This window comes from Salana multivorans (assembly GCF_003751805.1).
GTDB lineage: Bacteria > Actinomycetota > Actinomycetes > Actinomycetales > Beutenbergiaceae > Salana > Salana multivorans.
Map to the genome: position 1 here is coordinate 54,251 of NZ_RKHQ01000002.1, position 457,089 is coordinate 511,339.

406 protein-coding genes, 7 tRNA genes, 2 pseudogenes and 1 riboswitch (1 of these 416 running past the window's edge) are annotated in these 457,089 nt (G+C 73.3%); of the genes and pseudogenes, 277 read left to right on the top strand and 138 right to left on the bottom strand.

Going from position 1 to position 457,089, the window contains the following annotated elements; translation table 11 throughout:
* The 9 genes from EDD28_RS12485 to EDD28_RS12525 all read left to right on the top strand — a co-directional run.
* Positions 1-15, top strand: the 3' end of a protein-coding gene (locus EDD28_RS12485) for a hypothetical protein (protein ID WP_123740133.1). It extends 396 nt beyond the left edge of the window; the window shows 15 of its 411 coding nt (coding positions 397-411); the start codon falls outside the window, past its left edge; its stop codon occupies positions 13-15.
* 92 nt (positions 16-107) lie between these two features.
* A complete protein-coding gene (gene coaD, locus EDD28_RS12490; protein ID WP_123740889.1) occupies positions 108-689 on the top strand; it encodes a pantetheine-phosphate adenylyltransferase in 582 nt (193 codons plus the stop codon).
* The gene (locus tag EDD28_RS12495; RefSeq protein WP_123740134.1) at positions 686-1,177 is read left to right on the top strand and encodes a hypothetical protein; all 492 of its coding nucleotides are present in this window, start codon (positions 686-688) and stop codon (positions 1,175-1,177) included. Before coaD ends, EDD28_RS12495 begins: the two co-directional genes overlap by 4 nt.
* A 121-nt stretch (positions 1,178-1,298) precedes the next feature.
* Positions 1,299-1,910, top strand: a complete 612-nt coding sequence (locus tag EDD28_RS12500; RefSeq protein ID WP_123740135.1) for a YceD family protein — start codon at positions 1,299-1,301, stop codon at positions 1,908-1,910.
* A 51-nt stretch (positions 1,911-1,961) separates the two neighbouring features.
* Positions 1,962-2,150, top strand: a complete 189-nt coding sequence (gene rpmF, locus EDD28_RS12505; protein ID WP_123740136.1) for a 50S ribosomal protein L32 — start codon at positions 1,962-1,964, stop codon at positions 2,148-2,150.
* A 38-nt stretch (positions 2,151-2,188) separates the two neighbouring features.
* Complete coding sequence (rnc, locus tag EDD28_RS12510; RefSeq protein WP_211339227.1) at positions 2,189-2,881, top strand: ribonuclease III; 693 nt, start codon at positions 2,189-2,191, stop codon at positions 2,879-2,881.
* 4 nt (positions 2,882-2,885) lie between these two features.
* Complete coding sequence (gene mutM / locus EDD28_RS12515; protein ID WP_123740138.1) at positions 2,886-3,854, top strand: bifunctional DNA-formamidopyrimidine glycosylase/DNA-(apurinic or apyrimidinic site) lyase; 969 nt, start codon at positions 2,886-2,888, stop codon at positions 3,852-3,854.
* Between the two features lie 9 nt (positions 3,855-3,863).
* Positions 3,864-4,511 (top strand): hypothetical protein, encoded by a 648-nt coding sequence (locus tag EDD28_RS12520; protein WP_123740139.1) that lies wholly within the window; start codon positions 3,864-3,866, stop codon positions 4,509-4,511.
* Positions 4,512-4,696: 185 nt separating this feature from the next.
* Complete coding sequence (locus EDD28_RS12525) at positions 4,697-5,308, top strand: response regulator (protein WP_123740140.1); 612 nt, start codon at positions 4,697-4,699, stop codon at positions 5,306-5,308.
* A gap of 36 nt (positions 5,309-5,344) precedes the next feature.
* Here the strand turns inward: EDD28_RS12525 and EDD28_RS12530 are convergent, their stop codons facing one another.
* The 5 genes from EDD28_RS12530 to EDD28_RS12550 are packed head-to-tail and all read right to left on the bottom strand — an operon-like array spanning position 5,345 to position 13,142.
* Positions 5,345-7,024 carry a GAF domain-containing sensor histidine kinase gene (locus EDD28_RS12530; RefSeq protein ID WP_123740141.1) on the bottom strand — a complete coding sequence of 560 codons (1,680 nt, stop codon included), beginning with the start codon at positions 7,022-7,024 and terminating at the stop codon, positions 5,345-5,347.
* Between the two features lie 18 nt (positions 7,025-7,042).
* Positions 7,043-8,806 carry a thiol reductant ABC exporter subunit CydC gene (cydC, locus tag EDD28_RS12535; protein ID WP_245968072.1) on the bottom strand — a complete coding sequence of 588 codons (1,764 nt, stop codon included), beginning with the start codon at positions 8,804-8,806 and terminating at the stop codon, positions 7,043-7,045.
* Positions 8,803-10,554 carry a thiol reductant ABC exporter subunit CydD gene (gene cydD / locus EDD28_RS12540; protein ID WP_123740142.1) on the bottom strand — a complete coding sequence of 584 codons (1,752 nt, stop codon included), beginning with the start codon at positions 10,552-10,554 and terminating at the stop codon, positions 8,803-8,805. The genes cydC and cydD overlap by 4 nt, the downstream gene beginning before the upstream one ends.
* Positions 10,551-11,606 (bottom strand): cytochrome d ubiquinol oxidase subunit II, encoded by a 1,056-nt coding sequence (cydB, locus tag EDD28_RS12545; protein WP_123740143.1) that lies wholly within the window; start codon positions 11,604-11,606, stop codon positions 10,551-10,553. Before cydB ends, cydD begins: the two co-directional genes overlap by 4 nt.
* A 33-nt stretch (positions 11,607-11,639) precedes the next feature.
* On the bottom strand, positions 11,640-13,142 hold the full coding sequence (locus EDD28_RS12550; RefSeq protein ID WP_123740144.1) for a cytochrome ubiquinol oxidase subunit I: 1,503 nt from the start codon (positions 13,140-13,142) through the stop codon (positions 11,640-11,642).
* Positions 13,143-13,674: 532 nt separating this feature from the next.
* Between EDD28_RS12550 and EDD28_RS12555 the strand changes: the two genes are divergently transcribed.
* Both EDD28_RS12555 and EDD28_RS12560 read left to right on the top strand, forming a co-directional pair.
* Positions 13,675-17,055, top strand: a complete 3,381-nt coding sequence (locus tag EDD28_RS12555; RefSeq protein WP_123740891.1) for an Rne/Rng family ribonuclease — start codon at positions 13,675-13,677, stop codon at positions 17,053-17,055.
* Between the two features lie 58 nt (positions 17,056-17,113).
* The gene (locus EDD28_RS12560) at positions 17,114-17,413 is read left to right on the top strand and encodes a hypothetical protein (RefSeq protein ID WP_123740892.1); all 300 of its coding nucleotides are present in this window, start codon (positions 17,114-17,116) and stop codon (positions 17,411-17,413) included.
* A 75-nt stretch (positions 17,414-17,488) separates the two neighbouring features.
* Here the strand turns inward: EDD28_RS12560 and EDD28_RS12565 are convergent, their stop codons facing one another.
* Positions 17,489-19,558 (bottom strand): hypothetical protein, encoded by a 2,070-nt coding sequence (locus tag EDD28_RS12565; RefSeq protein WP_148059619.1) that lies wholly within the window; start codon positions 19,556-19,558, stop codon positions 17,489-17,491.
* A 219-nt stretch (positions 19,559-19,777) separates the two neighbouring features.
* On the opposite strand from EDD28_RS12565, the gene rplU reads away from it, so the two are divergent.
* From rplU to proB, 4 genes are all read left to right on the top strand, one after another.
* Positions 19,778-20,086, top strand: coding sequence for a 50S ribosomal protein L21 (gene rplU, locus EDD28_RS12570; protein ID WP_123740146.1), 309 nt, complete (start codon positions 19,778-19,780; stop codon positions 20,084-20,086).
* 34 nt (positions 20,087-20,120) lie between these two features.
* Entirely contained in the window at positions 20,121-20,378 is a 258-nt protein-coding gene (gene rpmA, locus EDD28_RS12575) for a 50S ribosomal protein L27 (RefSeq protein WP_123740147.1), read from the top strand.
* Positions 20,379-20,492: 114 nt separating this feature from the next.
* Complete coding sequence (gene obgE / locus EDD28_RS12580; RefSeq protein ID WP_123740148.1) at positions 20,493-22,007, top strand: GTPase ObgE; 1,515 nt, start codon at positions 20,493-20,495, stop codon at positions 22,005-22,007.
* A gap of 10 nt (positions 22,008-22,017) precedes the next feature.
* Positions 22,018-23,184 (top strand): glutamate 5-kinase, encoded by a 1,167-nt coding sequence (proB, locus tag EDD28_RS12585; protein ID WP_245968073.1) that lies wholly within the window; start codon positions 22,018-22,020, stop codon positions 23,182-23,184.
* Positions 23,185-23,203: 19 nt separating this feature from the next.
* Here proB and EDD28_RS12590 read toward each other — a convergent pair whose 3' ends face one another.
* A complete protein-coding gene (locus EDD28_RS12590) occupies positions 23,204-23,734 on the bottom strand; it encodes a flavin reductase family protein (RefSeq protein WP_123740150.1) in 531 nt (176 codons plus the stop codon).
* 131 nt (positions 23,735-23,865) lie between these two features.
* Positions 23,866-23,978: riboswitch (SAM riboswitch) on the top strand.
* Between the two features lie 299 nt (positions 23,979-24,277).
* Between EDD28_RS12590 and EDD28_RS12595 the strand changes: the two genes are divergently transcribed.
* From EDD28_RS12595 to EDD28_RS18215, 8 genes are all read left to right on the top strand, one after another.
* The gene (locus tag EDD28_RS12595; RefSeq protein ID WP_123740151.1) at positions 24,278-25,249 is read left to right on the top strand and encodes an LLM class flavin-dependent oxidoreductase; all 972 of its coding nucleotides are present in this window, start codon (positions 24,278-24,280) and stop codon (positions 25,247-25,249) included.
* A gap of 398 nt (positions 25,250-25,647) precedes the next feature.
* Positions 25,648-25,797 (top strand): hypothetical protein, encoded by a 150-nt coding sequence (locus tag EDD28_RS17470; RefSeq protein ID WP_170169486.1) that lies wholly within the window; start codon positions 25,648-25,650, stop codon positions 25,795-25,797.
* Between the two features lie 4 nt (positions 25,798-25,801).
* Positions 25,802-26,431: a nicotinate-nucleotide adenylyltransferase gene (nadD, locus tag EDD28_RS12600; protein WP_281272564.1), complete on the top strand. Its 630-nt coding sequence runs from the start codon at positions 25,802-25,804 to the stop codon at positions 26,429-26,431.
* Positions 26,428-27,498, top strand: coding sequence for a hypothetical protein (locus EDD28_RS17475; protein ID WP_170169487.1), 1,071 nt, complete (start codon positions 26,428-26,430; stop codon positions 27,496-27,498). Before nadD ends, EDD28_RS17475 begins: the two co-directional genes overlap by 4 nt.
* A 26-nt stretch (positions 27,499-27,524) precedes the next feature.
* Entirely contained in the window at positions 27,525-27,911 is a 387-nt protein-coding gene (rsfS, locus tag EDD28_RS12615; RefSeq protein ID WP_123740155.1) for a ribosome silencing factor, read from the top strand.
* 8 nt (positions 27,912-27,919) lie between these two features.
* Positions 27,920-28,567 (top strand): histidine phosphatase family protein, encoded by a 648-nt coding sequence (locus tag EDD28_RS12620; RefSeq protein WP_123740156.1) that lies wholly within the window; start codon positions 27,920-27,922, stop codon positions 28,565-28,567.
* 132 nt (positions 28,568-28,699) lie between these two features.
* A complete protein-coding gene (locus EDD28_RS12625; protein WP_123740157.1) occupies positions 28,700-29,641 on the top strand; it encodes a hypothetical protein in 942 nt (313 codons plus the stop codon).
* 39 nt (positions 29,642-29,680) lie between these two features.
* Positions 29,681-30,004 (top strand): DUF3263 domain-containing protein, encoded by a 324-nt coding sequence (locus EDD28_RS18215; protein WP_211339228.1) that lies wholly within the window; start codon positions 29,681-29,683, stop codon positions 30,002-30,004.
* 3 nt (positions 30,005-30,007) lie between these two features.
* Here the strand turns inward: EDD28_RS18215 and EDD28_RS12635 are convergent.
* Positions 30,008-30,080: transfer RNA gene (locus EDD28_RS12635), tRNA-Ala, on the bottom strand.
* A 121-nt stretch (positions 30,081-30,201) separates the two neighbouring features.
* Positions 30,202-30,735 carry an AAA family ATPase gene (locus EDD28_RS12640; protein WP_123740158.1) on the bottom strand — a complete coding sequence of 178 codons (534 nt, stop codon included), beginning with the start codon at positions 30,733-30,735 and terminating at the stop codon, positions 30,202-30,204.
* Between the two features lie 124 nt (positions 30,736-30,859).
* Here EDD28_RS12640 and EDD28_RS12645 point away from each other — a divergent pair, with 124 nt between their 5' ends.
* The gene (locus EDD28_RS12645) at positions 30,860-31,582 is read left to right on the top strand and encodes a CPBP family intramembrane glutamic endopeptidase (protein WP_123740159.1); all 723 of its coding nucleotides are present in this window, start codon (positions 30,860-30,862) and stop codon (positions 31,580-31,582) included.
* Between the two features lies 1 nt (position 31,583).
* Positions 31,584-33,011, top strand: coding sequence for a tryptophan-rich sensory protein (locus EDD28_RS12650; protein ID WP_123740160.1), 1,428 nt, complete (start codon positions 31,584-31,586; stop codon positions 33,009-33,011).
* 39 nt (positions 33,012-33,050) lie between these two features.
* On the opposite strand, the gene EDD28_RS12655 is transcribed toward EDD28_RS12650, so the two are convergent.
* Positions 33,051-34,382, bottom strand: a complete 1,332-nt coding sequence (locus tag EDD28_RS12655; protein ID WP_123740161.1) for a cryptochrome/photolyase family protein — start codon at positions 34,380-34,382, stop codon at positions 33,051-33,053.
* On the bottom strand, positions 34,379-35,608 hold the full coding sequence (locus tag EDD28_RS12660) for a cytochrome P450 (RefSeq protein WP_123740162.1): 1,230 nt from the start codon (positions 35,606-35,608) through the stop codon (positions 34,379-34,381). The genes EDD28_RS12655 and EDD28_RS12660 overlap by 4 nt, the downstream gene beginning before the upstream one ends.
* Positions 35,609-35,758: 150 nt before the next feature.
* Between EDD28_RS12660 and EDD28_RS12665 the strand changes: the two genes are divergently transcribed.
* From EDD28_RS12665 to EDD28_RS12680, 4 genes are read left to right on the top strand one after another with little or no spacing between them, the layout of a single operon-like run.
* The gene (locus EDD28_RS12665) at positions 35,759-36,169 is read left to right on the top strand and encodes a lycopene cyclase domain-containing protein (protein WP_245968074.1); all 411 of its coding nucleotides are present in this window, start codon (positions 35,759-35,761) and stop codon (positions 36,167-36,169) included.
* A complete protein-coding gene (locus tag EDD28_RS12670; protein WP_123740164.1) occupies positions 36,162-36,476 on the top strand; it encodes a lycopene cyclase domain-containing protein in 315 nt (104 codons plus the stop codon). Before EDD28_RS12665 ends, EDD28_RS12670 begins: the two co-directional genes overlap by 8 nt.
* The gene (locus EDD28_RS12675) at positions 36,473-37,237 is read left to right on the top strand and encodes a class I SAM-dependent methyltransferase (protein WP_123740165.1); all 765 of its coding nucleotides are present in this window, start codon (positions 36,473-36,475) and stop codon (positions 37,235-37,237) included. The genes EDD28_RS12670 and EDD28_RS12675 overlap by 4 nt, the downstream gene beginning before the upstream one ends.
* Positions 37,234-38,805, top strand: coding sequence for an FAD-dependent oxidoreductase (locus EDD28_RS12680; protein ID WP_123740166.1), 1,572 nt, complete (start codon positions 37,234-37,236; stop codon positions 38,803-38,805). Before EDD28_RS12675 ends, EDD28_RS12680 begins: the two co-directional genes overlap by 4 nt.
* Here the strand turns inward: EDD28_RS12680 and EDD28_RS12685 are convergent.
* Positions 38,802-39,416, bottom strand: a complete 615-nt coding sequence (locus EDD28_RS12685) for a MarR family winged helix-turn-helix transcriptional regulator (protein WP_123740167.1) — start codon at positions 39,414-39,416, stop codon at positions 38,802-38,804. The genes EDD28_RS12680 and EDD28_RS12685 overlap by 4 nt on opposite strands.
* A gap of 128 nt (positions 39,417-39,544) precedes the next feature.
* Here EDD28_RS12685 and EDD28_RS12690 point away from each other — a divergent pair, with 128 nt between their 5' ends.
* The 3 genes from EDD28_RS12690 to crtI are packed head-to-tail and all read left to right on the top strand — an operon-like array spanning position 39,545 to position 43,118.
* On the top strand, positions 39,545-40,648 hold the full coding sequence (locus tag EDD28_RS12690) for a polyprenyl synthetase family protein (RefSeq protein ID WP_123740168.1): 1,104 nt from the start codon (positions 39,545-39,547) through the stop codon (positions 40,646-40,648).
* The gene (locus tag EDD28_RS12695; RefSeq protein ID WP_123740169.1) at positions 40,645-41,529 is read left to right on the top strand and encodes a phytoene/squalene synthase family protein; all 885 of its coding nucleotides are present in this window, start codon (positions 40,645-40,647) and stop codon (positions 41,527-41,529) included. The genes EDD28_RS12690 and EDD28_RS12695 overlap by 4 nt, the downstream gene beginning before the upstream one ends.
* Complete coding sequence (gene crtI, locus EDD28_RS12700; RefSeq protein ID WP_123740170.1) at positions 41,526-43,118, top strand: phytoene desaturase family protein; 1,593 nt, start codon at positions 41,526-41,528, stop codon at positions 43,116-43,118. Before EDD28_RS12695 ends, crtI begins: the two co-directional genes overlap by 4 nt.
* 12 nt (positions 43,119-43,130) lie before the next feature.
* On the opposite strand, the gene EDD28_RS12705 is transcribed toward crtI, so the two are convergent.
* On the bottom strand, positions 43,131-44,153 hold the full coding sequence (locus tag EDD28_RS12705) for an Atu2307/SP_0267 family LLM class monooxygenase (RefSeq protein ID WP_123740171.1): 1,023 nt from the start codon (positions 44,151-44,153) through the stop codon (positions 43,131-43,133).
* Positions 44,154-44,209: 56 nt separating this feature from the next.
* Positions 44,210-45,343, bottom strand: coding sequence for an NAD(P)/FAD-dependent oxidoreductase (locus EDD28_RS12710; RefSeq protein ID WP_123740172.1), 1,134 nt, complete (start codon positions 45,341-45,343; stop codon positions 44,210-44,212).
* Positions 45,344-45,479: 136 nt separating this feature from the next.
* Here EDD28_RS12710 and EDD28_RS17965 point away from each other — a divergent pair, with 136 nt between their 5' ends.
* On the top strand, positions 45,480-47,273 hold the full coding sequence (locus EDD28_RS17965) for a helix-turn-helix transcriptional regulator (protein WP_123740173.1): 1,794 nt from the start codon (positions 45,480-45,482) through the stop codon (positions 47,271-47,273).
* Here EDD28_RS17965 and EDD28_RS12720 read toward each other — a convergent pair.
* The 3 genes from EDD28_RS12720 to EDD28_RS17745 form a co-directional block, all read right to left on the bottom strand.
* Positions 47,257-47,838: a hypothetical protein gene (locus EDD28_RS12720; RefSeq protein WP_123740174.1), complete on the bottom strand. Its 582-nt coding sequence runs from the start codon at positions 47,836-47,838 to the stop codon at positions 47,257-47,259. The two genes, EDD28_RS17965 and EDD28_RS12720, sit on opposite strands and share 17 nt — an antisense overlap.
* 110 nt (positions 47,839-47,948) lie before the next feature.
* Positions 47,949-48,674, bottom strand: coding sequence for a 2'-5' RNA ligase family protein (locus EDD28_RS12725; protein ID WP_245968075.1), 726 nt, complete (start codon positions 48,672-48,674; stop codon positions 47,949-47,951).
* Between the two features lie 58 nt (positions 48,675-48,732).
* Positions 48,733-49,722: a DinB family protein gene (locus tag EDD28_RS17745; protein WP_123740175.1), complete on the bottom strand. Its 990-nt coding sequence runs from the start codon at positions 49,720-49,722 to the stop codon at positions 48,733-48,735.
* A gap of 59 nt (positions 49,723-49,781) precedes the next feature.
* Between EDD28_RS17745 and EDD28_RS17485 the strand changes: the two genes are divergently transcribed.
* The 6 genes from EDD28_RS17485 (at position 49,782) to EDD28_RS12755 (ending at position 54,467) form a co-directional block, all read left to right on the top strand.
* Positions 49,782-49,919, top strand: a complete 138-nt coding sequence (locus EDD28_RS17485) for a hypothetical protein (protein ID WP_170169488.1) — start codon at positions 49,782-49,784, stop codon at positions 49,917-49,919.
* Positions 49,913-50,614 (top strand): GyrI-like domain-containing protein, encoded by a 702-nt coding sequence (locus EDD28_RS12735; RefSeq protein ID WP_123740894.1) that lies wholly within the window; start codon positions 49,913-49,915, stop codon positions 50,612-50,614. The genes EDD28_RS17485 and EDD28_RS12735 overlap by 7 nt, the downstream gene beginning before the upstream one ends.
* 62 nt (positions 50,615-50,676) lie before the next feature.
* Entirely contained in the window at positions 50,677-51,042 is a 366-nt protein-coding gene (locus tag EDD28_RS12740; RefSeq protein WP_123740176.1) for a VOC family protein, read from the top strand.
* Between the two features lie 80 nt (positions 51,043-51,122).
* A complete protein-coding gene (locus EDD28_RS17970) occupies positions 51,123-53,051 on the top strand; it encodes an HNH endonuclease signature motif containing protein (protein WP_123740177.1) in 1,929 nt (642 codons plus the stop codon).
* Complete coding sequence (locus tag EDD28_RS17975) at positions 53,048-53,731, top strand: CueP family metal-binding protein (protein WP_123740178.1); 684 nt, start codon at positions 53,048-53,050, stop codon at positions 53,729-53,731. The genes EDD28_RS17970 and EDD28_RS17975 overlap by 4 nt, the downstream gene beginning before the upstream one ends.
* A 34-nt stretch (positions 53,732-53,765) precedes the next feature.
* Positions 53,766-54,467: an aspartate/glutamate racemase family protein gene (locus EDD28_RS12755; RefSeq protein ID WP_123740179.1), complete on the top strand. Its 702-nt coding sequence runs from the start codon at positions 53,766-53,768 to the stop codon at positions 54,465-54,467.
* Here EDD28_RS12755 and EDD28_RS12760 read toward each other — a convergent pair.
* Positions 54,456-54,821 (bottom strand): DUF2200 domain-containing protein, encoded by a 366-nt coding sequence (locus tag EDD28_RS12760; RefSeq protein ID WP_123740180.1) that lies wholly within the window; start codon positions 54,819-54,821, stop codon positions 54,456-54,458. The two genes, EDD28_RS12755 and EDD28_RS12760, sit on opposite strands and share 12 nt — an antisense overlap.
* Positions 54,822-54,888: 67 nt before the next feature.
* Here EDD28_RS12760 and EDD28_RS12765 point away from each other — a divergent pair, with 67 nt between their 5' ends.
* Positions 54,889-55,335 carry a YdeI/OmpD-associated family protein gene (locus EDD28_RS12765; protein ID WP_123740181.1) on the top strand — a complete coding sequence of 149 codons (447 nt, stop codon included), beginning with the start codon at positions 54,889-54,891 and terminating at the stop codon, positions 55,333-55,335.
* On the opposite strand, the gene EDD28_RS12770 is transcribed toward EDD28_RS12765, so the two are convergent.
* Together EDD28_RS12770 and EDD28_RS12775 are read right to left on the bottom strand one after the other, a co-directional pair.
* Entirely contained in the window at positions 55,322-55,822 is a 501-nt protein-coding gene (locus tag EDD28_RS12770) for a methylated-DNA--[protein]-cysteine S-methyltransferase (RefSeq protein WP_123740182.1), read from the bottom strand. The genes EDD28_RS12765 and EDD28_RS12770 overlap by 14 nt on opposite strands.
* Complete coding sequence (locus EDD28_RS12775; RefSeq protein WP_123740183.1) at positions 55,819-57,453, bottom strand: DNA-3-methyladenine glycosylase 2 family protein; 1,635 nt, start codon at positions 57,451-57,453, stop codon at positions 55,819-55,821. Before EDD28_RS12775 ends, EDD28_RS12770 begins: the two co-directional genes overlap by 4 nt.
* A 407-nt stretch (positions 57,454-57,860) precedes the next feature.
* On the opposite strand from EDD28_RS12775, the gene EDD28_RS12780 reads away from it, so the two are divergent.
* The 5 genes from EDD28_RS12780 to EDD28_RS12800 are packed head-to-tail and all read left to right on the top strand — an operon-like array spanning position 57,861 to position 61,465.
* On the top strand, positions 57,861-58,085 hold the full coding sequence (locus EDD28_RS12780) for a lactococcin 972 family bacteriocin (protein ID WP_170169489.1): 225 nt from the start codon (positions 57,861-57,863) through the stop codon (positions 58,083-58,085).
* A gap of 2 nt (positions 58,086-58,087) precedes the next feature.
* Positions 58,088-58,744 (top strand): hypothetical protein, encoded by a 657-nt coding sequence (locus EDD28_RS12785; RefSeq protein WP_123740185.1) that lies wholly within the window; start codon positions 58,088-58,090, stop codon positions 58,742-58,744.
* On the top strand, positions 58,741-59,784 hold the full coding sequence (locus tag EDD28_RS12790; protein ID WP_148059621.1) for a hypothetical protein: 1,044 nt from the start codon (positions 58,741-58,743) through the stop codon (positions 59,782-59,784). Before EDD28_RS12785 ends, EDD28_RS12790 begins: the two co-directional genes overlap by 4 nt.
* A complete protein-coding gene (locus EDD28_RS12795) occupies positions 59,775-60,389 on the top strand; it encodes an ABC transporter ATP-binding protein (RefSeq protein ID WP_123740187.1) in 615 nt (204 codons plus the stop codon). The genes EDD28_RS12790 and EDD28_RS12795 overlap by 10 nt, the downstream gene beginning before the upstream one ends.
* A complete protein-coding gene (locus tag EDD28_RS12800) occupies positions 60,386-61,465 on the top strand; it encodes a hypothetical protein (protein ID WP_123740188.1) in 1,080 nt (359 codons plus the stop codon). The genes EDD28_RS12795 and EDD28_RS12800 overlap by 4 nt, the downstream gene beginning before the upstream one ends.
* A 43-nt stretch (positions 61,466-61,508) precedes the next feature.
* Here EDD28_RS12800 and EDD28_RS12805 read toward each other — a convergent pair whose 3' ends face one another.
* The 3 genes from EDD28_RS12805 to EDD28_RS12815 form a co-directional block, all read right to left on the bottom strand.
* The gene (locus tag EDD28_RS12805; protein WP_123740189.1) at positions 61,509-62,318 is read right to left on the bottom strand and encodes a purine-nucleoside phosphorylase; all 810 of its coding nucleotides are present in this window, start codon (positions 62,316-62,318) and stop codon (positions 61,509-61,511) included.
* On the bottom strand, positions 62,315-63,808 hold the full coding sequence (locus EDD28_RS12810; protein ID WP_211339229.1) for a purine-cytosine permease family protein: 1,494 nt from the start codon (positions 63,806-63,808) through the stop codon (positions 62,315-62,317). The genes EDD28_RS12805 and EDD28_RS12810 overlap by 4 nt, the downstream gene beginning before the upstream one ends.
* Positions 63,809-63,946: 138 nt before the next feature.
* Positions 63,947-64,849 carry a hypothetical protein gene (locus EDD28_RS12815; RefSeq protein ID WP_123740190.1) on the bottom strand — a complete coding sequence of 301 codons (903 nt, stop codon included), beginning with the start codon at positions 64,847-64,849 and terminating at the stop codon, positions 63,947-63,949.
* Positions 64,850-64,988: 139 nt separating this feature from the next.
* On the opposite strand from EDD28_RS12815, the gene EDD28_RS12820 reads away from it, so the two are divergent.
* From EDD28_RS12820 to EDD28_RS12835, 4 genes are read left to right on the top strand one after another with little or no spacing between them, the layout of a single operon-like run.
* On the top strand, positions 64,989-66,554 hold the full coding sequence (locus tag EDD28_RS12820; RefSeq protein ID WP_123740191.1) for a Re/Si-specific NAD(P)(+) transhydrogenase subunit alpha: 1,566 nt from the start codon (positions 64,989-64,991) through the stop codon (positions 66,552-66,554).
* The gene (gene pntB / locus EDD28_RS12825; protein ID WP_123740192.1) at positions 66,551-67,945 is read left to right on the top strand and encodes a Re/Si-specific NAD(P)(+) transhydrogenase subunit beta; all 1,395 of its coding nucleotides are present in this window, start codon (positions 66,551-66,553) and stop codon (positions 67,943-67,945) included. Before EDD28_RS12820 ends, pntB begins: the two co-directional genes overlap by 4 nt.
* 50 nt (positions 67,946-67,995) lie before the next feature.
* Positions 67,996-68,838 (top strand): HAD-IIB family hydrolase, encoded by an 843-nt coding sequence (locus EDD28_RS12830; RefSeq protein ID WP_123740896.1) that lies wholly within the window; start codon positions 67,996-67,998, stop codon positions 68,836-68,838.
* A 13-nt stretch (positions 68,839-68,851) separates the two neighbouring features.
* The gene (locus EDD28_RS12835; protein WP_123740193.1) at positions 68,852-70,564 is read left to right on the top strand and encodes a hypothetical protein; all 1,713 of its coding nucleotides are present in this window, start codon (positions 68,852-68,854) and stop codon (positions 70,562-70,564) included.
* Between the two features lie 21 nt (positions 70,565-70,585).
* Here the strand turns inward: EDD28_RS12835 and EDD28_RS12840 are convergent, their stop codons facing one another.
* Genes EDD28_RS12840 through EDD28_RS12850 form a run of 3 tightly spaced genes read right to left on the bottom strand, consistent with a single transcriptional unit; the run spans position 70,586 to position 74,090 of the window.
* Complete coding sequence (locus EDD28_RS12840) at positions 70,586-71,431, bottom strand: transglutaminase family protein (protein WP_123740194.1); 846 nt, start codon at positions 71,429-71,431, stop codon at positions 70,586-70,588.
* Positions 71,428-72,354, bottom strand: a complete 927-nt coding sequence (locus EDD28_RS12845) for an alpha-E domain-containing protein (protein ID WP_123740195.1) — start codon at positions 72,352-72,354, stop codon at positions 71,428-71,430. The genes EDD28_RS12840 and EDD28_RS12845 overlap by 4 nt, the downstream gene beginning before the upstream one ends.
* A complete protein-coding gene (locus EDD28_RS12850; RefSeq protein WP_123740196.1) occupies positions 72,348-74,090 on the bottom strand; it encodes a circularly permuted type 2 ATP-grasp protein in 1,743 nt (580 codons plus the stop codon). The genes EDD28_RS12845 and EDD28_RS12850 overlap by 7 nt, the downstream gene beginning before the upstream one ends.
* A gap of 351 nt (positions 74,091-74,441) precedes the next feature.
* On the opposite strand from EDD28_RS12850, the gene EDD28_RS12855 reads away from it, so the two are divergent.
* From EDD28_RS12855 to EDD28_RS12870, 3 genes are all read left to right on the top strand, one after another.
* Complete coding sequence (locus EDD28_RS12855) at positions 74,442-74,840, top strand: hypothetical protein (protein WP_148059622.1); 399 nt, start codon at positions 74,442-74,444, stop codon at positions 74,838-74,840.
* Between the two features lie 1,606 nt (positions 74,841-76,446).
* Positions 76,447-76,581 (top strand): hypothetical protein, encoded by a 135-nt coding sequence (locus EDD28_RS18110; RefSeq protein ID WP_281272567.1) that lies wholly within the window; start codon positions 76,447-76,449, stop codon positions 76,579-76,581.
* Between the two features lie 74 nt (positions 76,582-76,655).
* Positions 76,656-77,300 (top strand): hypothetical protein, encoded by a 645-nt coding sequence (locus EDD28_RS12870; RefSeq protein ID WP_123740199.1) that lies wholly within the window; start codon positions 76,656-76,658, stop codon positions 77,298-77,300.
* A 45-nt stretch (positions 77,301-77,345) separates the two neighbouring features.
* Here the strand turns inward: EDD28_RS12870 and EDD28_RS12875 are convergent, their stop codons facing one another.
* Together EDD28_RS12875 and EDD28_RS12880 are read right to left on the bottom strand one after the other, a co-directional pair.
* Positions 77,346-78,401, bottom strand: a complete 1,056-nt coding sequence (locus tag EDD28_RS12875) for a hemolysin family protein (protein ID WP_123740200.1) — start codon at positions 78,399-78,401, stop codon at positions 77,346-77,348.
* A complete protein-coding gene (locus tag EDD28_RS12880; protein ID WP_170169490.1) occupies positions 78,394-79,827 on the bottom strand; it encodes a hemolysin family protein in 1,434 nt (477 codons plus the stop codon). The genes EDD28_RS12875 and EDD28_RS12880 overlap by 8 nt, the downstream gene beginning before the upstream one ends.
* A gap of 267 nt (positions 79,828-80,094) precedes the next feature.
* On the opposite strand from EDD28_RS12880, the gene EDD28_RS12885 reads away from it, so the two are divergent.
* Complete coding sequence (locus tag EDD28_RS12885) at positions 80,095-82,095, top strand: metallophosphoesterase family protein (RefSeq protein WP_123740201.1); 2,001 nt, start codon at positions 80,095-80,097, stop codon at positions 82,093-82,095.
* A 73-nt stretch (positions 82,096-82,168) separates the two neighbouring features.
* Here the strand turns inward: EDD28_RS12885 and EDD28_RS12890 are convergent, their stop codons facing one another.
* Entirely contained in the window at positions 82,169-82,615 is a 447-nt protein-coding gene (locus EDD28_RS12890) for a Dps family protein (RefSeq protein ID WP_123740202.1), read from the bottom strand.
* A 201-nt stretch (positions 82,616-82,816) separates the two neighbouring features.
* On the opposite strand from EDD28_RS12890, the gene EDD28_RS12895 reads away from it, so the two are divergent.
* The 9 genes from EDD28_RS12895 to EDD28_RS12935 all read left to right on the top strand — a co-directional run bounded on the left by EDD28_RS12895 (position 82,817) and on the right by EDD28_RS12935 (position 93,844).
* A complete protein-coding gene (locus tag EDD28_RS12895; RefSeq protein WP_123740898.1) occupies positions 82,817-84,082 on the top strand; it encodes an MFS transporter in 1,266 nt (421 codons plus the stop codon).
* A gap of 109 nt (positions 84,083-84,191) precedes the next feature.
* Complete coding sequence (locus EDD28_RS12900) at positions 84,192-85,376, top strand: CE1758 family FMN-dependent luciferase-like monooxygenase (protein WP_123740899.1); 1,185 nt, start codon at positions 84,192-84,194, stop codon at positions 85,374-85,376.
* A complete protein-coding gene (locus EDD28_RS12905) occupies positions 85,373-85,921 on the top strand; it encodes a MarR family winged helix-turn-helix transcriptional regulator (protein ID WP_123740203.1) in 549 nt (182 codons plus the stop codon). Before EDD28_RS12900 ends, EDD28_RS12905 begins: the two co-directional genes overlap by 4 nt.
* Positions 85,918-86,589, top strand: a complete 672-nt coding sequence (locus EDD28_RS12910; RefSeq protein WP_123740204.1) for a CE1759 family FMN reductase — start codon at positions 85,918-85,920, stop codon at positions 86,587-86,589. Before EDD28_RS12905 ends, EDD28_RS12910 begins: the two co-directional genes overlap by 4 nt.
* Before the next feature lie 252 nt (positions 86,590-86,841).
* Positions 86,842-89,778, top strand: a complete 2,937-nt coding sequence (gene leuS / locus EDD28_RS12915; RefSeq protein ID WP_123740205.1) for a leucine--tRNA ligase — start codon at positions 86,842-86,844, stop codon at positions 89,776-89,778.
* A gap of 30 nt (positions 89,779-89,808) precedes the next feature.
* Entirely contained in the window at positions 89,809-90,741 is a 933-nt protein-coding gene (locus tag EDD28_RS12920) for a phosphotransferase family protein (protein WP_123740206.1), read from the top strand.
* Between the two features lie 76 nt (positions 90,742-90,817).
* Positions 90,818-92,068, top strand: a complete 1,251-nt coding sequence (locus EDD28_RS12925; RefSeq protein ID WP_123740207.1) for a M20 family metallopeptidase — start codon at positions 90,818-90,820, stop codon at positions 92,066-92,068.
* 55 nt (positions 92,069-92,123) lie between these two features.
* Positions 92,124-92,777 carry a VOC family protein gene (locus tag EDD28_RS12930; RefSeq protein ID WP_123740208.1) on the top strand — a complete coding sequence of 218 codons (654 nt, stop codon included), beginning with the start codon at positions 92,124-92,126 and terminating at the stop codon, positions 92,775-92,777.
* A gap of 242 nt (positions 92,778-93,019) precedes the next feature.
* Positions 93,020-93,844, top strand: coding sequence for an alpha/beta fold hydrolase (locus EDD28_RS12935; RefSeq protein WP_123740209.1), 825 nt, complete (start codon positions 93,020-93,022; stop codon positions 93,842-93,844).
* A 75-nt stretch (positions 93,845-93,919) separates the two neighbouring features.
* Here EDD28_RS12935 and argG read toward each other — a convergent pair whose 3' ends face one another.
* Together argG and EDD28_RS12945 are read right to left on the bottom strand one after the other, a co-directional pair.
* Complete coding sequence (gene argG, locus EDD28_RS12940; RefSeq protein ID WP_123740210.1) at positions 93,920-95,359, bottom strand: argininosuccinate synthase; 1,440 nt, start codon at positions 95,357-95,359, stop codon at positions 93,920-93,922.
* A gap of 155 nt (positions 95,360-95,514) precedes the next feature.
* Positions 95,515-97,653, bottom strand: a complete 2,139-nt coding sequence (locus EDD28_RS12945) for a helicase HerA-like domain-containing protein (protein WP_123740211.1) — start codon at positions 97,651-97,653, stop codon at positions 95,515-95,517.
* 219 nt (positions 97,654-97,872) lie between these two features.
* Here EDD28_RS12945 and EDD28_RS12950 point away from each other — a divergent pair, with 219 nt between their 5' ends.
* Positions 97,873-98,772, top strand: coding sequence for a ComEA family DNA-binding protein (locus tag EDD28_RS12950; RefSeq protein ID WP_148059623.1), 900 nt, complete (start codon positions 97,873-97,875; stop codon positions 98,770-98,772).
* On the top strand, positions 98,769-101,348 hold the full coding sequence (locus tag EDD28_RS12955) for a ComEC/Rec2 family competence protein (RefSeq protein WP_123740213.1): 2,580 nt from the start codon (positions 98,769-98,771) through the stop codon (positions 101,346-101,348). The genes EDD28_RS12950 and EDD28_RS12955 overlap by 4 nt, the downstream gene beginning before the upstream one ends.
* Here EDD28_RS12955 and EDD28_RS12960 read toward each other — a convergent pair.
* Together EDD28_RS12960 and EDD28_RS12965 are read right to left on the bottom strand one after the other, a co-directional pair.
* Positions 101,299-102,081: an SDR family NAD(P)-dependent oxidoreductase gene (locus tag EDD28_RS12960; protein ID WP_123740214.1), complete on the bottom strand. Its 783-nt coding sequence runs from the start codon at positions 102,079-102,081 to the stop codon at positions 101,299-101,301. The two genes, EDD28_RS12955 and EDD28_RS12960, sit on opposite strands and share 50 nt — an antisense overlap.
* Before the next feature lie 89 nt (positions 102,082-102,170).
* Positions 102,171-102,749, bottom strand: a complete 579-nt coding sequence (locus EDD28_RS12965) for a TetR/AcrR family transcriptional regulator (RefSeq protein ID WP_123740215.1) — start codon at positions 102,747-102,749, stop codon at positions 102,171-102,173.
* 111 nt (positions 102,750-102,860) lie between these two features.
* On the opposite strand from EDD28_RS12965, the gene holA reads away from it, so the two are divergent.
* A complete protein-coding gene (gene holA / locus EDD28_RS12970) occupies positions 102,861-103,868 on the top strand; it encodes a DNA polymerase III subunit delta (RefSeq protein WP_123740216.1) in 1,008 nt (335 codons plus the stop codon).
* A 186-nt stretch (positions 103,869-104,054) separates the two neighbouring features.
* Here holA and rpsT read toward each other — a convergent pair whose 3' ends face one another.
* The 4 genes from rpsT to EDD28_RS12990 all read right to left on the bottom strand — a co-directional run bounded on the left by rpsT (position 104,055) and on the right by EDD28_RS12990 (position 107,547).
* Positions 104,055-104,315 carry a 30S ribosomal protein S20 gene (gene rpsT, locus EDD28_RS12975; protein WP_123740217.1) on the bottom strand — a complete coding sequence of 87 codons (261 nt, stop codon included), beginning with the start codon at positions 104,313-104,315 and terminating at the stop codon, positions 104,055-104,057.
* Between the two features lie 171 nt (positions 104,316-104,486).
* Positions 104,487-105,185, bottom strand: coding sequence for a type II toxin-antitoxin system PemK/MazF family toxin (locus EDD28_RS17980; RefSeq protein ID WP_245968077.1), 699 nt, complete (start codon positions 105,183-105,185; stop codon positions 104,487-104,489).
* A gap of 25 nt (positions 105,186-105,210) precedes the next feature.
* Positions 105,211-106,953: a VWA domain-containing protein gene (locus tag EDD28_RS12985; RefSeq protein WP_148059624.1), complete on the bottom strand. Its 1,743-nt coding sequence runs from the start codon at positions 106,951-106,953 to the stop codon at positions 105,211-105,213.
* A 135-nt stretch (positions 106,954-107,088) separates the two neighbouring features.
* Positions 107,089-107,547: a hypothetical protein gene (locus EDD28_RS12990; RefSeq protein WP_123740219.1), complete on the bottom strand. Its 459-nt coding sequence runs from the start codon at positions 107,545-107,547 to the stop codon at positions 107,089-107,091.
* Between the two features lie 85 nt (positions 107,548-107,632).
* Between EDD28_RS12990 and lepA the strand changes: the two genes are divergently transcribed.
* From lepA to EDD28_RS13010, 4 genes are all read left to right on the top strand, one after another.
* Entirely contained in the window at positions 107,633-109,528 is a 1,896-nt protein-coding gene (lepA, locus tag EDD28_RS12995; protein WP_245968078.1) for a translation elongation factor 4, read from the top strand.
* Positions 109,525-110,745, top strand: coding sequence for a radical SAM family heme chaperone HemW (hemW, locus tag EDD28_RS13000; protein WP_123740221.1), 1,221 nt, complete (start codon positions 109,525-109,527; stop codon positions 110,743-110,745). The genes lepA and hemW overlap by 4 nt, the downstream gene beginning before the upstream one ends.
* A gap of 211 nt (positions 110,746-110,956) precedes the next feature.
* Positions 110,957-111,874 carry a hypothetical protein gene (locus tag EDD28_RS13005; protein WP_123740222.1) on the top strand — a complete coding sequence of 306 codons (918 nt, stop codon included), beginning with the start codon at positions 110,957-110,959 and terminating at the stop codon, positions 111,872-111,874.
* 136 nt (positions 111,875-112,010) lie between these two features.
* On the top strand, positions 112,011-112,796 hold the full coding sequence (locus EDD28_RS13010) for a hypothetical protein (RefSeq protein WP_123740223.1): 786 nt from the start codon (positions 112,011-112,013) through the stop codon (positions 112,794-112,796).
* A gap of 55 nt (positions 112,797-112,851) precedes the next feature.
* Here EDD28_RS13010 and EDD28_RS13015 read toward each other — a convergent pair whose 3' ends face one another.
* The gene (locus tag EDD28_RS13015) at positions 112,852-113,769 is read right to left on the bottom strand and encodes a DUF3097 family protein (protein WP_245968079.1); all 918 of its coding nucleotides are present in this window, start codon (positions 113,767-113,769) and stop codon (positions 112,852-112,854) included.
* 143 nt (positions 113,770-113,912) lie between these two features.
* Between EDD28_RS13015 and hrcA the strand changes: the two genes are divergently transcribed.
* The 10 genes from hrcA (at position 113,913) to EDD28_RS13065 (ending at position 124,429) form a co-directional block, all read left to right on the top strand.
* Positions 113,913-114,965 (top strand): heat-inducible transcriptional repressor HrcA, encoded by a 1,053-nt coding sequence (gene hrcA, locus EDD28_RS13020; protein ID WP_123740224.1) that lies wholly within the window; start codon positions 113,913-113,915, stop codon positions 114,963-114,965.
* 85 nt (positions 114,966-115,050) lie between these two features.
* Positions 115,051-116,181, top strand: coding sequence for a molecular chaperone DnaJ (dnaJ, locus tag EDD28_RS13025; protein WP_123740225.1), 1,131 nt, complete (start codon positions 115,051-115,053; stop codon positions 116,179-116,181).
* Positions 116,178-117,191: a PhoH family protein gene (locus EDD28_RS13030; protein WP_123740226.1), complete on the top strand. Its 1,014-nt coding sequence runs from the start codon at positions 116,178-116,180 to the stop codon at positions 117,189-117,191. Before dnaJ ends, EDD28_RS13030 begins: the two co-directional genes overlap by 4 nt.
* Entirely contained in the window at positions 117,188-117,640 is a 453-nt protein-coding gene (ybeY, locus tag EDD28_RS13035) for an rRNA maturation RNase YbeY (RefSeq protein WP_123740227.1), read from the top strand. The genes EDD28_RS13030 and ybeY overlap by 4 nt, the downstream gene beginning before the upstream one ends.
* Positions 117,637-118,629 (top strand): GTPase Era, encoded by a 993-nt coding sequence (era, locus tag EDD28_RS13040; RefSeq protein WP_123740228.1) that lies wholly within the window; start codon positions 117,637-117,639, stop codon positions 118,627-118,629. The genes ybeY and era overlap by 4 nt, the downstream gene beginning before the upstream one ends.
* Positions 118,630-118,633: 4 nt before the next feature.
* Positions 118,634-120,334 carry an alpha/beta hydrolase family protein gene (locus EDD28_RS13045; protein ID WP_245968080.1) on the top strand — a complete coding sequence of 567 codons (1,701 nt, stop codon included), beginning with the start codon at positions 118,634-118,636 and terminating at the stop codon, positions 120,332-120,334.
* Between the two features lie 186 nt (positions 120,335-120,520).
* Positions 120,521-122,287 (top strand): 2-isopropylmalate synthase, encoded by a 1,767-nt coding sequence (gene leuA / locus EDD28_RS13050; RefSeq protein ID WP_123740229.1) that lies wholly within the window; start codon positions 120,521-120,523, stop codon positions 122,285-122,287.
* Positions 122,288-122,425: 138 nt separating this feature from the next.
* Entirely contained in the window at positions 122,426-123,169 is a 744-nt protein-coding gene (gene recO, locus EDD28_RS13055; protein ID WP_123740230.1) for a DNA repair protein RecO, read from the top strand.
* 10 nt (positions 123,170-123,179) lie between these two features.
* Entirely contained in the window at positions 123,180-124,055 is an 876-nt protein-coding gene (locus EDD28_RS13060; protein ID WP_425469981.1) for an isoprenyl transferase, read from the top strand.
* A complete protein-coding gene (locus EDD28_RS13065; RefSeq protein WP_211339230.1) occupies positions 124,052-124,429 on the top strand; it encodes a VOC family protein in 378 nt (125 codons plus the stop codon). Before EDD28_RS13060 ends, EDD28_RS13065 begins: the two co-directional genes overlap by 4 nt.
* A gap of 42 nt (positions 124,430-124,471) precedes the next feature.
* On the opposite strand, the gene EDD28_RS13070 is transcribed toward EDD28_RS13065, so the two are convergent.
* The 6 genes from EDD28_RS13070 to nhaA all read right to left on the bottom strand — a co-directional run bounded on the left by EDD28_RS13070 (position 124,472) and on the right by nhaA (position 129,601).
* Positions 124,472-124,996: a DedA family protein gene (locus EDD28_RS13070; RefSeq protein WP_123740232.1), complete on the bottom strand. Its 525-nt coding sequence runs from the start codon at positions 124,994-124,996 to the stop codon at positions 124,472-124,474.
* A 39-nt stretch (positions 124,997-125,035) separates the two neighbouring features.
* Positions 125,036-125,458, bottom strand: a complete 423-nt coding sequence (locus EDD28_RS13075; RefSeq protein WP_123740233.1) for a Fur family transcriptional regulator — start codon at positions 125,456-125,458, stop codon at positions 125,036-125,038.
* Positions 125,446-126,396 (bottom strand): metal ABC transporter permease, encoded by a 951-nt coding sequence (locus tag EDD28_RS13080; protein ID WP_123740234.1) that lies wholly within the window; start codon positions 126,394-126,396, stop codon positions 125,446-125,448. Before EDD28_RS13080 ends, EDD28_RS13075 begins: the two co-directional genes overlap by 13 nt.
* The gene (locus EDD28_RS13085) at positions 126,396-127,268 is read right to left on the bottom strand and encodes a metal ABC transporter ATP-binding protein (protein ID WP_123740904.1); all 873 of its coding nucleotides are present in this window, start codon (positions 127,266-127,268) and stop codon (positions 126,396-126,398) included. Before EDD28_RS13085 ends, EDD28_RS13080 begins: the two co-directional genes overlap by 1 nt.
* Entirely contained in the window at positions 127,265-128,272 is a 1,008-nt protein-coding gene (locus tag EDD28_RS13090; protein WP_123740235.1) for a metal ABC transporter substrate-binding protein, read from the bottom strand. Before EDD28_RS13090 ends, EDD28_RS13085 begins: the two co-directional genes overlap by 4 nt.
* 90 nt (positions 128,273-128,362) lie before the next feature.
* The gene (nhaA, locus tag EDD28_RS13095; protein WP_245968081.1) at positions 128,363-129,601 is read right to left on the bottom strand and encodes a Na+/H+ antiporter NhaA; all 1,239 of its coding nucleotides are present in this window, start codon (positions 129,599-129,601) and stop codon (positions 128,363-128,365) included.
* A 172-nt stretch (positions 129,602-129,773) separates the two neighbouring features.
* On the opposite strand from nhaA, the gene EDD28_RS13100 reads away from it, so the two are divergent.
* The 8 genes from EDD28_RS13100 to EDD28_RS13135 all read left to right on the top strand — a co-directional run bounded on the left by EDD28_RS13100 (position 129,774) and on the right by EDD28_RS13135 (position 138,396).
* The gene (locus tag EDD28_RS13100) at positions 129,774-131,156 is read left to right on the top strand and encodes a glycine--tRNA ligase (protein ID WP_123740237.1); all 1,383 of its coding nucleotides are present in this window, start codon (positions 129,774-129,776) and stop codon (positions 131,154-131,156) included.
* The gene (locus EDD28_RS13105; protein ID WP_123740238.1) at positions 131,156-132,520 is read left to right on the top strand and encodes a YibE/F family protein; all 1,365 of its coding nucleotides are present in this window, start codon (positions 131,156-131,158) and stop codon (positions 132,518-132,520) included. The genes EDD28_RS13100 and EDD28_RS13105 overlap by 1 nt, the downstream gene beginning before the upstream one ends.
* A 169-nt stretch (positions 132,521-132,689) precedes the next feature.
* Positions 132,690-133,184, top strand: coding sequence for a hypothetical protein (locus EDD28_RS13110; RefSeq protein ID WP_148059625.1), 495 nt, complete (start codon positions 132,690-132,692; stop codon positions 133,182-133,184).
* A 105-nt stretch (positions 133,185-133,289) separates the two neighbouring features.
* Positions 133,290-133,802, top strand: coding sequence for an RNA polymerase sigma factor (locus EDD28_RS13115; protein WP_170169491.1), 513 nt, complete (start codon positions 133,290-133,292; stop codon positions 133,800-133,802).
* Complete coding sequence (locus EDD28_RS13120; RefSeq protein WP_123740241.1) at positions 133,789-134,853, top strand: hypothetical protein; 1,065 nt, start codon at positions 133,789-133,791, stop codon at positions 134,851-134,853. The genes EDD28_RS13115 and EDD28_RS13120 overlap by 14 nt, the downstream gene beginning before the upstream one ends.
* A complete protein-coding gene (locus EDD28_RS13125) occupies positions 134,853-135,332 on the top strand; it encodes a peptidase inhibitor family I36 protein (RefSeq protein ID WP_123740242.1) in 480 nt (159 codons plus the stop codon). Before EDD28_RS13120 ends, EDD28_RS13125 begins: the two co-directional genes overlap by 1 nt.
* Before the next feature lie 291 nt (positions 135,333-135,623).
* Positions 135,624-136,763 (top strand): tRNA dihydrouridine synthase DusB, encoded by a 1,140-nt coding sequence (gene dusB / locus EDD28_RS13130; protein ID WP_123740905.1) that lies wholly within the window; start codon positions 135,624-135,626, stop codon positions 136,761-136,763.
* A gap of 148 nt (positions 136,764-136,911) precedes the next feature.
* Positions 136,912-138,396, top strand: coding sequence for an alpha-amylase (locus EDD28_RS13135; RefSeq protein ID WP_123740243.1), 1,485 nt, complete (start codon positions 136,912-136,914; stop codon positions 138,394-138,396).
* 59 nt (positions 138,397-138,455) lie between these two features.
* Here EDD28_RS13135 and EDD28_RS13140 read toward each other — a convergent pair whose 3' ends face one another.
* Positions 138,456-139,499: a LacI family DNA-binding transcriptional regulator gene (locus tag EDD28_RS13140; protein WP_123740244.1), complete on the bottom strand. Its 1,044-nt coding sequence runs from the start codon at positions 139,497-139,499 to the stop codon at positions 138,456-138,458.
* Positions 139,500-139,842: 343 nt separating this feature from the next.
* Here EDD28_RS13140 and EDD28_RS13145 point away from each other — a divergent pair, with 343 nt between their 5' ends.
* The 14 genes from EDD28_RS13145 (at position 139,843) to EDD28_RS13205 (ending at position 157,529) form a co-directional block, all read left to right on the top strand.
* Positions 139,843-141,165, top strand: coding sequence for a sugar ABC transporter substrate-binding protein (locus tag EDD28_RS13145; RefSeq protein ID WP_123740245.1), 1,323 nt, complete (start codon positions 139,843-139,845; stop codon positions 141,163-141,165).
* A 207-nt stretch (positions 141,166-141,372) separates the two neighbouring features.
* Positions 141,373-142,995, top strand: a complete 1,623-nt coding sequence (locus tag EDD28_RS13150) for an ABC transporter permease subunit (protein ID WP_245968082.1) — start codon at positions 141,373-141,375, stop codon at positions 142,993-142,995.
* Position 142,996: 1 nt separating this feature from the next.
* Positions 142,997-143,914: a sugar ABC transporter permease gene (locus tag EDD28_RS13155; RefSeq protein ID WP_123740246.1), complete on the top strand. Its 918-nt coding sequence runs from the start codon at positions 142,997-142,999 to the stop codon at positions 143,912-143,914.
* A 7-nt stretch (positions 143,915-143,921) separates the two neighbouring features.
* A complete protein-coding gene (locus tag EDD28_RS13160) occupies positions 143,922-145,880 on the top strand; it encodes a glycoside hydrolase family 13 protein (RefSeq protein WP_123740247.1) in 1,959 nt (652 codons plus the stop codon).
* Positions 145,873-147,411, top strand: a complete 1,539-nt coding sequence (locus EDD28_RS13165; protein ID WP_123740248.1) for an alpha-amylase family glycosyl hydrolase — start codon at positions 145,873-145,875, stop codon at positions 147,409-147,411. The genes EDD28_RS13160 and EDD28_RS13165 overlap by 8 nt, the downstream gene beginning before the upstream one ends.
* Before the next feature lie 28 nt (positions 147,412-147,439).
* Complete coding sequence (locus EDD28_RS13170) at positions 147,440-149,362, top strand: glycoside hydrolase family 13 protein (protein ID WP_123740249.1); 1,923 nt, start codon at positions 147,440-147,442, stop codon at positions 149,360-149,362.
* 42 nt (positions 149,363-149,404) lie between these two features.
* The gene (locus tag EDD28_RS13175) at positions 149,405-150,649 is read left to right on the top strand and encodes an MFS transporter (RefSeq protein ID WP_123740250.1); all 1,245 of its coding nucleotides are present in this window, start codon (positions 149,405-149,407) and stop codon (positions 150,647-150,649) included.
* Positions 150,646-152,322, top strand: a complete 1,677-nt coding sequence (locus EDD28_RS13180; protein WP_123740251.1) for an alpha-amylase family glycosyl hydrolase — start codon at positions 150,646-150,648, stop codon at positions 152,320-152,322. The genes EDD28_RS13175 and EDD28_RS13180 overlap by 4 nt, the downstream gene beginning before the upstream one ends.
* Positions 152,323-152,389: 67 nt before the next feature.
* A complete protein-coding gene (locus EDD28_RS13185; protein ID WP_123740252.1) occupies positions 152,390-153,724 on the top strand; it encodes an alpha-amylase family glycosyl hydrolase in 1,335 nt (444 codons plus the stop codon).
* Between the two features lie 110 nt (positions 153,725-153,834).
* Positions 153,835-154,149 (top strand): hypothetical protein, encoded by a 315-nt coding sequence (locus EDD28_RS13190; protein WP_123740253.1) that lies wholly within the window; start codon positions 153,835-153,837, stop codon positions 154,147-154,149.
* A gap of 281 nt (positions 154,150-154,430) precedes the next feature.
* A complete protein-coding gene (locus EDD28_RS17490) occupies positions 154,431-154,775 on the top strand; it encodes a hypothetical protein (RefSeq protein WP_170169492.1) in 345 nt (114 codons plus the stop codon).
* 38 nt (positions 154,776-154,813) lie between these two features.
* Positions 154,814-155,782, top strand: coding sequence for a biotin/lipoyl attachment domain-containing protein (locus EDD28_RS13195; protein WP_170169493.1), 969 nt, complete (start codon positions 154,814-154,816; stop codon positions 155,780-155,782).
* On the top strand, positions 155,773-156,423 hold the full coding sequence (locus tag EDD28_RS13200) for an ABC transporter ATP-binding protein (RefSeq protein ID WP_123740255.1): 651 nt from the start codon (positions 155,773-155,775) through the stop codon (positions 156,421-156,423). Before EDD28_RS13195 ends, EDD28_RS13200 begins: the two co-directional genes overlap by 10 nt.
* Positions 156,420-157,529 carry a hypothetical protein gene (locus tag EDD28_RS13205; RefSeq protein ID WP_123740256.1) on the top strand — a complete coding sequence of 370 codons (1,110 nt, stop codon included), beginning with the start codon at positions 156,420-156,422 and terminating at the stop codon, positions 157,527-157,529. Before EDD28_RS13200 ends, EDD28_RS13205 begins: the two co-directional genes overlap by 4 nt.
* A 58-nt stretch (positions 157,530-157,587) precedes the next feature.
* On the opposite strand, the gene EDD28_RS13210 is transcribed toward EDD28_RS13205, so the two are convergent.
* The gene (locus EDD28_RS13210) at positions 157,588-159,468 is read right to left on the bottom strand and encodes a glycoside hydrolase family 13 protein (RefSeq protein WP_123740257.1); all 1,881 of its coding nucleotides are present in this window, start codon (positions 159,466-159,468) and stop codon (positions 157,588-157,590) included.
* A 115-nt stretch (positions 159,469-159,583) separates the two neighbouring features.
* Between EDD28_RS13210 and EDD28_RS13215 the strand changes: the two genes are divergently transcribed.
* The 5 genes from EDD28_RS13215 (at position 159,584) to EDD28_RS13235 (ending at position 165,447) form a co-directional block, all read left to right on the top strand.
* Complete coding sequence (locus EDD28_RS13215) at positions 159,584-160,858, top strand: deoxyguanosinetriphosphate triphosphohydrolase (RefSeq protein ID WP_123740258.1); 1,275 nt, start codon at positions 159,584-159,586, stop codon at positions 160,856-160,858.
* Positions 160,859-160,907: 49 nt separating this feature from the next.
* The gene (locus tag EDD28_RS13220) at positions 160,908-161,702 is read left to right on the top strand and encodes an LLM class F420-dependent oxidoreductase (protein ID WP_123740259.1); all 795 of its coding nucleotides are present in this window, start codon (positions 160,908-160,910) and stop codon (positions 161,700-161,702) included.
* A 74-nt stretch (positions 161,703-161,776) separates the two neighbouring features.
* Positions 161,777-163,717, top strand: coding sequence for a DNA primase (gene dnaG / locus EDD28_RS13225; RefSeq protein WP_123740260.1), 1,941 nt, complete (start codon positions 161,777-161,779; stop codon positions 163,715-163,717).
* 49 nt (positions 163,718-163,766) lie between these two features.
* Positions 163,767-164,414 (top strand): histidine phosphatase family protein, encoded by a 648-nt coding sequence (locus EDD28_RS13230; RefSeq protein ID WP_170169542.1) that lies wholly within the window; start codon positions 163,767-163,769, stop codon positions 164,412-164,414.
* Positions 164,415-164,523: 109 nt separating this feature from the next.
* Positions 164,524-165,447: a LysR family transcriptional regulator gene (locus EDD28_RS13235; RefSeq protein WP_123740261.1), complete on the top strand. Its 924-nt coding sequence runs from the start codon at positions 164,524-164,526 to the stop codon at positions 165,445-165,447.
* 27 nt (positions 165,448-165,474) lie between these two features.
* Here the strand turns inward: EDD28_RS13235 and EDD28_RS13240 are convergent, their stop codons facing one another.
* Complete coding sequence (locus tag EDD28_RS13240) at positions 165,475-166,011, bottom strand: DinB family protein (RefSeq protein WP_123740262.1); 537 nt, start codon at positions 166,009-166,011, stop codon at positions 165,475-165,477.
* Between the two features lie 114 nt (positions 166,012-166,125).
* Between EDD28_RS13240 and EDD28_RS13245 the strand changes: the two genes are divergently transcribed.
* From EDD28_RS13245 to EDD28_RS13275, 7 genes are all read left to right on the top strand, one after another.
* Complete coding sequence (locus EDD28_RS13245) at positions 166,126-166,908, top strand: SDR family oxidoreductase (RefSeq protein ID WP_123740263.1); 783 nt, start codon at positions 166,126-166,128, stop codon at positions 166,906-166,908.
* A gap of 266 nt (positions 166,909-167,174) precedes the next feature.
* Positions 167,175-168,206, top strand: coding sequence for a siderophore ABC transporter substrate-binding protein (locus tag EDD28_RS13250; RefSeq protein ID WP_123740264.1), 1,032 nt, complete (start codon positions 167,175-167,177; stop codon positions 168,204-168,206).
* A gap of 7 nt (positions 168,207-168,213) precedes the next feature.
* Positions 168,214-169,221 (top strand): ABC transporter permease, encoded by a 1,008-nt coding sequence (locus tag EDD28_RS13255; RefSeq protein ID WP_123740265.1) that lies wholly within the window; start codon positions 168,214-168,216, stop codon positions 169,219-169,221.
* A gap of 1 nt (position 169,222) precedes the next feature.
* On the top strand, positions 169,223-170,272 hold the full coding sequence (locus tag EDD28_RS13260) for an iron chelate uptake ABC transporter family permease subunit (RefSeq protein WP_211339269.1): 1,050 nt from the start codon (positions 169,223-169,225) through the stop codon (positions 170,270-170,272).
* Entirely contained in the window at positions 170,269-171,024 is a 756-nt protein-coding gene (locus EDD28_RS13265; protein WP_123740266.1) for an iron ABC transporter ATP-binding protein, read from the top strand. Before EDD28_RS13260 ends, EDD28_RS13265 begins: the two co-directional genes overlap by 4 nt.
* Before the next feature lie 93 nt (positions 171,025-171,117).
* Positions 171,118-172,128 carry a serine hydrolase domain-containing protein gene (locus EDD28_RS13270; RefSeq protein ID WP_123740267.1) on the top strand — a complete coding sequence of 337 codons (1,011 nt, stop codon included), beginning with the start codon at positions 171,118-171,120 and terminating at the stop codon, positions 172,126-172,128.
* A gap of 25 nt (positions 172,129-172,153) precedes the next feature.
* The gene (locus EDD28_RS13275; RefSeq protein WP_123740268.1) at positions 172,154-172,720 is read left to right on the top strand and encodes a DUF488 domain-containing protein; all 567 of its coding nucleotides are present in this window, start codon (positions 172,154-172,156) and stop codon (positions 172,718-172,720) included.
* Positions 172,721-172,756: 36 nt separating this feature from the next.
* Here EDD28_RS13275 and EDD28_RS13280 read toward each other — a convergent pair whose 3' ends face one another.
* Positions 172,757-173,881: an ROK family protein gene (locus EDD28_RS13280; RefSeq protein WP_123740269.1), complete on the bottom strand. Its 1,125-nt coding sequence runs from the start codon at positions 173,879-173,881 to the stop codon at positions 172,757-172,759.
* Between the two features lie 158 nt (positions 173,882-174,039).
* On the opposite strand from EDD28_RS13280, the gene EDD28_RS13285 reads away from it, so the two are divergent.
* From EDD28_RS13285 to EDD28_RS13300, 4 genes are read left to right on the top strand one after another with little or no spacing between them, the layout of a single operon-like run.
* On the top strand, positions 174,040-175,299 hold the full coding sequence (locus EDD28_RS13285; RefSeq protein WP_170169494.1) for an ABC transporter substrate-binding protein: 1,260 nt from the start codon (positions 174,040-174,042) through the stop codon (positions 175,297-175,299).
* Positions 175,296-176,246 carry a carbohydrate ABC transporter permease gene (locus EDD28_RS13290; protein WP_123740271.1) on the top strand — a complete coding sequence of 317 codons (951 nt, stop codon included), beginning with the start codon at positions 175,296-175,298 and terminating at the stop codon, positions 176,244-176,246. The genes EDD28_RS13285 and EDD28_RS13290 overlap by 4 nt, the downstream gene beginning before the upstream one ends.
* The gene (locus tag EDD28_RS13295) at positions 176,246-177,139 is read left to right on the top strand and encodes a carbohydrate ABC transporter permease (RefSeq protein WP_123740272.1); all 894 of its coding nucleotides are present in this window, start codon (positions 176,246-176,248) and stop codon (positions 177,137-177,139) included. Before EDD28_RS13290 ends, EDD28_RS13295 begins: the two co-directional genes overlap by 1 nt.
* A gap of 50 nt (positions 177,140-177,189) precedes the next feature.
* On the top strand, positions 177,190-179,379 hold the full coding sequence (locus EDD28_RS13300) for an alpha-galactosidase (protein ID WP_123740273.1): 2,190 nt from the start codon (positions 177,190-177,192) through the stop codon (positions 179,377-179,379).
* 63 nt (positions 179,380-179,442) lie between these two features.
* On the opposite strand, the gene EDD28_RS13305 is transcribed toward EDD28_RS13300, so the two are convergent.
* From EDD28_RS13305 to EDD28_RS13320, 4 genes are all read right to left on the bottom strand, one after another.
* Entirely contained in the window at positions 179,443-181,929 is a 2,487-nt protein-coding gene (locus tag EDD28_RS13305) for a hypothetical protein (protein ID WP_123740274.1), read from the bottom strand.
* A gap of 146 nt (positions 181,930-182,075) precedes the next feature.
* Positions 182,076-182,148, bottom strand: a tRNA-Asn gene (locus tag EDD28_RS13310).
* 123 nt (positions 182,149-182,271) lie between these two features.
* The gene (locus EDD28_RS13315; RefSeq protein ID WP_123740275.1) at positions 182,272-182,769 is read right to left on the bottom strand and encodes a hypothetical protein; all 498 of its coding nucleotides are present in this window, start codon (positions 182,767-182,769) and stop codon (positions 182,272-182,274) included.
* 167 nt (positions 182,770-182,936) lie between these two features.
* Positions 182,937-185,630: a LamG-like jellyroll fold domain-containing protein gene (locus EDD28_RS13320; RefSeq protein WP_123740276.1), complete on the bottom strand. Its 2,694-nt coding sequence runs from the start codon at positions 185,628-185,630 to the stop codon at positions 182,937-182,939.
* 274 nt (positions 185,631-185,904) lie between these two features.
* On the opposite strand from EDD28_RS13320, the gene EDD28_RS17495 reads away from it, so the two are divergent.
* Positions 185,905-188,343 (top strand): lamin tail domain-containing protein, encoded by a 2,439-nt coding sequence (locus EDD28_RS17495; protein ID WP_170169496.1) that lies wholly within the window; start codon positions 185,905-185,907, stop codon positions 188,341-188,343.
* A 130-nt stretch (positions 188,344-188,473) separates the two neighbouring features.
* Here the strand turns inward: EDD28_RS17495 and melA are convergent, their stop codons facing one another.
* Positions 188,474-189,844 carry an alpha-galactosidase gene (gene melA, locus EDD28_RS13340; RefSeq protein ID WP_123740277.1) on the bottom strand — a complete coding sequence of 457 codons (1,371 nt, stop codon included), beginning with the start codon at positions 189,842-189,844 and terminating at the stop codon, positions 188,474-188,476.
* 111 nt (positions 189,845-189,955) lie between these two features.
* Here melA and EDD28_RS13345 point away from each other — a divergent pair, with 111 nt between their 5' ends.
* Positions 189,956-190,774 carry a helix-turn-helix domain-containing protein gene (locus tag EDD28_RS13345; protein ID WP_123740278.1) on the top strand — a complete coding sequence of 273 codons (819 nt, stop codon included), beginning with the start codon at positions 189,956-189,958 and terminating at the stop codon, positions 190,772-190,774.
* Positions 190,775-190,889: 115 nt separating this feature from the next.
* Here EDD28_RS13345 and EDD28_RS13350 read toward each other — a convergent pair.
* Positions 190,890-190,963 (bottom strand) — tRNA-Ile (locus tag EDD28_RS13350).
* A gap of 971 nt (positions 190,964-191,934) precedes the next feature.
* Here EDD28_RS13350 and EDD28_RS17185 point away from each other — a divergent pair.
* From EDD28_RS17185 to EDD28_RS13370, 3 genes are all read left to right on the top strand, one after another.
* On the top strand, positions 191,935-192,282 hold the full coding sequence (locus EDD28_RS17185) for a DUF4352 domain-containing protein (protein WP_148059626.1): 348 nt from the start codon (positions 191,935-191,937) through the stop codon (positions 192,280-192,282).
* A gap of 3 nt (positions 192,283-192,285) precedes the next feature.
* On the top strand, positions 192,286-192,768 hold the full coding sequence (def, locus tag EDD28_RS13365; protein WP_123740280.1) for a peptide deformylase: 483 nt from the start codon (positions 192,286-192,288) through the stop codon (positions 192,766-192,768).
* A 151-nt stretch (positions 192,769-192,919) separates the two neighbouring features.
* Positions 192,920-193,420, top strand: coding sequence for a DUF3145 domain-containing protein (locus EDD28_RS13370; RefSeq protein WP_123740281.1), 501 nt, complete (start codon positions 192,920-192,922; stop codon positions 193,418-193,420).
* Positions 193,421-193,543: 123 nt separating this feature from the next.
* On the opposite strand, the gene EDD28_RS13375 is transcribed toward EDD28_RS13370, so the two are convergent.
* The 6 genes from EDD28_RS13375 to aceE all read right to left on the bottom strand — a co-directional run bounded on the left by EDD28_RS13375 (position 193,544) and on the right by aceE (position 201,350).
* Complete coding sequence (locus tag EDD28_RS13375; protein ID WP_123740282.1) at positions 193,544-194,770, bottom strand: beta-ketoacyl-[acyl-carrier-protein] synthase family protein; 1,227 nt, start codon at positions 194,768-194,770, stop codon at positions 193,544-193,546.
* A gap of 100 nt (positions 194,771-194,870) precedes the next feature.
* Positions 194,871-195,119, bottom strand: coding sequence for an acyl carrier protein (locus EDD28_RS13380; protein WP_123740283.1), 249 nt, complete (start codon positions 195,117-195,119; stop codon positions 194,871-194,873).
* 87 nt (positions 195,120-195,206) lie between these two features.
* Positions 195,207-196,235: a beta-ketoacyl-ACP synthase III gene (locus tag EDD28_RS13385; RefSeq protein ID WP_123740284.1), complete on the bottom strand. Its 1,029-nt coding sequence runs from the start codon at positions 196,233-196,235 to the stop codon at positions 195,207-195,209.
* Between the two features lie 70 nt (positions 196,236-196,305).
* Complete coding sequence (locus EDD28_RS13390; protein WP_123740909.1) at positions 196,306-197,241, bottom strand: ACP S-malonyltransferase; 936 nt, start codon at positions 197,239-197,241, stop codon at positions 196,306-196,308.
* Between the two features lie 61 nt (positions 197,242-197,302).
* Positions 197,303-198,481, bottom strand: a complete 1,179-nt coding sequence (locus EDD28_RS13395) for a PucR family transcriptional regulator (protein ID WP_245968085.1) — start codon at positions 198,479-198,481, stop codon at positions 197,303-197,305.
* Positions 198,482-198,599: 118 nt separating this feature from the next.
* Positions 198,600-201,350 (bottom strand): pyruvate dehydrogenase (acetyl-transferring), homodimeric type, encoded by a 2,751-nt coding sequence (aceE, locus tag EDD28_RS13400; protein WP_170169497.1) that lies wholly within the window; start codon positions 201,348-201,350, stop codon positions 198,600-198,602.
* A gap of 269 nt (positions 201,351-201,619) precedes the next feature.
* Here aceE and EDD28_RS13405 point away from each other — a divergent pair, with 269 nt between their 5' ends.
* The 6 genes from EDD28_RS13405 (at position 201,620) to EDD28_RS13430 (ending at position 206,182) form a co-directional block, all read left to right on the top strand.
* Complete coding sequence (locus EDD28_RS13405; protein ID WP_123740285.1) at positions 201,620-202,045, top strand: DUF3052 domain-containing protein; 426 nt, start codon at positions 201,620-201,622, stop codon at positions 202,043-202,045.
* Between the two features lie 8 nt (positions 202,046-202,053).
* Complete coding sequence (locus EDD28_RS17500; protein WP_281272591.1) at positions 202,054-202,539, top strand: redoxin domain-containing protein; 486 nt, start codon at positions 202,054-202,056, stop codon at positions 202,537-202,539.
* Positions 202,536-203,687, top strand: a complete 1,152-nt coding sequence (locus EDD28_RS13415) for a CPBP family intramembrane glutamic endopeptidase (protein WP_123740287.1) — start codon at positions 202,536-202,538, stop codon at positions 203,685-203,687. The genes EDD28_RS17500 and EDD28_RS13415 overlap by 4 nt, the downstream gene beginning before the upstream one ends.
* A gap of 98 nt (positions 203,688-203,785) precedes the next feature.
* Positions 203,786-203,859 (top strand) — tRNA-Val (locus tag EDD28_RS13420).
* 106 nt (positions 203,860-203,965) lie between these two features.
* Positions 203,966-205,753, top strand: a complete 1,788-nt coding sequence (locus EDD28_RS13425) for a lipase family protein (RefSeq protein WP_123740288.1) — start codon at positions 203,966-203,968, stop codon at positions 205,751-205,753.
* A 57-nt stretch (positions 205,754-205,810) separates the two neighbouring features.
* The gene (locus tag EDD28_RS13430; protein WP_123740289.1) at positions 205,811-206,182 is read left to right on the top strand and encodes a nuclear transport factor 2 family protein; all 372 of its coding nucleotides are present in this window, start codon (positions 205,811-205,813) and stop codon (positions 206,180-206,182) included.
* A 70-nt stretch (positions 206,183-206,252) separates the two neighbouring features.
* On the opposite strand, the gene EDD28_RS13435 is transcribed toward EDD28_RS13430, so the two are convergent.
* The 4 genes from EDD28_RS13435 to poxB form a co-directional block, all read right to left on the bottom strand.
* Complete coding sequence (locus tag EDD28_RS13435) at positions 206,253-206,906, bottom strand: hypothetical protein (RefSeq protein WP_123740290.1); 654 nt, start codon at positions 206,904-206,906, stop codon at positions 206,253-206,255.
* Positions 206,907-206,951: 45 nt separating this feature from the next.
* The gene (locus EDD28_RS13440) at positions 206,952-207,806 is read right to left on the bottom strand and encodes an SDR family NAD(P)-dependent oxidoreductase (protein WP_123740291.1); all 855 of its coding nucleotides are present in this window, start codon (positions 207,804-207,806) and stop codon (positions 206,952-206,954) included.
* 109 nt (positions 207,807-207,915) lie between these two features.
* On the bottom strand, positions 207,916-208,638 hold the full coding sequence (locus tag EDD28_RS13445) for a YoaK family protein (RefSeq protein ID WP_123740292.1): 723 nt from the start codon (positions 208,636-208,638) through the stop codon (positions 207,916-207,918).
* 12 nt (positions 208,639-208,650) lie between these two features.
* Entirely contained in the window at positions 208,651-210,384 is a 1,734-nt protein-coding gene (poxB, locus tag EDD28_RS13450) for a ubiquinone-dependent pyruvate dehydrogenase (RefSeq protein WP_123740293.1), read from the bottom strand.
* A 369-nt stretch (positions 210,385-210,753) separates the two neighbouring features.
* On the opposite strand from poxB, the gene EDD28_RS13455 reads away from it, so the two are divergent.
* A complete protein-coding gene (locus EDD28_RS13455) occupies positions 210,754-211,287 on the top strand; it encodes a hypothetical protein (protein ID WP_123740294.1) in 534 nt (177 codons plus the stop codon).
* 6 nt (positions 211,288-211,293) lie between these two features.
* On the opposite strand, the gene EDD28_RS13460 is transcribed toward EDD28_RS13455, so the two are convergent.
* A complete protein-coding gene (locus EDD28_RS13460) occupies positions 211,294-211,998 on the bottom strand; it encodes a hypothetical protein (RefSeq protein ID WP_123740295.1) in 705 nt (234 codons plus the stop codon).
* Positions 211,995-212,324, bottom strand: coding sequence for an antibiotic biosynthesis monooxygenase family protein (locus tag EDD28_RS13465; RefSeq protein WP_123740296.1), 330 nt, complete (start codon positions 212,322-212,324; stop codon positions 211,995-211,997). The genes EDD28_RS13460 and EDD28_RS13465 overlap by 4 nt, the downstream gene beginning before the upstream one ends.
* A gap of 171 nt (positions 212,325-212,495) precedes the next feature.
* Between EDD28_RS13465 and sigJ the strand changes: the two genes are divergently transcribed.
* Complete coding sequence (sigJ, locus tag EDD28_RS13470) at positions 212,496-213,416, top strand: RNA polymerase sigma factor SigJ (protein WP_123740297.1); 921 nt, start codon at positions 212,496-212,498, stop codon at positions 213,414-213,416.
* Positions 213,417-213,441: 25 nt separating this feature from the next.
* Here the strand turns inward: sigJ and EDD28_RS13475 are convergent, their stop codons facing one another.
* The gene (locus EDD28_RS13475; protein WP_123740298.1) at positions 213,442-214,344 is read right to left on the bottom strand and encodes a LysR family transcriptional regulator; all 903 of its coding nucleotides are present in this window, start codon (positions 214,342-214,344) and stop codon (positions 213,442-213,444) included.
* A gap of 112 nt (positions 214,345-214,456) precedes the next feature.
* Here EDD28_RS13475 and EDD28_RS13480 point away from each other — a divergent pair, with 112 nt between their 5' ends.
* Positions 214,457-215,557 (top strand): YeiH family protein, encoded by a 1,101-nt coding sequence (locus tag EDD28_RS13480; protein WP_123740299.1) that lies wholly within the window; start codon positions 214,457-214,459, stop codon positions 215,555-215,557.
* A 9-nt stretch (positions 215,558-215,566) separates the two neighbouring features.
* Here EDD28_RS13480 and EDD28_RS13485 read toward each other — a convergent pair whose 3' ends face one another.
* Positions 215,567-216,055 (bottom strand): hypothetical protein, encoded by a 489-nt coding sequence (locus EDD28_RS13485; RefSeq protein ID WP_123740300.1) that lies wholly within the window; start codon positions 216,053-216,055, stop codon positions 215,567-215,569.
* Positions 216,056-216,176: 121 nt separating this feature from the next.
* Here EDD28_RS13485 and EDD28_RS13490 point away from each other — a divergent pair, with 121 nt between their 5' ends.
* Positions 216,177-217,211, top strand: a complete 1,035-nt coding sequence (locus EDD28_RS13490) for a Dyp-type peroxidase (protein WP_123740301.1) — start codon at positions 216,177-216,179, stop codon at positions 217,209-217,211.
* Between the two features lie 30 nt (positions 217,212-217,241).
* Entirely contained in the window at positions 217,242-218,042 is an 801-nt protein-coding gene (locus tag EDD28_RS13495) for a family 1 encapsulin nanocompartment shell protein (protein ID WP_123740302.1), read from the top strand.
* Positions 218,043-218,128: 86 nt separating this feature from the next.
* Here EDD28_RS13495 and EDD28_RS13500 read toward each other — a convergent pair whose 3' ends face one another.
* Complete coding sequence (locus tag EDD28_RS13500; protein WP_123740303.1) at positions 218,129-222,046, bottom strand: SdrD B-like domain-containing protein; 3,918 nt, start codon at positions 222,044-222,046, stop codon at positions 218,129-218,131.
* A gap of 346 nt (positions 222,047-222,392) precedes the next feature.
* A complete protein-coding gene (locus tag EDD28_RS13505) occupies positions 222,393-224,999 on the bottom strand; it encodes a LuxR C-terminal-related transcriptional regulator (protein WP_148059627.1) in 2,607 nt (868 codons plus the stop codon).
* Positions 225,000-225,258: 259 nt separating this feature from the next.
* Here EDD28_RS13505 and EDD28_RS13510 point away from each other — a divergent pair, with 259 nt between their 5' ends.
* Positions 225,259-225,609 carry a hypothetical protein gene (locus EDD28_RS13510; protein WP_123740305.1) on the top strand — a complete coding sequence of 117 codons (351 nt, stop codon included), beginning with the start codon at positions 225,259-225,261 and terminating at the stop codon, positions 225,607-225,609.
* A 34-nt stretch (positions 225,610-225,643) separates the two neighbouring features.
* On the opposite strand, the gene ypfJ is transcribed toward EDD28_RS13510, so the two are convergent.
* Positions 225,644-226,555, bottom strand: coding sequence for a KPN_02809 family neutral zinc metallopeptidase (gene ypfJ, locus EDD28_RS13515; RefSeq protein WP_123740306.1), 912 nt, complete (start codon positions 226,553-226,555; stop codon positions 225,644-225,646).
* Between the two features lie 43 nt (positions 226,556-226,598).
* Positions 226,599-227,504 carry a DUF1444 domain-containing protein gene (locus EDD28_RS13520; protein WP_123740307.1) on the bottom strand — a complete coding sequence of 302 codons (906 nt, stop codon included), beginning with the start codon at positions 227,502-227,504 and terminating at the stop codon, positions 226,599-226,601.
* A 101-nt stretch (positions 227,505-227,605) separates the two neighbouring features.
* Between EDD28_RS13520 and EDD28_RS13525 the strand changes: the two genes are divergently transcribed.
* Together EDD28_RS13525 and EDD28_RS13530 are read left to right on the top strand one after the other, a co-directional pair.
* Entirely contained in the window at positions 227,606-228,217 is a 612-nt protein-coding gene (locus tag EDD28_RS13525; RefSeq protein WP_211339231.1) for a biotin transporter BioY, read from the top strand.
* Positions 228,218-228,296: 79 nt separating this feature from the next.
* Positions 228,297-229,895 carry an ABC-F family ATP-binding cassette domain-containing protein gene (locus EDD28_RS13530; protein WP_123740308.1) on the top strand — a complete coding sequence of 533 codons (1,599 nt, stop codon included), beginning with the start codon at positions 228,297-228,299 and terminating at the stop codon, positions 229,893-229,895.
* Here the strand turns inward: EDD28_RS13530 and EDD28_RS13535 are convergent.
* The 3 genes from EDD28_RS13535 to EDD28_RS13545 are packed head-to-tail and all read right to left on the bottom strand — an operon-like array spanning position 229,868 to position 231,302.
* Entirely contained in the window at positions 229,868-230,785 is a 918-nt protein-coding gene (locus EDD28_RS13535) for an SURF1 family protein (protein ID WP_148059628.1), read from the bottom strand. The two genes, EDD28_RS13530 and EDD28_RS13535, sit on opposite strands and share 28 nt — an antisense overlap.
* A complete protein-coding gene (locus EDD28_RS13540) occupies positions 230,782-230,997 on the bottom strand; it encodes a hypothetical protein (protein ID WP_123740310.1) in 216 nt (71 codons plus the stop codon). The genes EDD28_RS13535 and EDD28_RS13540 overlap by 4 nt, the downstream gene beginning before the upstream one ends.
* Positions 230,994-231,302 (bottom strand): DUF3099 domain-containing protein, encoded by a 309-nt coding sequence (locus tag EDD28_RS13545; protein ID WP_123740311.1) that lies wholly within the window; start codon positions 231,300-231,302, stop codon positions 230,994-230,996. The genes EDD28_RS13540 and EDD28_RS13545 overlap by 4 nt, the downstream gene beginning before the upstream one ends.
* Before the next feature lie 59 nt (positions 231,303-231,361).
* Between EDD28_RS13545 and EDD28_RS13550 the strand changes: the two genes are divergently transcribed.
* From EDD28_RS13550 to EDD28_RS13560, 3 genes are all read left to right on the top strand, one after another.
* Entirely contained in the window at positions 231,362-232,081 is a 720-nt protein-coding gene (locus EDD28_RS13550) for a beta-ketoacyl-ACP reductase (RefSeq protein WP_123740312.1), read from the top strand.
* A gap of 68 nt (positions 232,082-232,149) precedes the next feature.
* Positions 232,150-232,917, top strand: a complete 768-nt coding sequence (fabI, locus tag EDD28_RS13555) for an enoyl-ACP reductase FabI (protein WP_123740313.1) — start codon at positions 232,150-232,152, stop codon at positions 232,915-232,917.
* Positions 232,918-232,930: 13 nt separating this feature from the next.
* Positions 232,931-233,443: a SixA phosphatase family protein gene (locus EDD28_RS13560; protein WP_123740314.1), complete on the top strand. Its 513-nt coding sequence runs from the start codon at positions 232,931-232,933 to the stop codon at positions 233,441-233,443.
* Between the two features lie 46 nt (positions 233,444-233,489).
* Here EDD28_RS13560 and serB read toward each other — a convergent pair whose 3' ends face one another.
* Positions 233,490-234,161 carry a phosphoserine phosphatase SerB gene (gene serB / locus EDD28_RS13565; protein ID WP_281272570.1) on the bottom strand — a complete coding sequence of 224 codons (672 nt, stop codon included), beginning with the start codon at positions 234,159-234,161 and terminating at the stop codon, positions 233,490-233,492.
* Positions 234,158-235,426, bottom strand: coding sequence for a glucose-1-phosphate adenylyltransferase (gene glgC, locus EDD28_RS13570; protein ID WP_123740315.1), 1,269 nt, complete (start codon positions 235,424-235,426; stop codon positions 234,158-234,160). Before glgC ends, serB begins: the two co-directional genes overlap by 4 nt.
* A 124-nt stretch (positions 235,427-235,550) precedes the next feature.
* Here glgC and glgA point away from each other — a divergent pair, with 124 nt between their 5' ends.
* Positions 235,551-236,804, top strand: a complete 1,254-nt coding sequence (glgA, locus tag EDD28_RS13575; RefSeq protein WP_123740316.1) for a glycogen synthase — start codon at positions 235,551-235,553, stop codon at positions 236,802-236,804.
* Positions 236,805-236,935: 131 nt separating this feature from the next.
* Here glgA and EDD28_RS13580 read toward each other — a convergent pair whose 3' ends face one another.
* Entirely contained in the window at positions 236,936-237,610 is a 675-nt protein-coding gene (locus EDD28_RS13580; protein ID WP_123740317.1) for a hypothetical protein, read from the bottom strand.
* A 91-nt stretch (positions 237,611-237,701) separates the two neighbouring features.
* Between EDD28_RS13580 and EDD28_RS13585 the strand changes: the two genes are divergently transcribed.
* The 8 genes from EDD28_RS13585 (at position 237,702) to EDD28_RS13620 (ending at position 246,592) form a co-directional block, all read left to right on the top strand.
* On the top strand, positions 237,702-238,484 hold the full coding sequence (locus EDD28_RS13585; protein ID WP_123740318.1) for an ABC transporter ATP-binding protein: 783 nt from the start codon (positions 237,702-237,704) through the stop codon (positions 238,482-238,484).
* A gap of 112 nt (positions 238,485-238,596) precedes the next feature.
* Entirely contained in the window at positions 238,597-239,076 is a 480-nt protein-coding gene (locus EDD28_RS13590) for an NfeD family protein (protein ID WP_123740319.1), read from the top strand.
* Positions 239,077-239,133: 57 nt separating this feature from the next.
* The gene (locus EDD28_RS13595; RefSeq protein ID WP_123740320.1) at positions 239,134-240,300 is read left to right on the top strand and encodes an SPFH domain-containing protein; all 1,167 of its coding nucleotides are present in this window, start codon (positions 239,134-239,136) and stop codon (positions 240,298-240,300) included.
* A gap of 101 nt (positions 240,301-240,401) precedes the next feature.
* A complete protein-coding gene (locus tag EDD28_RS13600; RefSeq protein WP_148059629.1) occupies positions 240,402-241,205 on the top strand; it encodes a YwiC-like family protein in 804 nt (267 codons plus the stop codon).
* Positions 241,206-241,229: 24 nt separating this feature from the next.
* Positions 241,230-241,853, top strand: coding sequence for a GNAT family N-acetyltransferase (locus EDD28_RS13605; RefSeq protein ID WP_123740322.1), 624 nt, complete (start codon positions 241,230-241,232; stop codon positions 241,851-241,853).
* A 55-nt stretch (positions 241,854-241,908) separates the two neighbouring features.
* A complete protein-coding gene (locus tag EDD28_RS13610; RefSeq protein ID WP_123740323.1) occupies positions 241,909-243,639 on the top strand; it encodes an ABC transporter ATP-binding protein in 1,731 nt (576 codons plus the stop codon).
* 203 nt (positions 243,640-243,842) lie between these two features.
* Positions 243,843-245,774, top strand: coding sequence for an ABC transporter ATP-binding protein (locus tag EDD28_RS13615; protein WP_123740914.1), 1,932 nt, complete (start codon positions 243,843-243,845; stop codon positions 245,772-245,774).
* Entirely contained in the window at positions 245,771-246,592 is an 822-nt protein-coding gene (locus EDD28_RS13620; RefSeq protein ID WP_123740324.1) for a TrmH family RNA methyltransferase, read from the top strand. Before EDD28_RS13615 ends, EDD28_RS13620 begins: the two co-directional genes overlap by 4 nt.
* 10 nt (positions 246,593-246,602) lie before the next feature.
* On the opposite strand, the gene EDD28_RS13625 is transcribed toward EDD28_RS13620, so the two are convergent.
* Positions 246,603-247,202: a CDP-alcohol phosphatidyltransferase family protein gene (locus tag EDD28_RS13625; protein ID WP_123740325.1), complete on the bottom strand. Its 600-nt coding sequence runs from the start codon at positions 247,200-247,202 to the stop codon at positions 246,603-246,605.
* 134 nt (positions 247,203-247,336) lie between these two features.
* On the opposite strand from EDD28_RS13625, the gene EDD28_RS13630 reads away from it, so the two are divergent.
* Genes EDD28_RS13630 through EDD28_RS13650 form a run of 5 tightly spaced genes read left to right on the top strand, consistent with a single transcriptional unit; the run spans position 247,337 to position 251,709 of the window.
* Positions 247,337-248,233 carry a MetQ/NlpA family ABC transporter substrate-binding protein gene (locus tag EDD28_RS13630; protein WP_123740326.1) on the top strand — a complete coding sequence of 299 codons (897 nt, stop codon included), beginning with the start codon at positions 247,337-247,339 and terminating at the stop codon, positions 248,231-248,233.
* Positions 248,230-249,312: a methionine ABC transporter ATP-binding protein gene (locus tag EDD28_RS13635; protein WP_425469988.1), complete on the top strand. Its 1,083-nt coding sequence runs from the start codon at positions 248,230-248,232 to the stop codon at positions 249,310-249,312. The genes EDD28_RS13630 and EDD28_RS13635 overlap by 4 nt, the downstream gene beginning before the upstream one ends.
* Positions 249,309-249,965, top strand: a complete 657-nt coding sequence (locus tag EDD28_RS13640) for a methionine ABC transporter permease (protein WP_123740328.1) — start codon at positions 249,309-249,311, stop codon at positions 249,963-249,965. Before EDD28_RS13635 ends, EDD28_RS13640 begins: the two co-directional genes overlap by 4 nt.
* A 56-nt stretch (positions 249,966-250,021) precedes the next feature.
* A complete protein-coding gene (locus EDD28_RS13645) occupies positions 250,022-250,909 on the top strand; it encodes an ATP-binding cassette domain-containing protein (RefSeq protein WP_123740329.1) in 888 nt (295 codons plus the stop codon).
* On the top strand, positions 250,906-251,709 hold the full coding sequence (locus EDD28_RS13650; RefSeq protein ID WP_123740330.1) for an ABC transporter permease: 804 nt from the start codon (positions 250,906-250,908) through the stop codon (positions 251,707-251,709). The genes EDD28_RS13645 and EDD28_RS13650 overlap by 4 nt, the downstream gene beginning before the upstream one ends.
* Before the next feature lie 66 nt (positions 251,710-251,775).
* On the opposite strand, the gene EDD28_RS13655 is transcribed toward EDD28_RS13650, so the two are convergent.
* Entirely contained in the window at positions 251,776-252,303 is a 528-nt protein-coding gene (locus tag EDD28_RS13655) for a YbhB/YbcL family Raf kinase inhibitor-like protein (RefSeq protein ID WP_123740331.1), read from the bottom strand.
* Positions 252,304-252,431: 128 nt separating this feature from the next.
* Here EDD28_RS13655 and EDD28_RS18115 point away from each other — a divergent pair, with 128 nt between their 5' ends.
* Positions 252,432-252,557 (top strand): hypothetical protein, encoded by a 126-nt coding sequence (locus tag EDD28_RS18115; protein ID WP_281272571.1) that lies wholly within the window; start codon positions 252,432-252,434, stop codon positions 252,555-252,557.
* Positions 252,558-252,791: 234 nt separating this feature from the next.
* Positions 252,792-253,796: an aldo/keto reductase gene (locus EDD28_RS13660; RefSeq protein WP_123740332.1), complete on the top strand. Its 1,005-nt coding sequence runs from the start codon at positions 252,792-252,794 to the stop codon at positions 253,794-253,796.
* Positions 253,797-253,853: 57 nt separating this feature from the next.
* Here the strand turns inward: EDD28_RS13660 and EDD28_RS13665 are convergent, their stop codons facing one another.
* Positions 253,854-255,905 (bottom strand): glycogen debranching N-terminal domain-containing protein, encoded by a 2,052-nt coding sequence (locus tag EDD28_RS13665; RefSeq protein WP_123740333.1) that lies wholly within the window; start codon positions 255,903-255,905, stop codon positions 253,854-253,856.
* A 226-nt stretch (positions 255,906-256,131) separates the two neighbouring features.
* On the opposite strand from EDD28_RS13665, the gene EDD28_RS13670 reads away from it, so the two are divergent.
* The 8 genes from EDD28_RS13670 to EDD28_RS13705 all read left to right on the top strand — a co-directional run bounded on the left by EDD28_RS13670 (position 256,132) and on the right by EDD28_RS13705 (position 262,700).
* Complete coding sequence (locus EDD28_RS13670) at positions 256,132-257,190, top strand: LacI family DNA-binding transcriptional regulator (protein WP_245968086.1); 1,059 nt, start codon at positions 256,132-256,134, stop codon at positions 257,188-257,190.
* A gap of 124 nt (positions 257,191-257,314) precedes the next feature.
* On the top strand, positions 257,315-258,598 hold the full coding sequence (locus EDD28_RS13675) for a sugar ABC transporter substrate-binding protein (protein ID WP_123740335.1): 1,284 nt from the start codon (positions 257,315-257,317) through the stop codon (positions 258,596-258,598).
* A 40-nt stretch (positions 258,599-258,638) separates the two neighbouring features.
* A complete protein-coding gene (locus EDD28_RS13680) occupies positions 258,639-259,763 on the top strand; it encodes a carbohydrate ABC transporter permease (protein ID WP_123740336.1) in 1,125 nt (374 codons plus the stop codon).
* A gap of 68 nt (positions 259,764-259,831) precedes the next feature.
* Positions 259,832-260,650, top strand: a complete 819-nt coding sequence (locus EDD28_RS13685) for a carbohydrate ABC transporter permease (RefSeq protein ID WP_245968146.1) — start codon at positions 259,832-259,834, stop codon at positions 260,648-260,650.
* A gap of 65 nt (positions 260,651-260,715) precedes the next feature.
* A complete protein-coding gene (locus EDD28_RS13690) occupies positions 260,716-261,072 on the top strand; it encodes a nucleotide pyrophosphohydrolase (RefSeq protein ID WP_123740338.1) in 357 nt (118 codons plus the stop codon).
* Positions 261,073-261,219: 147 nt separating this feature from the next.
* Entirely contained in the window at positions 261,220-261,561 is a 342-nt protein-coding gene (locus tag EDD28_RS13695; protein ID WP_123740339.1) for a cupin domain-containing protein, read from the top strand.
* A 164-nt stretch (positions 261,562-261,725) separates the two neighbouring features.
* Positions 261,726-261,950: a DUF5302 domain-containing protein gene (locus EDD28_RS13700; protein WP_123740340.1), complete on the top strand. Its 225-nt coding sequence runs from the start codon at positions 261,726-261,728 to the stop codon at positions 261,948-261,950.
* Between the two features lie 36 nt (positions 261,951-261,986).
* Entirely contained in the window at positions 261,987-262,700 is a 714-nt protein-coding gene (locus EDD28_RS13705; RefSeq protein WP_123740341.1) for a hypothetical protein, read from the top strand.
* Here EDD28_RS13705 and EDD28_RS13710 read toward each other — a convergent pair whose 3' ends face one another.
* Together EDD28_RS13710 and EDD28_RS13715 are read right to left on the bottom strand one after the other, a co-directional pair.
* Positions 262,701-263,489 (bottom strand): endo alpha-1,4 polygalactosaminidase, encoded by a 789-nt coding sequence (locus tag EDD28_RS13710; RefSeq protein ID WP_123740342.1) that lies wholly within the window; start codon positions 263,487-263,489, stop codon positions 262,701-262,703.
* Positions 263,490-263,529: 40 nt separating this feature from the next.
* A complete protein-coding gene (locus tag EDD28_RS13715; RefSeq protein ID WP_123740343.1) occupies positions 263,530-266,067 on the bottom strand; it encodes an NB-ARC domain-containing protein in 2,538 nt (845 codons plus the stop codon).
* 298 nt (positions 266,068-266,365) lie between these two features.
* Between EDD28_RS13715 and EDD28_RS13720 the strand changes: the two genes are divergently transcribed.
* The 3 genes from EDD28_RS13720 (at position 266,366) to EDD28_RS13730 (ending at position 269,996) form a co-directional block, all read left to right on the top strand.
* Positions 266,366-268,438: a hypothetical protein gene (locus tag EDD28_RS13720; protein ID WP_123740344.1), complete on the top strand. Its 2,073-nt coding sequence runs from the start codon at positions 266,366-266,368 to the stop codon at positions 268,436-268,438.
* Positions 268,439-268,581: 143 nt separating this feature from the next.
* Complete coding sequence (locus EDD28_RS13725) at positions 268,582-269,451, top strand: RCC1 domain-containing protein (RefSeq protein ID WP_170169498.1); 870 nt, start codon at positions 268,582-268,584, stop codon at positions 269,449-269,451.
* A gap of 71 nt (positions 269,452-269,522) precedes the next feature.
* Complete coding sequence (locus EDD28_RS13730) at positions 269,523-269,996, top strand: hypothetical protein (RefSeq protein ID WP_123740345.1); 474 nt, start codon at positions 269,523-269,525, stop codon at positions 269,994-269,996.
* A gap of 6 nt (positions 269,997-270,002) precedes the next feature.
* On the opposite strand, the gene EDD28_RS13735 is transcribed toward EDD28_RS13730, so the two are convergent.
* Positions 270,003-271,472, bottom strand: a complete 1,470-nt coding sequence (locus tag EDD28_RS13735; protein WP_123740346.1) for a DUF2252 domain-containing protein — start codon at positions 271,470-271,472, stop codon at positions 270,003-270,005.
* Positions 271,473-271,598: 126 nt separating this feature from the next.
* Between EDD28_RS13735 and EDD28_RS13740 the strand changes: the two genes are divergently transcribed.
* Positions 271,599-271,781, top strand: a complete 183-nt coding sequence (locus tag EDD28_RS13740) for a hypothetical protein (RefSeq protein WP_123740347.1) — start codon at positions 271,599-271,601, stop codon at positions 271,779-271,781.
* A 46-nt stretch (positions 271,782-271,827) separates the two neighbouring features.
* Here EDD28_RS13740 and EDD28_RS13745 read toward each other — a convergent pair whose 3' ends face one another.
* A complete protein-coding gene (locus EDD28_RS13745) occupies positions 271,828-272,574 on the bottom strand; it encodes an NUDIX hydrolase (RefSeq protein WP_123740348.1) in 747 nt (248 codons plus the stop codon).
* Between the two features lie 90 nt (positions 272,575-272,664).
* Here EDD28_RS13745 and EDD28_RS13750 point away from each other — a divergent pair, with 90 nt between their 5' ends.
* The gene (locus tag EDD28_RS13750) at positions 272,665-273,639 is read left to right on the top strand and encodes an ADP-ribosylglycohydrolase family protein (RefSeq protein WP_123740349.1); all 975 of its coding nucleotides are present in this window, start codon (positions 272,665-272,667) and stop codon (positions 273,637-273,639) included.
* Here EDD28_RS13750 and EDD28_RS13755 read toward each other — a convergent pair.
* The 11 genes from EDD28_RS13755 to EDD28_RS13805 form a co-directional block, all read right to left on the bottom strand.
* A complete protein-coding gene (locus EDD28_RS13755; RefSeq protein WP_123740350.1) occupies positions 273,602-275,008 on the bottom strand; it encodes an MFS transporter in 1,407 nt (468 codons plus the stop codon). The genes EDD28_RS13750 and EDD28_RS13755 overlap by 38 nt on opposite strands.
* A gap of 826 nt (positions 275,009-275,834) precedes the next feature.
* Positions 275,835-277,307 (bottom strand): RNA-directed DNA polymerase, encoded by a 1,473-nt coding sequence (locus tag EDD28_RS13760; protein WP_123740351.1) that lies wholly within the window; start codon positions 277,305-277,307, stop codon positions 275,835-275,837.
* Between the two features lie 336 nt (positions 277,308-277,643).
* Positions 277,644-280,394 (bottom strand): DEAD/DEAH box helicase, encoded by a 2,751-nt coding sequence (locus EDD28_RS13765; protein ID WP_123740916.1) that lies wholly within the window; start codon positions 280,392-280,394, stop codon positions 277,644-277,646.
* A 190-nt stretch (positions 280,395-280,584) separates the two neighbouring features.
* A complete protein-coding gene (locus EDD28_RS13770) occupies positions 280,585-281,589 on the bottom strand; it encodes an alpha/beta hydrolase (RefSeq protein WP_123740352.1) in 1,005 nt (334 codons plus the stop codon).
* 126 nt (positions 281,590-281,715) lie between these two features.
* A complete protein-coding gene (locus tag EDD28_RS13775) occupies positions 281,716-283,266 on the bottom strand; it encodes a S8/S53 family peptidase (protein WP_123740353.1) in 1,551 nt (516 codons plus the stop codon).
* Positions 283,244-284,299: a hypothetical protein gene (locus tag EDD28_RS13780; RefSeq protein ID WP_123740354.1), complete on the bottom strand. Its 1,056-nt coding sequence runs from the start codon at positions 284,297-284,299 to the stop codon at positions 283,244-283,246. Before EDD28_RS13780 ends, EDD28_RS13775 begins: the two co-directional genes overlap by 23 nt.
* Positions 284,300-284,418: 119 nt before the next feature.
* On the bottom strand, positions 284,419-286,332 hold the full coding sequence (locus tag EDD28_RS13785) for a DUF2075 domain-containing protein (protein ID WP_211339232.1): 1,914 nt from the start codon (positions 286,330-286,332) through the stop codon (positions 284,419-284,421).
* Positions 286,333-286,544: 212 nt separating this feature from the next.
* A complete protein-coding gene (locus EDD28_RS13790; RefSeq protein WP_123740356.1) occupies positions 286,545-287,174 on the bottom strand; it encodes a dihydrofolate reductase family protein in 630 nt (209 codons plus the stop codon).
* A gap of 111 nt (positions 287,175-287,285) precedes the next feature.
* Positions 287,286-288,044 carry a PIG-L deacetylase family protein gene (locus EDD28_RS13795; RefSeq protein WP_123740357.1) on the bottom strand — a complete coding sequence of 253 codons (759 nt, stop codon included), beginning with the start codon at positions 288,042-288,044 and terminating at the stop codon, positions 287,286-287,288.
* Positions 288,045-288,230: 186 nt separating this feature from the next.
* Positions 288,231-288,593, bottom strand: coding sequence for a type II toxin-antitoxin system PemK/MazF family toxin (locus tag EDD28_RS13800; protein ID WP_281272572.1), 363 nt, complete (start codon positions 288,591-288,593; stop codon positions 288,231-288,233).
* Positions 288,590-288,856, bottom strand: a complete 267-nt coding sequence (locus tag EDD28_RS13805) for a ribbon-helix-helix protein, CopG family (RefSeq protein ID WP_170169499.1) — start codon at positions 288,854-288,856, stop codon at positions 288,590-288,592. The genes EDD28_RS13800 and EDD28_RS13805 overlap by 4 nt, the downstream gene beginning before the upstream one ends.
* A gap of 289 nt (positions 288,857-289,145) precedes the next feature.
* On the opposite strand from EDD28_RS13805, the gene EDD28_RS13810 reads away from it, so the two are divergent.
* The 3 genes from EDD28_RS13810 to dnaE are packed head-to-tail and all read left to right on the top strand — an operon-like array spanning position 289,146 to position 295,536.
* Entirely contained in the window at positions 289,146-290,099 is a 954-nt protein-coding gene (locus tag EDD28_RS13810) for a hypothetical protein (RefSeq protein ID WP_123740360.1), read from the top strand.
* Positions 290,099-291,805 (top strand): DNA polymerase Y family protein, encoded by a 1,707-nt coding sequence (locus EDD28_RS13815; protein ID WP_123740361.1) that lies wholly within the window; start codon positions 290,099-290,101, stop codon positions 291,803-291,805. Before EDD28_RS13810 ends, EDD28_RS13815 begins: the two co-directional genes overlap by 1 nt.
* Positions 291,805-295,536: a DNA polymerase III subunit alpha gene (gene dnaE, locus EDD28_RS13820; RefSeq protein WP_123740362.1), complete on the top strand. Its 3,732-nt coding sequence runs from the start codon at positions 291,805-291,807 to the stop codon at positions 295,534-295,536. The genes EDD28_RS13815 and dnaE overlap by 1 nt, the downstream gene beginning before the upstream one ends.
* A gap of 49 nt (positions 295,537-295,585) precedes the next feature.
* On the opposite strand, the gene EDD28_RS13825 is transcribed toward dnaE, so the two are convergent.
* From EDD28_RS13825 to EDD28_RS13845, 5 genes are all read right to left on the bottom strand, one after another.
* Positions 295,586-296,887 carry an AI-2E family transporter gene (locus EDD28_RS13825; protein WP_123740363.1) on the bottom strand — a complete coding sequence of 434 codons (1,302 nt, stop codon included), beginning with the start codon at positions 296,885-296,887 and terminating at the stop codon, positions 295,586-295,588.
* A 144-nt stretch (positions 296,888-297,031) separates the two neighbouring features.
* Complete coding sequence (locus tag EDD28_RS13830; RefSeq protein ID WP_123740364.1) at positions 297,032-298,015, bottom strand: aminoglycoside phosphotransferase family protein; 984 nt, start codon at positions 298,013-298,015, stop codon at positions 297,032-297,034.
* Positions 298,016-298,022: 7 nt separating this feature from the next.
* Positions 298,023-298,499, bottom strand: a complete 477-nt coding sequence (locus EDD28_RS13835) for a tRNA (cytidine(34)-2'-O)-methyltransferase (RefSeq protein ID WP_123740917.1) — start codon at positions 298,497-298,499, stop codon at positions 298,023-298,025.
* Between the two features lie 93 nt (positions 298,500-298,592).
* Positions 298,593-299,780: an AAA family ATPase gene (locus EDD28_RS13840; RefSeq protein WP_123740365.1), complete on the bottom strand. Its 1,188-nt coding sequence runs from the start codon at positions 299,778-299,780 to the stop codon at positions 298,593-298,595.
* Positions 299,781-299,826: 46 nt separating this feature from the next.
* Complete coding sequence (locus EDD28_RS13845; RefSeq protein ID WP_211339233.1) at positions 299,827-300,525, bottom strand: vitamin K epoxide reductase family protein; 699 nt, start codon at positions 300,523-300,525, stop codon at positions 299,827-299,829.
* 69 nt (positions 300,526-300,594) lie between these two features.
* Between EDD28_RS13845 and EDD28_RS13850 the strand changes: the two genes are divergently transcribed.
* Positions 300,595-301,326, top strand: a complete 732-nt coding sequence (locus EDD28_RS13850) for a dienelactone hydrolase family protein (RefSeq protein WP_123740366.1) — start codon at positions 300,595-300,597, stop codon at positions 301,324-301,326.
* Positions 301,327-301,393: 67 nt separating this feature from the next.
* On the opposite strand, the pseudogene EDD28_RS13855 reads toward EDD28_RS13850, so the two are convergent.
* Positions 301,394-301,678 (bottom strand): annotated as a pseudogene (locus EDD28_RS13855) (RtcB family protein); the annotation flags it as partial.
* Between the two features lie 104 nt (positions 301,679-301,782).
* Complete coding sequence (locus EDD28_RS18120; RefSeq protein WP_281272573.1) at positions 301,783-301,905, bottom strand: hypothetical protein; 123 nt, start codon at positions 301,903-301,905, stop codon at positions 301,783-301,785.
* A 539-nt stretch (positions 301,906-302,444) separates the two neighbouring features.
* Here EDD28_RS18120 and EDD28_RS13860 point away from each other — a divergent pair.
* The 3 genes from EDD28_RS13860 (at position 302,445) to EDD28_RS13870 (ending at position 304,921) form a co-directional block, all read left to right on the top strand.
* Positions 302,445-303,407: a hypothetical protein gene (locus EDD28_RS13860; RefSeq protein WP_148059630.1), complete on the top strand. Its 963-nt coding sequence runs from the start codon at positions 302,445-302,447 to the stop codon at positions 303,405-303,407.
* A gap of 192 nt (positions 303,408-303,599) precedes the next feature.
* Positions 303,600-304,040, top strand: coding sequence for a peptidase inhibitor family I36 protein (locus EDD28_RS13865; RefSeq protein ID WP_281272592.1), 441 nt, complete (start codon positions 303,600-303,602; stop codon positions 304,038-304,040).
* 8 nt (positions 304,041-304,048) lie between these two features.
* Positions 304,049-304,921, top strand: coding sequence for a hypothetical protein (locus EDD28_RS13870; RefSeq protein WP_123740369.1), 873 nt, complete (start codon positions 304,049-304,051; stop codon positions 304,919-304,921).
* A gap of 296 nt (positions 304,922-305,217) precedes the next feature.
* Here EDD28_RS13870 and EDD28_RS13875 read toward each other — a convergent pair whose 3' ends face one another.
* From EDD28_RS13875 to EDD28_RS13890, 3 genes are all read right to left on the bottom strand, one after another.
* Positions 305,218-306,393 carry a hypothetical protein gene (locus EDD28_RS13875; RefSeq protein WP_148059631.1) on the bottom strand — a complete coding sequence of 392 codons (1,176 nt, stop codon included), beginning with the start codon at positions 306,391-306,393 and terminating at the stop codon, positions 305,218-305,220.
* Positions 306,394-306,546: 153 nt separating this feature from the next.
* Entirely contained in the window at positions 306,547-307,713 is a 1,167-nt protein-coding gene (locus tag EDD28_RS13880) for an AAA family ATPase (protein WP_123740371.1), read from the bottom strand.
* Between the two features lie 496 nt (positions 307,714-308,209).
* Positions 308,210-308,569 (bottom strand): hypothetical protein, encoded by a 360-nt coding sequence (locus EDD28_RS13890; protein ID WP_123740373.1) that lies wholly within the window; start codon positions 308,567-308,569, stop codon positions 308,210-308,212.
* 196 nt (positions 308,570-308,765) lie between these two features.
* On the opposite strand from EDD28_RS13890, the gene EDD28_RS13895 reads away from it, so the two are divergent.
* Positions 308,766-309,431, top strand: coding sequence for a site-specific DNA-methyltransferase (locus EDD28_RS13895; RefSeq protein WP_123740374.1), 666 nt, complete (start codon positions 308,766-308,768; stop codon positions 309,429-309,431).
* Positions 309,432-309,702: 271 nt separating this feature from the next.
* Here EDD28_RS13895 and EDD28_RS13900 read toward each other — a convergent pair.
* Positions 309,703-309,787 (bottom strand) — tRNA-Leu (locus EDD28_RS13900).
* Positions 309,788-309,998: 211 nt separating this feature from the next.
* Here EDD28_RS13900 and EDD28_RS13905 point away from each other — a divergent pair.
* Complete coding sequence (locus tag EDD28_RS13905; protein WP_123740375.1) at positions 309,999-312,146, top strand: M3 family metallopeptidase; 2,148 nt, start codon at positions 309,999-310,001, stop codon at positions 312,144-312,146.
* Between the two features lie 92 nt (positions 312,147-312,238).
* On the top strand, positions 312,239-313,579 hold the full coding sequence (locus EDD28_RS13910) for a M20/M25/M40 family metallo-hydrolase (RefSeq protein WP_123740376.1): 1,341 nt from the start codon (positions 312,239-312,241) through the stop codon (positions 313,577-313,579).
* Between the two features lie 58 nt (positions 313,580-313,637).
* Here EDD28_RS13910 and EDD28_RS13915 read toward each other — a convergent pair whose 3' ends face one another.
* On the bottom strand, positions 313,638-313,853 hold the full coding sequence (locus EDD28_RS13915; RefSeq protein ID WP_123740377.1) for a DUF5703 family protein: 216 nt from the start codon (positions 313,851-313,853) through the stop codon (positions 313,638-313,640).
* A gap of 87 nt (positions 313,854-313,940) precedes the next feature.
* Between EDD28_RS13915 and EDD28_RS13920 the strand changes: the two genes are divergently transcribed.
* Positions 313,941-314,213: a DNA primase gene (locus tag EDD28_RS13920; protein ID WP_123740378.1), complete on the top strand. Its 273-nt coding sequence runs from the start codon at positions 313,941-313,943 to the stop codon at positions 314,211-314,213.
* A gap of 18 nt (positions 314,214-314,231) precedes the next feature.
* Here the strand turns inward: EDD28_RS13920 and EDD28_RS13925 are convergent, their stop codons facing one another.
* On the bottom strand, positions 314,232-315,203 hold the full coding sequence (locus EDD28_RS13925) for an aldo/keto reductase (protein WP_123740379.1): 972 nt from the start codon (positions 315,201-315,203) through the stop codon (positions 314,232-314,234).
* Positions 315,204-315,255: 52 nt separating this feature from the next.
* On the opposite strand from EDD28_RS13925, the gene EDD28_RS13930 reads away from it, so the two are divergent.
* From EDD28_RS13930 to EDD28_RS14010, 17 genes are all read left to right on the top strand, one after another.
* A complete protein-coding gene (locus tag EDD28_RS13930; RefSeq protein ID WP_123740380.1) occupies positions 315,256-316,131 on the top strand; it encodes an undecaprenyl-diphosphate phosphatase in 876 nt (291 codons plus the stop codon).
* A 54-nt stretch (positions 316,132-316,185) separates the two neighbouring features.
* Complete coding sequence (gene mshC / locus EDD28_RS13935; protein ID WP_123740381.1) at positions 316,186-317,475, top strand: cysteine--1-D-myo-inosityl 2-amino-2-deoxy-alpha-D-glucopyranoside ligase; 1,290 nt, start codon at positions 316,186-316,188, stop codon at positions 317,473-317,475.
* Positions 317,476-317,569: 94 nt separating this feature from the next.
* The gene (locus EDD28_RS13940) at positions 317,570-318,415 is read left to right on the top strand and encodes a PAC2 family protein (protein WP_245968088.1); all 846 of its coding nucleotides are present in this window, start codon (positions 317,570-317,572) and stop codon (positions 318,413-318,415) included.
* A gap of 79 nt (positions 318,416-318,494) precedes the next feature.
* A complete protein-coding gene (locus tag EDD28_RS13945) occupies positions 318,495-319,253 on the top strand; it encodes an HAD family hydrolase (RefSeq protein ID WP_425469989.1) in 759 nt (252 codons plus the stop codon).
* Positions 319,250-320,377 carry a site-2 protease family protein gene (locus EDD28_RS13950; protein ID WP_123740383.1) on the top strand — a complete coding sequence of 376 codons (1,128 nt, stop codon included), beginning with the start codon at positions 319,250-319,252 and terminating at the stop codon, positions 320,375-320,377. Before EDD28_RS13945 ends, EDD28_RS13950 begins: the two co-directional genes overlap by 4 nt.
* A 107-nt stretch (positions 320,378-320,484) precedes the next feature.
* Positions 320,485-321,564: a tRNA (adenine-N1)-methyltransferase gene (locus EDD28_RS13955; protein WP_123740920.1), complete on the top strand. Its 1,080-nt coding sequence runs from the start codon at positions 320,485-320,487 to the stop codon at positions 321,562-321,564.
* The gene (arc, locus tag EDD28_RS13960; RefSeq protein WP_123740384.1) at positions 321,561-323,189 is read left to right on the top strand and encodes a proteasome ATPase; all 1,629 of its coding nucleotides are present in this window, start codon (positions 321,561-321,563) and stop codon (positions 323,187-323,189) included. Before EDD28_RS13955 ends, arc begins: the two co-directional genes overlap by 4 nt.
* A 185-nt stretch (positions 323,190-323,374) precedes the next feature.
* Positions 323,375-325,006, top strand: coding sequence for a depupylase/deamidase Dop (gene dop / locus EDD28_RS13965; protein ID WP_123740385.1), 1,632 nt, complete (start codon positions 323,375-323,377; stop codon positions 325,004-325,006).
* Positions 325,007-325,130: 124 nt separating this feature from the next.
* Positions 325,131-325,766: a nucleoside/nucleotide kinase family protein gene (locus EDD28_RS13970; protein WP_211339234.1), complete on the top strand. Its 636-nt coding sequence runs from the start codon at positions 325,131-325,133 to the stop codon at positions 325,764-325,766.
* 155 nt (positions 325,767-325,921) lie between these two features.
* Entirely contained in the window at positions 325,922-326,107 is a 186-nt protein-coding gene (locus EDD28_RS13975; RefSeq protein ID WP_123740387.1) for a ubiquitin-like protein Pup, read from the top strand.
* On the top strand, positions 326,104-326,901 hold the full coding sequence (gene prcB, locus EDD28_RS13980; RefSeq protein WP_123740388.1) for a proteasome subunit beta: 798 nt from the start codon (positions 326,104-326,106) through the stop codon (positions 326,899-326,901). Before EDD28_RS13975 ends, prcB begins: the two co-directional genes overlap by 4 nt.
* A complete protein-coding gene (prcA, locus tag EDD28_RS13985) occupies positions 326,898-327,587 on the top strand; it encodes a proteasome subunit alpha (RefSeq protein WP_123740389.1) in 690 nt (229 codons plus the stop codon). Before prcB ends, prcA begins: the two co-directional genes overlap by 4 nt.
* Positions 327,588-327,610: 23 nt before the next feature.
* Positions 327,611-329,011, top strand: coding sequence for a Pup--protein ligase (pafA, locus tag EDD28_RS13990; protein ID WP_123740921.1), 1,401 nt, complete (start codon positions 327,611-327,613; stop codon positions 329,009-329,011).
* Positions 329,008-329,985 carry an FKBP-type peptidyl-prolyl cis-trans isomerase gene (locus EDD28_RS13995; RefSeq protein ID WP_123740390.1) on the top strand — a complete coding sequence of 326 codons (978 nt, stop codon included), beginning with the start codon at positions 329,008-329,010 and terminating at the stop codon, positions 329,983-329,985. Before pafA ends, EDD28_RS13995 begins: the two co-directional genes overlap by 4 nt.
* Before the next feature lie 22 nt (positions 329,986-330,007).
* Positions 330,008-330,778 (top strand): imidazole glycerol phosphate synthase subunit HisF, encoded by a 771-nt coding sequence (gene hisF, locus EDD28_RS14000; RefSeq protein ID WP_123740391.1) that lies wholly within the window; start codon positions 330,008-330,010, stop codon positions 330,776-330,778.
* Positions 330,775-332,646 (top strand): ABC transporter ATP-binding protein, encoded by a 1,872-nt coding sequence (locus EDD28_RS14005; protein ID WP_245968090.1) that lies wholly within the window; start codon positions 330,775-330,777, stop codon positions 332,644-332,646. The genes hisF and EDD28_RS14005 overlap by 4 nt, the downstream gene beginning before the upstream one ends.
* On the top strand, positions 332,643-334,442 hold the full coding sequence (locus EDD28_RS14010) for an ABC transporter ATP-binding protein (protein ID WP_123740392.1): 1,800 nt from the start codon (positions 332,643-332,645) through the stop codon (positions 334,440-334,442). The genes EDD28_RS14005 and EDD28_RS14010 overlap by 4 nt, the downstream gene beginning before the upstream one ends.
* A 136-nt stretch (positions 334,443-334,578) precedes the next feature.
* On the opposite strand, the gene EDD28_RS14015 is transcribed toward EDD28_RS14010, so the two are convergent.
* A complete protein-coding gene (locus EDD28_RS14015) occupies positions 334,579-335,226 on the bottom strand; it encodes a maleylpyruvate isomerase family mycothiol-dependent enzyme (protein ID WP_123740393.1) in 648 nt (215 codons plus the stop codon).
* A gap of 98 nt (positions 335,227-335,324) precedes the next feature.
* Between EDD28_RS14015 and hisI the strand changes: the two genes are divergently transcribed.
* From hisI to EDD28_RS14090, 15 genes are all read left to right on the top strand, one after another.
* Positions 335,325-335,702: a phosphoribosyl-AMP cyclohydrolase gene (gene hisI / locus EDD28_RS14020; protein ID WP_123740394.1), complete on the top strand. Its 378-nt coding sequence runs from the start codon at positions 335,325-335,327 to the stop codon at positions 335,700-335,702.
* Positions 335,699-337,267 (top strand): anthranilate synthase component I, encoded by a 1,569-nt coding sequence (locus tag EDD28_RS14025; protein ID WP_123740395.1) that lies wholly within the window; start codon positions 335,699-335,701, stop codon positions 337,265-337,267. The genes hisI and EDD28_RS14025 overlap by 4 nt, the downstream gene beginning before the upstream one ends.
* Entirely contained in the window at positions 337,264-337,839 is a 576-nt protein-coding gene (locus EDD28_RS14030) for a Trp biosynthesis-associated membrane protein (RefSeq protein ID WP_123740396.1), read from the top strand. Before EDD28_RS14025 ends, EDD28_RS14030 begins: the two co-directional genes overlap by 4 nt.
* A gap of 47 nt (positions 337,840-337,886) precedes the next feature.
* A complete protein-coding gene (locus tag EDD28_RS14035; protein ID WP_123740397.1) occupies positions 337,887-338,186 on the top strand; it encodes a hypothetical protein in 300 nt (99 codons plus the stop codon).
* 10 nt (positions 338,187-338,196) lie between these two features.
* A complete protein-coding gene (locus tag EDD28_RS14040; RefSeq protein ID WP_123740398.1) occupies positions 338,197-338,760 on the top strand; it encodes a DUF4190 domain-containing protein in 564 nt (187 codons plus the stop codon).
* A gap of 35 nt (positions 338,761-338,795) precedes the next feature.
* Positions 338,796-339,356: a DUF308 domain-containing protein gene (locus EDD28_RS17505; protein WP_170169501.1), complete on the top strand. Its 561-nt coding sequence runs from the start codon at positions 338,796-338,798 to the stop codon at positions 339,354-339,356.
* A gap of 47 nt (positions 339,357-339,403) precedes the next feature.
* Positions 339,404-339,763, top strand: a complete 360-nt coding sequence (locus EDD28_RS14050; protein WP_123740399.1) for a DUF2752 domain-containing protein — start codon at positions 339,404-339,406, stop codon at positions 339,761-339,763.
* A gap of 95 nt (positions 339,764-339,858) precedes the next feature.
* Complete coding sequence (gene trpC / locus EDD28_RS14055; RefSeq protein ID WP_123740400.1) at positions 339,859-340,671, top strand: indole-3-glycerol phosphate synthase TrpC; 813 nt, start codon at positions 339,859-339,861, stop codon at positions 340,669-340,671.
* A 44-nt stretch (positions 340,672-340,715) separates the two neighbouring features.
* Positions 340,716-342,002 carry a tryptophan synthase subunit beta gene (trpB, locus tag EDD28_RS14060; RefSeq protein ID WP_123740401.1) on the top strand — a complete coding sequence of 429 codons (1,287 nt, stop codon included), beginning with the start codon at positions 340,716-340,718 and terminating at the stop codon, positions 342,000-342,002.
* Positions 341,999-342,808, top strand: coding sequence for a tryptophan synthase subunit alpha (trpA, locus tag EDD28_RS14065; protein ID WP_123740402.1), 810 nt, complete (start codon positions 341,999-342,001; stop codon positions 342,806-342,808). Before trpB ends, trpA begins: the two co-directional genes overlap by 4 nt.
* Complete coding sequence (lgt, locus tag EDD28_RS14070; protein ID WP_123740403.1) at positions 342,805-343,803, top strand: prolipoprotein diacylglyceryl transferase; 999 nt, start codon at positions 342,805-342,807, stop codon at positions 343,801-343,803. The genes trpA and lgt overlap by 4 nt, the downstream gene beginning before the upstream one ends.
* Positions 343,804-344,054: 251 nt before the next feature.
* Positions 344,055-348,635, top strand: a complete 4,581-nt coding sequence (gene gltB / locus EDD28_RS14075) for a glutamate synthase large subunit (protein WP_123740404.1) — start codon at positions 344,055-344,057, stop codon at positions 348,633-348,635.
* Positions 348,628-350,088, top strand: coding sequence for a glutamate synthase subunit beta (locus tag EDD28_RS14080; protein WP_123740405.1), 1,461 nt, complete (start codon positions 348,628-348,630; stop codon positions 350,086-350,088). Before gltB ends, EDD28_RS14080 begins: the two co-directional genes overlap by 8 nt.
* A gap of 99 nt (positions 350,089-350,187) precedes the next feature.
* Positions 350,188-351,624: a pyruvate kinase gene (gene pyk / locus EDD28_RS14085; protein WP_123740406.1), complete on the top strand. Its 1,437-nt coding sequence runs from the start codon at positions 350,188-350,190 to the stop codon at positions 351,622-351,624.
* 117 nt (positions 351,625-351,741) lie between these two features.
* Positions 351,742-352,389, top strand: coding sequence for a hypothetical protein (locus tag EDD28_RS14090; RefSeq protein WP_123740407.1), 648 nt, complete (start codon positions 351,742-351,744; stop codon positions 352,387-352,389).
* A 679-nt stretch (positions 352,390-353,068) separates the two neighbouring features.
* Here EDD28_RS14090 and EDD28_RS14095 read toward each other — a convergent pair.
* Positions 353,069-353,142: transfer RNA gene (locus tag EDD28_RS14095), tRNA-Leu, on the bottom strand.
* A 68-nt stretch (positions 353,143-353,210) separates the two neighbouring features.
* Between EDD28_RS14095 and EDD28_RS14100 the strand changes: the two genes are divergently transcribed.
* Together EDD28_RS14100 and EDD28_RS14105 are read left to right on the top strand one after the other, a co-directional pair.
* Complete coding sequence (locus EDD28_RS14100; RefSeq protein WP_170169543.1) at positions 353,211-353,837, top strand: ANTAR domain-containing response regulator; 627 nt, start codon at positions 353,211-353,213, stop codon at positions 353,835-353,837.
* Positions 353,838-353,959: 122 nt separating this feature from the next.
* Positions 353,960-354,745 carry a GNAT family N-acetyltransferase gene (locus tag EDD28_RS14105; protein WP_148059632.1) on the top strand — a complete coding sequence of 262 codons (786 nt, stop codon included), beginning with the start codon at positions 353,960-353,962 and terminating at the stop codon, positions 354,743-354,745.
* Here the strand turns inward: EDD28_RS14105 and EDD28_RS14110 are convergent.
* Positions 354,640-355,107, bottom strand: coding sequence for a PaaI family thioesterase (locus tag EDD28_RS14110; protein WP_123740410.1), 468 nt, complete (start codon positions 355,105-355,107; stop codon positions 354,640-354,642). The genes EDD28_RS14105 and EDD28_RS14110 overlap by 106 nt on opposite strands.
* 18 nt (positions 355,108-355,125) lie before the next feature.
* Here EDD28_RS14110 and polA point away from each other — a divergent pair, with 18 nt between their 5' ends.
* Together polA and EDD28_RS14120 are read left to right on the top strand one after the other, a co-directional pair.
* Positions 355,126-357,825, top strand: coding sequence for a DNA polymerase I (gene polA, locus EDD28_RS14115; RefSeq protein ID WP_281272574.1), 2,700 nt, complete (start codon positions 355,126-355,128; stop codon positions 357,823-357,825).
* Between the two features lie 23 nt (positions 357,826-357,848).
* A complete protein-coding gene (locus tag EDD28_RS14120) occupies positions 357,849-359,000 on the top strand; it encodes a PIG-L family deacetylase (RefSeq protein ID WP_148059633.1) in 1,152 nt (383 codons plus the stop codon).
* A 54-nt stretch (positions 359,001-359,054) separates the two neighbouring features.
* Here the strand turns inward: EDD28_RS14120 and EDD28_RS14125 are convergent, their stop codons facing one another.
* Positions 359,055-359,870, bottom strand: coding sequence for a class I SAM-dependent methyltransferase (locus EDD28_RS14125; RefSeq protein ID WP_245968091.1), 816 nt, complete (start codon positions 359,868-359,870; stop codon positions 359,055-359,057).
* A gap of 227 nt (positions 359,871-360,097) precedes the next feature.
* Here EDD28_RS14125 and rpsA point away from each other — a divergent pair, with 227 nt between their 5' ends.
* The gene (gene rpsA, locus EDD28_RS14130) at positions 360,098-361,555 is read left to right on the top strand and encodes a 30S ribosomal protein S1 (RefSeq protein WP_123740412.1); all 1,458 of its coding nucleotides are present in this window, start codon (positions 360,098-360,100) and stop codon (positions 361,553-361,555) included.
* A gap of 453 nt (positions 361,556-362,008) precedes the next feature.
* Here the strand turns inward: rpsA and efeB are convergent, their stop codons facing one another.
* From efeB to efeU, 3 genes are read right to left on the bottom strand one after another with little or no spacing between them, the layout of a single operon-like run.
* Positions 362,009-363,349: an iron uptake transporter deferrochelatase/peroxidase subunit gene (gene efeB / locus EDD28_RS14135; protein WP_123740413.1), complete on the bottom strand. Its 1,341-nt coding sequence runs from the start codon at positions 363,347-363,349 to the stop codon at positions 362,009-362,011.
* Positions 363,346-364,611, bottom strand: a complete 1,266-nt coding sequence (efeO, locus tag EDD28_RS14140) for an iron uptake system protein EfeO (protein ID WP_123740414.1) — start codon at positions 364,609-364,611, stop codon at positions 363,346-363,348. The genes efeB and efeO overlap by 4 nt, the downstream gene beginning before the upstream one ends.
* On the bottom strand, positions 364,608-365,591 hold the full coding sequence (gene efeU / locus EDD28_RS14145) for an iron uptake transporter permease EfeU (RefSeq protein ID WP_123740415.1): 984 nt from the start codon (positions 365,589-365,591) through the stop codon (positions 364,608-364,610). Before efeU ends, efeO begins: the two co-directional genes overlap by 4 nt.
* 147 nt (positions 365,592-365,738) lie before the next feature.
* On the opposite strand from efeU, the gene EDD28_RS14150 reads away from it, so the two are divergent.
* From EDD28_RS14150 to coaE, 3 genes are read left to right on the top strand one after another with little or no spacing between them, the layout of a single operon-like run.
* Complete coding sequence (locus tag EDD28_RS14150) at positions 365,739-367,214, top strand: NAD-dependent succinate-semialdehyde dehydrogenase (protein ID WP_123740416.1); 1,476 nt, start codon at positions 365,739-365,741, stop codon at positions 367,212-367,214.
* The gene (locus EDD28_RS14155) at positions 367,211-367,924 is read left to right on the top strand and encodes a pyroglutamyl-peptidase I (RefSeq protein ID WP_123740417.1); all 714 of its coding nucleotides are present in this window, start codon (positions 367,211-367,213) and stop codon (positions 367,922-367,924) included. Before EDD28_RS14150 ends, EDD28_RS14155 begins: the two co-directional genes overlap by 4 nt.
* Before the next feature lie 10 nt (positions 367,925-367,934).
* A complete protein-coding gene (gene coaE / locus EDD28_RS14160) occupies positions 367,935-369,158 on the top strand; it encodes a dephospho-CoA kinase (protein WP_123740925.1) in 1,224 nt (407 codons plus the stop codon).
* Between the two features lie 260 nt (positions 369,159-369,418).
* On the opposite strand, the gene EDD28_RS14165 is transcribed toward coaE, so the two are convergent.
* The gene (locus tag EDD28_RS14165) at positions 369,419-369,859 is read right to left on the bottom strand and encodes an OsmC family protein (protein WP_123740418.1); all 441 of its coding nucleotides are present in this window, start codon (positions 369,857-369,859) and stop codon (positions 369,419-369,421) included.
* Between the two features lie 187 nt (positions 369,860-370,046).
* Here EDD28_RS14165 and uvrB point away from each other — a divergent pair, with 187 nt between their 5' ends.
* The 3 genes from uvrB (at position 370,047) to EDD28_RS14180 (ending at position 374,723) form a co-directional block, all read left to right on the top strand.
* Positions 370,047-372,164: an excinuclease ABC subunit UvrB gene (gene uvrB, locus EDD28_RS14170; protein WP_123740419.1), complete on the top strand. Its 2,118-nt coding sequence runs from the start codon at positions 370,047-370,049 to the stop codon at positions 372,162-372,164.
* Positions 372,165-372,564: 400 nt separating this feature from the next.
* Positions 372,565-373,569, top strand: coding sequence for a TerC family protein (locus EDD28_RS14175; protein ID WP_123740420.1), 1,005 nt, complete (start codon positions 372,565-372,567; stop codon positions 373,567-373,569).
* Positions 373,566-374,723, top strand: coding sequence for a TerC family protein (locus EDD28_RS14180; protein WP_123740421.1), 1,158 nt, complete (start codon positions 373,566-373,568; stop codon positions 374,721-374,723). The genes EDD28_RS14175 and EDD28_RS14180 overlap by 4 nt, the downstream gene beginning before the upstream one ends.
* Positions 374,724-374,775: 52 nt before the next feature.
* Here the strand turns inward: EDD28_RS14180 and EDD28_RS14185 are convergent, their stop codons facing one another.
* Positions 374,776-375,075, bottom strand: a complete 300-nt coding sequence (locus EDD28_RS14185) for a YciI family protein (protein WP_123740422.1) — start codon at positions 375,073-375,075, stop codon at positions 374,776-374,778.
* 100 nt (positions 375,076-375,175) lie between these two features.
* On the opposite strand from EDD28_RS14185, the gene uvrA reads away from it, so the two are divergent.
* Positions 375,176-378,031 carry an excinuclease ABC subunit UvrA gene (uvrA, locus tag EDD28_RS14190; RefSeq protein WP_245968092.1) on the top strand — a complete coding sequence of 952 codons (2,856 nt, stop codon included), beginning with the start codon at positions 375,176-375,178 and terminating at the stop codon, positions 378,029-378,031.
* Between the two features lie 67 nt (positions 378,032-378,098).
* On the top strand, positions 378,099-378,989 hold the full coding sequence (locus EDD28_RS14195; RefSeq protein ID WP_148059634.1) for an alpha/beta hydrolase: 891 nt from the start codon (positions 378,099-378,101) through the stop codon (positions 378,987-378,989).
* A gap of 76 nt (positions 378,990-379,065) precedes the next feature.
* On the opposite strand, the gene EDD28_RS17510 is transcribed toward EDD28_RS14195, so the two are convergent.
* Together EDD28_RS17510 and EDD28_RS17515 are read right to left on the bottom strand one after the other, a co-directional pair.
* Positions 379,066-382,530, bottom strand: a complete 3,465-nt coding sequence (locus EDD28_RS17510) for a hypothetical protein (protein ID WP_170169502.1) — start codon at positions 382,528-382,530, stop codon at positions 379,066-379,068.
* A 5-nt stretch (positions 382,531-382,535) separates the two neighbouring features.
* Positions 382,536-383,213: a TetR/AcrR family transcriptional regulator gene (locus EDD28_RS17515; protein WP_170169503.1), complete on the bottom strand. Its 678-nt coding sequence runs from the start codon at positions 383,211-383,213 to the stop codon at positions 382,536-382,538.
* Between the two features lie 181 nt (positions 383,214-383,394).
* Between EDD28_RS17515 and EDD28_RS14210 the strand changes: the two genes are divergently transcribed.
* Genes EDD28_RS14210 through EDD28_RS14235 form a run of 6 tightly spaced genes read left to right on the top strand, consistent with a single transcriptional unit; the run spans position 383,395 to position 392,007 of the window.
* Positions 383,395-384,696, top strand: a complete 1,302-nt coding sequence (locus tag EDD28_RS14210) for an extracellular solute-binding protein (RefSeq protein WP_170169504.1) — start codon at positions 383,395-383,397, stop codon at positions 384,694-384,696.
* A 9-nt stretch (positions 384,697-384,705) separates the two neighbouring features.
* Entirely contained in the window at positions 384,706-385,653 is a 948-nt protein-coding gene (locus EDD28_RS14215; protein ID WP_123740425.1) for a carbohydrate ABC transporter permease, read from the top strand.
* 2 nt (positions 385,654-385,655) lie between these two features.
* The gene (locus tag EDD28_RS14220; protein ID WP_123740426.1) at positions 385,656-386,546 is read left to right on the top strand and encodes a carbohydrate ABC transporter permease; all 891 of its coding nucleotides are present in this window, start codon (positions 385,656-385,658) and stop codon (positions 386,544-386,546) included.
* Positions 386,547-386,568: 22 nt separating this feature from the next.
* Positions 386,569-387,741 carry a glycoside hydrolase family 1 protein gene (locus EDD28_RS14225; RefSeq protein ID WP_123740928.1) on the top strand — a complete coding sequence of 391 codons (1,173 nt, stop codon included), beginning with the start codon at positions 386,569-386,571 and terminating at the stop codon, positions 387,739-387,741.
* A gap of 26 nt (positions 387,742-387,767) precedes the next feature.
* On the top strand, positions 387,768-389,711 hold the full coding sequence (uidA, locus tag EDD28_RS14230) for a beta-glucuronidase (protein ID WP_123740427.1): 1,944 nt from the start codon (positions 387,768-387,770) through the stop codon (positions 389,709-389,711).
* Complete coding sequence (locus tag EDD28_RS14235; RefSeq protein ID WP_123740428.1) at positions 389,689-392,007, top strand: beta-galactosidase; 2,319 nt, start codon at positions 389,689-389,691, stop codon at positions 392,005-392,007. Before uidA ends, EDD28_RS14235 begins: the two co-directional genes overlap by 23 nt.
* 22 nt (positions 392,008-392,029) lie before the next feature.
* Here EDD28_RS14235 and EDD28_RS14240 read toward each other — a convergent pair whose 3' ends face one another.
* Positions 392,030-392,884 carry an endonuclease/exonuclease/phosphatase family protein gene (locus tag EDD28_RS14240; protein ID WP_123740429.1) on the bottom strand — a complete coding sequence of 285 codons (855 nt, stop codon included), beginning with the start codon at positions 392,882-392,884 and terminating at the stop codon, positions 392,030-392,032.
* A gap of 98 nt (positions 392,885-392,982) precedes the next feature.
* Here EDD28_RS14240 and uvrC point away from each other — a divergent pair, with 98 nt between their 5' ends.
* The 9 genes from uvrC (at position 392,983) to EDD28_RS14285 (ending at position 402,029) form a co-directional block, all read left to right on the top strand.
* Positions 392,983-394,920, top strand: a complete 1,938-nt coding sequence (gene uvrC / locus EDD28_RS14245) for an excinuclease ABC subunit UvrC (RefSeq protein WP_123740929.1) — start codon at positions 392,983-392,985, stop codon at positions 394,918-394,920.
* Entirely contained in the window at positions 394,917-395,987 is a 1,071-nt protein-coding gene (gene rapZ / locus EDD28_RS14250) for an RNase adapter RapZ (protein WP_123740430.1), read from the top strand. Before uvrC ends, rapZ begins: the two co-directional genes overlap by 4 nt.
* A 4-nt stretch (positions 395,988-395,991) precedes the next feature.
* Positions 395,992-396,963 carry a gluconeogenesis factor YvcK family protein gene (locus EDD28_RS14255; RefSeq protein WP_123740431.1) on the top strand — a complete coding sequence of 324 codons (972 nt, stop codon included), beginning with the start codon at positions 395,992-395,994 and terminating at the stop codon, positions 396,961-396,963.
* 66 nt (positions 396,964-397,029) lie between these two features.
* Positions 397,030-398,010 carry a DNA-binding protein WhiA gene (whiA, locus tag EDD28_RS14260; protein WP_123740432.1) on the top strand — a complete coding sequence of 327 codons (981 nt, stop codon included), beginning with the start codon at positions 397,030-397,032 and terminating at the stop codon, positions 398,008-398,010.
* A gap of 157 nt (positions 398,011-398,167) precedes the next feature.
* Positions 398,168-399,172: a type I glyceraldehyde-3-phosphate dehydrogenase gene (gene gap, locus EDD28_RS14265; protein WP_123740433.1), complete on the top strand. Its 1,005-nt coding sequence runs from the start codon at positions 398,168-398,170 to the stop codon at positions 399,170-399,172.
* A gap of 123 nt (positions 399,173-399,295) precedes the next feature.
* On the top strand, positions 399,296-400,504 hold the full coding sequence (locus EDD28_RS14270) for a phosphoglycerate kinase (protein ID WP_123740434.1): 1,209 nt from the start codon (positions 399,296-399,298) through the stop codon (positions 400,502-400,504).
* Positions 400,505-400,513: 9 nt separating this feature from the next.
* Positions 400,514-401,305: a triose-phosphate isomerase gene (gene tpiA, locus EDD28_RS14275; protein ID WP_123740435.1), complete on the top strand. Its 792-nt coding sequence runs from the start codon at positions 400,514-400,516 to the stop codon at positions 401,303-401,305.
* Between the two features lie 97 nt (positions 401,306-401,402).
* Positions 401,403-401,648: a preprotein translocase subunit SecG gene (gene secG / locus EDD28_RS14280; RefSeq protein ID WP_123740436.1), complete on the top strand. Its 246-nt coding sequence runs from the start codon at positions 401,403-401,405 to the stop codon at positions 401,646-401,648.
* Between the two features lie 27 nt (positions 401,649-401,675).
* Positions 401,676-402,029 (top strand): RNA polymerase-binding protein RbpA, encoded by a 354-nt coding sequence (locus EDD28_RS14285; RefSeq protein WP_123740437.1) that lies wholly within the window; start codon positions 401,676-401,678, stop codon positions 402,027-402,029.
* A 196-nt stretch (positions 402,030-402,225) separates the two neighbouring features.
* On the opposite strand, the gene pgl is transcribed toward EDD28_RS14285, so the two are convergent.
* The 4 genes from pgl to tkt all read right to left on the bottom strand — a co-directional run bounded on the left by pgl (position 402,226) and on the right by tkt (position 407,647).
* Entirely contained in the window at positions 402,226-402,996 is a 771-nt protein-coding gene (gene pgl / locus EDD28_RS14290; RefSeq protein ID WP_123740438.1) for a 6-phosphogluconolactonase, read from the bottom strand.
* Positions 402,993-403,940, bottom strand: coding sequence for a glucose-6-phosphate dehydrogenase assembly protein OpcA (locus EDD28_RS14295; RefSeq protein ID WP_123740439.1), 948 nt, complete (start codon positions 403,938-403,940; stop codon positions 402,993-402,995). Before EDD28_RS14295 ends, pgl begins: the two co-directional genes overlap by 4 nt.
* A complete protein-coding gene (zwf, locus tag EDD28_RS14300) occupies positions 403,937-405,472 on the bottom strand; it encodes a glucose-6-phosphate dehydrogenase (RefSeq protein WP_123740440.1) in 1,536 nt (511 codons plus the stop codon). The genes EDD28_RS14295 and zwf overlap by 4 nt, the downstream gene beginning before the upstream one ends.
* Before the next feature lie 63 nt (positions 405,473-405,535).
* Positions 405,536-407,647, bottom strand: a complete 2,112-nt coding sequence (tkt, locus tag EDD28_RS14305) for a transketolase (protein WP_425469982.1) — start codon at positions 407,645-407,647, stop codon at positions 405,536-405,538.
* Between the two features lie 380 nt (positions 407,648-408,027).
* On the opposite strand from tkt, the gene EDD28_RS14310 reads away from it, so the two are divergent.
* The 17 genes from EDD28_RS14310 (at position 408,028) to EDD28_RS14390 (ending at position 422,986) form a co-directional block, all read left to right on the top strand.
* A complete protein-coding gene (locus EDD28_RS14310; protein ID WP_245968149.1) occupies positions 408,028-408,951 on the top strand; it encodes a heme o synthase in 924 nt (307 codons plus the stop codon).
* Positions 408,952-408,991: 40 nt separating this feature from the next.
* Positions 408,992-409,912, top strand: a complete 921-nt coding sequence (xerD, locus tag EDD28_RS14315) for a site-specific tyrosine recombinase XerD (protein WP_342769946.1) — start codon at positions 408,992-408,994, stop codon at positions 409,910-409,912.
* 94 nt (positions 409,913-410,006) lie between these two features.
* Complete coding sequence (locus EDD28_RS14320) at positions 410,007-410,876, top strand: ParA family protein (RefSeq protein WP_211339272.1); 870 nt, start codon at positions 410,007-410,009, stop codon at positions 410,874-410,876.
* On the top strand, positions 410,860-411,771 hold the full coding sequence (locus EDD28_RS14325) for a segregation and condensation protein A (protein ID WP_123740444.1): 912 nt from the start codon (positions 410,860-410,862) through the stop codon (positions 411,769-411,771). The genes EDD28_RS14320 and EDD28_RS14325 overlap by 17 nt, the downstream gene beginning before the upstream one ends.
* Positions 411,764-412,444, top strand: a complete 681-nt coding sequence (scpB, locus tag EDD28_RS14330; protein WP_123740445.1) for an SMC-Scp complex subunit ScpB — start codon at positions 411,764-411,766, stop codon at positions 412,442-412,444. Before EDD28_RS14325 ends, scpB begins: the two co-directional genes overlap by 8 nt.
* Positions 412,441-413,202 carry a pseudouridine synthase gene (locus EDD28_RS14335; protein ID WP_245968093.1) on the top strand — a complete coding sequence of 254 codons (762 nt, stop codon included), beginning with the start codon at positions 412,441-412,443 and terminating at the stop codon, positions 413,200-413,202. Before scpB ends, EDD28_RS14335 begins: the two co-directional genes overlap by 4 nt.
* Positions 413,203-413,313: 111 nt before the next feature.
* Positions 413,314-414,465, top strand: coding sequence for a prephenate dehydrogenase (locus EDD28_RS14340; RefSeq protein WP_123740931.1), 1,152 nt, complete (start codon positions 413,314-413,316; stop codon positions 414,463-414,465).
* Complete coding sequence (cmk, locus tag EDD28_RS14345) at positions 414,462-415,220, top strand: (d)CMP kinase (RefSeq protein ID WP_123740932.1); 759 nt, start codon at positions 414,462-414,464, stop codon at positions 415,218-415,220. Before EDD28_RS14340 ends, cmk begins: the two co-directional genes overlap by 4 nt.
* Positions 415,217-415,942, top strand: coding sequence for a lysophospholipid acyltransferase family protein (locus EDD28_RS14350; RefSeq protein ID WP_123740447.1), 726 nt, complete (start codon positions 415,217-415,219; stop codon positions 415,940-415,942). Before cmk ends, EDD28_RS14350 begins: the two co-directional genes overlap by 4 nt.
* Before the next feature lie 78 nt (positions 415,943-416,020).
* A complete protein-coding gene (der, locus tag EDD28_RS14355) occupies positions 416,021-417,574 on the top strand; it encodes a ribosome biogenesis GTPase Der (RefSeq protein WP_425469983.1) in 1,554 nt (517 codons plus the stop codon).
* Entirely contained in the window at positions 417,571-418,680 is a 1,110-nt protein-coding gene (locus EDD28_RS14360) for a hypothetical protein (protein WP_123740448.1), read from the top strand. The genes der and EDD28_RS14360 overlap by 4 nt, the downstream gene beginning before the upstream one ends.
* Positions 418,681-418,687: 7 nt before the next feature.
* Positions 418,688-419,740 carry an LLM class flavin-dependent oxidoreductase gene (locus tag EDD28_RS14365; protein WP_123740449.1) on the top strand — a complete coding sequence of 351 codons (1,053 nt, stop codon included), beginning with the start codon at positions 418,688-418,690 and terminating at the stop codon, positions 419,738-419,740.
* A 101-nt stretch (positions 419,741-419,841) separates the two neighbouring features.
* A tRNA-Pro gene (locus EDD28_RS14370) sits at positions 419,842-419,915 on the top strand.
* Between the two features lie 115 nt (positions 419,916-420,030).
* Positions 420,031-420,660 (top strand): hypothetical protein, encoded by a 630-nt coding sequence (locus EDD28_RS14375; protein WP_211339235.1) that lies wholly within the window; start codon positions 420,031-420,033, stop codon positions 420,658-420,660.
* 48 nt (positions 420,661-420,708) lie between these two features.
* Complete coding sequence (locus EDD28_RS14380; RefSeq protein WP_123740450.1) at positions 420,709-421,287, top strand: YdhK family protein; 579 nt, start codon at positions 420,709-420,711, stop codon at positions 421,285-421,287.
* Positions 421,288-421,415: 128 nt separating this feature from the next.
* A complete protein-coding gene (locus EDD28_RS14385) occupies positions 421,416-421,724 on the top strand; it encodes a hypothetical protein (protein ID WP_148059635.1) in 309 nt (102 codons plus the stop codon).
* Positions 421,721-422,986, top strand: a complete 1,266-nt coding sequence (locus EDD28_RS14390; RefSeq protein ID WP_123740452.1) for a DUF4303 domain-containing protein — start codon at positions 421,721-421,723, stop codon at positions 422,984-422,986. The genes EDD28_RS14385 and EDD28_RS14390 overlap by 4 nt, the downstream gene beginning before the upstream one ends.
* A 65-nt stretch (positions 422,987-423,051) precedes the next feature.
* Here the strand turns inward: EDD28_RS14390 and EDD28_RS14395 are convergent, their stop codons facing one another.
* Positions 423,052-426,387, bottom strand: a complete 3,336-nt coding sequence (locus EDD28_RS14395; RefSeq protein WP_123740453.1) for a DUF11 domain-containing protein — start codon at positions 426,385-426,387, stop codon at positions 423,052-423,054.
* 134 nt (positions 426,388-426,521) lie between these two features.
* Between EDD28_RS14395 and EDD28_RS14400 the strand changes: the two genes are divergently transcribed.
* Both EDD28_RS14400 and EDD28_RS14405 read left to right on the top strand, forming a co-directional pair.
* A complete protein-coding gene (locus EDD28_RS14400) occupies positions 426,522-427,775 on the top strand; it encodes an ATP-binding protein (RefSeq protein WP_123740454.1) in 1,254 nt (417 codons plus the stop codon).
* A gap of 5 nt (positions 427,776-427,780) precedes the next feature.
* On the top strand, positions 427,781-429,076 hold the full coding sequence (locus EDD28_RS14405; RefSeq protein WP_123740455.1) for a tetratricopeptide repeat protein: 1,296 nt from the start codon (positions 427,781-427,783) through the stop codon (positions 429,074-429,076).
* A 36-nt stretch (positions 429,077-429,112) separates the two neighbouring features.
* On the opposite strand, the gene EDD28_RS14410 is transcribed toward EDD28_RS14405, so the two are convergent.
* On the bottom strand, positions 429,113-429,982 hold the full coding sequence (locus EDD28_RS14410; protein WP_123740456.1) for an aldo/keto reductase: 870 nt from the start codon (positions 429,980-429,982) through the stop codon (positions 429,113-429,115).
* Between the two features lie 159 nt (positions 429,983-430,141).
* Here EDD28_RS14410 and EDD28_RS14415 point away from each other — a divergent pair, with 159 nt between their 5' ends.
* The 3 genes from EDD28_RS14415 to EDD28_RS14425 all read left to right on the top strand — a co-directional run bounded on the left by EDD28_RS14415 (position 430,142) and on the right by EDD28_RS14425 (position 432,060).
* A complete protein-coding gene (locus tag EDD28_RS14415; protein ID WP_245968094.1) occupies positions 430,142-430,888 on the top strand; it encodes a TIGR00645 family protein in 747 nt (248 codons plus the stop codon).
* 75 nt (positions 430,889-430,963) lie between these two features.
* Positions 430,964-431,383 carry a hypothetical protein gene (locus EDD28_RS14420; protein WP_123740457.1) on the top strand — a complete coding sequence of 140 codons (420 nt, stop codon included), beginning with the start codon at positions 430,964-430,966 and terminating at the stop codon, positions 431,381-431,383.
* Positions 431,380-432,060, top strand: a complete 681-nt coding sequence (locus EDD28_RS14425) for a TetR/AcrR family transcriptional regulator (protein ID WP_123740458.1) — start codon at positions 431,380-431,382, stop codon at positions 432,058-432,060. The genes EDD28_RS14420 and EDD28_RS14425 overlap by 4 nt, the downstream gene beginning before the upstream one ends.
* Before the next feature lie 48 nt (positions 432,061-432,108).
* Here the strand turns inward: EDD28_RS14425 and EDD28_RS14430 are convergent, their stop codons facing one another.
* Entirely contained in the window at positions 432,109-432,741 is a 633-nt protein-coding gene (locus EDD28_RS14430; protein WP_123740459.1) for a hypothetical protein, read from the bottom strand.
* A gap of 78 nt (positions 432,742-432,819) precedes the next feature.
* On the opposite strand from EDD28_RS14430, the gene EDD28_RS14435 reads away from it, so the two are divergent.
* The gene (locus EDD28_RS14435; RefSeq protein WP_123740460.1) at positions 432,820-433,806 is read left to right on the top strand and encodes a diaminopimelate dehydrogenase; all 987 of its coding nucleotides are present in this window, start codon (positions 432,820-432,822) and stop codon (positions 433,804-433,806) included.
* Positions 433,807-433,814: 8 nt separating this feature from the next.
* Here EDD28_RS14435 and EDD28_RS14440 read toward each other — a convergent pair whose 3' ends face one another.
* From EDD28_RS14440 to EDD28_RS14450, 3 genes are all read right to left on the bottom strand, one after another.
* Positions 433,815-435,023, bottom strand: coding sequence for an alpha/beta fold hydrolase (locus tag EDD28_RS14440; RefSeq protein ID WP_123740461.1), 1,209 nt, complete (start codon positions 435,021-435,023; stop codon positions 433,815-433,817).
* Entirely contained in the window at positions 435,004-436,212 is a 1,209-nt protein-coding gene (locus EDD28_RS14445) for an alpha/beta hydrolase family protein (protein ID WP_123740462.1), read from the bottom strand. Before EDD28_RS14445 ends, EDD28_RS14440 begins: the two co-directional genes overlap by 20 nt.
* 87 nt (positions 436,213-436,299) lie before the next feature.
* Positions 436,300-438,987, bottom strand: coding sequence for an AAA family ATPase (locus EDD28_RS14450; RefSeq protein ID WP_170169506.1), 2,688 nt, complete (start codon positions 438,985-438,987; stop codon positions 436,300-436,302).
* Positions 438,988-439,111: 124 nt separating this feature from the next.
* Here EDD28_RS14450 and EDD28_RS14455 point away from each other — a divergent pair, with 124 nt between their 5' ends.
* Positions 439,112-439,399, top strand: coding sequence for a DUF2277 domain-containing protein (locus EDD28_RS14455; protein ID WP_123740935.1), 288 nt, complete (start codon positions 439,112-439,114; stop codon positions 439,397-439,399).
* A 24-nt stretch (positions 439,400-439,423) separates the two neighbouring features.
* Here EDD28_RS14455 and EDD28_RS14460 read toward each other — a convergent pair whose 3' ends face one another.
* Positions 439,424-440,440, bottom strand: a complete 1,017-nt coding sequence (locus EDD28_RS14460) for a helix-turn-helix transcriptional regulator (RefSeq protein WP_123740464.1) — start codon at positions 440,438-440,440, stop codon at positions 439,424-439,426.
* 62 nt (positions 440,441-440,502) lie between these two features.
* On the opposite strand from EDD28_RS14460, the gene EDD28_RS14465 reads away from it, so the two are divergent.
* Genes EDD28_RS14465 through EDD28_RS14480 form a run of 4 tightly spaced genes read left to right on the top strand, consistent with a single transcriptional unit; the run spans position 440,503 to position 443,825 of the window.
* Positions 440,503-441,522, top strand: coding sequence for an ATP-binding cassette domain-containing protein (locus EDD28_RS14465; protein WP_211339236.1), 1,020 nt, complete (start codon positions 440,503-440,505; stop codon positions 441,520-441,522).
* Positions 441,519-442,328 carry an ABC transporter permease gene (locus tag EDD28_RS14470; RefSeq protein WP_123740465.1) on the top strand — a complete coding sequence of 270 codons (810 nt, stop codon included), beginning with the start codon at positions 441,519-441,521 and terminating at the stop codon, positions 442,326-442,328. The genes EDD28_RS14465 and EDD28_RS14470 overlap by 4 nt, the downstream gene beginning before the upstream one ends.
* Positions 442,329-442,371: 43 nt before the next feature.
* Positions 442,372-443,121, top strand: coding sequence for a hypothetical protein (locus EDD28_RS14475; RefSeq protein WP_123740466.1), 750 nt, complete (start codon positions 442,372-442,374; stop codon positions 443,119-443,121).
* Positions 443,121-443,825 carry a DUF1361 domain-containing protein gene (locus EDD28_RS14480; RefSeq protein ID WP_123740467.1) on the top strand — a complete coding sequence of 235 codons (705 nt, stop codon included), beginning with the start codon at positions 443,121-443,123 and terminating at the stop codon, positions 443,823-443,825. Before EDD28_RS14475 ends, EDD28_RS14480 begins: the two co-directional genes overlap by 1 nt.
* Here EDD28_RS14480 and EDD28_RS14485 read toward each other — a convergent pair.
* The gene (locus tag EDD28_RS14485) at positions 443,822-444,301 is read right to left on the bottom strand and encodes a MarR family winged helix-turn-helix transcriptional regulator (RefSeq protein ID WP_211339237.1); all 480 of its coding nucleotides are present in this window, start codon (positions 444,299-444,301) and stop codon (positions 443,822-443,824) included. The genes EDD28_RS14480 and EDD28_RS14485 overlap by 4 nt on opposite strands.
* Before the next feature lie 142 nt (positions 444,302-444,443).
* Between EDD28_RS14485 and EDD28_RS14490 the strand changes: the two genes are divergently transcribed.
* Positions 444,444-445,340, top strand: coding sequence for a quinone oxidoreductase family protein (locus EDD28_RS14490; RefSeq protein ID WP_245968095.1), 897 nt, complete (start codon positions 444,444-444,446; stop codon positions 445,338-445,340).
* 22 nt (positions 445,341-445,362) lie between these two features.
* Here the strand turns inward: EDD28_RS14490 and ald are convergent, their stop codons facing one another.
* Positions 445,363-446,484: an alanine dehydrogenase gene (ald, locus tag EDD28_RS14495; protein ID WP_123740469.1), complete on the bottom strand. Its 1,122-nt coding sequence runs from the start codon at positions 446,482-446,484 to the stop codon at positions 445,363-445,365.
* A gap of 146 nt (positions 446,485-446,630) precedes the next feature.
* Here ald and EDD28_RS14500 point away from each other — a divergent pair, with 146 nt between their 5' ends.
* Together EDD28_RS14500 and EDD28_RS17985 are read left to right on the top strand one after the other, a co-directional pair.
* Positions 446,631-447,158 carry a PH domain-containing protein gene (locus EDD28_RS14500; RefSeq protein WP_123740470.1) on the top strand — a complete coding sequence of 176 codons (528 nt, stop codon included), beginning with the start codon at positions 446,631-446,633 and terminating at the stop codon, positions 447,156-447,158.
* Positions 447,155-447,778 (top strand): class I SAM-dependent methyltransferase, encoded by a 624-nt coding sequence (locus tag EDD28_RS17985; RefSeq protein ID WP_245968096.1) that lies wholly within the window; start codon positions 447,155-447,157, stop codon positions 447,776-447,778. Before EDD28_RS14500 ends, EDD28_RS17985 begins: the two co-directional genes overlap by 4 nt.
* 26 nt (positions 447,779-447,804) lie before the next feature.
* Here EDD28_RS17985 and EDD28_RS14510 read toward each other — a convergent pair.
* From EDD28_RS14510 to rnhA, 3 genes and pseudogenes are all read right to left on the bottom strand, one after another.
* Positions 447,805-448,839, bottom strand: a pseudogene (locus EDD28_RS14510) (GtrA family protein); the annotation flags it as partial.
* Entirely contained in the window at positions 448,836-449,936 is a 1,101-nt protein-coding gene (locus EDD28_RS14515) for a phosphodiester glycosidase family protein (RefSeq protein WP_123740472.1), read from the bottom strand. The pseudogene EDD28_RS14510 and the gene EDD28_RS14515, both read right to left, overlap by 4 nt.
* Positions 449,937-450,006: 70 nt before the next feature.
* Complete coding sequence (gene rnhA / locus EDD28_RS14520; RefSeq protein WP_425469984.1) at positions 450,007-450,459, bottom strand: ribonuclease HI; 453 nt, start codon at positions 450,457-450,459, stop codon at positions 450,007-450,009.
* Between the two features lie 44 nt (positions 450,460-450,503).
* Here rnhA and EDD28_RS14525 point away from each other — a divergent pair, with 44 nt between their 5' ends.
* Together EDD28_RS14525 and EDD28_RS14530 are read left to right on the top strand one after the other, a co-directional pair.
* Positions 450,504-451,904, top strand: coding sequence for a UTP--glucose-1-phosphate uridylyltransferase (locus tag EDD28_RS14525; protein ID WP_123740473.1), 1,401 nt, complete (start codon positions 450,504-450,506; stop codon positions 451,902-451,904).
* Entirely contained in the window at positions 451,901-452,353 is a 453-nt protein-coding gene (locus EDD28_RS14530; RefSeq protein WP_123740474.1) for an NUDIX hydrolase, read from the top strand. The genes EDD28_RS14525 and EDD28_RS14530 overlap by 4 nt, the downstream gene beginning before the upstream one ends.
* A gap of 36 nt (positions 452,354-452,389) precedes the next feature.
* Here the strand turns inward: EDD28_RS14530 and EDD28_RS14535 are convergent, their stop codons facing one another.
* Positions 452,390-453,478, bottom strand: a complete 1,089-nt coding sequence (locus EDD28_RS14535) for an LLM class F420-dependent oxidoreductase (RefSeq protein WP_123740940.1) — start codon at positions 453,476-453,478, stop codon at positions 452,390-452,392.
* A gap of 167 nt (positions 453,479-453,645) precedes the next feature.
* On the opposite strand from EDD28_RS14535, the gene EDD28_RS14540 reads away from it, so the two are divergent.
* The 5 genes from EDD28_RS14540 (at position 453,646) to ftsR (ending at position 457,009) form a co-directional block, all read left to right on the top strand.
* Positions 453,646-454,587, top strand: coding sequence for a DUF881 domain-containing protein (locus tag EDD28_RS14540; RefSeq protein WP_170169508.1), 942 nt, complete (start codon positions 453,646-453,648; stop codon positions 454,585-454,587).
* Entirely contained in the window at positions 454,584-454,916 is a 333-nt protein-coding gene (locus tag EDD28_RS14545; protein ID WP_123740476.1) for a small basic family protein, read from the top strand. Before EDD28_RS14540 ends, EDD28_RS14545 begins: the two co-directional genes overlap by 4 nt.
* 13 nt (positions 454,917-454,929) lie before the next feature.
* Positions 454,930-455,658, top strand: coding sequence for a DUF881 domain-containing protein (locus EDD28_RS14550; protein ID WP_123740477.1), 729 nt, complete (start codon positions 454,930-454,932; stop codon positions 455,656-455,658).
* Positions 455,659-455,738: 80 nt separating this feature from the next.
* Positions 455,739-456,230 carry an FHA domain-containing protein gene (locus EDD28_RS14555; protein ID WP_211339238.1) on the top strand — a complete coding sequence of 164 codons (492 nt, stop codon included), beginning with the start codon at positions 455,739-455,741 and terminating at the stop codon, positions 456,228-456,230.
* Complete coding sequence (gene ftsR, locus EDD28_RS14560) at positions 456,227-457,009, top strand: transcriptional regulator FtsR (RefSeq protein ID WP_123740479.1); 783 nt, start codon at positions 456,227-456,229, stop codon at positions 457,007-457,009. Before EDD28_RS14555 ends, ftsR begins: the two co-directional genes overlap by 4 nt.
* The last annotated feature ends 80 nt before the right edge of the window (positions 457,010-457,089 follow it).

Sequence of the window (457,089 nt, forward strand, 5' to 3'; positions counted from 1 at the left end):
ACGATCGAGCGGTGAGCTCCGCGACGTCGCCCGGCGTCGACCTCCCGGAGCCCGCCCGGTCGGCGTGCCACGGGACCGTCCGTCGTCCCTCCCCCTATCGTGAGGGGGTGCGTACCGCCGTGGTTCCCGGCACCTTCGACCCCGTGACGCTCGGGCACGTCGACATCGTCGTGCGCGCCGCGCGGCTGTTCGACGAGGTCGTCGTCGGCATCGCGCGCAACGCCGGCAAGACGCCGCTGCTCGACGCCGAGACGCGCCGGGCAGCGTTCGCGGGCGCCGTCGCCCACCTGCCCGGCGTGCGGGTGGAGATCGTGCCCGGCCTGCTCGTCGACTTCTGCCGCGAGGTCGGCGCCGTCGCGATCGTCAAGGGCCTGCGCGGCGGCGGGGACCTCGACGCCGAGGCGCCGATGGCCGCCATGAACCGCCACCTGTCGGCCGTCGGGACCGGCGACGCCGGCGTCGACACCGTCTTCCTCGTGAGCGACGGTCGCCTCGCCCACATCGCCAGCTCGATGGTGCGGGACGTCGCGACCTACGACGGTCCGATCGACGACCTCGTGCCGGACGGCGTCGGAGACCTCGTCCGCGCCGCGATCGCCGACCGCTCCGCCCGTTCCCGGACCGGCCGCGACAGCAGCGGCCCAGCTCCGTCCGTCCCGTCCGCCCCGACCCCGAGGGAGACCCCGTGACCGACCACACCACGTCCACCGAGGACCCGGCGGCCGGCCTCCTCGCGCTGCTCGACGACCTGCGCGACGTCGTCGAGCAGGCGCGCGCGATGCCGATGAGCGCCTCCGTGCTCGTCAACAAGGCCGAGGTCGTCGACCTGATCGCCGCCGCCCGGGAGGCCGTCCCGGACCAGGTGGCCGCCGCCGACCGCATCGTCGCCGAGGCCGAGGGCGTGCTCGCCCGGTCGAAGGCGGAGGGCGCCGACATCCTCGCCGCGGCGCACGTCGAGGCCGACCGGCTCGTCTCCGACCACGAGATCACGCGCCTCGCGCGGGAGCGGGCGGCGGAGATCGTCGCGGAGGCCGAGGCCAGGGCCGCCCAGCTCGAGGCCGACGCGGACGACTACTGCGACTCGCGGCTGGCCCAGTTCGAGGTCGATCTCGGCGCCGTCTCCAAGCAGGTCGCCGCCGGACGTGCGCGACTGGCGGCGCGGCGCGGGGCACAGTAAGGTAGTTCTTTGGTCCGCCGCTCGGCGCGACCCCCTGGAACACCCAGACACCCCCTGAGCCCGGTTGCGCGCCCTTCTGCCTGCGCCAGGGCCGGGCCGACACGAGAGGGAGCACCGCGTCATGAACCCGCGCTCACCGTTCGTCGTCGGGGTGCACGAGCTCGTGCGTCGCCCCGGCGCGATGCACACCACCCGGCTGGCGATCCCGGCCCCCGGCGACCTGCGCAACGAGGTCATCGGCGTGCCGACCGGCGCCGAGGTCGAGATCGACCTGCGCCTGGAGTCCGTCGTCGAGGGCGTCCTCGCCTCGGCCCGCGTCCTCGCGCCGCTGGCGGGGGAGTGCGTGCGCTGCCTCACGGCCATCGCCGACGAGGCGGACGTCGAGCTGACCGAGCTGTTCGCCTACCCGGGCGCGATCGAGATCGACCCCGAGGACACCGAGGCGGAGGAGATCGCCGAGATCCTCGACGACGCCATCGACCTCGAGCAGGCCGTCCGGGACGCCATCGTCCTCGACCTGCCGTTCCAGCCGCACTGCCGGCCGGACTGCCTCGGCCTGTGCCCCGAGTGCGGCGTCGACCTCAACACGGCGGACCCGGACCACGGTCACGACGTCGTCGACGCCCGCTGGGCCGCGCTCGTCGAGGCCTTCAACCAGCCCGACGGCGAGCCCGACGAGACCCCCGGCGGCACCGCCGCACCCACCACGACCGGCGAGGAATCCGACCGGTGAGGAGTGCCGTAGACTTCTCTGCGGTTTACTGACGAAGGAAGAGGAAGACCCGTGGCTGTTCCCAAGCGCAAGATGTCGCGCTCCAACACCCGTGCGCGCCGCTCGCAGTGGAAGGCGACGCCCGCCGTGCTCTCCACCTGCCCCCAGTGCAAGTCGCCGCGCCTGCCGCACACGGCCTGCCCGAGCTGCGGCGCCTACAACCAGCGCACCTACGCCGAGGCTCTCCGCACCGACGCCTGAGGCAGCCGATGCCGAAGGACGTGCTGGAAGCGAGCCCGATGCCACCGGTTGGCCTCGGGCCGCTTCTGTCTGCCCTGGGGGAGGACCTCGACCCCGAGCTGGCCGTCCTCGCGCTGACGCACCGCAGCTTCGCCCACGAAGCGGGCGGCGTACCGACGAACGAGCGCCTGGAGTTCCTCGGGGACTCGGTGCTCGGCGTCATCGTGACGGAGTACCTCTTCATCACCTACCCGGACGTCTCCGAGGGCGACCTCGCCAAGCGACGCTCGGCGTGCGTGTCCCAGCGGGCCCTCGCCCGCGTCGCGCGTGAGCTCGGGATCGGGTCCTTCCTGCTCCTGGGCCGCGGCGAGGCGAACTCGGGCGGCTCCGAGAAGGACTCGATCCTCTCCGACACGCTCGAGGCCCTCATCGGGGCGACGTTCCTCTCGGTCGGGCTCGACCGCACCCGCGTCATGGTGCTGCGCCTGCTCGCCTCGACGCTCGCCGGGGCCGCGACGGCGGGGGCCGGCCTCGACTGGAAGACGAGCCTCCAGGAGCGCTCGGCCGAGCTCGGGCTCGGCGTCCCGTCCTACGAGGTGCGCTCGACCGGGCCCGACCACGCGCGGGTCTTCACCGCCCAGGTCCTCATCGGCGGCGACGTGCTCGGCGAGGGCACCGGCACCGCCAAGAAGTACGCCGAGCAGCAGGCGGCCGAGCAGGCCTTCGCCGCGCTCGTCGGCTCCGACGCCTGAGCCGTTGCCCGAGCTCCCCGAGGTCGAGACGGTTCGAGCCGGTCTCGCTGACCACGTCCTCGGCCGCGTCGTCGCCGGCGTGGACGTCCACAACCCCCGCACGGTCCGCCGCCTGCCCGGGGGCGCCGGGCAGCTCGCCGACGAGCTGACCGGGACCCGGCTGCGCGCCGCCGTCCGGCGCGGCAAGTTCCTCTGGCTCCTGCTGGACGCCGCCGCCGGGAGCGACGCGCCCGGCGCGGGCTCAGCCCTCCTGGTCCACCTCGGGATGAGCGGCCAGCTGCTGGTCCGCGACCGGCTCACGGCCGAGGCGGGCGCTGAGCACCCGCACCTGCGCGCCCGGCTCCACCTCGCGCCCGACGACTCCGGCCGATCCCTCGACGCCGAAGCGGCCGAGGCGCCCGGCGTCCCCGTCGTCCTCGACTTCGTCGACCAGCGCACGTTCGGCTACCTCGCGACCGACCGGCTCGTCGCGACGCCCGACGGCGCCCCCGGCGGCCTGGGCGCGCCCGACCCGCTCGTCCCCGCGTCCGCCGCGCACATCGGCCGGGACCTGCTGGATCCCGCCGTCGACCTCGACGTGCTCGCCCGAGCCCTGCGCGGGCGGCGGAGCGCCGTCAAGCGCGCGCTGCTGGACCAGACGCTCGTCTCCGGGGTCGGGAACATCTACGCGGACGAGGCGCTGTGGCGCGCCCGGGTGCACCCGGAGCAGCCGGCCCCGACGCTGAGCGCCCGCGCGGCGCGTGCCGTCCTCGAGTCGGCCGCCGAGGTCATGCGCGCGGCGCTCGTGGCGGGCGGGACGTCCTTCGACGCCCTCTACGTCAACGTCAACGGCGCCTCGGGCTACTTCGACCGCTCGCTCGAGGTCTACGGCCGGGAGGGCGAGCCGTGCTCGCGCTGCGGCGCCCCCGTGCGCCGCGCGTCCTTCATGAACCGCTCCTCGCACTTCTGCCCCCGGTGCCAGCGGCGGCGGTAGGTCGACGCGATGCACGAGTCCGGGGCGCACGCCGGGCTCGCCGCGGAGCAGCGGTCGCGGCTCCGCGACGTCATCGAGGGCCACGTCCGGACGGGCGCCGTCGTCCGCGTCCCGGCCGGGTGGTCCGGCGGGTCGGCCGACCTGAGAGGATGTGACCCGCTCACGACCGACGATCGACTCAGGGAGGCACTCGTGATCATCTGGAGGGGCTGGGGCGTGCTCGCGTTCGTCTACGCGGCCGTCGGCATGATCCTGTTCGCGGGGGTGGCCTCGACCCTGGTGCCCGAGTCGGCGCTGCCGTTCACCATCGGGATCGGCCTGCTCCTCGCCGCCGTCGCGACCTGGTTCACCGGCATCGCGCTGAACCGGACGAGCCCCCGGCGCAAGATCGACGCCTGGGCGCAGGAGCGCAAGCGCCAGCTCGACGACCTCGTCGTCACCGGCCGGTTCTCGCTCGGTCCCGGTCAGCCCCAGCCGACGTCGGTCGCCCAGGCGCAGGAGATGGCCGACGCCCTGTTCGCCCACGAGCTGGCGCAGGCCCAGCGCGCGTTCAACGTGCACACGCTGTTCTGGATCCCGATGCAGTACCTCGCGTTCGTGTGGGGCGCCATCGCGCTGGCCGTCATCGTCATCGGCGCCGTCCAGGCGATGAGCTGAGCCGCCGGCGACCGACGGTCGCGGACGGCGACGGGATCACCGGCCACGTCACCGCCCCGGCGAGGGAGGGGACGGCCGTCCGGGAGGGCGGCCGCCACCTCGGCCGGGACACCCGGACCACGGCCGGTTCGGGACTTGCGGCCCCCGCCCGGTAGCCTGCGAGGGTGACAACACCCACCACCGTCATGATCGTGGACGATCACGAGGTCGTCCGTCGCGGGATCGCCGACGTCGTCGCGGCCGCCGACGGGCTCGACGTCGTCGCCGAGGCCGGGACCGTCAAGGACGCGGAGCGCCGCGGCGCCCTGCTCAAGCCGCAGGTCGCGCTCATCGACCTCCAGCTCCCCGACGGCACAGGCATCGACGTCATCAAGGCGCTCGCGGTCAGCTCGCCGGAGACGCGGGCGATCGTGCTCACGTCCTTCGACGACGACGACGCGGTGTCCGCCGCCGTCGAGTCCGGTGCCCGGGCCTACGTGCTCAAGACGGTGCGCGGGGCGGAGATCGTCGACGTCGTGCGCGCCGTGGCCGCCGGCCGGGTGCTCCTGGACGAGCGGACGCTCACCCGGCGCCGCCAGGCCAACCCGGACCCGACCGCGTCGCTCACCGCGAGCGAGTCCAAGGTGCTCGACCTCGTGGCCAAGGGCATGACGAACCGGGACATCGCCGACGAGCTCGGTCTCGCCGAGAAGACGGTGAAGAACCACGTGACGTCGATGCTCGCGAAGCTCGGCCTCTCCCGCCGCACGCAGGTCATCGCCTGGGTGGCGAGCCAGCACACGCAGTCCTGGCGCTAGCCGGCCGATCGGCCGGGGCGGCCGACGGGTCCGGGCTCAGCCGATCCACGCCTCCCAGACGAGGGAGGACCCGCCGCCCGGGTTGGCCACCAGCCGCGCCGCGCCGCCGTGGTCCTCGGCCCGGCCGAGCAGGTTGGCCAGGCCGCTGCGCCGGTCGGACGCCGGCTCGGGACCCCGGCCGTCGTCCGACACCACGATCCGCACCGTCCGCGGCTCCACGTCGATGACGACGCGGGCGCTCGTCGCCTGCGCGTGCCGAGCCACGTTGGACAGCCCCTCGCGGACGACCGCGACGACGTCGTCGCTCATGTGGTCGCCCAGCCGCGCGTCGATCTCGGCCGCCTGCTCGCCGGCCGTGTCGAGCTCGGCGAGCTGCTCGCCGTCGAGCGTGAGGAGCATCGACGGCGCGAAGCCGAGGCTGGCGCGCGCGAGGGAGGCCTCGCGCAGCAGCCGCTCGAGCACGGGGAGCTGCTCGTCCCGGTCCCGCAGCGAGCGGACGATGCCGCGGATCTGCCGCACCCCCTCGTCGACGCCCCCGATCGCCTCGTCGATCTCCGTCACGACCGTCGGCTCCTCCGGCGTGCCGGCCAGCAGCTTCTTCGCGTGCTCGAGCCGCATGCCGGTGGCGAAGAGCTGCTGGATCGCGAGGTCGTGCAGGTCGCGAGCGATCCGGCTGCGCTCGTTGAGCAGCGCCGCGATGTCCTCGGCGTGCCTCGCGGCCGCGAGCCGCAGCGCGAGCGCCGCCTGGCGCCCGAAGTCGGCCGCGACCGCGAGGTCCTGCTCGGTGAACGCCGGTCGGCCGGGCAGCCGGAACAGGATGAGGACGCCGAGCGAGCTCGTCGTGGCTCCGGCGCCCGCGTCGTCGTCGGCCAGGTGCGTGAGCAGCGGCGCGTAGAGCGCGCGCTCGAAGATCCGCGCCTCGGGGATGAACCGGTCCGCGTCGCGCGCGATGGAGTCGACGAGCACGCCGCTGGCCGTGTGGACGGACTCGATCGCCGGGCCGTCGGGCGGAAGGACGGCGCCGATGAGGGGTGCCATCCGGGGACCGTCGACGATCTCGACCATCCACTCCTCGTCCAGCGACGGCAGGACGATCGCGGCACCGTCCGCGTCCGCGACCTCGCGGATGCGCTGCGCGATGAGCGCGAGGACGTCCTCCTCCTCGGTGCCCTCGAGCAGCGCCGCGGTGATCTCCTGGGAGACCTGCATCCACCGCTCGCGGTCCTGCGCCTGCCGGTAGAGCCGGGCGTTGTCCATCGCGACGGCGGCCGCGGCGGCGAGCAGCGTCACCGTCTCGACGTCCTGCGGCGTGAACCCGCTCGGCTTGTTCGTGAGGTAGAGCCGCCCGAGCACGATGCCGCCGGCCATGACGGGGACGCCGAGGAAGGTGTGCATCGGCGGGTGACCCGGCGGGAACCCCTCGAACGCCGGGTGCTGGGTGAGGTCGTCGAGCAGGAGCACGCCCTCCGGCAGCGTGCCGAGCACCCCGTGGCCGCGCGGCGGGTGACCGAGGACGGCGACCTCCTCCGCGCTCATGCCCTGCTGGATGAACGTGGTCGTCTCGCCGTAGGCGTCGAGCTCGGCGATCGCGGCGTAGCGCGCCCCCGTGTGGTCGGCCGCGGCCACGACGAGCTCGGCGAGCGCGCGCTCGGCGTCGAGCTGGCCGGCGAGGTCGAGGAGCTGCGTGATGAGGGCGGGGGTGACGGGGGTGCTCATGCGGGGAACCTCACCGCGTCAGTCTGCCAGGGCGACCACGCGGTCGGCGGCACCGACCGCCCCGACGTGGTGGGTCACGACGACGACGCTGCGACCGGTCGCGGTGAGCGCGAGCAGGTCGGCGACGAGCGCCGTCGCCACCTCGTCCGGCAGGTGCTCGGCTGGCTCGTCCAGGAGGAGGAGCGGGGCCGGGCTGGCGAGGGCGCGGGCCACGAGCAGGCGGCGGCGCTCGCCGCCGGAGATCGTGTCGGTCGACACCCGCGTGTCGAGGCCGTCGGGCAGCGCCTCGACCCACGCGAGCAGCCCGGCGGCGGCCAGCACGTCGCGCGCCTCCTCGCGGGTCAGGTCGCCGCGGGCGGCGCGCAGGTTCTCCAGCACGGAGGTGTCGAAGACGTGGGCGTCCTCGGCCGTGAGCGCGACGTGCTCGGCCCGCTCGGCGCCGCGCAGCCGCGCCGGGACGATCCCGTCGAGCGTCAGCTCGCCGGCCAGCGGCGGCAGCATGCCGGCGAGCGTGAGCAGCAGGGTCGTCTTCCCGACGCCGGACGGCCCGACGATCGCGAGGCTCGACCCCGGCGGCACGTCGAGGTCGAGCGGCGCCGCGAGGGCGGTGCCGCCGGGCCAGCCGTACGCGAGGCCGCGCGCCGTCAGGCCCGGCGTCGCGGTGGGACCCGGCGTCGCGGCGCGGCCAGGGGCGGGCCGGGGATCGGCCCCCCGCGCGGCCGCCGCGTCGTCGTCGTCGAGGTCCAGCAGCGCGAGGATCCGTCGCGCGGCCTGGGCGCTGCGGTGGAGCTGGGACGCGGCCGCCGGCAGCGGCATCGTGGCCTCGAACACGGCGAGCGGGACCAGGACGACGACGGCGAGCTGCTCGGGCGTCAGCGTGCCGGACACGAGCGCCGGGACCCCGACCAGCAGGGCCCCGACCGCCGCGGCGCCCGTCGCGAGCACGGCCAGCGCGGCCGAGGAGGCGAGCGGGACGGCCGCGCGGCGCTCGGCGGCGCGCGAGCTGCGGTCGGCGGCGGCCAGCTCGTCGAGCACGACGCCGCGTCGTCCGGTGAGGGCCAGCTCCGCGGACCGGGTGAGCAGCGTCTCGGTCGCGACGGCCACCTCGGTCCGGGCGGCGACCCGCGCCGCCTCGGCGCGCGCGTCGGCGCGCTGCGCGAGCGCCGGCACGACGAGCGCCGACACGAGCAGGCAGACCAGCAGGACGCCGGCGGCGGCGAGGTCGAAGCAGGCGAGGAAGCCGACGGACCCGAGCCCGACGACGACGGCGACCAGCGCCGGGACGATCGCCCGCACGACGAGGTCGCCGACGTCGTCGACGTCGGCCCCGGTCCGCGCGAGCAGGTCCCCGCGGCGCAGGGCCGCGATCCGCTCCGTCCGGCCGCGGGCCAGCGCGTCGTAGAGGTTGGTGCGCAGGTCGGCCACCCCGCGCAGGGCGACGTCGTGCGCCGCGAGCCGGTCGAGGTAGCGGGAGACGCCGCGCAGCACGCCGAACAGGCGTACCCCGACGGCCGCGATGTTGAGCGTCATGACCGGCGGCATCTGCGAGGCGCGGACGATGAGCCACGCCGACGTCCCGGCGAGCGCCACCGAGGCGGCCAGCGTGAGCGAGCCGAGCGCGACGGCCGCGGCCAGCGCGCGTCGGCGCAGCCCGAGCAGGGGGAGGATCCGGCGCACGGCGCGCAGGTCGTCGCGCAGCCGCGGCCCCTCCGGCCGGGCGTCGTCGTCCGCGCGGGACGCGACGTCGCGCACGGGTGCGGCCTCGGCCGCCCGCCGGCTCATGCCGACACCTGCGCGCCGGCCCGCACGTGGACGACCTCGTCGGCGGCGGCGAGCGTCGCCGGACGGTGCGCGACGACGACGACGGCGGCCCCGCGCGCGGCCACGGCCCGCATCGCGTCGACGATCCGCGCCTCGTCGGCCGGCGCCAGGTGCGCCGTCGGCTCGTCCAGGACGACGAGCCGGGCGCCGCGCACGAGCGCGCGGGTCAGCTCGAGCCGGTGCGTCTGGCCGACCGACAGCCCGGAGGAGAGGCCGCCAGCGGACTCGGCGAGCCGGGTGTCCCAGCCGCCCGGCAGCGCGGCCACGACGTCGGACAGCCCGGTCGCCCGGGCCGCCTCCTCCAGGTCCGCGGCGGGGATCTCGCGACCGGACGTCACGTGCTCGCGGAGCGTGCCGCCGCCGGTGACGACGCGCTGCGGCACCCACGCGGCCTGCTCCCACCACGCGGCCGGGTCGATCCCGGCCAGCGGGACGTCGGCCCGGGTGCCCGGCCCCGCGGTCAGATCGTCCGGCGGACCCGCCGTGTCGTCCGGATCGTCCGGCCCGCCGACCACCAGCTCGATCGAGCCGGCGTCGACCGGCTGGAGGAGCAGCAGCGCCATCGCCGTCGTCGTCTTGCCGGAGCCGCTCGGTCCGGCCAGCGCCGTGACGCGTCCGGGCCGGACCAGCGCGGACAGCGCCTCGGGGGCCAGGTAGCCCCGCTCGTCGGCCGCGACGCTCACGTCCGTGAGCCGGATCGCCCGCCAGGCCGGCACGGGAGCCGACCCGGCCGCCGGGAGCGGCGTGTCGAGCACGTGGAACACGCGCTGCACGGCGGCCAGCCCGTTCGTCGAGGCGTGGAACTGCGTGCCGACCTGGCGCAGCGGCTGGTACACCTCCGGCGCGAGGACGAGGACGACGAGCGCCGTGACGAGGTCGATCCGTCCGTAGACGAGGCGCATCCCGACCTCGACGGCCACGAGCGCGACCGAGAGCGAGGCCAGCAGCTCGAGCACGGCACCCGAGAGGAACGCGACGCGCAGGGTCTGCATCGTCGTGGCGCGGTAGGAGTCGGCGAGCCGCTTGACCCGCGTGCCGGGACCGATCTCCCGGCCGAGCGCGCGCAGCGTCGTGAGCCCCGCCAGCAGGTCGAGGAGCTGGGCGCCCTGCTGCGCGAGCACGTCGAGCCGCCGGGCCGAGTACTGCTGCGTCGTGACGCCGACGAGCCACATGAACAGCGGGACGAGCGGGAGCGTCACGGCGACGATGAGCCCCGAGACGAGGTCGAGCCAGAGCATGACGCCGAGCGCGACGGGCGTGAGGATCGCCGTCATGAGGAGCTGCGGCAGGTACCCGGTGACGTAGGGGACGACGTCGTCGAGCCCCCGGGTCGCGAGGACGGCGACCTCGGAGCCGTGCCGGGCGCGCCAGCGGTGCGGCAGGCGACCCGCGTGCTCGAGCAGCGCCCGGCGCAGCTGGCCGACGACGGCGACGGCCGCCCCGTTGCCGAGGCGCTCGCGCGCGAAGGTCAGGGCGGCCCGCAGGACGATCGCGCCGGCGAGCAGGAGGAGCGGCGTCGCGATGCCGCCCAGCGCGGCCGCCCCGCTCCCGGCGAGCAGCCCCGAGGCCGCCGGACCGAGCGAGTGCCCGATGGCGAAGGCCTGGACGATGATGCACACCGTCGCGGCCGCGGACAGCGCCGCCGCGGCCAGCACGTAGGTGCGGGCCGCGGCGGCGGTGCGGAGCAGTCGGGGATCGAGCGGTCTCACCCCTCGATGGTCGCAGCCTCCGGCGGGTTCGTCGTCGCCCGCGCCGGCTCGTCGGAGTGGCCGGGGATGGAGGCCCGGGAGATCCGCTTGCTGAAGACCTTGAGCGACCAGCCCTGGTAGAGCAGCACGACCGGGACAAGCGCCACCGCGACCCACGACATCACCATGAGCGTGTAGTCGGAGGACGAGGCGTTGTCGATCGTGAGGGAGTTGGCCGGGTCGAGCGCCGGCATCACGTTCGGGGCGATCGACCCGAAGATGAACACGACGGCCATGACGATCGCCACCGAGTTGAGCGCGAACGCCCAGCCCTCGCTGCGCCGGGCCGTCATCAGCACGACGCCGACGAGGGCGAGCGCCGCCACGACGAGCGGCACCCACGTCCAGGCGTTGCGTGAGTGTGCGAGCTGCGCCCAGACGACCCACACCGCGGCGACCGCCGTCGTCGGGATGGACACCCGGGCGGCGACGCGGGCGGCCCTGACGCGCAGGTCGCCGTCCGTCTTCAGCGCGAGGAAGGCCGCGCCCTGGGTGAGGAACAGGCCGAGCGTGACGAGCCCGCCGAGCAGCGCGAACGGGTTGAGAAGCGCCCAGAAGCCGCCGACGTACTGGTGGTCGGCGTTCAGCTCGACGCCGCGGACGAGGTTGGCGAACGCGACGCCCCACAGGACGGCCGGCACCCAGGAGCCGATGGTGATGCACCAGTCCCAGCCGTTCTGCCAGCGGGGGGACGACGACTTGTGCCGGTACTCGAACGCGACGCCGCGCACGATCAGCGCGAGCAGGATGAGGAGCAGCGGCAGGTAGAAGCCCGAGAACAGCGTCGCGTACCACTCGGGGAACGCCGCGAACGTCGCCCCGCCGGCGGTCAGCAGCCACACCTCGTTGCCGTCCCAGACCGGACCGATCGTGTTGATGACGACGCGGCGGTCCGTGTTGTCCTTCGCGAGCGGCCGCAGGAGCATGCCCACGCCGAAGTCGAAGCCCTCGAGGACGAGGTAGCCGATCCACAGGATGGCGATGAGGATGAACCAGAGAACTGCGAGATCCATGGTGAGTCCTTGTTCCGTCTCGTCTCGGGACCGTCAGTACGCGAAGTCGAGCTGCTTGACGCCGTCGGCGTCCGTCTCGCTCGGTCGGTCGTGCGGGTGGTCGGGCTCCGGCGCCCCCTTGAGGACGTCCTTGCGCATCAGCCGGAACCAGATGACGGCGAGCACGCCGTACACGAGGGTGAAGGCGATCATCGACGTCAGGACGGTGCCCGGGGCGACGACGCTCGGCAGCGAGACGCCGTCCGCCGTCAGCATCTTGATCTCCAGGACGCCGTCCGCCCCGATGTTCGGCACCACGACCCAGGGCTGGCGGCCCATCTCCGTGAAGATCCAGCCGAAGGCGTTGGCGAGGAACGGCATCGGGATGGCGACGACGGCCAGCCGGGCGAACCACCTGTTGTCCGTGACCCGGCCCTTGCGCAGCAGCCACAGGCCCCACAGCGCGAGCGCGGCGGAGAAGACCGCCGGGCCGATCATGAGCCGGAACGTCCAGTAGGTCACCATGAGGTTCGGGATGTAGACGATGTCCTCGCCGTACTCCGCGGCGAACCGCTCGGTGAACATCGCCTGGACCTCCCGCGTCCCCGGGACGGTGCTCTCGGGACCGGTGAAGTGGCCGGTCGCCAGGAACGACGTGCCGCAGGGGATCGACAGGAGGTGGCGGACGCCGTCGGGGTTGTTCGGGTCGTTGAGGTCGCCGATGGCCAGGAGCGAGAACGGCACGCACTCGCTCGTCTCGAAGTGCGCCTCCGCCGCCGACATCTTGCCCGGCTGCTGCTCGTACATGATCTTCGCCTGCGCGTCGCCCGTGAGGAGCAGGCCGACGCCCGAGACGAGGATCGCGACGATGCCGAGCAGGGCGGCGGGCCGGTAGACCGTGCGGGCGGTCTTCTCGTCGCCCGCGCGGACCGATCGGACGATCCAGATCGCCGCGATGGCCGTGACGAAGGTCGCCCCGACGAGCCAGGCGGCCGCGACGACGTGGGGGAACGTGACGAGCGTCGTCGGGTTCGTCAGGACCGCGCCGATGTCGACCAGCTGCGCCCGACCGAGCTCCTCGTTCCACACGGCGCCGACGGGGTGCTGCATGAACGAGTTGGCGGCGAGGATGAAGTAGGCCGACAGGGTCGTGGAGAAGGCGACGGCCCAGATGCACGCCAGGTGCACGCGCTTGGAGAGCTTCTCCCAGCCGAAGATCCACAGGCCGAGGAACGTCGACTCGACGAAGAACGCCGCCAGCGCCTCCATGGCGAGCGGGGCGCCGAAGACGTCGCCGACGAACCGCGAGTACTCCGACCAGTTCATCCCGAACTGGAACTCCTGCACGATGCCGGTGACGACGCCGATGGCGAAGTTGATGAGCAGGAGCTTGCCGAAGAACTTGGTGATCCGCAGCCACTCGTCCTTCTTGGTGCGATACCAGATCGTCTGCATGATCGCGACGAGCGTCGAGAGACCGATCGTCAGCGGCACGAAGATGAAGTGGTAGACGGTGGTGATGCCGAACTGCCACCGGGCGAGATCGAGGGCTTCCATCGGGGTCTTCCTTCGCTGGTGCCGTAGGAGAGGTGCTGCCGATCGGTCGGATCGAGTCTTCCGACGACGCTAGCCCGGGTCACGCCCCCACGTGGACGGCAGACGCCCCCGATGCGTCCTGTGCGTCGTCTACCGACGAACCTACTGACCTGACGCCGTGTCTCGAAGGACCAAGGTCCCAGGCGGGCGCGACCCGGGCCGTGCGCGGGTTTTCGGCGTCCGGCCGCGGGCCCGCCGGCGAGTTGACTCGCACGTGACCTTTTCTGAGGCGGCGCTATGAGATACTGGTCGCGGCCGACGGAACGACACCGACCGGCGGCCCGACGACGGCTCCACCAGGATCTGGTCGCCTCGCACCGCCTCGGGTGACACCATCACCGAAGGCGTCGTGCGGCGCCAGCCCAGCGCGAGCGACGGCGTCGGCCCTCCACGAGGGCAACCAACGGACTTCCGGGTGCGGCTCGCCGCTCCCGACGAGCAGCCTCGGGCGGCAGCGACGGTGTGGCTGGCGTACCGCGGCACGGAGCCAGTCATGGCAGACGAGACCACCACCCCCGCCACCGCGGCATCCTCCGAGCCCGCCCCGCGCCGCCGCGCGCCGCGCCGCGCGGCCTCCCGCCCCGCCGGTGCCCCGGACCCCGGCGCCGCGACCGCCGCGTCCCACCCCGAGCGCGAGCCCGAGCAGCAGGTGGACGTGCTCGCCGCGTTCGGGCTCGGCGCGACGACCGAGCCCGCGACGGACGACGCCGCGCCGAAGGCCACGACCGCCAAGGCGGCGAAGACGACCCGCGCGACGAAGACCACGAAGGCGCCGAAGGCGACGAGGGCGAAGGCCGCGCGCACGACGGACGCCGATCCGGCGACCGCGCCCGCCGCGGAGCCCGCGGCGACGGACGCGGCTCCGGCCACCGAGCCGCCCGCGGCCGCCACTGAGCCCGAGGCGCCGGCCGGGAAGCGCGCGACGCGCAGCCGGTCCCGAGCGAAGGTCGTCGACTCGGTCGACGCGATCGAGCTGCCCACCCCGGCGGCAGAGGCCGGCGAGGGCGAGGCCCCCGCCCCGAAGGCGACCCGCACGCGCGCCAAGCGGACGAGCGCGAAGAAGGCGCCCGAGACCACCGAGGCCACGGACGTCGCCGCCGAGCCGGCCGACGGCGGCGACCAGCCGGCCGAGGCGCCGGCGCCGCGAGCCCGCCGCTCGCGCGCCAAGAAGACGCAGACCGCCGAGGCGGTCGCCCGGGAGCTCGCCGACGCCGACGCCACGGACCCCGCCGAGGGGATCGACCGCGCCGAGACCGAGGTGACGGCCGAGGAGACCCCGGCGGACGTCGTCGGGGACGACTCCGGCGCCGAGCCCGTCGAGGGCGAGGCGGACGAGGACGAGGAGGCGGACGAGGCCGGCGAGGACGAGGCTCACCGCCTCCCCGCGACGGCGCTCCTGTTCCAGGCGCCGAGCGCCACGCCTCGCCGCCGTCGCCGGGCGACCCGGCCCGCGGCCGCGGCGGACGCCGGAGAGCCGGCGGACGCGAGCGAGGCCGCCGCGCCCGGGCGCGGCGGGCGGGACGACGCCGCCGACGTGGCGACCGCCGACACCACTGACACCGACACCGAGGCGAGCGACGCCGACACGGGGGACGACGCGGGCGAGTCCGCCGGCTCGTCCTCGCGCCGGCGCCGGCGCCGCGGCGGCCGCGGCCGCCGCCGTTCGGGTGACGGCTCCGACGAGCAGTCGGGCGCCGGGTCGGAGGACGCGTCGGGGGCCGAGTCCGGCCGCTCGGACGCGGGTGCCGGCCAGGCCGACGACGAGCGCGGGTCCGACCAGGGCTCCGAGCAGGGCGCGTCCGGCGACGGCGACGGCGAGGACTCCGGCGGCTCCCGACGTCGCCGGCGTCGGCGTGGTCGCCGTGGCGACGACGACGGCGGTGCTCGCGCCGCGCGCGACGAGGTGACCGCCCTGCGCGGCTCGACCCGCCTCGAGGCCAAGCGCCTGCGCCGCCGCGAGGGGCGCGACGCCGGTCGCCGCCGCACGATCATCACCGAGGCCGAGTTCCTCGCGCGGCGCGAGAGCGTGCAGCGCGACATGGTCGTGCGCGAGCAGTCGGGCATGACGCAGATCGCCGTCCTCGAGGACGGCGTGCTCGTCGAGCACTACGTCGCGCGGGCGCAGCAGACCTCGATGGTCGGCAACGTCTACCTCGGTCGCGTGCAGAACGTGCTGCCGAGCATGGAGGCCGCGTTCGTCGACCTCGGCCGCGGGCGCAACGCCGTCCTGTACGCGGGCGAGGTCAACTGGGAGGCCTCGGGCCTCGAGGGCCAGCCGCGCCGGATCGAGCAGGCGCTCAAGTCGGGCGACCAGATCCTCGTCCAGGTGACGAAGGACCCGATCGGCCACAAGGGCGCCCGGCTCACGTCGCAGATCACGCTCGCCGGCCGCTATCTCGTCCTCGTGCCGAGCGGCGCGATGACCGGCATCTCGCGCAAGCTCCCCGACACCGAGCGCGCCCGGCTCAAGAAGCTCCTCAAGGAGATCGTCCCCGAGGGCCAGGGCGTCATCGTCCGCACGGCCGCCGAGGGCGCGAGCGAGGACGAGCTGCGCCGCGACGTCGAGCGCCTCACCGCCGAGTGGAGCGAGATCCAGTCCCGCACGCAGGGTCGGCGCGTCTCCGCGCCGGCGCTGCTGAAGGGCGAGCCCGAGCTCGCGCTGCGCGTCGTGCGTGACGTGTTCAACGAGGACTTTTCCTCGCTCACGATCGCCGGCGCCGGGGCGTGGAAGACGATCTCGGAGTACGTCGAGGCCGTCGCGCCGGACCTCGGCGAGCGCCTGCACCACTGGACCTCCCGCGACGACGTGTTCGCCAGCAAGCGGATCGACGAGCAGCTCGCGAAGGGCATGGACCGCAAGGTCTGGCTCCCCTCGGGCGGCTCGCTCGTGATCGACCGGACCGAGGCCATGACGGTGGTCGACGTCAACACGGGCAAGTTCACCGGCTCCGGCGGGACGCTCGAGGAGACGGTCACCCGGAACAACCTCGAGGCGGCCGAGGAGATCGTGCGCCAGCTCCGGCTGCGCGACATCGGCGGCATCATCGTCATCGACTTCATCGACATGGTCCTGGAGTCCAACCGCGACCTCGTGCTGCGCCGGCTCATCGAGTGCCTCGGGCGCGACCGCACCCGCCACCAGGTGGCCGAGGTGACGTCGCTCGGGCTCGTCCAGATGACGCGCAAGCGCGTGGGCCAGGGGCTCGTCGAGGCGTTCTCGACGCCGTGCGAGCACTGCCACGGCCGTGGCTTCACGGTCGACTCCCAGCCGCACGAGCACGCGCCCGAGCCGGAGGCCGAGGAGGAGACCCCGCGCGTCGGCCGCCGCCGCGGCGGGCGCTCGCGCGGCTCCGCCGGGTCCAGCGGGAACGGGAGCAACGGCGGCAACGGGTCGGGCTCCTCCGGCTCGTCGTCGAGCTCGAACGGCAGCGGCGCCGGCGACCAGGCCGCCCGCGAGGCCGTCAAGGCGACGCTCGCCCAGATCGCCGCCGCCGCCCAGCAGGCCCACCAGCCGCACGACGCCGACGGCACCCCGATCGAGCCCGGCTCCGACCAGGTCGCCGAGGCCGTCGAGGAGTCGGTCGAGGCGATCACCGACGAGCTGGTCGTCCGGACCGCGTCCGGTCCCGTCGTGTCGCAGGCCGACCGTCTCGCGGCGCTGGCGGCGCTCGAGGCCGCCCTGCCCGGTGCCGTCGACGAGGCGGTGCGTCACGCGCGGATCGAGGCGGAGGACGACGTGGAGTCGGAGGAGGCCGTCGACGACGCAACCGCCGCCGTCGAGGAGGTCCTCGAGGCCGAGATCGTCGAGCAGGCGGACGAGGAGCCCGAGGTCATCGAGGGCGAGGTCGTCGACCCCAAGCTCCTCGAGGGCTGAGGACGTGACGTCGGCGCGCCCGTCGGGTGCCCCGGCCAAGGGACCGGGGGAGACGGCCGTGTCCGACCGGCCCGAGATCGTCTGCATCTGCGGCTCGACCCGGTTCGCGGGCGAGATGAGGACGGCGAACCTCGACCTCACGCTCGCGGGCGTCATCGTCCTCGCGCCGGGGGAGACCGACGAGGTCGTGACCCCCGAGCAGAAGGCGGTCCTCGACGTGCTCCACCTGCGCAAGATCGACCTGGCCGACCGGGTGCTCGTCGTCAACCCCGGCGGGTACGTCGGGGAGTCGACGCGCAGGGAGATCGCCTACGCGCGCGCCACCGGCACGCCGGTCTCGTTCACCGATCCCGGCTGAACCGCCCGTCGGGCGTCGTCGATCGACCGGTCGGCCCGTCGAGCGGTCGACCGACCGCTCGACGACGGGATCCGTCTAGGCCCGCGCCGGGCCGCGCAGGCGCCAGCGGGTCAGCAGCGCGACGACGCCGGCGCCGCCGTAGGTGAGCAGCAGCTCCACCAGCGCGAGCCACATGGACCGCTGCGGGCCCCAGACGAGCGCGACGAGCGCGGCCGGCGACGCGACGATCCCCAGCACGACGAGGGCGCGCGGCCACGGTCCGATCCAGCGCGTCGCCGCGGCCTCGCCGGGGGCGGCCGTCTCCGTCGCGAGGCGGGGGAGCGGGTCGACGTCCTGGTCGGCGAGCTCGAGCCCGACCGCGGCGGCGAACCGCTCCAGCCCCGCGAGGTTGCCGTTCGGCGCCCACTCCTGCGCCGGCAGGACGGCCCGCCAGCGCCACCGGGCGTCGGCGAGCGCGAAGCCCCAGGTGCCGCCGGTCGAGCGCAGCCGGACGATGCGGACGATGCCGAGGTCACCGTCGGTCGGACCGGGCAGCCGCGTGCGGTGGCCCGAGCGCGAGCTGAGGACGAGGTCGCCGGCCCGCAGGTCGAGCCGCGGCGCGAAGACGCCGGACCCGGCACGGTAGGTGGCGCGGGCCTTGGCCGGCACGGCCTGGTCGCGCACCCAGCGCACCGCCCACGACACGTAGGGCTCGAGGAGGCAGCACAGCGCGGCGACGAGCACGAGGAGCTGGACGACGTTGCGGCCGCCGCCGGGCCAGATGACGAACGGCGCGACCGCGAGCAGCCACGGCGCGACCGCGCGCAGCGGCGCGAGACCGGGCAGCGCCGGGCCGAGGTCGAGGTTCCAGAACCGGCGGCGGGCGGCGCGTCGCTTCTGCGCGCGCGGCCGCTTGCCGTCGCCGCGCGGGTACGCCGGGCGGTCGGGGGCCGGACGCAGGCGACCGAGCGACCCCTCGGCCTCGGGCGGGTGCGCGAGGCCGCGGCGCAGCTCGACGCCGATCGTCGTCGCCCCGCGGGTGAAGCCGATCGCCTCGAGGGCGAGGATGCCGCGGGCCGCGCCGAGCGGCACGTCCGCGATCGACCCGTCGACCAGCGCCTGGTCGACGACGGTCGTCGGCTGGCTCGCCCAGTCCGCGACGGTGAGCGAGAGCAGCGAGCGGCCGGCGGTGTCGAGCACGTGGATCGTCCCGAGCTCGTCCTGCTCCGGCGGCGGCACGAGCTGCTCGGTCGGGTCGAACGCGTCGGTGAGCGCTCCCGTCTCACCGGGGGCGACCCACAGCAGCGAGCCGATCGCCGCGTCCTGACCGACGGAGACGCGGCCGGTCGCCGTCGTCACCTCGACGCGCCCGGGGGTGAACCGCACGCGCGCGCGCATGCTCGCGCGCCGGTAGGGGACGGCCCGGCCGAACGCGTACAGCTCGACGTCGCCGCCGACGCCTGGTAGCTGCGGCGTGCTCGGCAGGCGCTGCTCGAGGACGTGGGCGACGACGACGTCAGCGACCCGCTCGACGCGGCGCGCCGACGCGGCGAGGCTCGCGATCTGGGGCAGGACGCTGCGAGCGGCGGCGCCGCGGCGCGGGGCCGCGCCGAGGTCGCGGACCGCCTGGGCGAGCAGCGAGAGCGCGCCGCTCAGGGTCGAGCGCAGCCCGTAGACCGGTTCGCGCGAGGTGGCGACGGGCTCGCGCAGGTGCGGGGAGTCCGTGAGGTCGGGCAAGCGGTTCAGCTCGACCAGCGCCGCGTCGTCCGGCGGGGCCGAGAGCTGCGTCTGGGCGAGCATCCGCGAGCCGAGGTCGAGCTGGCGCAGCGCGTACTCGAAGGCCTCGCGCAGGTCGGGGTCGTCGATCACGGCGTCCACCGCGTCCTCGCACGCGCGGATCGCGGAGTGGACCTGCTGCGTCGCTCCCGTGAGCGGGTCGGTCCCGCGGGCGTAGAGCGCGGCGACCGGGTTGCGCCCCGACGCGATCGCCGGGGGCACGGCGCGGGCCAGCACGGGTCCGGCGAGCGCGACGCGCGCGGCGAACCGGCTCACCGCGGCCGGGTTGGACCCGCTGGCTGGCCCGTCGCCGGGCGCGAGGGCCGCGGGGCTCGGCAGACCGGGCGGCGCGACGCCGGGCACGACGGCATGGGAGTATGACGCTGTCACCCGACCGAGGGTAGTACGTGGGGCCTGTCGGCCCGGGTGGGCCGTCGATCGTCCGGTGGCGTCCATTTGACCGGGTGGTCGTGCGCGCGTACGCTAGATCGTCGGCGCACGCACGTCTCGTGTGCCAGGAAAGCCAAGCCGCTGCAGCCAGAGGTGTTGCGTGCCCGGGGAACCCGGAGCGCCAACCCGGCGCAGCGGTCCGATGAGGAGAGATGCAACGTGGTGTACGCGATCGTGAAGGCCGGCGGCCGTCAGGAGAAGGTGTCCGTCGGTGACATCGTCGTCGTCGACCGGCTCGCGGGTGAGGCCGGTGACACGGTCGAGCTCACCCCGATCCTCCTCGTCGACGGGGAGAAGGTGACGTCGGCGGCCAAGGATCTCGCGAAGGTCACGGTCTCCGCGGAGATCGTCCGGGACGAGAAGGGCCCGAAGATCACCATCCTCAAGTTCAAGAACAAGACCGGCTACCGCAAGCGTCAGGGCCACCGTCAGCAGCTGACGCGGCTCAAGGTCACCGCGATCGCCTGAGCCGCAGGGCTCCCAGAAGAAAGGGGTGTGCGTCATGGCACACAAGAAGGGCGCCAGCTCCTCCCGCAACGGCCGCGACTCCAACGCCAAGCGTCTGGGTGTCAAGCGCTACGGCGGCCAGGTCGTCAAGGCCGGCGAGATCCTCGTCCGTCAGCGCGGCACGCACTTCCACCCGGGTGAGGGTGTCGGCCGCGGTGGCGACGACACGCTCTTCGCCCTGACCGACGGTGCCGTGCAGTTCGGCACGCGTCGCGGGCGTCGGGTCATCGACGTCGTCGAGGCAGCCGTCTGACACACGTTCTACCGTGAGGGGCGTACCGCATGAGCGGTACGCCCCTTGCGCATCCCGGGGGCGTGGTCCGTCGCCCGGTCGGTTTCCCGAAGCTCTGTGAAGGCAGGTGAGGTCATGGCCTCGTTCGTCGACCGCGTCGCACTGCGCGCGATCGGAGGCGACGGCGGTCACGGCTGCGCCTCCGTGCACCGCGAGAAGTTCAAGCCGCTCGGCGGCCCCGACGGGGCGAACGGCGGTGACGGCGGCGACGTCGTGCTCGTCGTCGACCCCGGTGTCACCACGCTGCTCGACTACCACCACCGCCCGCACCGGCGCGCCGAGTCCGGCGGCCAGGGCAAGGGCGACATGCGGCACGGGAAGAACGGCCAGAACGTCGTGCTGCCCGTCCCCTCCGGCACCGTCGTGCGCGCAAAGGACGGCGAGGTGATCGCCGACCTCGTCGGGGCCGGCGCCGAGTACGTCATCGCCCGCGGCGGCCGCGGCGGTCTCGGCAACGCCGCGCTCGCCTCGCCCAAGCGCAAGGCCCCCGGGTTCGCGCTGCTGGGCGAGCCGGGCGAGGAGGTCGAGGTCACGCTCGAGCTGAAGTCCGTCGCCGACGTCGCGCTCGTCGGGTTCCCGAGCGCCGGCAAGTCCTCGCTCATCGCCGCGATGAGCGCGGCCCGCCCCAAGATCGCCGACTACCCGTTCACGACGCTGGTCCCCAACCTCGGTGTCGTCCAGGCCGGCCAGGAGCGGTTCACCGTCGCCGACGTGCCCGGCCTCATCCCCGGCGCGTCGGAGGGACGAGGACTCGGGCTGGAGTTCCTGCGCCACATCGAGCGCTGCGCCGTCATCGTCCACGTCATCGACTGCGCGACGCTGGAGCCGCGGCGCGACCCGATCACGGACCTCGACACCATCCAGGCCGAGCTGGCCGCCTACGCGCCCGACCTCGACATCGCCGGCGGTCGCGTGCCGATCCTCGACCGGCCCCAGGTCGTCGTCCTCAACAAGGTCGACGTGCCCGAGGCCGAGGAGCTGGCCGAGTTCGTCCGGCCCGAGATCGAGGCGCGCGGGCTGCCCGTGTTCGCGGTCTCGACGGTCGCGCGGACCGGCCTGCGCCAGCTCGAGTTCTTCCTCGCCGACCTGGTCGCCAGCGCGCGGGCCGCCGAGCCCGAGCTGCCGCCGGCCCCGGTCGTCATCACGCCGCGCGCGCACGGCGACGCCGGCTTCACGGTGGCGCGCGTCTCGACCCCCGAGGGCGAGGCGTTCCAGGTCCGCGGCGACAAGCCCGAGCGGTGGGTCAAGCAGACCGACTTCGCGAACGACGAGGCGGTCGGCTACCTCGCCGACCGGCTCGCGCGGCTCGGCGTCGAGGAGAAGCTCGCGAAGGCCGGTGCGTTCCCCGGCGACACGGTCGTGATCGGCCCGGTCATGGGCGGCGTCGTCTTCGACTGGGAGCCGACGCTGCAGACCGGCGCCGAGCTGCTCGCCCCGCGCGGGACGGACATCCGCCTCGAGGACGCCTCGCGCCGCACGACGCGGGACCGCCGCGCCACCCACACCGCGCGGATGGATGCCAAGACCGCCGCGCGCGAGGAGATGTCGGACGAGCGCGACCGCGGCGTCTGGACCGATCCGGACCTGTGAGACTGGTGGCGTGAGAGCAACCGCCGAGCGCACCCCGCGCGACCTCAGCCGCGGGACGGAGCGCACCGTCCTGCGGGCGGCGCAGCGCGTCGTCGTCAAGATCGGCTCGTCCTCGCTGACGCGGGGCGGGGGAGCGCTCGACCCGGCGGCCGTCGCCGCGGTGGCCGACGCGCTCGCCGCGCGCCGCGAGGCGGGGACGCAGGTCGTCCTCGTGTCCTCCGGGGCGATCGCCGCCGGGATCACGCCGCTCGGGCTCGCCGCGCGCCCGCGCGACCTCGCGACGCAGCAGGCGGCCGCGAGCGTCGGCCAGGGCCTCCTCATGGCGCACTACACGCGCGCGTTCGCCCGGCACGGCCTCACGGTGGCGCAGGTGCTGCTGACCGCGGAGGACGTCGTCCGGCGCGGTCAGTACAAGAACGCCCAGCGCGCGCTGGAGCGGCTCCTCGCCCTCGGGGTCGTGCCCATCGTCAACGAGAACGACGCGGTCGCCACCGACGAGATCCGGTTCGGTGACAACGACCGCCTCGCCGCGCTCGTCGCGCACGTCGTCCAGGCCGACGCGCTCGTCCTGCTCACCGATGTCGACGCGCTCTACGACGGCCACCCGTCGCTGCCGACGTCCAGCAGGATCGGGGTCGTGTCCTCGGCCGCCGACCTCGAGGGCGTCACCGTGACGGCGCGCGGCAGCGGCGTCGGGACGGGCGGCATGACGACGAAGGTGACGGCGGCGCTGACGGCGACCGGGGCCGGCATCCCGACGCTGGTCGCCGGGGCGACCGACGTCGCCGACGCGCTCGAGGGGCAGGACGTCGGGACCTGGTTCCAGGCGACCGGTCCTCGGCCGCGCACGCGGCGCCTGTGGCTGGCGCACGCCGCCCACGCGCAGGGCCGGCTCGTCCTCGACGAGGGGGCCGTGCGCGCGATCACCCACGGGAAGCGCTCGCTGCTCGCGGCGGGCGTCACGGGCGTCGAGGGGACGTTCGAGGCCGGTGACCCGGTCGAGATCGTCGACCCGGACGGGACCGTCGTCGCGCGGGGGCTCGTCGCCTACTCGAGCGAGGAGCTGCCGGAGCGGCTCGGGCGCACGTCGGAGCAGCTCCGCGAGCTGTTCGGCACCGGCCACGACCGCGAGGTGGTCAACCGGGACGACCTCGTCGTGGTGCGTCGCCGGCGCTGAGGCCGGGTGACCGGACGGGTCAGGACAGGCGGCGGTAGGTCCGGTCGGCGTAGACGAGTCGCGGCGCCTGCTCGGCCCGGCTCCCGTGGTCGGAGATCGCGGTGACGCCCGCGAGCACGAGGTAGCTCGACCCGGCCGGGATCCGGTCGAGGAGCTCGATCCGCGCCCAGGCGTCGACGTCGGACAGGAGCGGCTCCCCGGTCGGCAGCCGGTCCCACGCGACGCCGGCGAACCGGTCGATGCCCGGCGTCGCGAACCGCGTCGACAGGTCGGCGTGGGCCTCGCCGAGGAAGTGGACGATGCCCGTCGTCGCCTGCTGCAGCGCCGCGAGCGACGACGACGTCTGGGTCACCGAGAACGCGAGGATCGGCGGCTCGGCCGAGACCGAGATGACCGACGTGGCCGTGAAACCGACCGGCTCGCCGCCCGGACCCGCGAGCGTCACGATGGCGACGCCGGCGGGGTGGTGGCGGAACAGGTCCTTGAACGCGCGCGGGGCGACGGCGTCGACGGCGGCCGGTCGACCGACGGGGCTGAGCGAGGTTGGCACGTCTCCACGGTAACCCCGCGGCGCCGAGATCGGCGGCGGCAGAACGAACGTCCATCATCTGGACAATGGGTGGGTGTCGTCGAGGTGATGATTTGACACCGGATCGGGGGCCGCCGTACCGTCGGCACCACGGTCTCGAGCTCCAGCATCAAGCCCCGGCTTGCTGGACGGCAACCCTCCACCTGCGGTGGGGTGCCCCGGGTGACGACCAGGTCCTGGCTACCTGTCAGGGCAAGCGCTCGTCCGCAGCAGCGGAGATACGAGGAACGAACGACGATGGCACCGCGAGTGAACCAGGCCCCGAGCCAGTCCACCGTCCCGAACGCCACCTCCTCGATGTGTGGCACGCCGATGGCGTGCATGTGTATGCGCTGACGGCGGCAGGAACTGCGCCTCACCTCGTGTGAGGCTCCTCCGCTCGGCCCACCCGGCCGGCTTCCCGCCGTCGTGCTCCCGCCCGCTTCCGGGCCCGTCCGCCTCCCGCGGACCAGCACCCCACACACTCGTCGCGGCTCGTCGCCGCGTGCACCTCAAGGACCTGTCATGACTGCTCCCACGCCCACCACCCGTCTCACGCTCGGTCTCGACCTCACCGGTCTCGGCGCCAAGGCGCCCCTGCACACCCGCGCCCGGTCCAGCCGAGCGCAGCACGTCTCGCTCGGCGACGTCTCCGACTACCTCCTGCTCGCCGCCGAGGCCGGCATCGACCTCGTCACGGTCGGGGAGTCGTTCCGCCTCGACGACGCCGCCCGCCCGGACGCCTGGCTCGACCCGGCCGTCCTGGTCTCCCGGCTGGCCGCCGCCGGCCTGCTGCACGGCGCGACGGCGATCGTCCCCGCCCTCCCGGCCGGCCTGCTCGACCCGGTCCGGCTCGCCCGGGCCGTCGCCGGGCTCCAGGTGCGCACGGACGGCCGCGCCGGCTGGCAGCTGCCCGCCACCGTGACGGCCGGCGGCGTCCACGCCGAGGTCCGCCGGGTCTGGGCCGGCGACCGCGCGCTGGTCACCGCCGGAGCACCCCTGCTCGTGACGGCCCCGGCCGAGCCGGAGGCCGCCGTCGTCGCCGGGCGGCACAGCGACGTCGTCCGCCTGCGGGTGTCCGACCTCGCGGAGGCCGCCGCGCGTCGCGAGGCCATCCGCACCGCCGCCGCGGCCGCGGGGCGCAACCCCGACGACGTCCGCGTCGTCGTCGACGTCGTCACGGTCATCGCGCAGGACGAGCTGAGCGCGCAGTTCCGCGCCGACCTGCTCCGCGACGTCTCCGACGGCGCCAGCGAGGAGGCCGCGACGCTCACGCTGGCCGGGACCGCGCAGACCGTCGCCGACGCCCTCGAGGAGTGGGCCGGTGTCGTGGACGGGTTCGTGCTCGTCCCCGGCTCGCTGCCGACCGACGCGCTCGCCATCGCGCACGGGCTCGTCCCCGAGCTGGCGGCCCGCGGGCTCGTGCCCGCCCCGGCGGCTGCGTCCGCGCCGCAGGACGCGGGCGACCTCGTGGACGACCTCGCGTTCGTTCTCTAGGCGTCGCGCGCTGGGCCGCGCCGAGCGCGCTCGGCGATCGCGCCGCCTGCGGGGCGTCGGCCGAGGGTGCCGCGTTCGCGCGCACCCCGGCCGTCCCGCCGGACCCGCAGAGTGCAGGAAGCCCCGCCACGATCGTGGCGGGGCTTCCGCGGGAGACCAGCTCCGGCGCTAGCCGGTCTCACCAGCCCGCCGCGACCGGGTAGGTCAAGCAGCGGGGCTGTCGCGGTGCGTGACCGCCCCTCAAGTCTGCGTCCCGGAACGGGGTCGGAACGGGGACCTTGGTCCCCGGTCGCCCTCCGCCGGGGGAGTGACCTTTCCGACGCGGTTGGCCGCGGGCCGTCGGGACGTGGAACACTGTGAAGGTTGCGGCTGAGACGGGCCGCGAAGAAGGAGACGTGATGTCGAGCTCGCTGCTGGTCCTCGCAGAGGCTGCCCACGAGGCAACGCGCCCCAGCCCCTGGCTGTACGGAGGGATCGCGTTCGCGATCCTCATGCTCATGCTGCTCGCCACGTACGCGTTCCGCAGCGTCGGAACGCGCCGGCGCTGAGGTAGTGGCTCACCGCCAGAGCGCCCGGGGCGCGCGTCGACGCACCGGCGTCATGGGTGGAACCTTCGATCCCATCCACCACGGCCACCTCGTCGCCGCCAGCGAGGCCGCGGCCGAGTTCGGGCTCGACGAGGTCGTCTTCGTCCCGACCGGCCTCCAGCCGTTCAAGGCCGACCGCAGGGTCGCGCCAGCCGAGCACCGCTACCTCATGACCGTCATCGCGACGGCGTCGAACCCGAGCTTCACCGTCTCGCGCGTCGACATCGACCGCCCGGGCACGACGTACACGATCGACACGCTGCGCGACCTGCACGAGGAACGCCCCGACGAGGACCTCTACTTCATCACGGGCGCCGACGCCCTGAGCCAGATCCTCGAGTGGAAGAACTCGGGCGAGCTGTTCCAGCTGGCCCACTTCATCGGCGTCACGCGGCCCGGGCACGTGCTCGACGACCACGGGCTGCCGCCCGAGGGCGTGTCCCTGCTGGAGGTCCCCGCGATGGCGATCTCCTCGACGGACTGCCGGCGACGCGTCGCCGACGGCCACCCCGTCTGGTACCTCGTGCCGGACGGGGTGGTCCAGTACATCCACAAGCACCGGCTCTACACGCAACGCTTCGGAGGTGCCGCATGAGCACGGACGAGCCCACCCCGACCCGCCGCGCGCGCCGCGCGGCGGGCGAGACCACGCCGGCCGAGGGGATCGGTGCCACGCCGGCCCCGCCGACCGACGGCCGTCAGCTCACGCGCCGAGAGCTGCGCGAGCTGCGGGAGCGCCAGGAGCGCGAGGCGGCCGCCGCCGAGCAGACGGCGGTCTCGGTCGAGGCCGTCCCGGACGTGCTGCCGCCGGCCGGGCCGTCCACCGCGTCGACGGGTCGGTCCGAGACGTCGGCCGAGACGCCGGCCGCGTCGGCCGAGACGCCGGCCGAGCGCACGCAGGTTCGCCGCACGTCGGCGCGGCCCGCGCCGGGCGCCGCGACGACGAGTCCCGGGATCCCGGTCGAGGACCCCGCCCTGACGCAGCACGACGGCTCGCCGAGCCGTCGCTCCATGCGCGACCTGCGTCCGGCGGCGCCCGCTGGAACCCCTGGCCTGGGGGAGCGGGTGCCCGCCTCGGGTGCGCTGCCCACCCGGAGCCAGCCGCCGACGCCGTCATCCGGTGCCATCCCGACCGTCCCGCCGCCGGCGGCGGCTCAGGCCGTCCGCGGAGTCGACGCGACTGGTGCGCTGTCGCAGGTGCGGACCACCCGGGCGAGCGAGGACTCCCCGGTCGAGGTGACCGGCCCGATCGACTGGTCGAGCACCACCCAGCCCGCCGTCATCCCGCCGAGCCGGTCCGCCGGGCGCACCGGTGCCTCCGGGGAGACGGAGACCGACGAGGCGGCGGAGTCGTCGACCGAGCCGCCGTCGCGACGCTCCGTCCTCGCGCGGCGGACGCCGCCGAGCTGGGCGCCCGTGACGGGCGACGGGGGCGCGAGCGTCCCCATGCCGTCGGAGGAGCCCCCGCCGCCCGCGGCGCAGGCGTTCCGCCCCGTGACCGAGCCGGTGTCGGAGACGGCTGCGTCGTCCACGACCTCGGCCGCCGAGCCCGCCGAGAAGCAGCGCCGCGGCTTCAGCTGGCTCTCGCCGCTCGGCTACCTGCTGCTGGCGCTCGTCGGCGTCGGTATCGGCGTCGGCCTCTACTTCCTGCTCTTCCGCTGAGCCTCCACCACCCGAAGGAAAACCCTGTGACCGCAACCGAGAAGGCCATCGAGATCACCACCGCCGCCGCGCGGGCCGCCGCCGAGAAGAAGGCGCAGGAGATCATCGCGCTCGACGTGTCGGACCGGCTCGTCCTGACCGATGCGTTCCTCGTGGCGTCGGGTGAGACGGAGCGGCAGGTCGGGGCGATCGTCGACGGGATCGAGGAGGCGCTGCACGGGCTCGGGGTCAAGGCGATCCGGCGCGAGGGGCTGGGCCAGAACCGGTGGGTGCTGCTCGACTTCGGCGACCTCGTCGCGCACGTCCAGCACGCTGAGGACCGCGAGTTCTACGCGCTCGAGCGGCTGTGGCGGGACTGCCCGGTGATCGAGCTGCCGCAGGACGTGCTGGCGTCCAACGCCGAGAACCGCTGAGGTCCGGGGTGCCGGACGGGCGCCGGGGGGCGTCGCGCGTCGTGCTGCTGCGGCACGGTCAGACGGACTACAACGTCGCCGGGCGGCTGCAGGGTCAGGTCGACATCCCGCTCAACGAGGCGGGGGTGGCGCAGGCCCAGGCGGCCGCGTCCGTCGTCGCGGGGTTCCGCCCGTCGGTCATCGTCGCCTCCGACCTGCAGCGAGCGGTCGAGACGGCCCAGGCCGTCGGCGAGGCGCTCGCTCGCGAGTCGTCCGGGGGTTCGCACACCGTCGTCATGGACGCGCGCCTGCGCGAGCGTGCGTTCGGCGAGCTCGAGGGGATGTACGACGCGGAGATCCGCGAGCGCTACCCGTCGGTCTGGTCGGCGCGGCGCGCGGGGGAGCGGCTGGTCGGGGTGGGGGCCGAGGACCGCGGCGAGGTCGGGGCCCGGTTCGCCGAGGCAGTCTGGGAGCACGCGGCGGCGGCGCCCGACGGCTCGACGATCCTCGCCGTCGCGCACGGCGCCTGCATCGCGCTGGGGATCACGGCGCTGCTCGGGCTCGACCCGGAGGAGTTCACCGGGATCAGGGGCATCGGGAACTGCCACTGGTCGGTGCTCGGGCCGTCCCGGGTGCCGGGCACGTGGCGGCTCGAGTCGCACAACGTCGCGGCCTGACGGCCGACGTCCCTCGCGCTCGTCGTTCAGGCCCGCGGAGGGCCGCGGTGCATGAACACTCGCTGGGTAAGTCAGCGACCTCAACCCCTGGCTGTGCACCACCCGATCTCCCTGCCGTGGTGGACTGGGTCCATGCGCGACGTCACACGCGACGACCTGATTCGCCAGCTCGGTGGTGAGGTCGTCTCGCCCGGTGCTTCCACAGTGGACATCGCTGTCGCCGAGTCGCTCCTCGGCGTGACGTTTCCCCCGGGGCTCTTGCGACTGCTCCGGCTATCGAATGGGCTTCGCCTTGGTGCGACGGTAGTCCACGACCTCGACGAGATCACCGCGCGGTCCCAGGAACCCGACGTCCTGTTTCAGCTGCCGGATCATCTCGTGATCGGTGTTGCTGGCGCGGGGCGATCCCTTGTCATGCATGCGAACAACGACATCGTCCTCGACGTTCCCGACAGTCCGTGGGACGGCGGCGACATGCACCAGTCGGCCATGGAACCGCTCGACCTCTTCCTGCGCTACGGCGGTGTTCCGTTGCGAGAACGTGAGCCGTACTCATCACTTCCGGGTGCGACAAACGCACGAGATCACGCTCTTCGTGCCGGGCGCGCAGCCGCCTCCGAGATCACCCACACCGACGTCACGCGCAACGTTGGCGCACTCACCGGTGATTCGTGCCTCGGCCAGGTGGCTGTCTACGGGATCGCCGACCGGGAAGCAGCGCGCGTCCAGTACGAGCACTCCGAGGACGTCTTCCTGCGCCTCTGTCGACCGCCGTGCCCTGTTGCTGGCGGAGAGGAGGACTACGTCAAGCTGTGGAACGAGATCGCAGACCAGCTTCGGCCTGACGTCGACGGCGCTGCAGCAGGGAGAGATCTCCCTGACTTCACGGACGTGGACGGTCTGAGCATCGCCGCCGGTACGGTCAGGACCGTGCTCTTCGGATACACCGCGGAGGTGTTCGCCCGGGGCCTCTCCCCAGATGTCCCCACCCCGGTCACATCGATGCTCGCTGTGCTCCGAGCGGGACATCTGCCCATCGGGGTCGACGGCGCTGGTCGCGTGCTCGTCTACTGAGCCCTGATCTGGAGCGTCGGCATTGGCAACGCGGTGCGGGTGACCGCGGACGCGATCCGCGACAGGCTCCACGTGGGCGAGACCCGCTACTACCAGGTGCTCGGTGCGCTCATCGAGACCGAGGCGCCACTCGCGCACGACCCGGTCGCCGTCGGCGGGCCAGGCGGCTCCGCGCCGCCAGGAGCGGGCGGGGATCTGCCCGCGGGGGCGGAGCGGATCGAGCTGGTTCGGCCCCGCCCGCTGAGGTCGGCCGAGAGCGCGCAAAGACCCCCGAGCCCGGGTGGCAGGGGGTCAGATCGGGTGTCGATGTGGAATGGTCTCGTGGCACAGGGTCCGCGCCAGGTGTCACCATGCAGGTCGTAAGGGTGGAGCATAGGGGATTCGAACCCCTGACCTCTTCCATGCCATGGAAGCGCGCTACCAACTGCGCCAATGCCCCGCGAGGGTCTGCACCCTCGGGTCGATCAGTGCCCCGGAGGGCTCGACCATCTTACGCGACGATCCGCCGATGGACCAAACCGGCGAGATCCCGCGGCTCCCGGGCGCCGGCTCGCCCGCCCTCAGGTTCGATCGCCACCGCCGACCGCGTCCACGACCCGCCGGGCCACCTCGGCCGGTGAGAGGCGGGTGGTGTCGACCACCTCGGCCTCGGCGCCGAGCCAGCCGTCATAGGCGGCCCGATACGGCTCGAGGTGCGCCATCCGGAACGTCGAGAAGCCCATGACCGCGTCGTCCTCGATCCGGGTGCGGAGCGTCTCCTGGTCGGCGTGCAGCAGCATGTGCCGCACGGGGATCGCGTGGGCCGCCAGCCCGTCGCTGATCTCGCGCCAGTACCGTTCCACCAGCACCGTCATGGGGACGACCAGCGTTCCCCCGACGTAGCCGAGCACTCGCCACGCCGTCTCGACGACGAGCTGTCGCCAGGGTGGCCAGTGCTGGAAGTTGTCGGTCGCGGGCAGGCCGGGCCGGATGTCCATCAGCGTCTCGCCGACCTTCTCGGCGTCGAGCACGCGGGACCCCGGGATCAGCTCCTGCACGAGCGCGCTCGTCGTGGTCTTGCCGGCGCCGTGCGTGCCGTTGAGCCAGACGATCATCGGTCGAGGCTATCCGGCGGCCCGCCGCCGCCGCTGCCGCCGACGCCGCCGACACCCGTCTCACCCGTCCCACCCGGCGGACCCGTGCCTACGATGGCCCCTCGACACGAGCGAGGAGGTGCCGATGGCCGGACCGCTCGCGGAGCTGCGCCGGTTCGTCGACGCCGCGCTGGTCACCCCCGTCCCACGCCCGGCCCTCGCCGACGCGAGCCCGGTCCGGCGGCGCGTGGTCGTCGTCCTCACGCTGCTGGCCGGCGCGACGGTCATGGCCTGGGCCCTGCGCATCGCGCCCGGCGACCGTCTCTTCTACCCGGCGACGCTGCTGCTCGCCGCCGTCTGGCTGGTCGGCGCGTTCGCGTCCGGCCCGTTGCACCGGGGCCGCGCACGCACGCGCTCCGGTGGTGCCGACGGCCGCGCCGTGGTGCAGTCGCTCGCGCTGGCGGCGCTGCTGCACGCGGTCTTCCTCGCCGGCGCCCTCGTCGTTGCCCGCATCCCGGGGCTGCGGGCCGGCGTCGAGGAGCTGCTCGACCACGCGCGCTTCGGCGCCATCGGCATCGTCCTCGTCATCACCGTCCTCAACGGCGTGGCGGAGGAGGTCTTCTTCCGCGGGGCGCTGTTCGCCGCCCTCCCGGACCGTCACGCCGTCCTGGTCTCCGTCGTCGCCTATACCCTCGCCGTCGTCCCGACGGGCATCCCGCTCCTCGTCCTGGCCGCCGCGATCCTCGGTCTCGTCACCGGCCTCCAGCGCCGCGTCACCGGGGGTGTGCTCGGCCCCATCGTCACCCACGTCTGCTGGAGCAGCGGCATGCTGTTCCTGCTCCCTCCCGTCCTCTCCCTCGGAGGTTGAGATGACCGACCACCAGCCCCAGCCGACGGCGCGCCGCGACCGTCCAACGCTCGTCACCGGCGCCTCCGGCTACATCGGCGGCCTGCTCGTCCCCGAGCTGCTGGCGCGCGGGCACCGCGTCCGGGTGCTCGCCCGCTCGCCGGAGCGTCTGCGGCACCACGACTGGGCGGACGACGTCGAGATCGTCCGAGGTGACGCCACGGACCCGGGCGACCTGCGCCGGGCGCTGGACGGCGTCGGCGTCGCCTACTACCTGCTGCACTCGATGGACGGCGGCGGGGACTTCGTCGCGCGCGATCGCGCGCTCGCCTCGCGGTTCGCCGAGGCCGCCGCCGAGGCGGGGATCGCGCGGGTCGTCTACCTCTCCGGTCTGCACCCGAGCGGCGAGGAGCTCTCGGAGCACCTCGCCTCACGCGTCGAGGTGGGCCAGATCCTTCTCGACTCGCCGGTCCCGGCGGCGGTCCTCCAGGCCGGCATCGTGCTCGGCGCCGGGTCCGCCTCCTTCGACATGCTCCGCCACCTCACCGAGCGCCTGCCCGCCATGATCGCGCCCCGGTGGCTGGAGAGCCGGATCCAGCCGATCGCCGCCGACGAGGTCATCCACTACCTCGCGGGCGCCGCCGACCTGCCGCCCGACGTCAACCGCACCCTCGACATCGCCGGACCTGACGTCCTGACGTACCGCGAGATGATCGAGCGCTACGCCAGGATCGCGGGGCTCGGTCGCCGGTTCGTCCAGGTCGTGCCCGTGCTCACCCCGCGCCTCGCGAGCCACTGGGTCGGCCTCGTCACACCCGTGGCCGCCGGCGTGGCCAAGCCGCTCGTCGGGAGCCTCGTCCACGACGCCGTGGCCGACGAGCAGGACGTCCTCGACCTCATCGGCCCGCCGCCCGGCGGCCGTGCGGGGTATGACGACGCCCTGCGGACGGCGCTCGCCGACGTCGATCCGGGACGGTGGCGGCGGACGTTCGCGGCGGTGTCCGGGGCAACGGCGGTGTGCGCCGCCGCGGGCAGCCTGCTCACCGACCCCGATTCCGCCTGGTACCGCAGCGTCGAGAAGCCGCCGTGGCAACCGCCGCGCTGGGCGTTCCCCGTGGCGTGGACCTCGCTGTACGCCGGCACCGCCGTCGCCGCGTCCGCCACCATCGCGGACCTTCGGGAGGAGGGCGAGGACGAGGACGCGCGGGCCTTCCAGGTCGCGCTCGCCGTCAACCTCGCGCTCAACGCGGCCTGGACGGCGGTGTTCTTCCGCCTGCGCTCCCCGCGGCTCGCCACCGTGGTCGCCGCGGCGCTGGCGATCAGCGCGGGCGATCTGGCCCGCCGGGCCGCGCCGACCGGGACGGTGCGCGCCGTCGTGCTCGGCGCCTACGCGGGGTGGTGCACCTTCGCCACGGCGCTCAGCCTGTCCATCGCGCGCCGCAACCGCTAGGACCACCGGCGCCCACCGGCCGCGCGCCGACCTCCCCGGTCAGCGCGCGGACAGCGCGGCGTAGGCCGCGAGCGCCCGCTCGCGCGTCGCCCGCAGGTCGACGATCTCGGGCCGCGCCTCGCTGTCCGGTGCCCAGCGCCGGGCGTAGGCGCCGTCGGGGTCGAACTTCTTCGCCTGGGTGAGCGGGTTGAAGATCCGGAAGTACGGGGCGGCGTCCGCGCCGCAGCCCGCGACCCACTGCCAGTTGAACGGGTTGCTCGCCGCGTCCGCGTCGACCAGCGTGTCCCAGAACCAGGACTCGCCGACGCGCCAGTCCACGAGCAGGTTCTTCACCAGGAAGGACGCCGTCACCATCCGCACGCGGTTGTGCATGGACCCGGTCCGCCACAGCTCGCGCATCCCGGCGTCGACGAGGGGGAACCCCGTCTCCCCGCGCTGCCACGCCCCGACCTCCGCGGGGTCGGGACGCTCCCAGGCGAACGCGTCGAAGCGCGGGTCGAGCCCGCGGCGGTGCAGGTCGGGGTGGTGGAACAGCGTGTGCCAGGCGAACTCGCGCCAGCCCAGCTCGCCGAGGAAGACGCCGACGTCGGCGCCGCTGCGCAGGGCCCGGTGCCACACGGTCCTCGGGCTGATCTCGCCCCAGCGCAGGTGGGGGGACAGCGACGACGTCGCCCCGGACGCCGGCACGTCGCGCCGGCTGGCGTACTCGTCGGCGTCGAGGCGCAGGAAGTCCGCCAGCCGCTCGTCGGCGGACGCCTCACCCGGCTCCCACCGCTCGCGCAGCCCGGCGGCCCAGTCCGGCGCGCTGGGCAGGAGCCCCCACTCCGTCAGCTCCTCGCCGTCGGGCTGCCGCGGCGCCGGCGACCACCGGGCCGGCTCCGGCAGCGGCTCGGCGGGTGCCGGGCGCTCCTGGCACGCCCGCCAGAACGCCGAGTAGACGCGATACGCCCCGCCCGCCCGCGTCGTCACCGTCCACGGCTCGTGGAGCAGTCCGCCGGGGAAGGACCGGGCATCGACACCCGCCGCCCGCAGCGACTCCTTCAGCCCGGCGTCGATCTCGCGCTCCGCGCCGTAGCGCCGGTTCCACGTCACGGCGCTCGCCCCGGACTCCGCCGCCACGCCGGGGACGACCTCGGCCGCCGCGCCGCGTCGCAGCACGAGCGGCACCCCGCGCGAGGCCAGCGCGTCGCGCAGCGCCGCGAGCGAGTGGTGGAGCCACCAGCGCGCAGCACCGCCGAGCGGCCGGACCCCGGGCGAGACCTCGTCGAGCACGTAGAGCGCCACGATCCCCTCGGGGTCCTCGCAGGCCGCCGTGAGCGCCGGGTGGTCGGCCAGGCGGAGGTCGTCGCGGAACCAGACGAGCGTCGTCACGGGGTCGGCTCCCCGCCCCCGGGGGACCGCCGGCGGAGCCGGATCCGGAAGTCACGCAGCGTGTAGCCGGCGACGAGGTCGTCCCAGCCGAGGGTCGGGCGGCGCACGACGACCGGGTCCTGCGCCAGCAGGCGGGTCAGCAGCACCTCGGTCTCCATGATGGCGAGCGGCTGGCCCGGGCACCGGTGGGCGCCGTCGCCGAAGCTCATGCCGGCCGCGTGGACACCGCGCGGGGTGTGCCGCACGGGGCAGAGCGACATCGGGTCGTCCCCGAACGCCTCGGCGTCGGTGTTCGTGTCGCGGACGCGCAGGTCCACCAGGTCGCCGGGGGAGAGCTGCCACTCCTGGTCGCCGTCGCGGATGGTGAACGCCTCGCTCACCCGCCGGTACAGGTGCCCGACGACGGGCTCGAGCCGGATGAGCTCCTCGAGGATCGCGAACCGGGCCGCCTCGTCGCCGGCCTGGTACTCCGCCCGCAGCCCGGGGTTCTCGAGCAGGTGCCACAGCGCCATCGCGATGAACTCGCGCGTCGTCACCATGCCCGCCGTCCCGTAGGTGAGGCACTCGACGAGGATGTCGCGATCGGTGTAGCCCTCGTCGAGGAGGTGGCTTACGACGTCGTCGGCCCGCCGGCGACGCCGGGTGCGGATCGCCGGGCGGACGTCGGCGAGGTAGAACCCGACGACGGGCCCGAGGCCGTTCCAGGCGGCGAGGGCCCACTGGCCTCGGGAGCGTCCGAGGTCCGGTTTCTCGATGTCGAAGGGCGGCTGGCGGAAGAACGCGACGAGCCGGCGGGCCATCCTCTCCGGCGGCGCGTGCGTGAGGCCGACCACCCGCCCGGTGACCTCGACCGAGTAGAGCAGCGCGAGCTCGTCGACCGGCGCACCGCCGGCGGCCAGGGCGCGCGCGACGAGCCGATCGGCGCACTCCACCATGTGCGGGCGGTAGCGCTCGGCGACGACGGCGGGGGAGAAGAAACGACCGACCTTGCGCCGCTGCTCGTCGTGGAGCCGACCGTCGGAGATGAGGATCGGATGGTGCTCCAGGTAGCCGGTGGGGATGAACTCCGCCGTGAAGCCCGCCTGCGTCGTCGCGCCCCGCGCCTGGAGCACCTGACGCGCCGCGGCGTAGGAGCGGATCCGCCACCCGCTCGGCCGACGCTCGACGCGTGGCCCCCCTGGCGCGTCGTCCGGCGCGACGGCTCGCCGCTCGCTCGCCCGTGCCATGCGACCTCCTCCGCGGTTCGGGTTCCTCCCCCCTACCCTCCCACTGTGCGGGACGACGAGGCGTGCCCGGCCGCGATGGTCCCGGTTCCACCGGCGACGCGGCTCGATGCGCGTGTAGGGTCGCAGGCACACGAGACGAGAGGTGCGCCCGTGGACTCCTGGCAGTACGTGATCCTCCTCGGTGCCTGTCTCGTGCTGACCCTCCCCCTGGAGCTGGTGCTCGGGGCGCGGGTCTACCGCTCGCCCCGCCGGCTGGTCCTGGCGATGATCCCCATGCTCGTCGTGTTCCTCACCTGGGACGTCGTGGGGATCGTGCGCGAGCACTGGTGGTACTCGGAGCGCTACGTCTCGGGCCTGCGGATCGGGCCGATGCCGCTGGAGGAGCTGCTGTTCTTCCTCGTCATCCCCGTCTGCGGCCTGCTCACCTACGAGGCCGTCGGTCGGGTCGTGACGCTGGTCCGGGAGCCGGGCCGCCTCGCCTTCCGATGGCCGGACGGGCTCGTGCGCGTCGCGCCGGCCGGGGACGAGACGACGAAGGGCACGGTCGAGCTGCATGGGTGAGTACACCCTCCTGACGCTCCTGGGCATCGTCGCCGTCGTGGCCCTGGAGCTGCTGTGGGCGCGCACGGGCATCTTCCGCTCCGGCCGCTACTGGGCCTCGATCGGCATCATGGTGTTCTTCCAGGTCTGGGTCGACGGCTGGCTCACGAAGCTGTCGGCGCCGATCGTCCTCTACGCGCCGGACGAGATCTCCGGCCTCCGCTTCCCCTGGGACATCCCCGTGGAGGACTTCGGCTTCGGGTTCGTCATGCTCACCCTGACGATCATCTGCTGGATCCGCCTGGCCCCGGACCGGGAGGCGCCGTGAGCGACCTGGCCGCGGCGTTCGACCGGGGCGCCGCCAACTACGACCTCCTCGTCTCGCTCAACCCGGGCTATCACCGCCACCTGGGTTCCGCCGCGACCGTGCTGGTCCGACGCGCGCTCGCCCGGCGAACGGGCGCGAGGCTGCTCGACCTCGCGTGCGGGTCGGGCGCTTCGACGCGCGCGCTGGTGGACGCCGTCGCCGCCGATCGGCCACCCGGCAGGACTTCCGCCAGGACCCCCGCCGAGGCTCCCGTCGCGATCCTCGGCGTCGACCTGTCCGACGGCATGCTGGAGCAGGCGCGGCGCAAGACGTGGCCCGCCGGTGTCGAGTTCCGTCGCGGCCGGGTCGGCGACCTCGACCTCGACTCCCTCGGCGAGGGCGCGTGGGACGGGGTGCTGGCCTGCTACCTGTTCCGCAACGTGCCGCCCGACGAGCGCGACGCCGCCCTCCGCGAGGTCGCCCGGCTGCTGGCGCCCGGCGGCTGGCTCGTCGTCCAGGAGTACTCGGTCGCCGGGAGCCCCGTCGCTCGGCTCGTCTGGGACCTGGTGAGCTGGGCGATCATCATCCCGCTCGGAGTCGTCGTCGACCGCAACCCCGGCCTGTACCGCTATCTCTGGCGGAGCGTGCGAGGGTTCGACTCGACCGGCGCGTTCGCGCGACGTCTCGCGGCGGCGGGCTTCGAGGACGTCCGCCACCGGACCGTCCCCGGCTGGCAGCGCGGCATCCTGCACACCTTCGTCGCCCGGCGGGCCGCCCGATGACCGGGCTCGCCCGCGGCGGCCGCGCCGACCGCCGGGACCTGCCCGGCCGGGACCCGCGCGCCGTCCGGCACCCCGCGCGGCCGGGTCGCTACCGGGTGACGGGGGCGCGTCGCGTCGTGGTCGTCGGCGGCGGGATCGCCGGCATCGCCGCGGCCACCGTGCTGGCGGAGCGCGGCGTCGAGGTGACCCTGGTCGAGGCCGACCCTCGGCTCGGCGGACGCGTCGCGGCGTGGCCGCTGGACAACGGCCGCACCATGAGCCGCGGGTTCCACGCCTTCTTCCGGCAGTACTACAACCTGCGCTCGCTCCTGCGCCGGGTCGACCCCGACCTCGCGCGGCTGGTCGCCGTCGAGGACTACCCGCTCCAGCGGCCGGACGGGCTGCGCGACTCGTTCGCCGGCATCCCGCGCACCCCGCCGTTCAGCATCCTCGGCTTCGTCGCGGCCAGCCCGACGTTCACCGCTCGCTCGCTCCTGCGCGTGAACGTCCCCGCCGCCCTGGAGCTCCTGCGCGTCTCCTTCCCCGAGACCTACTCGACCTACGACGGGGAGTCGGCCGCGGACTTCCTCGAGCGTCTCCGGTTCCCCGCGGCGGCGCGCGACCTCGCGCTGGAGGTCTTCGCCCGCTCGTTCTTCGCCGACCCCTCGGAGTTCGCGGCGGGCGAGCTGGTCGCGATGTTCCACACCTACTTCCTCGGCTCGGGGGAGGGGCTCCTCTTCGACGTCCCGGACGACGACTACGACACGGCCCTGTGGGCCCCGCTGGCCGGCTACCTCGACGACCTGGGCGTCCGGGTCCTGACGTCGACGCGGGCCGCCGCCGTCGAGGTCACGGAGCCCGGCGCGCGCGTCGGGACCGATGCCGGCGCGCTCGACGCCGACGCCGTCGTCCTGGCGACGGATCCTCGGTCCGCGCGGGGTCTCGTCGCGGCGACGGACCTGGCGCCGACCTGGCGGGAGGAGGTCGCGGCCACCAGGAACTCGCCCCCCTTCGTCGTCGTGCGGCTGTGGCTCGACGGCGAGATGGACGGCGACCGGCCGCCCTTCGTCGGAACGAGCGGCTACGGTCCCCTCGACAACGTGTCGGTGCTGGAGCGCTTCGAGGCCGGGGCCGCGGCGTGGTCGGCGCGCGCCGGGGGCTCCGTCGTCGAGCTGCACGCCTACGCGTGCCGGCCGAGCGTGGTCGACGACGAGGACGAGCTCGCCCGGCTCGTGGGCGACCTCGAGACCGAGCTGCACCGGCTCTACCCGGAGACAGCCGGTCTCGCGGTCCGCGCGCGCGAGGTGCTGGTCCGCGACGACTGCGCGCTCATCGGGCCGACGGGGTGGGATCGGCGCCCGGGCGTGCGCACGCCGTCGTCGCGGCTGGTGCTCGCGGGGGACTGGGTGCGCTGCGACTACCCGGTGGCCCTCATGGAGCGGGCGGCGACGACGGGGTACCTCGCGGCCAACGCGCTGCTCGAGGGCTGGGGCGTGCAGGGGCAGGACGTGTGGACGGTCCCGATGACGGGACTGCTGCGACGGCCGGGGGGATCGGCACCGGAGGGGCGGCGATCCCGACGACGCTAGTCCGCCCGGGGCGAGGAGTGTTCGCCCGCGTCCGACTCCCCAGACGTCCCCTGAGCCCACGGGACGTCGGTGAGGGAGAGGGACCTGGTCGCGTCCTCGAGGAAGCGGATCACGACCTCGCGCTCGTCGTGCGTCAGCCGTGCCGCGGCGCCGAACCGCCGGGCCTGCTGACGTCCGACCGTGGCCATGGCCGCCCGGTGCGTCTCCGGCGTGATCCGGACCAGGAGGGCGCGCCGGTCCGACGGGTGGGTCTCGCGCCGGATGTGCCCGGCGCGCTCCAGCCGGTCGAGCAGCTTCGTCGTCGAGGCGGTCGAGATCCCCAGGTGCTGCGCGATGGCGCCCGGCGTGGGGAGCGATCCCCGGTTCTGGGACGCGATGAGGAAGTGCAGCGCGCGCATGTCCGTGCGGTTGAGCTTCATGTACCGGGTCGAGGCCTCGCTCAGGCGCTCCTCGGCCTCGCGCATCCCGGCGATCGCAGACATCAGCCGGGTGATCTGCGCGACGTCTTCGGGCGTCATCCCCGTGCGATCGACGAGCAACCCGGTCGGGTCCGTCACGTCGACGTCGTACAGCGAGCGCCGGGTGAGCGCCTCCTTCGCCGACCTCGACATGGGCCAAGGGTAGCAGTATGGCTAGTATGCTCCCATTCTAGTTACTAGCCGGGCTAACGAAAGGCTGAGCCGATGACGCACCTGTCTCCCGACCCACCCGGTCGGGCTCACCGGACGGTCGTGCGCTCATGAGCGCCGCGACGGAGCTCGCGCGGACGGACGGGTCGCACGAGATCACGGCGCGCCTCGCGAGGTTCTTCGACGAGCGCACCGTGCAGGCGGCCGCGTACGGAAGCGCGTTCGAGCGGCTCTGGCGTCTCGCCGGCGAGGCGGCGACCGGTGGGAAGCTCGTGCGTCCGCTCCTGCTCCTCGACGTCTACGACGCGCTGGCGTCGCCGCGGCCGGGCAGCGGGATCGCGGACCGGGAGACGGCGCTCGACGTCGCCGCCGCCGTCGAGCTGCTCCACTTCTCCTTCCTCCTGCACGACGACGTGATCGACCAGGACACCGTCCGCCGGGGCCGGCCGAACCTCATCGGCGCGCTGATGGACCAGGCGCGCGAGTCCGGCTCGGCGTCCGACGCGCTCGCCGGAACGGTGCACTGGGCGCGGACGGGCGCGATCCTCATGGGCGACCTGCTGCTGGCCGCGTGCCACCGGGAGATCGCGCGCGCCGACGTCCCGCGGACGCGACGCGTGGAGCTCCTCGACCTGCTGGACCGCACGGTGTCGGAGTCCGTCGCCGGCGAGCTGATCGACGTCGGGCTGAGCCACGGGCTCGTCCCGCCGCGGCTCGCGACCGTCCTCGGGATGACGACGCACAAGACCGCGACGTACACGTTCGAGCTGCCGCTGCGCGCCGGCGCGATCCTCGCCGGGGCCGACGGCGCGACGCAGGACGTCCTGGGCGCCGTCGGACGCCACCTCGGTCTCGGCTTCCAGCTCCAGGACGACCTGCTCTCCACGTTCGGCGACCCGGCTCGCCACGGCAAGGGGCGCTACTCCGACCTGCGGGAGGGGAAACAGACAGCGCTCGTGGCCATGGCCCGGACGACGACCTCCTGGCCGGGGATCGAGCCGAGGCTCGGCCGGCCCGGCCTGACCGACCGGGACGCCGAGTGGCTGGCCGGCGAGCTGGAGGCGTGCGGGGCGCGGACGGCGGTCGAGGGGCTGGTGCGCCGGGAGCTCACGGCCGCCGTCGACCTCGTCGACGACCCGGCGAACGGGCTGACCGGGTCGCTGCGCGCGGTGCTGCACGAGCTGACCCGCACGCTCCGGGGCAGGTCGGCATGACCTCGCCGCTCGACCGTTTCAGCCGGGTCGCGGCGCGCGCGGCGAACGAGGTCATCGTCGGCTACTCGACGTCCTTCGGCACCGCGACGCGCCTGCTCGGCCCGCGGCACCGTCAGCACGTCCGCAACGTCTACGCGCTCGTGCGGGTCGCGGACGAGCTGGTCGACGGTGTGGCGGGCGAGGCGGGGCTGTCGCCGGCGGATCAGGCCGCTGCCCTCGACCGGCTCCTCGCCGAGACCCACCGGGCGGTCGCCACCGGCTACAGCCCCGACGTCGTCGTCCACGCCTTCGCCCGCACCGCCCGCGCGGCCGGGATCGGGGCGGACCTCATCGATCCCTTCTTCGACTCGATGCGCACCGACCTCGAGCGCAGCCGCGAGGCGGGGATCGCGTCCTTCGACGCGCAGGACCACGCCGCCTACGTCTACGGGTCCGCCGCGGTGGTCGGGCTCATGTGCCTGCGGGTGTTCGTGCGCCGCGAGAGGCTCGGGCCCGAGCGGCTCGCCCGGCTGGAGCACGGTGCGCGGCAGCTCGGCCGCGCCTTCCAGAACGTGAACTTCCTGCGCGACCTGGCCGACGACACGGGACGTCTGCGCCGCGGCTACCTCGGCGGTGCGACGCGCCTGTCCCGGGGCGAGCGCGACGCGTGGGTCGAGGAGATCCGGGGCCAGATCGCGGAGGCCGAGGCCGTGCTCCACCTCCTGCCGCGCGACGCTCGCGCCGCCGTGCGCAGCGCCACGTGGCTGTTCGCGGAGCTGACCGATCGGATCGCGCGGGTCGACCCGGCCGAGCTGTCCCGACGCCGGGTCCGCGTCCCCGACGCGCGCAAGGCCCTCATCGTCGCGCGGGCGCTCGCCCGGACGGCGCGGGAGCCCCGATGACCCGGACCATCGTCATCGGTGCCGGGGTGGCCGGCCTCGCGACGGCTGCCCTGCTCGCGCGCGAGGGGCACGAGGTCCGCGTGCTGGAACGCGGCGAGGACGTCGGCGGCCGGGCCGGCACCCTGGAGCGCGACGGCTTCCGCTTCGACACCGGGCCCTCGTGGTACCTCATGCCGACGGTCTACGAGCACTTCTTCCGCCTGCTGGGGACGAGCAGCGAGGAGCAGCTGCGGCTGCGGCGGCTCGATCCCGCGTACGCCGTCTTCCGCGAGCCGGAGCCCGGGGGCGAGCCGGAGCCGCCCTTCGTCGTGCCGCTCGGCGCCGACCGGGTCCGGGCGGCGTTCGAGGCGCGCGAGCCCGGCGCCGGCCGCCGCCTGGCCGCCTATCTCGACTCGGCCGAGCGCGCCTCGGTCATGGCGGAGCGCTACTTCCTCTACAACCCCTACACCCGGCTCTCCTCGCTGCTGCGTCCCGAGGTGCTGCGGTCGCTGCCGAGCATCGCCGGGCTGCTGACGCGGTCGCTCGAGAGCTTCGTGGCGCGCCGGTTCCGCGACCCCCTCCTGCGCCAGGTCCTCGGCTACCCGGCCGTCTTCCTCGCCGCCACCCCCGCCTCGGCGCCGGCCATGTACCACCTCATGAGCTCCCTCGACCTGGCGGACGGGGTGCACTACCCGGAGGGGGGCTTCTGGGAGGTGATGAACCGGCTCGCCGCCCTGGCGACGGGGCAGGGGGCGCGGATCGAGACGGGCGCGCTGGTCGAGCGGATCGTGGTCACCGGCCGCGGTCGGGGGCGGCGCGCCGGCGGCGTCGTGTGGCGCGACCGGGAGGGCAACCGGCACCGCGAGGAGGCCGACGTCGTCGTGTCCGCCGCCGACCTCCACCACACCGAGACCCGCCTGCTCGGGCCGCGCGACCGCACGTACCCCGAGCGCTGGTGGCGCCGTCGGACGAGCGGCCCCGGCGCCGTCCTCGTCCTGCTCGGCGTGCGGGGCCGGCTGCCCGAGCTGCCCCACCACTCCCTCTTCTTCACCCGGGACTGGGCGCGGAACTTCGGCGCGATCTTCGGCCGCCGCCCGCACGTGCCCGACCCGGCGTCGATCTACGTGTGCAAGCCGAGCCAGACCGACGCCGGCGTCGCCCCGGTCGGCCAGGAGAACCTCTTCGTGCTCGTCCCCGTCCCCGCCGATCCCGCCCTCGGCCACGGCGGGGCCGACGGCGGCGGCTCCGCCGTCGTCGAGGAGGTGGCCGACCGCGTCATCGAGCAGATCGCGGGCTGGGCCGGCATCCCGGACCTGGCCGAGCGCGTGGTGGTGCGCGAGACCATCGGCCCGGCCGACTTCGTCCGCGACTTCGACTCCTGGCGGGGCGGCATGCTGGGCCCGGCGCACGTCCTGAGCCAGAGCGCGATGTTCCGGGCGCAGAACGCGTCGCGCCGGGTGCGGAACCTGTACTACGCGGGAGCCACCACGGCGCCGGGCGTCGGCGTCCCGATGTGCCTCATCAGCGCCGAGCTCGTGCTCAAGCGCATCCGCGGCGACCACGGCGCCGGTCCGACGCGGCCGCTGGGGGACGACGGGACCGCCGGCTGACGCCGCCGCGGGCTAGGCGAGCAGGTCCTTGACCATCGGCACGACCCGCTCGCCGTAGAGCTCGATCGAGCGGAGCTGGTGGGCGTGCGTGACGGGCTGGTCGTACTTGAGGTCGAACCGGTCGACGGGCAGGGTCCGCAGCGTCCGGGCGATCTTGGCCGCCACGGTCTCCGGCGAGCCGACGTACAGCGCGCCCTCGTCGATCTCGCGCTCGAAGTCGCCCGGGCTGGGCGGCGGCCAGCCGCGCTCGCGGCCCATCCGCCGACGCATGGCCAGCCACCCGTCGAACAGCAGCTCGCGGGCCTCGTCGTCGGTCCGCGTGACCAGTCCGGGGGAGTGGATCGCGACGCGCTGCCGCGGCACGCCGAGCTGGTCCTGCGCGCGCTCGAACAGGTCGAGGAACGGCGCGAACCGGTCGGCCGGCCCGCCGATGATCGCGAGGAACAGCCCGAACCCGTGGCGGGCGGTGCGCACCACCGACTCGGGGCTGCCGCCGACGCCGACCCAGACCGGCAGGCCGTTCGCCGTCGTCGGGAACACGCGCTGGTCGGTGAGGCCGGCGCGGGTCGTCCCGGTCCAGGTGACCGGCTCCTCCTTCACCAGCGCCGCGAGCAACTCGAGCTTCTCCTCGAACAGGACCTCGTAGTCGCCGAGGTCGTAGCCGAACAGCGGGAAGGACTCGATGAACGAGCCGCGTCCGGCGACGATCTCCGCCCGCCCCCCGGACAGCGCGTCGAGGGTGGCGAACCGCTCGTACACGCGGACGGGGTCGTCGGAGCTGAGGACCGTCACCGCTGACCCGAGCCGGAGCCGCTCGGTGCGCGCGGCGATCGCGGCGAGCACCATCTCGGGCGAGGACACGGCGAAGTCCGGCCGGTGGTGCTCGCCGACGCCGAAGAAGTCCAGCCCGAGCTGGTCGGCGACCACGCCGTCCTCGACGAGGTCACGGATCACCTCGGGGTGCGACAGCTGCTGGCCGGCGTCGTTCGTCGTCACGCCGCCGAAGGTGTCGAGGCCGAACTCGATTGTGCTCATGGCGACACAACCCCGCGCACGGTCCCGGGCATTCCCCGGCCGGTCGGCCCGGCCGACTAGCGCGTCGTGCCGAGGCTCGCCCGGATCACCCCGGACGCGTCCCAGTCGTTCGCCTGCATGGCCGCGACGACGTGGCCGTCCGCCACCCAGAACGCCCGGAACGCGCCGACCCCGCCGTCGGGCGTCACGGTCGCGTCGCCCTCGATGTCGACGCGGTCGTACCCACCCGGCCCGACGCTGCCGACGTACTCCATCCCGAGGTCGTACTGGTCGGTGAAGAAGTACGGCATCCGGTCGTAGGTCGTCTCCTCGCCGACGAGGGTGCACGCCGCGACCTTCGCCTGCTCGATGGCGTCCTCCCAGTGCTCCACCCGGATCCGCCGCCCGAGCCGGTCGTGCAGGTGGTTCGCGATGTCGCCGACCGCGAGGATCGCCGGGTCGCTCGTGCGCAGCGCCTCGTCCACCAGGACGCCGTTCCCGACGGCGAGCCTCGCGTCCCGCGCGAGATCGATCGTCGGCTCCGCCCCGATCCCGACGACGACGAGGTCGGCCCGGCGCAGGTCGTCGGCCGTCACCGAGGTCCCGAGCCGCAGGTCGACACCGTGCGCCCGGTGCAGGTCCGCGAACACGCGGGCGACCTCGGGCCCGAGCACGCCGAGCAGCGGCAGCTCCGACCGCTCGTAGACCGTGACCTCGCAGCCCGCGTGTCGCGCGGCCGCCGCCACCTCGAGCCCGATCCAGCCCGCCCCGACGATCGCGACGCGGGTGCCGTCGACGAACGCCGCCTCGAGCCGCTCGCTGTCCTCGATCGTGCGCAGGTACGCGACGGGGACGCCCGCGGAGTCCGCCTCCGGGAAGCGCCGCGGCGTCGCGCCGGTCGCCAGCAGGAGCCGGTCGTAGCGCTCGGCGCCGTCCGCGGTGACGACCCGGTGCTCGGTCCGGTCGATCGACGTGACGGCGGTGTCGAGCCGCAGGGCGACGTCGTGCTCGTCGTACCACGCGCGGTCGTGGAGGAACACGGCGTCGAGCGGCTTCGTGCCGAGGAGGACGTCCTTGGACAGCGGCGGCCGCTCGTAGGGCAGGTGCGGTTCCCGGCCGTAGAGCGTGATGGCGCCGTCGTACCCCAGCCTGCGCAGCTCGGTGACGGCGGTGCCGCCGGCCAGTCCGGCTCCCACGACGACGATGGACATGACGCCTCCTCGCGACGACCGGCGCCCGTCGTGTCGGGCACCCGACCTTCCTCACCCTAGCCCCGCGCCCGCCGCGGATCCGGACGTGGAGACATGGACTGCCGAGGGACCGGGGCGTCCTGTTAGCGTCACCCCCATGAGCCTCGAACCGGTGCTCGCGGAGTGTCTCGGACTCGCGGTCCGGGGGCGGGTCCGGGCGGCGCTCCGGCTCGCCGAGCAGGCCGCGCCGACGGCGGATCGCGCGCCGTCGACGGCGCCCGTCGACGGCGCCGTCAGCGGCCCCGACGATGCTGGCTCGACCCGTCTCATGGCGCGGCTGGCGGCGGTCCGAGCCTCGGCGCACTTCGTCGCGGCCGACTACGACGCGGCGGCCGAGCAGGGGGAGCGCGCGCTGCAGCTCAGCCGGCTGCCGGGGGCCGACGACCCCCTGACGCGGACCGTCGCGGTCTCGGCGCGGCTGCTCGCCAGCGCGGGGACGCTCTGGGCCGGCGCGGACCCGGACGCCGACGACCGGCTCGCGGCCGAGCTCCTCGAGCTCGCCCCCTGGGTGGCCGCCCGTCCGCTCGACACCCGCCGCTACGCGGGGCTCATGCTGATCGAGGCGCTGTTCCAGAACGGCCGCGTCCCGGAGGCCGAGCGGTGCCTGCGCCAGGTCCTGCCCGAGGACGCGGCGCTCGACGGTGCCTCCCGTCCCGCCGGCGCTCCCACCGACGACGCCGGCCCGCGGATCCCCTCGATCCCGCTGCTCCCGGTCCGCGTCCTGTTCTACGCGGGTCGGACGGGGGAGGCCGAGGAGGCCGTCACGCTCGCCCTGACGCGGCCCGAGCTGCGCGAGGACCCGCTCTGGTCCCGGGTGGGGATCGCCCTGCTCGCCCTGTGCGCAGCGGCACGGGGCGAGCGGGCTCGCGCGCGGGCGCTGGCCCACCGGGTCAGCGCGGCCTTCCCGCGTCCCCGCGGCTACCTCGACTCGGCGGCGCGGTCGTTCGCCGGGCATGCGCTCGCCATCGTCGGCGACCTCGCGGGGGCGGCCCATGAGCTGCGCGCCGGCGGGGGAGCCCGGCTGCAGCGGTTCATCATCGTGGACCGGGCGCTCGCCATCGAGGTCCTCGTGCGCGAGGCGCTCGGTCGCGATGACCGTCGCGCAGCGGCCGGCTGGGCCCGTCTGCTGCTGGACCTCGAGGGTCACCCCGTCGTGACCGAGGTCGCGCTGCGGGTGTACGCGCACCTCGACCTGGCCGACGGCGAGCCCGAGTCGGCCCTGCGCCGCTCCGAGGCGGCGGCCGCCCGCGCCCGCGTCACGGGCATCCTGCGGCACGCCGCTGAGGCCGACCTGCTGCGCAGCCGCACCCTCGTCGCGCTCGGCCGCCGGGCCGAGGCGACGAGGGGACTTCAGGAGGCGGTGGCCTCGGCCGGCTCCCGCGGGGACGAGAGCGGCCGGCGGGACGCCGCGAGGCAGCTCCGCGCGCTCGGGCGCCGCAGCGTCCCGCCGCGCGGGAGCGGCTGGGACGGGTTGACCCCGCGCGAGCGGGAGGTGGCCGTGCTCGTCGCGCAGGGGCTGGACAACCGGACGATCGGCGACGCCGTGTTCCTGTCCCCGCGCAGCGTCGGGGCCATGGTGCCGCGCATCCTCACGGCGTTCGACGCGCCGCGACGGGCCGCGCTCGCTCCCGCGCTCGCCTCCGTCGTCGGCGACGCCGGCCTCCCGGGTCCGGTGCCAGCCCTCACCCCGCGGCAGCGGGAGGTGGTCGACCTGGTCGCGCGCGGCCGGACCAACGTCGAGATCGGCGCGGCCCTCGGCATCAGTCCGCGGACGGTCGAGCGGCACGTCTCCGCCGCCATGGCGGCCAGCGGCGCCCGCTCGCGGACGGCCCTCGCCCGGCTCGCGGCGAGCGGCGTCACCGACGCGGACGTCGTCAGCCGACCGGCATGAGCCGGATGAGGACGTTGGGCAACCCGGCACCGCCCGTGGCGTAGGCGTAGGTCGCCGTGTGCGTGGCTCCCGTGGCGGACGCGGTCCACTCGTCGTTGCCGAGGTCGGTCGGTCCCTCGGTGGTCAGCCCGGCCGCGGCCATGTCGGCGATGATCCCCTTGGCCTGGTCCGAGTCGACCCCGTCGACCTCGATCGAGTACCCGCCGCCCATCGGCAGGACGAGCACGATCGCGCCGTCGGGGACGAGGATGTCGGCGGGCCAGTCGGCCGGCAGGTCCTCGCCGGCCGGCAGCTCCGTCCCCTCGTCCGACGTCCCGTCCGTCGACTCGTCCGTCGGCTCGCCGTCCTGCTCGCCGGACGCCGCCCCGTCGTCCGGCGCGGTCTCCTGCGTCGTCCCGTCGGTGGCCTCGCCCGCGGTCGAGGCGTCCGTGGCCTGGCCCGTCCCGTCGTCCGTCTCGCCGCACGCGGCCAGCCCCAGCAGCAGCGGCACCGCGAGCACCGCGGCGAGCAGCGCGCGGTGCTCGCTCCTCCTCGTGGCCGCCCCGGTCCTCCCTCGACCCCACATGTGCGTTCCTCTCTCGCGTCCCGCCCTCGCGGTTCCCGCGCCGAGTGTGGCACCGGGCGCGCTCGCACCGCATGGGTGGTTCGACGCACCCGGGCGGTCGGCGGGACGGGCTAGATCGGCCAGTACGTCGCCATCGAGGAGAAGTGGCAGACGTACAGCCACGACGGGTCGAGGATCAGCTCGTGTCCTGCGACGCGGCCCGTCAGGCGGTCGAGCGTCGCCCGGAGCACGTCCGGGTCGATCGGCTCGTCGGAGTCGGGGCGGTAGTAGGCGAGCGTGACGTGGGGCGTGAACGACGGCGCCCGGACGAGGTCGTCGAACAGTGCCCGGCCCGCGACGAGGCGGGCGTGGTCGTCCGGTGTCGCCGGCAGCAGCCCGACCACCACGCTGGCGTTGAGCAGGTTGAACACCGTCGTCGCGCGCATCCGGACCGGTCCCAGCCCGCAGGCCGTCGCCAGCCGCGTCGCGGCGCGCGGACCGTCGAGGAAGATCCGCGACGCGACCTCCGCCAGGTCGGCCGAGGCGTGCAGGTCGTGCAGCGTGACGTGGAGCGAGTCAGCTGGCAGGGGAGCGGCGAGACCCGGTCCGTGGACGGCCCGCAGCTCGGCGGCGACGTCCGCCAGGAGGCGTTCGTCGTCGTCCTCGAGGAAGTACGCCACCGTGCTGCCGAAGAACGGTCGCAGCTCGCCCGTCCCGGGCGCGACCTTGTCGCGCAGCGCCTCGGGCAGCCCGAGCACCGGCTCGCGCGGGACGGAGTCGACCTGGAACGCGGCGACGCGCGCCGTCATCTCCGCGAGGCTCTCCGTCGCGGTGGGACGCCGCGGCTCCATCGTCATGGCCGCCACGATAGGGGCGCGACCACGAGCTGGTGCGGTGCCACGTCGGCGCCCGTCGTCAGGCGCCCGTCCACCGTTCGGCCGCCTCGGCCAGGAGCCGCGCGGTGTCGCGGTGGCTGAGGTAGTCGGCCCACCCGGCCGGCGGCATGCCGAACGTCGCCTCGACCGTCGTCGGGTCGGCGCCGAGCGCGAGCAGCTCGCGGACGACCGAGATCTCCCCGGCCGCGGCCGCGTAGTGGAGCGCCGTCGCGCCCGCGTCGGTGGAGCCCGCGACCGGGAAGCCGCGCGAGACCAGCGCCCGGACGGCGTCCCAGCGGTGCAGCGCCGCGACGTCGGCGAGCAGGCTCGGCTCGTCCCAGCTCAGGTCGTGGGCGGCGCCGGGTGCGTCGAGCAGGTGCTCGACGTCGACCGCCCGCCCGGCGAGCGCCGCGCGAACCGCGGGGTGCCGTGCCACCTCGGCCCGGTAGAGGTCGCGCAGCAGGCAGATCTCGGCGCCGTGCGCCATCGTCTCCCGGTTGAGGTGCTGGACGAGCGCCGCCATCGAGTCGTCGGCGAACGGCCCGCCCCGGGGACCGAGCGGCCGGAGCAGCTCCTCGTCGTCGAGCCCGGCGACGCCGGAGCGCCAGAGGGTGTAGCCCTCCTCCAGCAGGGCGAGCCCGCCCGCCGCCGTGAGGGGCAGCGGCTCCGGCCAGTGCCGGTCGTCGTACATGTCGGGGTCGTCGACCCCGACGTCTGCCCCGTCCGCGGGCGGGGGGAAGCCCGCACCCTCCCCGAAGAACGCCCGCGCCCGCTTGCCGAGCACGTCGCGGCCGACGTGGGCGAGGCGCCACGCGATCGTCGTGACCGGCGGGACGGGTGGCTCCGGGACGACGGACTCGATCCGCACGACGCCGTCCTCCCCGGTGCGCAGCGACCACGCGCCAGCGACGGGCTCCCACAGGTACTCCTCGTCCGAGAGACCCTGGAGGCGCGGCCACAGGTGTGCCTGCCAGTAGAAGTCGAGCTGGTCGAGGAGCAGGTCACGCCACGTCGTCGTCGGGTCGCCCATCGCGCCATTGTCCGGGTGAGGGGAGCGGCGCGCCAGCCCCGGGCACCTACGCTGGCGCGATGAGGACCGACCCGGTGCCGCTGGCGCTCGCGAGCCGCGGGGCCGCCCCGGCGGTCCGCGGCGGCGTCGTGCTCGGGACGCGGCGTCGCGAGGGCAGTGGACGGGTCGTCGAGTGGGTCGAGGGGACGGGATCGTGAGGGCGCAGGCAGCGGTGAAGGTCCGGCTCACGGACCTCGACTCCTACGGCGCGCGGCGCGGCGCGTTCCGTGAGGTCGAGGTCCCGCGGCTGGCCTATCTCATGGTCGACGGGCACGGCGACCCGAACACCTCCGCGGCGTACGCCGACGCGCTGGCCGCGCTGTACCCGGTCGCCTACTCGCTCAAGTTCGCGAGCAAGGTCGAGCTCGGTCGCGACTACGTCGTGCCGCCGCTGGAGGGGCTGTGGTGGGCGGAGGACCTCGCGTGGTTCACCAGCGCGCGGGACAAGTCGCGGTGGGACTGGACGATGATGCTGCTCGTCCCGGACTGGCTCCCCCCGGAGATGGTCGAGGCCGCGGTCGCGCGCGTGGCGGCGAAGGACGCGCGAGCCGTGCCGGCGAGACTCGCCGACGTCCGGTTCGACTCCCTGACGGAGGGGCTGTGCGTCCAGACGCTGCACGTCGGGACGTACGACGACGAGGCGCCCGTGCTCGCGCGTCTTCACCGCGAGGTGCTGCCGGCGGCCGGCCTCGAGCCGACGGGGGCGCACCACGAGATCTACCTCGGCGACCCGCGACGGACCGCGCCGGAGCGACTGCGCACGATCCTGCGTCAGCCGGTGCGCCGGATCGGAGGCGCCGACGGGCGCGGCGACGGTGGGCGCGGCGGTGGGCGCGGCGGCGCGGTGAGCTGACCGAGCGTGAACGGTCCGGGGTGGCGCACGAGGCCGTCGGACCACGGGTCTACCCTGCGGGGATGACGGTCACGGGCATCGGTGGTCTCTTCTTCCGCAGTCGCGATCCCGAGGCGCGCGCCGCCTGGTATCGAGAGCATCTGGGCATCGACGCCGGTCACGACGCAATCTGGCGGCAGGAGGCCGGGATGACGGTGCTCGCGCCGTTCCCCGCGGAGACGGACTACTTCCCTGCAGATCAGGCGTTCATGCTCAACCTGCGCGTTCGCGGCCTGGCCGAGCTGGTGGAGCGGCTCGAGTCGGCGGGCGTCTCGGTCGAGCAACGGCCGGAGTGGGACACGGAGTACGGCAGGTTCGCCCGGATCCACGACCCCGAGGGACTGCCGCTCGAGCTGTGGGAGCCGGCCGACGGCGGGGTCGACGACTGACGCCTGTCCACAGTCATCCACATATCCACAAATCATCTTGACCCGCTTGAAAAGCGGTCGGACCTGCGTAGGGTCGAGACATGAGTTCGACATCGATCCTCGAGCAGCCGCTCGACCCGTCCCGAGGGGGCGGCGTGCGCCGCACCGTGGCGGAGCTGGCGGCGCTCAGGATCGTCGACGACGACGGTGCGGCGGTCGGACTCGTTCCGCTCGCGCGGGGGCTCGCCGCCGCGGACTCGTGGGAGTCGTGGCGAGGGATGTCGGACGCGGACGTCGTCGACGCCGCGGCGGCGTTCGCGCGGCTGGAGGCGTATGCGGCCTCGGGGCTGCGCCGCGCCGCGGCCGAGCTAGAGACGCGGTCGGACCTGGCCGAGCGGTTCGTCGCGGCGAGCGAACGCCAGCGGGAGGCCGAACAGGGACGCGACGTGATGGTGCCCGCGCGGACGCGGGTGTTCCGCACGACCGAGACGGCCTCCGACGAGCTGATGATGCGGCTCGGGATCTCGCGGCGGGCGGCGAACCGGTTGATCGCGGAGGGGAAGGCGTTCCGCGGTGCGCTCGCACCGGTGGGCGACGCGCTCTCGACCGGGGACCTGGCCGTGCCCAAGGCGACGCGGCTGTTCGACGTCCTCGTGGACGAGCCGCTCGAGGTCTGTCTCGCGGTCGCGGAGGAGATCGTGCCCGTCGCGGCGGGGCTGACGCCGGCCGAGGTGGAGCGTCGGGCGCGGCGGCTGCTGATCGAGGTCGATCCGGCCGCGGCCGTGGAACGCCGGGAGCGCGCCCGCCGCTACCGGAACGTCAGTCAGGTCCAGTCGCTCGCCGACGGCATGGCGCGGCTGACGTTCACCTCGACCCTCGTCGACGTCGCCGCCGTCCACACCGTGTGCGATCTGGCGGCTCGCGCCGCGAGGGCCGGCGGTGACCCGCGGACGCTGGACCAGCTCCGCGCCGACACCCTGACCGACCTCGCCCAGGCCGCGCTGGCGCGCGGTTCCCTCGCGGCTGTGGGTCCGACGGCGGCAGGGGAGCGCGCCGAGGCGCCGATGACCGAGGTGCCGGAGACCGAGGTGCCGGAGACCGATGGGCCGGATGTCAACGCTGGGCGCGACGTTGCCGCTGGGCGCGGCGTCGCTGCTTCATCGGACGTCGGCGCGGCTGCGGCCGGTCGTGCCCGGAGCTTCGCGGCTCGTCCCGCGCGCACGCTGCTGATCCGACGTTCCCTCGTCGAGTCCGTCGACGGCGACGATGCCCTTCCCGCCGGTGCGGCCGATGCCTGGGCGGACGTTCTCTACGGGCTCCACGGGACCGGCGACGAGCCGGCGGTGTCCTCCACCCGGCGTCCCGGGCCCAACCCGACGCCCCGGCCACCCGACGCGGGGCCGGGTGCGCCGCGGCTCCATCCGCCTCATCGGCGCGTCCCTCCGGAGCCGCCGGCGGTTCCGCCGCCGGAGCTGCGCTCGGTACGGCGCCTGGGATGGCACGTGCCGGAGCTCGTGGGTTACGGACCGCTCGATCACGCCACGGCCCGTGCGCTCGCCGCCGATCCGCCGCGGTGGCTGCGCGTCGTGCTCCTCGACTCGCCGAGCTCGAGGACGGGGGAGGCGGCGCCATCGGAGCCGGGCTACCACCCGTCGGCGGCGTTGCGCCGCCTCGTCCACCGGGACCACCCCACCTGCGTGGCCCCGGTGTGCCAGGTGCCGGCCGACACGTGTCAGGACGACCACGTCCTGCCGTACCCGCGAGGTGGGACCGACGTCACCAACCTCCGACCGCTGTGCCTGCGCCACCACGTCCTCAAGACGCACCGTGGCCACACGTACTCGGTCGACCACGCCACCGGTCTCCTCACCTGGACCACGGCGACGGGGCACCGCTACCGACGCACCCCGTCCGGCGACACGCTCCACCTCGGACGGCTCGCCGGGCCTTCCGACCCACGGGCGGCGTCGTTGCCTCACCTAGCGTGGTGGGCAGAACCGCCGCCTCACCCCCAGGGAGTGCCACCGTGACCGCACGCAGCAGCTCGATCGCGCCGGGGTTGCTCGCTCTGGCGGCCGCCCTCGTCCTCGCGGGGTGCACCGGCACCCCCGGTGACCTCCCCGCGGGGACGACGGCCGGCGAGACCACGAGCGCTGACGCCAGCGTCGACCCCACCGCAGACGCACCGGCCGGCGGCGACCTCGACTCGCTCCTGGCCGCCTACGACCTCGATGGCCTGGACGCCCGGCAGGTCATCGAGCGGCTCGACGCGACGGCGCTCGCGGACCGTCCCACCGACCTCATGGCCTCGGTCCGCCCGGACGGACTCGTCCTGGTCGGTTCGTCCGCCGATGCCACCGGCACCCCCGGAACGGTCGAGGCCACGCTGCCGATGCCGGAGGACGAGTTTTACCTCTCGATCGCGCCGTACCTGACGCAGACCCACGACTGCCACCACCACAGCCTCACCACGTGCGTCGGCGAGCTGCGGAACGAGGCGGTCGACGTCACGATCGTCGACGCCGACACGGGCACGGTGCTGGTCGAGGGCCCGGCGGTCACTCACGACAACGGGTTCGTCGGGTTCTGGGTGCCCAGGGGCGTCCGCGTCGAGGTCACGGTCGAGCAGGACGGGCGCTCGGGCACCGAGGTGCTGACCACGGACGCCGTCGACGACCGCACCTGCGTCACCACCCTCCGCCTCGTCTGAACCCGACTCGGCGGCCCGGCGCGATACTGGGGCCATGAGGAAGCTCGGGATGATCGGTGGCACCGGCCCCGAGTCGACCATCGCCTACTACCGCGCCGTCATCGGCGGGGTCCAGGAGGTCGCGGGCGCCGAGCGGCTGCCGGAGCTCGTCATCGAGTCGCTCAGCGTGTTCCGCGTGCTCGAGCTGTGCGCCCGACGGGAGTACGACGAGCTGACCGCCTACCTCGCTGCGGCCGTCGTACGCCTCGCGGGTGCCGGGGCGCAGGTGGGCACGCTGACCGCGCTCACCCCGCACCTCGTGTTCGACCGCCTCCAGGCCGCGTCGCCCATCCCGCTCGTCAGCGCCGTCGAGGCCACCCGTGACGCGGCGCTGGCCCGGGGCGCCCGCCGCCTTGCGCTGCTCGGGACCGAGCCGACGATGACCCAGGACTTCTTCGCGCGACCGCTGCGTGAGGCGGGCCTCGCCGTCGTGACTCCGGCGCTGGACGAGATCGCGTACATCCAGGAGAAGATCGTCCGCGAGCTGGAGCACGGCGTCGTGCTCGACGAGACCCGGGACGGCTTCGCCGCGATCATCCGGCGCCTGCGCGAGGACGCGGGCGCCGAGCACGTCGTCCTCGGCTGCACCGAGCTGCCGCTCCTGCTCGACGACACGACCTCGCCCCTGCCGTGCCTCGACCCGGTCGAGGCGCACACGCGAGCCCTCGTCGAGGCGATCACCGGCTCAGACGGTTGAGCCCCGCAGGATCGACGTCATCTTCTTCCCGCGCGCGACCTCGTCGACGAGCTTGTCCATCCACCGCACCTGCTGCATGAACGGGTCCTCGATCTCCTCGACGCGGTAGCCGCAGATGAGCCCCGTGATGAGCGAGGCGTTCGGGTTCATCGCGGGCGCCTGGGCGAAGAACGTCTCGAGGTCGGTCTCGTCAGCGACGACGCGCTCGAGCCCGGCCTCGTCGTAGCCGGTGAGCCACGTGATGACGGTGTCGACGTCGTCCTTCGAGCGTCCCTTCCGCTCGACCTTCTCCAGGTACAGCGGGTAGATGCTCGCGAACGACATGCGCCGGATGCGCTCCATGTTGTGGGCCATCGCCGGTCCTTCCTCGGGTCGTCTCGGGTCTGCCCCGACGGTAGCGACGGTAGTACGGTGACGCTCCATGAACGCGCTGGAGCTCACGACCGTCCTCGAGCCGCGCGGGCCGGCCGCCGCGATCGTCCTCTCCGACGAGCAGGTCGCCGCCTTCGACGCGGGCCGGGCGTTCCCCGTCACCGTGACGATCGACGGGCGCACGGCCCGGCTGCGTCTGGCGCGGATGGGCGGGGAGAACCTCGTCGGCCTGAGCAGGGCGGCGCGTGCGGATCTCGGCGTCGAGATCGGGCAGGACGTCACCGTCGTGATCGCCCTCGACGAGGCGCCGCGCGAGGTGGAGGTCCCGGCGGAGCTGGCCGCGATCCTCGACGGCGACGCGGGGCTGCGGTCCGCGTGGGACGCGCTCGCGTTCAGTCATCGCCGCGAGCACGCGCGGGCGGTCGCCGAGGCCAAGCGACCCGAGACGCGACAGCGGCGCGTCGACGCCGTGGTCGAGGCACTCAGGCGGCGCTGACGGCCTCGCGCGCCAGGAGGCTGCGCTTCACGTCAAGCCCCCAGGCGAACCCGCCGAGCGCGCCGCCCGTGCGCAGGACGCGGTGGCACGGGACGAACAGCGCCGGCGCGTTCCGCGCGCAGATGGAGGCGGCCGCCCGCACGGCGCTGGGCCGGCCGATCGTTGCCGCCAGCTCGGTGTACGTGAGCGGCCGGCCGGGTGCGATGTCGCGCAGCGCGCGCCAGCCGGTGAGCTGAAGCTCCGTCCCGCTCTGACGGACCGCGACGTCGTCGATCGCCGTGGTCTCGCCCTCGTAGTAGGCGAGGGCCGCCTCGGCCGCGCTCGTCCGTCCGCGCCGGACGTCGAGGTCGCGCCACGCGAGGGGCAGCCGGGCGAGCAGGGCGTCGAGGTCGGCGGTCCAGCCCGACGCGAGCACGGCGCCGTCCTCGTCGGCGAGGAGGCTGAACGGGCCGTCGGGCGTGGTGACGGTCTCGATGACGGTGGTCATGGGGTTGCTCCGGTCTGCGGTGGGACGTGGGGGAGAGGTGGGCCGGGGGTGCCGGGCGTCGGTGCGACGGCCCGCCACAGGTGGGCGGTGAGGTAGCTGCGCCAGGGGGCGGTGCGGGCGGCCCAATCGGTCAGGCCGCGGGCGTCCGACGGGATGCCCGCGACCGCCGCACCGGCGCGGGCGGCGACGTCGCCGGGCAGCAGGACGTCCGGGTCGGCGAGGATCCGCATCCGGACGTAGTCGGCGGTCCACGGACCGATGCCCGGCATGGCGAGCAGCGCGGCGCGCTGCGTGGGGCCGTCGTCGGCGCTGGTGAGCACGAGGTCGCCGGACGCGAGCGCCGCCGCCGCGCCACGGATCGCCGCGATGCGCCGGGCCGGCCCCCGCAGCACCTCGTGACCGCGCTCCGCGATCACCGTCATGGTCGGGAACAGCGTGCTCAGGTGGTGCCACGACTCGCCGGGGTCGGGCAGTCGCTCGCCGAGCCCGGCGGCCAGGGTCCCGAGCATCGACGTGGCCGAGGCCGTGGAGATCTGCTGGCTCACCATCGCGCGGACGAGCATCTCGTGCGGGTCGACGGCGCCGGGGACGCGGATGCCGGGCGTCCGCGCGATCAGGGGGACCAGCTCGGGTTGCCGCGCGAGCGACGCGCCGATCCCGACCGGGTCCGCGTCGAGGTCGAACAGCCGGCGCGCGCGTGTGACGAGCGCACCGAGGTCGGCGAGCGCCGTGAGCCTGGCGCGGAGCCGGAGGTTGCCGAGCGCGTCGAGGTGGAGCTGGAACCAGGCCGGTCCGCCGTCCAGGCGCAGCACGCGGGTGTAGCTCGGCGAGGCCTCGTCGAACGGCGCCGCGACGACGGGCGACGTGTGCTCGACGCCCGGCAGCGTGCGCACGCGCACCCAGTTGAACAGGCCGGGCAGGTCGATCGGCGTGCGGTGGGGGAGCAGGAGGTCGATCTCGCCCGGCGCCGTGGTTGTCTGGTCCGCCCGACCGGCGGGGCCCGCCCCGCCCGTCGCCACGCCCGTCGGCCGGTGCCCCGTGCGGGCCGCCGCACGCGGCGTCCGGCGCTGGCGCCGGAGCTCGGTCGGCGTGAGTCCGAAGACCTCGCGCACGGTGTCGTTGAACTGGCGCAGGCTGGCGAACCCGGCGCCGAACGCGACGTCGGAGACGGGCAGGTCGGTCTCCACGAGCAGCAGGCGGGCCGTCCATGCGCGGTGGGCGCGCGCGAGCGCCAGCGGGCCGGCCCCCAGCTCCGTCGTCAGGACGCGCGTCAGGTGACGGGGGGAGTAGCCGAGCCGTCGCGCGAGGCCGGGCACACCCTCCGCGTCGACGACGCCCTCCGTGATGAGCCGCATCGCGCGACCGGCGGCATCCCCGCGGACGTTCCAGGCCGGCGACCCGGGGGCCGCCTCGGGCAGGCACCTCTTGCACGCGCGGAACCCGGCCTCGTGGGCGGCGGCGCTCGTGGGGTAGAAGGCGACGTTGGCCGGCTTGGGCGTGCGTGCGGGACAGCTCGGGCGGCAGTAGATGCCGGTGCTGAGGACGGCCGTGACGAACTGGCCGTCGAACCGGGCGTCGCGCGTCTCGACGGCTCGGTAGCGCTCGTCGAAGCTCGTGGGGCCGGTGGTCATGTCCCAAGCCTCGCACGCCGCCGGGGTCCGAACTAGCGGGAATCGGACATCGCCGTCCTGGACCGTGACCGGCACCGAAGGTCGGAGGCCCGGCAGTGGGCCGGCGGTCGGTGACGGCGCCCGGGCAGACAAGAGGCCGGCTGACCCGCAGGGGGCGGAGGGCCAGCCGGCCTGGATCGAGAGTACAGCATGTCGGGCCTCGGGTCATCCCGGGGTGACCCCAGGGATGATCCAGGGGTGACGTCAGCGGGCGAGGCGGTCCGTCCAGAAAGAACAGAGTGTGTGCTAGGTTTTTTCTTTGTCGAATCTACGCCAACGACCATGGAGACATCATGCCCGTTCGAAAAACACTCACCTCCCTCGTGATCGGGTCGACCATCGCTCTCGCTATCGTCACCGTTCCAACGGTGGCCACTGCGGAGACGTCCTGGGTCGGCGGTGGCTACTGGGATCGCGGTGCCGACAACAAGGACGTGTGGAGCTTCTACGATCACGCGACCAAGGTCCACAAGGCATCGACGCTCGGCCGCGAGGGGACGAAGAGCAGTGGCTGGATCCAGTCCGGAAAGCGAGCGATCTCGATCCAGCTCGTGAAGCTCTCCGGCAACCGCGCCTACTACGACTTCAAGTAGCCGTGCTGGTTCTGGACCTGCCGCGGTGTCGAGACACCCGTTCCCTCCGACGTCCCGGCGCCACGCTCGTCGGGCTCGCGCTCGCGGCGGGACTGATCGGCGGCACCGGATGTACCGATGCGTCCTCAGCCGGGGCGTCGGCCGAGTCGCCGACCGGACCGCGGCCGACGTTCACGGGCCCGTACGCGGCGGAGTTCGAGAAGTACTACGACGAGGCGACGACGGACTTCGAGCGAGAGGTGCTCGCGACGAGCGAGGTCACCGACGCTGCCTACGCCGAGATGGAGGAACGCTTCTCCTCGTGCCTGGCTGACGGCGGGATCGAGTTCAGCGGGTTCGAGCCAGACGGCGCCTACGAGACCTCGCTGGCGCCCAACGGGGCCGACACCATGGCCATCGTGAACGAGTGCGCCGAGACGACCGGGGCGAACACGATCGGCCTGCTGCACGACCTCATGTTCGCCGACCCGGAGAACCTCGGCGGGCCGGTCGTCATGGCGGAGTGTCTGGTGCGCACCGGGATCGTCGACGAGGGCTACACCGGCGAGGACTACACACGCGACCTCGACGGTCGGTTCCGGGACATGAGGGCGCTCCCGGCCGAGGAGTGGACCGCCTTCGTCGGCTGCACCGCAGACTCCTCCGGGTACGCACGGTGAGGGAACGGCGCGCCCGGTCGGGGCTGGCGGTGATCGCCGCGGTCTCGCTGGCTGCCAGCGCGAGCCTGGTGACGGCTCTCGTCCTTCGGCCCCCGCCGCCGCCGGAGCTGACCGGCCCGGGCGGCGGGGGTTCCGCCCCCGTCGACGCGATCGAGTTCTGGGACGAGCGCGCCGTCACGCTGGAGCCCGACTGGGAGCGTCCCGTGGAGGTGCGCTCGCCGGGGGCCGGCATGGTGACGGCCGACTCGTGCTTTGCGGGGCGTGCGCTGCTCGGTGGTGAGAGCTTGCTGTCGCTCGGTGGGATCGAGGTGGTCATGATCGACACGGCCGTTCCGCTGTGGCGCGACCTGGTGCCGGGGGACGTCGGCCCGGACGTCGATGCCGTCGAGGAGCTGGTGGTCCGTCGCGGCGAGCCGGCACAGGTGTCCGGGGCGCTCTCCGAGGCGACGATCGCTGCCTTCGACGCTGCCGTCGGTGGTGGGCCGATCGTCCGGGACGGCGTCCGAGTCCTCGCGGCCGACCGCGCCATGTGGGTTCCTCCCGGTGAGCCGACGGTGGACGACTGCGTCGTGACCGTTGGGCAGACGGTCGAGCCCGGCGAGGTGGTCGCGACGCTCACGCCGACCCTGCGGTCGCTCGAGGTCGTGGTCGACGGCGGGGTGGACGGCGTGGATGGCGGGGACGACGACCCTTCGGCCCGCTCGCTCGTCGTCGACGGTATCGAGGTCCACCTGCCGGACGGCGGCGTCCTGTCCGGTGACGACCTCGATGCCCTGGCGTCGGCACCGTCGCTGAGAGCTCAGAGCCTCGAGAGCGGTCCGCCGGTCGGTACCACCCGTCGTCGCGACCCGATCGCCGCCTACGTCGTGCCGCCTGCGGCCATCACCGTCGCGATCGACGGCACGACATGTGTCCACAGCGACGGCGAGGTCCGCGTGGTCGAGGTCGTCGGTTCCGAGCTCGGTCGGACCTACGTCACGAGCCCGGTCGAGCTGGCGCGGGTCGAGACCGGACGAACCGAGGCACCCTCGTGCGGGTAGACCTGCACGAGCTCGGCTTCCGCTATGGGGACGGGCCGTGGCTGTTCCGGGACGTCTCGTGCCGTCTGGTCCCGGGGGAGAGCTACGCACTCGCCGGACCGTCCGGCAGCGGCAAGAGCACCCTGCTCGCTCTGCTCGCCGGGTGGCTCGTCCCGACCCTCGGGCAGGTGCAGCGCCCGGGGATCGCACGGGTGGGCTGGGTCTTCCAGCACCCGGTGGGCACACCGAGGCGCACTGCCGTCGACCACGTGGCGCTGCCACTGCTCGCGAGGGGCGCGCGACCGGCACGGGCACTCGACGAGGCCGCGGACCTGCTGGCCCGGTTCGGGCTCGCCGGGGTGGTCGACCATGAGTTCCGCGCGCTCTCGGGCGGTGAGGCGCAGCGCGTGATGTTCGCGAGGGCGGTGGCGGCGGATCCCGATCTGCTCCTGCTCGACGAGCCGACCGCCCAGCTCGACCGAGAGACCTCCACCTCGATCAACGCAACCATCGACTCGCTTCGGTCGAGCGGGCGCGTCGTGGTGGTCGCCACCCACGACCCCGACACGCAGGAGCGGTGCACGGAACGGATCGACCTGAGCGACGAGAGCCCGCGGCCGTCATGAGGCTCGAGGCGATCCTGCGGGAGGCGCGAGCTGGCCTGGCCTCGGCGACCGCGCGTGTCGCGGCCGTGCTGGGGGCCGCGCTCGTCCTCGTTCTGGTGACGACCGGCATCGACCGCCTCGTCATCGCGCAGTCCGTCGATCGAGCCTTCGAGTTCCAGGCCCGTGGCGGGGCCGTCCAGGTCGTGAGTGCACCGGGAGGAATCGACGGGTCTCGGTGCGAGGGACTCTCACGCCTCGACGGGGTGTCGTCGGCGGGCGCCCTGTCCCACCTGGACGGACGACGCGCCAGCGCGGCCGTCCTTCCCGACGCCCCGTTCGCCCTTCCCCGGGTCACGCCCGCATTCGTGGACGTGCTGGGTGGCAGGCGGCCGAGCGCCGTCGGCATCGTCCTGTCCGCCGAGCTCGCGGATGCGACGGAGCTCGTCCCCGGCGACGCCCTTCATCTCGTGGTCGGAGGCTCGACGAGGCCGTCGCCAACGGTCGTGGCGATCCTCGACGTCCCCGCGGACGTGCACCGGGCGGGGCTGGGCTACTCCGCGCTCGACGTGGCGCCGTCGTCCGGGGTCTTCGACGAGTGCTGGGTGGAGGTCTGGCCGCCCGATCCGAACCTCAGACCCATGCTGTTCCTCTCGGTGTCGCAGGGTGCCAGCTCGGAGGCACCGGTGATCGAGCAGCTCGTGCCCCGTCTCGGCGACGGCACGGCGATCGCGGGGGCCTACGGAGAGCGGATCACCAGAGGCGCTCCGGCACTGCTCCTGACCGGTGCGCTCGCCCTCGGGTTCTTCTCGGTCAGGCTGCGTCGGACGGAGCTCTCCTCCGCCCGGCACGCCGGGGTCTCCGCCGTCGACGTGCTGGCCGTCGTCCTGGCGGAGACCATGGTCTGGGCGTCGTCGGTTGGGCTCCTGGCGGTTGCCTGCTCGACGGCGGTGATGGCGAGCGTCGACCAGCTGGCCAACGGAGCACGAGCGGGCCTCGTCGATGCCGCCGTCCTCGTCCTCGGGGTGATCATCGGTGCCACGGCCGGCTGCCTCACCGTTCGCGAACGAGACTTCGCACGCTACTCGCGGGACCGGTGACGCAGTCCCCGGCCCCGGCGATCGTCGCCACGACGGTGGGTAGCTACTCGCTCGCGAGCGCTTCCTCGATCGCCCGACGCAGCGTCTCCCGGGAGGAGGCGGCCGCCGCGAGCACCGTGTCGCTGCCGACGGGTTCCGTCGCGAACGACAGGTCGGACACGACGGACAGGCCGGCGACGCGCAGCCCGAGGGCCGCGGCCATGAGCGCCTCGTGCACGGTCGACATCCCGACGACGTCGACGCCCGAGGCCGCCAGCAGCCGCGTCTCGGCCATGGTCTGGTACTCCGGTCCGCGCAGCTGCGCGTACGTTCCCTCGCGGTGGGTGACGCTCGCCGTCGCGGCGGCGAGGGTGCGGTCCCAGACGCCCCGCGGGTCGAGGAACACCGTGCCGTCGAACGGGGAGGAACCCGTGAGGTTGAGGTGGTCGACGATCGTGACGACGTCGCCCAGCCGCCAGTCCCGCAGGCAGCCGTTGGCGTTGGTGAGCACGACGCGGGAGGCGCCGGCCGCCGCCGCGATCCGCACCAGCGCCGTCACGAACGGCCGCTCGACCCCCTCGTAGAGGTGGGTGCGGCCGGAGGTCACGAGCACGCGCCGCCCGGCGAGGTCGACGACGTCCCACCGGTCCTCGTGCCCGTCGGCCGCCGGCGCCAGGACGCCCGGGAGCTCCGACAGCCGCGCCGACGCGAGGACGCCGCGCGTCGACGTCGACCACTGCGACGTGATCTCGGCGAGGCCCGAGCCGAGCACGACGAGCGCGTCGAGCCGGCCACCGGCGGCCGCCGTGATGACGTCGGCGGCGGCGCGGTCGGCGGCGGTCAGGAGCGCCGCCGGAAACTCCTCGGGTGTCACGCCGCGCCGCCGTCGAAGTGCGCGAGCGAGCCGGTCTTCTCCTGGTGCGCGACGCGCCCGCGGCACAGCACGAGGTAGCCGACGTAGCCGATGACGAGCGCGAACAGCACGCCGAGGTTCGCGTACGCCCACCCGCCGTCCTTGCCGCCGACGGCACCGAGCAGGTAGCCCTGCCAGGACAGCCAGCCCGCGGAGGTGTTGACGACGAAGCCCCACCCGACGACCGTCGCGACGACGAGGATGCCGAGCGACGTCCAGTTGACCGAGCCGTAGATGCCCTTGGCCGTGAACAGGTCGGCCTCCGCGTAGTCCTTCCGGCGCAGCGTGATGTCCGCCAGCATGACGCCGGCCCAGCCGGCGATGACGACACCGAGCGTGATGAGGAAGCCCTGGAACGCACCGAAGAACGAGTCCGTGAAGAACACGATGACGATGGTGCCGATGGTCATGATCGTGCCGTCGATGGCCGTGGCGACCGGGCGGGCGACGGGAAGGCCGGTCGCGAGCAGGGAGAGGCCGGAGGAGTAGATGTCCATGATGATGCCGCCGATGAGGCCGAGGATCGCGACGATCGCGAACGGCACGAGGAACCACGTCGGCAGGATGACGGAGATCGCACCGATCGGGTCGGCGTCGACGGCCGCGGCCAGCTCGGGGTTGGACCCGGCGAGCAGGAGACCGACGAGGACGAGCGCGACGGTCGGCAGCGCGGCGCCGAACGTCGTCCAGCCGACGACGCCGCGCGTCGACGCGGTCCGCGGCAGGTAGCGCGAGTAGTCGGCGCCGGTGTTGACCCAGCCGAGACCGAAGCCGGTCAGGACCATGACGAGCGCACCGATGACGGCGCTCGTGGGGCCGGCCGGGATGGCCGTGACGGCGGAGAAGTCGATCTTGCCGGCGATCAGGACGATGTAGACGATCGTGAGCGCGGCCGTGATCCAGGTGATCCAGGTCTGCGCCTTCATCAGCGTGTCGAACCCGAGGACGCCGGCGCCGCCGGCGACGAGCACGACCCCGACGAGGGCGATGACCTGGGCGACGGTGTGGTTCCCGAACCCGAGCGCTCCCATGACGGTCGCGGCGGCGAGCACCGCCATGACGCACAGGAACGTCTCCCAGCCCACCGTGAGGATCCAGGAGATGGCGGCCGAGATGCGGTTGCCGTTGTAGCCGAACGGGGCGCGGGACAGGACGAGGGTCGGCGCCGAGCCTCGCTTGCCGGCGATCGCGATGAGGCCGACCAGCAGGAAGCTGGCGACGACGCCGATGAGGGACGCGACGACGGCCTGGCTGAACGAGATCCCGAAGCCGAGGACCCAGGCGCCCCAGGAGATGCCGAGGACGGCGATGTTGGCCGCGAACCACGGCATGAACAGGTCGGAGGGCTTGCCCTTGCGCCTCGACTCCGGGATGACGTCCGTCCCCGCCATCTCGACGGTCAGCCCGCCGACGGTCTCGGTGAGCTGCGACGGTTCCTGGACGGTGCTCATGGCGTGCCTCTCTGCGGGTGCCGCGGCAGGCGTGCGCCGTGCCGAGCGGTGTGGGGGCCAGTGACGAGAGCAACGGTAGGGCTCCGGCGGTGGCGAGTCGAGTCTCGTCCACGGAGGGGCGCGTGGCCGAGACGCGGCTTAGGGCAGCGGCACGAGCGCCGACGTGATCCGGACCCGGTCGGCGGAGTACCAGGGGGCGAGGGCCAGCTCGATGCGGTCGCGCAGGTCGGGCGTCTCGAGCACGACCTGGACGTCGAACGTCCCTCCGATGGTGTCCGGGCCCCAGCTCAGCAGTCCCAGCTCCGCCCAGTCGTCGCCGACGGCGGAGGCCAGCGCCTCCGAGGCCGCCATCGCCTCGGCGTTCGTGGGGACCCTCGAGGAGGAGCCGGTGTCCTCGATCGTGCCGACGCAGAGCCAGCCGGGCCAGACCTCGCGCAGGCTGGCGTGCGCCGCCTCGGCGTCGGCATCCGGTGTGAGCAGCACGTTGAACTCGCTGGCGCCGTCCGAGACGTAGAGCTCGACGTACCCCGGCAGCGCGGCGGCGCGCTCCTGGAGCCGGCCGACCGCGCCCATCGGGTCGGCGGCGGTGGCCTCCTCGTCGCCGCCGCGCCACGGGTCGTCGCACAGCGGCTGGAAGTCCCGGTCGCCGCCGGGCTCGGGGGCCTCGTACCCCTCGGGCGGCTCCTGACGCACCGGCTCGGTCAGCGTGAAGGTCTCCCCGTCGAAGGTCCCGACCACCCAGCCGCTGCCCCAGGTGACGCCCGAGGCCGTCTCCGCGTCGGGCACGTCGTCCCAGTCGAGGCCGACGACGACGGGGCCGCCGCACTGCGGCGGGTAGGACTCGGCGACCCCGCCGAGACACAGCTCCGGCTCGCCGCCCTCCGCCTGGATGAGGAACGCGCGGGCCCCGTACACGATCCACGCCGTGTCGGTCGGCCCGTCGCCCGCGCCGACGGAGGTGGCGCAGCCGGCGAGGCCGGCCGCGAGCCCGGTGCCGACGGAGACCGCGGCGAGCGTCCTGGTCAGGGCTACGGTGCGCATACCCGAGAGTGTCCGGGGCGGCGACGATCTTGCACCGCCGCGGACCGAGACACCCCGTCCCACGGTGCGGACGTGACGTGCGTCTCGCCTAGGCCCATGGTCACGCCGGGAAACCGTTCGACCCGGAATGATGAGGTCCATGAACCTGGGAGTTCCTCGCGCGACGCTGACCGGCGCCAGCACCGTCGCCGCGACACCACCGACCGTCCGGGCGCTGCGCAAGCTCGGCTACGACGTCCTCGTCGAGGCCGGAGCCGGTGCTCGCGCCTCGCTGCCCGACGCGCTGTACGAGACCGAGGGCGCGATGCTCACGGACGCGGCCGGGGCGTGGGGCGCCGACGTCGTGCTGCTCGTCCAGCCGCTCACGGTGGACGACGTCAACCGGCTCTCGCCGGGAGCCGCCGTCATCGCGCCCATGGCACCCGCGGCCAACCCGCAGCTCGTGACGGCCCTCGCGGCGCGCGGCGTCACGGCGCTCGCGCTGGACGCCGTCCCGCGGATCTCCCGCGCGCAGGCGCTCGACATCCTCTCGACCAACTCCAACATCGCCGGCTACCGCGCCGTCATCGAGGCGGCCGAGGCCTACTCCGGCATGTTCGGCGGGCAGGTGACGGCCGCCGGCAAGACGGCGCCCGCGACCGTGTTCGTCATCGGCGCCGGGGTCGCCGGCCTCGCCGCGATCGGCGCCGCGAGCAGTCTCGGCGCCCAGGTGCGGGCCTTCGACGTCCGGCCCGAGGCCGGCGAGCAGATCGCCTCGATGGGCGGCACCCCCGTGGTCGCGCCGCAGGCGCAGCAGGAGATCGCCGCCGACGGCTACGCCAAGCCGCTGACGCCCGAGCAGCAGGCCGCCGCCATGGACGTGTACGCGGCCGAGACCGCCACCGCCGACGTCGTCATCACGACGGCGCTCGTCCGCGGCTCCGCTCCCACGACCATCACGTCCGCCATGGTCGAGGCGATGCGCCCCGGCAGCGTCATCGTCGACCTGGCCGCCTCGGGCGGCGGGAACTGCGAGGAGACCGAGCCGGGCGAGCGCATCGTCACGCGAGGCGGCGTCACGATCATCGGGGACCGCGACCTCACGGCCGCGATGCCCCGGCACACCTCGCAGCTCCTCGGGACGAACATCGTCAACCTGCTCACGCTCATGACGCCCGGCAAGGACGGGCAGCTCGTGCTCGACCTGGACGACGTCGTCGTCCGCGGCATGACCGTGACCGCCGGCGACGAGGTGCTCTGGCCGCCGCCGCCCGTGCAGGTCTCGGCCGCACCGGCCGCCACGACGGCCCCGGCCCCCACCGCCGAGGAGCTCGCGGCCCGCGCCGCGGCGGCCGAGGAGGCTGCGCGGGGCAGGGCCAGGCGCCGCATGCTCTGGTACGCGCTCGGGGCGGTGCTCCTCGCGCTCGGGCTCTCGTTCTCGCCCGGCGCGTTCCTCGGCCACTTCTGGATCTTCGCACTCGCCGTCGTCATCGGCTTCTACGTCATCTCGCAGGTGAGCCACTCGCTGCACACCCCGCTCATGGCGCAGACCAACGCCATCTCGGGGATCATCCTCGTCGGCGCGCTGCTCCAGCTCGGCAGCGACAACCCGTGGGTCACCGGCCTCGCGTTCGTCGCGGCCGCCGTGGCCAGCATCAACATCTTCGGAGGCTTCCTCGTGACCTACCGGATGCTCGGCATGTTCCGGACGGGGGACGCGAAGTGAGTCTCGTCGCCGTCGCGCAGGTCAGCTACCTCGTCGCCGCCGTCCTGTTCATCCTGTCCCTCGCGGGTCTGTCGAAGCAGACGACGGCCCTGCGCGGCAACCTCCTCGGCATGGTCGGGATGGGTCTCGCGCTCGCCGCGACGATCGTGCTCGCGCTCGACGTCGCGCGGTACGGACGCGGCGTCCTCGTCACGGCCCTGCTCATCGCGCTCGTGCTGCTCATCGGGGCCGGCGTCGGAACCTGGCGCGCGCGCACGGTCGAGATGACGCAGATGCCGGAGCTCATCGCGATCCTGCACTCGTTCGTCGGGCTCGCGGCCGTGCTCGTCGGGATCAACTCGTTCCTGCTCGAGCGGGAGGGCGCCGTCCACCTCGTCGAGGTGTTCCTCGGGGTCTTCATCGGCGCCGTCACGTTCACGGGCTCGATCGTCGCCTACCTCAAGCTCGCGGCGAAGATCCCCTCCCGCGCGCTCACGCTGCCCGGCAAGCACGCGATCAACCTCGGGCTCGTCGTCGCCTCGGCCGGGCTGGGAGCCTGGTTCGTCGCCGCCCCGAGCATCGTGCCGCTGCTGCTCATGACGCTCCTGGCGCTCGCGCTCGGCTGGCACCTCGTCGCCTCGATCGGCGGCGGGGACATGCCCGTCGTCGTCTCGATGCTCAACTCCTACTCGGGGTGGGCCGCCGCGGCCGCCGGCTTCATGCTCGGCAACGACCTGCTCATCGTGACGGGTGCGCTCGTCGGCTCCTCCGGTGCGATCCTCAGCTACATCATGTGCAAGGCCATGAACCGCTCGTTCGTCTCCGTCATCCTCGGCGGGTTCGGCGAGGGGACGACCTCGTCGGCGTCCTCGGCCGCCGGCGAGCAGGGCGAGCACCGCGAGACGACGGCGGAGGAGGTGGCCGCCGAGCTGCTCGCCGCTCGGTCCGTCGTCATCACCCCCGGCTACGGCATGGCCGTCGCGAAGGCGCAGTACCCCGTGGCCGAGCTCGTCTCGAAGCTGCGCGCGCGGGGCGTCGACGTGCGCTTCGGCGTCCACCCGGTGGCCGGGCGGCTGCCCGGCCACATGAACGTGCTGCTCGCCGAGGCCAAGGTCCCCTACGACATCGTCCTGGAGATGGACGAGGTCAACGACGACCTGCCGGAGACCGACGTCGTGCTCGTCATCGGCGCCAACGACACGGTCAACCCGGCGGCACAGGACGACCCGACGTCGCCGATCGCCGGCATGCCCGTGCTCGAGGTGTGGAAGGCCGGTCACGTCGTGGTCTTCAAGCGCTCGATGGCCGTGGGGTACGCGGGCGTGCAGAACCCGCTGTTCTTCAAGGACAACACCTCGATGCTGTTCGGGGACGCCAAGGAGCGCGTCGAGGACATCGTCAAGGCGCTGTGAGCCGCGGTGCCGTGAGCCGGGACGACGCTGCGCGCGCCTACAGTGGTCGGGTGACCGCTGCCCCCGTGCCATCGCTCGTCGCGTTCGACCTCGACGACACGCTCGCCCCCTCGAAGTCCCCGCTGCCCGACGCGGTGGCGGACCTGCTGCTCGAGCTGCTCCGCCGCGTCCAGGTCTGCGTCATCTCCGGCGGCCAGTACGGCCAGTTCCGGACGCAGGTGCTCGACCGGCTCGAGGCAAGGGGGCTCACCCCCGAGCTGGCCGAGCGGCTCCACCTCATGCCGACCTGTGGCACGACGTACTACCGGTGGGCCGGACATGGGTTCGACCAGGTCTACGCGCACACGCTGACAGCGGCGGAGCGGGACGCGGCCCTGGCCGCGCTCGAGACGGAGGCGATGCGGCTCGGGCTCTGGGAGACCGAGACGTGGGGGCCCGTCCTCGAGGACCGGGGCACCCAGATCACGTTCTCCGCGCTCGGCCAGGCGGCACCCGTCGAGGCCAAGACGGCCTGGGACCCGACGGGGGAGCGCAAGGCGGCCCTGCGTGACGCGGTCGCGCCGCTGCTGCCCGACCTCGAGGTGCGCTCCGGTGGCTCGACGTCGATCGACGTCACCCGCAAGGGCGTCGACAAGGCGTACGGCATGACCGAGCTCGCCAGCCTGGCGGGGGTGGCGCTGGACGACATGCTCTTCGTCGGCGACCGGCTCGACGAGGGCGGCAACGACCGGCCCGTGCTCGACCTCGGGGTCCGGTGCCACGCCGTCGAGGGCTGGGAGGACACGGCCGACTACCTGACCGGTCTCCTGCCGACGCTGCCGGAACCGACGCTGCCGGAACCGACGCTGCCCGAGCCCACGCTGCCGGCGGTGACGCCGTCGGCGCCGGCGTGACGGGATAGGCGCGGTGCTGCGCAGGGGCCGGCGTCCCGGGTCGGCGCTGCTCGCGGGGCTCGCCGGGCTTGTCGCGGCCGCACTGGTGCTCGCCGGCTGCTCGGGCTACGAGGTGCTCGAGCCCGACCCCGGGACGAGTCCCGAGCCGGGGGCGACCGTCGTCGAGGGCGTCGCGGACGGTGAGATCGGCGGCACCGACGCCGCCTCGCGCGCCATCGCGGCGAGCCGGACGTTCTTCTCCTCGGCGGCGCTCGTCGTGCTGACCGCCGACACCGACGACGACCTGCTGCGCGCCGGCTCGCTCGCCGTCACGCTGGGTGTTCCGGCGCTCGTGGTCCAGGAGGGCTCGCTCGCCGCGCGCGACGCTCTCGTGGCCGAGCTGGAGCGGCTCGAGGCACGGACGGTGCTCGTCGTCGGCGACGTCGAGGTGCCGGACGTGTCCGAGCACCGGCCGATGCTCCGCGTCGTCCCGGCGCCGGTCGACGTCGTCGCCCTCCAGGTCGTGATCGGCCACGACCTCGACGGCGAGATCCCGGTGCCGGCCGACGGCGCCATCCAGGCCCTCGCGGACGCGACCTCGCCGTTCCACTGGCTGCTGACGCTCGAGCGCGAACCCGACGCCGCCGCCGAGCCGACACCCGACCCAGGCGATCTCGCCACGCTGCCGGGCCTGCCGTCCTACGTGGCGACCGTGCGGGGGACCGGGGCCGTCGTCGTGACCCAGGAGTCGGTCGACCTCGCGCCCGCCGTCGGCACGGCGCGCGCGGCCGGCGCGGACGTCGTCGTGCTGGGGCCCAGCGGACCGCCGACGATGGCGCAGGCCGGTGGCGTCGGGACGGACGCCGTGCTCACGCTCGGCGAGCAGGCCGCGTCGCTCGGCTCACCGGCCGAGGTCGCCTACCTCACGCGCGTCGCCGCGGCCCGGGTCGAGCTGCCCGGCGGCGGCCTCACGCTGCTGCCCGGGAAGGAGTACGTCGCGCTGCGCGGACTGCCGGGCGAGCCGGACCTCGGCCCCGTCGGCGACGGGGTGGGACCGGCCGTCGACCGCTTGGTCCGGGAGACCGGCGCGCTGGACCACGCGGTCCCGACGCTCGAGCTCGCCACGACCGTCGCCATCGCCGATCCGGGTCCGACGGGCAGCTACTCGGCCTACCAGCCGCTCGAGACGCTGCGCTCCGCGGTCGCCGAGGCTCGCGAGGCCGGGGCGATGGTGCTCCTGTCGTTCCAGCCGGGGCGCGAGACCTTCATCGAGCAGCTCGAGGCGTACGCCGAGCTGCTCGCGGAGCCGAACGTCGGGATCCTCCTGGAGCCGCAGTGGCGGCTCGGGCCGGAGGAGACGCCCGAGGAGCACAGCGGCGCGGTCGGCGACGACGAGGTGGTCGCCGCGGCGACCTGGCTCGCCGACTTCACGCTCGCCCGGTCGCTCCCGCCGAAGCTGGTCGCCGTGCGGTCGCCGCTCGGGCCGTCGGCGATGACGCTGGACCGCGTGGAGGTCGCGCTCGTCGTCGTGGTCTCGGGGACGGCGGTGGCGCCCGAGGTTCCCACGCCCGAGGGCGCCGACCCCGCGGTGACGCCGCCCGTGCCCGCCGTCACGGCCGCCCAGGTGTGGAGCGGCGCGGTGGTCGACGGGCCGGCCTGGTGGGGGTGGGACCAGGGCGAGAACGCCGTGCCGCTCGCGGAGCTGCTGGCGCTCGACCCCGAGCCGGTGCTCATCACCCTGCGGTAGCTGCCGGTCGCGGCGCGCGCCTCAGCTCAGCCGGGTCACCTCGACGGACACGAACATCTCCGACCCGCTCGAACCGGCGTACACCCCGCGCAGCGGCGGCACGTCGGAGTAGTCGCGGCCGTGGCCGACGTAGACGTGCAGGTCGCCGATGTCCGTGAGGTTCGTCGGGTCATACCCTCGCCACGCTCCGGCGAACCACTCGATCCACGCGTGCGACTCACCGACGACGGGCGCGCCGACCGGCGCCTCGCGGTCGGGGTGCAGGTACCCCGACACGTACCGGGCGGGGATGCCGGCGGCACGCAGCACGCCGAGCGAGACGTGGGCGATGTCCTGGCAGACGCCGGAGCGTGCCCGCCACGACTCCTGAGCCGTCGAGTGCACCCCGGTGACCCCGGGTCGGTAGTCCATCGCGGCTCCGACGGCCTCGCAGATCGCCCGGGCGGTCGCGCCGACGTCGCCGCCCTCCCCGCGCACGCGCGCGGCCAGGTCGAGCATCTCGGCGTCGGGTGCCGTGGCCGTCGTCTGCTCGAGGCACTCGGTCAGCGTGATCGAGAACGGAACCCGCCCGGCGAGCTCGGCCCAGCCCATCGCACCCGCGGGCACCTGGTGCGGCCTGGTGTCGACGACGCTGGTCGCCCGGACCGACAGCTCCTCGTGCGGCGTGAGGACCTCGAAGGTCGACACGGTCGTGCCCCAGTAGTCCGAGTAGGTGCTCCGGCCGGCCGCGGCGGAGATCTCCAGCGCGGTGTCGATGACGAACTGGCCCTCGCGGGTGTGCGGGTGCATCCGCGCCTCGTTGTACGAGGCCGTGGCCGGGCGCTCGTACCGGAAGCCGGTCCGGTGCACGATCCTGAGCCGGCTCACAGCGCCTCCTCGATCCACACCGGCATGGCGATCGACGGGAAGTAGCGCTCCCGCACGGCGTCGCTGACGGACGCCACCCCGAGCTGCACGTCGCGCATGCTCTCCGGGAGGTTGGTCAGGATGTCGTCGATGTGGCGGAACTCCAGCTCCGAGCGGATCCGGCCGAGCCGGCGCCGCGGTCGGCTCGGCGGCCCGGTCCCGCTGGAGGGGTCGATGCCGCGCAGGCACTCCTCGGCGGCCAGGAAGCTGGCCAGCACCGATCCCGGGAACAGCCGCTCGACGAGGAGGAACTCCACGGCGGACGCCGCCGTCGGGACGGACCGGTAGGCCCGCAGGTGCGCCTCGTACCCGCCGCAGCTGCGCAGCAGCACGGACCAGTTCGAGGCGCCGGCGCCCGTCACCGAGGTGGTCGTGATGAGCCGGGCCGTCATGTCCGCGCGCTCCAGCGACCGGCCGAGGGAGAAGAACAGCCAGGCCTCGTCGCGGCTCATCGCCGAGTCGACCAGCCCGAACGCCAGCGCGGAGCGGGTGCGGACCCAGTGGAAGAACGTGTGCGTGCGATCCGCCGGCACCCGCGTCGGCACGCGGTTGTTCGTCTCGTTGAGCGTCTCCCACAGCTCGGTCGAGATGATCTCGCGCGCCCGCCGCGCGTTCTCCCGGGCCGCGCCGATCGAGTGCGCGATCGATGCCGTGTGCTCCCGGTCGAGCACGAGGCGGCGCACGACGTCCTCGCGCGTCGCCGGCCGACCCTCGACGGCCGGCGCCCCCATGACGGCCAGCAGCGTCGAGCACGTGGACCCCTCCTCGGCGCGCGGATCCTCGAGCAGGAGCTGCAGGTGCACGTCGAGCAGGCGAGCCGTCCCGTCGCCGCGTTCGACGTATCGGCCGATCCAGAACAGGGCCTCGGCGATCCGGCTCAGCACGGGTCCTCCCCGTCGCGCGTTCGGCACTGTTGTTGCTGCTGCTGCTGTTGTTGCTGGTGGCGCGCCTCGACGTCCTCGTCCTGCGGGGAGGACATGAACGGTGTGTGGGCGTCCTCGCCGTTGCCGAGCTCCGCCCCGACGAGCCGGCCCGTCGCGAGGGCCGCCTCGTCGCCCGCCGTGCTGGTCGCGGCGCGGGCCGCGATGCCGCCCGCCGTCCCGTCCCGCGGGGCTGCCGACGGTGCGTCGATCACCCAGGTGTCCTTCGACCCGCCGCCCTGGCTGGAGTTGACCACGAGCTGCCCCTCGGGGAGCGCGACCCGGGTGAGACCGCCCGGCAGGACCCAGACGTCCTCGCCGTCGTTGATCGCGAACGGCCGCAGGTCGCAGTGGCGGGGCCGGAACCCGTCCTCGACCAGCGTCGGGCTCGTCGAGAGCATGACGACGGGCTGCGCGATCCAGCCGCGCGGATCGGCCAGCAGCGTCGTGCGCAGGGCCTCGAGCTGGGCCCGCGAGGCATCCGGTCCGACGACGATTCCCTTGCCGCCGGAGCCGTCGACGGGCTTGACGACGACCTCGTCCAGCCGGTCGAGCACCTCCGCGAGGGCCTCGGGCTCCTCCAGCCGCCACGTGTCGACGTTGGGCAGGATCGGCTCCTCGCCGAGGTAGTAGCGGATGAGGTCGGGGACGTAGGTGTAGACGAGCTTGTCGTCCGCGACGCCGTTGCCGACCGCGTTGGCGATCGTGACGTTGCCGAGGCGGGCGGCGAGCATGAGGCCGGGTGCGCCGAGGACCGAGTCCGGCCGGAAGCTCAGCGGGTCCAGGAACTCGTCGTCGACCCGGCGGTAGATGACGTCGACGCGGGTCGGTCCGACCGTCGTGTGCATCCACACGCGGCCGCCGGAGCAGAACAGGTCGCGTCCCTCGACCAGCTCCACGCCCATGAGCCGGGCCAGGAGGCTGTGCTCGTAGTAGGCCGAGTTGAAGACGCCCGGGGTGAGGACGACGACGGTCGGGTCGCTCACCCCGCGCGGCGCCGCCGCGCGAAGCGTCTGGAGCAGCCGTTCGGGGTAGTCGGCCACCGGGCGCACGCGCAGGCTCGTGAACAGCTCCGGCAGGGTCTGGGCGATCGCGCGCCGGTTCGACAGGACGTAGCTGACGCCGCTGGGCACGCGGACGTTGTCCTCCAGCACCCGCCACACGCCGCCCTCGTCGCGGATGATGTCGATGCCGGCGACGTGGATCCGCACGCCGTTGGGGCCGGTGACGCCGGCGGCCTGCCGGTGGAAGTGCGTCGAGGAGCTGATGAGCGAGGCCGGGATGACGCCGTCGTGGACCGCGGCGCGCGCGCCGTAGACGTCCGCGAGGAACGCCTCGAGGGCGCGCACCCGCTGCGCGACGCCGGACTGCACGTAGCTCCAGTCGTCGGCGGAGACGACGCGGGGCACGACGTCGAGCGGGAAGGGCCGCTCCTCGCCGCCGACGTCGAACGTGACGCCCTGCGCGAGGTAGGAGCTGGCGAGGGCCTCCGTGCGGGCGCGGACCTCCTCGTCGTCGAACAGCTCCAGCGCGGCGATCAGCTCGCGGTAGGGCTCCCGGACGCCGGTCGCCCGGTCGACGGCCTCGCCGCCGTGCCCGTCGGCCCCGGCGCCCGCCGCGGGGAACATCTCGTCCCACGGCTGCCCGGTGTGCCGTCGGGGCAGGCTGCGGGAGCCGTACCCGTCGAAGAGGGTCTGCATGCGTGGATGATGTGGAGCCGCCGTTTCGACGCGGTAACGCGCGGGCGTCGGAGAGGCTACGGGGGCGGCGGAGCTCAGCCCGAGTAGCCGCGAGCGCGGTGGTCGTCAGGGGACGGTTCGGGGGTGCGGGCCTTAGCATGACCGCCACAGAGACGTTCTCGGACTCGGCAAGGGGGCCAGGTGAGTGGTGGTAGGCAGATCTTCGCCCCTTCCGTTCCTGGTGGTTACGAGTGGGCGCAGTCACTAGATGTTCGCGACCACTGGCATATCCTCGACCGGTCTGGGCTCGCGGGTACGGGGTGGCGGCCCATCCCGATGTATCTACTGACGCGGGATGATCATGGGCGACCGGTGCGTCGGGCTGATCTTCCGTGGAACTCTGGTGCCGTCATTGTGTTGCGGGACGAGGCGATCGAAGTGGTCGGAGACGTGTTGCGTGGCCACGGGGAGATCCTTCCTCTCGAGTGCTGGACGGCTCGGCTGGCCCTGTTCTCGCCGCCGCTCGTGTCCGGCGTTCTCGACGAGGACAGATCTGATCTTCTCAGATTCGACTCCGGTCGGATCATGATGTTGAAGCGTCCTGCTTTCGATCTCTCCAAGCTGGGCGGCATCAAGGCGTTCCGACTCGCGCAGATGCCACGAAACCAGATGTACCTGACCCAGAGCCTCGTCGAGGAGCTGCTCGCTACCGGAATGACCTCCGGCACGGAGTTCGTGCCGGTCGACTTCGTCGACTCCGAGACGACGTGACCCCCGTATGGGCCGGATCATCGTGTACGTCGCGCGGCGGGTACGGCGCGGGCGAACGCGGGCTGCCGGCATGATTGTCGTCATGGCAGAAGGTGTGGCTGCGTGGCATCCGATTCTTGGGTGTGGATCAGATGTCACGGAGCGGGGTCGTAATGACATGGGTGACGGCCCGGGAGCACGTTCGGACCTTGGGGGATACGATAGGGCAGGAGTGTTCCTTCAAGAAGTACGAACCGTCAGTACCCTGACTCGCGGTGTGTCTGCGACTCGGAGCCCATGGTCTGAGGGAGGTGATCTGGTGGATCGGTCCGATCTGATCCTGATTGGCTACTGGGCGGGTCTCGGTGCCGGAGACTGGCCGGGTCCGCAGTGTTTCGTGGACCATGACTGGGACGAAGAGGAGCGGGAACAGGTCGCTGACTACCTGCTCCGTGGTCTTGTGTCGCGGGCCTACATGGGCTATTCGCCGTGTCGGATCTGTGGCTGCGACAACGGCGCCCTCGAGCTGAGTGACGGCACCTATGTCTGGCCGGAAGGTCTGCGGCACTACGTTGTCGAGCACGGGGTTCGCTTGCCATCAGGGTTCGTGCTTGCACGTGCTGGCAACCTACGAGCGGGTCGAGACTGCCGAGCGGGACGCCGCATGGTGGCGTGATATCGATCCGGTGTCCGGCTGAGACCCTAGGAGGGCGGTATGAGCCGGTCGGCATGTCGGAAACTTCCCAGATATGGAGCTCTGATCCAGTCAAATGATAGCTGAGTATTCTGATCGTGAGTTCCAGCTCTGGGAGTACCGCGTCAGCCATGGCTCGCTGCTGATCCGAAGTCCCAAGGGGTCCGGCCGCTCCAAGAACATAGATCTCGAGTTCGTTGGCGTTGTCTACCTCTCGGCTCCTAGATTTCTCCGTGGCATCAGACTGGAACGCGGTAGGGGTAGGGATCGTCGGAACGTCCGCAGGGCTCTGGGGGACCGGAGTGTTGACGACGTCTTCGTCCTGGTCTCGAATGGACGTAGACACCTGATCGCGGCGGCCACATGCAAGGCGCGGGAGACGGATGATGACATCTTCGACAGTCCGTTCATTTTCCGAACCGAGGTCCGTCATGACTGCGATCGGATGTCATGAATAGGCCGGTCTGGTTGAATCTGAAGCGCAATCGTGGGTGGCCGTGGCCGGGGAACCTGGTGGACTTGAGTCCGATGTATGGAGAGGATGGTTGGTGTCGCGCGTGTGGGGTTCCGCAGATTTCCCAGGTTGGTTCGGTGATGTTGCTAAGGAGGAATCTGACGGTCAGTGGGGCATGGGTTCCCTATGGGTTGTACGATGTTCTATGTGCTGAGAGGTCGGTTGCTCTTGAGGTGGCTGAGCGCTTCGGCGTGGGGCTCCGTCCGGTTGCCTGGCCGGCGAAGTCGCCCGGCGACGCTTTTCAGCTCGAGTCTCCCGTTACCGTGGCGCCGTGGTTTGATCCTGATGAGTTGGCGGCGTGCACTGTGAGACGCCACAAGCGGGCCGGGGCGACGTGTCCTACCTGCGGTGTGTGGCGCTGGATGCCGCTTCATTATGAGGAGCTGCCCCCTCTGCGTCTGCCGAGAGAATGTGACGACATGCCGCTCGTGGCGAGTCCGGAGTGGTTCGGCGACGGGTGGATGGCGTACCACCAGGTCCTCGTTCGCCTAGACCTCGCGGAGTTTCTGGTGGAGGCGTCACCCAGAGACTTCGTCATCAAGGCGGTCAACTAGCATGCCGACAAGGGGGGATCCCAGGTGGCCCCAGATTCGGGTCGTATCATGCGCATGACCGGGGGTGGAGTTCCATGAGCTCGTCGAAGCGACAGGGTCCGATCACTGCGACCGAGCTGATGGCGCAACTGGCGAAAGACCCCGAGTATCAACGCCGCTTTCGCGAGGCCGAGGCCGTTCGGCAGGAGAGGGCACGACTTCTAGGGGTTGCTGAGCAACCCATCGTCCAGGATCTGAGTGCCGTCGGCATTGTCGTGGAGTCCGTGTGGGATGTGGTGAACACTTCTGAGTCGTATCCGGATGCGCTTCCGGTGCTCATGGAGCATCTTGAGCGGGGTGGTTATCCCGAACGGATCATGGAACGTCTTGGTCGCGCTCTTGCCGTCAAATCGTCCGTGAAGTACTGGACAAGGCTGCGTCAGCGCTTTCTGGAGTCGCGTGACGTCGGCGAGGAGACCGGAGCGGCGGTGGCCCTGGCCGCCTGTGCCGGCAAGGACCAGGTCGATGACCTGATCTCACTCCTGTCGGTCGAGGCGAAGGGCGACAACCGCCTGTTCTTCGTCCGCCCGATCCTGCGACTTGGCGGGGATCGCGGGCGTGACCTGGTGGAGTCCCTGCGGGACGATCCCGTGTTCGGGAAGGAGGCGACAGCCCTGCTGGCACGCCGAAAGCCTCGGCGACGGGACGCCGATCAGAAGGAGCCTGACGGCTCCGCATGAACCGAGGTCCGAGCGCTGAGAAGGCGCAGTGCGGGGATGATCCGCTCAGCGCCTCCCGAACATGCGGCGGGAGTCGTCGCGGATCTCGCCGACCAGCTCCTCCAGCACGTCCTCGAGCGTGACCACACCGAGCGGGAGCGCGTCGGTCGCGACCTCGTACACCGCGGCGAGGTGCGAGCCCGAGGCCTGCATGGCCTGGACCACCGAGCGCAGCGAGTCCGTCGCGAGCACGTGGGGGAGCGGGCGGATGAGGCTCGGATCGATCGGCTCGTCCCGGATCGCCGGGTCGATCCCGATGATGTCCTTGACGTGCAGGTACCCCACGAGCATCCCGGACCGGCTCGTCACGGGGAAGCGCGAGTAGCCGATCGCCGCGGCCGCCTCGGCCTCGGCCGGCGTGACGGACTCCGACAGCGTCGTCACCTGGCTCGACGGCAGCAGCACGCTGCGCACGTCCCGGTCGACGAACTGGAGCGCCCCGAGGAGCAGCTTTTCGTCGTTCAGCTCGATCAGCCCGCCCTCGTGCGACTCCTCGACCAGCTCGGCGACCTCGTCGCGCGTGAACGCGCTCGTCACCTCCTGCTTCGGGGTCACCCGGATGAGTCGCAGGCACACGTTCGCCACCCCGTTGAGCACCCACAGCACCGGGTACAGGATGAACGAGATGAGGACGAGGAACGGCGTGAGCACCATCGCCATCCGGTCCGGACCGGCGAGCGCGATGTTCTTCGGGACCATCTCGCCGAACACGACGTGCAGGTACGTGACGAGCGCCAGCGCGATGGTCAGCGCCACCGGGTGCTGCCACCCGGCTGGGATCCCCAGCGCGTCCATCGGGGCCTCGAGCAGGTGCGCGATGGCGGGCTCGGAGATCGAGCCGAGCGCCAGCGAGCAGATCGTGATGCCGAGCTGCGCGCCCGCCATCATCATCGACACGTGCTTCATGCCGTAGAGCGTGATCCGGGCGACGGGGTTGCCGTCGGCCGCGCGCGGCTCGATCTTCGTCCGGCGCGCGGAGATGAGCGCGAACTCGGCCCCGACGAAGAAGGCGTTGAGCACGAGCAGCAGAAGGGTGAGCAGGATGCCCGCGAGGTCACTCATCGACGGCCTCCTCGTTCGTGGCGGAGGTGCTCGCGTCGGAGTCGGTGTCGTCGTCGGTGGATGCGTCGGGCGTCTCGTGGTCGAGCACGCTCACCTTGAGCTGCTCGACCCGGCGGCCGTCGAGCTCCAGCACCTCGAACCGCAGCACCTTGGGTCCGACACCGGGCACGTGGGCCGTGGCGATCTCGACGACGTCGCCGATCTTGGCGAACCGCTCGAGCTGGGTGACGACGAGCCCGCCGAGGGTGTCCCACGCCTCGTCGTCGGGAACGGCGACGTCCAGGATCTCGGTCGCCTCGTCCGTCCGCAGGAGCCCGGACAGCGTCCAGCTCCCGTCGTCGGGGTCGGGGACCGGCGCCGGTTCGTCGTCGTCGTGCTCGTCGCGCACCTCCCCGACGATCTCCTCGACCAGGTCCTCGAGCGTCACGAGTCCCTCGATCGAGTCGAACTCGTTGATGAGGATCGCCATCTGCATGCCGCCGGCGCGCAGGTCGTCGAGCAGCTCGTCCAGCGGGAGCGAGTCGGGGCAGACGATGGCCGGCTTGACCAGCGGCCCGATCAGCGCGGTCGCGCGCTGGTCGTAGGGAACGGTGAGCGCCGAGCGCACGTGCGCGATGCCGCGGACGTCGGTCTGGGTGTGCCCCTCGTCGTCCTCGGTGATGTCGATGACGGGAAACCGCGAGTGGCCCGACGTGCGGGCCCGCTCCAGCAGCTCCGCGACGGTGTCGGCGGAGTCCATCACGACCATCCGCGAGCGCGGCGTCATCGCGTCGTAGGCGCGGCGGTCGCCGAACGCGAGCGAGCGCTCGACGAGCTCCGCCGTGTCCAGGGCCAGCGTCCCCTGCTCGGCGGAGTGCTTGACGAGCGCCCCCAGCTCCTCCGCGCTGCGCGCCGAGGCGAGCTCCTCCTGCGGCTCGATGCCGACGGCCCGCAGGATGGCGTTGGCCGTGCCGTTGAACGCGCGGATCGGCCACGCGACGATCTTCGTGAACGCTCGCTGGAACGGGGCGACCGCCTTGGCCGTTGCCATGGGGCGCGCGATCGCGAGGTTCTTCGGCACGAGCTCGCCGAACACCATCGTGACGACCGTCGCGGTGAGCAGACCGATCGTCACGGCGACCGAGTCGACGGCCGTGTCGGCCACCCCCCAGCCGGTCAGTGCCGGTGAGATGAGATCGGCGATCGCCGGCCGCGCGAGGAAACCGATCGCGAGGTTGGTGACCGTGATCCCCACCTGGGCGCCGGAGAGCTGGGTCGACAGCGTCCGCAGGGCGGCCAGGACGCCCTGGGCGCCCTTGTCGCCGCTGTCCGCCAGGGACTCCACCTGGGCGCGCCCGACGGTGATGAACGAGAACTCGGCGGCGACGAACGCACCGCAGGCGGCGACGAGCACCATCGCCAGCAGCAGGAGCAGAACCTGGGTCACGCGTGCTCACCCGCCCGCGTCGGCATCGAGGCCGACGTCGTGGGACTGTCACCCTCCGAGTCGGGGTCGGGCAGCAGGTCGGCGCTATGGTCGCCGGCGCTGGAAGCGCGCATCGTCTCCATCCATGACGGTCGATCGGTCGTCCGGATCGTGGCCGGACGGTCAACGAGATGGCGCACCGTCGGTACGCCGGAGGCACCAGGATAAGGGACGCCTGCCCGCGGAGACGTCCGGGCGTCGCGTCGACGTCCGGGTGAGAATGGACACGTGCCCAGCTCCACCACCGCCGACGCCTCGCCCGGCCCCACGCCCCCGCCCGACGCCCCTGCCGCGTCGCCGCGTCGGCGCGGTCCCGCCTGGTGGCACGCCGCGCCCGTGTGGGTGCGTCGAACGGTGCGCCAGCTCACCATCGTCGGCTGCACGGGCGTGATCGCGCTGCTGCTCGGCGTCTTCACGGCCTCGGCGACGACGAGCCTCGGCCCGCACGAGGCGCGCATCGCGACGAACGTGAGCCACGTGATCCGGGTGGACCTCGGGCCGCTCGGATCGCTCGAGATCCCCTCGCCGGCACCGTGGCCGCTCGGCGTCCAGGTGGACGTCGGCGAGATCCCGGCCACGCTCACGGAGGTCGAGAACCCGCTCCAGTCGCTCAGCGGCGACGTCGCCGCCTACGCCGCGTTCTTCGCCGACCCGCGGGCGGGGATCGAGGACGCGGCGCTCGCGCTCGTGAACGACGCCGCCCGTCGCACGGTGCTGGTGTGGTCGCTCCTGCTCGTCGCCGTCGCGATCGGCCAGCTCGCGGCCGGCGGGCTGCTGCGTCGCGAGGTCCGTGAGAAGCTGCGTCGCGCCGGCGTCGCCCCGCTCGCCGCCACCACGGCGCTGGCCGTCCTTGCCGTCCCGCTCAGCGCCGCGCTCACCGCGCGCCCCGAGACGGGACGCCCCTCCGCCGTCCTGTCCGAGCTCGGTGGGCCGTTGGCCGAGGCGCGCGTGAGCGGCCAGGTCGCGGCGCTGCTCGACAGCTACGGCGAGCGCGCGCTCGAGGAGCTGCGGAAGAACGACGAGTTCTACGCCGAGCTCGCCACGAACGTCCGCGCCGCCTACGCGGAGGACGCCGAGCCGCTCGCGCCGCGCCGTCCGCTCGCGCCCGTCGTGCCGGAGCCCGCGGCGAGCGAGACCCCGACGCCGGACGCGACCGAGAGTCCGACGGCGGACGTGAGTCCGACCGAGGACGCGACGGAGACCCCGACGGAGGACGCCAGCCCGACCTCCAGCCCCAGCCCGTCGCCGAGCCCCTCCCCGACCCGCGACCTCCTGCCGCCGGACCCGGTGACGCTGCTCGTCATCTCGGACAACCACTGCAACATGGGGATGGGCCCGGTCTTCGGCGAGCTGGCGCGCCAGTCGCAGGCCGACGTCATCCTCAACGCCGGCGACTCGACGCTGGGCGGATCGAGCGTCGAGTCGATCTGCATCGACCAGATCGCGAAGGGGCTGCCGGCCGACGTGCCCGTGGTCGTCGCCGACGGGAACCACGACTCGAGCGAGACCTCGGCCCAGGAGGCCAAGGTCGGCTGGCGCGTGCTGGACGGCGGCGTCATCGAGGTCGAGGGCCTCACGATCGTCGGGAACGTCGACTCGCGGCTGACGTCGGTCACGCTCGGCAACCGCGAGTACGCCACGCGCGGCGAGGCCGCCCAGGTCGTCACCGATGCCGCCTGCGCCGCCGTCGGGCGGACCGCCGCCAGCCCGGAGGCCAGCCGGGACGCGACCCCGGACGCCAGCCCGAGCGGCCGCGACGACGCGACCGGGGACGCCGGACGCGCTGCGGACGGCAACGACAACGACGACGCAGCCGACGCCGATGCGGCCGACGACGACGCAGCGGACGGCGACGACGTGGTCGACATCCTCCTGCTCCACGACCCCTACACGGGGGCGCGCGTCATGCAGTCGGGCTGCGTCGGGCTCGAGATCAGCGGCCACCTGCACCGTCGGGTCGGACCGACCCAGCAGGGGCTCGGCGTCGTCTACCTCAGCGCCTCCAGCGGCGGAGCGAAGGAGGGCTCGGTGCCGATCGGTCCGCTCCAGGCGGACGCCTACGTCACGGTCATCTCCTACGACCGCGCCAACCACGTGCCGCTCGCGCTGCGGGAGATCACGCTCGGGCGCGACCGGCAGGTGACGCTGGGGGAGTGGGAGGCGTTCCCGGTGCGCCCGACCGAGCCCGTGACGGCGGACCTCTCCGTCGAGGCCTGGCCCAACCGCTGATCGCAGGAGCACGAGAACGGGCCGGGTCGCGTCGGCTCCCGACGCGACCCGGCCCGTGATCGAGCGGTGGACCTCAGTGCGAGGCGCGGAACATCCAGGCCTGCTTCTCCAGGCCGAAGGCGATCCCGGTGAGCAGGTCCTGCGACGGCAGGTCGGCCTCGAGCTCGGGCAGCTCGCCCTGGATCCGCTCGCCGGCCGCCGTGAGGCGCTCGGCGAACTGCTGGATGACCTTGTCGGCGGCGACCGCGCCGGCCTCGTAGGCCTCGACGGCGGAGGTGGACGCGACCGTGGCCGCGCGACCGTCCGGGTGCTCGCCGAGCGCTGCGAGACGCTCCGCGACGTCGTCGGACCACACGCGCAGCTCGGCCACGACGTCGTCGAGCTGGAGGTGAACCGAGCGGAACTGCGGGCCGTACACGTTCCAGTGGGCCTGCTTCGCCTGGAGCGAGAGGTCGATGAGGTCGACGAGGGCCTGCTGCAGGCTCGCGGCGACGATCTCGGGGGTCTTCTTCTCGGACACGGTTCCTCCTTGAGTAGGGATCGGTCGCGGGGTGGCCGCTGTCGGGACAACGCCCTCCCCACCCCCGATTGTTCCGCACGCGACCTCCCGGCGGGTCGGGTTCGTCGGCCCGGTGGCCTCTACGGTGGGTCCGTGGGAGAACGGGCGACGGCGGCGAGCGACGGCCTCGGCGCCGCGTCCGTCGTCGGCCGGCTGGCCCCGATGATCTACGGTCCGACGCTGCTGTTCTCGATCGGCGAGGGCGCGGTCCTGCCGCTGCTGCCCGTCCTGGCGACGCGGCTGGGCGCCGACGTCGCGACGGCCGCCCTCGTCGGCACGATGCTCGTGGTCGGCGAGCTCATCGGGAGCATCCCGGCCGGGGTCGCCGTGACGCGGATCGGCGAGCGGTGGAGCATGGCGATCGCCGCTGCCGTCGCCTTCGTCGGCGTTCTGCTCATGGCGTGGTCGCCCGGCGTGCCGGTGCTCCTGGCCTCGGCGCTCCTCGTCGGGCTCAGCTCGGCGACCTTCGGCGTCGCGCGCCTCGCGTTCATGACGCTGCGCGTCCCGTTCTCCTTCCGCGCCCGCTCGCTCTCGCTGCTCGGCGGAACGGGGCGGCTCGGGCTGTTCCTCGGCCCGTTCATCGCGGCCGGACTGCTCGCGCTCACCGGGTCCGACACGGCGACGCTCTGGCTGTTCGCCGCGCTGCTCGTTGGCGTCGTCCTGCTCGTCCTGCTGGGGCCCGATCCCGAGCGCGCCGTGCCCGTGCAGGTCGTGCCGGCGGCGTCCGGGCCGGTCGTGCCGGTTGCCCCGGTCGCGCCGGCTGACGGCACCGGATCGCCGGCGCGGGCCGGGTCACGTCCCGGCGTGTGGCGCACGACGTGGCACTTCCGCGACGTCCTGAGCCGGCTCGGCCTCGCGGCCGCGGCGCTGTCGGCCGTCCGCTCGGCGCGCCAGATCGTGCTGCCGCTGTGGGGCGTGTCGCTGGGGATGGACGCGGGGTCGATCGCGCTCGTCGTCGGTGTCTCCGGCGCCGTCGACTTCGCCCTGTTCTACGCGAGCGGCCAGGTGATGGACCGGTTCGGGCGGCTGTGGGCGACGCTGCCGGCCTGCCTCCTCATGGGCGTCGGGTTCCTCGCGCTGGCGCTGACGCACGACGTGTCCGGCGCGCCAAGGTGGTTCCTCGCGCTCGGCATCGTCCTCGGGCTCGGCAACGGGCTGTCCAGCGGCAGCCTCATGACGCTCGGCGCCGACCTGGCGCCGCGGGAGGACCCGGCTCCGTTCCTCGGGTCGTGGCGCACCCTCCAGACCGCGGGCGGAGCGCTCACGCCGGCGATGGTCTCGGCCGTCACGGCGCTGGGCTCCATCTCGCTCGCGGTGGGACTCGTCGGCGTCATCGGGCTCGCCGGCGCGGTCGGGTTCCGCCGCTGGATCCCGCGGTTCGTCCCGCCGCCGGCGCGCGCGGGGAGAGCGACGCGGGACCGGGAATAGGACGCCCGGAGTCGCCGTTGTCCTCACTAGTCCATGCAGATGCATGTAAATTGACGAGGACAGACGACAGCGCCGATCCCGGCGCACCCAGGAGGTCACGATGACCGGCATGCAGTTCGGCATCTTCACCGTCGGCGACGTCACCGCCGACCCCACCACCGGTCGCACCCCGACCGAGCACGAGCGGATCAAGGCGATGATGACCATCGCCAAGCACGCGGAGGACGTCGGCCTCGACGTGTTCGCGACGGGGGAGCACCACAACGAGCCCTTCGTGCCCAGCTCGCCCGCCGCGATGCTCGGCTACCTGGCCGGCGTGACGGAGCGGATCATCCTCTCGACGTCGACGACGCTCATCACCACGAACGACCCCGTGCGCATCGCCGAGGAGTTCGCGATGCTCCAGCACCTCGCCGACGGCCGCGTCGACCTCATGCTGGGCCGCGGCAACACCCCGCCCGTCTACCCGTGGTTCGGCCAGGACGGTCGCAACGCGCTGCCGCTCACGATCGAGAACTACGAGCTGCTGCGTCGCCTCTGGGACGAGCACACGGTCACCTGGTCGGGCCGGTTCCGCGCCCCGCTGCAGGGGTTCACCTCGACGCCGCGACCCCTCGACGGCGTCGCGCCGTTCGTGTGGCACGGCTCGATCCGCACGCCCCAGGTCGCGGAGCTCGCCGCGTTCTACGGCGACGGCTTCTTCGCCAACCACATCTTCTGGCCGCGCCAGCACTTCGCCCGGCTCGTCGGGCTCTACCGTGAGCGGTACGAGCACTACGGGCACGGCCGCGCCGACCAGGCGATCGTCGGCCTCGGCGGGCAGGTGTTCCTCCGGCCGCGCTCGCAGGACGCCGTCGCCGAGTTCCGGCCCTACTTCGACAACGCCCCCGTGTACGGGCACGGCCCGAGCCTCGAGGAGTTCACCTCGCAGACGCCGCTCACGGTCGGCTCGCCGCAGGAGGTCATCGACAAGACGCTCACGTTCCGCGAGACCTTCGGGGACTACCAGCGCCAGCTCTTCCTGCTCGACCACGCGGGCCTGCCGCTGCGGACCGTGCTCGAGCAGCTCGACCTGCTCGGCGGTGAGGTCGTGCCCGTGCTGCGTCGCGAGCTCGACGCGATGCGGCCGGCGGACGTCCCGGGCGGCCCGACGCACGGCGCCCGCGTGGCGGCGCGGTACGCCGCCGCGTCCGTCGTCGGCGAGGCGGTCTCGGACGACGTCGCGGCGCAGGAGCGCAACGAGCACGACACCCCCGGCCTGGTCGACGACGCCTACGTCGTCGGGCAGCGATGACGGAGCCGACGCGGCCGAGCGGGCCGACGCGGCCGAGCGGGCCGGGATCGGGACTGCCGCCCGTCCGCGTCGCCCAGGAGGCGTGGCGCGAGCTGCTGCGGACCTCGACGGTGCTGCTGCGCGACTTCGAGGCCGCCGGCGACTTCGGTGAGCTGTCCGTCCGGGAGTACGACGTGCTGCGGGCGCTCGCCGAGAGCGGCGGCGCGGACGCCTGCGGCGGGCTGCGGCTCGGGGCGCTCGCGGAGGCGACCTACCTGCCGCAGCCCAGCATGAGCCGGCTCGTCGAGCGGCTCGAGGGCCGCGGGCTCGTCGCCCGGGAGTCCTCCCCGGGGGACGGACGCGGGACGCTCGTCTGCCTCACCGAGGCCGGGCGGGCCGCGCAGCGCGCCGTCGGGCGGCGCCACGTCCGCTCGATCCAGGCGGCGCTCGCGCCGCTGTCCGTCGACGAGCTCGCGCTGCTGACCGACCTGGTCGCCCGGCTGCGGGCACACGCCGAGCTGGCCGGTGCCGGCGACCACCAGACCTTCAAGAGGGACGCATCATGAACCACCCCGCCGACCCGACGCCCCGTCGACTGCCCGCCAGCCTCGCTGCCGTGGTCGCGGAGGCCGTCCCCGCGGGATCGCCCGACCGGTCCGCGCGGGACGCGGCCGTCGGCCCCGCCCCCGCGCGCTCGCTCCGGCTGGTCGGGCTCTCCGGCGGCGTCGGTGAGCCGTCGAGCACGACGACGCTGGTCGACCTCGTGCTCACCGAGGCGGCGCGCCGGCTGCGGGAGCAGGGCCACGAGGTCGACGTCGACGTCGTGGAGGTTCGCGAGATCGCCCGCGACGCGACCGACGAGGTGCTCGGCGGCCTGCGCACGCCGCGTCTGGACGCCGCGATGCGGACGATCGAGGCCGCGGACGGGCTGGTCGTCGCGACGCCGGTGTTCCGCGGCTCGTACGCCGGCGTGCTCAAGACCGTCCTCGACCTCCTCGAGGCCGGCTCGCTGCGCGGCATCCCGACCGTGCTCGCCGCAACGAGCGGCACGGCTCGCCACACGCTGGTGACCGAGCACGCCCTGCGCCCGCTCCTGTCCTACCTCGGCGCGCTCACGCTGCCGACGACCGTCGTCGCGACGCCCGACGAGCTCGTCCTCGGCACGCGGCCGGTGCCGGAGCTGGCGAGCCGGATCGAGCGCGCGGGCGGAGAGCTCGCGACCCACCTGAGCTGAGGCGGAGCCACCCGCCCGTCGACGAGGACCCCGCGGGGGTGTCGCCGGACGGCCCGGAGGACGGCGGGCGGTCGGAGTAGGCTGGGCGGGTGACCCACCTGGAGCTGCTTAGCCCGCCGCGCTGACCTCAGCGGGCGCCCGGCCGACCGGCCGAGCCTGTCAGCGCGGCCGACCTCCCTGCCACCCGGCCCGGAGGTCGTTTCTTTGCCACCGGTACGGGCAACCCCCAGCAGCTTCCCCGAAGGAACCGTGATGACGACCGACATCCCCGCGCCCAGCACGACCGACACCCCGCCGTTCCGCTACACGCCACGGCTCGCCGAGCAGATCGAGCTGCGCTGGCAGGACGTCTGGGAGAGCGAGGGGACCTTCGAGGCGCCGAACCCGACGGGCGACCTCGCGCCGGCCGACACCGGCGACGCGAGCGTCCCGGCGGAGACGTTCTTCGTCATGGACATGTTCCCCTACCCCTCGGGCAAGGGGCTGCACGTCGGGCACCCGCTGGGCTACATCGCCACGGACGTGACCGGCCGGTTCGAGCGGATGCGCGGCAAGAACGTCCTGCACGCCCTCGGCTACGACGCGTTCGGGCTGCCGGCCGAGCAGTACGCGGTCCAGACCGGTCAGCACCCGGCGGTCACGACCGACCAGAACATCTCGATCATGCGCCGTCAGCTCCGTCGGCTGGGCCTGGCGCACGACGCGCGCCGCTCGTTCGCGACGACCGACCCCGAGTTCGTCCGCTGGACCCAGTGGATCTTCCTGCAGATCTTCTCCTCCTGGTTCGACCCGGAGGCGACGGCACCGGACGGCGAGCGCGGTGCGGCCCGTCCGATCGCCGAGCTGGTCGCGCGGTTCGCCTCGGGCGAGCGCGAGCTGCCCGAGCCGTACGCCGGCCGGGCGTGGGCCGACCTCACGCCGCTGCAGCGCGAGGAGGTGCTGGCCGACTACCGGCTGGCGTTCGTCGCCGACGTCCCCGTCAACTGGTGCCCCGGGCTGGGCACGGTGCTGGCGAACGAGGAGGTCACCGCCGACGGCCGCTCCGAGCGCGGCAACTTCCCCGTCTTCAAGCGGAACCTGCGTCAGTGGGTCATGCGGATCACGGCGTACGCCGACCGCCTGGTCGACGACCTGGACGACCTCGACTGGCCCGAGAAGGTCAAGTCGATGCAGCGCAACTGGATCGGTCGCTCGGCCGGCGCGCACGTCGACTTCGCCATCCCGGCCGCCGGCACGCAGACCGCCGGCGGGACGACGGGCGGCGTCGACTCGCTCACCGTCTTCACGACGCGGCCGGACACGCTGTTCGGCGCGACCTACATGGTCGTGGCCCCGGAGCACCCGCTCGTCGAGCAGGTCCTGGCCGACCCGGACGGCGCGCCGGACACGGTGGCGCAGGTGCGCGCCTACGTCGCGTCGGCCATCGCCAAGACGGCCGAGGAGCGCCAGGCCGACGCGGGCGCGAAGACCGGTGTGTTCACCGGCGTCACCGCGATCAACCCGGTCAACGGCGAGGAGCTGCCGGTCTTCGTCGCCGACTACGTCCTGTGGGGCTACGGAACGGGCGCGATCATGGCTGTCCCGGGGCACGACGACCGCGACTACGCCTTCGCCACCGCCTTCGGGCTGCCGATCCGCGAGGTCGTGACGGGCTCGCCGGACGGCCTGGCGACGGCCGCGTGGACGGGCGACGGCGTGGCCGTCAACTCCGCCAACGACGAGATCTCCCTCGACGGGCTGCCCGTCGCCGAGGCCAAGGCCGCGATCATCGCGTGGCTGGAGGGCCGGGGGCTGGGTCGGGGCACCACGACGTACCGCCTGCGCGACTGGCTGTTCAGCCGTCAGCGCTACTGGGGCGAGCCCTTCCCGGTCGTGTACGACGAGGACGGGCGCGTCGTCGCCCTGCCCGAGTCGATGCTGCCCGTCGCGCTGCCCGAGGTCGCGGACTTCTCGCCGCGCACGTTCGAGATCGACGACGCCGAGAGCTCCCCGTCCTCGCCGCTGTCGCGGGCCACGGACTGGGTCGAGGTGACGCTCGACCTGGGCGAGGGCGAGAAGACCTACCACCGCGACACGAACACCATGCCCAACTGGGCCGGCTCGTGCTGGTACTACCTGCGCTACCTCGACCCGCACAGCACCGAGTACGCCGTCGACCCCGAGCTGGAGCGCTACTGGTTGGGTCCGCAGCGCGAGCACCCGGCGCCCGGCCGGCGCGCGACGGGCGGGGTCGACCTGTACGTCGGGGGCGTCGAGCACGCGGTGCTGCACCTGCTGTACTCGCGGTTCTGGCACAAGGTCCTGTTCGACCTGGGCCACGTGAGCAGCCGGGAGCCGTTCCACAAGCTGTTCAACCAGGGCTACATCCAGGCCTACGCCTACACCGACCCGCGCGGGGTGTACGTCCCGGCCGAGGAGGTCGTCGAGCACCCGGCTGCGCCCGGCTCCGGCGGCGAGGCGACGTTCACCTGGAACGGCGAGCCCGTCACCCGCGAGTACGGGAAGATGGGCAAGTCCCTCAAGAACATGGTGACGCCCGACGAGATGTACTCCGCCTACGGCGCCGACACGTTCCGCGTGTACGAGATGTCGATGGGGCCGCTGGACCAGTCCCGCGCGTGGGAGACCCGCGCCGTCGTCGGCGCCCAGCGCTTCCTGCAGCGGCTGTGGCGCAACGTCGTCGACGAGGAGACGGGCGAGCTGGTCGTCGTCGACTCCGACCTCGACGAGGAGACGGCCCGCCTGCTGGCCCGCACGATCGCGGACACGACGGAGGAGTACGCGGCGATGCGCCCGAACACGGCGATCGCCAAGCTCATCGCGTTCAACAACCACCTGACGACGCTGCCCGCCACGCCGCGGGCCGCGGCGGAGGCGCTCGTGCTCATGGTCGCGCCGGTCGCGCCGCACGTCGCCGAGGAGCTGTGGAACCGCCTCGGCCACCCGCGCTCGCTGGCGTACGAGGCGTTCCCGGTCGCCGACCCGGAGCTGCTGGTCGAGGAGACCGTGACGTGCATCGTCCAGGTGCAGGGCAAGGTCCGCGACCGGATCGAGGTCCCGGCCGACGTCTCGGAGGAGGAGCTGACCGCGCTCGCGCTGGCCACCCCGGGCGTCCAGCGCACGCTCCAGGGCGCCGAGCCCCGCAAGGTCATCGTCCGCGCGCCGCGGCTCGTCAACGTCGTCCCCTGACGACGAACGTGTCCTGACGATGGACGTCCCGTGAGCCGACGACGCCCGACCTGGCCCGACCTGCCGGGGGAGCTGCGCCGGGCCGTCGAGGGACGGCTCGGCGCCGTCGTCGCGACGTGGGAGAGCCACGACGCCGGCTACTCGCCGGGGCCGGCGCTCACCCTGACGACGGCCGAGGGTGACCGCGTCTTCGTCAAGGCGGCGGACACCCGCAACCCCGACTCGGTCCGGTTCCACCGGCGCGAGGCGGAGGTGGCGGCCGCGCTGTCGGACGACGTGCCGACCCCGCGGCTGCGCTGGTCGCTCGAGGTCGTGGACGCCGACGGCCTGGAGTGGGTCGCGCTGGCGTTCGACGCCGTCGCCGGCCGGAACCCGCGCGTGCCCTGGCGTCCCGAGGAGCTGGCGGCGGTCGGCCGGCTCGTCACCCGGGTCGCCGAGGCGCCGGCCCCCGCCCTGCTCGTCGACTACGCCGACGGGGTGTACGACGGCTGGGGATCGCTCGCGGCCGCGCCCGACCCGGGCCTCGCCTCGTACGACCCGTGGGCGACGGCGAACCTGGAGGCGTTGGCGGCGATCGAGGCGACCGCGCCGGATGCCGTGCGCGGGGACCGGCTGGTGCACAACGACCTGCGCGGGGACAACGTTCTCGTCCCCGACGACGGGTCGCCGGCCCTCGTGGTCGACTGGCCGCACGCGCGGCGCGGGGCCGCGTTCTGCGACCTCGTCGGGTGGCTGCCGGCGCTGCGTCTCGAGGGCGGCCCCGAGCCGGAGGAGATGCTGGCCGCGCATCCCGTCGGCCGCGCCGCCGACCCCGACGCCGTGACGGCGTTCGTCGTGGCGATCGCCGGATACTTCGTCCACAGCTCGCTGCAGCCGCCGCCCCCGGGCATCCCGCACGTCCGCGCGTTCCAGCGGGCGCAGGGCGAGGTGTGCCTCGACTGGCTGCGGGTGCGGCTCGGCTGACGCTGGCCGCGTCCCGCCTGCTGAGACGGGTGGGCGACGCGCGTCGTCGCCGACCTCGCCGTCCTAGCGTCGAGGGATGACCACGAACGACTGGATCGAGCAGGCGGTGACGACGGCCGTCGCGGCGGTCGCGGACGAGCTGGATGCCTTCTCCCGCGACCTCCACGCCCACCCCGAGGTCGGGTTCCGCGAGTTCCGCAGCGTCCGCGCGATCGGTGACCTGCTCGCGCGCCACGGTCTCGACCTGGAGACCGGGGTCGGCGGCATCCCGACCGCCTTCCGCTCGCGGATCGGCTCCAGCCAGGGACCGCAGGTCGTCGTGACGGCCGAGTACGACGCGCTTCCCGGCGTCGGTCACGGCTGCGGTCACAACGTCATCGCCGCGTCGTCGATCGGCGCCTTCCTCGCGCTCGCGCCCCTGGTCGCGGACGGCCGGCTGCCCGGCGGCGTCACGCTGCTCGGCACGCCGGCCGAGGAGGGCGGCGGCGGCAAGGAGCTGCTCATCCAGGCGGGCGCGTTCGACGGGTTCGACGCCTCCGTCATGATCCACCCCGGCGCGGTCGACGCGGCCGCCGTCGTCGCGAACGCCAAGCGCCAGGTCGTCGCCACGTTCACCGGAGCGACCGCGCACGCGGCCGCCAACCCGCACCTCGGCCGCAACGCCCTCGACGCCGCCGTCACCGCCTACCAGGCGATCGCCCAGCTGCGTCAGCACATCGTCGACACCGACCGCGTCCACGGCGTCTTCCTCGAGGCGGGGACGCGACCGAACATCGTGCCCGAGCGCGCCGTGCTGGAGTTCTTCCTCCGCTCGCGGTCGGTCGACTCGCTGCTCGCGCTGTCCCGCCGCGTCGAGAACGCCTTCCGCGGGGCGGCGCTCGCGGCCGACGTCGAGGTCGACGTGGCCTGGGACACCGAGCCGATCTACCTGCCGCACCGGCTCAACCGTGTGCTGGCCGAGCGCTTCTCGGAGCGCTCGGCGCCGCGCCGGTCCGTCGTCGTCGCCGTCGAGGACACCGGGCAGCCCGCCGGGTCGACCGATGTCGGCAACGTGAGTCAGCTCCTGCCGACGATCCAGCCGATCGTCGCGATCGGCGCCCCGGACATCCCCGGCCACTCGCGCGAGCGCGCGGACTCCACGCTCACCCCGGACGGGCGGCGGGCGATCCTCGACTCGGCGACGGCGCTCGCGCTCACCGCGGCGGACGTGCTGGTCGACGACGACCTGCGGGCCGCGGCGTGGGCCGAGTTCCGGGCGGCGGGCGAGCCCGTCCGCGTCGGCGACCTCGTGCCGCTGGCACCGTGGCCAACGTTCCCGACCGAGTGACGCCGAGCACGACCACCCGCCAGCCGAGCACGAACCCATCCCCGGAGGAGCCCCGATGTCCCAGTTCCCGTCAACGCTCGACCACGTCGTCCTCGCCGGACCCGACCTCGCGGAGGCGGTGGACCACGTCGAACGGCTCACGGGCGTGCGCGGTGCCCCCGGCGGTCAGCACCCGACCGGGACGGCGAACCACCTCGTCGCGTTCACGGTCGATGGGCAGCGCGTGCCGCACTACCTCGAGATCATCGGGCCGGACCCGGCGCGCGGCGTCGCGGCGTCCGAGGTCGCGACGTTCGGGATCGCCGGCCTGACCGGACCGGGCGTCCGCACGTTCGCGATCCACCCGGACGACATCGATGCGACCGCGGCCGCCGCCGCGGCGGCCGGGATCGTCCTGGGGGAGGTGCAGCCGCTGTCCCGGCGGACGCCCGCGGGTGACCTGTTGGAGTGGCGCATCACGTCGGGGCCGAACCGGACGCCGGAGCGCGTCATCCCGTTCCTCATCGACTGGGGCACGACACCGCACCCCGGCCTCGCCGACCTGCCGACGCTCGAGCTGGTCGAGCTGCGGGTGACGCACCCCGACCCGGCGGCGATCGAGGCGGCGTACGGCGTCCTCGGGGTCGACCTCGCGGTCGCGGCGGGCGACGAGCCGACGCTCACGCTCGTGGTCGAGAGCGCCGACGGTCGGCGGGTCGAGCTCGGCTGAGCCCGCGACGCGGGCCGGTGCGGCCGGGTGGCGGTGGTGGTGCTGGCCGGTGGTGGTGCGGTGCGGCCGGTGCCGTCCGCTCTCTGCGGTCGGGCGTCCCTCCGGTCGCCGTCCGCCCGGCGTGTCTTGCTCGACGCGCCGTCCTCGGGTGGGCCGCCGTGACGCGTATCCGCAGAGAGCGGACGGCCTCTCGGCTGACCGGCCGCGCGGGCCGCTCGGCCCGGGGCCGATAGGGTCCGTCGGTGGACTTCATCGAGTCGGACGACGGGGTGCCGATCGGGTTCGAGCTGATCGGCGCGGGTCTCGATGCCGGTGACCCCGTGCTCGTCCTGCCGGGCGGCCCGTGCCGCGATCCCTCGTACGTCGGCGACCTGGCCGGGGCCGCGGGGAGCCGGCGGCTCGCGATCCTGCACGTGCGGGGCACGCCCGCCACGGGAGGGCTGTCGCGAGGGTGGTGGGCGGACGCGGCCGACGCCGTCGCCGTCGCCGACCGGCTCGGGATCGACGCCGCCGACGTGGTCGCGCACTCCGCCGGCACGCGGCTGGCGCTCGCGATGGCCGTCCGGTTCCCGGAACGCGTGCGCTCGCTCGCGCTCGTGACTCCCGCGGCGGCGTGGCTCACGGGTGTGCCGCACGACGGCGTCGAGATCGCGAGCCGACGGGCGGAGCCCGAGGTGGCGGCCGCCCTCGCCTCGGCGGAGTGCGAGCCGATCGACGAGGAGGCGTTCCGGCGCGCCGTCGAGGTGGAGTCGCCACTGGGTTACGCGCGCTGGGGGACCGAGCAGCGCCGGCACGCCGCGCGCGGCGCGATGACGTTGGCGGCAGCGCGCTCGTGGTTCCGCGGGGTACCCGCCGATGCCGCCGACCGCATCCTGCGGGCGACCCGGCCGCCGACGCTCGTCGTGGGTGGTGACGAGGACATCCTCAGCGGGGTGGCGCCCGTCCGCGCGTTCGCCGCGGCGCTCGGGGCCGAGCTGGTGCAGCTCGAGGACTGCGGCCACTACCCCTGGGTCGAGCAGCCCGAGGCGTTCCGGCGCGCGATGACGCTCTGGCTCACCGGGCGCTAGCCGTCCGGGGTGTGTGCCTTGGCTCCGGGCGGTCCCGTGTCGGGGCGCCCGGAGCCGGTGAGCCGATCGGTCGGCTCAGTCGGCGCCGAAGTCGAACGACGCCGACTCGAGCGCGGCCTCCTCGGCGTCGTCGCCGCGCGAGCCGGACGTGATCGTGGCGGCGCCACCGGCGGGAAGGCCGCCGAACAGCGTGCCGTGCTCGACGAGCACCTGACCCTGGTCGAGCGGCTGGGCGGCGTAGAGCTCGAGCTTGCTGCGCGAGTCGGCGATGTCGAGGTTGCGCATCGTGAGCTGACCGATCCGGTCCGTCGGGCCGAAGGCGGCGTTCTCGGTGCGCTCCATCGAGAGCTTGTCCGGGTGGTAGGAGAAGTTGTCGCCGCGCGTGTCGACGATCGAGTAGTCCTCCCCGCGCCGCAGCCGCAACGTCACCTGGCCCGTGACGAGAGAGGAGATCCACCGCTGGATCGACTCGCGGATCATGAGCGACTGGGGGTCGAGCCAGCGGCCCTCGTAGAGCAGGCGGCCGAGCCGGCGCCCCTCGTTGTGGTAGCTCGCGACCGTGTCCTCGTTGTGGATGGCGTTGACGAGGCGCTCGTAGGCGATCCACAGCAGCGCCATGCCGGGCGCCTCGTAGATGCCGCGCGACTTCGCCTCGATGATCCGGTTCTCGATCTGGTCGCTCATGCCGAGGCCGTGCCGGCCGCCGATCGCGTTCGCCTCCATGACGAGCTCGACGGCGCCGTTCGGGCCCTCGAACCGGCGTCCGTTGATGGCGACGGGGCGGCCGTTCTCGAAGGCGATCGTCACGTCCTCGGAGTCGATCCGGACGCTCGGGTCCCAGAACTTGACGCCCATGATCGGCTCGACCGTCTCGAGGCCGACGTCGAGGTGCTCGAGCGTCTTGGCCTCGTGGGTCGCGCCCCAGATGTTGGCGTCGGTGGAGTAGGCCTTCTCCTTGGAGTCGCGGTAGGGCAGGTCGCGCTCGGTGAGCCACTGGCTCATCTCGGCGCGGCCGCCCAGCTCGGCGACGAAGTCGGCGTCGAGCCACGGCTTGTAGATGCGCAGGGCCGGGTTGGCCAGCAGGCCGTAGCGGTAGAACCGCTCGATGTCGTTGCCCTTGAAGGTCGAGCCGTCGCCCCAGATGAAGACCTCGTCCTCGGCCATGGCGCGGACGAGCAGCGTGCCCGTGACCGCACGGCCGATGGGGGTCGTGTTGAAGTACGTGCGGCCGCCGGTGCGGATGTGGAACGCACCGCACGCGATGGCCGCGAGACCCTCCTCGACGAGCGCCTGCTTGCAGTCGACGGCGCGGGAGATCTCGGCGCCGTACTCGAGCGCGCGGGCGGGGACACCGTCGATGTCCGGCTCGTCGTACTGCCCGATGTCGGCGGTGTAGGTGCAGGGGATCGCACCCTTCTCGCGCATCCAGGCGACGGCGACGGAGGTGTCGAGACCCCCGGAGAAGGCGATGCCGACGCGCTCGCCGACGGGAAGCTCAGTAAGGACCTTGGCCATGGGTGTCAAGCATACAGGTGGCTGCATAGTCATGCATTCACCCGGGGTTGGGGGCCGGGGGCCGTGTCGGTGACGCAACCCCGACACGGTGACCGCGCGCCGCGACACGGGCGGCGACGGCTCCGAGCCGAGGGGGCGCGGGCGCTCCCGGTGTCCTAGCGGCGGCGCGTCCCGAAGATCGACCGCGTGATCTCCCGCCCAAGCTGTGTGCCGGCCGACTTGAGGAAGTTGTCAAGTGCCGAGGCGCCCGAGGACTTCGACGTGCGCGACGACGACCGGCTCGACCCGGCCGAGGTCTTGGCCTCCCGCTCCAGCTCCTTGCGCATCCGCTCCATCTCACGGGCGCGCTCCTTCGCGACCTTCTCGGCCTCGCGCGCCTCCTTCTCCGCCGTCTTGGCGTGCTCGGCCGCCGCCTTCTCGGCCGCAACACGCGCGTCCTCGGCCGCCTGGGCCGCCTCCTGCTCGGCGAAGCGTCGCTGCAGGATCTCGTAGGCGGACTCGTTGTCGATCGCCGTTCCGTAGCGCGCCTGGACGGGGGAGGAGGCCACGACGGCCTCCACCCGACTGGCGTCCGCCGGCTCCATCGAGGCCTCCGGCGCGCGCATGCGCGTCCACGCGACGGGGGTGGGCGCGCCCTTTTCCGACATCACCGTGACGACGGCCTCGCCGGTGCCGAGCGACGTGAGCAGCTTCTCCAGGTCGTAGGGCGAGGTCGGGTAGGTCCGGACGGCGGCGCGCAGCGCCGCCGCGTCCTGCGGGGTGAAGGCGCGCAGCGCGTGCTGGACGCGGTTGCCGAGCTGGGCGAGCACGTCGGCGGGCACGTCCTGCGGGGTCTGCGTGATGAAGAAGACCCCAACGCCCTTGGACCTGATGAGCCGAACCGTCTTGACGACCTCCGCGAGGAAGTCTTTCGACGCGTCGTTGAAGAGCAGGTGCGCCTCGTCGAAGAAGAAGACGAGCTTGGGCTTGTCGAGGTCACCGACCTCCGGCAGCTCCCCGTAGAGCTCGGCCAGCAGCCACATGAGGAACGTCGAGAACATGGCTGGCCGGTCCGCGACAGCTGGCAGCTCCAGACACGAGATGACGCCGCGGCCGTCCGGTGCGACGCGCAGCAGCTCCGAGACGGCGAAGGCCGGCTCGCCGAAGAACGCGTCGGCCCCCTGCGCCTGGAGCGCGACGATCTCGCGCAGGATGACGCCGGCCGTCGCGGTCGAGACGCCACCGATGCCCTTGAGCTCGTTCTTGCCCTCGTCCGAGGTGAGGTAGGCGATCGTCGCCTGGAGGTCCTTGAGGTCGAGGAGGGCGAGACCGCGCGTGTCCGCCCAGTGGAAGATGAGGCCGAGGCTGGACTCCTGCGTCGCGTTGAGGCCGAGCACCTTCGACAGCAGGAGCGGGCCGAACTCGGTGACGGTGGTCCGGATCGGCACACCCGTGCCGAGGCCACCCAGCGTGTAGAACTCGACCGGGAACCCCGTCGCCTGCCAGTCCTGGCCGAGCGACGACGTCCGCGCGAGCAGCTTCTCCGACGCCGTCCCGGGCTCGACCAGCCCCGACAGGTCGCCCTTGATGTCGGCGAGGAAGACGGGGATTCCAGCCGTGCTGGCGCCCTCCGCCATCACCTGGAGCGTGCGCGTCTTGCCTGTTCCGGTCGCACCGGCGACGAGCCCGTGCCGGTTGAGCATGCCGAGCGCCAGCCCGACCTGGGCCCGCGGCTCTGGCGTGCCGTCGACGAGCAGCGCGCCCAGCGGCATCGTGCCGGGGAAGGCGTAGGCGTTCGCGACCTCGGCCGGATAGCCGGTGAGGTCCTCCTGGCCCGTTGACGGTTCCGGGGCCGCCGCGGTCGGGGATGCGGCTGCCGCCGGGTCCTGCACGGCGGCCGGCTCCTTCCCAGGGGTTGGGGCGGGTGCGACGGACACCTCGCCGGCGGGTGCGTCCGTCGGTTCGGAGGCCGTTGGTTCCTGCTCGGCGGAGGACTCGGCCTCCTCGGGTGCCGGCACGACCGCGCCCGTCGCCTCGTCCGTCGCGGTGACGCCGGGCGCCCCGGCTGACTCGTCCGCACCCCCGGTCGTGGTCGTCCCGCCGGTGGTCGCTGCGGTGCCGCCCGCGTGAGCGTCGTCGGCGCCGGTCGTGGCGCCGACCTCGGTGCCAGCGGACGTCGCTGACGAGGCGGCCGCCGCCTCGGCTGCGGCGAGAGCTGCTCGTGCCGCGGCCGCCTTCGCCTCGGCTGCCGCGGCCTCGGCCGCCGCCGCATCGGCGCGCAGACGGGCGAGCTCCTCGGGGGTGGGAACGGTCATCGCTGACTCCTCTCGACGCCGTGCGCGGTGGCGACGGCTCTCGGTCTGCGTCCGAGCCTAGGACCACCGGCCGACATCGTGGAGACCGGTGTGGACATCGGCCGGGTCGGGCGATCCGTCGTGCGCGCTGGCTGTCCACAGGTGGGCGAGATGCCGTTCTCTCGGCCCCGTTCACACCCGGTCAGCGGAGGCCCTGCCGACGGGCCTAACGTCCCCGCCATGTCATCTCGTCAGCGCGCCCAGCAGGAGCGGTTGCACCGCCTCACCCGTGTGGCCTACCTCGCCTCGGAGGGGGTGGCCGCCTGGGACTCCGACGCGACCGGCGACGCGGAGCCCGCCTCGCCCGAGGGCGCCGGGAGCGCGGAGCGTGCGATGTCGGAGCGTCGCAGGCGCGGCCCGGCGCAGTCGCGCGGTCGGCGACGGCTGGACCGGCGGGCGCTCGCGGGTGCTGGAGTCGCGCTGCTCGCTCTCGTCGCGCTGGTCGCGGTGCGTGCGGTGGCGCTCACCCCCGATGTGGTGGCCGTGCCCGACGCCCCCGACGTCGTCGCGATGTCCCCGGGGGTGAGCGATCCCGTCGTCGACCCAGCCGCGGACTCCGCGGTCGTCGACGGACAGCTCGGGCCCGCCTCGACCGATCCCACCGCCGTGGCGTCGTCCGGCGCCTCTGCCGGGTCGGTGACGCTCGTCGTCCACGTCGCCGGTCACGTCAACGAGCCCGGCGTGGTCGAGCTCGACCCGGGCGCGCGGCTGCGGGACGCGGTCGAGGCGGCCGGCGGTGCGCGGGAGGACGCGGACCTCGACGCCGTGAACCTCGCGAGACCCGTCTCGGACGCGGAGCAGATCTACGTCCCGGCGCTCGGCGAGGAGCTTCCGCCCGCCCTCAGCGGGACGGCGCGGGCGGCGGGGACGTCGCCCGCTGGCACGCCCGGCGTCGTCGACCTCAACTCCGCCGACGCCGCCACGCTCGACACGCTTCCCGGTATCGGCCCGGCGCTCGCGGACCGGATCATTGCGTGGCGCGAGGAGCACGGTGGCTTCCAGGACGTGGCGGAGGTCGAGGAGGTCTCGGGCATCGGCCCGACGGTCATGGAGCGCCTGCGGGATCTGGTGACGGTATGAGCGGACGCCTGAGAGCGCTCGACCTTCGTCTCGCGGTCCCGGCCCTCGCGGCGTGGGCCGTCGCCGTGGTCGCGACCGCGGGCGGAGCGGTGGTGAGGGGTGGCGTTGCCGCCGCCGCGACCCTGCTGGCACTGCTCGCCGTGCGCTGGGGATCCCGCGGCGGGGGCGGCGCTCATCGATCCGGGTGGGGTCCGCCCGTTCCGATGCTCCTGCTCACGGCGGCGGCCATGCTCGCGGTCGACGGGTCCGTGGTGGTCCAGGACGCCGTCCGGCGCCCACCGGCACTGCTCGCCGCGGTGGAGTCGGGGTCCGTGACGGTCGTGCTCCGCGTCGACTCTCCGCCCTCCCGTGCCGCCGCAGGTCTCGACGGCGGAGGGCGCGTCTCGTTCGCCGCCACGCTGGAGGAGGTCGGGTCGCAGACCTCGGTCGCCTCGATGCGTTCACCCGTGCGCGTCCTGGCCCCGGGGGGCGGCTGGGGCGACCTCGTCCCCGGCGCGCGCGTGAGCGCTCCGGCGACGCTCCGGCCCACCGCGCCGAGCGGGCGCCCGACCGCGCTCGTGCTGGTTCGAGGCGATCCGGTCCCGCGCGGTGTGCCCCCGCCGCCGCAGGTCCTCGCGGCGCGCGTCCGCGCGGACCTGCGAGGCGCAACGGCCGGCCTGCCGGGCCATGCCCAGCTCCTGCCCGGGATCGCGGTCGGCGACGACGACCGCGTCCCCGTCGCCCTCGCCGATGCCATGTCCGCGACCTCGCTCGGACACCTGCTCGCGGTGTCGGGAGCCCACGTGGCGATCGTGCTCGGCCTCGTCATGACGCTCGCCGGCGGCCTGTCGCTGGCGATCCGCCTCGCGATCGGCGTGCTCGTGCTCGGCGGCCTCGTGCTGCTGGTCGGTCCGGAGCCGAGCGTGGTCCGAGCGAGCGCCATGGGTGTCGTGCTGCTCCTGGCCCTCGCGCTGGGGCGCCGGAGTCAGGCCATGGCAGCACTCTCGGCGGCTGTCGGCGTGCTCGTCCTGCTCGATCCCTGGATCGCGGGCTCGATCGGCTTCGCGCTGTCCGTGAGTGCCACGGCCGGCATCGTGCTGGGGTCGGGACGCCTGACCGCGGCGATCGCGGACCGCCTCGGTCGGGCCGCCGCCCTGGCCCCGGCGCTGGCCGTCCCGCTGGCGGCCCAGATCGCCTGTCTGCCCGTCCTGCTCCTCGTCGACCCGGGCGTTGCGACGTACGCCGTGCCGGCGAACGCTCTCGTGGCGCCGGTGGTTCCCGCGGTGACGCTCCTGGGGCTCGGTGCCGCCGTCCTCGGTGGTGTCTGGCCCGCCGGGGCGCACGCCCTGCTGCTCGCGGCGACCCCCGGCACGTGGTGGATCGACCAGGTCGCGACACGGCTGGCGTCCGCTCCGCTCGCGCGGCTGCCGTGGCCGGTCGGGTGGCGCGGGCTGCTGCTCGCCGTCGTCCTGACCGGCGCGGCCTGGCGTGGGCGCGCGTGGTGGCGGCGGCACGGCCGGGTGGCGACGGCAGCCGGGCTCGCGCTGGTCCTCGTCGCCGTCGTCGTCCCGGCCACCCGGCAGAGTGTCGGGGACGTGGTGCGGCCCGTGTGGAGCGCGACATCGGTCGCTCCCGGGTGGCGAGTCGTCGCCTGCGGCGTCGGGCAGGGCGCCGCCGTGCTCGTCTCGGCTGCGCCCGAGGGCGGGGGAGAGGCTGGCGCGGTCGTGCTCGACGTCGGGCCGCCCGACAGCGGTCTTGGCCCCTGCCTGCGCGCCGCCGGGGTCTCGCGCGTCGTCGCGCTCGTCCTCTCGCACGCGGACCTCGACCACGTCGGCGGGCTCGACGAGCTGCTCGCCGTCGCGAGCGTCGAGCGCGCCTATCTCCCCGACGTGCCCGAGGAACGGCTGGCCGAGGTCAGGCGTGCTCTCGTGGCAGCTGACGTCCCCGTCGTCGACGTCGTGGTGGCCGACGAGATCCCGGCCGGACCGGTCGCCTCGGTCGCGGGCGGAGCGGCAACGCTCGAGTTCCTCTGGCCGACCCGGCGGGCGGTCGAGCTGCGGGGCGAGGTCGACGAGAGCGAGGCGAACGGCCTCAGTCTCGCCGTTCTCGTGCGTGCGGGCGGGACGAGCGTGCTGGCGGTCGGCGACCTCGGGGCGGGAGCCCAGGCCGCGCTCCTGCGGACCCCGGCGCTCGCGGCCGTGCTCGACGCCGGAGCCCCCGACGTCACGGTCGTGGCGCACCACGGCTCCCCGGACGCCGATCCCGCGTTCCTCGCCGCCGCGTCCGGCCGGGTCGCGCTCGTGAGCGTCGGCGCCGACAACCGCTACGGTCATCCCGCGCCGTGGGTGCTGACCGCGATCGACGAGGCGGGGAGCCTGCCCGTGCGCACCGATCTCTGCGGAACCGTGACCGTCCGGCGCGCGGACGGCGGACGGCTCGAGGTGACACGGTGCGTCCCGCACGCGCAGACGCCGGCGCGCGCGCCGGGATCGCCGACACCGACATCGAGGACCAGCACCGCCGCTGCGCCCACGCGTGCGCCCGAGGCTAGAGCGAGCGGATGGCGCCGCCGTCGACGAGATGGTCGGCCCCCGTGATGTTGTCGGCGCGCCCGGAGAGCAGGAAGCAGATGAGGCTTGCGACCTCCTCGGGCTCCGAGAGCCGGCCCGTGACCATCCCGACCTGTGCCGGCGCTCCGGCGACGACGGCGTCGATCGGGACGTTCATGGCCGCCGCGAGCTGGCCGCCGAGGCCGTGCTCGGACTGCCACATCGCGGTGCGGGTCGGCCCAGGGGAGACCGTGTTGACGCGGACGCCCAACCGCGCCAGCTCGGCCGCCAGCCCAGCCGTCAGGGCCGACAGCGCCGCTTTCGCGACGTTGTAGGCGAGCGGCGGACCGTCCGGCCGTCGGGCGCCGATGGATGACACGTTGACGATCGCGCCGCCGTTCCTGCCCAGCAGGGGCAGGGCGGCGCGGGTGACCCGGACCGCGCTCATGAGGTTCGTCGCGAGGGCGTCCGCCCAGTCCTCGTCGTCGAGCTCGCCGAACGGGGCGAGGCTGAGGCGAGCGCCTCCGCCGACGTTGTTGACCAGCAGGTCGACGTGCCCGTGCTCGCGTCTCGTGGCCTCGATCAGCTGGGTCGCCCCGTCGGCGGTGGCGAGGTCGGTGGCGACGGTGGTCGTGGCGGCGGCCGTCAGGTCCGGGGTGGGACGTCGGGCGGCCGCGACCACCACGGCTCCCTCGTCGCGGAGCGCGCGGACGGTCGCGAGCCCGATGCCACGGCTCGCCCCGGTGACGACGGCGATCTTCCCGGCGAGGTCCAGGTCCATGTCTCTTCTCCTTAGTTGAACTACAGGTACACAACTTGGACGCGAGGGAGCGACGTGAGGAGTCGCGCAGCGCGACGGTTCGGGGGTGGTCAGAGAGGGGCGAGTGCGACGGCGATCGATCGCTTGAGGGCGGACGGGTCCGTCCGGGCCTTCGACAGGAGCTGGAGGCCGACCAGCGTCGTCAGCAGGTGGGTCGCGACGGCCTCCGGGTCCAGGTCGTCGCGCAGCTCGCCGGCGGCCCGGGCGGTGCGGATCGCGTCGAGGAAGGTCGCGGTGGTCCGCTCGAACATGGCACGCACGCGATCGGTCGCGTCCTCGTCGAACCCGGCCAGCTCGGCCGCGGTGTTGACGGCGAGGCAGCCCCGACGGTCCGGGTCGGCCGCGTTCATGTCGACCATCAGGACGAGCGCGTTCGCGATGCGCTCCTTGACGGGTCCCGGTCGAGCGAGCGCCTCGTCGACGAGGATCGCCTGCTGGTCGCGGTAGCGGTCGAGCGCCCGGCCGAACAGCTCCCGCTTGCTGCCGAAGGCGTGGTAGAGGCTGCCCTTGCCCATGCCGACCGCATCGACGAGGTCCTGCGGGCTGGTACCGCGATAGCCCTGGCGCCAGAACAGGTCCATGGCGCGGTCGATCGCGGTGTCCTCGTCGATCTTGCGCGGTCGTCCCATGGGGCAAGGCTATCCCATTTTTGTACCTGTGAGTCAAGAAATGGTCGGCCCGGGGCGGGCGGCTGTGGATCCGGCGGCGTCGATGTCGGTGGCGTCTGGCAGTCTTGACGCGTGCCTCCAGCCCGCCGCGCCTCCGTCGCCACCACCACCTGGGACCGGGTCGAGCTCTCCCCGCTCGTCCTCGTCCGGGGTAAGGAGGGTCTGCTCGCCGAGCGCGCCGTCGCCAGCCTCGCTCGGCAGGCCAGGACCCGCGCCGCGGAGTCCGACCCGGGGGCGACCGTCGAGGTGACTCGGATCGAGGCGGCGCAGTACCAGCAGGGCCGGCTCGCGGTCCTCGCATCGCCGTCGCTGTTCGCGGAGCCACGGCACCTGGAGATCGTCGGGCTCGAAGCGCTCAACGACGCCTGTGCCACCGACCTGATCGGCTACCTCGCGGACCCGGCGCCCGACGTCACGCTCGTGCTCACCCACGCCGGCGGCGTCAAGGGCAAGAAGGTGCTCGAGGCCGTCACCGCCGCGGGCGCCGTGGTCGTGCAGTGCGACGAGATCCCCGAGCGCGAGAAGGGATCCTTCGTCTCGGGCGAGTTCGCCCGGGCGCGCCGACGCATCGCGGGGGAGGCGGTCGTCGCGCTGGTCCAGGCGGTCGGCTCCGACCTGCGCGAGCTCGCCGCCGCCGCCGCCCAGCTCGTGAGTGACACGACGGGGACCGTCGACGTCGACGTCGTCAACCGCTACTACGGCGGACGAGTCGAGGCCACGGGCTTCCGGGTCGCCGACGCGGCGGTGGCGGGGCAGGAGGGTGAGGCGCTCGCGCTCGTGCGGCACGCGATGGCGAGCGGGACCGACCCGGTGCCGCTGGTCGCCGCGATGGCGCTCAAGCTGCGCACCATGGCGAAGGTCGCGGGCTCCAGCGGTCGCCCGGGTGCCCTGGCCGGGGTCGCGCCGTGGCAGATCGACCGCGCCCGCAAGGAGCTGCGTGGCTGGACTCCCGAGGGGCTCGCCTCCGCGATCCTCGCGGTGGCCTCCGCCGACGCGGAGGTCAAGGGCGAGGGACGCTCGGCGTCGTTCGCCATCGAGCGGGCCGTCCGCCGCGTCGCCCAGGCTCGCGGTACACGCTGACGGCGCCGGCGCCGCTGGAAGGTCCCCCAGCTCGGCGCCGGTCGACCTCCCGCGAACCTCCCGCGACCTCCCGCGAGTCGTGCCTCGGTGCCGTTCGACGCCGAGACGCTCACAGCCGAACGGCGCCGCCCCCGAGGGAAGCGGCGCCGTTCGGCGGTGGCGCGGTGTGCGCCGAGGTGCTGATCGTCAGAGAGCGGCGACCTGGAGCGCGAGAGCCGACTTGCGGTTCGCGGCCTGGTTCTTGTGGATGACGCCCTTGCTCACGGCCTTGTCGAGCTTGCGGGACGCGACGCGCAGGGCCTCGGTGGCCTTGTCCTTGTCGCCCTCGGCGATGGCCTCGCGCGTCTTGCGCACGTAGGTCTTCAGCTCGGACTTGACGGCCTTGTTGCGCAGGCGCGCCTTCTCGTTGGTGCGGTTGCGCTTGATCTGCGACTTGATGTTTGCCACGTGTGTGAACTTCCGGTTCGGCTGACTGGGTCGGCGAGGGTTCTCCAGCGGCCGGGACAAGGCGTGGGGCACCTCGGAGAAGCCACAGGGAGCGAGCCGGCCGACCCGTGCGGGCGCCAGGCTCGACCCACGATCGTACCAGTAGAACTCGGGGGCGCCCGCTACCGACCGTTACCAGCCGTGATGCTCGCGCAGGACGAGGACGACCGCGTCGAATCGGTCGCGCGGGAGCACGCCACCCTCACGCCGCACGGCCCTCGCGTCGACGAGCAGCAGCCGGTCGATCCGCACCTCGCTCGGACGCCCCTTGCGGTCCCACTCGCCGGTCCCGATGTCCATCCAGACCTTGCCGTCCCGCTGGCGGATGACGCCCCGGTCGGCGCGATCCTGCGACGTGAGCTGGATCCCGACCAGGCCGTGGCCGTCCGGGCCGCCGTGCCCGACGACGAGCATCGGACGGTCCTTGCCCTGCGTCGGGTCGTCCTCGTACGGCACCCAGCCCCAGACGATCTCGCCCGGGTCGGGGTCACCGTCGTCCTCCGGCGCGTAGGACAGGCGCGGTGCCGGCATCGTCAGCAGGTCGTACTCGATCGTTCCCAGCACGGGCGGCGGGTAGCCGCCGGCCCCGGGCGCCGCCACCTGGGGCGCGGCCTCCCGGGAGGGCGCCTCCGCCGGGATCGTGGGCGTCGCGGTCGCGGTGGGGCCGGAGCCCCGGTCCGGCGCACCCGACCCGCCCGGCGCCCCCGGCTTCGGGCCGGTGCGCGACGGACCCGGCCGGCTGCCCGGACGGGACGTGGCGGGACGGCTCGCGGGACGTGCCGGGCGGGTCAGCGCGCGGGTGACGGACGTGATCAGGTCGACGAGTCGCACGCGAACACCCTAGGACGAGCGACGTTCACGGAAACAGCAGCGTGTCACCGACGACCTGGGTGAACGCGCCGAGGAGCTGCGCGGTCGAGGTCGCGGAGTAGACCCCGCCGTCCCCGCCGTTCGCGTCCACGAGCTGCTGCATGGCCGCGGTGTCGGCCTCGCCCATGCCGAACATCATGAGGGCGACCGGTCGGTCGGGGTCGAGCTCGGAGCTGAGCGCCGCCACGGCCTCCTCCAGGCTGAGCGCCCCCGGTGCGTCCTCGTCGCGGCCGTCCGTGAACAGCAGGACCAGGTTCGTCCGCTCCGGGTCCCACGCCTCGCGCACGGCACGCACCGCGTCGACGGTCGTGGAGTTGAGCGCGGTCCCGGCGTCGCCGACGACCTGCGCCTGCGTCGCCCCGGCGATGAGCGCGTCGAGGTTCTCCCCGGTCTCGGCGATCGGGACGAGCTCGCGGTGGTGGACCCCCGGCTCCATGTCGAACGAGAACTCCCACAGCCCGACCCTCGTGATCGGGTTGAGGGTGTGGACGAGCGTGGCGAACGCCTGGGTCACCGTCTGGATGAGGGTCGTCCCACCGTCCTGCGTCGTGCGGCCCATCGAGCCGGAGACGTCGAGCACGGTGAGCGAGTTGCCGGGCAGGTTCCCCTCGCCGCCGAGCGCGAACGCCGGCCGGAGCACGGCCTCGCCGGCCGACGGCAGCGCGGGCACCTCGACGGTGCCGCGCGACCCGTCGGCGCCACCGGCGCCGCCCGCCCCGCCCGCCCCGTCGACGCCGCCCGCGCCACCGGCGCCGAGGGCGACCGTCGCGACCCCGGGGTCGACCAGCCCGGCCGCGGCCCGCGCCGCCGACCCCTCGGGCGAGGCGAGGGCCTCCAGCAGCGCGACCGCCCCCGGAAGCCCCGTGTCCCCGATCCACGGGTGCTCGAGCACCGGCGCCCCGTCCGCGGTCACGAGCACGACGCCGGTCTCCGCGGTGACGTCCCGCTGCTCCATCACCCGCACGATCCCGGGCGGCACGGGTCCGGCGACGTCGGCATCGGCGACCTCGGTCGTGGTCGCGAGGGCGCCGGCCGCCGCGGCGAGCCCGAGGTACTGGTCACCCGTCGCGGCCTGCGTCGCCGCGGACAGGAGCCCGGCCAGCGACATCGTGACGGCCGACCTCGCGTCCGGCAGCTCGACGGGCAGCCCGCCGACCGTGCCGCCGTCCCGGGCGAGCACGCCCCACGCGAGCGGCGTCCCGGCCTCGGCACCCGCCGCGGCGATCGCTCCGGCGGTGGCCGGCTCCGCCACCATGACGACGGGGCTCCACGCCGTCGACGGGGCGGCGACCGCCTGCTCGGCGCTCGCCGCGAGCGCGTACTCCCGCGAGTCCGGGATCCAGGCGTCGACCGTCCCGGCCTCGAGCAGCACCGCCCCCTCCGCGCCGCTCACGACGGTGACGTCGAGCGTGACGCAGGCGTCGTCGGCCAGCTCCTCGAGCACGGGCGCGACGGCGTCGACCGCGGCGACGCGCAGCTGCGACCGCTCGGCGCAGACGTCACCCGCGTCGACCACGCCGTCGGTGGCACCCGCACCCGCCCCGTCGGAGGGGTCGGTCGCCGACGGCCGCGCGGACGGCGACGCCGGGTCCCCGGTCGCCGCGCGGTCGCCGCCGACCGCGGTCGCGACGACGACCGTCGCCGCCGTCGACGCGACCAGCACGCCGAGTCCGATGAGTTCCGGCGTGAGCCAGCGGCGTCGTTCGGGTGTGTGCGAGTAACGACCCATGTCAGCAGCCCCCTGCGTCCGTGTCTGCGCCGAGTGCGCAGCGTCGCCGTCGAGCCTAGACCAGCCGGGGTGGTCCGGGTCGGTCCGGCTCGGTTCGAGTCGGGTGGAGGTGGGAGGGGGTCGTCCGGGTCGTCCCTACGACGACGAGACGAGCCGCGCGATCCCGACGATGAGGAACAGACCGAACGCCGCGCCGCCCGAGGCGATCGCCGCGAGCGTGTACCCGGTCAGGCCGCCGAGCCCGAGCCGGGGCATGACGGTCCGCTCGGCCCCCGGGACGATGACCTCGATCGCCTGGCCGTCGGGTGTCGTCGCGTGGACGACGTTGTCCGGGTGCTCGCCCGTCCGCTCCATCTGCGCCAGCCGCCCCAGGACCTGCGTCCGGCGGATCGCGAGCATGACGACGGGAACCGCGAGCACCGCCCCGATCCCGCGCAGCACCCACGCGCCGACCCCGTCCATGCCGAGCGTGGCCAGGAGCAGGAGGAGCACCATCGCGGCGCCGATGAGGAGCACGACGAGCGTCGGCGTCGCGATCGCTCGACTGCCGCTGCGACCGAACGAGGCCCAGTCGGGTCCCTGCTGGCTGCTCATGCACCAAGGCTCGCACACGCCGGGGCGCAATTCCCTCGCGGGTCGTGGGACCATGAGCAGTCCCCGTCCTCGTCCCGGAGTCAGCGTGCCCATTCCGTCCCGCGAGCTCGCCGCCAGCATCCTGCCGTCGGCGACGGCGCCGCACCTGCTGCGCAACTTCTGCATCATCGCCCACATCGACCACGGCAAGTCGACGCTCGCCGACCGCATGCTCCAGAAGACCGGTGCCGTCGACGAGCGGGCCATGCGCGCGCAGTACCTCGACCGGATGGACATCGAGCGCGAGCGCGGCATCACGATCAAGTCGCAGGCCGTGCGCATGCCGTGGGCCGTGATCGAGGAGGTCGACGGCCGCCCGGTCGAGCGCGCCTACGCGCTCAACATGATCGACACCCCCGGGCACGTCGACTTCACCTACGAGGTCTCCCGCTCGCTCGCCGCGTGCGAGGGCGCGATCCTCCTGGTCGACGCGGCGCAGGGGATCGAGGCCCAGACCCTGGCGAACCTCTACCTCGCCCTCGAGAACGACCTCACGATCATCCCGGTCCTCAACAAGATCGACCTGCCGGCGGCGCAGCCGGAGAAGTACGCGGAGGAGCTCGCCAACCTCATCGGCGGCGACCCCGAGGACTGCCTGCGCGTCTCCGGCAAGACCGGCGCCGGTGTCGAGGAGCTGCTCGACCGGATCGTCGCGGACATCCCGGCGCCGGTCGGCAACTCGGACGCGCCGGCCCGCGCCATGATCTTCGACTCGGTCTACGACACCTACCGCGGCGTCGTCACCTACGTCCGCGTCGTCGACGGCAACCTGCACCCGCGCGAGCGCATCCTCATGATGTCGACGGGCGCCACCCACGAGCTGCTCGAGATCGGGGTGTCCGCGCCCGAGCCGACGCCGACGAAGGGCCTCGGCGTCGGTGAGGTCGGCTACCTCATCACGGGCGTCAAGGACGTGCGCCAGTCGCGCGTCGGCGACACGGTCACGAACGCGCACAAGCCCGCGTCGGCCGAGCTGGGCGGCTACCAGGACCCGAAGCCGATGGTGTTCTCCGGGCTCTACCCGATCGACGGCTCCGACTACCCGGCGCTGCGCGACGCCCTGGACAAGCTCAAGCTCAACGACGCCGCGCTCGTCTACGAGCCCGAGACCTCGGCCGCGCTCGGCTTCGGCTACCGGTGCGGCTTCCTCGGGCTGCTCCACCTCGAGATCGTCCGCGAGCGGCTCGAGCGCGAGTTCAACCTCGACCTCATCTCGACGGCGCCGAACGTCGTCTACGAGGTCACGATGGAGGACGGCACCGGCCACGTCGTGACCAACCCGAGCGAGTACCCGGCGGGCAAGATCAAGGAGGTCCGCGAGCCGGTGGTCCGGGCGACCATCCTCACGCCGAACGAGTTCGTCGGCGCGATCATGGAGCTGTGCCAGTCCCGGCGCGGCACGATGCTCGGGATGGACTACCTGTCCGAGGACCGGGTCGAGATGCGCTACACGCTGCCGCTCGCCGAGATCGTGTTCGACTTCTTCGACCAGCTCAAGTCCCGCACGCGCGGCTACGCGTCGCTCGACTACGAGACGACGGGCGACCAGCAGGCCGACCTCGTCAAGGTCGACATCCTGCTCCAGGGCGAGACGGTCGACGCGTTCAGCGCCATCGTCCACCGGGACAAGGCGTACGCGTACGGCGTCATGATGGCCGGCAAGCTCAAGGAGCTGATCCCGCGCCAGCAGTTCGAGGTCCCGATCCAGGCGGCCGTCGGCTCCCGGATCATCGCCCGCGAGACGATCCGCGCCATGCGCAAGGACGTCCTCGCCAAGTGCTACGGCGGCGACATCTCCCGCAAGCGCAAGCTCCTGGAGAAGCAGAAGGAGGGCAAGAAGCGGATGAAGACGATCGGCCGGGTCGACGTCCCGCAGGAGGCCTTCATCGCCGCGCTCTCTTCCGACGCCCCCACGGGCAAGGACAAGGACGCGCGCAAGTGAGGCTGCCCGACGGCGAGGACGCGCCGTCGGACGGGACGCTGCCCGCCAGCGCGGCGGTCGGGGCGCACGAGCGCGACTTCGGGGTCTACCTCCACGTGCCGTTCTGCCGCGTCCGCTGCGGCTACTGCGACTTCAACACCTACACGGCGCGCGAGCTGGGCGGCGGGGCCGACCAGGACTCCTACGCGGCGACGGCGTCGGCCGAGGTGGCCCTGGCGGCGCGCGCGCTGCGCGCGAGCGGCGTCCCCGACCGTCCCGTGTCGACCTTCTTCCTCGGCGGCGGGACGCCGACGCTGCTCCCGCCGCGCGACCTCGCGGCCATGCTCGGCGCCGTCCGCGACGCGTGGGGGATCGTGGCCGGGGCCGAGATCACGACGGAGGCCAACCCCGACTCGGTCGACGCGGCGGATCTCGAGGCCCTGGCCGCCGCGGGGTTCACGCGCGTCTCGTTCGGCGTCCAGTCCTTCGTGCCCGAGGTGCTCGCGACGCTCGACCGCACGCACGACCCAGCGCGCGTCCCGCTCGTCCTGCGGTGGGCGCGCGACGCTGGCCTCTCGGTCTCGCTCGACCTCATCTACGGCACGCCGGGGGAGAGCCTCGCCGACTGGCGGGTCAGCCTCGAGGGGGCGCTCGCGCTCGAGCCGGACCACGTCTCGGCCTACGCGCTCACCGTCGAGCCCGGGACGGCGCTGCACCGCCGTGTCGCGCGCGGCGAGCTCCCGGCGCCGACGGGGGACGACGAGGCCGACAAGTACGAGCTGGCCGATGGCCTGCTCGCGGCCGGCGGGTACGACTGGTACGAGATCTCCAACTGGGCGCGCACGCCGGCCGACCGGTGCCGGCACAACCTCGCGTACTGGCGCGGCGCCGACTGGTGGGGGATCGGGCCGGGCGCGCACAGCCACGTCGGCGGCGTGCGCTGGTGGAACGTCAAGCACCCGCGCGCCTACGCCGGCCGGCTGGCCGCCGGGCGCTCGCCCGCGGCCGCGCGCGAGATCCTCGACGACGATGCCCGCGTGCTCGAGGACGTCCTGCTCGGCACGCGCCTGGCCGACGGGTACGAGCTTGCGCGCCTGCGCCCGGCCGCGCGGGCCGAGGTCGCCGGGCTGGTCCGGGACGGGCTGGCCACGCTCGACCCGGCGGACGGGGGACGGCTGCGGCTCACGCTGCGCGGGCGGCTGCTCGCCGACACGGTCGTGCACCGGCTCACCGCCTGACCTCACCGCCAGCTTCGTCGTCCGACCTCACCTCCGCCCGCCCCGCGTCCCCCCACCCCGCCGCCGCCCACCAGATGACGCGCCCCGGGCGCTTCTTGACATCGACGGTGCCGAACGGTTCAGTTGCAACGTTCAGCGGCGTTCGTCGCTGCCCGGACGTGCGGCTCCTGCCGCGCACCCCGCCCGACCCTTCGAGAGGACGAGCCCGCGCATGAGCGAGCCGATCAACCCCGACGACCAGCGTCCGTCCGAGCCGACGTCCAACCCCTACGGGGTTCCCTCGGCCGGTGAGCCGCAGCCCGGCGCGTACGGCACCCCGCCCCCGCCGGCCTCCGCGTACCCGCCCGCCGGCCCCGGTGGCTACCAGGCCGGTACCCCCGCCCCCGGCTACGGCCCGCAGGACGGCTTCCCGCCGCCCCCGCCCGTCTCCGGCTACGGCGCCGTCCCGCCCGCCGCCGACCCCAACGACATCGGTCAGTCGCTCGGCTGGGCCTGGCGCAAGTTCTCCGAGAACGCCGGCGCGCTCATCGTCTCGCACCTGCTGTGGGGCCTCGGCATCGGCGTCGTCGTCTGGATCATCGCACTCGTGGCGGTCCTCCCGTCCATGACGATCAACACCAGCACCGACGCCGGGTTCGCCGCCGCCGGCTCGCTCGGCATCGGCATGACGATCGTGCTCGGCATCGCGACGTTCGTCCTCGCCTCGCTCGCCCAGATCGGCCTCATCAACGGCTACCTGGCGATCACCGACGGCCGCAAGGTCGCGATCGGCGACTTCTTCAAGTTCCGCAACGTCGGCCAGGCCCTGATCCTCGGCCTCATCGTGGGTGTCGCCGCCGGTCTCGTGTCCTTCACCTACATCGGCTACTACGTCGTGCTGTTCTTCACGATCTACGCCATGTTCTTCGTGATCGACCGCAGCCAGAGCTTCCAGGACGCGCTCAAGAACAGCGCGCAGCTCGCGCTCAAGTTCGTCGTGCCGACGATCCTCATCCTCCTCATCGTCGGTCTCGTCGCCCCGCTCGGCGCGATCGTCTGCTTCATCGGTCTCCTCGTGACGATGCCGTGGGCCTACCTCGCGCTCACCTACCAGTACCGCCGCCTCACGGGCGGCTACGTCGCTCCCTGAGCGCCATCGCATGACGACGCCAGAGGATCCCTACGGCGCACCGCCGCCGCCCGGTCCGTACGGCAGCCCGAGCCAGCCGGGTCCCTCAGGGGGCCCGGCTGGTCCGTCTCTGCCACCCCTTCCAGCTGACCGACCCGTGCTCGACGCCGTCGGCGACGGCGTCGGCTTCGTGTCGGGCCCGCCGGTCGGCCGGTTCGCCGGCCCGCCGGGCGTCGTCCCCGTGTCGGCGACGCGGGCCGTGTCCGACGCGCTGAGCATGTTCCCGCGCGGCGTCGGCACGCTGTGCGGGCTGGTCGCGGTCGTCTGGGTGGCGCTCGCGGCGCTCAGCCTCCCGCTCCGGCTTCTCACCGGCGACCCCGGGTTCCTCGCCAACGGCGCGGTGCTCCTCGGCACGTGGTCCGGCTGGCGCACCTACCTCGTCGGTGCCGCCGCGATGCTGCTCTCCGGGCTCGTCACGGGCGTCCTCACGCTCCTCCTCGCGCGCGGCGCGCTCCGGGTGGTGCGGACGGGTGCCCTGCGGTTCGCTGACTGCTGGTCGCTGCCGCGCGGCTGGTTCGGCTACGCCGGCGTGATCGCCGTGCTCACCCTGCTGCCGGCGCTCGCGCCGGCGTCGAGCACGTCGCCCGTCTCGGTGTCGTCGGCCGTCGCCCTGGTCTGCCTGGTCGCGTCGCTCGGGCTGGCGTTCGCGCCGTTCGCGCTCTCGGACGACCCCGGCCGGGCCGGTGCCGCGATCGGCGCCTCCCTCCGTCTCGTCCGGGAGAACCTCGGCCAGACGCTCCTGCTGGCGCTGCTCTGCCTCGTGGTCCTCGCGCTGGGTGCCCTGGCGTGCTTCGTCGGCCTGGTGGTCGCGATCCCGGTGGCCGTGACCGCCTACGCCCGGCTCTACGTCGCGATCCGCGGCGAGGAGGTCGTCATCGTCTGACGGCGCCCCGGGCCCGCCGTGCGGCAAGCCCGCCGTGCGGCAAGCCCCGCCGCCGTCAGTCCCCGTCGCCGACCGTGACGAAGTCGACGAGCTCCTCGACGCGGCCGAGCAGCGCCGGCGACAGGTCGCGGTAGTCGCGGACCTGGCGCAGGATCCGGCGCCAGCCCTGCGCGACGTCGGCGGGGGAGCCGGTCGGCCAGCCCAGCGCCCGCAGCGTCCCGACCTTGATGTCGGTGCCGCGCGGCACGTCCGGCCACGCCCGCAGCCCGACCCGCTCGGGTCGCACGGCCTGCCAGACGTCGACGTACGGGTGGCCGAGCACGCGCACGTGCGCCGCGGCCGGTCCGAGAGCGCGCAGCGCGTCGTCGGCCAGACGCCGCTCCTTCGAGCCGGGCACGAGATGGTCGAGCAGGACGCCGGCCCGGCGGGTCGGCCCCGGCTGGAAGCCGGTGAGCACCTCGGCCAGGTGGTCGGCGCCCTCGAGCAGCTCGACGACGATCCCCTCCAGGCGCAGGTCGTCGCCCCAGACCTTCTCGACGAGCTCCGCGTCGTGCTTGCCCTCGACCCAGATCCGCGAGGCGCGGGCGACCCGCGCCCTCGCTCCCGCCACAGCGAGCGATCCCGACGCCGTCCGCGCACGCGGCGCCGACTCCGCCACCCGGGGCGGCCGGACCAGCCGGACGGGTGCCCCGTCGAGCCAGAACCCGGCGCCGAGCGCGAACGAGCGGCGACGCCCGGCGCGGTCCTCGAGCACGACGACGTCGCCGCCGTTCGTGCGCTCCAGCGCCATGATCTCGCCGACGAACCCGGTCGCGACGTCCTCGACCACGAGGCCGGGCACGGCGAGCTCGTCCCGCGTCGGCCGACGCGCTCCCGTCCGGACGCGCGGGTCGGCCGCCTGGCCGCGCCCGCCGCCGGCCAGCACGTCGGCCCCGTACGGGTCGCCGGGGAAGGAGAGGGTCCGATCGGTCACGTTGGAGGCTAACCCGCCCGATGTCGCGCGCGCCGGGAGGCGCGCTGGCACGCGGGCGTAGAATTGGCACTCGCGGTCGGTGAGTGCTGACCGCGCCGCGCTGCGTCGGGTGAGCGTCGGGTCAGCGTCAGCGAGGAGGAGCGATGAGCACGAAGAACCGTCGGCTCGACGTCCTGCGCGCCATCGTCTCCGACTACGTCTCGACCCAGGAGCCGGTCGGCTCGCGCGCGCTCGTCGAGCGGCACGCACTGGGCGTCTCCCCGGCGACCATCCGCAACGACATGGCCGCGCTGGAGCAGGAGGGGTACATCGCCCAGCCGCACACGTCGGCCGGGCGGATCCCGACGGACGCCGGCTACCGGCTCTTCGTCGACCACCTCGCGGCGCTCAAGGCGCTCAGCCCGGCCGAGCGGCGCGCGATCGAGACCTTCCTGTTCGAGGCGGTCGACCTCGACGACGCGGTCGAGCGCACCGTGCGGCTCCTCGCGCAGCTCACGCAGCAGGCGGCGGTCGTGCAGTACCCGTCGCTGCGCCGCTCGGCGCTGCGCCACCTCGAGGTGGTGCCGCTGGCGAACGGCCGCGTCATGACCGTCATCATCACCGACTCCGGCCGCGTCGAGCAGCGCACCGTGACGCTGCCGGACGGCGCCGCGGCGCCGGACGAGGCCGAGGTGGCCGACCTGCGGGTCCGGTTCAACGTCGCCGCGGCCGGCCGGCGGATGCCCGAGCTCGGGCTCAGCCTGCGCGCGGTCCCGGACGTCGTGGCGCCCGGCGTCGCGGAGCTCGCCCGACAGATCGCCGAGGTCGTCGTCGAGACGCTCACGGAGGAGGTCGAGGACCGCCTCGTCATGGCGGGCCACAGCCACCTCACGCGCTCGCCGCTCGACTTCTACCACGGCCTCCAGCCCGTCCTCGAGGCGCTGGAGGAGCAGGTCGTCCTCATGAACCTGCTCGCCGACGTCGCGTCGGAGGGCGAGGCGGGCGGCGACGTCACGGTGCGGATCGGCGCCGAGAACGGCTACTCCCCGCTCGCGCACGCGTCGCTCGTCGCTGCCCCCTACGGCCGCGAGGGCACGGGGGACGCGCTCGCCTACCTCGGCGTGCTCGGGCCGACCCGGATGGACTACCCCGGCACCATGGCGGCCGTGCGAGCCGTCGCACGCTACCTGTCCCGATTCGTCTCGCCGCTCGAGTGAGCCCCGACTACCCGGCCGCTCGCCCGACCGACGCCACCAGCTCGACCGACCGTCCGTTCCCTCGCACTACAGGAGCCCATCGCTCGTGACCGACTACTACGAGATCCTCGGCGTCTCGCGTGACGCCACCACCGAGGAGATCAAGCGCGCCTACCGGAAGCTGGCGCGCCAGTACCACCCGGACGTCGCCGGCGAGGAGTCCGCCGAGAAGTTCAAGGAGGTGACGATGGCGGCCGAGGTCCTCACGGACCCGGAGAAGCGCCGGATGTACGACCTCGGTGGACCCTCGGCGTTCGGCGCCGGCGGAGCCGGCGGCCCCGGGATGGGCGGCTTCGGCTTCGGCGACCTGTTCGAGACGCTGTTCAACACGGCCGGCGCGACGGCCCGCGGCCCCGTTCCGCGCTCGCGGCGCGGCCAGGACGCGCTCGTGCGGATCGACCTCGACCTGGCCGAGGCCGCGTTCGGCGTGCACCGGGACCTCACGGTCGAGACGGCCGTCGTGTGCGGCACGTGCCACGGCTCCTGCGCGCGCCCGGGCACCTCGCCGCGGCCGTGCAGCGTGTGCGGCGGCCGCGGCATGGTCCAGCGCGTGGCGCGCTCCTTCCTCGGCAACGTCATGACGCAGGCGCGCTGTGACGCCTGCCAGGGCTACGGCTCGACGATCCCCGAGCCCTGCCTCGAGTGCTCCGGCGAGGGCCGCGTCCGCACGCGGCGGACGATCGGCGTCGACGTGCCGGCCGGCGTCGAGACCGGGTCGCGGATCAAGCTGACCGGGCAGGGCGAGGTCGGTCCGGGTGGCGGTCCCGCCGGTGACCTCTACGTCGAGGTGCGCGAGCTCCCGCACCCGGTGTTCACGCGCCGCGGCGACGACCTGCACTGCACCGTGAGCCTGCCCATGACGGCGGCGGCGCTCGGGACGGTGCTGACGGTCGAGTCGCTCGACGGCCAGCTCGACCTCGACATCGCGCCCGGCACGCAGCCGGACGAGGTGCTGACGCTGCGCGGCAAGGGCATGGGCCGGCTGCGCGGGCACGGCCGCGGGGACCTGCACGTCCACCTCGACGTCCAGGTGCCGACCAAGCTCGACGAGCGCCAGCAGGAGCTGCTGCGCGAGCTCGCCGGGCTGCGCGGCGAGGAGTCGCCGGCCGCGCGCCTGGCCCCCGTCGGGGCCGGGATGTTCGCCCGGTTGCGCGACAAGCTGGCGGGGCGCTCGTGACGGCGCAGCCGGGCGGCGGCTCGGGGCAGCCGGGCGCGGAGTCGCGCACGCCGGTGGTGCACCGGCTCGAGCTCGCCGACGGCGTCGACCCGCGCGCGCTCCTGGGGCCGGCCGACGAGGTGCTGCGCGCCGTCGAGCGCGGGTTCCCCGCCGTCGACGTGCACGCCCGCGACCGCCTGCTCACGCTCGAGGGCCCGCGCGGCGAGGTGGAGCTGGCCGCGCGCCTGCTCGAGGAGCTGTCGCAGATCTCGATGGCGGCCCAGCCGCTGTCCGCCGACGCCGTCGACCGCGCGATCGCCATGCTGCGCTCGCCGGCCGCGACGTCGCCGGCGAGCGTCATGACGACGAACATCCTCTCGGCGCGCGGCAAGACGATCCGCCCCAAGACCGTCGGGCAGAAGGAGTACGTCGAGGCGATCGACCGCAACACGGTCACCTTCGGCATCGGCCCCGCCGGAACGGGCAAGACCTACCTCGCGATGGCGAAGGCCGTCCAGGCGCTCCAGAACAAGGAGGTCTCGCGCCTCCTCCTCACGCGTCCGGCGGTCGAGGCGGGGGAGCGGCTCGGCTTCCTGCCCGGCACGCTCACCGAGAAGATCGACCCCTACCTGCGCCCGCTCTACGACGCGCTGCACGACATGCTCGACCCGGACTCGATCCCGCGGCTCATGGCCTCCGGCGTCATCGAGGTCGCGCCGCTGGCGTACATGCGCGGTCGGACGCTGAACGGCGCGTTCATCGTGCTCGACGAGGCCCAGAACACCAGCCCCGAGCAGATGAAGATGTTCCTCACCCGCCTCGGCTTCGGCTCGAAGATGGTGGTGACGGGCGACGTGACGCAGGTCGACCTGCCGGGCGGGACCCGCTCGGGGCTGCGCGTGGTGACCGAGATCCTCGACGGGATCGACGACATCGCGTTCTGCCGCCTCACCTCGGCCGACGTCGTGCGCCACCGCCTCGTCGGCGACATCATCGACGCCTACGCTCGGTGGGACAAGGAGGACCGGTGAGCATCGAGATCAGCAACGAGACCGAGTACCCGGTCGACGAGACCGAGTTCGCGGCGCTCGGGCGCTACGTGCTCGACCAGATGCACGTGCACCCGCAGGCCGAGCTGTCGATCATCTTCGTCGACGTCCCGGCCATGACCGAGCTCCACGTGCGGTGGATGGACGAGCCCGGGCCGACCGACGTCATGTCCTTCCCGATGGACGAGCTTCGTCCGGGGACGGAGGACTCGCCGAGCGCCGAGGGGATCCTCGGCGACATCGTCGTCTGCCCCGAGGTCGCGACCGCGCAGGCCGCGGCCGCCGGGCACTCGGCCGGCGAGGAGATGCTCCTCCTCGTGACGCACGGCATCCTCCACCTGCTCGGGTTCGACCACGCCGAACCCGAGGAGCGCGAGGAGATGTTCGAGCTCCAGCGCACCCTCCTGCTCACCTTCCTGGCGACGCGATGAGCGACGAGACGACCGACCCGACGGGCGACGCGGGCGGCTACGTCCCGCTGACCTTCCCGACGGTCGAGGACCCGGAGACCTACCGCGCGGGGTTCGCCTGCATCGTCGGGCGACCCAACGCCGGGAAGTCGACGCTCGTCAACGCGCTCGTCGGCACCAAGGTCGCGATCACGTCCGGTCGCCCGCAGACGACGCGGCACACGATCCGCGGCATCGTCAACCGGCCCGACGCCCAGCTCGTGCTCGTCGACACCCCGGGCCTGCACCGGCCGCGGACCCTCCTCGGCACGCGGCTCAACGACCTCGTCGTCGGCACGCTCGCCGAGGTCGAGGTCGTCGGCTTCTGCCTTCCCGCCGACCAGAAGATCGGACCGGGCGACGACTTCATCGCGCGCATGCTCGAGGGGGTGAGCACCCCCGTCGTCGCGATCGCGACGAAGGCGCAGACCGTCGAGCCCTCCCGCCTGATCGAGCACCTCATCGACATCGAGGAGCTGGGCCGGGCGCACGCGGCGGACGGGTTCGCCGCCATCGTGCCGGTGAGCTCGCTCGAGGCGTACCAGGTGGACGTCGTGGCCGAGGTCCTGTGCTCGTTCCTGCCGGTCAGCCCGCCGCTCTACCCGGAGGGCGAGCTGACCGACGAGCCCGAGCAGGTCATGGTCGCGGAGCTCGTCCGGGAGGCGGCGCTCGAGGGTGTGCGGGACGAGCTGCCGCACTCCCTCGCCGTCGTCGTGGAGGAGATCAGCCCGCGGCCCGGCCGGCCGGAGGGCAAGGAGCTGCTCGACGTCCAGGTCATCATCTACGTCGAGCGGGACTCGCAGAAGGCCATCGTCATCGGCCGGGGCGGCTCGCGCCTGCGCGAGGTCGGCACCCGCGCCCGCGCGGGGATCGAGGCGCTGCTCGGCACGCGCGTCTACCTCGATCTCCACGTCAAGGTGGCCAAGGACTGGCAGCGCGACCCGAAGCAGCTCCAGCGGCTGGGGTTCTGACGGCGTGGAGCTGAGCACGCCGCGACTCGACCGGGTCCGGGAGCGGTTCGCCCCCGGGACGCTCGCGCGCTCCCGCTGGCGGCTCGCGGTGTGGACGCTCGTCGTGGTGCTCGCCTACGCGGTGGTCGGCGTCCTCGCCGGTCCGCGGTGGAACCCGGAGCCCGTCAGCACCAGCGTGCAGCCCGAGACGGAGTCGGTCTCCGTGCTCGGCAGCACGCCCGGAACCGTGCTCGGCCGGTACGACACGGTGAGCCGGCTCGTCGACCTCCAGCTCGACGGCGCCACGACGCAGGTGCTCATCGTCTCCCCGCTCGGTGTCCCCGAGCCGCTCGCCGATGCCGGCCTGCCGGCCGCGGTCTTCCTCCACGGCGCCGGGACCGGCCTGGCCGAGTCCTTCGCGGAGCACGCCCAGGCCCTCGCGTCGGCCGGCGTCGTCGCCGTCGTGCCGAGCAAGCGGCTCGACACGTACACGACGACGCACCGCGACTACGTCGCGATGGCGGCCGACTACGCGCGCAGCGTCCAGCTCGCGCGCGAGCTGCCCGAGGTCGACCCCGCCCGCGTCGGCCTCTACGCCGAGAGCGAGGGGACGTGGATCGCGCCGATCCTGGCCGTCGACGACCCCGCGATCGCGTTCGTCGCGCTCGTCTCGGCCCCGGTCGTGACGCCGCGCGAGCAGGGGGCCTTCGCCGTCGACGCCTACCTACGCGAGGTCGGCGTCCCCCGCTCCTTCCTGCGCGCCATCCCGCGAGCCACCGGCGCCCACCTGCCCGGCGGCATCCTCGCCTACGCGGACTTCGACGTCCTGCCCTACCTGCGCGAGCTGACCCAGCCCGTGTTCATGGCGTACGGGACGCAGGATGCCTCCATGCCGACCGTCCAGGGCCCGCAGATCGTGGCCGGCGCACTGCCCGGCGGCGTCGAGCAGCTCATGGTGCGCTACTACGCCGACGCGAACCACGGCATCCGGATCGGGTCGAGCACGGACCCCGTGGTGCCGGACTTCCTCGCCGGGCTGGCGGCCTGGATGATCGACCCGGTCGCCGCGCAGGCCGCCGGTCCGGTCGTGGCCGGGGCCACCCCGCGGCAGGTCCACATGGCCTCGGCCGTCCCGCAGCCGCGCTGGTACGCCGACGGCGAGATGCTCCTGCGCGTCCCCGGCATCTCGGCCGCGGTGGTGATCGGCGGGTTCCTCGTCGTCCTCGCCGGCGCGATCATCGGTCGCGCGCAGTCCTCGCGGGGGCTGCGCGCCTTCCTCGTGCCCCGCCGACGCGGCCCGCTGGAGGTGCCCGCGTCCGTCCGCGCGCCCGTCGTCGCCGCGGTCCGGTTCTCCGTCGTGACGCTGGTGCTCCTCGTCGCGCTCGTCGCGTACATCGTCGCGGTGGCGCAGCTCGCGCTCGACTACTCCCGCAACGGCTGGGTCGTCTGGGGCGGCTGGGCGCTCGTCCAGCTCCTCGCGGTGGCGTGCGCGCTGTGCGCCGTGCTCACGGTGCGGGCGCTCGTCCGGCACGCGCGCGCGCGTCAGGAGGCGGCCGAGGAGTGGGAGGCGGCGCTCGAGGCGGGCGAGGTCACCGGGCCGCGCCCCGGTGCCGTCGCCCGGGCGGCGTCGGGCGTGCGCGAGGCGGGCTGCTGGGCGATCCTGCTCGGCGCCGGCGGCCTCCTGTTCGTCGCGGCCTACTGGGGCGCCTTCTCGCCGATCTCCTGACCCGAGCGCGGCGGGCGACGCCGGGTGCGTTAGGGTGAACGGGTGCGAACCGCGACACCGCCAGCGCCTCGGCCGACCTCCGGCCTCCTCCTTCGGTGCCGCGACGAGGCCAACTGACGGCCGGCTCCTCGTCGCGGCGATTGTGATGCGCCCGGCCGGCACGTTCGCACCGACACCGAGGACGCCATGAACACCACCGCCGGCAACGTTCCCGCTCGCCCCGCCGCGAGCCCCATGCCACTGACGAAGTACCGCCCGTTCCACCGGGTCAACGGCATCGACCTGCCCGACCGCACGTGGCCCAGCCGCGTCATCACGCAGGCGCCCCGCTGGCTCTCCACCGACCTGCGCGACGGCAACCAGGCGCTCATCGAGCCGATGGACCCCGCGCGCAAGCACCAGATGTTCGACCTGCTGGTCCGGATGGGCTACAAGGAGATCGAGGTCGGCTTCCCGTCGGCCAGCCAGACGGACTACGACTTCGTCCGCTCGCTCATCGAGACCGACTCGATCCCGCAGGACGTGACGATCTCGGTCCTCACCCAGGCCCGGACCGACCTCATCGAGCGCACCGTCCAGTCGCTCAAGGGCGCGCACCACGCGACGGTGCACCTCTACAACGCGACGGCTCCCGTGTTCCGCAACGTCGTGTTCCGCACGGACCGCGCCGGGACCAAGGAGATCGCGACGTCGGGGACGCGCGACGTCATGGACTTCTACGCGAAGTACCTGGACGGGGACGACATCGTGCTCGGCTACGAGTACAGCCCCGAGATCTTCATCGACACCGAGATCGACTTCGCGCTCGAGGTCTGCGAGTCCGTCATGGACGTGTGGGAGCCGGAGGCGGGGCGCGAGATCGTCCTCAACCTGCCCGCGACCATCGAGCGCGCGACGCCGAACGTCTACGCCGACCAGATCGAGTGGATGTCGCGGCACCTGTCGCGGCGCGAGTTCGTGTGTCTCTCGGTCCACCCGCACAACGACCGGGGGACCGCCGTCGCGGCGGCCGAGCTGGCCGTCATGGCCGGCGCCGACCGGATCGAGGGCTGCCTGTTCGGCCAGGGCGAGCGCACCGGGAACGTCGACCTGGTGACGCTGGGGATGAACCTCGTCTCCCAGGGCGTCGACGCCGGCATCGACTTCTCGGACATCGACGACGTGCGCCGCACGGTCGAGCACTGCACGCAGATGGACGTCCACCCGCGCCACCCGTACGGCGGGGACCTCGTCTACACGGCCTTCTCCGGCTCGCACCAGGACGCCATCAAGAAGGGCCTGACCAAGCGCGCCGAGGATGTGGCGGCCGCGCTCGGCGACGAGGGCGCCGTGCCGTGGGACGTGCCGTACCTGCCGGTCGACCCGCGCGACGTCGGCCGCTCCTACGAGGCCGTCATCCGGGTCAACAGCCAGTCCGGCAAGGGCGGCATCGCCTACCTCATGTCGACCGAGCGTCACCTGGACCTGCCGCGTCGGCTGCAGATCGAGTTCTCCCGGATCGTCCAGCAGCACACGGACACCGGCGGCGGCGAGGTCACGGCCGACGACCTGTGGCGGATCTTCGTCGACGAGTACCTGCCGGCCCCCGAGGGCTCAGGGCTCGAGCCGTGGGGCCGGTTCGCGCTGCGCGGCACCCGGGTGACCTCGCCGGGCGACGGCTCGGGGGAGAAGCTGCGGGTCCACCTCGTCGACGAGGGCCAGGAGCACGAGATCACCACGCACGGCAACGGCCCGATCGACGCGTTCACCGCGGCGCTGGCCGAGCGCGGGATCGACGTCGCCGTCATGGACTACGCGGAGCACGCGCTCTCGGAGGGCGGCGACGCGGTGGCGGCCGCGTACATCGAGGCCGAGGTCGAGGGCCAGGTGCTCTGGGGTGTCGGCATCGACCCGTCCATCACGACGGCGTCGTTCAAGGCGATCGTCTCCGCCGTCAACCGCGCCGTGCGCTGACCCGTCCGTCCCGCCGAGCGCGGATCCCGGTGCCCGACGCGGTGCCGGGACCCGCGCTCGGCCGGCACGGCTCGCTCCCGCTCGGCGGGAACGGCGTGGCCGCGGGTGGATGTCGGTGGTGTGGGGGATGATGCTCTGGTGAGTCGGACGTACCGGGACGAGGCGGTGGTGCTGCGCACCCATGACCTCGGCGAGGCCGATCGCATCCTCACGCTCCTCACGCGGGAGCACGGGCAGGTCCGCGCCGTCGCGAAGGGCGTGCGCCGCACCCAGAGCCGGTTCGGGGCGCGGCTGGAACCGTTCGGCGTCATCGACGTGCAGATCCACCCCGGCCGCAGCCTCGACATCGTGACGCAGGTGGACACGCTGGCCCCGCACGGGCGCGAGCTCATGGCGGACTACTCGCTGTTCACCACGGCGACCGCCATCGTGGAGACCGCCGCCCGGCTGACGGAGGAGGAGCGCGAGGCCTCCCCCCAGCAGTACCTCCTGCTGACCGGGGCGCTGGCGGCGCTGGCCAGGCGGCGGCACGCCGCGACCCTCGTGCTCGACTCCTACATCCTGCGCGCGCTCGCCGTCGCGGGCTGGGCGCCGAGCTTCGCCGAGTGCGCGCAGTGCGGCAGCGACGGCCAGCTCCGCGCCTTCTCCGCCCCGATGGGCGGCGCCGTGTGCGGTGACTGCCGCCCGCCGGGCTCGGCCGCGCCGGCCCCGGAGACGTTCGAGCTGCTCGGGGCCCTGCTCTCGGGCGACTGGGACGTGGCCGACGCGAGCCACGAGCGCAGCCGCCGGGAGTCCTCGGGCCTCGTCGCCGTCTTCCTCCAGTGGCACCTCGAGCGCCAGCTCCGCTCGCTGCGCCACGTCGACCGCGGGCACGTCGCGTGAGGGGCCGCGTGTGAGAGGGCTGCGGCGCCGTCAGGACCTGACCTGGCAGCCGCACGAGCCCGTGCCGCCCCCGTCGCTGCCCGGTGGCGAGCGACCGCCGGCGATCCCGGCCGGAGCCGTCCCGCGGCACGTCGCGCTCGTCATGGACGGCAACGGCCGCTGGGCGAACGCGCGGGGTCTCCCGCGCACCGAGGGCCACGCCGCGGGGGAGGCCGTCCTGCTCGACGTCGTCGCCGGCGCGATCGAGCTCGGCGTCTCGCACGTGAGTGCCTACGCCTTCTCCACCGAGAACTGGAAGCGCAGCCCCGAGGAGGTGCGCTACCTCATGGGGTTCAACCGGGACGTGCTGCGCCGCCGCCGGGACATCATGAACGACTGGGGCGTGCGCGTGCGCTGGGCCGGGCGTCGGCCGCGGCTGTGGCGCAGCGTCATCAGCGAGCTCGAGGCGGCCGAGGAGCTGACGTCCGGCAACACGACGTGCACGCTCACGATGTGCGTCAACTACGGCGGACGGGCCGAGCTGGTCGACGCGATGCGCGGGATCGCGCGAGAGGTCGCCGCCGGACGTCTCGACCCGGACCACATCTCCGAGCGGACCGTCGCGCGCCACCTGGACGAGCCGGACATGCCGGACGTCGACCTGTTCATCCGGACCGGCGGCGAGCAGCGCGCGAGCAACTTCCTGCTCTGGCAGTCCGCGTACGCCGAGTTCGTGTTCCTCGCCAAGCCCTGGCCGGAGGTCGATCGCCGCGACCTGTGGCGCGCCGTCGAGCAGTACGCGGCCCGGGACCGCCGGTACGGGGGAGCGACCGACGCGGTCTCGTCCCCCGGGACGGCGCCGAACGGCTTCCCCAGCGCGTCGTCGGAACGTAGCGTTGAGCCATGAGCGCAGACGTGACCTTCGGTCTCGGCATGATCACCACGGACTCCACCGACCCGCTGCCGCTGGCGCGCTGGTGGACCGAGCTGCTCGGCGGTGAGGTGGTGGCCGAGAACGACGGCTGGTTCGTCATCGTCGCCAGCCCCGTCGCCACGCTGGCCTTCCAGAAGGTCGACGAGGTGACCCCGGGGAAGAACCGGATCCACCTCGACCTGGGCGTCGAGGGCGGGGGAGACGAGGGGCTCGAGGCCGCGGTCCGTCGCGTCGTGTCCTCCGGCGGCAGCCTCGTCGCCGAGCACGTCGAGAACGACTTCCGCTGGATCACGGTCGCCGACCCCGAGGGCAACCAGTTCTGCCTCGCGCCGGCCGCGCAGGACTAGCCGGAGCCGGCGTCCGCCCGGACGCCCGGACGACCTGACCGGTCAGCCGCGCGGGTCGTCCGGCCGCGGGCGACGCAGCCGGAGCACGACGAGGACGCCGACCGCGACCACGGCGAGGACGACGGCGGCGAGCCCCCACGGGGAGCCGGCGGCGGCCGAGACGATGGCGAGGAACGCGGCGAGCCCGATCGTCGCGTAGATGAACGCCCACGCGACGCAGCCGGGGACCATGAAGAGCGTGTAGCGCAGCCAGGGCATCCGGACCAGCCCGGCCGCGGCGTTGACGACCGTCTGCAGCCCGACGGTGAAGAACGAGAGCGTCACCGCCAGGGGACCCCACCGGTGCAGCAGCGCGATCGCCCGCACCACGCCGGGGCCCTCGGTGATCCGGCGGACGGCGGGGCGGGTGCGCGCACCGGCGGCGACCCCCCGGCCGAGCCAGTACGTCCCCTGCGCGCGGAGCAGGACGATGAGGAAGAGCGCGGCCACGGCGATGCCGAACGGGAAGTCGGCCATGCCGTACGCCGCGAGCACCGACTCCTCGGCGAGCACCACCGCCCCGGTCATCCGACCCAGCTCACACCCGGCCCACGGTTCACGCGTGGCTCACGCGCGCGCGGAGCACGCCGGGCAGAGCCCGAACAGCTCGACGGTGTGCTCGACGTCCGTGTACGCGTGCTGCGCGCCGAGCGCGTTGACCCAGCCCTCGACGGTGCGGGCGTCGAGCTCGACCGTCGCGCCGCAGGAGCGGCAGACGAGGTGGTGGTGGTGCACGCGCAGCTCGCACCGGCGGTAGCGCGTCTCGCCGTCGGGGCCGCGGATCGCGTCGATCTCGCCGGTCTCGGCCATCCCCGCGAGCGCGCGGTAGACGGTCGCCAGCCCGATGCGCTTGCCGGTGGAGCGCAGGAGCTCGTGGAGCTGCTGCGCTGAGCGGAAGTCCTCGACCGACCCGAGCACCTCGGCGATGGCGCGTCGCTGCGTCGTCATGCGCTGGGGCTGGCCGACCGCGTGGCCGCTCAGGTCCGGCATGCCTCCCCCTGTTCTCCGTCGGCATCGTCGTGGTCTCGGAGGTGGACGTCGTCCACCTCCGAGGGTGGTGCCCCGTCGTCGCCCGGCGCGGTGAGCCGGGCGCGGCGGTGGTGCGCCACCGCGGACGCGATCGCGTAGAGCGCGATCGCGAGCACCACGATGAGGGCGCCCGGTGGCAGGTCGTAGGCGTAGGTGAGGCACAGTCCCGCGATGGAGACGACCACACCGATGCCGCTGGCCCATGCCATCGTACGGGAGAACGAGCGGGCGAACGCCTGGGCGGTGGCGACCGGGACGATCATGAGCGCCGAGACGAGCAGGAGGCCGACGACGCGCATCGCGACCGTCACGGTGACGGCGGCCAGCGCGGCGAGGAGCGACGTGAGGAGCTGGACCGGCAGACCCGAGGCGCGCGCGAAGTCCTCGTCGTTGCTCACGGCGAACAGCGGTCCGCGCAGCCCGATCCCCACGGCGAGCACGAGCAGCGCGAGGCCGGCGGTCCAGACCAGGTCGCCCGTCGAGACGGTCGCGATCGAGCCGAACAGGTAGCTCATGAGGTTGGAGCTCGTGCCCCCGGCGATCTGGATGAGCAGGACGCCGCCGGCGATGCCGCCGTAGAACAGGATGGCGAGGGCGACGTCCCCCGTGATGCGGCCCTTGGCGCGCACCCACTCGATCGCGACGGCGCCGAGCACGGCCGCCACCATGGCCCCGGGCAGGGCCAGCACGTCGCGGGGGGTCAGCCCGACGACCGCGCCGACGAGCCAGCCGGCCGCGACGCCCGTGAGGGCGATGTGGCCGATGCCGTCGCCGAGCAGCGCGAGCCGGCGCTGGACGAGGAACGTCCCGACCACCGGCGCGGCGGCGCCGACCAGGACGGCCGCGACGAGCGCCCGCTGCATGAGCTGGGACGTGAGGATCTCGACGATCATCTCCATCACTCCTCGCCCCCCATCGCGTCGGGCGCGACGTCCGAGAGGCCGATGACGGGCTCCGCGCGGTACGGCTCGGCGTGCGGGTGGGCGTGCTCGTGCACGTGCCCGGGCGCCCCGCCGTGACCCGGGTGGGCCGGCGGGAGCTGCCCGTCGTGGACGACGCGGCCGTGCCGCAGCACGACGGCGCGGTCGAGCAGGGGGGCGAACGCCTCGGTCTCGTGGAGCACGACGAGCACGGACGTGCCCGCGGCGCGCATCCGCCCGATCGTGGCGACGAACGCCTCGATCGTGGCGAGGTCGATCCCCGTGGTCGGCTCGTCCAGGACGAGCAGGTCCGGCCGGCGGACGAGCGCCCGGGCGATGAGCACCCGCTGGTGCTGCCCGCCGGAGAGCTCCTGGACCGGTCGGTCGGCCGCGTGGGCCAGGTCCATCGCGGCGAGGGCCTCCAGCGCCGCGTCGCGCGTCGCGCGACGCCAGCGCCCGCCGAACAGCCCGCGTCGCGCCCCGTCGGACAGCGCGCCGGCGCGGACGACCTCGAGCGCCGTCGTCGGCACGCCGGTCGCCGCCGCCTGGCGCTGCGGGACGTACCCGATCCGTGGCCACGGCGCGTCGCCCTGTCGATCACCGAACAGCTCGACCCGCCCGGCGGCGAGCGGCACGATGCCGAGGCACGCCTTGACGAGGGTCGACTTGCCCGACCCGTTGGCGCCGAGCAGCGCGACGACCTCCCCGGCACCGACCGTGAGGTCGACGCCGGAGAGGATCCGGCGACCCGAGAGCACGACGGAGACGTCGCGCGCGGCCAGCGCCGGCGTCGCGGATCCGGGGACAGCCGCTGAGGCGGACGTCGCGCGCGCCCCGGACGCGGCGGTCACGAGCACCCGAGGGCGTCGCGCAGGGTCGCGAGGTTGTCCTCGGCGAGGCCGACGAGGTCGGTGCCCGGCTCGGCGGCCGTCAGCTCGTCGAGGTGGTCGACCCGCAGGCCGAGGTCCTCCGCGAGGACGTCCGCCACCTTCGGGTTGGAGGTGCCGGGGAAGAACACGACCGTCGCCCCCTCGGCCACGGCGATCTTGCTCACCTCGGCGATGCGGGCGGGGGAGGGCTCGGTCTCCGAGTCGATGCCGCCGATCCCGATCTGCTCCAGCCCGTACGCGTTCGCGACGTAGCCGAACGACGGGTGCGTGATGAGGAACGCGGTGCTCGAGCAGCTCGCGAGCCCGTCGCGGTACGCGGTGTCCAGCTCGGCGAGCCGCGTGCTCACCGCCGCCGCGCTCGCCTCGTACTCGGCGGCGCCGTCCGGGTCGATCTCGGCCAGCGCCGCCCCGATCGCCTCGGCGACCTTCGGCAGCTCCGGGATCGCGAGCCACGTGTGCGTGTCGAAGTCGCCGTGGTCGTGCTCGTCGTGATCCGCGTCGCCGTCGTGCTCGTCCGCCTCGCCCTCGCCCTCGTGCTCGTCCTCGTCGTGCTCGTCGTCGTGTGCGACGGCCGGCAGCAGCGTCACGATGTCGGCGACGTCCACGACGACTCCGGGCGTGTTCTCCGCGAGAGCGTCGTCGACGGCGGCTGCGGCGCCCCGGGTGACGACGGCGAGGTCGGCCCGGCCGAGCTGGTCGACCTGGCGGGGGGAGAGCTCGAACGAGTGGATCTCCCCGCCCGGGGGCATGAGCTGGGTGACGTCGACGCGGTCCCCGCCGATCTCCTCGACCAGCCAGGTGAACGGGTAGAGCTCCGTCACCACGTTCACCGTCGCGTCACCGGAGCCGCCCGAGCCGCCCGAGCCGCACGCAGTGAGCGTGCCGGCGGCGACGGTGGTGGCGATCGCGACTGCCGCGAGGCGGCGGAGGGGGCGGTGGGAGGACGAGCGGGGCGGAGCAGACATGATAACGATTCTCAGGACTGTCGAGAACCCTTGTCAAACCGAGGGCGCCCGACGTGCGCGGACTCACAGTGCGCGCGTCGCCCGCGGCGCTCACAGCACGGCGGCGTCGGTGTCCGGCTCCCCGTCCTCGTTCATGTCGGCGGAGCGCGCGCGCCGGGCGTCCCAGCGCAGGAGCGCCGCACCCAGCACGGCCGAGACCAGGCTGCCGATCAGCACCGCGATCTTCGCCCCGGCCGTGTGCTCCCCGTCGGGGAAGGAGAGCTCGGCGATGAGCAGCGACACGGTGAAGCCGATGCCGCACAGGAGGCCGACCGGCAGGAGGTCGCGCAGGCCGACGGCGTCGGGCAGCCGCAGCCGGGTCAGCCGCGTCACGAGCCACGTCGTCCCGAGGACGCCGCTCACCTTGCCGAGGACGAGACCCGCCGCGACGCCCGCGACGACCGGCTGCGCGACGACGCCACCACCCTCGCCGGTCCCGACGACGCTCACCCCGGCGGCGAAGAAGGCGAACACCGGCAGGGCGAGCGCCGTCGACCACGGCCGGACCAGGTGCTCGTAGCGCAGCGTCCGCGGCTCCGTCTCGCCCGGCACGGAGCCGGCCGGCACGCACAGCCCGACGGCGACGGCCGCCACCGTCGCGTGGACGCCCGACGCGTGCAGCAGCGCCCAGGCCGCGACACCGAGCGGCGTGAGCAGCCACCAGCGCGCCCACGTCCGGCGCACGACGACGGCGAACGCCGCGACGCAGCCCACCGCGCCGACCAGCGGGAGGAGCGCGACGTCCGAGCTGTAGAAGACCGCGATGACGACGATGGCAAGCAGGTCGTCGACGACGGCGAGCGTCAGCAGGAACAGCCGCAGCGCCCGGGGGAGACCGCGGCCGAACACGGCGAGGACGCCGAGGGCGAAGGCGATGTCGGTGGCCGTCGGGATCGCCCAGCCGTGCCGCGCGCCGGGATCGCCGAGCAGCGTCACCACGGCGACGAGGACGAGAGCCGGCACCACCATCCCGCCGACCGCCGCGAGCATCGGCACGGCGGCCGTCCGCGGATGGCGCAGCGCCCCGGCCCGCAGCTCGTGCGACAGCTCGAGGCCGACGACGAGGAAGAAGATCGCGAGCAGCCCGTCGGACGCCCACTGCGCCAGGGTGAGGTCGAGGTGGAGCGAGGCCGGGCCGAGCGTGAGGCCGGACAGGGTGGCGTAGCCGTCCCGCCACGGGGAGTTGGCCCAGGCGAGCGCGATCGCGGCGGCGGCGAGCAGCAGGATGCCGCTGGTCGTCTCGCGACGCAGCCAGGACACGGGCGCGGTGGAGGTGGGGGAGGAGCTCACGGGCTGGGCCTCTCGTCGTCGGACCGGCCGCGGGGATGCGGACGGGACGTCGACCAGGCTTCCCGACACACCGTCCCCCATCGTAGACGCCGGGGCCGTCCCGCCCGGTGTCGGGGTAGGTTGGGGGACCGCCCAGGCATGCCAGCGCTGGGCGTGAGAACTAGGAGCAAACGTGGCCGCAAGCCGTCTCGATTCCGTCATCGCCCTCGCCAAGCACCGGGGGTTCGTCTTCCAGTCGGGAGAGATCTACGGCGGTTCCCGCTCGGCCTGGGACTACGGGCCCCTCGGCGTGGAGCTCAAGGAGAACATCAAGCGGCAGTGGTGGCGCGCGATGGTGCAGCGCCGCGAGGACGTCGTGGGGCTCGACTCGGCCGTCATCCTGCCGCGTCAGGTGTGGGTGGCCTCGGGCCACGTCGGCGTCTTCACCGACCCGCTGACGGAGTGCCTGTCCTGCCACAAGCGGTTCCGCGAGGACCAGCTCATCGAGGAGTTCGAGCACAAGAAGGGCCGGGCGCCGCAGGGCGGGCTGGCCGAGGTGCCCTGCCCCGCGTGCGGCACCCGCGGCCAGTGGACCGAGCCGCGCGACTTCAACATGATGCTCAAGACCTACCTCGGCCCCGTCGAGGACGAGTCCGGCCTGCACTACCTGCGGCCCGAGACGGCCCAGGGCATCTTCGTGAACTTCGGCAACGTCTCGACCTCCGCCCGCCGGCGCCCGCCGTTCGGCATCGCGCAGATCGGCAAGTCGTTCCGCAACGAGATCACGCCCGGCAACTTCATCTTCCGCACGCGCGAGTTCGAGCAGATGGAGATGGAGTTCTTCGTCGCGCCCGGGACGGACGCCGAGTGGCACCAGTACTGGATCGACACGCGCACGGACTGGTACGTCGACCTCGGGATTGACCGCGAGAACCTGCGCCTGTACGAGCACCCGCAGGAGAAGCTCTCGCACTACTCGACGCGCACCGTCGACATCGAGTACCGGTTCGGCTTCGCCGGCGGGGACTGGGGCGAGCTCGAGGGCATCGCCAACCGCACGGACTTCGACCTCACGACGCACTCGGAGCACTCGGGCAAGGACCTGTCCTTCTTCGACCAGGCGACGGGCGAGCGCTGGGTTCCGTACGTCATCGAGCCGGCGGCCGGTCTCACGCGCTCGCTCATGGCCTTCCTCGTCGAGGCGTACACCGAGGACGAGGCGCCCAACACCAAGGGCGGCGTCGACAAGCGCACCGTGCTCCGGCTCGACCCGCGGCTCGCGCCCGTCAAGGCGGCCGTCCTGCCGCTCTCGCGGTCCGAGGAGCTGCCGGAGAAGGCGCGGGCGCTCGCGGCCGAGCTGCGCGAGGACTGGAACGTCGACTACGACGACGCCGGCGCCATCGGCCGGCGCTACCGCCGCCAGGACGAGATCGGCACGCCGTTCTGCGTCACGGTCGACTTCGACACGGCGACCGACCAGGCGGTGACGATCCGCGAGCGCGACACGATGAGCCAGGAGCGCGTGGCGCTGGACCGCGTCCACGCCTACCTGGCGGAGCGTCTGCGCGGGGCCTGATGGGCGGCGCGCACGCGCGTCCGGACGACCCGGACGACCAGCGGGAGGCCGTCCCCGGCGGCGGGGACGGCGCCGACGACGCGGCGCGCACCGGCGGCGGCCTGCTCGCTGGCGGTCGACGCCGGACGCGCGGCGGTGGCGCCGGTCGTGACGGTGGTGCCCACGGTGGACACGCCCACGTCGGTCACGGTCACGGCGAGCAGCTCGTGCTCCCCGAGGCGGAGCGTCGCCGCGCGCGCATCCTCCTGAGCGCGATCGTCCTCCCCCTGCTGCTGGCGACGGTGGCCGGGCTGTTCGCGCTGTGGCCGCGCGGGGAGACGATCGCCGGGACCGTCGCGATGACGGCGCCGGGGGTCTCGTTCGAGACGGCCCGCGTCACCTCCGTCGATCTCGACGCCGACCCCGCGGTGCGCGCCGTGCTGCTGACCGGACCCGGGACGGGCGCGGAGATCCCCGTCGGGGTGCCGCCCGAGGTGCTGGCCCAGCCGATCCCGATCGGCGCGAAGATCCAGGTGATCTTCGAGCGGTCCGGGCTGGACTCGGGTGCGCCGTTCATCTTCGTCGACTACGTGCGCGACGTCCCGCTGCTCTGGCTCGTCGCGATCTACGTCGTGGGCGTCGCGGCCGTCGCGCGGTGGCGCGGGCTCGCGGCCATGGTCGGGCTCGCGGCGTCCCTCGGCGTCATCGGGCTGTTCGTCCTCCCGGCGCTGATGGGCGGGACGTCGCCGCTGCTCGTCGCGCTCGTCGGCTCGAGCGCCATGATGTTCGTCTCGGTGTACCTGGCGCACGGCATCTCGATCCGGACGACGACCGCCCTGCTCGGCACGTTCGCCGGCCTCGCGGTGACGACGCTCCTCGCGCTCTGGTCGGCCGACGCCACCCGGCTCATCGGCACCGGGTCGGAGGACGGCTACCACGTCGCCGGGACGTTCCCCGAGATGTCGCTGCGGGCGTTGCTCGTGTGTGGCTTCGTCATCGCCGGCCTCGGCGCGCTCAACGACGTGACGATCACGCAGGCCTCGGCCGTGTGGGAGCTGCACGGGGCGGATCCCGGGGCGACCCGGCTGAGCGTGTTCGGCCGGGCCATGCGGATCGGGCGCGACCACATCGCCTCGACGGTCTACACGCTCGCGTTCGCCTACGTCGGCACGGCGCTCCCGCTGCTGCTCGTCATGGCGATCTACGACCGCTCGCTCGGTGCCCTGCTCACCTCGGGCGCGCTCGCCGAGGAGATCGTGCGCACGCTCGTGTCCTCGATCGGCCTCATCCTCGCCATCCCGATCACGACGGCGATCGCCGCCGCGCTCGTGCGGACGTCCCGCGCGGGACGCGTCGGTGGCGAGCCGACGCCGGTCGAGGCCTGAGCGGTCATCGGGCGAGAACCTCTCGGAACTGAGTGGCCGCTCGGATCGTGCGGTCGCTGCGTCGTCGTCGGGTGCGTGTGCCACTCGGACCTGCTCGATCGCGGTGCGGGACGTCGCGACCGGTCGCAGACTGAGAGACTGTTCCGGTCGACGGATGGAGGCAACCGTGGTGTCCACGAGCACATCGAGCCTGCTCCCGGGAGCGCCCCCGGAGAGCTCCGTGCGGTCGGTCCGCCGGTTGTGCGTCGTCGCGATCGTCGCCGGTGTGATCCTGTTCGCGGCCGGCTGGGTCACGTGGAGCGTGGAGTTCGATCTGGCGGACCAGCCGGGCAACAGCGGGCGGGTGATGCCGGCCGAGGTCGCCACCCTCGTGCTCGGCCCGGTCCTCACCACCATGGCCGCCATGCTGCTGTCCGGGATGGGACGGGCCCCGGCCGACCAGGTCGTGCGGTCGGTCCGCCGGTTGTGCGTCGTCGCGATGGTCGCCGGTGTGATCCTGTTCGCGGCCGGCTGGGTCACGTGGAGCGTGGAGTTCGATCTGGCGGACCAGCCGGGCAACAGCGGGCGGGTGATGCCGGCCGAGGTCGCCACCCTCGTGCTCGGCCCGGTCCTCACCACCATGGCCATCGTGCTGCTGTCCCGGGTGCGGGGTTCGCGCCCGTAGCGATCGGCTGCCGGCCCGGCGCGGGCCGCGGAACCCGGGTGTAACGAAACCGGGGTCCGCGGCAATAGACCGGGTAGGAGCGCTCGCGAGGACGGAGGTGGCGTGGTGCCCGATCCGTTCGTCGTGTTCTACCGGGAGCACTACCGCCTCGTCCTGACCATTGCGCAGCAGCGGCTCGGTGGTCTCCACGAGGCCGAGGACGTCACCGCCGAGGTGTTCCGCGTCGCCTGGCTGCGCTACCAGGAGACCGGCGAGATCACCCTCCCGTGGGTCTACCAGACGCTCCGGAACGTCGTCGGGACGGAGTACCGCCGACGGTCGCGCGCGCCGATCACCGGCGCCGAGGAGGAGCTGCTCGCCCTGGTCCGGGACGACGACGGCGCGATCGACACCCGCGTCGTCGTCCGGCGCGAGCTCGCCGCCATCGACGAGCGGGACCGCGAGCTTCTCTACATGGCGTTCTGGGAGGACCTGCGTCCGGACGAGATCGCCGCGATCCTCGGCTGCCGCACGGCGACGGTCCGGGTCCGGCTCCACCGCGCCCGCGCCCGGCTGCGGACGAGGCTCGCGGCGGCGCTCGCATCGCTCGAGGGGGAGGTACGTGATGGACGACCGTGAGGTCGAGCGCCTGCTGCGTGCGGCGCGACCGATGAGCGGGAACCGCGACCTGCCCCTGTCCGACCGCGCCAAGCGCGAGCTGGCCGAGCTGCTCATGTCGGAGGCGCCGGTCGGCTCGACCGGCCGGACGGGCTCGCCGGCCCCGGTACGCGCGGCGAGCGCGGTCGCCGCCCCCCGGTGGACGCCGGGCCAGCCGCGCCGTGGGCACCGGTGGTCGCTGCTGGCGTTGGCGGGCGGGCTCGCGGTGCTCACGGGCGTCGTCCTGAACTGGCCGGGCGCCCCGTCGTCCGCCGCGACCGCGACGCCGCCCCCGCTGGTGGTGCACGAGCTCGCGGTCCCGGGGCCGCAGGTGCTCGACGACCTGGCCGCGAGGGCGGCCGCGGTCCCGGACCAGCCCGTCGACGAGGGTGCGACGGAGACGATCACGATCGACAGTTGGGTGTTGACGATGGAGGAGAACGGCGGCCGGGTCGACCCGGCGGCGACGGTCGTGCAGCCGGAGGTCTGGACCATCGCGCTCCGGCCCGACGGATCCGTCCTGACCACGGTCCGCGCGGGCGAGCCGTACGACTCGGCCGGGACGCCGGCGTCGAGCGACGTGGCGCCGGGGACGCTGCTGTGGACGCGCGAGGAGGGCCGGCTCGAGCGTCAGCTCGTGTTCGACGAGCCCGCCCCGACGGACGCCGCGGCGCTCGGCGCGTTCCTCTCCCGCGGCCTGGGTCGCGACGTGTCCGGGAGCGCGGACGAGGCCTTCCACGCGATCCACCTGCTGCTGAACGAGCAGCGGCTCGACGCGGCGCAGGCCGCGGCGCTCGTCACCTTCATCGGGACCCTGCCCGACTTCAAGGTCGCCGGGCTGTCCACCGACCGGCTGGACCGGCCGGCCGTCGTCATCGAGGCGCAGGGATCGGCCGACGACTTCGTCAACGCGATCCTGCTCGATCCCGAGTCGGGCGCCGTCCTCGCGATCGAGACCACCTACACGGGCAGCGACCGCACCGACGTGGCGACGGGCGCCGTCGTCGAGTACCACACCTGGGAGAACGACTGATGAGACGTGTCATTGCCGCGGCGATCGCGGCGGCCGCCCTGGCCGTCGGCTGCTCGGCCGCGGCAGCCGCCGGCCCGGCCGGTGCCGTCGCCCGCGGCACCGTGCAGCAGCTGGTCGACGCGGTGATCGCCGAGCACGGCGGCACCCAGACCGCGTGGAACGAGGTGTCGTGGGACGGCGGGGCCACCGTCCTGACGCTCGCCCCCGACGCGGTCGGTGGGATCACGCCGTTCGCAGCCGTCGGGAGCTGTGCCAGCGGGAAGTACTGCGCGTACAGCGGCTCGAACCTGACCGGCAGCAAGCTCACGTTCTCGACCTGCGGCAGCCACAGCGTGACCGCGCTCCCGTCCGTCGGCTCCATCGCCAACGCCCGCAGCAGCGGCGTGGTGGTCGCGCTCAACGGGGTCATCTTCGTGGCCGCCCAGGACCCGGGCGGCTGGAAGAACGTCTCGGGGACGGTCAAGCAGATCGGCTGCTGAGGTGCCGCAGGACCGCGGCGAGCGCCCTCCAGGGCCGCCCGGCACGCCGCCGCCCGGCACGCCGGGGACGGCGGCGGGACCCTCGGACCCTGACACCTCCGACGCACCGGACAGCCCGGCTGCCACGGTCGAGCGGCCCCGGTGGAGCCACCCGACGATGCTCGCCGTCCTGATCGCCAGCGCGGGGGCGAGCGCCAGCCGAGAACGAGCCCCCGGCCCGGATGGGACAATCGCCGGGTGACGCTCCAGCTCGGCCGGTACACGATCGGCACCCCGGTCGTCCTCGCGCCGATGGCGGGAGTGACGAACGCGCCCTTCCGGCAGCTCTGCCAGGAGGCGGCGCTCGCGGGCCTGCCGTCGGCCGACGACGCGCCGGCGATCCACGCGACCGACGTGCCCGAGGGCGTCTTCGTCTCGGAGATGGTGACGTCGCGCGCGCTGGTGGAGCGCACGCCGGAGTCGATGCGGCTCATCCAGGCGGCGCCGGGGGAGAAGCTGCGCTCGATCCAGCTGTACGGCGTCGATCCGGCGACGGTCAGGGCCGCCGTCAGGATGCTCGTGACGGAGGACCGCGCCGACCACGTCGACCTCAACTTCGGCTGCCCGGTCCCGAAGGTGACCCGCCGCGGCGGCGGTGCCGCCCTCCCGTGGAAGCGCGACCTGTTCGACGCGATCGTCCGCGGCGCCGTCGAGGAGGCTGCCCCGTACGACGTGCCCGTCACGATCAAGATGCGCACGGGCATCGACGCCGACCACCTCACCTACCTCGACGCCGGCCGGATCGCCGAGCGCGCGGGCGTCGCCTGGGTCGCGCTGCACGCGCGCACGGCCGCCGAGCACTACTCCGGCCAGGCCGACTGGGAGACGATCGCGCGGCTCAAGGAGGCCGTCCGGACCGTGCCCGTGCTCGGCAACGGCGACGTGTGGGGGGCCGAGGATGCCCTCGAGATGGTCGAGTCGACCGGGGCGGACGGCGTGGTCGTCGGGCGCGGCTGCCAGGGGCGGCCGTGGCTGTTCACCGACCTGGTGGCGGCCTTCGCCGGGAGCGACCTGCGGGTGCGGCCCGGGCTGCGCGAGGTGACGCGGGTGCTGCGCCGGCACGCCGAGCTCATGGTGGAGCACATGGGGGAGGAGGGCCGCGCGCTGCGCGAGCTGCGCAAGCACATGGCCTGGTACCTCAAGGGGTACCCCGCCGGTGGCGACGCACGGCGCGCCCTCGCCATGGTCGACTCGCTCGCCGACCTCGACGAGAAGACCGCGGCCCTCGAGCTCGACGCCCCCTACCCGGGCGCCGCGGCCGAGGGGCAGCGCGGCCGGGCGGGCAGCCCGCGGACCCCGGCGCTGCCCGACGGCTGGCTCACCTCGCCTGACATCGACGATCGGCTCGCGACGCTGCTGGCCGAGGCCGAGCTGAGCGTCTCCGGCGGCTGACACCGCCCGGCGTCCGCTCTCCGCGGATCGCGGGGCCCGCCACACTCGTCGACGCGGCGTGTCGTCCGGGACGCGCCGCGTCGAGCACCGAGCGGCCGCGACCGATCCGCGCAGAGCGGACGGCACCGGGCGCGGGTAGCGTCGTCGCATGCCTCGCCGCCGGCTCGTCGCCCTGCTCACGCTCGCCCTCACCGCCGTCGGGCTCGGCGCGTGCGCGCCGTCGTCACCCTCGGGATCGACGGACGGCGCTCCCGGCGCGGACGGGCGCGACGTCGGCGTCCAGCTCTTCCAGTGGACCTGGGACTCGATCGCGCGCGAGTGCACGGACGTGCTCGGCCCGGCCGGCTTCGGCTGGGTGCTGACGTCGCCGCCGCAGGAGCACGTCCTCGGCGAGGCGTGGTGGACCGCCTACCAGCCCGTGTCCTACCTCGTGGAGTCCCGCCTCGGCACGCGCGAGGAGTTCGCCGCGATGGTCACGGCCTGCCGCGAGGCCGGCGTCGACGTCATCGCGGACGCCGTCGTCAACCACATGACCGGCCAGGACGCGCCCGGCACGGGCTGGGCCGGCAGTCCCTACGAGCACTACTCCTACCCCGGTCTCTACACCGAGGACGACTTCCACCACTGCGGTCTCGCGCCGAACGACGACATCGCCGACTACTCCGACGCCGCCCAGGTCCAGACCTGCGAGCTCGTCAACCTCGCCGACCTCGACACCGCCGACCCCGAGGTCCAGGCGAGCATCCGCGGCTACCTCGAGGACCTGCTCGACCTCGGCGTCGCCGGGTTCCGGATCGACGCGGCCAAGCACATCGCGGCCGAGGACGTCGCGGCGATCCTCGAGCCGCTCCCCGAGGGGACGATCGTCATGCAGGAGGTGATCGGCTCGCGGGGCGAGCCGATCCAGCCCGCCGACTACGCCGACATCGGCAGCGTCTTCGACTTCTACTACGCGGGGTTCCTCACCGGCGCCGTCACGGGCGGCACGCTCGAGCAGGTGGTCCACCCGGACGGGGCGAACACGGGTCTGACGAGCGAGGGCGCCGTCGTCTTCGTCGACAACCACGACACCGAGCGCAACGGGACGACGCTCAGCTTCCGCGACGGCGAGCGCTACCAGCTCGCGATGGCGCTGCTGCTGGCGAGCCCCTACGGCACCCCCGTCATCCTCTCCGGTTACGAGTTCGGTCACCTCGACCGCGACCTGGGGCCGAACCAGGACGCCGAGGGGGCCGTGCTCGGCGCCGAGTGCGCGAGCGAGGTCGGGCCGGACGTCGAGCGGGAGAACGGCGACTGGATCTGCCAGCACCGCTGGGACGCCGTGCTGGGGATGGTCGAGTGGCGCCGGGCGGCCGACGGGGCGCCGGTCGAGGACGCGACGACGACCGACCGGGTGCTCACGCTGCACCGCGGCGACGCGGTGCTCGCCGCCAACGGCTCGCGGGACGAGGCGAGCGTCCGGCTCGCGACCGGTCTGCCCGCCGGGGACTACTGCGACCTCGGCGCCGGTCCCGTGGTCGACGGGGAGTGCGTCGGCGGCGTCGTGGCGGTGGACGAGCACGGTGTCGCCGAGCTGGTCCTTCCGTCGCTCGCCGTCGTCGCGCTCGCACCCGACGCGCGGCCCACGGCGTGAGCGCCGCGGGCTGAGCGCCGCGGCGTGAGCCCGGTGCCGCGCGGCCGGGACGCCGCGGGTCAGGACCGGTCGGTGCCGCCGGCGGGGGCCGTCGTCGTCGACCCGCGCACGATGAGCTCCGGCGCGAACCGCAGCTCGGTCGCCTGCGTACGACCGCGGATCGACTGCAGCAGCAGGTCGACCGCGGCCTGGCTCATCCCGGGGACGGGCTGGCGCAGCGTCGTGAGCGGCGGGTCCGTGAAGCCGAGGAACACCGAGTCGTCGAAGCCGACGACCGACACGTCCTCCGGAACGCACCGCCCGGCGGCGGTGACGGCGCGCACGGCGCCGAGCGCCATGAGGTCGCTGCCGCAGATGATGGCCGTGACCCCCTCGCGCATGAGCGCCCACGCCGACGCCTCGCCGCCCTCCACCGTGAAGAGCGACGTCATGACGCGGTGCTCGGCCGTCGGGCCGAGGTAGCGCTTCATCGCCGTGACGAACCCCTGCCGCTTGAGCATCGACGGCACCAGCCGCTCCTGCCCGACCGCGAGCGCGATCCGCGTGTGGCCGAGCGCGGTGAGGTGGCGGACCGCGATGTCCATCCCGAGGACCTCGTCGACCGAGACGGTCGGCACCTGGAGCTCCTCCCGGTACCCGTTGACGAGCACGAACGGGACACCGAGCTCGACGAGGCGCTCGTACCGGGCGGTCGGGGCCTGGGAGTCGGCGTGCAGCCCGTTGACGAACACGATGCCGGCGACGTTCGCGGCGAGCAGCGTCTCGACGTACTCGTCCTCGGAGACGCCGCTCGCCGTCTGCGTGCACAGGAGCGGCGTGTAGCCGTGGTGGGCGAGCGCCGTCTCGATCGCCTGAGCGAACGCGGGGAAGACCGGGTTGGACAGCTCCGGGACGATGAGCCCGATGAGACCGGCGGACTGCGACGGGCTGCGGCGCGGGCGCTCGTAGCCGAGCATGTCCATCGCGTTGTAGACGGCCTGCCGGGTGGCGTCGGCGACGCCGGGACGCCGGTTGAGCACCCGGGAGACGGTCGCGGTGCTGACCCCCGACAGCGCCGCGAGATCCGCCAGCCGGGTGCGCGGCTGCTCGTCCGTGCTCGTCATCGAGCCCCCTCTCAACGGTGACTGGCACGGGTGCGTGCCTCGGCCGACATTGTGCCGACTGGGCCGGTCTCGTGGGACCGACTGTCTCGATGTTGCAACGATACTGCAAACGGTTCGGCCGGGCAGGCCTTATTTCCTCCGGCTCCCCGGGGTGGTTCAGGGCTTGAAATCCGCGGCTTGTTGCGGGACGATCACGATTAGGTCACGGTTTACCCGGTGCTTGTCGCCGTCCGCGACCGTTGCAGAAACTTGCACTACTGTGACGAGCATCGCAGGCGCCACGGGCGCCTCGTCCATCGGGGAACGAGGCGGGCGCCTGACCACCGGAAACCGGAGGAGTTACATGCGTAAGAGCTTCATCTCGGCCGCTGCGATCGCGTCGGCGGCCCTGCTGCTCGCCGCCTGCGGCGGCAACTCGGGCGGCGGCACCGACGCCAGCGAGACCCCCACCGCCGACGACACCGCCTCGGCGGAGGAGACGCCGGCCGAGGGTGGCGAGGAGTCCTCGGCCCCGGCCGTCCGCGACCCCAACGCCGACCTGGTCATCTGGGCCGACGCCGTGCGCTCCGAGGCCGTCCAGAAGGTCGCCGACGCCTACGGCGCCGCCAACGACATCACCGTCACGGTCCAGACCATCGTCGACGTCCGCAAGGACTTCGTGACGGCGAACCAGGCCGGCAACGGCCCGGACATCATCGTCGGCGCGCACGACTGGCTGGGCCAGCTCGTCGCCAACGGCGCGGTCGAGCCCCTGCAGGTCGCCGGCCTCGACGGCTACAACGAGAAGGCCGTCGCCGCCGCGACCTACAACGGCCAGCTCTACGCCGTGCCCTACGGCATGGAGTCGCTCGTCCTGTACTGCAACAACGAGACCGCCCCCGGCGCCCCGTTCGACACGATCGACGCCGCCATCGCCGCCGCCCAGGGCTCGGGCGCCACGCTGGACACGCCGCTCGTGCTCCAGACGTCGGACGCCTACCACATGCAGCCGTTGTACTCGTCGGCCGGCGGGTACATCTTCGGCTACAACGACGGCGTCTGGGACGTCTCCGACCTCGGCTTCGCGTCCGAGGCCGGCGTCGCTGCCGCCGAGAAGATCGCGACGCTCGGCGAGGCGGGCAGCGGCGTCCTCAAGACGTCGATCGACGGCACGAACGCCGCCTCGATCTTCCTCGACGGCAAGGCCGGCTGCTTCGTCTCCGGTCCGTGGAACTACAACGACATCAGCTCGACGTTCGGCGACGACGGCTTCACCATGCAGCCCGTCCCCGGCTTCGAGGGGATGAACCCGGCGACGCCGTTCCTCGGGGTGAACCAGTTCTACGTCGCCTCGAACGGCAAGAACAAGGCGTACGCGCAGGACTTCGTCACCAGCACGGCCCCGGGTGGTCTCAACACCGCCGAGGCGCAGCAGGTCCTGTTCGACGAGCTGGCCCAGCCGCCGGCGATGAACGAGATCGCCGACAAGGCCGGCGCGGAGAGCCCGTCGATGGCGATCTTCATCGCCGCCGCCCAGGCCGCCCAGCCGATGCCCGCCGTCCCGGCGATGGACGCCGTCTGGTCGCCGGCCGGCCAGGCGTGGAACTCCATCATCGGTGGGGCTGACGTCAAGGAGACCATGGCGGCCGCCGCCAAGGCCATGGAAGAGGCCATCGCCGCCTCCTGAGCCCGAGCCCCGGTGGCCGGGGGCGCACGCCTCCGGCCACCGGGGCCGGCCCATGTCCCCGTCGCTGCGGAGCGCGCGCAGCCGCGCGAGTGACGGGCATGGCACTCCGACGTCCGTCGTCGACGCTCGTCACGCATTCCGTCGTCCGTTCCACAGAGCCCACATCCGATCCGGCGTACGGATCGGCCTACACACTGGAGTGTCGCCGTGGCAGTCAGCTCTACCTCCGCGCCCCCGACCCGCAGGCGTCAGCCCGGGGAGCACCCGCTCAAGATCCTCGCTCCCACGCCCGCCGTGCTCATCGCCAAGGTGATCGGTCTCGGTCTCGTCCTCTCGGCGGCGATCGTGCTGACGCCGACCCTGATCGCCCTGGAGAACTGGTTCTTCCTCGTCGCGATCTGGGCGATCGCGATCTCCATCGTCGCGGTGTACCTCACCGGCCGCGCGGTCCCGCTCAAGTACCTCCTGCCCGGCGCGCTCCTGCTGATCGTCCTCACGATCTACCCGATCCTGCTGACCATCCAGACGTCGACGACGAACTACGGCGACGGCACGCGCTCGACCAAGGCGGAGGCCGTCGCGACGATCCTCGGCAACGCCGCCGTCCCGGCCCCGGACGCGCGGACCTTCACCACGGCCGTCGGCACCCAGGGCTCGACGACGACGGGCCCGTTCAGCCTGCTCCTGGTCGACCAGGCGACGGACAAGGCCTACGCCGGCGACCCGGAGGGTCTCGTCGAGCTCGACGACGCCGTCGTCGAGAACGGCGTCATCACCGAGGCGCCCGGCTACACGCTCCTGACCAAGAACGAGATCAACCCGCTGACCGCCGGTGGCGGCCCGCTCGACGGCTTCGTCGTCCCCGCCGGCGAGGACACGGTCATCAAGCTCCAGGGCTTCAACGCCATGGAGATGCGCACGCCCCTCCTCTACGACGAGGACGCGGACACGATCACCAACGTCGACACCGGCGTCGTCTACACCCCGCAGCGCTCCGGCACGGGTGACCGCTCCTACTTCACGGCCGACGACGGCACGCGCCTGTCGAACCAGTCCTGGGGTGAGGACGTAGGGATGTTCAACTACAAGCGCCTGTTCACCGACTCGCGCATCACCGGACCGTTCCTCAGCATCGCGGTGTGGACGCTCGTCTTCGCGGTCACGGTCGTCGCGTCGACCTACTTCGTCGGGCTGCTCCTGGCGATCTCGCTCAACGACGACCGGCTGAGGTTCCTGCGGTTCTTCCGCTCGGTCATCATCCTTCCGTACGCGATCCCTGGCTTCATCCTCCTCATGGTGTGGGCCTCGTTCTGGAACCGGGACTTCGGTCTCGTCAACAACCTGCTCGGGCTCAACATCGACTGGCTCCAGGGATCGCCGTTCTCGGCGCGGGCCGCCGTCCTGCTCACCCAGCTCTGGATGGGCTTCCCGTACATGTTCCTCATCTGCACGGGCGCCCTCCAGTCGGTCCCCTCCGAGCTCAAGGAGGCGGCATCGATCGACGGCGCCACGGGGGTCTCGCAGTTCTGGCGGATCATCTTCCCGCTCGTCCTGGTCTCGACGGCGCCGCTGCTGGTGGCCTCGTTCGCGTTCAACTTCAACAACTTCAACGCGATCCAGCTCCTCACCCAGGGTGGCCCGTTCACGGCCGACAACCCGACGGCGGGCGGCACGGACATCCTCGTGTCCTACACCTATCGACTGGCCTTCGGCGGGGTCGGGGAACAGATCGGGTTCGCCTCGGCGGTCTCGGTGCTCCTGTTCATCCTGACCGCCGTCATCGCGGCCATCCAGTTCCGCGGCACGCGCAAGCTCGAGGAGATCTACTGAGATGACTACGACAACCACCGATCGTCAGCCCTCGATCGTCCTGGACAAGCCGTCGCGCGACGTCGTCAAGGGCGCGCGCTGGTGGCGCGAGCTCGGCTGGCGCTACGTCGTCGGCATCGGCATCACCGTCATCGTCGTGATCCCGCTGCTCTACATCGTCTCGGCCTCGCTCAACCCGATCGGGTCGGTCTCCTCGACGTCCCTCATCCCGAAGCAGATCTCGTTCACCCACTTCGAGTCGCTCGGCAACAACCCGGCGCGGCCGTTCTTCAAGTGGTTCGGCAACTCGCTGCTCGTCGCGCTCGTCGTGGTGACGGTGAACTCGCTGCTCTCGTCGTTCGGGGCCTACGCCTTCTCCCGGATGCGGTTCAAGGGACGCCGTAGCGGCCTGCTCGCGCTGCTGCTCATCCAGATGTTCCCCGGGATCCTCACGATGGTCGCCCTGTTCCGGATGTTCGGGATCATCGGCGACATCGTGCCGTGGCTCGGTCTGGACTCCCTCGCCGGCTACACGTTCGTCATGCTCGGTGGCGCGCTCGGCGGCGTGTTCCTCATGAAGGGCATCTTCGACTCGATCCCCGACTCGCTCGACGAGGCGGCGAAGATCGACGGCGCCGGCCACTTCCGCGTCTACGCGACGGTCATCATGCCGCTGGTGAAGTCGATCCTCGTCATCAACGGCCTGCTCGCACTCACCGGCGTCATCGGCGAGTTCCTCCTGGCGTCGATCTTCCTGCGCTCCAACGGGGTCAAGACGGTGGCCGTCGGTCTCTACGGCGTGCTCACCTCGGACCGGTCGGCCAACCTCGGCTGGTTCTGCGCCGCCGCGCTCGTCGTCTCGATCCCGGTCGTCGTCCTGTTCCAGTGGCTCCAGAAGTACATCGTCGGCGGCATCACCGCCGGTTCCGTGAAGGGCTAGAAGCTTCGTGACCTCGATCCGCAGTCCGCACCACGACGGGTCAGCCGCCTACGTCGACCCGACCACTCGAGCCCTCGGGGAGGTGGTGCGGCTGCGGATCCTCGTCCCTGATCGCGAGGACGGGGCGGAGGCGGCGCAGCACGTCGTCCTGCGCTCCGTCCGCGACGGGGAGCCGGAGCTGACAGCGGCCGTCCCCGGCCCGCGCGGCCCCGGCGGTCGCTGGTGGCACGTCGACCTCGTCCTGGTCAACCGCACGACGCGCTACCGCTTCTTCCTCTCGGGCACGGACGGCAGCTACCACTGGCTCAACGCCGAGGGGCTGTTCGACCGGGACCTGTCCGACGCGGGGGACTTCGTCGTCCGCGCCGACGACGTGCCCCCGGCGTGGGTGCCCGACCAGGTCGCCTACCAGATCTTCCCCGACCGCTACGCCGCCTCGGCCGCGGCGGCCGACCGCGAGACGCCGGCCTGGGCCGTGCGCCAGGAGTGGTCCGGTCCCGTCCGCAACGGCGGAAAGCACGTGGAGGACCACTGGTTCGCCGGTGACCTCGACGGCGTGATCGAGCACCTCGACCACGTCGAGGAGCTCGGGGCGACCGTCCTCTACCTCACCCCGGTCTTCGAGGGCCGGTCCAACCACCGCTACGACGCCGTGTCGTTCGACCGCGTCGACCCGGTGCTCGGCGGGGACGAGGCCCTCGAGCGGCTCATCGTCGCGGCGCACGCGCGGGGCATCCGCGTGCTCGGGGATCTCACGACCAACCACACCGGGGCCGGGCACGAGTGGTTCCTCGCCGCGCAGGCCGACGCCGCCAGCCCCGAGGCTGGCTTCTACCGGTTCCGCTCCCACCCGGAGGACTACGTCGCCTGGTGGGACATCCCGTCGCTGCCCAAGCTCGACCACGCCAACCCCGAGCTGCGCCGCCGCCTCTACGAGGGCGGGGACTCGATCGTCGCCCGCTGGCTGCGGGCCGGCCTCGACGGCTGGCGGATCGACGTCGCCAACATGACGGGCCGGATGGGCGGCGACGACCTCGCGAACGACGTCGCCCGGCGGATCCGCCGCACGATGCACGAGGTCAACCCCGAGGCCTGGCTGCTCGCCGAGCACGGGCACGACGCCTCGGCCGACCTCGTGGGGGACGGCTGGGACGGCACGATGGACTACCAGGGGTTCACCCGGCCCCTGTGGGTGTGGCTGAACGGCGGCGCCCGGACGGGCGTCGACGACGACGCGGTCCCGCACGGCCTCGACTTCCTCGGCCTGCCGATCGACATCCCGGTGCTGCCGGCCACGAGCGCGGTCGGGACGATGCGCGACGTGCACGCCCGGATGTCGTGGGCGGCGCAGAGCGCCTCGACCCTGCACCTCGACTCCCACGACACGCCCCGGTTCCGCACCGTCGTCGGCGGCGGGACGGACGGCTGGGTCGACGTCGAGGGGAGGGGACGCACGCGCCACCTGCTCGGGCTCGCCCTCCAGATGACGATGCCCGGCGTGCCGTCCGTCTTCGCGGGGGACGAGATCGGGCTGACGGGCGCGAACGGCGAGCACGCGCGCACGCCGATGCCGTGGGACACCGGCGTGTGGGACACGCCGACCTGGGACGCCTACCGCGCCTGGGTCGCGCTGCGGCGCGACCACGTGGCGCTGCGCCGCGGCGGCCTGCGCTGGCTCGACGCGGGGGAGGACTCGCTCACGTTCCTGCGCGAGCACCCGGACGAGGTCGTCCTCGTCCACGTCGTCCGCCCGAGCGTGCGAGCGGACGACGAGCAGGCCGCGAACGTCGCGACCGGCCGCCCGGTCCGGCTCCCCGCCGCGACCCTCGGCCTGTCCGACGGGCTGACCCCCGAGAGCCTCGCGGGCGAGACGGCGACGCGGGACGGCGGCGACCTCGTCCTGCCGACCGCGGTCGGCGCGCACGTCCTGCGGCTCGAGGCCGGCGACTGGGCGTGGGATGACTGAGCAGGACCGGTCGACGCGGTACGCCAACGCCGAGGATCGCGCCCGCGCGGGCCGGTACGAGGAACGCGAGGCCGACTGGCGCCAGGGCGCGGTGGTCTACCAGGTGATGGTCGACCGGTTCGCGCCGCCCGCCGACCTCGACGCCCGACGCCACCTCTACGAGGCGCCGAAGCGGCTGCACGCGTGGGACGAGACGCCGACCAAGGGCGAGTACGTCGAGGACGTGCGGCTGTGGAGCCACGAGATCGACTTCTGGGGCGGGGACCTGGCCGGCCTGCGGGACAGGCTCGACCACGTGGCCGATCTCGGTGCCGACGTGCTCTACCTCAACCCGATCTGCGAGGCCTCGACCAACCACGGGTACGACGCGATCGACTACCTGCGGATCGCGCCGTGGCTCGGCAGCCGCGAGGACGTGACGCGGCTCGCGGACGACCTGCACGGCCGCGGGATGCGGCTCGTGCTCGACGGGGTGTTCAACCACGTCGGCCGGGCGAACCCGATCTTCCGCGCGGCCGAGGCCGACCCGGCCTCGCCCTACCGCGACTGGTTCGAGTTCGGCGAGCGGTTCCCGGGCGGCGTGCGGGCGTGGGCGCTGGCGGAGAGCCTGCCGGAGCTGGTCCACGAGAACCCGGCCGTGACGGACTACCTGTGGACGAGGCCCAACTCCGTGGTGCGCAGCTACCTGCGCGACGGCGTCGACGGCTGGCGGCTCGACGTCGCCTCCGACCTCGGCTTCCGCTTCCTCGAGGACCTCACGCGGGCCGCGCACGCGGAGAAGCCGGGCTCGCTCACGGTCGGTGAGGTCTCGGCGTACGCCCCGGAGTGGCTCGGCCCCCTGGACGGCCTCCTGCACTGGAACCTGCGCCGCGTGCTCGTCGAGCTGGCGAACGGCCGGCTCAGCGCGCGCCACGCGCAGCGGATCCTCGCCCGGGTCTACGCCGACGCCGACTACGAGCACATGCTCCGCTCGTGGCTGTTCGTCGACAACCACGACACCGCGCGCCTGCCGGACGCGGTGCCCGACCCGGCAGCGCAGCGCCTCGCCCGCGTCCTGCAGCACACGCTGCCCGGCAGCCCGGTCGTGTACTACGGCAGCGAGGTCGGGATGACCGGCGGCGACGACCCGGAGATGCGCGGTCCGATGCGCTGGGACCTGCTGACGCCGGACAACCCGTGGCTCGTCCTGACCCGTCGGCTCGTCGAGCTGCGCCGGACGCGCCGCGCGCTGCGCGTCGGCGACCTGCGCTGGCTCGACACGGACGAGCTGATCGGGTTCGAGCGCTCGACGGACCGGGTGGCCGACGCCGTCGTCGTCCTCGCCAACCCGGGCGACGAGCCCGTCACCGAGCTCGTCCAGCTCGTCGACTCCAAGCTCATGCACGTCCTGGTCGACGCGCTCGGCTCGGGCGCCCGGCTCCACCCGGTCCAGGGCATGGTGGAGGTGGAGCTCGAGCCGCACGGCGTGCTCGTCCTCACCCCGCGCACGGCCGAGCCCGGCGGGTACGAGCCCTTCAAGCGTGTCCAGTAGTCACCCGGAACCGCAGGACGGATCGCCCATGTCGTCTTCCTCCCCGTCGCTGGCGCGCGCCCCGCACCACGACGGCTCGGTCACCTACCTCGGGCCCGTCCCGACGCGGCCGGGCGGCTCGGTCCGCCTGCGCGTCCACGTCCCCGCGCCGGGCGCGAGCCGCGTGCGCGTGCGCTGGGGCCAGGACGGCGAGCCGCGCCTGCGCGACCTGACGCCGACGCCGGCCTTCGACGGGCAGTGGTGGACGGGCGAGCTGCCCCTGGTCAACGCCCGCACGTCCTACCGCTTCCTGATCGAGGGGCCGGACGGGGCGCGGCACCGCTGGCTGACCGCCGAGGGCGTGAGCGAGCGGGAGGTGTCGGACCGGTCGGACTTCGTGCTCGACGCGAGCGACGCGGCCCCCGACTGGGTGGCCGACCAGGTCGCGTACCAGATCTTCCCCGACCGGTTCGCCCGCTCGGCCGCGGCCGCGGACCGCGAGCTCCCGGACTGGGCCGTGCCGCAGGCGTGGGACGAGCCGGTCGTCGCGGCCGGCGGTCCCGTCGCCCGGCAGCTCTACGGCGGCGACCTCGACGGCATCGCGGAGCACCTCGACCACCTCGTCGACCTCGGCGTCACGACGCTCTACCTGACGCCGGTGTTCGAGGGTCGGTCCAACCACCGCTACGACGCCGTGTCGTTCGACCGGGTCGACCCGGTGCTCGGCGGCGACGACGCCTACCGTCGCCTCATCGACGCGGCGCACGCGCGCGGCCTGCGCGTCCTCGGCGACCTGACGACCAACCACACGGGCTCGGGCCACGAGTGGTTCCGCGCGGCCGCGGCCGACCCGACGGGGGTCGAGGCCGGCTTCTACCTGTTCGATGACCAGGGCTACCACTGCTGGCTCGGCCACCCCAGCCTGCCGACGCTGGACTACCGCGGCCGGGAGCTGCGCGAGCGGATGTACGGCCGCGCGGACTCCGTCGTCGCGCGCTGGGTCGACGCCGGGCTGGACGGCTGGCGGATCGACGTCGCGAACATGACCGGGCGCCAGGGCGGCGTCGACCTGACCCGCGAGGTGGCCCGCGGCGTGCGCGAGGCGATGACGCGGGTGAACGCCGACACCTGGCTGCTCGCCGAGCACTTCTTCGACGCCTCGGCCGACCTCGTCGGCGACGGCTGGCACGGCGTCATGGACTACGCGGGGGCGTCGATGCCGCTGTGGTGGTGGCTCGCCGCCCCCGGCGCGCGCCCGCACGCGACCGTCCCGCTCCCGATCGACCCGCTCCCGGCCCGCGACGTGGTCGCGACGATGCGGGAGGTGCACGCGCGCTACCCGTGGGCGGCGGTGACCGCGTCGACCGTGCACCTCGACTCCCACGACACGGCCCGGTTCCGCACGCTCGCCGGGGGCGGCGAGCACGGCGGCGTCGACGACGGGAGCTCCGACTCGGGGCTCGCCCGCGCGCGCCACCTGCTCGGGGCCGGGCTGCAGCTCACGCTGCCGGGCGTCCCGGCGCTGTTCGCCGGCGACGAGCTCGGACTCACCGCGACCACCGGCGAGCACGCGAGGACCCCGATACCGTGGGACGCCCGCGAGACGTGGGACGCGGCGACCCTCGACGCCTACCGCGAGCTCGTCGCGCTGCGGCGCGAGCACCCGGCGCTGCGGCGCGGCGGCCTGCGCTGGCTGTCGGCCGGGGTCGACCACCTGACGTTCGTGCGCGAGCACCCCGCGGGGCGCGTGCTCGTCCACGCCGTGCGTCCGCGGCCGGACGGAGCAGCCCCGCGCGACGGCGAGGTCCGCCTGCCCGCCGCCGTGCTCGGCGGCGACGCCGCCGACGCGGTGACGCTGCGCGGCGAGGGCCTCGTGCGGCTGGATGACGGCGACGAGCCGGTCCTGGCGCTGCCCGGGTCGGTCGGCGCGCACCTCTGGCTCCTGCCCGGCGACGATCTCGCCTGGACCTGACCACCCCGACGACCCCGTCGAGAAAGACGCTCGAGAGAACGCGTGTACTCCCTCCTCCTGGCCATCGTCTACGTCGCCTTCGTCAGCCTCGGCCTGCCCGACTCCCTCGTGGGATCGGGCTGGCCGGTCATGCACGAGGACCTGGGGGTCCCGGTCGGCTACGCGGGCATCGTCACGATGCTCATCGCCGGCGGCACGATCGTCTCCAGCCTCGCCTCCGAGCGGCTCACCCGCCGGCTCGGCGCCGGGCTGGTCACGGCGGTCAGCGTCGGGCTGACGGCGGCGGCGCTCATCGGCTTCTCGACGTCCGGCTCGTTCTGGCTGCTGTGCCTGTGGGCGATCCCGTACGGCCTCGGGGCCGGCGCGGTGGATGCGGCGCTCAACAACTACGTCGCGCTGCACTACGCGGCGCGGCACATGAACTGGCTGCACAGCTTCTGGGGCGTCGGCGCGTCGATCAGCCCGTTCATCATGAGCTACGCCCTCACGTCCGGGCTCGGCTGGTCGGGCGCCTACCGCATCGTCGGGATCACCCAGGCGGTGCTCACCTGCGTGCTGCTGCTCAGCCTCCCGCTGTGGGGCCGGGTCAACCCGCGCGTCCCGCTGGGGCGCGCGGACGACGCGGCCGAGGACGCGGCCAGCGGTGCCCCTGCCGCCGACGGGCGCGGCGGCCGGCCGGTGCCGCTGCGCGAGGCGCTGCGCATCCCCGGCGTCGTCATGGTCCTGGCGGCGTTCTTCGCCTACTGCGCCCTCGAGACGACCGCGATGCTGTGGGCCTCGACGTACCTCGTCGCCGACCGCGGGGTGACGCCGGAGACCGCGGCCGCCTTCGCCTCGCTCTATATCCTCGGGATCACGGGCGGCCGGTTCCTCAGCGGCTTCGTCGCCGACCGGGTGGGTGACCGGGCGCTCATCCGGGGCGGCTTCGTCGCGGTCGGCGTCGGCGTCGTCATGATCGCGCTCCCGCTGCCGACCGACGTGCTCGCGCTGGCCGGACTCGTCGTCGCCGGTCTCGGCAGCGCCCCCATCTACCCGGCGATCATCCACTCGACCCCGACCAACTTCGGCCGGCGCAGCTCCCAGGCGATCATCGGGGTGCAGATGGCCGCGGCCTACAGCGGTGCCACGTTCATGCCGCCGCTGTTCGGCGCCCTCTCGTCCTGGGCCGGGATGTGGACCTTCCCGCTGTTCCTCGCGGTGTTCGTCGCGGTCGGCCTCGTCATGTCGGAACGCCTCAACCGGACCGTGGCCGGGCTCCCCGGCCCGGACGAAAGGAACGACCAGTGACCAACGCAGCGACGCCGTGGTGGCGTGACGCCGTCTTCTACCAGGTCTACCCGCGCTCGTTCGCCGACGCGAACGGCGACGGCGAGGGCGACCTCGCCGGCCTCGTCGCGCACCTCGACGCGATCGCCGCGCTCGGCGTCGACGCGCTGTGGCTCACGCCGTTCTACCCCTCGCCGATGGTGGACGGCGGGTACGACGTCGCCGACTACACCGACGTCGACCCGCGCTACGGCGACCTCGGGGACGTCGACCGGCTGCTCGCCGCCGCGCACGCGGCCGGGCTGCGCGTGACGATCGACCTCGTGCCGAACCACTGCTCCAGCGAGCACGCCTGGTTCCGCGCCGCGGTCGCCGCCGCGCCCGGCTCGCCCGAGCGGGCCCGGTTCCTCGTCCGCGACGGGCGCGGCCCCGACGGCGCCGAGCCGCCGACGAACTGGGGCAGCGTCTTCTCCGGCGCTTCGTGGACGCGGCTGCCCGACGGTCAGTGGTACTACCACCTGTTCGACCCGACGCAGCCCGACCTGAACTGGGACGACCCGGCGGTGCCCGAGGAGTTCGAGCGCATCCTGCGGTTCTGGCTCGACTGCGGCGTCGACGGGTTCCGGATCGACGTCTCGGACGCGCTGGTCAAGGACTTCGACGCCGGCGACACCCCCGACGGCTCGCCCGTCATCCCTAAGGGCGCCGACTCGCCGCTGCACGAGCACTACCGCCGGTTCCGCCGCGTGATGGACGACTACGACGGCGACCGGATGGCGGTCCTGGAGACGGGTGCCCCCGCCGAGGACGTCGCGCTGCTCCTGCGGCCGGACGAGATGCACCTCGCCTTCGACCTCGCGCTGACCCGAGCCCGGTGGAGCGCACCGGCGCTGCGCGAGGCGGTCGAGGAGGGGCTCGCCGTCTCGCGCCTGTCCGGCGCGCCGGCGACCTGGGTGATCGAGAACCACGACCTGCCGCGCGCCGTCACCCGGTACGGGAACGACGTCGAGCTGGCGGGGGAGTACGTGCCCGAGGTCGAGGAGGAGCTGCCGGAGCCGGCCGACGCTGCCGCCGTGCTCGCGCGGGGGACCCGGCGCGCCCGCGCGGCCGCCGTGCTCCTGTGCGCGCTGCCCGGCGCGGTCTACCTGTACCAGGGCCAGGAGCTGGGGCTGCCGGAGGTCGAGGACCTGCCCGACGAGGTGCGCCAGGACCCGGTCTTCCACCGCACGGGCGGGGCGGCGCGGGGCCGGGACGGCTGCCGCGTGCCACTGCCGTGGGCCGACGCGGAACCGCCGTACGGGTTCGGCCCCGCCGGGTCGTCGCCGTGGCTGCCGCAGCCCGAGGTGTTCGCCGACCTCACGCGCGAGCGTCAGGAGCACGACCCCGGTTCGATGCTCGCGCTGTACCGCGAGCTGCTGGCGGTGCGCCGGGCCACGCCGGTGCTGCGCCGCGGCACCCTCGACTGGCTCCCCGGCGACGACGACCACGTCCTGACCTTCCGCCTCACGCTCGACGGTGAGGGCGCCGGCGAGGGGGAGGGCGCCGGGGGCAGCGCCGTCGTCGTCGTCAACACGGGCACCGACCCGGTCGCGCTGCCGCCCGGCGAGGTCGTCGCGGCCAGCGTGCCGATCGACGATCTCCTCGCCCCGGGCGGCGCGCTGCCCGGCGACGCGGCCGCCGTCGTCCTGCGGTAGTCCGGCGGTCTCGACCACTCGACCCACCCGCACGTCCGGTTCGACCCCTCTGCACGGGAGCACCTCGATGACCACCCCCCGCACCCAGCCCCACACGCCGGCCCTCGTCCACCCCGACTGGTGCCGCAACGCGTCGATCTACCAGGTCAACACGCGCAACTTCACCCAGGAGGGGACGCTCGCGGCCGCCGCCGAGCACCTCGAGCGGATCCGCGACCTCGGGCCGAGCATCGTGTGGCTCATGCCGGTGCACGAGATCGGCGTCGAGGGCCGCAAGGGCGGACTCGGCAGCCCGTACGCCGTGCGGGACTTCTACTCGGTCAGCCCTGAGCTGGGCACGGTCGATGACCTGCGGGCCCTGGTGGACCGCGCGCACGACCTCGGGCTGCGCGTCATCCTCGACTGGGTCGGGAACCACACGTCGTGGGACAGCGTGCTGCGCGAGCAGCACCCCGAGTTCTACGCGCTCGACGAGGACGGCAACCCCCAGCCGACCATGTGGTACGACTGGGACGACATCGTCGACCTCGACTACAACGTCCCCGCCGTCGCCGACTACATGGTCGACGCGATGACCTACTGGGTGCGCGAGGTGGGCATCGACGGCTACCGGTGCGACACCGCCGGACTCGTCCCGACGTGGTTCTGGGCCCGCGCCCGCGCCGCGCTCGAGGAGATCAAGCCGGTCTTCATGCTGGCGGAGTGGGAGTCGCGCGACCTGCACGACGACGCCTTCGACGCCAGCTACGGCTGGTCGTGGAACAGCTCGCTGCACGAGATCGCGATGGGCAGGGCCGACCTGACGCCGCTGCGCACGTACTACGCGTGGAACGACAAGTTCTACCCGCGGGACGCGATCCGGATGCTGTTCGTGACGAACCACGACAAGAACTCGTGGGAGGGAACCGAGTACGAGCAGTTCGGCGACGCGCTCGAGGCCGCGATCGTCCTCTCGGTCGCGACCGCCGGCATCCCGCTCGTCTACAACGGCCAGGAGGCGGGCAACGACCGCCGGCTCGACTTCTTCGACCGCGACCCGATCCAGTGGCGCGAGCACCGGATGGGGGAGTTCTACCGCGTCCTGCTCGCGCTCAAGACCCGGACCCGCGCGCTCGACGCCGGCGCCTGGGGCGGCCGGATGATCGAGGTGCGCACCTCCGACCCGCACTGCGTGCTGGCCTTCGCGCGCTCCAGCGGACCGGACGGCGTCCTCACGGTCGTCAACCTCTCGCCGCACGAGCGCGAGGTCGAGCTGCGCTCGGGTCCGGTGGCCGGCCGCTGGGTGCCGCTCGAGATCGACGCCGAGCGCGCGGCCGACCTTCCGGCGGACGGGGTGACGCTCGAACCGGGCTCGACCATCACCCTGCCGGCCTGGGGCTGGACGGTGCTGCTGCGCGGGTAACGGACGTCAGCGGACCTCTTCCTGCTCAAACAGACTGAGCGCCCTCTGTTTTTCTGTTAGCCTCCGCTGCAAGCGGTGTTTCGCCGACTCAATCAGAGACAGGGGATCTCATGCGTGTCCGCAGACTGGCTATTGGGCTCATCACACTGATCGCCACGTTCGGGGTAGCGACGGGCGCCACGGCCGCGAGCTGTTGGTACGTCAACAACATGAGCCGCACCATCAAGCTCAGCTCGTGCGAGATGATCCAGTCGGGTCACACCAACTACGGAAGCGCGATGGAGTCGTCCTCGTGTGCTGGCTCCGTCGGCGTGCAGGTCAAGTACGGGTCCGGAAGCAACCTCGAGACCTCCAGCATCACGTGGGGGGCCACCTATGCGCGGGTCGACAGGACCTCCGTCGCGCAGGTCGGGGTGCACCACTAGGTCCTCGCGCAGGTACGGACCTGAGGAGGTCGAGCGTGGCGAGGGAACGATGGTTCGGTACCCGCGTGGTTGCCCTGATCGCTGTGCTGCTCGTGTGTTCCGCGTGCTCGGAAGGAACGCCGCCCGTCGAGACAACCGACTCCGAGTTCTCCCGAGCACTCGCGCAAGCGCGGGTCGAAGGCGCTGGCGCGCAGCAGATCGAGGCGCTCGAGCAGGCCGAACGCGCGGGGAACGCGACGGTGGAGATGGTGCGGGCCGCCGCTCGTCGGACCGCCGACTGCATGAGCGAGGCTGGCTTGGCATCGCGGTACGTCGAGCACACGACCTACAGCGGCGTCGTCGTCCCGGGCTACGAGGTCGAGGTGCTCGACCCGACGGATGACGCCCTGATCGAGTCCTGCGATCGTCTCGAGTTCTACTGGATCAACCAGCTCTACCAGGTGCAGCCGAGCTCGATCGAGGCGAACGAGGAGTTCGCGAACCGCCAGGAGGTCGCCTTGCGCGCCTGTCTCGAACGGATCGGGGTGACGACGGACCCGGACTCCACGGGCACCGATCTCGTCGAGCAAGCGCTCGGTCTCGGCGAGTCGGGCTGCCTTGCCGACGTCGGCATCGACACGTGGTAGGGCGCACGCGCCGAGATGGTCCGACGGTGCTCGTCCTCGTGCTCGCGGTCCCGCTCGCCGTTGCGGTCGTCCTGGCTCTCTGGGCTCTGGCGATCTCGCCCGTGACGTCGGCGGAACCACCCGCGCCGGTCATCTCGGAGGTGCTCAGCGCGACGCCCGACGCAGCCATCACGACGACGGCCACACTGATCGAGGCACCGTCCGTGCCGATCCGCAGCTCGTCCTCGGGGCTCGTCACGAGGGTGCTCGTCGAGGGGGGTGTTCCGGTGGGCCAGGGGGACGTCCTGCTCGAGGTCGACGGGGCATCCGTGGTCGCGTATCTCGCTGAGACACCGCTTCACCGTGATCTCGAACCAGGGGCGAGCGGGGCGGACGTTGCTGTCGCGGAGCGCCTCCTCGTCGACCTCGGGTACCTGGACGTCGCCGACGAGAGTCTCGACCAGGGCGCGGCCGAGGCGATTCGCACCTTCAACGACGACCACGGGTGGGGCCAGGGCTCGACCCTGGTGCTTCACTCGCTTGTCTGGATACCGCGCTGGGTCGGTCCGCCCGAGGTCGTCCTCGTCGAGCCCGGCGAACGGATCGAGCCTCAGACGGAGCTCTACTCCGCCCCGGACGGCGCGGACGCGATAGCCGTGGACATCGAGCGAGCGCCGACCGATCGGACCGTCACCGTTGGGACGGCATCTGTTCTCCTGGCAGCGGGAGAAGACGAGATCCACGATGCTGGCGCCGTCGCCGCCCTGGCGGAGGTGATGGGCGACGAGACCTCGGTCATCGCCTCGGTCACGCTTCGGGAGCCGTCAACGGTGGGAGCCGTCCCGGCGAGCGCCATCGTCGCGGACGACAGGGGCAGCTTCTGCTACTTCCCGGACGTGACAGGTAGCCCCATCTCCGTCACCGTGACCACGGGACGCACCGGTGTCGTCTACATCGATGCGTCGCAGATCGGGTCGCCTGTGCTCGTCAATCCACGCGAGACCAGAGCAGAGCTCGCGTGCGGCTGAGCGTGAGGGGACTGACGTATCGCTACCCGGGTAGCGATACGGATGTGCTCTCCGGGGTGGAGCTCGAGATTCCCTCGGGGACGACCGTCGCGATCGTCGGTCCCTCGGGCTCGGGCAAGACCACGCTCCTGGCTCTCCTGGGAGGACTCCTTCCGGTACAGGACGGGCGGATCGTGGCACGTAGCTCCGACGGATCGGTTCATCGCGTCTCGGAGGTGGCGACCTGGGCGTTGCAGACGGTCTCGCTCCTTCCGGACCGCACGACTCTGGAGAACGTCTGCCTCGGTGCCTTTCTCGACGGAGCGACGCGTGCGCAGGCGCGCGAGGTCGCGATGGAACGACTCAGGGACATGGGCGTCGAGGGTCTTGCGGCGACCCCGGCGAGGTTTCTGTCAGGAGGGGAGGCGCAGCGGGTCGGCCTTGCCCGTGCCCTCGCGAGTCGACGGCCGGTCCTCCTGGCTGACGAGCCCACCGGGCAGCTCGATGCGCGGACGACGGACGGGGTGCTCGACGCCATGATGGGCGCCTCGCGTCGGACGGTTGTGCTCGTCACTCACGACCTGGCGGCGGCCCGACGCTGCGACATGAGGTTTCGTCTCCGCTCGGGCAGTCTCGTCGCGGCAGAGGATGCGTCGGCATGACGCGCGCGTGGCCGGACCTGCTCGCAGTGAGAGAGGGGGCTGAGAACGCTCGCGCCGGGCGCCGCTCGTCCCTGCTCCTCTCCGTTTCCGTTGCCATGGTCGTCTGCGTCATCGGAGTGGCGAGCGCGATGGAGGTGTCCACGATCGTTCGAGCGGAGCAGCGGTGGATCGACGACGGGGCCTTCGTCTTCGTCGTCGAGCCCGCCTCAACGGACGCGGGTGCGGCGATCGACGTGCGCCGGTGCGATGCGTTGTCCCAGGTGGACGGTATCGATGCGGCGTTCTCGGCCGATGTCACCGACACGACGGGAGGACCGGACTGGGCCCCGGGCACCGAGGCGACCGTGACTCGGGTGTCGCCGGGAGCGTACGACTTCTTCTGCCTGACGCCACCGTCGAGACCAGGTGTTCTGGTGTCCGTCGACAGCGCGACGACCAGCGGTATCGGCGCCGGAGAAGCAGTTCGGTTCGTCATGCACGATCGGGGTGGGTCCTCCTACCCCGCCGACGTGGTGGCAGTGCTGTTCGACGGCGCCAGTGTCGCGGAGCGCCTCTCGGGGACCTATCTGCTCCCCGATGCGATCTCCGGTTCTTCCAGTCAGTGCTACGTGCGAACGGATCCAGCTCACGCCGATGCGGTGAAGAGCTACGTTGCTGATGCGCTCACGGGGGAGACCGACGTCCCCCCTCTCGTCATTCCGCGCCTCGCGGACTCGGCCTATCGCACGGACTTCGCGGACGCGTACGAGAGTCGAACACTGGCGTTCGGCTGGGCCCTCGGGTCGGCCTTGCTCGTTCTGCTCTGGAGCACGGCACAGTGGACGCGGCGGGGGCGGGAGGCGATCTACGCGACCTTTGGTGTCCACGCCCGCGCGCGAGTCCTCATGCACCTGGCCGAATGGGGCACGCTGTCGGGCGTCGGTGCTGTCTGGGGATGGGCTACCGCCGTCTGTCTCGCCATCGGTCTGGGCGCGGACACTCGGGTGTCGCTCGTTCACATCACCGCGCACGCCGTCGCGGCGTTGGCGACAGCCACGGGAGGAGTGGTCCTCGTCGCACTGTTCCCGGCTCGGACGCTGCTGGAGGCGCTCAAGGATCGCAGCTGAGTCCCGGGCTCGACCGGCGCCGGCCTGGGCCGGCGCCCGTGGCGCTCGCCGCGGCCGCTCAGTCGGGCCCGAACGGGCTGCGCGAGCGGTCGACCGAGACGCGGCGCGCCCAGACCGTCGTGTCCGGCGGCAGCCAGGTGAGGCCGTCGACCTGCGAGAGCCGGCCGCTCGCGAGGAGCACCTCGAGGTCCTCCGTGAGCGCGGTGTCCGCCGAGCCCATGTTCGCCATGACGATGAGGTCGCCGTTGACGAGCCCGAGCACGTCGGGCTCGGCCGTGTCGAGCCAGGCGAGCCCGCCCGAGCCGAGGTGGAAGTCGCGGCGCAGGCGCAGCGCCCGCCGGTAGAGCTCGTACGTCGAGTCCTCGACGCCCTTCTGCGCGTCCAGCGCGTACGACGCCCAGTCCTCCGGCTGCGGCAGCCACGACTCGCCGGTGGGGGAGAACCCGAACGCGGGGCTCGCCGACTCCCACGGGATCGGCACGCGGCAGCCGTCGCGCCCGAGCCCGTCGCCCCGCAGGATGACCGGGTCCTGGCGAACCTCGCGGGGCAGCGTCGTGTGCTCGGGCAGGCCGAGCTCCTCGCCCTGGTAGAGGTAGGCCGAACCGGGCAGCGCCAGCTCCAGCAGTGTCGCCGCGCGCCCGCGGCGCAGCCCGAGCTCGCGGTCGGGCTGGAGGTCGTCGGGGCCGATCGCCTCGACGTTCCCGCCGCGGCTCGGCATGCCGAACCGGGAGTGGTGCCGCACGACGTCGTGGTTGGAGAGCACCCACGTCGTCGGGGCGCCGACCTCGTCGTTGAGCCGGAGCGACTCCTCGATGACGGACCGCATCGTGTCCGCGTGCCAGTGCGCGGAGAGGAACGCGAAGTTGAACGTCTGCTGCATCTCGTCCGGCCGCACGTACGTGGCCAGCTCGCTCAGCGGCTCGACCCAGGCCTCGGCGACGAGCATCCGGTCCCCGTCGAACTCCTCGAGCACCCGGTGCCAGCCGCGGTAGATCTCGTGCACACCGGGCTGGTTCCACATCGGCCCGTCGTTCGCCGGCGGCTCGGCCGCGCCCTCGGGCAGGTCCGCGCGTTCCGCCGCGTCGGCGGCGGGACCGGCCGACCCGTCGGCATGATCGGCGTGGCCGTCGTCGTCGGTCGTGGCGTCGCGATCGAGCGCCTCGAGGTCGACCGAGCCCGACTCGGTCTCCGAGACCATCGCCGAGTGCCCGTCCCAGTCCGGCAGGCCGTCGGCCTTGACCAGCCCGTGCGCCACGTCGACCCGGAAGCCGTCGACGCCGCGGGTCATCCAGAACCGCAGGATGTCGTGGAACTCCTCCACCACCTCGGGGTTGCCCCAGTCGAGGTCGGGCTGGTGCACGTCGAACAGGTGGAGGTACCACTGGCCCGGCCGGCCGTCGGCCTCGGTGACGCGGGTCCAGCCGTCCTGGCCGAACACGGAGCGCCAGTTGTTCGGGGGCAGCTCGCCGTGCTCGCCGCGTCCGTCGCGGAAGATGTAGCGCGCCCGCTCCGGGCTGCCGGGGCCGGCCGCGAGCGCGGCCTGGAACCAGACGTGCTCGTCGGACGTGTGGTTCGGGACGAGGTCGACGACGACGCGCAGCCCGAGCTGGTGCGCGCGCTCGATGAGGGCGTCGGCGTCGGCGAGCGAGCCGAACAGCGGGTCGATGTCGCGATAGTCGGCCACGTCGTAGCCGGCGTCGTGCTGCGGGGAGCGGTAGAACGGCGAGAGCCACAGCGCGTCGACGCCGAGCCGGGAGAGGTGGCCGAGCCGCTTCGTGATGCCGGGCAGGTCGCCGTAGCCGTCCCCGTCGGAGTCGGCGAAGGAGCGTGGGTAGACCTGGTAGACCACCGCCGTCTGCCACCACAGGTGCGGCTCCGACCGCGGAGCTGACACGGGGCTGGTGCGACACAGCTGTGTGGCGTTGTTCACCCGAGGCATCCTTCCCCTTGGCGCACGCGATAACAAACCGGGCTATAGGGATCGCGCGCGCGTGCGCGATCCAGCCGCGCGACGGTGCGGCCCGCGCCCGCCCGTCGCCACTAGGCTGGCGTCGATGTCCTGGCAGCCACCTCTCACCGACGCCACCGGGTCGAGCGACGTCGAGCGGTGGGTGCCCGAGGTCTCCAAGAACCCGCGCCGCTCGCCGTTCGAGCGCGACCGCGCCCGCGTCCTCCACTCCTCGGCGCTGCGGCGGCTCGGGGCCAAGACCCAGGTGCTCGCGCCGTCGACGGACGACTTCGTCCGCACGCGGCTGACCCACTCGCTCGAGGTCGCGCAGGTGGGGCGCGAGATCGCCAAGCAGCTCGGCTGCGACCCCGACGTCGTGGACGCCGCGTGCCTCTCCCACGACCTCGGGCACCCGCCCTTCGGGCACAACGGCGAGGCGGCGCTCGCGGTCGTCGCCGAGGACGCCGGCGGGTTCGAGGGCAACGCCCAGACGCTGCGCATCCTCACCCGGCTCGAGCCGAAGATGTTCGCGTCGGACGGGCGGTGCGTCGGGCTCAACCTCACCCGCGCGAGCCTCGACGCGGCGTCCAAGTACCCGTGGCAGCGAGTGGACGCGCCGCGCCGCGTCGACGGTCGTCGCTCCCGCAAGTTCGGCGTCTACGCCGACGACCTGCCCGTGTTCGACTGGCTGCGCGAGGGCGCCCCGGTCGGTCAGACCTGTCTCGAGGCGCAGGTGATGGACCTCTCCGACGACGTCGCGTACTCGGTGCACGACGTCGAGGACGCCATCGTCGGGTGGCGGGTCGAGCCGCGGCGGCTGCGGGAGGCGGGGGAGCCCGACCGCGTGGTCGCGCAGGTGCGCGCCTGGTACGACCCCGACCTCACCGACGACGAGCTCGGTGCCGCGCTCGACCGGCTGCTCGCGCTGCCCGACTGGGTCGCCGAGTTCGACGGGACGCGCGAGTCGCTCGCCGCCGTCAAGGACATGACGTCGCAGCTCATCGGGCGGTTCACCGGGTCGTCGGTCGACGCGACGCGGGCCGTCCACGGGTACGGCGACCTGCACCGGTACGCGGCACGGCTCGAGGTGCCGCGGACGACGCGGGCCGAGATCGCGGTCCTCAAGGGGATCGCGGCGCTCTACGTCATGGCGCCCCGCGAGGACGAGCCGCTCTACCACTACCAGCGCCAGGTGGTCTCCGAGCTGGTCGAGGTCGTCCTCGAACGCGCGGAGGTCGCGCTCGAGCCGGTCTTCCTGCCCGACTTCCTCGACGCCGAGGACGACGCCGCCCGCCTGCGCGTCGTCGTCGACCAGGTGGCCTCGCTCACCGACCTCTCGGCGATGGCGTGGCACGCGCGGCTGGTCGCACCGGGCGAGTGAGGGCGGGCGCCCGGCGGTGCGCGCCGGCCGCGGGCGTAGGTTGGGGTCCGTGACCTTCCCCGTGCGCATCGGCGTCCAGATCCAGCCCCAGCACGCCGACTACTCGGCGATCCGCGACGCGGCGCGCCGCGTGGAGGACCTCGGCGTCGACGTGCTCTTCAACTGGGACCACTTCTTCCCGCTCTCGGGCGACCCGGACGGGCTGCACTTCGAGTGCTGGAGCATGCTCGCCGCGTGGGCGGAGCAGACCGAGCGCGTCGAGATCGGTGCACTCGTGACCTGCAACTCCTACCGCAACCCCGAGCTGCTGGCCGACATGGCCCGGACGATCGACCACATCTCGGCGCGCGGTGACGCCCCGGGCCGGCTGATCCTCGGCATCGGGGCCGGCTGGTTCGAGCGCGACTACGCCGAGTACGGCTACGAGTTCGGCACCGCCGGGTCGCGGATCACCGACCTCGCCGAGGCCCTGCCCCGGATCAGGAGCCGCTGGGCCGCGCTCAACCCGGCCCCGACGCGGGACATCCCGATCCTCATCGGCGGCTCCGGCCCTCGCCGCACGCTCCGACTGGTCGCCGAGCACGCCGACGTCTGGCACTCGTTCGGCGACGCGGACGCGCTGCGCGAGCGCTCCGCGATCCTCGCCGGACACGCCGAGGCGGTCGGCCGTCCGGTCGGCGAGATCGAGCGCTCGATCGACGTGCGACGCCGCCCGTCCGAGGTCGGGCAGGAGCTGCTCGACGCGGGGGCGACCCTCTTCACCGTCGAGTCCTCGGGGCCGGACTACGACCTCGACCTGGCCGCCGAGTGGGTCGCCTGGCGCGACGCCAGCACGCGCGGCTGAGCTCGGCGCCTGGATCGTCCACAGCCGGGCGGCCCGACCCGGCTCGGTCCCGCCGCGCGACCTAGACTGACCGCATGAGCCGGATCCGTCGCGAGAGCGTGACGCAGGTCCGCGAGACAGCCCGCATCGAGGAGGTCGTCGCGGAGCACGTCACCCTCCGCGCGGCCGGGGTCGGCTCGATGAAGGGCCTGTGCCCGTTCCACGACGAGCGCACCCCGAGCTTCCACGTCCGCCCCCAGCTCGGCCTGTGGCACTGCTTCGGCTGCAGCGAGGGCGGCGACGTCATCTCGTTCGTCCAGAAGGTCGACCACCTGCCGTTCGCCGAGGCGGTCGAGCGTCTCGCCGGGAAGTACGGCGTCACGCTGGCCTACGAGGAGGACGGCAGCGGCGGCCCGTCCCGTCCGCGCGAGGAGCCCGGCCGGCGCCAGCGGCTCGTCGAGGCCCACCGCGTCGCGGCGGAGTTCTACGCCGAGCAGCTCATGTCGCCCGAGGCCGCGACCGCGCGGGCCTTCCTCGCCGAGCGCGCGTTCGACCGCGCGGCCGCCACGACCTTCGGCGTCGGCTACGCGCCCAAGGGCTGGGACGCCCTCCTGCGCCACCTGTCCGGTCGCGGGTTCACGCAGGCGGAGCTGGCCGCCGCCGGTCTCGTCTCGCAGGGCAACCGCGGCTACTACGACCGGTTCCGTGGCCGGCTCGTCTGGCCCATCCGGGACATCACGGGCGACGTCGTCGGGTTCGGAGCGCGCAAGCTCTACGAGGACGACCCCGGTCCCAAGTACCTCAACACCCCCGAGACCTCGATCTACCACAAGGCCCAGGTCCTGTACGGGCTCGACCTCGCGAAGAAGTCGATCACCACGCAGCGCCAGGTCGTCGTCGTCGAGGGCTACACGGACGTCATGGCCTGTCACCTCGCCGGCGTCACGACCGCCGTCGCGACCTGCGGCACCGCGTTCGGGTCGGACCACGTGCGGATCGTGCGGCGGCTGCTCGGCGACGTCGCGACGGGCGCGAACGGCATCATCCTCTCGACCGGTCAGGCGATCGGCGGCGAGGTCATCTTCACCTTCGACGGCGACGCCGCCGGCCAGAAGGCCGCCCTGCGGGCGTTCGGCGAGGACCAGTCGTTCGCCGCGCAGACGTTCGTCGCGGTCTCGCCCGGTGGGCTCGACCCGTGCGAGGTCCGGATCGCCAGCGGCGACGCGGCGGTGCGCGGGCTCGTCGCCGGCCGGACGCCGCTGTTCGAGTTCGCGATCCGCTCGGTGCTCGCGAGCGTCGACCTGTCGACGGCAGAGGGACGGGTCGCCGGGCTGCGGGCCGCGGCCCCCGTCATCGCGACGATCCGCGACCGCGCCCTGCGCGGGGAGTACGCCCGCCAGCTCTCCGGCTGGCTCGGGATGGACCCGGCGGACGTGCGCTGGGAGGTCAAGAACGCGCCGCGGCTGCAGCCCCGCCGCGAGGAGTACCGCGGCCCGGACCGTCCGTCGGGCGAGCACGGCGACGACGATGCCGGTGGTCCAGCGGTCCCCGCCCGCCCGCAGCGGACCCCGGTGCCGACCGACCCGCTGGCGCGCCTGGAGCGCCAGGTGCTCGAGGCCGCGCTCCAGAGCCCCGGCGCCGCGGCCACGGGCGGCTTCGACGACCTCGACCCGGACGCGTTCGACGTGCCGCTGCACCGCGGTGTGCACACGGCGATCGTCGCCGCCGGTGGTGCCGGCGCGGGTGTCGGCAACGAGGCGGCGTGGGTCGCCGACGTCATCGACGGCGTCCCCACCGACGTGGCGTCGTTCGTCCGCGAGCTCAGCGTCGCCGAGGTGCCGGTGAACGCCGACCGCCTCGACGCCTACGTGCGCGGCATCGTGACCGAGCTGCGCCGGATGGGCCTGACGCGGCGGATCTCAGCGCTCAAGGGCCGGATCCGCGCGACGCCGGCGTCCGATCCCGAGAGCAGCGCCCTGTGGTCGGAGGTGTACGCGCTGGAGGAGGCGCGGCACCGGCTGGTCGCGGTGGAGTAGGCCGATGGCTCGACGAGGGGACGCGGTGGACGTGGAGCTGGGGGTGAGCATGGACAAGCTGCCGCGGCGGCCAGCGCCCGACAATCCCTCGGGCACGCTCGTCCTGCTGCGGCACGGCGAGACCGAGTGGTCCAGGGCCGGCAGGCACACCGGGCTCACCGACGTGCCCCTCACCGAGCACGGCGAGGCCCTGGCGCGGGCCGCCGGCGTGCTGCTCGCCGACTACGACTTCCGGCTCGTCCTCAGCTCGCCCCTGCGGCGCGCACGGCACACGGCCGAGCTGGCGGGGCTGGAGGCCGCGATCGACCCCCTCCTGGTCGAGTGGGACTACGGCGGGTACGAGGGACGGACGACGCGGGAGATCCGGGCCGAGCTCGGCTACGGCTGGGACGCCTTCACGCACGGCGTCGTCCGCGGCGAGACGCCGGGGGAGACCGTCGAGGAGGTCGCGGCGCGCGCCTCGCGGGTGCTCACCCGGGTGCTCCCCGCAATGGCGGACGGGGACGTCGCCCTCGTCGCGCACGGGCACTACCTGCGGATCCTCACCGCCGTGTTCCTGCGGCTCGCCCCGCGCTTCGGCGCCAAGCTGGCGCTGGACGCCGGCTCGATCTCGGTGCTGGGCTTCTACCGCGAGCAGCCGGCGGTGCTCGCCTGGAACCGCGGTCCGCACCTTCCGCACGCGGCCTCGGAGTCCTGAACCGGTCGGCGGGTCGCCGCGTCGGGCGCACGCGCGTCATCGCGGGCGCGAGCGAGCGACGGACCACCGCCCACCTGCGTCTGGCGTCGGAAACCTATAACCTCGCGTGATGAGCACCGGGATCGACCTCAGCGCGCTGCGCCTTCTCCAGGCCATCCGGGACCAGGGCACGCTGACGGCTGCCGCCGAGTCCCTCGGCGTCAGCCAGCCCGCCGTGAGCCAGAACATCCAGCGTCTCGAGCGGCGGCTCGGCACCCCGCTGCTCGTCCGCGCGGGCCGCAGCGTCCGGCTCACCGAGGCCGGCGAGGTGCTCGCGCGGCACGGCGAGAGCGTGAGCGCTGCGCTGCGCGCGGCGGAGGCGGAGATCGTGGCGCTGACCGGGCTGCAGTCCGGGCTCGTGCGGCTCGCGGCCTTCCCGTCCTCCTCCTCCGCGCTGGTCCCGCGCGCGCTCGCCATCCTGCGCGAGCGCCACCCCGGCGTCGCCGTGCGGCTGGAGGAGGTCGAGCCGCCCGAGTCGCTCGCGATGGTGCGCACGGGCGAGGTCGACGTCGCGCTCGCCTTCGCCTACGAGGGCACCGACCTCGGACGGGGCGAGGACGACCTGACCGGCCTGTGCGTCCAGAACCTGCTCGAGGACCCCGTGCTCCTCGCGCTCCCGCGCGACCACGAGCTGGCCGGACGGAAGGACCTGAGCCTGGTCGACGCCCGGGACGAGCGGTGGATCGCCGGCTGCCCGCGGTGCCGCGGCCACCTCATGTCCTCGGCGCGGGCGAGCGGCTTCACGCCCGACATCACGTTCGCGACCGACGACCCCTCGGCCGTGCTCGGGCTCGTGGGGGAGGGACTCGGCGTCGGGCTCCTGCCCGGGATGGTCCGGCCCATCGCGCGGGCGCACGACGGCGTCGTCCTGCGCGAGGTCGCCGGGGTCTCCCCGCGCTCCGTGCACGCCGTCACGAGCCCCGACCTGCTCGGCGTGCCCGCCGTCGGCGCCCTGCTCGACGCCGTCCGCGACGCGGTCGCCGAGCTCGCCTGAGCCGCGGCACCTCGTCGGGGCCGCCGGCTACTCGCCGGTCGTGCCGTCGATCGCCTCGCGCAGGAGGTCGGCGTGCCCGTTGTGCCGGGCGTACTCCTCGATCATGTGCACGAGGATCCAGCGCAGCGAGACCCTCCGGTCGTGCCGCGCGACGACGGCGAGGCGGTCGAGCCCGTCCGGTCCGGCCAGGACCCGCGCCACGATCGCGTCCGACGCCGCGACGGCCTCCCGCCACAGCGCGCGCACCTCGTCCCCGGGCAGCCCGACGTGCCAGTCGGCGTCGGGATCGGCCCTCCAGTCGGTCCCGCGCCAGCGCGGCGCCGGCTCGTCGCCCAGCAGGACCGTGGCGAACCAGTAGTCCTCGACCCACGCGAGGTGCCCGAGCATCCCGCCGAGCGTCATCGTCGACGGGGGCAGCGTCGCGGCCAGGCCCGCGTCGTCGAGCCCGTCGGTCTTCCACGCGAGGGTCGCGCGCTGGAAGGCGAGGAACTGGGTGAGCGTGCGGACCTCGTCGGCCGACGGCTCCGGGTCGGGTCGGCCCTGGTCGTCGAGGGGAGTCGTCATCCCACCAGCCTGCCAGTCGGCGGGGACCTAGGTCCCCTGGTTTTCCGCCGCCACGCTGTCAGCGTTGAAGCACGGTCCGGGACGGGCCCGGGCCCGTGGGACGAAGGAGTTTCCATGGCTCGCACGTACGTCGTCACCGGCTCCGCCTCGGGGATCGGCCGGGCAACGGCCGAGCTGCTCCGCGAGCAGGGCCACCACGTCATCGGCGTCGACCTGCACGATGCCGACATCACCGTCGACCTCACCGCGCCCACCGATCGCGAGCGTCTCGTCGCCGAGGTCGCGGAGCGCTCGGGCGGCGCGATCGACGCGATCGTCGCCGTCGCCGGGCTCGCCCTCCCGATCCCGGCGACGGTCGGGGTGAACTACTTCGGCATGGTCGCGACGCTCGAGGGCCTCCGGCCGCTGCTGGCGGGCTCGCCGGCGCCCCGCGCGGTCGGCGTCGCGTCCATGGCGAGCCTCCACCCGAACGACGCGGAGCTCGTCGACCTCCTGCTGGCCGGCGACGAGCCGGGTGCGCTCGCCCGCGCCGAGGTGCTCGCCGCCGACCCCGAGACGACCGGTGCCCTCATCTACGGCTCGACCAAGGCCGCCTTCGCGCGATGGGTCCGCCGCAACGCCGCGCGTCCGGAGTGGGCCGGCGCCGGCATCCCGCTCAACGCGGTCGCGCCCGGCGTCATCATCACGCCGATGACGGCGGCGATGGTCGAGACGGCGGAGCAGCGCACGGCCCTGCTCGAGCTCGTCCCGATGCCGCTCAACGGCTTCGCCGAGGCGATCACCGTGGCCCGGCTGCTCGCGTGGCTCGCCTCCGAGGAGAACACCCACCTGTGCGGCCAGGTGGTCTTCATCGACGGCGGGAGCGACGTCGTCATCCGCGGCGACGCGACCTGGTGAGGCGTCGGGCGTGAGGCGTGACGGTGGGGGCGGTCCCGGGCGGGCCGCCCCCACCGTCGTGGCGCGGGACCGGGCGGACCGCCGGTCACATGGTGGGATGAGGTTCTCACATGGTGAACTGATGAGCCAAGGCTGCCCTTACTCGGGCTACGCTCGGGGTTAGCAAAACACGAGCGTTGCGTAATTCGCCGATCGGTGAGTCCGCGCCGGTTCTGCTCCCTGTCGTCGACCCCCAAGGAACACCCGTGTCTTCCACCCGCCGCGCCATGCGCGCCGTGCCGGCCCTCGCGCTCGCCGCGCTCGTCCTCGCCGCCTGCAGCACGCCGTCGGACTCGACGGCGACGCCGGACGGCTCCACCGAGTCCGCCACCGAGGCCGCCGAGACCCCCGCCGCCGACGAGACGTCCGACGAGGCCGGCTCCGGCGTCGTCGAGATCACCGACAACAACGGGACCTACGAGATCGCCACCCCGCCGGTCTCGGTCGCCGTGTTCGACAACCGCTCGTTCCAGACGCTCGCCGACTGGGGCATCGAGCCGACGGTCGCGGCCGTCTCGCTCATGCCGAGCACCGTGACGTTCGCCAACCAGGCCGAGATCGCCGACGTCGGCACGCACAACGAGCCCGACCTCGAGCTGCTCGTCCCGGCCGACCCCGACGTCGTCATCAACGGTCAGCGCTTCACGCAGTTCCAGGACGACATCGTCGAGCTGGTGCCCGACGCGACCGTCCTCGTCCTCGACCCGCGGGACGGCGAGCCGTTCGACGCCGAGCTCAAGCGCCAGGTCACCGTCCTCGGCGAGGTCTTCGGCAAGCAGGCCGAGGCTACGAAGCTCGTCGACGACCTCGACGCCGCCATCGCCCGCGTCAAGGCCGCCTACGACCCGGCCGACACGGTCATGGCCGTCAACACCTCCGGCGGCGAGATCGGCTACCTCGCCCCGGGCGTCGGCCGCACGCTCGGCCCGGTCTTCGACATCCTCGGCCTGACGCCGGCGCTCGAGGTCGAGGGCGCGAGCGACAACCACCAGGGCGACGACATCTCGGTCGAGGCCATCGCGACGTCCAACCCGTCGTGGATCCTCGTGATGGACCGCGACGCCGCCATCTCGGCCGACGACCCCGAGTACACGCCCGCCGCCGAGATCCTCGAGTCGAACGAGGCGCTCGCCGGCGTCACGGCCGTGACGCAGGGCCAGATCGTCTACATGCCCGCCGACACGTACACGAACGAGGGCATCCAGACGTACACGACGTTCCTCAACTCGTTCGCTGACGCGCTCGAGGCCGCGAAGTAAGCGCTGCGTGAGGTCCGGCCACACCGCCGTCGCCCCCTCGGTCACCGACCGAGGGGGCGTTCGGCGTCCCCGATCGGTCGACGTCCCCCTCGTCGTCGCAACCGTCCTCGTCCTCGCCCTGCTCGTCGCCTCGCTGTTCACGGGCGTCTACGACGTGGTCGGCGCCGAGGACGGCGCCCGCATGTTCGCGATCACCCGGATCCCGCGGACGGTCGCGCTCGTGCTGTCCGGTGCCGCCATGGCGATGGCGGGCCTCGTCATGCAGCTCATCACGCAGAACCGGTTCGTCGAGCCGACCACGACGGGGACGACGGAGTGGGCCGGCCTCGGGCTGCTCCTCGTCATGGTCCTCCTGCCGGGGGCGAGCATCCTCGTCCGGATGGTCGGCGCGATCGTCGCGGCCTTCGTCGGGACGATGGTGTTCTTCGCGTTCCTGCGCCGGGTGCAGCTGCGCAGCTCGCTCATCGTGCCGATCGTCGGGATCATGCTCGGCGCGATCGTCTCGGCCGTCACGACGTTCATCGCGCTCAAGACGAACCTCCTGCAGAACCTCGGCGTGTGGTTCGCCGGCAGCTTCACCTCCGTGCTCAAGGGCCAGTACGAGGTGCTGTGGATCGTCGTGGTCGCCGTCGTCGTCATCACGATCGCCGCCGACCGGTTCACCGCTGCGGGGCTCGGCGAGGACGTCGCGACGAACCTCGGCATCGACTACCGGCGGGTCATGCTGCTCGCGACCGCGCTCATCGCGCTGGTCACCGGCGTCGTGACCGTCGTCGTGGGGTACCTGCCGTTCGTCGGGCTCATCGTGCCGAACGTCGTCTCGCTGTGGCGCGGGGACAACCTGCGCAGCAACCTGCCGTGGGTCTGCCTGCTCGGCGTCGGCCTCGTCACGGTCTGCGACCTCATCGGGCGCCTCGTCATCATGCCGTTCGAGGTCCCGGTCTCGCTCGTGCTCGGGGTCGTCGGAGCCTTCGCGTTCGTCGCGCTCCTCCTGCGGCAGGAGCGTCGTGGCTGACCTGCTCGACGCCCGCCCGGCCCAGCCGTCAGCGTCGCGCGTGCCCCGCGCGCGGACCTCCCGCGCGCTGCCGACGGCCCGCGCGCGCCGGCGCTACGTCCTCGTGCTCGTCGCCCTCGCGCTGCTCGCCCTCGCCTTCACCTACGTGCTGCTCGCCGTCGACAACCCGATGCCCGCCGGCTCCGACGGCTGGTGGCGCATCGCGCGGCGACGCATCACCTCCGTCACCGTCATGGGCGTCGTCGCGTTCTGCCAGGCCGTGGCGACCGTGAGCTTCCAGACGGTCGCGCAGAACCGGATCGTCACCCCGTCGATCATGGGGTTCTCCTCGCTCTACGTCGCGATCCAGACCGGCGCGGTCTACTTCCTCGGCGTCGCCGGGATCGTCGCGCTCCAGGGGACCACCCAGTTCCTCCTCCAGACCGCCGTCATGGTGGCGTTCGCCGTCGCGCTCTACGGCTGGCTGCTGTCGCGGCGCAGCGGCAACGTCCAGCTCATGCTGCTCATCGGGATCGTCATCGGCGGCGGGCTCGGCTCCGTCGCGGCGTTCATGCAGCGCCTGCTCACCCCGAGCGAGTTCGACGTGCTCGTCGCGCGCATGTTCGGCAGCGTGTCGAACGCCGACGCGTCCTACCTGCCCGTCGCCATCCCGCTGGCGGCGGTCGCCGGCACCGTCCTGCTCGTGCGCTCGCGCCGGCTCAACGTCGTGGCGCTCGGCCGCGCCGTCGGGACCAACCTCGGGATCGACCACCGGCGCGAGACGCTGGTGACGCTGTTCCTCGTGTCCATCCTCATGGCGGTCTCCACCGCGCTCGTCGGGCCGATGACGTTCCTCGGCTTCCTCGTCGCGACGCTCGCCTACGTCCTCGCCGACACCCACGACCACCGCCACGTCTTCCCGCTCGCGATCGGGATCGGCTACGTCGTGCTGTCGGGCGCGTACGTCGTGATGAAGCACGTCTTCTACGCCCAGGGCGTCGTGTCGATCATCGTCGAGCTGGTCGGCGGCACGCTGTTCCTCGTCGTCATCCTCCGGAGGGGTCGCCTGTGATCACCCTGTCCGCCGTCCGCAAGGACTACGCCCCCGACGTGCGGATCGGTCCCGTCGACCTGCGGATCCCCGCCGGCGGCGTGACCGCGCTGATCGGGCCGAACGGCGCCGGCAAGTCGACGCTGCTCACGATGATCGGCCGCCTGCTCGGCCTCGACGCCGGTGCGATCGAGATCGCCGGGTACGACGTCGCGTCGACCGCGTCGAAGGACCTCGCGCGGATCGTGTCGATCCTGCGCCAGGAGAACGGCTTCATCACACGGCTCACGATCCGCCAGCTCGTAGCGTTCGGGAGGTTCCCCTACTCCAAGGGACGCCTCACGGTCCTCGACGAGGAGATCATCGACCGCGCCATCGACTTCCTCCACCTCGGCGAGCTCGAGCACCGCTACCTCGACCAGCTCTCCGGCGGGCAGCGCCAGCGCGCCTACGTCGCGATGGTCCTCGCGCAGGACACCGAGTACGTGCTCCTGGACGAGCCCCTCAACAACCTCGACATGCGGCACTCCGTCCAGATGATGCAGCACCTGCGGCGCATCTCCCGCGAGCTGGGCCGGACCGTCGTCGTCGTGCTGCACGACGTCAACTTCGCCGGGCACTACGCCGACTGGATCTGCGCGGTGAAGGACGGCGTCGTCGCGCGGTTCGGGGCGCCGGAGGAGGTCTTCACCGGCGACGTCCTCACCGACGTCTTCGACACGCCCGTGCAGATCGTCGACGGGCCGCAGGGGCCGATCGCCGTCTACTTCTGAGCCGGGTGCGCGCGGGGCTCGGCACCGCGGTGGCGCGGGGCGCGGGTGCATATTCGCTGGTCGCGGGCGCCGTCCGCCGCCTACCGTGACGGGATGGACCCCGCCACCGCCACCGCCCTGCTCGAGCCCGTCGTGTCCGCCGAGGGGTTCTCCGGCGTCGTGAGCGTGTCGACGGGGGAGGACGTCGTGTTCGAGGCCGCGAGCGGCCTCGCCCACCGCGCGCTCGGCGTCCCGAACACCCCGTCGACCCGGTTCGCCGTGGCGAGCGGCAGCAAGGGCTTCACGGCCCTGGCCGTCGCGCGGCTGATCGAGGAGGGCGTGCTCGCCCTCGACACCCCGGTGCGACGCCACCTCGGCGGCGACCTGCCGCTGATCGACGACGCGGTCACGGTCGAGCACCTGCTCGGCCACACCTCGGGCATCGGCGACTACCTCGACGAGGACGAGCTGGACGTCGCCGACCACGTCCTCGGCCGGCCGATCCACACCTACGTCGACGCCGAGTCGTTCCTGCCCGACCTCGACGGCCACCCGCAGGTGAGCGCGCCGGGGGAGACGTTCGCCTACAACAACGGCGGGTACCTCGTGCTCGCGCTCGTCGCGGCGCGGGCGAGCGGGCGGGACTTCCACGAGCTCGTCCGCACCGAGGTGCTCACCCGCGCCGGCCTGCACCGCACCGACTTCCTGGCGAGCGACCGGCTGCCCGGCGACGTCGCGCTCGGGTATCTCGAGGACACCGGCGACCGGACCAACATCCACCACCTGCCGCTGCTGGGTGGGGGCGACGGCGGCGCCTACACGGACGTGGCCGACATGCGCCGGTTCTGGCGTGCGCTGGTCGCCGGCGAGATCGTCTCCGGCCCCATGCTGGAGACGATGACCGCGCCGCGGCATCTCGACGAGGGCGAGGACATGCGCTACGGCCTCGGCTTCTGGCGCTATCCCTCGGGCCCGGCCCTCGTGCTCGAGGGGTGCGACGCCGGCGTCTCGTTCCACAGCGCCCACGACCCCGGCTCGGGACTCACCGCGACCGTGCTCGCCAACACGGCCGGCGGCGCCTGGCCAGCGGTCGCCGTGTTCCGCGAGATGTTCGCCGGGACGTGACGCGCGCGTGGGCGACGATGGTGGGGTGAGCGAGCCCATCCTGACCGTCGGTCACTCGACCCACCCGATCGAGCAGCTCATCGACCTGCTCCGAGGCGCCGGCGTCACCGACGTCGTCGACGTCCGCAAGCTTCCGGGCTCGCGACGCAACCCGCAGTTCGACCGGGACGCGCTGGCCGCCGCCCTCGCCGGGGCCGGCATCGGCTACCGGCGCGAGGAACGGCTCGGGGGTCGGCGCGGCGCCTCGCGCGACGTCGCGCCCGACGTCAACGGCCTCTGGCGGAACGCGAGCTTCCACCGCTACGCCGACCACGCGCTCGGCGAGGACTTCCGTGCCGGACTGGCGGAGGTGATGGCGCTTGCCCGGTCGCTGCGGCCCGACGGCACGCCCCGGCGGATCGCCCTCATGTGCGCCGAGGCCGTGTGGTGGCGCTGCCACCGCCGGATCATCGCCGACCACCTCCTCGCCCGCGGCGTCGAGGTGGTCCACCTCATGCCGGAGGGCCGGCTCGTCCCGGCGACGCCGACGCCGGGCGCCCGCCTCGCCGACGGGACGGTCGAGTACCCGGCACGGCCGGAGGCCGAGGGGTAGGCCGCGCCGGCCGGCCGGGTCGGCGGGTCGCCCGTCCTACCGGGCTGCGAGCCGGCCGAGGCTCGCCTGGATGGCGATCGCGGCCGCGCCGCGCGCCCAGGCGCCGAACCCCATGGGGTCGACGCGCAGGTCGAGCGGAGAGGCGTCGGGGTCCCGGCCGTGGGCGACGACGTCGAGCGCTGGATCGCTGAACCGCTGCCAGAGCGCGATGCCGTCGCCGCCGAGCACGATCGTCGTCGTCATGGCGAGGCTGGAGACCAGCGCGAGCAGCTGGCCGAGGGCGCGCGAGGCGGCGGTGACGATCGCGACCGCCGGCTCGCGGCCCGAGGCCGCCTCGTCCAGGAGCTCGTCGTAGCCGACCGCACGTCCTGTCGCGAGCTCGTACTGGCCGAGCATGCCCGGGATCGAGGCCAGCACCGACGTGCAGCCGCGGTGCCCGCGGTCGCAGATGGGCCCGGCGTCGCCGAGCGGGAGGTGCCCGGCCAGCCCGAGACCCGTGTCGGGGTGGAGCACGAGGCGGTCGGCGGACACCAGGGCGTACCCGACGCCGGCCCCGATCGTCACGACGGCGAAGTCCGCGACGTTGCGCGCGAGCCCGAACCACTGGTGGGCGGCCGCCAGGGCCACCACGTCGTTGGCGACCACGGTCCGCAGCCCGGTGAGGCGCTCGAGCGTGGTGGCGAGGTCGACGTCCCGCCAGCCGAGGAACGGGGCCCGCGTCACGAGGCGCTCGTCGAGCACGTTGCCGCCGAGACAGACGCCGATGGCGTGGACGCTGCGACCCCCGGTCCGGCCGACCAGGATCTCGACGAGCCCGGCGACCCGGGCCGCGACGGCCTCGGGGGACGCGCCCTCCAGGGGGAGGACCTGCTCGTCCAGGACCTCCGCCCGCATCGTCGTGACGACGCCGAAGGCGGCGTCGCCGGTGATCTTGACACCGACGAACCGGGTGAGGTCCGGCGTGATGTCGAGGGGGCGCTGAGGACGACCGCGGCTGCCGTCGACCACGTCGTCGAGCTCGCGGAACACGCCGTGCTCCAGGTAGGGGCGGGCCAGGCGGGTGAGGCTCGGCGCGGACAGGTCGAGCCGCTGGGCGAGGTCGGTGCGGGAGATCGGACCGTGCACGAGGACCTCGCGGACGAGGGCTTCGGAGCTGTTCATGGGCCTCCTTTACTTCTGCCTCGATACTAACAACCGGGCGCGCCGGCGTCATCAGGCTGACAAGAGCCTATGTACAGCCGGTTTACTTTTCTGGTAGAACTAATCCGTCCAGCACACGTCAGGAGGACTAGATGCATCCAACCCCACGAAGCCGAGGGGTGGTCGCCGTCGCCACGCTGTTCGCCGTCACGGCGGCGCTCGCGGGCTGCGGGCCGGCCGACGACGGTCGGGTCCAGCTCGACTTCTTCCAGTTCAAGGGCGAGGCGGCCCAGGACTTCCGCGACATCGTCGCCGACTTCGAGGCGGCCAACCCCGACATCGACGTCGTCATCAACCAGGTGCCCGACCCGGACACGGCGCTGCGGACGCTGCTGGTCAAGGACCGGGTCCCGGACGTCCTCACCGTCAACGGCAGCGCCTACTACGGCGATCTCGCCAAGGCGGGCATCTTCTACGACTTCTCGGGTGAGCCGATCGTCGACACGGTCAACCCGGCCGTCCTCGACATCCTCGACGCGCTCGGCACGGCGGCCCCCGGGGAGATCAACGCGCTCCCGATGGCGAACAACGCGCTCGGCGTCATCTACAACCGCGAGATCTTCGCCGAGCACGGTCTCGAGGTCCCCACGACCTGGGACGAGCTGATGGACGTGTGCGAGCGGCTGAAGGCGGCCGGCGTCGCGCCGTTCTACGCGACGGCCGCCGACGCGTGGACGACGCTCGAGCCGTTCCTCACGCTCGGTCCCGAGATCCAGCCCGACGACTTCTTCCCGCGGCTGCGCGAGGAGGGTGCGTCCGTCGGCCCGGACTCCTCGGTCTCGTTCCAGAAGGACTACCCCGAGGTGTTCGAGAAGATGGGCGTCCTCTACGACCAGTACGCCCAGGACGGCTGGCGCTCGCGCGGGTACGACGACGGCAACGCCGCCTTTGCCCGCGGGGAGTCCGCGATGTACGTCATGGGCATCTGGTCGTTCAGCCAGATCCTCGCGAACGACCCGGACATCGAGCTCGGCATGTTCCCGATGCCGGGGACCGACGACCCCGAGGACCGGCTCATCGTCACGGGTGTCGACGTCGCCGTCACGATCGGGCGGGACACGGCGCACCCCGAGGAGGCGCTGCGGTTCGTCAACTACCTGCTCTCGCCCGAGACGGTCGCCCGGTACACCGAGTCACAGGTGGCGCTGTCGCCGCTAGCGGACGCCCCGCCCCCGTCCTTCGACGCCCTCCGGGAGATCACCCCGTTCTTCGAGGCGGGCAAGATCTCCGGCTTCCTCGACCACCAGATCCCCGCGGCGTTCCCGCTGCAGCAGATCCTGCAGCAGTTCTTCTTCGACGCCGATGCCACCGCCGCGATGGAGCGGCTCGACAAGGAGTGGGCGCGCTTCGCCGCCCGCAGCTACTCGGAGGACTCATGACCGCCAACGCCGTGCCGTCGGTCGGCACCCCGGCCGCGTCCGAACCGACCCCAGCGAGCGTGGGCACGCCGGCCCGCCGTCGCTCGCTCGGCCGGACCGGGCAGCGCTTCTTCTACTGGATGCTCCTGCCGGCGCTCGGGCTGTTCTTCGTGTTCCACACGCTGCCCGCGCTCATCGGGGTCTTCTTCAGCTTCACGAACTACCGGGGCTACGGCTCGTGGAGCTTCGTCGGGCTGCACAACTACCGCTCGCTCTTCCTGGACGAGAACGTCTGGGCCGCGTACCGGTTCACGTTCCTGTTCGCGATCGTCTCGACGGTGCTCGTCAACGTCATCGCGATGCTGCTCGCGCTCGGGCTCAACGCGCGGATCGGGTTCCGATCGGGCTTCCGGGCGATCTTCTTCACGCCCTACGTGCTGTCGGTGCTGATCGTCGGCTACGTCTTCTCCTACCTGTTCAGCAACACGCTCCCTCAGCTCCTGCCCAGCATCCCGGTGTTCGCGAACAACATCCTCGCGAGCGAGCAGTGGGCCTGGGTGCCGATCGTGATCGTGACGGTCTGGCAGAGCGCTGCGTTCGCCACGATCCTCTACCTGGCCGGTCTCCAGACCATCCCGGGCGAGGTCTACGAGGCTGCGGCGCTCGACGGCGCGACCGGCTGGACCCAGTTCTGGAAGATCACCTTCCCGCTCATCTCGGGCTTCTTCACCATCAACATGGTGCTGAGCCTCAAGGGCTTCCTCCAGGTGTTCGACCAGGTCGTCGCCCTCACCAACGGCGGTCCCGGCACCTCGACGCAGTCGATCACCATGCTGATCTTCCGCGGCGGCTTCCAGGGCGGGGAGTACGCCTACCAGACGGCGAACGCGGTCATCTACTTCATCGTGATCGTGCTCGTCTCGCTCGTCCAGTTCCGGATCCTCAACCGACGTCAGGCGGACTTCTGATGACCACCACCCTCGACACGGGCCTGCTCGAGAAGGCCTTGCCCGCCCGACCGAGGCGGATCCGCGCCTCCCGACCCGGCCGGATCAACGGCTGGCTGACGGCCCTCATCGCCGTGTGCTCGCTCACCGTCCTCGCGCCGCTCTACTTCGCCGTCGCGGTCTCGCTCAAGACCCCCGGCCAGCTCCAGGGCGGCACGGGCTTCGAGCTGCCCAACCCGGTCCAGTGGGACAACTTCGCCAAGGCGTGGAACGTCACCGACTTCCCGCGGGCGCTCGTCAACACGGCGCTCATCACGGTCGTCACGGTCGCGCTCACGCTGGTGACCAACTCGGTCGTCTCCTACGTCATCGCGCGGAACATGCACCGCCGGTTCTTCAAGGCGAGCTTCTTCTACGTGCTCTCCGCGATGTTCATCCCGTTCCCGATCATCATGCTGCCCGTCGTCAAGGTGACGTCGGTCCTGCACCTGGACAACCAGCTCGGGCTCGCGCTGCTCTACACGGTGTACGGGCTGAGCATGAACATGTTCCTGTACGTCGCGTTCATCCGCTCGATCCCGATCGAGCTGGAGGAGGCCGCCCGCACGGACGGCGCCAGCTCGGCCCGCGTCTTCTGGCAGATCGTGTTCCCGCTCCTCGGCCCGATGAATGCGACCGTCGGCATCCTCACCTGCGTCTGGGCGTGGAACGACTTCATCCTCCCGCTCGTCGTCCTCACCGATCCGTCGGCGCGTACGCTCCCGCTGGCGCAGTACGTGCTGCAAGGTCAGTACAACACCGACTACACGACGGCCTTCGCCTCCTACCTCATGGCGATGGCGCCGCTGCTGCTGGTGTACGTCGTGTCGCAGCGCTGGGTGATCTCCGGCGTCATGCGCGGCTCGATCAAGTAGCTCCACCGCTCGTCCGTCTCCGATCCGCCTCCGAACCCGGGAGCCACCGCATGGGAATCGTCCACCTCCGCGCCGCCGGCGTGAGCCTCGTCCTCGACACCACCGGTCCCGAGCTGCCGCGGGTCGTGCACTGGGGCGCCGATCTCGGCGAGCTCCCCGAGGCGGAGCTCGCCGAGCTCGTCCGGGTGAGCGTCCAGCCCCTCACCGGCGGGACGGCGGACGAGCCCTACCGGCTCTCCGTCGTGCCCGAGATGACGGCGGGCTGGCTCGGGACACCGGGCCTCAGCGGGCACCGCGGCGGGACCGCCTTCTCCTCGGCGTTCGTCACGACCGGCGTCGAGGTCGACGCCGGTCGCGACGCCGACGGGTCGACCGCGACCGCGGAGGACGGCGCGCCGCTCGCGGCCAGCGTCACCGTCGAGGCGGAGGACGAGGCCGCCGGGCTGCGGCTCGCGTGGCGGCTCGAGCTCCTGGCCGACGGCCTGCTGCGACACCGCGCCGGCGTGACCAACCTGGGCGTCGAGCACCAGGCCGGCTCGCCGTTCGACCTGTCGGGCCTCGACGTGGTGCTCCCGCTGCCCCGGGAGGCGCGGGAGATCCTCGACTTCACGGGCCGCCACCTGCGCGAGCGCTCGCCGCAGCGGCACGAGTTCACGGCCGGGACGCACCTGCGCGAGACCCGGCGCGCGCGGGCGCACGACGGGACGCTCCTGCTCCTGGCGGGCGAGCCGGGCTTCTCCTACGCCGCCGGCGAGGTGTGGGGCACGCACGTCGCGTGGTCCGGCAACGTGCGCACGTTCGCCGAGCAGGAGATGCCGTCGGGCCGGCGCCTGCTCGGGGGCGGTGAGCTGCTGCTGCCCGGCGAGGTGCGGCTCGAGGTGGGGGAGTCCTACGAGGGGCCGTGGGTGTACGCGTCCTACGGGCGCGGGATCAACGAGCTGTCCCGACGGTTCCACGACTTCCTCCGCTCGCGCGACTCCCACCCGCGCGGGCCGCGCAAGGCGCTCATCAACGTGTGGGAGGCGGTCTACTTCGACCACAGCCTGCCGAAGCTCGTCGCGCTCGCCGACGCGGCCGCCTCGGTCGGCCTGGAGCGGTACGTGCTCGACGACGGGTGGTTCCGCGGCCGGCGGACCGACAACGCCGGGCTCGGCGACTGGTACGTCGACGAGGGCGTCTGGCCCGACGGCCTGCACCCGATCGTCGACCACGTGACGGGCCTCGGCCTGGAGTTCGGCCTGTGGTTCGAGCCCGAGATGGTCAATGAGGACTCCGACGTGGCGCGCGCCCACCCCGAGTGGATCCTCCGGACGCCGCACCGGATGCCGCCGCCGGCCCGCCAGCAGCAGGTGCTCGACCTCACGGTGCCGCAGGCGTGGCAGTACGTCTACGACCGGATGCACGCGATCCTGTCCGAGTACCGCATCTCCTTCGTCAAGTGGGACTTCAACCGCGACCTGGTCGACGCGGGGCGGCAGGCGACGGGGTCGGCCGGGTACCACGAGCAGACGCTCGCCACCTACCGGCTGCTCCGCGCGCTGCGCGCGGCGCACCCGGACGTGGAGTTCGAGTCGTGCGCCGGCGGCGGCGGGCGAGCCGACCTCGGCATCCTCGCGCTCACCGACCGGATCTGGACGTCGGACTGCATCGACCCGCTCGAGCGGCAGACGATCGAGGCCGGGACGGGGCTGCTCCTGCCGCCCGAGCTGATGGGCTCGCACATCGCGTCGCCGCACTCGCACACGACGGGCCGGCGCCACGACCTCTCCTTCCGCGCCGCCACCGCGATGTTCGGTCACCTCGGCGTGGAGTGGGACCTGACGTCGGCGTCCGAGGCCGACCTCGCCGAGCTCGGGTCGTGGGTCGCGGCCTACAAGGAGCACCGCGACCTGCTGCACGGCGGCGACGTCCTGCGCGTCGACTCGCCGGACCCCGCCATCCGCGTGCACGGGGTGGTCGCCGAGGACGGGGGCGAGGCGATCGTGGCCGTCGTCCAGCTCACCACGTCGGCGCACCACCCGCCCGGTCGCGTCCGCATCCCGGGGCTCGACCCCGAGCGGACCTACCGCGTCCGTCCGCTCGCTCCCGGCGACCGGATCCCGGGTGGCGGCGGTTCGTGGGCCCCGGCGTGGTGGCCGGAGGGCGCACGGCTGAGCGGGCGCTCCCTCGCGGAGGTCGGCGTCCAGGTGCCGCTGCAGCACCCCGAGCACTCGGTCCTGCTGCACCTCGTCGCGCAGTAGCACGGACGGCTCGACCGGCGCCGCCGCCCGGGCCGGTCCTCGGCCGGCTCGGACCGGTCTCGGCTAGGCGCCGGGGCCGGGCTGCCCGGTGCCGTCCGGCTGCTCGACGAGCTCGCGCGCCATCGCGTCGACCTCGTACCAGAGGGCGTCGTCGGTGCCGTAGCCGGTGTGGGTCAGGATCGGCGGGAGCTGCTCGCCGCGGACGTACCAGCGTCGGGGCGGGTCGACGATCTCCCGGTCGACCAGGGCGTCGAGCCGCGCGTCGGACAGGAGGACGTGACCGCCGATGTAGTCGGTGAGGTAGTGGACGTTGCGCCACCGCGGGGCCGGGGGCACGGCATCGTTCCGCGACGGCGTGAGCCCGGCGGCGAGGTCGTCGAGCACGGCCTGGGTGAAGACGGTCGGGAAGGCCCAGCGGTAGAGCTTCGTGAGCGGGCTGCCGTACGTGACGAGAGCGATCCGCTCACGGGCGCGGGCCGAGAGCAGCCCGTCGCGGGTGAGCACGCACGCCGAGAGCACGCTGCCCTGGGAGTGCGCGGCGAGCACGACGCTGCCGCCGTTGGCGGCCAGGCGGTTGATCCGCTCGCCGAGCTCGGGGACGGCCCGCTCGCTGTAGCTCGGCGGGGCGAACGGGTGGAACGAGCGGGGCAGGCACGTGCCGACGTCGAAGGCGACCCCGACGATCCGGCGCAGGTTCCGGTTGCGCCACAGGGCCGCGAGCAGGACGAGCGTGGCGGGCGGCAGGGCGAGCGCGACCCAGGCGAGGAACCCGAGCGACCCGACGGAGCGGCTGGCCCAGTCGGCGCCCGCCGCGCTCTCCCGCAGCCCGGGCAGCGTCAGCACGGTCCCGAGCGCGAGACCGGCGAACGTCACGACGCCGGCGAGCGCGAGGGCGCGGCCGAGCGTCCGGGACACGCCGGCGATGCGGCGGAACCGCGCCACCGTGCGCACCCAGCGTCGTCCGTCGTCCGTCGGAGCCAGCGCGGATCGCCAGAACGACGCGTCGGGGCCCGACGGCGGGCGCGAGCCTGAGACGTCGGATGCCTCGCGCCTCGCGTACGCCGCCGCCAGGCTCGTGCGCACCGCGTCCGGGCGGACGGCGGCGGGGGTCGCGGGGGTGACGAGCCACGTGCCGACGAGGAACACGACGGCGAGCACGGCGAGCGCGGCCACCCACGCCAGCACGAGCAGCTTGACCGTGGTGAACGCCATCGGGACGAGGTCCGTGTGCGCGGCCAGCACCGCGTCGCCTGCGTCGTCGCTCGCAGACCCGGGAGCCGCGTCGTCGACCCACGTCCCGGCGAGCGCGATCATCGCGAGCAGGACGATCTGCAGCGCGACCTGCGCGAGGAACGAGAGCACGGCCGGCGCCGGCCACGGGAAGAAGTCGCCGCGTCTCCGGCGGGGCGAGCCGAGGAGCTGCTGGACCACGAGCGGGAGGAGCAGGGCGAGGGCGCCGACCCACAGCCACGCAGTTGCATCGGCTGTCTCGGGCAGGGCGGTGCGGGTGGCGTCGGGCCCGGATGTGACACCGACCGCGACCGCACCGGCGAGCGTCAGGGCGGCAAGGATCCACGTGCTGCGGTAGTGGAGGAGCGAGCCACGTCCGCTCACGACGAGCGCGCCGGCAAGGGCGAGGACGAGCAGCCCGGCGCCGAGGACGACGGACGCCCACCCGGCCGGACCGACCGACGGGGCGCCGGCGGGGTGGGCCAGCGCCGCGGCCGTCACGACGGCGGGGATCGCGAGCCCCACCGCGAGGTGCGCGGCCGAGAGCTGGCGGTGGAAGGGCGAGGTCGCCCAGAAGTCGCGGTTGCGCAGACCGTCGGCGACCTCCGACGCCGCGAGCCTCGTTGGCGGGCGCGGCTCGCCGGTGGCCGTGCGTCCGGACGTGGCCGCGTCGCACGTCTCCTCGTACCGGTTGCGGCTGCGCCGGCCCAGCCAGGAGACCGCGAGCGCGAACGCCGCCGCGACGACCGCGCCGAGCGCCGCCCGGGCGCCGAGGTGGTCGGCCAGGACGCACGGCCCGCCGCCGGTGCATCCGCCGGCCAGCCAGCGGACGCCGAGGACGTCGACGCAGAGGTACGCCAGCGACGTCGCGGCGGTGACCGAGAGGGCGAGTGCCGCGAGGCGGGCGCAGGCCTGGAAGATGCGGCTCGTGCCGCTCGATGCGGGGCTGCCCGGTGCGGCGGTCGCGCCGGGCGTGCCCGGTGCCTCGTGCGGCTCGCGCGCCATCCAGCCCGCCATGTTCGCGAGCATCGCCGGCAGCATGACGACCCACAGCGCCCGAGTGCGCGCGGCGGAGGTGAGGCCGCCCCAGGAGTAGGCCTCGCGGTGGCGACCGCCCGGACCGTCTGAGGTGCGGTAGAAGCCCGCGATGGCGTCGCCGCCCACCTGCCGCGGGTGCGGGTCGCTCAGCATGGCGCTGGGCGGGGTGTTGCTGACGCCGTGGACGCGGATCTCCGTCGTCCCGGCCAGCTCGTTCGGGCGCCGCTCGTCCAGGTCGTCCGACCACTCGCCCGGCATCGCGGCGTTCAGCTCCACGTACATGCGCCACTCCTTCGGGCCGCGATGGTTCGTGAGGCGAGCGTAGCGAGGGGGTCCGACACGATGGCCGGGGGGACCGGGCGCAGACCGGTGGGGGATGCGCAAGGGCCCCTGACCGGCGTTTCCGCTGGTCAGGGGCCCTTCACGTGCTCCCGCAGTTGGACTCGAACCAACAACCGTCCGATTAACAGTCGGATGCTCTGCCAATTGAGCTATGCGGGATCGGTCGTGTGCGGCGTCCGCTCCTGCGGCCGACCGCCCGCAGTACCTTACCAGCCTTCCCGGGTGGTCGCGTAACCGTGACCGAGCGCGGCAGACGGCTCCCGGGTGCGGTCGGAACGCGGTCTAGACGGGCAGCCCGACCGCGCCACGGGCCTCCGCCTCGACCTCGGCGGCGAGGTCGAGCACCTCCCGGTCCTCGCGCGCGGTGCCGAGGATGCTCACCTGGCTCGACAGGGTGCCGGCGGGGTCGCGGCGCACGGCTGCCCGCACCATCCCGCCGCCCGGGACCGGGCGCTGGACCACATGGACCAGCGAGGCCTCGATCCGCATCCGGACCGCCTGGGTGAACCGGCGCGGGTCGTCCGGCAGGCGCAGGGCGTGGGTGCCGCCGTCGACCTCGCGCAGCGTGAGGGTCGCGGTCTCGTCGTCCCAGTCGGCTCCGTCGAACAGCGTCCACGGGATCTCGCGGACGGCACCGTCCTTCGCGACGATCGCGAGGTGGTCGACGGTGACGACGCCGGTCTCCCCGCCAGCCGCCGTCGCCCAGGCGAGGGGCTTGGCGTCGGGGAGCGCGGCGCGGACCTGGTCGGGAAGCTGCGGCGTGCGGCGGAGGATGCCCATGGGACAACGGTACGTCCGGCCGGGCGTCGAGCGCGGGACGGCGGAGCCGTGCCCGGCGGCCGTGCCGCCCACCGCGTCCGCCGGCCGATCGTGACCCGCGGCGACTCGTGACTCTCGCGGCGGCGGGCCGCGGTCGGGAGACCGCGACCCGCCGCTGCGGCGTGTCGTCAGCCGGTGGACGAGGTCCGTCGCCGCAGCGCGAGCAGCGTGCCCCCGGCCGCGAGGATCGCGACGCCGGACAGGGCGATCACCCCGGCGGTTCCGGCGCCGGTCGAGGCGAGGCCGTGAGCGTCGGTCTGCGACGGGTTCGCGGACCGGGTCGGGGAGGGGGAGCCTGCCGTGGGGGCAGGGGAGCCAGTCGTCGGCCCGCCCGTTGGTGAGGCCGTGGGCGACGGCGTCGTGGGCTGGTCCGTCGGCGTCGGGTCCGTCGGCGTGGGGGTGGGCTCGGGATCGACCGGGTCGGCGGCGACCGAGAAGCTCACCGTCAGCGGTTCGGCGGTCCGGCTGCCGAGCGCTTGAGCGAGGGCGACGGTGTGCTCACCGCTGGTGAGGCCGTCGGTCACCTCGATCAGCCACGTGCCGTCCTCCGCCACGGTCGTCGACGCGGCGGCGGTGGCCGCCTGCATCGCGACCGCCGGATCGGCGGTCGTGACCCGAGCCTGCGCGACCTGCTCGGCGGGCGCGAGCCGCACCTCGGCACCCGGGAAGCCGGTTCCGGCGAAGGTCACCGCCCGGGTCCCGTTCGGGAGCTCCCCCTCGGGGGCTCGGGTGATGGTGAGCCCCGAGATGTCCGCACGCTGCGTCAGCCACTGCGAGGCGTCCGTCGGGTGGTCGATGATGCGCGTCTCGCCGATGCAGCCGAACCAGCCGTTGCGGGCAGCATCGTCGACCCAGTCCGCGCCGAGGATCCACGAGTGACCCTCGTGCCACGCCATCCCGCTCACGTCGTTGGCGTTGCGCAGCACGGGCGCGCCGTCGACGTACATGGTCGTGGTCCGGGTGGCGGGATCGTTCACCACGGCGACGTGCTGCCACACGTCGGTCATGATCTCGCCCGACCAGTTCACCCGGTCGCCCTTCGACGCGTCGGCGTCGAGGCTGGTCCACTGGAACTCCCGGAGGTTGGAGATGCCGAGAGCGCTGGGGGAGGCGGTCCAGTCCCACCGGGTCTCGGGGACGCCGATCTGCGAGCGGTTGCCCGTCCTGGTGAGCGCCTTCGACCAGCCGTTCCGAGAGGCGTCCCAGTCGGCGTCCATCTTCACGAACGTCTCGATCGTGTAGCCGTTGCTCAGGTCAGCCTCGTTGATGGCGGCATCGGCCGCGGTCGTGAGGTAGGAGTAGCGCGAGCCGGTGGAGCTGTCGAAGCACACGGCGGCACCGTCGGAGGAGAACCCGTGCGCGTTGCCCGACTCGATCACGACGTCCTCCCACGTCGCGTCGACCGCGTTCGTGTCGGCGGGGGCGGGACGGGTCAGGTCGTTGTCGCCCGCGATGTCCGTCACGACGGTGTCGGCGTCGACCACCCCGTCGAGCTGGTTGAAGCGCCAGTGGGCGAGAGTCCCATCGACGCTCACGTGGTCGAGCGTGTTCCCGGGCGCCTCCGTGGTGGTGGGTTCCGGGCCCTCGAACCCGTCGAGGATGAGGCTGCGGGCGAGCTCGGTGAGCTTCGGCTCGTCGGGGGAGCCCGCGGTGAACCCGGGTGCGAAACCACCGAAGCGTTCGCTGAAGTCCATGGTGACGGTGAAGCGCTGGTGCTGACCCTCGAGAGTCGGCTGGTCGTAGGAGGTGAGCCCCTCCTGCGGCTTGGCCACGACCCACGGCGACACGGTCTCCAGAGAGATCGAGTCGTTGCTCAGGTCGAACTCGAACAGTCCGAGGTATCCGTTACCGCCCTCGTAGGCCATCTGGTAGTCGAGGAGGACCTGGAGGACGTCGTTGCCGAAGTCGTTCTGCTTGACCTGACGGGTGGCGCCGTGGAAATGGCCGTTCAACGTCATGAAGATCTGGTCGTTGCTGCGGATGAGGGAATTCCACAGCCGCTCGCTGTCACCGGTCTCGATCGGAGACACCTGGTCCGCACCGACGTTGATCAGAGCGTGCGTCGAGAGGATCACCGGGACGTCGGGGTGCGCATCCAGCACCCCCTGCGCCCACGCGATCGTCTGGTCCGAGGCGTTCCACGAGATCGCGAGCGACATGAAGCGCTGTCCCTCGGCCTCGAAGACGTGGTACTGACTCAGCCCGGTCGCGTCGCTTCCCTCGTAGGTCGACAGACCGCTCGCGCGCTGGGCCCCGAACCAGGTGGTGAAGGGCTCCCTCGCCGCGTCGAGCTGGTTGTCCCAGACCGCGCTGTTGGTGACGTCGTGGTTGCCGGGAAGGATCGAGTAGGGCAGGCCCGCGTCGTCGAGGACCGCCATGGCGCGGTCGGCCGCCTCCCACTCGCGCGTCGTCCCCGCGCGGTCGACGATGTCCCCGAGGTGCGCCGTGAACGGAATCCGGAGCTCGTCCGCGTTCTCGGCCAGCCAGGTCGTCTGCGTCTCGAACGGGTCCGTTCCGTAGCGGGGCACGAACTGATCCTCGGAATAGCGGGAGTAGAACTGCGTGTCTGGAAGGACCGCAAATGTGAAACGCGATCCGAGATCGTCATCGGAAGGGGCCGCGGACGCGGTCGAGGCGCCCGCGACGACGATTCCTGCGGCCAGTCCGAATGTGGCGAGGGCGCTCGTGAGGCGGCTGAGGGAGCGGCGGGTAGAGGGATGGTGGGAGGTTCTCACGAAGGGGTCACTTTCGTTCGAGAAGATGGCATGCCTCGGGTCCGACATTGCCCGGGGAGTGCCAACTGTTCCCGCTGCGAGTGACATCGGGGTGGCCTGGCGGTGGCTGGCCGGTCTCGTTCCGGCGACGGTTGCCCGGCGCGACGCGTGCAGGAGGGGATCTCGCGCGGTGGTCTCGTCGCCGTGCACTCGCCGGCCCCGCGGACGGGACGAGTCGAGAGCTCCGCGCGAGGTTCCTGGTCGGGATCGCTGCGGAACGGCTCGTCCCGGCGTTCGGTGTTTCGCCCGCGTTCACTCGCCGGTCGGCCCATCGCCGTCTGTGTCGACTTCACTCCACGAGGGCATCAATCCTGGAGGCACAATGAGACGTCCTGTCCTTGCCGCGTTCGCCGTCGTGGCCGTAGCCGGAACGCTCGGGGTCGTGGCGCCCGCCACGGCAGCCGGAGCCGCCGTGCGGATCAACGAGGTCCAGTCGAACAGCGCGGTCGGTGCGCCTGACTTCGTCGAGCTCGTGAACACGGGGTCGGAGCCGGTCGACCTCTCGGGCTGGGTGCTGCGCGACGACAAGGACGAGCGCGACCTGCGGATCGCTTCGGGCACGATCATCGCGCCCGGGGAGTTCTTCGTGATCGAGCCGGACTCCGATCCTGATGCTGGCTTCGGTCTTGGCAGCCGCGACATGGCGCGTCTCTACGCTGCCGACGGGACGACGCTCGTCGACTCCTACGAGTGGACCGATCACGCGTTCAGCGAGGGGCGGATCCCCGACGGCACCGGTGAGTTCGTCGACACCGAACCCACCCCGGCGGCGGCGAACGTGGCGCGCAACGAGGGGGCCTTCTACGAGGCTGACGCCACGATCGTCGTCAACGAGGTCATGTCGGACGACCCGGCCGGCGGTGCCGACTGGGTGGAGCTGACCAACACGGGTGGCGTCGCGGTGGACGTCTCGGGCTGGGTGCTGCGCGACGACAACGACCAGCGGGACCTGCGGATCGCCGCGGGCACGGTCCTGGAGCCCGGCGCACTCCTCGTGGTGGAGACGGACACACCCGCGAACGGCTTCGGCCTCGGGCGCGTGGACCAGATCCGGCTGTTCCTCGCCGACGGGCGGGGTCTCGTCGATGAGCACTCGTGGACCGATCACGTGGCCAGCGAGGGTCGGGTCCCCGACGGCACGGGGGAGTTCGTGCCGACCGAGCCGACCCCGCGCAGCGCCAACGTGGCTCGGGGCGGCGGAACCCCGGTCGTGATCAACGAGGTCGAGACCAGTGGCGACGCCCGTGGGGACTGGGTCGAGCTGGCCAACACGGACCTGGAGCAGACGGTCGACGTGTCGGGGTGGACGCTGATCGACAGTGACCCGAGCCACGACCCGATCGTTCTGCCCGAGGGCACGACCATCGAGTCGGGTGGCTACCTCGGCGTCCTCACCGAGCCGAGCTTCGGGCTTGGCGGCCGCGACGAGATCACGGTGCGGGATGCCGCCGGGATCGTGGTGGCCTCACGTGCCTGGGAGGAGCACTCTGCGACGACGCTCGGCCGCTGCCCCGACATGACCGGTCCGTTCACGGACACGGGCGGCGGGACCTTCGAGCTCGCGAACGACTGCTCGCAGCCGCCGGGCGGTGACGTCGACGTCGAGGCCTGGCCGTTCGAGAACGATGTCCGGGACGCGGTCGCCCCTGGCACGTGGGGGGACGACATGTCCGGCATCGACGTGGCGCCGGACGGCACGATCGTCGCCGTGAACAACGGCAGCGGCGAGATCTTCCGGCTCGCCGGCGGGCCGGGCACGTACACGGTCGACGCCTCGTGGCTCGCGACCTACCCGGGCGGCGCGGGCCAGCCCGACGGTGAGGGCATCACGGTCGGCGGGGACGGCGCGGTGTACCTCGCGACCGAGCGTGATGACCGCGCGAGCAAGGTCAGCCGACCGTCGGTGCTGCGCGTCGAGCTGGGGGCCGACGGCCGGTCCACCACGACCCACGAGTGGAACCTGAGCGAGGTCACGGGACCCCTCGGGGCGAACGGCGGCCTCGAGGGAGTCGAGTGGATCTCCGACGCCGACGCCACTCGTCTCGGCGTGCGCGGCTCCGACGGCGAGGTCTACGACCCCGCGGCCTTTGGCGCTCACACCGGCGGCATCTTCGCGGTGGGCGTGGAGCAGACGGGCAACATCCACCTCGTCGTGCTGGAGGAGGACGGACGCATCACGCGGCTGCAGACGGTCAACGCCTCGGAGGCCGTGTCGTCGGTGATGGGCCTCGACTGGCGCGCGGGTGGCAACGAGCTGTGGGCGCTGTGCGACGAGGTGTGCGAGAACCGCACCGCGGTCTTCGCCTTCGACGAAGGCGTGCTGACCCGGCAGGTGGAGTACGCGGCTCCCACCGGGATGAACGCCTCGTACACGAACGAGGGCATCGCGCTCCTGTGGTGCGCGCTGGATGCCGACGCCTGGCCGACGGTGATGTGGATCTCGGACTCACCGCACGAGGGTGTCTCGCTCCGAGTCGCCGACGGTGCCGACTGCGTCGGGTCGCAGGAGCCGGGTGAGGGGTCGAGCAGCGGCACGACGCCGACGCCGACCTCGACGCCTCCCGGCGGGTCCAGCCCCGGCGAGACCACCGCACCGACCACGGCGACGCCGGGTGGTGCGAGCCCCACCGGCGCCGGGACGAGCGGCAGCGGGCTGGCCACCACCGGTGTCCAGGCATCGCCCTGGCTCGCGGCGGCCGCCGTCGCGCTCGTCCTGATCGGGACGGCTCTCGCCGTCCGCCGCCGAGCAGCGGCGACCTGACGTCGGGGACGACCGGGCGGTCGGTCCAGGACGGGTCGGCACGCTCGATGGTCCTTCTCGATTGGGCGCGGGAAGCCGGACCGCAGCACCGCCCGGTCCACGGTGTCGCGTTCTGGCTCGGCCGCGGGTCCTAGGGGGTCGTCACCAGCTCCGGCGGCAGCAGGTCGGCGTGGGCGGCGAGCAGCTCCTCGGTCATCGAGCGGATCTGGGGGAGGGTGCACATCGCCGAGGTGAGCGGGTCCAGCGCCACGGCGTGGTGGACGTGCCGGACGTCGCCCTCCAGCGCCGCCCGGACGGCGAGCGTCTGGACGTTCACGTTGGTCCGGTTGAGCGCGGCGAGCTGGGGCGGGAGCTCGCCCTGAGCCACCGGCTGGACGCCGTTCGCGTCGACGAGGCACGGCACCTCGACGCATGCGTCGGCCGGCAGGTTGGTGATCAGCGCGCCAGCGTTGGGCACGTTCCCGTAGACGACGCTCGGCACACCGGTCGCGATCGAGTTGACGATGCTCGCGCCGTACTCGACGGAGGGCTTCAGCTCCGCCTTCAGCCACTCGAGCTGGTCGGTCAGGTCGCCGGGGACGTCGTGAGCGGCGCAGATCTCGTAGTAGTCCCACCGCTGCGGGATGTACTCGGTGACCATGTCGGCGGACTTGCGGAAGTACGGCAGGTACTCGGAGGCGTGATGGCTGGACTCGGTCTGGAAGTAGCCGAACTGCTCCATGATCGCGGTGCGCACCTGCTCGTTGCCGCCCTCGTAGGTGCTGGCGTCGTCGGCGGCGCCGGAGTGGTCGCCGTCGTCCCTGCGAAGCCCGCCCGCCCCGCGGCCGATCCGGTGCCGCTCGGCCATGAGAGCGCGCAGCCGCGGGTAGAGGTCCTCCCGTCCCCGTCGGAGCTCGAGCACCCACGCCTGGTGGTTGATGCCGGCGCAGCGGTAGCTGACCTCCTCGTACGGAACCTCGAGGGTGCGGGCGAGCATCCGTGTGGTCCCCTGCACGCTGTGGCACAGGCCGACGGTGCGCAGCCCGAGGGCGTTGAGGTAGGAGGTCGCCATCGCCATGGGGTTGGCGTAGTTGATGACGGTGGCGTCCGGGCACAGCTCCAGCGCGTCGGCGGCGATCTCACGGTAGGCGGGCACCGACCGCAGGAAGCGGAACACGCCGCCCGGTCCGACCGTGTCGCCGACCGGCTGATCGACGCCGTAGCGGCGCGGGATCTCGACGTCGTGCCGGTACGAGGCCACCCCACCGACCTGGAAGGTGATGATGACGACATCGGCCCCGGCGAGTGCTTCTCGCCGGTCCGTCGTCGGGACCACACGGGTGGGAAGGCCGTGGTGGGCGACCAGCGCGCGCGCCGCCGAGGCCACCCCCTCGAGTCGTCCCGGGTCGATGTCCATGAGGCGGATCTCGCTGTCCTGCAGCGCGGGGAAGCTGACGAGGTCCCCGAAGAGCCGGAACGGGAAAACGAAACCGCCGGCACCGATGATGGCAATCGTTGTCATGCTGCGAACCTACGCACGCGTGCGTAGCGCCACCTCCGGGACGTATCGGACTTTCTCCGGGAATCTTGGCCCGGTGTCTCCGCGGCTGGGTGTCGCCTGGTTGGATGAGACATGGCCGACGGGGTGATCACCGAGCGCTCCGGCCTGTGGACGCGTCGCGGGGCTCCGCCGGTGATGGCTCACCAGCACCGACACGACGACGTCGAGCTGAACGTGGTGCGCGAGGGTCGGCTGCGGTACCTGTTCGGTGGCTCGCGGGTCGACGTGAACGCCGGTGACATCGCCCTGTTCTGGGGGACGACTCCGCATCGACTGGTGCGCCCCGGAACCGCCGAGCTCAGCGACGTGCTGTGGCTGCACGTCCCGCTGGTGACGGTGCTCTCGTGGGAGCTCTCGCCCGCCCAGCTGGGTGGGTTGCTGCAGCCTCGCCCCGTTGTGGTGCCCGCGGCTGCGCTGGACTATGACGCGGCCACCGCCGTCCGACGCTGGCACGGTGACATCGGTCGCGGCGACCACGCCCTGGCGTTCCTGGAGCTGCAGGCCCTCGTGCGCAGGGTGCTGTGCTCAGCCGCGCAGGACTCGCCGCCGACGAGCCCACCCGAGCACCTCGACGCGGTGATGCTGATGACTCGGCTGATCGCCGAGCGCTTCCGGGATCCTCTGACTCCGGCGCAGGTCGCCGACGCGAGCCACCTGCACCCCAGCTACGCGATGACGGTGTTCCGATCGGTGATGGGCTGCACGATCGGGGCGTACCTGGTTCGCTGCCGAGTCACCGAGGCGCAGCGCCTGCTGGCCAGCACCCGGCTGTCGGCCGCCGAGGTCGGGCACGCCGCCGGCTTCGGGTCGCAGAGCCAGTTCTACGACCACTTCGGCCGGGCATGTGGGACGACGCCGGCCCGGTATCGAGCCAGCATCGCCGGGACGTGAACCCGGCCGCGCGGCTCGGCCTCGGCGGTGCCTCGCAGCTCCGGGTCGTCTAGCCGTGCCCCACGTCTGGCCCACGTCGGGCTCCAGCGATGTTCGAGAACTACCTTCTGACCCGTGCCCCCTGTGGGGCTTGAACCCACGACCGACGGATTATGAGTCCGCTGCTCTGACCGGCTGAGCTAAGGGGGCCGTGCCGCCGGTGGGCGGCGCGTCGATCGTAGTGCGCTCGCCCGCCGCGCGCGCTCTGTGCCATACTCGCCGGTTCGCTTCCGTCATGCGGTCATCCGATGCCCGATGTCGGTCGCGGCTGGAATGATGGGCTCGTAAGCCACAGCAGGAGGATCTCGTGACGTACCGCTTCAACCCGCCGCCCGGATGGCCGACTCCGCCCGCGGGTTGGACGCCCCCTGCCGGCTGGCAGCCCGAGCCCACCTGGCCCGCCGCGCCCGCGGGCTGGCAGTTCTGGGTGGAGGACGCCGCCCCCGCGGCTCCCGCCGTCCCGACGCCGCCCCCGGCGCCCACGCCTCCGGCCGTGCCGTCGACGGGCTCCGTCCCGGTGACGCCGCCGGCCCCCGCCGCGCCGTTCACGCCGAGCCCGCCGTCCGCCCCGACGACGCCGTCGGCACCGACCGCTCCCTCGGTCCCGACGGCCCCGCCGTCCTCCTCGACCCCGCCGCCGCCGAGCGGCCCGGCGTTCCCCGCCTCCGCGGTGACGACGCGCATCCCGGGGTCGGGCTCCGCCGCCACCCCGCCGCCGCCCTCCGCGCCCGGTGCCTCGGCCCCGACCCCGCCCTCGGCCCCGACCCCGCCTGCGGCCCCGACCCCGCCTGCGGCCCCGGGCAGCCCGGCCGGTCCGGGCCGCGGGAACACGGCCCCGACGCCGTCGACCTCGCCGGTCTCGCTCCCGGGCGGGGCCGACCCGACGACGATCATCCCGACGTCGCGCCCCACCACGCCGCCGCCTCCCGCGGCGCCGGGCGCGCCCCAGGCGTCGTTCGGTCAGCCGGGCGGTCCGACGACCGGCCCCCAGCCGACCGGCCCCTCGATGCCCACCATCCCCTCGGCGACCTCCGGCGCGCCCGGGACGGGTTCGTCGGTCTACCCGGGCGGCAGCTACGCCCCGGCCCCGGCGCCCTACTCGGCCGATCCCGTCGTGCACCATGGCGCTCAACAGCGTGACGTGGGACGCGCAGTGCGACGGCTTCATGTCCTCGGACCCGGACGGCAGCTACGTGCTGGTCAACGTGACGGTCACCGCGGCGGCCGACGCCACCGAGGCGCTCAACATCAACGAGTTCTACTTCGAGGCGTACGCCGAGGGCTACTCGGTCGACGTCGGCATCGGCGGCCTGTTCTGCGACGTGCCGGACGCGCTGCCCGACGACCTCCAGCCGGGGGCGACCGCGACGGGCAACCTCATGCTCGACCTCAGCCCCGAGACGGTGTGGCTCGCCTACAGCCCGACGCTCGGCTTCTACGGGCCGGACCCGGCCTGGAGGATCCGCTGACACATGGCGTTCCGTGACATCCGGATCGTGGGTGACCCGGTCCTTCGGACGCCCTGCGCGCCCATCACGACGGTCGACGAGAGGGTCCGCACGCTCGTTGCGGACCTTCTCGAGACCGTCGACGCCGAGGGCCGCGCCGGTCTGGCCGCGAACCAGATCGGCGTCGGCCTGCGCGCGTTCTCGTGGAACGTCGACGACCTCGGGTACGTGCTCAACCCGCGGATCGTCGAGCTGAGCGACGACGAGTTCCAGGACGGCGACGAGGGCTGCCTCTCCGTCCCGAAGCTGTGGTTCCCGACCCGACGCGCCTGGTACGCCAGGGTGGAGGGGACGGACCTCGACGGGAACGTCGTCGTCGTCGAGGGGGAGGGCCTCATGGCCCGCTGTCTCCAGCACGAGGTCGACCACCTCGACGGCCTGCTCTACCTCGACCGCCTGGACAAGGACACCCGCCGCCAGGCGCTCCGCGCGCTGCGCACCCTCTGACCGCTCCAGACGACGGCCCGGGACGCCGAGAGAGGCCCCGGGCTACCGTTTCCGCCGCTCATGCGGCACACTGGGACCACGCCGTCGTACATGGCACCGCCAGGCAGCGAGATTCGTTGGGGAAGACGTATCTCGAGACTGGGAGGTCGACATGTCGGGACACCAGACCCGCGGTGTTCTTTTCGTGCACTCTGCACCCCGGGCGCTGAGCCCCCACGTCGAGTGGGCCGCCGCGTCCGTCCTTGGCATGCGCCCGGTCTTCGACTGGACCGAGCAGCCCGCGGCTCCCGGCATGCTCCGCGCCGAGATCTCCTGGGTCGGCACGGCCGGGACGGGTGCGCGCCTCGCGTCGGCGCTGCGCGGCTGGGACCACCTGCGCTACGAGGTGACCGAGGACGCGACGCTGACGACCGACGGCTCGCGCTGGTCGCACACGCCGAGCCTGGGCATCTTCCACGCGCAGACCGACCGCGTCGGCAACGTCGTGGTGCCCGAGGACCGCATCCGCAACGCGCTCACGAACCTGGGCGACCCGCTGCGCCTGGCCGAGTCGCTCGACCTGGCGCTCGGCCAGGCCTGGGACGACGAGCTGGAGCCCTTCCGCTACGCGGGCGCCGGCGCGCCCGTGCGCTGGCTGCACCGCGTCGGCTAGTCGCCGGGACGCCGGCACCGCCGCCTGCTGGGACCGACATCGCGGGCGCGGCGCCGACCCCGTCCGCGAGGTGTGCGGTGCCCGCCGGCCCGCGCTCGACGCGTGAGCCGGGCGCGCGAGCAGCTACGCGCTGGTGACGATGAGGGACACGTTGTGCCCCCCGAACCCGAACGAGTTGTTGAGCGCTGCCAGCTCGCCGTCCGGCAGCTGCGTCGCCGTCGTCGACACCTGGATCTCGGCGGGCAGCCCGGCGTCGGGCGTCTCGAGGTTGATCGTCGGGGGAGCGATGTGGTCGTGCACCGCGAGCACGGTGAAGACCGTCTCGAGCGCGCCGGCCCCGCCGAGGAGGTGCCCCGTCATCGACTTGGTGCCCGACACGATGACCTCACCCATGACGTTCGCGATCGCCTGCGCCTCGCCGATGTCGCCGGCGGGCGTCGACGTCGCGTGCGCGTTGGCGTGCACGATGTCGGCGCCGGTGAGTCCGGCCGCCTCCAGCGCGGTGCGCATGGCGCGGGACTGGCCGTCGGGGTCGGGGGCGGCGATGTCGCCGGCGTCGGAGCTGATCCCGGCACCGGCGATGCGGCCGTAGATCGTGGCGCCGCGCGCGCGGGCGTACTCCTCGCTCTCGAGGACGACGATGCCGGCGCCCTCGCCGAGGACGAAGCCGTCGCGCGTCGCGTCGTAGGGCCGGGACGCGGTCGCGGGGGAGTCGTTGCGGGTCGAGAGGGCCTGCATCCGGGCGAACGCGGCGATCGGCAGCGGGTGGATGCACGCCTCGGTGCCGCCGGCGACGACGACGTCGGCGCGGCCGTCGCGGATCATCTGCGCGGCGTAGGCGATGGCCTCGGCGCCGGAGGCGCAGGCGGAGACGGTGGCGTGGGCGCCGGCCTTCGCGCCGAGCGCGATCGAGACGTAGGCGGCGGCGGAGTTCGGCATGAGCATGGGGACGGTCAGGGGGTGCACCCGGCGGGCGCCCTTCTCCTTGAGCGTGTCCCAGCCGTTCATCAGGGTCCACAGGCCGCCGAGGCCGGTGCCGATGACGACGCCGAGCCGCAGGCCGTCGACCTCGGGCTCGCCGGCGTGCGCCCACGCCTCGCGGGCGGCGACCATGGCGACCTGGGCCGAGCGGTCCATCTTCCGGGTCTCGGGCACCGAGAGCGTCTCGGCCGGCTCGACGGCGAGCTCGCCGGCGAACCGCACGGGCAGCTCGTGCTGCTCCATCCACTCCCGCTCGATGGTGGCGATCCCGGAGGTGCCGGCCAGCGCCGCGCTCCAGGTGTCCGCGACGTTCCCGCCGAGAGGGGACGTCGCCCCGAGTCCGGTGACGACGACGTTGCGCTCGCTCAAGGTGCTCTCCGTTGGCTCAGGGGGTCGAGAGTGTCAGGTCAGGGTGACGAGGTGCCTGCTGGGGCCCCGGTCGGGGCCCCAGCGGCAAGGACGCGCTGGCTCAGGCCTGGGCGCCGACGATGAAGCTGACGGCGTCGCCGACGGTCACGAGGTTCTTGACCTCGTCGTCCGGGATGGTGACCTCGAACTTCTCCTCGGCCTGCGCGACGATCGTCATCATCGACAGCGAGTCGATGTCGAGGTCGTCCGTGAAGGACTTGTCGAGCTCGATCGAGTCGACCGGGAGGCCCGTCTCCTCGTTGACGATCTCGGCGAGGCCGGCGAGGACCTCATCGTTGTTCAGAGCCATGTTCTCTCCTTGTAGTGGTGCACCGCGGGTTCTCGCGGCACGGTCGAACGGTCTAGCTGTCGAGCGGATGCTACGGGGACAAGTCTCTCAGGGCAGGACGACGACCTGCGCCGCGAAGGCCATCCCGGCGCCGAACCCGATCTGCAGGGCGACCTGGCCCGAGCGGGCCTGCCCCTCGCGCAGCAGGCGCTCGGTCGCGAGCGGGATCGAGGCGGCGGACGTGTTGCCCGTCTCGGCGATGTCGCGGGCGACGACGACGTCCTCGCGCAGCCCCAGCATCTTCACGACCTGGTCGGTGATCCGCATGTTCGCCTGGTGCGGGATGAACACGTCGACGTCCTCGAGCGAGAGGCCGGCCGCCTCGACGGCGCGACGCGCGATCTCGGGGACGTTCGAGATGACCCACTTGAACACGCTGGGTCCCTGCTGGCGGATCGTCGGCCACTCGGTGGCGATCGTGTCGGCGACGGCGTCCTCGTGCGTCTCGCCGCGCAGCTCGAGCCAGGTCCGCGTCTGGTGGATCAGCCCGGCGAGCGTGCCGTCGGCCCCCCACACCGTCGGGCCGATGCCCGGGGTGTCGGACGGGCCGACCACGGCGGCGCCGGCACCGTCGCCGAGCAGGAACGAGATGGAGCGGTCGGTCGGGTCGATGTAGTCGCTCATCCGCTCGACGCCGACGACGAGCACGTGCCGCGCCTGGCCCGAGCGGACCAGGGCGTCGGCCTGGCCGACGCCGTAGCAGTAGCCGGCGCAGGCGGCCGAGATGTCGTACGCGGCGGCGGGCGTCGCGCCGATCTCGGCGGCGACCCGGGCCGCGAGGGCCGGCGTCTGCTCGAAGTAGGTGACCGTCCCGAGCAGGACGACGTCGATCTGGTCGGCCGTGACCCCGGCCGCCTCGAGCGCGTCGTTCGCTGCGGCGACCGCCATGTCGAGGATCGACGTCTCCGGGTTCGCCCGGCGACGCGTCCGGATCCCGGTGCGCTGCTGGATCCACTCGTCCGAGGAGTCGATCGGGCCGACGATCTCCTCGTTCGGCACCACGCGCTCGCCGCGGAAGCCGCCGACGCCGAGGATGCGCGTCCCGGCAATCGGCTGGATGGGGGTGATCGTCGTCATGACTCGGTCCTCGATCGGGTACGGGGGAGGTCGGGTGCTGCTGGATCGGATCGTGCGGTCGGTCGCGTGCTCAGCCGTGCTCGGCCGCGTGCTCGGCGACGAACGCGCGGGCGGCGTCGATGTCGTCCGGACCCTTGATCGCGAGCCGGGCCACGTCCGGAAGCGTACGCCGCGCGAGGCCCGTGAGGACGCCGCCGGGCGCGAGCTCGAGGATGCCCGTGACGCCGAGCTCGGCCAGGCGCTCCTGGCACAGGTCCCACCGCACGGGGGAGGTGATCTGCGACGCGAGCCGGCGCAGCGCCTCGGCCGCGTCCGTGACGACGGTGCCGTCGGCGTTCGACAGCAGGGCGACGCGCGGGTCGTTCGCCGGCCAGCCCGTCACGATGTCCTCGAACGCGACGCGGGCGCTGCCCATGAGCGGGGTGTGGAACGCGCCGGCCACCTGGAGCGGCATGATCCGCGCCTTGGCCGGCGGGGCGTCGACGAGCGCCGCGATCGCCTCGTGGGCGCCGGCCGCGACCACCTGGCCGCCGCCGTTGACGTTCGCCGGCCAGGCGCCGGCGGCCGCGATGGCCGCCTCGACCTCGTCGCTGTCGCCGCCGAGCACCGCCGCCATCCCGGAGGGGTTCTCGGCCGCGGCCTGCGCCATGAGCGCGGCGCGGCGCGAGACGAGCGCGACCGCCTCGTCGTCGGCCATCATCCCGGCGGCGGCGACGGCGCTGAACTCGCCGACCGAGTGCCCGGCGACGACGCCGGCGACCTCGGCGACGTCCCGCCCGTCGAGGACGGCGCGCAGCGCCATGAGGGACGTCGCGACGATGAGCGGCTGCGCGATCGCGGTGTCCCGGATCGTGTCGGCGTCACTCGTCGTGCCGTGGCCGACGAGATCGATCCCGCTGGCCCGGGCGGCGGCGGCGAGGTGGTCGGCGGCGCCGGGGACCTCGAGCCATGCCGTGAGCATGCCGGGGGTCTGGGCGCCCTGGCCGGGCGCGACGATCGCAAGCATGGTGACAAGCATGCCGGTCCCCGGACCCCCGAACCGGGTCACGACGACGACGAACCCGTCCTCACGACTTTGTAGGAAACCTACGGATCTGGGCGGGCTCGCGCAGGCGGCCGAGCACGAGTGCGATCTGCAGCACAAAACCCTCGCGCGCATCGGTCGGGTCCCACCCCGAGAGCTGCGCGATCCGGCGCAGCCGGTAGCGAACGGTGTTGGGGTGGACGAACAGCGCGCGGGCCGCCGCCTCGAGCGAGCGACCCGACTCCAGGTAGGACGCGAGCGTCTCCACGAGCGGTCCGGACGCCGCGGCGAGCGGCGCGTACACGGTCGTGCGCAGCACCTCGACGGCCTCGGTGTCGCCGGACAGCGCGCGCTCCGGGAGGAAGTCGCTCGCCTGCGCCGGGCGCGGGGCGTCGGGCCAGCCGCGAGCCGCCGCGAGGCCGGCGAGGGCGCCGCGCGCCGACTGGCTGGCCTCGAGCACGGTCGGCACGACGGGGCCGAGCACGACGGGGCCGTCGCCCAGCAGCGGCACGAGCGAGGTCGCGGCCGCGCGCAGGTCGCCCTGCCCGCCGAGGACGAGCACGACGCGGTCCCCGTGGATGCCGACGAGCGCGTCGCCGGCGGCCCGGCGGGCGGTGCGCCGCAGCTCGACCGAGCTGTCCTCGGCGCTCGGCAGGGCGCCGGCCACGACGACGACGGGGGTGGTCGCGTCCCAGCCGAGCGTCGCGAGCCGGGAGCGCAGGGCGTCGTCGTCGTCGCCGCGCAGGATCGCGTCGACGGCGAGCGCCTCGGTCCTGGCGTCCCACGCGCCCCGCACCTCGGCGGCGCGCGCGTAGACCTCGGCGGCCGAGAAGGCGACCTCGCGGGAGTAGATGAGGACGGCCTCGCGCAGCTCGGACTCCCGCTCGCCGGAGGCGATCTCGCTCGTGTGGGCCTCGACGACCTCGACCAGCAGCCGCACGAGCGACAGCGTGTGCTGCAGCGACATCGAGCGGATGAGCTCGGGCGGCGCGGCCCGGAAGATCTCCGAGGCGTTGTACGTCGTGGGCGCCGGGTTCTCGTACCAGTCGATGAACGCGCTGATGCCGGAGGCCGCCACCAGCCCGATCCACGAGCGGTCCTCGGCAGGCAGCGCCCGGTACCAGACGGACTCGGCGTCCAGCCGCTTCATCGCCGCCGCGGTGAGGAGGTCGCTGCGCTGGCGCAGGCGCCGGATCGTCTCGGCTTGGGCCTGGAGTCTCACGGGCCGAGCCTACGCGTCGCCTTTGTGGGAGTGCCACAAGTCGGACGGAATGCGAACGCGCCGCACCCCGGGTGGGGTGCGGCGCGTTCGGTGACCGCTCGGCGGTCGGGACCGGTGGTTACGCGTCGCCGCCGGCGGAGCCGGTCGTGCCGGCCGTGACGTCGAGCAGGCGGTACTTCTCGACGGCCTGGGCCGGCACGTCGGCCGCGACCTGGCCGCGGCGGGCGAGTGACTGCAGCGCCTTCGTCACGACCGACTGCGTGTCGATGAGGAAGTGACGGCGCACGGCCGGGCGGGTGTCGGACAGACCGAAGCCGTCGGCGCCGAGCACGGCGTAGTCGCCCGGGACCCACTGGCGGATCTGGTCGGCCACGAGGTGGTCGTAGTCGCTCGTCGCGATGAACGGACCCTCGGCGTCGGCGAGCTTTCGCGTGACGAACGGCGTGCGGACCTCGCGCTCGGGGTGGACGAACGCGTCCCGCTCGGCGGCGAGCGCGTCGCGACGCAGCTCCGACCAGGACGTCACGGACCAGGCGCCCGCGCGCACGCCCCAGTCCCGCTCGAGGATCTCGCGGGCCTCGAGGATCCACGGGACCGCGACGCCGGACGCGAGGAGCTGGACCACGGGACCGTCGCCGTCCTGCGGGGCCTGGATCTGGTAGAGGCCGCGCAGGATGCCGTCGACGTCGACCCCCTCCGGCTCCGCCGGCTGGACCATCGGCTCGTTGTACACGGTGAGGTAGTAGATGACGTCCTCGGGTCGGGCGTCGCCGAGGATGCCGCGCCCGTCGTTGCTGCCGTACATGCGCTCGATGCCGTCGCGCACGATGTGGCGGATCTCGTACCCGTAGGCCGGGTCGTAGTGGACGACGGCGGTGTTCGTGCCGGCGATGAGCGGGGAGTGCCCGTCGGCGTGCTGGAGGCCCTCGCCCGTGAGCGTGGTCCGTCCGGCGGTCGCGCCGATGAGGAAGCCGCGCGTCATCTGGTCGCCGGCTGCCCAGAACTGGTCGCCCGTGCGCTGGAACCCGAACATCGAGTAGTAGATGTAGAACGGCACGAGGACCTCGCCGTGCGTGGCGTAGGACGTGCCGACCGCCTGGAACGCCGAGGCGGAGCCGGCCTCGTTGATGCCGGTGTGCATGATCTGCCCGGCCGGGGACTCCTTGTAGCTGAGCATCAGCTCGCGGTCGACGGCGAGGTAGTTCTGGCCGAGCGTGTTGAAGATCTTCGCGGACGGGAAGATCGCGTCGAGACCGAAGGTGCGGGCCTCGTCCGGGATGATCGGGACGATCCGCCGGCCGAAGTCCTTGTCCTTGACGAGGTCCTTGAACAGCCGGACGAACGCCATCGTCGTGGCGACCTCCTGCTGGCCCGAGCCCTTCGCGAGCATCGAGTACGCCTTGTCGCCGGGCAGCGTCACCTCGGTGAAGGTGGAGCGGCGCTCGGGCTGGAACCCGCCGAGCTCGCGGCGGCGCTCGAGCATGTACTTGATCTCCTCGGCCTCGAAGCCGGGGTGGAAGTACGGCGGGAGGTAGGGGTTCTCCTGGAGCTGCGCGTCCGTCAGCGGGATCTCGAGCGCGTCGCGCAGGAGCATCGCGTCCTCGGGCTTGAGCTTCTTCATCTGGTGCGTCGCGTTGCGGGCCGCGAAGTGCGGGCCGAGGCCGTAGCCCTTGACGGTGTGCGCGAGCACGACGGTCGGGCGGCCGGTCGTCTCGACGGCGGCCTTGTAGGCGGCGTAGATCTTGCGCGTGTCGTGGCCGCCGCGCTTCATGGCCCAGATGTCGTCGTCGCTCAGGTCGGCGACCATGGCCTTGGTGCGCGGGTCGCGACCGAAGAAGTTGTCGCGGATGAACGCGCCGGACTCGGCGCGGTACGTCTGCATGTCGCCGTCCGTCGTCGTCGACATGATGTCGACGAGGGCGCCGTCGGTGTCCCTGGCGAGCAGGTCGTCCCACTCGCGGCCCCACACGACCTTGATGACGTTCCAGCCGGCGCCGTGGAAGAAGCCCTCGAGCTCGGTGATGATCGAGCCGTTGCCGCGGACCGGGCCGTCGAGGCGCTGGAGGTTGCAGTTGACGACGAACGTGAGGTTGTCGAGCTTCTGCTGGGCGGCGAGCTGGAGCATGCCGCGCGACTCGGGCTCGTCCATCTCCCCGTCGCCGAGGAAGGCCCACACGCGCTGCTGCGAGGTGTCCTTGATGCCGCGCAGGTGCAGGTACTTGTTGGTCCAGGCCTGGTAGATCGCGCCGGACGGGCCGAGGCCCATCGAGACGGTCGGGAACTGCCAGAAGTCCGGCATGAGGCGCGGGTGCGGGTAGGAGGGGAGCCCGCCGGCCGGGTGGCTCAGCTCCTGGCGGAAGCCGTCGAGGCGGTCGGCCGAGAGGCGACCCTCGAGGAACGCGCGGGCGTACATGCCGGGGGAGGCGTGGCCCTGGAAGTAGATCTGGTCCCCGCCGCCCGGGTGGTCCATCCCGCGGAAGAAGTGGTTGAGGCCGACCTCGTACAGCGTCGCGACGGACGCGTAGGAGGAGATGTGGCCGCCGACGGCGATCCCGGGGCGCTGGGCGCGGGTCACCATGACGGCCGAGTTCCAGCGCAGGTAGTCGCGGTAGCGGTTCTCGATCGCCTCGTCGCCCGGGAACTCCGGCTCGTCCGCGACGTCGATCGTGTTGATGTGCGGCGTCGTCACGACGTTCGGCACCTGCAGCCCGCGCTTCGTCGCGTGCGTGAGGACCGAGGAGACGACGCCGGCGGCATGCTTCTCGCCCCGGGCGTCGACCATCGCATCGAGCGACTCGAGCCACTCGTTCTGCTCCTCGACGTCCTCGACGACGCCGACGCCCTCGGCCTTGGAGTCACCTGTGGTCACAGTGCTACCGCTCCCTTGCTATCAGTCACGACCGCGTCGGGCAGGAGCCGCTGGTCGACGCTGCCGCGGGTCGGGGCGCGCGATCGTGGGCACGCCACTGTCAGCCTACCCACGCCGGGGCTCGTTCTCGGACCCAGGAGCCGAATGTGACGGTAGTCTCCGGGGAGCATGTGACGCACGGCACCGCGGGTGTCCCGCGGCACGCGACACGGCTGGCCGGGCCGCAGGCCCGGCAGCGGACAGACGGCACAGACACGAAGGGGCAGGGAGTGACAGGGACGACGAGCCCGGCGGGCTCGGAAGCCGCGCGGTTCGGTTTCACCGAGGGACAGGTCATCCAGGAGTGGGGCTACGACGACGACGTCGACGCGGCCCTGCGCGAGGCCATCGAGGACCTCGGGGTCGAGCTGGTGGACGAGGACTACGACGACGTCACGGACTCGGCCATCGTGTGGTGGCGCTCCGACGACGGCGACTCGACCGACCTCGAGGACCTCCTGGTCGACGTCGGCGCCGCACTCGACGACGGCGGTCTCGTGTGGCTCCTCGTGCCCAAGGCGGGGCAGCCGGGTCACGTCGCCCCGTCCGAGCTGGGCGAGTCGGCGCGCACCGCCGGCCTGCAGCCGACGTCCTCCATCGCCGCCGCGCCGGGCTGGCTCGGCATGCGGCTCGTCGCCAAGGGGCGAGGGCGCTGAGCCTCGCGATCGGGCGGCCCGCGCCCGAGCTCTCCCTGCTGGCGCCGTTCGGGCTGCCGCTGGAGTCGGCCGACCTGCGCGGCGCACCCGCCGTCCTCCTGTTCGTCCCGGGGGCGTTCACGCCCGTGTGCACGCAGGAGGTCGTGACGCACGCCGCGCTCGACCTCGGGTCGGCGCGGCTCGTCGTCGTCTCGTGCGACTCCGCCCCCGTCCTGGACGCGTGGCGCGCCTCGCTCGGCCTGCCGGACGTCGAGGTGGCCTCGGACTTCTGGCCGCACGGCGAGGTGGCGCGCGCGTTCGACGCCTTCCACCCGCACAGGGGCACCGCGCGGCGCCGGACCGTGCTGATGGACGAGGACGGCGTCGTCCGGTGGATCGCCGACTCGGCCGGGGGAGTGGCGCGCACGCCCGAGCACCTGGCCCTGGCCGTCGACGCGCTCCGCGCCGGGGCGACCGGCGTCGACGCGGCGACCGACGGTAACGTGACGACGTGACGACTCCCGCCGCACCGCAGTTCCCCGTGTACCCCGCGGGCACGAGCCCGGCCCCGCCGCGCAGGGCGCGCGGCGCCGAGCTACCCGCCGGGTATCCCGAGGCCGCAACGCCCTACGAGCGGCTCCCGCGCACGCTCGCCGGCTACACCTGGTGGCGGCTCGCGCTCGCGATCCTCATCGCGATCGCGGTGTTCGGCGTCGGGCAGGTGCTCGTCCTGGTTCCGATGATGATCGGTGACCCGAGCGGGCTGCTCGGGCTCGAGCAGCGCCTCGCCAGCCTCGACGCGCTCGACGTGCCGATGCTCGTCGTCGCGCTCGCGTCGCTCGCATTCATCATCCCGGGCGTGTGGTTCGGGATGTGGGTGATGCGCCTGCGGCCGGCGTGGATCGTGTCGAGCGTCGTGGGGCGGCTGCGCTGGCGCTGGATGCTGCGCTGCGGCCTCTACGCGGTCGTCATGATCGTCGTGTCGATCGGGGCGAGCATCGGGGTCGGCCTCCTGGCCGGCGACGAGCTGACGCCCGACTGGACGCCGCTGTCCCGGCTGTGGCTGCCGCTGCTCGTCATCGTGCTGCTCGTCCCGTTCCAGGCGGCCGCGGAGGAGTACGCGTTCCGCGGGGTGATGGTGCAGGCGCTCGGGTCGTGGCTGCCGCGACGCTGGTGGGCGCGCGTCGTCATCGCGCTCGTGACGACGGGGCTGTTCGTCTCGGGCCACATGTACGAGCTGTGGGGGCTGCTCGACGTCGGCATCTTCGGGCTCGCCGCGCTGTGGCTGGTGCTGCGGACGGGCGGGCTCGAGGCGTCGATCGCGCTGCACGTCGTCAACAACGTCGTCGTGTTCGGGCTCATGGCGAGCGGGGTCTGGGGCACGACGGTGCAGAGCGCCGACGGCGGCTCCCTGATCGGCGTGCTCATCAGCGCCGTCACGACGATCGGCTACTGCATCGCCGTCGAGCTCACCGCGCGGCGGTGGCGGATCGCGCGGACCTCGCCGTGGCCCGAGGCCGGGTCAACGCAGGCGCCCGCGCTCCCGCTGCCCGTGACGCTCGTCCCGGTGGCGCTGGTCACGGCGGACGGCGTGGTCGACGGTCTGGTCGGGAGCGGTGGGGCCGGCGGTGGTCGGGGGCACGTGTATCCGCCCGAGCGGTAGGTCCAGCGCCCGGGACGACGCGGGCGCGATCCATGGCGGCGGCCGGCTGACGGGCGATCGGCCCGACGGCGCGGTCGCTACGATGGTGCGCCGTACCGGGGCCTATAGCTCAGCTGGTCAGAGCGCCGCGCTTACACCGCGGAGGTCGGGGGTTCGAGCCCCTCTGGGCCCACCGTGCATCGTCGGCTCAGGTCGGCGACGGCACCTCGGGCTCATCGCCGGAACCACGGTCGTGGGCGGTGGCGGGTGCCGGGACGTGACCGCCTAGCATCGGGACCGTGACGACGCACGCTGCGGACGGCCTCCCGCCCGGACCGACGGGGGACCGGAACGCCGTCTGGCTGACCGCGGCTCGCGTGGTCGTCGGGCTGCTGGGCGTGCTGCTCGGCCTCGTCCTCGTGACGCGGCCGCTCACGTCGGTGAGCCTGCTGCTGCTCGCGCTCGGGGTCGGACTGATCGTCGCCGGCGTGATCGAGGCGCTGCGCGGGAACGACGACGCGGGCGGCGCGCCCCGGCACCGCTGGGTCCGCCGGCTGCTGGCGGCCCTGCTCGTCGTCGCCGGCCTCGTCGTGCTGTTCCTCCCCGGCCTCGGCCTCCGGCTCACCGTGCTCCTGGTCGGTCTGCTGCTGCTCGCTCAGGGCGTGCGCGAGGTCCTCACCGGGGCGCTGTCCCGCTCGCTGGGCGCCCGCGACCGCGTCGCGACCCTGCTCAGCGGGGCCTCGGCGATCATCTTCGGCCTGCTGGCGCTGACCTGGCGCGACGTCACGGTGCTCGTGCTCGGCCTCGCCTTCGGCGCCTGGCTGCTCGTGCGCGGGGTCCGGCTGCTCGTCGAGACCGTCGGCCCGCGGTGGCTCGGCCGACCGCGGGAGGGCCGAGCGTCCCGCGGCCGTCCCCGGATCGTGCTCGCGGCGTCCTCCCTCGTGCTGGCCCTCCTGCTCGCCGCCGTCGGCGGCCGGCTCCTCGGCACCCCGCACCCGGACGACTTCTACACGCCGCCGCTCGACGTGCCCGAGGCGGCGGGCGTGCTGCTGCGCGCCGAGCCGTTCACCCGCGCCGTCCCCGACGGTGCGACCGCCTGGCGCATCCTCTACACGACGACGCGCGACGAGGGGATGCCGGCCGTGGCGTCCGGCCTGGTCGTCGTGCCCGACGGGGCGCAGGCGGCTCCGGTCGTCGCCTGGGACCACGGCACGACGGGCGTGGCCGTCGGCTGCGCACCGACGCTGCTGGCGGACCCGCTCGCCTCGGGCGCGATGCCCGACCCGGCGGCGGTGGTCGATGCCGGCTGGGCGATCGTCATGACCGACTACATCGGCCTCGGCGCCGACCCGCCGCACGAGTACCTGGTCGGCCAGGGCGAGGCCCGGGCGACGCTCGACGCGGTCCGCGCGGCGCACCAGCTCCCCGACGCCGGCCTCGGCGATCGGACCGTCGTCTGGGGTCACTCCCAGGGCGGCGGCGCCGCGCTCTGGACGGGCGGTGTCGCCCCCGGGTACGCGCCCGAGCTCGACATCGTCGGCGTCGCCGCGATGGCCCCCGCCGCCAACCTTCCGGCGATGATCGACGCGCTCGCCGGCGACACCGCCGGCACGCTCGTCGGCCCGCTCGTGCTCGCCGGCTTCGCGGAGCGGTACGACGACGTCCGCGTCTCCGACTACCTGCGTCCCGAGGCCACGCTGCTGTACGAGGAGACCCTCGCGCGCTGCTGGAGCGACCCCGCGATGCTCGTCTCGGTCGTCGGAGCCGTCGCGATCGACCGCCCGATCTGGCGGACCGACCCGAACGCGGGACCGCTCGCGCAGCGGCTGGAGGAGAACGTCCCGCGGCTGCCGATCGAGGCGCCGCTGCTCCTCGCGCAGGGGCTCGCCGACACGCTCGTCCTGCCCGACGCGCAGCGCGCGTACGTCGAGGAGCTGTGCGCCGCGGGGCAGGCGGTGGACTACCGGACGTACGAGGGGCAGGACCACGTCGGCGTCGTCGGGCCCGACTCGCCCCTGCCCGGCGAGCTCCTGCGGTGGACGGCTGACCGGTTTGCCGGCCTGCCGGCCGATGACACCTGCCCCTGACGGGCCTCGCGCGCCCGTCCCGCGCTGGCCGCCGTGCCCCGTCGATACAGTGACGCGATGAAGGCTGTCGAGGCGCTGTCCGGGCTCATGACCGCGATCGACGAGCGCCGGTGGGCGGACATGGCGGCGTACCTGCACCCGGAGTTCCGCTGCCGCTACAGCCACACCGGCGAGGTCTTCACGGCCGAGGAGTGGATCCGCCTCAACGCGGAGTACCCGGGCTTCGATCACCTGACGGTTCGCCAGCTCGTCGGCGACGACACCGCCGCCGCGTGCCGCGCGCACGTCACGGGCGAGGGGGAGACGGGCCTGAGTCACTTCGAGTGCGCCACCTTCATCACCATGGCGGACGGGCTCATCCGGGAGATGACCGAGGTGTGGGCGGACGTCGCCCAGCAGGCACCCCCCGGAACGCGTCCCGCCTCCTAGCCCACCGAACGCACCCCGGGCAGGCCCGTCCCCGCCGAGCGTGGGCCGAGGACTCGCGCCGCCGTCTTACTCAGGACCGGGCGCGCGCGATCGCCTGGCGGAGCGTCTCGGCCACCCTGTCGGCGCCGTACGTCCGCGCCTTCACCACGCGTCCGCCCACCCGCATCGCGACGATCCTCGTGACGACGCCCGGCAGCACCTCGACCGCGGCGACGTGCCGCAGCTGCACGGACAGGTCGAGTGTCCCCGACTGCACCGCGCGGTTCATCCCGTTGGCCCGGAAGTCGACGGTGCGATCGGTGACGATCAGCGTGCCGCCGACCCACAGCCCCCCGTAGGCGGCCCGGAAGACGTCGATCACCACCTCCGCCGGGGTCGTGTCGACGTCGACGACGTCCAGCGCGACGCCGAGGGCCGGAGGCAGGTCGAGCTGGGCATCCTCGACGAGCAGGTTCGCCACCTTCCGCAGCAGGACCGTCGGCTCGGCCGTGGGCGGCGTGACGACCGGCGGCCCGGCGACGCGGGCCGCCCCGACGGACGCGTCGTCGTCCCAGAACACCCAGCCCGGCGGTGCCGGCGGCCAGGACGGGTCGGGTCGCCACCCGGCGGGCGGCTGCCAGCCGGGTGGCGGTGAGGGCCACCCCGGCGGCGGGTTGAACCGCGGCACCGCGGTCAGCCCCGGCTTGGTCGAGGGCGGCGGGGCACCGCCATCCACGTCGTCCACGTCATCCGCCCATGGTGGCGAACCGCGCCCCGGGGCGGTAGCCCCTCAGGCGGTGACGTTGGCGCTGTCGCCGCCGGTGGCCGCGAAGCTGGTGCCGCTGACCATCCGGGCCTCCTCCGACGCGAGGAACACGACGAGCGGAGCGACGTCCTCCGGCTCGACCCACGGCACGCCGAGCGGCAGCTTCCTGCGCTGCGCGTCGGCCGCCGTCCGCTCGTCCCGCTCGACGTCACCGGTCGGCTCGTTGCCGCCGGAGCGGATGATCTGCGCGTAGCGGTCCTCGTGCCGGGTCAGCTTCGTGTCGATGAGGCCGGGGATGACGGCGTTGACCGTGATGCCGTACCGCCCGAGCTCGAGGGCCGCCGACTTCATCAGTCCGATGAGCCCCCACTTCGACGCCGAGTAGCCGGAGCCGTCGAGGGTGCCGTGCTGCCCCTGGGTCGAGGAGGTGATGATGATGCGGCCGCCGCCACGCTCGACCAGCAGCGGCGCCGCCACGCGGAGGACGTTGGCGGTGCCGGTGAGGTTGATGTCGATCTGGTCGTGCCACAGCTCGTCGGTCATCTCCAGCAGCGGCGCGAAGCCCTGGATGCCAGCGTTTGCGAACACGACGTCGACACCGCCGAACCGCTCGACGACCCGGGCGAACGCCTCGCGGATCGCGGCCGTGTCCCGCTGGTCGACGACGACGGCGAGCCACTCGCCGCCGGCCTCCTCGACGAGACGACCGGTCTCGGCGAGGTCCTCGGGCGTCGCGGGCTCGTAGTCCATCGCCGCGCTCGCCAGCGCCGCGATGTCGGCACCAGCGACCCGGTACCCGGCGCGGGCGAACGCGACCGCGCTCGCCCGTCCGATCCCGCGCGCTGCCCCGGTCACCACGACGACTCGACCCTCACCCATCGCGGGCTCCTCTCTCGGTCCCTGCCCGTCCACCGTAACCCCGGCGAACCTCACGACGGCTGACGCGGCGGCCCGGCCGTCGCGCCGGAGCCGTCGGCCCCGTCGGCGCTCACGAGCTCCGCGCCCGCGCGAGCGCGCCGGCGCCGAGCGCCATGAGCACGCCGCCGACGAGCAGCGCACCGGCGCCGGACCACGAGCGCACCAGGACCGCGCCGAGCGCACCACCCGCCGCCATGGACGCGATGGCGCCGACGCGGCGTCCCCAGCGCTCACCGACCCCGCCGGCGAGCTGGCTGTCGAGGGCGAGGTTCATCAGCGTGCTCGTGATGACCACCGTCGTGACGTCCGGGATGCGCGCGCCCCGGGCGGCGATCGCCTGCATCCCCATCGCTGCGGCGAGCAGCGCCGTCAGGCCGAGCAGCAGCCCACCGGTCGGCGTCCCCAGCAGCAGCCAGGCCATCCCGAGCCCGAGGATCGCGACGGCCGTCAGGGTGAGGATCAGCACGTGCGCCGTCGGCAGCCGGGTCCGGTGCGCCCGGCCACGCACGAGCCGCCCGGCCACGGTCGCGCCTGTGAGGAACCCCGCCAGGGCGACCGCGTTGTTGAGCAGCGGGACGCCGCCCGCGCCGGCCAGCCCGAACCCGACGAAGAGCACGTTCCCGGTCATGTTCCCCGTGAACACGTGGTCGAGCGCCAGGTAGCTGACCGCGTCGACCACGCCCGTGGCCACGGTCAGCGCGAACAGGCCGACCAGGTAGGGCGCGTCCCGGTCCCCGGCCGTCGGCCGCGGTCCGCCGCTCGCTCCGGGCTCCGCCTCGTCCGTCCCGGCCATCCGCCCGGCCGCTCAGTCGAACAGCCGCCGGAACAGGTTCGTGTCGGCGAGGTCGACCAGCTCCTCGCCGCGCCCCGACAGGATCGTGCGCATCGCGTAGAGCGTGAAGCCCTTCGCCTGCGCCGCGCTGATCGCCGGCGGGATCGAGAGCTCCTGACGCGCCGTGACGACGTCGACCAGCGCGGGACCGTCGTGCGCGAACGCGGCGGTGAGCGCCCGCTCGAGGTCGTCGGGGTGCTCGACCCGCTGCCCGTGCAGGCCGACCGCGTTCGCGAGGTCGGCGAAGTTCGGGTTCTCCAGCCCTGTGCCGTAGTTCACGAACCCGGCCGCCTTCATCTCCAGCTCCACGAAGTTGAGCGAGGAGTTGTTGAAGACCACCAGCTTGACCGGCAGCTCGAGCTGGCGCAGCGTCAGCAGCTCGCCGAGCAGCATCGCGAGCCCACCGTCACCGGCGAGCGCGACGACCTGCCGCTCCGGGAACGCGGACTGCGCACCGATCGCGTGCGGCAGCGCGTTCGCCATCGAGCCGTGGTTGAACGAGCCGATGAGACGCCGCCGACCGTTCATCCGCAGGTAGCGGGCCGCCCAGACCGTCGGCGAGCCGACGTCGGGGATGAACACCGCGTCGTCGCTCGCGAGCTCGCTGACCAGCCGGGCGACGTACTGCGGGTGGATCGGCGTGCGGTTGCGGTCGTTCACGGCCAGCTCGTCGAGGTCCTCGCGCGCCTTGGCGTAGTGCGCGAGCGACGAGTCGAGGTGCTTGCCGTCGGTGCGCTCGCGCAGCAGCGGGAGCAGCGCCTCGGCGGTGTCCCGGACGTCGCCGACCAGGCCGAGGTCGATCGGCGTGCGCCGGCCCAGGTTCTCCCCGCGGACGTCGACCTGGAGGATCCGTGCCTTCGACGGGTAGAACTGGCGGTAGGGGAAGTCCGTGCCCAGCATGAGCAGGGCGTCGCAGCTCTCCATCGCCCGGTACCCGGAGGAGAAGCCGAGCAGGCCGGTCATGCCGACGTCGTAGGGGTTGTCGTGCTCGAGGAACTCCTTGCCGCGCAGCGCGTGCACGATCGGCGCCTTGAGCTTCTTCGCGAGCGCGATCACCTCCTCGTGCGCGCCCTCGGTCCCGGCGCCGCCGAGGATCGTCACCTTCTTGGCGTCGTTCAGCAGGTCGGCGGCCCGCTGCAGCTCGGCGTCGGCCGGCCGCGTCACGCGGCCGGCGAGGGCGATCGGGGCCGAGCGCCGGGCGTTCGGGCTCTCCCGGAGGAAGACCTCGCCGGGGATGACGACGACGGCGACGCCGCGCCGCTCCACCGCGGTGCGCATGGCGATCTCCAGCACGTGCGGCAGCTGCTCCGGGTAGCTCACCAGCTCCGTGTAGACCGACGCCTCCCGGAACAGGTCCTGCGGGTGCGTCTCCTGGAAGTAGGTGCTGCCGATCTCCGGACCGGGGATCTGCGCGGCGATCGCGAGCACGGGGACCCGGCTGCGGTTCGCGTCGTACAGGCCGTTGATCAGGTGCGTGTTGCCGGGGCCGCAGCTCCCGGCGCACACGGCCAGCCCGCCCGTGAGCGCGGCGTCGGCCGCGGCCGCGAACGCCGCGGCCTCCTCGTGGCGGACGTGCTGCCAGGCGATCGTCCCGTCCCGGCGCAGGGCGTCGGTGAACCCGTTGAGCGAGTCCCCGGGAAGTCCGTAGATCCGCGTGACACCCGCGTCCTTGATGATCTCGACGATGTCCTCGGCGATGGTCCGCATGACAGGTCCTCCCAGATCGTGGCACCGGCCCCTGCCCGACCAGCCTATGTCGGGCGGTGCGGGGCACCGTAACCTGGCGTCCTGCGCGGCCCGGACGGTCGGACGGAGACGGGAGGAAGGACCCTGGACGCCTCCATCGACCGGCTGCGCGTCGGGCCCGTCCCCAGCCGGCCACGGCTGGCCAGCATCGTCGTCGGCTACGCCCCGCGCGCGGCGGCGCGGGGTGACGCGCGCGACTGCGCCGAGGCGCTGCGACCCGCCCTCGACGTCCTGGTCCGGCTGACCCGTCGCGGCTTCCTCGGCGCCCCCGAGCGCGCGACCGGTGATCTCACCGCGGTCACCGACGCGCCGGCGCCCGATCGCCTGGTCGTGCACCTGGCGGGGGAGCACCTGCCGCGGGACGTGATCGTCGTCGGGCTGCGGCTCGTGATCAACGCGAACGACGGCCGACCGGAGGACCTCGAACGCCTGGTCGCGGCGCTCGACGGCGATCGCGACGCCGCGAGGGCGGTCTTTGGCGGGACGATCCTCGACGAGGACGTGCGCAGCATCGAGCTCACCGTCGACGGCCGGGGCGACGTCCAGCCGTTCGACCCGTTCCACGTCGGCGGGTCGGGGGGACGGCTGCGCGAGGAGCGTCGGCTGGTGCTCCCCGGTCTGGCCGCGTGTCTCCCGGACGAGGAGGACGAGGACCTGCTGCTGCGGCTCTCGGGCGCTCGCGGTCTCGTCCCCGTCGGCGCCGCGACGCGCTACGAGCCCGGTGAGGAGGAGTACCACGCGTCGGGCGAGGACCTCGTCATCGAGCGGATCTCGATCGAGGAGGCCTCGCTGCGCGCGGTGCTCGCGATGCTGAGGCGTGCGGTGCCCGGCGGGGGCCGGGACCAGGCCGCCGAGGCGGGCTGAGGGCCCTCAGCCCGCGATCGGGACGGTCGCGTCGAGGTTGTCGCCGACGAGCACGAGCACGCGGTCGTCGCTGCCGTCGGCGACCTGGATCACGGTCGCGCGCGGGGACATGTCCATCGTGCACGGGCCGTCGTTCGTCGTGAAGGTGACGGTGATCGCCTCGTCGCTCTCCTCGACCCCCTCGATCATCGGCGGGCAGGTCGACGAGCCCCAGGTCAGCAGCACGATCCCGCGCTCGTCGTCGAACCAGCCGGCGCTCGCCGCGTAGTCGGTCGGGTCCCCGGGGGTACCGGACAGGTCGTCGTCGCCGTCGAGGTCGACCGTCGCCGTGGCGTCGAGGTAGCTCACGGTGAGAGCGACGTCCTCGTGCGGGTCGACGCCGGCGGGCACGCCGGTCAGCGACGCGCGCGGCGCGAGGTCGGCCGTGCAGGGCTGGTCGCCGTCGGGATCCGTCAGGGTCACCGAGACGTCCTGGCCGGACGCCGTCGCCTCGTCGGCGACGGGCACGCACGTGGAGGATCCCCACGTCACCACGCCGAGGAGCCGACCGTCGTCGAGCCAGGCGGCGTCCACCTGCGGGGCGGCCGACGCGTCGGTCGCATCGGGGCTCGCGGAGGAGCCGGAGGACGGGGTGCCGGTGGCGCACCCGGCGGCGGCGAGGAGCGCCGCGCCGAGGGCGGCGACCGCGACGATGCGGCGACCAAGGTTCATGGCCTCAGGGTAGCGGTGAACTCCCCGACCGGCAGGTAGAGACCCGGACTCGCGCTCCCGATCGCCGCCGTGCGCCGGGCGTACGCCGCGGCGGCCGGGTCGGCCTGGGTGGCCCGCACGTCCTCGGCCGTGCGCCAGCGTGCGACGTTGACGACCCGGCCCCCGTCCGCGCTCGCGAGGATGGTCGCCGAGAGGAACCCGGGGCGACCGGTCATCACGCGCTCGACGCCCTCCGCGAGGAGCTCGATCACCTCCCGCTGCCGGGACGGGTCGACGTCGATGACGTTGAGGAACGTGACGGGGCCGGACGTGACGTGACTGGACATGCGGACTCCTCTGCGTGGTCGGGACCCGCGGTCGCGGGCCCCGGGGGAAGGACGGGACGGCGGCCTCGATCGTGAGGTGTCGCGCGGACCTCACGGTTCGCCCGGCTGCGTCGTCCCCTCACCGAGCGGTGTGGTCCGATGGGTCGACCGCGAGCGACGGACGGAGGGACGATGGCCACCCAGCACCGACGCGGCGCCCCGGCCGGGCTCGACGCGGCGGCCCGCGAGCGCGGCCTGCTGCTCGGCCTGTGCTACCGGCTGCTCGGCTCGCTCGCCGACGCGGAGGACGCGGTCCAGGAGACCTACGTCCGCTGGTACCGGCTCGACGACGCGGAGCGTGAGCTGATCGTCTCCCCGCGAGCCTGGCTCGTCACGGCCGCCGGCCGGGTCGGGCTCGACATGCTCACGAGCGCGCGCGCCCGCCGCGAGCGCTACGTCGGCGAGTGGCTGCCGGAACCGCTCCCGGGGCCCGGGCGGTGGACGAGCAGCGTCCAGGCCGATCCCGTCGACCCGGCCGATCGCGTGAGCACGGACGAGTCCGTGTCGATGGCGCTGCTGGTCGTCCTGGAGTCGATGACACCGGCGCAGCGGGTCGTGTTCGTCCTGCACGACGTGTTCGGCCACACCTTTCCCGAGGTCGCCGCCGTGGTCGGCCGCACCCCCGAGGCCTGCCGCCAGCTCGCCTCGGCGGCGCGCCGGCGCGTGCGGGAGGCTCGCCCCGCACCCGTCGAGGCGGCGGAGCACGAGGCCGTCGTGCGCTCGTTCCGCCGCGCGTGGGAGACCGGCGACCTCGGGACGCTGGTCGATCTGCTGGATCCCGGCGTCACCGCCGTGACGGACGGCGGCGGGCTGGTCTCGGCCGCGCTCGACCCGCTGGTCGGCCCCGACGCCGTCGCTCGCTTCCTCCTCGGCGTCCGCGGTCGCCAGCCCGACCTCGCGGTGCGGGAGGACGTGGTCAACGGCGAGCTCGGGCTCGTCGCGATCGGCGCAGGGACGGTGCTCGCCGTCATCGGGCTGCGCCACCGCGCCGGCCGGGTCGATCGCGTCTGGGCCGTGCGGAACCCGGCCAAGCTCGCCGCGTGGCGGGCGTAGCCGCCGGGCCGCCGGGCTCCTCCGGTCAGGTCGGCGGAGCGGCGGCGACGACGCCAAGGAAGTCCCGGACGCGGCGCGAGGGACGGCCGACCCAGACCGCGGTCAGCGGGCGCTCGATCCGCAGGCCACCGATGCGGACGCGCGCGAGCCGGCCCGAGCGGATGTCGTCGGCGACGGCGAGCGCGCTCAGCGCTCCTGGCGCCACGCCGGCCATGATCGCGCTGCGGATGCCGAGCGTCGTGGACAGCACCGCCGCCGGCTCGGCGCACGTCAGGCCGACCGCGGCCAGCGCGTCCTCGAGCGCCCGCCGGGTCCCGCTGCCCGGCTCCCGCAGCACCAGACCGGTCGATGCGAGCTCCCGGGCGGAGACCCTGCCCGTCGTCGCCCAGCCGTGGTCGCGCGTCACGACGACCTCGACGGTGTCGTGTCCCACGGTCACCGAGCCGAGGTCGGTCGGGACCGCTGGCGTTTCGATGAGGCCGAGCTCGGCCGTGCCCTCGCGCACGGCGTCGAGCACCGCCGAGCTGTTCGCGGCCGTCAGCCGGACGACGGGCCCGTCGTCCCCCCGCGCGATCCGCCAGCGCGCGATCCACTCGGGCACCAGGTGCTCGGCGATCGTGAGGCTCGCGGCGACCCGCAGCGTCCCGCCGCGATCGTCGCGGAGCGCGTCGACGGCGGTCGCGAACTCGTCGGCGGCCGTCAGCAGCGTCGTCGCCCAGCCGACGACGAGCTCGCCCGCCGGCGTCACGCGCGACCCCCGCGCCGAGCGGGCCAGCAGCCGCACGCCGAGGTCGGTCTCCAGCCCGCGGATGCGCAGCGACACCGCCTGCTGGCTCACGCCCAGCCGGGTGCTCGCGGCGGAGATGCTGCCCTCCCGGGCGACCAGGACCAGCGCGCGCAGCGCGGCGAGGTCGGGCTCGCGGCCCATCGGCGCCTCCCGGGCGGGGGTGTGGTCGAGCTGTGGTCGGTGACCAGTCACAACCGTAGCTTGTGACCGACGCGGGATCTGCCCCTACCGCCGCAGGCCGGCGGCGCACACGATGGCGAACGTGTCCCACGCCGCCCTTCCCGCGACCGCCACCCCACCGTCCCGCGACCCGCATGCGCGGCTCGACCGGCTCACCCGTCTGCTGCCCGGGCTCCTGCTCTGCCTGGCCGTCGCGGGCGTCTCGTTCGGGGTCGGCCGGCTCGTGTCCGGTCTCAGCCCGCTCATCGTCGCGATCGTCCTCGGCGTGCTCGCGGCCAACGTCGGGCGGCTGCCGGGCGCGACGTCGGCCGGCATCGACTTCTCGGCCAAGAAGCTCCTGCGCGCCGGGATCGTCCTGCTCGGGCTGCAGCTCGTGCTCTCCGACATCCTCGGCCTCGGGGCGCCCGTGCTCCTCGTCGTCGTCGGCATCGTCGCCGGCGGCCTGCTCGGGACCGTGCTCCTCGGCCGCCTGCTGCGCGTCCCGGCCGGCCTGGCCCTCCTCATCGCGTGCGGCTTCTCCATCTGCGGCGCGGCGGCCGTCGCCGGCGCGGCCGGTGTCACCGACCCCGACGACGAGGCCGAGGAGGACACGATCACCGCCGTCGCGCTCGTCGTGATCTTCGGGACGCTCATGATCGCGCTCGTCCCGCTCACGGCGAGCCTGCTCCACCTCGTGCCCGCGGCGGCGGGCCGGTGGGCCGGTGGCTCGGTCCACGAGATCGCCCAGGTGGTCGCCGTCGGCGGCATCATCGGTGGGGGAGCGCTCGCCGTCGCGGTCGTCGTCAAGCTCGCCCGGGTGCTGCTGCTCGCCCCCGTCGTCGCGGTGCTGAGCATCCGGCAGCGGCGCCGCGGGCGCGCCGCTGCCGGGACGGTCGCGGCACCTGCGGAGGCCGTCGAGCGACGGTCGACGCGGCTGCCGCCGATCGTCCCGCCGTTCGTCGTCGGCTTCCTCGCGATGGTGCTGCTGCGGTCGTTCGCGCCCCTGCCGGCCGGGGTCGTCGCCGCCGGCGGAATCGCGCAGACCTGGCTGCTGGCCGCCGCGATGTTCGGGCTCGGTTGCGGGGTCAGGGTCCGCACCCTCCTGCGGGTCGGCCCGCGTCCCTTCGCGCTCGCCGCGCTCTCGACGCTCCTCGTCGCTGCCATCGCCGGCGTCGGGGTCGCCGTCACCGCCTGAGGAGCTCGGCTAGCGCCAGGACCGCGAGAGCCGACGGATCCGGGCGCGGCGCCAGCGCCAGACGAGCGCGAGGGCCGGCCACAGGAGCGGCGCGGCGGTGCCGCCGATCGTCAGCTCGTCCCGCCAGATCGACCGGTCCGGGTCACCCGGCACCGGCAGGACGGTCATCTCGTGCCGCCACCGCGAGATCAGGGCCATCGGCCCGGTCAGCGGCCGCCCGGCGTCCCGCATCGTGCGCGCCGCCGGGCCGTCCGGGCCGACCGGGCCGTCCGGCAGGACGTCGGCGATCGCGATGAGCTGGGACCCGAGCGGCACCAGGCCGAGCAGCGCGAGGCGCACCCGGACGCGGCTGCCGTCGGAGAACCGCTCCGGCAGCGGGTCGAGGCCCGTGAGCCGGAACACCGGCCCGTACAGCTCGGCCACGGCGGCGGGGGAGTGCAGCGCCGCCCACGCGGCGTCGCTCGGGCACGCGAGCTCGACGGTGAACCGGATCCGCATCGCACCATCCTCCACGACCCGTCGTCCTCGCGCCGACCGGGTCCCGCCGCCGTCGCGTCGCGGTGGGAGGATGGACGGAGACCGACGGACGGCAGGACGGAGACGGGTCGATGGTGGCGCGATGGTGACGCAGCAGGTGGTGGCGCCCCCGGCGCGCGCGGGGATGTTCCTCGTCCTCACGGTCGACGACGGCTCGGAGGACGTCGTCCGGGACCTGCTCGGCGACCTCTCGGACCTCGTCAAGGCCGTCTCCTTCCGGAACACGCGCGACGACCTCAACCTCGTCGTCGGGATCGGAGCCGACGTCTGGGGCCGACTGTTCGGCGAGCTGCCCCGACCGCGGCAGCTGCACCCGTTCGAGGCGCTCGAGGGTCCCCGGCACGTCGCCCCCGCGACACCGGGCGACCTCCTCCTGCACCTGCGCGCCCGGAGCATGGACCAGTGCTTCGAGCTGGCCCGCCAGGTCGCCACGCGGCTGGAGGGGCACGCCGTCGTCGTGGACGAGACGCACGGCTTCAAGTACTTCGACGAGCGCGATCTGCTCGGCTTCGTCGACGGGACGGCGAGCCCCCGCGGCGCCGACGGCGACGCCGTCGTCCTCATCGGCGACGAGGACCCCGCCTACGCCGGCGGGAGCTACGTCGTCGTCCAGAAGTACCTGCACGACCTGGCGGCCTGGGACGCGATCAGCGTCGAGGAGCAGGAGCGCGTCATCGGCCGCACCAAGCTCGACGACATCGAGCTGCCCGACTCGGTCAAGCCGTCGAACTCCCACGTCGTCGTCAACACGATCGTCGACGAGGAGGGGGTCGAGCACGACATCGTCCGCGACAACCTCCCGTTCGGCGAGATCGGCGCGGGGGAGTACGGCACCTACTTCATCGGGTACGCCGCGGACGTCGGGATCATCGAGCTCATGCTCCGACGCATGTTCATCGGCGAGCCGCCCGGCAACACGGACCGGATCCTCGACTTCTCGACCGCCGTCACGGGCAGCCTGTTCTTCGTCCCGTCGCTCGCGTTCCTCGACGACCCGCCGGACCCCGTCGACGCGACCCCGGCGCCGACGGCTCCCGTGTCACCGGCGCCCTCGGCCGGCTCGGGCGACCTCGGCATCGGCAGCCTGCGCCGCAGCCCGGGCGCCACCCCCAGCTAGCCCAACGGAACCCCCAGGAAAGGTCAGGCCATGGACAACCTCCACCGCTCACTCGCACCGATCTCGTCGGCGGCCTGGGCGCAGATCGACGACGAGGCCCGGCGCACCTTCGTCACGCGGATCGCCGGCCGCCGCGTCGTCGACATGCCGGACGCCGGGGGACTGGAGCTCTCGGCCGTCGGGACGGGGCACGTCGTCGAGGTCGAGCCGCCCGTCCCGGGCGTCGAGGCGCGCCGGCGCCGGGTCCAGCCGCTCGTGGAGCTGCGCGTTCCGTTCGAGGTCACCCGCGCGGCGATCGACGACGTGGACCGCGGCTCCGAGGACTCCGACTGGCAGCCGGTCAAGGACGCCGTCGAGGCGCTCGCGGCGGCCGAGGACACGCTCGTCTTCACGGGGTCGGCCGCCTCCGACGTCGAGGGCATCGCGCCGAGCAGCTCCAACCAGGACATCGCGCTGCCCGACGACCCGCGCCAGCTCCCCGACGCGCTCGCCCGCGCCCTGACGATCCTGCGGACCGTCGGCGTCCAGGGACCGTACGCGCTGCTGCTGTCCGCCGAGCTGTACACGCTCGCGGCGGAGTCCTCCGACCACGGGTACCCGATCGCGGAGCACCTGCGCCGCCTCCTCGGGGCCGAGGGTGAGATCGTCTTCGCCCCGGCGCTGCGCGGCGCGATCGTCGTCTCGCTGCGCGGCGGCGACTACACGCTCACGCTCGGGCAGGACGTCTCGATCGGCTACCTCTCGCACGACGCCGAGCGGGTGCGCCTCTACGCGCAGGAGTCGCTCACGTTCCGGGTCAACACCGCGGAGGCGAGCGTCGTCATCCGCTAGCCGGGACGAACCAGCCGGGAAGAACAGAACGTGGGGCCGGTCCGAAGACCGGCCCCACGTTCCTTTTGGGGGGCGTCAGCCGCAGGTCACCCGCCGGTCCGCACGGCGTCACGACGCCGGGCGAGCAGGAGGAGGGTGCCGCCCGCGCCGAGGAGCGCGAGCACTGCGGCGACGGCGCCGACACCGATCCCGGAGCCCGTGTTCGGGAGGGGCCCGTGGCTCGGAGAAGGTGTCGGGGTTGCCGGCGGGACCGTGGGGGTGGTTGTCCCACCGGCAGGCGTGGAGGGCGCGGGCTTGAGCACGACGCCCGCGTCCCAGGTCGGGTCGATGCCCTGCGACGCGGCGATCTCCCGGTAGGGGTACTCGCCGGTCAGCGCCTCGTTCGAGTCGTCGAGGACGATCGTCCGGGTGAGGCCGTCGGACGGGTTGGCGTCGGAGTCGACGGCGTCGTCATCGCCCGCGTCGCGGACGGTGAACTCGTACATCGCCTTCTGCTCCTGCGTCAGCGTGAAGCGGACCTGGTAGGTCCCCGCCGGCAGGTTGTCGAAGACGTAGCGGCCATCGGCGTCGGTCGTGGTCGTCGCGACGACGTCGCCGTCGACCAGCAGGTCGACCGTGACGCCCGGCAGCGGCTTCTCGCCGTCGTCCTGGACCCCGTTCTTGTTGGCGTCGATCCAGACGACGTCACCGATCGCGTAGGTCTTCGCCACGAACCCGAAGTCGAGCGTCGGGTCGCGGTCGCCGTCCTCGTGCAGGTCGCCGGGCTCGGTCGAGGCCTCCCACGTGGAGGAGTCACCGGCGCGGTCGCCCTGGCCGGACACCGTCGGGACGTAGGGGCTCAGCGGCTCCTGCGACGCCTCGCGGTCGATGACGACCGTGTAGGTCTGCTCGCCGGTGAGGGCGGGCAGGTTCTCGAACGTGTAGTGCCCGTTCTCGTCCGTCGGGGTCGGGGGGACCGGGTTGCCGAAGACGTCCGTCACCGGCTCGCCGTCCGGGCCGACCAGCGTGAGCACGACGCCGGGGATGCCCGGCTCGCCCTCGTCCTGACGGCCGTCGCGGTTCTGGTCGACCCACACGTAGTCGCCGACCGACACCGACGGCGTCACGAACCCGAAGTCGAGCGTCGGGTCGCGGTCGCCGTCCTCGTGCAGGTCGCCGGGCTCGGTCGAGGCCTCCCACGTGGAGGAGTCACCGGCGCGGTCGCCCTGGCCGGACACCGTCGGGACGTAGGGGCTCAGCGGCTCCTGCGACGCCTCGCGGTCGATGACGACCGTGTACGTCTGGTTCCCCTCGAGCGCCGGCAGGTGGTCGAACGTATAGTGCCCGTTCTCGTCCGTCGGGGTCGGGGGGACCGGGTTGCCGAAGACGTCCGTCACCGGCTCGCCGTCCGGGCCGACCAGCGTGAGCACGACGCCGGGGATGCCCGGCTCGCCCTCGTCCTGGCGACCGTCGCGGTTCTGGTCGACCCACACGTAGTCGCCGACGGAGACCGACTTGACCGGCTCGATGGTCGCGGACGTGCCGCCGATCCGGTTGACGACCGTCTGCGACGGGTCGGTGATCCGCACGGCCACGTACGCCGCGATCGACGGACCGGCGTCGAGCACCGTGCCGTCCTTCTGGACGAGCTTCACCGTCTTGCTCGCGGCGTCGTAGGTCGCCTCGAGGTTGCCGCCGATGTCCACCGGACCGTTGGTCGGGTCCGTGGCCGTCGCGGCGTTCTCCTGCGTCACGAAGCCGAGGAACTCGGTCGCGCCGGGGAGGATGTCGACGACGTCGATGATCTTGACGCTGTCGTAGCTGCCGTGGGGGATGAACTCGATCCGGTACACGTACGTGTCCTGGACGAGGTTGCCCTCGCCGTCCATGTACGCCTTGAGGGTCTCCACCCACTGCGCGGCGCTGCGGTCGTAGACGCGCTTGCGCACCTCCGCCTCGTCGCCGTAGGACGTCGCCTCCTCCTCGGTCTCGGACCAGTAGTCGGGGTCGCCGTCCTCGCCGAACAGGGTCGCCCGGTTCGTGATGGTGCGGGTCTCCTTGCCGACGAACGGCGTGCTCGTGAGCGCGAGGTTCGCGACGAAGGCCTTGTCGGCACCGCGCGCCTCGACGACGGCCTTGCCCGTCTCGCTCAGCGCGATGACGAGGTCGCCGTCGGCGTTCGTGCTGAGCACGAAGTGCGCGGCGGTGAGCGCCTGACCGTCGTAGGTGCCGGTGACGCCGATCGCCGAGAGGTCCTCGAGCGAGAAGACGTCCGTGTCGACGTAGTCGACGATCGTGCTCTTGCTCAGGTCGATGCCCTTGCCGGCGGCGACAGTGAACCGGTAGTTCACCGTCACGGTCTCGCCCGGCTTGACCGTCGTCTCCTCGGCCGTGCCCGACTTCGCGAAGACGGTCGAGTCGTTGACGCCGCCCGAGGTGTCGGGCAGGACCACGACGGTGACGTCGCGGTTCACGCCGTACGGGCTGCCGTCGCGGTAGTGGAAGTTGGCCGTGTTCCGCAGGCGGTACGGCACCGCGTCCGTGATCGACGTGCTGCCGGTCTGCTCGAGGCCGTCCACCGTGAGGAGCTGCGCCTTGACCTGGATGGTCGCGTTGGTCGCGCTGTCCTTGCCGACGTTGACGAGGAGCCGCTGACCGTCGAGGCAGTACTGACCGACGTAGGCGTCGGCCGTGAAGTCGGCCGTCGTCGCCGGGCAGGCCGCCGCCCGGGTGAGCGTGATGCCCTCGGCGGTGACGAAGGCGGCGTCGGAGCCGTTCCAGCGCGCCTGCGCCGGCAGGACGTCGCTGATGACCACGTTCTGCGACAGCGTGAAGTTCGCGCTGCTGTCGTTCCACTGCGCCAGGTTCGCCCGGAGCGTGTAGACGATGTCGGCCGGCGGGGTCAGCGTCGTGCCGTCCTCACCCGTCACGACGTTCTTCGTCGTCCAGTCGGCGTTCTTGGCGAAGGCCTGGCCCAGGTTCGGGCCCGGGGCCGCCGGGACGTTGCCGCGCAGGCGGACCGACGCGGTCTTGGCGACCTCGCCGCCGAACGTCGCGGTGTTGACCTGGCTGATCTCGAAGTTGCCCGAGCCGCCGGCCAGCGCGTCGTACTTGGTCTGGAGCAGAGCCTCGAGCGCGGCGACGTCGGTCACCTTCACCTTGTAGGTGAGGGCGAGGCTGGACGGGCCGGCGACGTCGACCGAGCCGGAGAAGGTCGAGCCGGACACGGTCGGGGAGAACGTGAACGGGCTGGTCGTCCGGTTGAGGCCGTTCGTGTCCCACGTCGTGAGGGAGCCGACGAACGAGCCGGCGACGTAGCCGAGGCCGGCCGGGAGCTGGTCGGCGATCGTGTAGCCGGTGCGTGCCGTCGGCGAGTCGACGCGGAGCGTGTAGGTGAGCTCCTGGTCGGCGATCTCCGGCTTGAGCTTCACCTCGCCGCCGACGACCGTGACGAAGCTGTCGAGGTTGCCCGGCGTGACGCTCTTGGCCTGGGTGTCGGTGACGTTCTCGAACTGGTCGCCGTCGTTGCGGATGATGACGGTGACGGAGTGCTCGTCGCCGCCGACCTTCCAGGTGATCGGCTCCTTGACGCTGCCGTCGACCGGGTTGACCTTGAAGTCCAGGTCGAAGACGCCCTGGTTGATCTCGGTCGGCCACGGGTTCGCGAACGTGATGGAGACCTTGTTGCCGTCCTGGACGACGCCCACAATCGCGGAGTTGCCCGCGGGGACACCGGTCAGGGTGACGTTGTCGCCGAGCTCGAAGACGACCGTCGAGCCGGGCGCCACGGCGTCGTTGTACTGGACGCGGAGCGTGAGGGTGTCGCCCTCCTTGACGACGGCCGTGCCGTCGTAGGTCTCGCCGTTGAGGAGGACGTTCGAGCTGATGCCCGCGGGATCGGCGCTCGCGGCCTGGGACAGGCCGACGACCGAGGCCATCGCGAGGACGAGGGCGACGAGGCTGGACAGCCACCGTCGCGGGTTCGGGCCGGACCAGCGTCCGGCAGTGCGTTCTTTGTTGGTCACGGATCACTCCTGGAGGTCGATCCACCCGTCCTGCCCCCCACCGGCGCACGGACGCCGCCGGGCTGCCACAACTGGCGCTCAGATCGGGTGGATTCCCAGTGATCCTTTCGTAGCCAGAGAGTGACGACCGTGCTGGATGACCCCTTTTCATCCCCCGACGACGGCATTTGGTACCGGGGTTAGTCCCGGGTGAGCGCGCGGGTGAGAGCCGGGGTGGGGCCGCGCCGTCGGTCGTCGCGAGCTGCCCCCGTCGGCCGGCGCGCGGGGTCGCCGAGAGACCCCGCGGTGCGGGTGCGACGGGAGGGCGTCCGGCCGGCGGTCGGTGCGGCCGGCCGTCGGCCGGCGGTCAGTGCCGCGGGAGCTGGTCGAGCAGCCCCAGCTCGCGCGCCACGGCGATGGCCGCCTGGCGCGAGGAGACGCCGAGCTTGCGGTAGATGCTCTGGAGCTGGGACTTGACCGTGTGCGGGGAGACGACGAGCGCGGTCGCCACCGCGCGGATGCCGTCGTGCTCGACGAGGGTGCCGAGCACGACCATCTCCCGCTTCGTCAGGCTGACCGTCGTCGCGACGGAGGGCCGTCCGGCCGAGGACGGCACGTCGAGGTAGCGCCGGATGCTCGGCGACTCGCGCTCGACGCCGAGGTCGTACAGGAGCCGCCGGTCGCTGGGCGTCAGCAGGGCCACGTGCATCCGCGGGCCGTAGCTCTCCCACGCGAGCGTCGCCGCGTTGAGCCACCGCCAGGCCCGCTCGGCGTCCCCGGCTCGCAGGGCGGCGACCGCCCCGTACGTCTGCAGCTCCGCCCGCGTCCGGATGGTGTGCCCCGCCAGGTCGAGGAGCTCCGACGTCCGGCGCAGCGCCTCGTCGTCCCGGCCCTCGGCCAGCAGGATCGCGACCCGCGCGGCCGCCGTGTAGGGGCTGGTCGCCGGCTGGTCCGCCAGCGCGCCGACGGCCTCGCGGTGCTCCCCGCCCGCCAGCCAGGCGAGGGCGATGGCCGCCTGGAGCCGCTCGGTCGCGACGTTGTCGCCGACGCCCGGGGGCGGAACCGGCTCCGCGAGCTCCGCGCTGATCCGGATCGCCTCGGCGTGGGCCTGGCCCAGCCCGTGGCGGGCCGAGACCGAGATGCCGGCGAAGAAGGGCCAGAACTCGGCCGTGTGGTTGTAGGGGACCGTCCCGCGCAGGTGCTCGATAGCGCCAGCGAAGTCGAGCGCGTCCAGCAGCTCGTACCCCTCCGCGATGAGGCCGGGCCCGTTGAGGTAGGTGTTGCGCAGCCCGGCCGGCCACGCGTCGTCGTCGATCGCCCGGAACGCCGCCCGCGCCCGGACGAGGTCGCCGGCGAAGGCGTTGATGCCGGCCGCGTAGACGGTCGAGTAGTTCCTCGTGGTCTGCGTCGGCAGCAGCGCGACGGAGCGGTGGACGGCGTCGAGCGCCTCCTCGATCCGGCCCCGCTGGAGGAGGGAGTACGAGAGCTGGCGCATGACCGTCCCGACGGTCTCGCCGTAGCGGACGCGCAGGTCCGGCGGGATCGCGTCGACCAGCGCGAGCGCCTCCTGCGCCGCGTCGGCCGACTCGTGGAATCGGCCGTCGAACCGGCGGGCGATGGCCTGCATGCCGGCGAGCGTGAACGCGTCGACGGTCGGCTCGATGTACGAGGGTCGCGCCGTCGACCCGTAGGCGATCCGGGCCGCCCACGGTCCCTGCGCGCGGACCATCGTGTTGGTCAGGAGGGCGAGCGCGAGCGCGAAGGCGAGCATCGGGTACCGATCGAGCACCTCGGGCGGGACGGTCCGCAGCGCCGGGAGGAACCGGTCGGTGATGTAGCTGTCGGGGTTGCCGATGACCACCGAGACGAAGACGCGGTCGGCGAGCGCGTAGTCCTCGCCGTCGATCGCGAACTGGAGCGCCTGCTCGACGACCTCCTCGTTCTCCAGGAGCCACTGCGCCGTCGTCACGCACGAGCGGCGGAACCGCTCCGGGTCGGCCTTGGCGCGCGCCCGGAAGGTGTCCCGGATGGCGTCGACGTACTGGAAGACGGGGCCGCGCCGCGAGTAGGGGATCCACCGGCCGAAGCCGCTGCGCTCGAGCATCGCCAGCAGGTCGGCGGCGTCCGGGTTGTCGCTCAGGGCCGTCGCGAGGTCGACCCCGACGTACGGCGGGACGCTGGTGTCGGTGACGAACCGCACGGCCACCGGGTCGGGCAGGAGCGACTCCAGGCGGGAGGCGACCACGGCGTTCCACTCGGCCGAGTCGAGCCGGGGCACGGTCCCGAGCTGGGCGAGGGTGAGCACGACCGCGCGAACGGCGAGCGCGTACCCCCGCGTCGCGCTCGCGATGGAGGCAGCCAGGCGGGGGTCGTCCAGCCCGGTCTGGTCCTCGATGAGCGACTGGACCTCGTCGGTGGTGAGCGCCAGCTCGCCCAGCGTGATGACGCGGGCGATCCCACCGGGTGGGTCCACGTCGGCGAGCCCGGTGCTCGTCCGCGTCGTGATGAGGAGCCGCAGGTCGGGGACGGCGACGACGAGGCGTGCCAGGTCCGCGTCGATCTCGGGCATGGCGGCGCCGAGGTACTCGTAGGCGTCGAGGGCGATCGTCACGGGATCGGTGCTCGTCAGCAGGTCGGCCGCGATCCGGACCGGGTCGGCCGCCATGGCGAGCTGCGCCCGGGTGCGGCGCATCTGCTCCTCGGACAGGCCGCCGAGCCGGGCCGCGCTCGTGGCGACGTGGTGCCAGAAGGACTGCCGACTCGTGATGGTGTCGTTGAGCGAGACCCACAGGACGGGGGCGCGGTTGGTCTCGTGCAGCAGCCAGCTGCGCAGCAGCGTCGTCTTGCCGCAGCCGGAGGGTCCCTGGACGACGCAGACCCGCACGAGCGGGGAACCGATGACCCGGTAGAGGCGGGGTCGATCGACGACTCCGGCGATCGAGGCGTGCGTCACGCGATCACGGGAGGGTGGCATGCGCCCGTTCTACCAGTCTCCCGGCGAGAAACTAAGTGATGCTCGGAGGGCGTGCGAAAAGGTCGGAAGACGTGCGTCGACGCGCTTTGTTGGCGGCCGATCCGGGCGTCCTGGGGTGGGGTGAGAAGGACTCGGTGGCTTTCGGTCGGCCTCGCGTCGACGGATCGAAGGGTCGCCGGCGGGTACCGTAGCGTCGTTCGTGGCCGGCTCGTGTCCAGGCCGGCCGCGGCGACGAACCGACGACCCAGCAGGAGGCGCCATGACCCGCACGACCACCCGCACGCTGCTCGCCCTGCCGCTCCTCGCGGCTCTTGGACTCGCCGCCTGCGGCTCGAACGGGAGCGGCGGGAGCGCCTCCGGCCGTCCCAGCGCGGGGGAGATCGCGAAGGTGCTGACCGCCGGCTCGGACGTGACCAACGGGTCGACGATGGATCAGGAGATGGCCGACTGCTACGCCGGCATCCTGGCCGACTCGAAGCTGAGCGACGAGACGCTGCGCGCACTCGTGGACGGCGACGAGAACTACACGCCGGCAGACGAGGAGGCCGAGGGGAACGCGCTCGTCGAGGCGTTCACCCAGGCCGCCGCCGACTGCGGCACCCCGTCCTGAACTTCGGCGGCCCCGGTCCGGGGCCGCCACCGGCTCAGAGCTGGTCGCCGCTCACCGCGAACGTGTCGCACGCCGTGAGCGTCCCCTCGTTGTACCCGGTGACGAACCAGTTCTGCCGCTGGACCGAGGACCCGTGGGTCCAGGTGTCGGGCTGGACCTGACCGCTGAACGTCTCCTGGATGTGGTCGTCGCCGACGGCCGCGGCCGCCGAGAGCGCCTGCTCGACCTCCTGCTGGGTCGGCGCCAGGAGGTAGGAGTTCCCGTTGGCGTCCTTGGTCTCGACGGCGCCGCGGACCCACATGCCGGCGTAGCAGTCGGCCTGGAGCTCGAGCCGGACCGCGTCCGACGTCGGGCCCGTCCCGGTCCGGTTCACCGCGTCCATCGTGCCGAGCTGGTTCTGGATGTGGTGCCCGAACTCGTGGGCGACGACGTAGAGCTCGCCGAGCGGCCCGCCCTCGGCGCCGAACTTGCCCGACAGCTCGGCGAAGAACGACGTGTCGAGGTACACGGTGCGGTCGGGCGGGCAGTAGAACGGACCGACCGCCGAGGTCGCCGCGCCGCACGCCGTGCTCACCTGCGCGGTGAACAGCTCGAACCCTGGCAGCTCGTAGGGGATGCCGGCCTGGTCCGGGAGCGTCGTCTCCCAGAAGGCGTCGAGCGAGAGCGCCGTCGCCTGCATCCGGCACTCGACGCGCTCGTTCGCGTCGGCGCCGTCGAGGCAGTCGACGAGCGACTCCTCGCCCTCGCCGGGCGCGTACTCGGCCTGGTTGGTGCCCGTGAGCCCGGACAGGTCGATGTCCTGGGCGTTCCCGCCGAGGAGCTGCACGACCAGGAGGATGAGCAGCCCGATCCCACCGACGCCACCGACGGCGACGCCGGTCGCGCGTCCGGCGCCGGCCCTGCGGACCCGGTTGCCCGAGATGTCCGCGTCCTTGTTGAACGTCATCGTCGCCCCCTGTCGAGTGTGGCCGAGCCCATCGTAGGAGTCGTCAGCCGATCGCGCCGATGGCGCGCATGGCGTCCTCGAACCGCCCGGTCACCGTGAGCGTGAAGTCCGCGCCGTCGCGGCGGCTGACCGGCTCCAGCGTGCCGTCGGGGGCGCGGTAGTGGACGACGTCCGTGATGCCGCCGGGCAGGTCGGCCTCGGCGATGTAGCGCAGCGGCTTCATCGCGCTGACGACGCCGGTCGCGCTGGTGACCGGGTGGATCGCGACGACGGTCCGCGCCGGCAGCACCACGAGGTAGCCGTTGCTCAGGTCGAGGGACAGCCCGGCCGCCGCGAGCAGCTCGTCCATCCGCAGGAGCTGGCTCGCGCCGAAGAAGTCCTCGCTCTCGAACAGGTGCACGGCCCCGGCGGGGTCGCCGTCGTCGGCGTCGAACCGGCGGTAGGCCGGCTGCGGGAGCCGGCGCAGGTTCTCGATCGCCACCGGCCAGACGGCCTCCCAGCCGCCGTACTTCGCGACGTCCAGCTCGGTCGCGACCTGGTCCGGGTGGTCGATCGCCGGCAGGACGAGGAGGTCGTCGGTGAGCCGGATCCCCGCCGTTGCGACCTGCTCCTCGGCGTCCGCCGGCAGGCCCTGGAAGGTCGCGCGGTGCAGGATCCGGGGATAGATCCGGTCCCACACCTCCTCGAGGTTCGCGGGGGAGTCGGGCGGGGAGGTCATTATGCCGACGAACCGCGTCACCTCGGCCGCCCAGTCGTCGGTCGGGACGTCGGCCAGGCGCTTGCGCAGGTTGTCGAGGTAGCAGCGCTGCGTGCCGCCGGCGGCGTCGGGGTAGGTGAGCTCGTCCGGCGAGACGACGGTCGGGGTGAACCCGCGGGACCGGAGCTCGTCCGCCACCATCGTCGTCAGGTCGGGGCTCTGCTTCTTGCGCCAGCCGTCGAAGAATCCCATCCGCTCACGCTAGTCGCTGTCGGGTTCCCACAACCGGTGCCCCCGCGGTTGGTAGGTGGCGCGCCGTCACCGCCCGCGTCGCCTGCCCCTACGGTTGTGCCGTGACGACAACTCCCACGGCCGCCATCGCGCTCGGCTCACGCCCCGTCCTCGCCGACCTCCTGCCCGCCGCCGGCACCCGTGCCCGCGCGCTGGTGGCCGACGCCGTCCTCGTGCTCACCGGGACGCTGCTCGTCGCCGGGCTCTCGCAGGTGCTCGTCCCGCTGCCCTTCACGCCCGTGCCGCTCTCGCTCGGGACGTTCGGCGTGCTCCTCGTCGGGGCCGCCCTCGGCCCGCTGCGTGCGACGGTGTCGCTGGCGCTCTACCTCCTCGCCGGCATCGCCGGCGTCGGCTGGTTCGCCGGCGGCGCCTCCGGCTGGCAGTTCGCCTCGTTCGGCTACCTGCTCGGGATGGTGCTCGCGGCCGCCGTCGTCGGCGCCCTCGCGCGCCGCGGCGTCGACCGGTCGGTGTGGCGCACGACGCTCGCCGGCCTCCTCGCCGGCGTCGTCGTCTATGCGCTCGGCGTGCCGTGGCTCATGGTCTTCCTCGGCGTCGACCTGCCGACGGCGCTCGCCCTCGGCGTCGTGCCCTTCCTCGTCGGCGACGCGATCAAGGCCCTCCTCGCCGCGGCCCTGCTGCCGGGCGCCTGGGCGCTCGTGGGCCGCCTGCGCTGACCACGGCGCCCGCCGTCCGGGTCGCCGGCCGGGCCGCCCGGCGATTTCGGCTTGCCGCGGCGACCTAGACTCTCCCCACGTGATCACCACCCAGGCCCTCGAGATCCGCATCGGTGCCCGCACGCTCCTGCAGGACGCGTCGCTGCGCATCGACGACGGCGACCGGATCGGCCTCGTCGGGCGCAACGGCGCCGGCAAGACGACCCTGACGAAGATCCTCGCGGGGGAGGGCCAGCCGACCGGCGGCCAGGTCATCCGCACGGACGACGTCGGCTACCTCCCGCAGGACCCGCGCACGGGTGACCTCGAGGTGCTCGCGCGCGACCGGGTGCTCTCGGCGCGCGGCCTCGACGCGACCATCCGCAACATGCGCAAGGCCGAGCAGCTCATGAGCGACGGCACGCCCGAGCAGCGCGAGAAGGCGATGGAGCGCTACTCCCGCCTCGAGGCGACGTTCCTGTCGAAGGGTGGCTGGGCCGCCGAGGCCGAGGCGGCGCGGATCACGAGCAACCTCGGCCTGCCGACCCGCGTGCTCGATCAGCAGCTCCGCACCCTCTCGGGCGGACAGCGTCGCCGCGTCGAGCTCGCCCGCATCCTGTTCTCCGGTGCGCGCACGCTCCTGCTCGACGAGCCGACCAACCACCTCGACGCCGACTCGATCGTGTGGCTGCGCGACTACCTCACCGCCTACCCGGGTGGCTTCATCGTCATCTCCCACGACGTCGAGCTGCTGCGCGCCACCGTCAACAAGGTGTTCCACCTCGACGCCAACCGCGCCGTGATCGACCTCTACAACCTCGGCTGGGACGCCTACCTCACCCAGCGCGAGACGGACGAGAAGCGGCGGCGGCGCGAGCGCGCGAACGCCGAGAAGAAGGCCGCGACGCTGCTGGCGCAGGCCGACAAGATGAAGGCGAAGGCCACGAAGGCCGTGGCGGCGCAGAACATGGCCCGCCGCGCCGAGCGGATGCTCGCCGGGCTCGAGGAGACCCGTCAGGCGGACAAGGTGGCGCACCTGCGCTTCCCCGACCCCGCGCCGTGCGGGCGGACGCCGCTGCGCGCGAGCGACCTGTCGAAGTCCTACGGCTCGCAGGAGGTCTTCGCCGGTGTCGACCTGGCGATCGACCGCGGCTCCCGCGTCGTCGTCCTCGGCCTCAACGGCGCGGGCAAGACGACGCTCCTGCGCATCCTCGGCGGCGTCGAGGCGCCCGACACCGGCCAGGTCGAGCCCGGCCACGGCCTCAAGATCGGCTACTACGCGCAGGAGCACGAGACGCTCGACACCGGCGCGACCGTCGTGGAGAACCTGCGCCGCTCGGCGCCCGAGCTGACCGACACGCAGGTGCGCAGCGTGCTCGGCTCGTTCCTGTTCTCCGGCGACGACGCCGAGAAGCCGGCCGGGGTGCTCTCGGGCGGCGAGAAGACGCGGCTCGCGCTCGCGATGCTCGTGGTCTCGGCGGCCAACGTGCTGCTGCTCGACGAGCCGACCAACAACCTCGACCCCGCGAGCCGCCAGGAGATCCTCGGTGCGCTGCGGACATTCACGGGCGCCGTCGTGCTCGTGACGCACGACGAGGGCGCCGTCGATGCCCTCGAGCCCGAGCGCGTCCTCCTCCTGCCGGACGGCGACGAGGACCTGTGGAACTCCGACTACGCGGAGCTGGTCTCGCTGGCCTGAGCCCGGGCGTCCTGCGCCTGGGACCCCGGAGCGCGGGGGACGACCGCTTGCGCGTCGAGCAGGGCGTCCTCCTCCTCGGCGAGCGTCGGCCGGCGGCGGACCCGCTGCGGTCGAGCGACGCCGCCGTGGTCGTCCTCGCGGCCCCGCCGCGCGAGCACGACGCCGGCGACCGGGATCGCCAGGGCGAAGAACCACCACTGGAACGCGTAGGACAGGTGCGAGCGCAGGCTCGTGTCGGGGTGCGGGAACGCGTGCAGCGGCGCGGCCGGCTCGGGCACGAGCTGCATGACGTACGTGCCGGCGGCGAGGTCGCCCGCGACGTCGTCGGCCTCGGCGCCGGTGAGGCGCCCGTCGGCGACGAGCGTGTCGAGCACGGCCGACGGCGTCACGCTGAACACCTGCCCCGGCGGTCCCGTGCGCGGGTCGGCCGGCTCGGCCGCGCGCAGGCGGGCGGTGAGCTCGACCTCGCCGGGCGCCAGGTCGAGCGCGCCGCCCGGGACCGTGTCGGTCTGGGCCCACCAGCCGCGGTCGACGACGAGGACCGTTCCCGCGTCGGTCCGGAGCAGGGCGAGGGAGTGGGAGGCGTTGGACCCGTCGACGGGACGGTTGCGGAGCTGGACGCCCGTGTCGGCGACCCACTCGCCGGTCAGCCCGACCGGGCGCCACACGTCGTCGGGGTCGACCGGGGTCGTCAGCTCCGGGCCCAGCAGCTCGGCGGCGGGGACGGGGTCGGCGCCGAGGTTCGCGTTGACCAGCGCGACCTGCTCGGCGCGGTGCACGTGCCGCGTCCACTGCCAGTAGCCGAGACCGACGCATGCGATCGAGCACGCGAGGAGGAACGCGACGAGCCCGACCAGCCGGCCGCGGCCCATCGCCCCGGGTCCGCTCACCTGGCGACCCCGTGGCCCTCGCGCAGCAGCCCGATCTCGAGCGGGAACGAGCGCGCCGTGAGGAACTCGCGCAGCGAGTCGACGTGCTCCTCGCAGGCGGTCCAGACCTTGCGCCGGTCCTCGCCGTGGATGCGCGGGTTGCGCCACTCGATCGCCCACACGGCCTCGCTGCGGCAGCCGCGCGCGCTGCAGACGACGGCGCCCTGCGTCATCGGTGCTCACCGCCGTCGTCGAGCGGCTCGGGGACGGTGACGCCGGCCTCGATCCGGCGTGCCTCGACGACCTCGTCGATCCCGGGGCCGCCGCCGCTGGAGGCGACGTTGGCCAGCACGACGGCGAAGTAGGGCAGGACGACGGCGCCGACGACGAAGGCCCAGCGCCAGGGGCCGTCCACGACGATGGCCAGCGCGAAGCACGCCATCCGCACGCCCATCGTGAGCATGTAGCGGCGGCTGCGCGTCGCGCGGTCGAGGGTCCGCGACGGACGGGCACTCGTGATCGAGGGCACGCCGGTCATCCCCCGAGGGTACGCCTGCCGTCGTGCCCACCGAAGGGCTGATCCGCTAGGTTGACCGGGTGCCACACGATCACACGCCCCGCACCGTTCTCGTCACCGGCGCCACGCGCGGGATCGGCCGCGCGATCGCCGAGCGCTTCGTCGCCCTCGGTGACCGGGTGGCCACCCTCTCCCGCGGCACGGAGGTTCCGGACGGGGTCCTCGCGGTTCCCGGGGACGTCACGTCGACCGAGGCCGTCGACGCCGGGTTCACCGCGATCGAGAACGAGCTCGGACCGGTCGAGGTCCTCGTGGCCAACGCCGGCATCACGCGGGACGGCCTGCTCATGCGGATGAGCGACGCCGACTTCGACGACGTCATCGACGTCAATCTCGCCGGCGCCTTCCGGTGCGCCCGCCGTGCCAGCAAGGGGATGATCCGGCTGCGCCGCGGCCGGATCGTGCTCATCTCCTCGGTCGTCGGGCTCTACGGCGGTGCCGGACAGGTGAACTACTCGGCCAGCAAGGCCGGCCTCGTCGGGATGGCCCGCTCGATCACGCGCGAGCTCGGCGGACGCGGGATCACCGCGAACGTCGTCGCCCCCGGGTTCATCCAGACCGCGATGACCGACGCCCTCGCGACGGATCAGCAGGAGAAGTACCTCGGCGCCATCCCGGCCGGGCGGTTCGCCCAGCCCGACGAGGTGGCCGGCGTCGTCGAGTTCCTCGCCGGACCCGACGCCGGGTACATCTCGGGCGCCGTCATCCCCGTGGACGGCGGGCTGGGCATGGGCCACTGAGCCCGCCCGCGCCCCGCCAGGACACGTCACCCGCCACCGGCCACCGACCACGAACCGAAGGAGTCACCATGGGCATGCTCGAGGGCAAGACCCTGCTCGTCACGGGGGTTCTCACGAACGCCTCCATCGCCTTCCACACCGCGCGCCTCGCGCAGGAGCAGGGGGCGCGTGTCATCCTCACCTCCTTCGGGCGCCAGATGAAGCTGACCCAGATCGCGTCGCGCAAGCTGCCCGTCGAGGCGCCCGTCGTCGAGCTCGACGTCACCGACGCCGAGCACGTCGCGGCGCTCGCCGACCGGGTCCGCGAGCACACGGACCACCTCGACGGCGTCGTGCACTCGATCGGGTTCGCGCCGCAGTCCGTCATGGGCGGCAACTTCCTCGCCGCCGAGTGGGCGGACGTCGCCACGGCGCTGGAGGTCTCGGCGTACTCGCTCAAGTCGCTCGCGGTGGCGACGCAGCAGCTGCTCGGCGAGGGCGGCGCGATCGTCGGCCTCACCTTCGACGGCCGGTACGCCTGGCCGGTCTACGACTGGATGGGCGTCGCCAAGGCGGCCTTCGAGGCCACCGCCCGCTACCTCGCCCGCGACCTCGGCCCCTCGGGCATCCGCGTCAACGTCGTCTCGGCCGGGCCGATCAAGACGACGGCCGCCAAGTCGATCCCCGGGTTCGAGCAGATGGAGGGCAACTGGGACTCCCGCGCGCCGCTCGGCTGGGACTCCACCGACCCCGAGCCGACCGCCCGCGCCGTCGTCGCGCTCCTCTCCGACTGGTTCCCGGCGACGACGGGGGAGATGCTCCACGTCGACGGCGGCTTCCACGCGATGGGCCAGTGAGCCGGTCCGCGACATGCCGACGCTGATCCTCCTGCGGCACGCCAAGGCCGAGCCGCACGCCGCAGCCGACGTCGAGCGCTCCCTCGCGCTGCGCGGTCGCCGCCAGGCTGCGGCCGTCGGTGAGGAGCTCGCCGCCGAGGGCCGGCTGCCCGACCATGCGCTGGTCTCCGCCGCTGCCAGGACGCGCCAGACCTGGGACCTCGTGGCCTCCCGGCTGCCGGGCGAGGTGACGAGCGTCGTGACGGACGAGCTGTACGAGACGGGTCCGCGCGGGGTGCTCGACCTCGTGCGCGGGGTCGACGACGCGGTCCGGACGCTGATCGTCGTGGGTCACGAGCCGGTCATGAGCGGGACGGCCGCCGTGCTCGCCGGTCCCGACTCCGACCCGGCCGCGGTCGCGCAGGTGCGCGTCGGCGTGCCGACCGCCGCGCGGTGCGTGCTCGAGGTGCCCGGGCCGTGGTCCGAGCTCGACCGCGGCGGGGCGCGCCTCGTGGCCGTCCGGCACGCGCCGGAGAGCTCCGACTGACGCCGAGGACGACCGACGTCGCTCCGGGGACGACCCGGCGGCCGGCTCAGCTCAGCAGCTCGACGACCTCGACCAGCGAGTCGTGCACGGCGTGGTCCGCCGCGGCGGCGACGACCGGCTTGGCGCGGAACGCGATCCCCAGCCCGGCGGCCGCGAGCATGTCGAGGTCGTTGGCGCCGTCGCCGATCGCGACGGTGTCCCGCATGGCAACCCCCTCGAGGGCGGCGAACTCGCGCAGCGCCGCCTCCTTGGCCGCCCGGTCGATGATCGGACCCGTGACGCGGCCCGTGAGCAGGCCGGCGTCGTCCACCTCGAGGACGTTCGCGCGCGCGTGCGCGACGTGCCAGCGGCGCGCGAGCACGGCGACGACCTCGATGAAGCCGCCCGAGACGAGCGCGAGCGGCCAGTCGCGCTCGGCGAGGAACGCGACCAGCTCCGGGACGCCGGGGGAGACCTCGACCTCGTCGGCGATCTCGGTGAGGACCGACTCTGGCACGCCCCGCAGCGTTGCGACGCGCTCCCGCAGCGACTGGGCGAAGTCGAGCTCGCCGCGCATCGCGGCCTCCGTGACGGCGGCTACCAGCTCCCGCGTGCCCGCGCGCTCGGCGATGAGCTCGATGACCTCCGCCGTGATGAAGGTCGAGTCGACGTCCATCACGACGAGACGGCGCGGGGGGAGCTCCCCCCGCGCCGTCGTCGTCTGCTCCGGGTCCGTCACCAGCGCGGGTCCGGGGTGACGGTGTCGACGCCCACGCGCATCCCCTTCGGGACGACCGTGATGCCCGATGGCGTCACGGTGAAGCCGCGGGCCAGGTCGAGCTCGCGGTTGAGGCCGACGCTCGCGCCCTCCTCCACGACGACGTTCTTGTCGAGGATCGCGCGGTTGACCTGCGCGCGCCGCTGCACGTGCACGTCGTCGAGCAGGACCGAGTCGGTGACGCGGGACCACGAGTTCAGCCGACCGCCGGGCGACACGATCGAGCCGTGCACCTCGGACCCGGACACGACGACCCCGGGGGAGATGATCGAGTCGACGGCGAGGCCGATCCGGTCGGCCGAGGAGTGGACGAACTTCGCGGGCGGCAGGCCCGTGTAGCCCGTGTAGAGCGGCCACTCGTCGTTGTAGAGGTTGAACACGGGGACCACGTGGATGAGGTCCCGGTTCGCCTCGTAGTAGGCGTCGATGTTGCCGACGTCCCGCCAGTAGTCGCGATCGCGGTCGCTGGAGCCCGGCACGTCGTTCTCGATGAAGTCGTACAGCGCGGCCTCGCCGCGGGCCACGAAGCCCGGGACGATGTCGCCGCCCATGTCGTGCCGCGAGGAGTCGTCCTCGGCGTCCCGGCGGACCGCCTCGACGAGGGCGTCCGCGTCGAACACGTAGTTGCCCATCGAGACGAGCACCTCGTCCGGGGAGTCGGCCAGCCCGACGGCGTCGGAGGGCTTCTCCCGGAAGGCGGCGATCCGGCGCGGGTCGGCCGGGTCGGCCTCGATCACCCCGAACTGGTCCGCGAGGGAGAGCGGCTGACGGATCCCCGCGACGGTCGCGCGCGCACCGGACTCGATGTGCGCCTGGACCATCTGGGAGAAGTCCATCCGGTAGATGTTGTCCGCGCCGACCACGACGACGATGTCGGGCCGCTCGTCGTAGATGAGGTTGAGGCTCTGATAGATCGCATCGGCGGATCCGAGGTACCAGTTCTTGCCCATCCGCTGCTGCGCGGGAACCTGGGCGACATAGTTGCCCAGCATGCGGGACATGTCCCAGGTCTTGGAGATGTGTCGGTCGAGGCTGTGCGACTTGTACTGGGTGAGGACGACGACGCGCAGATACCCGGAGTTCACGATGTTGGACAGCGCGAAATCGATCAGGCGATAGATACCGCCGAACGGCACTGCCGGCTTGGCCCGCTCAGCGGTGAGGGGCATGAGGCGCTTGCCTTCGCCGCCGGCGAGGACGATTGCAAGGACGCGAGGTGCTGCCATGGCCCGACTGTAGGGGGTCACCGCCCGCAGACGCCAAGCGTTCCGTCTGGTGAGCGCAAAGGAACTCTCGTGGTGAGACCGTGACGTGGTCGGCAACGACCCAATTCACTGGCAAGATGCCGCCATGAGAGTCGATCTGCTCACGCGCGAGTACCCCCCTTACATCTACGGCGGTGCCGGTGTGCACGTCGCTGAGCTGGCCGCGGTCCTGGCCCGTCGGATCGATGTCCACGTCCGCTGCTTCGACGGCCCGCGTCCGGAGGCGCCCGAGGGGGAGGACCTGCCGCGCGTCACCGGCTACGCCGACCTGCCCGAGCTCGCCGAGGCGAACGCGACGCTGCGCACCCTCGGCGTCGACCTGGAGCTGGCGCAGGGCGTCGAGGGCGCCGACCTCGTCCACTCCCACACCTGGTACGCGAACATGGGCGGCCACCTGGCCCACCTGCTGCACGGCGTCCCGCACGTCATCTCGGCCCACAGCCTCGAGCCGCTGCGGCCGTGGAAGGCCGAGCAGCTCGGCGGCGGCTACCGCGTCTCGAGCTGGGTGGAGCGCACCGCGTACCTGGCCGCGTCCGGCATCATCGCCGTGAGCGCCGGCATGCGCGAGGACATCCTGCGCTCCTACCCCGAGGTCGACCCGGAGAAGGTCTTCGTCGTGCACAACGGCATCGACCTCGAGCGCTGGTCCCGGCCCGTGGCCGAGGACGGTGACGGGCGCCGGATCACCGAGCGCGCCCGCGAGCTCGCGATCGCCCGCGGCATCGACCCCGACCGTCCCGCCGTCGTGTTCGTCGGCCGCATCACGCGCCAGAAGGGCCTGCCCTACTTCCTCCGGGCCGTGCGCCGGCTGCCGGCCGACGTCCAGATCGTGCTGTGCGCCGGCGCGCCGGACACGGCCGAGATCAAGGCCGAGGTCGAGGGACTCGTCGCCGAGCTGTCGACGGAGCGCCAGGGCGTCGTCTGGATCCCGGACATGCTGCCCCGCGAGGAGCTCGTGGCCGTGCTCGCCGCCAGCACCGTCTTCGTCTGCCCGTCGATCTACGAGCCGCTCGGCATCGTCAACCTCGAGGCGATGGCCGTCGGCCTTCCCGTCGTCGCGTCGGCGACGGGCGGCATCCCCGAGGTGGTCGACGACGGCGTGACCGGTCTGCTCGTCCAGCTCGACCAGGAGACCGACGGCACGGGCACCCCGCTGGACCCGGAGAGGTTCGAGGCGGACCTCGCGGCGGCCCTCACCGAGCTCGTGACCGACCCGGAGCGGGCGGCCACCATGGGGATCGCCGCGCGCAAGCGGGCCGAGGACCACTTCTCCTGGGAGGCGATCGGCGAGCGCACGCTCGAGGTCTACGAGACGGTGCTCGCGCGCGCCAACGGCTAGCCGGGGCGTCCGCTCTCCGCGGATCGGCCCCTGGCTCAGAGCGTCCAGTGCGGCGTGTCCCTCGGGACACTCCGCACCCGTCTCTCCTCGCGCGGACCCGATCCGCGCACAGCGGACGGTAGCCGCACCGGCTACACGCGGCGCAGCGTCGCCACCGCGACGGCCGAGCGCGCCGCGTGCCCGAGCGGTCCGAGCGCGGCGGAGCGGGCGGCGACCTGGCCGGCGGTCACGGCCGCGCCGTCGTCCTCGCGCGCCAGCTCGACGATCCGCAGGACGCGCGCCGCCTGCACCAGGAGCGCCGCCCGCCGGTCGTCGAGAGCGACCAGCAGCTCCCCGACGTCGGGGTCCGGCGGGCCGGTGAGGTCGAGGAACGCCTCGCGCAGCTCGGGCCGCTCCTTCGCGACATCGAGCTCCGTCAGGGTGTCGGTCGCCTCGTGCAGCGCCGAGACCAGGGCGAGCCGCGCCTCGCCCGGCGCGAGGCTCGGCGGGCGGACGGCGACGCCGGGCCCGCCCGCGTCCATGACCCGCCAGGCGACGCTCTCGCCCGGCTCGAGCCGCGAGCCGTAGCGCGTCACCGTCGGCAGCAGCGCCCAGGTGCCCGTGCGCGCCCGGACCACGACGGCACCGTCCGCGTCGTCCCCGTCGGTCTCCCGGACGACCGCGGGCGGGAGCCCCTGCGGGTCGCCGGGGGCTGGCAGCGCCGCCCACAGCAGCTCGGCACCGAGGCCGGGCGCGACCGCGTCGCCGCCGCCGACCTCCCAGGCGAGCGCGAGACGGACGGCGCGGGGGAGCAGGTCGATGGGCACGCGACGACGATACGGAAGCCGGGCCGGTCGAATGTCCGGCGCGGCCGCGTCACACCCGCCGGGAGCCCCGCGCGGTCGGTAGGGTCGAGGCATGGCTGGAGTGCTCTCCCTTGACGACGTCTGCGTGCGTCGCGGCGGCAGGAACATCGTCGACCACGTGACCTGGGAGGTGAACGACGGCGAGCGCTGGGTCGTCCTCGGCCGCAACGGGGCCGGGAAGACGACGATCCTGCAGCTCGCGTCCGCGCGCATGCACCCGACGAGCGGGACCGTCGAGATCCTCGAGGACCGGCTCGGGCGGGTCGACGTGTTCGAGCTGCGCCCGCGGATCGGGTTCGCCTCGGCCGCGCTCGCGCAGCAGGTCCCGGGCGACGAGCTCGTCCTCGACGTCGTGCTCACCGCCTCCTACGGGGTCACCGGGCGCTGGCGCGAGGTCTACGAGGACCTCGACTCCGAGCGGGCGCAGACGCTCCTCGACGCGTTCGGCGTCGGACACCTCGCCGACCGCACCTACGGCACGCTCTCCTCGGGCGAGCGCAAGCGCGTCCAGATCGCGCGCGCCCTCATGACCGACCCCGAGCTGCTGCTGCTCGACGAGCCGGCCGCCGGGCTCGACCTCGGCGGGCGCGAGGAGCTCGTCGCGGCGCTCGCCGAGCTCGCCGGCGACCCGGCCTCGCCCGTGACCGTGCTGGTCACGCACCACGTCGAGGAGATCCCGCCGCACTTCACGCACGTCCTGCTGCTGCGCGGCGGGGCCGTGCTCGCGGCGGGTCCGATCGCCGAGACGCTGACCGCCGAGAACCTCTCGGCGACGTTCGGGATGCCGCTCGTCGTCGACCGGCACGGCGAGCGGTGGAGCGCGCGGGCGCAGTAGTCGGCGATACGTGCTCTGGCGCGTCGCGCATGCTGTAAGTTTGAATGTTCTTGACCGAGAGAACACCACCCGAGTGACATCACCCGGGAGGCACACCGGAGGGGAGGTCGTCATGGAGCTGTGGATCATCTGGCTCGCGCTGTTCCTGCTGCTGCTGGTCGTCGAGGTGCTCGTCGTCGATCTCCTCTTCCTCATGTTCGCCGGAGGCGCCTTCGCGGCGACGGTCGCGGCGCTCCTCGGGGCACCGCTCGTCATCCAGGTCGCGGTGTTCGGCGTCGTGTCGGTCCTGCTGCTCGTGGCCATCCGGCCGTGGGCGCTGCGTCGGTTCAAGTCGACCAGCCAGGGGACCGCCACGGGTGTCGACGCGCTCATCGGGAAGGAGGCGGTCGTCGTCATGCCGCTATCCGCCGACGGCGGTCGGGTCAAGATCGGCGGCGAGGTCTGGACGGCCCGCCTCGACGCCCGGGGCACGCTGCCGGACGGTGCCAAGGTCATCGTCTCGGCGATCGACGGCGCGACCGCCGTCGTCGTCCCCCTCGTCGACGGGGTGGCGGCGAACCCGTCCGACCCCTACGGCATGCACCGGTCCTAGCGCCGCGGTCCGCACGGACCGGCACTGGGCCACCGGATCACAGGAAGGAACTCCAGCGTGGAACCTGGACAGGTAGTCGGGATCATCGTCGTCGGCCTGCTGGCGATCTTCATCATCGTGGCGATCGCGCGCGCGGTGCGGATCGTGCCGCAGGCCGTCGCCCTCATCGTGGAGCGGCTCGGTCGCTACCACTCGACCATGTACGCCGGTCTGCACTTCCTCATCCCCTTCGTCGACCGCGTCCGCGCCGGGGTCGACCTGCGCGAGCAGGTCGTCTCGTTCCCGCCGCAGCCCGTCATCACCTCCGACAACCTCGTCGTGAGCATCGACACGGTCATCTACTTCCAGGTGACGGACCCCAAGGCCGCGACCTACGAGATCGCCAACTACATCACCGGTATCGAGCAGCTCACCGTGACGACGCTGCGTAACGTCATCGGCTCGATGGACCTCGAGCAGACGCTGACGTCGCGCGACCAGATCAACGGCCAGCTCCGCGGCGTCCTCGACGACGCGACCGGCCGCTGGGGCATCCGCGTCAACCGGGTCGAGCTCAAGGCGATCGACCCGCCCGCGTCCGTCCAGGGCTCGATGGAGCAGCAGATGCGCGCCGAGCGTGACCGCCGCGCCGCGATCCTCACGGCCGAGGGTGTCAAGCAGTCGCAGATCCTCACGGCCGAGGGTGAGAAGCAGTCCGCCATCCTGCGGGCCGAGGGTCAGGCGCAGGCCGCGATCCTGCGGGCCGAGGGTGAGTCTCGCGCCATCCTCCAGGTGTTCGAGGCCATCCACCGCGGCGACGCGGACCCCAAGCTGCTGGCCTACCAGTACCTGCAGACGCTGCCGCAGATCGCCAACAGCGCCTCCTCCAAGATGTGGATCGTCCCGACCGAGTTCACCGCGGCGCTCCAGGGCGTCGCCGGGGCGTTCGGCGTCGGCAACGCGCCGTCGGGCGGCTCGGACGACGGGGAGTCGGCGACGGAGCGCGTGCGCCGCGAGCCGTCGGCGTTCGCCGACACCCTCGGCGACTTCTCCCTCGAGGACCCGGGTGAGGCGCTGCGCAAGGCGCAGGGTGCCGCGGACGAGGTGACGCACGAGGCCAAGGCCGCGGGCACGCTCTCCGGGCAGCCGTTCGACCCCTCCGTCGCGGCCGGGCAGCAGCCCGCCGAGACCGAGGGTGAGCAGGGAACGGGCGGCACCGCGCCGACCTACCCGCCCACGCCGTGACGTCTGCCGACGAACCGAGCCCGGTCGCGCGCCCCGCGCGCGGCCGGGCTCGTCGGCGTCCGGGGTCGGGGTGGGTGCCGAACCAGCACGGGGCGTGGGCCATGCTGCTCGCCCCCGTGCTGGTCGGCGCCTGGCCGTTCCTCACCTGGCGCACGCTGCTCCTGCTGGTCAGCGCGCTCACCGGGTTCTGCGCGCTCTACGCCGTCGGGCTCTGGCTCAAGTCGGGACGCCGCGCGCGCTACCGGACCGCCGCGCTCGTGCACACGCTCGTGACGGCGGCGCTGGTCGCGTGGCTGGTCGCCCTCGAGCCGCGGCTGCTGTCCTGGAGCTGGGTGTTCGTGCCAGCGGTGGCGCTGAGCCTGCTGGCCTCCGCGCGCCGCTCCGACCGGACGTGGTGGAACGACATCGTCCTGGTCGTGCTCGGCTCGTGCCTCACGCTGGTCTCGGCCGGCCTCACCGGCCGGCGCTCCGGCGTCTGGCTGGCCGACGACCCGTCCGTCGCCGTCCTCACCATCGCCCCGGCACCGTTCGCGTGGCCGCCGCTCGGCCTCGACGTGCCGGGTGCGTGGGAGCGCGCTGTCGTCCTCCTGCTCTACTTCGCCGGGACGATCGTCCACGTCAAGGCCCTCATCCGGGAGCGGCGCCGACCGTGGGTGAGCCGGGCGGACGTCTGGTACCACGCGGTGCTCGTCCCGGCGGCCGTGGTGTGGACGCTGCTCGGCCACCTGGGTGCTGCCGGCTGGTTCCTCGTCGGCGTCGCGGTCGTGCTCGCGCTGCGCGCCTGGTGGATCGTGACGCGTCGCCGGGACCTGTCGGTCAAGGCGATCGGCGTCGTCGAGATCGTCATGACCGTGCTGGTCTCCGTCGCGGCGATCTGGGTCGGCGCGATCGTCGCGCACGGCTAGCCGGCGGTGCCTACGATCGGGGGCATGGCCTCCTCGACGGCGCGGCTGCGCGCCTTCCGTCCCGCCGACACCGACGCTCTGGTCGACGTGTGCGTCCGCACCGCGGACGCCGGCTCCGACGCGACCGGGCTGCTGCCCGACGACCGCCTCTGGGCCGACATCTACCTGCTGCCCTACCTCGAGCGTCACCCCGACCTCGCCTTCGTCGTCGAGCTCGACGACGCGAGCGACGCGGCTGGCTACATCGTCGCGACGGACGACACCGCGGCGTTCGCCGAGTGGTTCTCCCGCGAGTGGTGGCCCTCACTGGGTCGCCCGCGCGCCTCGGAGGTTCCCGACGACGCGGCCCACGCGCTCGAGCGTCAGCTCCTCGGGCGGGGCGAGCAGGGGCCGGACGCCTGGGCGCCCGATGGCGCACCGGCGCACCTGCACATCGACCTGCTGCCGGTGACGCAGGGCCGGGGCGCCGGCCGGGCGCTCATGGACCTGCTGTGCGCCGAGCTCGCCGCGCGCGGGATCGCCGGTGTCCACGCGACGGCCGGCACCGCGAACGCCGGGGCGCTCGCCTTCTACCCGCGGGTCGGCTTCGACGCGCTGCCGCCGGACGGCGGTGGCCAGACGTTCGTGCGGCGCCTCGCGCAGGGCTGAATCCGGCGCGGCTGCGCGGGGTCGCGCCCGAGTCTTTGTGGCGTAGCGTCTGCATGTGTTCTTCCGACTGCTCCGCACGTCGCTGAAGCCCTACTGGGGCTTCATCTGGATCGTGCTCGTGCTCCAGCTCCTGCAGACGCTCGCGACGCTCTGGCTGCCGAACCTCAACGGCCGCATCATCGACGAGGGTGTCGCCGCCGGTGACGTCGGCCAGATCTGGCGCCTCGGCGGCGTCATGCTCGCCGTGACGTTCGGCCAGGCGGTCGCCGCGGTGGTGGCCGTGTACTTCGGCGCCCGGACCGCGATGGCGGTCGGGCGCGACCTGCGGGCGAGCCTGTTCGAGCGCGTCCAGCGGTTCAGCGAGCAGGAGATGCGCGAGCTCGGCACGCCCTCGCTCATCACGCGCACGACGAACGACGTCCAGCAGGTGCAGATGTTCGTCATGATGACGCTCACGATCATCGTGATGGCGCCGATCATGCTGGTCGGCGGCGTCATCCTCGCGCTGCAGGAGAACGTCAGGCTCTCGGCGGTGCTGCTCGTCATCGTGCCCGTGCTCATCATCGTGATCGGGCTCATCGTCATGCGGATGGTGCCGTACTTCCGGCAGATGCAGACCCGGATCGACGCCGTCAACGGCGTCATGCGCGAGCAGATCACCGGCATCCGGGTGATCCGGGCGTTCGTCCGGGACGACTACGAGCAGCTGCGGTACGGCCTCGCGAACGGCAACCTGCTCGACGTCTCGGTCAAGACCGGCAAGCTCATGGCGCTCATGTTCCCGACGGTCATGCTCGTCATGAACGCGTCGACCGTTGCGATCCTGTGGTTCGGCGGGAACCTCGTGAACGACGGCACGATGGAGGTCGGCGCCCTCACCGCGTTCCTCAGCTACATCATGTACATCCTCATGGCGGTCATGATGAGCTCGATGATGACGATGCTCGCGCCGCGCGCCGTCGTCTCGGCCGACCGGATCACGGCCGTGCTCGACTCCCAGCCGACCGTCGTGCCGCCCGCGAAGCCCGTGACGCCGCGGGTCCTCGAAGGCCGGGTCCGGTTCGAGAACGTCTGGTTCTCCTACCCCGGGGCGGCCGAGGCCGTGCTGGAGGAGCTGACCTTCACCGCCGAGCCCGGCCGGACGACGGCGATCATCGGCGCGACCGGCTCGGGCAAGTCGACGCTCGTCGGCCTGGTCCCGCGCCTGTTCGACGCGACCGACGGCACGGTGTCGATCGACGGGGTCGACGTGCGCGACCTCGACCCGCAGGTGCTGTCGGAGCTGGTCGGGATCGTCCCGCAGAAGTCGTTCCTGTTCAGCGGCACCGTCGCCAGCAACCTGCGGTTCGGCCGGCCCGACGCGACCGACGAGGAGCTGTGGGACGTGCTCGAGGTGGCGCAGGCCGCCGACTTCGTCCGCGAGCTCGGCGGCCTCGATGCGCCGATCGCCCAGGGCGGGACGAACGTCTCGGGTGGACAGCGTCAACGTCTCTCCATCGCGCGGGCCATCGCCCACCGACCACGGGTGTACCTGTTCGACGACTCGTTCTCAGCGCTCGACTACGCCACCGACGCCGCCCTGCGCGCAGCGCTCGCGGCCGTCACCCGCGAGTCCAGCGTCATTGTCGTCGCCCAGCGCGTCTCGACCATCCGGCACGCGCACGAGATCCTCGTCCTGGAGAAGGGCCGGATCGTCGCGCGCGGGACGCACCCGGAGCTGTTGGAGTCCTCGGAGACCTACCGCGAGATCGTGGAGTCCCAGATGAGCCTGGAGGAGGCCCGGTGAGCGGGGAGAACCCGGTGGGCGGGCAGAACCCGACGGGCGACGTCCCGGCGAACGGCCCGGTGGGCGCCGCGCGGACGGCCTCGGGGGAGGGGGTCTCGGTCGTGCCGGGCGCGGCCGACGCGCCGACGCCGCCCGGCAAGGACGACGCCAGCGTCGTCCGGGCGAGCCAGAGCAACCGTCGCGGCCCGGGCGGCGGGATGGGCATGCCGGCCGAGAAGCCGCTGGACCTCGTCGGCACCCTCAAGCGGCTGCTGCACGAGATGCGCCCGCACCGCATCGCGCTGTGGACGTCCGTCGTCATCGGCGCCGTCTCCGTCGTCCTCTCGGTGCTCGGGCCGAAGCTGCTCGGCAACGCGACCAACCTCGTGTTCGGCGCGTGGGTCGCGCAGGTGGTCGGGCAGCAGTTCCCGGCCGGCACGACGCGGGAGCAGGCGATCGAGGCGCTCCGGGCGGCCGGGCAGGACCGGTTCGCCGACATGCTGGGCGCGGTCGACTTCGTGCCGGGGCAGTCCCTCGACACCCGCCTCCTGCTCACGACGCTCGCCTGGGTGCTCGGGGTCTACGTCGGCGCGTGGTTCCTCGGCTGGATGCAGGCGCGGATCACGGCGATCATCGTCCAGAAGACCATGTACCGGATGCGCGCCGAGGTCTCGCGCAAGCTGACCAGGCTGCCGCTGTCCTACATCGACTCGCACACGCGCGGCGAGGTGCTCTCCCGCGTCACCAACGACATCGACAACCTCGCGCAGACGCTGAGCCAGACGCTCGCGCAGCTCGTCACCTCCGTCCTCACCGTCGTCGGCGTGCTCGGCATGATGTTCTGGATCTCGCCGGTGCTCGCCCTCGTCGCGCTCGTCGCGGTGCCCGTCTCCGCCGTCGTCACGACGCTCATCGCCAAGCGCTCGCAGCCCCAGTTCATCGCGCAGTGGCGCACGACCGGGGAGCTCAACGGCCACATCGAGGAGATGTACACCGGCCACTCGCTCGTCAAGGTCTACGGCCAGCAGGCGCAGTCGCAGAAGGTCTTCGACCAGCGCAACGGCGACCTGTTCACGTCCTCGTTCAAGGCGCAGTTCATCTCCGGCACGATCCAGCCGGCGATGGGCTTCGTCGCCAACCTCTCCTACGTGTCGATCGCGGTGCTCGGCGGGCTGCGCGTCGCATCGGGCACGATGTCGATCGGCGACGTCCAGGCGTTCATCCAGTACTCGCGCCAGTTCACCCAGCCGATCACGCAGATCGCGGCGATGATGAACATGCTCCAGTCCGGCGCCGCCTCGGCCGAGCGGGTGTACGCCCTCCTCGACGCCCCCGACGAGACGCCCGACCCGGAGCCGGAGGCGGCCGCGGAGCTCGATCACGTCCAGGGTCGGGTGCAGTTCTCGAACGTCGACTTCTCCTACAGCCAGGACAAGCCGCTGATCGAGGATCTCGACCTGCTCGCCACCCCGGGCCAGACGGTCGCGATCGTCGGACCCACCGGCGCGGGCAAGACGACGCTGGTCAACCTGCTCATGCGGTTCTACGACATCCAGGGCGGCGCGATCACGCTGGACGACGTCGAGACCCGCCAGCTCACCAGGGCCGGGCTGCGCGGCAACATCGGGATGGTGCTCCAGGACGCCTGGCTGTTCGAGGGCACGATCGCGGAGAACATCGTCTACCCCCTGGCCACCGTGCCGGGGGAGACGGTCACGCCCGAGCAGCGCGAGCTGATGATGCGCGCGGCGGTCGCCACGCACGTCGACGACTTCGTCCGGATGCTCCCGGACGGCTACGACACGGTCATCGGGGGCGAGGCCGGCACGCTGTCGGCCGGCGAGCGGCAGCTCGTCACGATCGCCCGCGCCTTCGTCGCCGACCCGCCGATCCTCATCCTCGACGAGGCCACGAGCTCGGTCGACACGCGCACCGAGGTGCTCGTGCAGAAGGCGATGAACGCGCTGCGCGTCGGGCGGACGTCGTTCGTCATCGCGCACCGGCTCTCGACCATCACCGGGGCCGACACGATCGTCGTCATGGAGGGCGGGCACATCGTCGAGCAGGGCGTCCACGCTGAGCTGCTGAAGCTCGACGGGCCCTACGCGCGGCTGTACCAGAGCCAGTTCGCCGGCGGGAACGACGAGGCGGAGTGACCGCGTCGTCGCTCCCGGTCGTCGAGCTGACCGACGTCGCCGACCCCCGGGTCGCGGAGTACACCGGCCTCACCGACGTCGCGCTGCGGACCCGGTACGAGCCGGAGGCCGGGCTCTACATGGCCGAGTCGTCGAACGTCATCCGCCGCGCGCTGGCGGCCGGCCACCGGCCGCGCTCGTTCCTCATGGCGCCGCGGTGGCTCGACTCGATGGCCGACGTGCTGCGCGCGCACCCGGACGCGCCCGTGTACGTCGCGCCCGAGCCCGTGCTCGAGGAGCTCACGGGGTTCCACCTGCACCGGGGTGCGCTGGCCGCCATGCACCGGCCGGAGCTGCCCCACCTCGCCGACGTGCTCGCCGGGGCGCACCGCGTCGCGGTGCTCGAGGACGTGGTCGACCACACGAACGTCGGGGCGGCGTTCCGCTCGGCCGCCGGGCTGGGCGTCGACGCGGTGCTCGTGACGCCGCGGTGCGCCGACCCGCTCTACCGGCGCAGCGTCCGCGTCTCGATGGGGACCGTGTTCCAGGTCCCGTGGACCAGGATCGACCCCTGGCCCGGCGGCATCGACGTGCTGCGCGCGCACGGGTTCGTCACCGCGTCGCTCGCGCTCGCGGACGACGCCGTGACGCTGGACGAGCTGGCGGCCGACCCGCCCGAGCGGCTGGCTCTCGTCCTCGGCGCCGAGGGGCACGGCCTCAAGCCGGCCACGGTGGCGGCGAGCGACGTCATCGTGCGCATCCCGATGGGGCACGGTGTCGACTCGCTCAACGTGGCCGCCGCGAGCGCGGTCGCGTTCTGGGCCACCCGCCGCGGCTAACGGGCAGCGACTAGGCGCGGCGGCGACGGGCGATCCGGGCCATCCCGACGGCGTACCCCGTCCCGGCCACGACGTGCCCGAGGACGCCGACGACCAGCAGCCCGAGCCCGACCAGCCGCAGCCAGCCGAGGTCGGTCCCGGCCGCGACGATGAGCGTGGGCAGCGCGACGAACAGCGCGGCCGTGCGCCACTTCCCGATCCGGCTCACGGGCAGGTCGGGCGACCCGCGGAACCAGGTCGCGGCGAGGAGGAGCAGGACGAGGTCGACCGCCGCGATCGCGACGAGGGCCCACCACGGCAGCACGCCGCCGATGGCGAGCACGAGGCTGACGCCGATGATCGAGATGCGGTCCGCGACCGGGTCGAGCCGCGTCCCCAGCAGGGTCCGCTGGTCCAGGCGCCGGGCGAGGAAGCCGTCGAGCCAGTCGCTCCCGCCGAGCACGACGAGCGTGCCGAGCGCCCACCACCAGTGCTGCGTGAGCAGGAGCGCCATGGCGAGCGGGAGCAGCACGACGAGCCGGGCGAACGAGATCGCGTTCGGGATCGTGAGGACCCGCCGCGAGAGCCGCTCGGCCTCGGCGGGGGCAACGGGCGGGGGCGGCTGCGTCACGGCTCGATCCTAGGCCGACCGCGTCTCGGCATCCGAGACGATCCGCGTCGGTTTGCGGGGAGGGGGTCACGAGTCGCAGGCTCGACGTCGTCTCGCCCGGCCAGCCGGCCTCGAACCGAAGGAAGTCCACCATCATGACGTCACGTCGTCTCGTCAAGCTGCTCGCACCCGCAACCATCGTGGCGCTCCTGATGACCGCGTGCGCCGGCGACGGGAAGGACGGCTCCGACGGGGCCAGCGGCGGCGACACCATCCGGATCGGCGTCGTCGGCGCCGCGGACTCCCAGTGGACGGTCTTCAAGGAGAAGGCGGCGGCCGAGGGGCTCCAGGTCGAGATCGTCGACTTCTCCGACTACCAGGTGCCCAACCGCGCGCTCGCCGACGGCGAGCTGGACCTCAACCAGTTCCAGCACCTGCAGTTCCTCGCCGACTTCAACGTCAACACCGGGTCGGACCTGCAGCCGATCGGGGCCACGGCCGTCTACCCGCTCAACCTGTACTCGCTGGAGTACGCGAGCGTCGAGGAGATCCCCGACGGCGCCACGATCGCCGTGCCGAACGACGCGACGAACCTCGCCCGCGCCCTGCTCAACCTGCAGCAGGCCGGGCTCATCGAGCTCGCCGACGGCGGCAACTCGTTCTCGACCGAGGCCGACGTCCTGCCGGGCTCCCGCGTCGAGGTCGTGCCGGTCGACGCCGCGCAGACCGCGACCAACCTTCAGGGCGGCAGCGTCCAGGCCGCCGTCATCAACAACGACTTCGTCTCGAAGGCCGGTCTCACGGACGACGACATCGTCTACCCGGACGACCCGACCGGCGATGCGATCAAGCCCTACATCAACATCTTCGTCGCCCGCGCCGAGGACAAGGACGACGCGGACTACCTCAAGCTCGTCGAGATCTGGCACGACCCCGAGGTCGAGGCGGCCGTGACGGAGGACTCGGGCGGCCTGGCGATCTTCGTCGACACCCCGGCGGCCGAGCTGCAGCAGATCCTGGCCGACATCGAGGCGAACGCGCCGGCGAGCTGATCTTGCCCACGTCCATCGTCAGTCTGCGCGGCGTCTCGAAGAGCTTTCCGGGGCGCCGCGCTGACGCGCCCGTCGCCGCCGTCGAGGACGTCACCCTTGACATCCACCAGGGCGAGGTCTTCGGCATCATCGGCTACTCCGGCGCGGGGAAGAGCACGCTCGTCCGGCTCATCAACGCCCTCGAGCCCGCCACCGCCGGCACCATCACGGTCGCCGGGACGCAGATCACCGGCCTGCCCGAGCGGAAGCTGCGCCGGGTCCGCGCCGGCATCGGGATGATCTTCCAGCAGTTCAACCTGTTCGCCTCCCGCACGGTCGCCGGGAACGTCGCCTACCCGCTCCGGCTGGCCGGGGTGCCCCGGGCCGAGCGCGAGCGTCGGGTGGCCGAGCTGCTCGACTTCGTCGGCCTGGCCGACAAGGCCGGCGCCTACCCGTCCCAGCTCTCGGGCGGGCAGAAGCAGCGCGTCGGGATCGCCCGCGCGCTCGCGACGTCGCCGCAGCTCCTCCTCGCGGACGAGTCGACGAGTGCGCTCGACCCGGAGACGACGGCGGACGTGCTCGCCGTCCTGCGCCGCGTCAACGCCGAGCTCGGCGTCACCATCGTCGTCATCACGCACGAGATGGACGTCGTCCGCGCCCTGTGCCACCGCGTCGCGGTCATGGAGCGCGGCCGGATCGTCGAGGTTGGCGACGCCTACCGCGTCTTCGCCGACCCGAGCCACCCGGCGACGGCCCGGTTCGTCGGCTCCGCGCTGCACGACACCCCGACGCCGGACGTGCTCCAGCGGCTGCGCCACCGCCACCCCGGCCGGCTCGTCCTGGTCCGGATGCGGTCCGACGGCGGGTCCGGCGGGTACCTGACGAAGACGCTGCGGGAGTTCGACGTCGAGGGGTCGATCATCTACGGCGGCATCTCCGAGGTGGCGGAGCGGCCGTTCGGCTCGCTCACGATCGAGCTCGACGGCGACCCGGCGCGGGTGGAGGAGCTGGTCGGCTACCTCACCCTCGCGATGGGGGCGACGGACCTGGGGACGGCGGCCGACCCGACGCCGCCGCCATGGACGGAGGGGACGCGATGAACTGGGAACGCCTCGGACCGCCGTTCTGGAAGGCGGTCGCCGAGACCGGCTTCATGGTCGGCTGGACGATGCTCGTCGGCGGGCTGATCGGGCTCGTCCTCGGGATCGGCCTCTACCTGTCCCGGCGCGGCGGGATGCGCGCCAGCACGGGGGTGTTCACGGGACTCAACGTGCTCGTCAACATCGTCCGCCCGATCCCGTTCATCATCTTCCTGTTCGTGCTGTTCCCCGTGACCAAGGCCGTCGTCGGGACGACGATCGGCACCGCCGGCGCGACGTTCCCGATGCTGCTCATGGCGGGGTTCGCGTTCTCGCGCCTGGTCGAGCAGAACCTGCTCTCGATCGATCCCGGCGTCATCGAGGCCGCCCGCGCGATGGGTGCCGGGACGATGCGCATCATCACGACGGTGCTCATCCCGGAGGCACTGGCCCCGCTCATCCTCGGCTACGCGTTCCTGTTCGTCGGCGTCATCGACATGTCGGCCATGGCGGGCATGGTCGGGGGCGGCGGGCTCGGTGACTTCGCCATCAAGTACGGCTACCAGCAGTTCAACTGGCCGGTCACGTTCTTCGTGGTCGTCGTCATCATCGGCATCGTCCAGCTCGCGCAGCTCCTGGCCAACGTCCTCGCCCGCAAGGCGCTGCACCGCTGAGCGTCTCCGCCTCGCGGGGGAGGTGGCCGGTGCGCCGGCTCGCCTAGGGTCGAGTCATGCCCGTGAGCATCGAGATACAAGGCGTCACCAAACGTTTCGGCGAGGTGAGCGCCGTCGAGGACCTCACCTTCACCGTCCGACCCGGCCGCGTCACCGGCTTCCTCGGCCCCAACGGGGCTGGGAAGACGACGACGCTGCGCATCCTGCTCGGCCTCGTCACCGCCACGGCGGGGTCGGCGACCTTCGGCGGCGCCCGCTACGGCGACCTGCCGAGCCCGCTCGGCACCGTCGGTGCCGCGCTCGAGGCGGCGAGCTTCCACCCGGGCCGCTCGGCGCGCGACTTCCTCCGCGTCCACGCCGCCGGCGGCGGCATCGACGCCGGGCGCGTCGACGTCGTGCTCCAGATGGTCGGCATGACGACGTACGCCGACCGTCGCGTCGGCGGCTATTCCCTCGGGATGCGCCAGCGGCTCGGCCTCGCCGCCGCGCTGCTCGGCGACCCGGACGTGCTCGTCCTCGACGAGCCGACGAACGGCCTCGACCCGGAGGGCATCCGCTGGACGCGTGAGTTCCTCCGCGCGTTCGCCGGCACGGGGCGCACCGTCCTCGTCTCCTCCCACCTGCTCGCCGAGGTGCAGCAGATGGTCGACGACGTCGTCGTGCTGGCGAACGGCCGGCTGGTCTACTCCGGGACGCTGGAGGAGCTGGCCTCGCGGGAGCAGGTCACGACGCGCGTGCGGGCCGCGGACGCCGCGGCGCTCGCGGCGGCGCTCACCGCGGCCGGCATCGGCGTCCGCGACGGCGGCGGCGAGCTGCTGGTGGACGCGATGCCCGAGACCGTCGGGCAGGTCGCGTTCCGGGCGGGCCAGGAGCTGCACCTGCTCGCGCCGCTCGGCGGCGGCCTCGAAGAGCTGTTCCTGCGGATGACGGGAGGCGAGCGATGAGACTGCTCGATGCGATCCGCGCCGAGGTCCTCAAGGTGACCACGACGCGCATGTGGTGGATCCTCGCCATCGTGACGCTGGTCTACATGGCGTTCATCGGTCTCTCCCTCGGGGCCGCCTTCTCCTTCGCCGGAGACGAGGAGATGGGGCTGCCGCTCGGCGACACCGCGCTCGCCCACATGGTCTACTCCCTCGCCGTGACGATGGGGTACGTGTTCCCGCTCGTGCTCGGCGCGCTCTCGGTGACCGGGGAGTTCCGCCACCAGACCCTGACGCCGACGTTCCTCGTCGTTCCCCACCGCGGGGTGGCGCTCCTGGCCAAGGGCATCGTCCAGCTCGTGCTCGGCATGGTCTTCGGCGTCGTCGCGTTCCTCGGGACGATGGCGGCGGGCGGCTCGGTCATCGCCGCCACCGGGGGCGACGCGGCTCTCGGCTCGGGGGAGACCTGGCTGCTCGTGCTCCGCGGGGTCGTCGGGATGGGGCTCTGGGCCGTCATCGGCGTCGGGTTCGGCGCGCTCATCAGGAACCAGGTGGCCGCGATCGTCGTCATCCTCGCGCTCACCCAGTTCGTCGAGCCGCTGCTGCGCTCGATCGCGATGCTCAACGAGGTCTCGGCCAAGATCGCCAACGTGCTGCCGGGCTCCGCGTCCGACGCGCTCACTGGCGCGAGCTTCTACCAGTCGTTCGGGACGAGCTCGTCCTCGCTGGACTGGTGGGCCGGAGGCCTCATCCTGATCGCATACGCCGTCGGCGCCGCGTTCCTCGGCTACTGGGTGACCTGGCGTCGCGACGTGACGTGACGCCGGCCGCCCGGGTCGGCTCCGCGGTCGCGTCGACGACGCGGCCGCGGACCGACCGGCCGATCGCTACCGCTGGTAGGTGGCGGTGAGGACGCCGCGGGCGATCGTGTGGAACAGCGCGGTGAACGAGACGGCCGTCGGCGACGTCTCCGGCTCGAGCTCGAGCGTGTCGACGTCGAGCGCGTGCACCGCGAAGACGTACCGGTGCGGACGGTCGCCCGGCGGGGGAGCCGCGCCCTCGTAGGCGTGGTCGCCGCCGTCGGCCCGGACGTGGAACGCCGCGCCCGGGAGGGTGAGGTCGCTCTGCCCCTCGCCGCGCTCCAGCTCGGTCACGGCCGCGTCGAGGTCGACGACGGTCCAGTGCCAGTAGCCGGCGGGCGTCGGCGCGTCGGGGTCGAAGCAGGTGACGAGGAACGACTGCGTCTGCGGCGGGAAGCCCGACCAGGCCAGGTGCGGGGAGACGTTGCCGCCGTCGGCGGCGAAGTCGTCGCCGAGCGGCGCGCCGTCGATGAGATCGCGGCTCGTCACCTCGAAGGAGGGGACCGGCGGGAGCTGGTCGTACGGCGGCGGGGGCACGGGGCGCTGCAGGTCCATCGCTCCAACGTAGTCCCCGGGACCTAGGTCCCGGAATCGCCTCGCGCAGCGGAGTATCGGCGAGATCACAGGTCGACTCGCGGTATTTCCCTCGACCCATAACGGTCTCGTCTCTACACTTGAGACAGATGGACGACGAGGCGTCGAGACCCGACGCCGAGCACCGAGAAGGAGATGACCATGAGCACCACGAGCACGCGATCCGTGTCGGCCTCGCGGTCTCCCCGCTCGCGCCGCCGCAACTGGCTGCGTGACGGATGGACCGCCCCCGCCGGACACGTTCGTCGTACCCCGGAGGACAGGTTCGTCCTGATCCAGGCAGGAGCGATGCGCGCCGGGCTCCGCTGAGCCCGGGGACGTCCCCCTGACGGCTGCCGGCACCGACCGGCACGAACGAAGCCGCTGTCGCGATGGAGATCCTCCATCCGGCAGCGGCTTCGTCGTGCTTCCGGCGGGGGTGCGCCCGCCCGGCTGGGTAGGTTGGGGGCATGGAGAATCGTCCGTTCGGCCGCACCGGCCGGAACGTGTCCGTCGTCGGCCTCGGGACCTGGCAGCTCGGTGCCGACTGGGGCGAGGTGAGCGAGGACGCCGCCATCGCCGTCCTGGCCGCGGCGGTCGCCGACGGCGTCACGCTCCTCGACACCGCCGACGTCTACGGCGACGGCCGGTCGGAGTCGCTCATCGGCTCGTTCCTCGCCGAGCGCCCCGAGGTCCGCGGCGACGTGCTCGTCGCGACGAAGATGGGCCGGCGCGCCGCGCAGGTGCCGGAGAGCTACGTCGCTCCCGCCTTCCGGCAGTGGGTCGACCGCTCGCGCGCGAACCTTCGCGTCGACACGCTCGACCTCGTCCAGCTCCACTGCCCGCCGAGCGAGGTCATCGCCTCCGACGCGGTGTACGACGCGCTCGACGCCCTGGTGGCGGACGGCTCGATCGCGGCCTACGGCGTCTCGGTCGAGACGTGCGAGCAGGCGCTCGCGGCCATCGCGCGTCCCGGCGTCGCCTCGGTGCAGATCATCCTCAACCCGTTCCGACTCAAGCCGGTCGAGCTGGTCCTGCCGGCGGCGCGGGCGGCCGGCGTCGGGATCCTGGCGCGCGTCCCGCTCGCGTCCGGGCTGCTGTCGGGCCGCTACACCCCCGCGACGACCTTCGGCGCCGACGACCACCGGACGTTCAACCGCCGGGGCGAGGCGTTCGACCGGGGCGAGACCTTCTCCGGGGTCGAGTACGAGACGGGGCTGCGCTGCGCGAGCGAGCTCGCCGCCGTCCTGCCGGACGGGATCGGCCTGGCCGCCGCGTCGCTCGCCTGGATCGTCTCCCGGCCCGGCGTCACGTCGGTCATCCCCGGCGCCCGGACACCCGGCCAGGTCCGGTCCAACGCGGCCGCGGCCGCGCTGCTCGAACCGGGCAGCGGCTTCGACGTCGACGCCTTCGACGCCGTCGTGCGCCGGGTCTACGACGAGCACCTGCGCGCGTCGATCCACCCGCGCTGGTAGCGCGGCGCGTCCAGCGGCGCGCAGCGCGCGGGGCCGCGGCGCGCCGACGGTGCGCGGCTACGGCGCGGCGACCGCCTCGTCCGTGACGCGCACGCCGCCGTCGGCGTCGCGCTCGACGCGCCACGTCCGCCCGCCGCACACGACGCCGCTGACCGAGACGGCCCCGCGGGTGGCGCTCGGCGCGACGGTCGGAGCGCCGTCCGTCCCGACGCTCAGCCCGAGCCGCGACTGCAGGACGGTGACCGCCGACGCGGCCGACCACGCCTGCGGGTGGCACGCCGCGGGGTAGGCGACGACGCCGGGCGTCGCTGCGGCCGGATCGCCCCCGAACAGCTCCGGGAACTGGAAGTCGACCAGCTCCGCCGCGGCGAGCAGCCCGTCGGCGAGGACCGCGGCGTGCCCGTGCAGGCCGGCGCGGGTCAGCCCGAGGATGGCGATCGCCGTGTCGTGCGGCCAGACCGACCCGCGGTGGTACCCGAGCGGCCAGTAGCCGGCCATGTCGTCCGACAGCGTCCGCAGCCCGTACCCCGACGACATGTCGGGCGCGACGAGCCGGTCGGCGAGCACCGCCTCCTCGTCGCGGGAGAGCAGCCCGGTCCCGAGCAGGTGCCCCATGTTCGACGTCACGGAGTCGACCAGCCGCCCGTCGCGGTCGAGCGCGATCCCGACGTAGGGACCGTCCGCGTCGGTCGTCCAGAACCGGTCCCGGAAGCGCGCCGCGAGATCGGCCGCCCACGTCCGCCACCGCTGCGCCCCCGGCCGCCCGAACCGCTCGAGCAGCTCGGCGCCGCCCATCGCGGCCTCGTAGGCGTAGGCCTGGACCTCGCTCAGCGCGATCGGGCCCTGCGCCAGCCGCCCGTCCCGCCACTGGACCGAGTCGCCGGAGTCCTTCCAGCCCTGGTTCGCCAGGCCCGTCCCGGTCCGGTCGATGTAGTCGAGGAAGCCGTCCCCGTCGCCGTCGCCGTGGTCGCTCAGCCAGGCGAGCGCGCGCTCGAGCGGGTCGAGCAGAGCCGCGACGTCCTCCTCGGCCATGCCCCAGCGCCACGCGTCGTGCAGGAGGCAGATCCACAGCGCCGTCGCGTCGACCGTCCCGTAGTACAGCGGCGGGAGCGTCGTGCCGTCGGCGAGCGCGAGCGGCACGGCCCGCACCTCGTGCAGGATCTTGCCGGGCTGCTCGGCGGTCCGCGGGTCGTCGACGACGCCCTGGCCGGCGGCGAGCGTGCGCAGCGTGCCGCGGGCGAGGTCCGTGCCGAGCGGCAGCAGGAGCCGCGCCGCCCAGAGCGAGTCGCGCCCGAAGAGCGTGAAGAACCACGGCGCGCCCGCCGCGAGGAAGACGTCCTGCGGCGCGCGCTCCCAGGACAGGCGCAGCCCGGCGAGGTCGCCGAGGGACCGCTCCAGCAGGCGCGGGATGCGCGGGTCGTCGGCGGTCACGACGGGGACGGACCACTCGACGTCCGCGCTCACCGGCGCCCGCACCACGCCGCCGGGGTTCGCGGTCTCGATGGCGACCCGCACGCGCGCCGGGGCGCCGGTCGCCGCCGTCAGGGTCCAGGCGAGGTGCGCTCCGCCGTCCGGGTCGAGCCTCGCCGACGCCTCGGGGGCGTCGACGACGACGCGGGGGCCCTCGGGCGTGCCGGCCGTGAGGCGGGAGCCGACGGGGGAGTCGTCGACGCCGAACCGCGCGGGCGTCGTCGGGAGCCCCTGCTTGACCTCCTCGAGCGTTGCGAAGTCCGTCGCGAGCGCCAGCTCGACCGTCCCGGTGACGGGCTCGGCCGTCGAGCACAGGAGCTCGAGCTCCACCTCGACGCGGCCGGGGGAGACCGTGAGCGTGCGGCGCAGCAGCGCCGTCGGGTCCGGCCCGGGGCCGTCGACGGCGCGCGCCGCGTAGACGGCCTCGGCCGAGCGCGGCCGGCCGGGGACTGGTCCCGCGGCCACCGGCTCGGGCTCGCCGCCGGCGATCGTGAGCTCCAGCCGGCTGAGCATGCGGACGTCGCCGTGGTACACGCCCTGGGCTCCGCTCGCGCGGAGCTGGCCGTCCGTCGCGGTCCACACCTGGGTCGGCGCCGCCGCGACGGGGCGGAGGTCGTGAAGGAACGGCTGGAGCGACATCGGGCGGGACTCCTTCGGCGCGGGCGTCGGTGACGCTTCGGTAACGCTGTGGCCGATGCACTTGACACGCTCTCACGGGTCGGGCAATCTCAAGCCACTTGATCGATCAAACCAGAACCACCGTAGCGGACCGGGGCGTCGATGCAACAGTCTCCCGGAGCAGATGGCGGGGGCGGGTCGACCGGCGCGGGTGCCGACGACGAGAACACCAGGGGAGGAGGTCGACGTGACCGAGAAGCGTCCGACGCTCGCGAGCGTCGCGGCCCAGGCCGGGGTGTCCCGGCAGACGGTCTCGAACGTGCTCAACGCGCCCGACCTCGTGCTGCCCGACACCCGCCGCCGCGTGCTCGAGGCGATCGAGGCGAGCGGCTACCGCCGCAACCACGCCGCGCGCCAGCTCCGGACCCGCCGGTCCAACCAGATCGGTCTCGCCGTGCGCCCCGCCGGCGACGGCGCCTCCCGCCAGGTGCTCGACCAGTTCCTCCACGCGCTCGTCGAGGAGGCGCAGCGCCTGGAGTACCGCGTCGTCATGTTCTCGGTCGAGGACGACGCGGCCGAGATCGAGGCCTTCGCCTCCCTCATGGCGACCTCGGACATCGACGGCTTCGTCCTCACCGACACCGACGACGACGACCCGCGCACCGCCTGGCTGACCGAGCGCGACGTGCCGTTCGTCGCGTTCGGCCGCCCCTGGGGCAACGCGGACGCGGCCCACGCCTGGATCGACGTCGACGGCGCCGCCGGTGAGCGCGACGCGACGACCCACCTCGCCGACCTCGGCTACCGCCGGATCGCCTTCCTCGGCTGGACCGAGGGCGGGTCCGGCCGCGACCGGCGCGCCGGCTGGCTCGCGGCCCTGAGCGAGCGCGGCCTGGCCGGCGACCCGCTCGAGCGGTTCGTCGACGGCGACTCGACCGCCGGCGCCGCGAGCGCCGCGCGGGAGCTGTTCGACGCCGGAGCCGACGCAGTCGTGTGCGCGTCGGACGCCCTCGCCATCGGGGCGCTCGTCACCGCCCGCGAGCGGATCGCCCGGGGCACGCTCCGCGCGCCGATCGGACTGGTCGGGTTCGACGACTCACCGGTCGCGCAGGCGCTCGGGCTGTCCAGCGTCGCCCAGCCGATCCGGACCGTCGCGCAGCTCGCCGTCCGCTCGCTCCTCGACCAGCTCGCCGGCCTCGACGTCGCCCAGGTCCACGAGCTGGTCGCGCCGGTGCTCCGGCCGCGGGCCAGCTCGCGGTTCCGCCTCGACGAGAACGACGACGAGGAGGCCCCGGCGGCTCCCTGACGCGTCGGCGCCGCTCCCGGCCGGCCGACCAGCCCACCCGTCCACCCACCGACCAACCCCGATCGACAACCTCTGAACGACGGCCGGTCCCTCAGCCGGTCGCCCTCGATGAATGGAGACACCGATGTCCACCACCAACCGACGTCTCGGCCTCGCGGTCACCGCGACCGCCGTCGCGCTCGTCCTCGCCGCCTGCGGTGGCGGCGGCTTCGACGACGACGGCGGGTCGACCGACGCCGCCACCGACTCCACGGCAACGACCGACGGGGGCGACTCCGGGACGGACGAGGGCTCGGGCTCCGGCCTCGACATCCTCATCGCGTCCTCCGGCGACGCGGAGACCGCGGCGGTCCAGGACGCCGTCGCCGCCTGGTCCGCGTCCTCGGGCGTCGAGGCCTCCGTGCGCGTGGCCTCCGACCTCAACCAGGAGCTCGCGCAGGGCTTCGCGGCGGGGACCCCGGCCGACATCTTTTACGTGAGCACCGACGCGTTCCCTGGTCTGGCCGCGAATGGATCGATCAAAGCGTACTTCGACGAGCTCGGGAACAAGGCCGACTTCTACCCCACGCTCGTGGACTCCTTCACCTACGACGGCACGCCGTACTGTGCCCCGAAGGACTTCTCGACGCTCGCTCTCGTCATCAACGACGACCAGTGGGCGGCGGCCGGCCTCACCGAGGCCGACTACCCGACCGACTGGGCGAGCCTCAAGACCGTCGCCGAGAAGCTCGCGACCGGCGAGTCGACCGCGCTGAGCTTCGGCCCGGAGTGGCAGCGGATCGGCACGTTCATGGCCCAGGCGGGCGGCACGCTCGTCGAGGACGGCGCCGCCGTCGTCGACTCGCCCGCGAACACGGAGGCGCTGACCTACGTCAAGGACCTCATGTCGGCCGGCCTGGTCAGGTACCCGGCGGACATCGGCGCCGGCTGGGGTGGCGAGGCGTTCGGAACGGGTGCGGCGGCCATGACGATCGAGGGCAACTGGATCGTCGGCGCCATGAAGGCCAACTACCCGGACGTGAGCTGGACGGCGATCGAGCTGCCGTCCGGCGCGGCCGGCAAGGGCACGCTCCAGTTCACCAACTGCTGGGGCATCGCGACCGACTCCGACCAGCAGGCCGACGCGGTCGAGCTGGTCGAGTTCCTGACCTCCGCCGAGCAGCAGATGGCGTTCGCGAACGCGTTCGGCGTCATGCCGTCGATCTCGACGGTCGCCGACGAGTGGAAGACCGCGTTCCCGGAGCAGGAGGCGTTCCTCGCGGGCGCCGACTACGCGCAGGGCGTCCCGCCCGTCCAGGGCATCGCCGACGTGCTGTCCGACTTCAACTCCCAGCTCGAGACGCTCAGCTCGACGGACCCGGCGACCATCCTGACGTCGGTCCAGGGCAACCTCCAGGCGATCCTGTAGTCGGTCGGGCCCCGGCTCGACCGACCCGGACGGAGTCGACATGACCGCAACGACGCCGACACCGGAGGCGACCAGCGTCGTCGCCCCGCGGCGGGGTGCTCCGGCACCCCGCCGCGGGGGCGGGCGCTCCACCTCCCGGAACCTCGCGGGCTGGGTGTTCGTCTCACCCATGCTCCTCATCCTCGGGCTGTTCCTCGTGCTCCCGATCGTCATGGCCGCCTGGGTGTCGATCTCCGACTGGGGTGGCCGGGGCAGCCCGTTCGCCTCCACCGTCGGGTTCGTCGGGGGCGAGAACTACCAGAAGCTCCTCACCGGCGGCGGCCTCGCGCAGAAGGACTTCGCGACGTCGCTGCGCAACAACGCCTACTACGTGCTCCTCGTGGTGCCGCTGCAGACGGCGCTCTCGCTGGGGCTCGCGGTGCTCGTGAACCGTCGGGCGCTGCGCGGACGGGGGTTCTTCCGGACGGCCTTCTACTTCCCGTCCGTCACCAGCTCCGTCGCGATCACCGTGGTGTTCCTGTTCCTCTTCACGGCCTCGGGCGCGGTCAATCGGGTCCTGGCCTGGGTCGGCATCCACGGGCCGAACTGGGTGAACGACCCGCGCGGTGTCATCCACATCGTCCTCGGGGTGTTCGGCGTCGACTCGCCGCCGCCCGCGCTCCAGTCGGCACCCCTGCTCGGGCTGCCGTGGTGGCAGTGGATCGCGGGACCGAGCGTGTCGATGTGCGTGTTCATCTTCATGGCGATCTTCACGACCTCCGGGACGTTCATGCTGCTGTTCATCGCGGCGCTGCAGAACATCTCTGGCGAGATCGACGAGGCCGCCCAGGTGGACGGAGCGAACGGCCGGCAGCGGCTGTTCCGCGTCACGATCCCGATGCTCCGCCCGACCATCTTCACCGTCGTGACGCTCGGGCTCATCGGCACCTGGCAGGTGTTCGACCAGATCTACACCGGGACCCAGGGCGGCCCGGCGAAGACCACGCTGACGCCGGCGTTCCTGTCCTACCAGACGTCGTTCATCAGCCAGAACTGGGGTCAGGGCGCCGCGATCGCGTTCATCCTGTTCGCGATCATCGTCGCCCTGACGGTGCTGCAGCGGTTCGCGCTGCGCGAGCGGGGCGTCCCGCGTCGCAAGCGGTTCACGAAGGGAGACGCGGCATGAGCGCCGTCCAGACGGTCGACGCCCCGGTGCAGCGGACGGAGCGGACGCGGGTCGTGTCGCCGGGGGTCATGGCGGCGACGTCGCTGACGTACGCACTGCTGGTGGTCCTCGCCATCATCTACGTGTTCCCGTTCCTCATCTCCGTCGCGACGTCGTTCAAGCCCGATGCCGAGGCGACCCAGAGCCCGCTCTCGCTCATCCCCGAGACGTTCACGACCGCGGCCTACGAGCGGCTGTTCCTCAACTCGGACTTCCCGCTGTGGTTCCGCAACTCGGTCATCGTGGCGATCGTCGTGACGGCGGGGCGGATCTTCTTCAACTCCCTCGCGGGGTACGCGCTGGCGCGGATCCCGTTCAAGGGGCGGGGGATCATCTTCGGCGCCCTCGTGGCCGTCATGGCGGTGCCCGGCGTCGTGCTGCTCATCCCGAAGTTCCTCGTCATCAAGCAGCTCGGGATCTACAACTCCTTCGCCGGCCTCATCATCCCGCTGCTCGCCGACGCGGCCGGCATCTTCATCATGAAGAACTTCTTCGAGTCGATCCCGCCGTCCGTCGAGGAGGCGGCCCGGCTCGACGGCGCCGGCACGTTCCGCACGTTCTGGTCCGTCGTGCTCCCGATGGCCGTCCCGGCGCTCGTCACGATCTCGATCCTGTCCTTCCAGGGGTCGTGGAACGAGCTGTCGCACTTCATCATCGCGTCGCAGTCGCCCGACCTCGTCACGCTGACGAAGGGTGTCGCGCAGCTCTCGTCCGGCACGCTCGGGCAGGGGACGCAGTACCCGCTCAAGCTCGGGGCGGCGGTCATCATGACGATCCCCGTCGCGATCCTGTTCTTCGTCTTCCAGAAGCGGATCATGAACGCGTCGGCTGGGGCCGTGAAGGAGTAGGGAGCCCTCCCGCGCGTGAGGCGCGCGCGTGAGGCGCGCCTCCGGGGGTGCGGGAGGATGGTGGCGTGAGCGAGTACCGGGACCTGGTCGACGCCGTCCGGGAGTTCAGCGAGGAGCGCGGGTGGACGCCGGTCCAGACGCCGAAGAACCTCGCCATGGCGATCTGCGGCGAGGCGGGTGAGCTCGCGGCCGAGCTGCAGTGGGTCGAGAGCTCCGAGAGCGTCGACCTCCTCGCGGCCGACCCCGAGCTGCGCCGCCGGGTCGCCGACGAGATGGCCGACGTCCTCATCTACCTCACCCGGATGGAGAGCGTCACGGGGATCGACCTCGTCGCGGCCGCCGAGGCCAAGCTCGCGCGCAACCGGGAGCGGTTCCCCGTCGGGGCGCCCTACCGCCTGCGATCCGATCGCCACAGCTCCTGAGTCCGCGTCGTCGTGCCGCGTCCCGGCGCGTCTCCTGGTTCGCCTCCTGGCGCGCGTGCGCCGCTCCCGCCGGTGCCCTTGCGCGCCGCGGGAGGATGGACGTGACGAGGGCACGACGGAGCTGGTGACGGGACGGAGGTCGGGGCCATGGCAGACATCGCGGGACTGACGACGACGGCGCTGGAGGCCGCCCGCGTCCATCCGCACGGACGGCACGCCGAGCTGGTGGCGCACGACGGGGAGCTGCGCCAGACCCTGCTCGCGCTCGTGGCGGGCGCCACGCTCGGTGAGCACAACTCCCCGCACGCGGCGACGATGTTCGTGCTGCGCGGGCGCGTCCGCGTCCTGGTCGACGAGCGGGTCCAGGCCGAGCTCGGCGAGGGCGAGCTGTGGGTGCTGACGCACGAGCGGCACGCCGTGGCGGCGCCGGAGGACGCGGTGTTCCTGCTGACGACCGTGACCGGTGTCGGCGAGCCGTCCCACGGGTAGCTCGTGGCGACGGGCGCGGTGCCGGTCGGGCGGCTCGGGAGCCGAGGTCGGCTGCGGCCGCGCGGGGACGCGTGGTGGTCACCACGGAAATGCCTGGTCAGGAGCGCCCCGGTGGGCGATGCTCGAGACGAGGGCCGCGCCGGCGGCCAGGAGAGGAGCTGGTCATGACCGAGAGCTCGAACCCGGAGACGACGAAGCCCGCCGACGGCGAGGCGGCTGAGTCCGCCGAGACGCCCCAGGACGCGAAGGCGAAGTTCCGCGCGGCCCTCGAGGCGAAGAAGGCGCGCCAGGCCGGCTCGCCCGACGGCGGACGCGCGGGCGGGGCCTCGTCGGCGCACGCGCACGGTGCCGCCGGCGGACAGAAGATGTTCCGGCGCAAGTCGGGCTGACGCGCCGGGAGGGACTGACCCCTAGACTGACGGCCCGTGACTACTCCAGCCATTCAGCAGCACCTGTCGACGCCCGAGGGTTTCGCGAAGTCCGTCGCCGCCCGGCGACCCATCCAGGGGGCCGCGCTGGCCTGCCTCGCGCTGGGGATCGGCGGCATCGCGATGAACCTGTTCCAGCTCGGCAGCGCGAGCGACTGGGACTGGAGCCTCATGATGCGCTTCTTCTGGGACGCGCAGGCGATCGAGTTCACGGGCTCGCGGTCCGGTCGTGCCGAGGCGTGGCGGTACGCCTACGTCTACGGGCCGATCGTGCTGCTCCCGCTGGGGCTGATCCTGCTCGGCATCCACCTCGCGACGAGGTCGAAGTCCGCCGCGGGCCTCTACGAGGCCTACCGCGAGCGGGGCTGGGTCGGACGTCAGTGGGCCGTGGGGCTCACGGTGCCGAACGGCAACGCGAAGGTCGCGATCGCCTTCGTCTCGCACCCGAGCGTGCCCGACGCCGCCTTCGAGGCGGCCGGCCACCGCTACGCGGCCTACCTCGACTCGCTCGACAAGAAGGCGCGCAAGGCCGCGACCACCGCGGCGGTCAAGGCCGGCGTGCTCACGGGCGTCAGCGCCGCCGCGCTGCTGCCCGACCTCGATCCGGCGATCCTCGCGGCGCCGCTCCAGCCCAAGGGGGACTTCGTCGTCGTCGTACCCCCGGCCGCGGGCGGCAAGGGCGCGACGCAGGTGCTCCCGATCCGGGAGTAGTCAGGGGCAGCGCTCGGCCACGTGGGCCGCGTCGCCCGAGGGGGCGAGGAGCCGGTCGCGCAGCACCGACCGCTCGGGCAGGATCCCGGCCGCGCACATCGCCCGGTACGCCGCCGGCTCGACGTACTCGACGTCGAGCACGACGTCGTAGACCGCCTCGTACGTCGCGCACTCCTCGTACTGGCCGCACTCCTCGGCCAGGACGAGGTCGAAGCCGGCCGCGCGCCCTCGCTCGGCGAGCTCGGCGGCGTTCTTCTGCGCGACCGCGAGCCCGTGTCCGTGCGCGACGTCGATGAGCAACCGGGCCAGGGCGAGGTTGTCCTCCGGCGTGAGTGCCCCGTCCGAGCGCAGGTAGGAGTCGAGGTTGTCGAGCTCGACGGCATCGAACCCCGCCTCCGCGCAGTGAGCGACGAGCCGGGCCTGCCGGTCGGCGATCCGCTCGCGGTTCTCGGCCGTCGACGTGTCGAGGATGCGCTCGTCGGGCCAGCCGGGATCGACGAGCTGCTCGCCGTCGTCGTCGAGGACGAGGAGGCCGGCCCAGCTGTCGGCCTCGCCGGGCTGGGTCTGGAACCCGTTGACGTAGCAGACGTTGTAGCGGCCGTCGGCGACCGGGTCTCCGCTGTCGCGCACCACGATCGCGACGTCGGGCGCCGGTTCGTACGCGCCGCCGAGCTGGTAGTCGAAGCCGCCGGTCGCGGGCGGCAGGCGCGGGGACGTGGCCGACGCGGCGCAGCCGGACAGGAGCGCCAGCGCGCCGCACAGGGCGAGAACGCGGGGGGCGACGGCCATCGGGCCACCCTAGCCCCGGGCCCGGAGGTGCTGCGGGGCATCATGCGGCGCCGAGCGCGGCCCTCGCCTCCTCGACCTCCGCGCCGCCGGACTGCGCGAACGCCTCGACGCACGCCGCCAGCAGCCCCGCCCGCTCGCTCCCCGCGGCGTGACGACCCAGCCGGAGCAGGGCGCGGGCCTGCTCGTAGGTGAACGAGGCGCGCGCCGCGACGTCGAGTGCCCGTCGCCAGGCCCGCCCGGCGCCGTCGCGGTCACCGTTCGCCTCGAGGGCATCCCCGAGCGCGAGCAGCAGCGTCGCCCGCTGGCTGGGGTCGAGGCTCTCGTCCTCGTGCTCCCGGGCCGAGCGCAGCAGGGCGAGCGCGCCGTCGACGTCGTCACGAGCGAGCGCGACCAGCGCGAGAGCCGTCAGCGCCTGCGTGACGACGCGCTCGCTCCGTCCCTCGGCGAGTGCCAGCCCCTCCCGCGCCGCGGCCTCGGCGCCGTCGAGGTCGCCGAGCGCGAGGAGCGGGTCGGCGAGGTTGGCACAGGCGACGGCGGTCACCGGGACGGGGACCTGGCCCGAGGCGCGGGCGAGCTCGATCGCCTCGCGATGCTCGCGGACGGCGCCCGCGTGGTCGCCGAGACGGTGCCGGGCGATCGCGGCGTTGTCGCGGACGACGACGCGGATCATGTCCGCGTCCGGCACGTCGGCTGCGCCGCGGGCGACGTCGAAGAACGCCTCGCGCGCCCCGGCGAGGTCGCCCGCCCGACCCCGCACGATGCCGATGGAGTTCTTCGCGCCCAGCACCATCCGGGGCAGGCCGGCTGCCTCGGCGTGCGCGAGGACCGTGTGGAGCGTCGGCATCGCCTCGGGGCTGCCGACCGCGACGAGCGCCTGGACGAGGAAGCCGTGCGTCACCGCGAGGGCGCCGGCGTCGCCGAGCTGCTCGGCCGTGGCCACGGCGTCGCGGAAGAACGCCTCCGAGAAGGCGAGCGACGTCTGCTCCTGGACGAACCGGCCCACGGCCTCGGTGACGTCGACGACGAAGCCGGGCGCGCGCGGTCGCAGCGCGCGGACGACGTCGACGAGGTGGCCCAGCTCGGAGCGCAGCCACGCCGTCCCCTCCGGGCCCGTCATCTCCCGGACCGTGCGGGTCGGCGTGCGCGAGCGGAGCACGGCTCCGGCGTAGACGGCCTCCGTCGCGCTCCACGCCTGCTCCAGCATCTCCGCGGCGAGGCGGTCGAGCGCGTGGTCGCGCTGCGCCTGCGCGTCCTCCTCCCACGACCGCGCCGAGGCGAAGGAGCGCACGAGCACGTGCAGGCCGATCCGGTCCGGTGCCGGTCGTCCCGCGCAGTGCAGCCGCAGGAGCTCGTCCGTCGTCCGCCTCGTCGCCTCGGGGCTCTCGTCGAGCAGCGCGGCGACCTGGACGAGCGACAGGTCCTCGCACGGCTGGGTCGCGAGCAGCCGCAGCGCACGGCGTGCCCCCGGCGAGAGCGAGGTGTAGGAGCCGGCGATCGCGTCCTGGACGACGAGGTCGAGCTGGATCGTGTCGCCGCGGCGGCGCAGGGCCTCGCGGTGGTCGGCGAGCGACCAGGTCGGCTCGGCCGAGACCCGCGCCGCGACGAGGCTCGCGGCCAGGGGGAGCCCCCCGGTCAGGCCGACGATGTCGGCGGCGGCCTCGGGCTCGGCGTCCACCCGCTCGTCGCCGACTCGGGCGCGCAGGAGGGTCAGCCCGTCGTCCGGGTCCCAGGCGCCGAGCTCGAGCACGCGGACGGTCGCGGCCGGCGGCAGCGCGGAGGACGGCGACGCGAGGATCCCGGTCAGCGGCAGCGTGACCCGGCTCGTCATGATGATCGGCGCGCGGGGGCACCAGCGGACGAGGTCGGCGACCTGCTCCTTGGTCGCGACGTCGTCGAGAAAGAGGCCGATCCGGCGGGCGGTCAGCGCGTCCGAGATGCGGCCGATCCGCAGCCGCGGCGTGCGCTCCGTCCCGACCAGGCCGAGCGCCCGCTCGATCGACTCGACGATGGCGGTGAGGCTCGCGGGGCGGGCGGTGTCGGTACCGCGGACGTCGACGGTGACGACGTCGGTGATCTCGCGCCGCGCCACGAGGCGGTCGATGGCCTGGCAGGCCAGCCGCGTCTTGCCCGCGCCGCCCATGCCCGCGATGAGGAGGCGACGGGCTCCGACGACGAAGCCGAGGTCCTCCTCGCGGCCGACGAACGGGTCGGAGAAGGTGGACGTGCCGAGGTGGGCCGAGACGACCGCGTCCGACTGGGCCAGCCGCGGCAGGTCCTCGCACCACAGCTTCCACGTGCGGACCTCGTCCTCGTCGGCGCCGAGCGCGCGGACGATGTCGGCCACGAGGTCGGCGTCGATGCGCCGTCGTCCGCTGCGGAAGCAGTCGTAGACCGTGACGCGGCCGGGCAGGCGGACGGACGGGGCGACGCCGCGGGCCTCGCGGAGGGCGCCGACGCGACGGGCGAGCTCGGTGTACGTGGGGGAGCCCGCCTGCTCCCGCCGCGTGCGCAACCGGACGGCGAGGTCGTCGAGGGTGGCGGGGGCGTCCAGGGTGTCGGGGCGCCGGGCGTGCTCCATGGACCTCCGATCTCGCGAGCCCCCTGCGCGGATGTAGGGATGCTAGGCCACCGCGTTCGGCGTTCGGAGGACGCGCCCCGCGTTCGGGGCGTTCGGGTTCGGCGGCCGCGCGGGAACTCGGATCGGCCCGTCAGCACACTGAGTCCCACCCGGTCACCCGGGTGCTCAGACGTGTCGACAGGAGACCTCCGTGAACAAGACGAAAGACCAGCGCGGACGCGCGTCCGACCGCGGACGGCTCGGGCCGGGGCGGTCCGGGCGGGGACGACCGGCGTCGCTCGGGCGACTGGGTCGGGCGATGGCAGCTGCCTCGGCCGCGATCCTGGCCGGCGCCGGGATCGTCATCGGCGCGCGCGCCGCCTCCGCGGCGCCCGCCGCGCCCGTCGGTCACTACTCGGGGACCATCACGAACGGCGGCGGGCGGACGGTCGACTTCGACCTCACGGCCGCCGGCACCATCGCGCAGTTCACCGCCAACACCTGGCTGTACTGCGGTGGGTTCCCGGCGTCGACGCCGTGGCCGTGGGACGCGGCGCCCGCGATCCCCGTGGCCGACGACGGCACGTGGGACCGGGAGTGGACCTTCACCGACCCGGCCGACCCCAGCATCTACTTCCAGGTGTCCGAGCAGGGGGTGGTCAACGCCGACGGCACGGCGAGCGGGACCAACCTGATGGAGCTGCGCTGGAGCGACGGGTCGCTGTTCTGCGGGGGCGAGACGTTCAGCTGGACCGCGCAGGTCGAGGGTGCGGTCTACGACCCGGAGGTGTCGGTGACTCCTGCCTCGGTGACGGTGTCGGGGCTTGCGAGCCCGGGCGTCACCGTTGCGGGCAGTGGCTACCCGGGGAACACGTCGGTGACGGTGTCGCTGGACGGGACGACGGCGGGGACGGTGACGACGAACGCGTCGGGCGCGTTCACGTACACGCTGACCCGGGCCGGTGTGGCGGCCGGCGCTCACACGGTGCGCGCCACGGACGGGACGAACGAGGCGCAGGCCACGCTCACGGTGACGGAGGACCCGGTCGTCTACGACCCCGAGGTGTCGGTGACTCCGGCCTCGGTGACGGTGTCGGGGCTGGCGAGCCCGGGCGTCACCGTCGCAGGCTCGGGCTACCCGGCCAACACCTCCGTCACCGTGTCGCTGGACGGGACGACGGCCGGCACCGCGACGACGAACGCGTCGGGCGCGTTCACCTACACGCTGACCAGCCCCGGTGTCGCTCCCGGCGCTCACACGGTCCGTGCGACGGACGGCACGAACGAGGCCTCGGCGACCCTGACCGTCACGGAAGACCCCGTGGTCTACGACCCGGAGGTCACCCTCACGCCGTCGAGCGTCACGGTGTCCGGGCTGGCGAGCCCGGGCGTCACCGTCGCAGGCTCGGGCTACCCGGCCAACACCTCCGTCACCGTCTCGCTGGACGGCACGACGGCCGGCACCGCGACGACGAACGCGTCGGGCGCGTTCACCTACACGCTGACCAGCCCCGGTGTCGCTCCCGGCGCTCACACGGTGCGCGCCACGGACGGGACCAACGAGGCCTCGGCGACCCTGACCGTGACGGAGGACCCGGTCGTCTACGACCCCGAGGTGTCGGTGACTCCGGCCTCGGTGACGGTGTCGGGGCTGGCGAGCCCGGGCGTCACCGTCGCAGGCTCGGGCTATCCGGCCAACACCTCCGTCACCGTGTCGCTGGACGGGACGACGGCCGGCACCGCGACGACGAACGCGTCGGGCGCGTTCACCTACACGCTGACCAGCCCCGGTGTCGCTCCCGGCGCTCACACGGTCCGTGCGACGGACGGCACGAACGAGGCCTCGGCGACCCTGACCGTCACCGAGGACCCCGTGGTCCCGGACCCGCCGTCGGTCAAGCCCGAGCAGGACACGATCTCGGCGGGCGACCTCGCGGGGACCGGGCTGCTGTTCTCGGGTGAGGGCTTCCCGCCGGGAGCCGCGGTGATCGTCCTGCTCGACGGCGCGGAGGTCGGCACCGCGACCGCGAACGCCGACGGCGCGTTCGAGTACCGGCTGGTGCGCGCGGACGTGGCGGCCGGCGTGCACGTGCTGGCGGCTGTGTCGGGCGATCTGCGGGTCGAGACCGAGTTCGCGGTCACGGCGGACGAGGAGCCCACCCCGGAGCCGTCGGACACGGGCTCACCGACGCCGTCCCCGACCTCGAGCGCGACGTCGTCCCCGACCTCGACGTCCTCCCCGACGACCACGCCGAGCCCGACGAGGTCGGGTGAGGAGCTGGCGAGCTCCGGCGCGGACGGCAGCGGCCTGTCCGTCGCCCTCGGCGTGGCCACCCTGGCCGTCGCCGCCGGCGGTGCCCTGCTCCGGGCGCGCCGTCGTCGCCTGGCCTGAGTGAGCGCGAGACCCGGCGCACTCAAGTAGGTCGTGGACCCCACTCCCGTGTCCACGACCCACCGGAAGGGCCCCGCCGCACCAGGCGGGGCCCTTCCGCTGCCGGAGGCACGCGGGACGCTCCGGCTGCCTAGGCTGGTCGGGTGGAGAGGGGAGCGGCGGGCCGGTCGGTGCTCGCGGCCGGTCGTCGGCACTCGGTCGCCGTCCGGTGGGACGGCACGGTGGTGGCGGTGGGTGACAGCCGGGCCGGTGAGTGCGACGTGGATCGCTGGGACGGGGTCGTCGCCGTAGCGGCGGGCAACGTCCACACGGCGCCGAACACCGGCAGGTCCCACACCGTCGGCCTGCGCGTCGACGGCACCGTCCTCGCGACGGGGTGGAACGGCGATCGGCAGTGCGAGGTCCGTGGCTGGCGCGGCGTCGTCGAGGTCGCGGCGGGCTGGCGTCGGACCCTCGGGCTGCTCGCGGACGGCACCGTGCTCGCGACCGGTCGTGCCGCCGAGGGGGCGTGCGACGTGGCGGCATGGCGCGACATCGCCGCGATCTCCTGCGGAGACTGGCACTCGGTCGGTCTGCGGAGCGACGGCACGGCGGTCGGGGTGGGGAACGGCGGCCGCGGACAGTGCGCCGTCGGGAGCTGGGACGACCTGGTCGCGATCGCCGCCGGCTCCGTCCACACGGTCGGGCTGAGAGCCGACGGCCGGGTCGTCGCCACGGGTGCCGCGTCCAGCGGAGCGACCGCGGTCGACCGGTGGCGAGACGTGGTGGCGATCGTCGCCGGCAGCCACCACACCGTCGCGATCGACGCCTCGGGTCGCGTGCGCGCGACGGGCGACGACGGCCACGGGCAGTGCGCCGTCGAGGACTGGACCGACGTCGTCGCCGTCGCCGCGGGATCCACCCACACGCTCGGCCTGCGCGCCGACGGCACCGTCCTGAGCGCCGGCGACGACGCCGACGGCAGGCGCGACGTCGCGTCGTGGTCGGGTCTGCTCCGCCCCACGACGGGGTGAGGCTGGCGAGCGGTGAGCGCGCCGACCCCGGCCTTCTCGCCGAGCACCCGCGATGGTGGCAGTCTGTGGCCATGACGTCGACGTCGCCGCGCCCCGCGCCTCGGGTCTCCGCCCTCGTGCTGGCCGCCGCGGCGCTGGTCGCGTCGCTCGGCGCCTGCGCCGACGACGAGGCCGGGCTGGGCCTCCCGACCCTCTCGCCCGACGAGGCCGACGCTCTGGTCGGGACCTCCGTCGAGAACGCGACCGGGGCGCTCCACGTCGAGAGCAACGGCTGCTTCAGCTGGCGAGCCGGTGACGCGGCGGCCGACGCCGACGCGCCCTGGATCGTCTGGCCCGAGGGGTTCGAGCAGGACGACGACGGCGTGCTCCTCGCGGGCGGCGGCCGCGCGGCGGAGGGGACCGCGATGACCGTGTCCGGCGTGCTCGTCCCCCTGGACGCGCTGCCGGACGGGGCGACCCCCGACTCCTACCTCGGCTCGTTCGGACGCTTCTGCCACGCGGACGAGCGCGGCGTCATCGTCCTCACCGACGCGACCCTGCGGTAGCCGCCCTCACGGCCGGAAGGCCGACCCCGTCGCCGACTCGTCGACGGGCAGCTCGCCGGCCCGGACCGCCGCCACCATGACCGCGTGGTCGGCCTCGGTCTGGTCTGCGTAGCCGCGGGCGAAGGACGCGAACGCCTCCGCGGCCGCGTCGTCGGTGCCGAGATAGCCGCTGATCATGCTCGCCCCCGACGTCCTCGCGTGACCCTTGGCCAGGAGGCTCCCGACGATGCCCGCGTAGTCGATCAGCGCGCCGGCGTCGAGCCCGTCCAGGGGAACCGTGCCCTTCATGTTCCGGAACGTCCGGACGTAGTACTGGTGCCCGCCGAAGGACGTCCAGCCCAGCAGCGGGTCGGACACCGTCTGCAGCGCCTGCTGCGACTCGACGACGCGCTGACCCTGGTGGTCGTGCCAGGCGTGCTCGCCGTGGACGTACCGGGCCAGCACGCTGCGCCGCGCCTGCTTGAGCTGCAGGAACAGCACGTCGTCGGGGCTCGTGCCCTGCAGCAGCGCGACGTACGCGCGAAGCCCGACGCTGCCGACTCCGACGACCTTGTGCGCCACGTCGACCAGCTCGTACCACGCCATGACGCGACGCCACTGGGCGGGCAGCGTCGTCAGGTACTCGTCCAGCCCCTGGGCCACCTGCTCGGCGACGTCGTCGTCCAGCCGCTCGATGAGGGGCGGCTCGGCCACGATGCGCCGGCCGGACCCCGCCGCGCCGTCTCCGTCGGCGTCGTCGGTCGCGGACGTGAAACGGGGCAGCGCGCGGTCGCTCGTCCGCTTGCGGGCCGCGCGGGCCGCCCGGCGGATCGCGGCCTGGAGCGTCGGGTCGTGCGCCGTCTCGGTGAGCTGGGTGACGTCCATCCGCTCGTAGAACCGTGAGATCAGCGGCTCGTCCGCGAGGCGGACCACCTCGTCCCGGTAGGCGGTGACGCAGGCGAGGACGGCGTCGCGGCACGTGTCGTCGGTCTGGGAGTTCTCCCGCCCCGCGACCCAGATGCTCGCCGTGAGCCGCGCGAGGTCCCACTCCCAGGCGCCGACGTGCGCCTCGTCGAAGTCGTTGATGTCGATGACCTGCTCACCCTCGGGGGAGCGGTAGAAGCCGAAGTTGCCCAGGTGCGCGTCGCCGCCGACGACGGGCGTGATGCCGGTGACGGGGAGGCGTGCGACGTCGTCGGCCATGACGACGGCGCTGCCGCGCAGGAACCCGTACGGTGAGCCGATCATGCGGCCGACCCGGATGCCGATGAGGTGCTCCAGCCGGCCCTCGTGCGACGCGTTGATGAGCCGCATGACCTGCGGGCGGTCGCGCTCGACGCGCCAGGGGGCGAGCGCCGACACGGGCCGCGTCGTGCGCAGCGTCCGTCCGATCTCGAACCGCTCCTCCCGGCTGACCAGCCGGGAGCGCAGGCTCAGCGTTCCCTGCGCCGGGTCGGCGCCGGCGATGGGGCGAAGCAGGCGGGTGAACTGGGGCATCGGTGCTCCTCCGGGGCTGCGCGTCCCCGCGAGTCTAGGGCCGGCCGCGTCCGGCCTGGTCATCGCGGGTCGGGTTTGCCATGCTCGAGACAGACGCCGCGCCCGCGGCGCGGAACGGAGACGGCCATGGCCAAGCTGACCAACCCGAACGAGGCGCCAGCCGACGAGACGCACGACGCGACCGACGGCGGCACCGACACGGGCACGGGCGCCGGCACCGGCGGCACGTGCGACGAGAAGGGCGAGGCGGGCGGCCAGAGCCAGGACGAGAACGACACCGACGACGACGCGACCGGCACCGAGCGGTAGCGGTCGGTCGAGCGCTGACGCCGAGGCGGCCCCGGCCGCCTCGGCGTCACCCGCCCGTCTCGGGGCGCCGGAACGGCGGCTCGATCGGGGTGAGGTCGGCGCCGGCACGCGAGCCGCGTCGGCGCCGGCGATAGAGAGCCGCGGGCCGGCCGCGACCGGCCGACCGGACGTCGCCCCCGTCCCCGCCCTCGACCCGCTCGAAGACGGGCGCGATCTTCCGCTGGAAGTTCCCCGGATCGAGCTCCACCCCCCACACCGTCTCGTAGACCCGGCGGACGTCGGCGATGGTGAACGGCTCCGGCACGAACGACGCCGCGATGTCCGTGTACTCCAGCTTCGCCCGCGCCCGCTCGACCGCGTCGCGCAGGATCTCGTCGTGGTCGAAGGCGAGCGGGGCGGCCAGCGCGTCCTCGACGGGGTACCAGTCGGCCGACGCTGCGTCGGAGCCGGCGCGCAGGTCGCCGTGGATCGGCCCGAGGGCGAGCCAGGCGACGGTGACGACCTCCTGCCGCGGGTCGCGTCCGCGTCTCCAGTACGTCTTGACCTGTTCCAGGTGCACCTCGTCGGGCTCGATGCCCGTCTCCTCCCGCAGCTCCCGCAGCGCGGTCTCCTCGAGGGTGTCGTCGAGGCCGTGCCGGCTGACGAAGCCGCCCGGGAGCGCGAGCCGGCCAGCGTACGGCTCGTCCCTGCGCCGCACGAGCGCGACGCACAGCCGGCCCTCCCGCACGGCGAGGACGACGAGGTCGGCGGTCACGCCGAAGGCCGGGTACTCGGGCCGTGCGTCGGAGGTCATGCCGTCACTCTAGTGTCACATTGACAAGAATGACGCCCGGTTCGTAAGTTTGTCGTGACGACAATAACTAGTGACGGAGAGGTCGAACCCATGAATGAGCAGCTCGACCGGGCCGGCGGCGTCCTGCTCGGCGCGGCGGTCGGCGACGCGCTCGGCGTCCCCTACGAGTTCGCCCCGCCGTTCGACGGTGAGCCGCGGATGATCGGTGGCGGCCTGGGCCCGTACGCGCCGGGGGAGTACTCCGACGACACGCAGATGGCCGTCTGCATCGCCGAGGTGGCCGCGACCGGTGCCGACCTCACGAGCCCGGGGACGCTGGAGGCGATCGCGGACCGGTTCATCGAGTGGTCTCGTCGCGGCGCCTCGGACATCGGCGTCTCGACCCGCGCGGTGCTGGGCGAGGTGGAGCCGGGCCCGGGCTCGGGTGCCCGGCTCGCGGAGGCCGCCTCCCGCTACCTCGCGCGCACCGGCCGCGGCGGCGGGAACGGCGGGCTGATGCGAACCGGCGTCGTCGCGCTCGCCTCGCTCGACGACCGCGACCACACCGCTCGCGCGGCTCGCGCCGTGTGCGAGCTGACCCATGCCGACCCGGTCGCGGGGGACTCGTGCGTGCTGTGGTGCGAGGCCGTCCGCGTCGCCGTGCTGGAGGGTCGGTTCGACCTGGTGGGCGGGCTCGACCTCCTGCCCGCCGAGCGCCGCGCGGCCTGGACCGACTGGATCGAGCGGGCGACGAGTGCCGCGCCGTCGTCGTTCGGGCGCAACGGCGGCAGCGTCAAGGCGCTGCAGGCGGCCTGGGCCGCCATCACGTCGACGATCGACGACGAGGCACGCGGGCTCGGCGGGGACCACCTGCGGGACGCGCTGGTCGCCGCGGTCCACGCCGGCGACGACACGGACACGGTCGCCGCGATCGCCGGTGCGCTGCTCGGGGCGCGGTGGGGCGCCTCGTCCGTTCCCGAGGAGTACCGCGCGGCGGTGCACGGCTGGCCCGGGCTCGCCGGGGACGACCTGGTCGGGCTCGGTGAGCTCACCGTTCGTCGAGCGCGACCCCGCTCCGGTCGATGAGGCCCCACGTCGCGATCGCGGCGACGACGAAGAACCCGGCGAACACGGAGAAGGCGAGCCCCGCGCCGCCGGCCCGCAGCATGACGGGGACGAGCAGCGGCGCGAGGATCGAGGCGATCCGCCCGAAGCCGGCCGCCCAGCCGGCGCCGGTGCCGCGCAGCGACGTCGGGTACAGCTCGGGGGTGACGGCGTAGAGCGCGCCCCAGGCGCCGAGGTTGAAGAACGAGAGGAGCATGCCGGCGGCGATGATCGTCCCCTCGCTCTGCGCCATGCCGAAGAAGACCGCCGACCCGGCCGAGCCGACGAGGAACACCGACAGGGTCGCTCGCCGTCCCCAGACCTCGATCAGCCACGCGGCGACCGCGTAGCCGGGGAGCTGGGCGAGCGTGATGATGAGCGTGAAGCCGAACGAGCGCACGAGGGAGAACCCGGCGTCGACGAGGATGCTCGGGATCCAGATGAACGCCCCGTAGTAGGCGAAGTTGACGCAGAACCACACGAGCCAGATCGAGAGCGTGCGGCCGCGGAACTCCGTCGACCACAGCGCGGCGAGCCGGTCGCGGGCCGTCGTGGCGAGGGGTGCGCCGGTCGGCTCGGACGGGGCGGTCGGCGCGGTCGGCTCGGCGTCCCGCGGCGCGGCAGTCGGCGCGGAGGCGAGGGGGCCGCGGGTGAGCGCACGCTCGGCGTCGGCCTCGAAGGACGCGACGATCCGGTCCGCCTCCTCCAGCCGGCCGCGGCCGGCGAGCCAGCGCGGCGACTCCGGCAGCCCCCAGCGGACGGTGAGTGCGTAGAGGGCCGGCACCGCGCCGATGACGAAGGCCCAGCGCCAGCCGTTCTCGCCGACGGGCACCACGAAGTAGCCGACGAGGGCGCTGACGGTCCAGCCGATCGCCCAGAACGCCTCGAGGATGACGATGACGCGGCCGCGCATCCGGGCCGGGGCGAGCTCGCTCACGTAGGTCGAGGCGACGGGCAGCTCGGCCCCCAGCCCCAGACCCGCGAGGAACCGCAGCACGAGCAGAGCGGCGATGCCGCCGACGAGCGCGCTGGCACCGGTCGCGATGCCGAACACCAGCAGCGTCAGGGCGAACACCTGACGACGGCCGAGCCGGTCCGCGAGCAGGCCGCCGACGCTCGCGCCGATCGCCATCCCGGCGAAGCCGACCGATGCGATCAGCCCGGTCTCACCGCGGTCGAGACCCCAGTGCTGCGCGAGCGCGGCGATGATGAAAGAGATGAGCCCGACGTCCATGGCGTCCAGCGCCCACCCCAAGCCCGAGCCGAAGAGGACACGGCCGTGCTTGCGGGTGAACGGGAGGCGGTCGAGTCGGGCGGAGACCTGCAGTCGCGGCTCGGGCACGAGCGCCATCGTAGGGGGCAGGGGTGTGCGCCCGTCGGCTCGTCTCAGGTGCGGCGCAGTTGGGAATCGCGCGCGATCGGTGGCGTTGATGGTGAGCATTCCGTTCGTCGGGTCATTTGAACGAGCCATGGGCGGCAGGCCTACTTGTCTGGGTTGCGGCGGGTCACTGCGTTGAGGCCTTGGTTCATCCCGGTCGCGCGCAAACCTGGGGTGCCGATGACGGGCTACGTGGAGCTGGAGAAGGGTGAGGGGCTTTGACGGGTGGGTATCCGCCAGGCGGACGCGCTATCAATCGATTAAGCTCGAAGTAGGTCCTTCAAGCCGAGGTCGACCGTCAGTAGGTAGTCGCGCCCCGCACAGTACGAAAGACGCGCGGTTTCCCTGCCCAGCACCATTGAAGTTCCCTTAAGGTAAATATCGAGGTAGCGTTTGAGATCTCGCTCTTTAGCCAGCATGAAGGTCACTTGTTCTCTCAGTTGTTGATCGGTCAGAGAGCCACTCCCGTGCGCCAAGGCGTTCCTTGCGAAGATGACAGCATCGAACCTGCTCCCAACGTCATCGATTCGAAGGTCTATTCCAAAAGCGCTAGAAAGCGCATGTTGTCGGTCGCTCCACGTCCGCGAAATATCGCGAGCATGCTTCGAGAGCAAGAAGTGAGTCAGAGGATCTGCCTTAGCCTTCGATTTGTTGGTCGCCTCTATCAGCATCTCGTCGATTCGCAACTCGACGATCGAGGCGACACTGAGGATCGTGGCGCTAGCACCAGAAGATGTCGATAACGTTTGCGAAAGGCGCCGGACCGCTAGCTCTGTGTCGGCCGTTACTGACGCTCCTATCATGGCTTCTCGGCACCCCAGCGATAAGCTATGCGGTTGAGCGCAGATTCGTCTCGTAATGCCTGTCCGACTGATGAGCTGTGACCTCCGTCCAGTGTTCCGACGGTGCCAGCGAGGGCTAGGCGAGTAACACCACTGGCGCGGACGTATAGTTGGGCGATCTTTTCGACTTTTACGCGGTGGTGGAGGGCTAGAAGTGCGGCGGCTTCGGCGCGCACCGTCTCGAGTGGGGATTCGAGTTGGCTGACTGCCCAGTCAAGCAACGGCTTCGACTGCCTTCCTTTTGGTCTTGGAAGTGTTGCTGCTGTCGATAGTATCCATATTCTCGACCAGGGTCCGAGCCGCTCAAGTTTTGTCAGGCGCGACAGGGTCTTCCAGTTCTCGGCCACTTCGCCCTCACGTGTAGAAACATACTTTGCGACCGCGGGGAGTCGTATCGGGTCGCGTTCTAGAACGCCAATCAGGAGCTCATCTTCGAGCCGCTTCTCGGCGGCGGTGAGAATATGCAGCGCAAGTGCCACAAGGCGCGGGCGAACAGAACTGATTTCCTTGCTCTCCCCCACCCACTCTTCGATTATTGTTCGAAGGGCCTGAGCGTCGACCTCAACGTCTCCAGCGTCGACCTCCTCGAGGTCGAGATCATCATACCCGGTTTGGATGAATTCGATAGTTCGAAGGGTATCTGCCGCTCGAGCCTTGTGGTCGTCAAAAAGAGCCTCTTTGGCCCTTTCGTCCTCGCGAATCTGCCGGGCGGACCGTATGTTCACCTTCCCCTCGGCTAGGGCTAGGCCTACAGAGCGTGCCTCTGTGGAGAGTTGTTCGATTGCTTGATGAGCATCTGTCCAGTTGCTACAAACAATCCGGAAGTCATCGGCGTACCGATGGACGGGTCGTCCTGTACGAGCGATCGCTCTCTCCAGGCGTGCGAGATAGGCGTCTGCTAGTAGGTGACTTCCCTCGAGAGCCTGTGGAATTCCGACCTGACGTTGAGAGATTGCATTGAGGAAGGAATGGAGAAGTTCTACCAATTCATAAGGGGCGCCCTGTAAGACTAGTTCTTCCGCGAGCGTCGGGTGGGAGATGTACTCGTAGCAGGCTGCGATGTCTGCGTCTACGATGCGCTGTTCTTCGGTACTTACTGGTCCAGATCCGAAGGCAGTGTGTTCTGTGAACGGGGTGGCGCGAGATGGAGACTCCAACCAGGCCGTAGTGCCTTTGGCGAGGGCCTCGTAGTATGTTCGAGCGCAAGGTTCTAGGATAGTGAGCGGGCGGGTGCCATATGTTTTTCTGGGCATTCCTATGACTTCTACTGCCCACGGCATGGCGGTGGCCAATCTCTGCTCCGTGGCCAACGCCAAGGCTTCCTCCTGGTCTACAAGGGTTCGTTCGGAGGCCAAGACTGGAAGTTGATGAAGCGGTTCTTTGAGTACGCGCTTTGCCGTTTCCTTTAGTTCGAGATCGGCAGTACTCATGGGTGTCGCTCTCCGCTCCTACGTCCCTATTAAGGCGTGCTGATGGACTGTACCATGCCCGGTCGGTATCTCGGGCTGATCTTGACTGACCGTTGCCTCCCAGTCTTGGCATCGCAGAGATAGGTGCTCTGCCGTGCCAAACTCCCAGGGCGGATCGGGTGGATATCATAGAGAGTGATCTTGTGCTGCCGCATTATCTCGTTTGCTAGAGGTAGGCGGGAAGGCCGTGACGTGGTGATCCGATGTCCGTTTCGCTGTTCGAAGTGGCAAAAACGTGTACTGGCGGCCTCTTTTGCGAGTCGAGGGTGGTCGTGTTTCTAGTCCAAGGGCGCCCGCTCACTGTCCAGATGTATCAGCGTTGGATTCTCGCTCGCCGTGGTCGCCCACCCTCGCGTCGTCGGCCTGCACCGCGGCCGCTGCATTCATCGGGTCCACCGCGTCCTCCGTCGCCGACACGGCGACCACCCCGCTCCCGGCCAACCGCAGCTGCTCCGCCTCGACCACCTCGCGCATGATCGCGGCATCGGACACGTCGAACGCCTCCGGTGCCGCCTCCGCCGTGTCCGAGACGGCCGCGAACTCCGCGAAGAGCGCCCGCTTCCGAGCCAGGATCTCGACCACTCGCGCGTCCACGCCCTCCTCGGACAGCAGCCGGTGCACCTGGACGGACCGGAGCTGCCCCATCCGCCTCGCCCGCGCGATCGCCTGCCACTCCGTGGTCGGCTTGAGCTGTGGTTCGCAGATCACCACGACCGACGCCGCCTGGATGTTCAGCCCGACGCCGCCGGCCACGATCTGCGCGACGAGCGCGGCACCGGCGTCCGCGACGGTGAACGCGTCCACCATCTCCTGGCGTCGCGCGGCCGGCACGGCCCCGGTCAGCGGACCGATGACATAGCCGGGCAACGTCCGCGCCACCGCGTCGAGCACGTCGAGGTAGTTCGAGAACACGAGGACCTTGCGCCCGTTGTCCTCGGCCTCCTCGACGATCTCCACGAGTCGCTGCACCTTCTCCGACGCCTCGCCCTGCAGCATCGCCGCCTGCCGCATCGCCTGGAAGTTGCCCGACCGCACCGCGTCCCCGTACGCCGCGGCATCGGCGTCGGACAGCGGCATCCACTCCTCGACCTCGACCAGCTCGGGCAGCTCGCCGAGCACGTCCTCCTGGCTGCGTCGCAGGTAGGCGGGAGCTACCTGTCGGCGGAACAGGCGCGGGCGCAGGTCGCTCCCGTCGACCACGAGGTCGGGCCGCACGTACCCGACCAGCTCCCGGAACTCCCCGACGCGGTTCTCCAGCGGCGTCCCGGTGAGCAGGATCGCGCGCTCGGCACGCTCGATCAGCCGTGCGCTGCGCCGCGACCGCTTCGCGGCCGGGTTCTTGATGTAGTGCGCCTCGTCGACGACGACGCAGGCGGGCGCCTCCTCCTCGGCCTGCCGTTCCAGCCACCCGAGCATGTCGTAGGTCGTGACCGCGACGCCGCCGTCGCGCCGCCAGGCCAGCAGCGCCTCGTCGCGATCCTGGCCGTGCAGCCGGTGGGCGGGCAGGGAGGACTTCGCCTCGACCTCCCGCACCCAGTTCGTCACCACGGCGGCGGGGCACACGACGAGGAACCGCCGCGCCCCCTGCGCCCACAGGTGCGCGAGGACCGCGAGCGCCTCGACGGTCTTCCCGAGCCCCATCTCGTCCCCGATGACGACCTTGCGCTGGACCAGCGCGAACCGCGCGGCGAAGCCCTGGTACCCGCGCAGCGACACCGTGAGGTGGTCGGTGCGCAGCTCGCACCGGCGCACGGCCGCCACGACCTCGTCGGGCAGACCGCCCTGCGCTGCCTCCTCGCTCGACGTCGCGAGGCCGAGCTCCTCCAGCAGCGTGAGGTAGTCGGCGGGACGCGCGAGGAAGTCGGCCCAGGGGTCGGCCGGGACGGGACGCGGGGCGGTGCGCGCGATCTGGGGCGCGCGCTCGACGACGGCGGCGACCGCGGCCAGCAGACCCTCCGGGTCGTCCCCGAGGACGACGATCCGCGTGACGTCGCCGGTGAGCACCACGGCGAGCGGCGCGAGGGCCCGCGTCCGCACGACGACCCGTCCGGGGTTGCGCGTCCGACGTCCGCTGTCCCACGCCGCAAGGCGGCGCACGAGGTCGTGCGTGCCCCGCGACGGCGACGCCGCGTCGATCCGGATGGTCGTCTCCTCGAACGTCGTGTGGCGCAGGGTCTCCGCCGCCCCGACGATCCGCCGCGCCGTCATCGGGCCGAGGCCCGGAAGGGTCGCGAGCCGCTCGCCGTTGACCAGAACGTCGTGCACCGACGTGATGCCGGCATCCGTGAGCGGCCGGACGAGGAGGCGCTCGCGGGTCGCGTCCCGGAGCCGGTCGACCGGCATCCCGGCGACGACCACGTCGGTCTCCGCCGCACGCAGCGCGGTCGCGGCGTCGAGGGCGCTCCGCCGCAGCGGCTCCTCCTCCGCGAGTGCGGCGAGGATGATCGCGGTCGCGCGCGGGAGTTGGTCGACGACGACGGGGGTGCCCTCCAGCAGGTGTGCGTCGGCGGAGTCCGGCAGTCGCCGGGTCAGGCCGACGCCCGGGGCGAGGGCGTGCTCGACGGGGACGCGCCCGACTGGGATCGCGGTGTCGTCGAGACGGTCGAGGGTGGCGTCCACGCCCGCCGAGCTGCCCCAGGCCTCGTACTCCAGCAGGAACCGCGCGGCCCGCTCGCTCGCCTCGCGGGCCTTGGCGCCGCGGAAGAAGCGGCGCAGGCCGAAGCCCGACCGCACGTCGCGCAGCACCCGGGGGATCTCGGTCGTGAGCTGGTCGAGCACCGCGGCCTCGCCCGGGCGCAGGGGCGGAAGGGCGACCTGCCGGGCGAGGCGGCCGAGAGTGTGACCGTCGGCGTCGCGCAGGGGGAGGACCGCCCAGCGGCCCTCGTCCTCGATCGCGACGTCCACGATCCGCGCCCGCAGCTCGACGAAGGCCGCGTCCGCCTCCGCGGTGACGCGCGCCCGGTGCCGCGCGACGACGCCGGCGCGATCGACCCAGTCGACGACGCGGGCCGCGGCGGTGCGGACGCGTTGCGGGTCCTCCCGGTTCACGGCCGCCTCCGTGGCGACGAGGACGGCTCCGAGCGGGGGCGCGACGCGTCCGACCCCGGTGGCCCCGGCCGCCGCGGTGTGGTCGGCCCCTGCATCCTCGTCATCGCTCCCGTCGCTGCGTCGGCGCTGCTGCACATCGAGGCCCATCGTGCCCGAGCCGGCGGCCCACAGGGTGTCACGTCCCGGTCGCTCACAGGAGGCGGTAGGAGAACTCCCGGATGCGGTTCAGCACGGCGTCGCTCTCCTCCAGCCAGCTGACGCACACGGGGAAGACGTGGCCGAGCGTCACGCCGGGGGCCGGGGCCCAGTCCTGGATCTCGAACCGCTTGCCCGCGCGGGCGAGGGCGGCACCGAGGAGGAGGCTGTCGGCCTCCAGGAAGTCGTCGCTGCTCGTGCACAGGTAGATCGGTGGGAGGTCGAGCTCGGCGACCATCGCGGCGTAGTCACGGAAGCGGGGCTCGAGCGAGCGGAAGTGCTCGTCCCAGAACACGGGTGCGAGCGCGGTGAGGAAGGTGGCGGGGCCGTCCGCCGAGCCGTCGAGGAGCGGCGCGAGGTCGTAGAGACCGCTGACGAGGGCGGCCCCTCGCGGGCGCAGTCCCCAGTCGGGGATGCCGGCGGCGCGGGCGGCATCCGGGTTGCACGCCAGCGCCGTGGCGTAGAAGCCGAGTGCGCCGCCGGCCGAGTCACCGGTGACGAAGACGGCCTCGCGGCTCACGGGGTAGTCCGCGAGGTGGCCGGCGATCCAGCGGAACGCGGCCGCGACGTCCTCGAGCTGCTCCAGGAACGTGACCGTCGGCAGGAGCCGGTAGTTGAGGGAGAAGACCGCGAAGCCCTTGGCCGCGAGGTGCTGGCAAAAGCTGCGGTTCAGCTCCTTGGAGCCGTAGGTGAAGCCGCCGCCGTGGATGTCGACGTAGACGGGCAGCGTGGTTCCGCCGCGCAGCACCGCGTCGTGCGGGAGGAAGAGGTCGAGCCGGTGGAACACGCTGTCGTCGTCGAGATAGGGCAGGTCGAGGTGGGCGTCGACACCCTCGACGTCGGCCCAGTGGTGGCTGCGCGCGAGGTCAGCGGCGCCCGTCGCGAGGCGGACCTCCCGGCAGAGCCGGGCGACGTCGTCCGCGACGCCGACGAGATCCTCGTCGATGGGGGTCCAGGTGCGGATCCGGTCGAGGTCGGCGGGGGAGAGGTCGTGCGGCATGGCGGTCCCATCGTCGGTGGTGGCCGCTCCATCGTCGTCGGCCCGCCGGGTGCGTTCAAGCCGCGCGCGGTCAAGCCGCGTGCGTTCGAGCCGCGTGCGTTCGAGCGGGACCGCCCCGGCTCCGCCCTACAGGCGGATGCCCGTGAGATCGACCGGCAGCCCGCGCGGGTTGGCTGCGACGAGGTCGTCCGGCGCGGGAAGCGAGGCCCAGCGTCCCGTCCGATAGTCGAGCCGGAGGGTGGGGCCGGTGACCCGGACGGCGCCCGCGAGATGGACCAGCCCGTCGGGGTCGAAGGGGCGCAGCGCCAGGAGGTGCTCGTCGTCGGGCCGGGGACCGTGACCGAACCACGCCCACAGGTCGGCGACCGTCAGCGACGCGAGCCGCTCGATCACCAGCGGCTCGTCGACGAACCCGGCACCCGCGCAGCTCGCGTCGGCCCCCGGCACCGGCCGCGCGGCGGAGAGGAGCACCTCCCGCATGATGGCCGGTGTCGTCCGGACTCGGAGCGAGGCACCGGTGGTCGCCGCGATCGTCGCGGCGACGTCCGGCCGGACGCCGACGAGGGGCAGCGCCTGGATGCCGGCGCCCGCCGCGGGGGAGTCCCAGATCTCGTCCGTGAAGGAGTCGATGATCGCGAACCCGACCGCCGGCACGCCGACCGCGGGTTCACCGCGCGCCGCCATGAGCTCACGACCCAGCTCGCAGAACGCCGCGACCACGAGCCGGGCGAGCGCCGAGACCCGCGGCGCCGCGAACGACGTTCCCACCTTCGCCTCGTTGAGCGCCGACGCGCCGTAGGCCACGAGGTCGGGACCCGGGCCACCGCGGCTGGAGTAGTCCGCCACGACCGTGCCGGCCTCGTCCCGCGTCGCGCCGACGCTCAGCACCCAGTCCGGCCGGGCCCACGCCGACATCGTGTCGCCGGTCGCGGCGTCGTCGGCTGCCGCGCCGCAGTTCCCGGCGGCGATCACGACCAGGACGTGGGCGCTCGCGGCCGCCGTCGCGAGGTTGACGATGTCGTTCGGCGCCGTCGGGTAGGGGACGCGGGTCGTCCCGATGCTCACGTTGACGACGGGGACGAGCGCGGGCGGGGTCGGCAGGTCGATCGACGGGTCGAGATCGACGACGGGACGGTCCCCGTCCGTCCGGATCACCGGGTAGCCGATCCCGGGGTGGTGCCGGTAGAAGGCGTCGGGGTCGCCGGCCTGCCGTTCCGCGAACGCGCACACGGCGCCGAGGCCGACGACGATGCCCCGCGCGGTGCCCACCGTCGCCCAGGCGGGGACGACGCCGACGACGCCCGGGACGGGCGGGGGAGGCGGGTCGGGCTTGCCGTGCCTGCCGGGTGCCGGCTGGCTCTGGGGACGGTCGACCTCGGCGAGCCGGAGCCCGCGGTAGAGCCACCGGACGTGGCCGATCCGGCCGAGGCGCGCGAGGAGCTGGTCCGCGTCGTCGTCGACGTCGTTCGCGGCCTCGAGGCTCGGCTCGTATGCGACGAGCACCCGACCGGGCAGGGGCTCGAGGGCCCGTGGATCGGGCGGCGCGCAGCGGCCGACGGGCTCACCGTCGTCCAGGAGGTCGATGGTGAGGGGAGCGACCAGGTCGGGGAAGACCGGGTCGTCACCCCGGATCCCCGGTTCCCCCTCGTCCGGGTCAGACGAGGGCTTCGATGGCATGGAACCCGCTCCAGACCTGGAGGGCGACGAAGCCGAGCACGGCGGCGACGAGCGCCGCGAACCCGAGCTGCGCCGCGGCGGGCGCCACCCCGACGGCGGCCGACACGAGCGCGTCGTACTTCTCGACGACCTTCCTGCCCGTCGTGACCCAGCCGATGCGCGCGGTGTGGGCGGCCACCGTCGTCGGCAGCCGGCCCTCCGCCTCGGTGAGGTCGCCCGATCCCGCGGCCTCCTGCCACGCGGCCTCGACGCCGCCGCGGCCGAGCAGCCGGCCGTAGAGGTCGGTCGCGATGTCGGCGACGCCCTCGTCGATCTTCTTCTGGATCGTCTCGACCAGCTCGTCGAGCTTCTCGGCGAGCGCCTCCGGGAGCAGTGACTTCACCTTCTCCACGACCCACTCGGTCAGCTGCACGACGCCGCGCTTGAGCGCCGCCCACCAGCCGCTGAGCCGGTCCTTCAGCGCGGCGTAGGCCGCGGCGGCGGCACCCTTGAGGACGCCGTCGAGGCCGCTGACAAGGGCGCCGCCGGCCAGTTTGCCGACGCTCCCGGACAGGACGGCGAAGGACTCGGTCGCTCCCGCAGCCTGCATGTCGTCGAGGTTCTTGGCGAGCGAGTCGGGGGTCGCGACGACGGAGGCGGTGGCCGCGACGATCGCCCGGGTCTCGGTGAAGGACACCGCCCGGCCCTCGTCGACGCTCAGGCCGGCGAACGCCCCCTCGTCCGTCGTGTCGGCGAGCAGGAGGCTGTCCGCGAGCGCGAGCGTCGTCGACAGGAGCGACGCGGCCTGGAAGCTCCCCTCGAGGGAGCCGTCGGCGGCGGCCTCGAGGGTGCGCCACGTGCTCTCCGCACCGGCGAGCACGTCCTCGACGGAGGCGTCGATGCGTTCGGCGTCGGCCGTGCGTTCGGCGTCCGCCCCCAGCTCCCCGAACGGACCCGGGTCCAGCGGCCCGACCCGTTCGGCCTCGGTCAGCAGGCGGTCGGCGGCGGCCTGCCACTGGGCGGCGGCCGAAGCCAGCGTGGTGCTCGTGTACATGGGCGGTCCCCCTCGGCGAGTCCAGGGGCTCCGTCGGCCCTGGTGGGCCGCACGCTACTCCGCCGGTACGACACGCGGCCAGGCCCGAACGTGCAGTCTTCGCTGGGGGACGGGCTCGGTCACCCGAGCGACGGGGCCACCGCGCGGAGCATCTCCTGGGTCTCCGGGTCCGTGGAGTAGAGGACCGTCCCCTTCATGCCGCGCGTGAGCAGCACCTTGTAGATGTTCCGGATGAGCCGGTCGAAGGTCGCGGCGTCGACGGCGTTGCGACCACGGAAGGCGGGATCCCTCGACTCCTCGCGCTGGGCGACCCAGTGGTCCGTCCGCCACACGAGGTCGGGTCCGAGGATGAGGCCGTTCCAGTCGTACTCGAACCCCTGGGCCGTGTAGACGCAGCCGACCTGCTCGAACCCGCCCGGCTCCGTCGCCCACAGGTGCGACGGCGGGGCGTCGCCGACGCTCCGGTCGGCCTTGACGTTCCACGGTCGCGACCACTCGCCGATCCGCACGTCCGGGACCAGGCCGCCGGACGGGGTCGGGTCGGACCACGGCCAGCAGTAGCCGGCGGTGATCCGAGCCGAGTCGCCGTCCGCCAGACGGTCGCGGAGGAAGGCCTCGAGCTGGTGGGGGGAGTCGGCGACGGCCAGACCGTAGCGGTCGTCGCCCCGCCATGTCGCCGGGAGGGCGGCGCCACCGGTGTCGTCCTCGCCGTGCACCACCTCGCCGACGCCGGGGACGATCTCGAGCCCGAGCAGGCCGAGGACCCACTCGACGTACACCTGCGACCCGCCGGCGCGGAACTGCCCGTTGAGGTCGACGTGCTCGACCTCGATCCCGAGCGCCGCGGCCCGCTTCCGGATGAGGTCGACCGTCCCGCTCTCGCCGGGACGGACCACCTGGTGCTCGTCGAGGAGGAAGACGGGGACGCGGGAGGCCGCCAGCAGCTCGTCGATCTGGGGCCGGGCCCGGTCCCGGATCTCCTTGCGGGTGTAGCGGTCGACGGAGGTCTCCCGGATGCGATGCGCCTCGTCGAGGACGAGCACGTCCAGGTCGTTCGGGATCGCGTCCATGAACTGGTTGAAGTACCGGAACAGCTGCTGCGTCTCGCGCGAGCGGTGGCCGGCGACCTTGCGCAGCGTCTGGGTGAACGAGCGCGACCCCGTCGCGTGGAGCGCGCTGCGTCCCTCGCGCCACAGCTGTCCGAGGAGGGAGAGCGCAATGACGCTCTTGCCCGAGCCCGGACCTCCCGTGACGATGACGGCGGTCTTGGTGCTGGCACCCCGTCCACGTCGGACCGCCTCGACGACCATCCGGTAGGCGATCTCCTGCTCGTCGAGGAGCTGGAACTGCTCCCGGTCGCGGATCTCGGCTGCCGCGTGCGCCAGAAGCTGCTTGCTCGGGCCGATCTTGGAGGTCAGGAGGAGGTCGGCGGCGTCGGCCCCCGACTCGTCCGCGAAGTGCTCGGCGAGGAACTCCAGCCATCGACCGCGCCGCGCTCCCGTGTAGAGCGGCGCGGCCTCGATCCCCTCGGGAGACGCGAGGAGCGGGGCGACGCCGTCGTCGCTCGCGTTGTGAAGGTAGGCGACGCCGCTCAGCGACGCCCGTGCGGGCCCGAGCGCCAGCGTGAAGTCGCGCAGGTAGTCCGCGTAGTGACGGACCTGGAGGCTCGGGTGGAGGGAGGGTCGGTAGCGGGCGCCGTCGACGTCGAACAGCGTGGTCGAGTCCGGCCAGGGTGTGACGCGCGACCACTGCTTGAGCTCGACGACGAGGTAGGAGGGCCGGCTGGTCCGCGGGTGCACGCCGGCGAGGACGACATCCGTCCGCTTGCTGCTGAGCGGCAGCCTGTGCTCGAGCAGCACCTCGACGCGGCCGAGCCCGGCGTCGGCGAGGTCGCGGGCAAGGACGGGGAGCGAGCCCCGCCACGAGGCGGCCTCACCGTGGCTCACGGCGGTCCCCTGGTAGAGCAGGTGGTGGCGCAGTGCCGTGAACTGCAGGTCGACCGCCGCCGTCTCCAGCAGTGAACGTGCCGACAATCGATAGGTCGAGACCACGACGGGGTTCCCCCTGGGCGCGCGCAAGAGTGCGCGGCGGGGGACATGTCGGGCCGGACCACCGGCTGTCGCGATCCGGTGGTCGGGCCGCTCGCGGGGTGGTCAGGAGCGAAGTCCGTCGGATGCCGCTGATGACCCGAACACCGTAGCCGAGGAAGCTCGTCCCGCGTGCGTCAGGACGAGCCGCGCTCCCTCTACTGGCTGCCCATGGTCGTCATGTCGCCGGTGCCGGGGACGGTGTCGGCGAGGGCGTAGCGCAGGAACACCGTGCCCTTCTCGCTCGCCAGCGGGGGCTGGAGCAGGGTCACGCTGGCCGGGACGGCGCCGCCGTCGAACACCTTCTTGCCCGTGCCGAGGATGATCGGGTGCACCCACAGGTCGAGCCGGTCGAAGAGCCGCTCCCGCAGGAGCGACTGCACCAGGTTGAGGCTCCCGACCACGCGGACGTTCTCGTGCCGCTCCCGGAGCTCGCGCACCTCGGCGGCGAGGTCGGGGCCGAGCTGGGTCGACCCCGCCCACGACAGGTCGACCCGCCCCCGGGAGGCGACGTACTTCGGGATGCCGTTGAACAGCGTGGAGAAGCCGCCGTCCGGCCCGCTGCGCTGCTGGGGCCAGTACGCGGCGAAGATCTCGTAGGTGCGCCGGCCGAGCAGGAGGGCGTCGCACCCCTCGTACGCCGCGGCGACCCACTCGCCGGACAGGTCGTCGAGCAGCGGGGCCTGCCAGCCGCCGAACGGGAACCCGACCGGGTCCTCCTCGGGGCCGCCGGGTGCCTGCGCGACGAGGTCGAGGGTGGTGAACAGCTCGATCTGGATGAGGCCCATGCGTGCTCCCGAGGTCGTGGGTGGTGATGCCTGCAGAGGAGGACCGCCTGGCGGCCCGGGACTCATCGGTCCGTCCCGGTAGCCGGTGCTCGATGAGGGCAGGCCCGTCGCCTACATCGCCCACTCGGTGAACAGCACGGCGTTCCGAGCGCCGAGCGCCCGCCCACCCGCCGTCGTCATCTCGGTGAGCATGTCCCGGGGCGCCGGGTGCCAGGGCAGCGCGGCGAGGTAGGCCCGGTGCGCCTCGAGCGAGGCGATCCCGCGCTCGAGCGGACGACCGGTGACGTCGACGCCGGCCGTCGGCTCCGCGCCGCCGGCGACGAGGAGCCGGCCGGCCTTCCACGGCTCCAGCCCGGCCGCCGCGAGCTCCGGGTGGACCCACGGGTTGTCGGCGTCGCGGATCGCGTCGACGGTCGCGATGCCGCAGGCGCGGTGGTCGGCGTGGTTGAGTCCCCACGGCACCACCAGCTCCCACGCGCTCACGACGACGACGTCCGGTCGCACCTGCCGGATCGTCCGGGCGATCTCGCGGCGCAGCGCCACATCGGCCACGACGACACCGTCCGGGAGGTCGAGGAAGCGCACGTCCGTCACGCCGACGGCCGCGCACCCGTCGATCTGCTCCCCGGTGCGCAGGGGCCCGCACGTCTCGGGCGGCAGGTCGCGGATGCCGGCCTCGCCGCGGGTGAGGAGGAGATAGGTGACGTCGATGCCGGCCTGGGTCCAGGCCGCGACGGCGCAGGAGATCCCGTACTCGGCATCGTCGGGGTGGGCGACGACGACGAGCATGCGTCCGACGCCGTCGAGGTCGAGGCCGGGAAGCGTGCCGGGGGTGTCGCCGGCGGTGTCGGTCGTCTCCGTCGAGTCCATCAGGCCACGCTACGCCGAGGGTGTCCGCTCTCCGCGGACGGAGCACACCTCCGGGCGGCTCCGTGTGTGACGGAAGGCTCTGACCTGCGTGAACGCTCCGGGTCGCGGCGGTGGCGGCGAGTCGATCCGCGCGGGGCGGACGGGGCGGACGGGTGGAGACCAGAGACGCAGGCTGACTGACCCCGCCTAGCGCATCAGCGTCAGTCCGAGGACCTGGGCGATTCCCGCGTCGACGGTGCGCATGAGATCGCCGGGCACGCGCCCGACGGGCGGCAGCTCTAGGTCGTAGCGGTTGAGGGTCGCGAGGGACGTGACGTTGACGACGCTGTCGCGCGGCAGTCCGGTCGCGTCCGCGCGGAGGAGGGTGTTCCCCGGGAGGTCGGCCGCATCGACCCTCGAGGTGAGGACCGCCACGATGACGGTGGCCAGACGAGAGGCGTTGTAGGCGTCGGACTGGATGACCAGGACGGGCCGGCGCTTGGCGGGGCGGTGGTCACCGTCCGTCGCGGGACCGAGGTCGACCCAGTGCACGTCGCCTCGTTCGATCACCACTCCTCGCCCTCGGTCGCTGCGAGACGAGCGCGGGAGTGACGGGTGACGTCCTGGATGAGGTCGTCGTCGGCGCCCGCGGTGGCCTCGCTCCGGCGATCGAGGTAGGCGTCGATCGCCTGCGTCAGCTCACCGACCTCGAGGTCAGCGGCGAGCCTCACCCCGGCGGCCCGGAAGAACTCCGAGCGGTTGAGGCCCGCGCGTGCGGCCACCGAGTCGAAGTGCTCGAGCAGGTCGAGCGGGAGGGAGATCGCCACCTTCATCCCTGGATCATACCGAGTCATACCTGCGTGTGACAGGTGGGGGAGCCGGGTGCGGGCGTCTGGTGCTCGGGTCGAAAGGCTGCGATGAGGTCGGCATGACGGCCAGGGTGGCACCGTGTCGAGCGCCCGTCCGACGTGCTGCGGATCGACGTGCGTCGGGGTCGCGCGTGAGCAGTCGTCGGCGCGGGACGACCCTCACCCTCCGGATGAACCTCGCGTTGACAGGTCGATGTCGTACCCGTGTACTAGAACTCTCGTATCGAACACATGTGCGAGAGGGTGAGGGTGCATGACGGCGACCGCGGTCCTTGCGGACCCCGACGACGTCGCGATCGGCGGCGACGACCGGGTCGAGCGGCTCGAGCGCGTCCGCAGCGCCCTCCGCCGGGCCGAGACCGCGGCGGGGGTGCGGCCCGTCGACTGGGCGAGCGTCGAGCCCCCGCGCGGCGCCGGCATGACGTCCCCGGCATCGGAGACTGCAGCCCCCTCGACGTCCCCGGCATCGGCACCCCCGGCCCCCCTGGCCTCCCGCGCCGCCGCCGCACCCCCGGAGCCCATCGCGCTCCACGCGCAGCCCGCGACCGCCGCCCCCGTCGTCTCCCGGGTCGAGCTCGGCGGGGACGGGGCGTGGCTGCCCGCACCCCCCGCGCTCGCCCCGCTCCTGCCGTACGGCGCCATCCGGCGGGGCAGCGCGATCGAGGCGACGGGCTCGACCGCGGTCCTGCTCCACCTCGTGGCCGCGCTCGCGGGGGCGGAGGCGTGGACCGTCGTCGTCGCCCGCCCCGACCTCGGGCTCGCGGCAGCGCTCGCGGCCGGGATCGACCCCGGCCGGCTCGTCCTCGTCCCCGACCCCGGGCCGACGGCCGGGTCGGTGCTCGGTGCCCTGGTCGACGGGTTCGACGTCGTGGTCATCGGCGAGTGCGCTGCCCTCTCGGCCCGTGACCGTCGCTCGCTCGCCCAGCGGGTGCGCCACCGCGGCGCTGTCCTGCTCAGCTCCGCGCCCTGGCCCGAGGCCACCCTGCACGTGGCCGCCGCCGAGCGGTCCAGCGCCGGCCTCGTCGACCGGGGACGCCTGACGTCGGCCGGCATCGTCGTCGACGTCAGCGGTCGCGGCGGCGATCGACGACGACGGGGCCGCGTCGACCTCACGCCCGCCGGCCTGGTGCCGGCCCCCGGGGAAGGAACGCGGGCAGCAGGCCCGTCGAGCCTCCCCCAGCCGTCGATCGAGCTGGAGGCCGGCTGATGAGCGCCACCAGCGCCACCCCCGCGCCCGCCACCCCCGCCGCACCCGGCCCGCGCACCGCCGCCGACTCCCCGCGCCTCGGCATCCTCTGGGTGCCGGACTGGCCGGTCGCCGCCGCGAGCACCGAGCAGCGCATCCCGATGGACCTGCCCGTCGCCGTCCACGACCCCCAGGCCGTCCTCGCCGCCTCGGCCCCCGCGCGCCGCGCCGGCGTGCGCCGCGGGATGCGCCGCCGCACCGCCCAGCAGCTCTGCCCCGAGCTGGTCCTCGTCCCCGCCGACACCGCCCGGGACGTGCGCGCGTTCGAGCCGGTGGTCCAGGCCGTCGAGCACGTGGTCGCGGACGTCGAGGTGGTCCGCCCCGGCATGATCCTGTTCGCGGCGGCCGGTCCCGCGCGCTACCTCGGCGGCGAGGAGAAGGTGGCCGAGGACCTGGTCGGGATCATCGCGGACGAGGCGGGCGTCGAGTGCCAGGTCGGGATGGCCGAGGGCTACCTCGCGGCCGTGCTCGCCGCGCGCGAGGGGATCGTCGTCCCGCCCGGGACGTCCGCCGAGTTCCTCGCCGACCGCGACGTCCGCAGCCTCCTGCACGCCGCGACGACGCGGGAGGCGAGCGCCGCGTGGGCCGACCTCGTCGACCTCCTGCGCCGCCTCGGCCTGCGCCGGCTCGGGGACGTCGCCGTCCTGCGCACGAGCGACGTCGCCGCCCGCTTCGCCGACCTCGGCCTCCAGGCCCACCGCCTCGCCCGCGGTCTCGACGCGCGCCGCCCGAGCGTGCACCGCCCCGACCCGGACATCGCCGTCGGCGCCGAGCTCGACCCGCCCGCCGCCCGCATCGACACCGCCGCGTTCGTCGCGCGCCGCATCGCCGAGGACCTGCACACCCGGCTCCTGCGCCGCGGCGCGGTGTGCGCGCGGCTCGTCGTGATCGCCCGCACCACCACCGAGGCCGAGCTCGTCCGCACCTGGCGCATCGAGGGGGCGCTGACCGCGGGGGAGCTGACCGACCGCGTCCGCTGGCAGCTCGAGGGGTGGCTGTCGGGACGCAGCGGCCGTCCGCCGGCCGCGCCGCTGCGTCACCTGGAGCTGGTGGCGCAGGAGGTCTCCCCGGCCGGAGCGGCGCAGGAGGGGCTGTGGGGGCGTCGCGCCCGCGGCGAGGTCCAGGCCGCCCGCGCCGCGACCCGCGTCCAGGGCATGATCGGCCCCGACCGCGTGCTCGTGCCCGTCCCCGAGGGCGGGCGCGCGCCGCGCGACCGCGTCCGGCTCGTGGCCTGGGGGGACGACGCCACGCCCCGCCGCCCCGCCGACGCCCCGTGGCCGGGGGCCGTCCCGCCGCCGCTGCCCACCGTCCTGCCCATCACGCCGCCGGCCGTCCACCTGCTCGACGCGGGCGGCGAGGCCGTCGTCGTCGACGACCGGGGGCTGATGTCGACGACGGACGGTGCCCCGGCCGAGCTGATCGTCCCGCGCGGGGAGGGGCTGGCCTGGCTCGTGCCCGGGCGGCACCGTGTGCTCGCGTGGGCCGGGCCGTGGCCGATGACGCAGCACTGGTGGACCCCGGGCGGGGTCCGGGGGAGCTGGTTGCAGGTGCAGGTGGCGGTCGGGGGCGAGCCGGGGGGAGAGGGCGACGCCGGCCCGGCGAGCAGCGGCGTCGTGCTGCTCCTGCGCCGCGACGACGCCTGGTGGGTCGAGGGGGTGGTGGACTGATGCCGTACGTCCCCTACGCCGAGCTGCACGCCCACTCGGCCTTCAGCTTCCTCGACGGCGCCAGCGAGCCGGGGGAGCTCGTGGACGAGGCGGCGCGGCTCGGCCTGGACGCGCTCGCTCTCACGGACCACGACGGCCTCCCGGGCGTCGTCGCCTTCTGGCGGGCGGCCAAGGCGGTGGGGCTGCCCGTCGTCGTCGGCGCCGAGCTGAGCCTCGACGCGCGCACCCCCCGGACCGGCGAGATGGACCCCGACGCGACCCACCTCCCCGTGCTCGCCCGCGGCAAGGAGGGGTACGCGCGGCTCTCGCGCGCCATCGCGACGGCCCACCTGGTCACCGGTCGCAAGGGCGAGCGCGACTACGGCCGCGGCGTCGGGCTGGACCCGCTCGAGGTGCTCGCGGAGCAGGGCGGCGGCCCGGACGGGCACTGGCTCGTCCTGACCGGCGGTCGCAAGGGCCCGCTGCGCCGCGCGCTCGAGCCGGGTGCGGGGACGGGGCGAGCCCCCGTCTTCGACGTCCCAGCCGCCCGCGCCGTGCTGGGACGCATGACGGACCTGTTCGGGCGCGAGGGGCTCGCCGTCGAGCTCACGAACCTGGGCTACGCCTACGACGTCGAGCGCTGCGACGTGCTCGCCGAGCTGGCCCGCGAGGCCGGCGTGCCGGCGGTCGCGACGGGGAACGTCCATGCCGCGACGCCGCGCGACGCTGACCTCGTCGACGTCCTCGCCGCCGTCCGGGCCAGGGCCAGCCTGGAGGAGATCGACCCGTGGCTGCCGGCCGTGTCGCGGCACCTCGTGTCGGGGAAGGAGATGCTGGCGCGCCACCACCGCCACCCCGAGGCGGTGGCCGCGGCCTCCCGCCTGGGTCGGGAGTGCGCGTTCGATCTCGACCTCGTGGCCCCGGGCCTGCCGCCCCACCCCGTGCCGGACGGGCACACCGAGGCGACGTGGCTCCGCGAGCTCACGATGGCGGGGGCGCTGGAGAAGTACGGGCCGCGCTCGGCCCCGCGCTCGGCCGAGGCCTACCCGACGCTGGAGCGCGAGCTCGAGCTCATCGTCCGGCTGGAGTTCCCGGGGTACTTCCTCGTGATCACGCGGATCATCGACTTCTGCCGGCGGAACGGGATCCTCTGCCAGGGCCGGGGGAGCGCGGCCAACTCGGCCGTCTGCTATGCGCTCGGCATCACGGCCGTCGACGCGGTCGAGCACAAGCTCCTGTTCGAGCGCTTCCTCTCCGACGGCCGCACCGGTCCGCCCGACATCGACCTCGACATCGAGTCGAGCCGCCGCGAGGAGGTCATCCAGTTCGTCTACGACACCTACGGCCGCGAGTACGCCGCACAGGTCGCCAACGTCATCTCCTACCGTCCGCGCTCCGCCGTGCGGGACGCCGCCCACGCCTTCGGCTACGACCTCGGTCAGCGCGACGCCTGGTCCAAGGGTCTGGAGCGCTGGGCCGGCCTGCGCGGCGAGTCCCCGACGCGGCCGTGGTGGCAGGGCAGCGCCGAGGAGCTGCGGGACCCGGACGAGGACCCCGAGCCGGGGCCGTCGGGCGAGGACGGCCCGCCGAGCGCCGAGCGGGAGGCCGAGCTGCGCGCCCAGCGGGCCGCGCGGGCCGCCAGGCGAGCCGCCGAGCGCGGCACTCAGCGGGGCGTCGACCGCCACGACCCCGCCCCGCCCCGCCACCTGCCACCGGCGGCCGACCAGGTGGCGGACATCCCGACCCACGTCGTCGACATGGCCGAGCGCATGCTGCGGCTGCCGCGCCACCTCGGGATCCACTCGGGCGGGATGGTCATGTGCAACCGGCCCGTCATCGAGGTGTGCCCCGTGGAGTGGGCGACGATGCCGGAGCGCACCGTCCTGCAGTGGGACAAGGAGTCGTGCGCCGACGCGGGCCTCGTCAAGTTCGACCTGCTCGGCCTCGGGATGCTCACGGCCCTGCGGCTGGCGTTCGAGCACGTCGCCGAGAGCGAGGGGATCCGGCTCGCGCTGCACTCGCTGCCGCAGGAGGACCCGCGCGTCTACGAGCTGCTGCAGGCGGCCGACACGGTGGGGGTGTTCCAGGTGGAGTCGCGCGCGCAGATCGCGACGCTGCCGCGGCTCAAGCCAGAGAGGTTCTACGACATCGTCGTCGAGGTCGCGCTCATCCGTCCCGGCCCGATCCAGGGGAACTCGGTGCACCCGTACATCCGGCGCCGGAACCACCGGGGAAAGATCCCGGACGACGAGCTGTACCCGCACCCCCTGCTCAAGCCAGCGCTGGAGAAGACGTTCGGAGTCCCGCTCTTCCAGGAGCAGCTCATGCAGATCGCGATCGACGCCGCCGACTTCTCGGCGTCGGAGGCCGACCTGCTGCGCCGCGCGATGGGGTCCAAGCGGTCACGCGACCGGATGGAGGCCCTGCGCGCACGGCTGCTGCGGGGCATGACGAGGAAGGGCATCCCCGACGACGTGGCCGAGACGATCTACGACAAGCTCGTGGCGTTCGCGGACTTCGGGTTCCCCGAGTCGCACGCGTTCTCCTTCGCCTACCTCGTCTACGCCTCCTCCTACCTCAAGTGCTATCACCCGGAGGCGTTCTTCGCCGGGCTGCTCGGGGCGCAGCCGATGGGGTTCTACTCGCCGGCGTCGCTCGTCGCGGACGCCCGGCGGCACGGGCTCGTGGTGCGGCGCGCCTGCGTCGACCGCTCGCGCGTGCAGGCGCACGTCGAGGTGATCGGGTCGGGAGCTGGGGAGCGCGGCCTGCGTCCGCGCCCGACGTTCGCCGAGGAGACCTGGCTCGAGGACCGCGCGCGGATCGAGGGGCGAGTGGCCGAGGGCGTGGCCGGGGTCGAGCGGCCCTGGGCGCACCCCGAGGACGTGGACGATGACGACGACGAGGATGCGGCCGACGCGGGGGCGGGTGCGGCCGCGTCGCCGCGCGCGGACGCCGGGGCCTACGGGGACGGCGACGACGCGGCCGCGCCGGCGGCCCCGGCCACTGCGCGGCGGGCACTCGCGATCCGGCTGGGGCTCGCGGCGATCCGTGGCGTGGGGGAGAAGGCCGCGGAGCGGATCGTGACGGCGCGCGAGACGGCGCCGTTCGCCGACGCGGCCGACCTCGCGCGGCGGGCACGACTCAGCCGGGCGCAGCTCGAGGCGCTCGCGACCGCGGGAGCGCTGCGCTGCTTCGGCGGGAGCCGGCGGCAGGCGCTGTGGACGGCGGGTGCCGTGGCGGGGGAGGCGGGCCGCTCGCACGGGACGTCGCAGGGGATCTGGGTCCAGGACGTGCTCGTCGGGACCGGGGTGGGCGCACAGGCGCCGACGCTGCCGGAGATGGGGCCGATCGAGACGGCGGCGGCCGACGTCTGGGCCAGCGGCCTCTCGCCCGACCACCACCCGATGCACTTCCACCGCGCGGCGCTCGCGGCGTCCGGGGTCCTGCCGGTGAGCCAGCTCGTCACGATCGACGACGGCATCCGGGTGCGGGTCGGCGGGGTCGTGACGCATCGTCAGCGACCCGGGACGGCGCAGGGCGTGACGTTCCTGTCGCTGGAGGACGAGACGGGGATGCTCAACGTCGTGTGCTCGGCGGGCCTGTGGGCCATGCACCGGAACGTGGCGCTGCGCAGCCGCGGGCTGGTGGTGCGCGGGATGATCGAGCGCACCGACGGCGTCGTCAACCTGCTCGCCGACGGGATGCGGCACCTGCCGCTCCACGTCGCCACCACCTCGCGCGACTTCCAGTGAGCCGCGCGACGTGGAGGAGCGGACGAACGGTTCCCCGAGCGCTCGCGGCTCAGGAGTCCTCGGCGTCCCGGACGTCCTCGGGGGTCGGGTCGGACTTCCGCTCGATCTCCTCGGCCTTGCGCTCGGCCTCCTCGACCTTTCTCCTGGCCTCGGCCTCGCGACGCTCCTTGCGTGCGGCGAGCAGGTTGAGCCGACGCTCGGCGTTGATCGCGGCGCGCTGCGTCGCCGCCTGGGCCAGCTCCGGCTCGACGATCTCCTTGACGGTGGGCAGCGGCGCCGTCATCGGCGGGTCGACGGTGCGCAGCCGCGAGTAGACGGCCCACGTCACGGCGAGGATCGGGATGGCGACGACGGCGCCCAGCAGCCCGCCGAGGAACGTGCCGGCCGTGACGCCGAGCGCCACGACGACGGGGTGCAGCGACACCTGCCGGCCCATGATGAGCGGCTGCAGCACGTGCCCCTCGAGCTGACCGATCCCGGCGATGCCGATGGTCACGATGAGCGCCGGCACCAGCCCGTTCGCGGCGAGCGCCACCACGGCCGCGATGATCATGGCGGCCGGGGCACCGACGAGGGGGATGAACGCACCGATGAAGACGAGCACGGCCAGGGGGGCGGCGAGCGGGACGCCGACGATCGTCAGGAGGACGTAGGCGAGGATCCCGTCGATGAGCGCGATGATGACGGTGCCGCGCGCGTACCCGGAGAACGTGTACCAGCCGGCGGCGGCCGCCGAGTGCATCCGCAGGCGGGACCGGGAGGGGATCTGGTCGAGGAACCAGATCCACATCTTCTGCCCCGATGCCAGGAAGAAGATCGTCGTGAAGAAGCTCAGCGCCATGATGGTGAAGACCTCGAACACGCCGCCGACGTTGGCGAAGACCGTGCCGGCGATGTCACCCGAGTGCGAGATCAGCCAGCGCTGCCCCTCGGCGATCCAGTCCTTGATGTCGTCGCTCGTCACCGTGAACGGCAGCGGGCCGTGCTCGAGCCAGTCGAGGATCTGCGTGATGCCGTCGTTGAACTGCGTCGCCAGCCCGCGGGCCTGCTGCGACACCGAGTACACGACGTACGTGAGCAGCCCGCCGAACACCGCGAAGGACAGGATGAGCGAGAGCACGGTGGCGAGCCAGCGCGGCATCACCTTCTCGAGCCACGCGACGAGCTTCTCGAGCACCGACGTCACGACGAGGGCGAGGAAGACCGCGATGAGGACGATCTTGACCTGCAGCGCGCCGTAGACGACCACGACGACGGCCAGGAGCACGACGAGGAACCGCCACGAGTAGCCGCCGGCGGTGCGGAGCCAGTCCGGCGTGCCGTCCGTCGGTCTCGGGGGTGCGATGGCCATGGGCTTCTCGGAGATCGAGGCGCGTCGGCGGACCGCCGCGCTCCACTGGGGGTCGCGTCGAGGTCGGGCTGCACGTGGTGTTGGCACGGGACGAACCTAACCCGAGCGACCGACATTGGCACCGGTGCGCGCGGAACTCGCCCGTCAGACGCGCCGGTAGGCCTCGTGCCACACCCGGGTCTCGCCCCACTGACGGGCGAGGTCGAGCCACTCCGCCGACGAGGCGGTGCGCGCGTCCCGCGGCACGAGGTCGGTCAGCCACAGCGTGCTCTCCAGACGCCGGACGAACGACCAGCCGGCGATCGCCCGCGCCGTCGTGCCCAGCAGCGGCGCGACGAGCGACGCGCGCTCGAGCAGCTCGGCGGCCGGGTCGGCGGCGTCGAACGGGTCGGGCTCGACCTGCTCGAGCAGCGGCCAGGGGTCGAACGCCGCGTCCCCGACCAGGGCCTTCGGGTCGATGGCGCACCAGCGCAGCCGGCCCTCCTCCTCGGAGGCGAGGACGTTGCCCGGGTTCGCGTCGCCGTGCAGCAGCACGCGTCGGTGCGGGGTGGCGGTCAGCTCCTCGGCCACCCGGTCCCACTCCGCGACGAGCTCTGCGTCGGTCGGGGCCCACGTGTGCTGCTCCGCGCGTCGGTGCAGGAGGTCGCCCCACCAGGCGATGGTCGCCTCGAGCGTCGGGAACTCGCCCTCGGCCGGGACGGGCGCAGCGTGCAGCTCGGCGATGACGCGGGCACCGGCGCGCAGCGCGCGCTCCGTCGTCATCGACGAGGCCGACAGCGGCGTGCCGGGAGCGAGCGCGCGCATGAGGAGGGCCCAGTCGTCGGGGTCGTGGTCGACGAGCCGCGGGGCCCCGTGCCCCTGCCAGTGCAGGAGCGCGTCGGCCTCGTGCGCCGCCTCCTCGTGCGGGAACGAGATCTTGAGCACGAGCGGCCAGCGCGTGTCGCCGTCACGGTGGCGCGCCAGGCACGTCCACCCCGCCGACCCGCCGGTGAACGGCGCCGCGAGGTCGAGGTCCCAGCGTTCCGTCGCGCGCGCGACGAGGTCGGGCAGCCGGGTCAGCCAGGCGCGCCCGTCGGGCGCGAGCGCGAGGTGGCGCAGGCTCTCGGGGAGGCTGGCGGGCAGCGTCACGTCGGTCTCACACCCCGCCGACGTACCCGTGCCGGCGCCACAGCTCGTACACCGCGATCGTCGCGGCGTTCGCGAGGTTGAGCGAGCGCAGGCCCGGGCGCATGGGGATCCGCACGCGCGCGTCGACCCGGGGGTCGGCGAGCACCTCCTCGGGCAGCCCCGTCGGCTCGGGGCCGAACAGGAGCACGTCGCCGAGCGCGAGGTCGACGTCGTCGAGCGTCACGTCGCCGCTCCCGGTGAACGCGAGGACGCGGGAGGACGGGGCGTGGGTGCGGGCGGCGTCGAGCGCGGCGTCGAGGTCGGGCTGGACGGCGACGTGCGCGAGGTCGTGGTAGTCCAGCCCGGCGCGGCGCAGCTTGGCCTCGTCCATGTCGAACCCGAGCGGCTCGACGAGATGGAGCATCGCGCCCGTCAGCGCGGCGAGCCGGATCGCCGCGCCGGAGTTGCCGGGGATGCACGGCGCGTAGAACACGACGTGCGCGATCGGGTCGGCGGGACGCTCGGGGGAGGCGGAGGGAAGCGACATGAGGACTCGATCGTACGGTGGGTCGGCCGCCCGAACCGGGCCGCGGGCCGGTTACCGGCTCGGCCAGACCCAGGCGGGCGCGTCGAACGGGCCACGCCCCGGGACGACCGTCTCGCCGAGCTCCTTCGTCAGCTCGACCCGCGCGGCGCCGACCTCCGCCAGCGCCGCGGCCAGCGGCTCGGCGTGCGTCACGACGAGCACCTGGGTCCGGCGCGCCGCCCCCGCGATGAGCTGGGCGAGGGCGGGCAGCAGCCGGGAGTGGAGGCTGGTCTCGGGCTCGTTGACGACGAGCAGCTCCGGCATCCGCGGGGCGAGGAGCGCGGCGCAGAGCAGGAGGTAGCGCAGCGTCCCCTCGGACAGCTCGGGGCCGCTGACCGGCCGGAGCAGGCCGGGCTGGTGCAGCAGCACGTCCATGACGCCGACGGCTCCCTGCTCGCCGACCGCCGTCTCGCGCACCTCGACGCGGGAGTCGAGCCCGTCGGCGACGGCGTCGTCCAGGTCCCGGCCGTAGCCCTGCTCGACGATCGTGGCGAGCGCCGGGGCGAGGTCGGCCCCGTCGTCCGCGAGGGCCCAGGTGCGCGTCGCGACCTGCGGCCGGCGTGCCGGCGCCTCGGGGTCGGCGCGGAGCGCGTCGTAGAACCGCCAGCTCTCCAGCATCCGCCGCACGCCGACGACCTCGGGCGTCGTCCGCGGGTCGACCAGCTCCGCGAGGATCGAGCGGTCGGCGGAGATGGGCGCCGCCAGCGTCTCCCAGCCGCGGCCGCCGCCCGCGCCGCGCTGCCGGACGCGGGGGCCGGTGCGCTCCAGCAGCACCGACGCCGGCCTCGGGTGCGTCCCGGCGAACACGGCCTCGGCCTTGATCTCCGGGTCGTTCGGGAACCGGCTCGTGCCGTCCGGCTGCGGGAGCCCGAGATCGACGGCGTACCCGAGCTCCTCGCTCGCGACGCCCAGGAGCAGCCGGACGGGCTCCCGGCGCCGCGTCCCCGTGACCGGCACCTCGCCGCGGCGCATCGCGCGCGACGGCTGCTCGGGTCCGGCCCAGCGCAGCGCGGCGAGCCCGCCGGACCGGGCGACGTCGGCGACGAGCGAGCCGCGCCCCGCGCTCGCGAGCAGCCGCAGTCCGCGGTAGAGGTTGGACTTCCCGACGCCGTTCGCGCCGCTCACCACCGTCAGCGGTGCCAGCGGCACCACGACGTCGCGCAGCGACCGGTACCCGCTGACGGCGACGGTGGTGAGCATAGCGACCGGGGTGTCCTGGGCGATCCGGGCGGGGTGGCGTCGCCGGTCAGGAGTTGATGATCTGGATGCCGTACTTGAGCATGATCATGACGGCGAGCGTCGTGAGCAGCAGCGCCGGCACGATGACGTCGAGGTGCCACTCGATCGCCCGCTCCAGGCCACGCTGCGCCCGCGGCGGCAGGTAGAGCGTCTTCTCGATCGCGCTGATGTGCAGGAGCGTGAAGAACGTGATCGTGGTGAACACCGTGATGATGAGGCACCACGGGCACAGCGCCCCGATGTAGAAGAACGACTGCACGAACAGCCAGTACGCGAAGATCAGCGCGAGCCCGTACGCCACCTGCGCGCAGAACAGGAACCAGCGCGGGAACCGCGTGCTGCAGAAGCCGAGGATCGCGATGGTCAGCACGACCGGCTCGCTGGCCAGCCCGATGAAGGCGTTCGGGAACCCGAAGAACGTCGCCTGCCACGACTGCGCGACCGTCCCGCACGAGATCGCCGCGTTGATGTCGCAGCTCAGCACGGCCTTCGGGTTGAGAGCCAGGTGGTAGGACTCGATCGAGAGCACGGCCGAGGCGACGATGCAGAAGATCGCCGAGATGCCCATGAGCGCGTAGAGGAACCGGAGCGAGTGGCGTCCGGTCCCGCGCGCGAGGGGCGAGCCGGGCTCGTCGTCGAAGGTCTCCTCGTCGGACGCGTCGATGTCGTCGACGACGTCGGACGCGTCAGGGGCCTGGCTGCTCACGGGACAAGCATGCCGTACGCCGCCTGAGAGTCTCCTGGGAAGTCGGTCCCGGGGTGCCAGAATCGCGGCATGACGCAGCGCAGCGACCACACGATCGTCCCGGTGCCCGTCGACGGCGGCGAGCTCCCCGTCCGGCTCCACCTGCCCGAGGGCGGCAGCGGTCCGGGGCTCGTGCTCGTCCAGGAGATCTTTGGCGTCTCGCGGTACGTCGAGGCACGGGCTGACGACCTGGCCGCGCTCGGCTACGTCGTGGCGGTGCCGGAGCTGTACTGGCGGGTGGGGCTTGCCGCGACGCCCGAGGACGGGCCGATCGACGAGGTGCTCGCCGCCGGCATGGCGGCCTCGCGGGAGCTCGGGATCGACCGCGCGATCGACGACGTCGTCGCCGCGCTCGAGTGGCTGCCGACGGTGGCGGAGGTGACGGGGCCGGTCGGCGTCATCGGGTTCTGCTTCGGCGGTGGGGTCGCGTTCGCCGCGACCGCGCGGCTGGAGGGCTCCGACTCGCCGGCGACGCTGGTGTCGTACTACGGCTCGGCGCTGCCCGCGCTGGTGGACCGGGCGGCGCACGTCCGGGTGCCGAGCCTGCACCACTGGGGGAGCGCGGACACGTTCATCCCGGTCGAGGCGCAGGAGAGGGTCCGCGCGGCGTGCGAGGCGCACGCGGAGGTCGAGTGGTTCACCTACGACGGCGCCGGCCACGCGTTCGACAACCCGCACCCCGCCTTCCACGACGCGGACGCCTCGCGGCTCGCCTGGGAGCGGACCGTCGACTTCCTGCGTCGACACCTGCCGACCGGCTGAGGACGCGCCGACGAGGCGGGCTCGGCCGTCAGCCGAGCCCGCCTCTCAGGCCGGGACGCGCGTGCGCGCGCACACCGTTCATGCCGCAGCCGATGTCGACCCCGACGGCGTTGGGGGAGACTGCGTCGCGCATGGCGATGACGGAGCCGACGGTCGCGCCCTTGCCGAGGTGGACGTCGGGCATGACGCGCACGCCGTGCACCCACGGGAGCGCGGCGATGGTGCGGAGCTGCTGGAGCGCCTGCGGCTCGATCTCGTCCTCGCGCGCCCACATGAGGGTGGGGGCCGCGGTCCCGGTCAGCTGGGTCGGGAGCTCTGTGTGCATGGCGTCCTCCTTCGGTACGTGTGCCATGGCGGGGTGCGCTGGTGCGCGTGGCGGTGCTCGGCGGGCAACGAGAAGGCCACCGGGGTGGTCTCCCGGTGGCCTGTGCCTGCGCTCGTGGGCGGATCGGCCCGTCAGCCGTCGTCGTCGGTGGCGCCCGGGGGTGCGTGGTCGTCTCGCTCGCACGGGAGCACGGGCAGCACGACCTGGGCCGGGGAGGGATTCCCGACCGCGATCTGCTGGTAGCCGTGCTGCACGGAGTCGACCGTAGTCGAACCGCCTCACCGGGCGTCAAGGGGCTTTCCGGTGTGAGTCGACCGGGGCGGGAAAAGCTAAGGGCCTGGAATCCTGTGGGATTCCGGGCTCCGAACGCGACCCGGCAACCCACGAATCGGCATCTCTTGAACGACAGCTCTCCGGCGGCGAACGCTGCATCGCTGAAGATCATGGTGCCTGCGGCGAAGTGCGAGGAGTGGAACGGACACCGCAACCCAGATGATGACGTCCACGACGACGCCTCGCTCGCCTGATGCTCTGTCCGTCGCGACGGCGACAACGTGGCAACGCGGCGATGTGCTCCGCAGTGCGGTTCGGTCGCTGACTATCCCTGCGCCCTTGCTCGACTTCGCGGGCCGGAGAAGGAGGCATCCGGAAGAACGGCAGGATCGAGTAAAGACTCGTGTCACACAAGACCGCCACAAGCTGCTCTCGTGATTCCCTCCTGATCCGGGCCCGCGCGCTGCTACCGTGCCGACCAGTATCTCCGGAACCGGGCTGAGACGCGAAGGAGCGCATCGTGAGACGACGCACACCGTTGGTCCTGATCTGCGCGGCGCTTCTCGCGGCCTGCTCCTCCGGGCCGAGCGTCGAGCTGGGCGAGGGTTCGATGGAGCGCCTGGACTCCTCGCCGTTGTCGGAGTTCTACACCTCGGTCTACGGCGAGGTGACCCTGACTCAGGACGAGGAGGCCGTCCAGCAGCGCTCCCGGCAGCTGCGCGAGGCCGATCTCACGGCCGAGTGCATGGCCGCTCAGGGCTTCTCCGATTACGTCCCCTGGTTCCCCGGCATGGGTCTGACCGCCACCACTCCAGAGGAGGACCCGTCACTTGATCCGCTGGAACGAGCCACGCAGTGGGGATACGGGGTCTTCACCAGTACCGCTCCCATCGTTGAGAATCCCGACGCCTACATCGATCCCAACCAGGCGGTCATGCAGCAGATGTCGGATGCCGAACGGTCCGCTTTCTGGCGTGCACTGGTCGAGGGTGATGGCAGTGGCCCCGGCGCGAATGGGCGGCTCGATCAGGCCGATGGATGCGTACCCTGGGCCAGCGAAGAGGTCAACGAGATCGACCCTCGGTGGGAGCGTGGCGCCAGCGCCTTCTCCGACCCCCGGTTCGCCGAACTGGACAGAGCGATCCAGGACATTTCCACGACGGTTGCGGAGTCGACGGCTCTGGCGGACGCGAACCGGGCATGGTCGGACTGCATGGGCCAAGACGGCTACGACTACGCCTCCCCGGAGGCTGCCGAAGCACACTTCACGATCCTCGGCGGCGAGATCGAGTCCCGGACCAGCGACGAGGCGAAGGCAGTTGCCGCCGACGAGATCGCCACCGCCGTGTCTGACCAGCAGTGCCGCTCGGACACCAACTACGACGAGACGGTCCAACAGATCACATGGAACGCGGAGCAGCAGATCCTGGATCTCTACGCCGACGATATCACCGCCCTGCTCGGCGCCATTCAGGCGAACTAGCACACGAGCCGCGGTCCTGCCAGTTCTGCCGCCCCTCATGCAGGTGGCCCACGTCCGAAATCACCACCAGTTTCCAGCATCTGCCTAGACTCACGGATCATTCAGGAGGCAGATCCATGTGGCGACTGGTACGTTTCCCGGACCCCGGGTACATCCGAGTGCCTCGGGACACTCGACGAGGAGTTGATGATGATGGGAACCAAGACGCGCAGGGTCATTGCGCAGGCCGCTGCAGCGGCGCTGCTTGTGGGCGGTGGGGTCGTTCTCGCTAGCCCCGCACAGGCGGCCAGCTCCCACTGCAGCGTGGGGTACTTCTGCATCTGGCGAGACAAGGACTTCCAGACCGACGGTGTGGGCACGAGCCTCAAGTCGATCTACTACTCGCTGGCCAACTACGCGGGCTCCTACTATTCGGGGACCAGCTTCAGTGCGAACGACAGCGCGAGCTCGTTCTGGAACCGGAGCGGGACCAGCCAGTCCGTGTACATCTACAAGTACGCGGACGCCGGCGGCGTCTCCTTCAAGGTTCCGGCTGGTTCGGGTCGCAACAACCTCGCGACTTCGCTCGACCCCGCCCTGTGGAACGACACGATCTCGTCGGCCTACTTCCAGGCCTACGACCCGCACCACTGAGCGCCCGAATGCGGATCAGCCAGGACGCACTGCGCGTTGCGGCGGGGCTCGCTCTGGTCGCCGGCGTGGTGGGGTGTGCCTCTGCGGTGCACCCCACCTACGTTCCTCCAGAGCCCGACGAGGACCAGTTCTTCCTCCCGCTCGACGAGTTCAAGGTTCCCGACTACGCGGTCAACTACGCCCGCGACCTCATCACACGCGACTGCTTGATGGAGCAGGAGATCGACTACCCGGTGGTGGAGATCAACATCGATGCCCGGGGTCCAGAGACCGCTAACGCCGTCGCCCGTGGCATCTTCAACGCCGAGCTGGCCGCCAAGTACGGCTACCACGCCGCTCCCACGGATCGGTTCGACCGAGGCCTCGCGATCCAGGTGATCACGGAGGCCGAAGCGGTCGTAGCACAGCACCCAGAGTCAGTCGCACAGTGTCAGGACGCGAGTCGGAGAGAAGTTCCCTTCGACGGCACCCCGACGGCAGAGGAGCTTGCCTTCTACATCGACGTCGACCGCGACGAGGAGATCCTGGCCACGATCGAGAGCTGGCGTTTGTGCATGCTCGCGACTATCCCCGCCGAGTCCGTCGCCGCCTCGCCCAACGAGATGCCCGTCTCGCAGGATGCCGTGCGATTCGGGATCCGCGAGCTAAACCTCACCCAGCAGCCCCCGGACGTCACCCCAGAGGAGCTCACGCTGGCGATCGTGGACGCCCACTGCAGAGAGACCTCCGGCTACGCCGCCACCTATTACGCCGCTACCTGGGACCTCCACCTCGAGCTGATCGAAGAGCATTTGGACCAGCTCGTCTCCGAGAGGGACACAGCGCGGCGCCAGGAGCAGGCGGCCCGCGACATCCTTGCCGGTCGTTCCAGTGACACCTAATGGTTGGCTTCGGTGTATGAGTCTGGAGCACCATCACACGGCAGCGCCCCACGGGGTGAAGGTCTACGAGAACTCCGGCGAGTTCAAAGTCGAGCGGCCCGGTCGCCAGTCGGGGGGCATGGGGTAGAGGGCGACCTGTCTGGGTGGGACGTGGCGAACGGGTTCCTGCTCGCCGATCCCTCCTCGTCGATGGGGCGGAGCTCGTCGACGAAGATCGCGAGCGCGCGGCCCTCGGGTCGCAGCGCGGTGGCGACGTCCTGGACCATCTCCTCGAGGTCGGGGGAGTCGGCTCGGCTCTAGGAGTGGATCAGCTTGGTCACCCAGCTTAGGAACCGGTCGAGCAGGTCCGCCTCCCTGAAGGCTGGTGTCGAGGCATGGTGGGGTGCGGCCACAATGCTCCCTTGCGGGATGAGTGGGCTGGATGGCGCGGCGCTGGGGGTGGGACTCGGTTGCGGGGGCGCGGGTTCCGCCTCCTCGAGGGGTCGGTCAACACCTAGCGCTTGCGCAGCGGTGGTGGGTGCCTGCGTGTCCTCCGGGCTCGTCGCGGAGGGCACCGTCTCGCTTTCGCTGGGGCGGCGTTCGCGTCCGGCCGGGGGATCGATCTCTGTCTCGACCTCGGCGGGTTGAGCCTGGCGCGACGCAACTGCCACGAGCCGGGCCCGGGCGGCGGACGAACGGGCCTCGCGCAGCACTTCGACATCACTCGCGAGAGCCCACCCCGAGTAGGGGAAGCCGGTCTCCGTTGGGAACCACTTCCGCGCGCCGGACAACACCTCCCGGAGAAACTCTTTCGCGTCGTAGCTCTGGGCGCTCTCCAACTCCATCCGTTCGGGTTTGAGCTTCAGGACGGTTGCGCCGACGTACAGGAACGCTTGCCCCGAGAAGCCCGGCTCCCACGGGCGCGCCGGCTTGCGGCTTCCGGCGGCCAGCACCCGGATGCGGGCCGCCGGTCCCTCGAACAGCGCCGGGGGGACTTTCGTGCCGGTGGCGCTCTCGGTGAGCAACCAGAGCACGTCGGCTCCCGCAGCTCGTCGCGCCTCCGTTCGCCGCACGAACGTGGTCGGCCAGCGCTGCACCTCGATCGCCAACGGTGTTGCCGCCTCCACCCAGACGTCCGCCCGCGAGGCTGCGTGCTCCGGGACTGCGGTGTACCCGAGGCTGCGGCAGATGCCGAGGATGCGGTTCTGGATCCATCTGTGCTCCTGCGACATCGGCCCGCCGCCGCGCCCGTACCCGAAGGCGTGTACACAGTCCTCTGGCTTCCCCTTGTTGCGGAGGAACCGGGTTCCGTTCCCGTTCTGAACCGAATCCAGCGGAAATCGGCACTCTTCGACGGGGCAGATCAGCTGCCCACCAGAGGCTCGGATGATCTCCCAGTCCTCGGGGTCGTAGACCCACAGTGGGCGAGGAAGCCGCACGCTGCGCAGGTGCGCGTGCTCTTTCTTGGCTTTTCCTTGGTGGTCGTGTCTCATGTCGACACCCTGGCATCGACCACTGACACAATGCCCGAGCCCGCCTGAGCGCCCTCACCTTGGGCCAATTCGGACCAGCCCGATGCAAGATCGGGGTAGGAGGGTCGAGCGCGCCGAGGTGGTGTTCGCCTAGAGGTGCGCGACCGGCGTTGCCTAGCGCTGGCGTGCGATGAAGGCGGACATCCCTGGCACGGTGAACTCGATCTGTCCGTGGGCGGGTGCGTAGACCAGTCCCTTCCCGATCAGTGACGCTCGAGCGGGGCCGAGGCTTGCCGGCTTCTTGCCGAGGCGTCGGGCGATCTCGGCGGTTCGCGATCCGGCGTCGCCGTCCTCCGCCATGGCGGCGAGGAACCGGCGCTCGGCCGGCGTTGCTCGGTCCCACCGGGAGGGGTAGAAGCCTTGGTCGAGGCGGTCCTGTCCGATCCTGATCGCGGCTTCGGCGTCCGCGGTGGTGAAGGTCCGTTCGGGGGCGAGGTCCCAGATGGCCTTGCCGTACTCCTGGAGGAAGTAGGGGTAGCCCTGGGTGGCGTCGGTGAGGAGAGCCAGTGCCTCTGGCGCGTACTGGGCTCCCATCCGCTCGGCGGGGACCTTCAGTGCGTTGGCGGCGGCGGGTGGTGAGAGGGGGCCGATGTGCCGGTACTCGAAGAGTCTCTCGGCGTAGGAGCGGACGTCGCTGAGGACGGCGGGCAGGTTCGGGAGTCCGGCGCCGATGACGTAGAAGGGCCAGCCTTCCTGTCCGGCGCGGTGCTGAACGGTGATGAGGGCGCTCAGGAGCTCCTTGTCGAGGTCTTGGAGTTCGTCGACGAAGATCGCTAGGGCGCGGCCTTCGGGGCGCAGCGCGGTTGCGACGTCCTGGACCATCTCCTCGAGGTTGAGGGCGAGATCGGGGGAGTCGGCTCGGCCTGGAGCGAGGGTGAGCCCGAACGAGACGCCGGGCACGCCGAGGGAGGTGGTGAACGAGCCGATGCTGGACAGGGCGTCGGCGATGCGCTTGGCGGTGCTCCTGGTCTTGTATTCCCGTGCTGCTTGGACGAGCGCCCGGCCGAGCTTTTTGCGTACGGCGTCGTTCCCGGTGGTGCTTCCGCCTGCCTCGACGTGGACGGCGAGCCACTCGTGTTTGTGTGCGAGGCTTCGCAGTTCGTTGAGGAGGACGGTCTTCCCGACTCCGCGTAGGCCGGAGAGGATGATGCCGCGGTTGGTCAGGCGGTTTCCCGTGCGAGCGATGACTGTGTCGAAGGCTTCCAGCTCTGGCTCGCGCCCGGTCATCTCGGGTGGTCGTAGTCCTGAGCCGGGCTGGTAGGGGTTGAGGCGGGGCTCCATCTAGCAGATTCTAGTGGTGTCTTGTGATTTCGCTAGATGACTGTAGAAGGTTGTAGATCCTCCGCCTGCCTCCGGTCGCTCATCCACACACGTCGCTCGGCTAAGGCTGCCGTCCGTCACTCAGTGTCCTCCGCACACTTCTGCGTCAGAGGCACCCACGTCGGGGCAGGAGAGGACATCATGACCACGAGCACCGCGATCCGCCGCCTGGTCTGGGGCGAGCCCGAGACCAGCCTCGTCGGGCGGGGCACCGGGATGGAGCGCAGGGCCTGAGCAACGACCTGCTCGAGGCAGTGGCGGCGTACCGGTCGGCGCTGCCGGGGTTGCAGGTGCGCGGCCTGGTGTCGGTGCGTAGCGTCGGACGGGTCAGGATCGGGAACCGTGACCGGTGGGACGGGGTGCTGTTCGCGCCGGCGCCGCAGGGTCTGGCGGCTGCGGTGTCGTGGTTGGCGCAGGCGGAGCGGCCCGAGGCCAGTCGCTTCAGGCTGGCGCGGTGCTACGAGGCGTCGACAGTGCTCGGGTAGCAGGCGGTGTCCGAGGGCCCGTCGTGTGTCTCAGGCTCGGTCTCGTTCAGGGCTGGACCGGGCCTGCCGAGGCGTGCCTCGATGAGCTCCGTGACGCGCCTCTCGATCTGTTCGATCTGCTCACGCTGGTAGGCGTTCCACCTCTTGTTCACGTAGTACCCGGCACCGACCACGGTGAGTGCACCGAGCGCGCCCAGCGCGCCTTCGAGCCGAAGACGCGGGGCGGCCTTTGCCACCGCGTCTGCCCTCTCGTCCCGGAGGTAGGCGGCGACTCCGCCCGCCCGGGCCGCGTCGGTCGTGATCTCCTGGTAGGCGCCCAAGTTGCCGGTCATCAGTGGCCTCCCTCGTCTCGACGACGTTCCAGGCGGGCTACCGGCGAACCAGGCCCGACGTACACCGATCGTCGGACCAGCTGGTCAGCCTCGGAGACCGGGAGCGGTCCAGGGGCGCATCCGCTCGGCCTGGCCGGGTGTGAGGTGGCGCTCTCGTTACGACCTGCTTCACCCCGGCACCGGGCGCCCCGTCAAGATGCACCGCAACGGGTGGCGGTTCGCGCCCGAGACCATGGACCGCGTGCTCGCCGAGGGCCGAATCCTCTTCGGGGTCGATGAGAACGTCACCGCGACGTACAAGCGCTTCTTGGCGGAGTCCGCGATGTCGGCCGTGAAGCCGGTCATCGCCCAGGACCGCGCGAGCGCGACCCGCCGTCTTGACGACCTGCTGGGGGAGAGGCGGTTCGCCAGTCCCAAGGACGAGTACGTGCTGGGGGACTGGATGGACATGGCCGCCGGCCACGACCCCAACGCCGTCGTGCTGGACTTCTTCGGCGGCTCCAGCTCGACCCTGCACGCCGTGGCCAACCTCAACCTGGCTGACGCAGGCTCACGGCGCTGCATCCTCGTGACCAACAACGAGGTCTCACCCCAGCGCGCCGGCGAGCTCACCGGTCAGGGCCTCAGCGCGGGCGACCCCGAGTGGGAGGAGTGGGGAGTGTTCACCCGGGTCACCGAGCCACGCCTGGACGCCCTCACGTCCGGCCGCCGGCCGGACGGCACCATGCACTCCGGTGGGGTGGTGCCGCTGAACGCAGTGTCCTACGACCTGGTGACGAACATCACCGGGACGCTCGACCAGTGGCAAGCCCTGGGCGCCGGTCAGCGCGAGGAACCGCTGGGGCTGCGTCCCGCCGCATAGTGCTCAGCCGGCGTGGCGGAGGCTGAACCCCACCTGGTCCTCGATCGAGCGCACCCGCAGCAGCTCGCGCAGCCCTTCGACGGGGGGCGACGATCCAGTGCCCCAACCGCAACCCGGGGACGTCGGCGGGGTGGTTCCCCACGCGGTCCCCCATTTTGGTCGCCGCCGAACGATGTCCGATGCCAGACTTGGGGCCGGAAGGAGGATGTGTGGGCGCAACTTTCCCGCACCAGATCAACGATCCTGGCGCATACAGTTGCACCCTGTGTTGTGTCCAGAGGGGGACTTGAACCCCCACGCCCTATACGGGCACTAGCACCTCAAGCTAGCGCGTCTGCCAATTCCGCCACCTGGACAGGTGGTCTGTCTGACCCGTTTCCGCGTCAGGCAGCGGGGAAGACACTAGCACGCGGATGACGGTGTCGACCAATCGGCTCCGGGGTGCGGGCGGAGCCGGTTCTCGCGGGTCGGCCCACCGGTGCCCGCCCGGTCGACCTGCCCGCGAGTCGGGGCGCGAGAACCGGCGGGAGGGCGCCAGCCGGAGGTGCGGGGAGGCAAGATGGAGTCATGGCCCTGGACCACACGAATCCCTTCGCCGCGCCGTCCACGCTGGACTACCAGCTCCCGCCGCTCGCGCAGATCCGCACCGAGCACTTCCTCCCCGCGATCACGGACGGCCTCGAGCAGCAGCGCGCCGAGTGGGAGGCCGTCGCGACGAGCCCCGAGCCGGCGACGTTCGCCAACACGGTCGAGGCCATCGAGCGCTCCGGCGAGCTGCTGCGTCGCGTCCTGCCGACCTTCTGGATCTACACCTCCTCCCTCGGTGGGTCCGACCTCGACGCCCTCGACGAGCAGGTGACGCCGCTCCTCACCGAGCACCGCGACGCGTTCCTCCTCGACCCCCGGCTCCTCGCGCGCTACGACGCGATCGCCGACGCCGACGCCGACGCCGCCGAGAACGCCGGCACCACCCGCCTCACGGCCGAGCAGTCCCACGTCCTCGGACTCCTGCGCTCCGAGGCGCGCCGCGCCGGCGTCGGGCTGGACGAGGCCGGAACGGCGCACCTGCGCGAGCTGAACGCGCGGATCTCGGCGCTGGAGACCGCGTTCGGCCAGCGCGTCGTCGCGGGCATGGCGGCGGCAGCGGTGCCCGTCACCGACGAGGCCGAGCTGGCGGGCATCTCCGACGGCGACCGCGCGTCGTTCCGGCGCAGCGCGCAGGACCGCGGCGCGGTCGAGCGGGGTGTCGACCACCTCATCACGATGATCCTGCCGACCTCCCAGCCGGTGATCGCCGACGCGGAGAGCCCGGTGCTGCGCTCGCGGGTCCAGGAGGCCTCGGTCACGCGCGGCGGCGGCCACGACCCCGAGTCGGACACCCGCGGCCTCATCGTCGACCTCGTCCGCGCCAGGGCCGAGCGCGCGGAGCTGCTCGGCTTCCCGCACCACGCGGCGTACGTCGCGGCGGGTGGCACGGCCGGCACGACGGACGCCGTCATGGACATGCTGACCGGCGTCGTGCCAGCGGCGACGCGCAACGCCAGGGCCGAGCTCGCGGAGCTCCAGGACCTCGCCGCCCGCACCTCTCCCGAGGAACGCCCCCTCGTCACCGCCGCTGACTGGCCCTTCTACGCCCGCCGCGTGCGCCAGGAGCGCTACGACATCGACCTCGCGGAGCTGCGGCCCTACTTCGAGCTGGACCGGGTCGTCGTCGACGGCGTCCTGTGGACCGCGACCCAGCTCTACGGCCTCACGTTCCGCGAGCGGACGGACCTGCCCGTCTACGCCGACGGCATGCGCGTCTGGGAGGTGTTCGACGGCGAGCCCGGCGTGGCCGTCGACGCCCCGGACCCGGCCGACGCGCCGGACGGCACCGGGATGGGCCTGTTCATGCTCGACCCGTACGCCCGCGAGGGCAAGCGGGGCGGCGCGTGGATGACCGGCTTCGTCGACCAGAGCCACCTCCTGGGCACGCGCCCGGTCGTGACGAACACGCTCAACGTCCCGCGGCCTCCGGCGGGGGAGCCGACGCTGCTCACCTGGGACGAGGTGAACACGCTCTTCCACGAGTTCGGCCACGCGCTGCACGGGCTGCTCTCCGACGTCACCTACCCGTCGTGGTCGGGCACCGAGGTGCCGCGCGACTTCGTCGAGTACCCATCGCAGGTCAACGAGATGTGGATGACCCACCCCGTCGTGATCGAGCGCTACGCCCGCCACCACGAGACCGGCGAGCCGCTGGACCCCGCGATCGTCGAGCGCCTGCGCGAGGCCGACCGGTACGGCGAGGGGTTCGCGACGACGGAGTACCTCGCCGCCGCTCTCCTCGACCAGGTCTGGCACCAGGTGTCGTTCGCGGACGCGCCGACCGGCGCCGAGGAGGTCCTGGCGTTCGAGACGGCGGCGCTGCTGGACCTCGGCCTCGACATTCCGCAGGTCCCGCCGCGCTACCGCTCGACGTACTTCAACCACACGTTCGGCGGGGGCTACGATGCCGGGTACTACTCCTACTTCTGGAGCGAGGTGCTCGACGCGGACACCCAGGCCTGGTTCGAGGAGGGCGAGAACGGCGGGCTCGACCCGGCGCGCGGGCGCCGGTTCCGCGACGTGCTGCTCTCGCGCGGCCACAGCGGCGACCCGCTCGGCTTCTACCGCGAGCTGCGCGGCCGGGACGCCGACGTCGCGCCGCTGCTGGCGCGCCGCGGGCTGCTGTAGCGCCCGCCGGCGCCACCGGCCCGACCCGACCCGACGAGAACGACCCACCACTCCGACCCCTGACCAGTCCGAGCCCGAGGGAGAGGGACCCCATGACGACGACCAGCGACGAGTCCGCGGCGCCGAGCCGCGCCGAGGCGGAGGCCGTGCGCATCTGCCGCGAGCTCATCCGGATCGACTCCTCCAACTACGGGGACAACGCGACCGGGCCGAAGGAGCGCGCCGCCGCCGAGTACGTCGCGACCGAGCTGAGCAACGCCGGCTACGACCCGGTGCTCGTCGAGTCCGACACGGGTCGCGCCAACGTCTTCGTCCGGGTGCCGGGGGCCGACCCGACGCGTCCGGCGCTCGTCGTCCACGGTCACACGGACGTCGTGCCGGCCGAGGCCAGCGACTGGAAGATGGACCCGTTCGGCGGCGAGGAGATGGACGGCCTCATCTGGGGCCGCGGTGCCGTCGACATGAAGGACATGGACGCGATGATGCTCGCGGTCCTCGGCGACTTCGCCCGGACGGGGCGGCAGCCCTCCCGGGACCTGTGCGTCGCGTTCTTCGCCGACGAGGAGGCGGGTGGGCGCTACGGCGCGCACTGGGCCGTCGACCACCACCCCGAGTGGTTCGAGGGGGCGACCGAGGCGCTGAGCGAGGTCGGCGGCTTCTCCGTCGACATCGACGGTCGTCGCGCGTACCTGCTCCAGACCGCCGAGAAGGGGCTCGCGTGGCTGCGTCTCGTCGCGGACGGCGTCGCCCAGCACGGCTCGCAGGTGAGCGTCGACAACGCCGTGGTCTCGCTCGCCCAGGCGGTCGCGCGGATCGGTGCGCACTCCTGGCGGCGGGATCTCACCCCGACGGTGCGCGGCCTGCTCGACGGGGTCGCCGACCTCACCGGCCTGCGCTGGCACGAGGACGACCCGGCGTCGGTCGACGCGCTGGTGGCCGCCCTCGGCACGACCAGCAAGTTCGTCGGCGCCACGCTCTCGACGACGGCCAACCCCACCCAGCTCGACGCGGGCTACAAGGCGAACGTCGTGCCGGGGCAGGCGAGCGCCGTCGTCGACGTGCGCTACCTGCCCGGTCGCCGGGACGAGACGATGGCGACGCTGCGCGAGCTCGCCGGCCCGGCGGTGCGGATCGAGCCGGTGACGGAGGACATCGGGCTCGAGGTGCCCTTCGCCGGGGACCTCGTCGACGCGATGATCGCGGCGCTCGACGCCGAGGACCCCGGCGCGACCGTGCTGCCGTACATGCTGTCCGGGGGGACCGACAACAAGGCGCTGTCCCGGCTCGGCATCACCGGCTACGGGTTCGCGCCGCTGCGACTGCCCCCGGAGCTGGACTTCGCCGGGATGTTCCACGGCGTCGACGAGCGCGTCCCGGTCGACGCCGTCCGGTTCGGCACCCGCGTGCTCGACCGGCTCCTCACGACCGCGTGAACCGAGCCTCGGGCCGGCCCCCGAGCCTCGAGGCACCGCAGGGCCGGCCCGCGGCCCGCTAGAGGGTCGAGGCGACCTTCTGGACGCGGCGGCGCAGCCAGACCCGGCGCGTGCCGCCCACGTAGAGCATCGTGCGCGCGAGCTCCCAGTGGTGGTACTCCGCCTCGGCCGTCAGGAGGGCTCGCAGGTCCGACCGGGACGTCGCCCGGTCGATCGTGAGGACGCGGAACTCGTACGCCGGCGCCGCTCGTCGCTGCTTGTCCTTCGGGGTCACGCCACCTCCTGGGCCGCTGGTCGCGCCGCCCGCGGCGGGCGGCAATCACCGTGCCATTCTGCCCTGGCTGCCGGTACGGTGGTGGGCATGGCTACCGACCCGCGCGCCGCGCTCGACCGACTCATCGCCGCGTTCGAGGTGCACCTGGAGGCAGCCCGTGTCGCGTCCGACCCGGACGCCGCCGCCGTGCTCGACGCCGCGGCAACTCTCGCCGACGCCTTCGACACCTACGACGACGCGCTCTACACCGCGTACGGCGTCGACACCCCGTTCGACGTCTACGACGAGGACGACGACGATGACGACGACCTCGAGGACGACGAGGACGACCTCGACTTCGAGGACGACGACGAGGACTGAGCCCTCGAGGAGCGAGCCTCAGCGCCGCTCGGGGTACCCGAGCGCGGGAGCCGTCACCTCGTCCAGCACCTGCGTGATCGGCTCGGGCAGCTCGAGGTCGAGCGAGTCGAGCAGCTCCGCGAGCTGCGCCGGCGTCCGCGGCCCGATCAGCGACGTGTCGACGCGCCCGCGCGTCCACGCCAGCGCGACCTGGGCCGGTGACCGGCCGAGCCCCTGAGCCGCCGTCGCCACGGCCTCGACCACGCGCGACGCGGCGTCGGTGAGGTAGGGCTCGACGAAGCTGCGCAGGTGCGCTGACGCCGCGCGCGAGTCCGCGGGACGCGCGCGCCGGTACTTGCCCGTGAGGACGCCGCGGCCCAGCGGCGACCACGCCATCGTGCCGAGCCCGAGCGCCGCCGCGGCCGGCAGGAGCTCCCGCTCGGCCCCGCGCTGGAGGAGCGAGTGCTCCATCTGGACCGCCGTGAGGCCGGTGCCGGCGCCACCGCCCGCTGCGGCGAGCGTCGCGGTCCGCGCGGCCGCCCAGCCCGGGTAGTTCGAGACGCCGACGTAGCGCACCCGGCCCGATCGCACCGCGACGTCGAGCGCGGAGAGGGTCTCCTCGACGGGGACGTCGGGGTCGAAGACCTGGACCAGCCAGAGGTCGAGGTGGTCGGTGCCGAGCCGTCGCAGCGACGCGTCGAGCGTGCCGAGCAGCGAGCCGCGCCCGGCGTCGACGCCGGGGCCGGGGGCGCCGTCGACCCGGACACCGGCCTTCGAGCAGAGCACGACCTCCTCGCGCGCGACGTGCTCTCCGAGGAGCCGGCCGATCGTCGTCTCGGACGCCCCGGCGGCGTACGACGCGGCGGTGTCGAGGAGGAACCCGCCGGCGTCGAGGTAGGCGGTGAGGAGGTCGCGGGCCTCGTGGACGTCGGTGTCGCGTCCCCACGTGAGGGTGCCGAGGCCGAGGGGCGGCACGTGCAGGCCGCTGGCCCCCAGACGTCGAGACTCCATGCCCGCAAGGCTACGCGGACGCCGCGGCGGCGTCCGCGTGTACCGTGACCGGGTGAGTTGGTGGGAAGCGATCGTCCTCGGCCTGGTGCAGGGTCTCACCGAGTTCCTGCCCATCTCATCGAGCGCACACCTGCGCATCGTCGGAGCCCTCATGCTCGACGGCGCCGACGTCGGCGCCACCTTCACGGCCGTCACCCAGATCGGGACCGAGCTCGCCGTCCTCGTGTACTTCCGGCACACGATCGTCCAGGTGATCCGGCGCTGGTTCGCCACGCTGCCGCAGCTGCGCGAGGGCGGGCGCTGGCACAACCCGTTCGCGCTCGCCGACCCCGACGCGCGGATGGGCTGGCTCATCATCGTCGGCTCGCTCCCGATCGCCGTGCTCGGCGTGCTGTTCCAGGACGCGATCGAGGGCGCGCTGCGCAACCTCTGGTTCACCGTGTTCACGCTCGCGTTCTTCGCCGTGCTGCTGTGGCTCGCCGACCGGTACGGGCGCCGAGCGAAGGACCTGCGCCGCCTCGACGGCCGCGACGGCGTCCTGTACGGACTTGCGCAGGCGATGGCCCTCATCCCGGGCGTGTCCCGGTCGGGCGGCACCATCACGGCTGGTCTCGCGATGGGCTACACCCGCGAGGCCGCGGCGCGCTACTCGTTCCTGCTGGCCATCCCGGCCGTGCTCGCCTCGGGTCTCTACCAGCTCGCCAAGGCGCTCGGCGGCCACCAGGACACCGCCCTGCCGATCAGCGGCGGTGCGACGCTCCTCGCCACCGTGACCGCGTTCGTCGTGGGGTTCGGCGTCATCGTCTGGTTCCTGCGCTGGGTCTCCACCCGCAGCTTCCTGCCGTTCGTCGTCTACCGGCTCGCGCTCGCGCTCCTCATCGCCGGCCTCCTGGTCGGCGGCACGCTGAGCCCCACCGCCGGCGCCTGACCGCGGTTGCGGAACGGCACCGTGCTCCGCCGTCGCCTGGCGTAATCTCGACGGGTGCTTTCCTGGTCTTCACCATCACGCCCGACCCTGCCGGCTCCCGGCCACCCCCGCACCATCGAGGTCCGCGACAGCGCGAGCGGTGAGCTCCGCGCGGTCGGCGACGAGAACCGCGGTGCCCTGTACGTCTGCGGCATCACGCCCTACGACGCCACGCACCTCGGCCACGCCGCGACGTACGTCGCGTTCGACCTCCTGGTGCGCGCCTGGCTCGACGCCGGCATCCCCGTCGCGTACGCGCAGAACGTCACCGACGTCGACGACCCGCTCCTCGAGCGCGCCGCCGAGCTGGGGGAGGACTGGCGCCACCTCGCCGAGCGCGAGACCGACCTGTTCCGCTCGGACATGACGGCGCTGCGCGTCGTGCCGCCGACGTCGTACGTCGGGGCCGTCGAGACCATCCCGGACGTGGCCCGCATCGTCGAGCGGCTCCTCGCCGAGGGGCGCGCCTACCGCGTCGGGCCCGACGCCGACGGCCGGGGGGACGGCGACGTCTACGCCGACCTGTCGACGGACCCGCGGATCGGGACGGACACCGCCGACCTCGACCGCGAGGCCAACCTCGTCCGGTTCGCCGAGATGGGCGGCGACCCCGACCGGCTCGGCAAGCGCGACGCCCTCGACCCGCTCCTGTGGCGGGTCGAGCGCGAGCACGACGGCGTCGGTCAGCAGGAGCCGTCGTGGGACGGCGGCGAGCTCGGCCGCGGGCGCCCCGGCTGGCACATCGAGTGCGCCGTGATCGCCGCGCGCGAGCTCGGTGCCCCGATCGACGTCCAGGGTGGCGGCGCCGACCTGCGCTACCCCCACCACGCGATGTCCGCGAGCCACCTGCGCGCGATCTCGGGCGTCCACCGTCCCGTCGGCGCCCACGTCCACGCCGGTCTCGTCGGCTACGACGGGCACAAGATGAGCAAGTCGCGGGGCAACCTCGTGCTCGTCTCCCGGCTCCGCGAGGAGGGCGTCGACCCGATGGCCGTCCGGCTCGCCCTGCTCGGGCACCACTACGCGACGCCCTGGGAGTACACGGACGCCGACCTCGCGGCGGCGACCGACCGCCTGGCCCGCTGGCGCGCGGCCGTCGCCCAGCCCGCCGGCCCGGACGCCGCCGACGTGCTCGACGGGGTGCGCGCTGCCCTCGCCGCGGACCTCGACGCGCCGCGCGCGCTCGCCGTCGTCGACGCGTGGGCCGAGCGAGCGCTCGCCGGCGAGCCGACCGACGAGCTCGACGCGGCGGCGCCGGCGCTCGTGCGCGACGTGGTGGACGCGCTCCTCGGCGTCGAGCTGTAGGCGTCGCGCCGGTCCCGGCTGCCGCCGGCCCGTCACCCGGCTCACGAGGCTCCGGGTCCGCCCGCGCGACCGGCGAGCCTCGTAGGCTGGGGTGGTGAGCACGAAGAAGCCCCTGGTGATCGCCGCCTTCGAGGGATGGAACGACGCCGGCGACGCCGCGAGCGACGCCGTCGCGCTCATCGCCTCGACGTGGGGCGCGACGCCGGTGGCGAGCCTCGACCCGGAGCTCTACTACGACTTCCAGGTCAACCGCCCGATCCTCGACCGGGTCGGTGACGGGACGACGCTCACCTGGCCGGCGACGCGCATCTCGGTCGCGACCTCGCCGGTGACGGGACGCCAGCTCCTGCTGGTCCAGGGCGTCGAGCCGTCGATGCGCTGGCGGCACTACTGCGCGGAGATCCTCGCCGCGACGGCGCCGTGGGAGCCCGAGCTCGTCGTTGGCGTCGGCGCGCTGCTCGCCGACGTCCCGCACACCCGCCCGATCCCGGTGCAGTCGACGTCGGAGCAGGCGGCCGTGCGGGAGCAGTACGGCGTCGAGCAGAGCGAGTACACGGGCCCGGTCGGCATCCTCTCGGTGCTCGCCCAGGCCGCGGCCGACCGCGGCATCGGCGGCATGTCCGTCTGGGCCGCCGTGCCGCACTACGTCGCGCAGCCGCCGTCGCCCAAGGCGACCCTCGCGCTCGTCTCCGCGCTCGAGCAGGTGCTCGGGGAGCCGCTGCCCGTCGCCGACCTGGTGGACGAGTCGCGGGCCTGGCAGCGCGGCGTCGACGAGCTGGCCGGGGAGGACCCGGAGATATCGGAGTACGTGCGCCAGCTCGAGGAGGCCAAGGACACCGTCGAGCTGCCCGAGGCCAGCGGCGAGGCGATCGCGGCCGAGTTCGAGCGCTACCTGCGGCGGCGCGACCCGGGCGAGGGACGCGACGCGGGTCCACGCTGACTCGGGTCGGGTGGAGCCGGTGGGGGAGAATCGTCGGGTGACTCCTCCCGCCACGGCGTCCGACGCCGCTCGCGCCGACCTGTCCGACCTCACCTCGCCGGCCCCCTCGTCCCTCCCGGCGAGCCGCGGGGAGCTGCCGGCCGCCGTCCTGTGGGACCTCGACGGGACGCTCGTGGACACCGAGCCGATCTGGATCGCCGCCGAGCGGGAGCTCGTCGCAGCCCACGGCGGCACGTGGACGCACGAGGACGCCCTCACTCTCGTCGGCAACCCGCTCCTGACGAGCGCGGAGATCCTGCGCGAGCGGGGCGTCGCCCTCCCGCCGGAGGAGATCGCCGCCTGGCTCATCGAGCGGGTGAACGCGCAGGTGCTCGCCAACGGCCCGACGTGGCGCCCGGGTGCGCGCGAGCTTCTCGCGCAGGCCCGCGCCGCGGGGATCCCGCAGGCGATCGTCACGATGTCCTACCACCGGCAGGCCCGCGTCGTCGCCGACGCGCTCCCGCCGGGAACCATCGGGGAGATCGTCTCCGGCGACATGGTGACGAACGGCAAGCCGCACCCCGAGGCCTATCTCCGGGCGGCGGAGGTGCTCGGCGTCGAGCCGCGCGACTGCCTCGCGATCGAGGACTCCGCCACCGGTGCCCGCTCCGCGCTCGCCGCGGGCACCGCGACGGTCGTGTGCCCCAACGTCGTCCCGGTCCCCGAGCTGCCGGGTCTCGCCCGCGTCGGGACCCTCGCCGGGGCCGACGTCCGCGACCTGTTCGCGGCCGGTCGCGCCGCGCGAGCGGCCGCGGCCGTCGCCGGCGAGGCGACCGAGCCCGCGCGGGAGCGCGCGTGACCGAGCGGCGCGCCAGCTCGCCCGGCTGGCGGCTCGGGTCGATCGGCGGTGTCCCCGTCTACCTCGCGCCGAGCTGGCTCGCCGTCGCGGCGATCTTCACCGTCCTGTTCCTCCCGACGGTCCGCGCGGCGGCGCCCGGCCTGTCGGGACCGATGTCCGTCGTCGCCGCGACCTCGTTCCCGATCCTGCTGTTCGTCTCGGTGTTCCTCCACGAGCTGGCCCACGGGACGACGGCCCGCGCGCTCGGGGTGCCCGTGCGCGAGTACGTCCTCACCTTCTGGGGCGGGCACACGAGCTTCTCCGGCGACCTGCGCTCGCCCGGCGTCTCCGCGGCGGTCTCGGCCGCCGGGCCGGCCGCGAACCTCGTCCTCGCCGGCCTCGGCTGGCTGGGGCTGCGCCAGCTTCCGCCCGGGCTGGTCGCCGTCGTCGTGGCGTCGCTCGTCTACGCGAACCTCGTGGTCGGCGTGTTCAACCTGCTGCCGGGCAGCCCGCTCGACGGCGGCCGCATCCTCGAGGCGCTCATCTGGAAGGTCACGGGTGACCGGGACACCGCGCTCGTCGGCGCGGGCTGGGTCGGCCGCGGCATCGCGGTGCTCATCGCCGCCGTCGCGCTCGGGCTGCCGCTCCTGCGGGGCGATCGGCCCACCCTGACGTCGGTGGTGTGGTCGCTCCTCATCGCCGGCGTCGTGTGGCAGGGCGCCAGCCGGTCCGTCACGGTCGGCCGGGCCCGGCGCGGCGCGGCCGGCGTCGATCTGCGCCCGCTGCTCGCGCCGGCCGTCGTCCTGCCCGCCCGCGCGGTCGTCACCGACGTGCCGCCGCTCCCGCTCGGCGTCCGCGTCGAGGCGACCGTGCTGACCGACGACGCGGGCGCCGTCGTGGCCGTCGTCGACCCGGCGGCGCTCGCCTCCGTGCCGGACGCGCTGCGGGCGACCACCGCCCTCGGTGCCGTGGCCCGGTCGCTGCCCGGCGGCGCGATCGTGACGCGGCTGCGCGGTCCCGACGCGCTCGCCCAGGTGGCGCGCGGGCTCCAGGTGAGCGACGTGCTCGTCGTCGTGGGTGACGCCGGGGTGCTCGGGACGCTCACGCGCGAGCGCCTCGTCGCCGCGTTCTCCGGCACCGGCTGAGCGCGGACCGGGCGCCAGCCGGCCGCGGGCGGACAGTAGGCTCGACCGACGTGACCTCCGAGCCGACGACCGACGCCGTTCCCGCCCCCGAGCCGACGGGCGCCGCGATGCGTCGCGGCCCGTTCCGCTGGGGCGACCGCGTCCAGCTCACGGACCCGCGCGGGCGCCCGGCGACGATCACGCTGATCCCGGGCGGCACGTTCCAGACCCACAAGGGCTACTTCCGCCACGAGGAGCTGGAGGGGCGCCCCGAGGGCAGCACGGTCGAGACGACCAAGGGCGTCCAGTACCTCGCGCTGCGCCCGCTGCTGGCCGACTACGTCCTCTCGATGCCGCGCGGCGCCGCCGTCGTCTACCCCAAGGACGCCGGCCAGATCGTCACGATGGCCGACATCTACCCGGGGGCTCGCGTCGTCGAGGCCGGGGTCGGCTCGGGCGGGCTGTCGATGTCCCTGCTGCGCGCGATCGGCGACGGCGGGTCGCTCCTGTCGGTCGAGCGACGCGAGGACTTCGCCCGGATCGCCGTCGCCAACGTCGAGGGCTTCTTCGGCGGCCCGCACCCGGCCTGGCGGGTCGAGGTCGGCGACCTGGCCGACGTGCTGGCGGCGCAGCGCGAGCCCGGCTCCGTCGACAGGATCGTCCTTGACATGCTCGCGCCGTGGGAGAACATCGACGCGGCCGCGACGGCGCTCGCGCCCGGCGGCGTGTTCCTCGCCTACGTCGCGACGGCCACCCAGCTCTCCCGCACCGCCGAGGACCTGCGCGCCGACGGACGGTTCACCGAGCCGGTGGCGTGGGAGTCCATGGTCCGCGGCTGGCACCTCGAGGGCCTGGCCGTCCGGCCCGAGCACCGGATGATCGGCCACACCGGGTTCCTGCTCACGGCGCGCCGGCTCGGCCCCGGCGTCGAGCCGCCGGAGCGGCGTCGCCGTCCGCAGGCGTCGGCCGCCGCGACGGACCCCGAGGACGTCGCGCGCCTCGCCGCCGACGCCGCGCGCGTCCAGATCGGCGACGACTACGCCCCCGAGGACTTCGGCGAGCGCGGCGCGACGGAGAAGAAGACCCGTCGCGCGGCGCGGGACGCCGAGGTGATCCAGCGGGCGGCCCAGCGCTCCGCGCTCGCGGCGGCGCCTACCCTGGAGGGACCATCCCTGGAGGGACCGTCCGGATCCGAGGAGGGCGCATGACCGCCGAGCTCGACGCCGCACGCCGCGAGGCCGCGTCGCTCGCCCACAAGAACGAGCGACTGACGGCGGTGCTGCTGCGCGCCCGCCAGGAGCTCGCCGAGCTGAAGGAGGCCGTGGAGCGGCTGACCCAGCCGCCGGGGACCTACGCGGTCCTGCTCCGGGCCAACGAGGACGGCTCGGCCGACATCGTCTCCGCTGGTCGCACGATGCGCGTCCAGGTCTCGCCGGGCGTCGAGGCGGGCACGCTCGTGCCCGGACGCCAGGTGCGGCTCAACGAGGCGATGGCGCTCGTGGCGGTCGAGGGGTACGACGACGTCGGCGAGCTCGTCTCCGTCAAGGAGCTGCTCGGCCCCGACCGCGTGCTCGTCGTTGGCCGGGCGGACGAGGAGCGCGTCGTGCGCCTGTCCGGGCGGCTGGTCGAGGAGGGCGTCCGCGTCGGCGACACGCTCACGGTCGACGCCCGCTCGGGCTTCGTGCTGGAGAAGGTGCCGCGCTCGGAGGTCGAGGAGCTGGTGCTGGAGGAGGTGCCCGACGTCGACTTCGCCGACATCGGCGGCCTCGCCGACCAGATCGAGGCGATCCGCGACGCCGTCGAGCTGCCGTTCGGCCACCCGGAGCTGTTCCGCGAGCACGGGCTGACCCCGCCCAAGGGCCTGCTCCTGTACGGGCCGCCCGGCTGCGGCAAGACGCTCATCGCCAAGGCGGTCGCGGCGTCGCTCGCGCGGACCGTGTCGGCCGCGGCGGGGGAGGGCGCGGTCCGCTCGTCGTTCCTCAACGTCAAGGGCCCGGAGCTGCTCAACAAGTTCGTCGGCGAGACCGAGCGGCACATCCGCCTCATCTTCGCCCGGGCCCGCGAGCGTGCGGCCGAGGGCGTGCCCGTCGTCGTGTTCTTCGACGAGATGGAGTCGCTGTTCCGCACCCGCGGCACCGGGATCTCCTCCGACGTCGAGACGACCGTCGTCCCGCAGCTCCTCGCGGAGATCGACGGCGTCGAGCGGCTCGACAACGTCATCGTGATCGGCGCGTCCAACCGCGAGGACATGATCGACCCGGCGATCCTGCGCCCGGGCCGGCTCGACGTGAAGGTCAAGATCGAACGGCCCGACGCCGAGTCCGCGCGCGACATCCTCGGCAAGTACCTCCTGCCGACGCTGCCGCTGCACCCGGACGACCTGGCGGCGCACGGCGGGGACGTCGACGCGACCGTCACCGCGCTCATCGACGCGACCGTCGAGCGGATGTACTCGACCGGCCCCGAGAACGAGTTCCTCGAGGTGACCTACGCGAGCGGGGACCGCGAGGTCCTGTACTTCAAGGACTTCGCGTCGGGGGCGATGATGCGCAACGTCGTCGACCGGGCGAAGAAGTCGGCCATCAAGGACGTCCTCGCCGGCCGCGCCCGCGGCATCTCCGTCGGGCACCTGCTCGACGCCGTCGCGGCGGAGTTCCACGAGAACGAGGACCTGCCGAACACGACGAACCCCGACGACTGGGCCCGCGTGTCCGGCCGCAAGGGCGAGCGCATCGTGTTCATCCGGACGATCGTCCAGAAGATCGCCGGGGCGGCGATCCAGCCGACACCGCGCGCCGTCGAGACGGTGGCGAACCCGGGGCAGTACCTCTAGCACCACCCTCGCCTCCAGCCCCGCGCTCGCCTCCAGCACCGCGCTCTCCTCCGACATCGGGGTGGGTCGCACCGCGATCGACGGTGCGATCCACCCCGATGTCGGAGCGTGCAGGCGCCGGCCGGCCGCTCGGACCACCCGGTCGGGGAGGCGGCAGCCGAACTAGGGTTGCTGCCGTGCGTGTCATGGGTATCGAGACCGAGTACGGCATCCTCGGCGGCGACGGGGTGCGGCAGAGCCCGATGGCGCTCTCGGCGCTCGTCGTCGCCGGCTACGACCAGGCGCGCGGCCAGCGCGGGCGCACCCGGTGGAGCTACGAGGGGGAGGACCCGCTCTCGGACGCGCGCGGCTGGCGGCTCGACCGCCGCCAGGCGCACCCGAGCCAGCTCACCGACGAGCCGGGCCGCGGCGCGGGCGTCGACGAGTCGCGCGGCGCGACCACGGCCGACGCGAGCAACGACCCGACGCTCCTGCCCGTCATGCGCCGCCGCCGGGCGGTCACGCTCGACCGGCCCGAGGACCCCGCGGCGGCCAACGTGCTGCTGACGAACGGCGCGCGCCTCTACGTCGACCACGCCCACCCCGAGTACTCCAGCCCCGAGGTCACGAACGCCCGCGACGCCGTCCTGTGGGACCGGGCCGGCGAGGAGGTCATGCTGACGGCGGTCCGCGCGCTCGCCGCCAGCCCGCACACCCCGGACGTGCGGCTCTACAAGAACAACGTCGACGGCAAGGGCGCCAGCTACGGGACGCACGAGAACTACCTCGTCGACCGGGCCGTCGACTTCGACGCGATCGTCCGCCACCTCACGCCGTTCCTCGTGACGCGGCAGGTCTTCACCGGGGCCGGCCGCGTCGGGCTCGGCCCGGCGGGGGAGGAGCCGGGGTTCCAGCTCTCCCAGCGCGCCGACTACATCGAGGCCGAGGTCGGGCTGGAGACGACGCTGCGCCGCCCGATCATCAACACGCGCGACGAGCCGCACGCCGACCCCGCGCGGTTCCGCCGGCTGCACGTCATCATCGGCGACGCCAACTGCTCCGAGGTCGCCACCTACCTCAAGCTCGGCACGACCTCCCTCGTCCTCGCGGTCCTCGAGGCCGTCGAGCGGGGCGAGGCCGCCGTCCCCGCCGCGTGGGACGGCCTCGAGCTCGCCGACCCGGTCCGTGCGGTCCAGGCCGTCAGCCGGGACCTCACGCTCACCGGCCAGCTCCGGCTCGCGGACGGCCGGGAGCTCACCGCGGTCGAGATCCAGCGCCGCTACCTCGCCGGTGTCCGCGCGGTGCTCGCGGACCTGCTCGCCGCCGACGAGGCCGAGCTCGCCGTGGCGCGGGCGTGGGAGGAGGTCCTCGACCTCCTGCTGACCGATCGGACGGCTGCCGCCCGGCGCGTCGAGTGGCTCGCCAAGCTCGGCGTCCTCGAGGGGCTGCGCGAGCGGCACGGCCTCGCCTGGGACCACGCCAAGGTGCAGGCCGTCGACCTCCAGTGGTCCGACGTCCGTCCCGAGCGCGGCCTGTTCGCCCGGCTGCGGGCGGCCGGCGCCGTCGACACCCTCGTGACCGCGGAGGAGGTGCGTCGCGCCGTGACCACCCCGCCCCGGGACACCCGCGCCTGGTTCCGCGGCGAGACCGTCCGGCGCTACCCGGACGCCGTCGTGGCCGCCGGCTGGAACGGCGTCGTGCTCGACGTCGCGAGCGAGCCGACCCTCGTCCGCCTCCCGATGACCGACCCGCTGCGCGGCACCGCCGAGCTGACCGAGCACCTGCTCGACGCCTGCCCGGACGCCGCAGCCCTCGTCGCGGCCCTCACCCGCGGCTGATCGGCCGACCGGTGATGAACGGACTGACCCTCGTGACGTCAGACCTGCCCGCTCTCGTCGTCGGGTTGCGCGGGGGCGACCTCGCAGCACTCCATGCGGGGGTGGAGCCGTGACGCACGCGGCGGTGCCTGAGCCGGCCGACCCGGCCGCCCTCGCACGCGAGCTCGCGCGCGAGGGGGCGGCGGGCGGCCGGACCATCGTGGCGATCGCCGGCGCCCCCGGATCGGGCAAGACCACGCTCGCCATCCGGATCGTCGAGGAGCTGAAGCTCCTGGGGATCGGGACGGCGACGCTCCCGATGGACGGCTTCCACCTGTCGAACCGCGTGCTCGTCGACCTCGGCCGGCGCGAGCGCAAGGGGGCGATCGACACGTTCGACGGCGTGGGGTTCGTGACCACGCTCCGGCGCGCCCGCGAGGACCGGACGCACGTCCTGTACGTCCCGGGCTTCGACCACGGCGGCGGCGAGCCGATCGCCGCCTCGATCGCGATCCCGCCGACGGCCGCCGTCGTGGTCGCCGAGGGCAACTACCTCCTGGACGCGAGCGACCCGTGGAGCGAGGTCGCGTCGCTCGTCGACCACGCGTGGTTCGTCGACGTGGACGACGACCTGCGCCGGCGGCGCCTGGTCGCGCGCCACGTCGCCACCGGCAAGGCGCCCGAGGCCGCGGTCGCCTGGGTCGAGCTGGTCGACGAGGTGAATGCTCGACGGATCAAGGCGAGCTCGGCGCGGGCGGAGCGGATCCTGCGCGTGGACTGACGTCCCGCGCCACCACCCGCGCGTCCGCAGCCGCATCCCGGCCCCGCGTCGCCGTCCGAGGCCGCCGTCCCATCCCCGCCCTGCCGTCGCGCGCCTAGACTCGAACCGGCGCACCCCGCGCCCGCACCCCGGTGCGACGACCCCAGGAGGACCTCGTGTCAACCGAGCAGATCGGCTTCGGGCCCCGCGGCGACGACGGCGACGGCGACACCCCGCCCGTCCCCACCGCGCCGACGGTCAGCACGCAGGCCGTCGACGACCTCCTCGACGAGATCGACGACGTCCTGGAGACCAACGCCGAGTCCTTCGTCCGCGGGTTCGTCCAGAAGGGCGGCCAGTGAACGACGCGCACCTCACCGAGGCGTACCTGCGTCTCGGGGGCACGTCCTTCCTGGACTTCGCCTCCGAGGTGGCGCCCGAGGTGCTGCCGTCGTCCTCGCAGGCCCCGGCCGGCGTGACCTCGCACGCCACGACGATCGTCGCGCTCACCTGCCCGGGCGCCGTCGTCATGGCGGGCGACCGCCGCGCGACGAGCGGGACCCGGATCGCGCACCGGGAGATCGAGAAGGTCTTCCCGGCCGACACGACGTCGGCCATCGGGATCGCCGGCGCGGCCGGCGTCGGCCTCGAGCTCGTCCGGCTCTTCCAGCTCGAGCTCGAGCACTACGAGAAGATCGAGGGCGTCCAGCTCTCGCTGGAGGGCAAGGCCAACCGCCTCGCGCGTCTCGTCCGGGGCAACCTCTCGCTCGCGTTCCAGGGCCTCGTCGCGCTGCCGCTGCTCGGCGGCCACGACGCCCCGACCGGGACGGCCCGGCTCTACTCCTACGACGCGGTCGGGGGACGCTACGCCGAGCGGGACCACCACGCGATCGGCTCGGGCGCGGTGTTCGCCGGCGGCACGCTGAAGAACCACTGGCGCGCCGACCTCACCCAGGACGAGGCCGTGGCGCTCGCCCTCGCGGCGATCCTCGACGCGGCCGACGACGACGCGGCGACGGGCGGCGTCGACCTGGTCCGGGGGATCTACCCCGTCGTCGCCGTCGTCGACGCCCGCGGCTTCCGCCGCGTGCCCGACGCGGAGCTGCGCGGCCACGTCGAGCGCATCGTCGCGACGCGGGCGGAGGCGCAGCGATGAGCATGCCGTTCTACGTCTCGCCCGAGCAGTACATGAAGGACCGGGCCGACTACGCCCGCAAGGGCATCGCCCGGGGGCGCAGCGTCGTCGTCCTGAGCTACGCGGGCGGCATCCTGCTCGCGACGCACAACCCGTCGCGCGCCCTGCACAAGATCTCGGAGATCTACGACCGGATCGCGTTCGCCGCGGTCGGGAAGTACCACGAGTTCGAGGCGCTGCGCGTGGCCGGCATCCGCTACGCCGACCTGCGCGGCTTCTCCTACGACCGCTCCGACGTCACCGTCCGGGCGCTCGCCAACTCCTACGCGCAGACGCTCGGGTCGGTGTTCAGCTCCGAGACCAAGCCGCTGGAGGTCGAGCTGGTCGTGGCCGAGGTCGGGCCGGACGTCGCCTCCGACCAGCTCTACCGGCTCTCGTTCGACGGGGGCCTGGGGGAGGAGCACGGCTACGTCGTCATCGGTGGCGACGCCGAGCTGCGCTCGCGCTCGCTCGAGCAGTCCTGGTCCGCCGGGCTCGATCTCGCCGGCGCGATGCGGGCGGCCGTCGGCGCGCTCGAGGTCGCCGAGGGCTATGCCGCGCCGACGCCGATCCCCGCCGATCAGCTCGAGGCCGCTGTCCTCGACCGCTCGGCGCCCCGGCGCGCGTTCCGGCGCCTGGCGCCGGAGGAGATCGCGGGGCTGCGGTGACCGCGCAGGAGATGCCGGGGACGATGCCGGACGCTCCCGAGACCCTCCCCGCCACGCGACGGATCTTCGGCCTGGAGACCGAGTACGGGATCACCTGCGCGAGCCCGGACGGGCGCGGCATGTCGGCCGACGAGGCCGCGCGGTTCCTCTTCCGCACCGTCGTCGCGTGGGGCCGCTCGTCGAACGTCTTCCTGCGCAACGGCGCCCGGCTCTACCTCGACGTCGGCTCGCACCCCGAGTACGCGACGGCCGAGGAGGACTCGATCCACGGCGCGCTGGTGCAGGACGCCGCCGGCATGGCGATCCTGACGGACCTGAGCGAGGACGCGAACCGGCGGATGGCGGCCGAGGGCCTGGCCGGCCGGATCCACCTGCTGCGCAACAACGTCGACTCCCACGGCAACTCCTTCGGCTGCCACGAGAACTACCTCATCCGGCGGCGCGCCGACTTCGCGCGCACGGCCGAGATCCTCATCCCGTTCTTCGTCACGCGGCAGATCCTCACGGGGGCCGGCCACGTCCAGGACGGCCCGCGCGGCCCCCGGTACAGCTTCTCCCAGCGTGCCGACCACATCTGGGAGACGGTGTCCTCGGCGACGACGCGCTCGCGCCCGATCATCAACACGCGCGACGAGCCGCACGCCGACGCCGAGTCCTACCGCCGCCTGCACGTCATCGTCGGCGACTCGACGATGGCCGAGCCGACGACGATGCTCAAGCTGGGCACGACCGACCTCGTGCTGCGCATGCTGGAGAACGGCGTGCAGCTGCGCGACCTCACGCTGGAGAACCCGGTCCGGGCGATCCGCGACATCAGCCACGACCTGACCGGCCGCGCCCCGATCGCCCGCGGAGCCGGCGGCGGCGCGACGACCGCGCTCGACGTCCAGCGCGAGATCCTCGACAAGGTGACGGCCTTCACCGAGCGGACCGGCGACGCGAGCGAGGCGACGCGCTGGGTGCTGGAGCTCTGGGGCCGCGGCCTCGAGGCCGTCGCGACGGGCGACCACGACCTCGTCGCCACCGAGCTGGACTGGGCGATCAAGGAGCGGCTCGTCGAGCGCTACCGGAGCCGGCACCCCGGCATCTCGCTGACCGACCCGCGGATCGCCCGGCTGCTGCTGGCCTACCACGACATCTCCCCGCGGGACGGGCTGCTCGGCACGCTCGTCGAGCGCGGCCTCGTCCAGCGGATCACGACGCCGCAGGAGGTGGCCAGGGCCGCCGACGAACCGCCGGCGACGACCCGCGCGCGGCTGCGCGGCGAGTTCGTCCGCGCGGCGCAGGAGGCCCGCCGCGACCACACGGTCGACTGGGTGCACCTCAAGCTCAACGACGCCAGCCAGCGGACCGTCCTGTGCTCGGACCCGTTCCGCGCGCACGACGAGCGCGTCGACCGGCTCATCGAGAGCATGCGCGCGTGAGCGGCCGCACGTCCGGCTGGACGCGGTCGGTTCGTCGGGCCGCGGTCGCCGCGCTCGTCGTCGGTGCGGCGGGCGCCGTCGCCGCGTGCGGTCCGGCCGGCGACGACCCGAGCGCCAGCCCGACCTCGACGCTCGCCGTCGAGGTGGCGGGCGAGCTCGGCGAACGGCCCAGCGTCACCATCCCGCCCGGCTTCACGGTGACCGAGACGTCGACGGCGACGCTCATCGCCGGCGACGGCCCCGTCGTCACCGAGGGGCAGACGATCCTGCTCGACTACTTCGCGATCGACATCGCGACGGGCGAGACCATCGCCGACACGTTCGCCACGCTGCCCGAGATCCGCACCTTCACGGCCGACGACCTCGGTGGGGCGCTCTACGACATGATCGACGGCGCGACCCTCGGCTCGCGGATCGAGCGGATCGAGCTCGGGACGAAGAAGGACCCGCACCCGCACGTGCTCGTCGTCGACCTCCCGCGGCTGCGCGCCGTCGGCGAGGAGATCGCGGCCACCGTCGACCCGGGCCTGCCGACCGTCGAGCGCGGGGAGGACGGCGCCCCCGTCGTCACCATCCCGGAGACGTCGGCGCCGCACCAGACGCAGACGACGACGCTCATCAAGGGGACCGGTCCGCAGGTCGGGGTCGGCCAGTCCGTCATCCTCCAGCTCAGCGCCGTGCGCTGGTCGGACGGCGCCGTCGTCGACTCGACCTGGGAGACCCGGCCCCGCGCCCTCGCGGTGTCCGACCTGCCGCGCGGCCTCGCCGGCGGTCTCGTCGAGCAGACGGCCGGCTCGCAGGTGCTCGTGGTGGTCCCGCCGGAGGACGGCAACGGGGTCGACACGCTCGTCTACGTCGTCGACATCCTCGCGACGGCCGACGTCGCGCTCCCGCCCGCCGGCACCGAGCACGAGCCCGTCGAGGAGGACCCGGCGACCGGCGAGCCGGCCGTGGACGGCTCGGCGCAGGGCTAGCTGCCCGACCTAGGGTGGACCCATGAGCGTCGCCCTTCGTGTCATCCCCTGCCTGGACGTCGACGCCGGACGCGTGGTCAAGGGCGTCAACTTCGCCGACCTGCGCGACGCCGGCGACCCGGTCGAGCTGGCGCGGCGCTACGACGCCCAGGGCGCGGACGAGATCACGTTCCTCGACGTCTCCGCGTCGAGCGACGGCCGGGCGACGACCCTCGAGACGGTGACCGCGGCGGCCGAGCAGATCTTCGTCCCGCTGACGGTCGGCGGTGGCGTCCGCTCGGTCGACGACGTCGAGGCGCTCCTGCGGGCGGGCGCGGACAAGGTCGGCGTCAACACGGCGGCCATCGCGCGGCCGGAGCTGCTCACCGAGATCGCCCGCCGGTTCGGCAACCAGGTCGTCGTCGTCTCGGTCGACGCGCGCCGCTGCCCACCGGGCACGCAGACGCCGTCCGGCTACGAGGTGACGACGCACGGCGGCCGTCGCGGCACCGGGATCGACGCGGTCGCCTGGGCGGCCGAGGCGGCGCGGCGCGGCGCCGGCGAGGTCCTGCTCAACTCCATGGACGCCGACGGAACGACGGGCGGCTTCGACCTGCAGATGCTCCGCGACGTGCGCGCGGCCGTCACCGTCCCGCTCATCGCGAGCGGTGGTGCCGGGACGACGGCCGACTTCGTCGCGGCCGCGGAGACGGGCGTCGACGCCCTGCTCGCGGCCAGCGTCTTCCACTTCGGAACCCTCACGGTCGGCGAGGTCAAGGACGCGCTGCGCGCCGCCGGCCACGCCGTCCGGTGACGGGTGCGCAGGCGCTGCCGCGGGAGCCGCAGCGCTACGCCCTGCCCCCGGGCCGGCTGCGGGCCTCGCTCGCGCTCGTCGGACGTGGCCTGCGCGCCCACCCGACGACGTCCTGGGTCGCCATCGGCGCCTCCGCGGTCTACGGCGTGTCGTCGGTCGCCTCCGGCTGGCTGCTCGGTCGCGTGACCGACCGGGTGATCCTGCCCGGCATCCGCGGCGACGGCGGGATCGGCGCCCGGGAGATCTGGCTCTCCGCCCTGGCCCTCGCCGGCGTCGCGCTCGTCACGGCCGTGAGCGTCGCGCTGCGGCGCATCTACGCCGGGATCGTCGCGTACGACGTGCAGGCCGACCACCGTCGCGCCGTCACCCGGCGCTACCTCGAGCTGCCGCTGTCGTGGCACCGGCGACGCCCGACCGGTGAGCTGCTCTCGCACGCCAGCTCCGACGCCGAGGCGGCCGCGTCGGTCTTCGCGCCCGTCCCGCTGGCGATCGGGGTCGTCGTCATGCTCGCGGTGGCGGCGGGCGCGATGCTCGCGGCCAACGTCTGGCTCGGCGTGCTCGGGCTCGCGATGCTGCCGCTGGTCGCGGTCTCCAACGCGCTGTACGAGCGGGCGATGTCGCCGGCCGTCGCGCTCGCTCAGGCCCGGCGGGCCGAGGTCGCCGACGTGGCGCACGCGAGCTTCGAGGGCGCTCAGGTCGTCAAGACGCTCGGCACGGCCGAGCTGGAGACCGCGGCGTTCGTCCGCGCGACGGACGACCTGCGCGCCGCCAACACGCGGGTCGGCCGCGTCTCGGCCGTGTTCGAGCCCGTCCTCTCGCTCATCCCGACGATCGTGACGCTGGCCGTCATCGTGGTCGGCGTCGTCCAGGTCGCGGACGGACGGGCGGCGGCCGGCGGGGTCGTCACCTCGGCCTTCCTGCTCTCGATCATGGCAGGCCCGGTCGGCGCGATCGGCTACGTGCTGGGTCAGCTCCCGCGCTCGATCGTCGGGTACGGCCGGATCGCGCGGGTGATCGACGCGGACGACGACCGGCGCGGACGCGCGGGCGAGACGTCCGGCGCGGCGGCGGGTGCCGATCCCGGCGACGGGACGGCGGCGGTCCGCCTGGCCGGTGCCACGCTGGACGTACCGGGACCCCGGGGCGAGGTGCGCCTGCTCGACGACGTCGAGCTCGACGTCGCCCCCGGGACGACGGTGGCCGTCGTCGGCTCGACCGGCTCCGGGAAGTCGACCCTCCTCGACGTGCTCGGCGGTCTCACGCCGGCGTCGTCCGGGACGGTCGTCGTCGCGGGGCTCGACGTCGAGCGCACCGGCCACGCCGAGCTGGCGCGACGTGTCGCCTACGTGACGCAGGAGGCGTTCGTGTTCTCCGGCAGCGTGCGGGAGAACGTCGCGCTGGCCGACGAGGGCGCCGGCGCCAGCGATGCCGAGGTCTGGGACGCGCTCGAGCGCGCCCGGCTCGCCGACGTCGTGCGCGAGCTGCCCGAGGGGCTGGACACCGAGCTGGGGGAGCGCGGCACGTCGTTCTCCGGCGGGCAGCGCCAGCGCCTGGCGATCGCGCGCGCCCTCGTCCGGCGGCCCCGCGTGCTCCTGCTCGACGACGCCACGTCGGCCCTCGACCCGGCCGTCGAGGGCGAGATCCTCGCCTCGCTCGGGACCGGCGGCTCCGCGGACGGCGCGAATGCCGCGGACGCCGCGCCGACGGTCGTCATGGTCGCCTACCGCCCGGCGACGATCACCCGCGCCGACCTCGTGGTCCACGTCGAGGGGGGACGCGTCGTCGACGTCGGGACGGTGCCGGACCTGCTCGCGCGCGACGCCGGGTTCGCCGACCTGCTCCAGGCCTACGAGCGGGACCGGTCATGAGCGACCGCGCCACGGGCACGCCGACGCACGCCATCGCCCCGGCGTCGCAGCTCGGGCTCTTCGCGACGATCGGCCGGGGCATCGCGACCTCGCCGGCGATCAAGCGCGGCATCGGGCTCACGCTCGTGCTCGCGATCCTCGGCACCGCCGGCCAGCTCGTCGTCCCCGTCGCCGTCCAGCACGCGACCGACGCCGGGCTGCTCGCGCCGGACGGGGTCGACGTCGGCGTCGTCGTCCGCACGGCGCTGCTGGCGCTCGTCCTCGCCGTCGCGGCGGCCGCGTTCACGATGTTCGCCCGCTCCCGGCTCGTCGCTGCCACCGAGCGCGGGCTGGCACAGCTGCGGGTCGCCGCCTTCGAGCACGTCCACCGGCTCGGCGTGCTGACCCAGAACACGGAGCGGCGCGGGTCGCTCATCTCGCGCGTCACGGCCGACGTCGACACGGTCGCGATCTTCGTGCAGTGGGGCGGTCTCTCGCTCATCCTCGCGCTCCTGCAGATCGTGCTCGCCTCCGTGGCGATCGCGTTCTACTCCTGGGAGCTGCTCCTGCTCATCTGGGCGTGCCTGATCCCGATGATCCTCCTCGCGCCGCGGGCGCAGCGGATCCTGAGCTCGCGGTACGCGCTCGTGCGGCTGCGCGCCGGCGCCATGCTCGCGGCCGTGTCGGAGTCCGTCGTCGGCGCCCGGACGATCAAGGCGTACGGCGTGCAGGAGCGCACGGGCCGCCGGCTCGACGCCGCCGTGACCGAGCAGCGCGACGCGGCCGTGCGCGCCCAGACGATCGCCGCCGGTGCGTTCTCGGTCGGCGTGCTGCTGTCCGGGTTCGCGCTGGCCGCCGTCGTCGTGGCCGGCACGTACCTCGGGATCGGCGGCCGCCTCTCGGTCGGGGACCTGCTCGCGGTCCTCTTCCTGACCCAGCTCTTCGTGCAGCCGGTGCAGATGGCGACCGAGACGCTCAACCAGCTCCAGGACGCCGTCGCCGGCTGGCGCCGCGTGCTCTCGCTGCTCGAGACGCCGATCTCGGTGCCCGAGCCGGCCGCGCCCGTCGCGCTGCCGCCGGGGCCGCTCGGGGTGCGCGTCGACCACGTGAGCTACTCCTACCCGGACGGGCCGCGCGTGCTGCACGACGTCGACGTCGACCTGCCGGCCGGTACCCGCGTCGTCGTGGTCGGCGCGACCGGGTCGGGGAAGACGACGCTGGGCCGGCTCGTCACGCGGCTCGTCGACCCGGACGACGGCGCGATCCGCGTCGGCGGCGTCGACCTGCGCGAGGTGGCCGACGCCGACCTGCGTCGGCGCGTCGTCGCCGTGACGCAGGAGGGGCACCTGTTCGACACGACGGTCGGGGACAACATCACGTACGCCGTCCCGGGTGCCGGCCCGGCGCAGGCGGAGCGCGCGCTCGTGGAGCTCGGGCTGGCCGACTGGCTCGCCGGGCTCCCGCTGGGCCTCGACACGCCGGTCGGTCAGCGCGGGGAGACGCTCTCGGCCGGGGAGCGGCAGCTCGTGGCGCTCGCCCGCGCGCACCTCGTCGGGGCCGACGTCCTGGTGCTCGACGAGGCGACGTCGGCCGTCGACCCGGCCACCGAGCTGCGCACGTCGCACGCGCTGGCCCGACTGGTCGACGGCCGGACGTCGATCACCGTCGCGCACCGGCTCTCCACGGCCCAGGCGGCCGACCTCGTCCTCGTGGTCGACGCGGGACGGCTCGTCGAGATCGGCTCGCACGCCGAGCTGGTCGCGGCGGACGGGGAGTACGCCCGGCTGTTCCGCGCCTGGCTCGCCGCGACGAGCTGACCCCGCGCCCGGGGGGCCTTCCTGCCCTGAGCCTCGAACCCCGGCCCCGCGAACCCCATTCCTCCGATACCGGGGTGGATCGCGTCGCGAATCGCGATGCGATCCACCCCAATATCGGAGCAGGTGGCGGGCGGACTCAGGCCGCGGGCCAGTCCATCGCCTCGCGGAACGCCGCGACGGCCTCGGGCGGCCCGGTGACCGTGACCCGCGCGTGCCGGGCGCGGCCCATCGCCACGAGCGCGAGATCCTCCTCGGGACCCGTCACGACGACGCTGCGCTCCCCGCGCGCGACGACGGAGCGCGGGCCGTGCGGCACGACGACGATGATGCCGACCTCCGCCGTGCGCCCGGCCCGGCGGACGCCGCCGATCCGGAGGATGGGCAGCAGCGAGCTCCACATCATCGACCGGACGCCCGGCGTCAGCTCCAGCTCGCGGTCCCTGACCAGGGGGTTGTCGCTGGCCCGCAGGACGTCGAGCGCGTGCACGACGAACTCCAGCACGTTCGTCCGCGCCGACCAGGCCATGGGGCTGAGCGGCGACGGGCCCTCCTCGACCTCGCGGATCAGCTCCTCGTAGTCCGCGCCGTCCCCCAGCGCGACCGCCGCGTCCTGACCGCGCACGGCGCCCAGCGCGATCCGCTGGGGCGCTCGCTCGCGCAGGACGATGTGAGCGGCGAGGTGGCGGGCCTGCCAGCCCTCGCACAGGGTCGGGGCATCGGGTGGGACCGAGCGCAGCGCATCGACGAGTGCGGCTCGCGGAACCCGGCGGAGGTCGTCGTCCATCTCTCCATGATGAACCCACTCGGCGGTCCCTGGCGCCCCCCGCGTCCAGTTCTCTCGCTCGTCCCGCCCGGCGGGCGCCGGGATGGAAGGATGACCCGGTGACCACCACGCTCGATCCCGCCATCGCCGCGCGCCTGAAGCGCGACTCCGCCGGCCTCGTGGCCGCCGTCGTCCAGGACGACGAGACCGGCCAGGTCCTCATGCTCGGCTGGATGGACGACGAGGCGCTGCACCGCACGCTGACGACCGGCCGCGTCACCTTCTGGTCCCGCTCCCGGCAGGAGTACTGGCGCAAGGGCGACACCTCGGGCCACGTCCAGCACGTGCGGGGTGTCGCGCTCGACTGCGACGGCGACGCGCTGCTGGTCCGCGTCGAGCAGGTCGGCCCCGCGTGCCACACCGGCACGCGCTCGTGCTTCGAGGCCGGCGGCGACCTGGGAGCGGTCGTCGGCACGTCGGCGGGGGAGACGCGGTGACCGCGGTCGAGCTGCCCGACCTCGAGTGGGGCGCCACCTGGCCGAACCTCAGCGAGTTCCGCGACCTCGGCTCGCAGCACCGCGTCGTCCCGGTCGTGCGCCGGCTGCTGGCGGACTCGCTCACCCCGGTCGGCGTCTACCGCACCCTGGCCGAGGCCCGCCCCGGCACGTTCCTGCTGGAGTCGGCGGCGGCGGACGGCACCTGGAGCCGGTACTCGTTCGTCGGCGTGTCCTCGCGCGCGATCCTCACGGCCGTCGACGGGGCGGCCCGGTGGAGCGGCGACGTCCCGGTCGGGCTCGACGTCCCCGGCAACCCGATCGAGGTGCTGCGGCACGCGCTGGAGACCCTGCGCAGCGAGGCGGTCGCCGGGCTGCCGCCGCTCACGAGCGGGTTCGTCGGCGCGATCGGCTGGGACGCGATCCGGTACTGGGAGCCGACGCTCGTGCCGACGGCGCCCGACGAGCTGGGCGTCCCGGACGTCGCGCTCGCCCTCGTCCAGGACCTCGTGGTGCTCGATCACGTCGAGGGCGCCTGCTGGCTCATCGCGAACGCCATCAACGGCGACGACCGGGCGAGCGGCATCGACGAGGCGCACGCGGACGCGGTGCGGCGGCTCGACGCGATGCAGCTCCGGCTCGGCGCGCCCGTCGGCGGTGTCGACGTCATCGACCCCGACGCCGCGCAGCTCCACGTCGTCTCCCGCACGACGCCGGAGGACTACGAGTCGGCGGTCCTGCGCGCGAAGGAGCACATCAGGGACGGGGACGCCTTCCAGATCGTGCTGTCGCAGCGGTTCGACGTCGCGTGCTCGGCCGAGCCGGTCGACGTCTACCGCGCCCTGCGCTCGCTCAACCCGAGCCCGTACATGTACCTCGTCACGCTCGAGGGACCGGACGGCGCGCCGTTCGCCGTCGTCGGGTCGAGCCCCGAGACGCTCGCCCGCGTCGAGGGCGGGCGGGTCATGACGTACCCGATCGCCGGCTCGCGCCCGCGGGGCAAGGACGCGGCCGGCGACGCCGAGCTCGAGGCCGAGCTGCTCGCCGATCCCAAGGAGCTGGCCGAGCACCTCATGCTCGTCGACCTCGGGCGGAACGACCTCACGAAGGTGTGCGACCCGCGGACCGTGCGCGTCGAGGAGTTCATGGACGTGCGCCGGTTCAGCCACATCATGCACATCTGCTCGACCGTGACGGGCTCGCTGCGGCCGGGGGCCGGCGCGCTCGACGCGCTCACCGCGACGTTCCCCGCCGGAACGCTGAGCGGCGCGCCGAAGCCGCGCGCCGTCCAGCTCATCGACGAGCTGGAGCCGGCCCGACGCGGGATCTACGGCGGGACGATCGGCTACGTCGACCTGGCCGGCAACCTCGACATGGCGATCGCCATCCGGACCGCCCTGGTCAAGGACGGCGTCGCCCACGTGCAGGCGGGGGCGGGGATCGTCGCCGACTCGGTCCCGCAGACCGAGCACGAGGAGTGCCGCAACAAGGCGGCGGCCGTCCTGCGGGCGATCGAGGTCGCGACGCGACTGCGGCCGGCCGGCCCGAGCGAGGGATCGTCGGCATGACGGCACGTCGCGGCCTGCTGCTCGTCGTCGCCGGCGGCGTCGTGGTCGCCGTCGGCTGCGCGCTCACCTGGTTCAGCGCGCCCGTCGACTCCGTGGTGACCGACGTCGTCTCCGTCACGGGCGCGACGGCGGCGCCCGGGGCCGTCCCGCTCCTGCTCGTCGTCGCGGCGGCGCTCGTGCTTCGCGCCATGACGCGCGGCGCCGTTCGCTCCGTCATCGGCTGGCTCGGCGTCCTCGTCTGGGTCGGGCTGCTGGCGCTCGCCGCGACGGCGGCGAACGACGCGGTGGCGCAGCTCCAGGCGGCTGCCGCCGATGCGACCGGCGTCCCGGAGCTGGCCGGCGACGTCACGCGGACCGCGGCACCGTGGCTCACGCTGGCCGGCGCGGCGGTGGCGACGGTCGGCTCCGTGCTCCTCGCGCTCGCCCCGGCCGCGGCCGGGGCGCCCCGGGCGAGCCGGTACGAGCGCACCGGCGCCACCGGTGGGACGGGTGCGGCTCCCGCGGAGGAACCCGTCGACAGCTGGGACGCGCTCACCCGCGGGGATGACCCGTCCATCGGCGGGAGCAAGTAGGCTGAAGGGGCTTGTGACACCCCACGACCAGACCCTGGAGTGCCGACGTGGCCGACAAGGACCTCACGCTGATCTCGCCCGGTGGTGACCGCGTTCCCGCGGTCGCCCCGTTCCACAACGAGGGCAAGACCCCCGCCGCCTGGGTGATGGCCTGGGGCCTCATGCTCGCGGCGGTGCTGATCGCCGTCGGGCTCATCGCGCGGATCGACGGGGTGTGGATCGCCGGCGTCGTCGTCGGTCTCGTCAGCCTGGTCGCCTCGGGCGCCATGCGCGCGGCGGGCCTCGGCCAGCCGCCGGTGTCGGTGCAGTCGACGTCCGTGGCCGTCCAGTCGGCCCCGGCCGAGTGAGCGCCCCCCGATGAGCTACGCAGGCCCGCCCCCGATCCCGCCGAGCGGCTCGGGCGACGACCCGAACGCGCCCTACGGCCCCGGCCCGTCCTACGGCGCACCGCAGGAGCCCTCCGGCCCCTCGCCGTACGAGCAGCCGAGCGGCCCGTACACGCCCGACCCCTACGGCACCCCGACCCCGCCGTTGGCGCCGGCTGCCCCGACGTACGGCAGCCCGCAGTACGGATCGACCGACGCCCCCGGCGCCGCGCCCTACGGCAGTCCCACCGGGGCTCCCGGCGCCAGCCCGTACGGCACGCCGAGCCCGATGTACGGCCCCGTGTCGCCCTACGCCACGACCGGCTCGACGGGGTCGAACGGCCTCGCCGTCGGCGGCCTCACGCTCGGGATCATCGGCCTGCTCTGCGGCGGGATCTTCGCCATCATCGGCCTCATCCTCTCGATCCAGGCCCGCAAGGCGGTGGCCGACGGCCGCGCGTCGAACGGTGGGCTGGCGACGTCGGCGCTCGTCATCTCGATCATCGCCGTCGTGGTCTGGGGCCTCATCTGGCTCAGCGCCCTCCTCACGAACTGACCATCTCACCCGGTTCGTCCGGTCCAGGAGTCACCATGTCCCAGCCCAACGGCCCCGAGGACGAGCCGCGCTACGGCGTGCGCCTGCCGCCCGACCAGGTGCCGCCGCCCGCGGCGCCCACCCCGCCGCCGAACCCCTACGCCGACCCGTACGCCGGTGCGCCGGGTGCCTCCGGTGCTACGGGCGCCCCGTACGCCCAGCCGCCCGCCGGTGGCCAGGGCGGACCGGTCGGTCCCGGCGCCCCGTACGGCGCGCCGAGCTCCCATGGTCCGTACGGCGGCCCCTACGGCGCTCAGCCCGGCTACCTCGCCGACGGGTCGAAGGCGCGCAACGCCGTCGGCGTCGTCGCGCTCTCGCTCGGCATCGCGAGCGTCGTCCTGTTCTGCCTCAGCTGGGTCGCCGCCTGCCTCGGCATCGCCGCGGTCATCACGGGCACGGTGTCCGTGCAGGCGGGCAAGAAGGGCCAGGCGAGCAACTCGCACCTGGGCGTCTGGGGCATCGTGCTCGGCGCCGTCGGGATCGTGGTGGGGATCATCATGCTCGTCGTCATCATGCAGACGCCCGAGTTCCAGCAGATGATGGACGACCTCTACTGAGCACCCCGGGCAGGTCCTGGGCGCTCCCGATCGCCTACACGGGGGTCATGGCGGCGGGAGCCGTCGCGCTGCTCGTGCGCGACCCGCACGTGGCCGGGAGCTGGGGCGTCTGCCCGAGCCTCCTGCTCGGCTTCGCGTGCCCCGGCTGCGGCGGGCTGCGCGGGGCGTCGGAGCTGCTGCACGGCGACGTCGCGTCGGCCTGGGCGTACAACCCGCTCGTGGTCGTCGGCGCACCGCTCGTGCTTGCGCTGATCGTCCGCTGGTTCGTCGACGCCGCACGCGGACGCGAGCCGTGGTCGCCCGGCGCCGTCACCGTCTCGGTGACGGTCGGCCTGCTGCTGGCGTTCGCCGTGCTGCGCAACGTCCCGGCCCTCGCGCCCTATCTCGGCCCCCTCGCCGTTCCCTGACCGCGGCCGGTTCCACGCGGTGGACCCCGGTCGGGGGCCCCGCGCGGGGGCCGTACTCTTGACCACGACCGGCTGACCAGGGAGGGAGAGCAGGCGTGACCGTGCTCGAGGACATCGTCGCGGGCGTCCGGGAGGACGTCGCGACGCGCCAGGCACGGACCAGCCTGGACCAGCTCAAGGCCCGAGCCCACGAGGTGCCGGCCGCCAGGGCGTGCCTGCAGCGGCTCAAGGACGACGAGGCCGTCGCCGTCATCGCCGAGGTCAAGCGCGCCAGCCCGTCGAAGGGCCCGCTCGCGCCCATCCCGGACCCCGGCGCCCTCGCCGCCGAGTACGAGGCCGGGGGAGCAGCCGTCGTCTCCTGCCTCACCGAGGAGCGTCGCTTCCTCGGCAGCCTGGCCGACCTGGACGCGGTCCGCGGCGCGGTCGACATCCCCGTCCTGCGCAAGGACTTCGTCGTCTCGCCCTACCAGGTGTGGGAGGCGCGCGCGCACGGCGCCGACGTCGTCCTGCTCATCGTCGCGGCGCTCGAGCAGACCGTGCTGACCTCGCTCGTCGAGCGGGTCCACTCGCTCGGGATGTCCGCGCTCGTCGAGGCGCACGACGCCGACGAGGCCCGCCGCGCCGTCGACGCCGGCGCGCAGATCGTCGGGATCAACGCCCGCAACCTCCACACGCTCGAGGTCGACCGGGCCACCTTCGCCGACGTCGTCGGCCTCCTGCCGGACCACGTGTGCAAGATCGCCGAGTCGGGCGTGCGCGGCCCGCGCGACGTGCGCGAGTACGCGGCGGTCGGCGCCGACGCGGTCCTCGTCGGGGAGTCGCTCGTGCGCTCCGCCGACCCGCGCGCCGCCGTCGCCGAGCTCGTCGCGGCCGGCGCCCACCCGGCGGTCCGCGCACCCCGCACCTGAGCGCGCACCCGAACGACGAGCACCCGACGGACGAAGAGGGACCGATGACCAACCCGCCAGCAGACTCCACCGTGCGCTCGCTCGCGGAGGCCGAGGGCCCCTACTTCGGGGCGTTCGGCGGCCGCTGGGTGCCCGAGGCGCTCGTGGCGGCGCTGGACGAGCTCGCCGACGCCTACGCCAAGGCGCAGACGGACCCGGAGTACGTGGCGGAGCTCGCCCGGCTCAACCGCGAGTACACCGGTCGGCCGTCGCCGCTCACCGAGGTGCCGCGGTTCGCGGCGGAGGTCAGCTCGCGCGGCAACGGCGGGCCGGTCCGGGTGTTCCTCAAGCGCGAGGACCTCAACCACACGGGCTCGCACAAGATCAACAACGTCCTCGGCCAGGCCCTCCTGGTCAAGCGGATGGGCAAGACGCGGGTCATCGCGGAGACCGGGGCCGGCCAGCACGGCGTCGCGACCGCGACCGCGTGCGCGCTGCTCGGCCTCGACTGCGTCGTCTACATGGGCGAGGAGGACACGCGCCGCCAGGCGCTCAACGTCGCCCGGATGAAGCTGCTCGGCGCCGAGGTCGTCCCCGTGACGATCGGCGCGCGCACGCTCAAGGACGCGATCAACGAGGCGCTGCGCGACTGGGTCGCGAACGTCGACACGACCCACTACCTGCTGGGGACCGTCACGGGACCGCACCCGTTCCCGACCATGGTCAAGGAGTTCCACCGCGTCATCGGCGACGAGGCGCGCGCGCAGCTGCACGAGCGCACCGGCCGGCTGCCCGACCTCGTCGCGGCCTGCGTCGGCGGGGGGTCCAACGCCATGGGGATCTTCAACGCCTTCCTCGACGACCCCGGCGTCGCCCTGCTCGGGCTCGAGGCCGGCGGTGACGGTGTCGAGACGGGCCGGCACGCGGCGCGGTTCTCCGGTGGCGGACCGGGCGTCCTGCACGGCGCCCGCAGCTACCTGCTCCAGGACGACGACGGTCAGACCCGCCCGACGCACTCGATCTCGGCCGGGCTGGACTACCCGAGCGTCGGCCCCGAGCACGCGTGGCTGCACGACACCGGCCGCGCGAGCTACGAGCCCGTGACGGACACCGAGGCGATGGACGCGTTCCGCGTGCTGTGCCGCACGGAGGGGATCATCCCGGCGCTGGAGTCGGCGCACGCGCTCGCCGGCGCGCTGCGCCACGGCGGGCGTATCGAGCGGTCGGACGGACAGGTCCCGATCGTCGTCGTCAACCTCTCGGGACGCGGGGACAAGGACGTGGCGACGGCGGGGCGCTGGTTCGACCTGCTGACGCAGGACGAGGCGAGCAGCCAGGAGGGACGCGCATGAGCACCAGGACCGCACCTGCCATCGACGCGGCGCGCGCCGACGGCCGCGCCGCGCTCGTGGCGTACCTGCCGCTCGGCTTCCCCGACGTCGACACCTCCGTCGCCGCGGCGCGCGCCGTCGTCGAGGCCGGCGTCGACATCGTCGAGCTCGGCCTGCCGTACACGGACCCGGTGCTCGACGGACCCGTCATCCAGCACGCGGCGCAGACCGCGCTGGCGGGCGGGCTGCGCGTCGCCGACCTGTTCGGCGCCGTCGAGCGGATCGCCGCCACCGGGGCCCCGACGCTGGTCATGACGTACTTCAACCCCGTGATGCACTACGGCGTCGCGCGGTTCGCCCGCGACCTCGACGCCGCCGGGGGAGCCGGCCTCATCACGGCCGACCTCATCCCCGACGAGGGCGGGGAGTGGATCGAGGCCGCCGACGCCCACGACCTCGACAAGGTGTTCCTCGTCGCGCCGAGCTCGACGTCGGAGCGCCTCGCGCTCACCGCGGCCGCGGCGCGCGGGTTCGTCTACGCCGCCTCGACGATGGGCGTCACCGGGACTCGCGCGAGCGTGGGAGCCGGCGCGGCGTCGCTCGTCGCCCGGACCCGCGCGGCCGGCGCGGAGCGCGTCTGCGTCGGCATCGGCGTCTCGACGCCGGCCCACGCGGCCGAGGTCGCCTCGTACGCCGACGGCGTCATCGTCGGCTCGGCGCTCGTGAAGGCGCTCGGCGACGGGGGGGTGGACGGCGTCGCACGGCTCGCGGCCGAGCTCGCCGACGGCGTCAGGCAGGCCGAGGCCGGCGAGGAGGTCGGAGCATGAACCTCGCCGACGGTGTCGTCCTGCTCGCCGAGGGGATCCCCAGCCCGTCCCAGGGCACCTGGTTCCTCGGTCCCATCCCGATCCGCGCGTACGCGCTGTGCATCCTGCTCGGCGGCGTCGTCGCCTACAAGATCCTGCAGCGGCGCTACGTCGCCCGCGGCGGTCCGGCGGCGGCCATCCCGGACGTCGTCATCTGGGCTGTGGTGTTCGGCATCGTCGGGGCCCGGCTCTACCACGTCATCACGTCGCCGGCCGCGTACTTCGGCCCGAACGGCGTCTGGTGGAAGGCGTTCTACATCTGGGAGGGCGGCCTCGGCATCTGGGGCGCCATCGCGCTCGGGGCCGTCGGCGCCTGGATCGGCCTGCGCCGCGCCGGGCTGCGGCTCGCGCCGTTCGCCGACGCGCTCGCGCCCGGCCTGCTCGTCGCGCAGGCGATCGGCCGCCTCGGCAACTACTTCAACCAGGAGCTCTTCGGCGGCCCGACGACGCTGCCCTGGGGCCTGCGCGTCGACGACGTGCACCTCGTCGCCAACGGCATCGAGCCCGGCACGCTCGTCCACCCGACGTTCCTGTACGAGCTGCTGTGGAACCTCGCGATGGCCGGCCTCCTCGTCTGGGCCGACCGCCGGTTCCGGCTCGGTCACGGCCGCGCGTTCTGGCTCTACGTCATGCTCTACACGGCCGGCCGCGGCTGGGTCGAGATGCTCCGCGTCGACGATGCCCAGCACATCGCCGGGCTGCGCCTCAACGTGTGGACCGCGATCATCGTGTTCGTCGCGGCGCTGGTCATCTTCGTCGTCATCGGTCGGCGTCACCCCGGTCGCGACACCGACGTCTGGCTGCCCGGCCGCGCGCCCGCGCCCGAGGAGGGTGACGACGGTGCCGAGGGCGCCGTCACGACGGGCTCCGATGGCATCGTCTCGACGGGTGCCGACGACGGTTCGGACGAGGGCGACGCGGCGGAGCCCGCCGAGTCCGACCCTCCCGCGCGCTGAGGTCGGCCCTCCCGCACCTCGACCTCGACTCGACCTCGATCAGGTTCGACGACCTCGTCGCACCTAACGACGGATCCCGACGCCCCGCGTAACACGCGCGAAATGCACGCGAAACCAGCGTTTCGGCGCGATGTCCGCGCGACATCCAGCCGTTATCTGCGCTGTGTATATTCGCGTCCCCGGGCCGACGGCGTCCCTCAACTGTTGGTCGATTGCCCCGCTCGTCGGCGGGGAGTGAGGACGGGTGCCGTATGGACACCGTGCACTGGATTCATGAGACGGGCCTGCCCGCTGCCTCCCGTCCTCCCGCTGCCACCGGCCTCTACGACCCCGTCTCCGAGCACGACGCGTGCGGCGTCGCGTTCGTCGCCACGCTGCGCGGGACGCCCGGTCGCGACATCGTCGACGCCGCGCTGACGGCGCTGGAGAACCTCGACCACCGCGGAGCCGTCGGCGCCGAGGTCGACACCGGCGACGGCGCCGGCATCCTCACCCAGGTGCCGGACGCGTTCCTGCGCGACGTCGTCGACGCCGAGCTGCCGCGGCCGGGCCACTACGCGATCGGGACGGCGTTCCTGCCGCAGGACCCCGCGGCGGCCGACGAGGCGGCGGCGAGGATCGCCGCGATCGTCGCGGAGGAGGGGATGGAGCTGCTCGCGTGGCGCGACGTCCCCGTCGTGCCGGACCTGCTCGGGCCGAGCGCGCGCGCCGCGATGCCGAGCTTCCGCCAGCTCGTCGTCGCCTCGCCGGACCGGGAGCTGACCGGGATCGACCTCGAGCGCCGCGCGTTCCGGATCCGCAAGCGGGCCGAGCGCGAGCTGGAGGTGTACCTCCCGTCGCTGTCGGGTCGCACGCTCGTCTACAAGGGCATGCTGCGCACCTCCCAGCTCGAGCCGTTCTTCCCCGACCTGTCCGACCCGCGCTACGCCAGCGAGCTGGCCCTCGTGCACTCGCGGTTCTCCACCAACACGTTCCCGTCGTGGCCCCTCGCGCAGCCGTTCCGCGGCATCGCGCACAACGGCGAGATCAACACGGTCCGGGGCAACCGGAACTGGATGTCGGCCCGCCAGGGCATGCTCGAGAGCGAGGAGCTGGGCGACCTGAGCCGGCTCCTGCCCGTCGTCACGCCCGGTGGCAGCGACTCCCAGTCCCTCGACGAGGTGCTCGAGCTGCTCCACCTCGCCGGCCGCTCGCTGCCGCACGCCGTCCTCATGATGGTCCCGGAGGCGTGGGAGAACCACGCCTCGATGGACCCGGACCTGCGCGCGTTCTACGCCTACCACGCGACCCTCATGGAGTCGTGGGACGGGCCGGCCTGCCTCACCTTCACGGACGGCTCGCTCATCGGCGCCGTGCTCGACCGCAACGGCCTGCGCCCCGGCCGGTACTGGGTGACGGAGGACGGGCTCGTCGTGCTCGCCTCGGAGGCCGGCGTGCTCGAGCTCGACCCCGCGACGGTCGTGACCAAGGGCCGCCTCGAGCCGGGCCGGATGTTCCTCGTCGACACCGCGGCCGGGCGGATCGTCCCGGACCACGAGGTCAAGGGTTCGCTGGCGGCCGAGCACCCCTACGCGCAGTGGCTCGCGGAGAACGAGATCGACCTCGCGGAGCTGCCCGAGCGCGAGCACGTCCACCACACCGCCTCGTCGGTCCTGCGCCGCCAGCGCACGTTCGGCTACACGGAGGAGGAGCTCCGCGTCATCCTCGGGCCGATGGCCGAGACCGGGGCGGAGCCGCTGGGCGCGATGGGGACGGACACGCCGATCGCGGTCCTCTCGCAGCGCCCGCGGCTGCTGTTCGACTACTTCACGCAGATGTTCGCCCAGGTGACGAACCCGCCGCTCGACGCGATCCGCGAGGAGCTCGTGACCTCGCTCGGCGGCGCGATCGGTCCCGAGCCGAACCTCCTGGCCGACACGCCGGAGCACGCGCGCAAGCTCGTCGTTCCGTTCCCCGTCCTCGACAACGACCAGCTCGCGAAGATCGTCAAGATCGACCGCGACCCCGAGATGATCGGCCGCTTCCGCGCGGTCGTCGTGCGCGGGACGTACCGCGTGGCCGGCGGCGAGTGGGCGCTGCGCGAGCGGCTCGTCGAGATCTGCGACCAGGTCGACCGGGCGGTCGCGAACGGCGCCAGCTTCATCGTGCTGTCCGACCGCGACTCGGACTCCGAGCACGCCCCGATCCCGTCGCTGCTCCTGCTGAGCGCCGTCCACCACCACACGGTCCGCAACCACACCCGCACCCAGATCTCGCTCGTCGTCGAGGCCGGCGACGTGCGCGAGGTGCACCACGTCGCGCTCCTCATCGGCTACGGGGCCGCGGCCGTCAACCCGTACCTCGCGATGGAGTCGGTCGAGGCGCTGGCGCGCGAGGGCTACGTCGACGTCGCGCCGGAGAAGGCCGTCGCCAACCTCATCAAGGCGCTCGGCAAGGGCGTGCTCAAGGTGATGAGCAAGATGGGCATCTCCACCGTCTCCTCCTACCGGGGAGCGCAGGTGTTCGAGGCCGTCGGCCTGTCCCGCGAGCTCGTCGCGGAGTACTTCACGGGGACGACCTCGCGGCTGGACGGCGTCGGGCTGCACATCATCGCGGCGGAGACGGCCGCCCGTCACGCGCTCGCCTACCCACGCTCGGGCGAGCAGCCGGCGCACACCGAGCTGCCGACGGGCGGGGAGTACCAGTGGCGTCGCGACGGGGAGGAGCACCTGTTCGACCCCGAGACCGTCTTCCGGCTCCAGCACTCGACGCGCGAGCGGCGCTACGACATCTTCAAGAAGTACACGTCGCGGGTGAACGACACCTCGCGCCGGCTGATGACCCTGCGCGGGCTGCTCCACCTCGTCCCGGACCGCGAGCCGATCCCGATCGAGGAGGTCGAGCCGGTCGAGGCGATCGTCACGCGGTTCAACACCGGCGCGATGAGCTACGGCTCGATCTCGCAGGAGACGCACGAGACGCTCGCGATCGCGATGAACACGCTCGGCGGCCGGTCCAACACCGGCGAGGGCGGGGAGTCGCCCGAGCGGCTGCACGACCCGCTGCGCCGCTCGCGCGTCAAGCAGGTCGCGTCGGGCCGGTTCGGGGTCACGGCGGACTACCTGACCTGCGCCGACGACCTGCAGATCAAGCTCGCCCAGGGCGCCAAGCCGGGCGAGGGCGGCCAGCTGCCCGGCCACAAGGTCTATCCGTGGATCGCGCAGACCCGGCACGCGACGCCCGGCGTCGGCCTCATCTCGCCCCCGCCACACCACGACATCTACTCGATCGAGGACCTTGCCCAGCTCATCCACGACCTGAAGAACGCGAACCCGCAGGCTCGGATCCACGTCAAGCTCGTCTCCGAGTTCGGCGTCGGGACGGTCGCGGCCGGCGTCTCGAAGGCGCACGCCGACGTCGTGCTCATCTCGGGCCACGACGGCGGCACCGGCGCGAGCCCGCTGACCTCGCTCAAGCACGCGGGGACGCCATGGGAGATCGGGCTCGCCGAGACCCACCAGACGCTCGTGCTCAACGACCTGCGGGACCGGATCACGGTCCAGGTCGACGGCCAGCTCAAGACCGGCCGCGACGTGGTCGTGGCCGCGCTGCTCGGCGCCGAGGAGTACGGCTTCGCGACGGCCCCCATGGTCGTGTCCGGCTGCATCATGATGCGCGTCTGCCACCTCGACACCTGCCCGGTCGGCGTCGCAACCCAGAACCCCGAGCTGCGCGCGCGGTTCAGCGGCAAGCCGGAGTTCGTCGTCACCTTCTTCGAGTACATCGCCCAGGAGGTCCGCGAGCTGCTCGCGGAGCTCGGCCTGCGCTCGCTGGACGAGGCGATCGGCCAGGTCCACCTCCTCGCCACCGACGAGGCGGAGAGCCACTGGAAGGCGCGCGGGCTCGACCTCGAGGCCGTGCTCGCCCGCCCCGTGCCGGCCCCCGGGTCCGGCATCACCAAGGTGCGCGAGCAGGACCACGGGCTCGAGCGGGCGCTGGACCGGCGGCTGATCGAGCTGGCCGCACCCGCGCTCGCGGACCGCACGCCGGTCACCGTCGAGCTGCCGGTGCGCAACGTCAACCGCACGGTCGGCACGATGCTCGGCCACGAGGTCGCGCGCCGCTACGGCGACGCCGGCCTGGCGGACGGGACGATCGACGTCACCCTCACCGGGACGGCCGGGCAGTCCTTCGGCGCGTTCGTGCCGCGCGGCATCACGCTGCGGCTGCTCGGCGACGCGAACGACTACGTCGGCAAGGGCCTGTCCGGCGGACGCCTCGTCGTGCGTCCCGACCACGCGGCCCGGTTCCGTGCCGACCAGCACGTCGTCGCGGGCAACGTCGTCGGGTACGGCGCGACGTCCGGCGAGATCTTCCTGTCGGGTCGCGCGGGGGAGCGGTTCGCCGTGCGCAACTCGGGCGCGACGCTGGTCGTCGAGGGCGTCGGCGACCACGCGCTGGAGTACATGACCGGTGGCACCGTCCTCGTCCTCGGCCCGACCGGCCGCAACGTCGCAGCCGGCATGTCGGGTGGGACGGCGTACGTCCTCGACCTCGAGCCGGACCGGCTCAACGCCGCCGCCCGCGACGGCGGCGAGGTGCTCCTGGAGCCGCTCGGCCCGGCGGACCGCGAGCTCGTCGCCGACCTCCTGCGTCGGCACGAGGCCGAGACCGGCTCCCCCCTGGCGCGCCACCTGCTCGCCGACCTCCCGGCTGCGCTGGACCGCATCACCATGCTGCTGCCGGCCGACTTCGCCCGGATGCGCACCGTCCTCGCCGAGGCCGAGGCCCAGGGGCTCGACCCCGCGATCCCCGGTGCGTGGGACCAGATTCTGGAGGCAGCTCATGGCTGATCACCGCGGATTCCTCACCCAGCGCGAGCGCGAGCTCCCGCCCTACCGTCCCGTCTCCGTCCGGCTGCGCGACTGGCGCGAGGTCCAGGCGGAGCGCTCGGGCGACAGCCCGTACCTCACCCGCCAGGCCGGGCGCTGCATGGACTGCGGCATCCCGTTCTGCCACGCCGGCTGCCCGCTCGGGAACCTCATCCCCGAGTGGAACGACCTCGTGTGGCGGGGGGAGTGGCGCGAGGCGAGCGAGCGGCTGCACGCGACGAACAACTTCCCGGAGTTCACCGGCCGGATCTGCCCGGCGCCGTGCGAGGACAGCTGCGTCCTCGGCATCAACCAGCCGCCGGTGACGATCAAGAACATCGAGGTGTCGATCATCGACGAGGCCTGGGAGCGCGGGTTCGTCGAGCCCGTCGTGCCCGGGCGGCTGACCGGCAGCACGGTCGCCGTCGTCGGCTCCGGCCCGGCCGGGCTGGCCGCGGCGCAGCAGCTCACGCGGGCCGGCCACACCGTCGTCGTGTTCGAGAAGGATGACGCCATCGGCGGCCTGCTGCGCTACGGCGTGCCGGACTTCAAGCTCGAGAAGGAGCACATCGACCGGCGCGTCGCGCAGATGGAGGCCGAGGGCACGCGGTTCCGGACCGGCGTCCACGTGGGCGTCGACCCCACGTGGGGTCAGCTCCGCGCGCGGTTCGACGCCGTCGTCGTCGCCATCGGCGCGTCGCTGCCGCGCGGGCTGCGGGTGAGCGGCGACGGCCTGCCGGGGGTCGTCAACGCGATGACCTACCTCACGCAGGCGAACGCGGCGGTCGCGGGCCGCGAGGTGCCGGACCAGATCGACGCGAACGGCCTCGACGTCGTCATCATCGGCGGCGGCGACACCGGGTCCGACTGCCTCGGGACGGCGCTGCGCCAGGGCGCGACGTCGGTCACGACGCTCGCGATCGGCTACGAGCCGCCGGCCGAGCGCCCGGCCGACCAGCCGTGGCCGACCACGCCGCGCGTGCTCGAGGTCTCCAGCTCCCACCAGGAGGGCGGCGTGCGGGAGTTCCTCGCCTCCACGGTGGAGCTGCTCGGGCAGGAGCGGGTCGAGGCGGTGCGGTTCGCCGAGACCGAGTACCTGCCCGACGGGCGACGGGTGCCGAAGCCGGGGACGGAGCGGGACATCCCGTGCGACCTGCTCCTCATCGCGATGGGCTTCTCGGGTCCGGACGCGCGCGACGCGACCGACCAGCTCGGGATCGAGATCGCCCCGCGCGGGGAGATCGCGCGCGGCGAGGACTTCCAGACCGCGCTGCCCGGCGTGTTCGTCGCGGGGGACGCCGGCCGCGGGCAGTCGCTCATCGTGTGGGCGATCGCCGAGGGTCGCTCCGTGGCCGCCGAGGTCGACCGGTACCTCACGGGGTCGAGCTCGCTGCCGGCTCCCGTGCGTCCCGGCGACGTCGGCTTCCGGGTCTAGCCCGTCCGTCCAGCCGCGTCCCACTAGCCGGCTCGCGGGTGTCATCATGCGGGACCTCCGGTGTCGGTGAGGTCCGCCTCGTCCCCTAGGCTGGGAGCCATGCGTAGAGCAAAGATCGTCTGCACCCTTGGGCCGGCAACGGCCTCCGCCGAGAAGATCCAGGAGCTGGTCGACGCCGGCATGGACGTCGCGCGGATCAACCGGTCCCACGGCGCCCCCGAGGAGCACGCCGCGGTCATCGCGAACGTGCGGGCCGCCGCCGAGCGCTCCGGCCGCGCCGTCGCCGTCCTCGTCGACCTCCAGGGCCCCAAGATCCGCCTCGAGCGGTTCGTCGAGGGCAAGCACCACCTCGCGGTGGGTGACGTCTTCACCATCACGACGCGGGACGTCGAGGGCACCAAGGAGCTCGTCGGCACCACGTTCAAGGGTCTGCCGGGCGACTGCAAGCCGGGCGACATCCTCCTGATCGACGACGGCAAGGTGCGCGTGCGCGTCACCGACGTGACGGACACCGACGTGACCACCGTCGTCGAGGTCGCCGGCTTCGTCTCGAACAACAAGGGCATCAACCTGCCGGGCGTCGCCGTGTCCGTCCCCGCGATGAGCGAGAAGGACATCGAGGACCTGCGCTGGGCGCTCGGCCTCAAGGCCGACTTCATCGCGCTGTCGTTCGTCCGCAGCGCGAAGGACTACGACGACGTCGCGGCGATCATGGCCGAGGAGGGCTACAAGGCCCCGGTCATCGCCAAGATCGAGAAGCCGCAGGCCGTCGACAACCTCGCCGAGATCGTCGACGCGTTCGACGGCATCATGGTCGCCCGCGGCGACCTCGGCGTCGAGCTGCCCCTCGAGCGCGTGCCGCTCGTGCAGAAGGAGGCCGTCGCGCTCGCGCGGCGCAACGCCAAGCCGGTCATCGTCGCCACCCAGGTGCTCGAGTCGATGATCTCCTCCCCGACGCCGACCCGCGCCGAGACGTCCGACTGCGCCAACGCCGTCCTCGACGGCGCGGACGCGGTCATGCTCTCGGGCGAGACCTCGGTCGGCGAGTACCCGATCATCTGCGTCCAGACGATGGCCCGGATCATCGAGGCCACCGAGGAGCACGGCCTCGAGCGGATCGCCGCGTTCGCCGGTGTCCCGCACACGCGGGGCGGCGTCATCACGCAGGCCGCGAACGAGATCGGCAAGACGCTCGACGCGAAGTACCTCGTCACGTTCACGCAGTCCGGCGACTCGGCGCGCCGCATGTCGCGCCTGCGCTCCCCGATCCCGCTGCTCGCGTTCACGCCGGACCCGCGCGTGCGCCGTCAGCTCGCCCTGTCCTGGGGCGTGCGGACGATCGTGACCCCCGGTGTCGCCAACACGGACGAGATGGTCGCGGAGGTGGACAAGGAGCTGCAGAGCACGGGCTACGCGTCCGCCGGTGACCGCGTCGTCGTCGTCGCCGGCGCCCCCGTCGGGCGTCCGGGCACCACCAACTTCATCCAGGTGCACACGATCGGGGACGAGTCCGACTACGCGCCGGCATCGGACTGACCGATCGCCGGGTCGTTCCTGCGAGGACGTGACCGCCGCGACACGCGGTGGTCACGTCCTCGCCGTGTCTGCGTCGGTGGTCCCGTCGGCGGTCGGCGGGGCCGCGCGGCGGTCGCCGTGACCGCTGCCGTCCTGCTGCTGAGCGGCTGCGCGAGCCCGCTGCCGGGGTTCCCCGGGTCGTCGGCGACGCCGCACGAGCCGACCTCGACGGGGTCCGCCGGGCTCGGCGACATCCCGCAGGGGTTCATCGAGTGCCACGGCGAGCCGCCCAAGGACGGGGAGCTCGTCGCCGACGTGGACCTCACGAAGCTGACGGCTCCCACCCCGCCCGGGTTCCGCACGGCGACCGGGTACCACGAGGACAACCCCGTCGAGGGCGCGTCCTCCGGCCAGTTCTGGGTGCCCGTGAACCAGCTCGACACCCTCGACGTCGCGAGCATCAACGTCTATCCGCAGATGGAGCTCGGACCGCTCGCGGTGACGTGCGACGAGATCTCCTGGCGCGAGATCGTCAAGCGGATCGAGCAGTACCACGAGATCAACGGCGCGCAGATCATCGAGGAGACGACGCGCTCGTCGGTGGCCGGGATGCCGGCCGTGCGCGAGGAGGTCAGCCTCCCCGACTCCGGGTACGACTACATCGGCTGGTGGATCTTCGGTCGCGGCCAGCTCGCCCACGTCTACTGCCAGTGGACCTCCGAGGCGGCCCGGCAGACCCTCGTCGACGCCTGCGACACGCTCGCCGCGACCATCGTCGTCGAGTAGAGGGCGGTCTCGGCGCGGGATGGTGCCGGGGGCGTCGCCGTGGCCACGTCTGAGCCGGGTCGTCGGTGGTATCCGGCTCAGCGGTGGCCACGGCCGTCGCGCTGGCCACGCCAGGGCCGGGTCGTCGGTGGCATCCGGCTCAGCAGTGGCCCCGGCCAAGGCCGTCACCGCCGCCGTTCCTGTTGCCGTGACCACGTCGGGGCCGGGTGGTCGGTGGTGTCCGGCTCAGCGGTGGCCACGGCCGTCGCGCTGGCCACGCCAGGGCCGGGTCGTCGGTGGCATCCGGCTCAGCAGTGGCCCCGGCCAAGGCCGTCACCGCCGCCGTTCCTGTTGCCGTGACCACGTCGGGGCCGGGTGGTCGGTGGTGTCCGGCTCAACGGTGGCCACGGCCGTCGCGCTGGCCACGCCAGGGCCGGGTCGTCGGTGGCATCCGGCTCAGCAGTGGCCCCGGCCGTCACCGCCACCGTCCCTGTCGCCGTGACCACGTCGGGGCCGGGTGGTCGGTGGTGTCCGGCTCAACGGTGGCCACGGCCGTCGCGCTGGCCACGTGGGAACCGGGTCGGCGGCAGGATGCGGTCCGGTGGTGGCCACCGCCGTCGTGCTGTCCCGGACCTCTGACCCGCGACCTGGACCTCACCTCGCGTCCGCGCCCGCCGGGGATGCGCCGGCCCGCGTCGGGTGCCCCGGAAGGGATTCGAACCCTTACTGTGCCGGGTTTGAGCCGACTGCCTCTGCCAGTTGGGCTACCGGGGCGTGCGGGGCACTAGGCTACCCGGGTGAGCACTCGTGAGCCGAACACCGGGCCGTCATCGCTGGAGGACATCGTGGACGTTTCCGAGGAGACCGACACCGGGGTCCAGGGCATCGGCCGCGGCCGCCGCGTCGTCGTCGCCGAGGACGAGGCGCTCATCCGGATGGACGTCGTCGAGACGCTGGCCGACGCCGGCTTCGACGTCGTCGGCGAGGCCGGTGACGGCGAGACCGCCGTCGCGCTCGCGACCGAGCTGCGCCCCGACCTCGTCGTCATGGACGTGAAGATGCCCGTCCTGGACGGCATCTCCGCCGCCGAGCGGATCGGCCGCGACCGCATCGCGCCCGTCGTCCTGCTCACGGCGTTCTCCCAGACCGAGCTCGTCGAGCGCGCCCGCGACGCCGGCGCCATGGCGTACGTCGTCAAGCCGTTCACGCAGGCCGACCTGCTGCCGGCCATCGAGATCGCCCTGCACCGGCACGCCGAGATCGTCGCGCTCGAGTCCGAGGTCGCCGACATGGCGGACCGGTTCGAGACGCGCAAGCGGGTCGACCGCGCCAAGGGCCTCCTCATGACGCGGATGGGCCTGACCGAGCCGGAGGCGTTCCGGTGGATCCAGAAGACGTCGATGGACCGCCGTCTCACGATGCGTGAGGTGGCCGACGCCGTCATCGACCAGGTCGGCGGCGACGCCTGAGCTCTTCCCGGCGCGCGCAGCGCCGGACGCGGTACAGATCGACCGAGGCTTTTCTCGACCAGGCTGGTTCCGACCAGCGACACGATGAGGTGAGGTGACTCGTGGTGCGAGCCGGAAGCACGGTGACGGCAGGGACCGTCGCGGACCGTGATCGCGTCGTCGACATCCTCATGGCGGCGCGGGAGGACCATCCCGTCGGCCCGCCGCTCGGCAGTCCCGAGCGGCACGTCCTCGCCGCGCGGATCGATGCCTTCCTGGCATCGGGCCTCGGCCGGGCCTCGCTCGCCTCGGCGTCCGGGCTCGACGTCGGCCTCGCGATCTGCCGGCGTCAGGAGCCGGGGCTCTTCTCCGAGTCGCCGTGGCTGGAGATCGAGGTGCTGTACGTCCGCCCCGAGTACCGTCGCCGCGGCGCCGGCCGGCTCCTGCTCGCCGACCAGCTCGCGTTCGCCCAGGAGCTCGGGCTCGACCGGATCGTCACCCAGCCCGTGAGCGGCACCCGGTCCGAGGCCCGGTTCCTCTCCCGGCTCGGCTTCGCGCCGGTCGGGGCGCGACGCAGCGTCGAGGTCGTCCAGCTCGCCCGTCGGCTCGAGCCCGAGTCGCCGCGCCGCGGCATCGAGTCGCTGATCAAGCGGCGCCGCGCCCTCTCCGGCGTGACACCGCCGCGCGGCATCCCGATCCTGAGCGACGTCTCCGAGATCGACCCCGCGCTGCTCGACCCGGCTCCGGCCGAGGAGACGAGCGAGCGCGGGGACGGCGGGACGCAGGCCCGACCCGACGCGGCGACGCCGGCGGCCCCGGCGGATCAGTCCGAGAGCAGCAGGCAGGTCAGGCGTGCGGAGCTGATGAGGCGCTCGTCCCCGTCGGCCGCGTCGCTGCCCTCCGGGCGGACGGTGAGCTCGACCAGGTAGGTCGCGGTCGTCCGGCCCAGGTGCTGGGCGCGGGCCGTGGCCGTGACGATCCCGTCGCGGGCGCCTCGGTGGTGCGTGATCGACAGCTCCAGCCCGACGGCGTGGGCGCCGCCGCCCGGGTGCCGCTGCTGCGCGTGGGCGTTCGCCGCGAACGAGCCGACCGTCTCGGCCAGGGCGGCGCTGGCGCCCCCGTGCAGCAGCCCGTACGGCTGGGTGTTGCCGGCGACCGGCATCGTGGCGACGCACTCCTGCGGGCTCAGGCTCACGATCCGCACGCCGAGGCGTTCGGCGAGGGTGCCGAGGCCGGGGAGGAGCTGCGGTCGGGGCGTCGGCTGACTCGGGGTGGTCTCGATGTCGGACATGCCTCTTAGGCTGTCACCGTGACCGTGACACCTCCCGACACCACGCCGCCCACCACCGATGCCCGGGTGCTCCTCATCGACGGGCACTCGATGGCCTTCCGGGCGTTCTTCGCCCTGCCGGTGGAGAACTTCGCGACCACGTCGGGCCAGCCGACGAACGCGGTGTACGGGTTCACGTCGATGCTGCTCAACCTGATCCGGGACTTCGCGCCGACGCACCTCATGGTCGCGTGGGACGTCTCGCGCGCCTCCTTCCGGACGACGGAGTACGCCGAGTACAAGGGCACGCGCTCGGCGACGCCGTCGGAGTTCAAGGGCCAGATCCCGCTCATCCACGACGTGCTGGGCGCGCTGTCGATCCAGCACGTCGGGATCGACGGGGTCGAGGCGGACGACGTGCTCGCCACGATGGCGACGCGGTCGGCGGAGGCCGGCGCCCAGGTGCTCGTCTGCTCCGGGGACCGGGACACGTTCCAGCTCGTCTCCGACCGGGTCACGGTGCTCTACCCGCGCAAGGGCGTGTCCGACCTCGTGCAGATGGGGCCCGCCGAGGTGCAGGAGAAGTACGGCGTCACGCCCGAGCGCTACCCGGACCTCGCCGCGCTCGTCGGTGAGACGAGCGACAACCTGCCGGGCGTCCCCGGCGTCGGTCCGAAGACGGCGGCCAAGTGGATCGCGGCCTACGGCGGTCTCGAGGGCATCGTCGCCCACGTCGGCATGATCACCGGCAAGGCGGGGGACAGCCTGCGCGAGAACCTCGCCCAGGTGGTGCTCAACCGGCGCCTCAACGGTCTGCTGCGGGACGTCGAGGTCCCGTTCTCCCTCGAGGACATCGCGCGCGGCCCGATCGACCGCGCGGCGGTCCACGAGGTGTTCGACGCGCTGCAGTTCACCGTTCTGCGCGATCGGCTGTTCCAGCTCCTGCCGCAGGACGAGGGCAAGGAGGAGGTCGCGAGCCTCACGCTGCAGCACGAGCGACCCGAGCCGAAGGCTCTCGGCGCGTGGCTCGCGGCCCGCGGCGACTCCATCGGGCTCGAGGTGGTCGGCCGGTTCGCGGGGGGAGCCGGCGACGCGTGGGCCCTCGCGGTCGCCGACGCCGACGGCGTCGGGACGGTGCTCGACCTCACGGCACTCGACCCGGACGACGACCGGGCCCTCGCCGACTGGCTCGCCGACCCTGAGCGCACCGTCGTCGTGCACGACGCCAAGACGGCGACGCACCTGCTCGCGACGCGGGGCTACCGCCTGCGGGGCGTCGTCTTCGACACGCTGCTCGCCGCCTACCTGTGCCACCCCGACCAGCGCACCTACGACCTGGACGACCTTGCGGTCCGCTACCTGCAGCGCGAGCTGCCCCGGGTCGACGAGGCCGCGGCCGACCAGCTCGCGCTCGACCTGACCGGCGAGGGGGAGGACCTGTCGGCGCTGGCCAGGGCGGTCGCGGTCCGCGAGCTGCGGGCCTCGCTCGCGGCCGACGTCGACGCGCGCGGAGCCGGCGGACTGCTGGAGAGCGTCGAGCTGCCGCTCCAGGCGGCGCTCATCGCGATGGAGGACGCGGGGATCGCGGCCGACCTGTCGTACCTGCGCGCGATCGAGGCCGAGTTCGACTCCGCGGTCGAGCGCGCGGCCGCCGGCGCCTACGAGGCGATCGGTCGCCAGGTGAACCTCGGCTCGCCGAAGCAGCTCCAGGAGGTGCTGTTCGACCAGCTCGACATGCCGCGCACGCGTCGCACGAAGACGGGCTACACGACGGACGCCGAGGCCCTCGCCGAGCTGTACGCCAAGACCGGCCACCCCTTCCTCGAGTACCTGCTCGCGCACCGGGAGGCGATCCGCCTGCGCCAGACCGTCGAGGGGCTGCTGCGGTCCGTCGCGCCGGACGGGCGGATCCACACGACGTTCCAGCAGACCGTCGCGGCGACCGGCCGCCTCTCCTCGGCCGACCCGAACCTGCAGAACATCCCGATCCGCACCGAGGAGGGCAACCGGATCCGCGAGGGGTTCGTCGTCGGCGAGGGGTACGAGTGCCTGCTCACGGCCGACTACTCCCAGATCGAGATGCGGATCATGGCGCACCTGTCGGAGGACGCGGGGCTCATCGAGGCCTTCCGCTCGGGCGAGGACCTGCACCGCTACGTCGGCTCGCGCGTGTTCGGCGTGGCACCGGCCGACGTCACCTCGGCCATGCGCGCGAAGATCAAGGCGATGTCCTACGGGCTGGCCTACGGGCTGTCGGCGTTCGGCCTCTCGCGCCAGCTCGGCATCGAGGTGAGCGAGGCCCGCGGCCTCATGGACGACTACTTCGAGCGGTTCGGGGGCGTGCGCGACTACCTCACGGGCGTCGTCGACGACGCCCGCAGGGACGGCTTCACCGAGACCATCCTCGGGCGCCGGCGGTACCTGCCGGACCTGCTGAGCGACAACCGCCAGCGTCGCGAGATGGCCGAGCGGATGGCGCTCAACGCGCCCATCCAGGGATCGGCGGCGGACATCGTCAAGGTCGCGATGATCGGCGTGCAGCGCGAGCTCGCGGAGCGGGAGCTGGGCTCGCGGCTGCTGCTCCAGGTGCACGACGAGCTCGTCCTCGAGGTCGCCCCGGGGGAGCGCACCGAGGTGGAGGCGATCGTGCGGGAGCAGATGGCCGGGGCGGCCGAGCTGTCGGTGCCGCTCGACGTGAGCGTCGGCGTCGGGCGGAGCTGGCGCGAGGCCGGTCACTGAGGTCGGTGGTGAAGGTCGGCCGGGTGTCGCGGGGACGACCACGGACGCGCTACCGCGCGTGGGTCGCGCTCGTCGGCCTCGTCGCCGTGCTCGCCGCCGGCACGTGGGGTCTGACGGGCGCGCAGCCTCGCCCGGGGACCGACGCCTGGGCGCTGTCCGCGGTGCAGGACGCGCGATTCGTCGCCGCCGATCCCGCGACCGCACCAGTCCCCGTGGCCGAGTCGCCGATCCGGCCGGGGTGCGTCGGGGCGCACGTCGCGAGCGGAGGTGCCGAGCCGGCGCACGCTGACGGCGCCGAGCCGCAGACCGGCGACGCGTCAGCGGACGACGGCGCGATCGAGGGCGACATGGTCCTGTCGGTGTGGGCCCACCCCGACGACGACCTCGTGTTCATGAACCCGGGCATCGCCGACGACCTCCAGGCGGGGGAGTGCGTCTCGACGGTCTTCCTCACCGGCGGGGACGCCGGAGCCGGCCAGGACCGGGCGACGGCGCGCCAGCGCGGCGTCATGGCGGCCTACGACGACCTCATGGGACGCGAGACCACCTGGCACGAGGTCCGGGTCGTGCTGGGCTCGGGCGTCGAGGCGTCCGTGTGGACGCCGGACGGCGACGATCGCGTCTCGCTCACGTTCCTCGACCTCCCGGACGGGAACACCGGCGGTCAGGGCTTCGCCGCGACGCACCACGAGACGCTGCCGCGGCTGCTCGCCGGCGATCTGCCCGAGCTGCACCCCGTCGACGGCGCCCCGGCGGTCACCCGCACCGCGCTCGTCTCCGCGCTCGAGGAGATCGTCACGCTGCTCGAGCCCGACCACGTCGTCACCTCGATCCCGGATGGGGCGCCCGGCGCCGTCGACGACCCCACCCGGCCCGACCACCCGGACCACCGAGCGGCCGGCGCGGTGACCCGGGAGGCGCTTCTCGACGTCGGGTTCGACCTGGACCGGGTCGACTTCCTCGTGGGCTACCCGTCCTACGACCTGCCGGTCAACCTCGGCGGTGACGAGCTCGTCGACAAGGTGCTGGCGTTCCGCCGGTACGCCCAGTACGACGAGACGTCCTACTGCGCCGACTACACCTCGTGCCTACACCACGGACGGCTCGGGCAGTGGCTCCAGCGCCACTACGTCATGACCGAGGACGAGCTCTACCCCGCGGGCACCCCGGACTGACGCTCACCGGCCGCGGGGAGGCGCAGGCTCGCCGCCCGCGGTGCCCGTCGCTGGTCACGCGAGCCGGCAGGACAGGACGACCGTCCCCGGCAGGTGCGACGCCCGCAGCTCGCTCCAGCCGCCCCAGGTCTCGCGTCCCGGCTGCCACTCCGGCTCGGTGAGGCCGACGACGACGAAGCCGGCCCCGACCGCCTCGGCCACGAGCCGGCCGAGCGGGCGGTGGTACTCGGCGTAGACGATGTCGCCGTCGGCGGTGCGCTCGACGTAGGGACGGGTGTCGAAGTAGGAGGACGTCGCGGTGAGGCCGCCGGGACCCGGGTCGTCGGGGAAGGCCCAGCGCACGGGGTGCGTCGTCGAGAACACCCACCGGCCGCCCGGCCGGAGCACCCGCGCGACCTCGCGGTGCACCTGACCGGCGTCGGCGACGAACGGCAGCACGCCGTAGGAGGTGAAGACCACGTCGAACGCGCCGTCCGGGAACGGGAGGTCGCGCGCGTCCGCGCGCACGAGCGGCACCTCGATGCCCGTCGCCGCGTCCAGCTCGCGTGCCGCCGCGAGCATGCCGTCGGAGACGTCGGTCGCGACGACGTCGACGCCGCGCGCCCGCAGCCACCGTGCGCACTGCGCCGCCCCGGCCCCCACCTCGAGCACCCGCAGCCCGACGAGCTCCTCGGGCTCGCCGAGCAGGCGGGCGTCCTCCTCGCGCAGCCCCTCGGGGCCCCAGGTGAAGTCGGCGGCCCCGAGCGCCGCCCCGTGCTCCGCGAGGTACTCGCTCGCGTTGGCGTCCCACCAGCGGCGGGCGGCGTCGGTGCCCCGCGCGTCGTCGTCCTCGTACCCGGCGAAGGCCGGGGCTGGCAGCCCGGTGTCCACGGTCCGTCCCTTCCCGTCGGGGGTGTCGTCGCGGGGGCGCGACGGCCTCCAGGCCCAGTGTGTCGGTCCCGCGCGTGCGGTAAGGTGTCATGCGGTGCGTCTTGCGGCGCGCCAGTTGTCGTGCCCGCGAACAGGTGCCTGGACCCAGTGCCCAGCGTGCCACGCCCGTCCGGCCGACGACACGTCCAGTTCACCACGACACCTGTCCGCATCGGAGCTTCTCCTACATGACCATCTCCACCCCCGCCCCGACCGTCCCGCAGGTCGCCGTCAACGACATCGGCTCGGACGAGGACTTCCTCGCAGCCGTCGACGCGACCATCAAGTACTTCAACGACGGTGACATCGTCGAGGGCACCATCGTCAAGGTCGACCGCGACGAGGTCCTTCTTGACATCGGCTACAAGACGGAGGGGGTCATCCTCTCCCGCGAGCTCTCCATCAAGCACGACGTCGACCCGTCGGAGGTCGTCTCCGTCGGTGACGTCGTCGAGGCGCTCGTCCTCCAGAAGGAGGACAAGGAGGGCCGCCTCCTCCTGTCCAAGAAGCGCGCTCAGTACGAGCGGGCCTGGGGCACCATCGAGAAGATCAAGGAGGAGGACGGCGTCGTCACCGGCACCGTCATCGAGGTCGTCAAGGGTGGACTCATCCTCGACATCGGCCTGCGCGGGTTCCTCCCGGCCTCCCTCGTGGAGATGCGTCGCGTCCGCGACCTCCAGCCGTACGTCGGCAAGGAGATCGAGGCGAAGATCATCGAGCTCGACAAGAACCGCAACAACGTCGTGCTCTCGCGTCGCGCGTGGCTCGAGCAGACGCAGTCCGAGGTCCGTTCCACGTTCCTCTCCTCGCTCGCCAAGGGCCAGGTGCGTCCCGGTGTCGTGTCCTCGATCGTGAACTTCGGTGCGTTCGTCGACCTCGGCGGGGTCGACGGTCTCGTCCACGTCTCCGAGCTGTCCTGGAAGCACATCGACCACCCGTCCGAGGTCGTCGAGGTCGGCCAGGAGGTCACGGTCGAGGTGCTCGACGTCGAGCTCGACCGCGAGCGCGTCTCCCTGTCGCTCAAGGCGACGCAGGAGGACCCGTGGCAGCAGTTCGCGCGGACCCACGCCATCGGCCAGGTCGTCCCGGGCAAGGTCACGAAGCTCGTCCCGTTCGGTGCGTTCGTGCGCGTCGAGGACGGCATCGAGGGTCTCGTCCACATCTCCGAGCTCGCCGTGCGTCACGTCGAGGTCCCGGAGCAGGTCGCGAAGGTCGGCGAGGAGGTCTTCGTCAAGGTCATCGACATCGACCTCGAGCGTCGCCGCATCTCGCTGTCGCTCAAGCAGGCCAACGAGGGTGTCGACCCGTCCTCGGACGACTTCGACCCGAGCCTCTACGGCATGGCGACGGAGTACGACGACCAGGGGAACTACAAGTACCCCGAGGGCTTCGACGCGGAGACCAACGAGTGGATGGAGGGCTTCGACGCCCAGCGCGAGGAGTGGGAGCGGCAGTACGCCGAGGCCCAGTCCCGCTGGGAGGCCCACAAGAAGCAGGTCGCCGCGGCGATCGAGGCGGACGCCGACTCCGGCGACGCGGACGTCCTCGAGACCGCGACGTACAGCTCCGCCCCGGCCGGCCCCGCCGGCACGCTGGCCTCGGACGAGGCGCTCGCCGCGCTTCGCGAGAAGCTGACGGGTGCGTGAGCCGCTCGTTCGCTGAGCTGCTGACTCGCTGAGTCGAACCGGCGCCCCGGTCACCGCCCGCACGGGCGGTGACCGGGGCGCCGTCGTTCCGTCCGAGGTGCGCCGGGACGGAGGTGTGCCTCCGGCGGGACCGGCGCCGGCGTGATGGGACCCGGTGTGGCCCGGGCCGGGCCCCGCGAGCCGCGCGTTCAGGCCCCGCCAGTGGCGCGTTCGCGCGTGGTGCGTGGGTGCGTCGGGCCTGCGAGCGGTGCGTTCACGCGTCGTGCGTGGGTGCCGTGGCGCGTTCGCGCGTGGTGCGTGGGTGCGTCGGGCCTGCGAGCGGCGCGTTCGCGCCTCGTGCGTGGGTGCCGTGGCGCGTTCGCGCGTGGTGCGTGGGTGCGTCGGGCCCGCGAGCGGCGCGTTCGCGCCTCGTGCGTGGGTGCGTGGTGCGTGGGAGCGCCTGACGCGGAAGTCTCAGGCGAAGAGGGTCTCGCCGACCCAGCCGCCCGGCTCGATGCCCGGGGGCACGGCGAAGATCGCCGACCCGATGTGGCGGATGTACTCGTTGAGGAGGTCCGTCGAGAGCGAGCGCTGCACCTGGACGAAGGTGTCCGGGTCGTTGACGTAGGCGAGGAAGAACAGGCCGGCGTCGAGGCGCCCGAGCGGGTTCGTGCCGTCGACGTAGTTGTACCCGCGGCGCAGCATCGTCGCGCCGGCGTTGTTCGTCGGGTGGGCGAGGTGGACGTGCGAGGCGATGTCGATCCGACCGTCCCCGAAGACGGGGGCGGTGAACTCGTCACCGCCCGAGAGCGGGGCGCCGACGCGCTTGTCGCGGCCGAAGACCCGCTCCTGCTCGCCGAGACCGGTCCGGTCCCACGGCTCTAGCAGCATCTCGATCTTCCGGCTGACGAGGTAGCTGCCGCCCGCGAGCCAGTCGGCGGCGTCGCCGGCCCCCGCCGTCGCGGACCCCGGCGCGACCCACACGTGCTCGGCGAGCCGGTCCTCCTCGGTCCCGAGGATGTTGTCCGTCCCGTCCTTGAAGCCGAAGAGGTTGCGCGGGGTGGCCTGCGCGGCCGACGTCTTCGACGTGCGTCCGAACCCCATCTGGGACCAGCGCACGTGCGCGCGGCCGAACGCGATCCGCGCGAGGTTGCGGATCGCGTGCACGGCCACCTGCGGGTCGTCGGCGCAGGCCTGGAGGCACAGGTCGCCGTGCGACCACTCGGTGCTGAGCGCGTCCCCCAGGAACGGTGGCAGGGGCGCGAGGGCGGCCGGCCGCCGCGCGGCGATCCCGAACCTGTCCTCGCCGTCGAGCTCGAACAGCGTCGGCCCGAGGCCGATCGTGACGGTGAGCCCGGACGCGGGCAGGTCGAGCGCCTCGCCGGTGTCGTCGGGCGGCGCGCTCTCCGGGCCGTCGAGCGCCCCGGTCGCGGAGACGTCGAGGCCCTGCGTCAGCCGCGACGCCGCGTACGTCCAGTCCTGGAGCAGCTCGACGACGTCGTCGCGGGTCGCCCGGGACGAGAGGTCGAAGGCCGCGAAGTGCAGGTGGTCCTGGACCGGCGTCGTGATCCCCGCCTGGTGCGCTCCCTCGAACGGGTAGGCGGTCGTCGGCGCGGCGTGACCCGCGCCCGACCCGCCGAGCGGTCCGAGCCCGGCCGGGCCGATGCCAGCGGTGGCGCGGCCGACGGCGGCACCGCCGAGCAGCGCGGCCGCCCCGGCGGCGGACAGGCCGAGCACGCCGCGGCGGGAGATCCCGCGCCGCGGCGTGCTCGGTCCGGCCGGTCCTCGGTCCGGACCTGGGTCGGTCGAGGTCACTCCAGCACCGTGGTGGTGAGCTTGGAGAGCGGCTCGGCGAGCGCGTTGATGAGGTCGGAGAGCTGCTTCTTGTCCGCGTCCGTGAGCTCGGAGTAGGCCACGAACCCGGTGGTCAGCGAGCCGTGCTCGGCCAGGGCCTCCTCGAGCGCCGCGTACCCGTCGTTGATCTGGCCGACGAGCTCCTCACCCTCGGCGCCCTTGCGGGAGGCGAGGTCCTCGACCAGCGAGAACGCCATCTTGGAGCCCTCGACGTTGGCCGCGAAGTCGTAGAGGTCGGTGCCGCTCCACCAGTCCTCCTCGCCCGTGATCTTGCCGGTCGCGACCTCGTCGAGCAGCCCGATCGCGCCGTTGGAGATCCAGTCGACGCCCTGGTCGGAGAGGAAGGTGGTGAAGTCGTCGGAGTGGACGAAGTCGTAGAGCTCGGTGACGTCGGCCACGAGCAGGCGGCCGAGCTCGGCGCGCTCCTCGGGCGTCGAGGGCGTCCAGCCGTCGAACGCGTCCGTCTCGCCGTCCGAGTTCAGCGCGCCCGGCGCCGGCTCCCACAGGTCCTTCTCGATCCGGTGGAACCCGGTCCAGTCCAGCCCCTCGGCGACGGCGTCGACCTCGCGGTAGTCGATCCGCGGGTCGAGGTCGCCGAGCGCCTCGGCCACGGGCTCGATCCGCTCGTAGTACGCCCGGACCAGCGGGAACTCGGCGCGCGCGGCCTCGTCGTCGCCCGCGACGTACAGGTCGACGAACGCCTCCGTCTCGGGCAGGAGCTGCGCGACCTGGTCCTTGACGAACGCCGCGTACAGGTCGATCGCCTCCTGCTTGAGCTCGGCGTCCTCGCCGGTCAGCTCGACCCGCTCGCCCGACACCGTGAAGTCGGCTCGGCCCACGCCGGCGCCGATCATGCCGGGCTTGCAGACCGTCTGGTAGTCGCCCGGCTGCACGGTCACCGTGAGCGTGCGCGAGGCGCCCGGGGCGATGTTCTCGACCTCGCCGACGATGCGCAGGCCGTCGGCGGCCATGAGGTAGAACTCGGTCACCTTCGTGCCCGAGTTCGCGACGTCGAACGTCAGCGTGCCCGACGTCGCCTCGGCCGCGGAGATCTCGCAGGTGGTGTCGTCCGAGGTCACGGCGAGCGCGCCGGACGCGGCCCCGGAGCCGTCGGTGCCGCTGGACTGCGGGTTGTTCGGGACGCATCCGGCGAGGACGACGACGGCGGCGGCCGCCACCGTGACGATGGCCGGGACCGACGCGGACGGACGAGTGGGTGTCATGGTGTTCCTTCGGTGGTGCCGACGGGTCCGTCGGTCGCGGTGAGATCGGGGGACGGGACGAGAGCTGGGGGTGCGGCGTCCGTCGCGTCGCTCGACGTCGTCGGGGGCGCGGGATGCGGCGCGAAGGCACGCCGCACGAAGCGGGTGCCGATGATGCCGAGGTAGAGGGCCCACAGGACGACCGAGAGCCAGGTCATCTCGGGCATGAAGCCGATCGTCCCCTTGAGCAGCGCGCCGAGCGCGCCGTCCGGCGCGATGACGTGGCCGACCTGGAACGCCCAGCCGAACGGGAAGCCGGCGAGGCCGACCCCGACCAGCCCCGTCGTCGGGTCGATCGTCGCGGCGGACGTGAACGGGCCGGGCAGGAAGCCGGCCTCCTGCAGGTCGTGGACGCCGTAGGCGAGGACGCCGGCGGCCACGACGACGAGGGCGAGGCCGGTCCACCGGAAGAACACGCCGAGGTCGATCCTGACCATGCCGCGGTAGATGGCCCAGCCGAGGCAGGCGGCCACGACCAGGCCGGCGACGGCTCCGATCGCGGCACCGGAGCCGTTGCCGAGCGAGCGAACGGTCGACCAGAGGAAGAGCGTGGTCTCGATGCCCTCGCGGGCGACCGAGATGAAGCCGATGACCACGATGCCCCAGGCGCTGTCTCCCGAGCGGTCGACCTGGGCGCGCAGCTCCGCCGACAGCCCGCGCGAGGCGCCGACCATCCAGAACACCATCCAGGTGACGAGGGCGACCGTGACGATCGAGAGACCGCCGCCGATCGCCTCCTGCGCCTGGAACGAGAGGCCGTAGGCGCCGAAGGTGAGGATCGCCCCGAGGGCGAGCGAGCCGACGATCGCGAGACCGACCCCGGCCCAGAGCCGCGGCAGGGCGCTCGCGCGGCCGGACTTGTGCAGGTAGGCCACCAGGATGCCGACGACGAGCGCCGCCTCGAGCCCCTCGCGCAGGCCGATGAGGAACGCGGCGATCATGGTTCCCCCTGTCTCGATCGGCTGCCGGACGCTGGCTGGGTTTGGTGACCCTTCGGCTCAGTAAGGTACACCTATTACGGCACGTCGGAGTTGGCGAAATCGAGGCCGACTCCGTGAGGAGGGTCACACCGCGGGTAGCGTTGAGGCATGTCCGGCTCACCGTCCCGCCCGCCGTCCGCCTCCGCCCCGACGCAGCTCTTCGTCGCGGGGCAGTGGCGCGACGCGACCGGCGGCCGCACGTTCGCGGTCGAGGACCCGGCGACGGGGGAGGAGCTGGCCCGGGTCGCGGACGCCTCGCCCGAGGACGGCCTCGCGGCACTCGACGCCGCGGTGGCAGCCCAGGAGGCGTGGGCGGCGACGTCGCCGCTGGAACGCTCCGAGCTCCTGCGGCGCACGTTCGACGCGGTGATGGACCACCGCGACGAGCTGGCCGCGCTGATGACGGCTGAGATGGGCAAGCCGCTCGCGGAGTCAGCGGCCGAGGTGACCTACGGCGCGGAGTACGTGCGTTGGTTCGCCGGCGAGGCCACGCGCGTCGGCGGCCGCTACGACACCGCCCCCGAGGGAACCGGACGGATCCTCGTGGGCCGGCGCCCCGTCGGGCCCTGCTACCTCATCACCCCGTGGAACTTCCCGCTCGCGATGGCGACGCGGAAGATCGCCCCCGCGATCGCCGCCGGCTGCACCGCCGTGGTGAAGCCCGCGTCGCTGACGCCGCTCACGACGCTCGCGTTCGTCGGGCTGCTGGCGGAGGCCGGGCTGCCGGAGGGCGTCGTCAACGTGGTGCCGACCTCGAGCTCGAGCGCGGTCAGCGAGCCGATCCTCGCCGACCCGCGCCTGCGCAAGCTCTCCTTCACCGGCTCGACGGAGGTCGGGCGAACCCTGCTGCGACAGTCCGCCGACGGCATCCTGCGCACGTCGATGGAGCTCGGCGGCGACGCGCCGTTCCTCGTCTTCAACGACGCCGATCTCGACGCCGCCGTCGACGGCGCGCTGCTCGCGAAGCTCCGCAACGGCGGTCAGGCGTGCACGGCGGCGAACCGGTTCCTCGTCCAGGAGGGGGTCGCCGAGGAGTTCACGCTGCGGGTCGTCGAGCGCGTGCGCCAGGTCCGGGTCGGTCCGGGCGCGGCGCCCGGCACGACGCTCGGCCCGCTCATCGACGCGGCGGCGGTGGAGCGGGTCACCGAGCTGGTCGACGATGCCGTCGCCCGCGGCGCGCGCGTCCTCCTCGCGCCCGAGCTGCCGTCCGGTCTCTCGCCCGACGGCCACTTCCTCGCCCCCGTCGTGCTCGCGGACGTGCCCGTCGAGGCGCGGGTGTGGCGCGAGGAGATCTTCGGGCCGGTGCTCGCGCTGCGGACGTTCGCTGACGAGGACGAGGCGGTCGCCCTGGCGAACGACACCGACCGCGGTCTCGTCTCGTACGCGTTCACGCGCGACCTCGCCCGCGGCCACCGCCTCGTCGAGCGGCTGGAGAGCGGGATGGTCGGGCTCAACTCGGGCATCGTCTCGAACGCGGCGGCCCCGTTCGGCGGGATCAAGACGTCGGGCCTGGGTCGCGAGGGCGGCGAGCTCGGGATCGAGGAGTACCAGTCCGTGACGTACGCGTTCCTGCCGCGCTCGTGACGCGGGTCCTGCTCACCGGCTTCGAGCCGTTCGACGGCGCGAGGGTCAACCCGTCGTGGGAGGTCGCGGAGCTGCTCGCGGACGAGGGGATCGGGCTGCCCGGCGTCGAGGTCGCCGCCGTCCGGCTGCCGGTCGTCTTCTCGCGCGTGCGGGGACTGCTGGCCGCGGCCCTGGAGCGGGATGCGCCCGACGTCGTGATCGGTCTCGGCCTCGCCGCCGGCCGGCCGCACGTCAGCGTCGAACGGGTCGGGATCAACCTCGCCGTCGCGCGCATCCCGGACAACGAGGGCGACCGGCCGCGGGACGTGCCGCTGGCGCCCGGGCGACCCGACGCGCACCTCGCGACCCTGCCGGTGGGCGAGCTGCTGGCGGGTGACCCGAGGCTGCTCGACTCCCTCAGCGCCGGCGCCTACGTCTGCAACGCCGTGCTGTTCCACCTGCTCGACCTCGTCGCGCTCGTCGCGCCCGGGACCGAGCGGGTCCGAGCCGCCGGCTTCCTGCACGTCCCGGCCACGGGTCCGGACGCGCTCGCCTCGCACGACGAGGTCGGGACCGGCGGTGGCGCGGGCGGCAGCGTAGGGACGGAGGGTGCCGGCGCGGACGTGCCGCAGGTGCCGCTCCGCGACGTCGCGGACGTCGTGGCAGGCGCGGTGCGGCTCACGCTGGAGGCGCGCGCCGGGTCGGCCGCGTCCGGCCAGCCGGACGGCTAGCGTGACGGGCATGCTCCTCATCGGCCTCACCGGAGGCATGGCCGCCGGAAAGTCCACCGTCGCGCGCCGGATGGCTCGGCTGGGCGCCGTCGTCGTCGATGCCGACGTCCTCGCGCGCGAGGTGGTCGAGCCCGGGACCCCGGGGCTCGCGGCCGTCGTCGAGCGGTTCGGCTCCGAGGTGACGGGGGAGTCCGGCGCGCTGGACCGGGCGCGGCTCGCTGCCCTCGTGTTCGACGACGCGGTGGCCCGCGCGGACCTCGAGGCGATCATCCACCCGGCGGTCGGCGCCGCCTTCGAGGAACGGGTCGCGCAGCTGGCCGCCGAGCGGCCCGACGCGATCGTCGTGCACGACGTGCCGCTCCTCGCCGAGAACGGTCTCGCCCCGCGCTACCACCTGGTGCTCGTCGCCGACGCGCCCGAGGCCGTCCGCATCGAGCGCGCGGTCCGGGAGCGCGGCATGACCGAGGATGCGGCCCGCGCCCGGATCGCGGCGCAGGCGAGCGATGCGCAGCGCCGCGCCGTCGCGGACGTCCTGATCGACACGGCCTGCGCCCCCGAGGAGACGACGGCGGCGGTCGATGCGCTGTGGACCGAGCGCCTCGTCCCGTTCGAGCGCAACCTGCGTGAGGGCCGTCGCGCGGCCCGTCCGACGGCCGAGCTCGTCGAGGACGACGCGGCCGACCCGTGGGCGCAGCAGGCGGCGCGCGTGCTGGCCCGGCTGGAGCTCGCCGGTGGCGATCTCGTGCTGGACGCGGCGCACATCGGGTCGACATCCGTCCCGGGGCTGCCGGCCAAGGACGTGCTCGACGTGCAGGTCGGCGTCCCCTCGCTGGCGGCCGCCGCACTCCTCGCGCCACGGTTCGGGGAGGCGGGCTTCCCGCTCGTCGCGGGTCTCGGGCAGGACACGCCGAAGCCCGACGCCCCCGACCCCGAGCTGTGGCGCAAGGCCTTCCACGCGAACGCCGACCCCGCTCGGCCGGTCAACGTGCACGTGCGCGTCACGGGGTCGCCCGGGTGGACCTGGGCGCTGGCGTTCCGGGACTGGCTGCGGGCCGATCCCGCGGCGCGCGAACGCTACCGCCGGGTGAAGGAGGGCGTGCTCGCCGAGGTGGCGGACCAGCTCGGCGAGCACCCGACCCATGCGTACGCCGAGGCCAAGGAGCCGTTCTTCACCGAGGTCGACGGGGAGCTCACCGCCTGGCGCGAGCGCACCGGCTGGCAGCCTCGGCCCTAGCGCCCGGACCGGCGTCGGACGGATCCGCGGACGCGGAGGCCGTCAGTGGCCCCCCGGACCTGGACGGGACCGTGAGCGCAGGCGCCCGGTGGCCGCAGTCCAGCCCGGGCGTGGCCCACCTGGCCATTGCCCAGCCCGGGCGCGGCCCAGCCCGGCGCGGTCCACGTCAGCCGTGGCTCGGTTCGGTCGCGGTCCGACCTGGCCGCGGACGGCCGGGCCGTGGACGGCCGGGCCGTGGACGGGCTGGGCCGCGGACGGCCTCAGACGAGCGTGGCGGAGAGCGTGATCGGGACGGCCGCCAGTGCCTTGCTCACGGGGCAGCCGACCTTCGCCGCCTCGGCGATCGCGAGGAAGTCCTCCTCGCTGATGCCCGGGACCTTGCCCTCGACGGTCAGCTCGATGCCGGAGATGACCGGACCGGCGTCGCCGATCTCGAACGTGACGTTCGCCGACGCCTCGATGCGCTCGGGCGTGCTGCCGCTGCTGGCGAGCTCGTTGGACAGCGCCATCGAGTAGCAGCCGGCGTGGGCGGCGGCGATGAGCTCCTCCGGCGTGGTGTGCCGCAGCTCGCCCTCCGAGCGGGCCTTCCAGGTGAGGGGAACGGTGGGGAAGGCGTCGCTGGCCACGGTGACGCGGCCGCCACCGCTGGCGAGGTCGCCCTCCCAGACGGAGCTGGCGGTGCTGATGACGGGACGAGGCATGGTGCTTCCCTTCTCGCGGGGCCCTGGCTGGACCCGTTCCTGCCAACGTACCCCGGACCGCCGACGCGAACGAGGGGCGGTCCCCAGGCTGTGGATCGCTTGCCGGGCGGTGTCGAGTCACCCCCGCGGTTACGCCCTCGGCGTCACGCCGGGATAGATGTCGGACCCTCGACGTACCGTTGTCGACATGCGGCCCGTCACCGATCTCCAGCGCACCGTCGCCCCCTTCGAGGTGGTCTCGGAGTACACCCCGTCCGGCGACCAGCCCACCGCCATCGCCGACCTGACGGAACGGCTCAGGGCGGGGGAGAAGGACATCGTGCTGCTCGGCGCCACGGGAACCGGCAAGTCGGCGACGACGGCGTGGCTCGTCGAGCAGGTCCAGCGTCCGACGCTCGTCATGGCGCCGAACAAGACGCTGGCCGCGCAGCTCGCGACGGAGTTCCGCGAGCTGCTGCCGAACAACGCGGTCGAGTACTTCGTCTCCTACTACGACTACTACCAGCCCGAGGCCTACGTCCCGAGCTCGGACACCTACATCGAGAAGGACTCCTCCATCAACGAGGAGGTCGAGCGGCTGCGCCACTCGGCGACGAACTCGCTGCTGACGCGGCGGGACGTCGTGGTGGTCGCCTCCGTCTCCTGCATCTACGGCCTCGGCACGCCGCAGGAGTACGTCGACCGGATGGTCCCGCTCCAGGTGGGGCAGGAGATCGACCGGGACGTGCTGCTGCGCCGGTTCGTCGAGATGCAGTACACCCGCAACGACACCTCGTTCCAGCGTGGGACGTTCCGGGTCCGGGGGGACACGGTCGAGATCATCCCGGTCTACGAGGAGCTGGCGATCCGGATCGAGTTCTTCGGGGACGAGGTCACGTCGCTCGCCTCGCTCAACCCGCTGACGGGGGACGTGGTGCGGCAGGAGCAGCACGTCTACCTGTTCCCGGCCTCGCACTACGTGGCGGGCGCCGAGCGGATGGAGCGCGCGATCGGCTCGATCGAGGAGGAGCTCGAGGGACGGCTGCGCGAGCTGGAGCAGGGCGGCCGGCTGCTGGAGGCGCAGCGCCTGCGGATGCGGACGACGTACGACATCGAGATGATGCGCCAGATCGGCACCTGCTCGGGGATCGAGAACTACTCGCGGCACATCGACGGTCGCGAGCCCGGGTCCGCGCCCAACACGCTGCTCGACTACTTCCCCGAGGACTTCCTGCTCGTCATCGACGAGTCGCACCAGACCGTGCCCCAGATCGGGGCGATGTTCGAGGGCGACATGAGCCGCAAGCGGACGCTGGTCGAGCACGGCTTCCGGCTCCCGAGCGCGATGGACAACCGGCCGCTGCGCTGGGAGGAGTTCCTCGAGCGGATCGGTCAGACGGTCTACCTCTCGGCGACCCCCGGCCCGTACGAGCTCGGCCAGTCGGACGGGTTCGTCGAGCAGGTCATCCGGCCGACGGGCCTGGTCGACCCCGAGGTCGTCGTCAAGCCGACCCAGGGGCAGATCGACGACCTGCTCGGGGAGATCCGCGACCGGACGGACCGGGACGAGCGCGTCCTCGTCACGACGCTCACGAAGAAGATGGCCGAGGACCTCACGGACTACCTGCTGGAGCGCGGCGTCAAGGTCGCCTACCTGCACTCCGAGGTCGACACGCTCAAGCGGATCGAGCTGCTGCGCGACCTGCGCCTCGGCGTCTTCGACGTGCTCGTCGGCATCAACCTCCTGCGCGAGGGCCTCGACCTGCCGGAGGTGTCGCTCGTGGCGATCCTCGACGCGGACAAGGAGGGCTTCCTGCGCTCGGGGACCTCGCTCATCCAGACGATCGGACGTGCGGCCCGCAACGTGTCGGGCCAGGTCCACATGTACGCCGACCGGATCACGCCGTCGATGGCGGCGGCCATCGAGGAGACGAACCGTCGCCGCGAGAAGCAGGTCGCCTACAACGTCGAGCACGGCATCGACCCGACGCCGCTGCGCAAGAAGATCGTCGACATCACGGACCAGCTCGCGCGTGAGGACGTGGACACGGCGGAGCTCCTGGCCGGCGGCTACCGCCAGGCGCAGGGCAAGAAGGGCGCGAGCCACGGGCTCAAGGCGCCCGGCGGGAAGGCCGGCAAGGGCTCGGCGGCGCGGGACCGGCTGGCCGGTGCGGCCGCGACCGACCTCGCGCAGCTCATCCAGGACCTCACGGACCAGATGCACGCCGCCGCGGCGGAGCTGCAGTTCGAGGTGGCGGCCCGGCTGCGGGACGAGGTGTCCGACCTCAAGAAGGAGCTGCGGCAGATGGTCGCCGCCACGGCCTGAGGTCGACCACGCTCGCGTGCGGCCCGCCGCACGGCGTGCTGCTCGCCGCACCGGGGCCTGCGCGCCCCGCGGCGACGGCGCTGGCGTCCCGTCGTCGTGTCCGGGGCCCGGGGCACGGGTCGCGTCCGGGAACTTGCGCCGTGCGCCACACCGGGACCCTGCACAGCGCCTCGCGGCGCGAGCGGCGTACGTCACGCCCGGCGACCGCGGTACTCGGCGCGCGGCACGGTAGAGTCTGCTCCGACGTAAGGGGAGTACTCCTCAAACGGCGGCATCGTCACCACGGCACCCGGCGCAGGGTTCCCGGTGCCGTCGGGCAACCCGGACACGCAGAGATCTGCGGCTCCGGCGCCGGAGAAGACCTTCGGTTTCCTTGGCAACGGTTCCGAAAGGCAGCTCCGTGGACGTTTCTCTCCTGGCATGGGTCGTGACGATCGGCCTCATCGTGGCGATGCTGGCCGTCGACCTCTTCGGACACGTCCGCAAGCCCCACGCGCCGACCCTGCGCGAGGCCGCGCTCTGGTCGATCGCCTACGTCGCGATCGCCGTCGTGTTCGGGCTCGTGGTCTGGTGGCTCTGGGGTGGCGAGTTCGGCGCCGAGTACTTCGCCGGCTACGTGACCGAGAAGAGCCTCTCGGTCGACAACCTCTTCGTGTTCGTCCTCATCATGGGCGCGTTCGCCGTCCCGCGGCAGAACCAGCAGAAGGTCCTGTTCGTCGGGATCATCCTCGCGCTCGTCCTGCGCACGGTCTTCATCCTCGTCGGTGCCGAGCTCGTCAACGCGTGGGCGTGGATCTTCTACATCTTCGGTGCGTTCCTCATCTGGACCGCCATCGGACAGCTGCGCCACACGGGTCAGCAGGACGAGGCCAAGGAGACCTGGCTGGTCCGTTCCGTGCGGCGGGTCTTCCCGGTGACGGACGGTTTCCACGGCGATCGCGTCTGGGTCCGGCACGACGGACGCTGGCACATGACGCCGATGCTGCTCGTCATGGTCGCGATCGGCAGCGCGGACATCCTGTTCGCGATCGACTCGATCCCGGCGATCTTCGGGCTCACGCAGGAGGTGTTCCTCATCTTCGCCGCGAACGCCTTCTCGCTGCTCGGCCTGCGCCAGCTCTTCTTCCTCATCGACGGCCTGCTCGACCGGCTCGTCTACCTCAACTACGGGCTCGCCGCGATCCTCGCCTTCATCGGCGCGAAGCTCGTCATCCACGCCCTGCACGAGAACGAGGTGCCGTTCATCAACGGCGGTGAGCCCGTGCACGCGATCCCCGAGGTCTCGATCGCGGTCTCCCTCACGTTCATCATCTCCGTCCTGGTCATCACGACGGTGGCGAGCCTGCTCAAGTCGCGCAGCGACGCGCGAGGACGGCTCACGGCTGGACCGGGGGCCGGCGCGTGAGCGGCACGCTGCCGGTCTGGTTCGAGGTCGCGTCGCTCGTCGTCATCACGGGCGTCCTCGTCGCCGACCTCGTCATCATCGGGCGTCGGCCGCACGTGCCGGGCTTCGCCGAGAGCGCGCGCTGGGTCGGCTTCTACGTCGCGCTGGCGCTCGTCTTCGCGGGCCTCGTCTACCTCGTGGGCGGCGCCCAGCCGGCGACCGAGTTCGTCGCCGGCTGGCTCACCGAGTACTCGCTCTCGCTGGACAACCTCTTCGTGTTCGCGCTCATCCTCACGGCGTTCGCCGTGCCCCGCGAGCTGCAGCAGCGCACGCTCATGATCGGGATCCTCATCGCGCTCGGGCTGCGCGCCGTCCTCATCGTCGCCGGGGCGGCGGTCGTCGACCGGTTCACCTGGGTGTTCTTCGTCTTCGGCGTCATCCTGCTCGTCACGGCCTACGGGATGCTCAAGGGCCAGGACGAGGAGGAGGAGTACAAGGAGAACGCGACGGTCCGGGCCGTCCGGCGGGTCATGCCCGTGTCCGAGCACTACGACGGCAAGAGCCTCACGACGCGCATCGACGTCGAGGTCCCCGCCGACCAGGCCCCCGGCCAGGTCTCACCGTTCGGCACGCCCGCGTCCGTCGCGGACGCTCCGATCGCGCGGGACGTGGCGCCGTACGACGTGACCTCGTCCGAGGCCACCACCGGCCAGCCGGCCACCGGCCAGCCGGCGGCGTACGAGACGCGGCGCGCGCTCACACCCATGGCGCTCGTCATCCTCGCGCTCGGCACGACGGACCTGCTGTTCGCGCTCGACTCGATCCCGGCGATCTTCGGCATCACGTCGAACCCGTTCATCGTGTTCACGACGAACCTGTTCGCGCTCATGGGGCTGCGCCAGCTCTACTTCATGCTGAGCGGCCTCATGGAGCGGCTCACCTACCTGAAGTTCGGGCTCGCGGCGATCCTCGCGTTCATCGGCGTGAAGCTCGTCCTGCACGCGCTGCACACCAACTCGCTGCCCTTCCTCAACGGGGGAGAGCCGATCGAGTGGGGACCGGAGATCTCGACGGGGGCCTCGCTCGTCGTCATCGTCGCGTGCCTCGGGCTCGCGGCCCTCGCCTCGCTCGTCGCGCGACGCAGCCCGTCCGGCCCGCCCGCGCCGCTGCGCTGACGCGCGGCCCGGCACCCGGGGAGCCGTCGGCTCCCGTGCCGTCCGCGACGCGTCAGGCCCAGGGTCCGATGACCGGGTCCCAGCGACGCACCGTCGTCGAGCCGACGACGCCGGCGACCTGGAACGGGTCGGCCGCGAGCAGGTCGCGCGCGGCCACGTCGGAGGCGGCGCGCACGAGCAGCAGCGCTCCGCCGTCCTCGGGCAGGGGACCGGACGCCAGCAGGTCCCCGGCGTCGCACAGCGCACGGAGAAACGCGCGGTGCTCGGGCCGGACGGCGGCGAGCTCCTCGGGCGAGGCGTCGTAGGCGTACTCGACGGCGTAGGTCAGGGGCGCGGGAGCTGCGTCGGTCATGGCCGCAACATACCCCGCCGCACCCGCCGGACGGTGCGCCGGATTCCGCCCTGATCGAACACGTGTACATGATGTCGGTGGTCGGACTTAGCATGGAGCAGTGAGTCTCATCGTCTCCGGTGCCCGTGAGCACAACCTCAAGAACGTCTCGATCGAGCTGCCGCGCGACCAGCTCGTCGTGTTCACCGGGCTGTCCGGATCGGGCAAGTCCTCCCTGGCGTTCGACACGATCTTCGCCGAGGGACAGCGCCGCTACGTCGAGTCGCTGTCGTCCTACGCGCGCCAGTTCCTCGGCCAGATGGACAAGCCAGACGTCGACTTCATCGAGGGCCTCTCGCCGGCGGTCTCGATCGACCAGAAGTCGACGAACCGGAACCCGCGCTCGACGGTCGGGACCATCACCGAGGTCTACGACTACCTGCGCCTCCTCTTCGCGCGCGCCGGTACGCAGTTCTGCCCGGTGTGCGGCGAGCAGGTGACGTCGCAGACCCCGCAGCAGATCGTCGACCGGCTGCTCGAGCTGCCCGACGGCACCCGCTTCCAGGTGCTCGCCCCGGTCGTCCGCGGCCGCAAGGGCGAGTACTCGGAGCTGTTCCGCGACCTGCAGTCGCAGGGCTTCGCCCGCGCCCGGGTCGACGGCGAGGTCGTGACGCTCACCGAGGCGCCGGCCCTGGAGAAGAAGCTGAAGCACGACATCGAGGTCGTCGTCGACCGGCTCGTCGCTCGCTCGAGCGCGAAGCAGCGGATCACCGACTCGGTCGAGACGGCGCTGCGGCTGGCCGACGGCCTCGTCGTCATCGAGTTCGTCGACGTCGACGCCGGTGCGCCCGGGCGGGAGCGCCGCTTCTCGGAGAAGCGCGCCTGCCCCAACGACCACGTGCTCGCGCTCGAGGAGATCGAGCCGCGCACCTTCTCCTTCAACGCGCCCTACGGCGCGTGCCCCGAGTGCACGGGCCTCGGCACCCGCCTCGAGGTGGACCCGGACCTCATCGTCCCCGACGACGAGCTGACGCTGGCCGAGGGCGCGATCGCGCCGTGGGCGCAGACGTCGGCGGAGTACTTCGCGCGTCAGCTCGAGGCGCTCGGCAAGGACCTCGGGTTCAGCACCGACGTGCCGTGGCGCGCGCTTCCCGAGCGCGCGCGCACGGCGATCCTGCACGGTCACGACCACGAGGTGAAGGTCCGCTACCGCAACCGCTGGGGCCGTGAGCGGCAGTACTCGACCGGGTTCGAGGGCGCCATCCCGTTCGTCCAGCGTCGGCACGCGGAGACGGAGTCGGACTGGTCGCGCGAGCGCTACGAGGGCTTCATGCGCGAGGTGCCGTGCCCGGCCTGCCAGGGTGCTCGGCTCAAGCCCGAGGTCCTCGCGGTCAAGGTCGACGGCCACTCGATCGCCGACGTCTGCAACCTGGCGATCGCCGAGGCCAAGGCGTACCTCGACGGGATCGAGCTGGGCGAGCGCGAGCGGGTCGTCGCCGGCGCCGTGCTCAAGGAGATCCACGCGCGGCTGCAGTTCCTGCTCGACGTCGGGCTCGACTACCTCACGCTCTCGCGACCCTCGGCCACCCTGTCCGGCGGCGAGGCCCAGCGCATCCGTCTGGCGACGCAGATCGGGTCGGGCCTCGTCGGCGTGCTCTACGTGCTCGACGAGCCGAGCATCGGCCTGCACCAGCGCGACAACCGCCGGCTGATCGAGACGCTGAGCCGGCTGCGCGACCTGGGCAACACGCTCATCGTGGTCGAGCACGACGAGGACACCATCCGCACGGCGGACTGGATCGTCGACATCGGTCCGGGTGCCGGGGAGCACGGCGGGCACGTCGTCCACTCCGGTGACCTCGCGGGGCTGCTCGCGTCGGAGGAGTCGGTCACGGGCGCCTACCTGTCCGGCCGCCGGCACATCCCGGTCCCGACGACGCGCCGCAAGACGACCAAGGGCCGGGCCATCACGGTGCACGGTGCCCGCGAGAACAACCTGCGGGACGTCACGGTGTCGTTCCCGGTCGGTGTGCTCACGGCCGTCACCGGCGTCTCCGGCTCCGGCAAGTCGACGCTGGTCAACTCGATCTTCCACACCGTGCTCGCCAACGAGCTGAACGGCGCGCGCCGGGTCGCGGGACGACACCGCCGCGTCACGGGTCTCGAGCACGTCGACAAGGTGGTCCACGTCGACCAGGGACCGATCGGCCGCACCCCGCGGTCGAACCCGGCGACGTACACGGGCGTGTGGGACCACGTGCGCCGGCTGTTCGCCGAGACGCAGGAGGCGAAGGTCCGCGGGTACAAGCCCGGCCGGTTCTCGTTCAACGTCAAGGGCGGGCGCTGCGAGGCGTGCTCCGGCGACGGCACGATCAAGATCGAGATGAACTTCCTCCCGGACGTCTACGTCCAGTGCGAGGTCTGCCACGGCGCCCGGTACAACCGGGAGACGCTCGAGGTGCGGTACAAGGGCAGGACGGTCGCCGACGTGCTCGACATGCCGATCTCGGAGGCCGCGGAGTTCTTCGCGGCCGTCCCGGCGATCGCGCGCCACCTCAACACGCTCGTCGACGTCGGGCTGGGCTACGTCCGGCTGGGTCAGAGCGCGACGACGCTCTCCGGCGGCGAGGCGCAGCGCGTCAAGCTCGCCTCCGAGCTGCAGAAGCGGTCGAGCGGCCGCACGGTCTACGTGCTCGACGAGCCGACGACCGGGCTGCACTTCGAGGACGTGCGCAAGCTGCTCGAGGTGCTCCAGGGGCTCGTCGAGAAGGGCAACACGGTGGTCGTCATCGAGCACAACCTCGACGTCGTCCGCAGCGCCGACTGGCTCATCGACATGGGCCCCGAGGGCGGCTCCGGCGGTGGGACCGTCGTCGCCGAGGGCACGCCGGAGCAGGTGGCGCGGGTGGCCGAGAGTCACACCGGCGCCTTCCTGCGCGACCTCCTGCCGGAGGCCGAGCGCGAGCTGAGCGCCTGAGGCCGGCTCGCCGGTCCGCGGCCCGAATCCCGTTGCGCCGCCGGGCGCGACGTGGTGCGCTGGGCCGGTGAACGAGCGCGACCGCGACCCCGGACGACCCATGGACGAGGACGAGGCGGGCCACGTCCGCGTGATCGAGGCCCCGCGGGGCGGCACGAACGTCTTCGTCCACCTCGGTGTCCCGTACGTCACGCGCGACGGCCGGACGCTGCACCTGCAGATCATCCAGCCGAGCGGCGATGCCGCCATGGTCGGCTGGGACGAGGCGTTCGCCGGCCGCTACCCCTGCCTCGTCTTCGTCCAGGGCTCCGGCTGGGGACCGCAGGCGCTCGGCGCGGGCCTCTGGCCCCTCTGCCGGCTCGCCGAGCGCGGGTACGTCGTCGCCGTCGTCGAGTACCGCCCCTCGTCCGTCGCGCCGCACCCGGCCCAGGTGCACGACGCCAAGGCGGCGGTCCGCTGGTTGCGCCGGCGCGCCGATCGGTACGGCATCGACCCCGACCGGCTCAGCATCGCCGGCGACTCCTCGGGCGGCCAGGTCGCGCTGCTCCTGCACGCGACCGACGGCACCGCCGAGCTGGACGACCGCCCGGACGCACTCCCGCTCGCCCTGCGGAGCGCGGTCGCGTTCTACCCGCCGACCGACCTGACGACGATGGAGCAGGACGACGCCGTGCGCGACATGCTCGGCGGACGCCCCAGCGAGGTGCCGGACGTGGCCCTCGACGCGAGTCCGGCCAGCCACCTCGACGCCCGGCCGCGCGGGCCTGTCCTGCTCGTCCACGGGACGGCCGACGACGTGGTGCCGCACGCGCACAGCCTCGACTACGCACGCGAGCTGCGCCGGCACGGCCAGCGCGTCCAGGTCGTCCTCGTCGAGGGCGCCGGGCACGGCATCTGGCCCTCGACGTTCGGGCCCGAGGTCATCGACGCGGTCGAGGAGCACCTGCGGTCGAGCTAGCCGACCGGCTGGGCGGCCGCGCCGGCGTGCCGCCCCACGGCCGGGCCCCGGCCCGCCCCACGGGGCCGGACCCCGGTCAGTCGCGGGGGACGAACCGGACCACGAGGTCGTCCACGTCCCCGAGGACCGCGTACGGCAGCGCCAGGCCGCCGGGTCGGTACGGGTTCGGCGCGGCCGGCTCGACGGGCAGCTCGCCGCGCCCGGGGGCGAGGATCGCCGGACCCTCGCCCGGACCGGCCGCGACATAGCCGATCGTCCCGCGCCGGCCGTCGATCGCGAGCTCCAGCCGCAGCCCGTCGGCCGCCGCCGGCAGGACGGGGTCGACGACGAGCCGGTCGGGCAGGCGGCGCAGGCCGAGCACGCGGGAGAGTAACTGGTGCAGGAAGATGCCAGGCCCGCTGGAGTAGACCCGCCAGCCGCCCCGGACCGGGACGTCCCCCGTCCGCACCCGCTCGAACCCCGCGGCGAACGCGTAGCGGTCCGGGAAGGCGGCGTCGCTGGAGGAGAAGTAGGCGTTGCGCTGCCGCGCCGCGGCGTTCGGCTGCCGCTCGTGCAGCCCGACGGGGCTGATCCGCAGCAGCTCGTCGATCGCGCGCGTCCGGCCGAGCCGGGCGAGTGCCTCGACGTAGCGGATGTGCGCGTGGACGTACATCAGCCCGACCTCGCGCCCGACGTTCGCCGCCTGCTCCGCGCGCAGGAAGGTCCGGGGGATGCCGTCGGTGAAGTCGGCCGGCCGGTCCATCAGCCGCACGCCGTCGGGGAAGAGCAGCTCGTCGGAGATGAGCAGCTCGTGCGCGACGGCCTCCTGCGGCGTGAGCAGCCCCGCGATGATCGAGCGCGTCATCGGGATCAGCCGGTACGTCATGCCGGTCCGGACGTCGCGCGGGTGGATGACGAGCGCGTCGCCGTCGTCGCCGTGCTGGACGTAGCCGCTGAGCACGCCGTCGACGAGCGCGCGCTCGCGCAGGTCCGCGCCGACCCCGCGGGCGGTGGTGCGCAGGCGCGCGGCGAGCCCGTCGGCGTCCGGGACGGAGTCGCCGTCCGCACCCGCACCGGCGCCGAGCGCGTCGGCGAGGAGCCCCGTCGCCTGCGCGAGCAGCGCCGCCGTCCAGGTCGAGGCGAGCCGGGTGCGCAGCTCCGGGTCGGCGGGCTGCAGGGTGTCGTCCCAGTCGCCCTCGCCGTACGCGGGCAGGTCGGTCCCCGGCAGCCGGTGGGCGTCGAGGAAGTCGAGCGTCCGGCGCAGGTGGTCGCGGACGGTGGCGGTGGCGTCCGGCCCCGAGACCGCCGGTGCGCGCGTCTCGTCGTCCCAGAACGGGACCGTCTCCTCCAGCACCGCGAGGTCGCCCGTCGCCTCGAGGTACTGGCCGAGGGCGAAGAGCGGCCACACGACTATGTCGCCGTGCGAGGTGGCGCTGTAGACCTCGGCGTAGGAGTCGAACATGAACCACTGCGGGTAGTCGCCGTCGCGGTGCTGCCGGGCGAACGTCCGCAGCACGATGTCGCGGGCGACGTCGTGCCGCCCGGCCGCCGTCATGAGCTCGAACGGGCCCTGGGACACGTCGCGCGTTCCCCACGCCGCGCCCGAGTACTGCTCCAGCCCGTGCGGGGAGAGGAAGTGCGTCAGCGCGTCGTGGACGTACCAGGGGACGAGCGCGTCGAGCTCCTCGGCGGCGAGCGCGTCGTGCGGTCGCAGGGTCAGCCCGAGGACGGTGCGGGCCTGCTCGCGGTGGGCGGTGAGCCTCGCCTCGCGCTCGGCGTCCTCGACCGGTCGGCCGAGCAGGGCGCGGGCAGCCGCCGGTCCGTCGAGCGAGCTGGTCAGGGTGAGGGAGGCCGTGCGCCTCGTCGGCGCGGTCGCGAGGTGCGTGACTGGCCCCGGCGGTCGGGCGCCGTCGAACAGCTCCGCGTCGTCGTCGAGGCCGGCGGTGCCGCGGAGGGCGTAGGCGAGCCCGGGATCGTGCCGCTGGACCGCGCTGCCGTCGGCGGGGACGAGGACGAGGGTGTCGGCGTCGATCCGCTCCCGGTGCCAGCCCCCGCCCTCCTCGTCCAGCTCGACCGTGAACCGCACGGAGAGGTCCAGCTCGCACCGCACGGTGACGTCGAGTCGTGACCGGTCGGCGGCGACCGTCGTCCACACGTCGATCCGGCCGAGCTCGCCCTCGTAGAGCCAGTGCACGCCGCCGAGGTCGATCGTCAGGGCCGAGGGCACGGTGAGCAGCCGCGGCCCGTCGCCCGGGTCGACGAGGACGCGGACGCCGCTGGCGCGCTGGAGGTTGAGGTGGTGCCGGTGGACCCCGACGACCCGGTTCGCCGTCGTGTTGCCGGCCACGACGTGCGAGGCGAACACGCCCGGCGCGAACGCGGTCGCCGCGAGCAGGCCCGGCGTGGGGCGGATCGCGTCGCCCGCGCGGAGGATGTGGCCGTGCGAGCGCTCGGCGAGCGTCTCCTTCGCCCCGGTGACGACGTGGGCCGACGTCGGGGTGAAGAACGAGAGCAGCTCGCCGTCGTCGCCGTGCTCGGGGAGCCGGACGTCGGCGGCGTCGATCCCGAGCGCCGCGAGCAGGTCGGGGGTGGACAGGTCGTCGCCCGCGAGCGGCGGCGCGTCCCGCAGCAGCGACCGGGTCGGGGAGAACGGCTCGAGCGTCTCGGGACGCGAGGCCGCCGTCTCGGCGAGCTCAGCCCACGAGGCGAGCGACGCCGCGTGCGCGTCGAGGTCGGTCCGGGAGTCGGTCCGGACCACGTGGACGACGTCGCGGACGACCGGGCCGTCGCCGAGCTTGAACGGTCGCGTCACCAGGGCCGGGGCCGAGTACTCGTACTGGAGCACACCGTCGGGCGTGCCCGCCGTCAGCCCGTGCGGGAGCGCGTCCCGCCGGGCGAGCGGCGTGTGGAGCTGCAGCGAGTCGGTGCACGACGCGACCGCGCCCCGGGGGGAGAACATGACGTGAAGGGGGAGCAGGGGGGCCGCGGCCATCGTCTGCCGCGAGACGAGCGCGACGCCGGCCGTCGGGTGCTCGACCCGGCGGTGCAGCAGGTACTGGCAGACGTACGCCTCGCTGGACAGGGCGGCGGCCGGCGGTGCGAGCGCGAGGTCCTGCGCGGCGACGAGGTCGTACCGGGCGCCGTCGCCGGCCGGCTCCGTCCCGCCGTCATGGATCGGCTCCGTCCCGCCGTCGCCGGCCGGTTCGCCGAGCTCCACCCGCCAGACCCACAGGTCGGCGTCGGGGTCGACCGTCAGCTCGACCGTCGCGGGAACACCGAGGGCGACCGACCGCCACCGCGCGCGGAGCCCGCCCACCTCGACGGACCGCACGTCGGCGCCGCGCCCCACCAGGGCCGCCACGGCGGCGGGCGCGCCGTGGTCGTCGAGCCGGCGGAGCCACAGCCCGCCGACGGGGGCGTCGTGCACGCCCGGGAGGTACTGGGAGACGAGCAGCCCGTCGGCCGCGATGCGGTGGACGTCACCCGAGCCCGTCAGATCGACGGTGAGCCGCTGGCCCCCGATCGTTCGCGATCCTGAGGGTGGGCGTCGGGTGTCGGCCATGGGTCCTAGGTCTCCTGAGGTGGTGGGGATGGGGGAGCGACGTCGCCTGCGCTCTCGCGCGGCGGTGCCCCGAGGATCTGGAGGAAGTGCTCGAAGAGGTCGACCATGTCGACGTCGTCCGGGTCGAGCAGCCACTGGAGCTGCAGGCCGTCCATGACCGCCGAGACGAGCTGGCCGATCCGCTCGGGATCGACGTCGGGGCGCAGCCGGGAGGCGGCGACCTCCGCGCGGAAGTTCTCGGTGTCCTGGTGGCGGAGCCTGCGGTAGCGGTCGCGGAAGATGTCGTGCGCCGGGTGCGACAGGTCCGTCGCCTCGGCCGAGACGACGACGTGCAGCCCGACGAGCTCGGGCGTCGCGGCGTTCCGGGCCACCTGGTCCCGGACGGTGTCGAGGAAGGGCGCGCCCTCGGCCTCGCTCAGGCGACGCCGCTCCTCGTCCCGCCGGTCGCGCTCCACGAGCGTCGCCGTCAGCAGGTCGGCCTTGCTGCGGAAGTGGTGGAGCAGTCCGGCCTCCGAGATCCCTATGCGCTGGGCGATGTCCCGCAGCGTGCTCCCGCGGAACCCGCTCTCCGCGAAGGCGTCGACCGCCGTCGCGAGGATCTCCCGGCGTCGCTCGGCGCCGCGGAGGTGTCGTCGGTCCTCGGTCCGAGCTGGGGGAGCTGGGGTCTCGGCGGTCACATGCACGGTTCGACGCCTCCTCGGGGTCGTGGGGAACGTGCACAGTCTGCCTGCCTCGTCGGTGAGTGCGCCACGGGAGGGCTGCGGGCCGTGGACCTGGGCCATCAATATAACCGACCGAGCGCACGCTAGGCTATGCTCGACACACCGCTCCAACGATGGGGCGCACTCGATGAGGAGGGTTGTTGTGGTTCGACACAAGGCGATCAGGGCGGTGCTGATCGGCGCCGCCGCCGCACTCGTTCTGAGTGGATGCGGCAGGGCGGACGACGCTGGCACCCCGAGCGGCGACGCGAGCAACGGTGGCTCCCAGGCCGCCATCGACGACTCACCGGCCGAGGGTGAGATCACGATCTGGATGATGGGGGAGGAGGGAGAGAAGTTCCCCGACTTCGCCACGAAGTTCACCGAGGAGAACCCGGACGCCAAGATCACGGTCACGACGATCCCCTGGGGCGACGTGATGACGAAGTTCCAGACCGCCGTGACGGCCGGAACGACGCCGGACGCCATCATGATCGGCTCGTCCGGGATGGCCGCCATGGTGGCGACGGGCGGTCTCGCGCAGGTGCCGGACGGGCTCGTCGACGCGGGCTCGTTCGTCCAGGGCGCGGCCGACTCGGTCGTCGCGAACGACGCGACGTGGGCCGTCCCGTGGTACGTCGAGACGCGCGTCCTCTACTACCGGTCCGACCTCGCCGCCGAGTACGGGCTCGACGCCCCGACGACGTGGGACGAGGCGCTCGAGTTCTCCAAGGCGTTCCAGGAGCACGGCGCCGAGTGGGGCATGCAGCTGCCCGTCGGCCAGGTGGAGAACCCCAGCCAGGTCATCCTGCCCTGGTACTCCCAGCAGGGCGGCTCGGCCCTCACGGCCGACGGCACGGCGTACGACTTCGACAACGACCTCATGGTCGAGGCGATGGAGTACTACGCCTCGTTCTTCGAGCAGGGCGTCTCCCCGCTCACGGGCTACGGCGACACCGCTGCACCGTCGTTCGTCGACGGGTCCAACCCCGTCTTCATCTCGGGCCCGTGGATGGTGAACGTCCTCGGTGACCTCGCCGGCGCCGACTGGGTCGACCAGAACGTCGCGACCGCCGTCATCCCCGGTGGCAAGGACAACAACAACTCCTACATCGGCGGCGCGCACCTCGGCGTGTTCAAGGACGCGAAGAACGCCGACGGGGCGTGGAAGCTCATCCGCTGGCTGTCCCAGCCCGAGGTCCAGCAGGAGTGGTGGGAGGCCAGCTCCGACCTGCCGTCCGTCTCCTCCGCGTGGGACTACGAGCCGCTCCAGGCCGACGAGCGGTTCAAGGTCCTGTCCGACCAGCTTGAGAACACGGTCGCGCCGCCGAGCGTCCCGACCTGGGACGAGATCGGCGGTGTCATCAGCACCGAGTCGGAGAAGCTGATCCACGGCCAGACCACGGCCGAGGAGGCCGTCAAGGCGATCCAGGCCAAGGCCGACGCGGTCGGGCTGGGCTGGTAGGAGACGGCCATGTCCGTCACGACTGAAGGGCGGCGCCGGCCCGGTGTCGGCGCCGCCCCTCGGCGATCGAGCGCCACCGAGCGTCGTCGTCGCCGTCAGGGTCTCGTCGCCTGGCTGTTCGCGCTCCCGTTCGTGCTCATCTTCATGGTGTTCATGTTCGGGCCGCTGGTCTGGTCGTTCGGGATGTCCTTCACCGACATGACCATCCGGGACATCCGGACCCCGTTCTCGGTGAACTTCGAGGGCCTGCAGAACTTCGTCGCGGTCTTCCAGGACGAGACGTTCCGCAAGGCGCTCGTCAACACCCTGTACTTCACGGTGGTCGGGATCCCGCTGACGATGGTGTTCGGCCTCGCGCTCGCCGTCGCGCTGAACACGGGGATCGAGAAGTTCCGGTCCGTCTTCCGCGTCGGCTTCTACACGCCCGTCGTGACGTCGATCGTCGCGGTCGCGGTCGTGTGGCGCTTCATGCTGCAGGGCGACGGCCTCGTCAACACCGTGCTCGGCTGGGTCGGGATCAACGGGCCGGACTGGCTGAACGACCAGTACTGGGCGATGCCGTCGATCATCCTCATGGCCGCCTGGCGGAACATGGGCACGCTCATGATCATCTTCCTCGCCGGCCTCCAGGCGATCCCGAGCGACGTCTACGAGGCGGCCGAGGTCGACGGCGCGAGCAAGTGGCGTCAGTTCCGCACGATGACGCTGCCGCTCCTGCGCCCGACGCTCCTGCTCGGGGCCGTGCTGCTCTCGGTCGGCTTCCTCCAGGTGTTCGAGGAGCCCTTCGTCATGACCAAGGGCGGTCCGCTCAACTCGACGCTGACGATGAGCTTCTTCGTCTACAACCAGTTCGGCTACGGACGGTTCGGCTTCGGGTCGGCCGCCGCGTACGTGCTGTTCGCGTTCATCGCCGCGCTCGCGGCCGTCCAGTTCCGCATCCTGCGATCGAAGGACTGACCATGGTGACCGTCAACCCCGTGTCGTCCCGTCCGGCCTCGCCCGGCCCCGTGTCCTCCGCGCGCTCCGCCCTGCGCTTCCCGTGGTCGCGCGCCGTGACCTACACGGTGCTGTCCGTCGGGCTCCTCGTGACGATCATGCCGTTCATCTGGATGCTGCTCGGCAGCTTCAAGACGCAGGGCGAGCTGCTCCGGCGCCCGATCACCTGGTGGCCGCAGGCGCCGACGACGGAGAACTACGAGACCTGGATGTCCCAGCTCGACTACGGCAAGTTCCTCACGAACTCGCTCATCGTCGCCGTCTGCGTCGTGCTGGGGAACCTGCTCTTCTGCTCGATGGTCGGGTACGCGCTGGCGAAGATCGACTTCCCCGGCCGGCGCCTCCTGTTCGGCCTCGTCATGACGATGCTCATGGTGCCGGGCGTCGTCACCCTGATCCCGACGTTCGTCATCGTGGCGAACCTGGGGCTGGTCAACACCTACCCGGCGCTCATCCTGCCGTTCCTGGCCGGACCGCTCGGCGTCTTCCTCATGCGCCAGTACATCCAGGGCATCCCGGACGCGCTCATGGAGGCCGCTCGGATCGACGGGGCCGGGGAGTTCCGCGTGTTCTCCCGGATCGTGCTGCCCCAGTGCGGGCCGCCGCTGGCGACGCTCGCGATCCTCACGTTCCTCGGGTCGTGGAACAACTTCCTCTGGCCGCTCGTCGTCGCGCAGACCGAGGACATGTACACGCTGCCCGTCGCGCTGTCCCTGTACTCGGTCGGGTCGAACCAGACCAACTACGGGATCCTCATGGCCGGCTCGGTGCTCGTGGTGGCGCCGATCCTCGTCCTCTTCCTGCTGCTGCAGCGCTATTTCGTCCAGGGCATCGCCATGACTGGCATCAAGTAGGACCGACCCCTTCGGAGTGATCATGACGACCATCCAGTTCCCGGCCGACTTCCTCTGGGGCGCCTCGACGGCGGCGCACCAGATCGAGGGCAACAACCTCAACAGCGACTGGTGGCAGCGCGAGGTGGAGCCGGGCTCGCGCCTCGCCGAGCGGTCGGGCGACGCCGCCGACAGCTACCACCGCTACCGCGACGACATCGACATGCTCGCGGCCTCGGGCCTGCGCAGCTACCGGTTCTCCGTCGAGTGGGCCCGGATCGAGCCCGAGCGCGGCATGGTCTCCCGCGCGGAGCTGGCCCACTACCGCCGGATGATCCAGTACTGCCTGGACGCCGGGGTGACCCCGCTGGTGACGCTCCACCACTTCACCAACCCGCGCTGGTTCGTCCGGGACGGCGGCTGGCTCGACCCGGGCGCCCCCGACCTGTTCGCGCGCTACGTCGAGACCGTGCTGCCGATCCTCGACGGCGTCTCGCACGTGTTCACGATCAACGAGCCGAACATCCTCGCGATGATGATCGGCGGCGAGAAGGGCGAGGAGCAGCTCCAGGCCGGGGCGCTGCCGGCGCCCGACCCGGTCGCGACCGAGCACCTCATCGCGGCCCACCGCCGGGCGGTCGACCTCGTGCGGACCACCGGCATCCCGGTCGGGTGGCCCGTCGCGCCGCAGCAGTTCTTCGCCGACCCCGGCGCGGAGGAGGTGCTGCGCGCGTACGCCCACCCGCGCGAGACGGTGTTCCTCGAGGCCGCGCGCGGGGACGACTTCGTCGCCGTCCAGGCCTACACCCGGACGCGGATCACGCTCGACGGGCCGCAGCCGGCGCCGGAGGGCGCCGAGGTGACGCTCACCGGCTGGGAGTACTACCCGCCGGCGATCGCCGAGGCCGCCCGGCTCGGCCACGAGATCACGGGGCTGCCCGTCCTCGTGTCGGAGAACGGCATCGCGACCGCCGACGACGCGCGCCGGATCGACTACACGCGCGACGCCCTGCGCCACCTGCACGAGGCGATGGAGGAGGGGACGCCGATCCTCGGCTACCTGCACTGGTCGCTCCTCGACAACTACGAGTGGGGCTCGTTCCGGCCGACCTTCGGCCTCGCCTCGTGGTCGCCCGAGACCTTCGAGCGCCTGCCCAAGCCCAGCCTCGCCTGGCTGGGCGGCGTGGCCCGCGACGGCCGGCTCGACGTCGACTGACCGCGCCGCGAGAGTCGGGAGGAACGGTGCTGCGCCCGCAGGACGGACCGACGCGCGAGTCGACGCGGCTGGACGGCGTGTGGCGGTTCCGCGCCGACCCGGACGGGACCGGGCGCGACGCGGCGTGGTCGCGGGGCGTCCCGGACGCCGGCCGGATGCCGGTGCCCTCGTCCTACGGCGACGTCCTGCCCGGGTCGGGGCTGCGCCAGCACGTCGGTGACGTCTGGTACGAGCGCGAGGTCTGGGTCCCGAGCGGCTGGCGCGGGCGGCGGGTGCTGCTTCGGTTCGACGCGGCCGCGCACGAGGCGACCGTCTGGGTCAACGGCGTCGAGGTCGCGCGGCACGTCGGCGGATACCTCCCGTTCGAGGCCGACGTGACGGATGCGGCGCCGGCGGGGGAGCCGGCCCGCGTCGTCGTCCGCGTGGGCAACGAGCTGACGCTGGCGACCATCCCGCCGGGCGTGGTCGAGACGACCGCCTCCGGCCGGCGACAGCGCTACTTCCACGACTTCCTCCACTACTCGGGGCTGCACCGCAGCGTCTGGCTCTCGGCCGTCCCGCCCGTCCGGTTCGACACGCTCGACGTGGCGACCGAGCTGGCGCCGACCGGTGAGCCGCCGCCGGTCGAGCGGGCGACGGGCGAGGGGGGCCCGGTCGCCCGGGCGGCCCGACGGGACGCGACGGTCCGGGTCCGGGCCGGCGTCGCGGGCGACGCGTCGGGCGCCGTCGTGACCGCCGTCCTGCTCGACGCGGACGAGCGTGAGGTGGCCCGGGACGCGGGCGACGCCGGCGCCGCGATCGAGCTCGCGGTCCCGGACGCGCACCCGTGGGCGCCGGGGGACGGGTACCGATACCTGCTCCGCCTGGAGCTGCGCGACGCCGCGGGCGACCTGCTGGACGCCTACGCCACCCGGGTCGGGATCCGCACCGTGCGCGTCGACGGGGCGCGCCTCCTCGTCAACGACGTCCCCGTGCGGCTGCGCGGCTTCGGCCGGCACGAGGACCACCCGGTACGCGGCAAGGGGCACGACGACGTCCTGGCCGTCCACGACCACGAGCTGCTCGGCTGGTTCGGCGCGAACTCCTTCCGCACGTCCCACTACCCGTACGCCGAGGAGGTGCTCGACCTCGCGGACGAGGACGGGCTGCTCGTCATCAGCGAGTCGCCGGCGGTCGGGCAGAACGCGGTCTTCTCCGGCGGCCGGCTCGGGGCCGAGACGTTCGGCGAGGGACCCGACCTCATCGGCGCGGACGCGCAGGCGGCGCACGCGCGGGTGCTGCGCGAGCTCCTCGCGCGGGACGCGCTGCACCCCAGCGTCATCGCCTGGTCGATCGCCAACGAGCCGGCGAGCTCGACCGACGCGGCCGAGCGCTACTTCGCCCCGCTGGTCGACCTGGTGCGCGAGCTCGACCCCTCGCGGCCCGTGACGTTCGCGAACGAGACGAGCAACCGTCCGGGGCGGTGCCGCGTCACGCCGATGGTCGACCTGCTCCTCGTCAACCGCTACCTCGGCTGGTACGTCGACACCGGCGACCTGGTCTCGGCCGAGGAGCACCTGCGCGCCGAGCTGGCGGCCTGGGCCGAGCTCGGCAAGCCGATCGTCGTGAGCGAGTTCGGCGCGGACGCCGTCGCCGGCGTCCACCACCTCGACCCCGAGCCGTGGTCCGAGGAGTACCAGCGCGACCTCGTCGCGATGTCCACCCGCGTCTTCGACACCGTCCCGGCCGTGATCGGGGAGCACGTCTGGAACCTCGCCGACTTCGCGACGGCGCCCGGGCTCATCCGGGTCGACGGCAACCGCAAGGGCGTCCTGACCCGTCAGCGGCAGCCGAAGGCCGCGGCCTGGGCGCTGCGCGAGCGCTGGCGGGCGGCGGCGGAGCGCGAGCGAGCCGCCGCGACCGGGCGCGACGAGGACCACCGCCGGAACCACCAGAAGGGGAGCGACCGTGACCGCCCTGACACTCCGTGACCGCCAGATCCTCGCCGACGGCGAGCCGACGATCGTCGTCGCTGGCGAGGTCCACTACTTCCGCCTCCACCCGCGGGACTGGGAGTCCCGGCTGTGCCTCCTGCGCGAGGCGGGGGCCGACACGGTGGCCACCTACGTGCCGTGGGTCGTGCACGAGCGCGGTGACGGCACGATCGACCTGGTCGGCCGGACCGACCCGTCCCTCGACCTCGGCGGCTTCGTCGACCTCGCCGCGGACCGTGGGCTGCGGGTCCTCCTGCGGCCGGGGCCGTTCATCATGGCGGAGACCGCCGGCGAGGGCGTGCCCGACCGGGTGCGCCGCGAGCACCCGGAGGTCGTGCCGCTCGGCTGGCACGGCCGGCCCGTCCCCACGGCCGAGCTCGACTACCTCGCCCCCGCCTTCCTCGGCGAGGTCCGACGCTGGTACGACGCGGTCGGTGCCGTCGCCGCGCCCCGGATGGCGCCGGCGGGCGGACCGGTCGCGGCCGTCCAGCTCGACAACGAGGTCGGGATGCTGGCCTGGGTGTCGAACGCCCCGCACCTCGACGACCGCTCGCTCGCGGAGCTGCGCGACTGGCTGGAGGCTCGCCACGGCGACCGGCTGGCGCGGCGCTACCCCGGACTGGCGGACGCCTCGACGGCGGAGTCCCTCGCGTCCTTCGCCGCGTCGATCCGGTCGCCGCGGCCGGAGTGGGCGCAGCGGCTGCGGATCGACCTCGGGCGGTTCGCGCGCGGTCGGCTCGCCCGCTACGTCGACCTCCTCGCCGGGTACGCCCGGGAGGCGGGCATGGGCGGCGTCCCGTTCCTCGTCAACGTCCACGGCACGGCGGAGAGGTCCGGTGCGCCGTTCCCCGTCGGCATCTCCCAGCTCGTCGAGACGTACGCCGGGAAGCCGGGGTTCGCCGCGGGGTCCGACCACTACCTCGGCGACCTCGACCTGCCCCGCGCCGCCGACCTGCACCTGATGAACGCCTGCCTCACGGCCGTCAACGGCCCCGACCAGCCCACCACCGCGCTGGAGCTCGAGGCCGGGGCCGGCGACTACGCCGACGACCTCGCCCACGCCACCGACCCCTCCGCCGTCGTGCTCAAGACGCGCCTGTCGCTCGCGCAGGGCAACCGACTGCTCAACTACTACCTGTTCGCCGGCGGGACCAACGGCGTCGCCGACCCGCCGCGCTCGGACGGCACCACGCGGTTCGGCATCACGGGGGAGCGGCACGGCTTCTCCGCCCCGGTCGACCCCGAGCGCGGCCGGAGCCGGCACTTCGCGTCGCAGGCGGAGGCGATGTCGCTCGCGGCACGGCTGCGGCCGTGGATCGCCGACGCCCGGGAGGAGCACGACGACCTCGCGATCGGCCTCCACCTCGACCACTACCTCACGGAGTACGTCCCGCCGCGGACCGGGCCCGCCGAGGACGTGGCCGAGCTGGAGTACGCCCGCGGCGCCGGTCCGCGCGGCCTCGTCGGGCGCGTCCTGCTCACCCTCGGCTACCGGTACGGGGCGGTCGACCTGCAGACGTCAGGAGACCTGCCCCGGCTGGTCGTGCTCGGCACCCCCAGGGCCGTCGCCCGCGACGTCCAGGAGCTGCTGGCGCGGCACGTGCTGGACGGCGGCTCGCTGCTCATGCTCGGGCACCTGCCCGTCACGGACCTCGACGGCGAGGCCTGCACGGTGCTCGCCGACGCGCTCGGCATCGCGGCGACGGGCGAGGTGGTCGACCGGCCCGACTGGTTCACCTCGGTCACCTCGACCTGGGGTCGGGCGACCGAGCGTCGGGTGAGCCGGGCCGAGACCTACGCGGCACCCGGGGCGGAGGTGTTCCTCCGGGAGGCGATCGGCGGCGAGCCGACGGGGCTGCTCGTGCGGGCCGGGCGCGGCACCGCCGTCCTGGTCGGCTGCGACTACGGGGTCGACCTCGAGCTGTTCCGCACCGTCCTGACGAGGCTGGGCGTGGCGCCCGGTCTCGCGCGGGAGCCGCACCCCGGCCTCGTCACCACCACGACCCGCGCGGCGGACGGCTCCCGCCTCCTCCACGTGCTCAACGTGAGCGGGTTCGCGCTGCGGAGCGCGTTCGAGCTCGACGGGACGCGGCTGTTCGACGGTGCCGAGATCGAGGTGCCGGCGCGCTCCGGGCTGGCACTGCCCATCGGCGTCCGGGTCGCCGGACGCGAGCTGGCGGCGACGAGCGAGGTGCTCGGGGTCGACGGCGGGAGGGTCCGGCTGGCGGCCCCCGGCCGCGCGTGGCTCGACGGCGCCGAGGTCGACGCAGCGGACGGCGCTGTGGCGCTCTAGCCGCGACGGTTCAGTCGGCGGTTCAGCCCGCGGCCGCGGCCGCGGACCCGGCCTCGGTCGCCGGCCGGGCCACCGACGTGCCGATCTCGACGTCGACGACGACGGGGTAGTGGTCGCTCGGCAGCACGGCGTCGGCGGTCTCGTCGATCGCCGGCACGTCGTAGGCGAGCACCTCGATGCCCGGACCGACCAGCACCCAGTCGATCCGCTCGGCGTGCTCCCCACCCGAGTCCCGGATCGCCGCCGGGACCCAGTCGTGGAAGGTAGCGCCCGACCCGGTCGGCGCCGACCGGGACGCCTCGCGCGCGTCGCGCAGCCCGGTCAGCGCCGCGGCGACCGGCGCCGAGCCCGGACCGGCGTTGAGGTCACCGAGGACGACGTCGCGGCCCGGGCCGGCGGCCGCGATCCGGTCGAGGACGAGCCGCATCCCGAACTCCCGAGCGTCCTCGCTCTCGTGGTCCAGGTGGACGTTCCACACCCGCAGCTCCCCGGCCCCCGCCACCGCGTCGAGCACGGCCCAGGTGCACACACGAGCGCAGTGCGTCCCGGGATGGAGGCTGGGGACGTCCGGCGACGGCGACAGCCAGAACGTCCCCCACGTGCGGATCGACCACCGGTCGGACCGCACGAGCAGCGGGACGTGCTCGCCGGCCGCGTCGCCGTCGTCCCGGCCGACCCCGACCGCGATGTACGACGGGAGGTCGGCGCGCAGGTGCGCGAGCTGGTGCGCGACCACCTCCTGGAGCGCCGCGACGTCGGGAGCCGCCTCGCGGACCACCGCGACGAGCGCCTCGCGGCGATCCCGGGTCCACGCCGCGTGCCGCTCGCCGGGGGAGTCGTTCTTGATGTTGTACGTCATGAGATGGGCGCGGGTCATGGACACATTCTTCCCGGGTTCCTTCCCGGATTCCTCCCGTGGCGAAGGGGAGGGGCCGGCCACGTCCGATGTCGGAGCCTCGACCTAGGGTGGGTGACGTGACCGATCCGGCGAGCTACCGGCCGAAGCCCGGCGAGATACCCGACTCCCCGGGCGTCTACCGCTTCTCGGACCCCTCGGGTCGCGTCATCTACGTCGGCAAGGCCAAGAGCCTGCGTCAGCGCCTCGCGAGCTACTTCGCCGACCTCACGACGCTCCACCCCCGCACGGCCACGATGGTGACGACCGCGAGCCGGGTCGAGTGGACGGTCGTCTCGACCGAGGTCGAGGCGCTCAGCCTCGAGTACTCCTGGATCAAGGAGTTCGACCCGCGGTTCAACGTCAAGTACCGGGACGACAAGTCCTACCCCTACCTCGCCGTCACGATGGGGGAGGACTTCCCGCGCGTCCAGGTGATGCGCGGCGCCAAGCGGCCGGGGACGCGCTACTTCGGGCCGTACTCGCACGCGTGGGCGATCCGCGAGACGGTCGACCTGCTCCTGCGGGTGTTCCCCATCCGGAGCTGCTCGGCCGGGGTGTTCAAGCGGGCGGCCGCGAGCGACCGGCCCTGCCTGCTCGGGTACATCGACAAGTGCTCGGCGCCGTGCGTCGGGCGGATCACACCGGAGGCGCACCGCCTGCTCGCCGAGGACTTCTGCGCCTTCATGGCCGGCGACACGGGGACGTTCGTCAAGCGGGTCGAGCGGGAGATGCGCCAGGCGGCGAGCGAGCTCGACTTCGAGCGAGCTGCGCGCCTGCGGGACGACCTCGGGGCGCTGCAGCGCGTGGTGGAGAAGAACGCCGTCGTGCTCTCGGACGCCACGGACACCGACGTGTTCGCGCTCGCGCTCGACGAGCTGGAGGTGTCCGTCCAGGTGTTCCACGTGCGCGGCGGGCGCATCCGCGGCCAGCGCGGCTGGGTCTCCGAGCGCGTCGAGGACCTCGACGAGGCCGAGCTGGTCGAGCGGCTCCTGCTCCAGGTCTACGGCGACGGCGGAGCCGACGTCCCGCGCGAGGTGCTCGTCCCGCACCTGCCCGGCGACCACGCCGAGCTGTCCGACTGGCTGGCGCAGCGCCGCGGCGCGCGGGTGCAGCTGCGCGTCCCGGTCCGCGGGGACAAGAGGGCGCTGGCCGACACGGTCCGGACGAACGCCGAGGGCGCCCTCGCGCTGCACAAGGTCCGCCGCGCCGGCGACCTCACCTCCCGCTCGCGCGCGCTGGAGGACCTCCAGCGCGAGCTCGAGCTGCCGTCGTCGCCGCTGCGGATCGAGTGCATCGACATCTCCACCACCCAGGGCACCCACCAGGTCGGCTCGCTCGTCGTCTTCGAGGACGGCCTGCCCCGCAAGTCCGACTACCGCCACTTCGTCGTGCGCGGCGAGTCCGGCGAGGGAGCCCGGGACGACACGGCCGCCATGTACGAGGTGGTCTCCCGGCGGTTCTCCCGGATGCGCCAGGAGCGCGAGACCACGGCGATGCCGGGCATCGACCCCGAGACCGGTCGTCCGCAGCGGTTCGCCTACGCGCCGAACCTCCTCGTGGTCGACGGCGGGCCGCCGCAGGTGGCCGCCGCGGCCCGCGCGCTGGCGGACCTGGGGGTCGAGGACATCGCGCTCGTCGGCCTCGCCAAGCGCCTCGAGGAGGTGTGGCTGCCGGGGGAGGAGTTCCCCGTGGTGCTCCCGCGGACGAGCGAGGGGCTCTACCTGCTCCAGCGCGTGCGCGACGAGGCGCACCGGTTCGCCATCAGCCATCACCGCAAGCGCCGCGGCAAGGCGATGACGCGCTCCGCGCTCGACGACGTCCCGGGCCTCGGCCCCGCCCGGCAGAAGGCCCTGCTCGCGCACTTCCGCTCGCTCAAGGGGCTGCGCGCGGCGAACGTCGAGGAGATCGCCGAGGTGCCGGGGATCGGGCCCCGGCTCGCGCTCACCGTCCACGACGCGCTGCACCGCGAACCCGCCGCCGGATCGACCGCCGAGCCTGGCATCCTGGGGGCATGACGGACGACAGCGACGCCCCTCGCCTCCGGCACGCCAGCGTGCCCAAGCGCCCCGCGGGTGCCGACGGGGCCTCCCAGGGCCCGTCCGTGCCCGGACCGGAGGCAGGATCGTCCGCCCCGTCCCCGTCGCCGGTCGCGTCGGAACCCGACCCGCTCACGGTCCCCGGCGGCATCCCGCTGCTCGAGGCCGTGACGCCGGCGCCGCGCGCCGAGCGCAGCGAGGTGCTCCTCGTCACGGGCATGTCGGGAGCCGGCCGGACGCGGACGGCGGCCGTGCTGGAGGACCTCGACTGGTACGTCGTCGACAACCTCCCGCCGCGCCTGCTCGCGCCGATGGTCGGGATGATGTCGCCGACCGGGGGCGTGCGCCGGCTCGCGGCCGTCGTCGACGCGCGCGGCAAGGAGTTCTTCGCCGAGCTGGCCCCCGTGCTCGAGGCGTTCCACGCGCAGGGCATCGCCTACCGGATCGTCTTCCTCGACGCGGACGACGCCGCGCTCGTGCGCCGGTTCGAGTCGGTCCGCCGGCCGCACCCGCTGCAGGGGGACGGCACGATCCTCGACGGCATCGCGGCCGAGCGCACCCTCACGGCGCACCTGCGCGAGCGCGCCGACGTCTACCTCGACACGACCGACCTCACGGTGCACGAGCTGGCCCAGACCATCCGGGAGACGGTCGCCGGCGAGGGCGACCGGCCGCTCGCGGTCACCGTCGTCTCGTTCGGCTTCAAGTACGGTCTGCCGCTCGACGCCGACCAGGTGCTCGACGTGCGCTTCCTCGCCAACCCGTACTGGGTCACGGAGCTGCGCCACCTCACCGGCAAGGACGAGCCGGTGGCGCGCTACGTGCTGTCGCTGCCCGGAGCCGAGGAGGTCGTCGAGCGCTACGCCGAGCTGCTCGAGCCGATCCTCGCGGGGTACCTCGTCGAGCAGAAGCCGTACGTCACCATCGCGATCGGGTGCACGGGCGGCAAGCACCGCTCCGTCGCCATGTCGATCCGGCTCGGCGAGCTGCTGCGCGAGCGCGGCTACTCCGTGCACAACGTCCACCGCGACCTCGGACGGGAGTGAGACCATGACCGCGCTCGACCCGCTGCGTCTCACGCCCCAGCGCATCGTCGCGCTCGGCGGCGGGCACGGCCTCGCGGCCTCGCTGCTCGCGCTGCGCCACCTCACGCCCGACCTCACGGCGATCGTCACGGTCGCCGACGACGGGGGCTCCTCCGGCCGGCTGCGCACGGAGCTGGGCATCCTGCCGCCGGGCGACCTGCGGATGGCCCTCGCGGCCCTGTGCGACGACACGGCGCGCGGTCGCGCCTGGCACGAGCTGCTCCAGCACCGGTTCACCAGCGGCGGCTCGCTCGACCATCACGCGGCCGGCAACCTGCTGCTGGCGGCGGCCTGGGCGGCCGAGGGCGGCGTCGTCGCCGGTCTCGACCGGCTGGGCGAGCTGCTCGGGGTGCGGGGACGCGTGCTCCCGATGGCCGCCGAGCCGCTGGTCATCGAGGCGGACGTCGTCCGCGACGGGCAGCCCGACATCGTCGTGACGGGGCAGAGCCGCGTGGCCGTGACGAGCGGCCGCGTGACGCGCGTCCGGCTCCTGCCGGAGAACCCGCAGACCTGTCCCGAGGCCATCGCGGCGATCCGCGCGGCCGACTGGGTCGTCCTCGGCCCCGGCTCCTGGTACACCTCGGTCCTCCCGCACCTCCAGGTGGCCCAGCTCCGCGCCGCGATCCACGCCGCCAGCCGCGTCGCGCTCACGCTCAACCTCCAGCAGCAGGAGGGCGAGACGGACGGGTTCACGGCCGCCGACCACCTGCGCGTCCTGCGCGAGGTCGACCCGGAGCTGCGCGTCGACGTCGTCCTCGCCGACCCCGCCTGGGTCGACGACCTGCCCGACCTCGAGGCGGAGGCGACGGAGCTCGGCGCCCGCGTCCTGCTGCGGCAGGTGCGGGCCGACGACGGCACCCCGCGGCACGACCCGCTGCGGCTCGCCGCGGCCTACCGGGACGCGTTCGCGCAGACCTGGGGAGACGTCGGGGAGTAGGCCCGCGGGCCCTCCACCGGTCGCTCGGCTCCCCACGACGACGCGCGGGGTGGCAGGATGTCCGGCATGTCGCTGACCGCTGCCGTGAAGGATGAGCTGGCGAGAGTCAGGGTCGATCGCATCTCCAGCCGCAAGGCCGAGGTGGCCGCGACCCTGCGCTTCGCCGGGGGCCTCCACATCATCTCGGGCCGGATCGTCATCGAGGCCGAGCTCGACAACGCCGCCGCCGCCCACCGCCTGCGCGCCGCCATCCACGAGGTGTACGGCCACAAGAGCGACATCATCGTCGTCTCGGGGGGCGCACTGCGCCGGGGCAACCGGTACGTGGTGCGCGTGGTCCGCGAGGGCGAGGCGCTCGCCCGGCAGACGGGCCTGCTCGACCAGCGCGGCCGGCCCGTGCGCGGCCTGCCGCCGCAGGTCGTCTCGGCCAGCGTCGGGGACACGGTCGCCGCCTGGCGCGGCGCGTTCCTCGCCCACGGCAGCCTCACCGAGCCCGGCCGCTCCGCCGCGCTCGAGGTGACCTGCCCCGGCCCGGAGGCCGCCCTCGCGCTGTGCGGGGCCGCCCGGCGGCTCGGGCTGCAGGCGAAGGCGCGGGAGGTGCGCGGCGTCGACCGCGTCGTCGTCCGCGACGGCGACGCGATCGCCGCGCTGCTCACCCGGATGGGCGCGCACGACGCCGTCCTCGCCTGGGAGGAGCGGCGGATGCGCCGGGAGGTGCGGGGCACCGCGAACCGGCTCGCCAACTTCGACGACGCGAACCTGCGCCGCTCGGCGCGGGCCGCGGTCGCCGCGAGCGCGCGCGTCCAGCGGGCCTTCGAGATCCTCGGCGAGGAGGTGCCCGAGCACCTCGTCCAGGCCGGTCGGCTCCGGCTCGAGCACCGCCAGGCGTCCCTCGAGGAGCTGGGTCAGCTCTCCGACCCGCAGCTCACCAAGGACGCGGTCGCCGGACGCATCCGGCGCCTCCTCGCGACGGCCGACAAGCGGGCGGCCGAGCTCGGGATTCCGGACACGGAGAGCATCCTCACACCGGACATGCTCGACCTCTGAGACGCCTCTCCCGCAGGCACTTGGTCCCTCTTGGCGCAGGTGTCGTGCGTAGTAGTGTCGTGTGTGGAGATAACGGGGACGACCCCCTCCGCGTGGGTTCCGACGGGGCCCGCGCCACCGGACAAGTGCGTGCGCGTGCACGCTTGGAGGACTCATCGTGACCATCCGCGTCGGGATCAACGGCTTCGGCCGCATCGGCCGCAACTTCTTCCGCGCCGTTCAGAAGGCAGGCGCTGACATCGAGATCGTCGCCGTCAACGACCTCACCGACAACAAGACGCTCGCGCACCTGCTCAAGTACGACACCGTGCTCGGCCCGCTCGAGGAGAAGGTGACGTACGACGACGAGTACATCTACGTCGGCGACCACAAGATCCGCGCGATGGCGGAGCGCAACCCGGCCGACCTCCCCTGGGGCGAGCTCGGCGTCGACATCGTCATCGAGTCGACGGGCTTCTTCACGGACGCCGAGAAGGCCAAGGCGCACATCGAGGCCGGTGCCAAGAAGGTCATCATCTCCGCTCCCGCGAAGAACGAGGACGCCACGTTCGTCGTCGGTGTGAACCACACCGACTACAACCCGGAGACCGACAACATCATCTCCAACGCGTCCTGCACGACGAACTGCCTCGCGCCGGTCGCCAAGGCCCTCAACGACGCCATCGGCATCGAGCGCGGCCTCATGACGACGATCCACGCCTACACGGGCGACCAGAACCTCCAGGACGGCCCGCACCGCGACCTGCGCCGCGCCCGCGCCGCCGCCCAGAACATCGTCCCGACCACGACGGGCGCCGCCAAGGCCGTCGCCCTCGTGCTCCCGGAGCTCAAGGGCAAGCTCGACGGGTACGCGCTGCGCGTCCCGACGATCACGGGCTCGGCCACGGACCTCACCTTCACGGCGTCCCGCGAGGTGACGGTCGAGGAGGTCAACGCCGCGGTCAAGGCCGCCGCCGAGGGCGCCATGGCCGGCACGCTGCAGTACACCGAGGACCCGATCGTCTCCTCGGACATCATCTCCAACCCGCACCAGAGCATCTTCGACGCCGGCCTCACCAAGGTGAGCGGCGACCAGGTCAAGATCGTCGCCTGGTACGACAACGAGTGGGGCTACTCCGCCTCCCTCGTCAAGCTCACCGAGTACGTCGGCGAGCGTCTCTGATCCTGCTGCCGCAGACCGAGACTCACTGAGATGTGAGGCGACGCCCGCGTCCGTGTCCACTCCTGGGCGCGGATCGCGGGCGTCGCCGTGTTTCCCCCACCCGACCACCACGGAAGTAGACCCATGAAGACGCTCGAGGACCTGGGCGACCTGCGCGGCAAGACCGTGCTCGTCCGCTCCGACTTCAACGTGCCGCTCGACGGCGACGTCATCACCGACGACGGCCGCATCCGCGCCGCCCTCCCGACCCTCACGGCGCTGCTCGACGGCGGCGCGAAGGTCGTCGTGACCGCCCACCTCGGCCGCCCCAAGGGCGCGCCGGAGGCCAAGTACTCGCTCGCCCCCGTCGCGAAGCGCCTCGGTGAGCTCCTCGGCAAGGACGTCGTCCTCGCCGAGGACCTCGTCGGCCCGAGCGCCGACGCCGTCGTCGCCGGCCTCGCCGACGGCGAGATCGCGCTGCTGGAGAACGTCCGGTTCGACGCGCGCGAGACCTCCAAGGTCGACGAGGAGCGCGCCGCGCTGGCCGCCGAGCTCGTCGCGCTCGGCGGTGGCGTCGACGCGTTCGTGTCCGACGGCTTCGGTGTCGTGCACCGCAAGCAGGCGAGCGTCTACGACGTCGCCCTGGTGCTCCCGCACGCCGCCGGCAAGCTCGTCGGCAAGGAGGTCGAGGCGCTGTCCAAGGCGATCACCGACCCCGAGCGGCCCTACACGGTCGTCCTCGGCGGCTCGAAGGTCTCCGACAAGCTCGGCGTCATCGCGAACCTGCTCGAGAAGGCCGACACGCTCGTCATCGGCGGCGGGATGCTGTTCACGTTCCTCGCCGCCAAGGGCTACGAGGTCGGCAAGTCGCTGCTCGAGGCCGACCAGATCGACACCGTCAAGGGCTACCTGGCCCGCGCCGAGGAGAAGGGCGTCACGATCCTGCTCCCGACCGACATCCTCGCCGCCGAGGCGTTCGACAAGGACGCGGCGTTCGAGGTCGTGGCGGCCGACGCCATCCCGGCCGACGCGATCGGCCTCGACATCGGCCCCGAGTCCGCGAAGGCGTTCGCGGAGGCGATCAAGGCGTCCAGGACGGTCGTCTGGAACGGCCCGATGGGCGTGTTCGAGTTCCCGAACTTCGCGGGCGGCACCCGTGCGGTCGCCCAGGCGATGATCGACGCGACCGCCGCCGGCGCGTTCAGCATCGTCGGCGGTGGCGACTCCGCCGCCGCCGTCCGCCTCCTCGGCTTCGACGAGGACGGCTTCTCCCACATCTCCACCGGCGGTGGTGCGTCGCTCGAGCTCCTCGAGGGCAAGACGCTCCCCGGCCTGGCCGTTCTCGAGAACTGAGGCACCGACATGGCATACGACTCCCCGCGCACCCCGCTCATGGTGGGCAACTGGAAGCTCAACCTCGACCACCTGCAGGCGATCGACCTGGTGCAGAAGCTGGCGTGGACCCTCAAGGACGCCGAGCACGACTACGACCTCACCGAGGTCGTCGTCGCCCCCACGTTCACGAGCCTGCGCTCGGTGCAGACCCTGGTCGACGGCGACAAGCTCCCGATCAAGTACGCGTCGCAGGACGTGAGCTCGCACGCCTCGGGCGCCTACACGGGTGAGGTGAGCGCCGAGCAGCTCGCCAAGCTGGGCGTGTCCTTCGCGATCATCGGCCACTCCGAGCGCCGCGAGTACCACAACGAGACCGACGAGCTGGTGAACGCCAAGATCCTCGCCGCGCTCGGCCAGGGCATCACCCCGATCCTCTGCGTCGGCGAGCCGCTCGAGGTGCGCCAGGCGTCCGAGCACGTCGCCTACACGCTGGCGCAGCTCGACGGCGCCCTCGCCGGGCTCAGCCCGGAGCAGGTCGGCGGCATCGTCGTGGCGTACGAGCCCGTCTGGGCCATCGGCACGGGCGAGGTCGCGACGCCGGACGACGCGCAGGAGATGGCCCAGGCCATCCGCGCCCGCGTCGCCGAGACGGTCGACGCCGACGTGGCGGCCGGCCTGCGCATCCTCTACGGCGGCTCCGTCAAGGCGGACAACGTCAAGGAGATCATGGCCGGGGCCGACGTCGACGGCGCGCTCGTCGGCGGCGCGAGCCTCAAGGTCGACCAGTTCGCTCCGATCGCCGGGTTCCGCGCGCTCTGAGCACCCACGGGCTCCGATGGGGCGGCGTGCGCCGTGTTCGGCGCACGCCGCCCCATCGCCTATCCTTGGGTGGGCCAGTTTCGACGGAAGGGGCAGCGTGGACGCGTTGCGCATCGGACTTCAGGTGATCCTCGTACTCACGAGCATCGTCCTCGTCCTCACGATCCTCATGCACAAGGGCAAGGGCGGCGGCATGTCCGACATGTTCGGCGGCGGCATGTCCTCCTCGATGAGCTCCTCCGGCGTCGCCGAGCGCAACCTCAACCGGATCACGATCGGCACCGCCGCGCTGTGGGGGGTCGTCATCGTCCTGCTCAACCTCATCCAGCGCTACGTCGCCTGAGACCCGGACCGGTAAGGGAGCGCAGCGATGGCAGGTGGTAGCGCGATCCGCGGGTCCCGCGTCGGCGCGGGGCCCATGGGCGAGGCCGAGCGCGGCGAGGCCGCACCCCGAGTGTGGGTGTCCTACTGGTGCGCGGCCGGGCACGAGACCCGGCCGAGCTTCGCCGAGGAGGCCGCCGTCCTCCCGCCGGAGACCTGGGACTGCCCGCGGTGCGGCCTCCCGGCCGGTCAGGACCGGGAGAACCCGCCCTCGGCCCCCAAGAACGAGCCGTACAAGACGCACCTCGCGTACGTGAAGGAGCGCCGCTCCGACACCGAGGGCGCCGAGCTCCTCGAGGAAGCGCTCGCCGCGCTGCGCGAACGCCGCGGCACCGTCTCCTAGCCGTCGGCCGTTCCCGACGCGATCCGCCCGGGTGGGCCGGGGTCCGCTCTGCGCGGATCGACCTCATGGCCGCTGCCCCGCCCGCGTCCAGCCAGGGGTCCGACCTGCGCGGATGTCCGCGCTCCCGCGACCCCTCGGGCTCCTGACCCGCGCCGTTCCGCGCGGAGCGGACGGCCCCGGGCCGCTGGCCCAGGCCTCAGGCGTCGCCGGCGGCCTCGAGGTCGAGGAGCCAGAGCGTCCGATCGGTGCCGGAGACCAGCGCGCACGGCAGCACCGGTGTGCCGGCGTCGCCGGCCAGCCCGCGCGTGACCGCCTCGGCCTTCTCCGCGCCCGACCCGAGCAGCCAGACCTGACGCGCGCCGTCGATGACGTCGCGCGTGAGCGAGACGCGCTGCGGCGGGGGCTTGGGGGAGTCGTGCACCGCGACCGTCGAGCCGCCGGCCTCCAGCGCGGCGTGCCCCGGGAACAGCGACGCCACGTGCCCGTCGGGGCCGACGCCGAGCAGCACGACGTCGAGGGCGGAGGTCGAGTCGGCGCCGCCCGTGATGCCGGCCGCGTCCAGCTCGTCGGCGTAGGCGCGCGCGGCGGCCTCGACGTCCGCCACCCGGTCCGGTCCGGCGACCGGGTGGAGGTGGGCCCCGCGCTCGGCCAGCCCGGCGAGCGCGCCGGCCACGGGGGTGTCGTTGCGGTCCGCCGATCCGTCGGCCGCGAACCGCTCGTCGCCCCACCACAGGTGCAGGCCGGTGAGGTCGAGCGCCCCGAGCAGGTCGGAGGCGAGGAACGCCTCGGCGACCCGGGTCCCGACCCGTCCGCCGGTGAGGGCGACGTGGACCTCGCGGCGCAGCGACTGCGCGTCGAGCACGGCGAGCGCCAGCCGCGCGGCCGTCGCGGCCACGAGCGTGTCGGCGTCGGGGTGGACGACGACGGCGCGCGTGCCGGCCGGTCGACCCGTCGACCCCCGGGTCACGGCGTGACCTTCGCGAGCTCGCGAAGCGCCAGCGGCAGCGCGTGGGTGAGCACCTCGCCGTAGACGACGTCCTCGTCGAGGCGCCGCAGGTCCTCGATGAGGGAGTCCTCGACGGAGCGCAGGGGGAGCGAGACGCGGTGCGAGATGCCGGACGGCTCGGTGATGTGCAGGATGGTCGAGCCGACCGGCCGCTCGAACACGGTCTCGCCGTCCTCGCGGCCCAGCACGATCCGGACCATCGCCTCGGCGCCCTCGATCGCCTCGAAGTGGATCTCGCACTCGAGCGCGTCGGCGAGCCAGCCGCCGATGAGCGAGATCGACGGATGGTCGAGGTTGCCGGCGATCGTCACGGAGCGCACCCGGCCGTGCGAGGCGTCGTCGAGCGCGGAGGCGAGCAGGCCGCGCCAGAGCGTCGCGCGGGCCCAGGCGAGGTCGGTGTCGCCCGGTGCGTAGCCGTCCGCCAGCAGCGTGAGCCGGCCGATCGGGTCGGTGCAGGACAGGGCGTCCGTGATGCGCCGCTGCGCGATGGAACCGAGCGGGTCCCGCGACGGGACCTCCGGGGGAGAGCCCGGCCACCAGGCGACGATCGGGGTGTCCGGCAGCAGGAGCGGCGTGACGAGCGAGTCGAGCTCGGTCGCGGCGCCGCCCCGCGGGCGCAGCACGATGACCTCGCTCGCGCCGGCGTCGGCGCCGACCCGGATCTCCGCGTCCAGACCGTCGGCCGCGGCCTCCGTCGAGTCGTCGGTCGCGACGACGATGACGCGGCACGGGTGCTCCCGGCTCGCCGCGTTCGTCGCGTGGACGGCGCTCTCGACCTCGTCGGGGTGGGCCTGGACCAGCAGCGTGAGGACGCGGCCGAGCGCGACGGCACCGCCCTCCTCGCGCAGTCGGACGAGGCGGGAGGCGATGGCGGAGGACGTCGTGTCCTCGAGCGTGATCTTCACGGTCTCCTCCAGGCGCGGCCGTCGCGGGCCATCATGTCGTGGGCGCTGTCCGGACCCCACGTGCCGGGACGGTACGGATCGGGACGGCCGCTGGACTCCCAGTGCTGCAGGATCGGGTCGAGCACGCGCCAGGACAGCTCGACCTCCTTGCTGTGCGGGAACAGCGGCGGGTCGCCGAGCAGCACGTCGAGGATGAGTCGCTCGTACGCCTCGGGGGAGTTCTCGGTGAACGCGTGGCCGTAGCCGAAGTCCATCGTGACGTCCCGGACCTCCATCTGGGTGCCGGGGACCTTGGCGCCGAACTGGACGGAGACGCCCTCGTCGGGCTGGACGCGGATGACGAGCGCGTTCTGCCCGAGCTCCTGCGTGTCCGCGAGGGCGAACGGCAGGTGCGGGGCGCGCTTGAAGACGACCGCGATCTCCGTGACGCGGCGGCCGAGCCGCTTGCCGGTCCGCAGGTAGAACGGCACGCCAGCCCAGCGCCGCGTGTCGATGTCGAGGCGGACGGCGGCGAACGTGTCCGTCACGGAGTCGGGGGAGATGCCCTGCTCCTCGAGGTACCCGACCACCTTCTCCCCGCCCTGCCAGCCGGCCGTGTACTGGCCGCGCGACGTGTGCAGGTCGAGGTTCTTCGGCAGCGTGATCGCGGAGAGCACCTTCTCCTTCTCGGCGCGCAGCGACGCGGCGTCGAACGAGACCGGCTCCTCCATCGCCGTGAGCGCGAGGAGCTGGAGCAGGTGGTTCTGGATGACGTCGCGGGCGGAGCCGATGCCGTCGTAGTACCCCGCACGCGAGCCGATGCCGATGTCCTCGGCCATCGTGATCTGCACGTGGTCGACGTTGTTGGCGTTCCAGACCGGCTCGAACATCTGGTTCGCGAACCGGAGGGCGAGCAGGTTCTGGACCGTCTCCTTGCCCAGGTAGTGGTCGATCCGGAACACGGAGTCCCCGGGGAACACCGACTCGACGACCTTCTGCAGCTCCAGCGCGCTCGCCAGGTCGTGCCCGAACGGCTTCTCGATGACGACGCGCCGCCACGCCCCGGGCTCGCTCCTGGACAGACCCGACCGGGCGAGCTGGCGGCAGACCAGCGGGAACGCGCTCGGCGGGACGGAGAGGTAGAACGCGTGGTTGCCGCCGGTGCCGCGCTCGGCGTCGAGCCCCTCGACCGTCCTGGCCAGCTCGTCGAACGCCGCGTCGTCGTCGAACTCGCCCTGGACGAACCGGATGCCCTCGGCGAGCTGGCGCCAGACGCGCTCCCGGAACGGCGTCCGGGCGTGCTCCATGACCGCCTCCTTCGTCACCTGGGCGAAGTGCTCGGCGTTCCAGTCGCGGCGGGCGAAGCCGGTGAGGCCGAACCCGGGCGGCAGGAGGCCGCGGTTGGCGAGGTCGTAGATCGCCGGCAGGAGCTTCTTGCGCGAGAGGTCACCGGTCACGCCGAAGATCACGAGGCCCGAGGGCCCCGCGATCCTCGGCAGCCGACGGTCGTCGCTGCGCCGGAGCGGGTTGGCCGGGACGGGGGTCGAGGTCACGACGCAACCGTAGGGCCAGGCACGCGCCGCGTGGGACGGGTGTTCATCTGATGGCGTCGGTGCTCAGCCGGCCGCGGCCGCCAGCGACTCGCGCGCCGCCTGCGCCACGTGCTCCGGCGTGAAGCCGAACTCCCGGAACAGCGTGGCGGCGTCGGCGGAGGCGCCGAAGTGCTCGAGCGAGACGATCCGGCCCGCGTCGCCGACGTAGCGGTACCACGGCATCGCGACACCGGCCTCGACGGCGACCCGCGCCCGGACGTCCGCCGGCAGGACGGACTCGCGGTAGGCGGCGTCCTGCTCCTCGAACCACTCCAGGCACGGCGCGGAGACGACACGGGTGGCGATGCCCTCGGCCTCGAGGGTCTCGCGCGCCGCGACGGCGAGCTGGACCTCGGACCCCGTGCCAACGAGGACGACGTCCGGCGTGCCGGAGGACGCCTCGAGCAGCACGTAGGCGCCACGGTCGACGTCCGCGCCGGCGAAGCCCTGCTCGCCGCGCGGGAAGACCGGCAGGTTCTGCCGGGTGAGGACGAGGCCGGCCGGGGCGTCCCGGCGCAGGATGGCGAGCCAGGCCGCCGCCGTCTCGGTGGCGTCGGCCGGCCGGACGACCGACAGGCCCGGCATGGCCCGCAGCGCGGCGAGGTGCTCGACGGGCTGGTGCGTCGGACCGTCCTCGCCGACCCCGATGGAGTCGTGCGTCCAGACGTAGGTGACGCCGACGCCCTGGACGGCCGAGAGCCGCACGGCGCCGCGCATGAAGTCGGAGAAGACGAAGAACGTGCCGCCGTAGGGACGGGTGAGGCCGTGCAGCGCGATGCCGTTGAGGATCGCGCCCATGCCGTGCTCGCGGACGCCGAAGTGCAGCGTGCGGCCGTACTCGGTGCCGGCGAACTCGTGGCTCGAGCGGTGCGCGGGGAGGAAGGACGGCTCCCCGGACATCGTCGTGTTGTTCGAGCCGGCCAGGTCGGCGCTGCCGCCCCACAGCTCGGGCACCGGGCCCGCGAGCGAGTTCAGCACCTTGCCGGACGCGGCGCGGGTGGCGATCGAGGTCCCGGCCTCGAAGGTCGGGACGACCTCGTCGAGCCCGGCGGGCAGCTCGTGCGCGACGAGGCGGTCCAGCAGCGCCGAGCGCTCGGGGTTGGCGGCGCGCCACGCGGCGAGACGCTCCTCCCATGCGGCGCGCTCGACCTTGGCCCGCTCGCCGAGCGCGCGGGTGTGGGCGAGCACCTCGGGGCTGACGTCGAACGACTTCTCCGGGTCCAGCCCGAGCGCCGTCTTGAGTCCCGCGACCTCCTCGGCGCCGAGCTTGGAGCCGTGCGAGTCGTGCGAGCCCTGCTTCGTGGGGGAGGGCCAGGCGATGATCGTGCGCAGGCGGATGATCGACGGCTGGTCGGTCACGTCCTTCGCGGCCTGGATGGCGGCGGCCAGCGCGTCGACGTCCTCGCGGTACTCGCCGTCGCCCACCCAGTCGACGGTCTGGGTGTGCCAGCCGTAGGCCTCGTACCGGCCGAGGACGTCCTCCGTGAAGGAGATCGAGGTGTCACCCTCGATCGTGATCCGGTTGTCGTCCCAGATGAGGATGAGGTTGCCCAGCTCCTGCGTGCCCGCGAGCGACGAGGCCTCGGACGAGATGCCCTCCTGCAGGCAGCCGTCGCCGGAGACGACGAAGACGTGGTGGTCGAACGGGCTCTCGCCGTGCGGCGTCTCGGGGTCGAGCAGGCCGCGCTCGCGGCGCGCGCCCATCGCCATGCCGACGGCGCTGGCGAGGCCGGTGCCGAGCGGGCCGGTCGTGATCTCGACGCCCTTGGTGTGCCCGTACTCCGGGTGACCCGGCGTCAGCGAGCCCCACGTCCGCAGCGCCTCGAGGTCGCTCAGCTCGAGGCCGAACCCGCCGAGGAAGAGCTGCACGTACTGCGTGAGCGAGGAGTGCCCGGCGGAGAGGACGAACCGGTCGCGGCCGAGCCAGCGGTCGTCCGACGGGTCGTGCCGCATGATGTTCTGGTACAGCAGGTAGGCGGCGGGGGCGAGGCTGATCGCCGTGCCGGGGTGGCCGTTGCCGACCTTCTCGACGGCGTCGGCCGCGAGCGCCTTCGCCGTGGCGACGGCCCGGAGGTCGAGGTCGGTCCAGCCGACCTCGTCTGCCTTGGGTGCAGCCGAGAGCACGGGTGCGTTCACGTGGGGCTCCTTGTCGGGAGTGGCGTACGCGCTCGCGGGCGGAGGGAACGCCGGGGGTGGGCAGGGTACCGCCACCGACCCTACTGCTCCGGGGGTCGTCCGGTCAGCCGGGACCACGGGTCGGACCGCCATTGTGAACGTTCTCACGCCCGCCCCCGCCGACGGGTGGCCAGCGGTGCCGCGGTCGCCGGCGCGCGCGGTCCTCCCGGTGGCGGCCTGGCCTACGATGGACGAGGCGCGCACCCGCGCGCCAGGTGACGGAAGGACCCCGCGTGGCGACCCTCGACTCGCGCTCGGCGAACGCCGCGTCCGCGTCGACCCCGCGGTCCCGCGCGACGCAGGAGCGGGAGCCGGCCGAGGAGTCGCCCCGGTCGCCGCAGCTGCCGACCGCGCCGGGGCCGGTGCGCGGCTGGCGGCGGAGGATCGGCGCCTACGTCGCGCTGACCAAGCCGCGGATCATCGAGCTCCTCCTCGTCACGACGATCCCGACGATGCTGCTCGCGGCTGACGGCCTTCCGCCGTGGTGGCTCATCCTCGTCACGCTCGTCGGCGGCACGGCTGCCGCCGGCAGCGCCAACGTCTTCAACTGCTACCTCGACCGGGACATCGACGCGGTCATGGGTCGCACCCGGCGTCGTCCGCTCGTCACGGGGGAGGTCACCCCGCGCGCCGCGCTCGTCTTCGCCGCGGTGCTGGGCGTCTTCTCGATCCTGTGGTTCCTGCTGCTGGTCAACGTCATGTCGGCCGTGCTGACGCTCGCGGCGATCCTGCTGTACGTCGTCGGCTACACGATGCTGCTCAAGCGGCGCACGTCCCAGAACATCGTCTGGGGCGGCGTCGCCGGCTGCATGCCCGTCCTCATCGGGTGGTCGGCCGTGACCGGGTCGATCGCCTGGGCGCCCGTCGTCCTCTTCCTCGTCATCTTCCTGTGGACGCCGCCGCACTACTGGCCGCTGTCGATGCGGTTCCGCGAGGACTACGCCAGGGCCGGCGTGCCGATGCTGCCGGTCGTCGCGGGGGAGCGGCGCGTCGCCGGCGAGATGCTCGCCTACGCGATCGCCATGGTCGCGACGTCGCTCGTGCTCGTCCCGGTGGCCGGCATGAGCTGGGTCTACACCGCCGTGACGGCCGTGGCCGGGGCCTGGTTCATCTTCCTGTGCGCGCGACTCGTCCGGATGGCGCTCGACCCGCAGCGGCGCGGCCTCGTCTCCCGCGGCCCGGCCATGGCCGTCTTCCACGGCTCGATCACCTACCTGACGATCGTCTTCGCGGCCGTCGCGGTCGACCCGTTCCTGCCCTGGTGACGTCGCCGTGGCGGCTCGCTCGGGGGTGACGGTCGCTGCCGTGTCCGACGTCGTCGACGGCTACCTCGCGCACCTCGCCGTCGAGCGGGGCGTCAGCGCGCACACCGCGGCGGCGTACCGGCGCGACCTGCGGCGCTACGCCGCGTACCTGGCGGACTGCGGAGCCGACGAGCTGGGCGAGGTGACGGCCGGCCAGGTGGCCCGGTACGTCGAGGTGCTCGCGACCGGGGCCGACGGCGGGAGCGCTCTCGCGGCGCCGTCGGTCGGCCGGGCGCTGGCCGCCGTCCGCGGGCTGCACCGGTTCGCGCTCGTGGAGGGCCTCACGCCGGACGACCCGGCCGCCACCGTGACGCCGCCGCGCACCGTCCGCCGGCTGCCCAAGGCGATCTCCGTCGGACAGGTCGAGGCGCTGCTGGAGGCTGCGTCCGTCGGCGAGGGCCCGGCGCCGCTGCGCGACCGCGCGCTGCTGGAGCTGCTCTACTCGACGGGGGCCCGGATCAGCGAGGCCGTCTCCCTCGCGGTGGACGACGTGGACCTCGACGCCGAGAACCCCGTCGTCCAGGTGACCGGCAAGGGGCGGCGCACCCGGATCGTCCCGGTCGGCTCGCACGCCGTGCGCGCGCTCGGGGCCTATCTCGTCCAGGCGCGGCCCGGCCTCGCGGCGAAGGGGCGCGGTGGGCCGGCGCTGTTCCTCGGGCTGCGGGGCGCGCCGCTGTCCCGGCAGAGCGCGTGGGCCATCCTCCAGCAGGCCGCCGAGCGTGCCGGGCTGGCCGAGGGCGTCTCGCCCCACACGCTCCGGCACTCGTTCGCGACCCATCTGCTGGAGGGCGGCGCCGACGTCCGCGTCGTCCAGGAGCTGCTCGGCCACGCCTCCGTCACGACGACGCAGCTCTACACGCACGTGACCGTGCAGACCCTCCGCGAGGTCTACGCGTCCTCGCATCCCCGCGCCCGCGGCTGAGCCCGGGGACGGCCTTCCTCCGCGCGGGAGACGGGTGCGCGTCGGTGGTGCGCGATACGGTGGGTTCGTGACCGAGACCCAGCCGACCCTCGACGTGCCGACGCCGACGAACGCCCCCCGTGGCGAGGGTGCGGACGGCGCCGTGCGGCCGGTGGAGTTCCCCGTGCCGCAGGAGCTGGCCTCGCACGGCCCGGCTCGGATCATCGCGATGTGCAACCAGAAGGGCGGCGTCGGCAAGACGACGACGACGATCAACCTGGGTGCCGCGCTCGCCGAGTACGGGCGGCGCGTGCTGCTCGTCGACTTCGACCCCCAGGGTGCGGCCTCCGCCGGCCTCGGCATCGCGGCGCACGAGCTGGACGCGACGATCTACACGGCGCTCATGACCCCCAGGTTCGACGTCACGGAGATCGTCCACGAGACCTCCGTGCCTGGCCTCGACCTCATCCCCGCGAACATCGACCTCTCCGCCGCCGAGGTCCAGCTCGTCGGCGAGGTGGCGCGCGAGCAGGCCCTCACCCGGGTGCTGCGGCCGGTGACCGACTCCTACGACGTGATCCTGGTCGACTGCCAGCCGTCGCTCGGGCTCCTCACCGTCAACGCCCTCACGGCGGCGCACGGCGTCATCATCCCGCTCGAGACCGAGTTCTTCGCGCTGCGCGGCGTCGCGCTGCTGCTGGAGACGATCGACAAGGTGCGCGACCGGCTCAACCCCCGCCTGCGCACGGACGGCATCCTGGCGACGATGTACGACGGGCGCACGCTCCACTCCCGCGAGGTCCTCCAGCGCGTGCGCGAGGCGTTCGGCGAGGAGGTCTTCGCGACGGTCATCGGCCGGACGGTGAAGTTCCCGGACGCCTCCGTGGCGACGGAGCCGATCACCACGTACGCGCCGACCCACTCGGGGGCCGAGGCCTACCGCCAGCTCGCGCGCGAGCTCGTCGCCCGTGGCGACGTCGCCTGACGCGGCGTCAGGACCCTCGGGTGGCCGGACCGAGGGAGCCGGCCGGTTCGAGGTCAACCTCGACAACTTCTCCGGCCCGTTCGACCTCCTGCTCTCGCTCATCGCCAAGCACAAGCTCGACGTCACGGAGGTCGCGCTCGGCGTCGTGACCGACGACTTCATCGCCTATCTGCGCACGCAGGACGTGTGGGAGCTGGAGCAGGCGAGCGAGTTCCTCGTCATCGGCGCGACGCTGCTCGACCTCAAGTCCGCCCGCCTGCTGCCGGGGATGGAGGGGGAGGACCCCGAGGATCTCGAGCTGCTCGAGGCTCGCGACCTGCTGTTCGCCCGCCTGCTCGCCTACCGCGCGTTCAAGGAGGTGGCCGGCTCCCTCGCTCGGCGTTGGGAGTCGCGCGCCGGCGCCCATCCGAGGATCGCCGAGCTGGAGCCGCGGTTCGCGGCGCTCCTGCCGGAGCTGGTGCTCGCGATCGGCCCCGAGGACCTGGCTCGCATCGCGGCGGCCGCGCTCGCGCCGAAGCCCGAGCCCGTCGTCTCGATCGCGCACCTGCACGACCCGGTCGTGTCGGTGCGCGAGCAGGCCGTCGTCGTCGCGACCCGGCTGCGCCGCCTGCACGTGGCGACCTTCCGCACGCTGACCGACGACGCCGCGACGCAGCAGGTCGTGATCGGGCGGTTCCTCGCCCTGCTCGAGCTGTACCGCGAGGGCGTCCTCGCGTTCGAGCAGCCGGCGTCGCTGGGCGAGCTGACGATCCGCTGGGTCGGGCGCGACCGCGACGACGACACCGACGACGACCGCCTCCTCGCGGCGGGCTCGTCCTTCGACGAGGAGCCCGGCGATCCGGGCGACGGGGACGACCAGCCGGGCGAGGAGCAGGAGGAGCAGACGGATGAGTGACGTGCCGGACCCCGAGGTGATCGACGAGGCGCTGGCCGAGGCCGTGACCGACGCGACGGGCGAGCCGCCTGCCGGCCCGGGCGCCCGCGACGATGCGCCCCCGCCGCTGGCGGTCGCCGACCTGCCGGGCGGCGCCCGCGCCGCGATCGAGGCGATCCTCGCGGTGGCCGACGACGCGGTGGCCCCGCCGCGGCTCGCCGCCGTGCTCGGGCTGTCCGTCGCCGAGGTGTCCCGGCTGCTGCGGACGCTCGCCGACGACTACCGCGCGACGGACCGCGGGTACGAGCTGCGCGAGATCAACGGCGCCTGGCGGCTGTACTCCGCGCCGGTGTTCGGACCGTACGTCGAGGCGTTCGTCCTCGACGGCCAGACCGCGCGGCTCACCCAGGCGTCGCTTGAGACGCTGGCCGTCGTCGCCTACCGTCAGCCCGTCTCGCGCGGCCGGATCGCCGCGGTGCGCGGCGTCAACGTCGACGGTGTCGTGCGCACGCTCGTCTCGCGCGGCCTCATCGAGGAGGCGGGCCGTGACGGCGAGGGCGGCGCGATCCTGTACCGGACGACGAGCTACTTCCTCGAGCGGATGGGGCTCAGCTCGCTGAGCGACCTGCCCCCGCTCGCCCCCTACCTGCCGGACATGGCCGAGCTCGGCGAGATCGAGGAGGAGCTGCGATGAGTCACGTGCCGGGGATGGACCAGCCCGACGGCGTCCGGCTGCAGAAGGTGATGGCCGCGGCCGGCGTCGCCTCGCGGCGGGTCTGCGAGGACCTCATCGCGGCCGGCCGGGTCGCCGTCAACGGCGAGGTCGTGCACGAGCTCGGTCGCCGGATCGACCCGGAGACGGACGTGGTGCACGTCGACGGGCTGCGCGTCCAGCTCGTGCCCGGCCACGTGACGGTCGCGCTCAACAAGCCGGCCGGGGTCCTCTCCGCGATGTCGGACCCGCAGGGCCGCCCGACGCTCGAGCCGTTCGTCGCCCCGTACGAGGCCGACGGCGTCCGGCTGTACCACGTCGGCCGGCTCGACGCGGAGACCGAGGGCCTCCTGCTCCTGACGAACGACGGCGAGCTGGCGCACCGGCTGGCGCACCCGTCGTTCGAGGTCGCCAAGACCTACGTCGCGCTCGTGGCGGGCGAGGTCGCGCCGGGGGTCCGGCGCGAGCTGCTGCGCGGGATCGAGCTCGAGGACGGGCCCATCGCCGCGGACGCCGTCACGGTGCGCGAGCGGCGGCGGGACGCCTCCATCGTCGAGCTCACCATCCACTCGGGACGCAACCGGATCGTGCGCCGCATGCTCGACGCCGTCGGCCACCCCGTGCGCCGGCTCACCCGCACGGCGATCGGCCCGGTGCGGCTCGGCCAGCTCCGCTCGGGGCAGGTCCGCCCGGTCGAGGGGCGCGAGCTCGCGCTGCTGCAGAAGGAGGTCGGGCTGTGACGGCGGTGCCCGCGGCCACGGCGACGGCGGTCTCGCCGCCCGTCTCGACGGCGCTCCGGCCGGCGACGGCACGCGGCGGCGTCACCGCGCGCGATCGGTAGGGTGAGCGCGATGTCCGAACCCCCCGCCTCCCGTCCCGTCGAGCACGCCGTCTCGACCGCCGGCCCCGTCCACGTCGTCGGGTCCGGGCTGCTCGGTGCCAGCATCGGTCTCGCGCTCGCCCGCGCCGGCGTCGAGGTGACGCTCGAGGACGCCTCACCCGCCGCCGCGGCGCTCGCCCGCGACGTCGGCGCGGGGCAGCTCGGCCCCGGCCGCGACGCCCGCGTCGTGGTCGTCGCCGTCCCGCCGGACGTGGCGGCCGACGTCGTCGTGACGACGCTGCGGGAGCACCCCGACGCCGTGGTGACGGACGTCGCGAGCGTCAAGGCGGTCGTCCTCGGCGAGGTCGAGGCGGCGGCGCGCGACGGCCGGATCGCGAGCGGCGACCTCGCCCGCTACGTCGGCTCGCACCCCATGGCGGGGCGTGAACGGTCGGGCGCCGCGGCCGCCGACCCGGACCTGTTCGCCGGCCGGCCCTGGGTCGTCGTGCCCCACGACGGCGTCGACGCGGCCGCGGTGCTGACGATCCGGACGCTCGCCGTCGACCTCGGCGCCACGCCGATCCAGCTCGGCGCCCGGGAGCACGACCAGGCCGTCGCGGCCGTGAGCCACGTGCCCCAGGTCGTCGCCTCCGTCCTCGCCGCCCGGCTGCTCGACGCCCCCGAGACGGCGCTCGCCCTCGCCGGGCAGGGACTGCGCGACACGACGCGGATCGCCGCCAGCGACCCGCGGCTGTGGGCCGCGATCCTCGTCGGCAACGCCGGACCGGTCGCCGACCTGCTCGCCGCCGCGCGCGCCGACCTGGCCGGGCTCGAGGAGGCGCTGCGCGGGGCGGCCGAGCACGGCCCGCTCAACCCGGGCGCGATGGCGGCCGCGACCGACGTCGTGCACCGCGGGAACGTCGGCGTCTCCCGGATCCCGGGCAAGCACGGCGGGGTCTCGCGCAGCTACGCCGACGTCACGGTGCTCGTGCCCGACCGGCCGGGTCAGCTCGGGCGGCTGTTCGTCGACGTCGGCGAGCTCGGGGTCAACGTCGAGGACTTCGCGATGGAGCACGCGCCGCGGCAGAAGGTGGGGCTCGCGACGATCTCGGTGCTCCCCGACGCGGCCGACCGGCTCACGGACGGTCTGCACGGAAGGGGATGGCGGGTGGTCGGCTCATGACCGGGACGAACGAGGCGACGGACGAGGCGACGCGGGGGCTGGTCGTCGCGATCGACGGCCCGTCGGGGTCGGGGAAGTCGACGATCGGGCGGCACCTCGCCCGGCACTACGGCCTCGCCTACCTCGACACGGGCGCGATGTACCGCGCGCTCGCGTGGTGGGCGCTGGAGCGCGGGCTGAGCCTCGCGGACCCCTCGCCGGCCGTCGTGTCCTCCGTCGACGCCGCCGTGGCCGAGCTGGCGCTCGACCTGCCGCTGGAGGAGCCGCTCGACCCGGACGACCAGGCGTTCCGCGTCGCTGGTACCGACGTCACGTCGGCGATCCGGACGTCGGGGATCTCGACCGTCGTGAGCCGGGTCGCGACGAACCTCGCCGTGCGCGCCGCCCTGCGCGACCGCCAGCGGGCGATCATCGCGCGGGAGACCACGCCCGACGGCTGGAGCTCCGGTCGCGGCATCGTGGCCGAGGGTCGCGACATCACGACGGTCGTCGCGCCCGATGCGACCGTCCGCGTCCTGCTCGTCGCCGGCGAGGAGGCGCGCCTCGCACGCCGCGCCGCCGAGCTGTTCGGTGCGGCCGACGACGCGGCGATCGAGGCGACCCGCGACCAGGTGGTGCGCCGCGACGCCGACGACGCGACCGTCTCGCAGTTCCACGTGGCCGCCGACGGCGTCGTCACGCTCGACTCCTCGACCCTGACGCTGGAGGAGACGCTGGACGCCGCGGTCGCGATCGTCGAGCGGGGCAGGCCGTGACGCCGACCGCGGACGACGACGCACCGACGCCCGCTGTCTCCGCGCCGCGAGCCTCGGGCCGCGGCGCCACCGTCCGGGCCGAGGACATCCACCGCTGGGGGCCGGGCTGGTCCCGCCGGGTCGGCTGGTTCCTCGACCACGTGTGGTGGAACACCCGCGTCGTCGGCGCCGAGCACGTCCCGCGGACGGGGCGCGTGCTCATCGCGCCCAACCACACCGGGGTCGTCGACGGTCCCGTCGCGCACGGCGCCGTGCCGCGCGGCTCGTACTTCCTGGTCAAGGAGGAGTTCTTCACCTCCCGGCTCGGGTTCCTCATGACGTGGGCGGGCCAGATCCCGGTCGACCGGCGCAACGGCCGGCCGGCGCTCGAGGTCGCCAGGACGCTCCTGGAGGAGGACCGCTGCGTCGGCGTGTTCCCCGAGGGGACGCGCGGACGGGGTGACGTGACGGCGGCGCGCGCCGGCGTCGCCTGGCTCGCCGTCCGCACGGGGACGCCGGTCGTCCCGTGCGCCATCCTCGGCACGCGACCGCCCGGCGCCGCGCGCGGGCACGTCCCGGGGCCGCGGTCGCGGCTGTGGGTCCAGTTCGGCGAGCCGATCCCCGTCGAGCGGGGCGGTGGGCGGACCCGGATCGCCGAGGTCATGGCGGACGTCCAGGCCGCCATGGTCGGGCTCGTGGCCGACGCGCAGGAGCGCTCCGGCATGCGGCTGCCGTCCGAGTAGCCGCGGGATCGGCTCGTCCCGGGCGCACCTCGCGCCGGGTCCGCGCGGGCACACCCGCGGACCTGGGAGGATGGGGAGGTGACTGACGTGACCGGTGACCCGGCCCCCCTGAACGACGCCGACGGCTTCGACGGCGAGGCGTTCGACGAGACGCTCGATGACGGCCCCGTCGTCATCGACCTGTCCGAGACCGAGGACGACGTGCGGACGGCCGCGATCATGCGGGCCGGCCTCGAGGCGTACGAGCTGGAGGACACGGACGCCGAGCTGATCGACGCCGACGGTCCCGTCCTGCCCGAGGACGTCCCGGAGTCGATGCTCCCCGTGCTCGCGATCGTCGGGCGGCCGAACGTCGGCAAGTCGACGCTGGTCAACCGCGTCCTCGGCCGCCGCGAGGCCGTCGTCCAGGACGTCCCCGGCGTCACCCGGGACCGCGTGCGCTACCGCGCCGAGTGGGGCGGGCGGCCGTTCGTCGTCGTCGACACCGGCGGGTGGGAGTACGACGCGAAGGGCATCAACGCGCGGGTGGCCGAGCAGGCCGAGATCGCGATCGAGCTGGCCGACGCCGTCCTGTTCGTCGTCGACGCGACGGTCGGGGCGACCGACGCCGACGAGCGCATCGTCACGCTGCTGCGCCGCTCCGGCAAGCCCGTGCTCCTCGTCGCCAACAAGGTGGACAGCCCGCGGGACGAGGCCGACGCCGCGACCCTGTGGTCGCTCGGGCTCGGCGAGCCGTACCCGGTCTCGGCGCTGCACGGACGCGGGACGGGGGACATGCTCGACGCCGCGACGTCGCTCCTGCCCGAGGTGACCGCCGTCGGCGGGCCGATGCCGGTCGGCGGCCCGCACCGCGTCGCGATCGTCGGGCGGCCGAACGTCGGCAAGTCGAGCCTGCTCAACGCCGTGACGGGGACGCAGCGCGTCGTCGTCGACGACTTCGAGGGCACGACGCGCGATCCCGTCGACGAGCTGGTCGAGCTCGGCGGCGAGCCGTGGGTGCTCGTGGACACGGCCGGGATCCGGCGTCGCGTGCACCAGACGCAGGGCGCCGACTTCTACGCGTCGCTGCGCACGCAGGCGGCGATCGAGAAGGCGGAGGTCGCGGTCGTGGTGATCGACGCGTCGTCGCCGATCACCGAGCAGGACATCCGCGTCATCCAGCAGGCCATCGACGCCGGGCGCGCGCTCGTCGTCGCGTACAACAAGTGGGACCTGCTCGACGAGGAGCGCCGGTTCTACCTCGAGCGGGAGATCGAGCGCGAGCTGGTCCAGATCACCTGGGCGCCGCGGGTCAACTTCTCGGCGCGGACGCGCTGGCACGTCGACCGGCTCGCGCGTCAGCTCGACGCAGCGATCGCCGGGTGGACGACGCGCATCCCGACCGGGCGGCTCAACTCCTTCCTCGGTGAGCTGGCGGCGGCGCACCCGCACCCGGTCCGCGGGGGCAAGCAGCCGCGCATCCTGTTCGGCACGCAGGTCGACACCTCCCCGCCGCGGTTCGTGCTGTTCTCGACCGGGTTCCTCGAGGCCGGCTACCGCCGGTTCATCGAGCGACGCCTGCGCGAGGAGTTCGGCTTCGTCGGGTCGCCGATCGAGATCTCCGTCCGGGTGCGGGAGAAGCGGCGCCGGTGACGTCGTCGGAGGAGCGCTCGGACCGCGCGGACCGCTCGGATCACCGCGGCAGGACGTCGGCGCGGATCGCTGACCGCCCGCTGCTCCTGCGCTGGGGCGCGCCGCGCTCTCCGCGGGCGATGGAGTACGTGGTCTCGTTCGTCGTCGTCGCGATGGCGACGATCCTGGTGACCCGGCTGTTCCTCATCGCGACCGGGTTCCCGCAGCTCGGCGGGGACGGGCTGCACATCGCGCACGTGCTGTGGGGCGGGGCGCTGCTCGTCGTGGCGTTCGTCCTGCTGCTGACGTTCATCGGCCCCGTCGTGCGGCCGCTGGCGTGCGTCGTGGGCGGGATCGGGTTCGGGCTGTTCATCGACGAGGTCGGCAAGTTCCTCACCGACGACAACGACTACTTCTACGCGCCGGCGTTCGCGATCATGTACGCCTCGTGCGTCGCGCTCGTCGTGCTGGCGCAGCTGCTCGTGCAGCGTCGACGGCGGGACCCGTCGGAGGACCTCGCGGCGGCGGCCGACCTGGCCGTCGCGGGCATCGCCGGCGGGTTCAGCCGGCACCAGCGGCGCTATGCCCGCGAGCTGCTGGCCGGGGGCGGTGACGTCGTCGGGGCGGCCGAGGTCGCCGAGCTGATCGACGTCGTCCCGGCCGACGACGAGGAGGCGCCCGACCCGATCCGCGCCGTCCGGCACCGCCTGGGCGAGGCGCTGCGTCGCCTGGGGGAGCGGTACGACCTGTGGCGCGCCGTGCTGGTCGGCTCGGCGGTCGTTCTCGTCGGGTCGACGGCCGCCGCGGTGTCGGACGTCCCGGTCGCGCTGGAGAACGGGGTCGCGTTCCTCGTCGTCATCTCGCTCGGGTCGCTGGTCGCGGCCTGGGTGCTGTGGGTCGCTGGGCTGCGGGCCGGGGGCGGGGCGCGCGGTCTCGCGATGGTGCGCGCCGCGATCGCGGTCAACCTGCTGCTGACGCAGGTCTCGCTGTTCCGGTTCGACCCGTGGCAGGCGACCGCGCTCGTCGTCGCCGGCCTGCTCGTGGTGGGGCTGGCGTGGACGCAGGAGAAACGCACTCGGAGTGGGCGCGGGGGCGAGCGCGGAACATCGGGCGGCTCCGCGCGTTGACCTGAGGGTGAAGCTCAGCGTTCTCGACCTCATCCCCGTCCGTTCCGGCCAGTCGACCACCGAGGCGCTGCGTGCCTCGCGAGCGTTGCTGGGGCTGGCCGACTCGCTCGGGTTCGAGCGCTACTGGGTGGCCGAGCACCACAACATGCCGGCGGTGGCCTCGAGCGTGCCGGGCGTGCTGCTGCCCTACCTCGCGGGCGGGACGACCCGCATCCGGCTGGGTTCGGGCGGCGTCATGCTGCCGAACCACACGGCCCTCGACGTCGCCGAGCAGTTCGCGCTGCTGGAGGCGATGTTCCCGGGGCGGGTCGATCTCGGGATCGGCCGGGCGCCGGGTTCGGACCCGGTGACGTCCTACCTCCTGCGGTTCGGACGGCCCGACGCTGCCGAGGAGTCGTTCGAGCAGGACGTCCTCCTGCTGCGCGAGCTGCTCGGGCTCGGCGAGACCCCGGTGGGGGAGCCGGTGCGCCTGTCGCTCGGCGGGCGGCCGTTCGACGTGCGGGCGACGCCGCGGGCGGCCTCACCGACGGGGCTGTGGCTGCTCGGCTCCTCGGGGTTCTCGGTCGAGCTCGCGGCGCGGCTCGGGCTGCCGTACGTGTTCGCGAACCACTTCGGGATGCCCGGGATCGAGGGCGCGCTGAGCCGGTACCGGGCGACGTACACGCCGTCGTCGGACTTCCCGGAGCCGATGTCGTTCCTGCCGATCAACGTCGTCGTGGCGGCGTCCGAGGCCGAGGCGCAGGAGCGCGCGCTGCCGCAGGCCGTCCAGATGGCGCGGCTGCGGACGGGGGCACCGCTCCTGCCGCAGCTCACCATCGAGGAGGCGGCGGCGTACGAGTGGACGCCGCGCGAGGAGGCCGTGCGCGACGCGATCGTGGCCGGCTGGCTCATCGGCACGCCCGGCGACGTCGCGACGCGGCTGCGGGCGCGGCTGGGGGAGCTCGGGCTGGACGAGGCGATGATCGTGCCGGCCGCCGCGGCGTACGCGGGGGAGGAGCTGGACGCGCCCGCCGGTCGGGCCGAGACCCTGCGGCTGCTGGCCGAGGCCGTCGCGGGGTAGGGGTGCGGCTGGCGCGGCGCGCCGGGTCCGATGTCGAGGTCGGGCCTCGGGCCGTGTAGACTCTTCGAGGCCCTACGGGGCCATCGATCCTCCGGGATCGACGGGCTGTGGCGCAGCTTGGTAGCGCACTTGACTGGGGGTCAAGGGGTCGCAGGTTCAAATCCTGTCAGCCCGACAGCAAGCCCTGGTGGGACTGGATCTCACCAGGGCTTCGTCGTGTCCGGATCGCTCTGACGCTCCCTCTCCGTTGACCACCAGCGCGACGCCGACGCCGGTGGAAGACTCGCCTCGTGAGCATCCCGGTCCCGACCACCTCGGCGGTGGTGCTCTGGTGGATCCCCGTGGGCGCCGGCGGCCACGTCGTCCGGCGCACGAGTCGGTGGTGGGAGCTGGCGGATGCCGCGGTCGCTCGCCGTCCGCCCCGGCGCCTGTTCCACGCCGCACTCGAGGTGCACCTCGACGGTCGGCGGTTCGCCATCGAGATGGCGCCGGCGTGGGGTTGCCCGCCCGGGGCGGACCGCGGCGTCGTTAGGACCGGGCCGGTGGGGCTCCGGGTCCTCGGACGCTGGCGCCTGTTCCGCTACGAGGTGCGGTGCTGGCCGAACGGCACGATTCCCGACCTGCGCTGGGCCGAGGGCGGCTCGACGACGCTCACCACGAACGCCAAAGTCGCGCGCGCCCTGGTCGAGCGTGTACGAGACGTCCCGGACCTGGTCTGGGGGCGGACGGTGGACGCGACGGGCGACATGTGGAACTCCAACTCACTCGTCTCCTGGCTCATGTCCACGACGGGCCTCGACCCCACGGGGGTTCGCCCGCCCGACGGTGGGCGGGCGCCCGGGTGGCGAGCCGGAACCGCCGTCGCGGCGGCCGCGACGAGCGCGACCCGCACCGTTGCCGGCTCGGACTCGACCCGCTAGGTACCCCAGAGGGGTATACCCTCGTGGGACTGGCGAAGGGAGACTCGAATGCGGGGACGCGTGACGACGGCACTGGCCGTCGCGGTGCTCGGCGGCGTGCTGGCGCTGACGGGCTGCGGCGGCGAGTCCGGGAACGGCGGCCACGGCGGCGATGACGGACACGGCGGAGGCGAGACGATGGACCACTCGACGATGGAGCATCCGATGGACGGCGGACCGCCGCCCGAGGGCATCACGGACGCGGTCGACCCCACGTACCCGGTCGGGAGCGTCGTGACGCTGACCGCCGACCACATGGCGGGCATGGACGGCGCGCGGGCGACCATCGTCGGCGCCTACGACACCTACACCTATGCGGTCGACTACACGCCGACCACCGGGGGAGACCCCGTCACGGACCACCGCTGGGTCGTCCAGCAGGAGATCGAGGACGCGGGCGACCAGCGCCTGCCCGACGGAACCGAGGTCGTCCTCCTCGCCGACCACATGAAGGGCATGCGGGGCGCGCACGCGACCATCGCCCACTCGACGGACGAGACCGTCTACATGGTCGACTACGAGGCCGACGGGATGACGATGACGAACCACAAGTGGGTCGTCGAGAGCGAGATCGAGCCCGCGTCCTGACGGGTTGGCGCCTGCGCGCGGTCCGCGACGCGTGGGACCCGGACGGCGGCGTCGTCACGGGGCACCCGCTCGGCTGACGCCGGCCGCCACCGAACCGACCGGCCGGCGCCGTGTGACAGGCTGGGCGCATGGGACCCCTCGGAGCATCCGACGGAGCCGCGCGCAGCGGCTCGCCCCTGGTGAACCGGCTCTGCGAGCGGCTCGGCGTCGGCTACGGCGGGTGGGAGGCCATCGCACCGCTCCTCGGCGGCGAGAAGGGCGCCCAGGTGACGTTCCACGTCGACGACGGCACGGTGCTCGACCGGGAGCCGTTCCTCCCGGGGACGGGTGTGGTCCGCGAGGCCAGGGCGTACCCCGACCGGGTCGAGGTGTGGGACGGCGCGACGCTCGTCGCCACCTACGACGACCTCTCGATCGGCGACGTCTTCGGCTCATGACCGGCGGGCCGGGCGAGCCGGGCGGCGCGGCCGGGACGGACCACGTCGTCGTCCTCCTGCGCGAGCGTCCGCCGGCCGCCGTCCTCATGCGGCTGCACCGGCTGCTCCGGCTGGGTGTGACGGACGTCGTGCGACGCGTCGCCGAGGGGGCTCCGCTGCTCGACCGCGGACTGTTCCTGAACGACCGGCTCCCGCTCGCGGCGCTCCTGCGCGATGTCCTTGCCACGGTCGAGCCGTTCGCGCACGAGCTGCACGTCCTCTCGCCCGGCGAGACGCCGAGCCCGGTGAGCCGGACCACGGCCGACGCGCTGGAGGCGATGCTCGCGACCGACCTGGACGCCGGCGCCGCGGTCCGTCCCGTGCCCGACGCTCGCCTCGCGGCGCTCGTCGCCGACGCCACCCGCGCCGCGCTGGCCGAGCTTCCCGCCGACGTGCGGGCCGCGCCGTGCGCCGTCGCGCTGGTCACGACGGGGGAGGGGCTGCGGCCCTACCTGAGCGTCACGCTCGACGACGACGGCCGCTGGGACGTCGGTGCCGGTCCGTACGCCGTCGTCGGCGACGCGCATCTCGCGGCCGTGGCCGACGCGTGGGACGCGCGGGGTCACCTGATGGAGCTCGACGCCGCCGCGGCCGACGCCGAGCTCACCACCCGTCTCGCGACGATGGAGCAGGCGCTCCGGCTCCTCGACGTCCAGGGCGCGTTCGGCGCCGGCGATGCCCGACGCCGCACGCTGCTGCTCGTGGCCACCATGCCGCCCGAGGCCACCGACGCGGGATTCGCGCGACGGCTCAACCCGGCGGGCCGGCTGCTCGACCGGTGGCTCGTCGAGGCGTCGGAGTGTCCGGCGCTCCGGCCCGCCGCGCCGTCGTCCCGGCCATCCGCGGGAGCGAACGCGCCCGGGACGACCGACTTTCCGGCCCCCGTCCCGGCGCTGGCCGAGCTGTGGCGCACCTGCCCCGGCGGCCTCCTGCTCGACGACGGGACGACGGTGTACGGCCCCGACGACCTCGCGGAGCGCAACGAGACGTTCGAGGTCGCCGAGTACGCCCCCGGTTGGGTGCTCGTCGGCGACGACAGCGGGGGGAGCGGCTACCTGATGCGCCGGCCGGGTCCGCGGGACGACCCCGCCGAGGGCCGCGCGGCCGCCGAGGTCTTCCGGCTCGGCCTCGGCGCGCTGACCGAGGACGTTGCGACGGCGGGCGAGTTCGTCACGGACGACCTGGTCGGCTGGCTGGCGGCACGCCAGCAGGACGAGCGGTAGCCGGGGCCCCGGGCGCTCGAAGTCGACTGGACCCCGGCCTAGCCGAGGACTGCTCGCGCGGCGCGCTAGTCGCGGGGACCGGAGCGCCGCCGCCGGGCGGCGAGCAGGAGAGCGCCCGCCAGCAGCGCCGCGCCGCCGACCACCGAGAGGACGACGACGCCGGAGGCGCCGGCCGTCGGGAGCGTCGGCAGCGTGGGGGCGGTCGGCCCGGGGGACGGGGTCACGGGCGGCGGGCCGACCGTCGGCGGGGTCACCGACGGTGTCGGCTCGACGGGGGGTGTCGGCTCGACCGGCTCGACCTCGATGCTCGCCTCCGCGGCGTCGTTCGCGGACACGGGATCGGGCGTCGCCGAGGAGACGGAGGCCGTGTTCGTCACCAGCCCCGTCGCGTCGTCGTCGACCACCACCGTGACGAGAGCCGTACGGACGCCGCCGCTCGCGAGGGCGGCGTACCGGCACGTGACGCTCTGCCCGTCGACCTCGCACGCGTCGGGAACGCCGGACGGCGTCAGCCCGGCGGGCAGGGTGTCGCTCACGACGACGTCGCTCGCCGTCGACGGACCGCGGTTGACGACGGTGAGGAAGAACGCGCCGGTCTCGCCCGGGTGACGCGTCGGCAGGAGCGAGGTCTTGACCATCCGCAGGTCGGCCGACGCCTCGATCGTCGTCGTCACCCGCCCGACGTCGTTGGTCTCGTCCGGGTCGGGCGTCGCGCTGGCCGCGACGGCCTCGTTCGTCATCGAGCCGGTGGCGTCGTCCCTGACCGTCGCGTGGACGACGATCGACCAGGTCGCGCCCGGTGCGAGGCTCGCCCGCGCGCACTCGACGGCGTTGCCGGACACGGAGCAGGCGCCCCCGGCTGGCGCGGCGGAGTCGACGACGAGCGTCGCCGGCACCGCGTCGCTCACGGTGACGTCGGTCGCGACGGACGGTCCGTCGTTGTGGACGCGGACGACGAACGTGGCGGGCGCCCCCGCGACGAGCACGTCGGGCGCGACGGACTTGAGGGTGGCCAGGTCGGCGGAGGCCGTGACGAGCGTCGAGGCCACCGCGTCCCGGCCGATCGACGGCCCGGGCACGGGAGATGACGCGTGCGCCTGGTTGACCAGCGTCGTCCCGTGGGGGACGGCGGGCGAGACCAGCACCGTGATCGTCAGCTCGGCGGAGTCCGACGGTGCGAGGTCCCCGACGGCGCACCGCACGAGCTGGGCGGCCCCGCCCTGGGCGAGGCACGCGGCGCCGGCCGGCCCGTCGGACACGGACGCGCTCACGAGCTGCGTCCCAACGGGCAGCCGGTCGGCCACGACGGCGGAGGTCGCGGTGGACGGCCCCGCGTTCGTGAGCGTGAGCGAGTAGGTCAGCTCCTCGCCCGCGACCACGGTCTCCGGCGCCGTCTTGACGAGGGAGAGGCCGGCGGAGGCCACCACCGGCACGGCGACCGTCGCCGTGTTGTTCGACGCGGTCGGGTCGTCCTGGCCGGTGACCGTCGCCGTGTTCGTCAGCCGGCCCGCGGGCGTGGCCGGGTCGAGGATGCCGGTCACGGTGACGGTCCACAGGTCGCCGTCGTCGAGCGAGCCGAGCGTGCAGTGCACGTCGTTCGAGGTGCCCGAGTCGCACGCGCCGTCCGACGCCGTCACGCCCGTCACGCGCACGGCGGCCGGCACGGCGTCGGTGAGGTCGAGGTCGGTGGACGTGCCCGGCCCGTCGTTCCGGGCGGTCAGGACGAACGTGACGGGGCCGCCGGCGACGAGCTGGGGCGCGTCGACGGTCTTGGTCAGGACGAGGTCCGCCGCGGCCTCGACGTTGAGCGTGTAGCTGGCCTCGTCGTTCGCCGCCACCGGGTCGGGGGTGGTCGCCGCGACGGCGGCCGTGTTGACGATCGCCTCGCCCGTCGCCTCCTCGCCGACGATGACCCGGTACGTGAGCGTGACCTCGGCGTCGGGCTCCAGGTCGCCGAGGTCGAAGGCGAGCACCCCGTCGGCGAGGGAGCAGGTGCCGCGGTCGGTCGTGCACGAGCCGGCGACGTAGGAGAGGTCGGCCGGCAGCTCGTCGGTGACGACGGCGTCGGTCGCGGTCGAGGGTCCGTGCGCACGCACGCGCAGCGTGTAGGTGACCTCGTCCCCGTTCGTCGCCTGCGACGTCGACGCCGTCTTCGTGATCGCGAGGTCCGCCGCCGTCGCGATCGTGCCCGTCGCGGTCGAGGAGTCGTTCGCCTCCTCCGGGTCGGGGGTCGCGCTCGTGACGGTCGCCGTGTTCGCGAGCACTCCCGTGGCCGATGCGGCCAGCGTGGCGTCGAGGGTGACCGTCGCCGTCACGCCGACCGGGAGGTCGCCGAGGTCGCACGCGAGGTCGCCGGCCGTGACCTCGCACGTCCCGAGGTCGGGGCTGGCGACGGCGTCGGTGAGCACGGCGGGGAGCTCGTCGGTCAGCTCGACGCCCTCGGCGTCCGCCGGGCCCTCGTTCGTCACGGCGATCGTGTACCGCACGGGCTCGCCCGCCACCGGAGGATCGGTCACGAGCGTCTTCGTCACGGCGAGGTCGGCGGCCGCCGCCTCGATCGCGACGGTGGCCGTCGCGGTGTTGCTCTCCAGGTCCGGGTCGATCGTCGTCGCCGTGGCCGAGGCGGTGTTGACGATCTCGGTCCCGGCGAAGGACGCGGCGACCGTCGCCGTCACCGTCGCGGTGAACGTCCCGCCGCTCACGAGGGAGCCGGGGGAGCAGGACACCTCGCCCGAGGCGACCGAGCACGACCCCGACGGCTCGACGCCCACGTCCTCGAGGCCGGCGGGCAGGGGGTCGACGAGCGTCACCCCGGTGGCGGTCGACGGCCCAGCGTTGTGCAGCTCCAGCGTGTAGGTGACGCTGTCACCCGGGGCGGCCGTGGCGGGCTCGACCGTCTTGTCCAGCTCCAGGTCGGCGGCCGGCCCGGCCGGGGTCGAGGTGGCGACGTGGTTGTTGTCCCAGTTCGGGTCCTCCGTCCCGCTGGTGACGTCGGCGACGTTGGCGATCGAGATGGTGTCGAGGACGATCACGGTCAGCGTCATCGTGGCGGAGCTGCCGGACCGCACGGTGCCGAGGGAGCAGTTGAAGGTCCGCTCCAGGATCTCGCACGTCCCCTGGCTCGGGGTGACCGAGACGAACTCGGCGCTGTCGGTGCCGTACTCGTTGAAGTTGTCGTTGACCTCGACGCCGGTCGCGTCGTCGGGACCGTGGTTCGCGACCACGATCGTCCACGTGAGCAGCTCGCCCTGGCCGACGGGCGACGGGGAGGCCGTCTGGCTGATCTCCAGGTCCGCGGTGGCCGCCGCGTAGGCCGGCGGGAGCACGAGCCCCAGCGAGCCGAGCAGCAGCAGGAGGCCGAGGCCGAGCGCGCTCCATGACCGATCTCGTCGTCCCGTCATCCTGGCCTCCCGAGTCAGCGGCCCGCCCCACGACCGTTGGCAGTGACGATAGCGAACCGGGTGGTCCCGGCGCTGCCCCGGACCGGCGCCGGCTCTCTGCGAGAATCGACGCCGGACGCCGACGGGAGGACGCCATGGCCCAGGACGAGGACTTCCTCGACGTGATCGAGCACGAGGTCGCCGCGGACCCGCGGAACCTCGGCCTGCGGGAGGACTTCGTCCTCCTGCTCCTCCAGCGGGACCCGGACCGCGCCGCGCGCGAGCTCGCTGCCTTCGAGGCCGCGGGCGGCGACCCGGCCCGCGCGCGGGTGCTCCGGGCGCGCCTCATGGCGGCACGCCTGCGCGGCGGGGGAGCCGCGGCCCCGGCCGAGCCGGTGCGGCCGCCGCCGCCGCCAGCCGTCCCCTCCGCGACCCCGCCCGCGCCGCCGGTACCGCCGGCCCGGTCCGTGCCGGCGCCGTCGGACGCGGACGGTGAGCTCGACGACGCGTCGGCGACCGCCGGGCTCTGGGACACGGAGCGGCCGGCCGTCACCCTCGCGGACGTCGCCGGGCTCGCCGAGGTCAAGCAGCACCTCGACTCGACCTTCCTCGCGCCGCTGCGCAACCCCGGGCTCGCGGCGGCGTTCGGTCAGCGGCCGGGCGGCTCGCTGCTGATGTACGGGCCGCCGGGGTGCGGCAAGACGTTCATCGCCAAGGCCATCGCGGGCGATCTCGGCGCGTCGTTCATCCATGTCACGCTCGCCGGCCTGCTCAGCCGGTGGATCGGCGACACGGAGAAGGCCGTCCGCGGCATCTTCCGCGACGCGAGGTCTGCGGCACCGTGCGTCGTCTTCTTCGACGAGTTCGACGCGCTCGGGGGGCGGCGCGCGTCGGGTGGCGGCGGGTCGCACTCGATGCGGATGATCGTGACGCAGCTGCTCGAGGAGCTCGACGGTGTCGCGAGCCAGAACGACGGCGTGTACGTCCTCGCGGCGACCAACCGTCCGTGGGACATCGATCCCGCGCTGCGCCGGCCGGGCCGGATCGACCGCACGGTGCTCGTCCTGCCGCCCGACGAGGTCGCGCGCGAGGCGATCCTGCGCGGCGAGCTGGCTGGCAAGCCCGTCGACGGGGTCGACGCGGCCGCGGTCGCCGCGGCGACCGACGGTTTCTCGGGGGCCGACGTCGCCCAGGTCGCCCGGGTCGCGCTCCAGCGGGCGCTCACGGCGTCGATGAGCGCCGGCGCGATCGTGCCGGTGACGACCGACGGGCTGCTCGCGGCGGCCGCCGGCGTGCTGCCGTCCACCACGTCCTGGTTCGACCAGATGGCGCCCGTCCTGGAGTACGGCGTCGACGACGGGACGTTCGCCCAGCTCCGCGCCTACCGCGTCCGGCACGGCATCCGATGAGCCCGGTGCCGCCGACGCCCGACGTCCCGCGCCCCGACCCGGTCGACCTCGAGCGCGAGGCGATCGAGCGCGACCGCGACCTGGCCTGGGAGCTGTACGAGGCCCAGCCGGAGCACCCGCGGATCGCCGAGCTCACGCGGGGCGTGCTGTCCCGCGCGCCGGAGCTGACCGGCATGATCATCCTGCTCGCGATGCACCGCGAGGCGTGCGGTGAGGTCGAGCTGGCCCGGCGCCTGCTCCAGGACCTGATCGGTCGTCGCGACCGTCAGCTCCTCAACGCGCTCCGCCGGCTGCGCGACCTCGAGCAGAGCGACCAGAACTACGCCGAGGCGCTCCGGCTGGCCGACATCGTGCTGCGGGAGGATCCCGAGGCTACGTGGGTCGACCTGATGGACCGGGGGAGCGCGCTCGCGTTCGTCGAGCACCTCGAGGAGGGCTGGCGGCAGATCGACGACGCCGTCGCGACGTGCGCGCGGACCGATCCCGATCGCTACCCGGACGCGCTCGGCCAGCGGGCGACGCGGCTGCTCGCCACGGGAGCGCCGCCGGAGCGCTTCCTGCCCGCGGCGGAGGAGGCGGTGGCCGCCGACCCGAGCGAGCCGCTGCTGGCCACCACCCTCGCCTACGCCTACCTCTACGACTACCGCCCCGACCGCGCGGCCGAGCTCCTGGGGCGCGTGCTGCGGGAGGACCCGACCGACGGCGTCGCGCAGGGCGGGATGATCGTGGCGCGCGGCTTCCTCGACCCGATCGAGCGCGGCGACGCGACGATCGAGGACTTCCGCGCCGTCGGCATGGGCGAGATGGCGTGGCGACGGATGCGCGACGTCATCTTCGGCACCGGGCTCGACGAGGCGCTCGCCGCGCTGGACGCCGTGCTGCCGGCGGACCTCGCCGCCTCGCTGCGCCCGCCGCTGGACCCGGCGGCGGCGCGGGAGAGCGGCGGGGAGGAGACGCTGCTCGCCTGGCACGACGGCCAGGAGCCGGGAACGGGCGCGCGCTGGGGGACGGACGAGCCCTTCCGCCTCATGTCCGCGCGCGAGGTCGGTGAGATGGACGACGCGATCGAGCTCGACCCGGCCGCCTGGCCGCAGTGGGACTCCGAGGGCGAGTACTACACGCAGGTCCTCACGGACGACGCGGGGGCGTACCTGATCGAGGGATGGGGCGGCCGGCTGTACCGGCGCGGCCCCGGGACCGCCGACGTCGAGGTCGCCCTCAGCCTCGCCGACTGGCTCTGGGGACGGGTCGCCGCCTTCGGCGGTGACGATCGGCGCCCGGTGGGCTACCGGCACCGCTGAGCGTCCGCCGGCCCGCGTCTGCGGCGTCGTCCCGGGCTAGCGACCGGAGTAGACGGGGAACACGCTGTGCTCGCCGTAGTCCTGGGTGCGCATGCCGCGCAGCGTCGCCATGTCCTCGTCGGAGATCACGAAGTCGACCTCCGCGTTCGCGCGCATGTGGTCGGGGTTGGCCGTCTTCGGCAGCGACACGGTGCCGAGCTGCAGCGTGTAGCGGATGCCGAGCTGGGGGACGGAGACGCCGTAGCGCTCGGCCATCGCCGCGATCTCGCCGTTCTTCAGCATCTCGCCGTGCGCGATGGGGGAGTAGGCCTGGACGAGGACGTCCCGCTCCGCGCAGTAGGCGAGCAGGTCCGTCGGCGTGTTGCCGGCGTGGACGAGGAGCTGGTTCACGTGCGGTGCGACGGTGCCCGAGGCGAGGAGGTTCTCGACGTCGGCCTCGAGGAAGTTCGACACGCCGATGCTGCGCAGCCGCCCCGCCCGGTACGCCTCCTCCAGCGCCCGCCACGCGGCGCGGTTGCCCTCCGCGTAGTCGCCGCCGCGGAAGTCCTTCCACGGCTGCGGGCTGTGGATGAGCATGAGGTCGACGTAGTCGAGCCCCATTCGCGCCAGCGAGCCGTCGATCGCGGCGACGGCCTCGTCGTAGCTCTTGATCTCGGCCGCGAGCTTCGTCGACACGAACAGGTCCTCGCGGGCGACGCCGCAGGTGCGGACGCCCTCACCGACGCCGCGCTCGTTGCCGTAGGCCTGCGCCGTGTCGATGTTGCGGTAACCGATCGCGACGGCGTCGCGCACGGCGCGGGCCGCGTCGCCGTCGTCGATGAACCAGGTGCCGAGGCCGAGCCGGGGCGTCGTCACCCCGTTCGACATGGTGTAGGTCTCGCTCAGGATCGTCGGCTGGTCGCCCATGGCTCCTCCGTGCTCTCGGTCGTCGGGTCGGTCGGTGGTTCGTCCGGTGAATCGCAGGCGTGACGTCCATTGTCTCGCGGGTCGTGGGCGCGACACCGGCACGTCGGGACGCTTGGGTACAGTTCCCTTCCACGCTCGCGACGACACCGGGGAGAATCCTTGAGCAACCGACCGACCGCCGGATCCCGCATCGAACGGGGACCGGGAGCCGCATCGCGCACGCTCGCCGCGTTCATCTTCGCCAGCCGGTGGCTGCAGGCTCCCCTCTACCTCGGCCTCATCCTGGCCCAGGCCGTCTACGTCGTGCTGTTCTTCGTCGAGCTCTGGCACCTCATCGACAACGCGATCATCGCCGGGCACATCAGCGAGACCGAGGTCATGCTGAGCGTGCTCGCGCTCATCGACATCGTCATGATCGCGAACCTGCTCATCATGGTCATCATCGGCGGGTACGAGACCTTCGTCTCGAAGATCCGGATCCAGGGCCACCACGACGAGCCGGACTGGCTCTCCCACGTCAACGCGAACCTGCTCAAGGTGAAGCTGGCGATCTCGATCATCTCGATCTCCTCGATCCACCTGCTCAAGACCTTCATCGAGGTCGGGCGGATGGAGGACGGGACGGTGCGCACCCGCTCGGGTGAGGTCATCTACTCCTCCGAGGGCGTCATGTGGGAGGTGGGCATCCACCTCGCATTCATCCTCTCGGCCCTCGCGCTCGCCTGGATCGACAAGATCAGCAAGACGCACCCGCCGGCGAGGCGCGAGCACCTCCACGCCGAGCCGACCCTCCCCTCGGCCGGTGGGTCGCCTGCCGCTGCCGACGACGAGGGGTTCGTCGTGGTCCGGGTCCCGGCCGGCACCCGGCTCCCGGCCGGGGCGCAGGTCGTCGAGGAGGTCGGCTGAGCCTCGGTCGTCCGACCCCTGGGGCGGCCCACGCGGCCGGTGATAAGTTGAACACGTTCAACTTAGGAGGCCGGGATGGTCGGGACGAGACCGCGAACCGGCGCCGTCGTGGCGCTGGTCGTCGCGCTGACCTGGTCGCTGGTGGTCGTCGTGGCGGCACTCGCCCTGCCGGTGTACTCCGGTGAGACGACCTCGTCCGACGGCGGCACCGTCTCGACGAGGGCGACGCTGGTCGAGGTGAACGGGACGGGCGTCCTGGGGATCGTGCTCGCCCCGCTCCTCGCGTCGGTGCTGGTGGCGGCCATGGTGTGGGGACGCCGCCGGTGGCCGGCGCTCGGCACCCTCGCCTGGGTCGCGACGGTCGCGCTCGGGCTGCTCGCCCTCGCCGGGATCATGTCGGTCGGGGTGTTCCTCCTCCCGGTGGTGCTCGCGCTGGCCGTCGCGATCCTGCTCAGCGCCCCCGGCCCCGCGCCCGCCGAGGGTTCCGCGCCGTGAGCGACGCGTCCCGCTCCGCACGCGGTGCGCAGACGCGCGAGGCGATCACGACGGCCGCCCGGGCGCTGTTCCTCGAGCGTGGCTACGACGCGACGACGATGCGCGCGGTCGCGCAGCGCGCGGGAGTCTCCCTCGGCAACGCCTACTACTACTTCGCGTCCAAGGACCACCTGGTCCAGGAGTTCTACGGCGAGCTGCAGCTCGACCACGCGGTCGCGGCCGAGGCGGCGCTCGACGGTGTTCGCGGGCTGGGGGAGCGGCTCACGCTCGCCTGGGAGGCCTGGGTCGACGTCGCCGAGCCGCTGCGTCCGTTCGCCGGGTCGTTCTTCCGCGTCGCGGCCGAGCCGACCGGTCCGCTGTCGCCGTTCAGCGCGGAGTCCTCGCCGGCCCGAGAGGCGGGCATCGAGCTGCACCGCGCCGTGCTCGACGGCGCCGACCTCGCGCTCCCGTCGCAGCTGCGCGCGGAGCTGCCCGAGCTGCTCTGGCTCGCCCACATGGGCGTGGTGCTGTTCTGGGTCTACGACGCCAGCCCCGACGCCGGACGCACCCGCGTCCTCGTGCGCCGCGCGGCCGGGCTGATCGACCGGCTGCTGCGCCTGACCCGGCTCCCGGGTGCGCGCGGGCTGGCGCTCGACGTCGTCCGGCTGGTGACGGACCTGCGGACCCGACCGGCGTGACACCGCCGCGTCGCTCGCCCGGTCGGCGCCGCCCCCGGCCTCGGTGCCTCAGTCGCCGAGCAGGAACGTGTCGGCGTCGATGAGCCAGTGGTTGCGCAGCGTCAGGGCGCGCTCCAGCGCGGCGAGGACACCGGCCGCGACGAGCGCGCCGTTGAGCCAGGCGGGCAGCGCGATCGGCGAGGTGAACGTGCCGACGTGCTCGGCGACCCACTCGATCTCGCTGATCCGCTCGAGCAGCTGCGGCACCGTGAGGGCGAGGGCCACGAGGAGGACCGCGACCGCGACGCCGGCGATGACGCGGCTCAGCCGCGGGAACCGGCGGCCCAGGCGGGCGCGCAGCTCCTCCGGCGTCCCGCGGTGCGGCCGCAGCTGCTGCTGCGTGCCGTCCTCGCGCACGTAGTGCATCCGGCGCAGGCCGTACAGCGTCGAGGCCACCTCGATGACACCGCCGGGGACCGGGAAGGACACGGGCAGCGACGAGCGCGCGACCTGCCGGTCGTCGCGGTAGAGCGCCGCCGCGTCCTCGAACACGACGTAGTCGACGTCGACCGCGAACCGCTCCGGCTCCCCGTCGGGGTCCTCGGGGTCGACCAGGTCGATCAGGAAGAGCGTGCGCCACAGCGCGTGCCAGCCGCGGTACGGCTTGAGGCGACGCCCGTCGCCGTCCTTGATCGTCGCCATCCGGTCACTCTGCCACGGGCGGTAGCCTGTGGGGCGCGTCCCGGACGGGGACGGACCGGGACAGAAGGGCACACGTTCGTGACCACCCCCATCCGCATCGGCATCGTCGGCTACGGCAACCTGGGACGCGGTGTCGAGACCGCGGTCGGGCTCAACCCGGACCTCGAGCTCGTCGGCGTGTTCACCCGCCGGGACCCGGGGAGCGTCGCGACGCTCGGCGAGGCGACCCGCGTCTTCCCGATGTCGGACCTCGACGAGCCGCGCGACGACATCGACGTGCTCATCCTGTGCGGCGGCTCGCGCGACGACCTGCCGCGGCAGACGCCCGAGCTCGCGAGCCGGTTCACCGTCGTCGACAGCTACGACAACCACGCGCACGTCCCCGAGCACGTCGCGGCCGTCGACGCGGCGGCGAGCGCCGCCGGCACGACGGCGATCGTCTCGACGGGGTGGGACCCGGGCCTGTTCTCGCTCAACCGCCTGTTCGGCGAGGCGATCCTCCCGCAGGGGTCGACCTACACGTTCTGGGGCCGCGGCCTGAGCCAGGGCCACTCGGACGCGCTGCGCCGCGTGCCCGGCGTCGCCGGCGGCGTGCAGTACACGATCCCGTCGCGGGAGGCGGTCGAGCGGGTCCGGGCGGGGGAGAGCCCCGAGCTGTCGACGCGCGAGCGGCACACGCGGGAGTGCTACGTCGTGCTCGAGGAGGGCGCCGACGCCGAGGCCGTCCGCGAGGAGATCGTGTCGATGCCCGACTACTTCGCGCCGTACGACACGACCGTGACGTTCATCGACGCGGACGAGCTCGCCCGGGATCACGGGGGCATGCCGCACGGCGGCTTCGTCATCCGCAGCGGCCGGACGTCGGACGGGACGTCGCAGGTGATCGAGTACCGCCTCGACCTCGACTCGAACCCGGAGTTCACGGCGAGCGTCCTCGTCGCCTACGCCCGCGCGGCGGCACGGCTGGCGGCCGCCGGGCAGCACGGCGCCAAGACCGTGCTCGACGTGCCGCCGGCCCTGCTCTCGCCCCGCAGTCCCGAGGAGCTGCGCGCCGCGCTCCTGTAGGCACCGCGCTACAGACCCAGCGAGTCGAGCCAGGACGTGAGCGCTGGCAGCGCCAGGTAGGCGATCGTGCCGTGGTCGGCCTCCTCGACGCGGTGATAGGTCACGTCGATGCCGAGCGCCAGCTCGTGCGCGACGAACCGCTCGGTGTCGGCGGGGAGCACCAACCGGTCCCGCGCCCCCTGCGCGACGAGCAGCGGGGCGTCGAAGGCGGCGGTGCCGGCAGAGTTCTCCCGCAGCAGCCCCGCCCACGGCGCGGTCGTCGCGGGGTCGGCCGAGTAGAACGCGCCGACGACCGGGGCCGCGATCCGGTGGAGCTCGTCGAGGTGGTCGAGCAGGCAGAGACGGTTCATCCGCGGCAGGATCTCCTCGGCGCCCGCCGTCAGCACCAGGTCGAGCCGTGCCCCGCGGTCGGCGTACGCCTCGGCGTAGGCCTGGAAGGCATACGAACCGATCGTCGCGCCCGACACGTCGTCGAGGTGGCTCGTCAGCAACGCCGTGAGGTCGGCGGCTGGCGCGGCCGTCGCCACGGCGCGCACGCGCAGCTCGGGTGCGTACTCCGCCGCACGCTCGGCCGCGAGCAGCACCGCGTGACCCCCCTGGGAGTGCCCCCACATGACGACGGACGTCCCGGCGTGCGCCGCGGGGATGGCGCGTGCCGCCCGGACCGAGTCGAGGACGCTGTTCCCGGCCGTCACCGCGACCAGGTACGAGGCCGGCCCATCGGTGCCGGTGCCGACGTAGTCGGTCGCGACGATCGTGTACCCCCGCGCGAGCATGAGCCGCATCCCCTCGATGTCAAGGAACGGGTCCGCGCCTCGGGAGGGGGCGCACTCGAGCGCGGTCCCGGTGGTCGGGTGGCCCCAGGCGAGCACCGTTCGCCCCTCCGGTGGCGCGGGCCCGAGGGGCGTCACGACGACCCCGGTGGCGACGACCGGCGCGCCGTCGAGGCCGGTCGTGCGGTACATGATCCGCCACGCCCCGGCCTCGAACGGGTGGCCGACGAGCGGCTCGCTCCGCACGAGGGTGCCGGGAGCGCCCTCCGCGGCGCCCGGGGGCTGCACGTAGAACGCCGTGAGGCCGCGCCGCTCGACCGCGTCGCCGACGACCCGGGGGACGACGGCGACCGCGAGCGCCACCCCGATGACGACGACGGTGACGAGCAGCCCGTGCCACCCGCCGGCGCGGCGGCGCCTGTCGCTAGGACGCGAGGCGCTCATCGAGCCAGTCGAAGGTCCGCTGGGCGGCGAGCGCCGGGGCGAGCGGCTGGCAGTGCTCGTCGGCACCCTCGCCCGCCGTGAAGGGCAGGAGCGTCGAGACGTCCGACGTCAGCTCCGCGAGGCGCTCGGACTGGCCGGGCCAGAACTGCTCGTGCTCGGGCGAGAGGATGAGCAGCGGTGTCGTGATCTGCCCCGCGACGTCCGCGACGCTGTAGCGCCGGACCTCCGCGATGGTCTCCGCGTACCCGCTCGTCCCGTACGGACGCGCCCGGAACCTCCACGTGCGCGCGATCGTGGGCGAGAACCGCATGCCGAGCGCCATCTCCCGGTCGAAGGTCTCGGTCCGGCCGGCGTCGAGCTGGCGGAGCAGCGTGTCGGGAACGTGCGTCGTCCAGGACGTCGAGACGTCGACGACACCGGGATCGGTGATCCCCGCGGCGAAGCGGTGCTCGAAGGCGAGCGCCCGCGCCACCCAGTAGCCGCCCTGGCTGATCCCGTACACGGCGATCCTCGTCGCGTCGACGCCGTCCAGCCCGGCCACCGCGTCGTAGACCGGGGTGAGGACGTTCTCCCAGTCCGGCCGGAACGACGTGCGCCGCTCGAACAGCTCGGACTGCTGCCCCGGTCCGTCGAAGACGAGGACGGCGTACCCCCGCTCGATCGCGGGCGCAACGCAGGCTGCCCAGACCGATGCGAGCGAGCCGTCGCTCCCGTTGACGGCGACGAGAGTGGCGCCCGACGGGCGTGCGGGGCGGAAGAGCCACCCGGGCAGGTGGGTGTCCTCGTACGGGATCGGCACCTCCTCGACGGCGACGGCGGTGGTCGCGAGGAAGCCCTCCCAGGCACCGCGCTGTCGGGCGAAGGTCGTCGCGAGGCGGTCGGTGTCGACGAGCGAGCTGAGCGCGTTGACCGCGACGCCGAAGTAGGCGGATGCCCGCAGGTAGGCGCCGGCCGCGCTCACGCGGTGCTCGCCCGCGGCACAGGCGACGGCGGTCGCGAACGTCCGCTCGGCGAGGCCGGCCCAGGCCTCGTACCAGCCCACGTGGTCACCCCGGCGCACGCCGGCGACGGCGGCAAGGATCTCGCCGGGGTCGCCGGCCCCGGCGGCGCACCGGCCGAGGGCGCAACGGATCTCGTAGTCGAGGTCCGCGTCGGCGGAGAAGGGGCGGATGGACGGCTGGTGCGACATGGTTCTCGACCTCTCGGCTGGCGGCGTGTCGGGGCACCTCCAGCCTGGCGGTCGGACGTCAGGGGGCGACTGTCCGATCCGGACAGGTCATCCCTCGCCCGATGTCGCCCGCGCGGCCCGCACGAGCTCGTGCCGGGAGCCGACCCCGGTCTTGGCGTAGACGTTCCCCAGGTGGAACGCGACCGTGCTGCGCGTCACGTAGAGCTCCTCGGCGATCTGCGCGTAGCTGAGCCCGGCGAGCAGGAGCGCTGCGACCTCCCGCTCGCGGTCGCTGAGGCCGGACAGGAGGTCGACGGGCCTCGGCGTGCTCGCGTCGGCACCGAGCCGTGCCAGGTAGGGCTGGGCGCCGAGGCGCCGGTAGAGGCGTCGCGCCCGGGACGCCGAGGCGGTCGCGGTCGCGTCGTCGCCGGTTCGCGCCGCGACCCGAGCGAGATCGGCGTGCGCGTGCGCCCGGTACAGCGGCAGCTCGGTGTCGGGACCGGTGACGGCGGCGCGCAGGAGCTCGAGCGCCCCGGCATCGTCGCCCGTGCCCTCCGCGCGCAGCCCGATCAGCCAGGGACGTGCCCACGCGGACCAGGCCGGGACGATCATGTCCGTCTCGATCGCCACGAGGTGCGCGTCGATCTCGTCGAGCTCACCGGCCCAGACCCGCGCGAGCGCGACGTTCAGGTGCCAGATCGCTCCGGCTGGACTCGACGGAGAGACGATCGCCGGCCCGAAGACGCTCCGCAGGTGGTCGAGCCACCCGGCACGCGCCGCGTCGTCGTCACCGGCATGGAGGCGGACGACGCCGGCCTGGACGTGGACGGCGATGGCCTCGTGCCAGGGAAGGTCGCGCACCACCGACTCGGACTCGGCGAGGAGCTCGTCCGCACGCGCGTCGCCGCGGACCGCCGGCACCAGGGGCAACGCGGCCTGCACGATCGGGTGCGGGCGTTCCGGAGCGAGATCGAGCGCCGCCTGGAACTCGACGGCGGCGCGGTCGAGCTCGCCGTCCAGCCAGAGGGTGAAGGCGTAGAGCGCATGGTTCGCGCCGCTCCCGGCGTCGACCCGCCCGCCGCGGATGCGGGACACGACCTCGCCGAGATCGCGCCGTCCCTCGGCGGCGAAGCCGCACAGGGCGTACACGGCGCCGCGCCAGGCGAGCTTGTCGGTGTCCGCCAGTCGGGTCTCACCGGCAGCCGTCGGAACCGCGTCGAAGTCGCGCTGGACATGATCGAAGTCGAGCTCGCGGGCCGCGACCTGGCCCGCCGTCCGCAGGTAGTACCCGCGCAGGGCGTGGTCGTCCGGCACGCCGGGTGGAAGGGAGTCGAGCACGGCGGCGATCCGGTCCGTCGGGTAGCCCGACACCAGCATCGTCCAGGCCCGCAGGACGAGGAGGCGCGAGCGGGTGCGCTCGTCCGCCCGCTCGACGACGCCGGTCGGCACGGCCTCCAGCGCTCGACGGGCGTCGGCGACCCGGTTCTCCACCACGAGCAGCCAGGCCAGCACGACGGTGCGCAGCGCGGCATCCCTCGCCCAGCCGATCTCGGAGAGGCGACCGCGCACCGCCTGCGTGTCCAGAGCGAGCACGGTGGCCAGCTGGGCCTCCAGCCAGGCGCGCTCGCGACGATCGGCGCTCCGCGCCACGCGAGACGCCCAGAGCAGGAGCTGGGCCTCCCCGCGGTAGTCCGACTCCGCGTGCGCCGCGGCGGCGGCGGCCTCGAGCCGGTCGGCGAGCCCGTCGTCGCGGTCCTCCGCCGCCGCGACGGCGTGCTCGAGGCGGCGCATCGGGGAGGAGAGCGACTCCGCCGCGCGGTGGTGCAGCTCGCGCCGCTCGGCCGCGGGGGTCGACTGGTAGACCGCGGCCCTGACGAGGGAGTGGACGATGCGCACCCGCGACAGCTGCGCCTCCTCCTCCACCACGAGCAGCCCGTCCTCGACGAGGAGGTCGAGGGCCGCGAGCGGGTGGGGGAGCCCGGCGACGGCCGCGGCGTCGAAGCGGTCGACCCACGACGCCCCCACGACGGCTACCGCTCGCAGCAACCGGGTGGCATCCGTGTCCATCGCGGTGAGTCGTGCGGTCAGCTCGAGTGCCACGTCCTCGGGCGCCGGGAGGTTGGGCATGGCGGCGAGCGCATCGAGCTGGTACTCGGACGCGAGGGCCCGCAGGTGCATCGGGTTGCCGCCGGTGTGCTCCCGCAGCCGGTGGACCAGCGTCGGTGCCGGCTCCTTCCCCGTCGCTCGGCGCAGCAGCTCCGCGGTCTCGGTGTCGTCGAGGCCGTCGAGCGTGAGCACGGTCGCGGCGCCGGCGTCGTGGCGGTGACGCTGCCAGGCTCGGTGCTCACCCCGGGCGAACGGCCGTGACGCGACGACGACGAGCAGCCGGTCCCCGGAGAGCCGGGACAGCACCAGCCGGAGCGCATCGAGCGACTCGTCGTCCGCCCACTGCGCGTCGTCGATCATGAGCAGGAGCGGGTCGCCGCGGCTCTCGTCGTCGAGCAGGCGGCGGAGCGACTGGGCGGCGACGGCGGGGTGGTGGGGCCGACCGTCGTCCGCGACGACCCGGGGAACACCGAGCTGCTCGAGGACGCCGTAGGCCGGGCGGTAGGGGGTCTCGGCAGCGGTGGTCGCCAGGACGCGAAAGTCCGGGGCGAGGTCGGGCAGAGCGCGCAGGTGGCTGGTCTTGCCCGTGCCGGCGGCGCCCTCGACGCACACCAGCCGCGGACGGCCGGCGCGCGCGTCGCGGATGGCCCGTCCGAGAAGCTCCGCGCGATCGGGTCGGACAGCGAGCACGGGCATCGCCTTTCGGCAGCGGTGGTGCGCACACTGTGACGGATGCGAGCCGAGGCCGCAAGGCCCAGCCGGTCCCGCGCCACGGGTCTGTCGCGCGGGCCGCACGCGGCATAGGGTCGGCGGCATGTGCCGCAGCATCCACACCCTGCACAACTTCGAGCCGGCCGCCACCTCCGACGAGGTGCACGCCGCCGCCCTCCAGTACGTCCGGAAGATCGCGGGGACCACCCGGCCCTCGCGAGCGAACCAGGACGTCTTCGACCGCGCGGTCGCCGCGATCGAGGCGGTGACGCAGGAGCTCCTCGACGGCCTCGTCACGACGGCCCCGGCCAACGATCGCGAGACCGAGGCGGCCAAGGCACGCGAGCGCGCCGTCCGCTCCGGGCGGTACGCGACCGTCGCCGGCGGCTGACTCGCGGGCCGACCCGGCGGCCGATCAGCTCGGTCGGCGCCGTCCGGACGACGGGGTGTCCGCCAGTGTCTCCGGCGCGCGGTCGAGCGCCCGAAGCATGCGCTCCAGCGTCTCGCGCAGCAGCGAGCGCTCCGGCTCCGCGAGGTCCGTCGTGTACTCGACGCCCTCGGGCACCCACGACATGCCGAACATCGTCTCCCGAAAGGTCGCGCCCCCGACGGGCCAGCGCGTGCGGTCGGGGCCGACGGGCTCGGCCCCCTCGGCCCACCGGCCGAACCAGGCGCGCATGCGCTCGATCGGCAGGTCCATGACGACATCGCCCTCGCCGGGCGTGCGAACCCACTTGCTGGCGACGAGGACCAGCTCCTCGACCATCTCGGGGGTCAGCTCGTGCGGCGTGAACGGCGCCCGGAGGTTCTCCAGGCTGGCGAGCCGGTCGACCCGGAACGTCCGCCAGTCCCCGCGGTCGAGGTCCCAGCACAGGAGGTACCACCGTCGGTTGACCGGCGCGAGCACGTGCGGTTCCACGTGGCGACGGGTGAGCACACCGGCCCCGTCCGTGTACGCGAACCGGACGCGCTCGTGGTCGCGGCAGGCAAGGGCCAGCTCCCCGAGCAGCCCCGAGGGCACGGCAGCGCCCGCCGACGCGCCGGGCGGGTGGACCGCCTCAGCGAGGGCCGACACGCGGCGGCGCAGCCGGGACGGGAGAACGGTCTCGAGCTTGGCCAGGGCCGTGAGCGTCGTCTCGGGCTCGGCGACGAGACGCTGCATGGCGGCGACGCGCAGCCCGATCGCCATCGCGACGGCCTCGTCGTCCGTCAGCAGGAGCGGGGGAAGGGCGCGGCCCGCCTCCAGCCGATAGCCGCCCGCGATGCCCGGGACGGACTCGACCCGGTAGCCGAGGTCGCGCAGCCGCTCGACGTCGCGCCGGACGGTTCGCTCGGTCACGCGCAGCCGCGCGGCGAGCTCCGGCCCCGGCCAGTGCCGGTGGGTCTGCAGGAGGTTCAGCAGCGCGAGCGCCCGCGCCGTCGTCTCGGACATGCGGCCAGCCTGTCACCGATCGAGGACAGAAGCTGTCCGGGTCTGTCCCTAGCGTGGTCCGCATGAGACACGAACCGATCATCGAGGCGCGCGGACTGACCAAGCGCTTCACCGTCGACAGGGCCGCGGTCGAGGCCGTCACCGACCTCAGCTTCGAGGTCCTGCCGGGCGAGCTCGTGGCGTTCCTCGGCCCCAACGGCGCCGGCAAGTCCACCAGCCTGCGGATGCTCACCACCCTCGTCCCGCCGACGTCGGGCACGGCCCGCGTCGCCGGTCACGACATCCTGACGGCGCCGGCCGCGGTCCGCCGGAGCATCGGCTACGTCGGCCAGCTCACGAGCGGGAGCTTCGCCCAGCGCGTGCGCGACGAGCTGCTCAGCCAGGGCGCCTTCTACGGGCTGACCCGGGCGCACGCCCGGCGCCGTGCGGAGGAGCTGATCGAGTCGCTCGACCTCGCCCCGTTCGCGACGCGCACGGTCCAGCAGCTCTCTGGCGGCCAGAAGCGACGCCTCGACGTCGCGCTCGGGCTGATGCACGCGCCGCGGCTGCTCTTCCTCGACGAGCCCTCGACCGGGCTGGACCCGCAGAGCCGCGCCAACCTGTGGCAGCACATCGTCGACCTGCGCGAGACCCACGGCACCACCGTCTTCCTCACGACGCACTACCTGGAGGAGGCGGACCGGTACGCCGAGCGCGTCATGGTGATCGACCGCGGCCGGGTCATCGCCGACGACACGGCGGCCGCGCTGAAGTCGGAGCTGGCGGGCGACGTCGTCACGCTGACCTTCGGGACGGCGGAGGACGCGACCGCGGCCGCCGGGCCGCTCCGGCGGCTGGCCGGGCGCGACGTCCGCATCGTCGACGAGCGCTCGCTCGTGCTCACGACGCCGGACGGCGACCGCCTGCTGCCCGCGGCCGTGCGGGAGCTCGACGCCGCCGGCCTGCGGGTCGAGCGCGCCACCGGCGTGCCGCCGACGCTCGACGACGTGTTCCTCGCCCTCACCGGGCGCACCCTGCGCGAGGCCCAGGCCGTCGCGGAGGACTCCACCGCCACCCCGACCCCGGAAGGGACGCCCCGATGACCACCACCGAGAAGAGCGCGGCCGAGACCGCACCGACGACGGGCGCACCGCGCGGCGGCGTCGCCCGCGACGTCTGGAACGTCCTCACCCGCGAGCTGAGGCCGGTCGTCCGCGACCCGTTCACGCTCATCTTCAGCCTGGTCCAGCCCCTCGTGTTCCTCGGGCTGTTCGCGCCGCTGCTCGTCGGCCAGTCCGGTGAGCCGACGGGGGAGACGCTGCGCTGGTTCGTGCCCGGCGTCCTCGTCATGATCGTCCTGTTCGGGACCGGCGCGGTCGGCTCCAACCTCCAGTACGAGATGATGACGGGCTCGCACGAGCGGACGCTCGTCGCCCCGCTGTCGCGCTCCTCGCTGCTGGTCGGGCGCGCGCTCAAGGAGGTCGCGCCGATCATCGTGCAGGCGCTCCTCATCGTCGCGATCTCGATCCCGTTCGGGTTCACGCCCGACCCCGTCGGCCTCGTCGTCGGGCTCGCCCTGCTGGCGGTGTTCAGCGTCGGCCTCGGCTCGCTCTCCTACGCGCTCGCGCTGGCGACGAAGAACCGGGAGTGGCTGTTCTGGGGTGTGCAGCAGACGCTCATCTTCCCGCTGCTCATCCTGTCCGGCATGCTGCTCCCGCTCGACGCGGGTCCGAGCTGGATGCGCGCCGTCGCGACCGTCAACCCGGTGAGCTGGGTGGTGCAGGCCGAGCGCGCGCTCCTGGCCGGCGACCTCGGCGCCGGCGCGGTCCTGTGGGGCTGGGTCTCCGCGCTCGTGCTCGCGGCCGCCGGTCTCGCCGTCGGCATCCGCGCCATGCGCCGCTCGAGCTGAGATCTGCTGGGAACCGGGGCGGGCGGCGTGCCAGAATCCCCGCATGGCGATCATCCCTCCCGGCGCGTTCGGCGGCTCCGGCGACGAGCAGGCACCCGCGCCATCGTTCGGCGTCCTCCTCGTCCGGGTCGATGGCGACGTCACGCACGAGTCGGTCGTCGAGGCCCTCACGTCGGCGCGCTTCACGGGCTGGGTCTCGCCGGAGGTTCCCGTCGAGGGTGACGACCCGGGCGACGCGCCCGTCCCGGTCTGGACGGTGGCCGTCCCCGAGACGCCGCTCGGCCACGTCGCGGGGGAGCGGACGACGCTGCACGAGCTCGCCGCCTCCCTCGCCGCGACGCTGGACGGCGACGCGATCGCGATGGTGAACCGCCGCGAGCAGCTCCTCACGCTCACGGCCGACCGCGCGGGCGAGCGGTGGGTCGACTACGTGTCCGACGCGCACCTCGCCCGCCCGGACGACGAGTTCGCCTGGGGACCCGAGGGCGCCTACGGCGCGGGAGCCCTGGCCCGCCTGTGCGGGCGGCCCGAGGCGGAGGAGTCCGTCTACGAGCTGCTGAGCGAGGACGAGGGCGACGACGTCAACGAGTCCGAGCGGATCGTCGCGCTCGGCCGGCTCCTGGGCTGGCCGCACTGGCTCGTCTCGGTCGGCGGCCTGCCCAAGCGGGTGTTCCGCGGGCCGGACGTCAAGGACTTCCTGCGCCTGCGCGCGGGCGCCACGGGCATCGGCGGCCGCGTCAAGGGCCGGCTCACCAAGGTCAAGCGGCGCAGCGACCTCACGCAGGGCGGCTGATGGTCACGAGCTCGGTGCTCGGCACCATCGGGATGAACCTCGGTGCCCTGCTGCTCGTGCTCTTCCGCGGCTGGGCCTTCCGCACGAGGATCTACCGGCCGATGCTGCTCAACATCGGGCTGTCGGTCCTGCCCGTCGGCGTGCTGCTCGGCGGCGAGATCGGGGTGCTCGCGCTCGCGTGGGCCGGCGCGCCGCCGTGGGTCGTGCTCGCCACGGCCGTGCTCGTCGGGCTGGTCTGGCTCCTCCTGCTGCCGAACGCCGCCTACCTCATCACGGAGCTCAACCTCAGCCACCGCCGGGAGGACGACCCGGTCCCGCAGTGGTACGACATCCTGCTCGTGCTCACGCTCGCGATGTCGGGCGTGCTCAACACGGTGCTCAACGTGTTCCTCGCGACGGTGCTCGTCGTCGTGGTGCGCTACGACGACATCGAGCCCCTCGCGTCGGGCGGCGCGAGCTGGGCCGTGGCCGGGGTCCTCGTCGCCGTGAGCTTCGGGATCTACCTCGGCCGCTACCTTCGGCTGAACTCCTGGGACATCGTGCACCCCGGCTCGTTCCTCGCGAAGGTCCGCGGCCACTTCTCGACGGCGCGCGGGATCGGTGACGCCGTCGGCTTCACGCTCCTGTGCGCCGTGTTCCTCGGCCTCATGTACGTCGTCATCGTCGGCCCGACGATCCACTCGCTCGTCGTCTCGCTGGGCTAGCCGTCCTGATCGGTCCGGCCGTCGGACCGATGGTCGGCCAGCGACGCGCGCAGCTCGCGCAGCAGCCCGGTCGCGTCGTCGAGCCGGGTGCCGTAGCGCCGCGCGCACTCGGCCAGCAGGGGCCGGCGGGCCTCGCGCGCATCGGCCGCGAGACCTCGGCCCCGCTCGGTCAGCTCGAGGACGACGGCGCGCCGGTCCGACGTCGACGGCGTGCGGACGACGAGGCCGTCGGCGACCAGTCGCGAGACGAGGCGGCTGGGGTGACCGGACTCGGCGACCAGGTGCTCGGCGAGACGGCTGAGCGTGACCGGACCCAGCGCGTCCAACGCCATGACCGCCTCGGCCTGGACGCAGGTGAGACCGATCGGTCGGAACGCGGCGGTGAGGGCGGCGTTGAGCTCCGTGACGAGGCTCTTGAGCTCGAAGGCGAGGGTGAGGACGGCGTCCTCGGCGGGATCGTGTGACATGTCATCCATCTGAGCTAGGGTGAACCATGTGACATGTTACCTAAATGAAGTGGGCGGGCGCAGGGCGATCCGCGTCGACGGCTTCGGTGTCGTTCCCGCCGCGCCCGTCAGCGCGCAGGCCCGCCGCGGAGCGCGACGGGCGGTCGTCCGGGTGACCCACGCGTCGGTCGGCGCGACCGACGTCGCCGCCATCCGCGGCGACTACCTGCTGCAGCCCTTCCCGCGGCTGACGCCCGGGTACGACCTCGTCGGTGTGGTCGAGCACCTGCCCGCGGGCGCGCCGTCCCACCTGTCGGTGGGCCAGCGGGTGGCGGCCGTGCTGCCGCGGATGGGCGCCCACGCCACGCGGGTCGCCCTCGCGCCGTCCCTGCTCGTGCCGGTCCCGGACGGCCTCGCGTCGGCGGTGGCCGCGACCGTCCCGCTCGACGGGGTGACCGCGCGGCTCGCCCTCGACGCACTGCCCCTCGACGCGCGCCGCGGCGGGAGCGTCCTCGTCCAGGGGGCCGGGGGAGCCGTCGGGTCGTGGGCGGTCCAGCTCGCCGGCGCGGACGGTCGCGAGGTCTACGGCACGGCGTCGCTCCGGTCCCGCCGGCATGCCGAGGGACTCGGCGCCACGGTGCTCGACTACGACGACCCGCACTGGGTCGAGCACCTGCGCGATCTCACCGGGGGCGGGGTGGCCGGCGCCGTGGACCAGACCGGCGGCCGGGGCGTGCGGGACGCCGTGGCGCGCCGCGGTCGCCTCGTCCGGATCGCCTTCGGCGGGGCCCCGGGCCACCAGCGCCGAGCGACGGCGACCGGCGTCGTCACGACGCTCGCGCGTCGGTACGCCGATCCGCGGGAGCTGGTCTGCTCGGTCCCGCTCCTCGTCGCCACCCGCCGCGCCGTCTACCGGCGGGCGCTGGCCGACCTGCTCGACGCGGTCGCGGCGGGGGACCTCATCGCACCGCTGCCGTCCCTGCACCCGGTCGAGAGCTACCGCGAGGCGGTCGCCGACGCGGCGAGCGCGGCGGCCGGGACGAAGACGGTGCTGGAGCTCGAGGACTGACCGCCGGAACGGACCGAGCGGGTCACCAGCCGCCGGCGAGCGCCGTCGAGACCGAGATCGCGTCGAGGTCGAACGCCTGCGCGACGCCGCGGTTCGTCACCCGGCCGGCGCACGTGTTGAGGCCCTGGGCGAGCGCCGGGTCCTGCTGGAGCGCGAGCCGCCAGCCCCAGTCCGCGATCTCGACGATGTAGGGCAGCGTCGCGTTGGTCAGCGCCCGCGTCGAGCTCTGCGGGACGGCGCCCGGCATGTTGGTCACGCAGTACAGGAGCGCGTCGTGCACCTGGAACGTCGGGTCGTCGTGCGTGGTCGGTCGCGACCCCTCGAAGCAGCCGCCCTGGTCGATCGCGATGTCGACGAGCACCGCGCCGGGACGCATCCCGGCGATCATCGCGTCGGTGACCAGCCGGGGCGCGTGCGCGCCCGGTACCAGCACCGCACCGACGACGAGGTCGGCCCGCTCGACGGCCGCGGCGATCTCGTACGCGGAGGACACCCGCGTCGTGACGGCGGGGCCGTACTTCTCCTGGATGGTCCGCAGCCGCGGCATCGCGACGTCGAGCACCGTGACGTCGGCACCCATGCCGATGGCGTTGGCGATGGCGTGCTCGCCCGCGACCCCCGCGCCGAGCACGACGACGTTCGCGCGCGGCGTCCCGGCGATCCCGCCGAGCAGCACGCCAGCCCCGCCGGTCTCCTTCATGAGGTGGTAGGCGCCGACGACGGTCGCGAGCCGGCCCGCGATCTCGCTCATCGGCTGGAGCAGCGGCAGCGCACCGCTGCCGAGCTGGACCGTCTCGTACGCGATCGCCGCGGTCCCGGCCGCGAGCAGGGCCTCGGTGCACTCCTGGCTCGCCGCGAGGTGGAGGTAGGTGAACAGGGCGAGGTCCTCGCGCAGGAAGCCGTACTCCTCCGGCTCCGGCTCCTTCACCTTGACGACGAGCTCGGCGTCCCACGCCGCCCCCGCGTCGCCGACGACGACGGCACCGGCGGCGGCGTAGGCGTCGTCGGACAGCAGCGACCCGACGCCGGCCCCGGACTGGACCACGACCTCGTGCCCCTGGGCGACCAGCTCGGCCACGCCGGACGGAGTCACTCCCACGCGGAACTCGTTGTTCTTGACCTCGGTGGGGACGCCGATCTTCATGGCAGCTCTCTTCTCGTCGCCGGAACGTCGAACCTCTCGCAGGCTAGGGTCCCACGGGTGCCAGGACCAGGGGAGGAGGTCCCTGCCGGCGCGGCCCCGCCTCTGCTACGGCGCACCGGTACCGGCGTGGCCCTAGGCTCGGGGCCATGGGCTACCCCAAGGACAACCTCGCCCCCGACGAGACGGTCATCCTGCACCGCCACCCGCACTGGAAGGCGCTCGTCCTGCCCGTGCTCGGGCTGCTCCTGGCGACGGGCGCGGTCGGCGCCGCCTGGTGGTGGTCGCGCTCGCTCGAGGTCAGCGACACGACGGAGACGGTCATCGGCATCGTCGCCGGCGTCCTGTGGGCCGTGCTGGTCATCTGGTGGTTCGTCGCCCCCCTCGTGCGCTGGGCGACGACGCACTTCGTCATCACGGACCGCCGGGTCATCTTTCGCACCGGCGTGTTCACCCGCAGCGGCATCGACATCCCGATGGCGCGGATCAACTCGATCCAGTTCCGCCACGACCTCGTGGACCGGATCCTGCGCACGGGGACGCTCATCATCGAGTCGGCGTCGGACGACCCGCTCGAGTTCAACGACATCCCGCAGGTCGAGCGCGTCCACGCGCTGCTCTACCACGAGGTCCACGACTACCTCACCGAGGACGACGACGAGACGGCCCAGCCGTGACGCGGGAGGACTGGGGCCCGAGCCGCTGGGAGCTCATCGTCGCCGAGCGGCCCGGTCACTCGCAGTGGTACATCGAGCGGTTCCGCGCGATGGAGCGCGAGGGTGCCGACATCGTGGGGGAGGCCCGGCTGGCCGACGCGATGCTCGGGCGCGGCAGCCGCGTCCTCGACGCGGGGTGCGGCCCCGGCCGGATCGCCGGCTGGCTCGCCGCGCGCGGTCACGACGTCGTCGGCGTGGACGTCGACCCCGACCTCGTCGAGGCCGCGCGGAGCGACCACTCGGGGCCGACCTACGTCGTCTCCGACCTGTCGGAGCTCGACCTGCCCGCCGCGGGCATCGCCGAGCCGTTCGACCTCGTGATCGTCGCGGGCAACGTCGTCACCTTCCTGGCGCCGGGCAGCGAGGTCGAGGTGCTGCGCCGTCTCGCGGCCCACCTCGCGCCGGGCGGCCGGATCGTCATCGGGTTCGGGCTGGGCCGCGGCTACGACCTCGCGTCGTTCGAGGCCGACGTCAGCTCGGCCGGGCTGCGCGAGTCGCTCCGGCTCGCCGCCTGGGACGTGCGCCCGTGGACGCCGTCGTCCGACTTCGTCGTGAGCGTGCTGGAGCCGTCCGGCGCCTGAGCCGCCTCCGGGCCGAACACGTGGTCGCGCTGGACGAGGAAGGACGCGACGAACAGGACCCCGTCCGTCGTGAGCTTGGCGACGAGCAGTGGGAGCCCCGCGTCCGTCAGCAGGCGGATCCCGCCGTACCCCGCCGCCAGCAGGACGACGGCGAGCGCCGCGTACCGGACGAGCTGCGGTCGCACCGGCCCGCCGGCGCGGAACACCGTGCGCCGGTTGATCGTGAAGTTGACCGTCGCGCTCGCGAGGCGCGCCCCGACGACGGCGAGCGCGAGGCTCCCGGTCAGCGCGCTCAGCACGAGCACGCCGACGACGTCGAGCACGGCCGCCGCGAGCGAGGACGCGGCGAACAGCAGGAGCGGCGCGAGCACGCGGACCGAGTCGAGCACCGGCCGGAAGTGCGACGAGGCGTTGTGGTCGAGGTAGACCGTCTCGATCGGGACGGTGTGGATCCGCACGCCGTCCCGGCCGGCGCGCAGCAGCACCGTCAGCTCCCAGGCGAACCGCTCGCCCGGGATCGCGAGCAGCCACGGCACGAGCTCGGCCGGGATGCCGCGCAACCCCGTCTGCGTGTCGTCGATCCGCTGGCCCGTCGCCAGCTCGACCAACGCCGTCGTCGCGCGGTTGCCGACGCGCGAGCGCAGCGGCACCGCGCCGTCGAACGACCGGCAGCCGAGGACGAGACCGGGCGCCGCCCCCAGCGCCCGCAGCCGGGCGAGCTCGTCGGCGACGCGGGCCACGTCACGCGGCAGGTGCTGACCGTCGCAGTCGACGCACACGATGTCGGCCCCCGGGGCGCGCTCGAGGATGGCCGCCATCCCCGTGCGCAGCGCCTCGGCCTTGCCGTAGTTGCGGGCGTGCTGGACGACGACGCCGCCGGCCGCCGCGACCAGCCCGAACGGCTCGGCGTACGCCTCGCCCGAGCCGTCGTCGACGACGAGGACCCGGGCCAGCGGCAGCCGCGCCGCCAGCGCGGCGACGAGATCGACGAGGCGGTGGTCCGGCTCGTACGCCGGGACCAGGACCCACAGGGGGCGCTCGGTCGAGCTCCCGGCGCTCACGAGTCCGTCCCCGTCGTCGTGCCGGTGGTGGCGGCGACGTAGAGGATGTCGGACGTCCCGCGCTCGGCGCCGCGCCCGAGCGGGTCGTTCACCAGGTCGCCGCTCGCGTCGACCATCGTCGAGGAGCCGCCGCCGTCGAGGTTGTACGCCTCGCTCGCACCGAGGTCGAGCATGAGCTGGGCGAGCTCCGTCATCGTGACGCCCGAGCTCTCCGACGACCGCCCGTCGACGACGACGAGCACGTAGTGGTTCGCCTCGACCATCCCGATCGCCGTGCGCGGCTGGGAGCCCTGGATCGAGTGGTTGCCGACGTTCGTGTCGACCTCCACGTCGTCGATGCCCGCGACGACGACGCCGTCCTCGACGAGCGCCGGGCCGAACGAGTACGTCTGCCACGCGCCGTTGGCGAGGAGCTGCTCGCCGCTCGTGGTCGTCTCGTCGACGAGGTCCATCGTGCCGTCGCGATAGATGACGGCGGCGGTGCGGGCGGGGGAGTCGCGGTAGAGCACGCCGTTGCGGATGACGACCCCGGTCGAGCGGAAGCCGTAGTAGTCGCCGTTGATCGCCAGGAGGGCGCCGACGTCGGCCGCGATGTCCGAGGTGTCCTCGGTGATGTTGGCGCCGAAGGCGTTCTGCGCGAACGCCGCGCGCAGCTGGGTGATGTCGCCGAGCGTGACGTCGGCGACGTAGTACGTCGCGGTGCCGCCGCTCGTCGCGAGCTGACCCGACGTCACGGTGACGACGGGGTCGGCGACCTCGGACCCCGTCTCAGCGTCGGTGGACGTGTCGCTGGTCTCGCCGGTCGCCGCCTCGTCCGACGACGCGCCGGTGGTCTCGCCGGACGAGGCGGTGCCGCTCGACGTCGCTGCCGAGTCGTTCGCCGCCTGCTCGTAGGCGGCGACGTCGGCGATCTCGACGTGCTCGATGACGAACCGGTCGAGCGCCCACGCGGTGGCGCCGCCGATCGTGAGCGCGAGCGTGAGGACGCCCGCGGCGATCGCGCGGCGCAGGGGCCGGCGGGGTTGCAGACGCCGGGTCGGTCGGGTCGGAGGACTGGGCTGGGGGCTGAGGGGCTGGGGGTGGGTCGTGGTCTCCATGCCCCGGGTCTACGCACCCGACCCCGGCACGGCGTTGGTCCACCCTGTGGGACGCCTGTGCGGGTCGCGCTCAGCGCGCGAGCGTCGGCACCCCGCGGTTGGCGAGCTGGTCGGCGCGCTCGTTGCCCGGGTCGCCCGCGTGCCCCTTGACCCAGATCCACTCGATCGTGTGGCGGGCGACCTCCTCGTCGAGCGCGCGCCACAGGTCGGCGTTCTTCACGGGCTGCTTGGCCGAGGTCCGCCAGCCGTTCCGCTTCCAGCCGGCGATCCAGCTCTTCATGCCCTGCATGACGTACGTCGAGTCGACGTGGAGCCGGACGTCGCAGGGGCGGCGCAGGGCGCGCAGCGCCTCGATGACGGCGGTCAGCTCCATGCGGTTGTTCGTCGTCGTCGCCTCACCGCCCCACAGCTCCTTCTCGCGCGCGCCGGCGACGAGGAGCGCGCCCCACCCGCCGGGTCCCGGGTTGCCCTTGCACGCCCCGTCCGTCCAGATCTCGACCCGCTCGCGCTCGTTCACCGCCACACGGGACACCCTATGCGGGGTGGCCGACGCCCTAGGCTTGGCGCATGAGCGACCGTGGACTTGACCTCGCCGTGACCAAGATGAGGGACGCCGGTATCGGGGACCTCGCCATCGCGACCTTCACCCGGCTCTACCGGGAGCTGGAGTCGGGGGCGACGGGACTGATCCGCGAGGCGGACGTCGAGCCGCTGCGGGACATCGACCGTCAGGCCGACCTGGACGTCAGCGAGGCGGACGCCCGCGAGGCGATCGCGCGGACCGTCGTCATCAAGCTCAACGGCGGGCTCGGGACGTCGATGGGGCTGGAGGGACCGAAGTCTCTCCTGCCGGTGCGCGACGGGCTCACGTTCCTCGACCTCATCGCCCGTCAGGTCCTCGCGGTGCGGGAGCAGTACGGCGTCGACCTGCCCGTCGTCTTCATGGACTCCTTCCGCACGCAGGCGGAGACGCTGGCCACCCTCGAGGCGTACCCGGACCTCGGCGTCGACGGCCTGCCGCTCGACTTCCTCCAGAACCGCGAGCCCAAGCTCGACGCCGAGACGCTCGAGCCCGTCACCTGGGAGCGCAACCCCGACCTGGAGTGGTGCCCGCCGGGGCACGGCGACCTCTACACGGCGCTGCAGACCTCCGGGCTGCTCGACCGGCTCCTCGAGCGCGGCTATCGCTACGTCACGGTGTCGAACGCCGACAACCTCGGCGCCGTCCCGGACGCGGGCATCGCGGCGTGGTTCGCGGCGTCCGGCGCCCCGTACGCGGCCGAGCTGGTCGCGAAGTCCGACGCCGACGTCAAGGGCGGACAGCTCGTCGTCCGCAGGTCCGACGGCCAGATCATCCAACGCGAGACGGCGCAGACCTACCCGGAGGAGCTGGACGTCGCCAACGACCGGCACGTCCACCCGTTCTTCCACGCGAACAACCTGTGGATCGACCTCGCGCAGCTGCGCGACCTGCTCGCGGCGAACGACGGCGTCATGCCGCTCCCGCTCATCCGCAACCTCAAGACGGTCGACCCGGGCGACAAGACCTCGACGAAGGTCGTGCAGCTCGAGATCGCGATGGGGGCCGCCGTCAACGTGTTCCCGGGGGCGCGCGTGATCGAGGTCGAGCGGGCGCGGTTCCTGCCGGTCAAGACGACGAACGACCTGCTCCTCCTGCGCTCCGACGTGTACGAGCTGACGCCGCAGTGGCACCTCGTGGCCCGCCGTCCGGCCCCGCTCGTCTCGCTGGGCGAGAAGTACAAGCTGATCGCGGACTTCGAGGCCCGCGTCGAGCACGTGCCATCGCTCGTCGAGGCGGACTCGCTCACCGTCAAGGGCGACTGGAGGTTCGGTGACGACGTGCGCGTCGTCGGCGAGGGCCGGCTCGTCGCGGCCGACGACGAGCCGCACATCGTGCCGCCCGGCGCGACGGTGACCGTCGACGGCATCGCCGGCGCCGCGCGGTGACGCACGCGCCCGACCACCCCCGCCTCTCCGGCTACGCGGTCGTCGTCCACGACGGCGCGGTCCTGCTCTCCGGCCTGACCGGCGACGAGCGCTGGACGCTGCCCGGCGGCGGCGTCGACTTCGGGGAGCACCCGGCCGACGCGGCCGTGCGCGAGGCGCGCGAGGAGACCGGGCTGGAGATCGCGCTCGGCGACCTGCTCGGCATCGACTCGCTCGTCGTGGTCGCCGGCGAGACCGGGGAGCAGCAGCACGCCGTCCGCGTGCTCTACACCGCGACGGTGGTCGCGGGGGAGCTGGCGGCGGAGGCGGACGGCTCGACGGACCGGGTCGCCTGGCACCGCCTGGACGGGCTCGACCGCCTGCCCCTCGTCGAGCTCGTCCGGACCGCGCTGAGCCTGGCCGGGCACGACGTCCCGGCCGACCGCGAGGGCGTGGTCGACGCGGGCTGAGCCACGCCGACCCGTCGACCGCCACGCGGCCGGGGGTCAGCGCGGGTCGCGCTCCGAGCGCAGGACGTCCGCGATCTCCTCCTCGGGACGCGGCGGGATCGTCTCGTCGTCCTCGAGCACGTGCAGCTCCAGCTCGGGCGCGCCGACGTGCGGCAGCACCTCGCGCTCGAACAGCTCGATGCCGGACCGGTCGTAGGCAGCCTCGGGGAAGTAGAAGATCCCGTAGCCGAGCCCGGCCTCGCCCATCGCGCTGAGCCGCTCGGCGATCTGCTCGGGCGTCCCGCAGGCGAGCGAGGAGCGCGCGCCCCGGATGCTCTCGTCCGTCTTCTCCCGGCCCAGGTGGGGGAGCAGCCGCTCCTCGAGGACGCGCAGCCGCTCGTCGACCTCGGCCTGCGTCGCGCCGATCGTCACGTTGTAGTTGGCGCTGCGCGTGATGGCGTCGAAGTCGGTGCCGAGCTCGCGGCAGTGCTCGGCGAGGATCTCCGACTTGTGCGCGAACCCCTCGGGCGAGCCGTCGAAGTTCGTGTACCGGGCGTACTGGGCCGCGATCCGCAGCGTCACCTTCTCGCCGCCGCCCGCGATCCACAGTGGGATGCCGCCCTCCTGGAGGGGGAGCGGGCGCACGATCGCGCCGTCGACCTGGTAATGCTCGCCGTCGAGGCTCGCCACGCCCAGCCGCCACGCCTGCGACAGGATCTCGACGCCCTCGCGGAGCATTGCCAGCCGCTCGCCGGCGCGCGGGAAGCCGTAGCCGTAGGCGCGCCACTCGTGCTCGTACCAGCCGGCGCCGATCCCCATCTCCGTGCGGCCGCCGGAGATGACGTCGACCGTCGCCGCGACCTTCGCGAGGTAGGCCGGGTTGCGGTACGCCATGCACGTGCACATCTGACCGAGGCGCACGCGCGAGGTCGACGCGGCCAGTGCCGCCATGAGCGTCCACGCCTCGTGCGTCGCCTCCTCGCTCGGCACGGGGGTCGTGTGGAAGTGGTCGTAGACCCACACGGAGCTCCACGGGCCCGCGTCCACGTGCTGCGCGAGGGAGCTGATCGTGCTCCAGTGGTCCTGCGTCGGGATCCCGACGAGGTCGAAACGCCAGCCCTGGGGGAGGAAGAGTCCTGCCTGCATCGCCATGTCCCGAGCCTAGGGCGTCCGCGGCGGGTTAGCCTTCGCCTATGACGACGCGGGCGGGGCGGGAGCCGGTGCTGCCCGACGACGCGCCCGCGGCGTCCTCCCGTCCGGCCCCGCGCGCGCCAGCCCGTCCGACCGGGGCGCGCCCTCGGCCCGATGCGTCGATGACCCTCCTCACCCAGGTGATGGAGAACCCGCTCGACCCCGGGTACGAGGCCGTGACCCGCCGGCGCCGGGAGGATCCCGACTGGCGGCCGTCCACGCTGTCGAAGGTGGTCGTGCTCCTGCTGACCATCGCGATCGGCGCCGGACTGGCCATCGCGATCTCCTCGCTGCGCTCCCCGGTCGGGGGGCGTAACGCCGCGCGCGAGCTGCTGATCGACCAGATCACCGAGCGCCGCGCGACCCAGGACGAGCTGACCGAGCACAACGCCGAGCTCAACGCGCAGATCCTCGAGCTCTCCGGTGCCGAGCTGGCCCTCACGGACCCCGACCGGCGCAGCGAGCTCGACTCGCTCGCCGTCGCGTCGGGCGTCGCGTCGGTCCGGGGGCCGGGCGTCGTGGTCACGCTCACCGACTCCGAGCAGGCGCAGGCCGACCCGATCACCTACGGCGTCGAGGCGGTCCAGGCCGGCGACCTTCAGGTGGTGGTCAACGCGCTGTGGGCCGGGGGAGCCGAGGCCGTGGCCGTCAACGGGACGCGGATCGGCGCGAACGGCGGCATCCGCGGCGCCGGACAGGCGATCCTCGTCGACCGCATCCCCGTGGGCTCGCCCTACGTCGTGTCCGCCATCGGCTCGCGCGAGGAGCTGACGAAGGCCGTCGCGAGCGGCACGACGGGCTCCTACCTCGACGTGCTCCGGACCAAGTACCGGATCGGGATCGCCGTCGCCGGCGACGACGACCTCTGGCTGCCCGGAACGGTGACGACACAGCTGCGCTACGCCGAGCCGCTCACCCCGACGTCGGGGCAGACTGGTCCCGGCGACCTGGACGCTCCGATCGGGAGCTACGGGTTGGGCGGCCAGGCCGCCGGAACGACAGGGACAGCAGGAACCGTTGGAACCGTTGAAGCGGGAACCGGGGAAGGGAAGGGCATCTCGTGATCGCCGTCATCGGGCTCGTGCTCGGGATCGTCGTGGGGCTGGTCTTCTCGCCCGACGTCCCGCCGGCGCTGCAGCCCTACCTGCCGATCGCCGTCGTCGCGGCGCTCGACGCGCTCTTCGGCGGCGTCCGGGCGCAGCTCGAGGGCACCTTCGTCGACCGGGTCTTCATCACGTCGTTCCTCTCGAACGTGCTCGTCGCCGCCCTGCTCGTGTTCCTCGGCGACCAGCTCGGGGTCGGCAGCCAGCTCTCGACGGCGGTCGTCGTCGTCCTCGGCATCCGGATCTTCTCCAACGCCGCGTCGATCCGGCGGATCGTGTTCAAGGCATGACGACGGACACCGCATGACGCACGCCAAGCACACGCCGGAGCCGGCCGCCCGGAGGAAGGGGTGGGGGACCCGCTCGCACCTGCTCGTCGCCGTGCTGTGCGCCGCGCTCGGCTTTGCGATCGTCGTGCAGGTCCGCCAGACCCACGCCGACGAGTTCTCGCTCCTGCGGCAGAACGACCTCGTCGCGCTGCTGGACGAGATCACGCAGCGCAACGAGCAGCTCGAGGCGGAGCAGGCGCAGCTCGTGCTCGACCGCAACGACCTCGAGGCCGGCGTCGGGTCCGCCGAGGTGGCCGAGCGCAACGCGATGGTCCAGGCCGTCCTCGCCGGGACGGTGCCCGTCAAGGGGCCCGGCATCGAGGTGACGATCAACCAGACGGGGGCCGCCATCCCGGCGGCGAGCTGGGTCAACCTCGTCGAGGAGCTGCGCAACTCCGGTGCGGAGGCGATCGAGATCGGCTCCGTCCGGTTCGGCGCCGCTAGCTGGTTCGCCGACGACGACCGCCGCGTCCTCGTCGACGGCGTCCCCATCACGTATCCCGTGACGGTGCGCGCGATCGGCGACCCGCAGACGCTCTCCGGCGGGCTGCAGATCCGCGGCGGCGCGCTGCCGCGACTGCGGTCGGAGGGCGCCGTGACGACGGTCGAGCAGCTCGACGAGCTGACCATCTCCTCCATCCGCGTGCTGAGCCCGCCGGAGATCGCGCAGCCCGCGCCGGAGGACGCGAAGGACGACGGCTGAGCGTGCGCCGACCGGGCGGGTGAAGGCCGGATCGGTCCGATAGGGTGGACTCCCTGACGAGCGGACGGAGGATGTGCGCGATGGCTGTCGATGACCGAGGCGGCATTGACGACGGCGGCGACGCCGTCACCGGGGTTCCGATCCCCGACAGCGCGACGACGGCGTACCTGCCGGCCTACGTCGACCCGGCCGAGGCGATCGAGCCGGCCCAGGGCCAGCTCGACGTCACACCGGACGCCGCGATCGAGGCTCTGCCGCCCTCCAGCGCGCTCCTCGTCGTGCAGCACGGCCCGAACTCGGGCGCCCGGTTCCTCCTCGACGCACCCACGACGTCGGTCGGCCGGGACACCAGCGCGGAGATCTTCCTCGACGACGTCACGGTCTCGCGCCGGCACGCCGAGTTCCGCCGCGTCGAGGACGGGTTCGAGGTCCGCGACGTCGGCTCGCTCAACGGCACGTACGTCAACCGCGAGCGGATCGAGGTCGCGCTGCTCCACGCGGGCGACGAGGTCCAGATCGGCAAGTACCGCCTCACGTTCCACCCGAGCCCGCAGCGGCCGAGCAGCTCATGAGCGGCGCGGTCGACCCGCGCCGACAGGAGACGGGTGAGCAGGGGGCGCAGGGCGGTGACACGCGTCCGGCGCTGACGGCGCTCGCCACCGAGCCGTGGCCGCGCGGCTTCTCGCGTCGCCCCACCATGAACATCGGCGCGGTGCTGGCGGAGCTCAAGCGCGAGTTCCCGACCGTGAGCCACTCCAAGATCCGGTTCCTGGAGGAGCAGGGTCTCGTCACGCCCGACCGCACGCCGTCCGGGTATCGCGTCTTCTCCGAGGCCGACGTCGAGCGGCTGCGATTCGCCCTCGCGGCGCAGCGCGACTCCTTCCTCCCGCTGCGCGTCATCCGGGAGAAGCTGGCCGCCCTCGACGCCGGCCTCGAGGACGTTCCCGTCGCGAGCGCGACCCCGGCTCAGCACGGCACGCGCGTCGGGCCGGAGGAGCTGGCGGCGCTCGTCGGGCTGAGCACCGAGCAGATCGGCGAGCTCACGGCCGCCGGCATCGTCGTCCCCGACGCTGGCGGGCGGTTCCCCGCGTCGTGCATCGCCGTGGCGCAGCTCGCCACCGAGCTCATGCGACTGGGGGTCGACCCCCGCCACCTGCGCATGATGCGCACGGCCGCCGACCGGCAGGTCGACGTCGTCGCCCAGCTCACCTCCGTGCTGCGCGGGCGCCCGAGCGCGCCGCAGGACGCGCGGGCGCGGGAGCGCGCGGTGCAGTCGGCCAACGACCTGTCCGGCCTCCTCTCGCGGCTGCACGGGTCGCTCGTCGCCGCCGGGGTCGAGCGCCTCTTCTGACCGGCTGTGACCGGTCCTTGACCAGTCCCTGACGGGCCGCTGACCGGGTGCCGACCGGAGGTGCGATGCCCGCCTCACCC

What these genes read in the sequence shown, in the direction of transcription:
- rpmA (WP_123740147.1), top strand. Translation starts at nt 20,121, where the DNA reads ATGGCACACAAGAAGGGCGCCAGCTCCTCCCGCAACGGCCGCGACTCC.
- EDD28_RS14390 (WP_123740452.1), top strand. Translation starts at nt 421,721, where the DNA reads ATGACCGGCGGGCCGGGCGAGCCGGGCGGCGCGGCCGGGACGGACCAC.
- EDD28_RS13685 (WP_245968146.1), top strand. Translation starts at nt 259,832, where the DNA reads ATGGCGGCGACGTCGCTGACGTACGCACTGCTGGTGGTCCTCGCCATC.
- pafA (WP_123740921.1), top strand. Translation starts at nt 327,611, where the DNA reads ATGCCGGACGCTCCCGAGACCCTCCCCGCCACGCGACGGATCTTCGGC.
- EDD28_RS13170 (WP_123740249.1), top strand. Translation starts at nt 147,440, where the DNA reads ATGTCGTCTTCCTCCCCGTCGCTGGCGCGCGCCCCGCACCACGACGGC.
- EDD28_RS13125 (WP_123740242.1), top strand. Translation starts at nt 134,853, where the DNA reads ATGAGACGTGTCATTGCCGCGGCGATCGCGGCGGCCGCCCTGGCCGTC.
- EDD28_RS14535 (WP_123740940.1), bottom strand. Translation starts at nt 453,478, where the DNA reads ATGCAGGCAGGACTCTTCCTCCCCCAGGGCTGGCGTTTCGACCTCGTC.
- EDD28_RS14455 (WP_123740935.1), top strand. Translation starts at nt 439,112, where the DNA reads ATGTGCCGCAGCATCCACACCCTGCACAACTTCGAGCCGGCCGCCACC.
- EDD28_RS13205 (WP_123740256.1), top strand. Translation starts at nt 156,420, where the DNA reads ATGACGCGCGCGTGGCCGGACCTGCTCGCAGTGAGAGAGGGGGCTGAG.
- efeO (WP_123740414.1), bottom strand. Translation starts at nt 364,611, where the DNA reads ATGACACCCACTCGTCCGTCCGCGTCGGTCCCGGCCATCGTCACGGTG.
- EDD28_RS13485 (WP_123740300.1), bottom strand. Translation starts at nt 216,055, where the DNA reads ATGCGGATCCGGTTCACCGTCGAGCTCGCGTGCCCGAGCGACGCCGCG.
- EDD28_RS13895 (WP_123740374.1), top strand. Translation starts at nt 308,766, where the DNA reads ATGCACCGCAACGGGTGGCGGTTCGCGCCCGAGACCATGGACCGCGTG.
- EDD28_RS14440 (WP_123740461.1), bottom strand. Translation starts at nt 435,023, where the DNA reads ATGAGCGCCTCGCGTCCTAGCGACAGGCGCCGCCGCGCCGGCGGGTGG.
- EDD28_RS12955 (WP_123740213.1), top strand. Translation starts at nt 98,769, where the DNA reads ATGAGCGGACGCCTGAGAGCGCTCGACCTTCGTCTCGCGGTCCCGGCC.
- EDD28_RS17470 (WP_170169486.1), top strand. Translation starts at nt 25,648, where the DNA reads ATGTCGAGCTCGCTGCTGGTCCTCGCAGAGGCTGCCCACGAGGCAACG.
- poxB (WP_123740293.1), bottom strand. Translation starts at nt 210,384, where the DNA reads ATGCGGACCATCGCCGAGGACATCGTCGAGATCATCAAGGACGCGGGT.
- melA (WP_123740277.1), bottom strand. Translation starts at nt 189,844, where the DNA reads ATGACAACGATTGCCATCATCGGTGCCGGCGGTTTCGTTTTCCCGTTC.
- EDD28_RS13720 (WP_123740344.1), top strand. Translation starts at nt 266,366, where the DNA reads ATGGCAGCTGCCTCGGCCGCGATCCTGGCCGGCGCCGGGATCGTCATC.
- EDD28_RS14445 (WP_123740462.1), bottom strand. Translation starts at nt 436,212, where the DNA reads ATGTCGCACCAGCCGTCCATCCGCCCCTTCTCCGCCGACGCGGACCTC.
- EDD28_RS13440 (WP_123740291.1), bottom strand. Translation starts at nt 207,806, where the DNA reads ATGGGTGAGGGTCGAGTCGTCGTGGTGACCGGGGCAGCGCGCGGGATC.
- hrcA (WP_123740224.1), top strand. Translation starts at nt 113,913, where the DNA reads ATGAGCACGAAGAACCGTCGGCTCGACGTCCTGCGCGCCATCGTCTCC.
- rpsA (WP_123740412.1), top strand. Translation starts at nt 360,098, where the DNA reads ATGACCATCTCCACCCCCGCCCCGACCGTCCCGCAGGTCGCCGTCAAC.
- cydB (WP_123740143.1), bottom strand. Translation starts at nt 11,606, where the DNA reads ATGGATCTCGCAGTTCTCTGGTTCATCCTCATCGCCATCCTGTGGATC.
- rapZ (WP_123740430.1), top strand. Translation starts at nt 394,917, where the DNA reads ATGACGGACGACAGCGACGCCCCTCGCCTCCGGCACGCCAGCGTGCCC.
- EDD28_RS13505 (WP_148059627.1), bottom strand. Translation starts at nt 224,999, where the DNA reads ATGCCACCCTCCCGTGATCGCGTGACGCACGCCTCGATCGCCGGAGTC.
- EDD28_RS12900 (WP_123740899.1), top strand. Translation starts at nt 84,192, where the DNA reads ATGCAGTTCGGCATCTTCACCGTCGGCGACGTCACCGCCGACCCCACC.
- EDD28_RS13715 (WP_123740343.1), bottom strand. Translation starts at nt 266,067, where the DNA reads ATGGAGCACGCCCGGCGCCCCGACACCCTGGACGCCCCCGCCACCCTC.
- EDD28_RS13510 (WP_123740305.1), top strand. Translation starts at nt 225,259, where the DNA reads ATGACCCGCACGACCACCCGCACGCTGCTCGCCCTGCCGCTCCTCGCG.
- EDD28_RS13675 (WP_123740335.1), top strand. Translation starts at nt 257,315, where the DNA reads ATGTCCACCACCAACCGACGTCTCGGCCTCGCGGTCACCGCGACCGCC.
- EDD28_RS13775 (WP_123740353.1), bottom strand. Translation starts at nt 283,266, where the DNA reads ATGCCATCGAAGCCCTCGTCTGACCCGGACGAGGGGGAACCGGGGATC.
- EDD28_RS12725 (WP_245968075.1), bottom strand. Translation starts at nt 48,674, where the DNA reads ATGACGATGGAGCCGCGGCGTCCCACCGCGACGGAGAGCCTCGCGGAG.
- EDD28_RS13245 (WP_123740263.1), top strand. Translation starts at nt 166,126, where the DNA reads ATGGCTCGCACGTACGTCGTCACCGGCTCCGCCTCGGGGATCGGCCGG.
- EDD28_RS14470 (WP_123740465.1), top strand. Translation starts at nt 441,519, where the DNA reads ATGACCACCACCGAGAAGAGCGCGGCCGAGACCGCACCGACGACGGGC.
- EDD28_RS14475 (WP_123740466.1), top strand. Translation starts at nt 442,372, where the DNA reads ATGGCGATCATCCCTCCCGGCGCGTTCGGCGGCTCCGGCGACGAGCAG.
- pyk (WP_123740406.1), top strand. Translation starts at nt 350,188, where the DNA reads ATGCGTAGAGCAAAGATCGTCTGCACCCTTGGGCCGGCAACGGCCTCC.
- EDD28_RS12720 (WP_123740174.1), bottom strand. Translation starts at nt 47,838, where the DNA reads ATGTGGGGTCGAGGGAGGACCGGGGCGGCCACGAGGAGGAGCGAGCAC.
- glgA (WP_123740316.1), top strand. Translation starts at nt 235,551, where the DNA reads ATGAGAGTCGATCTGCTCACGCGCGAGTACCCCCCTTACATCTACGGC.
- EDD28_RS13695 (WP_123740339.1), top strand. Translation starts at nt 261,220, where the DNA reads ATGGCAGACATCGCGGGACTGACGACGACGGCGCTGGAGGCCGCCCGC.
- EDD28_RS13140 (WP_123740244.1), bottom strand. Translation starts at nt 139,499, where the DNA reads ATGACGAGCACGGACGAGCAGCCGCGCACCCGGCTGGCGGATCTCGCG.
- EDD28_RS12740 (WP_123740176.1), top strand. Translation starts at nt 50,677, where the DNA reads ATGACGGTCACGGGCATCGGTGGTCTCTTCTTCCGCAGTCGCGATCCC.
- rnc (WP_211339227.1), top strand. Translation starts at nt 2,189, where the DNA reads ATGCCACCGGTTGGCCTCGGGCCGCTTCTGTCTGCCCTGGGGGAGGAC.
- EDD28_RS12760 (WP_123740180.1), bottom strand. Translation starts at nt 54,821, where the DNA reads ATGGCCCACAACATGGAGCGCATCCGGCGCATGTCGTTCGCGAGCATC.
- EDD28_RS13390 (WP_123740909.1), bottom strand. Translation starts at nt 197,241, where the DNA reads ATGCTTGCGATCGTCGCGCCCGGCCAGGGCGCCCAGACCCCCGGCATG.
- EDD28_RS12550 (WP_123740144.1), bottom strand. Translation starts at nt 13,142, where the DNA reads ATGGAAGCCCTCGATCTCGCCCGGTGGCAGTTCGGCATCACCACCGTC.
- EDD28_RS14165 (WP_123740418.1), bottom strand. Translation starts at nt 369,859, where the DNA reads ATGCCTCGTCCCGTCATCAGCACCGCCAGCTCCGTCTGGGAGGGCGAC.
- EDD28_RS17510 (WP_170169502.1), bottom strand. Translation starts at nt 382,530, where the DNA reads ATGGCCGACACCCGACGCCCACCCTCAGGATCGCGAACGATCGGGGGC.
- EDD28_RS12695 (WP_123740169.1), top strand. Translation starts at nt 40,645, where the DNA reads ATGACCTCGCCGCTCGACCGTTTCAGCCGGGTCGCGGCGCGCGCGGCG.
- era (WP_123740228.1), top strand. Translation starts at nt 117,637, where the DNA reads ATGAGCGACGAGACGACCGACCCGACGGGCGACGCGGGCGGCTACGTC.
- EDD28_RS12815 (WP_123740190.1), bottom strand. Translation starts at nt 64,849, where the DNA reads ATGCGCACCGTAGCCCTGACCAGGACGCTCGCCGCGGTCTCCGTCGGC.
- EDD28_RS17505 (WP_170169501.1), top strand. Translation starts at nt 338,796, where the DNA reads ATGTCCCAGCCCAACGGCCCCGAGGACGAGCCGCGCTACGGCGTGCGC.
- EDD28_RS12690 (WP_123740168.1), top strand. Translation starts at nt 39,545, where the DNA reads ATGAGCGCCGCGACGGAGCTCGCGCGGACGGACGGGTCGCACGAGATC.
- EDD28_RS14225 (WP_123740928.1), top strand. Translation starts at nt 386,569, where the DNA reads ATGACGACCATCCAGTTCCCGGCCGACTTCCTCTGGGGCGCCTCGACG.
- EDD28_RS13465 (WP_123740296.1), bottom strand. Translation starts at nt 212,324, where the DNA reads ATGTCCAGTCACGTCACGTCCGGCCCCGTCACGTTCCTCAACGTCATC.
- EDD28_RS13745 (WP_123740348.1), bottom strand. Translation starts at nt 272,574, where the DNA reads ATGACCTCCGACGCACGGCCCGAGTACCCGGCCTTCGGCGTGACCGCC.
- leuS (WP_123740205.1), top strand. Translation starts at nt 86,842, where the DNA reads ATGACGACCGACATCCCCGCGCCCAGCACGACCGACACCCCGCCGTTC.
- EDD28_RS14335 (WP_245968093.1), top strand. Translation starts at nt 412,441, where the DNA reads ATGAGTCACGTGCCGGGGATGGACCAGCCCGACGGCGTCCGGCTGCAG.
- EDD28_RS14480 (WP_123740467.1), top strand. Translation starts at nt 443,121, where the DNA reads ATGGTCACGAGCTCGGTGCTCGGCACCATCGGGATGAACCTCGGTGCC.
- EDD28_RS17185 (WP_148059626.1), top strand. Translation starts at nt 191,935, where the DNA reads ATGGCGCTCAACAGCGTGACGTGGGACGCGCAGTGCGACGGCTTCATG.
- EDD28_RS13065 (WP_211339230.1), top strand. Translation starts at nt 124,052, where the DNA reads ATGAGCGCAGACGTGACCTTCGGTCTCGGCATGATCACCACGGACTCC.
- EDD28_RS12525 (WP_123740140.1), top strand. Translation starts at nt 4,697, where the DNA reads ATGATCGTGGACGATCACGAGGTCGTCCGTCGCGGGATCGCCGACGTC.
- EDD28_RS12775 (WP_123740183.1), bottom strand. Translation starts at nt 57,453, where the DNA reads ATGACCACCGGCCCCACGAGCTTCGACGAGCGCTACCGAGCCGTCGAG.
- EDD28_RS12960 (WP_123740214.1), bottom strand. Translation starts at nt 102,081, where the DNA reads ATGGACCTGGACCTCGCCGGGAAGATCGCCGTCGTCACCGGGGCGAGC.
- EDD28_RS13105 (WP_123740238.1), top strand. Translation starts at nt 131,156, where the DNA reads ATGGGCGGCGCGCACGCGCGTCCGGACGACCCGGACGACCAGCGGGAG.
- trpB (WP_123740401.1), top strand. Translation starts at nt 340,716, where the DNA reads ATGACCAACCCGCCAGCAGACTCCACCGTGCGCTCGCTCGCGGAGGCC.
- EDD28_RS12755 (WP_123740179.1), top strand. Translation starts at nt 53,766, where the DNA reads ATGAGGAAGCTCGGGATGATCGGTGGCACCGGCCCCGAGTCGACCATC.
- EDD28_RS13210 (WP_123740257.1), bottom strand. Translation starts at nt 159,468, where the DNA reads ATGCCTCGGGTGAACAACGCCACACAGCTGTGTCGCACCAGCCCCGTG.
- EDD28_RS13070 (WP_123740232.1), bottom strand. Translation starts at nt 124,996, where the DNA reads ATGACCGGGGCGGTGGTGCTCGCCGAGGAGTCGGTGCTCGCGGCGTAC.
- EDD28_RS13790 (WP_123740356.1), bottom strand. Translation starts at nt 287,174, where the DNA reads ATGGGCCTCATCCAGATCGAGCTGTTCACCACCCTCGACCTCGTCGCG.
- EDD28_RS13345 (WP_123740278.1), top strand. Translation starts at nt 189,956, where the DNA reads ATGGCCGACGGGGTGATCACCGAGCGCTCCGGCCTGTGGACGCGTCGC.
- EDD28_RS14040 (WP_123740398.1), top strand. Translation starts at nt 338,197, where the DNA reads ATGAGCTACGCAGGCCCGCCCCCGATCCCGCCGAGCGGCTCGGGCGAC.
- uvrB (WP_123740419.1), top strand. Translation starts at nt 370,047, where the DNA reads ATGCGGCCCGTCACCGATCTCCAGCGCACCGTCGCCCCCTTCGAGGTG.
- EDD28_RS12645 (WP_123740159.1), top strand. Translation starts at nt 30,860, where the DNA reads ATGGCCGGACCGCTCGCGGAGCTGCGCCGGTTCGTCGACGCCGCGCTG.
- EDD28_RS13545 (WP_123740311.1), bottom strand. Translation starts at nt 231,302, where the DNA reads ATGACCGGCGTGCCCTCGATCACGAGTGCCCGTCCGTCGCGGACCCTC.
- EDD28_RS14515 (WP_123740472.1), bottom strand. Translation starts at nt 449,936, where the DNA reads ATGGAGACCACGACCCACCCCCAGCCCCTCAGCCCCCAGCCCAGTCCT.
- EDD28_RS13810 (WP_123740360.1), top strand. Translation starts at nt 289,146, where the DNA reads ATGACGGCGACCGCGGTCCTTGCGGACCCCGACGACGTCGCGATCGGC.
- EDD28_RS12950 (WP_148059623.1), top strand. Translation starts at nt 97,873, where the DNA reads ATGTCATCTCGTCAGCGCGCCCAGCAGGAGCGGTTGCACCGCCTCACC.
- EDD28_RS14030 (WP_123740396.1), top strand. Translation starts at nt 337,264, where the DNA reads ATGACGGCACGTCGCGGCCTGCTGCTCGTCGTCGCCGGCGGCGTCGTG.
- EDD28_RS12895 (WP_123740898.1), top strand. Translation starts at nt 82,817, where the DNA reads ATGATCTACGGTCCGACGCTGCTGTTCTCGATCGGCGAGGGCGCGGTC.
- EDD28_RS14220 (WP_123740426.1), top strand. Translation starts at nt 385,656, where the DNA reads ATGGTGACCGTCAACCCCGTGTCGTCCCGTCCGGCCTCGCCCGGCCCC.
- EDD28_RS14285 (WP_123740437.1), top strand. Translation starts at nt 401,676, where the DNA reads ATGGCAGGTGGTAGCGCGATCCGCGGGTCCCGCGTCGGCGCGGGGCCC.
- EDD28_RS13250 (WP_123740264.1), top strand. Translation starts at nt 167,175, where the DNA reads ATGCGCGCCGTGCCGGCCCTCGCGCTCGCCGCGCTCGTCCTCGCCGCC.
- EDD28_RS13590 (WP_123740319.1), top strand. Translation starts at nt 238,597, where the DNA reads ATGGAGCTGTGGATCATCTGGCTCGCGCTGTTCCTGCTGCTGCTGGTC.
- EDD28_RS12765 (WP_123740181.1), top strand. Translation starts at nt 54,889, where the DNA reads ATGAACGCGCTGGAGCTCACGACCGTCCTCGAGCCGCGCGGGCCGGCC.
- EDD28_RS12500 (WP_123740135.1), top strand. Translation starts at nt 1,299, where the DNA reads ATGAACCCGCGCTCACCGTTCGTCGTCGGGGTGCACGAGCTCGTGCGT.
- EDD28_RS14010 (WP_123740392.1), top strand. Translation starts at nt 332,643, where the DNA reads ATGAGCGACCGCGCCACGGGCACGCCGACGCACGCCATCGCCCCGGCG.
- EDD28_RS12870 (WP_123740199.1), top strand. Translation starts at nt 76,656, where the DNA reads ATGAGCTCGTCGAAGCGACAGGGTCCGATCACTGCGACCGAGCTGATG.
- EDD28_RS14540 (WP_170169508.1), top strand. Translation starts at nt 453,646, where the DNA reads ATGACCCTCCTCACCCAGGTGATGGAGAACCCGCTCGACCCCGGGTAC.
- EDD28_RS13305 (WP_123740274.1), bottom strand. Translation starts at nt 181,929, where the DNA reads ATGTACGTGGAGCTGAACGCCGCGATGCCGGGCGAGTGGTCGGACGAC.
- EDD28_RS13905 (WP_123740375.1), top strand. Translation starts at nt 309,999, where the DNA reads ATGGCCCTGGACCACACGAATCCCTTCGCCGCGCCGTCCACGCTGGAC.
- EDD28_RS13215 (WP_123740258.1), top strand. Translation starts at nt 159,584, where the DNA reads ATGTCCTGGCAGCCACCTCTCACCGACGCCACCGGGTCGAGCGACGTC.
- EDD28_RS13445 (WP_123740292.1), bottom strand. Translation starts at nt 208,638, where the DNA reads ATGGCCGGGACGGACGAGGCGGAGCCCGGAGCGAGCGGCGGACCGCGG.
- EDD28_RS12685 (WP_123740167.1), bottom strand. Translation starts at nt 39,416, where the DNA reads ATGTCGAGGTCGGCGAAGGAGGCGCTCACCCGGCGCTCGCTGTACGAC.
- EDD28_RS13645 (WP_123740329.1), top strand. Translation starts at nt 250,022, where the DNA reads ATGCCCGTGAGCATCGAGATACAAGGCGTCACCAAACGTTTCGGCGAG.
- coaE (WP_123740925.1), top strand. Translation starts at nt 367,935, where the DNA reads ATGCTCCTCATCGGCCTCACCGGAGGCATGGCCGCCGGAAAGTCCACC.
- EDD28_RS14550 (WP_123740477.1), top strand. Translation starts at nt 454,930, where the DNA reads ATGACGCACGCCAAGCACACGCCGGAGCCGGCCGCCCGGAGGAAGGGG.
- EDD28_RS13925 (WP_123740379.1), bottom strand. Translation starts at nt 315,203, where the DNA reads ATGGAGTCTCGACGTCTGGGGGCCAGCGGCCTGCACGTGCCGCCCCTC.
- EDD28_RS12595 (WP_123740151.1), top strand. Translation starts at nt 24,278, where the DNA reads ATGACTGCTCCCACGCCCACCACCCGTCTCACGCTCGGTCTCGACCTC.
- EDD28_RS12650 (WP_123740160.1), top strand. Translation starts at nt 31,584, where the DNA reads ATGACCGACCACCAGCCCCAGCCGACGGCGCGCCGCGACCGTCCAACG.
- EDD28_RS13080 (WP_123740234.1), bottom strand. Translation starts at nt 126,396, where the DNA reads ATGGAGATGATCGTCGAGATCCTCACGTCCCAGCTCATGCAGCGGGCG.
- EDD28_RS12555 (WP_123740891.1), top strand. Translation starts at nt 13,675, where the DNA reads ATGGCAGACGAGACCACCACCCCCGCCACCGCGGCATCCTCCGAGCCC.
- dop (WP_123740385.1), top strand. Translation starts at nt 323,375, where the DNA reads ATGGGTATCGAGACCGAGTACGGCATCCTCGGCGGCGACGGGGTGCGG.
- whiA (WP_123740432.1), top strand. Translation starts at nt 397,030, where the DNA reads ATGTCGCTGACCGCTGCCGTGAAGGATGAGCTGGCGAGAGTCAGGGTC.
- fabI (WP_123740313.1), top strand. Translation starts at nt 232,150, where the DNA reads ATGGGCATGCTCGAGGGCAAGACCCTGCTCGTCACGGGGGTTCTCACG.
- gltB (WP_123740404.1), top strand. Translation starts at nt 344,055, where the DNA reads ATGGACACCGTGCACTGGATTCATGAGACGGGCCTGCCCGCTGCCTCC.
- EDD28_RS12965 (WP_123740215.1), bottom strand. Translation starts at nt 102,749, where the DNA reads ATGGGACGACCGCGCAAGATCGACGAGGACACCGCGATCGACCGCGCC.
- EDD28_RS13560 (WP_123740314.1), top strand. Translation starts at nt 232,931, where the DNA reads ATGCCGACGCTGATCCTCCTGCGGCACGCCAAGGCCGAGCCGCACGCC.
- glgC (WP_123740315.1), bottom strand. Translation starts at nt 235,426, where the DNA reads ATGGCAGCACCTCGCGTCCTTGCAATCGTCCTCGCCGGCGGCGAAGGC.
- EDD28_RS13295 (WP_123740272.1), top strand. Translation starts at nt 176,246, where the DNA reads ATGACCACCACCCTCGACACGGGCCTGCTCGAGAAGGCCTTGCCCGCC.
- EDD28_RS13955 (WP_123740920.1), top strand. Translation starts at nt 320,485, where the DNA reads ATGCGTCGCGGCCCGTTCCGCTGGGGCGACCGCGTCCAGCTCACGGAC.
- EDD28_RS13850 (WP_123740366.1), top strand. Translation starts at nt 300,595, where the DNA reads ATGACGCAGCGCAGCGACCACACGATCGTCCCGGTGCCCGTCGACGGC.
- EDD28_RS13920 (WP_123740378.1), top strand. Translation starts at nt 313,941, where the DNA reads ATGGCTACCGACCCGCGCGCCGCGCTCGACCGACTCATCGCCGCGTTC.
- EDD28_RS13605 (WP_123740322.1), top strand. Translation starts at nt 241,230, where the DNA reads ATGGCCTCCTCGACGGCGCGGCTGCGCGCCTTCCGTCCCGCCGACACC.
- EDD28_RS18110 (WP_281272567.1), top strand. Translation starts at nt 76,447, where the DNA reads ATGCCGCTCGTGGCGAGTCCGGAGTGGTTCGGCGACGGGTGGATGGCG.
- EDD28_RS13650 (WP_123740330.1), top strand. Translation starts at nt 250,906, where the DNA reads ATGAGACTGCTCGATGCGATCCGCGCCGAGGTCCTCAAGGTGACCACG.
- EDD28_RS14185 (WP_123740422.1), bottom strand. Translation starts at nt 375,075, where the DNA reads ATGACCGACGCAGCTCCCGCGCCCCTGACCTACGCCGTCGAGTACGCC.
- EDD28_RS13005 (WP_123740222.1), top strand. Translation starts at nt 110,957, where the DNA reads ATGAGCGAGCCGATCAACCCCGACGACCAGCGTCCGTCCGAGCCGACG.
- EDD28_RS14240 (WP_123740429.1), bottom strand. Translation starts at nt 392,884, where the DNA reads ATGACCCGCGCCCATCTCATGACGTACAACATCAAGAACGACTCCCCC.
- crtI (WP_123740170.1), top strand. Translation starts at nt 41,526, where the DNA reads ATGACCCGGACCATCGTCATCGGTGCCGGGGTGGCCGGCCTCGCGACG.
- EDD28_RS13185 (WP_123740252.1), top strand. Translation starts at nt 152,390, where the DNA reads ATGACCACCCCCCGCACCCAGCCCCACACGCCGGCCCTCGTCCACCCC.
- EDD28_RS14270 (WP_123740434.1), top strand. Translation starts at nt 399,296, where the DNA reads ATGAAGACGCTCGAGGACCTGGGCGACCTGCGCGGCAAGACCGTGCTC.
- EDD28_RS12770 (WP_123740182.1), bottom strand. Translation starts at nt 55,822, where the DNA reads ATGACCACCGTCATCGAGACCGTCACCACGCCCGACGGCCCGTTCAGC.
- EDD28_RS13490 (WP_123740301.1), top strand. Translation starts at nt 216,177, where the DNA reads ATGGTGACGCAGCAGGTGGTGGCGCCCCCGGCGCGCGCGGGGATGTTC.
- ald (WP_123740469.1), bottom strand. Translation starts at nt 446,484, where the DNA reads ATGAAGATCGGCGTCCCCACCGAGGTCAAGAACAACGAGTTCCGCGTG.
- EDD28_RS13385 (WP_123740284.1), bottom strand. Translation starts at nt 196,235, where the DNA reads ATGACGACGATCACCCCCATCCAGCCGATTGCCGGGACGCGCATCCTC.
- EDD28_RS17495 (WP_170169496.1), top strand. Translation starts at nt 185,905, where the DNA reads ATGAGACGTCCTGTCCTTGCCGCGTTCGCCGTCGTGGCCGTAGCCGGA.
- trpA (WP_123740402.1), top strand. Translation starts at nt 341,999, where the DNA reads ATGAGCACCAGGACCGCACCTGCCATCGACGCGGCGCGCGCCGACGGC.
- EDD28_RS13380 (WP_123740283.1), bottom strand. Translation starts at nt 195,119, where the DNA reads ATGGCTCTGAACAACGATGAGGTCCTCGCCGGCCTCGCCGAGATCGTC.
- EDD28_RS17965 (WP_123740173.1), top strand. Translation starts at nt 45,480, where the DNA reads ATGAGCCTCGAACCGGTGCTCGCGGAGTGTCTCGGACTCGCGGTCCGG.
- EDD28_RS12800 (WP_123740188.1), top strand. Translation starts at nt 60,386, where the DNA reads ATGAGGCTCGAGGCGATCCTGCGGGAGGCGCGAGCTGGCCTGGCCTCG.
- EDD28_RS13750 (WP_123740349.1), top strand. Translation starts at nt 272,665, where the DNA reads ATGAATGAGCAGCTCGACCGGGCCGGCGGCGTCCTGCTCGGCGCGGCG.
- EDD28_RS14380 (WP_123740450.1), top strand. Translation starts at nt 420,709, where the DNA reads ATGCGGGGACGCGTGACGACGGCACTGGCCGTCGCGGTGCTCGGCGGC.
- EDD28_RS13090 (WP_123740235.1), bottom strand. Translation starts at nt 128,272, where the DNA reads ATGTCTGCTCCGCCCCGCTCGTCCTCCCACCGCCCCCTCCGCCGCCTC.
- EDD28_RS12660 (WP_123740162.1), bottom strand. Translation starts at nt 35,608, where the DNA reads ATGGCACGGGCGAGCGAGCGGCGAGCCGTCGCGCCGGACGACGCGCCA.
- EDD28_RS13880 (WP_123740371.1), bottom strand. Translation starts at nt 307,713, where the DNA reads ATGGAGCCCCGCCTCAACCCCTACCAGCCCGGCTCAGGACTACGACCA.
- EDD28_RS13370 (WP_123740281.1), top strand. Translation starts at nt 192,920, where the DNA reads ATGTCGGGACACCAGACCCGCGGTGTTCTTTTCGTGCACTCTGCACCC.
- obgE (WP_123740148.1), top strand. Translation starts at nt 20,493, where the DNA reads ATGGCCTCGTTCGTCGACCGCGTCGCACTGCGCGCGATCGGAGGCGAC.
- EDD28_RS13585 (WP_123740318.1), top strand. Translation starts at nt 237,702, where the DNA reads ATGGCTGGAGTGCTCTCCCTTGACGACGTCTGCGTGCGTCGCGGCGGC.
- EDD28_RS14555 (WP_211339238.1), top strand. Translation starts at nt 455,739, where the DNA reads ATGGCTGTCGATGACCGAGGCGGCATTGACGACGGCGGCGACGCCGTC.
- EDD28_RS17970 (WP_123740177.1), top strand. Translation starts at nt 51,123, where the DNA reads ATGAGTTCGACATCGATCCTCGAGCAGCCGCTCGACCCGTCCCGAGGG.
- EDD28_RS14395 (WP_123740453.1), bottom strand. Translation starts at nt 426,387, where the DNA reads ATGACGGGACGACGAGATCGGTCATGGAGCGCGCTCGGCCTCGGCCTC.
- EDD28_RS13870 (WP_123740369.1), top strand. Translation starts at nt 304,049, where the DNA reads ATGCGGATCAGCCAGGACGCACTGCGCGTTGCGGCGGGGCTCGCTCTG.
- EDD28_RS13770 (WP_123740352.1), bottom strand. Translation starts at nt 281,589, where the DNA reads ATGCCGCACGACCTCTCCCCCGCCGACCTCGACCGGATCCGCACCTGG.
- EDD28_RS13120 (WP_123740241.1), top strand. Translation starts at nt 133,789, where the DNA reads ATGGACGACCGTGAGGTCGAGCGCCTGCTGCGTGCGGCGCGACCGATG.
- EDD28_RS14485 (WP_211339237.1), bottom strand. Translation starts at nt 444,301, where the DNA reads ATGGATGACATGTCACACGATCCCGCCGAGGACGCCGTCCTCACCCTC.
- EDD28_RS14525 (WP_123740473.1), top strand. Translation starts at nt 450,504, where the DNA reads ATGAGCGACCGTGGACTTGACCTCGCCGTGACCAAGATGAGGGACGCC.
- scpB (WP_123740445.1), top strand. Translation starts at nt 411,764, where the DNA reads ATGAGTGACGTGCCGGACCCCGAGGTGATCGACGAGGCGCTGGCCGAG.
- EDD28_RS14465 (WP_211339236.1), top strand. Translation starts at nt 440,503, where the DNA reads ATGAGACACGAACCGATCATCGAGGCGCGCGGACTGACCAAGCGCTTC.
- EDD28_RS13600 (WP_148059629.1), top strand. Translation starts at nt 240,402, where the DNA reads ATGCTGCTCGCCCCCGTGCTGGTCGGCGCCTGGCCGTTCCTCACCTGG.
- EDD28_RS12520 (WP_123740139.1), top strand. Translation starts at nt 3,864, where the DNA reads ATGCACGAGTCCGGGGCGCACGCCGGGCTCGCCGCGGAGCAGCGGTCG.
- EDD28_RS13815 (WP_123740361.1), top strand. Translation starts at nt 290,099, where the DNA reads ATGAGCGCCACCAGCGCCACCCCCGCGCCCGCCACCCCCGCCGCACCC.
- EDD28_RS13735 (WP_123740346.1), bottom strand. Translation starts at nt 271,472, where the DNA reads ATGCCCCAGTTCACCCGCCTGCTTCGCCCCATCGCCGGCGCCGACCCG.
- EDD28_RS13270 (WP_123740267.1), top strand. Translation starts at nt 171,118, where the DNA reads ATGGACCCCGCCACCGCCACCGCCCTGCTCGAGCCCGTCGTGTCCGCC.
- efeU (WP_123740415.1), bottom strand. Translation starts at nt 365,591, where the DNA reads ATGATCGCCGCGTTCCTCATCGGCCTGCGCGAGGGGCTCGAGGCGGCG.
- EDD28_RS17490 (WP_170169492.1), top strand. Translation starts at nt 154,431, where the DNA reads ATGAGCGAGGCTGGCTTGGCATCGCGGTACGTCGAGCACACGACCTAC.
- EDD28_RS13155 (WP_123740246.1), top strand. Translation starts at nt 142,997, where the DNA reads ATGACTACGACAACCACCGATCGTCAGCCCTCGATCGTCCTGGACAAG.
- EDD28_RS13430 (WP_123740289.1), top strand. Translation starts at nt 205,811, where the DNA reads ATGAAGGCTGTCGAGGCGCTGTCCGGGCTCATGACCGCGATCGACGAG.
- EDD28_RS13730 (WP_123740345.1), top strand. Translation starts at nt 269,523, where the DNA reads ATGACGTCGACGTCGCCGCGCCCCGCGCCTCGGGTCTCCGCCCTCGTG.
- EDD28_RS14410 (WP_123740456.1), bottom strand. Translation starts at nt 429,982, where the DNA reads ATGGGCGACCAGCCGACGATCCTGAGCGAGACCTACACCATGTCGAAC.
- EDD28_RS13235 (WP_123740261.1), top strand. Translation starts at nt 164,524, where the DNA reads ATGAGCACCGGGATCGACCTCAGCGCGCTGCGCCTTCTCCAGGCCATC.
- ftsR (WP_123740479.1), top strand. Translation starts at nt 456,227, where the DNA reads ATGAGCGGCGCGGTCGACCCGCGCCGACAGGAGACGGGTGAGCAGGGG.
- EDD28_RS13890 (WP_123740373.1), bottom strand. Translation starts at nt 308,569, where the DNA reads ATGACCGGCAACTTGGGCGCCTACCAGGAGATCACGACCGACGCGGCC.
- EDD28_RS13805 (WP_170169499.1), bottom strand. Translation starts at nt 288,856, where the DNA reads ATGAAGGTGGCGATCTCCCTCCCGCTCGACCTGCTCGAGCACTTCGAC.
- EDD28_RS12810 (WP_211339229.1), bottom strand. Translation starts at nt 63,808, where the DNA reads ATGAGCACCGTCCAGGAACCGTCGCAGCTCACCGAGACCGTCGGCGGG.
- EDD28_RS13460 (WP_123740295.1), bottom strand. Translation starts at nt 211,998, where the DNA reads ATGAACCTTGGTCGCCGCATCGTCGCGGTCGCCGCCCTCGGCGCGGCG.
- EDD28_RS13755 (WP_123740350.1), bottom strand. Translation starts at nt 275,008, where the DNA reads ATGGCGCTCGTGCCCGAGCCGCGACTGCAGGTCTCCGCCCGACTCGAC.
- EDD28_RS12625 (WP_123740157.1), top strand. Translation starts at nt 28,700, where the DNA reads ATGCGCGACGTCACACGCGACGACCTGATTCGCCAGCTCGGTGGTGAG.
- EDD28_RS12945 (WP_123740211.1), bottom strand. Translation starts at nt 97,653, where the DNA reads ATGACCGTTCCCACCCCCGAGGAGCTCGCCCGTCTGCGCGCCGATGCG.
- EDD28_RS13480 (WP_123740299.1), top strand. Translation starts at nt 214,457, where the DNA reads ATGGCGAACGTGTCCCACGCCGCCCTTCCCGCGACCGCCACCCCACCG.
- EDD28_RS13665 (WP_123740333.1), bottom strand. Translation starts at nt 255,905, where the DNA reads ATGTCGCTCCAGCCGTTCCTTCACGACCTCCGCCCCGTCGCGGCGGCG.
- argG (WP_123740210.1), bottom strand. Translation starts at nt 95,359, where the DNA reads ATGGCCAAGGTCCTTACTGAGCTTCCCGTCGGCGAGCGCGTCGGCATC.
- EDD28_RS14215 (WP_123740425.1), top strand. Translation starts at nt 384,706, where the DNA reads ATGTCCGTCACGACTGAAGGGCGGCGCCGGCCCGGTGTCGGCGCCGCC.
- dnaG (WP_123740260.1), top strand. Translation starts at nt 161,777, where the DNA reads ATGAGCCGGATCCGTCGCGAGAGCGTGACGCAGGTCCGCGAGACAGCC.
- EDD28_RS13700 (WP_123740340.1), top strand. Translation starts at nt 261,726, where the DNA reads ATGACCGAGAGCTCGAACCCGGAGACGACGAAGCCCGCCGACGGCGAG.
- def (WP_123740280.1), top strand. Translation starts at nt 192,286, where the DNA reads ATGGCGTTCCGTGACATCCGGATCGTGGGTGACCCGGTCCTTCGGACG.
- EDD28_RS13145 (WP_123740245.1), top strand. Translation starts at nt 139,843, where the DNA reads ATGCGTAAGAGCTTCATCTCGGCCGCTGCGATCGCGTCGGCGGCCCTG.
- EDD28_RS12670 (WP_123740164.1), top strand. Translation starts at nt 36,162, where the DNA reads ATGGGTGAGTACACCCTCCTGACGCTCCTGGGCATCGTCGCCGTCGTG.
- EDD28_RS13840 (WP_123740365.1), bottom strand. Translation starts at nt 299,780, where the DNA reads ATGCTCACCACCGTCGCCGTCAGCGGGTACCGGTCGCTGCGCGACGTC.
- lgt (WP_123740403.1), top strand. Translation starts at nt 342,805, where the DNA reads ATGAACCTCGCCGACGGTGTCGTCCTGCTCGCCGAGGGGATCCCCAGC.
- EDD28_RS18115 (WP_281272571.1), top strand. Translation starts at nt 252,432, where the DNA reads ATGGACGACGAGGCGTCGAGACCCGACGCCGAGCACCGAGAAGGAGAT.
- EDD28_RS14420 (WP_123740457.1), top strand. Translation starts at nt 430,964, where the DNA reads ATGGTCGGGACGAGACCGCGAACCGGCGCCGTCGTGGCGCTGGTCGTC.
- EDD28_RS14500 (WP_123740470.1), top strand. Translation starts at nt 446,631, where the DNA reads ATGGGCTACCCCAAGGACAACCTCGCCCCCGACGAGACGGTCATCCTG.
- EDD28_RS13910 (WP_123740376.1), top strand. Translation starts at nt 312,239, where the DNA reads ATGACGACGACCAGCGACGAGTCCGCGGCGCCGAGCCGCGCCGAGGCG.
- EDD28_RS13190 (WP_123740253.1), top strand. Translation starts at nt 153,835, where the DNA reads ATGCGTGTCCGCAGACTGGCTATTGGGCTCATCACACTGATCGCCACG.
- EDD28_RS13240 (WP_123740262.1), bottom strand. Translation starts at nt 166,011, where the DNA reads ATGACGACTCCCCTCGACGACCAGGGCCGACCCGACCCGGAGCCGTCG.
- EDD28_RS13230 (WP_170169542.1), top strand. Translation starts at nt 163,767, where the DNA reads ATGGACAAGCTGCCGCGGCGGCCAGCGCCCGACAATCCCTCGGGCACG.
- EDD28_RS14110 (WP_123740410.1), bottom strand. Translation starts at nt 355,107, where the DNA reads ATGTCCGACATCGAGACCACCCCGAGTCAGCCGACGCCCCGACCGCAG.
- EDD28_RS12875 (WP_123740200.1), bottom strand. Translation starts at nt 78,401, where the DNA reads ATGAGTGACCTCGCGGGCATCCTGCTCACCCTTCTGCTGCTCGTGCTC.
- EDD28_RS13320 (WP_123740276.1), bottom strand. Translation starts at nt 185,630, where the DNA reads ATGTCACTCGCAGCGGGAACAGTTGGCACTCCCCGGGCAATGTCGGAC.
- EDD28_RS12910 (WP_123740204.1), top strand. Translation starts at nt 85,918, where the DNA reads ATGAACCACCCCGCCGACCCGACGCCCCGTCGACTGCCCGCCAGCCTC.
- ypfJ (WP_123740306.1), bottom strand. Translation starts at nt 226,555, where the DNA reads ATGACGTTCAACAAGGACGCGGACATCTCGGGCAACCGGGTCCGCAGG.
- EDD28_RS13740 (WP_123740347.1), top strand. Translation starts at nt 271,599, where the DNA reads ATGGCCAAGCTGACCAACCCGAACGAGGCGCCAGCCGACGAGACGCAC.
- hisF (WP_123740391.1), top strand. Translation starts at nt 330,008, where the DNA reads ATGAGCGTCGCCCTTCGTGTCATCCCCTGCCTGGACGTCGACGCCGGA.
- EDD28_RS14460 (WP_123740464.1), bottom strand. Translation starts at nt 440,440, where the DNA reads ATGTCCGAGACGACGGCGCGGGCGCTCGCGCTGCTGAACCTCCTGCAG.
- EDD28_RS12530 (WP_123740141.1), bottom strand. Translation starts at nt 7,024, where the DNA reads ATGAGCACCCCCGTCACCCCCGCCCTCATCACGCAGCTCCTCGACCTC.
- EDD28_RS14400 (WP_123740454.1), top strand. Translation starts at nt 426,522, where the DNA reads ATGGCCCAGGACGAGGACTTCCTCGACGTGATCGAGCACGAGGTCGCC.
- EDD28_RS14050 (WP_123740399.1), top strand. Translation starts at nt 339,404, where the DNA reads ATGGCGGCGGGAGCCGTCGCGCTGCTCGTGCGCGACCCGCACGTGGCC.
- EDD28_RS12985 (WP_148059624.1), bottom strand. Translation starts at nt 106,953, where the DNA reads ATGGGTCGTTACTCGCACACACCCGAACGACGCCGCTGGCTCACGCCG.
- dnaE (WP_123740362.1), top strand. Translation starts at nt 291,805, where the DNA reads ATGCCGTACGTCCCCTACGCCGAGCTGCACGCCCACTCGGCCTTCAGC.
- EDD28_RS13075 (WP_123740233.1), bottom strand. Translation starts at nt 125,458, where the DNA reads ATGCCGGACCTGAGCGGCCACGCGGTCGGCCAGCCCCAGCGCATGACG.
- EDD28_RS13165 (WP_123740248.1), top strand. Translation starts at nt 145,873, where the DNA reads ATGACTGAGCAGGACCGGTCGACGCGGTACGCCAACGCCGAGGATCGC.
- EDD28_RS13615 (WP_123740914.1), top strand. Translation starts at nt 243,843, where the DNA reads ATGCCGGCCGAGAAGCCGCTGGACCTCGTCGGCACCCTCAAGCGGCTG.
- EDD28_RS12680 (WP_123740166.1), top strand. Translation starts at nt 37,234, where the DNA reads ATGACCGGGCTCGCCCGCGGCGGCCGCGCCGACCGCCGGGACCTGCCC.
- EDD28_RS12930 (WP_123740208.1), top strand. Translation starts at nt 92,124, where the DNA reads ATGTCCCAGTTCCCGTCAACGCTCGACCACGTCGTCCTCGCCGGACCC.
- cmk (WP_123740932.1), top strand. Translation starts at nt 414,462, where the DNA reads ATGACCGGGACGAACGAGGCGACGGACGAGGCGACGCGGGGGCTGGTC.
- EDD28_RS13520 (WP_123740307.1), bottom strand. Translation starts at nt 227,504, where the DNA reads ATGGGATTCTTCGACGGCTGGCGCAAGAAGCAGAGCCCCGACCTGACG.
- dusB (WP_123740905.1), top strand. Translation starts at nt 135,624, where the DNA reads ATGGCGGGAGTGACGAACGCGCCCTTCCGGCAGCTCTGCCAGGAGGCG.
- cydC (WP_245968072.1), bottom strand. Translation starts at nt 8,806, where the DNA reads ATGAGCCGGCGGGCGGCCGAGGCCGCACCCGTGCGCGACGTCGCGTCC.
- EDD28_RS17475 (WP_170169487.1), top strand. Translation starts at nt 26,428, where the DNA reads ATGAGCACGGACGAGCCCACCCCGACCCGCCGCGCGCGCCGCGCGGCG.
- EDD28_RS13680 (WP_123740336.1), top strand. Translation starts at nt 258,639, where the DNA reads ATGACCGCAACGACGCCGACACCGGAGGCGACCAGCGTCGTCGCCCCG.
- EDD28_RS12820 (WP_123740191.1), top strand. Translation starts at nt 64,989, where the DNA reads ATGAACCTGGGAGTTCCTCGCGCGACGCTGACCGGCGCCAGCACCGTC.
- EDD28_RS14255 (WP_123740431.1), top strand. Translation starts at nt 395,992, where the DNA reads ATGACCGCGCTCGACCCGCTGCGTCTCACGCCCCAGCGCATCGTCGCG.
- EDD28_RS13540 (WP_123740310.1), bottom strand. Translation starts at nt 230,997, where the DNA reads ATGACGCAGGGCGCCGTCGTCTGCAGCGCGCGCGGCTGCCGCAGCGAG.
- EDD28_RS14385 (WP_148059635.1), top strand. Translation starts at nt 421,416, where the DNA reads ATGGGACCCCTCGGAGCATCCGACGGAGCCGCGCGCAGCGGCTCGCCC.
- EDD28_RS13710 (WP_123740342.1), bottom strand. Translation starts at nt 263,489, where the DNA reads ATGGCCGTCGCCCCCCGCGTTCTCGCCCTGTGCGGCGCGCTGGCGCTC.
- EDD28_RS13315 (WP_123740275.1), bottom strand. Translation starts at nt 182,769, where the DNA reads ATGGGCATCCTCCGCCGCACGCCGCAGCTTCCCGACCAGGTCCGCGCC.
- EDD28_RS13640 (WP_123740328.1), top strand. Translation starts at nt 249,309, where the DNA reads ATGAACTGGGAACGCCTCGGACCGCCGTTCTGGAAGGCGGTCGCCGAG.
- EDD28_RS13795 (WP_123740357.1), bottom strand. Translation starts at nt 288,044, where the DNA reads ATGGACTCGACGGAGACGACCGACACCGCCGGCGACACCCCCGGCACG.
- EDD28_RS17745 (WP_123740175.1), bottom strand. Translation starts at nt 49,722, where the DNA reads ATGGGCGACCCGACGACGACGTGGCGTGACCTGCTCCTCGACCAGCTC.
- leuA (WP_123740229.1), top strand. Translation starts at nt 120,521, where the DNA reads ATGAACACCACCGCCGGCAACGTTCCCGCTCGCCCCGCCGCGAGCCCC.
- EDD28_RS12905 (WP_123740203.1), top strand. Translation starts at nt 85,373, where the DNA reads ATGACGGAGCCGACGCGGCCGAGCGGGCCGACGCGGCCGAGCGGGCCG.
- EDD28_RS13300 (WP_123740273.1), top strand. Translation starts at nt 177,190, where the DNA reads ATGGGAATCGTCCACCTCCGCGCCGCCGGCGTGAGCCTCGTCCTCGAC.
- EDD28_RS13780 (WP_123740354.1), bottom strand. Translation starts at nt 284,299, where the DNA reads ATGTACACGAGCACCACGCTGGCTTCGGCCGCCGCCCAGTGGCAGGCC.
- EDD28_RS14340 (WP_123740931.1), top strand. Translation starts at nt 413,314, where the DNA reads ATGTCCGAACCCCCCGCCTCCCGTCCCGTCGAGCACGCCGTCTCGACC.
- EDD28_RS12850 (WP_123740196.1), bottom strand. Translation starts at nt 74,090, where the DNA reads ATGCAGACCCTCTTCGACGGGTACGGCTCCCGCAGCCTGCCCCGACGG.
- EDD28_RS12705 (WP_123740171.1), bottom strand. Translation starts at nt 44,153, where the DNA reads ATGAGCACAATCGAGTTCGGCCTCGACACCTTCGGCGGCGTGACGACG.
- EDD28_RS13475 (WP_123740298.1), bottom strand. Translation starts at nt 214,344, where the DNA reads ATGGGCCGCGAGCCCGACCTCGCCGCGCTGCGCGCGCTGGTCCTGGTC.
- EDD28_RS13495 (WP_123740302.1), top strand. Translation starts at nt 217,242, where the DNA reads ATGGACAACCTCCACCGCTCACTCGCACCGATCTCGTCGGCGGCCTGG.
- EDD28_RS13865 (WP_281272592.1), top strand. Translation starts at nt 303,600, where the DNA reads ATGGGAACCAAGACGCGCAGGGTCATTGCGCAGGCCGCTGCAGCGGCG.
- EDD28_RS17485 (WP_170169488.1), top strand. Translation starts at nt 49,782, where the DNA reads ATGAGGACCGACCCGGTGCCGCTGGCGCTCGCGAGCCGCGGGGCCGCC.
- EDD28_RS14080 (WP_123740405.1), top strand. Translation starts at nt 348,628, where the DNA reads ATGGCTGATCACCGCGGATTCCTCACCCAGCGCGAGCGCGAGCTCCCG.
- EDD28_RS12990 (WP_123740219.1), bottom strand. Translation starts at nt 107,547, where the DNA reads ATGAGCAGCCAGCAGGGACCCGACTGGGCCTCGTTCGGTCGCAGCGGC.
- EDD28_RS13660 (WP_123740332.1), top strand. Translation starts at nt 252,792, where the DNA reads ATGGAGAATCGTCCGTTCGGCCGCACCGGCCGGAACGTGTCCGTCGTC.
- EDD28_RS13760 (WP_123740351.1), bottom strand. Translation starts at nt 277,307, where the DNA reads ATGAGTACTGCCGATCTCGAACTAAAGGAAACGGCAAAGCGCGTACTC.
- EDD28_RS14430 (WP_123740459.1), bottom strand. Translation starts at nt 432,741, where the DNA reads ATGGCGACGATCAAGGACGGCGACGGGCGTCGCCTCAAGCCGTACCGC.
- EDD28_RS13135 (WP_123740243.1), top strand. Translation starts at nt 136,912, where the DNA reads ATGCCTCGCCGCCGGCTCGTCGCCCTGCTCACGCTCGCCCTCACCGCC.
- arc (WP_123740384.1), top strand. Translation starts at nt 321,561, where the DNA reads ATGACCGCCGAGCTCGACGCCGCACGCCGCGAGGCCGCGTCGCTCGCC.
- EDD28_RS12640 (WP_123740158.1), bottom strand. Translation starts at nt 30,735, where the DNA reads ATGATCGTCTGGCTCAACGGCACGCACGGCGCCGGCAAGACCACGACG.
- EDD28_RS14015 (WP_123740393.1), bottom strand. Translation starts at nt 335,226, where the DNA reads ATGGACGACGACCTCCGCCGGGTTCCGCGAGCCGCACTCGTCGATGCG.
- tpiA (WP_123740435.1), top strand. Translation starts at nt 400,514, where the DNA reads ATGGCATACGACTCCCCGCGCACCCCGCTCATGGTGGGCAACTGGAAG.
- EDD28_RS13875 (WP_148059631.1), bottom strand. Translation starts at nt 306,393, where the DNA reads ATGAGACACGACCACCAAGGAAAAGCCAAGAAAGAGCACGCGCACCTG.
- sigJ (WP_123740297.1), top strand. Translation starts at nt 212,496, where the DNA reads ATGGCCACCCAGCACCGACGCGGCGCCCCGGCCGGGCTCGACGCGGCG.
- EDD28_RS13280 (WP_123740269.1), bottom strand. Translation starts at nt 173,881, where the DNA reads ATGAACAGCTCCGAAGCCCTCGTCCGCGAGGTCCTCGTGCACGGTCCG.
- prcA (WP_123740389.1), top strand. Translation starts at nt 326,898, where the DNA reads ATGAGCATGCCGTTCTACGTCTCGCCCGAGCAGTACATGAAGGACCGG.
- EDD28_RS12925 (WP_123740207.1), top strand. Translation starts at nt 90,818, where the DNA reads ATGACCACGAACGACTGGATCGAGCAGGCGGTGACGACGGCCGTCGCG.
- EDD28_RS13655 (WP_123740331.1), bottom strand. Translation starts at nt 252,303, where the DNA reads ATGGACCTGCAGCGCCCCGTGCCCCCGCCGCCGTACGACCAGCTCCCG.
- EDD28_RS13630 (WP_123740326.1), top strand. Translation starts at nt 247,337, where the DNA reads ATGACGTCACGTCGTCTCGTCAAGCTGCTCGCACCCGCAACCATCGTG.
- EDD28_RS12710 (WP_123740172.1), bottom strand. Translation starts at nt 45,343, where the DNA reads ATGTCCATCGTCGTCGTGGGAGCCGGACTGGCCGGCGGCACCGCCGTC.
- EDD28_RS14150 (WP_123740416.1), top strand. Translation starts at nt 365,739, where the DNA reads ATGTCCGGCTCACCGTCCCGCCCGCCGTCCGCCTCCGCCCCGACGCAG.
- EDD28_RS13825 (WP_123740363.1), bottom strand. Translation starts at nt 296,887, where the DNA reads ATGGCCATCGCACCCCCGAGACCGACGGACGGCACGCCGGACTGGCTC.
- EDD28_RS13290 (WP_123740271.1), top strand. Translation starts at nt 175,296, where the DNA reads ATGACCGCCAACGCCGTGCCGTCGGTCGGCACCCCGGCCGCGTCCGAA.